Below are 405496 nucleotides of genomic sequence, written 5' to 3'. Positions count from 1 at the left end.
AGGAAGGCGTTGGGTGCTGGTTCGAAGAAGAACGCGACCTGAGCCTTCACCTATCCCGCCATGTCGGACAACCTGTTGAGACCATCATCGAGCGCAAGTTGAAAGATGACCCAGTCGCGCGTCTCAAAGCCGGCATTTCGCAGCTTGTGGATGATCAGTGCCTCGCGTCCACCTACCGGATACCCGACAGTGCGGCCGACATTGATGTCATAGCCGACCTGACGCGCAAGACCGTGTCCGCGGGTATGAAGATCAAGGCACCTCTTGACCGCAAATCCACGAAAGCGCGTGTCAATTGGCTCCTGAGGATGCTCAAGGAGGAGGATGACCGGATCATTATTCGGGCTCATTGGCCGGGGCGGGCTCCAGCGACGCAGGAGTCCCTGTCCGTGTTGCGTGAGAACCCGGACTCACTTCAGACAGAGAACAAAGATGCTGCGCCGCACGCATTCGAGGTGCTCCTGGTCGAGAGCCTCGGAAAGCGCTTTGCCGGCCGCCGCACATTCATCGAGGATATCGAGCGCATCGTGCCCGACTTCTATGATCTCGTCGGACAGCACCTGCGGGCCTGGCAGGCGCCACCGCCGCGGCCCGTGAAGTCCCGCCCCGCGAGCATCGAGGAAGATGTTCTGCAAGAAGATGAAGACGACTACCAGGTGCCTTCTGGGACAGCAGAAGCCTGATCCCTCAATAATCAGAATCGAAATCCGTCAATAGACCTTTCGGTTTCGATTGGGAACGCAGTGCGAGGCACACCCTATGCCACTGTTTTCATGTTTTTGTTTGGCGCCAATATCTTTTAAAGAACTCTCATAATTATCCGAGGTTTATGACATGCAGCTTTCCACATTCCGGATCACGAACTACCGCTCCATCCAGGACAGCGGAGAAATTTCAGCTTCCCGGATAACGGCTCTGCTGGGGCGGAACGAAAGCGGTAAGTCGAACCTCCTGCGGGCCCTCGCACATGTGAATCCCGTCGGCGGCCTACAGCCGCTGAACGACGTGAAGGACTTCCCTCGCAACCGCCGACTGGAGGAATGCTGCGAGCACACCCCTGTGGCCATCACGACTTGGGCGCTGGACGAACAGGAGCGGGCCCAGGTATCCAAGCTCTGGCCTCGGTCGCGACCAGATGAACCCATTAAGATCACACGCGTCTATGGCGCGAATCGCACCATGTTCATTCCACACGACGACCTCCCCTTCGACACGGACGCCATCGAGAAAGCCGTGGAGAAGATCGGCGCCAGCGTCAAAGCGACCGCATCCAAGGTCGAAGACGCCGCAGCAAAATCGGTCCTCGAGGCGGCCGCTGACACATTCAAGACTGCGGCCGCGCCCCAGGAGGACGCTCAGAACTGGGCAACCGCCACGATTGCGGCGATCGAGACGCTCCGAACCGAACTGGCCAAGGCCGACGAGGAGCTCACCGACAAGCAAGAAGAGGTTTTGACGGGCCTGCAGAAGGACGCCAAAGCGATCGCCGGCGACGAAGAGGCTCATGCCGCAGCCAGGGCCTGGCTAATGAAGCAGCTGCCCTTGTTCGTCTATTTCGACGACTATCCGGAAATTCCCGGTCACCAGAACATCCCCGCGTATCTCAAGCGCAAGGCCGAGGGCACTACGAAAACCTCTGACGAGAATTTCGAGAAGCTCTGCAAGGTGGCCGGCCTTGATCCGGCCCGGCTTCAGGAGATTCAGATAGACGACACAGAGCAACGGAACCAGCTCGCGAACCGCGCCAGCTCTGTCATGTCAGCGGAACTGCAGAAGCGCTGGACCGATCGCAAGGTGAAGGTTCGATTCAATCTCGACGGCAACGATCTGCACACCTTCGTCTCGGACACTGCAAAGAGCTTCGACGTGGATGTGAACCTGAACGAACGCAGTCGCGGGTTCCAGTGGTTCTTCAGCTTCTACACCGCCTTCGCGGCCGACACAGACAATGGCGACAAAGACACCGCGATACTGCTTCTCGACGAGCCGGGGCTCTACCTGCACGCCAAGTCTCAGGGCGACCTGCTTACCCACCTTGAAGACGATTTCGAGAACCAGATCCTCTACACCACGCACTCACCCTTCATGGTCCCGACCAGGCACCTCGACTGGGTCCGGACGGTGAGTATCGCCGAGGCCGACGGGACCACCGTCACGAACAATCCGTCCGGCGACCGGAAAACCCTGTTTCCCCTGCAGGCGGCCCTCGGCTACGACCTGGCGCAGAGCCTGTTCCTCGGCGGGAGCAACCTGATCGTCGAGGGCGTGACTGATTTCTGGATCCTGTCGGCGGTGTCGGAATATCTGGCCTCCCAAGGCCGACAGAGCCTCAACGAGGCACTGACGATCACGCCGGCCGGCGGCGCTCAGAAGATCCCTTACATGGCGGCTCTGCTGGCTTCGGAGAACCTGAACGTGTTAGTCCTGCTCGATCACGAGAAGGACGCACTGTCGACCCGGGAAGATCTCCTGAAAACGAAGGTCCTCCGGGAGAATAACATCCTGTCGATCGGCGATGCCTTCGAGACAGATGCGCGCCCCAAGGATGCCGACATCGAGGATCTGCTCGACGCCGATGTCTACGAGAATCTCGTTCGCGACAGCCATGCTTCCGAGATCGGAAAGAAGAAGCTCACCGTGAACGATCGCATTCCGCGCCTTGCCAAGCGCATGGAGCAGGCTCTCAAGGAAGCCGACTTGGAATTCAGCAAGACCCGCCCTGCCCGCCTGTTTCTTGAAAAGATGGGCCAGTCCCCCAAGGAGGTCCTGACTTCTGCGTCCCTGGATCGATTTGAGCGCCTCATCTGCGCAATCAACGCGAAGCTGGCACAGCACATCGCCCGTGATGCTGAGGCGTTTCGATGACCAAATCCTGCAGGGCGTACCAGGCAATCACACTTTTGTAAGAAAAGCAAAATATCACTTGAAACCTATATAGGGTGTAAGCTATTTGTCTCTTGAGAAGAAATGGATTGTAGATTTTGATGAGGACTTCAAGAAGAAGGAGTTCGACAACTTCCCCAAGGAGGTACGCCTGAAAATCTTGGAGATGGCGCTCGTACTTCAGGGTGTGGGACCCGAGTTGGGTCGGCCACTCGTGGATACTCTATATGACTCCAAGCATGCCAACATGAAGGAGTTAAGGTTTAATTTAGGTGACGAAACATGGCGCGTTGCCTTCGCCTTCGATACGGAACGCAAGGCCCTGCTTTTGACGGCCGGCGATAAGTCAGGGGTGAACCAGAAACGCTTCTACAAGAAGTTGATCAAGACCGCAGATGCGCGCTTCGATGCGCACCTGGAAAAACTGAAGGGAAAAGACAGATGACCATTTCGCTGGATGATGTCCTTGCCGAGCTGTCCGATGAGAACCGCGCGAAGGTCGAGGACGGCGCGGAGCGCATATATGCTGAATACCTGTCGCTTCAGGAGCTTCGCAAAGCGAAGAAAGTGACCCAAGTGGAGTTGTCGCGCATCCTTAATAAACGGCAGTCCTCCATCGCCCAGCTGGAGCAGCGCAGCGACCTTATGATCTCCACCCTTCGCGCTTACATAGAAGGCCTCGGGGGAAAGCTTACCCTGCAGGTTGAGATGCCGGGGCACACCCCCATTACGCTCAATGGACTCGGAGACACTGAGGCCCCCAGCGAGGCAGTCGAAGAGAAGCAGCAGGCAACACCTTGATAGCGGCATATGCTTGTCAAAATTGAACTCTTTACCTTCTATCACCCTCTTCACGCATGGCACTTTTCTCGTAGTGGTCATTGCGCGTGTCAGATAACTGTTTAGCTCGTTCGATGAATCGCCTTAAAGCCTCCGGATCGTGCGGACGGTCTCGGCCACCGATTCGGACCAGATGCCGAACATACAGTGATACGGCGATCGCAATTACCACAGATCCGACGGATAGATATACTTCGAATGTTGTCATTGGCGTCTCCCGCCATGGAAAGTTAGCACGAATTTGACCGTAGATCCAAAGCACGGACGGGCAAACCCGGCCGCGCAGAAATTTTTTGCATTTTCTAAAATCAGGAGTTGCTTTTAGATTTACAGGTGCTATTTATATTTTCAGCAGAAAGGAGAATGCGATGCAGAGGACTGCACACAGCGACATCCGGATGAACCAACGAGGCATTACCGGAGAAATGATCGAACTCGTCATGGAGTATGGCGAGTCTGATGGAGACAAGACAGTGCTGACCGCGAAGGACTGCCGTCTGACGATTGCCGCGCTCAAGCAGCTTCAGAAAAAGCTTGAGCACGCGAGTAAGAAAGGTGGCTTGACTGTGGTGAGCTGCGGCGACACCGTGATTACAACTTACCGCGCTGACAGTTTTTCTTCGACCGCGGCCAAAAAAAGCAGGGGTTGATTATACAATGAAAGAAGTTTGGGAAATTATCGCCGGCCTCCGAGGTACAATGAGCATGGATGAACTGCCCGCGCTCCTTCTCGTGGAAGTTGCTCACAAGATCGGCAATGTGCCTGAGACCCATGGCGGGGCTCTGCAAAAGTGGAAGAACTTCTCCGCGGACAAAGCCTACCCGCAACTGCAGGCGGCAGCCCAAACCTTCCTCGGGCTTCCTCCACGCGATCGCCTTGCTGCATTGGATGTTGTCCTGGAAAACAGCCATCGAGGTAAACTGGTAGATCATCTCTGGATTGCCTCGCCCGCCGCACAGCAGATCGCCCAGATCATGGAAGGTGTCAGCTCGGTGCGATGCGCATTCGGGTGGTCACTGCATCCTGCTCTGCAGATCGGAGTCGCCGCCGCAGAGGCTGGCGATGAGGTTGATCTTTGCTTTGTCGATCAAAACCCAGAGGTTTGCGACATGGCCGCTCTTGCTGCGGTTTCCCTTGAGGTGACCATGTCTGTCTTTCTCGGGCAGCCCTTCGAACGCCTTGATGGGGTGAAGGCAGAGGCCGAGATTTCCCTTCCTCCGTTCGGGTGGAAGATGGACAAGGCTGCCGCCCTCCCCCGGGAAACCCTTGAATGGCTGGGAGCCATGCAATCCGGACGCCTTACATCAGAACCGGTTGCGATTGCCGATATCCTCGCTCATGCGCCTCAAGCTCAAGCGATCATCGGCGTCTCCGCCGGCCCCCTCTTCCGCATGGTTGGGGTCGAAGTCGCTGCACGTGACGAATTGATCAACGCAGGGAGGCTCCAAGCCGTCTTCGATGTTCCTTCTGGCATGATCTATCACGAGACCGGCATCGCAACCGCTCTTCTGGTCATGTCGCCAGTCGGCGAAAAGCGCGATATCGTGCGGTTTACTGATCTTTCTGACCCGCATTTCGCTTCCCGCAGCAGCCGTGGCCGCTACGAGGCCAGACTCGATGTGACGTGGGCGGAAATGCTGTCGAATTCAGCTTTGGAAGTCGATTATGCCAGAGATGTGCCTGTTCCCGAAATCGAAGAGCAGGACCGCATCCTGACACCCTCACGCTACCTGAGCCGTACGGCCGCGAAGCTCTCCGCTTTCAATGACCGATACGAGGTTAAAGAGCTCTCCGAGATTGTCGAATTGATCCGCCCGGTCGCACTGCCGAAAGATGAAGACGGCGAATACCTGGTTCACGAAACGGCGCCCAGTGATGTCGGCGAGGATGGCTTCCTTACCGAACCGCCGAAGATCATCAAGGTGGGCCGCGGCGGCCTTCGCAAGGCTCGAAATCAGCAACTGGAACCTGGCGATGTCGTCATTTCCGTAAAAGGAACGATTGGCCGGGTGGGACTTGTGCCCGATGATGTACCAGATCGCAACGCCGACACATTCTGGACGGTGGGACAATCCATGATGATCCTTCGCCCAAGGCGCGGAGGGATGCTTCCAGAGGCGCTTTACGAATACCTTTCGAGCGAGCTGATGCACGAGCATCTCAACACGCTCGCAGGTGGTGCCGTCATTCAGGCGTTCAACATGAAGGATCTCAAGTCTCTGCCGATCCCGGTCCCCACGATGGAGGAACAGGCGAAGATTCGTGAAGAATTTGCGAAAAGACAAGACGCCTTCCGAGAGCTTGAACGACTTCGCCAGGAGATCGGAGCCATGAAGGCGAAGAGTTGGCCTCACCGCGATCTTCCGCCCCTGAACAGCGCAGACTGAAAGAGCCTTCGGTCCGTCCTGTTCGGACCAATATCCCGATTGAGCCAAAGCGTAACACACGAACACCCCCAAGGATCCCATGACCAAAACCAACGGTAACAACACAACCCTGGCCGATTTCATCTGGAAAAACGCCGACGCCCTGTGGGGCAATTTCAAACATGTCGATTTTGGTAAGATCATCCTGCCTTTCACCCTGCTCCGCCGCCTTGAATGCGTATTGGAGCCGACCCGGGAACAGGTTGTCTCGACGCACCAGTCGATGGCCAATCAGGGGATCGATATGGATCTCATCCTGCGTCCGATCTCGGGATATCCGTTCTACAACACCTCGAACTACGACCTGAAGAGCCTCGGCGCGACCCGCACTCGACAGAACCTTGAGGACTATATCTCGAGCTTTTCTGCCAACGCCCGGGTGATCTTCGAGCAGTTCGACTTCGCCAACACGATCGCCCGCATGGATCGCGCCGGCGTGCTCTACAAGATCTGCCTGAACTTCGCTGCAATCGACCTCCACCCCGACAAGGTCCCCGAACGGACCATGTCCAATGTCTACGAGCATCTGATCCGCAAGTTCGGCGCCGAGGTGAACGAGGCCGCAGAAGACTTCATGACGCCGCGGGATGTCGTGCACCTGGCGATCGAGCTTCTTCTTGACCCTGATGAGCAGATCTTCGTCGACAATCCTGGTCTCATCACCACCCTCTACGACCCGACTTGCGGCACCAGTGGTTTCCTGTCGGATGGGATGGAACATGTGGACACCCTGCGGGACCGTTACGGCCAGGCCCCGACGATCGTTCCCTACGGCCAGGAACTTGAGCCCGAAACGCACGCCGTCGCGCTCGCATCCATGCTTCTGAAGACAATCCCGACCGATCCGGGCCGCGACCTGTCACAAAACATCAAGCTTGGCAGCACCCTGTCGAACGACCAGCTGTCGAACGAAAAGTTCAACTATTGCGTCTCCAATCCACCCTTCGGCAAAAAATGGGAGATGGACCAAGCTGCGGTGGTCAGGGAACACAACGACCAAAAGTTCGAAGGCCGGTTCGGACCGAAGCTTCCGGGCGTCGGCGACGGCTCCATGCTGTTCCTGCTCCACCTTTTGAGCAAGCTGGAGGATCCGGAGAAAGGTGGCGGCCGGGCTGCCATCGTGCTTTCCGGCTCACCCCTCTTCAACGGGCGTGCAGGCCAGGGCGAATCCGAGATTCGCCGCTACCTGCTGGAACAGGATGTGGTCGAAGCCATCATCGCGCTGCCTCAGGAGATATTCTTCCGCACGGGCATCGGCACCTACATCTGGATCCTGTCCAACAAGAAACCGGCGCATCGGCAAGGCAAGGTGCAACTGATCAACGCGACGGAGATGTACGAGTCCATGCGCAAGAGCGAGGGCAACAAGCGCCGCCGCGTGGGCGAAGCGCAGACGCGCGATATCGTCAGCATGTATTCCGCCTTCGAAGAGACCGGCGAAAGCAAGATCTTCGACAGCACGGAATTCGGCTACCGCCGCATCCGTGTCCTGCGCCCCCTGCGCAAGAAGATCGTGATCTCCAAGGACGGGCTGGCCAAGCTGGAAGAAGAAAAGCCCTGGACCAAGCTGACCGAGGACCAGCGCGAAAGCTGGCGCGCCCTGTTGGAAGAACAGATGGGGACGGAACATGACTGGCACTGGGTCGATGGCTGGATGAAGGCCGCGGCCAAGGCCGATTCCGGGCTGGGCAAACTCACCGCGACGCATGTGAAGATGCTCCAGCGCGCCTTCGGCGTGCACGACCAAGAGCTTGAGCCTGTCACCGACAAGAAGGGCAATGTCCTGCCCGATGACGACCTGACGGATTACGAGAACGTGCCGATGGACACGGATATCCAGGACTATCTGGCGACCGAGGTCCTGCCCCATGCCGCGGACGCCTATATCGACGACACCTACCGGGACGAGACCGATGGCGAGGTCGGCATCGTTGGCTACGAGATCAATTTCAACCGGTATTTTTATGAGTATCAGCCGCCGCGCGACCTGGACGAGATCGACGCCGACCTGAACGCCGTGGAGGCCGAAATCGCAGCGATCCTGGCAGAGGTGACGGAATGAATAACGCGCGTCTTCGTTGGCTTACTGAGAACCTTGATTACCTCAGGATTCCTCTAAATGCTGTCGAACGAGAGCACGTTTCGGGCTCCGTCCCCTATTGGGGAGCCAATAAAATCGTGGACTATGTAGACACCGCCCTATTGGACGAAAAAGTTGTTCTTATTGGAGAAGATGGCGCACCTTTTTATGACCCCTTCAAGGACGTCGCATTTGTTTCAGAAGGACCCATTTGGCCCAACAATCATATACATGTGTTGCGCCCTGACACATCCAAGATAAGTCATGAATTCTTAGCGTACTACTTAAACCAAGTAGACTACTCTCTGTATACGAACGGCTCGACCCGGGACAAACTCACGCAGTTTCAGCTTGGCTCGATCGTCGTCCGATTTCCTGATGTGGCACATCAGGCCCAAATAACTCGTTTCCTTGACCGCGAAACCGCGCGGATTGACGGGTTGATCGAGAAGAAGGCCCGCTTCATCGCACTGCTGAATGAGAAGGAAAAGGCCAAGATTTCACATCTCGTCCGCGTGGGTGTCGACCCAGACGCCAAGATGATTGATGCCGGTGTTGAATGGCGCGGCAAGGTTCCAACTCACTGGACGCGAGGACGAATGAAAAACCATTTCCGCCCCCAGAAACGGTTGGGATACGAAACCCTTACGGTTCTATCCGTCTACCGTGAATACGGCGTTATCGAAAAAGCCTCGCGTGACGACAACATCAACAAGACCCCCGAGGACTTGTCGAAGTATCAAATGGTCAACCCGAATGATCTGGTGATCAATAAGATGAAAGCGTGGCAAGGCTCTATGGGAATCGCTGGCATGCAAGGCATCACCAGCCCGGACTATGTGGTCATGGAACCGGTGGGTGAGCATGATCCCCGCTATATGCACCACTATCTGCGCGCGCGCCCAATGCCTTGGTTATACAGGCTCATTTCGAATGGCATTCGGACCGATCAATGGCGCCTCGAACCAGAGAAATTCCTGATCCTGCCGATATTCTTGCCGCCCTTGGAGGAACAGCGCGCCATCGCGGATGAAATCGACCGTGAGCTGGATCGCATTCGGAACCTCATCGCCAAGACCGAGCAAAGCATCGCCCTCCTCAAGGAAAAGCGTGCGGCATTGATCACAGCCGCCGTCACGGGCAAGATTGACGCGAGGAGCGCAGCATGAAGGACGATAAACACCACGAAAAGCATCTCGAGGCGTACATCGTCCAGAAGCTGACCGAACAAGGCTGGCTGCTGGGCTCCTCGGAGCACTACGACCAGGATCACGCCCTCTACCCCGAGGATATCGAGGAGTGGCTGAAAGCAACTCAGCCCGCCAAGTGGGAAAAACTGGTTGCCATGAATGGCGCCAATGCCCGCAAGGTCCTCATGGACAAGCTCGAGGCCGCGCTCGAAAAGAACGGCCCTATCCATGTCCTGCGCCGCGGCTTCGCCATCGCCGGCTGCGGACAGATCGACATGTCCGAGGCCGCGCCAGAGGATCAGCGAAACCAGAAGATCATCGACCGCTACGCCGCCAACCGCCTGCGCGTCGTTCCGCAGCTGAAATACAAGCACGGCCACCAGGATGCGATCGACCTCGGATTCTTCCTGAACGGCCTGCCCGTCGCCACGGTCGAGCTCAAGACCGACTTCACCCAGTCGGCCGAAGCCGCAAAGCTGCAATACATCGAAGACAGGCTCCCGATGGAGCCCAAGACGAAGCGTAAGCACCCTCTTCTGACATTCAAGCGCGGCGCCATCGTGCATTTCGCCATGTCTGACAGCGAAATCTGGATGACGACGAAGCTGGCCGGAGAGAACACCTTCTTCCTCCCCTTCAACCAGGGGCATGACGGACGCGGCGGGAATCCTCCGCGCGACGACCGGGAATATCCCGTCGCCTACTTCTGGGAAAAAATCTGCCAGCCCGACGCATGGCTGCGGATTTTCCACAGCTTCGTCTATGTCGAGAAAAAGGACGTCGTGGACTTGAAGGGGAAATGGACCGTCAAGGAAACCCAGATTTTCCCGCGCTACCACCAGCTCGATGCCGTCAACAAAATGACCGAGGACGCCAAGGCGAACGGTCCCGGTCATGCCTACCTGTGCGAGCACAGTGCCGGCTCGGGAAAAACATCGACCATCGCTTGGACGGCCCATGACTTGGTCAAGATGCGTTCTAATGAGGGAAAGGCGATTTTCGATACGGTGATCATCGTCACCGACCGCAATGTCCTCGACGGCCAGCTTCAGGATGCCGTCCAGCAGATTGACCACCAGGAAGGCCTGATCGCTGCCATTGATCGCGACAAGAGCTCCAAGAGCAAGAGCCAGCAGCTCACAGAAGCGATCCTGAAGGGCACGCCGATCATCGTGGTGACAATCCAGACCTTCCCCTACGCCATGGAGGCGATCCTCACCGAGACCTCGCTGAAGGATCGTGGCTTCGCGGTCATCATCGACGAGGCGCACACCTCGCAGACCGGCAGCACGGCCTCGAAGCTCCAGGCGACCCTCGCCATGTCGTCCAACAAGGACACGGCCGGGATGACGGTAGAGGAGCTTCTTGAGGAGATTCAGAAGAGCCGCGTGCGGCCGAGCAACATCTCCCACTTCGCGTTCACGGCAACGCCGAAACATTCAACCATGATGCTCTTTGGACGGCGTCCGGATCCGTCGCGGCCCGCCGACAAAGACAACCTGCCGGAATCCTTCCATAAATACGAGATGCGCCAGGCAATCGATGAAGGCTTCATCCTCGATGTTCTGAAGGGGTATCTTCCCTACAAGACGGCCTTCAACCTCGGAAAGCAGATCGCGGACGACAAGCGTGTTGATGGCAAGGCCGCAAAGCGCGCTCTCGCCAGGTGGATGAGTCTCCACCCAACAAACGTGACCCAGAAAGTGCAGTTCATCGTGGAACACTTCTCCAAGAACGTGGCGCACCTGCTGGATGGCCAGGCGAAGGCTATGGTTGTCACAAGCTCTCGTCCCGCAGCTGTCAGGTACAAGAAGGCCTTCGACGCCTTTATCGAAGCGAACCCGCAATACAAGGAAATTCGCGCCTTGGTGGCCTTCTCCGGCAAGCTGTCGGGCAAGGACGTCATGCACTCCGACGATGATCGGATTTCCGGGGAAACCTTCGTCTGCGAAGAGGATGCCGAGTTCACTGAAAGCAACATGAACCCCGCCGCGAAAAACCAGGATCTTCGGATCGTCTTCGACCGACCCGAGTACCGCGTCATGCTCGTCGCGAACAAGTTCCAGACGGGCTTCGATCAGCCGAAGCTCGTGGCAATGTATATCGACAAGAAGATCGCGAACGAGGTCGATATCGTTCAGACCCTGTCCCGATTGAACCGAACTGCCCCAGGGAAGGATCAAACCTTCGTCGTCGACTTCGTGAATGATCCGGAGGTCGTCCTCGACGCGTTCGCGAAGTATGACTCCGGAGCAAAGGTAGAGGAGGCGCAAACCCTCGAGGTCATCTACGAGCTCAAAGAGCAACTTGAAGAACAAGCGATCTTCATGCCCTCTCACGTCAAAGCATTCCGCGAGGCCAGATACGAGCACGGTTCTTCAGAAGACGCGCAACACAAGGCGATGTATGCGGCCACCCAAGAGCCCACCGACCTCTACAACACGCGCCTGAAGGAATTGCGAACGCGAAGCCAGCAGGCCGAAGCAGATTACCAAGCTGCGAAGGCAGCTGGCAACGAGGCCGGCATGGAACAGGCGGATTATGAGCGCCGCCAGATTGATGAGGCTATCGGTCAAATGGCAGACTTCAAGGCTGGGCTGGCGCGGTTCTCTCGAACCTATGCCTACATCGCTCAGCTGATCGATCTCGGGGATCCGGAGCTCGAGAATCTTGCCAGCTTTACAAAGCTACTGTCGAAGCGCCTTGACGGTATTCCACCCGATCAAATCGATCTGTCAGGTATCCGCCTCACAGGCTACGACATCCAGACCGTAGATGTTCCCGGCCAACCTGATCCCGAGGACGAGGAAACGGATTTGACGCTCAAGCCAATCGGACCAGGAGGCTCGCCTGCTCCTGGAAGTTTACCTGTCTACCTCCAGGAACTAATCGAAAGACTAAACGGGATTTTCGGTGAAGCGGCGCCCCTGAAGGATCAAGCTAACTTCGTGAACCACATCGCAGCCATTACCCGCGAGAATGAGATCGTCATGGCACAGGTGGAGAAAAACCCCAAGGAACAGGCTCTAAAAGGCAATCTGCCTGGCGCGATCCAGGCCGCGATCGTTCGGGCCATGGGCTCCAACAGTACCTTAGCTGCCACCCTACTGAAGGAAGACCGCCAGAGCCTCGGGATCATGACGAATCTGATCTACGATATGTTGAAGAACGGATCGGAAATCGATCTGCACGACCTGGATGGAAGATGATGGATAGGGTCTGGGAGTCTTGCGGTTTTATGCGCAAGATCCTCACAGAGGTCGATACGCCGTGTGCTTCCCAGAAAATGGCTTGCGGACCACGTCGGAGACGCGGTCACAAAAAGCGATAGATTACGAACCACGGACCCACGCAGATGGATCATCAATACTTGGAACAAAACCACACTTGGAAGCTACGGCTTTGCCGCCTTTCGTCACAGGACGAACTCTCACGGAAGGGTATCTCTCCGCCAAAAATCTGAGCATTGCAGTGGCTTCTCCGTTGCCCTCGATGTCGTCACGAGTGACAACCGTAATCACTTCATTCTTAGACTCGTCGAAGTGACCCAAAGCCGTAGGTCCGTGTTCATCAGTTCTCACCCAGATTTCCTTTTCAGAACACCGTTGCTCTAACCACTGAACCAGTTCATCGCGCCCCTCTTCCGAGGCTTGTCGCGCAAATCCTGTAGCTCGCAGCGCCTTGGCGTACAGTTGAGCCAGATGTGCAGCATCTTTGGTTTTGGCCTTCATGATCTTCTGCATCGGTTGGTTTCCATGAATTTCTGAAACAGTCGTCAAGCTAACGTGTAGGCGACACTGGCTCTACCGAGCAGTAGACGGCTTTTTGGAGAGACCCGCACTTGTCTTGCCATCTGGTACACGCGCCAGGCGACCACTTGATTCGACGTGTGTATATATGATGCAGTCGCAGGCGCGATGAAGCACCTTCGACATCACCGAAAAAGACGCTCACGAGTATTTCTTCAAAAAAAAATTCACCACTACATCTTGTAGTAATCTCTGGTTGGACCTTGGATGTGGATACAATGGAGGAAATTGGCGCACCCGACAGGATTCGAACCTGTGAACTTGGGCCTGGGAAGCCAACCCTCTATCCAGGTGCATTTCATTGCGGATTTCATTGCAGATCAGAATCGCCGACACAACAAAGTGAGTAAAAACTCAAGAAAATATGGCGCACCTGATAGGATTCGAACCTATGGCCTCTGCCTTCGGAGGGCAGCGCTCTATCCAGCTGAGCTACAGGTGCATACCGTAGGCGCGGTATAGCCGCGCGCCCGGCACGGTGCAATCGCGAATTTGCCCTACCTTAGCCAAACAACTCATGCGCCAGTTCCAACGCATCAACCAAGGCGTCCACCTCCTCGGTGGTGTTGTACATCGCAAAGGACGCGCGGCAGGTGGCCGTCACCCCAAGATGATCCATCAAGGGCCCGGCGCAATGATGGCCCGCGCGCACGGCCACGCCCTTCTTGTCAAGAATGGTGCTGATGTCATGGGCATGGGCCGCGCCTTCCATGGTGAACGAGAAGATCGCCGCCTTGTCGGGGCGTGTCCCTTGCTGGTGCAGCCAATTGAGGCCGGTCAGGCGCTCCTGCGCATAGCGGCTTAACGTGTCTTCATGGGCGGCAATCGCTTCCATGCCCACGTCCATCATGTATTCCAACGCCACGCCAAGCCCGATGGTCTGCACGATCCCCGGCGTGCCCGCCTCGAACTTCATCGGCGGGTCGTTATAGATCACCTCGTCCTTGCTGACCTCGCGGATCATGTCCCCGCCGCCCATGAAGGGGCGCATCTCGGCCAGCCTGTCCTTGTGCACGAAGATCGCGCCCGACCCCGAAGGCCCATAAAGCTTGTGACCCGTGATCGCATAGAAATCACAACCCAGTTCATCGACATTCACTGGCATATGCACCGCCGCCTGACTACCATCCACCAGAACCGGCACGCCCTTTTCGCGCGCCGCATCGCAAATGGTCTGCACATCCACTTTGGTGCCCAGCACATTGGAAAGCTGCGTGATCGCCACCAGCTTGGTCTTGGGGCCGATGGCATCGATCACCTTCTGCGGGTCCAGATAGCCGGTGGCATCCACATCCACCCACTTGAGGTTAACGCCCTGCCGCTCCCGCAGGAAATGCCACGGCACGATATTGGCATGGTGCTCCATCACCGACAGGACAATCTCGTCACCGGCTTCCATGCGCGGCATGGCCCAGCCATAGGCGACCATGTTGATGCCCTCGGTGGTGCCGGAATTCAGGATGATCTGATCCTCGTCCGCCACGCCGAGGAACCGCGCGATGATCCCGCGTACGCCCTCGTATTTCTCGGTCGCCAGATTGCTCAGGTAATGCAGGCCCCGATGCACATTGGCATATTCCTCGGCATAGGCGCGGGTGATGGCGTCAATCACCACCTGCGGCTTCTGTGCACTGGCCCCGTTGTCGAGATAGACAAGCGGCTTGCCGTTCACCTCGCGCCTGAGAATCGGGAAATCCGCGCGTATTGTGTTCACATCCAGCATTTCAAACCGTTCCCACGAAAACCGAGGCCACCACCCCGACGAAAATTGACAAACCGATCGTCGCGCCGATGACCGAGACAATCAAGACAGCGGCGGATTTCACCATGCTGTCGAACCCATGCGCCACGTCCAGCGCCGAGATCACGGCCCAAATCCACCAGACCGCCATGGCAAGGATCAAAAGGGAGCTCACGAAAGGCACAGCGACACCTAGCACCACGATGCCCAGCATCAAGACAAAGGTCACCGCCTGAAGCCATGCCATGACCGCCAGAACATCCACCAATCGGCCTTGGCCGCCGAATGCGGTGCCGACCCAATACAGCACGAAAACCGAAACCACCGCCCGCGCCCATTGCAACAGCGCGAAAATCAGCGGAGCATCATAGGCAGGTGTCCCCCGGATCAGCGCGCCCATCTCGTCGGCGGGCATCGGGGCCATTTGCAATAGCCCCGCGAATATCATCGAGGTCACCACCGACACCAATGAAAGCGCCATCCAAAGCGCCTGTGTCGGCAGGTCCAGCGCCATCAGGTGCCGTGCGGCCTCTTTCGGGGCCTTCAGCGTCAGAAAAAACAAGGCTTTCCAATCCGCGAAACCCATTGTCACCCCCACCCCGCTTCCCGCAGGTTGGCCAACCAGAACCACAAGAAAACGACGCACCACAGCGCACCCACCAGCATGAGGGCGCCACCCGGCCCGATGAACCCCGCAACGAGGCCATTCAACAACATCAGCGGACTGGCCGCCAGAAAGGCCCAGAACAGGGCAAGGCGTGTTTCGAACCCGCTGGCCTTGCCGCCAAATACCCGCAGGATCAGCCCGCTTAGAAAAGCCAGCACATAGAAAATCAGCGGTGCGATGAACATCCACGCCAAAAGCGAGCCGCCCATCATCGGATAGACATCCTGCTCAGCCAGATGCGCCTCGCGCGACAGGCGCGGCCATTGCGCGACGAAAGTCACCGCGCAGCCCGCCATCAGGATGGCAAGTGCGCGGCCCTCGTTGTCGCCCATGGCCAGAAGCCGCCGAAAGACGGCCCGCGGCCCCCGGTAGGAGGCCGCGATATCACGCGTCACAGGCATCAGCCGCGCCGCCGCTCCAACCAGCCCTCAAGGCGTGTGTTGATCTCGTCGCGCAAGGCTTCGTCCTCGATCTCCTCGACCGCTTCGGCAAGGAACGACAGCGTCAGCATATCGGTGGCAATCGCCTTGGGCACGCCCCGCGCCCGCAAGTAATACAGCGCGTCCTCGTCAATCGCCCCCGAGGTCGACCCATGCGAACAGGCCACGTCATCGGCGTAAATCTCAAGCTCGGGCTTGGCGTCGAATTCGCTGTCGCCATCCAGAAGCAACGATTGGCTGATTTGGTAGCCATCGGTTTTCTGCGCGTCCGGTTTCACAAGGATCTTGCCCTGGAACACGCCCCGCGCCCCGTTGCGCAGCACCTTCTTGAACACCTGGCGGCTTTCGCAGTTCACCGCGTCATGGGTGACGAACACCGTGTCGTCGTGATGGAAATCGCCATCGCCCACACAGGCCCCGGCGATATGCGCAACGCCATTGTCGCCCACCATCTCGACCACGCATTCGTTGCGCGTGAGCACGCCATTGGCGGTCAGGGTGAAGGTCTTGAAGGCGCTCTCCTCGCCCACCCGGGCGAAAACATGCGTCACAGCGCGGCGCTCATGATCCCGCCCCTGGGCGCGAACATGATGGAAGGCCGCGCCATCGGCCACGTCCACTTCCATGACCTTGTTGAACCGCGCCGCCGCCGGACCATTCTCAAGAATGGTCAGGTCCGCGCCCGGGTCCAGTTTGATAACATTATGCAAGATCGCGTCGGAAGTTGTTGATTTATGGTTATAAATCAGGTTCACGGGCTTGCTCACCTTGCCGGTGGCATGGATCACCACACCATCCTGCGCCAGCGCCGTGTTCAGCGCCGCCAAGGGCCGCTGCACCGGATCCTGCCCGCGTTCTTCCAAAGCGCCGTACAGATCCTTGGCCCAGTGAATGTCGGCCTGCGCCACGTCCGAAAGCCGCTCGATCGTCAGGCCCTCTTGCGACAGGTCATCGCTCGCCTCGGCATCGAAAACCCCATCGACGAAAACCACCTTCAGGCGGTCGACCCCGTCGAAAATCGGCGCTTCATCCTCTACGAACAGCGCCGCCTCGGGCGCCTCGGCCTGAACCAGCGTGTCGGGCCGGGTGAATTTCCAATACTCGTCGCGCGCCGTGGGCAGGCCCATCGCGCGCACCCGCGCCAAAGCCGCCTCGCGTGCCTGACCGATCCACACCGCCCCCTCGGGCAGGTCAACCGAACTCAGCCGCGCCTCGGTCGCGTCCTGTTTTGCCTGCGGCAACGCCATTACGCCACCTCCTCAAGCAGATCGGCATAGCCGTTCTTCTCGACTTCAAGCGCCAGTTCCGGGCCACCCGTCTTGATGATCCGGCCATCGGCCATGATGTGCACCACGTCGGGTTTGATGTGGTCCAAAAGACGCTGATAGTGGGTGATCACAAGAAAGCCCCGGCCCTCGTCACGCAGGGCATTCACCCCTTCCGAGACCAGTTTCATCGCGTCCACGTCCAACCCCGAGTCGGTCTCGTCCAGGATACACATCTTGGGCTCCAGAACGGCCATTTGCAGGATCTCGTTACGCTTCTTCTCGCCGCCCGAGAACCCGACGTTCACAGGCCGCTTGAGCATGTCGTTGCTCATTTTCAGGGTCGCGGCTTTCTCGCGCACCAGCTTGAGGAAATCCGCCGCGCTGATCTCGTCCTCGCCCCGCGCCTTGCGCTGCGAATTCAGGGCCGTGCGCATGAAGGTCATGTTGCCCACACCGGGAATCTCTACCGGGTACTGGAACGCAAGGAACAGGCCCGCCGCGGCGCGCTCTTCCGGTTCCATCTCAAGAATATCCTCGCCTTCCATGGTCGCCGAGCCTTCGGTCACCTCGTAGCCATCACGTCCCGACAGGACATAGGACAAGGTGGATTTGCCCGAGCCATTCGGCCCCATGATCGCATGCACCTTGCCCGCTTCCACGGTCAGGTCCACACCCTTGAGGATGGTCTTGTCCTCTTCTTCAAGATCAACGTGCAGGTTCTTGATTTCCAACATGTTTTCGCTCCTAACTCGCGTTCCTCGCGGCACCGCCCCGGGCGCCCGCATATATTCCATTCATTCAGTCCAGCACGACCGCCGTGCCACTGGCCGAGACCATCAACATCGACTCGCCCACAACTTCGTAATCCAGATCGACACCGACAACGGCATTGGCCCCAAGCGCCGCCGCGCGTTGCTCCAATTCGTTCAGTGCCGTGTCGCGCGCATCCTGCAACTTGCTTTCATAAGCGCCCGACCGGCCACCGACGACATCGGTGATCTGGGCAAAGAAATCCCGAAAGATATTCGCCCCCATGATCGCCTCACCCACCACGATCCCGCGGTAATCGGTGATCTTACGGCCTTCGACGCTGTTGGTTGTGGTCACGATCATCGCGCGCTCCTCGTCATGCCGGGTGGTGGGCCTTAGCCCACCGACCCTTCAAGGCTGATTGCCACAAGCTGCTGCGCCTCCATGGCAAATTCCATCGGCAGCGCCTGCAACACGTCCTTGCAGAACCCGTTGACGACAAGGGCCACGGCCTCTTCCTCGTCCATGCCGCGCTGACGGCAATAGAACATCTGGTCGTCATCCACCTTGCTGGTGGTCGCCTCATGCTCAACGCGGGAGGAGTTATTCTTGACCTCGATGTAAGGCACCGTATGCGCCCCGCATTTATCGCCGATCAGCAGGCTGTCACATTGCGTGTAGTTCCGGCTGTTCTTGGCCTTGGGGTGCATCGAAACCAACCCGCGATAGGTGTTCTGCGCCACCCCCGCGCTGATCCCCTTCGAGACGATCCGCGAGCGGGTGTTCTTGCCCAGATGCACCATCTTGGTGCCGGTATCGGCCTGCTGGTGGTTGTTGGTGATGGCGATCGAGTAAAACTCGCCCTGGCTGTCGTCCCCGCGCAGGATGCACGACGGATACTTCCAAGTGACGGCACTGCCGGTTTCCACCTGCGTCCACATCACCTTGGCCCGGTCGCCCCGGCAATCGGCCCGCTTGGTGACGAAGTTGTAAATCCCGCCGGTGCCATCCTCGTTCCCGGGGAACCAGTTTTGCACGGTGGAATATTTCACCTCGGCGTCTTCCTCGACGACAATCTCGACCACCGCCGCGTGAAGCTGGCTTTCGTCGCGCTGCGGCGCGGTGCAGCCTTCGAGGTAAGACACATAGGCCCCCTTGTCGGCAATGATCAGCGTCCGCTCGAACTGCCCGGTATTCTCGGCATTGATCCGGAAATAGGTGCTGAGCTCCATCGGGCAACGCACACCGGGCGGCACGTAAACGAAGGATCCATCCGAGAAGACCGCCGAGTTCAGCGTCGCATAGAAATTGTCACTCACGGGCACGACCGACCCAAGGTATTTCTTGACCAACTCGGGGTGTTTCTCGATCGCTTCCGAGATCGAACAGAAAATCACCCCGGCCTTCTCAAGCTCTTTCTGGAAGGTCGTGCCAACCGACACCGAGTCAAACACCGCGTCCACGGCCACCTTGCGGCCCTCGGCGGGCGCCTCTTCGGCCCCCTCTACCCCGGCCAGAATCATCTGCTCCTTCAGCGGAATACCCAGCTTCTCATAGGTCTCCAAAAGCTTGGGGTCGACATCGTCCAGCGACTTGGGCTTTTCGGTCATGCTCTTGGGGCGGGCGTAATAATACTGCTCCTGGAAATCCACCTCCGGATAATCCAGCATCGCCCACTCCGGCTCTTTCATCTGTTGCCAGCGCTGATAGGCCTGTAGACGCCAGTCGGTCATCCACTCGGGCTCGTTGTTCTTCTCGCTGATCAGGCGCACGATATCTTCGGTCAGGCCCTTGGGCGCATATTCCATCTCGATATCGGTTTCCCAACCGTATTTGTAAGCGCCGCCAACCTCGCGCACCGCATCGACCGTCTCCTGATCGACGCCTTCCTTGACTTGTGTGTCATCCAGTGCCGCCATAAGGCCACCTCCTTGGTTGTCTCGTCACGCCGCCCGGGCGCGGTGCTTTTTCCATTGCTTCAGCCATGCTTCGCCAAAGCGCATGACATCCTCTTCCGTCGTCTCGGGCCCCATCGAGACCCGCAAGGCACAGGCCGCGTCTTCGGGGTCGATCCCCATGGCCTCCAAGGTGCCGCTTGCCCTGACCTTGCCACTCGAACAGGCCGACCCACTGGATACCGCGAACCCCGCAAGGTCCATGGCCATCACCTGGGTCTCACCTTTCCAACCGGGTGTGAGCATGCATAGGGTATTGGGCAGTCGCGCACCACCTTTCCCGACAAAAATAGTCTCTTTTGCCTCGGCTGCAATCACTTTTTCTAGAATCTTTCTAAATTCCGCAACCCGATCCCAGACACCCTCGGCCAAATCCCGCGCCGCCGCCTCCGCCGCCGCGCCGAACCCGGCAATCCCGATCAGGTTCTCTGTGCCCGACCGACGGCCCATCTCCTGCCCGCCGCCCCTGATCTGCGCGGCCACTTCGGTGCCGCGCCTGACCACCAAGGCGCCGACCCCCTTGGGCCCGCCCAGCTTATGGGCCGAAATGACCGCCATCTCGCAGCCGGACCAGTTGAACGCCAATGGCAGTTTGCCAAACCCCTGCGTCATATCCGACATCGCCAGTCCCTGGGGCAGGTCCTGCACCACCCCGGTCTCGGAATTCGCCAGTTGCAACACCGATTGCGCCGGATCACTCACCGCCACATGGCCTGCCGGATCCACCGGCAAATCCGGCGTGATCCAGGCCCTGACGGCATCATGTTCCACCGCCGCGCCATGCAGGTCCCGCCCGGCACAGGCCAAACCCGCTGCTTCCGTGGCGCCCGAGGTAAAGATCACATCCGCCCCATCGGCGCCAAGCGCATGGGCCACCTGCCCCCGCGCCCGCTCGATTAGCCCCTTGGCCGCGCGCCCCTCGGCATGCACCGACGACGGATTGCCCACCAGGTCCATCGCCCGGATCATCGCCGCGCGCGCCTCGGCCCGCAAAGGGGCCGTCGCATTGTAATCCAGATAAACCCGGCTCACGCGTGCCCCACCTTCTTCTTTTCAAAAATATCCTGGGGGGAGCGTTGAAAATCCCCGATTTTCAACGCGGGGGGCAAAGCCCCCCACCCACGGCGACGCCAAAGGCGGCGCAATCGCCCTGTGCAGACCGGCATCACTCCTCGTCCACGACCGTGAAGAAGGTCGGCACCGCCGGGCACGGGGCCAATCCATTGCCCACCACGTCGCTCAACCGCGTCTGGTGCAGGAAGACATAAACATGCGCACTCAACCCCTCCCACAAACGGTTGGTCATCGATTGCGCCTTCGATCCCGAGGCCGCCCCCGAGGCCCCGGCCCCCTTGTGCAGGGCGTCCACCGTTTCATCCACGGCCGCCAGAACCTCGAACACCCGGATTTCCGCCGCCGGACGTGACAGGCGATAGCCGCCACCCGGCCCCCTGACCGAGGTCACCAGGTCCGCGCGCCGCAACTTGACGAACAACTGCTCCAGATACGGCAGCGAGATGTCCTGTCGCTTGGCGATATCGCTCAGCGTGACCAGTGTCTCGGCATCCTGCAAGGCGATATCGACCAGCGCCACCATGGCATATCGGCCTTTTGTGCTCAGTTTCATGGCCCTTCCCCCGCGAATAGATTGACCTGACCCCGCGCAATGCTTATCTCGGCGGGGGTCGGGCGTGCCGCACCGATCAAATTTAGAACATTTCTAAGGTGCTTGAGCAATTCCGTCAAGAATATTGCCAGCACCTTGGCAAGAAGGACAAGGGAATCCATGCCCGAGGTAATTTTTCCCGGCCCCGAGGGTCGGCTCGAAGGCCGCTACCACCCGCAAAGAGAAAAAGACGCCCCCATCGCCATCGTGCTGCACCCGCATCCGCAGTTCGGCGGCACGATGAATAACAAGGTCGTCTATAACCTGCACTATGCCTTTTACAACATGGGCTTCACCGTGCTGCGTTTCAATTTCCGCGGTGTCGGCCGAAGTCAGGGTGAATACGATCAAGGCGTGGGTGAGCTGTCGGATGCCGCCTCGGCGCTCGACTACCTTCAGTCGATGAACAACAACTCCAAGCATTGCTGGGTCGCGGGGTTCTCTTTCGGGGCCTGGATCGGCATGCAGCTTCTCATGCGCCGCCCCGAGATCACCGGCTTCATCTCGGTCTCGCCGCCCGCCAACATGTATGACTTCTCCTTCCTCGCGCCCTGCCCTTCCTCGGGGCTGATCATCAACGGCGCGGCGGATCGCGTGGCGCCTCCCGCCGACACCACGGCGCTGGTCTCCAAGTTGCAGGAACAGCAGGGCATCACCATCAGCCACGAGGAAGTCGAAGGCGCCGGTCACTTCTTCGAAGAGCCGCATATGGACACGATGATCGACAGCGTCACCGGCTACGTCAAACGCCGCCTGACCGAAACCACGAGGTAACCACCCATGGGCGTGACCGAGGATCTGGCCGACGAACTGGCCCTCGACGTAATCAAATACGTCGATGCCACAGGCGACGACAAGATCGTCTCCGAGATCGTCAAACTCCTCGGCGCGACCTCTCAAACCGCCGAGGAGGCCTTTCTCACCTCCATGCGTGTCCGTCGCGCCAACATCTCGGCTCGCAAACTTCTTCTGGAACGCGCCAAGGCGTTCAAGGAAAAGAAAGAAGGCCAGGACGGCTAGGGGCTGTAGAGTCTCTCCGCCACCCCTCGCACCAAGATAATCTGTCCAGAATGTACAGAGTCAGCCGGCATCTCTCCGAGTTTCGTACGAAACTGGCGTCCGAAACGTACGACTCGTACGAAACTTTCCGGTGATTACGCGATCAGTGGCACATGCGGGGCGGCATCGCGCGGCAAAAGCCCCGTCAGGCGCGGATCGGGTGCGATTTCGATCTCGCGCTTGTAGGGTGTGAAGCCGCTACGTCGGTAGAAATCCAAGGCTTCCGGGTGGTCCAAAGTACAGGTATGCACATGGAATCGCGTGATATTTTGCGCCCATGCCAAGGCAATCGCCCGGTTCATCAACCACCGGCCGGCCCCCGTACCGACCATGCCAGACGTCAACCCGAAATAGGCCAGTTCGCACTCGTCGTCCTGCCGGAAGTCCAACTCCAACAGCCCGACATCCTCGCCCCTGTCCCGCAAGACGTGGACATGCACCCTAGCATCAGACAAAAGCTCTTTTAATTCAACAGGTTGCACCACCAATCGCCCGAACCAAAGCCACGGCGCGCCGACTTTGCGAAACAGGTCCAGATACCACTCCGGATCCGGGGCCGGAACAGGCATCAACTCAAGGTCCAACTCCGCCTCAACCCTTTGATTTGGCAGGGCTTTCATCTCCAAATGCGTCACCACCGAGGCCGTATGCCCCGCTGGCACGCCATGCATCCCGTCCTCAAGCATTACCCTTCGCCCTCTTCTTCTCGGCCACGACCTTTTCCGCCAGATCACGGGCAATCGCAAAGGCCCCCTTGATCTTGTCACTGTCCTTGCGCCAGTCGCGCCGCACCACGATCTTGTTGTCCTTGACCTTGGCTAACCCGTTCTGATCCTTGATAAATTCCACCAGGCCCTGGGGCGAGGCAAACTTGTCGTTATGGAACTGGATGACCGCGCCCTTCGGCCCGCCGTCCAGTTTCGCAATGCCTGCCTTCTTGCACATCGCCTTGATCCGCACGACCAGCATCAGGGTATTCACTTCCTTGGGCAGCTTGCCAAAGCGGTCGATCAGTTCGGCGGCAAAGCCTTCCAGTTCAACTTTGCTGTGTAACCCACTGAGTCTACGATACAATCCTAGCCGCACATCAAGGTCCGGCACGTAATCCTCGGGGATCAGCACGGGCACGCCAAGGTTGATCTGCGGCGCCCATTGTTCATCGCCCTCGGTCAGGCCTTCCAGTTCCCCCGCCTTGATCTTGGCAATCGCCTCTTCCAGCATCGACTGGTAAAGTTCGTAACCCACGTCGCGCATCTGGCCCGATTGCTCTTCGCCAAGCAAATTCCCCGCGCCACGAATGTCGAGATCCTGCGACGCCAGCGTAAAGCCCGCCCCCAGCGTGTCGAGCGAGCCAAGAACCCGCAGGCGCTTCTCGGCCGCCGGAGTCAGGCGGGCGCGCGGCTTGGTGGTCAGATAGGCATAAGCCCTTGTTTTCGAACGCCCAACCCGCCCCCGTATCTGGTAAAGCTGCCCCAGACCGAACATATCCGCGCGATGCACGACCATGGTGTTCGCCGTGGGAATATCGAGGCCGGATTCGACAATCGTCGTGGCGACCAGCACATCGTATTTGCCATCATAGAAGGCGTTCATGCGGTCGTCCAACTCGCCGGCCGCCATCTGCCCGTGGGCTACGACATAGCTGACCTCGGGCACTTGATTTTGCAGGAAATCTTCGATCTCACGCAGGTCCTCGATCCGCGGCACGACATAGAAACTCTGCCCGCCCCTGTAATGCTCCCGCAAGAGCGCCTCGCGGATCGTCACCGCGTCAAACGGGCTGACATAGGTGCGGATCGACAGGCGGTCCACCGGCGGCGTGCCGATGATAGACAAATCGCGCACGCCCGACAGGCTAAGTTGCAGGGTACGCGGAATCGGCGTCGCCGTCAGGGTCAGCACGTGGATATCCGAGCGCAACTGCTTGAGCCGCTCTTTATGCGTCACGCCAAAGCGCTGTTCCTCGTCGATCACCAGAAGGCCAAGGTTCTTGAACCTTATGTTCTTGGCCAACAATGCATGGGTGCCGACGACGATATCCACCGTCCCCTTGGCCAGCCCCTCGCGTGTCAGGTTGGCCTCTTTCTGACTGACGAAGCGCGACAATGGACGCACCGTCACCGGGAACCCCCGGAACCGTTCGGCAAAGCTCTGGTAATGCTGCCGCGCCAGAAGGGTCGTGGGGGCGATCACGGCCACCTGCACCCCCGACATGGCCGCGACAAAGGCCGCGCGCATCGCCACCTCGGTCTTGCCAAAGCCCACGTCGCCGCAAATCAGGCGATCCATGGGGCGCCCTGCCTCCATGTCTTCCATGACATCTTCGATGGCGCGCAACTGGTCATCGGTTTCGGTGTAGGGGAAACGGGCCGAGAACGCCTCCCATGCGTGATGTTCAGGCTCCAGCACAGGCGCCTTGCGCAACTCGCGCTCGGCCGCGATCCGGATCAGCCTGTCGGCCATCTCGCGGATACGTTCCTTGAGCTTGGCTTTCTTGGCCTGCCACGCGCCGCCGCCCAGACGATCCAACAGCCCTTCGTCATGGCCGTATTTGCTCAGCAGTTCGATATTCTCGACCGGCAGGTAAAGCTTTGAGTTCTCGGCATATTCCAGCAACAGGCACTCATGCGCCGCGCCTGCCGCCGTGACCACCTCAAGGCCCTTGTAACGCCCGATCCCGTGATCGACATGAACCACCAGATCACCGGGGGTCAGGCTTTGGGCCTCGGTCAGGAAGTTCTCGGCCCGGCGGCGTTTCTTGGGCGCGCGGATCAGACGATCCCCCAAAACGTCCTGCTCTGCGATCACCGTCAGGTCAGGGGCCTCGAACCCATGTTCCAAGGGCCAGACCGCCAAATGCAGCCCCCGCTTACCGATGCGCATGGCATTGGTCACACTCACTGCGCCCTGTAGACCCTCATCTTCCAACAAGCCTTCCAGCCGCTCGCGCGCGCCTTCGGAATAGCTGGCCAACAACACTGGTCCGTCGCCCAGCTTAGCCTGAATATGATCTTTCAAGGCCCCAAAAAGGCTCAAGGATTCGCTTTGGCGCTCGGGCGCAAAATTCCGCCCGATGCGCCCACCGGCATCAATCACCCCCGGCCCCGTCGCCTGCGGCAAGGGGGCGAATTGCATCGCCCGGCGGCCCGCAACGGCCCCGTCCCATGCCGCCTCATCCAGATACAACAACTCGGGTGAAACCGGCTTGTAAACCGTATCCTCGCGGTTTTTCTGTTTAAGCGCATGGTCACGTGCCTCATATTGGTCCACCACGCTGTCCCACCGCGCGGCGCGCGCTGCCTCAACCTGATCGTCAAGCGTGATCGTGGCCTGCGGCAGATAATCAAACAGCGTTTCCAGACGCTCATGGAAAAATGGCAACCAGTGCTCGATCCCCGCATGTTTGCGCCCCGCGCTCACCGCCTCATACAAAGGATCGTCGGTGCCCGCCGCGCCAAAGGCGATGCGGTAATTCTGCCGGAACCGCGTAATGGAGGCCTCGTCCAGGATCACCTCGCTCACCGGGGCAAGCTCGATCTGGTCCAGCTTCTCGGTCGTCCGCTGCGTGGCCGGATCAAACCGCCGAATGCCGTCCAACACATCGCCAAACAAATCCAGCCGCACCGGGCCGGACTCTCCGGGCGGGTAGATATCGATGATCCCGCCTCGCACGGCGTAATCGCCCGGCTCCATCACCGTAGGCGCCTGAGAAAACCCCATTCGCACCAGAAAGGCCTTCAACGCGTCTTCGTCGATCTGGTAATCCACCCGCGCGCTAAAGGCGGCTTCACGCAGGACATCGCGCGCCGGAACCCGCTGTGTCGCCGCATTGAGTGTCGTCAGCAACACGAAGCGTTCGGGCATGCCATGCACGAGGCCCGCCAGTGTCGCCATACGCGCGGCCGAAATATCGGCATTGGGCGACATCCGGTCATAAGGCAGGCAATCCCACCCCGGAAAGCGCATCACCGGCATATCCGGCGCAAAGAACCGCAGCGCCCCCGCCATGGCCTCGGCGCGCTTGTCGTCTCGGGCCACATGCACCACGGGCCCACCCTTGCGCGCGACCTCCTCGAGGATCAAGCGCGCATCGAAGCCCTCGGGCGCACCACCTACCGTGATATGTTCAGATCTGCTCATGTCGATGCCAAGTAGCGCCGCGCCCCGGTCGGTGCAACCACTGGATCACCCGCCCAGAACACCGACCTGGAGGTTTTGCAACATCCCCCACATCGCGGTGACAAAGATCGAGATCATGCCAATGACCTGTGTCACCAATCGGTGCCTGTACAGCCTCTTGTAAAGGTCCTGACCCTGAACACTCTTCTCACGGATCGTCCGCGCCGCTCTTACAGACAGTAGCCAGACAATGCTCATCGGAAGCCCAAGCAGGAACAGCGCCTGGGAAAACTCAGGCCATACAGGAAGCCCAGCATGAAAAGCACAGTGAGGATGAAACAGACGAACCCCGCCATCAGAAGGCCCGTTTCACCAACGATATAAAGGATGCGGTTCGTGTTGATCCGTACCATGTCCTCAAGGTCCTGCACGGCCTCTTCGCGGGCGGTCTTCTTGCGCGCCCTCAATACCATGTCCCACGGGACGCCAAGAACCCAATGACTGACCGACGACCACAGCACCGCAAGCGCGATCCAGAACCAAAGGTTGCTGAAACTCCGCATGTCAATCAGTTCAAAAACCGTTTCGTACCAGTCCACTGCTTGAAGACCTTCAAAATAAGAATTTCGCATCTCTTAACCCCGACGCGCGGCAATTCCTACCCTTGAGATGAGGGAAAATCCATGCCACTGACATGATCCAACAGGAATGATCCAAGGCCCGCCGATGACCACGCCCCAAGCGCCCTATCCCGCAAGTCGCCTGCGCCGCACGCGCCGCACCCCCGCTCTCCGGGCCATGGTCTCCGAGAATGTCTTGACCCCCGGCGATCTCATATGGCCGGTTTTCGTACGTGACGGCGACGGGGTGGAGGAACCCGTGCCGTCGATGCCGGGCGTCATCCGCCGCAGCGTCGACAAGGTGGTTGAGGCCGCAAAAGAGGCACATGCTCTGGGCATCCCGGCAATCTGCCTTTTTCCCTATACCGGTAATGACAAACGCACCGCGGATTGCGCCGAGGCCTGGAACCCGGACAACCTCAGCAACCGCGCCACCCGCGCGATCAAGGCCGCCGTGCCGGATATCGCCATCATGACCGACGTGGCGCTCGATCCCTATTCCGACACGGGCCACGATGGCTTTGTCGTCGACGGCGAAATCATCAACGACGAAACCGTCGAGGCCCTGGTCAAACAGGCGCTCAGCCAGGCCGAGGCCGGCGTCGACATCATCGGCCCCTCGGACATGATGGACGGCCGCATCGGCGCGATCCGCTCGGCCCTCGAAGGCGCCGGACGCCGCGATGTGATCCTTCTCAGCTATGCCGCGAAATATGCCTCCGCCTTCTACGGCCCGTTCCGCGATGCCGTGGGGGCATCCGGCGCGCTCAAGGGCGACAAGAAAACCTACCAGATGGACCCGGCCAATACCGACGAGGCGCTGCGCTGTGTCGCCCGCGACCTGTCGGAAGGCGCGGATATGGTCATGGTCAAACCCGGCATGCCCTACCTCGATATCTGCCGCCGCGTGAAAGAAGAATTCGCCGCGCCGACCTTCGCCTACCAGGTCTCGGGCGAATACGCGATGCTCATGGCCGCCGCGCAAAACGGCTGGATCGATGGCGATCGCGCGATGATGGAAAGCCTCATGGCGTTCAAACGCGCGGGCTGTGACGGGGTGCTCACCTATTTCGCACCGCAAGTGGCCCGGGCGCTCAACGGCTGATCCCTGCGCAAACCCTTGCCACCGCTCGATAACGAGCGTGACAGCTCCGCTTTGCCTGTTATACTGGAACCAGACCGGCAATTCACAAGACCGGCCCCTTCAAGTCAGGCAACGAACAGGCAAAACCATGAACAGCTTTTCCCGTCGCGCATTCACCCTCGGCGCGCTCGCCAGTACCTCCGCCCTCGCCGCGTGCGGCAACGGCGTCGGCAGTCGCGGCCCCGAGAAAATCGACGCCCGCGTCGATACCACGCTGAACTATCTCTACACCAACTACCCCAACACCCGCGATCTCGCGGCGAAATCCACCGGTATGCTGGTCATGCCGCTGGTGACCGAAGGCGGCCTCATCGTCGGCGGCGGCTATGGCCGTGGTGCGCTTCGCATCAACAACGTGACCGTCGATTACTACTCTGCCACCAAGGGCAGTGTCGGCCTGCAAATTGGCGCACAGCAATTTGCGCATGTCTTGTTCTTCATGACACAGGACGCATTGGAAGGCTTCCGTCGCTCTTCGGGATGGGCCGCTGGCGCGGATATCGAGTATGTCTTCAAGGACAAGGGCGAAAACCTGCGAGCCGAGACAACAACCTCCACCGCGCCCGTTGTGGCCGTTATCTTCGGTCAGGCCGGTGCGCTGGCCGGTGTCTCGCTTGAAGGCATGAAATACACGCGCATCATTCCCTGATCCATCCCCCGGTGCCCGACAAACAAACGGCACCGGACTTCTTCTTTTTAAAAATATCCTGGGGGGAGCGTTCAAAATCCCTGATTTTTTAACGCGGGGGGCAACGCCCCCCACCCCGGCGACGCCGAAGGCGGCGCAATCCCTCGACGGCCACGATCAATGCAGGCTGAATTCTCCCACCACATTGCGCCACTCGCCCGGCGAAATCATCTTGCGGTGGCTGAATTTGACCGAATGCAGCGGCCCCTCGATCTTGTCCTGCCAGAACTCGATGAACTTGAACAATCGTGGATGGTCCGGCGCGATATCGTAGTCCTGCCACACGAAAGTATTCAGCACATGAACGTAATCGGGCATGTGATAGAAGAACTCGGCGGTGGTCAGGCCATAGCCCTTCAGCATCATTTCGGTTTCGGTCATTTCCATCATGTCTGCTCCTGTTTTTGGTCGTCTTATTGGCGCAAGGCCCTTCCATGATGCCCGAATGAAATTACTTTTCAATAAAAACAGTGTGTTAGCAGGCATCCCCCGCGGCTGCCATGGCCAGATGCCCTCAGGGATTGCACCCCATATCCGGCCTCTGGTATACCTGTGACAACAAGATATAGACCCTCAAAAACAGGACGGGCAGCAAGGTGAGCGACGACACGCAACCCCCTGAAAACAATGACGAAATGATGCCTGAGCGCCCGGAATACGACGGGCCCAGCATCTCCATCGCCGACGAGATGAAAACGTCATATCTCGATTACGCGATGTCGGTGATCGTCAGCCGCGCCATCCCTGACCTGCGTGACGGCCTCAAGCCGGTGCACCGGCGGATTCTCTACGCCATGCACGAAACCGGCAACACGCATGACAAGCCCTATCGCAAATCGGCGCGGCCGGTGGGCGATGTCATGGGTAAGTACCACCCGCACGGCGACTCCGCGATTTATGATGCGCTTGTTCGCATGGCACAGGACTTCTCGATGTCCCTGCCGCTTCTGGACGGGCAAGGCAACTTCGGTTCCATGGATGGCGACAATCCCGCCGCCATGCGCTACACCGAGGTGCGGATGGACAAGCCCGCAAGCGCCCTGCTGGCGGATATCGAGAAAGACACCGTAAACTTCCAGGACAACTACGACGGCAAGGATCGCGAACCCACCGTCCTGCCGGCCCGTTTCCCCAACATGCTGGTCAACGGCGCGGGCGGCATCGCCGTGGGCATGGCCACCAACATCCCGCCACATAACCTGGGCGAGGTGGTGGATGCCACGCTGGCGCTGATCGACAACCCCGATCTGAGTTCCGAAGAGCTGATCGACTACGTTCCCGGCCCCGATTTCCCCACCGGCGGGATCATGCTGGGCCGTTCGGGAGCCCGCAAAGCCTATCTCGAAGGTCGTGGCAGCGTCATCATCCGCGCCAAGACCCGGGTCGAGGAAATCCGCAAGGATCGCTACGCCATCATCATCGACGAGATTCCCTATCAGGTGAACAAGGCCGCGATGATCGAAAAGATCGCGGAAACCGTGCGCGAGAAGAAGATCGAAAACATCGCCCATGTGCAGGACGAATCCGACCGTCACGGCGTCCGCGTGGTGGTGGAACTCAAGCGGGATGCAACGCCCGACGTGGTGCTCAATCAACTGTTCCGCTTCACGCCCATGCAGACCAGCTTTGGCTGCAACATGCTGGCGCTCAACGGCGGCAAGCCAGAACAACTGACCCTGCGCCGCTTCCTCACGGCCTTCATCGCCTTCCGCGAAGAGGTTGTGGCCCGCCGCACGGCCTTCGACCTGCGCAAGGCCCGCGATCGTAGCCATATCTTGTGTGGTCTGGCCGTGGCGGTCTCGAACGTAGACGAGGTGGTCGCCACCATCCGGTCCTCCGCCGACGCCACCGAGGCGCGCGAAAAGCTGATGACCCGCCGCTGGCCCGCCGGCGACATCCTGGAATATATCGCCCTCATCGACGACCCCACCCACAAGGCCAACGACGACGGCACCTATAACCTATCCGAGACACAGGCCCGCGCCATCCTCGATCTGCGCCTGCAACGCCTGACCCAACTGGGCGTCAAGGAAGTCACCGACGAGCTGCAAGAGCTGGCGGGCAAGATCAAGGAATACCTTGCCATCCTCGCCAGCCGCGAACGCATCATGCAGATCATCGCCGATGAACTGCGCGAGGTGCGCGAACAATTCGCTGTCCCCCGCCGCACCGAGATCGTCGATTGGTCGGGCGACATGGACGACGAAGACCTGATCGAACGCGAAGACATGGTCGTGACCGTCACCCAGGGCGGCTATATCAAACGCACGCCTTTGGCGGATTTCCGTGCGCAAAAGCGCGGCGGCAAGGGGCTTTCGGGTGGCGGCTTGAAGGATGACGACGTCGTAACCACGCTTTTCGTTGCCAACACCCATACGCAGCTTTTGTTCTTCACCACCGAAGGCATGGTCTACAAGCTCAAGACATGGCGCCTGCCATTGGGCAGCCGTACCTCCAAGGGCAAGGCCATCGTCAATATCCTGCCCATTCCACCGGGGGTCTCCATCGCGGCGATCATGCCGGTGGACGCGCCGGAAGAGCAATGGAACGATCTGCAAATCTTCTTTGCCACCACCGCGGGCGACGTCCGCCGCAATGCGCTGTCTGACTTCACCAACGTCAAGCGCAACGGCAAGATTGCCATGGACCTGCCCGAGGGCGTGGAATTGGTGAACGCCCGCATCTGCACCGAAGATGACGACGTCATGCTCGTCACCAATTCGGGCCGTGCCATTCGCTTTGCCTCCACCGATGTGCGTGTCTTCAAGGGCCGTAAATCAACCGGGGTTCGGGGCATCAAGCTTGCGGGCGAGGATAAGGTTGTTTCCATGTCGGTGATCGGTCACTTTGAGGCCGAGGCCAGCGAACGCGCTGCATATCTCAAGATGCGTCGCCAAATGGTCGGGGCCGATGAGATCGAGGGCACCGAAGACGATGAAGAGACCCCGGCAGGCGAGATCTCGAACGAACGGTTCGAGGACATGCGCGCCGCCGAGCACCTGATCCTGACCATCACGACCGATGGCATCGGCAAAATCTCCAGCAGCCACGATTACCCCACCCGCGGGCGTGGCGGCCAAGGGGTCAATGCATGGTCGACCAAGGCCAAGGCCACGCTCGTGGCGTCCTTCCCTGTCGACCTTGACGACCAGATCATGCTTGCCACCTCCAAGGGTCAATCGATCCGCGTGCCGGTCGATGGAATCTCCTTCCGCTCGCGCAGTGCCGGGGGCGTCAAGGTCTTCAATACCGGCAAGGGCGAAAAGGTGGTCAGCGTCGCCTGGATCGCCGAGAAAACCGATGAGGAAGACACCGAAACGGATACAGCCGAAGGGGCCGCACCCACCGAATGATCTTCGGTAAAATCCGGCATGTGACCCAAAGTGCCCTCGATTCCCAAGGAGTCCAGGGCACTTTTTATCATCAACGTGGTTCGGTCTTGTTCTCCAGAAAAACGCCCCCATGCGATGCAGCACGGGGGCGTGTCTCCGACGGTAACGCCGATCCGATCAAAGGTTATTCACGGTTCCTGTCACGCCGATCACCGTACCAAACAGCCCGATAATGGTCCGCGCCGCGTTCACCGGCGATTCTGTTGCCAAGAGCGTGTCACCAGGATTGATCTGGAACTGCCGCGCAGCAAACAGACCGTCGGCGGTGGTCAAATCAATGGTGAAGACCACCTGCTGCATGTCTGGTCCCGAGGGTCCCGGCTTCAGGTCGTCGGGTTCGTATTCCCGAAGAACAAGCACCCCTTTGGGATTGGCCCGCGACGCTTCAAGCCCGCCCATCGCCGAAAGCGCCTCCATGGCACTCATATTCTCTTTTTCAAAATAGAGCATCTGTTGACTGCCCGCGGCCCCCAGAACGTTGAAACTGCGTTCGTCCTCGACGACGGCAATCTGGTCGCCCCCGCGCAGGCGCACGTTTCGTCTGGCATCCTCAAGGAGATCGGCCACCGGCGTTTCATAGGTCTTGCCCCTCCTTTGCAACCGCAAAAGGGGATTGCGCAGTCCGCTTTTAACCCCGCCTCCCTTGGCAATCGCGCTTAGAATCTTGGTGTTCCGGCTTTCAAGCGGGTAACTGCCCGGGGCGGCAACACCGCCGACCAAATCAATCGAGTTATTGCGCCCCTCGACGACGGACACCTGCACCTGAGCCGAGGGGGCGATCTCCTCAAAACTGTTTTGAATACGCTGGCGCGCAGCGTCCGATGTCAGCCCTTTAAGCCTCAGATCCCCCACATAAGGCAGGAACACCTTGCCGCTGGCTGAAACCTCCTGTGCAGGCATTTCAACCATGTTGGACCCCGGCGCAGAAAGAAGGGAATTGTCCTGCGATTCCCAGACCACGATGTTCAGGACATCACCAACTTGGATCACATTCGAATCAGGCCCGCGATCACGACCGAACCAATGATAATGCCCCTGCCACCCGGTTGACGGCCAGTCCTCCAAAACAGGGGTCATGTTCCGTGTTACAGGAACGACCTGAAAACTCGGAGTCTCAGCGTTTTGTTCACTCAGCACTTCCGACTGGATGGCAGCGCCTCTTGGCAGGCTACAACCGGCCACGACCATGAGAACAGAAAAAGCAGCAATTACTGATGAAAGGCGCCGGTTGTCCGACATATGTTGATCCCCCGTTTTTCCCTTCCCTAGCCCGGTCAAAGTGGAAGAGACAATTGAAAACTCGCTACAGGCTTGGCACAGGCCCATGCATTTCACATCAAGCAGGAAAATTGCCCCGAAACCAAGTTCAAACAACGCCATTTTCGCAAGCTCGTTCATCCTTAGCGCGAATCGTGCACTTATGCCTTTAGGGGGAATGCGGCCTTTTTTCGCTTATTTCAAACGATTTTCCCAAATATGGACGAATTAGCTTGTTTACCCGTTAACCAAAAAGATACACTTTTACGTGTACCGTAACGACCGTGAGTATCGAGTAAAAGTAGCGGTTAGGTGCCTTTAGTCGCGCCCTGACCACGTGGGTCAGGGTCACTTGGAGGAAGCTGATGCTATACAATCTCGCGGTCAATCTTACGCGGTTCCAGAAACGCGCGATCATCCTCTCGATCGATGTCTTTTTGATCGCGCTTTCTTACGGCCTTGCACGGCTCATCATCCTCGGGCCCGTCGCCACCCTATCCCTTGCGCCAGAGGTGATGTTGACACTCGCGGCCCTGACCGGGGTCGGCGCCCTCTTGACTGCCTTGCAAGGGCTGCACCGGATCAAGCTCAACGCTTACGAAATTCAAGGCATGCTCGAAACCGGAAGTGTCGCCCTCGGGCTCATTCTTGCCGCTGTATTCGCGGGGATTGTTTTCGACAGCCTGCACGCTCCAATACAGGTCGCTGTGGTCACAGGAATGTTCTTTGCGATCCTGTCGGTGTCCACCCGGCTTACGATGCGCGCGGGATTGCGCGAGATTTATCGCCGGGGTCACCCGCGCGTCGCAATCGTCATCTACGGGGCCGGTCAAACGGGACGACAACTCGCGGCTGCGCTTGCAACCGATCCAAGTGTTAAACCCGTGGCCTTTGTGGATGATGATCGTCGGCTGCAAAGTCTGACAATCGGTGGGCTTCGTGTACATCCCCCCTCTGACATCGATGACTTGATCGCCCGGCACCACGTCCGCCGTATCGTGCTTGCGATTCCAAGTGCCCGGCCTGTGACCCAACAAGCGATCGCCGGACAATTGCGCACCACAGGGTTCGAGGTGCATGTCCTGCCCTCGTTTGCCGATCTGGTGGCCAATTCCGATCGTGGCCTTGTCGATACCAAGCCGCTCGACATGAACAAGCTGATGGACCGCGACTTGATGGAAGAAGAACTGCCCGGTGTCTCTGAAACCTATCGGGCCCGGCATATCCTTGTGACCGGAGCCGGGGGCTCCATCGGGTCGGAACTCTGCCGACAACTTCTTTCCTGTCGCCCCAAGCAAATTACGCTCATGGATCATGGTGAGCTGGCCCTCTTCGAAATTGAACGCGAGTTGCGGGATATCGCCCCGGATATCCCGATAAAAGCTGTCCTCGGGTCAGTCTGCGACGCGGCCCTTGTGGCCGAGGTTCTACAGAACAACTCCATTGACATCGTCCTGCACGCCGCCGCCTACAAGCATGTGCACATGGTCGAAGAAAACGCCCTTGAGGGGATGCGCAACAATGTTCTGGGCACCAAGGTCATTGCCGAAGCGGCCCGTCAAGCCGGGGTCGAGCGTTTCATTCTGGTCTCCTCCGACAAGGCCGTGCGCCCCTCCTCCGTCATGGGGGCCTCGAAACGCCTTGCCGAACTCGTGGTGCAGGATTTGGCCACGCGCTCGACCAAGACCCGCTTTTCCATGGTCCGCTTTGGCAATGTGCTTGGCTCGTCAGGGTCGGTCATACCGCTCTTCACCCGTCAAATCCGGCACGGCGGCCCGGTGACCCTTACCCATTCCGATGTCACCCGCTATTTCATGACCATCCCCGAAGCCGTGCGTCTCGTTCTTCTTGCGGGCTCCTTTGCACGGGGGGGGTGATGTCTTCGTTCTCGACATGGGCAAACCCGTGCCCATCCGTGATTTGGCCCGCCGCTTGATCGAACAAGCGGGGCTCAAGGTGCGCGATTCAAAGACCCCCGATGGCGATATCGAGATCGAGATCACCGGATTGCGCCCCGGTGAAAAGCTCCACGAAGAATTGTTGATCGGGTCCGACATGTTGACGACCCCGCATTCCAAGATTCTGCGCGCACAGGAAAGCCACCTCTCCGAGATCGAGACCGCAAAGGCGCTGCAATCCCTGCGCCATGCTATCGAAACTCGCAATCATGAGGTCCTCGAAACAACGCTCACGCAATGGATCGAGCGGGCAGAAGGGCCTCAAACCGTCAGCGTCAACCAATAAAGCGTTGCACCTTCAACCCGTGCTATCAGGCAAAGGCAACACGCATCAGCTCAGCCCGGGTAAAGGCCGCCGAACTTTTCCTTGAGATAAGCCATCAGGGGCCCGGCCGTCGGCCTCTCTCCACAGGCCCTCTCGATCACCTCACGCGGTTCATACAGCCCGCCATGACGTTGTACCTTGTCACGCAGCCAGATGGTCGCCGGGCTTGGGTCGCCCTGCGCCAAATGCTCATCCAGATCGGGCAAATCGGCCCGCAAAGACGCATGAAGGCACCCGGCATAGACATTGCCAAGACTGTAGGTCGGGAAATAGCCAAACAGGCCCACTGACCAATGCACATCCTGCAAGACCCCGTTCGAGGCCCGGTCGACCTCATACCCGAAATCGGCCTTGAACCGATCATTCCACGCAGCCTCCAGATCACGCACCTGCAAATCCCCGGCAATCAAGGCGCGCTCCAACTCGAAGCGTAGCATGATGTGAAGGTTATACTGCACCTCATCGGCTTCGGTGCGGATATAGCCGCGATGCAGGCGGTTTACCGTGGCATAAAAGGCCTCGGCATCCGGAACGCCGATGTCGCCGAACTCATCGCACATCCGCCCATAAAGAAACTCGCAAAACGCCCGGCTACGGCCAAGCTGGTTCTCGTAAATCCGGCTCTGGCTTTCATGAACCCCCATCGACACACCCTGCCCCACGGGCGTCATGTGATAGGCCGGATCGATACCCTGCTCGTAACAGGCATGGCCGACCTCATGAATCGTCGAATACAGGCAATTGAACGGGTCATTTTCGCTCACCCGCGTCGTAATCCGCACATCATCCCCTGACCCCGAGCTGAAAGGATGCACCGCCATATCGATGCGTCCCCGGTTCAAATCATATCCGAACCGTTCGGCCAGTTCCCGCGCCAAGGCCACCTGCACCTCCGGGGCAAAACGCCCGGAAACCGGGGCGCGCTCGGCCCCCTCCAAAGCGGCCAGGCGCAACTCAACCAAACCCGGGCGCATGTCGTCGAATATTCCCGCCAGATCGGCCGCCCGTGCCCCGGGTTCGTAATCATCGACCAAGGCGTCATAGACATCGCCGCCATCGGCCAGGGCCGCGCCTTCCTCACGTTTGAGCCTCACCACCTCTTCCAAGGTCGGTGCGAAGGCCGCGAAATCATCATCGGCCCGCGCCGCCGCCCATTGCGATTGCGATCGGCTGGTCAGAGATGCCAATTCCCGGGTCAGGTCCGCAGGCACCCGGGTCAGCCGCGCATAACGATGCGCAATCAGCCGAAGCTGTGCCGCCCCCGCCGCGTCCGGCGCGCGGGCATCCTCCAGCCATTCACCGACCTGAGGATCGGTTTTACGGGCGTGCAACATCGCTTGCATGGCGCCCATTTCTTCGGCGCGCTGCTCCACCGCGCCGCGCGGCATCATCGTTTCCTGATCCCACGAAAGGCGCCCCGCCACCCGGTCGAGGGCTTGGGTTTCGCGCTCATGCGCCATCAAAGCGTCAAAGGCTGTCACGTTTTTACCCTCTTACCGATTGCGCGCGCGGATATTGCGCAAGGAACCGCGCTCGCAGGATCAGGACCCATAGAACGACCGCCATGATCTGATGGACAATCGCCACTTGCCACGCGGCGACATAACGCACCGTCACGATGCCCAGAACCACCTGCGCAGACAGCGCGATGAACGCCGCCGAGAACGCCGCCCGCGTTGCCGCATGGGCGCTGCGCCGGCCCTTGAGCCACACCATGACCCCGAATGCCAACAGTAGATACCCGGTCATCCGATGGATGAACTGAACCAGTCCGGGATTCTCGAAGAAGTTTCGCAAACCCAACTCGGGTATCCAGAAATCAGGCGGCAAAAAGCCCCCGGCCATCAGCGGCCAATCGGTATAGCTCCGCCCGGCATCGATCCCGGCCACAAGCGCGCCGATCAGGATTTGCAGAAAGGCAAAATGCAGCCACCCGGTGCCAAGCCCGAACAGCTTGGCTTCCCGCGCGCGCCGCGCCTGCATCAACTCGCGCTCCTCACGGCCCAGCAACATGGCATACCATGCAATGAAGCCAAGGATGACAAAGGCCAGCCCAAGGTGCGTGGCCAACCGATAGCTCGCCACATCCAACATCTCACCTTCCAGACCCGAGGATACCATCCACCAGCCAATCGCGCCCTGCGCGCCCCCAAGCACGCCCAAAAGGAACAACCGCTTGGTCCAGCCCGGCGGAATTTTAAGCGTCACCAAGAAGCCAAAGAAGCCGACGGCCCAGACCAGGCCGATCACCCGGCCCAACTGCCGATGGCCCCATTCCCACCAATAGATGAACTGGAACTCCGACAGGCTCATGCCCTTGTTCTGCAACTGGTATTCGGGAATGGAGCGGTACTTGTCGAACTCCTCGGCCCAAGCCTCTGCACCCATCGGCGGCAAGGCCCCGGCCACGGGTTTCCATTCGGTAATGCTTAGCCCGCTATCTGTCAGCCGCGTCAAACCACCCACGGCGATCATCACCACCACCAAGGCAAAAAGCATCATTAACCATATGCGGATCGCGCCCCGCGCGCCCCGGCGGCCCGAGTCGATCATCCCCCCCTTGGGGACCCCACGCTTGACCTCGCCCTCGCCAACCTCTTCGAAAATGCTGCGCTTGCCTGACATGTTCGCCCTCTATCTGCTGCGCCGAAACAGTAGTGCGCCCCGCACGCCCCTTCAAGCGACCTCAGTCGCCGCGCTCTTTCCAACGGACCATCTGCCGCAGGACACCGTGCAACATCTGCACATCGGCGCGCGTCAAGGGCATCCGTGACCACATGTTGCGCAGGTTGATCTTCATGCCCTCGGCCTTGTGCTCAGGGAAGAAAAAACCCGCCTCGCCCAAACGCGCCTCGTAATGATCCGACAGTTTTTCGATCTCGATCTGCTCGGCCCAATCGGCCTTGGCCATATCCACCCGGCGTGCCTCGATATTGCCCTGTGCACGCCGCCATTCATAGGCCGTCAACAGAACGCATTGCGCAAGATTGAGACTGGCGAATTCCGGGTTCACCGGCACGTTGATGATGGCGTTGGCCTTTGCCACATCGTCGTTCTCCAATCCCGCCCGCTCGGGCCCGAACATGACGGCCACTTTCTGACCCTGCGCGATCCTCTCGGCAGCCTCTGCCATCGCGCCCTCGGGGCTATAAACCGGCTTGGTCAGCCCCCGCGCCCGCGCCGTCGTGGCAAAGACGAAATGACAATCGCCCACCGCCTCGGCCACATCCGTGCGAATTTGCGCCTCATCCAGAAGCCGCCCCGCACCACTGGCCATGGCCACCGCCTTCTGGTTTGGCCAGCCATCGCGCGGCGCCACCACCCGCATCCGGTCCAAACCGAAATTCCACATCGCCCGCGCGGCGGCGCCGATGTTCTCGCCCATCTGCGGGCGCACAAGCACGAAAGCGGGTTGCGGGGTCTCTGAGGGCATCACGGGTCTCCAATTTCTGCCGCCTCATACGCAACCGGCCCGAAACTGAAAAGCCCCACCCCCTTCATCTTTCGCAAAATACTCCCGCCGGAGGCCCGAATAACCCAAAAGCGCGCCGCAAGCTTTGCACGCTCTCCACCGACGCAAGACCGACACAATACCGACGTTTGACAGACTGGCTTATTCCGCCCTGAGAACCGCGGAAACGGGGGCAAGCGCAACACGGCTCGCCCGGTCCTGTAGCCCCCATAGAAGCAGCGCGCTCACCGTCTCGGCCCGCATCCGGCCCAGCATGATGACGCCACCCTCCTCCTGTCCGGCCTTGAACGCCGCCTGATCCAGAAACCGGCGAATAACCGTGGCCTCCTGCCCCTTGGCATCGAAATCGCGGAAGACGGTCGCCGCCTTAACCCCCTCACGCGAAAGAAGTTTTTGCGCCGTGTTCAGGCCCTTGGGGTGCATGACGATGCCATGCCCGCTGTCCAGCAAAATAGGCGCCAATTGCTCGGCCGCCTCGCGGCTGCTTTGCAAGCCGCTCTCGGTGCCCTCAAGTATGGCCACCGCCTCGGGCACTGCCTCCAGATAGGCCTGCATCGCCACTTCCGTGTCCGCCGCAGCGGCTCCCTCCGGCAAATCCGCCATCGCCAGCACCTCGAATCCCGCCGCGCGATACTTCGCCGCCGCCGCCTTCGCGCCCGGCCAATCGGCGTCAACCGCGAAGCTCAGGGGGTAGGGAAAACTCGACAGCGCATCGAATCCGATGGGGCTGGAGCCATCGTCGATAAGGACAATCGACATAAGCGGCTTGCCCTCCGGGTTTTCGAATTCTGCGGCGAATTGCTCAAGCGGGGGCAGATCTTGTGCCGCAGGTGCCATCTCGTCCGGGGCGTCTTCTTCGGGGGCATCCTGCCCCACCGCGGGAAGGCGGTTGGTGGTCACCCCTTCCGCCATGTCCCCGATGGTGCCTTCAGAGGTGCCGTCTTCCGCCTCGGCGCCATCTTCCGAAAGGTCACCCTCCTCTTGCATGGGGTCTTCCGCGGTATCCTCAGTTGCCGCTCCCTCGTCCTTGGACGGAAAGGCCGAGCCTTCGGCCTCGGGCTGTTGCGGCTGCGCCGGGTCGGTCGAGATCGACAAATCCTCTTCTCCCGCCGGGGCCTCGGGCGCCATGGACTGCGGGCTGGGCAAGACGGGACTATCGCTGTCGACGGCGACCCCCGAACTGTCATCACCCGCTTCGGGTGCGGGCAAGGTCCCTTCCGCTGCACCGGCCTCTGGCTGTGCCGCCGGGCTTGTATCCGCCCCTTCAAGCGATGACAGGTCATCGGGCTCCGGCGCACTCACCTTCGGGGCCTCTCCGGCCTCGGGCGTCTTCTCGACCTCGGGCAACTCTGCTTCACGGTCCTCGCGCGACGGGTCGAATTCCGACCCCGCTGGCACATCCAGTGCCGTCGCCTCCGGCGGGGCCGCCCCCGGCACCTCGCTCATTAGCGACGCCGCACCAAGTATCGCACCGGACACCACGCCCCCGACGATAAATCCCGAGAAAATCCCACGTGCCACTGCTTTGCCCCCTGATTTGCCCGTTTTCTAACCTATGCGCCCCTTGACGCTTCCGCGCAAGACTGAACAAGTATACCGCGACCGGGGGCCGGGCCTCCACCCCCCATTCTGCACGGAGTTCGGGCAAGATGCTGCTGCTAATCGATAACTACGACAGTTTCACATATAACCTCGTCCATTACGTGGGCGAACTGGGGGCCGATGTGGTGGTCCGCCGCAACGACGCCCTCGATGTGCAGGAGGCCATGGCGATGAACCCCGCCGGTATCCTGCTCAGTCCCGGGCCCTGCGACCCCGATCAGGCGGGCATCTGCCTTGCCCTGACCGAGGCCGCGGCAGAAACCAAAACCCCGCTCTTGGGGGTTTGCCTCGGGCATCAAACCATCGGGCAGGCCTTCGGCGGCAAGGTGGTGCGCCATTCCGAGATCGTGCATGGCAAGATGGGTCAGGTCCGCCACACCGGCAAAGGCGTCTTTGCCGGACTGCCCTCGCCTTTCGACGCCACGCGCTATCACTCTCTGGTGGTCGAACGCGAAAGCTGCCCCGAGGTGCTTGAGATCACCGCCGAGCTTGAAGATGGCACCATCATGGGCCTCAAACACCGCGAGTTGCCCATCGAAGGGGTGCAGTTCCATCCCGAATCCATCGCCTCCGAACACGGCCACGCCCTGTTGCAAAACTTCCTCAACACCATGAAGGTGCCCGCATGAGTGACGCGCTCAAACCCCTGATCGGCACCGCCGCCGAACGCCCGCTCACCCGCGCCGAGGCCGAAACCGCCTTCGCCGCGCTGTTCGAGGGCGAGGCGACCCCGGCCCAGATGGGCGGCTTCCTCATGGCGCTGCGGACACGCGGCGAAACCGTGGATGAATATGCCGCCGCCGCCGCTGTCATGCGATCCAAGTGCAACAAGGTGCGCGCGCCCGAAGGCGCGATCGACATCGTCGGCACCGGTGGCGATGGCAAGGGCACGCTGAATATCTCGACAGCCACGGCCTTCGTCGTGGCGGGCGCGGGTGTGCCCGTGGCCAAGCATGGCAACCGCAACCTCAGCTCCAAATCCGGGGCCGCGGATGCGCTGACGCAAATGGGCGTCAACGTCATGGTCGGGGCCGGTGTGGTGGAACGCGCGCTGGAACAGGCCGGAATCGCCTTCATGATGGCCCCCATGCACCATCCGGCCATGGCCCATGTCGGGCCGGTCCGCGCCGAACTGGGCACCCGGACGATCTTCAATATTCTGGGGCCGCTCACCAACCCGGCAGGGGTCAAGCGCCAATTGACCGGGGCCTTTTCCCGCGATCTCATCTACCCCATGGCCGAAACCTTGGGGCAGTTGGGGGCTGAAAAGGCATGGCTCGTGCATGGCTCGGACGGTACCGACGAAATGACCATCACCGGCACCACTTGGGTCGCTCAACTGGGTGAAAACGGCGATGTCACCGACGCCGAAATGCACCCCGAGGATTTCGGCCTGCCCGTCCACCCTTTCGAGTCGATCATCGGCGGCACGCCCGAAGAGAATGGCAAAGCCTTCCGCGCCCTGCTGGAAGGTGCGCCCGGGGCCTATCGCGACGCGGTTCTGCTCAACGCCGCTGCCGCCCTCGTGGTGGCCGGTCAGACATCCGACCTCAAAGAGGGCGTCGCCCGCGCATCCGAAAGCATCGACAGCGGCGCCGCGCTGTCCAGCATCCAAACGCTCGCCCGCATCACGACGGAGGCCGCATGACCACTCCCACCATCCTTGAGAAAATCAAAGCCTATAAACTGGAAGAGATCGAGGCCGCCAAGGCCGAACGCCCCCTCGATGTGATCGAGGCCGAGGCAAGAGAGGCCGACCACGTCCGCCCCTTTGCCGACGCGCTTCTGCAAGCCTCCAAACAGGGCTACGGCCTGATTGCCGAAATCAAGAAGGCCAGCCCCTCCAAGGGGCTCATCCGCGAAGATTTCGAGCCCGCTGACCTGGCCCGCGCCTATGCCGAGGGCGGGGCCACCTGCCTGTCGGTTCTGACCGACACGCCCAGCTTCCAAGGCGCACCTGAATTCCTACAACAGGCCCGCGCCGCCTGTGACCTGCCGGTGCTGCGCAAGGATTTCATGTATGACCCCTATCAGGTGGCCGAGGCCCGGGCCTGGGGGGCCGACTGCATCCTGATCATCATGGCCAGCGTCAGCGATGCACAGGCCGCCGAACTGGAAGACGCCGCCGAAAGCTGGGGCATGGATGCCCTGATCGAGGTGCACAACCGCGAAGAACTGGACCGCGCCAGTGCACTCAAATCCCGCATGATCGGCATTAACAACCGCAATCTCAACACCTTCGAAACCACCCTCGACACCACCCGGCAACTGGCCAAACGGGTGCCACCCGACCGGATGATCGTCTGCGAAAGCGGGCTGAACACGCCAGAGGATCTGTCCGAGATGGCGCGCTACGGCGCGCGGTCGTTCCTGATCGGTGAATCCCTCATGCGCGCCGAGGACGTGGCCTTGGCCACCCGCACCCTTCTGGCCAACCCGCTGACCGCCGGGGGCATGTGACATGTCCGACCTCACGCATTTCGATGGCAAGGGCGATGCCCATATGGTCGATGTGTCCGACAAGGACGTGACCGCTCGGGTGGCCGTGGCCGAGGGCCATATCCGCATGGCCCGCGACACCTATGACATCATCGCCGAAGGCCGCGCCAAGAAGGGCGATGTCCTCTCGGTGGCCCGGCTTGCGGGTATCATGGGGGCCAAGAAAACCCCCGATCTCATTCCGCTTTGCCACCCCCTGCCCGTCACCAAGGTCACCGTGGAGCTCACCCTCGATCCCGACCTGCCCGGCGTGCGGGTGGAAGGCACCGTGAAAACCACCGGCCAAACCGGGGTCGAAATGGAAGCCCTCACCGCCGTCAGCACCGCCTGCCTCACGGTCTATGACATGGCCAAGGCCGTGGACAAGGCCATGAAAATCGGCGGCATCCGCGTGCTTCTGAAAGACGGCGGCAAATCCGGCCGCTACGAGGCGACATGAGCATCAAAGGCCGCTCGCTTCAATTGTTCTTTATCGACGGCCGCCCCGACGGGATGCTGACCGCCGAGGTCTTTAATTGGACGGGCCATGTCCTGCGTGCTCCCCGGACCCAGTTGAAAGACGCCCTAACGCGTGAGCAAGCCGCATTCACCGGGGTTTATGTCCTCCTCGGAGAACGAGATGGCAATGCACTGGCTTATATCGGCGAAGCCGAGGACCTTGGCGAACGGATGCGAGACCACGCCAAAAAGAAAGACTGGTGGGAAACCGCCGTGCTGATCACCTCTGCCGCTAACAACCTTCACAAGGCGCATGTCAAATATCTAGAGTCTCGCCTTGTCGAAATCGCGGATGGCGTCAAAGCCACAGCTTTGGACAATGGAAACATCCCCCCTAGAAGCAGCCTTTCCGAGGCGGACCAGGCCAATATGGAATCCTTTCTGGATACGCTTCGCATGGTCCTGCCTGCAATCCGTGTCGATATCTTCATGGATAAATCCCGCCCGACTTCAGAGCCAGCGAAAGCCAATGATGCGTCGCTCCTTGTCTTCGAACTGTCTACGCCTCGCATCGGGATCAAAGCGACCGCTGTTCTGAAAGATGGTGAGTGGATTGTCCAAGCCGGATCATTGGCCCGGAACGAATGGGTGGGAGACCGCGCACACAAAACGAACTACCACACTCTCTTTGACGAGCTTTGCGAAAATGGCGTCTTGGAAGTGCACGGCAAACATAGGCTGTTCACGCGCGACTACGCTTTTTCCAGCCCAAGTGCCGCAGGCGCGGTGGTGAATGGGCGTTCGAGAAACGGCCGAACCGCATGGAAACTACACAATGACAGGCGGACCTATGCTGAGTGGGAAGAAGATCAGCTAGCAAAGGTAACCGAAGAATGATCACCGTCATCGAGGCCCTCGACCACCTCTTTTCCCTCGTCGCGCCCCTGCCCACCGAACAGGTCGGGCTGGCCGAGGCCGCGGGGCGCTGCATGGTGGCCCCGGCCAAGGCCAACCGCGATCAGCCGCCCTTTTCGGCCTCTGCGATGGATGGCTATGCGGTGCGCGGTGAGGATGCACAGCCCGGCAAAACCCTCACCGTGATTGGCGAGGCGGCGGCGGGTCATGCCCTTGATGGCACCGTCGAAACCGGCCAAGCCGCCCGTATCTTCACCGGCGCGCCCCTGCCCCAAGGCGCCGACCGCGTGGTGATCCAAGAGGATGTCAGCCGCAACGGCGATCAGATCACCATCGCCGACACGCTCGAAGACAATCCCTTCGTCCGCCCCATGGGCGCCGATTTCAAATCCGGCCAAGAGGTCAGCGCGCCGCGTCTCCTGCGCGCCACTGATATCGCCCTTCTGGCGGCGATGAACATTCCGGAGATCACGGTCACCCGCAAACCGCAGGTGGCACTGATTTCCACCGGAGACGAGCTTGTCATGCCCGGCGACACCCCCGGCCCCGACCAGATCATCGTGTCCAACACCTATGGCCTCAAGGCCATGCTGGATGGCATCGGGGCCCATGCCCGCATCCTGCCCATCGCCCGCGACAACCGCGCCTCGCTCGAGGCCTGTTTCGATCTGGCGCAAGGCGCCGATCTGGTGGTCACCATCGGCGGCGCCTCGGTGGGCGATCATGACCTTGTTGGCGACGTCGCCGCCAGCCTCGGGATGGAACGCAGCTTCTACAAGGTGGCCATGCGCCCGGGCAAACCCCTCATGGCGGGCCGGATGAACGGGGCCGCCATGGTCGGCCTGCCCGGAAATCCCGTGTCGGCCATGGTCTGCGGTCATGTCTTCCTGGCCCCGATGATCCGCGCCATGCTGGGACTGGGCAAAACCCTGCCCCCCCGCTACGAGGCCCGGCTGGCCCATGACCTCGACGCCAGCGGGCCGCGCGAACACTACATGCGCGCCGAGGTCCACGACGGGCAAATCACCCCCGAACCTCGCCAGGACAGCGCGCTTCTTTCCGTGCTGGCCAATGCCAACGCCCTGATGATCCGCCCTGCGGGCGATCCGCCCCGAAAGGCGGGTGAGGTCATCCAATACCTGCCGTTGTAAAGGGGGGGGGCTCTGCCCCCAACGTTGAAAATCTTGGATTTTCAACGCCTCCCCCGGGATATTTTAGAAAAGAAGAAAACATGGGCGTGATCCATCATGGGCAGACCGGTTGACACAAAACGTGAACATGCGTAGAACAAAAAGAAATGCATGTTCTCGGAGGGAGTGTATCATGCTCACCAAGAAACAACTGGACCTGCTGGAATTCATCCATGCCCGCGTGCAGCGTGACGGCGTCCCGCCCAGCTTTGACGAAATGAAAGAGGCGCTCGACCTGCGGTCAAAATCCGGCATCCACCGCCTGATCACCGCGCTGGAAGAACGCGGCTTTATCCGGCGGCTGGCGCATCGGGCCCGCGCGCTGGAAATCATCAAGCTGCCCGAAAGCATGGGCGGCGAGGCGAGCCACGGCTTTACCCCCCGGGTGATCGAGGGCGAAAAGCCCGACGCGGGCCAACCTGCCAATGCCCTTCCCGTCGAAGTGGCGGGCGCCATGGAACTGCCCGTCATGGGCCGCATCGCCGCCGGTGTGCCCATCGAGGCCATCGCGCAGGTCAGCCATAACGTGGCGGTCCCGCACTCCATGCTGGGCGGTCAGGGCGATCATTACGCGCTCGAGGTCAAGGGCGACTCGATGATCGAGGCGGGCATCAACGATGGCGACATCGTGGTGATCCGCGAAACCAAGACCGCCGATAATGGCGACATCGTCGTGGCCTTGGTCGAAGATCACGAGGCGACGCTCAAGAAATTCTTCCGCAAGGGCAATGCCATCGCGCTGGAGGCGGCCAACCCGGCCTATGAAACCCGCGTGCTGCCCGAGGAAAAGGTCAAGGTGCAGGGGCGCCTCGTGGGGCTTATCCGCACCTATTGATCATTCCAAAGGCGCGCGCCCGTCAATTGGCGCGCGCTGACCTCTCGCACCCCGGTGTTCTCCAGATAAAGCGCAAGCGCGCCACTCTTGCGTAGGGTGCCGGGATGTATCACGCGGCATGGCAGGTTGTCGAAGGGACTGTCGGCATCCGGCACAGTATTCATCACCACCCACTCTCCCGCGCGGCATCCGCCAAATCCGGCCGCGCCGCGTTTCCCCCTGACCGCGATGATCGGCACCGGCGTTTGCCCGTCCTGCCAAAGCGTCGCCGCCGCCGCCTGCTCAAGGGCAACACCGTCGTTCTCCAGCCAGTTCATGGCGACAAAACCCGAGCCGCGCGCCCGGTTCAAGGCGCGGCCTTTTTCCGTCATGACGCCGATCAGGCTTCCATTGTCCGCGATCAGGACATCGGGCCGCTCCGCATTCATCCAAAGCATCAGGCTCAGGGCGACAGGCACAAGCCCGGTCCAGCGCAGACGCCCCTGCCACAATACGATGATAAACACGCCGAGCGCCAATAACGGTAGCACACTCGACATTGGGCTCACCACCGTGCCGCGCGCGCCCTCAAGGTTCGACACCCAATGCGCCACGCCCAAGATCCACTCCAATCCCAACCCCATGACCCAAAGCGCCAGTGCCTCCAATCCAAGCGGCATCAGGCAAGCCGCCAATACCGCGGCGGGCATCACCAGCACGCCCATCAAGGGCACGCTCAACAAGTTGGCGATCAGCCCATAATGCGCAAACTGGTTGAAATGCGCCGCCGCCACCGGGGCCGTGGCCACCCCGGCCACCACCGAAGACACCACCACGGCGACAACGGGCCGCAACCACCTTGGTCCCAAGGGCACCTCTGCATCGCGCAGCCAGCCAAATACTGCCACCAAGGCGGTCGTTGCGGCAAATGACATCTGGAAGCCCGGCCCCAATAGCGCCTCGGGTCGCAGTACCAGAACGATCAGAGCCGCCACCGCCACGGCCCGCAGCGACAGCACCCGCCGATCCGCCATCACCGCGACCAAGGCGACCGCGGCCATGACAAAGGCCCGCTCCGTCGCGACGCTGCCCCCCGACAGGCCCAGGTAAACCGCCGCAGCGGCCAAGGCCCCGAGCGCAGACAGTTTCTTGGCAGGCACCCGCAGGCCCACGGCAGGAACCAAGGCAAAAGCCACCCTCAACGCGGCAAAGACGAACCCGGCCAGAAGACCCATGTGCAACCCGGAAATCGCCAGCAAATGCGCAAGGTTCGATACCCTCAGCGCGCGCAAGGTGTCCTGCCCCATGCCTGACCGATCGCCGGTCATGATCGCGGCGGCAAAGGCCCCTGCATCCCCGGGCAGGCCCGCCTGCACCCGCGCCGATAACGCCATGCGCATCTTGAACCACCACAGGCCCGCCCCCGGTGGCTCCAACGTCAAGACCGGCGTGCGCGTATAGCCCACGGCGCCCAGCCCCTGAAACCACGCATGGCGTTGGAAATCGAAACCACCCGGCTCCACCGGCCCTCCGGGCGGTGACAGGTGCCCGGTCAGGATCACCACCATTCCCGGCGCGGGCGTGATGAACCCCTGTTGGCCATGCAGGGATACCCGCACCCGTGCAGGCGTCCGATCCGGCGCCACATCGGCCAGAACCACCCGGTCCAGCGTCAGGCGCAAAGCGTCCGAGGCCGAGCGGTCCATATCCACGATCCGGCCCTCGATGGGCCCATAGTACCGCCAGCCCAGCACCGGATCCGCCACCTGATGCGCGCGTAGCCCCGCAAGGCATACCCCCAACGCCACCAGAACCACGGCCCAAGCCAGAGGCGCCCAGACCCCGAGCCACCGGATCAAGAACAGGCCGAACAGGATGACACAGGCCAGCGCCACGTAATGGGTCTGCACCGGCTCCCACCCGATCAAGAAATATATCCCCACGCCCGCCCCAAGGCATACCGGCGCCCAAGGAAACAGGTGCCCGCGCTGCGCCAACCACGCGTCAACCAAGGCGGACCAAGGGGCCAGACGGCGGGCCAAGTCTTGTCTCCCTTCCGGTGCGGCATTAGACAGGCCCCAACTTATGCCTCACATGATTACCGAAAGGTTAACCCTGACCATGACCACACAAGTCGTGACCCGTTTCGCCCCCTCGCCCACCGGCTTTCTGCATATCGGGGGGGCGCGCACGGCGCTCTTCAACTGGCTTTATGCCCGGGGCCGCGGTGGCAAGTTTCTCCTGCGGATCGAGGACACCGATCGCGCCCGCTCCACGCCCGAGGCGACACAGGCGATCCTTGATGGCATGGCGTGGCTCGGCCTCGACCACGACGGTGAGGTGATAAGCCAGTACGAACGCGGCGACCGCCACCGCGAGGTCGCCTTGCAAATGCTCGCCTCCGGCACCGCCTATAAATGCTTCTCCACGCAAGAAGAAATTCAAGCCTTCCGCGACACCGCCCGCTCGGAGGGTCGCTCGACCCTCTTCCAGAGCCCCTGGCGCGATGCTGACCCCGCCACACACCCCGATGCGCCCTACGTGATCCGCCTCAAGGCCCCGCGTGATGGCAGCACCGTGATCCACGACGAGGTGCAGGGCGATGTCACCATCCGTAACGATCAGCTTGACGATATGGTCCTCCTGCGCAGCGATGGCAGCCCGGTCTACATGCTCGCCGTGGCGGTGGACGATCACGACATGGGCGTCACCCACGTGATCCGCGGCGACGATCACCTCAACAACGCCGCCCGCCAGATGCTGGTCTATCAGGCCATGGGATGGCCGCTGCCCATCTACGCGCATATCCCGCTGATCCATGGCCCCGACGGCAAGAAGCTCAGCAAACGCCACGGGGCGCTTGGCGTCGATGAATACCAGAAGATGGGTTACCCGGCGGCAGGGATGCGCAACTACCTTGCGCGCCTCGGCTGGAGCCATGGCGACGACGAGTTTTTCACCGACGCGCAGGCGCGCGAATGGTTCTCTCTTGACGGAATCGGCAAATCCCCCGCACGCTTCGACTTCAAGAAACTCGAAAATCTCTGTGGTCAGCATATCGCGGCCACTGACGATGCTGCATTGCTGCATGAATTGCAGGGCTTTCTGGCCAGCACCGGCCATGCCCCGCTGTCCGACGAAAAAAACACCCTCATGCAAAAGGGGATGTACTGCCTCAAGGAGCGCGCAAAGACCTTCCCGGAACTACTTGAAAAAGCAGAGTTTATCCTCACTGACCGCCCGATTGAACCGGATGAGAAGGCAGCGAAGAACCTTGATGATGTATCCCGTGGTATACTGGGAGAATTGACGCCGCAGTTGCAAAATGCTAGGTGGACCCGCGACGATCTCGAGGCCTGCGCCATGACATTCGCGGAGACCCACGAGATGAAGTTCGGCAAGCTGGCCGGCCCCTTGCGGGCCGCTCTGGCAGGCCGCAGCGCGACACCGAGTGTGTTCGACATGATGCTCGTGCTCGGGCAGGAAGAAACGATTGCCCGGCTCACCGATGCCGCCTGCGAGAGTGGTTAACCTTCTCGAAAGGCTGATAGTTTAACCAGCCCCCGACGCGCCACGGCGTGGGCTTGATTGAGGGAGGATCCCAATGGCCGATAGCACCAAAACCGCCAAACTGACGATTGACGGCAAGGACTACGAGCTGCCCATTCACTCGCCAACGGCGGGCCCCGACGTGATCGACATCCGCAAGCTTTACGCGCAGGCGGGTGTCTTTACCTACGATCCGGGCTTTACCTCGACCGCAAGCTGCGACAGCACCATCACCTATATCGACGGTGGCAAGGGCGAATTGCTGCATCGCGGCTACCCGATCGACCAGCTGGCCGAGAAATCGCATTACCTCGAAGTGTGCTACCTGCTGCTTTACGGGGAACTCCCCTCGCCCGCGCAGTTGGAAGATTTCGAATCCCGTGTGACCAATCACACCATGCTGCATGAACAGATGATGTATCTGTTCCGTGGCTACCGCCGCGATGCCCACCCCATGGCCATCATGGTCGGCGTGGTCGGCGCGCTGTCGGCGTTCTACCACGACTCCACGGATATCTCCGATCCATGGCAGCGCGAGGTCGCCTCGATCCGCATGATCGCCAAGATGCCGACGATCGCGGCCATGGCCTTCAAATACACCATGGGGCAGCCCTTCGTGTATCCGCGCAACGATCTGGACTATGCCTCGAACTTCCTGCGCATGTGCTTTGCCGTGCCGGCCGAAGATTACGAGGTAAACCCGATCCTGTCGCGCGCGATGGACCGTATCTTTACCCTGCACGCCGACCACGAGCAGAACGCCTCGACCTCCACGGTGCGCTTGGCCTCCTCTTCGGGTGCCAACCCCTTTGCCTGTATCGCGGCGGGTATCGCCTGCCTCTGGGGTCCGGCGCATGGTGGCGCAAACCAGGCTTGCCTTGAGATGTTGCAGGAAATCGGCACGCCCGATCGTATCCCCGAATACATCGCCCGCGCCAAGGACAAGGACGATCCCTTCCGCCTGATGGGCTTTGGTCACCGGGTCTACAAAAACTTCGACCCGCGCGCCAAGGTGATGAAGCAATCCGCCGACGAGGTTCTGGACCTGCTGGGAATCGAGGACAACCCGACCCTGCAAGTTGCCAAGGAACTGGAAAAAGCGGCCCTCGCCGATCCCTATTTCACCGAGAAGAAGCTTTTCCCGAATGTCGATTTCTACTCGGGCATCATCCTCGAGGCGATGGGCTTCCCCACCTCGATGTTCACCCCCATCTTCGCGCTGTCGCGCACCGTGGGCTGGATCTCGCAGTGGAAGGAAATGATCAGCGACCCGCAGTTGAAAATCGGGCGCCCGCGTCAGCTCTATCATGGCGAAACGCTGCGCGATTACGTGGATATCGAGAACCGCTAAGCGTCTCTTATCTTTCGAAAAATCAGGGCCGGTCCGCATCTTGCGGGCCGGCCTTTTCCATTGTCTGGCAGATGTTTCCCTCAAGTTTTAATCAAACCTCACCCAAACACCCCTCTGTATTTTACCCGACCTTTACGTGCCTCGCCGGATCATCGGTGTACTGGGCCAGTGCCCACCCCGATGAAGGATCACAACCATGGCTTTTCTCGCTCTCTTCCTGCTGGTCGGCGCCACCCTCGCCGGGGCCACCGGCCTCGCCGCGCCTGATGACCCCTATACTGACGGCGGGGACGATGCCGACGGTTTTGCCGGAACCACGGGCGACGACAGCGTCGATGGCGGCGGCGGCGATGACCTGCTTGTCGGGCTGGAGGGCGAAGATACCCTGTCGGGGGGCACCGGCGACGATTGGATCATCGGCCTGCAAGATGCAGACCGGCTCACGGGCGATGGTGGCAACGACGTCCTGATCGGCGGGGCTGACAGTGATACGCTCACCGGCGGGCCCGGCGACGACTTCATCGAATCGGCCAACCTCGTGGACGAGGCCACCTTGCGCGACTCGCTTATCGGGATACAGCGGATGTCCGATATTGCCTTTCAATACGACCTCACCCAATCCCCCAATACCGGCGACAGCGTCAATCTGGGCGCGGGTGACGATACCGTGGTGGCCGGTGACGATGACACCCTTACCGGGGGGGACGGGGCGGATGAATTCGCCCTCGGCGACTGGATCAGCGGCGAGGCCCCGGTCCAGATCACCGATTTCGACACCGAGGAAGACGTGCTGTCCTTTGTCTACAACACCGAAGGCCCCGACCCCGAACTGACCGTCGAACGGGACGAAACAACCGGCCTGACGACCCTGCGCGCCGATGGCGAAGCCGTGGCCGTACTGCGCAACACCTCGCCCGATTTCTCGTTGCGCAACGTCGTGATCAGCCGCTACGCCGCATAACGGGCCCGCCGGGGCGCGCTTGGCGCGAATCATCCGCGGTTCTCGGGCTGCCACGGTCAAAGACTGTTTCCGGCTTGGAAATATACAAATATTGAATGCCGGTTTTGTTTTTCGGCACCTCTCCTATCCGTACAAAATTCTCGCATTTGAGAGTTTTAACTGGCTCCCACTCAACCTTTGGTTAAAAAGACAGAGATCGTGTTTATTCGTAAACGACCCACTGTGTTATATCGGGACTGTACATATGCTTGGTTACCTACTTTTGGCCCTTCTTGGCGTCGGCGCGGCCGGAGGGCTGCTTTTCGGGCTCGACGACAACAACGATAACGGCGCCTCCACACCGGACACCCCGGGCGACGGCCCGGATGACAATGAAACCCTCCAAGGCACGGACGGCAGCGACCTGCTGCAAGGCGCCATCGGCGACGACATCCTCGAAGGTGGCAACGGCGATGACCGCCTGATCGGCCTCGGCGGCAACGATCAGGTCAGCGGCGACGCCGGAGAGGATCACGTCTCGGGCGATGACGGCGACGACATTCTCGCCGGCGGTGCAGGCGATGACGGGATTTACGGCGGCAGCGGCGGTGACATCGCCTTGGGCGGGGCCGGAAACGACGATATCTGGGGCGGCAGCAACGCCGACCTTCTCATTGGCGGTGAAGGCGCGGATACGATGAACGGCTCCTCCGGCGACGACGTGCTGATCGGGACGCAAACCGATCTTGCCGATTCCTCGGTCGGTGATTTCACGGCAAGTCTCGACAGCAACGCCGCGACTGATCCTGCACAGGCGTTTCTCACCTCTCTGGGGCTCAGTGGCACAGGCGCCGACGGGGACGCGGGCGACCACATGAACGGCGGCACGGGCGACGATCAAATGCTGCTCGGCAGCGAAGACAGCGCCATTGGCGGCGATGGCGCGGATAGCTTCACCCTCGGCGACTGGATCCAGGACGGTCGCGCCGCCGAGATCACCGATTATGACCCCACAGAAGACCAAATCGCCTTCACCTACGAAGGCGACACCGCACCAGAACTGACCGTGACAGACGACGGGACCGGCAACGCCGTTATCTCGGCGGACGGGCAAATCATCGCAACCGTCAACGGCGCGGCCGACACCATCACCGCCGACGACGTCGCCATGCTCCAGTACACCCAGAACAACGCGACGGGGGACGCCCTTGAAGGCAGCGACACCTCCGACAACCTTGCAGGCACCGAAGGGGCTGACATCATCAACGGCCAAGGCGGCGGTGACCTGATCCAGTCCTATGCCGGAAATGACATCCTGCGCGGCAATGACGGCGACGACGCCATCTCGGCGGGTGAAGGGGATGACCGCGCCTTCGGAAATGAAGGCGACGACGCGATGATCGGTGGAGCCGGCAATGACTTCCTGCGCGGCGGTGCGGATGGCGACGCCATCATTGACGGGACAGGCGCCGACACCATCCATGGCGACACCGGCGATGACGTCATCATTTCAAGTGGCTACCTTGATGAGGCCGCGATGTTCGACGAAGCCATGGGACAGGCCATGACCGCGACAGACATCAATGTCGCGTACCTGGCCACCCTGAATGCCGCAAACCTCGACTTCTCGCAGGATACCGATCAACAAGGTGACATGGTCTTCGGCGGGACGGGTGACGATGCCATTGTCGCAGGCCTGAATGATACCGTGTCCGGCGGGTCGGGCGCGGATACGATCGGGGTCAGCGACGCGCTTGCGGCAGGCGATGGACCTGCCGCCGTCACCGATTTCGAACCGGGCGAAGATACCCTCGTCTATTCGATCGGCGCTCAGGCTCAGGCCCCGCTCATCTCTGTCGCTTACAGCCCGGGCGCCACCGCCACCAGCGGCGATGCGACCGTACTGGCCAATGGCAACCCGGTGATTGTCGTTCAGGGCGTCGGCACCAGTTTCACCGCCTCGGATGTAACGCTCACACAGCGCAGCGCATAAAAAGAACGCGGCCCCGCGGGGCCGCGCCTGCCACTCTCTCAGCGCCCCTCGTATTTCGGGGGGCGTTTTTCGAGGAAGGCCATCACCCCCTCCTTGAAATCCCGGGTCGTCCCGCAGGTGCCTTGCAGCTTGGCTTCCAACTCCAACTGTCCGTCCAACGTGTGGTCCCAAGCGCCGCGCACCGCCTCTTTCAGCCCGCGATAGGCCACCGTCGGCCCCTGCGCCAGTTTCGCGGCCCGGGCGCGCCAATGGGCGTCAAAGGCATCGTCATCCACCGCTTCCCAGATCATGCCCCAGTCATCCGCCTGCCGCGCGCTGATCGGCTCGGCAAAAAGGGCCGCGCCCATGGCCTTGGCTGCCCCCATCTGGCGCGGCAGCCAATAGGTGCCCCCTGCATCCGGGATCAACCCGATCCGCGTGAAGGCTTGCAGGAAATAGGCGCTCTCGGTGGCGATCACCACATCCGCCGCCAGCGCAAGGTTCGCCCCCGCCCCCGCCGCCGGGCCGTTCACCGCACAGATCGTCGGCACCGGGCATTCGAAAATCGCCCGCAGCATCGGCACATACTCGTCGCGCAGCACACGCTCCAGATCGAGGTTCGCGGCATTGCCCCCATCGCTCAGGTCCTGCCCCGAGCAGAAGCTCTTGCCATTGCCGGTCAACACGATCACCCGCGCCAGCTTGTCAAGCGACACGGTCTTGATCGCATCGGTGATCTCGGCCCGCATCTGGGTGTTGAGCGCGTTCATCTTGTCGGGGCGGTTCAGCGTCACAATCGCCGCGCCCTCGTCAATCTCAAGCGTGATGGTCTGGTAGTCTTTCACTGGTCTGATCCCTTGCCTTGGCTTTGCGGGCATTCAAACCGCATATCACGCCCGCTGCAAAGGGAAACGGCGCGTCACTCGTCCATGATTTCGCGCAGCCGCTCGGCCTCAGTTTGCGACAAGACGTCTTTCTCGGCTGTCTCGGGCACCTGCGACCGCCGCCGCAGGTACAGCGCCCCGAGCGCCCCGCCGAATATCAGCATCAAGGGCCCCGCAAGCCACAGCACAAGGTTCGATCCCGTGGCACGCGGATTCAGCAGAACGTATTCGCCGTAGCGATCGACGATGTACTCGACGACCTCCTCGTCGCTATCGCCCGCCACCAAACGCTCACGCACCAAAAGCCTCAGGTCACGCGCCAGGTCGGCATTGGAATCGTCGATGCTCTCGTTGCGGCACACAAGGCAGCGCAAACCGCTGGAAATCTCCCGCGCGCGCTCTTCCAGCTTGGGATCGTCCAGCATCTCGTCGGGTTGCACCGCCAGCGCGGGCAGCGCCAACATCAGGCAGGTGATCAGGCTCAGGGCAAATCGCATCATTCCGCTGGCACCCCGCCGGGCACCGCGCGGCGTGCGCCCGCCGCCACGCGATAGCGCCGGTCACTCAGCGACAGCAACCCACCGATCGCCATCAGGATCGCACCGCCCCAGATCCAGTTCGCCAGCGGCTTGTAATAGGTGCGCATCGCCCAGCCCCCGTTGTTTTGCGGATCACCGATGACAACGTAAACATCCCGCAGGAATCCGTTATCAAGCGCGGCTTCCGTCGTGGGCATCTTGGCCACCGGGTAAACCCGCTTTTCCGGATACATTGTGGAAATTTCCTGACCGTCCTTGGCCAGCGTCACAATCCCTTGGGTCGCGTCGTAGTTCGGCCCCTCAAGGCGCCGCACCTCGTCAAGCGTCAGGGTGAACCCCGCCACCTCGAAACTCTCGCCGACCTGTACCACGCGGATATCCTCGGCCTCCCAGGCCATCATCGCCGCGATCCCGGCAATGGTCACGCCAAGGCCGCCATGGGCCATGGCCTTGCCCCAATCGGCCCGCGGCAAGCGGCGCAACCGCGCGAAACGATTCTCGGCCCGGGCCGTCCGGCTCCACAAATCCACCAAGGCGCCCGAAATCAGCCAGGCCGCCAGAAACAGCCCCACAGGCCCAAGCGCACTGCGCCCGGTCTGCATGGCAAAGGCCAGCGCGCCAATCGCCAGCGACAGGATGAATGCCCCGCGCAGCGGTTTGACCACACGGCGCAGATTCGCCCGTTTCCACGGCAACATCGCCCCCACCGGCAGGATCAGGCCCAAAAGAACCATGAAGGGCGTGAAGGCCATGTTGAAGAACGGCGCCCCGACGCTCAGCTTGCGGTCAAAGGCCATCTCGCTGACCAGCGGCCAGATCGTGCCGACGAACACCACGAAGGCCGAGACCCCCAGCAGGATGTTGTTGATCACCAACACCCCCTCGCGGCTCACCGGGGCAAAAACCCCCTTGGCCTGCATGGCATTGGCTCGCGCGGCAAACATCGTCAGCCCGCCCAGCATGAAAACCGCCAAGATCAGCAACAGGAACATCCCCCGCTCCGGGTCCGTGGCGAAGGCATGGACCGAGGTGATGATCCCCGACCGCGTGATAAAGGCGCCGACCATCGAAAAGCCGAAGGCGATGATGGCCAACAGGATCGTCCAGCTTTTCAGGCTCTCCCGCTTCTCAACCACCACGGCCGAATGCAACAGCGCGGCGGCAATGAGCCACGGCATGAAACTGGCGTTCTCAACCGGGTCCCAGAACCAGAACCCGCCCCAGCCAAGCTCGTAATAAGCCCACCAGCTGCCAAGGCCGATCCCTACGGTCAAAAACATCCACGCCGCCAGCGTATAGGGCCGCACCCACCGGCCCCAGGCCGCATCCACACGCCCCTCGATCAGGGCCGCAATCGCGAAGGAAAAGGTCATCGAAAGGCCGACATACCCCAGGTACAGGAACGGCGGGTGAAAGGCCAAACCGGGGTCCTGCAAAAGCGGGTTCAAATCCTGCCCGTCAAAGGGCGGCACCGACATCCGCAGGAACGGGTTCGAGGTGAACAGGATAAAGGCGAAAAACGCCACCCCGATCATCGCCTGCACACTCAGCACCCGCGCCTTCAACCCCGGCGGCAAGTTTCCCCCGAACCACGCAACCGACGCACCGAACAGCGTCACGATCAACACCCAAAGCAGCATCGACCCCTCGTGGTTCCCCCAAACCCCGGTGATCTTGTAGAGCATCGGCTTGGCGGAATGGCTGTTCAGCACCACCAGACGCAACGAGAAATCCGACACCACGAAGGCATAGGTCAGCGCCGCAAAGCTGACCGCCGTCAGGAAAAATTGCGCCGTCGCGGCGGGCTCGGCCACGGCCATCCAGCCGGGCCAACGCTTCTGCGCCCCCACAAGTGGAACGACCGCCTGAACGGCGGCGACAAGAAAGGCAAGGATGAGGGCGAAGTGACCGAGTTCTGTAATCATGAATCGGAATATAACTTTCACACGCCCCCGGGCAAAGCGCATTCGGCCCTGCCCGGTGATCAATTTGTCGCGGGGTCAGCCGCGCGAATGCCGCCAATCCTCCAGCGCCGGGTTCGCCTCGGGCTTGATCACCGCCAGCGAAAGCGCCGCATCGCGCCCTGCATCCGCCGCCCCGGGGCTGCCCGCCCGCAAGGCCCCAAGCGCACGCAGATTCTCGACCACCACAGGCGCGCGCGCCATCGTCGCGGCGATAGAGCGTTGAAAATCCTGCCCTTTCACCTGATGCCGCGCCCCGAAGTAAAAGCTGACAATCGCCCCCAGAAGCCACCACAGGGGCTCGGGCACAAGGGCAATCCCCTGCATTCGCTCCGCGAACCAGACCGGCTCCACCATGGCCGCGACGAACAATCCCAGCGTGCCAAGCGCCATCGCCGGGCGCGGCACCCGGTTCAGCCCATCCATGAACCGGTCAAACCCGCCCCGCGCGGGCGCGGCGAACTCCGCACCATATTGCGCCACGACCTCGGCCTTGTGGTCGGCCGCCCGCTCGGCCCCGGCCTCGGCATTCTCGCGAAACACCTCCGCGGTATCCTTCACAACGTTCCGGCCTCCGCCGAACACGATGGTAAACAGCCGTTCGATCAGCCCCATGATGCCACCCTCTCGCTGAATTCCGCCTCTGACAGGTGATAGCGCGGCGCGATGAAATCCTCGGCCCGCCGGATCCAACCGCCCTTGCCGCCATCGCGCCGCCGCGCAAACTTGCGACTCGCCGGGCGCCTGTCCGCCAAGCGCAGGTAATAATTCCGCCGCGCGATCCCGTAAGCATCGGCAATATGATCCGGCGCCGCGCTGGTCGCCGAATGCGCCGCTGCCACGGTCTGCGGCCCAATCACCCCGTCAACACTCACCCGCTGGCCCATCTGCCCCAGTAGCCGCTGCAATATCTTCACCGCGTTGGCCCCGGCGTTGACGTACATATCGAAAACACTGGCCTGCAAAACCTCGGGCAACCGGGCAATTCCGGGCCGCTCGAAGTAATGCTCGATGAAAATTCGCTCGGCCTGCGCGCGGCTCAAACCCCGCACATCGGCCAGATCCACCACCCCGTCGCCGGTCACATCCAGCCCCAAGCGCCGCAGGGTGTGAATGGTCACGCCATGGTTCGTCGCCCCGCCCGGATCGTCGGGATCATTCACGAATCCGCCCTCGCGGGCGACGATTTCTTTGGCAATCTGCGAAACGCTTTGCATCGCCTCTGTCTCCTGCTCTTTGAACGGCAGGATCAGAGGGAAAAGTTAAAAGGTCGATGATGGACCGCGCGGTGCGACGTCCGCGATAATAAGCCCCTGCGCGGCCTTACCCGTTCGGCTCTTGGTAAACACCCTGTTCCTTCAGGCTGTCCACCACTTCCTTGGGCATGTAATCCTCGTCGTGCTTGGCCAGAATCTCGGTCGCCTCGAACACGCCGTCCCGATAGCTGCCCATGCCGACCATCCCCTGATTTTCCTCGAACAAATCAGGAAGAACGCCGGTATAGGTCACGGGCACGACGGCCCCGCCATCGGTCACGTTAAACCGGATGGTCTCGCCTTCGCCCCGCACAAGGCTGCCGTCCTCGACCAGCCCGCCAATGCGAAACACCTCCGTCGGCGCGGGCGGCTCATCCATGACCTGCGTGGGCGAGCGGAAAAAATTGATCCCGTCCCGCATCGCATAGCCAATCAGCGCCGTTGAAACCACCAAGGCCACCGCCGCAAGGGCGATAATCTGAACTCTGCGTTTTTTCTTGAGCGATTTCATAACCCGCCTCCCAGGGCTTAAGGAAAGACCGGGGCCAGCATCAGACCTTCGGTTTCCTGAATATTTAGCATCAGGTTGGCATTCTGCAATGCCTGCCCGCTGCTACCTTTTGTCAGGTTATCCAAGGCGGCGATCACGATGGTCTTGCCGGGGATACGGTCGGCCACCACGCCCACATGGCAGAAATTGCTACCCCGCACATGGCGGGTACTGGGCACCTCGCCCATAGGCAAAAGCTCGATAAACGGCTCATTTCCATATTGCGCGGCCAGCACATCGTGAATGGCCTCAGCCTCGCCCTTGACGTAACCGGTCGCCAGAATGCCCCGGTTCGCCGGGATCAAATGCGGCGTGAACTGGATCCTCACATCCCGCCCCGCGACCTTGCTGAACTCCTGATCGAACTCGCCCAGATGCCGGTGCGTGCCGCCCACGGCGTAGGCGTGATAGCCCTCGCTCAACTCCGCATGCAGCAGATTTTCCTTCAAGGACCGCCCCGCCCCCGACACCCCGCATTTCAGATCGAGGATAATATCCTCCAGCCCGATCACCCCGGCGGCGATCAAGGGCCGCAGGATGTATTGCCCCGTGGCCGCGTTACATCCCGTCCCGGCCACCAGCCGCGCGGATTTGATCTCGTCGCGGTAAAACTCGGTCAGTCCGTAAACCGCCTCTTTCTGCAATTCGACCGCCGAGTGCGGATTGCCATACCACTTTTCGTAATCCGCCGGATCCCGCAGCCGGAAATCCGCGCTCAGGTCCACGATTTTCAAATCCTTGGGTAGCGCGCTGATCACCTCTTGGCTGGTCTTGTGCGGCAAGGCGCAAAAGCACAGGTCGATCCCCGCAAAATCGATCTCGTCGATTTTCACCAGATCGGGCAAGTCCAGATGCCGCAAATGCGGAAACACCCGCGCCATGCTCTGCCCCGCCTTGGAGTTCGCCCCAAGTGCTGCAATCTCCATCCCCGGATGGGTGGCAATCAGCCGGACAAGCTCCGCCCCGGTGTATCCACTGGCGCCCAGAATGGCGATCTGTTTGGTCATGTCTTATCCCTTCCGAATGTCGGGAGTTTCGTACAACTCGTACGACTTTTTGAAAAGAGGGCCCGATTTTCGTACGAAACTCGCGTACAAAACGTACGAGTCGTACAAAACGCCGCTCAGGCTTGCTCGAAGGTGATTTCCCGTCGCAAAAACTGCGTGGCACGCGCCGACACCCGCTTGGGGTCGCCCGTCGTCAGGAACTGCTTCGCCGTCCCCTCACCCAACATCTCAGGCCGCCGCGTCAGGTAATCGGCAAGGCTATCGGCCACCAGGTTGGGCTGCGAATAGACCTGTACATCTTCCCCCAAGGCATCCTGAAAAACGTTTTGCATCAAAGGGTAATGGGTACATCCCAGGATCGCGGCCTGCGGCTCGGGCATCTTGCGTTTGAGGGCATCCACGTGGCTGCGCACCAAGGCTTCGGCAAGGATCATGTCGCCCTCTTCGATGGCATCCACCACCCCGCCACAGGCCTGCGCCTCCACATCCACGCCAATCGCGCGAAAGGCCAGCTCCCGCTGAAAGGCCCGGCTACTTACCGTGGCCGGGGTGGCAAATAGGGCAACATGCTTGACCTGCACCTCGCGCGGGGGCGAGTTATCGCCCCACTGCCGCTCTGTAAGTGCTTCAATTAAAGGCACAAAAACGCCCAGCACCCGCTTGTCGCGCGGCACCCAGCTTTCCTGCATCCGGCGCAAGGCCGCAGCACTCGCGGTGTTACAGGCCAGGATCACAAGGTCACAACCCGCGGCCCAAAGCCGCTCGACCCCCCGGGTTGTCAATTCGTAAACATCATCCGCATCCCGCACCCCGTAAGGCGCATGCGCATTGTCGCCCAGATAAACGAAAGGCACCTCCGGCAGGCGTTTCTCAACCGCGTCCAGAACGGTTAACCCCCCGAGACCACTATCGAAAATGCCAACTGCCATGATGTCCCCGCCCCGCCCGGCGGGACGCCCTTATTCGAATTCGAACCCGACCGACGCAGGATCAATCGGCCTTGGAGACAGCTCATACGTCTTGCGGCGCAGGAATGCCATGAGCGATTTCGTATCACCCTTGTATTGGTCCATTTCCGCCCGGCCAATCGGCTCGCCGACCACAACTCCAACCGAGGTATCCACCCGCTTGCCGAACTCCTTGATCAAAAGGCCCATCCGCAGGGTATAGTGCAGATGGCTGGCAATCTGGAACAAGCGGCTGGTGTGCCCGTCAAAGAACACCGGCACCACCGTCGCGTTCGACTTGGCGATCATCCGCGCCGTAAACCCGCGCCAACCCGGATCAAGCGGTTGTGCAAAGGGCTTGGCCGCCGTGCTGACCGTACCGCCCGGGAAAATGCCAATCGCCCCACCTTGGGCAAGATAGTCCAATGAGGTTTTGCGGGTCCGCAAGTTCAACTGAACCGCCTCTTTCGTCTCATCGAAACTGATTGGCATAATAATCTTGTTCAAGTCTTCGGCCTTGCGGAACACCTGATGCGCCAGAATACGGAAATCCCCGCGTGTCCGGCTCAGGATGTGCCCCATCATCAACCCGTCCAAGATGCCATAGGGATGGTTGGCAATCAGGATCAGCGGCCCCTCGCGCGGGATATTGGCAAGGCTCCCGCCCACCACATCCAAGGACAGGCCATACCGCTCGACCATGACCTCCCAGAAGTCACGCCCCTGTGCCACATCGCGTTCATACCCCTTGGCGCGTTTGATCAGGCGGATGCGCCCCGTCAGGTTCTCCATCGTGCGGATCATCGCCCGCCCGCCCTTTGTCTGGGCCGAGTATGAATAGCTTATGTCGCGCGCGACTTGGCGTTCCTGACGCATGGCACCATTCCCATTCGATTCGCCGGTTCCATAGGGATATGCGAAGGGTGTGACCAGAACAGGTTACGATTTCATGACATTATTCCGCCGCCCGTGCCACCGGCGCCCCGCCGGCGCGGATCGTGGTCAAAAGCTCCTCACGTCGTTTCGCGGCCTTGGCCTCATTGGCTTGCTTCACCGGCCCAAAGCCTCGGATTTGCAGCGGAAGCTCGGCCAAGGCAACGATCGCCTCGCGGGTCTGCGCATCCAGTTTCGGCAATACCTCGGCCATGTCCTGCTCGTACTGCTTGATCAGGGCGCGCTCCATCTTGCGTTCAGCGGTATAGCCGAAGGGATCAAGCGGTGTACCGCGCAGGCGTTTCAGCTTGGCCAGCATCCGCATGGGGCGCTCAAGCCACGGACCGTATTCGCGTTTCACGGGGCGCCCGTCCGCGCCAGTCTTCGACAAAAGCGGCGGCGCAAGATGGAAGGTCATCTTGAAGTCCCCGGCGAAGGTCCCCTTGGCCTTTTCGCGGCTCGACAACAGCAGCCGTGCCACCTCGTATTCGTCCTTGTAGGCCAAGAGCTTATGATAGCCCTTGGCGAGGGCCTCGCGCAGTTCGCCATCCTCGACCCCGTCCACCAGCTTGCGATATCGTTTCGCCAAGCCTTTGCCCTGATACTCGATCAGGTGGTCGGCACGCAAAGCTATCTTCTCTTCAAGGCTCTTGGGCTTTTCCACCACATTCGGCGTCAGCAGCTTCCCGGCCTCGTCCGGGGCAAAAGCCGCCCATCGGCCGATCTCGAAGGCCCGCAGGTTGCGTTGCACGGCGGCGCCGTTCAACTCGATCGCCTGGCTGATCGCCTCATAGCTGACGGGGATCAACCCCCGCTGCCATGCCGCGCCAAAGATCATCATGTTGGAAAAGATCGAATCCCCCATGGTGATGCGCGCCAGTTCCGAAGCATCGACCAGTTGCAGGCCGTCCCGCAACCGCGCTTCCAAAGCAAGGCTCAGACGGTCGGCAGGCAGGTGAAACTCGGGATCGCGGGTGAAATCGCCGGTGACGATCTCATGGCTGTTCACCACGCCCCCCGTGCGTCCCTGCTTCATCAGGCCAATCGTCTTGGCCCCGGCACTCACCACAAGGTCACCGCCAATCAGCGTGTCGCATTCGCCCGTGGCTACCCTGATCGCATTGATGTCGTCAGGGGATTTGGCGAGGCGGCAATGGATATGCACCGCGCCGCCCTTCTGGGCCAAACCGGCCATTTCCATCATGCCCGCGCCCATGCCGTCAATCTGCGCCGCCTGCGCCAGAACCGCCCCGATGGTCACCACGCCCGTACCACCGACGCCGGTGATCACCACGTTATGGGTCCCGTCGATCTCGGGCAGCTTCGGCTCCGGCATATCGGGCAACTCTAGGCTTGCGGTCTCTTCCTTGCGCAGTTCCGCCCCCTCAAGGGTCACGAAACTGGGGCAGAATCCTTTCAGGCAACTGAAATCCTTGTTGCAGGCGGATTGATCAATCTCGCGCTTGCGGCCCAGTTCGGTTTCCACCGGGCTGATCGCCACACAGTTGGATTGCACACCGCAATCGCCACAGCCCTCACAGACGTCGGTATTGATGAACACCCGCTTGTCCGGGTCCGGGAAGGTCCCACGCTTGCGGCGACGGCGTTTCTCGGCGGCACAGGTCTGGATATAAACAATCGCGGAAACGCCTTCGATCTCGGCAAAGCGCCTTTGCACCTCCATCAACTCGGCCCGCTCATGGGTTTCCACGCCCTTGGGAAAGGCGTTCAGGTCCACGTCTTCCTTCTCGTCATAAACGACCGAGACATGCTCCACCCCCATGGCACGCAGTTCCGCCACGATTTGTGGCGCAGTCAACCCGCCATCGTTGGGTTGGCCGCCCGTCATCGCCACGGCATCGTTGTAGAGAATCTTGTAGGTAATGTTCGTTCCCGCCGCCAAGGCCGCGCGGATGGCCTGCACGCCCGAGTGGTTATAGGTGCCGTCGCCCAGATTCTGGAACACATGCGGGCGCTTGGAAAACGGCGCCTCGCCGATCCAATTGGCCCCCTCGCCGCCCATATGGGTAAAGCCGGTGGTCTCACGGTCCATCCACTGCACCATGTAGTGACAGCCGATCCCGGCATAAGCCCGGCTTCCCTCGGGCAGCTTGGTGGAACTGTTATGCGGGCAACCCGCACAGAAATAGGGCAGCCGTGCCGCGATCTCCTCGGCGTTGTCGCCGGCGCGGGCCTCGGCCAAGGCCGAAAGCCCCGCCTTTACCGCGTCCGTTCCGCGCCCCTCTTCGATCAGGATCTCGCCCAGCTTCTCGGCGATCCAAATCGGATCAAGCGCGCCACGTGTCGGGAACAATTCCGGCCCATGCATGGAGCCGGCCCCGCCGCCTTTGTGCCAGCCGTAGACACGGCGGCCCCGACGGTCATCGAAAATCGCTTCCTTGATCTGCACCTCGATCAGCTTGCGTTTTTCTTCCACCACCACGATCAGGTCCAGCCCCTCGGCCCAATCGTGAAAGCCTGTCATGTCCAGCGGGAAAACCTGCCCCACCTTGTAGGTTGTGATGCCCAGCCTTTCGGCCTCATCCGCATCAATGCCCAAAAGCGTCAGCGCATGTTCCAGATCGAGCCAGTTCTTACCGGCGGCCACGAAGCCGATCTTGGCGCCCGGCTTGCCCCAGACCCGCTTGTCCATCTTGTTGGCATGGGAAAACGCCTCGGCGGCGAACCGTTTATAGTCGATCATCCGCGCCTCTTGCGCGTGGGGCGTATCGCCAAGGCGGATATTTAGCCCCCCCTCTGGCATGTCGAACTCAGGGGTCACAATCTTCATCCGGTCCACACGCCCGTCGATGACAGCGGTGGCCTCGACCGTGTCCTTCATCGTCTTGAGGCCCACCCAAAGCCCCGAAAAGCGGCTCAGGGCATAGCCATAAATGCCGTAATCTATGATCTCCTGCACACCTGCCGGGCTGACCACGGGCATGTAGGCATCCACCATGGCCCATTCGCTTTGGTGCAGCACGGTCGAGGATTCCCCGGTGTGGTCATCCCCCATTGCCATCAGAACACCACCGTGCGGCGAGGTGCCCGCCATGTTGGCGTGGCGCATCACATCGCCCGACCGGTCCACACCCGGCCCCTTGCCGTACCACAGGCCAAAGACGCCATCGTATTTGCCTTCGCCGCGCAGTTCAGCTTGCTGAGAGCCCCAAAGCGCCGTCGCGGCCAAATCCTCGTTCAAGCCTTCATTGAAGGTGACATTGGCCTCGGCCAACTGTTTGGCGGCGCGGTTCATCTGCATATCGACCGCCCCCAAGGGCGAGCCGCGGTAGCCCGTCACATAACCCGCCGTGGTCAACCCCGCCGCGCGATCCCGCGCCGCCTGCGTCAGCATCAGTCGCGCAAGCGCCTGCGTCCCATTCAGCAACACCGGCGATTTTTCCAGATCGAAGCGGTCGTTCAGCGTCACGGTCTGCTTGGTCATTCCTGGCCTCCCTTCGGCGTGTCCACCATGTCTAAATATAGGGCAATATTAGGTCATAATTAGTGACCTACCAAGCATATTTTCCAAATAAACAGCTTGCAAGCCTGTGAATTGGAAACACTTTTCTGGTATTGCACTCCCAACCCGAATTAAGAGCTGAAAGTTACAATTATGGATTGGGATAAGCTTAGAATATTTCACGCCGTCGCCGATGCCGGAAGCCTCACGCACGCGGGGGATCAACTGCATTTGTCGCAATCTGCTGTTTCGCGGCAGGTGCGCGGGCTTGAAGAATCACTGAACGCCACACTTTTTCACCGCCATGCCCGCGGCCTGATTCTCACCGAACAGGGCGAGCTTCTGTTCGATGCGACCCGTGCCATGATGAAACGCCTCGACGCCGCCACCGCCCGCATCCGCGACAGTGAGGAAGAGGTCTTCGGCGAGCTGCGTGTGACCACGACCATCGGCTTTGGCACACTTTGGCTAGCCCCGCGGTTGCCGGACCTTTATGAGAAATATCCCGATCTCAAGATCGACCTCATGCTCGAAGAACGGGTCCTTGACCTGCCCATGCGCGAGGCCGATGTCGCCATCCGCATGAAAGAACCCAGCCAAGCAGACCTGATCCGCAAAAGATTGATGAGCGTGCATATGTGCCTCTTCGCGTCACGCGACTATCTGGAAGACAGGGGGATGCCAGAAACCCCCGACGACCTGCATGAACACAGATTGATCTGCCAAAACCCCCGCTCGGCACAGGTAGGGGCCGGCGCGACACTGGTGAACGAGTTGATGACATATGATGTCCCCTCTCTACTTACCGTGAACAATTACTTCGGTGTGTTGCAGGGGGTTTTGCATAATCTCGGCATTGGGGTGCTCCCCGATTACCTCGCGCGTGATTTTCCCGATCTTGTACGTGTCCTGCCTGAAGTTCATTCAGGAGAGGTGCCGGTTTTCCTCGCCTACCCCGAAGAATTGCGGCAATCGAAACGCATTTCGGCCTTCCGCGATTTCGTTCAGAAAGAAATCATGGAATATCGAAAAACGATGAAAGAACAGGCGGTTAGCTAAGTCATTCATCACATGCGGTTTCAGCCATGCGTACGGCGCATAACGGCCATGCTGCACCTGCGGCATCTTGGCCCTTGATCGTCTCTGCCAAACTGCATAATTCCCGGCCATGACGATGACGGCGCAAGCAGGTCATCATCATACCTCCCTGTTGGACTATGGCCGAGCTTAGAGCTCGGCCTTTTTTTTCAAACGACACCCGTATATTTTTTCTGCACAGGCATTGCACAAAACGCCCAAGTTTTGCCCGGTCAGATCGTTGGCAAATCAACCGTCGCCAATGGGGACAAGGCGCGTGGTGCCCCCTCCGTGATCACGATGTTCTCTTCATGCACCATGATCTTGCCCCCGATTGTCTCGATCCCGGGTTCCAGCGTAATGACCATCCCGGGGAGCAGCGTGGTCTGATCCTCGGCCGTCAGGGAAAGCCCTTCAGTCAGTTGCATCCCCAACCCGTGGCCCAATCGGCCCGCATCCTCACCGGTCCCCACGACGTCGGCCATGGCGCGCCAGACATCACAGGCCCGGACCCCAGGCCGTGCCGCCTCCAACCCGGCCTGCGTTGCCTCGACCAACCGGGCATGAGCCGCACATTGTATGTCGGTCGCATGACCAATGGCAAAATTCCGGTCGTAATCGCAAAAATACCCGTCCCAGACAGCTCCGGTATCCAGCATCAAGACATCACCAACCACCAAGGGCGCCTCGCTGGCAGGTGAAATCACATCGGCGTATCCTTCCGGTCCGGCCCCGCCTGCCAGATAGGGCACCCAATCGGCCCCTTCTTCCAGCAAGAGCCGCTGGAAATCCCGGAACACCCGGCTCAGCGGCACACCCGGCATGGCAATCTCGCCCACCCGGCCAAAGGCCCGTCCGGCAATGGCGCAGGCCCGGGCGATCTTGGCGATCTCCGCCTCGGATTTTATTGCCCGCAAGCCTGCCACGATGCCCCTGTCGTCGGTGAAGGTCAGGCCGCTTTGCGCCTTCACCGCCTCCAGATCGGCCAAGGGCATTCGCGCGACTGTTCCCTGATGGCTGGGCAGGCCCACAGGGCCGCCCACCTCGCGCAGTGCCTCGGCCAGACGGCTTACACCGTCGTCCAAGGGGTCTGGGGCGGGCCATGTGCGAACGTCGTTTATCCAAGTCGCGCGCATCAGGGCTGCGCCGATGGAGGGGATCACGGCAATCGGGTCACTGCTTGCCGGCACGATCAGATACCACGCCCGGCAGGGGCTTTCCCAGAACCGTGTCAGATATCCGGTGAAATAGCGCACATCCGCTTCGGTGGTCAGCAAAAGCGCCCCAAGCCCGGCCTTGTCCATCCGCGCCTGCGCGCGCGCAACGCGCTCTCGAAACTCTTCGTCCGAGAAACCGCGCGTCACCCGTCGGCCTCTTCACTGATGATGCACAAAACCCGCGCGTCCTGCGGCAGGTCCATCAATCGCATCGCCGCGACACCCGCCGCCCCCGACTCGCTCGTGGACAGCCCCTTGTCCGCAAGGTCGGGCAAAGCCGCGCTCGCCTCCGAATCCGAAATCAGGGCGAAAACATCCGCATCCCGTGCCAACCCCTTGAGGGCAATCAGCGACGGCGCCTTGCAATCCAGCCGCCCCATGTTCGACACCGGGCCCACGGTTTCCACCGGGTGCGCCTCGGCAATGCTGTGATGCAACGCCGGGGCGGCCTCGGGCTCCACCACCACGATCTGCGGTGCATCGCCCCAGACATGCCTGAACCACGCCGCACAAGCCCCGGCAAGGCCACCAACCCCGGCTTGCAAGAAGATATGCGTGGGCGGCTCAGGCATCTGTCGGGTGGCCTCGGCAGCCATGGCAAGATAGCCTTCCATCAAGCGATGCGGCAGGTCGAAATACCCCTCCCACGAACTGTCCGATAGCAGGGTCCAGCCCTTTTCATCCGCCGCCTGCGCCGCCGCACCCATGCTGGCCTCGTAATCGGCCCCGGCGCGCACGACCTCGGCGCCTTTCTCACGCAGCCGCGCGGCAAAGCCTTCTGGGACGGTTTCGGACAGGTACACAACGGCCCGCGCGCCGAATATCCGCGCACCTGCCGCGACCGACAGGCCATGATTGCCAGCACTGGCCGTGACATAGGCCCGCCCCTCCAATGCGGTCGACAAGTCCTCGGCCCCGGTGGGCACCGCCTCATGGGCGATCACATAGGCCGCCCCAAGCGCCTTGAAACTTCCCAGCCCCATGCGCCCGCGCTCATCCTTGACCCAAAGGCGCGGGCCAAAGCCCTCGACTTCGACCAATGGGGTCTCACTGGCCGCCGGACATTGCGCCAGCAAGGCCTCGGGGGCCGCAGCGTCAATGCTCGGCCACGGCGCGCCCATCAAAACGTTCTCAGGCAACCCGTTGCCACGAAACGGATTTTGCATACTGTCCATGATCCCTCCCTGAACTTGTGCGCATGTGAGCGCAAGCACACTACCGCGTCAATCCTTCAACCCCTACCGGGTCACGATTTCATGACCTTCGCCAAGCAGGCCAGTCATCAGCCAGAACTTGCCGAGAGTTTCCGCGACGTGACGGCAAAATCATGCTGAACCCGGAAAATACCCCCCTGCCCCCCCTGCAAGTTCCGGATCACGAGGCCACCTCATTCAGCAGACGGCACAAAGCAACACGTGCCGCAAACCCAGCAGGCCAGACCTGCAGAAACGGAGGATTTATGACCATTCGCCATTTCGCCATCGTAACGGCATTGACCAGTGCAACCGCAATGGCGGCCCATGCTGCCAAAACCGACACCACCAATATCTACGATGACAACGGCGACCGTCAGCAAACCCAAGAAACCATGGGCGACGCAACCGTCGATACCGAGGGCAATGTCACCGCACCCTTCTCGGGTGACATATCAAAACCCGAAATGACCGCGGCCGACCGCACCAAGGTGGAAAACATCGTGGCCGCGGCGGATGAAGGCGCGATCGTGACTTCGGTTGACGATCTGGAAATCGGCACCGTTTACGCCAATGAAGGCGCCATGGGCGCTGAACATCTGGTCTATGTGGACGTCGCGGACGACGCCAATATCACTGCGGATCGCATCGGGTTCCGTGTCAGCACTCTCAGCGTCGAGGAAAGCGGCGGCCTTGAATATGCCATGACGCTTGATCAACTGCGCCAAGCGGTCGCCGACAAGGTCAAAGTGCAATAAGCAGCCTGCAACACACACACCTCCATTCTCAGAGGTGATGACGTGGGTGGCCCGGTGTTGCACCGGGCCACTGCTTTTCTGCCCCTGCGACCAATGCCCGGCGTTCTGTTGGAAACGCCCCCTTCCCCCTGCCCCTTGCATGCCTTAAAGAGGCGCCAACCGGACACCTTGGGGGAATCCAACAAAATGCAGGACCCGGCAATTACGCCCGAACTGATCGAGGCCCATGGCCTCAAGCCAGAAGAATACGACATGATCCTCGAGATCATCGGCCGCGAACCCACCTTCACCGAACTGGGCATCTTCTCGGCCATGTGGAACGAACATTGTTCCTACAAATCCTCCAAGAAATGGCTGCGCACCCTGCCCACCGAGGGGCCACAGGTGATCTGCGGACCGGGCGAAAACGCCGGCGTTGTCGACATCGGCGACGGGCAGGCCGTGATCTTCAAGATGGAAAGCCACAACCACCCGTCCTACATCGAACCCTACCAGGGCGCGGCCACCGGCGTGGGCGGTATACTGCGCGACGTCTTCACCATGGGCGCGCGCCCCATCGCAGCGATGAACTCGCTTAGTTTCGGCGAACCGGACCACCCCAAAACCCGGCAACTGGTACATGGCGTCGTCGAAGGTGTCGGCGGCTATGGCAATTGCTTTGGCGTGCCCACCGTGGGTGGCGAGGTCCGGTTTGATCCGGCCTATAACGGCAACTGCCTTGTGAACGCCTTTGCCGCGGGCCTCGTCGACAGCGACAAGATCTATTACTCCGAGGCCTCGGGCGTCGGGATGCCGGTCGTCTACCTCGGGGCCAAGACGGGCCGCGACGGGGTCGGCGGGGCCACCATGGCCAGCGCCGAATTCGACGAGTCGATCGAAGAAAAACGCCCCACCGTACAGGTGGGCGACCCCTTCACCGAAAAACGCCTGATGGAAGCCACGCTGGAACTGATGGCCACCGGCGCGGTGATCTCGATTCAGGATATGGGCGCGGCGGGCCTCACCTGTTCGGCGGTGGAAATGGGCGACAAGGGCGGCCTTGGCGTCAAGCTGCAACTCGACCAGGTCCCGCAGCGCGAAGAAAACATGACCGCCTACGAGATGATGCTGTCCGAAAGCCAGGAACGCATGCTCATGGTCCTGCGCCCGGAAAAAGAGGCCGAGGCCCGCGCGGTCTTCGAAAAATGGGACCTCGATTTCGCCATCGTCGGCGAAACCATCGCCGAGGATCGCTTCCTCATCATGCACGGCAACGAGGTCAAGGCCGACCTGCCGCTGGCCACCCTTTCGGGTAGCGCGCCAGAATACGACCGGCCTTGGAACGAACCAGAGCCCGCCGAAGCGCTGGACGCCGACAGCGTGCCGGGCGTCGATCCCATCGACGGGCTCAAGGCGCTTGTCGGATCTCCCAACTACTGCTCACGCCAATGGGTCTATGAACAATACGACACCATGGTCATGGCCGACACCGCACGCGGCCCCGGGCTTGGGGCGGGTCTCATCCGTGTGCACGGCACCGACAAGCTGCTGGCTTTCACCTCGGACGTGACGCCGCGCTACGTGCGCGCCAACCCCACAGAAGGCGGCAAACAGGCCGTGGCCGAGGCCTATCGCAACCTCACCGCCCTTGGCGCCCTGCCCTTGGCAACCACCGACAACATGAACTTCGGCAACCCCGAAAAACCCGAGATCATGGGACAGTTCGTCGGCGCCATCAAAGGCATCGGTCAGGCGGTTTCGGCGCTCGATATGCCGATCGTGTCGGGCAATGTCTCGCTTTACAACGAAACCGATGGGCAGGCGATCCTGCCCACCCCGACCATCGGGGCGGTCGGCCTGATCGACAAGGCCGAGAACGCCATCACCGGCGAGGTGCGCGACGGCCATGTCGCCATCCTCATCGGCGAGACCACCGGCCACCTCGGCCAATCCGCGATTCTCTCGGAGGTCTACAACCGCGCCGAGGGTGACGCCCCCGCCGTTGATCTCGACGCCGAGAAACGCAACGGCGATTTCATCCGCGCCAATCACACCCTGATCAAGGCCTGTACCGACCTCTCCGATGGCGGCCTCGCCCTTGCGGCCTTCGAAATGGCCGAGGCCGCAGGCGTGGGGGTACAACTGGACAGCGACGACACCGCCACCCTCTTTGGCGAGGATCAGGCCCGTTACTTGGTGGCCTGCAACTTCGATCAGGCCGAGGCGCTGATGATCGAAGCGGGCCGTGCGGGCGTTCCGATCCAGAGCGTCGGCAAATTCACCGGCGATACGGTCAAATTCGGCACCTCCGAAGCGCCCCTCGCAGAACTCTCTGCAATCTACCGCAACAGCTTTGGCGAGACTTTCGCCTGAACAACAACGCGCGCGCCCTCGGGCGCGCGCCATCCCTTGCAAGACCCCACAACCGGGTCTACATCTTTGCCAAGGACCAAGAAAAGGAAACGCCGCATGCCCATTCAAGCTCAGGAAATCGAAGACCTGATCCGCGCCGAGTTTCCGCAAGCCCAGATCACCATCACCGATCTGGCCGGTGACGGAAACCACTATGCCGCCGAAGTGATCGATGCCTCCTTCAAGGGCATGAACCGCGTACAGCAACAACGCGCGGTCTACGCGGCCCTCAAAGGCAAGATGGATGGCCCCTCAGGCGATCTGCACGCCCTTGCCCTGACCACGAAAGCACCGGACTAAGCACCGCAAGGCGATAAGGCCGAGGAGTCGCGCAGCATGCAGAATTCCCCGTTCGGTATCGAGGGCCATGGGCTTTTCACTCTGCACCCGGCGATCATGCTCGTGCTTATTCCCTTCGTCGTGATGTTCGTCTGGGCCTCGATCAAGGAATACCAACGCTGGCGCCGCTTCGGCCCCTCCATGAACAAGCGTTCTGCCTACGACATCGACGAAACCGCCCCCAGCTATGAACCGCCCGTCGCAGATGATAGCGACAGCGACTCCAACGAAACGACCAGACCGGAAAGAGGTTCCCATGAGTGACGCCAAAACCCAGATCGACGAAACCGTGAAATCCAACGACGTGGTGCTTTACATGAAAGGCACCAAGGACATGCCGCAATGCGGCTTCTCCTCGCGCGTGGCGGGGGTGCTCAACTACATGGGCGTCGAATTTACGGATGTGAACGTGCTGGCAGATGAAGCCATCCGCCAAGGCATCAAGGATTACTCCGACTGGCCGACCATTCCGCAACTTTACATCAAGGGCGAATTCGTCGGCGGCTGCGACATCATCACCGAGATGACCCTCTCGGGCGAATTGGACCAGATGTTCGACCAGAACGGCGTGACCTATGACAAGGACGCCGCCGAGAAGATCCGCGAAGCCAACGCCTGACCAAATGGGCGCGCCTGCGGCGCGGCAGGCTCAGCGCGCAAAGCGCGCCGGTTGAGGGGCTTTGCCCCTTGGTTGAAAATTAGATTTTCAACCTACCCCAGGATATTTTCAAAAAGAAGAAAGGGTCAGAGGGGCCAGAGGATGGCCCCGAGACCAGAAACAAGGGCGGCGGCGCGTAGGGCGGCCGCTTTTTTGCGCACCAAGGCCCAGCTGATCAGCGCAAGACCTACGGCGACCTTAAGCGCGGCCAAGATGGCCGGACCAAGACTTTCGGCAAGGCCGATGACATCGGGGTTGGCCACCATCCCCAATGGGATCAGATAGAGGCCCACCCCAAGCGCCATGGCCGTCACCGCCACCCGCAGCCAATTTTCCCCGATCATGCCAGAGGCGATGAAGACCGCGCCGCAAACGGGCGGTGTGATCGTTGAAAGTAACGCGTACCAGAAGACGAAAAGATGCGCCTGTAGCGGGTCCAAGCCCAATTCGATGAGCGCAGGCCCGGCCACCGAGACGCAGATCACATAGGCCGCCGTGGTGGGCACCTCCATCCCCAGCACGAGGCAGGCGATAGCCGTGAGCAAAAGTGAGGGCCAGAGCAGACCGCCCGAGGCCGACAGGATCAGCGAGGTGATCTTGACGCCCAACCCGGTCACCCCCAGCACCCCGATCACCAGCGAGGCGCAGAAGATGATCGACCCGATCAGCGCCACCTGCCGACCCGCGGCCATAAGGGCCGCTTCAATGCGTTGCGTGGCGCGTTTGACGTCAAACCGCAGGTCCGCGCCGATCAGCAACAAGACCGCCGCCGCCATGATGGCAAGGCAGGCGGCATATTGCGGGGTGACGTTCAGCCCGAACATCCCCCAAAGCAGCACGCCGAAGGGGACGAGGAAGAATCCCGAGGTGATCAGGACCGCGCGCGCCTCGGGCCGGTCCTCTTTCGCCAATCCGCGCAGGTCAAAGCGCCGCGCATAGCCGTCAATCCCGATCCAGACCGCCCAGAAATACAAAAGCGCCGGTAAGGCGGCGGCAGCCATGATGCCCGTGTAGGGCACGCCCGTCAGTTCCACCATGACGAAGGCCCCGGCCCCCATCAGCGGCGGCATGATCTGTCCGCCGGAACTGGCCACGGCTTCCACCGCTGCCGCGATCCGCTTGGGGTATCCCAGACGCTCCATCGCCGGCAGGGTAATGGCGCCCGTCGAGGCCACATTGGCCGAGGCCGAGCCCGAGATCGAGCCGAACAAGGCCGACGAAAGAACCGAAACCTTGGCCGCCCCGCCGCGCAACCGCCCTGCCGCCGCCGCGGCCACGTTCATGAAGCCCTGCCCGGCCTCGCCCGCGTTCAGGACCGCCCCGAAGATCACGAAGATCGCCACCACGTTCACCGAAACCGCCGTCAGCGTGCCCCAAAGCCCGCCTTCGGCAATGGTGAGCGTGCCGAGGAAACTTTCCACCGGCGTTCCCGAATGGCCGAAACGGCCCGGGATATGCTGCCCGAAGAGGCCATATAAGAGCGCCGCCAATGCCACCAGCGGCAAGGGCCAGCCAATCGCCCGCCGGGCCGCCTCCAGAACCACGCATATGAGCACGGCGGCGATCCAGACCTGAACATCGCCTTCCAGAAACCCGTATTGATCCGCCAGTGTGTCGTGGCTCAGCGCCACCCAGGCCGCCGACGCCACGCCAAGGGCACACAGCGCGAGCCCCGACCACAACGCCATGCCCTGCCGCCCCCAGACCAGCACCCAGGGCAGCACGAAAATCAGGTGTACGGGGCGGCTGACCAGATTGGGAACCAGCCCGGAAAACACCAACCCGAGGTGAAAGACGACAGAGGCCAGCGCGAAGCTGGCCCAGAACGCCCGCGCCACACCCTGCGGCGCGGGGGTATCGCTTATGCCGATGCTCACTTTTGTGCGTCGGTCAGGCTCATGCCCGCCTCTTCGTAATAGCGCACGGCGCCGGGGTGGATCTTGCCGGTGATATTCGCCATCAGGCCCTCATCAACCCCGGCCCACCACTTGGCGGCTTCGGCCATATCACCCTTCTGCTCCCAATAGGTTTTCGTCAGGGTATAGGCCGTGTCCTCGTCCATCTTCGTGGTCGTATAGGCCACTACGGGAAGCGAGGTGGTGACGATATCCTCATCCTGCCCCGCATAGGTACCCGCCGGGATCACCAGCTTGGTGCGCTTGGTTTCGGCAATCTGTTCATCGCTCAGCGACAGAACCGTCACCCCGGTCGAGGCTGCGGCCTCAACCACGTTGGGCGCGGGCCACGAGCCTGCGGTGACAAACCCGTCGATCTGGCCGTTCTTGAGCGCGGGCACCGCGTTCGACAGTTCCACGTCGGCCACCTCGACCTCGTCCTTCACACCGAACAGCCCAAGGTATTTCTCGCCCTCTCGCGCACCGAAACTGCCCTTGCCCAGAAGGATCGTCTTGCCCTTCAGGCCGTCGAAACTCTCGACGCCGCTCTCGTCGCTCATCACGAAATGCATGGTCAGCGACGGGATCGGGAACAGCGCGCGGATGTCGTCGAAGGCCGGGTTGCCCTTGCCCTCGAACATCGCCTTGCCGCCCTGTGCCAGCTTCACCAAGACCGGGGGCGTGGTGAAGACGTAATCACCGCCGCGCGCCCGCACTTCCATCACGTTCTGGACCGAGCCCTGGCTTTCCTCGACCGTGACGTTGATTTCACCGTCGGATGCCGTCTCCATCGCCTCGGCGATCTGCACCGCCATCTGGTAATAGGACGAGGTCGATTTCGCCGATTTGTAGGTCACCCGCGTTTCCGACATGGCCGGGGCCGCTGCCATGGCACAGATTGCCGTGCCGAAAAGAATGGAACGAATGTTCATTGGTATGCCTCCCTGTGATCTGGCCCCATATGGCCCAGCCTCGCGCCCATGGTCAACTGCCGATACCACAAGAAAAAACCGCCGGCCCAACGGGTCGGCGGCTTTTCGTCAGGAACGCTCTCAATGGCTCAAAGCAGGGCTTTCACCTTCTCGATGACGGCCTCCGAGGTGATGCCGAATTTCTCGTAAAGCGTACCCGCCGGGGCCGAGGCGCCGAAACGGTCCATGCCGACGAAACCGGATTTCTGCTCGCGTCCGCGTTCACCACACAGCCACCGATCCCAGCCTTGCCGCACGGCCGCTTCCACAGCCACGCGCACCGGGCCGGCGGGCAGTACCTGGCGGCGCACCTTCTCGTCCTGTTGCTCGAACAGCTCCCAACAGGGCATTGAGACAACCCGCGTGCCGATCCCTTCGGCCTGAAGCGCCTCACGCGCCTGCATGGCGATCTCCACTTCAGATCCGGTGGCCATCAAGATCACCTGACGCTTGCCCTCGGCCTCGGCCAGAACATAGGCCCCTTGGGCCACCATGTTCTTGTTGCGATGCTCGGTGCGCAGCGTCGGCACGCCTTGACGGGTCAGCGACAGAACCGAAGGGGTTTCTTTCGAGGTCAGCGCGATTTCCCAGGCTTCGGCGGTTTCCACCGTGTCACAGGGGCGGAACACCATCGTATTGGGCGTGGCGCGCGAAATCGCCAGATGCTCCACTGGCTGGTGTGTCGGGCCATCTTCGCCCAAACCGATGCTGTCATGGGTCATCACGAACACCGTCGGCTGCTTCATCAGTGCGGCCAGACGCATCGCCGGGCGCGCGTAATCGGTAAAGCACATGAAGGTGCCGCCATAGGGGCGAATACCGCCATGCAGGGCCATACCGTTCATCGCCGCGGCCATGCCATGCTCGCGAATACCCCAGTGCACGTAACGGCCCTTGCGGTTGTCGGTGTCGAAAACGGTCATGTCGCCCGACTGGGTGTTATTCGATCCCGACAGGTCGGCCGAACCGCCGATGGTCTCGGGCATGATCGGGTTCACGACTTCCAGAACCATCTCGCTCGATTTACGGGTGGCGACCTTGGGTTGCTCCGCGCTGATCTGCTTTTTCAGGGCCTTGATCCGCGCCGAAAGCTTCTTGGGCGTTTCGCGGTTGAAGATACGGGTGAATTCCGCCTGACGGCGCTCGGACACCTCGCCCATGCGGGCCTCCCACGCGGTGCGATCCTCGGCACCCCGTGCGCCGATCACCTCCCATGCGGACTTCACATCGGCGGGCACCTCGAACGGCCCATAGGACCACCCATAGGCCTCTTTCGCTGCGACCAGTTGGTCGTGGTCGATCAGGGCGCCATGCCCCTTCGAGGTATCCTGCGCCGCGTGGCCAAGCGCGATATGCGTCTTGCAGGCGATCATCGTCGGGCGTTTGCCGGTTTTCGCCTTGGTCAGGGCCGCGTCGATCTCTTCGGGGTTATGCCCGTCGATCTCAAGCACCTGCCAGCCGCTGGCGCGGAAGCGCTTCACCTGATCGGTGCGATCGGCCAGCTCCACCTTGCCGTCGATGGTGATGTTGTTGTTGTCCCACAGCACGATCAACTTGCCTAGGCTGTGCCGCCCGGCCAGCCCGATGGCCTCTTGGCTCACCCCTTCCATCAGGCAACCGTCACCGGCGATCACATAGGTATGGTGATCCACCAGTTTCTTGCCGAAACGCGCGCGCAGCATCTCCTCGGCCATGGCAAAACCAACGGCATTGGAAATCCCCTGCCCCAACGGCCCGGTCGTGGTCTCGACCCCGCGCACAAGGAAGTTCTCCGGGTGGCCCGCCGTCTTGGCGCCCCACTGGCGGAAATTCTTGATCTCCTCCAGCGTGATGTCAGGGTTCCCCGTGAGGTACAGCAGCGAATAAAGCAGCATGGAACCATGCCCCGCCGACAGGATGAACCGGTCGCGATCCGGCCATTCGGGGTTGGCGGCATCGAATTTCAGGTGCTTTTCGAACAGAACCGTCGCGACATCGGCCATACCGATGGGCATACCGGAGTGGCCGGAGTTGGCCGCGGCCACCGCATCCAGCGTCAGGGCGCGAATGGCGGCAGCTTTGTTCCAGTGGTCAGGGTTGGCAGAGCGCAGGGCAGCAATATCCACGGGGTCATCCTTGCTATGTATCCATCTCGCCCGCTGCATATCAGGCGCGCGGCAAAGATCAAGCACTACACCGCCCCGCAGAAGCCCTGCACAGGAAAAGCCTGCAAGGGGGGCCAAACCTGCGGCCATTGCCCGGAACACGAGCACTTAATGCGATGTTTCAGGTTTCTGCCAGAAGGCATTAGACTTGGTCACAAATTCGGCCTGCCGCGATTCGCGGCCAAGGCGGAAACATCTAAGCAAGGGGTCAGGACATGAGCGATATACCCGAGTTGCAACGCCGCATCACAGCAGCACTTGATCGCATCGGTCAAGGGTTGGACGGGATGACCAAGACCGGCGAAGCGGGCGAAACCGAGACGCTCCGCCAACAGCTTGAGGACGAGAAGCTCGCCAACGCCCAACTCGAAGAGCGCATAAAGAAACTCAAGGAATCCTTGTCCGAGGCCGAAGCCGCCCGCGATGCCGCGCAATCCGAAAGCGCCGACAAGATCAAGGACCTGGACAAATCCCTGCAATCCCTGCGTCAGGCCAATCAGCAATTGCGCGACAACAACACCGCCCTGCGCGAAGCCAACGCCGAGGGCGTGGGTGAGGCGCACCTTATCAACAAGGCGATGCTGGCCGAACTGGAAGGTCTGCGCGCTTCACGCGCCGCCGACAAATCCGAAGCCGACGCAATCCTGTCGGAAATGGATGCAATCCTGAAACGCGCCGCAGACGGCGACGACGCTACCCAACCGGAGGATGCCTGATGCCCGAAGTGCAAATTGAAATCGGTGGCCGCACCTTCGACGTTGCCTGTCAGGAAGGCGAAGAGCACTACCTCCAATCCGCCGCCAAGATGCTCGATGAAGAGGCCTCGGTGCTCGCCGCGCAAATCGGCCGCATCCCTGAGGCCCGGATGCTCTTGATGGCGGGCCTCATGCTGGCCGACAAGACCGCCGGACTACAGGACAAGCTGAAAGCGATGGAGGATCGCATGGCCGAGAAAGAGGCCGAGCTTGATCAGCTCCGCAATGCCCCTACACCCGAGCCCAAGACCATCGAGGTTCCGGTCGTGCCAACGGATGTCACCGACAGCCTCGCCGAAATCGCCGCTCGGGCCGAGTCTTTGGCCGAAGAGGTGGACGGCAAGTCACAGGGGGATTGACCCGGCGTTTCCACCGACGCGACACAGACAAAATACCGACATGCCAAAAGACCCGAAGCACGGCTTCGGGTCTTGTCACTATGTGGTCCTGTCAGATGTCCAGCGTGTGGTCCTTTTCCCACCGGCTGAAGTGCGACACGAAACTGTCCCACTCCTTGCGTTTCAGGTTCAGATAAGCCTCCGAGAACTCCGCCCCCATCATCTCTTTCAGGCCCTTGTCCTTGTCATAGGCCCGCAAGGCATCCAGCATGTTCAGGGGCAGTTTCGGCGCACCGCGCACCTTGTGACCTTCGGCATACATGTCGATGTCGTACCGCTTGCCCGGTGCTGCCTTGGACCGCACACCCGACAGGCCCGCCGCGATGATAACCGCTTGTAACAAATAGGGATTCACCGCCCCGTCCGGCAGGCGAAGTTCAAACCGCCCCGGCCCCGGCACCCGCACCATATGTGTGCGGTTGTTGCCCGTCCACGTCACCGTATTGGGCGCCCAAGTGGCCCCCGAGGAGGTGCGTGGCGCATTGATCCGCTTGTAGCTGTTGACCGTCGGGTTGGTGATCGCCGCAAGGGCACTGGCGTGTTTCATGATCCCCCCAAGGAAATGCGCCCCCTTCTCCGACAGGCCCAGTTCCGCCGTGGGGCTGTCGCCCGTGGCCACGGAGGCAAAGACATTGGTCTTGGCCGCCGCCCCCGGCGCATCCCAGACCGAGATATGCGCATGGCACCCGTTCCCCGTCAGCCCCTCGATGGGCTTGGGCATGAAGGTCGCGCGGAAACCGTGTTTCTCGGCCACCGACTTGGTCATGAACTTGAAAAACGAATGCCGGTCGGCGGTGACAAGCGCATCGGCAAACTCCCAGTTCATCTCGAACTGGCCATTCGCATCCTCGTGATCGTTCTGATACGGGCCCCACCCCAACTCCAGCATATAGTCGCAAATCTCGCGCACAACGTCATAGCGGCGCATCACCGCCTGTTGGTCGTAACAGGGCTTCTCGGCGGTATCGAATTCGTCGCTCAATTGCGTGCCATCCGGCGTCAGCAGGAAATACTCCGCCTCGACCCCGGTTTTCACGTACTTCCCTTCGCCCGCCGCCTCCTCGATCAACCGCCGCAGCACGTTGCGCGGGGCCTGCGCCACGTCCTCGCCCTCCATCACCGGGTTCGCCGCAACCCAGGCCACCTCGGGCTTCCATGGTAGTTGGATCACGCTCTCGGGGTCCGGCACCGCCAACATGTCGGGATGCGCCGGTGTCATATCCAGCCAGGTGGCGAACCCTGCGAAACCCGCGCCCTCCTCCTGCATGTCACCGATGGCCTGCGCCGGCACCAGCTTGGCTCGCTGGCCGCCGAACAGGTCGGTGAAGGAAATCATGAAGTATTTAACGCCGCGCTCGGCGGCAAAGGCTGCCAGATCAGTCGTCATGGTCTTTTGTCCTTTCCCTGTTGATACGAAAAGGGGGCGGCACCCGTCCGCCCCCACCTTGTCTCTTGGCTTTAAAACTGCGTGCCCGGCTTGCCCGGATACCAGTTGGTCCCGGCAAGCGGCACCTGCGCCATGGCCGCCGATTCCATGGTCAGCGCCACCAGATCCTCGGGTTCCAGATGCTGAACGTGGTTCTTGCCACAGGCCCGCGCCAATGTTTGCGCCTCCAGCGTCATCACCTTGAGATAGTTGTTCAGCCGACGGCCCGCTTCCACCGGGTCCAGCCGTTTGGCAAGCTCGGGGTCCTGCGTGGAAATCCCCGCCGGATCGCGCCCCTCGTGCCAATCGTCATAGGCCCCTGCCGTGGTGCCCATCTCCTGATACTCGGCCTCCCACTTGGGGTCATTGTCGCCAAGCGCCACCATGGCCGCCGTACCGATGCTCACCGCATCGGCGCCAAGCGCCAAGGCCTTGGCCACATCGGCGCCCGAGCGTATGCCGCCCGAGACGATCAATTGCACCTTGCGGTGCATGTTTTGATCCTCAAGCGCGCGGACCGCGTCGCGGATACAGGCCAGCGTCGGCTGGCCCACATGCTCGATGAACACATCCTGCGTCGCCGCCGTGCCGCCCTGCATCCCATCCAACACCACAACATCCGCCCCGGCCTTGACCGCCAGCGTGGTGTCGAAATAGGGCCGCGCGCCGCCCACCTTGATATAGATGGGCTTTTCCCAGCCGGTGATTTCGCGCAATTCGAGGATCTTGATCTCAAGGTCATCCGGCCCCGTCCAATCGGGATGCCGACAGGCACTGCGCTGATCAATCCCTTTCGGCAAATCGCGCATTTCTGCCACGCGGTCGGAAATCTTCTGACCCAAGAGCATCCCGCCCCCGCCGGGCTTGGCGCCCTGCCCCACGACCACCTCGATCGCGTCGGCCTTGCGCAGATCATCAGGGTTCATGCCATAGCGCGACGGCAGATATTGATAGATCAGCGTTTTCGACTGCCCCCGTTCTTCGGGCGTCATGCCGCCATCGCCCGTGGTGGTTGAGGTGCCCGCCAAAGACGCCCCGCGCCCAAGCGCCTCCTTGGCCTGTGCGGAAAGCGCACCAAAGGACATGCCCGCGATGGTGATCGGAATATCCAACTCAATCGGTTTCTTGGCAAAGCGCGTGCCAAGCACCACATTGGTATCACAGCGCTCGCGGTACCCCTCCAGCGGGTAACGACTCATTGAGGCCCCCAGAAACAACAGGTCGTCGAAATGCGGCACCCGCCGCTTGGCCCCGCCGCCGCGAATGTCGTAAATCCCCGTCGCCGCCGCGCGCCGGATTTCCGCATTCACCTCTGGACTAAAGGTTGCCGACTGAATGGGCATGGTCTGCGGAATCGCGTGTTTTTGATCGTTTGCCATATCGATTCCCCTCAATACGCGTTGTCGATGTTGAAATTGTACAACTTCCGGGCCGAGCCATAACGCCGGAACTCCTCGGGCTTGGCGTCAATTTCGGATCGCTCCAGCAGGCCCCGCAAGATCTCCAGATGCTCGGGGCGCATCTCTTTCTCGATGCAATCCGCGCCAAGGCTTTTCACCTCTCCTCGCACGAAAAGCCGCGCTTCGTAGATCGAGTCGCCAAGCGCATCACCGGCATCACCGCAAACAACCAAGTTGCCCTTCTGCGCCATGAAGGCCGACATATGGCCCACGTTACCCTGCACCACGATGTCGATCCCCTTCATGGAAATCCCACAGCGCGAACTGGCGTTGCCCTTGATGACCAGCAACCCACCATGCCCGGTTGCCCCGGCATATTGGCTGGCGTCACCTTCCACGATCACGGCGCCGCTCATCATGTTTTCGGCCACACCGGGGCCGGCACTGCCATCCACCGTGATCGTGGCTTGCTTGTTCATGCCTGCGCAGTAGTACCCGGTCGATCCTTTGACCGTCACCTCGATGGGCGCATCCAACCCCACGGCAATCGCATGGCTGCCGCGTGGATTGACCACTTCCCAAGCGATTTCATTGGTATGCTGGCTTTGCGCCTGCAAGGCTTCGTTCAAGGCCCGCAGGCCATTGGCTTCCAAATCGAATGTCTGCATGTCAGTGCTTCCAGAAGTAAACGGTTGCGGGTTCCGGCTCCCAGACGCGGGCGTCTTCGATACCGGGCAGGTTCACCAAGGCGCGGTATTCGCTGCCGAAGGCCACGTATTGATCGGTCTCGGCCATCACCGCCGGTTTGCAAGCAATCGGATCACGCACCACGCCGAACCCGTCCTTGGTGCCCACCACGAAGGTGAAAAACCCGTCAAGGTCATCAAGGCCCGCCTCCAAGGCGTCTCCAAGGCTATGGCCCTGCTGCATCTTCCAGGTCAGGTAGGCCGCCGCGACCTCGCTGTCGTTCCGGGTCTCGACACTCACCCCTTCCCGCGCCAATTCCCGGCGCAGGGAGTTGTGGTTCGACAAGGACCCATTGTGCACAAGGCACTGATCCGCCCCGGTCGAAAACGGATGCGCGCCCATCGTCGTCACCGCCGACTCGGTCGCCATCCGCGTGTGGCCGATCCCGTGACTGCCCGCCAGATTCGGGATGTCGAACCGCTTGGCCACATCGCCGGGAAGGCCCACCTCCTTGTAAATCTCGATGACCTCGCCCGCGCTCATCACCCGCGCCTCGGGGCGCAACTCCTTCAGTGCAAGGCGCGCCTCGGCCATCCGGCCCTCGGGTAAATCGACCACCGCATGGGTGTCTTTCACCCGCACCGTGACATCACAGCCAAGCGCTTGGGCCATCTCATCACCAAGCCCATCGAACCGGCCGGGGTCATCGGCCTGCACGGTCAACTTGGCCCGCCCCTCACGATCCTCCGAGTAAACGGCAATTCCGGCGCTGTCCGGCCCCCGGTCCGTCATGGTGATCAGCATGTCGGTCAGCATCTCACCCAAGCGCGGTTCAAGCGCCTTGTCCTTCAAAAACAACCCGACGATTCCACACATCGACGCCTCCATAATGGTTCCACGGGCGACGCTAGGTGGGAACTTCACGAATTTCAAATTAAGAATTAATTATTCCCCGTAGGAATATTGCATTTTGACCGGGGTGCACAAAAAATAGGCCCCCGATCCGCACCGGGGGCCGTATTGCACAAAGGGCACTCAGATCAGCTTGCCCCGAACATGTCCTCGGTAATGCCCGCATACCAGCCAAGGCTTTCCTCATAGGTCGCCTTGCGCAGGTCCGTATCCTCTCCGGTCTGGCTGATGAATCCATCCACCTTGGCGATCTTCTCATCCGTCGCCTGATACGACGCCCCCACCTTCACGCCGTCATCGGTGTCAATCAGGCTCCAGCAGGTGTTCGAGAATTTCGCCGGGAAAACCTTGGACCCGGTCAAGGCCCCGCGCACGGCCATGGCCGCCACCTTGGCCTGGCTGTTGGCCGAATAACCCGATTTCGGCATATCGCCCTGGTTCGTGGCATCGCCCAGCACATGGATATTCTCGTCCAGCCGCGATTGCATCGTTGCCGGCACGACCGGCGCCCAATTACCCTCGGTAATTCCGGCCATATCGCAAATCCGGCCCGCCTTCTGCGCCGGTATCACGTTGCAGACATCCACCGCCTCGACCGCCCCGTCGATATCCACGGTCATCTCGTCGGGGTTCACGCTCACGTTCTGCCCTCCGAAATCCGGGCCGATCCTCTCGATCATGCCGCCATAGTGCTTCTGCCACCCTTCCTCGAAAAGCGCCTGCTTGGAAAACTTCGCCTTGGGGTCGGCGATCAATATCTTGGCGGTCGGATTAATCTGCGTCAGCAGATGCGCCACCATGCTGATCCGCTCATAAGGCCCCGGCGGGCAGCGGTAGGGGTTGGGCGGCGCCACCATGGCATAAAGTCCTCCCTCCGGCATCGCCTCGATCTGCGCCTTGAGAAGCTCGGTCTGGCTCCCGGCCTTGTAGGCATGGGGCATCTTGTTTTGCTGGCTCACGTCCCATCCGGGCACCGCGCCTTCGACAAAATCGATCCCCGGCGACAGGATCAGCCGGTCATAGGGCAACGTCGCGCCCCCGGCCAGGCTCACCGTCTTTGCATCGCGGTCGATCCCGACGGCCCAGTCATGCACCACGTTCACGCCATAGTCACTCGCCAGGGTGCCATAGCTATGGCCAATGCTGCTCAACTCGCGGAACCCACCGATATAAAGGTTCGAGAAGAAACAGGTGTAATAGGCGCGCGTCGGTTCCACCAAGGTCACATCAATCGCCCCGTCACTGTCCTTGGTAATATAGCGCGCGGCGGTCGCCCCGCCGGCCCCGCCGCCAACCACGACGACGCGCGGCTTGCCCTGCCCGCGCACCATGGGCGCAGACAATGCAGCCGCCGCAGCGACCCCCGTGCCGATAAAGGCTCGTCTGTTCAAAGTCATTTCATTTCCTCCCGATTGCGCCGGAACGATCCCGGCAAATTATTCTATGTTTTCAAAATATGCCGCGAGGGCCGCAATTTCCTCATCACTGAGCCGCCCCGCCATCATCTGCATGACCGGATGAGGCCGCAGTTTCTTCTTGTAGGCATGCATCGCCACCACGAAATCCTCAGCCGGCCAGTTGGTGATCGACGGTATCCCGTCGTCATTGCCATCCGGCTGGTGACAGGTCTTGCATTCGCTGGACAGGTACTCGCCATACTCCGGGTCCCCCACCATGGCGAGGATCTCGGGCGGAAGCGCCACTTCGGGCGCAATCGCCGTCGGATCCGCTTCGGGGATATTCGCCGGGTCATCCGAGAACATACGCAAATAGGCCAGAACATCGGCCCTATCCTGTGGCGCCTTCAGCCCCGGGAAATTCATCCGTGTATCACTGACCAGCGCCTTGGGGTTTTCAAGATAGGCATCAAGGTTCTCTAAATGCCACTCAAGCCCGTCATTTCCTGCACGCTGCAACCCCTCCGAATATCGAAAATCTTCCGAAACAGAGGCCGCCTTGCGCCCGAAAATACCATTCAAATTCGGGCCAATGCCGTTCTCGGCCCCCTTGCCCACTTGGTGACACCCCGAGCATTTGGCAAACACTTTCTTGCCTCTCTCCGGGTCACCGATCTCTTCGGCCCAAAGGGCTTGTGTTGACAGCAAACCAAGCGTCAGGCCGACCACACCGATCGTGCGTTTTCGCATGAACTCTCCTCCCAAAGGTCATGCCCAAGTGAATGATGGCACGCAATGCTATTCATTCAAAGAAAAAACGGGGCCGGTTTGACCCGGCCCCGCTTATCAATCTCACTCCGAGAAAGACTTGAGATATTCGGTCATCGCCGCAATGTCTTCGTCTTTCTTCAATCCCCGGAAAGACATCTTGGTGCCTTTCACATATCCACGGGGATCGGACAGGAAGGCGGCAAGGGCGTCTTCATCCCAAACCTGCCCCTCTTCGCCCATAGAGGCCATGGTCTTCGAGTAGCGGAACCCATCGACAGCGCCGATCGTCCGGCCCATGACACCGTTCAGCTGCGGACCGACGCGGTTTTTCGCGCCGTCGCCCACCTGGTGGCAAGCCTTGCACTGACGGAACAGCTTTTCACCCGCTTTCACCAGTTCAGGGTCCAGCGCGGCGGTTTCCTCCTCTGCGGGTGCGGCGGCGACCTCTCCGGTCTCGGCAGCGGCCATTTCCGTTTCTGCCTCGGCAGGTTCGGCCCCGGCCTCTTCCTCTTCTTCCGGGGTCACATCCAGAACCGCGGCGCGCATGGTGATCTCCACGCTGTCCTTGCAATCCGACATGCACACATCATCGCGCCAGAAATGCGCCTCGGCCTCTTCGCGATCATCCACGATGAACCCGTCGGCATTGGGCATTTCCACCTCGAGGAAGTTTTCGTTCGACAGAACGAAATCGTCTTCCACAAGATAGTTGGAATACAGGATATACGCCACGATGGCATAGGTTTCGTCCACCGACAGGGTCTGTGCCGCACCAAAGGGCATCGAGCGGTGAACATAATCCCATGCCGTCGACAGATAGGGCCAATAGCTGCCAACCGTCTTCAGCGGGTCCTTGTCGGCCAGCGTTCCATCGCCACCGGCCAGCTTGGGCCAGTTGCCGCGCCCCTCCGCGAAATCGCCATGGCACACGGCGCATTTCTCGATAAAGACTTCCTCGCCGGTCAAGACATCGCCCGACCCTTCGGGAAGGCCCGTACCATCGGGGCTCACGTCCAGGTTCCATGCCGCGATCTCTTCCGGCAGGGCCATCCGGCCAAGGTTGTAATTGCCATGCGGTTCGCTCGCGGCGCGCGCCATGGCGATAAAGCCCAGATCGGGGTTCGCAGGCGCTTCACCCATCATATCCGCACGCTCCGGCATCGGGGTAACATTGCGATCTGCAAAGTTGACAGCCACGGCCATGATCGCCGCAGCGCCAAGCGCCGTGCCACCGTAGAGTTTAAGAGACTTCGACATTTTCCGCCTCTCCGCTTTCTTTCACCCACCAAGTCTGGATGCAGTTGTTGTGATAGATCGAGTTTTCGCCGCGCACTTCGCGCAATTGCGCCTTGGTCGGTTGCACGTAACCCGTTTCGTCATGCGCCCGGCTCTGAAGCAGCATCTCGCTGCCGTCCCAGTCTATTTCGAGGTAGAACCGGCTCAAAGCCTTGCTCTCGCCGTCCTTGGCCAGACGTGCCTGCGTCCAGTTCTTGCCGCCATCGGTGGTCACATCGACGCGGGTAATCGCGCCGCGGCCCGACCATGCAAGGCCGGTAATCACCAGCGGCCCGGGGCCGTGGGTGATCGGAGATTGCGGGCTGGGGCTGGTGACGACCGATTTGGCGTCCATCTCCCAGGTCCACTTGCGGCTTGTGCCATCGGCCAGCGTGTCGGTGTACTTGCTGGTCTCCTCGCGGCTTTGCACCGGGGCATCCATGACCTCGACACGGCGCAGCCACTTGACCCACATGTTGCCTTCCCATCCCGGAACGACCAGACGCACGGGGTATCCATGTTCCTTGCGCAGGGCCTCGCCATTGGCCTTGAAGGCCACCAGAACATCGTCCAGCGCCTTGTCCATCGGGATCGACCGCCCGTTCGACGAGGCATCGGCGCCTTCCACGTAAATCCACTTGTCCGCAAGGTCGCCCGCAGCGTCCAGACCGGCCTCTTCCAGCAGGGTGCGCAGCGGCACGCCGGAATATTCCATGTTGTGGATCATACCATGGGTGAACTGCGCCCCATTCAACTGCGCCCCGGCCCATTCCATGCCGGTATTGGCCGCGCATTCGCAGAAATACACGTGGTTTTCCCGCGGGAAGCGCTCCAGATCGGCATAGGTGAAGACCAGCGGCTTATCGACAAGCCCGTTGATCATCAGCCGGTAATCTTCCTTCTTCAACTCGATCGCGCCCGAGTGGTGACGCTCAAAGGCGCAGCCCTGCGGCGTGATCGTGCCATCCAAAGCATGGATCGGCGTGAAGTTGATCGAGCTGATCGTGTCGGCGGTCAGCCACTCGACGTTGCGGCGCACCACATCGTCCTCGAACCGGATCGGTAGGCCATAAGGCGTGGCATCCACACCCTCGCCAAACCCGCTGGCCCATTCCTGCACCTCGGTAATCAGCGGATCGGGCTCGCCCGCCGCGCGGGCCATGCCCGCGCCCGCCACGGCCCCCCCGGCCGCCACGGCGCCCTTCAGGAACGCCCGGCGCGAGGCCCCGTTTGATTTCTTGTCGGCTGTCATTGTCGTCCTAAGCCTCCTCTTTCGACATCATATTCATCTAAATGAATTTGATGAACATAAGGTATCTGTCAAAGCGTCGCGGCCCGCTCAGGTGCCGCTGACTTTCACACTCGTATTGGGTTCCAGTTTGACGGTGCCCTGCTTGCGGATATGGCTTTCCACCACGTCCCAGATCTGCGGCCCCTCGGTGCCCTCGTTCACGCTGGCCCAACCGGCCACCACGTAATTCTTCGCCGGGTCGATCGCCTCGCCCGTGCTCAGAAGGGTCATGTCGGAAATCCGCTCGCCCTGCGGCTTGCTGACGTCGATGGAGTAGCCCATCCCGCCGATCCGCACCATGTCACCGCCCTGCTGGTAATAGGGGTCGGGGTTGAAGATGTTGTCGGCCACGTCCTCAAGGATCACCTTGATGAACTCGCCGGTCATCTCGCTGCGATACGCCTCGCCATAGGACATCGAGGTCACGTTCCAGATATCCTCGCGGGTGATCGCCTGACCGGGCAGGATGCTCGGCCCCCAACGCACACCCGGGCTCATGGCGATATCCGCCTCGCGCTCGGAAATCAGCGCATCGCAAATCAGGTCGTCCCACGACCCGTTGAAGTTGCCACGACGATACAGCAGATCATCGGTTTCCCCGATGACCTCTTCCAACTCGGCCTTGAACGGCGCGCGCTGCTCGTCAATCAGGGCGGTCATATCCGCGTCCGGCTCGATCACGTCCGAGAAGATCGGGATCAGCTTGTGACGGAAGCCCATCATCTTGCCATCGCGCACATCCAGATCCACGCGGCTGACGAACTTGCCGTTCGACCCGCTGGCGATGATGATCGTATCATCCACCAGAACCGGCTCGGGCAGCACGTCATGCGTGTGGCCCGACAGGATCACGTCAATCCCCTTGACCACGCTGGCCATCTTCTTGTCCACGTCAAAGCCGTTGTGACTCAGGCAAACCACCAGCTCCGCACCCTTGCTGCGGACCTCGTCCACCATGGCCTGCATGTTCTCGTCACGAATACCGAAACTATAGTCGGGGAACATCCAGCCGGGGTTGGCAATCGGCATATAAGGGAAGGCCTGCCCGATCACGGCGACCTTCACACCGCCACTCTCATAGAATTCGTAGGGCTTGAACTCCGCCGCCGGCTCATCCCACATCGCGTCAAAGATGTTCTGACCCAGCGAGTCGAAGGGCAGCCCCTCGACCAGTTCGCGCACCCGGTCCTGGCCCAGCGTGAATTCCCAGTGGAAGGTCATCGCATCCGGCTTCAACGCGTTCATCACGTTGACCATGTCCTGCCCTTCGGTGTGATGGCAGGTATAGGACCCATGCCACGTATCCCCGCCATCCAGCAGCAAGGCATCGGGCCGCGCCGCGCGGATCTGCTTGACGACAGTGGCCACCCGGTCAAGGCCACCGACCTTGCCGTATTCCTTCGCCAGCGAGGAGAAATCGTTATAAGTCAGGGCATAATGGCTCGGGCTACCGTCCTCGATGCCATACATCTTGCGGAAATCCGCGCCGGTCACGTGGGGCACTTCGCCCTTGTTGCCACCCACGCCGATGTTGATCTCCGGTTCACGGAAATAAATCGGCTTGAGCTGCGCGTGAATGTCGGTGATGTGAATCAAGCTCACGTTACCGAAAGTATCGAAGTCCAAAAGCTGGTCCTGGGTCAGCGCCTGCTGCGCGGCCAGCTTCGCCCAATTGCCGAAACCGCTTGCGCCATAAAGTGCCGAGGCCGCCATGCTGACCTGAAGAAAATCGCGACGAGAGATCATGTAATCCGTCTCCGAGTGGTTAAAGTTATCTCGTTCCGCGCCCGGCCTTCCGGATGCGGCTTGGCCGAAAGGCCATGAATTTCATTGTCATGCAGGCAGCGGCATGGCCGGGGCGGTCGCGCACCGCCCCGGCCCAAAGTCATATCAGTTGCGGACCGACGGGCCCTCGACCGACAGGCCGTTGCCACGGCTTGCAACATAAAGCTCCAGCGCGACAAACGCGTCGCTTCCGGGCTTGTAGGTCTCGGCACGGGTATCCCGCACACAGCCCTTGAAACGCGCGTGAACCGTGTTCAGCTTGGCGTTTTTCAGGCGGTAGGTCGGGAAGCCGTTGATCTGCCCCTGGCTCAGGTGGTCGGCGCGGATCATGTTGCCGTAGTTATCCTCGTGGCAATTGGCACAGGACAGTTCAAGCTGACCTGTCCGGGTATAGTAAAGTTCCTTACCCTTTTCCCAGGTCTCCTTGGCCGGGCCGTCGATGGCCACGTTGACAGGCATGCCACGGGATTGCACCGAGATCAGCGCCTCCATGTTCGCCATCTGGCCACCCGTGTACTTGTACGGCTCGGCGCCCATGTTGTTCTCGCGGCAATCGTTGATCTGCATGGCAAGGGTCTGCACTTCCCCGGCCTCTTCATCCCACTTGGGATAGACCGCGCGCACACCCGTCATGCTTTCCGGGCCTTCGTGGCAGGTCGCGCAGGATTTGCCCTCGCTGCCTTCGACCGCGTTCCACTGGTCCATGCCCGCATCGACGAAGATCATGCCGGGGTTGTCGAAGTCGTCCATCTCCAACGCCTGCGTTTCGTCCGACCGGAAGTGCCAGCCGGACATGATCTCGTCCATGGCGACATCTTCCATATGCGCGGGCACCTCGGCCTTGGTGATCATCTCGGTCTCGCCGTTGATGACGAGGTTGTCATCGTCCGGATCGGCCGAGGCGACACCTGGCACCGCCAACATCAAGGCGGCCACTGCTGTCATTGCATTGAATTTCATGTGTTTTTTCCCTCCCTAAAGGTTGGCCCCGCCCCGGTTCACCCGGGCGCAGGGCACCTTTTGTTATCAGCCGACCTTGACCGTTTTGGTTTCTTCGTAGACCGAGCCATCATCGTCGTACCAGGTGAACTGGAAGTCACCGGCCTCGGGGATGGTTGCCTCGAACTCGAAGTAGGGGTTGGTCGAGATCGCGGGGTGCATTTCCACATCCACGACCATAGTGCCGTTATATTCACAAGTGAAACGGTTGATGATCGAGCGCGGGATGACGTTGCCGTCACTGTCCTTGCGCTGACCCGATTCCATCTTGTGACTGATCAGGGTCTTGATGACCACGACCTCTCCGGCTTCGGCCGAACGGGGCGCTTTCACGCGGGGGCGTACACCTTTTGCCATTGTGTTCTCTCCTTCTCGCTCGCTTAGCCGCCGCAGCCGCCGATGGTGACCTTCACGGTCTTCTGGGTCTTGGCAAAGCTGCCGTCCGCCATTTTGGCCACCGCGATCACGTCCTGCGTTCCGGCAAGGCGGATACGGGTCTTGGCGCGCTGCGCCCCGGCACCCGGGCCGAAGTTGAAGGTCGCGACACCCGGGGTCGGGTTGCCCGCGGCCAGCACCATGATCGCGCTCGCGCCCTCGGCGCTCACTTCGATCGGCACGGTGTTGCCGTTCTCGGCAATCTCCGGCGCGTCGAGGTCGACACCGCCATCGGCCACATCGGCCCCGCCGGTGAATTCCGCGATCATATCGTCGGCCAGCGATGCCATTGCCGGCATCGGCAACGCGGTTACCGCAGCGGCGGCAGCGCCGATCGCCAGCGTCTCACGTCGTGTGAAGTCCATTTTCTTCTCCTTGGTCAATCTCGTAACCTGCCTGAAACGCGTCAGTCTTCGTATTTCAGCGTCGACAGGAAGGCGACAACATCTTCGATCTGCTGGGCCGACAGAAGCGGATCCAGCTCACCTTCGGGGGCCTTGCCCGTGTAGGCATCGCCCGGGCGCACAAAACCTTCGACCTTGTAATAGGCGGGCATCATCGAGCCGGGGAACGTATTCTTGGCATTGGTCAGGATCCCGCGCAGCTCTGCCTCGCCCCAACGATCGGCCACACCGTCAAGCGGCGGTCCGATTTCACCGTGGAACGGCGCATCGTTCAATGCGGTCACCTGATGGCACGAAATACAGTTCCCGATGCTCTTGGTCTTCATGACCTTGGCACCGTTTTCCGGATCTCCCGGAGCCCCGGTCAGTGACTCGGTCACCTCACCGTATTCCCCGAATTGAACGTCGCCCGGCGCAACCGGACCGGCCTGCGCCGCCCCGGCGGTCAGGGTCGCCGCCACCAATAGTGTTGTCGAAAGCTTCATGTTTCCTCCCATGGCTATCATGCCTTGTTCTCGGCTAGCTCTGTATACAGTAGGCCACCATTCCGGGCCGATGCAACAACAAATTCAGCTTTGTGAATTATTGCTGCATCCACACGGTTTGGTTAATCTTGTTTCGCCGCCGCGCGCTCTTGAATGCGGCGCGCGTGGTATCTTTGAAAATCCTCCTCGTTTTCCATGGCATACCGCTTTTCGTTCACCCAGGTGAACATGTCCAAAGTGGTCCCCTTCTGGAACGCCCCCGGCATCGTCGCCACCGCAGCCTGCGGCGCCGCGACACCCTCCTCGACCTCTTCGGGCAGGAAGATCACCGTCGGCGTGAAAAGAATCCCCCATTTGCGAAGCATGTCCCGTTCCGACCGTACGTCACCGTCGAAATCGACCATCTCACGCGACCCGTGAAGATTCAGTTGCACGACAAAGAAATTCTCCTCGATGTAGGTCGAAATGGTCTCGTCGGGGTACACCTCCTCGTGCATCTTCTTGCAATAGATACAGCCCCGTTGTTCCACCATCAGCACCAGGCGCTTGCCCTCGGCGCGGGCTTCCTCCAGATCCTCGGCCATATCGAGGAAGGTCTCCCGCATCCAGCTTTCCTTGTGCAACCCGTCGTCACCGATCTCGGCCGCCGCCGCCGGCAGCGCCAGACCGATCATCACCAGCAAACTCGCGATAATACGTATCATTTTTCGTTCTCCCTGAAATTATGGCTTATCCCAGCGATGAAAACACCGGGAAGGTCTCGATCATCCAGTTGGCAATCTCGTTGATCGTGCCGGTGGCGATCAGCAACGCGAACACGATCAGCATAACACCCAAGGCCTTCTCGACGTAAGGCTGATACTTGCGATTGCGCTGCATCCAGCCAAGAAACGGCTTGGCGAACATCGCCGCCACCACGAAGGGCGCCGTCATGCCCAGCCCGAACACCAGCAACAAAACACCCCCGCGCCAGACCTCGCCCATACCGCTGGCCATCATCAGGATCGTGGCCAGAACCGGCCCCACGCAGGCGCTCCAGCCAAAGGCAAAGGCCAGCCCCATCACATAGGCCCCGACAAAGCTTTTGGGGTCTGTTTTCGCGTCGATCTTGGCCTCGCGGTACAAAATCCCGATGCGGATAACACCCAGAAAGTGCAGACCAAAAACAAAGATCAAACCCGCCGCCACATAGCGCAGCACATCGAACCACTGGCTGAAGGCCTGACCGACCGCTGTGGCGCCCATGCCCATCAGCGTGAATATGCTCGTCACCCCAAGGGCAAAGGCCACAGACGACAGAATCAGCCGCCGCTGCGCCCCCGGGGCGATCTGCCCCTCCTCGCGCAACTCGGCCATCGACAGTCCCGCCATATAGCTCAGGTAAAATGGAACCATCGGCAATATACAGGGGGTGAAAAACGCCAGGAACCCGGCCAGGGCCGCACCGGCAAAAGAAATGTCCATCACAACGCGGTTTCCTTGTCTTATTTACATATTCAAATTATGTAGTGGATTAAGTCAACGTCAATCAGGTGTGGAATGCTGTCAAGGGCACTCTCCTTACTCGCGCCGGTCCTCTGGCTCTCGCTTGCCCCAATGGCGCAGGCGGTCGAACTCGTGATGGTCGAACGCGAGGGATGCCACTACTGCATCGAATGGAAGGCCGACCTTGGCCCCATCTACCCCAAGACAGCCGAGGGCGCATACGCCCCCTTGCGCATCGTCGACATCAAGGATGCACCGCCCGAGGGGATCGCGTTTGACCGCAAGATCCTTTTCACCCCCACCTTCGTCCTCGTGGACGAGGGTCAGGAACTCGCCCGGATCGAAGGCTACCCGGGCGAAGATTTCTTCTGGGGCCTGCTGACAATGATGCTCAAAGACAACACGGACTTTGAAAATGGCGCAAAAACCAATTAAGGCCCCGCGCAGGCCTAAACAAAACAAGGCATGGGACAATGGGACTTCCCGTATTTGACGATTCACTGACCGAAGCCGAAATGGACCGCATGGTGACCAACGCCACCAATGCCTCCACCTTCCTCAAGGCGATCAGCCACGAAGGCCGCCTGATGATCCTTTGCCATCTCGTCACCGGCGAGAAATCGGTGACCGAGCTTGAGGAACTGCTTTCGGCACGACAGGCCGCTGTTTCCCAACAACTTTCGCGACTACGGCTCGAAGGTCTGGTCATCCCACGCCGCGAAGGCAAGGCGATCTTCTATCGTCTCGCGGATGACAAGCCCCGGCGTGTACTCGAACTTGTTTATGAGCTATTCTGCGCCGAGGACTCCGAGGCGGTCTGAGGAATCGCGCCCTTCGCCCCGGAGCGGAGGAATGGCCTATGTTTGAATTCATCGACGACAACTTTCTGGTCGCCCTGATCGGGCTGGTCACGGGCCTGCTTCTGGGCCTCGCCGCCCGGATCGGGCGGTTCTGCACCATGGGCGCCATCGAAGACGCGCTTTATGGCGACTCCTGGGTGCGGATGCGGATGTGGTTTCTGGCCATCGGCGTGGCCGTGACCGGGGTCTATGCCCTGACCGCCACCGGCCATTTCGCGCCCGAACGCTCGTTTTATCTTTCGATACGCTGGATGCCGCTGGCTTCTGTCCTCGGCGGGCTAATGTTTGGCTATGGAATGGCCTTGGCGGGCAACTGCGGGTATGGCTGCATCGCCCGTCTGGGTGGCGGCGATATCCGCGCCTTCGTGATCGTCATCGTCATGGGGGTCTCGGCCTATGCCATGCTGCACGGCCCCTTCTCCTATCTGCGCAACTGGATCTTTCCCCAGCAGGACGTAACGACCGACCTGCCCCCAGGCATCGTGCATCTGGTCTCCGCAAACACCGGGTTGCCGCTGGCCACTCTGGGCATTCTGATCGGCCTTCTGCTTTGTCTCGCCGCCCTCTCATCCCGCGAGCTTCTGGAAAAACCCGGCTCTGTGTTCTGGGCCGTCATGGTGGGTGTCGGGGTGACGGCAGGCTGGGCCGGCAGCTACATGGTCGCCACACAGGGCTTCGCTGCCATGCCGGTGGTCTCGCACAGCTTCTCCGCCCCCGTGGGCGAAACCCTGCTCTACACCATGCGCGCCTCGGCGCAGGCACCTTCCTTCGCGGTGGGCTCTGTCGTCGGCGTGGCCCTCGGGGCCTTCGCCGGATCGCTCATCAAGGGCCACTTCCGCTGGGAGGCCTGCGAAGACCCGCGCGAGTTGCGCCGCCAGATCGTCGGCGCGGTCCTCATGGGGGCCGGTGCGGTGCTCGCCATGGGCTGCACCGTGGGTCAGGGCATCTCGGCCTTCTCGGTGCTCAGCTACTCCGCCCCGGTCACGATGCTGTCGATCATCGCGGGCGCAGCCTTCGGCTTGCGGCAACTGATCGAGGGGTTTCAACCCGCCGAGTAGGCCGAGTTTCGTACGACTCGTACGGCAGCACCTAGCCACCCCCGGATTTTCGTACGAAAACCGGGGGTAAATCGTACGACTCGTACGCTTCATCCACCACAAGACAACAGGGCGCAAATTGCCTCTCGAAATTTGGCCCGTGATGGTGTAGTAAATAGTTTAATGCTAAACTATTTATGCAGCGGAGGAGGCGCCGCCCATGGCCACTCGAAAAAGTGCAAAGAAACCAAATGTTTCTGCCGATGAGTTAAAGTCATACTACCGAGACATGCTCTTGATCCGCCGATTCGAAGAAAAGGCGGGCCAGCTTTACGGCATGGGATTGATCGGCGGGTTCTGCCACCTCTACATCGGCCAGGAAGCCGTTGTCGTAGGTCTTGAGGCAGCTGCTGAGGATGGCGACAAGCGGATCACAACATATAGGGACCATGGCCATATGTTGGCCTGCGGAATGGACCCCAAGGGCGTCATGGCCGAACTCACCGGCCGCGAAGGCGGCTACTCCAAGGGTAAGGGCGGGTCGATGCATATGTTCTCGACCGAGAAAGACTTTTACGGCGGCCATGGTATCGTTGGGGCTAACGTACCGCTCGGTGCCGGATTGGCCTTTGCCGACAAGTACTTGGAGAACAACCGCGTAACTTTCACCTATTTCGGGGACGGGGCCGCGAACCAGGGTCAGGTTTACGAAACCTTCAACATGGCCGCCCTGTGGGACCTGCCGGTGGTCTTCGTCATCGAGAACAACCAATACGCCATGGGCACCTCGCAAAAACGCTCCACCTCCACCCCCGACATCTACACCCGCGGCGAAGCCTTCGGTATCCCTGGCGAAGCAGTTGACGGTATGGACGTGATGGCCGTGAAAGAAGCGGGCGAAAAGGCCGTCGCCCACTGCCGGGCCGGGAAAGGCCCTTATATCCTTGAAATCAAGACCTATCGCTATCGCGGTCACTCCATGTCGGACCCGGCCAAATACCGCACCCGCGAAGAAGTCCAGAAGATGCGCGAGGAAAAAGACGCCATTGAACACGTGCGCGATCTGTTGCTCTCGGGCAAACACGCCACCGAGGATGAGCTCAAGGCGATCGATAAGGAGATCAAGGGCATCGTCAACGAGGCCGCCGAATTCTCCAAGGACAGCCCGGAACCCTCCGTCGAAGACCTTTGGACAGACATCTATACCGATGTCGCCCCCCAGAACGCTTGAGGAGAGACAACAATGGCAACTGAAATCCTAATGCCCGCCCTCTCCCCCACCATGGAAGAAGGCACCCTTGCCAAGTGGCTTGTGAAAGAAGGTGACGAGGTATCAAGCGGCGACATCATTGCCGAGATCGAAACCGACAAGGCCACCATGGAATTCGAAGCCGTGGATGAAGGCACCATCGGCAAGATCCTGATCGAAGAAGGCAGCGAAGGGGTGAAGGTGAACACGCCCATTGCCGTGCTGCTGGAAGAAGGCGAAAGCGCCGATGATATCGAAAGCGCCTCTTCCCCGGCCGCGCCCGAACCATCTTCGGATGCCAAAGAGGAAAGCGCACCCGCCAAAGCCAAAAGCGACGACGCGCCAGACATCCCGAAACCGGACACCAGCCCCGACTGGCCCGAGGGCACGGAAATGAAAACCATGACCGTGCGAGAGGCGATCAATTCGGCCATGGCCGAAGAGATGCGCAACGATGACACCGTGTTCATCATGGGCGAGGAAGTCGCCGAATACCAAGGCGCCTACAAGATCACCCAAGGCCTGCTGGATGAATTCGGTGGCAAACGCGTGATCGACACGCCCATCACCGAACACGGCTTTGCCGGCATCGGCGTGGGCGCGTCATGGGGCGGCTTGCGCCCCATCGTGGAATTCATGACATGGAACTTCGCCATGCAGGCGATTGACCAGATCATCAATTCGGCGGCCAAGACGCTTTATATGTCCGGCGGCCAGATGGGCAGCCCCATTGTCTTCCGTGGTCCCAACGGCGCCGCCGCCCGCGTCGGTGCGCAACACAGTCAGGATTACGCGGCCTGGTACGCACAAATCCCTGGCCTCAAGGTGGTACAACCCTACTCGGCCGCCGACGCCAAGGGCCTGCTGAAATCCGCCATCCGCGACCCGAACCCGGTGGTCTTCCTCGAAAACGAAATCCTCTACGGCAAATCCTTCGAAGTGCCTGTCATGGATGATTTCACCATCCCCTTCGGCAAGGCCAAGGTCTGGCGCGAGGGCACGGATGTGACCATCGTCAGCTTCGGCATCGGCATGACCTATGCCCTCGAAGCGGCCGAGAAGTTGGCCGAGGACGGCGTCGAGGCCGAGGTGATTGACCTGCGCACCCTGCGCCCCATCGATTATGACACCGTGATCGCCAGCGTGATGAAGACCAATCGCTGCGTCACCGTCGAAGAAGGGTTCCCGGTGGCCTCTATCGGCAACCACATAACGGCAACCTTGATGGAACGCGCCTTCGATTACCTCGATGCGCCGGTCATCAACTGCACGGGCAAGGACGTGCCCATGCCCTATGCCGCGAACCTCGAAAAACTGGCCCTCACCTCGACCGACGAGGTGTTGGAGGCCGTGAACAAAGTGACCTACCGCTAAGGAGAGACGGAGCAATGCCCACAGAAATTCTCATGCCCGCCCTCTCGCCCACCATGGAGGAAGGCACTCTGGCCAAATGGCTGGTCAAGGAAGGCGATACCGTCAATGCAGGCGACCTTCTGGCCGAGATCGAGACCGACAAGGCCACCATGGAATTCGAAGCCGTGGATGAAGGGACCGTCGGCAAGATCCTCATTGAGGAAGGAAGCGAAGGCGTTAAAGTGAACACGCCGATTGCCGTGCTATTGGAAGAAGGCGAAAGCGCCGAGGATATCGATACCTCGGGCGGCGATGCAAAACCCGCACCGAAAGCCGAAACCGAAGATACCTCCCAAGAGAAATCGGCCGGGGAAGGGTCTGGCAAGGGCGCCGCCGCGTCCGACACCAAGGCCCCTGCCGCGCCGAAGGGTGCGGATGGCGACCGTATCTTCGCCTCCCCCCTCGCCCGCCGCATCGCCGCTGACAAGGGGCTGGACCTGGCCCAGATCAAAGGCTCCGGCCCGCGCGGTCGGATCGTGAAAGCCGATGTCGAAAGCGCCAAAGCGGGCGCGGCCCCTGCCAAATCCGAAGCGGCCCCCGCCGCGGCAGCAGCCCCTGCCCCGGCTGGTCCCTCTGCCGATGCCGTCACGGCGATGTATCAAGACCGCGAGTACGAGGAAGTCAAACTCGACGGCATGCGCAAAACCATTGCCGCACGCTTGAGCGAAGCCAAGCAAACCATCCCGCATTTCTATCTGCGCCGGGATATCAAGCTTGATGCGTTGCTGGCCTTCCGCAGCCAACTCAACAAACAGCTTGAGGGCCGCGGCGTGAAGCTCAGCGTCAATGACTTCATCATCAAGGCAAGCGCCTTGGCACTACAGGCCGTACCGGATGCCAATGCCGTCTGGGCCGGGGACAAGGTGCTGAAACTCAAACCCTCGGACGTGGCCGTGGCCGTGGCCATCGAAGGAGGATTGTTCACGCCGGTACTGAAAGATGCCGACATGAAATCGCTTTCGGCGCTTTCGGCAGAGATGAAAGATCTCGCCGCCCGCGCCCGCGACCGCAAGCTTTCGCCCGAGGAATACCAGGGCGGCAGCTTTGCCATCTCCAACCTCGGGATGTTCGGGATCGACAACTTCGACGCGGTCATCAACCCACCACACGGCGGCATCCTTGCGGTTGGCGCTGGTGTGAAGAAACCCGTTGTCGGCAAGGATGGCGAACTGACGGTCGCCACGGTTATGTCTGTCACCCTGAGCGTCGATCACCGGGTCATCGACGGGGCTCTTGGGGCGCAACTGCTCGAACAGATCGTGCAGAATCTCGAAAACCCGATGGTTATGCTGGCCTGAGACAGACAGCACAGCACGCATATTCGTGCACTGTCACCACCATACCACCTGAGGACAGAACACTTGGTTCTCAGGTGGTATGGCGAGACCCAGTCCTGCCCAAAATGGAAAATTTCGCAATAATATGTTAAAATCCCCCTTTAAACATTAAGGGAGGGGGACAAAATGACCTATAATTTTGTCAGCTGCGCCGCTGTCGCCACCATGCTCTTGACGGGCTGCATGGCAACAACTGCCACCGAAGAAGTCGATCCACTAACCGCACGGCTATCCGGTAAGACAGGTGTCCATGCATCAGGCACCACTGTGACGCTACATGAGGATGGTCGCATTACCGGCCAAACCCACAACGGTCAGGCCATTGTTGGCGCCTGGGAGGTTCGTAACGGTCGGTATTGCCGCACGATCACAGCGCCAGAATCACTTGCGGGCTCGAATTGCCAAGACGTCGAATTCGATGGCAACAAAATGGTCTTCATCAAGGATGACGGCACATCATCGACGTTCGTAGCGCAGGGATAGCATATTCGCAAAAACCATTCGCCTTGTACACGGCAAGGTCGCTCAAGGCGAAAGCGCCAAACCTGCCGGGACAAGTGGTCTCACTCCGACCCCTTGATCCCTAGAAGCTGATCCATGCTCACCGAGGGTTGATCGCAACCCGCTTCGCCGACGATCTTGGCTGGCACGCCCGCCACGGTCTTGCACGGCGGCACCTCCTGCAACACGACAGAACCGGCTGCCACGCGGGAACAATTGCCGACCCGGATATTGCCAAGAACCTTGGCCCCGGCCCCGATCAAGACACCGTCGCCGATCTTGGGGTGACGATCTTCTTCTTCCTTGCCGGTCCCGCCAAGCGTCACCGAGTGCAGCATCGACACGTTGTCGCCCACGGTCGCGGTCTCACCGATCACGATGGAATGCGCGTGGTCAATCATGATTCCCTTGCCGATCTTTGCTGCGGGGTGAATATCCACGCCAAACACCTCGGAAATCCGCATCTGGAAGAACCGTGCCATATCGCGCCGGTCCTGACGCCACAACCAATTGGCCACGCGGTAGGCCTGTATGGCCTGGAAACCCTTGAAAAACAGCAGCGGCTGAATGAAGCGATCACACGCCGGGTCACGATCATTCACCGCAACAATATCGGCGCGCGCCGCAACCGATATATCACCATCATCCACATAGGCCGCATCGCAAATTTCCCGCAGCAGCATCTCGGGCATCTCGCCCGACCCAAGTTTCAGGGAGATACGGTATGCCAAGGCAGACTCGAACGAGGCATGGTGCAAAATCGACGAATGCACGACCCCGCCCAAAAGCGGCTCATGTTCGATCGCATTTTCCGCCTCACCCCGAATACGGGCCCAAACCGGGTCCAACTCGGCCAGTTTTCTGCGCGTTTCAACCATTTGCATGCTCCTGTGCTTGTGGTTGAGTATATCAGATAGGCGCGTTTCGCAAAACGCAAAGCTGTGATCAAGGGGATCAAGGAATTGAATGCAGATCAGCAAACCCATTTCCGAACACTCATCACCCAGCGTCTGGCGGCACTCGACGCAGAAGATACCCTAGGCGAAGCGGGGCAAGCCACCGTGGAACTGGATCAACAGGCTGTCGGGCGGCTCAGCCGTCAGGACGCCTTGCAGAACCAAGCCATGGCCAAGGCCACGCACACACGCAGGCAGATGGAACGGCAAAAGCTCAAAGCCGCCCTCGCCCGCATGGACGAAGGCGAATTTGGGTATTGCGAAGACTGCGGCGATAAAATTGCAGCAGGGCGGTTGGAGCTTGACCCCGGCGTGACCCGCTGCGTCGACTGCGCAAAGGGTTAAGCTTCAATCGCAATTCTCGCCCATTGCCCCGGCCCATAAAGCGCCGAGACCTGTGCGACATGCACTTCATACTCTCCACTGAGCGCGTCCGAGGCCCGCGCCGCAGCGTCATAAGTCCATTCCGGCACAGATGTCATGTGCTCGCGAACAACCTGTGTGCCCTGCATGACACGTACGACATAGCTTTCGGTTTCTTCTCCCAAAGGCACCTCGGGCGTATCCCACCTGTCTCCGCCGATGCGGGGCCGGCGAATCCACTTGAACTGTTGGTTCTGCCCGGCCTCACCGAAAGCTTGCAAATGCACAGGGCGCAAAGGCCGCAGCCCAAGGCCATCAAAAGCAATCTGCGCATGGCTATAGGACGGGTCATCCACGGGCCGCTGTGCCGGGCCAATGCGATAATGCCGTGACTGGCCCCGCTTGGCCTCGGGCAAATCAATCTGCTGCGGGCTGCCATCCAACCGCACCACGATTGACCCCAGGGGCCAGACATGCCCCGGCTCAACCTCTGTGCCCAATTGCCCCCGCAACCGATGCGACAGAACATAGGTCTCCGGTGCAACCAGATCGGCATCGCGGAACTGGAACAGCTCCCACCCCCCCGGCGTTCCATCCCCGATGGCACAAAGGTTCCCGCCGTTCAGCATCTCCTCGCGGTTGATACTTTCCAACTGACCATAGCGCATATTCACATACAGCCCCGCCCCCCGGTCATAGCGCCCCATCGGCGCCCAACTCAGGGGGGTTTCCGTCACCCCAACCGGGGTGCGTGCGGCCAGAATGCGGTTCAGCCGGTAATTGGCATCTTCATCCGAGGCATAAAGCGCCGCCGACCCCGGCCATGGGTCTGCCATTACCGCGATATGCGGCGCATGAGGCACCTCCTCCCCGGTCATCAAGGGCAGATCAAGAAACAAGGGCGTCACCGGCACAGGCGCAGCAAAGGCGCGTACCGCACCCGCCTCTTCCTCAACCTCGATGGGGTCATAACACTCCGGCTCAATGCGCACGGCCTCGGCTTTTTGGGCGCTGCCCATCTGCTCCACCCGGTCGATGCGATAAAGCCCACGTCCCCCCTCTTCGGGCACCGAAATCACATCGCCCGCGCCTGCCTCCAAGCGCGAAGGCGGCAGCACCAAACGCTGGCTATCGCGCGCCACCCGCGCCTCGGACAGCCACCGGGCCACTGTCTGCCGCCCCTCCGTCCGCGTCATGGCCATGGGCATTTCCGAGGTGGACACAGCATGTGTCGCCTCATCCGGCAGCACGCTTTCCTCGGCGATCACCTCGTAATCGGCATCCGCCTCGACAAAGCGCAACCGCACCCGGCCTGCAAGTTCAGCCGCATTGCCGCGTGTCTCCTCCATGATTCCGTCCATCTCCGGATCACGGACCAGATAGTCCGGCTCGACAACATGATCGACAACCCCATCCCGCAACTGGTAGCGCAGCACCCCGTCGCGCTCGACCGCGTCCACCCCATGGCGCAGCATCAGGGGCTGCATCGCGCCGCGTGCTTCACCGACCTGATCCACCAGATATCCACGCACCAACCCATGCGCCGCGCCAGTCTGGCCGTGATGCAATCCAGCCCGTGTACCAATCTCGTCCAAAACCGACGGCAAGGTCCGCGCCGACATCCGCCCATTCAGCCAATGACCCCGCGCATAGTTCTCCCCATCCGACCAGAGCCCTCGATTATTTGGGAAAAACGGGAAAGGCCGCGCATCCCAGGCCCAGGCACAGCTATGCGCCCAATCGACCATCGGCCCGCCATACTCCTCAGAAACTGGGTTCCGCGCCGGATCATCCCAATACCCCGCCATGGCGCGCAGGTATTGAAACTGCATCAGTTCATCACGCCTCCCGTTTGAATGGCGCGGCAGGCTGGATTCCGAGGACTTGGGATCGACGAATTTATTGGGCTGATTGCTCCCCTTGTCGATCGCGGCACAGCCATACTCGGAAAATCTTATTGGCTTCGACATCGGCACCCAATCCGTGGGGGTCTCCGACCGCATACCGCCTATTCGCTCATGATGCGGATTGGCCCACCAATTGCGAATATCCTTGAATCGCCAGATCCACGGCTCGCCATGATCCTCGTCGGTGATCGGGGTTCGGATCTGCGCCGCGCGCGCCTCGGGTGAATGGTAATACCAATCATAGCCTTCGCCGCCCTCGATATTACCTTGCAAATACTCCAGGTCATAGATCGACCCGGCCCCGGCATCGGCGTGATCCTCGCCTTCCCGCCAATCGCTCAGCGGCATGTAATTGTCGATCCCGATGAAATCGATGTTGTCATCCGCCCACAGCGGATCAAGATGGAAAAATCGGTCGCCATTGCCGGGTTGATAGCCGAAATACTCGGTCCAGTCGGCGGCATATCCGATCTTCACCTCCGGCCCCAGAAGGCTGCGCACCTCACCGGCCAGATCAATCAAGTGCTGCACGGCCGGAAAGGAATTCCCCGGCCCCCGCAACTGCGTCAGTCCGCGCATTTCCGACCCGATGCAGAAACTCTCGACACCGCCCGCCGCCTTGCACAAGGCCGCCTGATGCAGAATGAACCGGCGATAACCCCACTCGTCCGGGCCACTATAGGACACCGGGCTTCGGCTCACTCCTCCATTGTAGAAAATAAAATCAAATGCGCCATTGCCGGCCGTACTCCCCGTCCAAGATTGCCCTTCGACCGTGAAATCCGAAGCCTGCGCCACGCCGAAAAACGCCGCAACCTGCGCCTCGGCCTCTGCCGTACCATCAGGACTATCCTCTTGCCCGGGGGCTCGCGCGCCGGTGATCCGCCCGCGCCACGGCAAGGCGGGCTGGTCATCCCCGCCATAGGGATCAGGCAAACCGTTGCCCGCCATCTGCTGCATCAGGATGAAGGGATAATACATCACCTCCTGCCCGGCCTCCTTCAAGGCCTCAATCGCCTCCACCACGGACGCATCGGCAGGCGTGCCACCATAAACCGGACGATCATTAGCATCACGCGCTACGCTCTGTGCGGCCTGCCGGGTCACCCCGGAGACCTTCCACGGCATATTCCTGGCGTCGAATTCCTTCTGCTCCACCATGGGCCGTATCGTGCAGTCCCCACAGCGCAGGTCATCTCCGAACCAGCTCACGATCAGCGAACTCGTCCCACAGCCCGGCAGCTCCCCCTCAAGGCTCTCCAATGAGGTCAGGAAGTCTGCTTTCCCCGAGGGCGTATTCACATTGGCCAACCCGGTAGAGCCAAACCCGAAGTTCATCCGCACCGGCGTCGTGGCAAGCGCATATTCGCCGCTGCCCGGCAGCATCGCCACCCCGCGCACCCCTTGCACCGGGTCCAGATCGGCCCCCTCGGCCCCGGGCTGCGCCGGGCGGCAGACCTCGAAACTGAACTGCGGCACCCGGTTGCCATAGGGGCCAAGCTCCAGATCCTCGATCACCACATAGGCCGTGCCACGATAGGCAGGCACCGTGCCTGCGCCCTCAACCGCCTCCATCCGCGGATCGGGCATTTGGTCGGGCGTGCCGCGATAGACCCGCATGTTCAGATCATCACGCGCCACTTCCGTCCCATCGGCCCAGACACGGCCCACATGCGAAATCTCGCCTTCGCACAGGGCAATCGCCAAACTCACCGAATAGCTATACTTGGATTGCGTGGGCCTGCGCGGTCCACCCCCCTTTCCACCACCGCCGCCTGTGATCGTCACTGTCTCCAGGAACTCCGTGGCCCAGATCACCTGCCCCGACACCCGCATCCGGCCATAGACCTGCGCCACGGCGTCCCCCTCGCCCGCGCCGGTCAGACGCAGGCGATTGACGCGGCCCGTCTCCACCACCTCGGATCCCTGCCCCATCAACCGCTGGTCGATGGACCGACCGATAACCGCCCCTGCAAACCGGCCCACGGCGGCCATCGACAGCCCCAGAACCGAGCCCCCGACCGAGCCGCCAATCGCCGCCCCCGCCGCCGAAAGAATGATCGTCGCCATGCCTGCTACCCCTTCCTATGGAAATTCAAATCGCGCCACGATGCGCCGCCGCCACGGCGGCGTCAGCGGGCTTTCCACCACCCCATGCCCCGAATAGGCATGAATGAACGTGGCCTGCGCGCCCACCTGCGCCGCAACACCCAGATGCTTGGCCACCCCCTGCACCCGCATCCGAAACAAAAGTACATCCCCCGGGGCCTCATCCCCCAAGGGCTTGGCCCGCAAATGCCGCGCCGCCGCGCGCCATAACTGCTCATCCCCCGCCGGTTCCGACCAATCCATCGAGTAGGCCGGCACCGCCTCGGGCTCCGCGCCCAAGACCTCGCGCCACAGCCCACGCAAAAGGCCAAGGCAATCGCACCCCGCCCCCTTGCACGAGGCCTGATGCCGATAAGGCGTGCCCAACCAACCCCGCGCGGCGCTCACAATCTCATCCCCCCGGCTCATCACCTGCGGCTCCCGCCATCCAAGCGGCCCGCGCGGGCCGGGTCACTGATCGTCCAGTCATCGCCGGGAATATCCGGGAACCCCTGAAAATTCAGATAGTTGTTGAACTTGAAGCGGCAGCTCTCCCCACGCTTGTCGCACCCCGCAGTCAGGCGCAGGGCATCACCCGGACGGGTCGGCGCGCGCAAGGGCTCCCACAGCTCGATCACCCGCGCGTCACTCTCCTGGACATCGCTCTTGATCGCCCCGCTCAACCCTTGGGCATCGCCGCTTTCGATCCGCAACACCCCATGCCGGAACCAAGCGGGCGCAAAGCCCGCCAATTCGGCAAAACGGAACACCCGCCGCTCCTCGACCTCCTCGACCACCCCTTCGGCAAAATACCCCGGCGTCGTCACATCGAACCCACAGGCCACATCGCCCAAGACCGCCGTGCAGGGCTTCTGGTAAACCCGCCCCACCGGGCGGTTCAGAACATCCGTCAGCCCCCGCAACTCGGCCTCGAACGCTCCACCGGCACGGCGCAACTCGCCAATACTGCCGCGAAACTGCAACTGCCGTGCCCTTACATCGGCCCAGTTCACCAGCCAGGCGCGCACCTCGGCCCCGTCATAGCGCCCCGCCTCGATATCCGCCTCGCGGATGGCGGCATCGCTCAAGGCCCCCAAAGCCTCGGTATTGTCCACCGAAAGCCCGGTGCTCTGCTGCAAGGCCAAGGAACTTAGCCCTGTATCAGCCTTGAACGTGATCCCCTCGAACGCCAGCCCGCAATCATGGTCCGTGAACCCCAGTGTCACACCATCCGACCGCGTCACCGCCCAACAGCGACACGTCGTGGTCACGCCGGTTGCCAAATGCGCCTTCAATCCCTCGTGCAGCCCGCTCATACCCGGACCTCCACGATCGGCACATTGGGCGCATCGCCCGCCTGAAAACTGGCAAGCGAGGTCTGGATACGGTCAATGTCAAACCGCACCGGCACGTCGAACTCGAACCCGGCGGTGATCTCGACACCCTCATTCGGCGGATGCACAAACCGGATCATCCCGGTATCCGCCTCCACCTCGTAATGCACGCCCTCCTGCTGCTCATCGCCACCAAGACCCACGCGCACGGTGCCCGCCACGGGCTTGGTTATGGGCCGCTCATAAACCTGCTGACCCGAGCGGTACTGCTTGACCAGTTGAAAATCGCTGGTCACATCATCGCCCACGGCGATCACCTGATCGTCATAGCCCACCTCGGCCCGCGCGCCGCAGGATTTGTAATCGGTCCAATCCTTCCACCGGAACCCGTATATCTGCCCCTGCCGCGCCTCGAAAAAGGCGATCAAGGTCTCGATATCGTCCAGACTGCGCATCGCCACGCCCGCGTCATAGCGGCGGCGCGAATGCCGCCACGGCGTGTTGCGCTCTTCGAACCCATTGGCCAGTGTCACCACATCCGTGTGCCGCTCCGGCCCCCCGATCGATCCGAAGCTCAGGCTTGCGGGGAAACGTACCTCGTGAAAATTCATGGCTCTCCCTCCTTAACGGTTGCGCGCGCCGCGCCCGATGGCGCGGCCCAGCTCGGCGGCGATCTGCCCTTTCGAGCGGCGGAAGCCCTCAGCATCGGGCGTCGAGATGTTCATCACCACGCTGACCGGCGCACCACCGCCCCGCGCCTGCACCCCCAGCTTGCCATCGGGGCCACGCGACAACGGCATGATCGCCTCCGGCCCCGCCTCGCCCATCAACCCGGTGCCATTCCGCATCGGAAAACTCACCGGCCCGCTGACGATCCCGCCACTGGCAAAGGGCTGCACCCGGCCTTGCGAGAATGAACCGCCCTTCTCGAAGGGAAAGAGGCCCGACATCAGGCCGCCCACCCCCTGCGCCAGCAACCCGCCGACATGCTCCGTCACCGGCTTCACCGCCGAATTGAAGGCCGCGTTGATCATCGAATTGGTCATCTTCTCAAGGGCCTGGGACAGGCTATCGCCATGCACCACCGCCCCCCGAATGGCCCGGGTCAGCCCCCGGCCGATCCCGCGCTCCAGTGTCGCCACATCCTGGCCGGTCTCGGCAAAACTTTCGCGCACCCGCGCCAGTTCGGCGTTGAAGGCCGCCGCCATCCCGGTGGTTTGCCCAAGGGTTTCGTCCAGCGCCTCAACCTGCGCGTCCAGATCATCCAATCGTTCCACGTCATTCATCCTTTGTGTCTTTCGGTGCATCGGGGAAATCGGCCATCAAGGCCTCAAGCCCTCCACGCCGCAGGGGGGCGATCCCGGCCCGCGTGCCCAGCATCAGTTCCAACTCCGCCGGGGTCAGCGCCCAGAACTCCGCAGGCCGCAACCCAAGCCCGCGCATCCCCGCCTGCATCAGGGCAGGCCAATCAAAGCGCGCAGCCCTCATACCCCCTCCGGCGCCATGAAGGCCCGCGCCAGCAACTCGGCGGCGGCCCGGGCGGCGCCCATGGCCCCGCCCTCGATCTCGGCGCTCAGCAGGTCACTTGCCTGCCCGCGCCAGCCCCCGCCGCGCAGCCCCGCCACGATCAGGCGCAGCACATCGCGGCTGGAAAAAGCGCCGCTCTCAAAGCGCTCCACCATGCCCACCAGACTGTCGCCCTCAAGGCTCGCCTCCAGTTCGGCCAAGGCCCCGAGGGTCAGCTTCATCACATGCCGCTGCCCGTCGATCACCAAGCCCACCTCGCCTGCATAGGGGTTCGCCATCGGATCACGCCGCCGTAAAACTCAGCTGCCCCGCCGAGGCCAGCGACAACTCATAGGTCGCCTCGCCGTCATGGGTGCCCGCATATTCGATCGCGCTCACCTGGAACGGCCCCTCGACCACCCCGAAATCCGGGATCACCACCTGGAAATCCGGGGTCTCACCATCGAAAAAGATCTGCCGCGCGCGCTCGTCGCTGGCCGCGTCGCGGAAAATTCCCGACCCGCTGATCGAGGCCGATTTGACACCCGCCCCCGCCAGCAACTCGCGCCAACCGCCCGCGCTCTCAAGGCTCGTCACATCCACGCTTTCCGCGTTGAAACTGATGCGCGTCGCCCGCAGGCCCGCCACCGTCTGAAAATTGCCGTCGCTGGTCAGGTCGATCTTGACCAACAGGTCCTTGCCGTTTTGAACTGCCATGGTTCATCTCCCGTGAAATCAATGGGTTAAAGGGTGTCGTCCACACGCGCGCGAAAGGTCAGGTCGATCCGGCGAATATCGCCGGTCCCCTCCCGCCGCGCCCGCGCTCGATAGAAATGCAAGGCCGCCAAGCGCCCCCGCGAAAGGCTCAATTGCGCATCGGTCAGGGCGTCGCTGATCGCCGCCGCCACCTCCTTCGCGCCGTGAAACCCGGCCTCCGAAGTGACCACCGAAACGCTCACCCGATGCCACGCGCCACCGCCCGTGCCATCGCCACGCTCGCGCACATCCTCGGGGCCGAGCGTGACATAGGTCTCGGGCAATGGCCCGCTGGGCAGCGCATCGTAGATCGCATCGCCCACCAAACCCCCAAGGCCCGCATCCGCCGCCAAATGCTGATAAATCGCCGCCTGCAAGGCCGCCGCCGCGCCATAGCTCATAGGCCCACCTCCTCTTCGCAAAAGCAGGTCAGGAACCGCGCCGCCGCGTCCCGCTCGGCCACCGCCTCAATCCGCAGGATGCGCGTGCCGTCACGAAACCGCTGGCTCGCTTGCGGCCGTGATGCCGCCCCCAAGGGCGCCGCCCGCACCGTCACGCGAAACCCCGTGGCCGACACGGCCCCGCCTTCCCCGGCCCGGTCGCGCCCCGTGCGTGCGCGCACTTCGGCCCATAGCGTGCCCAGCGCGGCCCATGTCTCCTCATGGCCGCCCGCGCCATCGCTCACGCGCTCAGGCGCTTCCAAAACCAGCGGTCGGTTCAAATGCACCCGGCCCATCACGCACCGCCCCCGGCCATCAGCCGCACGGTGCGATAGCGCTCAATCAGGCTGGTGACCCCAAAGGGCATGCATCCCCCGCCCAGCGCGGTTTCGTGCCGATACTCATAGTAATGCGCCGCCAGCAAAAGCACCGCCTGCCCCAGATCGGCGGGCAAGCCCGCCCAATCCGGCGCATACCCGGCGCTCAACTGCACCTCCGCCACACCCCCCTCGGGGATCGCGGGCAACACCGTGCCGCCCGGGCGCAAAACAGGCCGATGCGCATCCGGCTCAAGCCGGTACATCGCAGGCGCAATCACCTCTTCCTCTTCATCCCGGTTGCGCAACAAAAGCTGCGTCACCGCCGTGACCGGCGCCACCGGAAGGGGCTGCCCCCCCGCCGCGCGCCACCGCGTCACGGTCCAGGAAAACCCCCGTTCGATCAAAACCTTGCCGGTGCGCGCCTCGATTGCCGCCATGGCCGCCCGCAGAAACCCCATCAAAACAGGTTCCTGCACATCGCCATCGGCAAACCCGGTGCCCAGCCGCAGATGCGCCTTGAACTCTTCCACCGGAAGCGCCGCATCGGGCAAGGTGGTCTCTTCGATCAACATCATGGACTCTCTCCACACATCCCAATCCCCTCCGGTGGTTCAGGCGCGCGCAGCCTCACGTTGCTCGTCCGAAGGGGAGCAGCTGGACAACGCAAATCGCGGCAAAACGCGCGCCACGGACGGGGGCAGCCCGGCCCCCGCCCCATCGCTCACCTCTTACGAGGTGGCGAATTTCAACAGCTTGATCGCAGCGAAATCGCTCACGTCACCGCCCACGCGCTTGGTGGCATAGAACAACACATGCGGCTTGGCGCTGAACGGATCGCGCAGCACACGCAGGTCCGGGCGCTCGGCCACGGTGTAGCCTGCGTTGAAATCGCCAAAGGCAATGGCATCCGCGCCGGTCGCAATATCGGGCATGTCCTCGGCAATCAGCACCGGATAACCCATCAAGCGTGCAGGTTCCCCCGCGGCCAGGCCATCAGACCACAGGAAACGCCCGTCATTGTCCTTCAGCTTGCGCACGGCCCCTGCGGTTTTCGAATTCATCACGAAGGCCGCATTGGCGCGGTACTGCGCGCCCAGCGCATAGACCAGGTCGATGATCGCCTCGGCCCCGCCGAAATCACCATCCACACCCGTCGGCACATAGCCAAGATTGCCCCATGTCCAGACATAATTGTCGACACTGGGATGGGTCATAAAGCCGGTGGGCTTATCCACACCATCGCCATTGATGAAGGCATCCGCTTCGGCACGGGCGAACTTGTCGGCAATACGCCCAGCAAGCCAGCCTTCGATGTCAAAGGCACTGTCATCCAACAGGCGTTGGCTGGCCTTGGGCAGCGCCGACAGCTCGTGCAGCGGGATGGTGATCCGGTCAATCGTGGGCGTGCCGGTCTCGGTGGTCGGGTCACTTTCCGTGGCCCAACCATGGCCCACATCCGTGTGGTCAATCAGCATGTCAAAGCTGGTGGCTTCCACCTGCACCACATTGGCAATCGCCCGGATCGACGCGGTCGAGGCCAGAACGCTTTTCACGCTCTCGGCGGTCTGCGGATCCACCAGATAGCCACCGTCGCCGGCAACGGCGGTGCTCATCGCCTTGCCTTCCAGTTCCAGACCGCGCAGGCCATCATCGTCGCCACTGCGCAGATAGGCATCAAAGGCCTTCTGATGCGGGGCCTCCCCGGCATCCGCCGCCGCCAGAACCGGGCGCGCCGCAGCCGCCCCCATGGATTTACGCTCAAACTTGGTCATTTTGTCATCCTGCTGTTGAAGTCGGTTTTCGATCTCGGCCCGAAAGCCTTTGAACTCGGTCATGAACCCCGCCACGGCGGACTTCACCTCATGGACCGGAGACACATCTCCCCCGGTCCGAGACTGTGCCTCGGTCTTGCTCATCGCTTGATCCCACTGTCGTTTCGGTCGTGTTGCGGCGCTCTAGCTTTGCGCCATCTCCCGGCGCGCGCCCTCGAAGGCCGCCGCCAGTTCGCGCAAGGTCTGGTCCGTCTCCGGGGTCTCCCCCTTGGCCCCCACCCGCGCACTGGGCAGCATCGGGAAGGTCACAAGCGACACCTCCCAAAGCTCCAGTTCCATCAAGAGCCGCTGGCCCTTGTCATTCTTTGTGGCCTTCACCGTCCGGTAGCCGATGGAAAGCCCATCAATCGCCCCGGCGGCAATCAGGGCGGCGGCCTCGCGGGCGCGCTCCACCCCGTCCAGCAACCGGCCCTTCACATACAGGCCCTTGCCGTCCTCGCGCACCTCGTCCCAGACGCCAATCGGCTGCGCCGGGTCATGCTGCCACAGCATCTTCACCGCGCGCCCCTCTTTGCCCAGCTTGGTCAGCGATGCGCCATAGGCCCCCTTGGCCACCACGTCACCGCCCCGGTCGCGACTGCCGAACAGGCTCGCATAGCCTTCGATCACCGCATTCTCGCTCACGGAGATCTCCTCACCTAACCGGCAGAACTTGTGCTCCAAGCCCCATTGATCCTGCATCTCGCTCATCCTTTCCTCATCCCCAGTTCCAAGCCCGAACACTCACGGCAACGCCGCCAGCAAGGGCTGAAACGCCTGCGCCAGTATCGCGCCGACCACGCCATAGACCGCCAGCCAAAGCCGCTTTTCCAGTCGCTCCAACATCTCCTCGATCTTCTCCAGCCGCTGCACCATGGCCTCGTTGCGCAGGGTCGAGACCCGCTCATGCGCCTCCAGCCGCAACGCCGGCGCGCAATCGAAGGCCTCGAAACCATAGCGCGCGCCATCCTCTCCCATCGCCGGGCTCATGCCTGCCCCTCGTCACGGTCGGCCTCGGCCACCTCACTCTCCGCCAAGGGCGGCAGGCCCAGCATCCGGCGCTTTTCCTCCCGGCTCAGGAAATCGGCCCCCGCCACGCGCCGCCACTGCGCCTCGCGCTCATGCGCAAGCGCCGTGACCTGCTCGATATCGGGCCGCATCTCGATCACCTCGCCGGTATAACGGCCCAGCCAATGCGCAAGGCTCCCCGCCACGCGCCCCGCCATGGGCAGCACTGTCAGGCGGTAAAACGCCCGGTTCGCCTCCTGGTAATTGGCATAGGTCGCATCGCCCGGAATCCCCAACAACATCGGCGGCACCCCGAAGGCCAGGGCGATCTCCCGCGCCGCCGCCTCCTTGCTTTTCTGGAACTCCATGTCCGAGGGCGAAAAGCCCATCGGCTTCCAATCCAAGCCCCCTTCCAACAGCATCGGCCGCCCGGCGTTGCGCGCGCCCTGATGATGGCTCTCCATCTCGCTCACCAGACGGTCATATTGATCCGTGGAAAGCGTCCCCTGCCCCTCGGCCCCGCGATAGACAATCGCCCCCGAGGGCCGCGCCGCATTGTCCAGCAAAGCCTTCGACCACCGGCTCGCCGCGTTATGCACATCCAGGGCCTGCGCCGCCGCCTGCAATGGCGACAGCCCGTAATGATCATCCTGCGGATGAAACCCCTTCACATGGCAGACCGGCGAAATCCCCTCCTCGACGGCAAAGCGATGCTTGCGCCCGCCCACCGCATATTCATAACCCACGGGCCAGCCATCGCCGCCCGGAACAACACTCATCCGGTCCGAACGCAGCACATGCAGCTCAACTGGCACAGCCCCCGGCGCCCCCACAGCCTCGACATAGGCATTGCCGGTCAGGATCAACTGCGCATAAAGCGCCTCCAGCATCTCGGCCCCCGCCTGCGCCCCGTTGGGCCGCGCCAGCAAATCCTTGACGGGATGCGCCTCATACGCCCCCCCGGCCCCGGTCATGACCATCGGCAGGCCCGCGCAGGCCTCCGCCACCAGCTTGACACAGCGATGCACCACCGGGTTCCCGGCATAGCCCGTCCGCGTCAGCGACACCGTGTCCCGCGGGCTCCAGGCCACACGCCCCGCCCCGTGCCAGGCCATCACCGGCGCCGCGGCACTTGCCTTTTGTTCCGGCGCTGCGGGCGCTGCCCCGCCCTGTCTGAAGAAATCCAGTATCATTCTCGGCTCCACTCCTTGGGTCTTCGGCCATTCCGCGTCGTCGAAAGCCACCAGACCCCTAAAAGTTTAAGAAAAATAAATCAGACCGCGCGCACCCTCGGGCGCCGCCACTTGGCCGCCGGCACGATCATCACCTCATGCAAGGCCCAAACCAGCGCATCCACCCGGTCGGGGCTGCCCTTGCCTTCGAACCCCTGCGCCGTCATCGCGCACATCTGGTCCTCCAGATCGCCCAGGCCCCGCGCATGGAACACCCTCCGCTGCTCGTACAAAGCGGCCACAGGCTCTGCCCGGGTCACCTTGCCCCGGCTGGCATGAACGCTCTTTACCGGCACCAACGGGTCCACCTGCCGGATGACCTGCGCCACCAGATCCCCGCCCTGGTTCACCTCGGCCACCAAGCGCTCGGCGCCGAATTGCTCCATCGCGCGAATGGCGGCATTGGCCCAACTCGACGGGCTCGCCGCCCCGATGCTGCAATCGGCCAGGACATAGGCCCGCCAATCCTGCACCGGGCCTTGGGTGACGGCCCCCGCCACCACGATCCCGCACTCGTCCGATCCCTCGCGCCCGGTTACCGGCGGGTCGATCGCCACCACCACCCGGTCCAGCTCGGGCAGGTCGTCCACCTGCAAGGCTTCCAACATCCGCGTGGTCCAAAGTGCGCCCTCGGCCTCGTCCAGCAACACGCCCTCCAATTCCTGACGCCCCAATCGCGTCCCGGCATAGCGCGTGCGCACTTCGTCAAGGAAAGACTGCGCCAGATAGGCCCTGTTGGCCTCGGTGGGCGCACTGGTGACAACCGTGCTCTCCTGCGCCACGACCTCTTTCAACACGCCCACATTGCGCGGCGTGGTGGTCACGCAGACCTGCGGATGCTCCCCCAACCGCAAGCCGAACTGCAACATGTCCCATGTCTCGCGCGCCCGCTTCCACTTGGCCAGTTCATCCACCCAAGCGCCGTCAAACTGCGGCCCGCGCAACGCCTCGGGGTCATGCGCGGAATACACCTGCGCCGTGGCCCCGTTGTGCCACAACAACCGCTTGCGCGTCGGCTGCCAGACGGGCCGCCGGTCCGGCGGCGAACAGGCCATAATCCCGCTTTCGCCAAAGATCATCACATCGCGCACCTGGTCCATGGTTTCCCCTACCAAGGCCAACCGCCGACAGCGCCCCGGCGCAAGCGGCGTCGCCCCTTCCACCTGCGTGCGCACCCATTCGGCCCCGGCGCGGGTCTTCCCCGCGCCGCGCCCGCCCATGATGACCCAGGCCCGCCAATCGCCCTCGGGCGGCAACTGGTGCTCCAACGCCCAGAACTCGAACAGATAGGGCAGCGCCAGAAGTTCACCTTCGTTTAACGCATCGAGGAACTCGTCCTGAGCATCTGGCCCTTCTGAGGCGATCCAGGCGGCACCCGATCGCAGTCCGTGCTGCGTCGAAGTCGAGGGCGTAATCATGGACGATGCCCTTTTCTTTTTTTCGATGCTTTTCAAGTTGCACCTCCGCTTCCAAGGCGATCTTCAACCATTGCCGAATCTCGGCGGTGGCCTTCGCGCCATCCTTCAAATTGCTCAGATCCCCAGCCCTGAGCTGCTCGTATTTCGCCTCCAGTTCGTCGCGCATGTCCGCCAGTTGGCGCTCCAGCGACCGGATAGACGTCGTCAGGCCCGTGGGCCCGTCGTCGGGGGTGATCAAGACCATGTTCGCTCTGCCTCATGTTGCTTGTCTTTTCCCCGGACAAGAGAGGCAGCGATCCCGCCCCTTCCAGCGAGATCGGTTATCTTAGCGAAAGGTTAAAAGGTGGTAGGCAGGGCGTACGGTGGGGGGGCGAACCCGGACAAAGCCGATTTCTTCAAAAGAAATCGGACCGAAGTCTTTTCAAGACTTCGGCACCGCCCGGCTCACGCAGAAGCCCTGACCGTGGGGGCACATTCATCGCGCACCGTCTTTCAAGCCGCACTGTCGCTCAAACCATCCGCCCCGGGCCTGACCGGGGCCCCGGCTCAGGAGCGACCGCCGGCATTTTCGTACAACTTGTACGTTTCTCGCGCTCGCCCCTTGGATTTTCGTACAAAACGCGCGTCCAAAACGTACGAGTCGTACGAAACCCGTCTCAGGCTTCCAATTCGGCGTCCCAATACAGGAAATCAAGCCAGCTTTCGTGCAGGTGGTTGGGCGGGAATTTCCGGCCAAGGTTGCGTAACTGCTCCGCCCCCGGCGCGCGCGGCGGCTTCTGCAAGGCCATGTTCGCTTGCCGTAAGCTCTTGGACCCCTTGCGTAAATTACACGGGGAACAGGCCGCGACCACGTTTTCCCAACTGGTGATCCCGCCGCTGGCCCGCGGCACCACGTGGTCAAAGGTCAAATCCCCCTTCGCCCCGCAGTACTGACAGCGGAATTCATCCCTTAAGAATAAATTAAAGCGCGTGAAGGCCACGCGCTTTTGGGGTTTGACGTAATCTCTCAGGACAACCACGCTCGGTATCCGTATCACCGTACTCGGGCTTCGGACCGTGTCGTCATATTCTGCAACGATATCAACACGATCGAGGTAGGCCGCCTTCACCGCATCCTGCCACGGCCAGAGCGACAAGGGATAGTAGGACAAGGGCCTGTAATCGGCATTCAGCACCAGCGCGGGATGCTGCTTGAGCGCCGCTGGCTCCCTGACGAACTCTGTTCTGAAATCCCCATCCATGGTCAATCTGTCTCCCACCCGGCAAAGCCTCGTTTAAAGCTCCGGGGCGGGACACGCCGCCCCTTCCTCATGGCTACTATATATCGCGTATTCAGACTGGCAAGCCCCACGATCAGCAGCATATCTAGCGATCTGCTACCGCAGCTCTGTAACCCCTTCATGACAGTTATCCACAACTTGCGAAATGCGCCTGCCACGGTTTACCCTCCCCTCATGACCCTGCCCGATGCCCCGCCCCTTTCCGCCCTTCTCGAAGCCGCGCTTTATGCCGAAGATCTTGATTTGGCAGAAGAATTCTACGGCACCACCCTCGGTTTGCCCGAGGTCACGCGCGTCGAGGGGCGGCACATCTTCTACCGCGTGGGGCAGACGATCCTCCTGATCTTCAACCCACAGGCCACGCAACACGGCTCAAGCAACACGCGCCTGCCCGTTCCCGCCCATGGCGCAACAGGCCCCGGCCACCTGTGCTTCGCCGCCTCTCGCGATGAAATCACTCAATGGAAACAAAGACTTGAGGCCACAGGCCACCCAACCGAGGTTGAGTTCGACTGGCCCAATGGCGCCCATTCCCTGTATTTCCGCGACCCGGCTGGCAATTCCCTGGAGCTCGCCGAACCCCGCCTCTGGTTCTGATCACAAGTCCACGTTGACCGGGGGCCTCGCAAGCAGGCCACTCAACCGCTCCAACGCACCCTGCAATACCGCCTCCGACACATCCGGCGTCAAGCTCACCCGCACCGAATGCGGCGATTGACCGTCAGGCAAGGCGAATTCGTCCGCCGATTTGATCTGCACCCCCGCCGCATCACAGGCCCGCATGAAGGTGGACCCGCGCCAGCCCTGCGGCAGGCGCAACCAGATGAAAGGCAAGCTCGGCTGCCACGAAATATCCCATTGCCCCAAGATGTTAACCGCCATTCTGACCCGCGCCTGAACGGCCTGCACCACGCCTGCGCGCATCTCTTCCGCCTGCCCGCTGTCGATCAGGTCCGCGCCCAGGTCCAGGATCGGTTGCGGCATCCCGTAAAACGACGATTGCGCCACCTGCTGCGCTGCCGCCCCCTGCCCACGCGGACAGACGGCAAAGCCAAACCGCAGGGCCGACGACACGGATTTCGTCAAGGACGAGATATACCATGCATGGTCCGGACAGATCGCGCGATAGGTCGGAGCGTCTGGCCGCGTGATGCAATGGCAATCATCCTCGATAATCCGAAGCTGATAGCGCTGCGCGATCCGCGCGATCTCTTGACGGCGTTCAACGGGCGTATGTACCGCTGTCGGGCTATGCGCCTCGGGCGCGGTCAGCAACACCTGCCCGCCATGCCTCTGCAGCGCCTCTTCAAGCCGGTCAGGCCGCAACCCGTACTCGTCCATCTCGACGCCCACCACCTGTGCCCGCAAAAGGCGTGCCGCGTGTCTTACACCGGGGTAACAAAGGGTCTCGGTCAGGATCACCGGCGTCGCCCCATGCAGACAGGTCTGCAAGGCCATGATCACCGAATGCTGCGCCCCCAGCCCCATGACCACATCGCCGGTCTCGAACCGCCCGGCCCTGTCCGGCCCGATCCACCGGGCCACGGCGGTCTGTGCCGGGGCGGTCGTCTGGCTGTTGGGATAATCGCGATAACTGAACCCCGGTGAATCTGACAGCCGCGACAGCCCGGCCCGGATGGCCGCCTCCTGCCCCACGTCCAGAACGCGGCAGGCGCGCAGGTCGATGGAATCGGTGGCCACCTCGGTAATCAAGGGGTCCCCCGGCGAAACGCCCCCCTGCACCGGCGCAGCCCCGGCCACGAAGGTGCCCCGGCCAACGGTGGTTTCAACCAAGCCCTCGTCGGCCGCCATGCGATAGGCCCGCGCAACCGTGCCCGGTGTGATGCCCAACTCCCACGCCAGATCGCGCACGGTCGGCATCTTGTAGCCTCTCTCCAATGCACCTGAGCGAACAGCCGTGCGCAGAGATTGTATCAACACAAGGTACTTCGGGCCTGCGCTTTTGGTAAAATCTGGCGGCCAAATTGTATCGGTCACAATAAAATCCTCGCGGAAAGGTCGATGCGATGCTACGCATTGTATGCACGACACGACACATTGTATCAACACAAACCAAAGGAGACGATGATATGACGATCCTCACGCGCACCGATCGCTCGGCCCTGCAATCCCTTGCAGCCCAGAACGCCCTGCCCGCGATTGCCAGCGTGGCGGTACGTTTCGCTTATCTCGTCACCCTCTGGTCACAGCGCAGCCGCACCCGGCGCGCCCTCAAACGCCTGCCTGCCCACCTGCGCAAGGATGTCGGCCTGACCGCCGATCAGGCGGACATCGAAGCACGCAAACTTTTCTGGAATCCCTGATCGCGACCCGTTCGCGGTTCTTCCTGACTGGGCCGGGGCATTCCCGGCCCATTTTTTATCGCGGCGGGATCGAATAGGTCAGGCTTGCGCGCGCCACCGGGGCCTCGCCGCCGTCCGAGAACATCAAGACCTCACCCACCGCCAGTACCCGGCCAAGTTTCAGCAACCGGCATTCTGCAATCAAATCCTTGCCCGCTTCGGGTTTGCGCATGAAATCGATGCTGCAATTGGTGGTTACCGCCAAGGCCTGCGGCCCGATCATCGCCAGCACGGCCATATATACAGCCACATCCGCCAAGGCGAACATCGACGGGCCCGACACCGTCCCACCGGGGCGCAGATGCTTTTCCGCCGTCGCAAGCCGCACCCGGATTCGCATCTCGCCCAGATCCTCGATGACGAAATCGCCCTCCACCTGCGGGAAAACCTCCGCAATGAAGGCGTCCAACTCCTCGATGGTCATCTGCAAGCCCATGCTTTCCTCCCTGCCTGTTCACCGTTAAGAATGGCCACAAGCCAGAAGGAGATACAAGATGCCGATCCTTGAGCGGAAAGATACAGGCGCCATCGCCCGCCTGACCCTGAACCATCCCGAAAAGCTCAATGCGCTGTCCGATGCCATGCTGGCCGCGCTGTCCGATGAGTTCGAAGCGCTGGCGGCGGATGAAAAAATCCGCGTGGTGATCATCGCGGGGGCGGGCAAGGCCTTCTGCGCCGGTCACGACCTCAAGGAAATGACCCAGGGCCGTCAGGCCGAGGATGGCGGCAAAGCCTATTTCGCCGATCTTTTCGCGCGCTGCACCAAGGTCATGACCGCCATTCGCAACCTGCCCCAGCCGGTGATCGCCCAACCCCACGGCATCGCCACCGCCGCGGGTTGTCAACTGGTCGCCAGTTGCGACATGGCCGTGGCCGCCGAAGGCACCCGTTTTGGCGTCAATGGCGTGAACATCGGCCTCTTCTGCTCCACTCCGATGGTGGCCCTGTCGCGCAATATCCCGCGCAAGCAGGCGTTCGAGATGCTGACGACGGGCGAATTCATCGACACCGACCGTGCACAGGCCCTCGGACTGATCAACCGCGCCGTGCCACATGACGATCTGGAAGCGGCCACCGATGAACTCGCCGAAACCGTGGCCGCCAAACTCGGCGCCGCCGTGCGCATCGGCAAACGCGCTTTCTATGATCAATTGGAAATGACCCTCGATCAGGCCTATGCCCACACCGGGCAGGTCATGGTGGAAAACATGCTCTACCGTGACACCGAAGAAGGCATCGCCGCCTTCCTCGAAAAACGCCCGCCAGAATGGGATCAGTAACCCCCGTGGCCCACTGAAAACACCGCCTCACACACGAGATTGAGGCAGTGTTTCCAATTTTGCGCCACATTATTTCCACATTTGACGTTTTCCGGCCGGTTTTTGCACGATAAACGGGGACTTAGGGGGCGTGATGGGAAGTCTGTTTGTCATCATGCGTACATGGGTCGCCACCGGGATATTGTCCCTCCAAGCCAGCCTCTCTCTGGCCGCTGATTTGCCCGAACCGGCGACCCGTGCGGACTTTCCGACCCCCGGGGCCACTTCTGTTCTTTTAGGACGGGATTTGTTCTTCGATCCCATCCTTTCAGGCAATCGCAACATCTCTTGCGCCTCTTGCCATCACCCCGATCACGCCAGTGCCGATGGCCTCTCACTCAATGTCGGCGAAGGTGGAATTGGCCATGGGAAAACCCGCCGGGCCACCCCCGAAAATCCGCCTCGCACCCTTGTGCCCCGCAACGCGCCCGCGCTGTTCAACCTCGGCGCACAGGAATTCAAGGCCCTCTTTCACGATGGCCGGGTCGAGATCGACGCAAGCCAACGCTTCGGCGTCCGCCTGCCCAAAGGCCAACACCTCGAACGGCCCCTGCCCCTTCTCGCGGCCCAGGCCCTCATGCCCATGGTGGCACCCAATGAAATGGCCGGACAGCCCGGTGAAAACCCGGTGGCCGATCTGGTTGCCCAAGGGCAGATCACCGGCCATTCCGGCGCATGGCAGGCCATTGCCGCCCGCGTGGCGCGAATCCCCGATTACCGCCGCCGTTTCGAATGGCTGAACGGCCGCGGGGAGCCGATTCACATTACCGATATCGCCCGCGTTATAGCCGCCTTCATCACCTATGAATTCCGCGCCACCGACAGCCCCTTCGATGCCTTCCTGATGGGTGACGACACGGCCCTGAACAACGACCAACTCCGTGGCATGTCCCTGTTCTACGGCAAAGCCGGCTGCGCCTCCTGTCACTCTGGCCCCTTCCAGACCGATCACCAGTTTCACGCCTTGGGTGTGCCGCAAATCGGCCCCGGCAAAGGCCATGGCCCCAAGGGACATGCCGACCACGGGCGCGGCTACGTCACCGGCAAACCGCAAGACCGCTATCGGTTTCGCACCCCCTCCCTGCGCAACGTGGCCCTCACCGCACCCTACGGCCATTCCGGCGCCTATTCCGATCTGGGCGACATGATCCGCCATCACCTCGACCCGGAAACCGCCTTGGCCGAATATATCGGGCTGGAAAAAGCCACCCTGCCGCAACACGGGTTGCCCGGCCCTCACGACCCCGCCATGCGGGACTTTGACGAGGTGCTGGCCATCTCCCAGGCGATCACGATCGACCTCCCTCCTCTCAATGGATCAGAAATCGACGCCCTCATCGCCTTCCTGCACGCCTTGACCGATCCGATCTCGACCAAGGGCCGCCTCGGCCCGCCTGAAACCGTGCCCTCCGGCCTACCTGTCGATAACGGCACCGCGGACCCCTCCTGACCCTTTCCAAACGCCCGCCAATCGCCTACATCGCGCGACATGGATAAAACACTTCACATCATCGGCGGCGGCATGGCCGGGTCCGAGGCCGCATGGCAAGCCGCGAACATGGGCGTCCCCGTGGTCATCCACGAAATGCGCCCCAAGGTGGAAACCTTCGCGCATCGCACCGGCGATCTGGCCGAAATGGTCTGTTCCAATTCCTTCCGCTCGGACGATGATGAGCAAAACGCCGTGGGCCTGCTGCATTGGGAAATGCGCGCCGCCAACGGGTTGATCATGCACACCGCCGACAAACACCGCCTGCCCGCAGGCGGCGCCCTCGCCGTGGATCGCGATCCCTTCGCACAGGACGTCACGGCGACCCTGCGCAACCACCCGCTCGTCACGATTGACTACGGCGAAATCTCCGAGTTGCCCACTGATGGCCATTGGATCATCGCCACCGGCCCGCTGACCAGCGAAGGTTTGGGACAGGCGATTGCCAAGGAAACCGGGAAAGAGGCGCTGGCCTTCTTCGATGCCATCGCCCCCATCGTCTATGCCGACAGCATCGACATGTCCAAGGCATGGATGCAATCACGCTACGACAAGGGCGACACCGAGGAAGAGCGCACCGCCTACCTCAATTGCCCCATGGACCGCGACCAATACGAGGCCTTCATCGACGCGCTCCTTGCCGCGGATAAGACCGAGTTCCACGACGGCGAAACCGCCGGCTATTTCGACGGCTGCCTGCCCATCGAAGTGATGGCCGAACGCGGCCGCGAAACCCTGCGCCATGGGCCGATGAAACCCGTGGGCCTGACCAACCCGCACCAGCCCGATGTCAAACCCTGGGCCGTGGTGCAGCTTCGCCGCGACAACGCGCTTGGCACGCTGTTCAATATCGTCGGCTTTCAAACCAAGATGAAGTACGGCGCGCAAACCGCTGTTTTCAAAATGATTCCCGGACTTGAGGATGCCAGCTTCGCGCGCCTTGGCGGCATTCACCGCAACACCTTCATCAACTCGCCAACGCTGCTGGACAACCAAATGCGCCTGCACTCAAAACCCCATATTCGTTTCGCGGGCCAGATCACCGGCGTCGAAGGCTACGTCGAATCCGCCGCCATGGGCCTTCTCGCGGGCCGTATGGCCGCCGCCGAGATCTTGGGCCAGACCCCGCCCCCGGTGCCGCAGGATTCCGCCATGGGCGCCCTCATCCACCACATCACCGGCGGGGCCGAGGCCAAGACTTTCCAACCGATGAACGTCAATTTCGGCCTCTTCCGCCCGGTCGATGGCCTCAAGGGCGGGCGCCGTGGGCGCAAGGACCGATACAAGGCCTATACCGACCGCGCCAAAGCCGCTTGGACCGATTGGCTGGATCACGTCAAAGCACCTGAAACGGCATGAAGATCACTCGCGAAGCACCTGTAATCACATGACTTTCACCACGCGCTTCGCCCCATCGCCAACCGGCCCTCTGCACCTCGGCCATGCCTTCTCGGCGCTCACCGCCTTCGACATGGCCCAAGCGGCGGGTGGCAGTTTTCACCTGCGCATCGACGATCTCGATCAATCCCGCTCCCGTCCCGTATGGGAGGCGCAGATCTACGACGACCTGCACTGGCTGGGTCTCGACTGGCCCACGCCCGTCCTGCGCCAGTCCGATCGCCTCTCACGCTATCGTGAAGCGCTACAAATCCTTTGGAATCAAGGGCTTCTCTACCCCTGTTCATGCAGCCGCGCCGACATTCGCGCCGCCGCCTCCGCGCCGCAAGAAGGCGCCCCGCTGCATGGGCCAGACGGGCTGATCTATCCCGGCACCTGCCGCCCGAACACCCCACCGACAGGCCCCATGCCCGACACCCCCTTGCGGCTCGACATGGCACGCGCCCTGACGCGCCTCGACCCGCCCCTGAATTTCATCGAAACCGGCCAAGGCCCCGAGGGCGAAACCGGAACCATCACCCCACAAGATATGATCAAAACCGTCGGCGACGTGGCCCTCGCCCGCCCCGGCATGGGCGCTTCCTACCACCTCTCCGTGGTCTGCGACGATGCCGACCAAGGCATCACCCATGTCATCCGCGGCCAAGACCTCTTTACAGCCACGCAAATCCACGTCCTGCTGCAACGCCTGCTGGGCCTGCCCACACCAATCTATCACCACCACCGCCTGATCCGCGACGATACGGGCCGACGCCTTGCCAAACGCGATGACGCCCGCGCCATCGCCAGCTACCGCGCGATGGGCAAAACCCCTCACGATATCCGGCACATGATCGGCCTGTGACACCGCTTCATCTTTCCTGAAATACTCTCCGGGGGTGTGGGGGTGGAAAACCCCCACAAGCGCCTCACTCGGACACAGGCGCCATGATCTCCACTTCCGCACCATCCCGCACAGCCGTGTAAAAACAACTCCGCCGGTTGGTGTGACAGGCCGGCCCCTCCTGCCGGATCAACACCAACAGGCAATCGCGGTCGCAATCCACCCGCATCTCGATCAATTCCTGCACATGCCCCGAGGTCTCTCCCTTGATCCAAAACGCCTGCCGCGACCGGCTCCAATAGGTCACGCGCCCGGTCTCCAGCGTCCGCGCCACGGCCTCGGCATTCATCCATGCCACCATCAGAACCTCACCGCTTTCATGGTCCTGTGCGACCGCCGGAATAAGGCCCTTGTCGTCGTACTTTAGTGTCGAAGCATCGAAATTCATGGAGGAAAACCTTTTGCATCTGCCGTCATGGCCTCTATCTATGGGGTGTCACGCGAAAGGGAAAGCCATGAGCGGCGAAACCGACCTGATCAAGCTTTACTCGGCCCGGATTCTCGAACTGGCCGCCGATATTCCGCACCACGGGCGGCTCGAGGCCCCCGAGGCCACGGTCAAACGCCGCGCGCCGCTTTGCGGCTCGACCGTCACCGTGGACCTGGTCACCGATGGCGAGAAAATCACCGATTACGCCGCCGAGGTGAAGGCCTGTGCTTTGGGCCAGGCCGCGGCCAGCGTGGTGGGGCGGGCAATCATCGGCTGCACGCTGCCCCAGGTGACCGAGGCCCGCGATGCCCTCAAGGCCATGCTGAAATCCGACGGCCCCACACCGCCCGCACCCTTCGACGGGCTCGAAGTGCTGCGCCCCGCCCGCGACTACAAGAATCGCCACGCCTCCATCCTGCTCACGCTCGAGGCCACGGTCGAGGCCATGGAACAGGCCAATGCGGCCCATTCCTGCGCCTGACGCGGGGCGTTATTTCTGCATGCCAGCCAAGTACTCGACCAACGACAGGATACGCACGCGCGCCTGCGCTTCTGGTGCCGGGGCATAGTCGATCATCGGGCGCGCCTCTGCATCATAGGTATATCGCATTCCCCAAGCCGGCATTTCACGGCTGCCGTGCGGGCCGATATCGGCACGGCCATCGACAACCTCGTAAACGCGTTCCACCGGGAATATCCCGCCATTATCCGCGCTCAGCATCGTAAGATCAGGAAGACTGGTGGTCAGGTACCCCGCCATCGGGCCACTGCCGGTTCCGTCCGCCCCGTGACATTGCGCACAGGAATTCATGTACTCAGCTTCTCCAAAGCCTTCCTGCGCCGTTACTGTCCCACTCGCCCCTAAAACCATCGTCAAAAAGCACGCTTGACCGAAAAGTCTCATTTTACAGTCCTCCTTGCAGATTGCGCTCTCAACCTGCTCCCCGCGCCCCCACCTCGCATTGCCCGCGGTCAATTGCGGTTTCCATGAAAAAAAACCGCCGCGCGCTGAAACAGCGGCGGCGGCAGGGAAAGCTCGGCTTCGTGTGACCTGCCGCAGAACCGGGGATTTGAGGCAGACCCGGCGGGACAGTGGGACAGGCTATGTCACATGCATCAACATTGGGGACAGGATGCAGGCAGCAGGTGCGAAGCGTCGCAGGCAGAAACTCAGATGAAACCCGGGATGTAGAGACCGGCAACCAGTGTCACCATCAGGGCGGCGGCGCCAATGAAATCTCCAAGCAATGTCTCGGAGGAGCTTTCGGCGGCTGTCTTGATCTGGCGAAGCATGGTGGCCTCCTTATCCCGTGTTCCTAAGTTGCTACTTTGTTCTCATTTTGAGGAACAAAAAGCAAGAACTTTTTTAGAACATTTGCGAACTTTTAAGGATTTTCTGGATCAAACCCTTGGAATCACGGGATTTCCCTAGCCGACCGAAATCAACCGGATCGCCTGATCCTGTTCCATCAACCACAGCAGAACACGGGCCGCCTGCCCCCGCTCACTGGTCAAATCCGCATCCTCGGCCAGAAGCTTCCGGGCATCCGATTGCGCCACCGCCATCAGCGCCGATTGGCTTTCCATGTCCGCCACCCGGAAGCGCGGCAGCCCCGATTGCGCGGTGCCGATCAGATCGCCCGCCCCGCGCATCTCAAGGTCTACCTCGGCGATGCGAAACCCGTCTTCGGTGTCGCGCATGGTGGTCAGGCGTTTCTCGCCCCCCTCGCTCAGCGGCGCTTGATACATCAACAGGCAGGTCGAGGCCGCCTCGCCGCGCCCCACACGCCCGCGCAACTGGTGCAACTGGGCAAGGCCGAAGTGCTCGGCCCGCTCGATCACCATGATCGAGGCATTGGGCACATCCACCCCCACTTCGATCACCGTGGTCGAAACCAGAACACTGGTTTCGCCCTTTTGAAACGCCGCCATGGCCGCGTCTTTTTCATCGGGGGGCATTTGCCCGTGCACAAGGCCCACCACCCCTTCGCCCAAGGCCGCGCGCAACCGTTTGAAGCGGTCCACGGCGCTGGACAGGTCCACAGCCTCGCTTTCCTCGACCAAGGGGCACACCCAATAGGCTTGCCGTCCCTCCGCCACCGCGCGGCGCAGGTGTTCCACCACCTCGTCCATCCGCGCCATGTTCACCAAGGCGGTCTTGATCGGTTTGCGCCCGGGCGGTTTTTCGTCCAGCACGCTCACATCCATGTCGCCATATTGCGCCAATGACAGGCTGCGCGGGATCGGCGTCGCCGTCATCACCAGAACATCGGCCTGAGCCCCCTTCTTGCCCAGTTCCAGCCGCTGCCGCACCCCGAACCTGTGCTGCTCATCCACGATGGCCAGCCGCAGATCGGCAAATTCCACGTCCTTTTGAAAAACCGCATGGGTGCCCACAAGGATCTGGATATCGCCCCGCTTCAGGGCCTCCAGCTTGGCGCGCCGCTCTGCCCCCTTGTCACGGCCCGTCAATATCTCGATCACCACGCCCGCCGCCTCGGCCAAGGGGGTCAAGCCTTGCAAATGCTGACGCGCCAGAATCTCGGTCGGGGCCATCATCACCCCCTGCCCACCTGCTTCCACGGCAATCAATAGCGCCTTCAAAGCCACAAGCGTCTTGCCCGCGCCCACATCGCCCTGAAGCAGGCGGTTCATCCGGCGCGGCGCGGCCATATCCTCGGCGATCTCGGCAATCGCGCGGGTCTGCGCGCCTGTCAATTCATAGGGCAAAGCCTCCAAGACCTTGGCCTGCAAATTCCCCGTACCCACGGTCGCCCGCCCCTTGCCCCGGCGCAACTTGGCCCGCGCCAAGGCCAGCGTCATCTGGTGCGCCATGAACTCGTCATAGGCCAGCCGTTCGCGCGCCGGATGCGCCGGGCTCAGATCGCCCATATCTTCAGGGGTATGCGCCGCACGCACCGCTTCGGCCCAATCGGGCCAGCCGGCTTGCGCCTTCTGCGCGGGGTCGATCCATTCCGGCAGGTCCGGCACACGCGCCAAGGCACTGCCGACAGCCTTCATCATGGTTTTCTGCGTGACGCCAGCGGTCAGCGGATAAACCGGCTCGAAATCCGGGATATCTCCCGCCTCCTCGGGGGGCAGGATATGCTCGGGGTGAACCATCTGCGCCATGCCGTCGAACAGTTCCACCTTGCCCGAGACCACGCGCCGCGCCCCCGTCGGCAAAATCCGCCGTAAATATTCGTCCCGCGCATGGAAAAACACCAAGGGAAACGAGGTCGCCGCATCCTCCACATAGACCCGATACGGCCCGCCGCGGCGTTGCGGCGCCGTGTGGCGGCCCACGGTCACCTCGACCGTCACCACACCGGGAATTTCGGCCCCCTGCACCGTGTCCCGCTTGCGCCGGTCGACCCCGGAATAGGGCAGCGTGAACAGCACATCGCGCGGCTTCTCAATCGCCAAAGCACCCATGTTCTGCGCACTTTTCGGCCCCACGCCCTCCAGCGTTTCAAGCCCCGCAAACAGCGGGAAAAGGATTTCAGGCCGCGTGCTCATGCATCCCCGATCAAGTCTAGCCAGCCGTCTTCGTCGATCATCTCGACCCCCAACTCCTCGGCCTTTTTCGCCTTGCTGCCCGCGCCGGGGCCAGCGACCACCAAATCAGTCTTGGCACTGACGCTTCCCGACACTTTCGCGCCCAGCGATTCCGCCCGCGCCTTGGCCTCGGCGCGGGTCATCTTTTCCAAGCTGCCGGTGAACACCACCGTCTTGCCCGCCACGGGGCTGCCTTCAGTATCAGGGCGCTCCGCCGCTTCGATCTCCAGATGCGCCACCAGCCGGTTGATACTTGCGCGCTCATGCTCCTGCGCGAATGTCGTCACAAGGCTTTGCGCCAGAACCTCGCCCACACCGTCGATCCCCAGAAGCCGCTCCCACTCCGGGCCTTCCATCTCGGCGGCTCCGTCCATTGCAGCGATGAAATCCCCCCATGTGCCATAAAACCGGGCCAGCATATTGCTCACCTGTTCGCCCACATGGCGGATACCCAGCGCGAAAATCACTCGGCCGAGCGCGATTTCACGCCGCGCATCAATCGCCTCAAACAGCTTCTCGGCGCTTTTTTCGCCCCAGCCTTCACGGTTCTTCAACTGGGTCAGGCACCCCGGCCCATAGCGTTCTTTCAAAGTGAAAATATCCGCGGGCTCCTTGATCCAGCCATCAAGGTAAAACTGCTCCACCTGTTTCGCACCCAGCCCTTCGATGTCAAAGGCCGCGCGTGACACAAAATGCTTGAGCTTTTCCACCGCCTGCGCGGGGCAGATCAGGCCCCCGGTACAGCGGCGCACCGCATCACCATCCTCACGGATCGCATCACTGCCGCACTCCGGGCATTCCTGCGGAAACACATAGGGCTCGGCCCCTTCGGGCCGCTTGGCAAGGTCCACATCCGCCACCTTCGGGATGACATCACCCGCGCGGTACACCTGCACCCAGTCGCCCACGCGAATATCCTTGCCGCCACGAATTTCATTGCCCTTGGCATCGCGCCCGGCGATGTAATCCTCGTTGTGCAGGGTGGCGTTGCTGACCACCACACCGCCCACCGTCACCGGATGCAGCCGCGCCACCGGCGACAGCGCGCCGGTCCGCCCCACCTGGATGTCGATCCCCTCCAGCCGGGTCCAGGCCAGTTCAGCGGGAAACTTATGCGCAATCGCCCAACGCGGCGTGGTACTACGGAATCCCAGCCGCTTTTGCAGGGCAAGGTCATTAACCTTGTACACCACCCCGTCGATGTCATAGCCCAACTCGCTGCGCATCTGTTCGATCCTGCCGTAATGCGCCAGCATCTCGCGCGGTCCATCGCACAAGGCTGTCAGCGGATTGGTCACGAACCCCAGCCCCTGCAACCGCTCAATCGCGCCCATCTGTGTCTCGCCCAATGGCGCGCTCACCTCGCCCCAGGCATAGGCGAAAAACCTCAAGGGCCGCGCCTTGGTGATCCGCGAATCCAACTGTCGCAGGCTCCCGGCGGCGGCGTTGCGCGGGTTGGCAAATGTCTTGTCGCCCCGCTCGGTCTGCCGGGTGTTCAGCGCCTCGAAATCGGCGTGGCTCATGTAAACCTCGCCGCGCACCTCCAGAACATCGGGCGCCCCCTCCAGACGCTCGGGAATATCGTCGATGGTGCGGGCATTGGCGGTGACATTCTCGCCCACGGCCCCGTCGCCCCGCGTCGCCGCCTGCACGAGCCGCCCCCCCTCATAACGCAACGACAGGCTCAGCCCGTCGATCTTCGGCTCGCTGGTGTAATGCAGTGCCTCGGCCTCACCCATCCCGAGATAACGGCGGATACGCTCGTCGAAATCACTGATGTCCTCATCCTCGAAGGCATTGCCAAGGCTCAGCATCCGCACCGCATGGGTGACCTTGGCAAAGCCCTCCGCCGGGGCCGCGCCCACGCTTTCGCTGGGGCTGTCGGTGCGCTTGAGATGCGGGAACCGCGCCTCGATCGCCGCGTTGCGGGCCTTCAGGGCGTCAAATTCGGCATCCGTGATCTCGGGCGCGTCATGGGTGTGATAGGCGGCATTCGCGCGGGCAATCGCTTTGGCCAGCCGCTCCAACTCGGCCTTCGCCTCTGCCTCGCCCAGGCTTTTCACCGCCACCTCGTCGCTCATCCGTACCCCCTCATCCAACAGGCCGCCCAGACCCGGGTCTCATCGCTCAAAGTGTTAGGCCCCAGCGCCGCTGAGGTCCAGTGCTCCGATGCAAATCACAACGTACCAAAGTCGGGAGGCAAAGGTGCAGCGCAACGAAAAAGGCGCGCCACCGGGTTCGGCAGCGCGCCCCTCTTTTCGGCCCGGGGACATCTGGGGGGAGATGCCGGGCCAAAGACGACCGGGATCAGGCCCCGATGGCCAAGGGCTGATCGCCCATCTCGTTCGGTTCCGGGTCACGCAAGACATAACCGCGTCCCCAGACCGTTTCGATATAACTGTCGCCGCCCGTCGCCTCCGACAGTTTCTTGCGCAGCTTGCAGATGAAGACATCGATGATCTTCAACTCCGGTTCATCCATGCCGCCGTAAAGGTGATTGAGGAACATCTCCTTGGTCAGGGTCGTGCCCTTGCGCAGGCTCAGCAGCTCAAGCATCTGGTATTCCTTGCCGGTCAGGTGGACGGTCTTGCCCTCCACATCCACCGTCTTGGCATCCAGGTTGACGTTGATCTTGCCGGTGCGAATGACCGATTGCGAATGCCCCTTGGAGCGGCGGATGATCGCGTGAATCCGCGCCACCAGTTCCTCGCGGTGAAACGGTTTGGTCAGGTAATCATCGGCGCCAAAGCCAAAGCCCTTGATCTTGCTTTCGGTGTCATCCGCCCCGCTGAGGATCAGGATGGGCGTTTCGATCCGGGCCAGCCGCACCTGCCGCAGCACCTCGTGCCCCGGCATATCCGGCAGGCCAAGGTCCAGAAGGATCAGGTCATAGTCATACAATTTGGCAAGGTCGATCCCTTCCTCCCCAAGGTCCGTGGTATAGACGTTCAGGTTGGCATGGGTCAGCATCAACTCGATGCTTTTCGACGTTGTGGGGTCATCTTCTACCAGCAGCACTCGCATAAGGGGGTCTCCACTTTGGTTGTTCAGGTTCCTGACCAACCTTGGACAATATTGGTTAACTACAGGTTACCGATGAAGAACAAATTACGTACTCTCCCTATGGTTGTCCAGTCATTCTTTCCTTTTCTGGTGGAACGTGGCTTTCAACCCCTCGGTGCCATCCCGCATAACCGACTGAACCCATTCATGAAATTCCTCCTCGCTCAATCCATACTGCTTGAGCGCATCACCCTCGCTGATCAACCCGTAGGCCACGCCCCGCACCACCGCCAGCTTGCGTGACACGACCCATCGGCAGGTCTCGGGGGGCGGCAGGTCCGCCAGTGTCATCACGGTTCCATCAGGCAGGGTCACCGCCCTTGGCCCATCGACTTTCTTGAGATACATGGCTCTCACCCTCTTGAAGGTTCCTGCCCCACCATGGCGTCAATCTGCTTAAACAGGGGTGAAACCGCACCTTGAGAGTGCATAGGATTTTCATATATTCCGCTTGAAACCCGCGACCCACAAGGATGGCTGCCATGCCGTTAGAAACCCCGCTGAATTCTCTGGGCCTGCCCAAGGCCCCGGCCGACACGCGAGTCGTCGTCGCCATGTCGGGCGGCGTCGACAGTTCCGTCGTGGCCGCCATGCTGGCCGAGGAAGGCTATGATGTTGTGGGCGTCACCCTGCAACTTTACGATCACGGTGCGGCACTGGCCAAGAAGGGCGCCTGCTGTGCCGGGATCGACATCCACGATGCCCGCCGCGTGGCCGAGGACATGGGCTTCCCCCATTACGTCCTCGACTATGAAAACATCTTCAAGGACGCGGTGATCGACGAATTCGCCGACAGCTACCTTGCGGGCGCAACCCCCGTGCCCTGCATCCGCTGCAACGAGCGGGTGAAGTTCAAGGACCTGCTGGAAACCGCCAAGGATCTGGAGGCCGACTGCATGGCGACCGGCCACTACATCCAACGGATGGTCGGCGCGAATGGACCGGAGCTACACAGCGCGGCGGATGCAAACCGCGACCAAAGCTATTTCCTGTTCTCGACCACCCCGGAACAGCTTGATTTCCTGCGCTTCCCGCTGGGCCACCTGCCCTCCAAGGACGCCACCCGCGAACTTGCGGCCAAGTACGGCCTGCAAGTCGCCGACAAACCCGACAGTCAGGACATCTGCTTTGTCCCCAACGGCAACTACGCATCGGTGATCGAGAAACTGCGCCCCGGCGCGGCCGAACCCGGTGACATCGTCCATGCCGATGGCCGCGTTCTGGGCGAGCACAACGGCGTGATCCACTACACCATCGGTCAACGCCGCGGCCTTGGCATCGGCGGGCTGTCCGATCCGCTCTACGTGGTGAAACTCGATGTCGACAACCGCCAGGTGGTCGTCGGCCCCAAAGACATGCTCGCCACCCGCAAAGTCCCGGTGCGCGAGATCAACTGGCTCGGCGATGCCCCCTTCGACAGCCAAGAAGAATGGCATGTCGCGGTCAAGGTCCGCTCCACCCGCCCCCCGCGTGAGGCGGTGATCCGGCCCATCTCGGAAACCGAGGCCGAGGTCGAGCTTCTGACCCCCGAGGAGGGCGTATCCCCCGGTCAGGCCTGCGTCTTCTACGACAGTGACAGCTCCCGCATCTTCGGCGGCGGCTGGATCTGGCGCGGCGACTGAGCCCGCGCCGCCCATGCCGCTCTATCTCGCCCTCGCTCTTGGCCTGCTCGTCTTGGGCTGGATTGCCTATCGCCGGTGGCAGAAACAACAGGCCCGCACTGACCTTCTGGCCATGCCCCTCTCCGACGATGACCGCGCCATCGTCGCCGACCACGTGCCGCTGACGCGAAAACTGCCCGCCGATCTGCGCGCCACCTTCGAAGGCAAGATCAACCTCTTCCTCGATCAGGTGCAGTTCCTCGGCTGCAACGGGCTTGAAGTGACCCGCGAAATGCGCCTCTCCATCGCGGCGCAGGCCTGCCTATTGGTCGCCAACTCGCCCGCCTGGTACAGCCACCTGACCACGATCCTCGTCTATCCCGGCGCCTTCAAATCCCGGCAACAACGGCACAGCGGTTATGTCGTCACCGAACAAGAGGTCGTGCGCACCGGCGAAAGCTGGTCGCGCGGGCCGGTCATCCTATCATGGCAACACAGCGACCAAGGCGCGCGCAATGATCGCGACGGCCACAACGTGGTGATCCACGAATTCGCCCACCAGTTGGACGACCTCTCGGGCCATACCAACGGCGCCCCGGACCTTGGCAATCAAAGCTTCGCCGATTGGGCGCGCATCTTCGTTGATGCGTATGACCGTCACGCGGCCAATGTCGAGGCCAGGCGCCGCACGGCAATCGACCCCTACGGTGCCGAAGGCCACGAAGAATTCTTCGCCGTCGCGGTCGAAGCCTTCTTCGAAACCCCCGACCGGCTCAAGCACGCCGAACCGCAAGTCTACGATCAGCTCGTCACCTACTTCCGGCTCGATCCCTCAACATGGTCCGCCCCCGCGCCCCGGGCCTGACCCGGGGCCTCGCGTCACAAGCGTTTCAACACCGCCCGCGCCGCGCGCAGGCCCGGTTCCTCGCCCCCCCGGCCCAGCCGCTCCATGGTCAGGCGCATTGCTTCACGCTGCGCCTCTGGATGCTCCATCATCCGCAGCACACCGGGGGCGATCAACTCGGCCCGGCACTCCTTGCCGTTGAACTCCGGCACCGCGCGGGTCTCGCTCACCAAGTTCACCAATGTCAGCGTGTCGATCTTCAGCATCCAGGCGATGATCTGGCGGCTCAGCCACGCCGCGTCATAGGCGATCACCATCGGCACATCTGCCGCCGCCAGCTCCAACGACACCGTCCCCGACGCCGCCAGCGCATAATCCGCCGCCCCGAAAGCCGCGGCCTTGCGCGCCTTGTCGGCCTCGGCCTCCCCCTCGGGGGCCACAACGACCGGCGCCCCCGGCCAATCGGCCACCAGCGCGCGCACCTCTTCGGCCCGTGCCGCCGTGGTCGGCAGCACCAGCCGCAAATCAGGCCGCGCCGCGCAGACCTCGCGCAGGGCCGCGCCAAAAATCGGCCCCAGCCGGGCCACCTCGCCCCGGCGCGACCCGGGCAAGACCATCAGAACCGGCGCATCGCCAAGCCCCGCCTCATCCCGAAACGCCGCCACCTCCGCCGCACTGGCCTGTGGCTCGCTCACCACCGGATGGCCCACGAAATCGCACTCCATCCCGGCGGCCTCCATCAAGGGTGGCTCGAAGGGCAGTAGCGCCAGCACATGGTCAATGACGCGTCCCATCTTCGCCGCGCGCCCCTCGCGCCACGCCCAGACCGAGGGCGCCACGTAATGCACCGTCCGAATATCGCTATTCTCTTTGACGATCTTGGCCACCCGCAGGCAGAAATCCGGGCTATCGATACTGATCACCACATCGGGCTTCGCCGCAAGAATGGCCTCCGCCACCTCTCGTATCCGCCGCTTGAGGTGAAAATACTTGGGCAGCACCTCGATGATGCCCATCACGCTCAATTCCTCCATCGGGAATTGCGAGGTCAACCCCTCGGCCTCCATCAACGGCCCGCCAACACCTAGAAATTCAACGCTTTCAAGCTGTTTCAATCCGGCCATGAGCGCCGCCCCCAGACGGTCGCCCGAGGCTTCGCCGGCAATGACGAAAACCCGCATCACGCGTCCCGCGCGGTCAGGAATACGCCCAAGGCCTCGGCCTTCGCCACTGTGGCCTCACGCTCCAACACCATGACGCGCCCCGCCTCGATGACCAACCCGGCCAGCCCCGCAGCGGATACCGCTTCGATCGTGGCGGGCCCCACGGCTGGCATATCCACCCGCAAATCCTGCCCACGTTTCGCGGCCTTGACGTAAACGCCGGTCTGCCCCCGGCGCAGCGCCTCGGGCGTTTCACCAACAAACCGCAGGATTGCATCGGTGCCCTGCAAGGTCTCGATCCCCAAACAGAGGCCACCCGCCACGGCACAGCCCTGCCCGACATCCACCGGCGACAAGGCCGACAGGATGTCAAACGCCCGCTCGGTATCGCGCAAATCCTGCGCGGATGGCTCCGGCCCCGCCAAATGCCCGGCCTTGGCCACAAGATCGGGCAGCACCTCATGCGCGCCGATCACCTCGAATCCCTGATCCTCGAAAACATCGATGACAGCGCGCAAAAGCGCATCATCGCCGCCCTGAAGCGCGCCCATCAGGCGCGGGGCCACCTGCATCATCGTCGCGTCGAACTGCGTCGGATCCAAGGGGGGCCGCGCCAATCCCCCGGCAAAGACAACGCGGGTCACACCGCCCGCGCGCATGGCGTCGAACAGCCCGCCGATTTTTTCGATCCGGTGCGCCTCGACATCCTCAACCTCGGTGGGCACCCCCTCCAAGGCCAATCGCATCGCCTCTGGCACCGCTTCGGCGATCCGCACCGGCAGGGCGCCACCACAGGCGAGAATCCCAAGCCGCCCCGCCAAGGCTACATCGCTCCGGGCGTCAGGAAGGACCGGTCACTCGCCGCCGTCACGAAATCCACGATCTGGCGCACATATTGGCTTTCGGTTTCTTCGCCCAGACGGCGGGCGCGGTCCTGAAAGGCCCCCTCACCCTGCGCCAACATCTGGAACGCGGCGCGAAGCGCGGTGATATCCGAGCGGGCAACGCCCCGGCGCTTCAACCCCACAAGGTTCAACCCGTCCAATTCGCCGCGCGGGGCCTGCACAAGGCCATAGGGAATCACATCGTTGGTCACCATGGTCACCGCACCGATGATCGCGCCCTGACCGATCCGCACGAATTGATGCACGCCCGACAAGCCACCGATGATCACATCGTCTTCCACGATACAATGCCCGGCAAGGGCGGCGTTGTTCACCACGATCACCCGGTTGCCCAACTGCACGTCATGCGCCACGTGACAGCCCGCCATGAACAACCCATCGTCGCCCACGCGGGTCACGCCGCCGCCGCCCTCGGTGCCGGCGTTCATCGTCACATGCTCGCGGATACGGTTTCGCGCGCCAATCTCAAGCCGGGTCTTTTCGCCCTTGAACTTCAGGTCCTGCGGGATTTCCCCGATACAGGCAAAGGGAAAGACCATGCAATCCTCGCCCATGACCGTCTCGCCGCTCACCACAACGTGGCTTTTCAACTCGACCCCATCGCCAAGCCGCACCTCCGGCCCGACATGGCAAAACGGCCCGATCCGGCACCCCTGCCCGATCTGCGCCCCCTCCTCGACAATCGCCGAGGGGTGAATCTCTGTCTCGCCACGCTCGGTCATGCGGGTCACTCCTTGGGCAAATCCATCATCGCGGTGAATTCGGCCTCGCAGGCCATCTCGCCCTCGACTTCGGCCACACCGGCAAAACGCCAGACCTTACCACCCGGCTTGCCGCGCGTGGTGGTGATCTTCATTTCCAACACATCACCGGGCACCACCATGCGGCGGAATTTGCACTTCTCGATGGCCATGAAATAGACCAGCAACTCGCGGTCCTCCATGCCAAGCGCGGCCCCCACCATCACGGCGGCGGTCTGCGCCATGGCCTCGACGATGGTCACACCGGGCATGATCGGCTTGGATGGGAAATGCCCCTGGAAATGCGGCTCGTTCATGGTGACGTTCTTGATGCCGCGCGCCGATTGGGTGCCGTCGATATCGACCACCTTGTCGATCAACAGGAAAGGATACCGATGCGGGATCAACCGCTGGATTCTGTGAATATCCGCAGACTGCAACGGCTCGCTCATGGGGTATCCTTTCAAAAACTGTCCCGTTGCGCTTCACTAGCAACTGCCCCCTGATTGGGCAAGATGCAGGCTCAGTTCTCCGAGGGCGCCGCGTCATCCCCGGCGGCCTCGTTCCCCTGCGTGTCCGCCTGAGGCGCCTCGGGGCCCTCGCCGATCTCGGCATCGATCCGTGTCGCGGCCAGATCGGTGACATCCACCGCATCGGCACGCAACAGCACGCTGCGGGCATCCATGATCACCGCGCCCCCGGTATCCTCCATCAGCCCGACCAGAACCGGCTCGACCATGCGCATGAACTGCACCGGCAGCAACTCCCGGCGGCGCTCCAGATTGCGCACCGCCCGGTCACTCTCACGCCGGATACGTTGAACCTTGGTGTCAAAATGATCTGCCAGCTCGCGGAATGCCTCCGGCGACAGGGTCGCACGCTTTTCGGTCAGCGATTTCTCCTCGGCCTCCAGCTCGGCCTCAAGCTCCCGGTTGCGCGTGCTCATCGCTTCGCGGGCGGCCTGGAATTCTTCCAGCATCCGCTGGCCCAACAGGGTTTCCGCAAACAGGCGCTCGGGGTCCAGAACAAGGATCTCGCTCTGCACGACACCCACGTCCTGCGCCAGAACAGCAGGCGCCGGGGCCACGCCAAGCACCCCGGCCAAACCCGCCGCGACAAGAATACGCCGCAGCAGGGTCACCTTAAAATTCCGTTCTGACCGTCAGGTCGAAGAACTGGTCACTGTCACCCGGTTCTTTCTTGATGGTATGCGCAAAGTTCATCCGCAACGGCCCGAAGGGCGACTTCCAGAACAGCGACAGACCGACAGCATGACGATCTTTGAACCCCGTCGACGACAGGGGGCCAACCGCATTCGCCGTATTCACATCCCAGATCGAGCCGACATCGTAGAAAGCACCGCCACTGATCCCGTATTCCTCGGGCAGGCCCAGCGGGAACTCCGCCTCGAACTTGGCCACGGCATAATAGTTGCCGCCCAGGAACTCGTTGCCTTCCTTCGGCCCGATACCGCCCGGCTCAAAGCCGCGCATGATCTTGTTGTTGTACCGGTCGATGGCGCGGCTGCTATCGCCCCCGCCATATTCCAGCATCCCGCCTTCCAAAGAGGCCCGCAGGGTCACTTCCTCGTTCAAGACCTTGGTCTGGCCCAGAATGCGCGCCGAGGTGCGGATGAATTCCACATCGCCACCCAGCCCCGCGAACTCCTGCCCGAAGGACAACAGCACACCGGCATTGGGGTTCAGGCCCGTGCGGCGCGTGTCATAGGTATATTCATATCCCAGCGCGCTTGAGAACCGGCCCCCGATGTTGGTTTCGTTGGCCAGAATACCGTTGGGGAACGTCCCGATGTAATCATTCATCTCGCCGTAAACGAGGCTGTAATACAGCGCCAGACGCCCGTTCTCGCTGACCGGGAAGGTCAGGCTGGGGCGCAGGTCGCCATAGACCGTATCGTAAAGGTTGGTGTTGTTGGTATCGGTCTCCTGATAGGAGGTCCGGAACCCGAACTCCACATCCCGCCCAAGGAAGGCCGGTTCGGTGAAGTCGACCACGTAGTTTGCCGTATCCCCTCCGAATGAAACCTGCGCCGTCAGTTCCTGACCGCGGCCCATGAAGTTCCGCTCGCTGAAGCCAAGCATGATCCCAAAGCCCGAGTCGGTCGAGTAGCTCCCGCCGAAAGACAACGTGCCGGTCGTGGTCTCTTCCACGTTCACATCCACGACCACCTGGTCGGGGCGCGATCCCTCGCGCGCGTTCACATCCGCTTCCTTGAAGAACCCAAGCGCACGAATCCGCTCGGCAGCCTCGCGAATCTGGCGCGGGTTGAACGGGTCGCCCTCGACCACGTCGAACTGCCGCCGGATCACCCGGTCCAGCGTCGTCGTGTTGCCCTCGATGTCGATCCGCTCGACAAACACCCGCGGCCCGCGCACCAGCGCGAATTCCACATCCAGCGTCAGATCACGATCGTTGCGCGTGATCCGCGGCTCCACCCGCAGGAAATCCACCCCCTGCTTGATGCCAAGGCGCTCCATCCGCGCGACCGAATTTTCAACCAGCGTCGGAGAATAGATCACACCGGGCCGAACCTTCAGCACGTCCTGGTACTCCGCCGGGTCCACATTCGGAATGTCGCTGACGGTGGTGATCTCGCCAAAGCGGAACTGCTGACCTTCCTGCACGTTGAACGTCACGAAATAGGCATCCCGCTCACGTGCCAGTTCGGCATTCACGCTGGTCACCCGGAAATCGACATAACCGCGCGACTGGTAGAAATCGGTCAGAACCTGACGGTCGAATTGCAAGCGATCCTCGACAAAGGAATCGCGTTCGATGATCGCCCGCAACAGGCCCGCCTGCTTCGAATCGATCACCCGGCGCAACCGGCGGTCCGAATAGGCCCGGTTGCCGACGAACCCGATGCGCTGCACCTCGATCTTGCCCCCTTCGAAAATCTCGAAGACAAGATCGACCCGGTTGTCGCTGCGGCGGATGACCTTGGGCGTGATGCGCGCCGCGATACGGCCATTCTGTTCATAAGCTTCCGTCAAGACCGAGGCGTCGCGCTCGGCCTTGCTGGGGCTGAACACCTGCCGCGACCGGCTTTCGATGAAGCCCTCAAGGTCCTCGTCCTTCAGCCGCTTGTTCCCCTCAAAGGAAATACGGTTGATCGTGGGATATTCTTCCACCTTGATGACAAGGCGGCTGCCCTGCGGCTCGATGTTGACGGTTTCAAAAAGACCGCTGCCAAGGATGCGCTGATAAGCCTCGTTCAACTCCGCGGCCGAGACAGTCTCGCCCCGGGCGATTCCGGCGTAATTCAGGATGGTGGCCCCATCGACACGCTGGTTGCCCTCGATACTGACCGAATTGAAGCGATAGTTTTGTGCCTCGGCCTGCCCCGGCAAGCCCAACAGGACAATGGCCACGAAAGCCATCAATCCCAGACGCAGCATCCCCGCGATCCGCTTAGCCTCCCCAAGGCGCCGCGCCTGAGTCTCTCCGAAATCCTGCATCGAACAATTCCAGCTCTACATCCCAATTAAATTGTGAGTAACCGGGAAAGCATGGCTTGTCAAAACGCCATTCGACACAGGAACACCCCGGCACGTTACCGCCAAAGCGATATTTCACCGCATCACAAGGACCCGATAAAGCCCCCTGCCAGCAAAGCCGCAAGAATCGCAGCCAGATACAACAGACGGTCCCAATTCAGGTCCATCAGCACGCTCAATCCGCGATATCCACTCACGATGTGTTGCACGACGTATCTCCGTTACACTGCGTCATCGAGATAAGTGCCAGACCACTATGGCGAAAATACGAATGGAATTATGGCCAGATTGTGGCCATCGGCAGGGTCAACACAGAATATCGGTGATCAGGGCAAAGCCCATCAGCCCCAGAACCAAGGTCAACCCGATAGTCATCAGGATGCGCAAAGCCCCGTCGCTGGGCGGTTTTCCGGTCACCGCCTCGAAGGCGTAGAACACCAGATGCCCCCCATCCAGCACCGGAATCGGAAACAGGTTCAAAAACCCGATTGCCGCCGACAGGACCGCAATGAACCAGACGAAACTGCTCGCGCCCTGACTGGCCATCGCGCCCGACACCTCGGCAATCCCGATAGGGCCCGACATGTTACAGGCGCTGATCGCCCCGATCAGCATGTGGTATAGGCCCGAGACCGAATTCGACATGACCGCCCACGTCTGTGCCGCGCCCCCCACAAGGGCCTCTCCCGGGCCCATGCGCTCGGTGGCGAAATCAAAGGCCATGCCGCCGGCAATGCCGATCCGCCATTCGGTGCGAAACCCGCCCTCGGGCTTCGGCTCATCCACCCGCCGCGGCGTCAATTCGAATTGCATCACCTCGCCATCGCGCCAGACATCCAGCGCCAGGGCACGGCCATCCGAGGATTCGACCACCTGCTTAAGCTCGTCAAAGGCCAGAATTTTCTGCCCCTCGACCCCGACGATCACATCGCCCGGCGCAAGGCCGCTTTCGATTGCCGCCGATTGCGGTGCCAGTTGCATGATGCGCGTGGGCTGCGGATAGGGGCCATCAACCACGATCTCGCGCCCCTCCCGGCGCACCCGGTAATCCAGGCTTTCTTCGACCGGGAGCGTATCGATGAAATCTCCAAGCCCGCCCGGCGCGCCGTAATCGGGCAAGTCGCGCCCGGCGATGGCCAGCAACTCATCGCCTGCCTGAAGGCCGAAGCCGGATTGCGGCAATGGGTGAAGCTCGCCCACGGTCAAGGGCTCGGCCACCTTGCCCTGGCTCATCATCACCGCCCCGAAAATCGCGATCGACAGGATGAAATTGAACAGCGGCCCCGCAACAACCGTCGCCGCCCGCGCCCAAAGCGGCGCGCCTGCCATGGTCTGGCGGCGCTCCTCGGGCGACATCTCTTCAATGTCGCCGGCCTGCGTCGCGCTGGCGGCATCGCCATCGCCCTTGAACTTGACGTAGCCGCCAAAGGGTAACGCGGCCAGTTGCCAGCGCGTGCCGCGCTTGTCCTCACGCGCGAACAGAACCGGCCCGAAGCCCAGCGAAAAGACATCCGCCTTGATCCCGCACCACCGGCCCACGATGTAATGGCCGTATTCATGCACCGCGACGATGACCGACAAGGCCACCACGAAGGCAAGAACGGCAAGGCCAAAATTGCCCAACGGCAGCATGAGTGCGATATCCAAGGCGCTGTGCCTCCCTGTTTAACTGTATTTGTCCTGCACGACCTGATCGGCGGCTATCCGTGCCAGATGGTCCGCCTGCCCCACGGTTTCAAGCGTGATCCCGGCATCAATAAGGCCATTCTCGGCCTCTATCCGGGCAATTACCTCCTCGACAACCTCCGCCATGCCCATGAACGGCAGGCGATGGGCGATGAAATGATCCAGAGCGCGCTCCTTGGCAGCATTGAACACCGCGCCGGTCAATCCGCGCCGCTCCATCACCTCCCGCGCCAGCCGCAGCGCCGGGTAGCGCGCCACATCCGGCGCGCGAAAGGTCAACTGCCCAAGCGCCACAAGGTCCAGCGCCTCCACCGGCAGGTCAAACCGCTGCGGCCAGTTCAGGGCATAGCCGATGGCGTGGCGCATATCCGGCGGGCCGACATGCGCCATCAGCCCCCCATCGCAAAACCCGACCAGCGCGTGAACCATCGATTCGGGGTGAATCACCACCTCGATCTGCTCGGGCCGGAAGCCGAAAAACTCCCGCGCCTCGATCACTTCCAAGGCCTTGTTGAACATCGAGGCCGAATCGATGGTGATCCGCTGCCCCATGGCCCAATTCGGATGGGTCGCCGCCTGCTCGGGCGTGGCCCCCGCCAGATCCTCCAGCGGCCAATCGCGAAACGCACCGCCACTGGCGGTGATGATGCAGCGGTTGACCGCCGCCATGTCCTCGCCCACCAAGGCCTGGAAAATCGCCGAATGTTCGCTGTCCACAGGGATGATCCGCGCATGGTTTACCCGCGCCGTCCGCATCAGCAACGGCCCCGCCGCCACCAGCGACTCCTTGTTCGCCAAGGCCAGCGTCGCCCCCTGCTCAAGCGCGGCCAGACCGGGCGGCAACCCCGCCGCCCCGACAATCGCCGACATCACCCAATGCGCAGGCCGCGACGCCGCCTCCACCAAGGCCGCCTCACCGGCGGCGGCCTCGACCGCGCTGCCCTTGAGGGCCTCGCGCAGCGAAACCAGCAAATCATCATGCGCCGTCACCGCCACATCGGCGCCCAGCTCGATGGCATCGCGCGCCAGCCGGTCAATGTTGCGCCCACCCGTCAGGGCCACCACGTCAAACCGCTCCGGCGCGCGGCGGATCAAATCAATCGTGTTCTGCCCGATGGAACCCGTCGCCCCAAGGATACTGACGCGCTTCATGCCACCCCCGGCATCAGGCCAAGCTGGATCAGCACGAACACCAGTACCCCGGCGCCCAGCATGGCGTCGAACCGGTCCAGAACACCGCCATGGCCGGGGATCAGATCGGAACTGTCCTTGACCTCCACATGCCGCTTCACGGCACTTTCCGCGATGTCGCCCATCTGCCCGGCAAAGCTCACCAGAACCGAGATCACGACCAACCCGGCCCCGGCGCCCAACGGCCCGGCCATCACCGCGCCCACCACCGCGGCCGCGACCCACCCGGCCACCGTGCCCGACCATGTCTTTTTCGGGCTGACCTTGGGCCAGAACTTCGGACCGCCCAGAATCCGGCCCGCGAAATATCCCGCCACGTCCGACACCACGACCACCAGCACAAGCCAGACGATCCAGCCAAGACCGGACTCGGCGCGCAACATCGCCACCGCGTAACAGCCGATCAGCACCCAGCCCGCCAGAAGCGCGTAAACCCCCTTTTCACGGGCAATATCCCCCGCCGTGGCAATCGCCGCCGCCAGCAGCACCGGCAAAACCAGTATCCCCGGCAGGATCAAGGCCCCGAACACCGCCGCCGCCCCCATCAGGCCCATGCCGACGGCCCGCGGCGCGCCGAACATGCGCGCGGCCTCCCAGATCATCAAACCGCCCAAGGCACTGATCGCAATGGCAAAGGGCCATCCGCCGCCCCAAACCAACAGCCCCCCGGCCACGGCCATGACCACGCCCGAGATCACCCGCGGCGCAAGATCCCCCCATTGGCCCGCCCCGCTCATACGGGCACCGCGCCAAACCGGCGATCCCGCGCACCATAGGATGTCAGGACCTCGGCAAAAATCTCGGGCGTGAAATCCGGCCAGAGCGTGTCGATGAACTCGTATTCCGCATAGGCCGACTGCCACAGAAGGAAATTCGAAATCCGCGCCTCGCCGCTCGTGCGTATCACCAGATCGGGGTCCGGCACCACGCAGGTATCCAGATACTTGGGCAGGGTTTCCTCGTCCACATCCGCCGGGTCCAGATTGCCATCGGCCACATCCTGCGCCAACCGCTTGGTGGCACGCGCCACCTCGTCACGGCCCCCGTAATTCAGGGCAATCGTCAGGTTCGTACCGTCGCAATGCGCGGTCATTGCCTCGGCCTCGTCCATCAGGGCCCGCAGTTTGGCATCAAGGCGCGGCCGGTCGCCGATAAACCGCACCCGCACGTTTTCCCGCACGAAATCCTGCATTTCCTTCATGATATAGCGGCGGAACAGGCTCATTAGGCCCGCCACCTCGGTCTGGGTCCGCTTCCAGTTTTCCGTCGAAAAGGCAAAGATCGTCAGGTACTTGACCCCAAGGTCGGGACAGGCGCTGACAATCTCGCGCACCCGCCGCGCCCCGGCATGGTGGCCAAAAAGACGTGGCCGCCCGCGCGATTGCGCCCAGCGGCCATTGCCATCCATTATGATCGCCACATGGCGTGGGCCGCATCTTTCGGCCGGTTTCTTTGCCATGACGGCAACCCCGCGTTACTCAAACCTGCATGATCTCGGCTTGCTTGTGTTCAAGCGCCTCATCGACCATGGCGATAAACTTGTCGGTCGTTTCCTGAACCGCCGATTCCCAGAACTTCTGGTCATCTTCCGACATGCCGTCGGCCTTGGCCTTCTTGATCTGGTCCATGCCGTCGCGGCGCACGTTGCGGATGGCCACCCGCGCGCTCTCGGCATATTGGCCCGCCACCTTGCCCAGCTCGCGGCGGCGCTCCTCGTTCAATTCCGGGATCGGCAACATGATGATCGTGCCGTTCATCTGCGGATTGATCCCCAGACCGCTTTCGCGAATGGCCTTTTCCACCTTGTTGACAAGGCTCTTGTCCCAGACATTGACCGTCACCATGCGCGGCTCGGGCACATTGACCGTCCCGACCTGGTTGATCGGCGTCATCTGGCCATAGGCCTCCACCTGCACCGGCTCCAGCATCGAGGCGCTCGCCCGCCCCGTGCGAAGCGATGCGAATTCCGTCCGAAGCGAGGCCATTGCCCCTTCCATCCGGCGCTCCAGATCGTCTGTATCGAGGATGAAATCATCCGACATGTCTTGTGTCCTTCTTGCGGGATTTGCGTCTTTGGTCCTGTTTAGCCTTAGCCATGCACCTTTGTATAGGTGCCCTCGCCCGCCAGAATGCCCTTAAAGCCCCCCGGCTCGTCCAGACTGAAGACGATGATCGGCAGGCTGTTGTCGCGCGCAAGCGCGATAGCGCTGGCATCCATCACGTTCAGGTGCTGGGCCAGAACCTCGTCATAGGTCACGGTATCGAACCGCTTGGCATTGTCGTGCTTGACCGGGTCCTTGTCATAAACCCCATCCACCTTGGTCCCCTTGAAGATCGCCTCGCAGGCCATCTCGTTGGCGCGCAGGGTGGCCGCCGTGTCAGTAGTGAAATAGGGGTTGCCGGTGCCGGCGGCAAAAATGCACACGCGCTTTTTCTCAAGGTGGCGCACCGCGCGGCGGCGAATGTAGGGCTCGGCCACCTCGTCCATGCGAATGGCGCTGATGACCCGGGTGAACACGCCCAGCCCCTCCAGCGCGCTTTGCATCGCCAGCGCGTTCATCACCGTCGCAAGCATTCCCATGTAATCGGCGGTCGTACGTTCCATCCCCTGCGCGCTGCCCGCCAGCCCGCGAAAGATATTACCGCCCCCGATTACCATGCAGATCTCGACACCCATGTCATGGACCGTCTTCACCTCGCGCGCGATCCGCTCGACCGTCGGCGGATGCAGCCCGTACCCCTGATCCCCCATCAAGGCTTCCCCCGAGATTTTCAGAAGCACTCGGTTGAAGGTGGTTTGCGGGGTCTGGGATTCGGACATGGGGCGCGCTCCGTTAAGGCCATCTGGCAATCGCGCGCAAAATGTCGGAAAAGCGGCGCAGGTTCAATCACCTAAAGAGGTTTGAGATGCTCAAATCGTACGACTCGTACGAAACGGAATGGAACCACCCCGAATTTCGTACGAAAATCGGGGGCAAGCGTACGACTCGTACGAAACCTGTTGCCCGCGTCCATGATTGATCTTGCTAACATTCCCGCCGACCGCCCGGTGCTCATCGCCGGGCCGACGGCCTCGGGCAAATCCGCCCTCGCCCTTCGCATCGCGCGTGAGCAAGGCGGCGTGATCGTCAACGCCGATGCCATACAAGTCTTTGAAAACTGGCGAGTTTTGACGGCGAGACCGTCAGCAGAGGATGAAGCGGCAGCGCCTCACGCGCTTTATGGCCATATCCCATACGACGCCGATTACTCCGTCGGCCACTGGCTGCGCGAAGTCGAACCGCTTCTCCAATCCACCCCCCGCCCCATCATCACCGGCGGCACGGGTTTGTACTTTACCGCCCTTACGGAAGGTCTCGCCGACATCCCCTCCACGCCCCCGGAGCTGCGCGAAAAGGCGAATAAAATCGTTTCTGAACAAGGGCTTGAAGCGCTTCTTACACAGCTTGACGAAGCCACTCTCGCCCGCATCGACCGGCAAAACCCGATGCGCGTCCAACGCGCATGGGAGGTCTTACATGCCACCGGCAAGGGCCTTGCCCACTGGCAAGACACGACCCCACCCCCGCTTTTGCCACCCTCTGACTGCACCCCCATCGTGGTGGAAGCAGACAAAGATTGGTTAACACCGCGCATCGAACGCCGCTTCGACCAGATGCTCGAACAAGGGGCACTCGACGAGGCCCGCGCCAATCTGGAGCATTGGAACCCCGCGCTCCTGTCCTCGAAAGCCATCGGTGCCCCGGAATTAATCGCGCATTTACAAGGTGTTATGACACTGGATGCCGCCCGGGAGGCTGCCACTATTGCCACGCGGCAATTCGCCAAACGCCAACGCACATGGTTCCGTGCCCGGATGAAGAACTGGCACCGGCTGAATGCCGCTGAGTTTTAGAAAAATCGATTTCTTGCCCTGACATTGCCGGATTCCTCTGCCAAAATCTTTTGAAAAGCAGTCAAAACAAGCAGGCAGACAAATCATATGACAGCACACGCGCGCATCCTCACCCTCGCGCAATGGACCGAAGGCGGCGCATGGCGCGCGGAACTTCCCCACAGTTGCCCGGATCACGCGATGATCTGGGTCACCCGCGGTCAGGGTCGCGCCATGATTGAAGGCGTTCGTCGTGGGGTTGGTGTTCACAATGCCCTTGTGATTCCGGCCAACACCTTGTTTTCATTGGACCTTGGAAAGCAAGGCTTCGGTCTTGTCTGCCTCGTTCCGGCCTATGGCCCGGTGCTGATGCCCGATACGCCGCAACACCTGCGTATCCGCGATGTCCACGCCCAGAACGAGCTGACGGCGATCCTCGACTCGATGCAACGCGAGCAAAACGCCACCCGTCCCTTCATGGACGAGGCCCTCAACGCCGAGGCCACACTCCTGACCGTCTGGTTGCGCCGGGCCATGATCGCACAGCCAGAGGAGACCGAAAAAATCTCGGCGGCTCAACGGCTTGTCACCGCCTATTCCGCCTTGGTGGAACGCGATCATGCCACCGGCAAGGCCATGGCCGACTACGCGCAGGAGCTTGGGGTGACCCCCACGCATCTTACCCGAACCTGCCGCGACTGCACGGGCATGACCGCGGCCGAACTTCTGACCCAACGCAGCCTGCACGCCGTGCGCGACCTTCTGGAAAATAGCGACCACCCTTTCAACCGCGTCGCCGCCATGACCGGATTCAACAGCGCCGCGTATTTCTCGCGCTTCGTGCTGCACCACACCGGCAAAACCCCATCCGAACTTCGCAAGGATGTTACCGCGCGCCCCAAGATCCCAGCCCTTGCAAAACGCTGAAACTGAACGGCAGGGATGGATGTTTGAGACTCGGCGTCTTATTATTCATCCAAATCAATCTCCCGATCATCGAGGCCCCCATGCAAAGAACTCAGCGCCCCACGCATCCCGCCCTGCCCGCTCTTGCCAAAGACGCACGCAAAGGCCGGATCACGAGGCGCGAGTTTCTGTCCCGGGCCACGGCCCTTGGTGCCACGGCCTCCTCTGCCTTTGCCCTGATCGGCCAAGAGGCCCAAGCGCAAGACACCCCCGCCATCCAACAAGGCGGCACCCTTCGCATTCAACAAAGCGTCAAACCCCTGCGCGATCCGCGCACCTTCGATTGGAGCGAACTGGCCAACCAGACCCGCGGTTTCCTTGAATACCTCGTTGAATACAATGGCGACGGCGCTTTCCGTGGCATGTTGCTGGAACGCTGGGAGGTCAACGACGACGCCACCCGTTACACCCTTCATGTCCGCCCCGGGGTGACATGGAACAACGGCGATCCCTTTACCGCCGCCGACGTGGCCCGCAACATCACCCGCTGGTGCGACAGCACCGCCGAGGGCAACTCCATGGCCTCACGCCTGACCGGCCTTGCCGACCCGGCAACGGGCCAGGCCCGCGAGGGGGCCATCACCGTCACCGATGATCTGACCGTCACGCTCTCCCTCGCCTCGCCCGATGTCTCGATCATCGCGAATTTCTCGGACTACCCTGCCGCCATCACGCATCAAACCTATGACGGCGGTGATCCTTTCGAACACGGCATCGGCACCGGCCCGTTCGAACCCGTCAGCCTTGCGGTGGCGGACCGTTGCGTTCTGGAACGCAACACCGACCACGACTGGTGGGGAACAGAGGTCTATGGCGGCCCTTACCTCGATCGCGTCGAGTTTATCGACCTTGGTACAGACCCCGCCAGTTGGGTCGCGGCCGCCAAGGACGACAAGATCGATCTGCTATATGAAACCGTCGGCGATTTCATCGAGGTGATGGACAGCACCGGCTGGACCCAAACCCGCACCGAAACCGCCGCCACCATCGTTATCCGTGGCAATCAAAATGCCGAGGTGGACGGGGAAACCCCCTATGCCAACAAGGACTTGCGCCGCGCTCTTGCCTTGGCGGTCAATAATGAAATCTGCCTTGAGCTTGGCTATGCCGGGCGCGGTACCGTCGCTGCCAACCATCACGTCAGCCCGATACATCCCGCCTACGCCGACATCGGCCCGGCGGAATACGACCCTACCGAAGCTCTGGAATTGCTCAAGGCAGCCGGCCTTGAGGACATGGTGCATGACCTGACCACCGTCGATGACGAATGGCAGCGCAACACCGGCGATGCCGTGGCCGCCCAGTTGCAGGATGCCGGATTCCGCGTACAGCGCACAATCCTGCCCGGCGCACGGTTCTGGGACAACTGGAAAAGCTTCCCCTTCTCGGCCACGCAATGGAATCACCGCCCGCTGGAAGTGCAGGTGCTGGAACTGGCCTACCGCTCGGGCGCGGCATGGAACGAAACCGGCGTGGCGAATCCCGCGCTCGACGCCCTGATCGACAAGGCCATGTCGCTTAGCGCCGCCGATGAGCGCCGCGCCGTGATCCGCGAGGTCGAACTTCTGCTACGCGAAGAGGGCGTGATCATCCAACCCTATTGGCGGGCGCTCTATAATCACCATAACGGCAAACTGGTGAACGCCGGGAAACACCCGGCGAACGAAATCCATCTCTACAAGATCGGCTTTGCGGCCTGACGCGCCTCAACTGCCCCAGATGATCCGCACGTAATTGCGCGTTTCCTTGTAGGGCGGCACCCCGCCGTATTTCTTCACGGCCCCCGGCCCCGCGTTGTACGCCGCCAGTGCCAGACGCCACGACCGGAAGGTGCGATATTGCGTCGCCAGATAGCGCGCGCCGCCATCGAGGTTTTCATAGGGGTCATGCGGGTTCACGCCCAGCTTCCGCGCCGTGCCCGGCATCAACTGCGCTAGCCCGATCGCCCCCTTGTGCGAGCGCACCGCCGGTTTCCAGCCCGATTCCTGCTGCACAAGACGCAGGAACAAATCCTGCGGCACCCCATGGCGGCGGGCCGCATCCTTGGCCATTTGTAAAAACCGGCCCCGGTAGGCGCCGCTGTAGGATCGCCCTACTCCATCCGCATTGCCCCACTTGGTCGGGGTGCGCACCCGTTGCGGCTGCAACCGGACCGAGTTGTTGTATTGCTGCTTGGCGCGGGTATCCAGAACGCTGGTTTGCGATTTGAACAGATTGCTGCGGCTTTTCGTGGAAAGGACATCGGCCATGCCGAAACTTGGCAAGACAAGGCCAAGGCCTGCGATCAAGACGGTTAAAATCCGCATAACGCTACTGTCCCCCGGGTTTTATACTGCGCAAGCAATATACGTCACGTAACAAAAATTGCTATGATCATCGACAACGATTGTCCAATTTTCGGCGGTTTGCGCGTATTTTTTGAAAATTTTAAACTTCCATTTACGGTGCTGCGGTGATGTAACCACGCAAACACTGCTTATCAAACCAACGAAGGGGGCCCGGATGGCCGGTTCAGTCAACAAGGTAATTCTCATCGGCAATCTCGGCCGCGACCCCGAGGTGCGCAGCTTCCAGAACGGTGGCAAGGTCTGCAACCTGCGCATCGCCACCTCGGAATCCTGGAAAGACCGCAACACCGGTGAACGTCGCGAACGCACCGAATGGCACAGCGTGGCGATCTTCTCGGAAGGTCTCGTGCGGGTATGCGAACAATACCTTCGTAAAGGCTCCAAAGTCTATCTTGAAGGCAAGCTGCAAACGCGCAAATGGCAGGATCAGTCCGGTCAGGATCGGTACTCGACCGAAGTCGTATTGCAGGGGTTCGATGGAACGCTGGTCATGCTGGATGGCCGCAGCGGCGGTGGCGGCGACTCCTATGGTGGGGGCGGTGGCCAAGGTGGCTATGGCGGCGACTACGGTGGCGATTACGGCGGCGGCCCCTCGCAAGGTCAGCCCCAAGGCGGCCCTTCGCGTGACATCGACGATGAAATCCCGTTCTGATCGCCAATGATCCGAACCATGCAAAACCCCGCCCATTCGGCGGGGTTTTCTTTTGCCTCATCCCAAGGGCTTTACCAAAGCCACTCCAGCACTGTCAGGGCCAGCCCGACCGGCAATGACAGAAGCACGGCCACCAAACCCGCCGCCCAAAGTGTCGGACGCGGCGGCGGGGCATATACACCAAGGATTCGCTTTTTCGGTATCGCCATGGGCCCATTAACCACAATTTAGGTATCCGAACGGTTAATACCGGGCATGGAGTTCACCCTCACCGATCCCGGCCCGGAACCGCCTGCCGACGCTCCCCTGCATCAAAGCCCGATTTACGGGCGGGCCATGGTACGGCTTGGCGCACGGGTGTGGATCCTCCGCGTCGAAGACGACGGTGCCTGTCTGGCTCAGGCGCAAGTCATCTCGCGCCGCATCATGGGGGTACCCCTGCATTGGATTCCCCGTGGCCCGGTCTGGGCCCCCGGCCTGCCGCTTGACCGGCAACAGGCGGTCCTCGCGCGCCTGCCCCATGCCACGGCCCTGCGCGGGGTCTGGCTTGCCACTCCGGACAGCGTCGAGGCGGCGGCATCCTACCACCACCTTGGGTATCGTGCCCTGCTCACGCCCCAACAGGTGGCCGAACTTCCGCTCGACCCCGATCCACAGGTCATGCGCAGCCGCCAGCACGGCAAATGGCGCAACCGGCTGCGCCGGGCCGAGGGCGCGGGCCTGCACGTCAGCCACCGGCCCTTTGACACGGCCCGCGACGCCCCCCTGCTTGGCCTTGAAACCGCACAGCGCGAACACCGACGCTATACCGACGTGACGCCGACCTTCGTTTCGCAATGGTCCAAGGCCGCCCCCATGGCCACGCGCCTCTTTCAACTCCGTGAACACGGACAGCTTCGCGCCTTCATGATTTTCCTGATGCACGGCACCCGAGCCACCTATCAAATCGGCTGGCGCGATCCTGACCATGACCTGCACTCGGCCCACCACATGATCCTTTGGCACGCTGCCAAGTATCTGGCGCAAAAGGGTTTTCACCAACTCGACCTCGGTACCATCGACACGGAAACAAACCCCGGCCTCGCCCGCTTCAAACTGGGCTGCGGCGCCTGCGCCCGCCCACTTGGCCCCAGCCTCCTGCGCCTGCCCTGCGCAAGAATACCTCTGGCAATTCGCCGCGCTGCAGTATAGGCGGCACACAGCTTACTTGAGGAACGCCATCAATGGACCTGCGCAACATCGCAATCATCGCCCACGTCGACCACGGCAAAACCACGCTCGTCGACGAATTGCTGAAACAATCCGGGGCCTTCCGGGCCAACCAGGCCGTCGATGAACGCGCCATGGACAGCAACGACCTTGAACGCGAACGCGGCATCACCATTCTTGCCAAGGCCACCAGCGTCGAGTGGAAATCGACCCGGATCAACATCGTCGACACCCCCGGCCACGCCGATTTCGGTGGCGAGGTCGAACGGATTCTGAGCATGGTCGACGGTGTTGTCCTGCTGGTCGATGCCGCCGAAGGGCCCATGCCGCAGACCAAGTTCGTGACCTCCAAGGCACTGGCCCTCGGGTTGCGCCCCATCGTCGTTCTCAACAAGGTCGACAAACCCGATGCCGAACCGGACCGCGCGCTTGACGAATGTTTCGATCTCTTCGCCAACCTCGGCGCCAATGACGATCAGCTTGATTTCCCGCATATGTACGCCTCGGGCCGTTCCGGCTGGGCCGACCATGATCTCGACGGCCCGCGCAAGGACCTCACCGCGCTGTTCGACCTGATCGTCAACCACGTGCCCGCCCCCAAGCAGATCGCCCGCGAAGACGAGGATTTCCGCATGCTCGCCACCACGCTTGGCGCCGATCCCTTCGTTGGCCGTATCCTGACGGGTCGTGTCGAATCCGGCCGCCTCAAGGTGGGCCAGACCGTTCAGGCCCTCAGCCGCGTGGGCCAAAAGATCGAACAATTCCGCGTGACCAAGATTCAGGCCTTCCGTGGGCTTGGTCAGCAGGACATCGACGAAGCCGTTGCCGGCGATATCGTCAGCATCGCAGGCATGTCCAAGGCCACAGTGGCCGATACAATCTGTGCCCTTGCCGTCGAAGACCCGATTGAGGCCCAGCCCATCGACCCGCCCACCATCACCGTCACCTTCGGCATCAACGACAGCCCGCTGGCGGGCCGTGATGGCAAGAAGGTGCAAAGCCGCGTCATCCGCGACCGCCTGATGAAAGAGGCCGAATCCAACGTTGCCATCCGCATCACCGACACCCCCGGCGGCGAGGCGTTCGAGGTCGCGGGCCGTGGCGAATTGCAGATGGGCGTTCTGATCGAGAACATGCGCCGCGAAGGGTTCGAACTCAGCATCTCGCGCCCACAGGTTCTGTTCCGCGAGGGCGAGAACGGCGAACGTCTGGAACCTATCGAAGAGGTCACCATCGACGTGGACGACGATTACTCCGGCGCGGTCATCGAAAAGATCACCGGCGCCCGCAAGGGCGATCTGGTTGAGATGAAACCGGCGGGCTCGGGCAAGACCCGTATCGTCGCCCATGTCCCCTCGCGCGGGCTGATCGGCTATCAGGGCGAGTTCCTCACCGACACGCGCGGTACCGGCGTGCTCAACCGCGTCTTCCACTCATGGGCCCCGCACAAGGGCCCGATCCCGGGCCGCCGTGCCGGTGTGCTGATCTCCATGGAAGACGGTGAATCGGTCGCCTACGCCCTGTGGAACCTCGAAGACAGGGGGCGCATGTTCATCGGTGCGCAAGAAAAAGTGTATCAAGGCATGATCATCGGCGAACACAGCCGCGAGAACGACCTTGAGGTGAACCCCCTCAAGGGCAAAAAACTCACTAACGTGCGCGCCTCGGGCAGTGACGAGGCCGTACGGCTGACCACGCCTGTCACCCTCAGCCTTGAAGAGGCGATTGCCTATATTGACGACGACGAACTGGTCGAAGTAACCCCGCAGCACATCCGCCTGCGCAAGCGGCACCTCGACCCGCACGAGCGCAAGCGCGCCGCCAAATCCAGCTAAGAAGCCCAAAAGGCTTAACCTGTGCTAGACTGCCCCGGAAAAGGGGCAGCTAGCAATTCATGCGCATCTTGTTTGGGAAATGGATGTCCAGTCTCGCGGCGCTGAGCGGTCTTTGGTTCGCTCAGGCTGCCGCCTCGCCATTGGCCTGTGAGGGTATTCCCGTATCAGTGATAGCTGACGATCCTAAACTCGCCCGCCGCACATGCACATCAGCGCAAAACGTCCTGAAGACATTGGGGGCCTGTCATGTACAGCTGACGAACCCCGTAAAAATCACGATTGTCAGCGATTTACCCGACACATGCCTTGGCCTTTACCATTGCGGCAAGAACCATATCGAACTTCTCACTCCGGACGCGGCCCTTGATAAACGTACAGCCGACAGCGTTTTTTCCCAGCTCAGCAAGCAAGACCTCTTCGACAGCGTTCTGGCACATGAACTGACCCACGCCGCCTATGACTCAACGCCCTGCCCTTTTGGAAATTGCCCTGCGACCGCCGAATACTTGGCCTATACGATGCAAATCATGTCCCTCCCGGCAAAGGCGCGGCAAAGGGTCGAAGCCGGAATTGAGATCAACGAAAGGATAACACGAGACGAGGTTAACCCGATGATACTCTACATGTCGCCCAACACCTTCATCCGCAAAAGCTGGGCTCACCTGACGCAGCGTGAGGATCGTTGCAACTATGTGCGCCAACTCATGGAAGGCTTGATCTTCTTAGACACAGAGCACCCATGACGCCCAACTGGCGCAACAGCGGTTTTACTCGTTGATCTCCACGATCACCAGGTCCCGCTCGGAGGCATCGCGCGCATGGCTCAGCGCCTCCTGGTACTCCGGGCTGTGATAGCAGGTCTCGGCGGCCTCCACGCTGGGGAATTTCGCCACCACGTTGCGCGGTCGATCCTTTCCCTCAAGCTGCACGTAACGCCCGCCACGGGCGATGAAGGCCCCGCCATGCTTGGCAATCGCCGGGCCAGCCAGCTTGGCGTAGCGGCCATAGGCCTCGTCGTCGGTGACATTCACATGGGCAATCCAGAGTGCAGGCATCGCTTATCCCTCCAACACGGCTTCGGCGGCCTTGATGGCGGCTTCGGCGTTGCCCGCATCGCGGCCCCCGCCCTGCGCCATGTCCGGGCGGCCCCCGCCGCCCTTGCCGCCCAGTTCCGGCACAGCCGCCTTGACCAGATCAACGGCGGAGACCTTATCGGTCAGGTCATCGGTCACACCGGCGGCCACAGCCGCCTTGCCGCCCGCATCCGCGATCAACAGAACCGCGCCCGAGCCAAGCCGCGTCTTGTGCTCGTCAATCAGCGCGGGCAGGTCCTTGCCCGACACGCCCGACAGAACCTGGGCCAAGAACTTCACGCCGCCGATCTCCTTGGCCTCGGGGCTGTCGCCCTGCCCCGCACCACCGGCCATGGCCAGCTCGCGCCGCAACTGCGCCACCTCATTGGCCAATGCCTTGCGCTCATCCATTAGCGCCTTCACCCGGTCGACCACATCATCAGGCTTGGTTTTCAACTCACCCGCCAGGGCCTCGACGCGATGCGCCTGATCGCTAAGGTAATCAAAAGCCGCCTGCCCGGTCAGCGCCTCGATCCGCCGCACCCCGGCACTCGATGCCTGGTCCGCCACGGCCACGAAGACGCCAATATCGCCCGTCTGACGAACATGGGTGCCGCCGCACAGCTCGATGGAGTAGGTCCGACCGTCCAGCCCCTTGCCCGAGCCGTCCTGAAGCCCCATCGACACAACCCGTACCTCGTCGCCGTATTTCTCACCGAAGAGGGCCTGTGCCCCCAAGTCGCGGGCATCGTCAGGGGCCATGATCCGCGTTTCCACCGGCGCATTCTGGCGGATATAGTCGTTCACCTCGGTCTGAACCTGCTCCAGCTCTTCCGCCGTCAGGGCCTTGGAATGGCTGAAATCGAAGCGCAACCGATCCTGCGCATTGAGCGACCCGCGCTGTGCCACGTGATCGCCAAGTGCATGGCGCAGGGCCTCGTGCAACAGGTGCGTGGCCGAATGGTTGGCCCGAATGGCCGTGCGGCGGGCGTGATCCACCTCCAACTGCGCGGCCTGCCCCGGGGCAATCTCGCCATCCTCGATCGTCGCGAAATGGATAAAGACCCCGGCCACCTTCTTGGTGTCGGTAATCCGTGCTGTGCCACCATCGGTTTTCAACGTGCCTGTATCGCCGACCTGACCGCCAGCTTCAGCGTAAAACGGAGTCTGGTTCAGAACGATCTGTACCGCATCGCCCTTCGCGGCCTTGTCAACCTCGGCCCCATCCTTGACCAGGGCCAGAATCTGCCCTTCGGCCACCTCGGTGTCGTAACCAAGGAAATCGGTCGTGCCCTTGGCCTCATCCTCGGCAATGTCGAACCAGATCGCCGCATCCGCCGCCTCGCCCGAGCCGGACCACGCCGCGCGCGCCTTGGCCTTCTGCTCGGCCATGGCCGACTCAAAGCCGCTCACGTCCACCTCGCGGCCCTTTTCACGCAGGGCATCCTGCGTCAGGTCCAGCGGGAAACCATAGGTATCATACAGCTTGAACGCCGCCTCGCCCGGAAGCGCCGCGCCATCCTGCAACTTGTCCAATTCGTCATCCAGCAGGCGCAAACCACGGTCCAGCGTCTGCTTGAACTTGGTCTCTTCCAGCTTCAGCGTTTCTTCGATCAAAGGCTGCGCCCGGCCCAGTTCGGGGAAGGCCTGGCCCATCTGCGCCACCAAGTTCGGCACCAACTGGTGCATCACCGGATCCTTCGCGCCCAACAAATGCGCATGCCGCATCGCCCGGCGCATGATCCGCCGCAGGACATAGCCCCGCCCCTCGTTCGACGGCATCACCCCATCGGCAATCAGGAAGGAGGTCGAGCGCAGGTGATCCGCGATCACCCGATGATGCACGTTGCCCGGCCCGTCCGGGTCCTGGCTGGTGATATGGGCGCTCGCCTCGATCAGCGCGCGCATCAGGTCGGTGTCATAGTTGTCGTGCTTGCCCTGCAACAAGGCCCCGATCCGCTCCAGCCCCATGCCGGTGTCGATCGACTGGTTCGGCAGGTCCTGTCGCGTGCCATCTTCGAACTGCTCGTACTGCATGAAAACGAGGTTCCAGATCTCGATGAAGCGATCCCCATCCTCTTCCGGGCTACCCGGAGGGCCACCCCAAATCTCGGGGCCATGGTCATAGAAAATCTCGGTGCACGGCCCGCAGGGCCCGGTGGCCCCCATCGACCAGAAGTTATCGTCGGTCGCGATCCGAATAATCCGGTCATCCGACAACCCGGCGTATTTCTTCCAAATCTCCGCCGCCTCGTCATCGGTATGGTAGATCGTGACCAAAAGCTTGTCCTTGTTCAGGCCAAATTCCTTGGTCAGCAAATCCCACGCAAAGGGGATCGCCTGCTCCTTGAAGTAATCCCCGAAGCTGAAGTTGCCCAGCATTTCGAAAAACGTGTGGTGCCGTGCCGTGTACCCCACGTTATCCAGATCGTTGTGCTTGCCGCCGGCCCGCACGCATTTCTGGCTGGTGGCCGCGCGTTTGTAATCGCGGTGCTCAACCCCGGTGAACAGGTTCTTGAACTGAACCATCCCCGCATTGGTGAACATCAGCGTCGGGTCATTGCGCGGCACAAGCGGGGAGCTTTCGACGATCTGGTGATCGTTCTCCTCGAAGAAATTGAGGAAGGTCGAGCGGATTTCATTGAGCGTCGGCATCGGCGGGTCTCTTTTCGGGCAATATTGCAGGCGTTTCGCAGATGTAGCCATGCAGGCGGGCGGTGTCCACAGCAAGAAAAAGGCCCGGGGCGGGTGCCACGGGCCTTTATGTTTCTTCTCAAGGGTGTCCGGGGCCTCAGGCCTCGACGATATCCTCGTCCTCGCCGCCCTCGGGCATGTCGAATTCAAGTCCATGCGCCGCGCGAATCTTGTCCTCGATCTCAAGCGCCATCTTGGTGTTTTCCTTCAGGAAGGTCTTGGCGTTCTCACGCCCCTGCCCGATGCGCTCATCCCCATAGCTGAACCAGCTGCCCGATTTCTCGACAACCCCGGCCTTCACGCCAAGGTCCAGCAACTCACCCATCTTCGAGATGCCCTCGCCATACATGATGTCGAATTCCACCTGCTTGAAGGGCGGCGCCACCTTGTTCTTGACCACCTTCACGCGGGTGGCATTGCCCACCACCTCGTCCCGGTCCTTGAGCGATCCGATCCGGCGAATATCCAGCCGCACCGAGCTATAGAACTTCAGGGCATTGCCGCCGGTGGTGGTTTCCGGGCTGCCGAACATCACGCCGATCTTCATGCGAATCTGGTTGATGAAGATCACCGTACACTTGCTGCGGCTGATCGAACCGGTCAGCTTGCGCATGGCTTGGCTCATCAACCGGGCCTGAACGCCCACGTTGCTGTCGCCCATGTCGCCTTCGAGTTCAGACTTGGGCGTCAGCGCGGCCACCGAATCGACCACCACCATGCTCACCGCGCCCGAGCGCACCAGCGTATCCACGATCTCCAGCGATTGTTCCCCGGTGTCGGGTTGCGAAATCAGCAACTCGTCCAGATCGACACCCAGCTTCTTGGCATAGATCGGGTCCAGCGCGTGCTCGGCATCGACAAAGGCGCAAACGCCGCCTTTTTTCTGCTCCTCGGCCACGCAATGCAGGGTCAGCGTGGTTTTGCCCGAACTTTCCGGGCCGTAAATCTCAACGATGCGGCCCTTCGGCAGGCCACCGATCCCAAGGGCGATGTCTAGCCCCAGCGACCCGGTCGAGGTGGCCTCGATATCGGCAACCGGATTGTCCGAGCCCATCTTCATGATCGAGCCCTTGCCGAACTGCCGTTCGATCTGCGCCAGTGCGCTGTCCAGCGCCTTTTGCTTGTCCGCGTTCTTCTTACTATCCATGGTCAAAAGATCTGCCGTTGCCATTATCCTGATCCCTTATTTCACACCCGGTCACGGGCAGCAATCATTGCCTTCGTTCACCTCTTGTTCCGCAATCTATGCAGACAAAAAGAGAACATTTCAAGAAAATTGTTCACAACCCGAGTTTTTGGCATATGGGTTAAAGAGTCGTTACCAAGTGGCATTGCCGCCCAAAAATTCCGTGAAAGGCGCTTTGAATGCTCGTATTTTCCAAGGCCAGGCTGGTGTTCCTTTCGGTGCCCAAGACCGGCACCACCGCCTATCAGGCTGCGCTGGCCCCCAAGGCCGACATGGTGGTGCGCAACCCGCCCGAACTCAAGCACGCGCCGGTGTTTCGCTACAACCGCTTCTTCCGCCCCGCGCTGGAAAAATTCTGCGGCGAGGGGTTCGATATTCTGGCTGTGATCCGCGAGCCCATCGACTGGCTGGGCAGTTGGTACAGATACCGCCAGCGCCCCGGTATGGAGGGGGCGAAAAACGCCACCCATGACATCAGTTTCGACGACTTTGCGCTCGCTTACATGCAAGGCAAACGCCCGCCCTTTGCCGAGGTCGGCTCACAGGCCAAATTCGTCGAACCCTGCAACAACGGCACCGCCGTCACGCATCTGTTCCGCTACGAGGATCAAGAGGGGCTGCGCCGTTTTCTGAGTGAGCGGCTTGATCACGGATTCGAAACCAAACGCCTCAACGAATCCCCTCCCGGCGCGCCACAACTCTCGCCCGGGGTCGAACAACGCCTGCGCCGTAAATGCGCCCATGAATTCGCCCTTTGGGACGGGATCGGCGAGGCGGGGTCTCATACGCCGCTCGCCCACCAAGCATAGAATCCCGGCCGAGCGCCAACCGTCGCAACCGGCCCGGCTCACCTCGCGGGGCCTCCAAGCGTGGACACGACGCTCCCGGCCTTCTGGGCCTGTCAGGGGGTGGCCGTGCCACCGGCGGCGCCTTCGCCAGCGCCTGCCTGAACCTCCGACATCTGGCGCGACACCGTTTCTGTTAACTCACTGAGTGAAAAAGGCTTCGGCAGAAATGTCGAATTCGGAATATCAGCCTGCACATCGCCAAAGGATTCTCTGGCATAGCCGGACATGAACACCACCCGCGTCTCGGGCCGTGACGTGATCGCCTTGCGCACCCAACCGGGCCCATCCAGCCCCGGCATGATGACATCGGTGACGAACACGTCGATCCGGGTGTCTTCATCCTTCAACAAATCCAGCGCTGCTTCGCCGGTATCCGCCTCCAGAACGGTGAACCCGCGCATTTGCAATGCGCGGCTGGCAAAGGCGCGCACGGGGGCTTCATCCTCGACCAGCAGGACGACCCCACCACATGGGCACGGCGCGGCCTGACCGTCCGCAGGCTCCTGCGCAACCTGCTGTGCGACGGGGTTCAGCGCCGGCAGGATCAACATGAAACACGTCCCCTCGCCCGGGATGCTATCGGCAAAGATGAAACCGCCGGTTTGCTTGATGATTCCGTAAGCCGTCGACAGGCCAAGCCCCGTACCTTCGCCCGCGCGCTTGGTGGTAAAAAACGGCTCGAATACCTTTTGCACCTTATCCGGCGCGATCCCAACGCCACTATCCCGAACCGACACTTTCACATATTGCCCCGGGGCAACCACCGCGCGGTCACGTTGCCACGGAGCCTCCAGCGTCAGGTTCTCGGTCTCGACCGATATCGTGCCCCCCTCGGGCATGGCGTCGCGCGCATTGACCACGAGGTTCATGAATACCTGTTCCAACTGCCGTTTGTCGGCCCGCGTCTCCCAAAGCTGCGGATCATGGCTCAGGTTCAACGTCACTTTCTCCCCCACCAGTCGCCCGAGAAGATGCGTCATATCAGATAGCAATCCGCGCAGATCCAGCCGCTGGGGCTGCAAGGTTTGCTTGCGCGAATATGCCAGCAACTGCCCAACAAGGGCAGCTGCGCGATTGGCATTCTGATTGATCTGCATGAGATCGCTGAAATCCTCGTCCCCCTCGTCATGGCGGGTCAACAACAGGTCACAATGGCCTGAAATCGCCGTCAGAAGGTTGTTGAAATCATGCGCGACTCCCCCCGCCAACTGCCCGATCGCCTGCATCTTCTGGCTCTGGACGAATTGCGCCTCCAAAGACTTCAGCTTGGTGGCATCAGTCAGAACCGCAACCAAAACCGTCTCACCCGCTTCACTGAGACGGTTCAAGGTCACCTGAATAAAAGCTTCTCGTGCCTCACTCTTGACCTTGAGAACCTCGCTATGTTGCGTGCCGCGCCCTGCTGCGGCCTCTTCCAGCCAGTCGCGCAAGGATCGGCCAAGCCCCTCGACCAGATCGCCCAGTTCTGCGCCGCTACAGCTTTCCACCCCCAGAAGGGCACGGGCAGGCGCATTCGACAACTGGATTTCGCCAGTGCGCCTGACCTTCAATATGGGAATAGGCAGTTCATCCACGAAATCCCAGCCTTCAGGCCCTCGCTCGGTGGCTGCAATATCCGATAGCAGGAAAATCTCACGCCGTCCCGCCGTGCCTTCCAGCTCGACAGCCAGACAAGGCACAAGTCCCTCGTGGGTGCTGATTTCGTTTATCTGCCCCGAACGCAACGGCAGCCGCGGGCACACACGGTCGAGCGACTTGGCCCGCTCCCCCACGAGGGCGCGCGCCGCGCTGTTCATGAACAGGATCGCGTCGTTGCGCCCCACGGTCAGCATTGGCAAAGGGACGTCTCCGGCCCCGCCACGCGGCTGTTCGCTGGCTGTCTCGATACGCCACAGAAAACGGTCGGGGCCAGCCTGATGCACATGCATCCGCAAAAGCCCCCTCTGCGTCAAGATATCCTCGTTGGCGACCCCCTTGGCTTGAGCACGGGTTCCCAACCGAAAAAGGATCGGCCCGGGATTGGCCAAGGTCGCCCGCAACACACCGGCAAGGGTCACCTCTCCGTTGCAATCATAGGCATCGCATGCCGCCTCATTGGCATAGAGAATACGGCCATCGCCTCCCGCCACCATAAGTGGCGCAATATCCTTTCCAAGCAGCGCATCGTACCGCCTGACACGCGCGGCATCGGCCCGACCACTGAACCAGGAGACAATAAAAATCCCCCCGGCCGTGCAAGCCAGCGTTGCCGAGATGAACCCGAACACCAAACGCTCCTGCGTGCCCTGATACAGTATCGCTGAAAGCGCAAAAACCGCTGCCCCTGCGAGGATCAACGGCACACGTGATCGCAAGTCGGCACTCGCACGGCGCACTGGCGTGATTGTGAAACTCGAAAAGGCCACCACTAGATCCCGTTGTCGCAGGTTCATCCCTTGTGGGGGAAAAACCTTAAACACAGTTTAACGGCGGCGCGACATTCGTTAAAGTTGCATTTTTGGCTTTTTATCTCTCAAAAATTGCCAAAAAGAACCCATCGCCCTGATCCGACACCGTCCAGTGCCTTTGGGTCGCGAGCCGCCAATCGGGCTGACGCCGCACAAAGGCCTCCACCTGTGCTTCGTTCTCCTCGCAAAACAGCGAGCACGTTGCATAAGCCAAGCGCCCTCCAGGGGTCACCAATCCCGCGGCCCGGTCCAGAATAGCGGCCTGAACCTCGGTCAACTCGGACAGCCGCTCCGGCGTCATGCGCCACTTGGCATCCGGCGTCCGGCGCCATGTGCCGCTGCCCGAACAGGGCACATCACAAAGCACCAGATCGAAGGACCCGGCCTTGACCGCCTCCTCAAGAAGCGTCACGCAAACTCCCGCGCGCCTGGCCCGATCCGGCAGGTCGCGCATCCGCGCCGGGGCCGCATCATGGGCAAACCACTCCGCCTCGGCCCGCGCCGCAAGGGCCAGGACCTTCCCGCCGCCCCCGGCACAATAATCCAGAACGCGCGCCCCGGGCGGCACGGCAAGACACTCCATCGCCGCCTGGCTCGACCCGTCCTGCAACTCGATCAAACCCTCGCGATAGGCCCGCGATGCGGCCACGCGGCGCGCGCCCGCACAGACCACAAGCGCAGTATCGGCAATCTCGGCGGGTTTGGCCTCAACGCCATCCTCCGCCAAAGCCGCCAAAGCCACCGCAACCGTGGCCTTGCGCAGGTTCACCCGCAATACGACCGGCGCGCGCCCGGTCAAGGCCTGCGCCGCTGCACACCACTTCGCGCCCAGCGCGCCTTCGAAATGCGGGATCATCCAGTCGGGCAGATCGAAACGATCGCCCAAAGTCTCCGGGGCCTGTCCAGCAGCTTGTTCAGCATCGCTCAGAACGGCAGGAGAATGCCCTTCCCCTGTAAACACCTCTGCCGGATCACGCCCCCCGGCGCGCAGCGCGCCCAGCATCAATGCCCGGCCCGTTTCTCCCCCGCCAAGACAGGCATAAGACCGACGACAGCGCAGCGCCTGAAAGACATGATCGCGCACCGCCGCCCGGTCCTTGGACCCGGCAAAGCGAGAGCGCCGCGCCCAGCCTGTCAAAGCCTTCTCCGCTGGCACCCCCGCCAGTATCTCGTCCAAGATCTCGGCCGAGGCCTGAATGCGGGCGCCGGGGGTCAATGGCCCTTACCCACGCCGGTAATTGGGGCTTTCATTGGTGATTTGCACATCATGCACATGGCTTTCGCTGAGGCCCGCATTGGTGATGCGCACGAAATGGCAATCGGTGCGCATCGCATCCACAGTGCCACAGCCGGTATAGCCCATGGCGGCCCGCAAGCCCCCCACCAACTGGTGGATCACGTTGCCCGCCGCGCCCTTGTAGGGCACCTGCCCCTCGATCCCCTCAGGCACCAGCTTGTCACTGGCGGCGTCCTTCTGGAAATAGCGGTCGGCACTGCCACGCGCCATGGCGCCGAGGCTCCCCATCCCGCGATAGGCCTTGAAGCTCCGGCCCTGGTACAGGATCATATCGCCGGGCGACTCGTCGGTCCCGGCCAGCATGGAACCGACCATGGCACAAGAGGCCCCGGCGGCAATCGCCTTGGCAAAATCACCCGAGAACTTGATGCCGCCATCGGCGATCACCGGTACATCGCCCGCCGCCTGCGCGCAATCCATGATCGCGGTCAGCTGCGGAACGCCGACACCGGCCACCATGCGGGTGGTACAAATGCTGCCCGGGCCAATGCCCACCTTGACGGCATCCGCCCCTGCCCCGATCAGCGCCTTTGTGGCCTCCGCCGTGGCGACATTGCCCGCGACGATCTGCACATTCCCCGACAGCGCCTTGGCACGCTCAACAGCCGTCGCCACGCCTTCGGAGTGGCCATGCGCGGTATCGATCACCACCATGTCCACACCGGCCTCCACAAGGGCCTGTGTGCGTTCAAAGCCCGCATCCCCCACGGTCGAGGCCGCCGCCACGCGCAACCGGCCCAGCTCGTCCTTGCAGGCCGTCGGGTTCACCACCGCCTGCTCGGTATCCTTGAGCGTCAGCAAACCGGTCAGCTTGCCGGCCTTGTCGGTCACCAGCAGCTTCTCGATCCGCCGCGCGCGCATCAGGCTCTTGGCCTCTTCACGGTCCGCGGGCTCCTGCAAAACGGCAAGGTTCTCCGAGGTCATCATCACGTGAACCGGCGTATCATCCGACGAGGCAAACCGCATATCGCGGTTGGTCACGATGCCCACCACATGGCCCTTGTCGTCAACAACTGGGAACCCGGTGAAGTTGTAGCGCTCGATCAACTGCTTGGCATCGGCCAGCGTCTGATCGGGGCGCAGGGTCACGGGGTTGTAGACGATGCCGCTTTCAAAGCGCTTCACCCGGCGCACCTCGCGGGCCTGCTCCTCGACCGTCAGGTTACGATGGATCACACCCATGCCGCCGGTCTGCGCCATGCAGATCGCCATGCGGCTCTCGGTCACCGTGTCCATGGCCGAACTGAGCAAGGGAATATTCAGGTCAATCGTTTTGGTCACACGCGTCCGCGTATCCGCCGTGTTTGGCAGCACGCTGGACTTGGCAGGTACCAGAAGAACATCATCGAAGGTCAGGGCCTCACGAATCTCCATCAGCTCACTCCTTGGCCGGGATCGTTTGGCGCTTCCCTATTGCACGGGTTGGACCGAATGGAAAGAGGCGATCGGCCACGCAAACGGCAAGAAAAGCAATTAGACCGCGCTGAGTGTCAAAACAGGGGCACTGACCGCTCTAATGCCAATCAATTGCCCCGCCAAACCAAAGGACGCCAGCCCGCAATCGCGTGGCCCCAAGCGCCTCTAGACCGACTGGATCCTGTCGGAACGGACAGCGGCTAAAAATTTATGATGGTTTTAGCCTGCTCAACGATCTCCCGAACGATTTCTTCGGCGGTCTGGATTTTGGTGACAAGCCCCACCCCCTGACCTGACCACATGGGAAGTGGCTCAATCTCACCCTCCAATCCGGCGAAGGCAACGGCGCTGGCGTATCGCGGTATCTCGACACCGTCAGGACGCAAGGCAAGGATATCCCCCTCTCCCGGCCTTTGACCGAGTGGCGGTCTTCCTGCGGCGTCCCACATCTCGGAAGTGCTGTTTTTCAAAGCTCTATGAGGGGCATTGGGCCAAACAAGATCGTAGAGATCATCATAGTGGCTGGTGTCGTCTTCAGAGGCGGCCAGCAGGCGCTCCATATAGACTGGGTGGGTCGGGGCCTCTTTGGCCGCCAGAAAACGCGTCCCGATCCAAGCCGCCGAAGCCCCAAGCGCCAAAGCCGCCGCCAGCCCGCGCCCATCGGCAATGCCGCCCGCTGCAATAACAGGAACATCGCCAACGGTGTCTGCCACGGCAGGCACAAGTGCCATTGTCGAAACTTTACCTTCGACATGACCTCCCGCTTCCCACCCTTGCGCACAGATTGCATCCGCACCAAGCGCCACCGCCTCCTTTGCGACGGCGGATGTGCTTGCCGTGATTATGACTTTCGCACCGTGGGATTTTGCACGTTCTACGAAGTTGCCTGGCTCTCCCCAAAAGATGGAAATAACGTCGACACCTTCTTCCAGACAGACATCAAGCTGCGCCTCATTGCGAAAATCCATGTTCAAGTTCACGCCGAACGGCTTGTCGGTCAGCTCTTTGATACGACGGATTTCCGCTCTCATCTTGTCAGGCGCATCGGTCCAGAGCGGCGCCAAACCAAGGCCGCCTGCATTGCTCACCGCAGCGACAAGCTCTGGCGGTCCAACACGCCCCATCGGGGCCAGAACGATTGGCTGACGTATTCCAAACTTAGAGCAGAACGCATTGGTCATATTCAATTCTCCTGTCAGCGACGCTTTTGCCAGAAAACGCGCAAGGATTTTACCATAACGACGCACCCTAAACACCGGCAATATAAGCCCCCCACTTCACATACAGCCGTTTTCAGGCTCCAACAGGGATCAAACCCACGTTATTCCGATGTCAGCGTGACACACCCCATCTTCCCGCAAAAAGCCTTGCCCATGGGCTGGCCCCATCCCTTTTCACGCCTGCCCAAGGCACCACCACCCTCAATGACCTGTCGGGCCACACCTTGTCCGACACCTGCCTGATGATCTAGGACGACGATCTGACCTTCTACGTTCGCTCAACAGTGACCGAGACGAACTTTTGACCTTTGGCAACAGGGAACCGGACAATGACCAAACACGGCTATGAAAGCGGGCGGCTCGACCTGCCCTTCGTCGGCATCTCCACTTTCGGCAAACGCCCCTATGTCTCGGACTGGTCCGCCATCGACGCCGATGTCGCCATCCTCGGCGCGCCCTTCGATGCGGGCACCCAATGGCGTTCGGGCGCACGCTTCGGACCGCGCGGCGTGCGCGAGGCCTCGACCCTCTTCAGCTTCGGCCACGCTGGCGCCTATGACCATGAAGACGATGTAACCTACCTACCCGGTTCGGTGCGCATGGTCGATATAGGCGATGCTGACATCATCCACACCCAGACCGAATCCTCCCATTCCAATATCGAGTCCGGCGTGCGCGCCATCCTCAAGGCCGGTGCCCTGCCCGTCACCATCGGCGGCGATCACTCGGTCAATATCCCCTGCATCAACGCTTTCGACGACCAAGGCGATATCCACATCCTGCAAATCGACGCGCACCTCGATTTCGTCGACGAACGCCACGGCGTGCGGTACGGCCACGGCAACCCGATGCGCCGCGCCTCGGAAAAACCCTATGTCACCGGCCTCACCCAACTGGGCATCCGCAACGTCAGTTCCACCGCCAAGGATGGCTATGACGACGCTCGCGCGCGCGGCTCCGATATCCTCTCGGTCCGGCAAATGCGCGCATTGGGGCCAGAGGCCACGGCAGGGCGCATCCCCAAGGGCGCCCGCGTCTATGTCACCATCGACATCGACGGCTTCTGCCCCTCCATCGCGCCGGGCACCGGCACGCCCAGCCACGGCGGCTTTCTTTATTACGAAGTGCTGGAAGTGCTGCAAAACGTGGCGCAAAACCACGAGGTGGTGGGCCTAGACCTCGTCGAAGTCGCCCCAGACTACGACCCCACAGACTCCACCTCGATCCTCGCGGCACAGCTGTTGCTGAACTTTCTGGGCTTCATCTTCCACGCGCGGGGGCACGGCCTCTAACCTCGCGCCACAGCATCACAGCAAGATCACATCGGCTGCCAGAAATTGCCCAATTTACTAGCGAAACCTAGGCGAACATCAAACGCCTGGGTTGAAAATGCATTTTAAGAGTAAAGTCAAATCCTGCCTCATCGAAAAGTATTGGTCCATCCAAGGCCGCGCCTCCCGATCCGAGTTTTGGGGATTCACTCTGTTCACCTTGGCGGTGATGGTGCTTCTGGCACTGTTTACCGGCTCATGGCGCATGAAACCGCTGTTTGGTCTTTGGCTCGATCCGTCTCACGGGTTCTATCTGCTCCGTATCGTGGGCACCCTGATCGAACTGGCGCTCTTCGTGCCGGCCATAACGGTTACCATCCGCCGGTTTCACGACATAGGGCTTAGCGGCTGGTGGTATCTGACCATCCTTATCTCCTCCGCCTACATCACAACACAGCTTGCCGATGGCGAAATTCTGGGCCCGCTCTTTGGCCTGATCGCGCTGTCAGGGGTCGCCCTGCGCAAAGGCACCTACCGCGGCGAAAAATACGGCCCCGCGCCCGAGGCTCCTGCCCCCGAAAATGCCCGGGAATACGACAGGTCCGGCCACAAACGGCTCTGGATTGGCCTGCGTCCCCTGACTGCGCGCATAGGGCTGGCCGCTATCGGCCTTATCGGGCTTCTGGACGTGGCCATTGCCCATCTCTACACCCCCGCGCCACAGCCCGCGCCCTACTTTGACCCGGACCGCCAGCAAGTGATGCTTCGTGACGCGGGCCGTGATCGGCACTGGGGCAACCATGATGACGCCGTCTGGGCCTTCAGCTTTCCCAAGTCCGCGAACGTACAGCCAACCGTGGACTACAAGCGCGTCACACTCATCAGCGCAGAAGACGTCGAAAAGACTCACAAACAGGGTTACGCCGTGCTTTCGACCGAGTTGCGCCCACGACAGCCCACCCCGGATGAGTCCACATTGAAACTTCTCGTCACACTTCCCGATTTCGGCACCCTCGCAGGCACGTTCGAGGATCACCCCAACAGCGCCTTGGAAATCTCCCTACCTTCGCAACAGCGCCTCTACGATGGCACCCCGGATTGGGGCACCGTCCCGTCATTCACCGATGAATTCGAAAAACTGACCAGGTTCAATTGCGAATTCGACCGTGAAATCGCACCGGGTATCACACGATTGCAGGAGATGTCCCCCACCTCCGCCCAAGCCGCCCTTGAGGCCTTTCGCAACCGTGGCCCGCGCTATGAAACCCGCGATGGCTGCATCGGCAAGGCCGCCGCGCGCGGGGCAAGCTATGCCCTCACCGACGACACCGGCAGCGCCACCGGATTCGGCACCTGTCAAAGCTATCGCAAGGCGGCCCAATACGGCACTTGCCGCTTTCAATTCTGGTTGCCCCAAAAGCGCATCATCGAATACCGCTTTTCCGAGGAATTCCTGCCCATGCTGCGCGACATAGATAGCCACGCCCGCACAGTTCTGGCGCAGGCCACCGTGGCCCATGCCTCGAAGAACATTGACCTACCGACGCGCCAAACTGCGCAGGCTCAGTAATTCCCGGCCACATACTTGGCAATCGCCGCCCCGCGCGAATTCACGTCGAGCTTCTGGTAAATCGCCTTGAGGTAATATTTCACCGTGTTCTCGCTCAGGCCCAGCCGCGCGGAAATCTGGAAATTGGTCAGGCCATCCACCAGCAGCGCCAATATCTCATGCTCACGCCGCGACAGCGCATCGGTGTTTTCCGAAGTCAGCCGCTTGAGAATATCCGTGGGCACGATCGAATGCCCTTCCACCAGCTTGCCCAAGATCTTCGGCAGGCTGGTCAGGATCTGGCTCATCATGCAGACCGAATTGGCCCCCTGCTTGATCGCCGCGCGGATAAAGGCGAACTCGCTGTCCTCGGCCACGACCACCACCATGACATGCGGATAATCACGACGCACCATCTCAAGCACCTGGGTCAGATCTCCATCCGCCAGCCGCACACCCAAAATCAGGATCGACCGCTCCGGCGCCCCCGACAACAGTGTCTTGAGGCTCGCCTTGTCGGTGGCAAAGGCCCCCAGCGTGACCTCGGGAATTTGCGACACAAGCGATCCGATCCCTTGGCAAACGATCACCTGCCGGTCGGCAACGATCACCTGCGGGGCATCCCTCGTGGCGCTGTCTACAGGCGCCGCGGTCATGATTTTGGTCTCCTCCATCTGCTCAGTGTACAGCAAACGCCTCCATTTCCCACGCCTCGAATTGCGACAAAAAAGCACCCTAAACCGGTGATTTTCAACGATTTTTCAGTATGCAACCGCATGCCAATGTGCGCTTTCACTCGAACGGGTGGGGCCGCCCTACCCACTAGGGGCCGCCTCCCGCCAGCCGCTCACCTTGGGTATTCACTCGGGCATTACGCCCCCGGCCCTCCCCGCCGATACAAGGGAAAACCCATGACTGGAGGAATCCCATGCACGGCTATCAACACCTTTTCGTTCCCGGCCCCACCAATGTGCCCGAACCCGTTCGTCAGGCGATGAACATCCCCATGGAAGATATGCGCGCCCCCGATTTCGGCGGCTTCGTCGATGGTGTCCTGACCGACATCAAGAAGGTCTTCCGGCTTGAAAACGGCCGCGTCTTCATCTTCCCCTCCTCCGGCACCGGGGCATGGGAATCCGCAATCACCAACACGCTCGACACCGGCGATCGCGTGCTGATGTCGCGCTTCGGCCAGTTCTCGCTGCTCTGGGCCGAGATGGCCACCCGCCTCGGCCTCGACGTAGACCTTTGCGACACCGACTGGGGCAACCCCGTCCCGGTCGCGGACTACGCCGAGCGCCTAAAGGCCGACACCAGCCACCAGATCAAGGCCGTCTTCGCCACCCACAACGAGACCGCCACCGGCGTCACCTCCGATATTGCCGCCATCCGCAAGGCACTGGACGAAGCAGGCCACCCGGCCCTGCTTTTCGTCGATGGCGTCAGCTCCATCGGCTCGATCGAGTTCGAGATGGAGAAATGGGGCGTCGATCTGGCCGTGGCCGGCTCGCAAAAGGGGTTCATGCTACCCGCGGGCCTCGGTTTCCTCGGGGTCTCCGACAAGGCGCTTGAGGCCAGCAAGACCGCCTCCATGCCGCGCAGCTACTTCAGCTTCGAGGATATGATCGCCCTCAACGACACCGGCTATTTCCCCTATACGCCCGCCACGCAACTCCTGCGTGGGCTGCGTGTCTCGCTCGACATGCTGCTCGAGGCCGGGATGGAAAGCACATGGGCCCGCCACGCGCGCCTTGCCCAAGGCACGCGCGCCGCCGTTGCCGCGTGGAAGGGATGTGATCTGGTGGCCCGCGATCCGGCCAGCTATTCCGACACGGTCTCGGCCATCTATGCCCCCGAGGGCGTCGATGCCCGCGAGGTGATCTCGACCGCCTATTACAAATACCAGACCTCGCTTGGCTCCGGCCTCAACATCCTCGCCGGTCGCGCCTTCCGCATCGGTCATATCGGCTCGATGAACGCGGTCATGCTTTGCGGCGCGATTTCGGCAGCCGAAATGGCCCTGCGCGATTGCGGCGCCGAGGTCGAGCCCGGCTCCGGCCTCGCCGCCGCATCCGAGCAGTTCCGCGCCTCAACGCCGGACGCGCGGCAAGGGCAAAGCAAGGCCGCCTGAACCTGCCCGGCCTCGCACCGCCGGGGCTGACTATGCACCACCGGGCCGCTTTGCCAAAAGCGGCCCGTTCCGCAACATGCGGCGAATAACGGGAGTGAGCTCATTTTGTTGGATAATTCGAGGCACAAACCAAACAGGCCAAATCGACAGGATTTCATCCCGCCACTGCCTCGTTCTGGAAATCTCGTTTGCCAACGCGTCTCCTAGCCGAACCGAACTCTGAAATCCACGGGCGATTTTGAGACGCCTGAGTTTTTCAACACAATCAGCCCAGAGCGGATGTGCTTTGGTTTAAATACGCGTATGGTCAAAAAGACCAAACTACAGTACGTCTGTAATGGTTTTTCTAGAATTACGCCTTTCACTCACCTTTGAGGCAAGCGAAAGGCGGATATCAAGCTTCTGCTAGGTTTCAGTTCACGCGACGACGGCGGGCCAGCCAGCCCAAGGTTGCCAGCGCGCTGAGCGCCAGCGGAAAGCCAGCGGGAACAGGTATCGGCGGAGGCAGATCAGCTTCTTCGAGGCCAGCGTAGCGCCCGCCTGTTTGCGAGAACGCGTAAAAGCCAAACGAGCCATCGGCAAACGGATCGCCACCGTAATCCGATGCGTCGATGTCAATCTCCAGGTTGTCGTTAACGAACACTTTGACATTTGACGACGTGAATTCGAGGTCGAACGTGTATTCCGTATTATTGGCCCAACCGGTATTGCCGAAATTAGAACCAGTCGCGTTGGATCGCGTGAGAAATTCTACGACGCCGTTATGTTGCCATGCACTCGAACCGGTATTCGTACCGCCGGTTGCGATATCTCCGGTAACTCGGGATATCGCTAGGCCTGCGTCCCAACCAGCTTGGGTGCCCTGTTTCCAATCGATCAGCAGATAGTCCTGACCAACGTTGCCTCCACCGATGTCGCCTTCGTTATATCCCAGCACAAACCCGACGAAATCATTGTCGCTGGCCGATTGCACTTCGATGCTTCCAGAAAGGGATTGCCCCTGGCTGTTCTCATTGTTGTGAAATACGCCCGGAGGAGAGTTACCAAATTGCTTGACCCCGTTGTTGTCGGATTCAAGGTTCCAGCCACCACCGCCGTCCTGAAGCCACGAACTGAGATCTACTGGAGCAGCCAATGCTGGCAAAGCTACCACTGAAGCAACCATGCTTGTGGCAATAATTTTGAAGGTCAAATTACTATCCTCCCAATAAAAATAAGAATCTGAAATTAGCAAAAAAATTTCTCTCATGCAAAGGCATGGACGGAAGGAAGGCGATTTTCGATCCATTTGGTAAAGGCCGTTTCCTGTAGAACCACAGTAACGACTGTGACCCTATGGCAGTGATTGCCTTCGCCCAAAAGTCGCAATGTACATGAAGGCAACACCATAGTCTTGCTATTCAAAACCTAAAATTATTCTCATCGGGTAGCGTTCAATAACCGAAATCAAAAACCGAAAACTCACCTATCTTGCAGTGACACATGGGTAGCAAACAGACCGGTAGTCGCTGGTCATCGATCCGACCTTCAGTGCATTGTTACGGGTCCATGGCGAATGCCCGCTCCGTCCCGCAAAACCGCCCTTCAAGATAGGCCCTTACTGCGCAAACCGTACGAAACTCACGTACGTTTCGTACGTTTCTCACCGCGCGCCCTGTTAATTCCGGGGGGTGCGGGAAAAAATACCGACGCGATACCGACGTAAAACCGACGCGTTACAGCATGGGGGTTTTTCTTGTTAACCAAGCCCTTACCCCCGATTCGCGGCAAAGGTTAACAAGTGCGGCGCGAACCGACAGGTCATAACGCCCTCAATGCCCAGTTTCGGCACATAAGTTTCCGATCATAAACATTTGTTTTCCTTAAACTTCTCTGCACCGCAGCGACTGTGTGCACCGGCATCCCGGCGCGGCCCTGCCGGGTAGGGCCGCCCTACCCGTTCAGGCCCGCACCCCATCCCCCGGCGGGCATTGCCACCCATGCGAAAGTGTCCCCCCGCGCCCATCCGGTCCAAGCTGACCTAAACCGCAGACCCAAAGGACACCCCACATGAGCTACACTCTCTATCCCCTTAAAAAACAACGACTTCAACGGTCCGAGCTGGCCGTTCCCGGCTCCAACCCCTCGATGATCGAGAAGGCCGCCGACAGCAATGTGGATTACATTTTCTTCGATCTCGAAGATGCCGTCGCGCCGCCCGACAAGGTTAACGCGCGGGCCAATATCATTCAGGCCCTCAACGACATCGACTGGAAGGCCAAGGGCAAGACCGTCTCGATCCGGATCAACGGTCTCGATACCCATTACATGTACCGCGACGTGGTCGAGATTCTGGAGCAGGCAGGCCAGCATCTCGACACCATTCTGGTGCCCAAAGTCGGCGTGCCGTCGGACCTCTACACCGTCGAAACCATGGTCTCGCAAATCGAGGAAGCCATGGGATTCACTCATAAAATTGGCCTTGAGGCCCTGATCGAAACCGCTCTCGGCATGGCCAATGTCGAGGCCATCGCCGCCACCCCCGGCCGCCTTGAGGCGCTGCATTTCGGGGTGGCCGATTACGCCGCCTCCAACCGCGCGCGTACCGTCGTGATCGGCGGGCTGAACCCCGATTACCCGGGCGATCAATGGCACTTCGCCCTCTCACGGATGACCGTCGCCTGCCGTGCCTACGGGCTGCGCGCCATCGACGGCCCCTTCGGCGACTTCAATGATCCCGAAGCCTACACCGCCTCCGCCAAGCGCGCCGCCGCCCTTGGCATCGAAGGCAAGTGGGCCATCCATCCCAGCCAGATTGATCTGGCCAACGATGTCTTCTCGCCGCCCGAGGCCGAGGTCACCCGCGCCCGTCGCATCATCGAGGAACTCAAGAAAGCAGAAGCCGAAGGAAAAGGCGCGGCCAGCCTCGATGGCAAGATGATCGACGCCGCCTCGGAACGCATGGCCAACAACGTGATCACCGTCGACGACGCCATCAAGGCGCAGCACGGATAAGAGAGGAAAATCAAATGGATATCCATGAATACCAAGCCAAGGACCTGCTCACGCGCTTCGGCGTGCAGGTGCCGCGCGGCGGCATCGCCTACAGCCCCGAACAGGCGGTTTATCGTGCCAGCGAGCTTTCGGGCGAACGCTGGGTGGTCAAGGCACAAATCCACTCCGGCGCCCGCGGCAAGGCCGGTGGCGTGCGCATCTGTTCCAACGAACAGGAAGTCGCGGACGCCGCACAATGGATGCTGGGCCGCAAGCTCGTCACCCATCAGACCGGCCCGCAGGGCAAACTGGTCAGCCGCCTCTATGTCGAAGAGGCCACCAACATCGCACAAGAAATCTACCTTGGCTTCGTGATGGACCGGAAGCTGGAACGCGTGGTCGTCGTGGCCTCGGCCCAAGGCGGCATGGAGATCGAGGAAATCTCGGAACAGGAGCCCGAGTCGATCATCCGCTCGGTGGTTGACCCCGCCGTCGGCATGCAGGCCTTCCAGGCCCGCGAGATCGCCTTCTCGCTCGACCTTGACCCGGCGCTGATCCCGCAGGCGGTCAAGACCATCATGGGCTGCTATCGCCTGATGCGGGACATGGACGCCAACATGGTCGAGGTGAACCCAATGGTCGTCACCAAGGCAGGCGAAATCGTCGCGCTCGACGCCAAGGTCAGCTTCGATGACAACGCCCTGTTCCGCCGCCCCGAAATCTCGGAACTGCGTGACAAAAGCCAGGAAGACACACGCGAAACCTTCGCCAGCGACAACGGCCTCAACTACATCGGCCTCGATGGGCAAATCGGCTGTATCGTCAACGGCGCGGGCCTCGCCATGGCCACGCTTGACATGATCAAGATGGCCGGGGGCGAACCCGCCAACTTCCTCGACGTGGGCGGCGGGGCCAGCCCCGACCGCGTTCTGATGTCTTTCAAGGCGGTCCTCAACGACCCCAAGGTCGAGGCGATCCTCGTCAACATCTTCGCGGGCATCAACCGCTGCGACTGGGTGGCCGAGGGCGTGATCCGCGCCATGGAGGAACTCAACCTGCAAATCCCCGTGGTGGTGCGCTTGTCGGGCACCAACGTCGAGGAAGGTCAGAAAATCCTCGCCGAAAGCTCCGTCAACGTCATCGCCACCGACACCCTCGCCGAGGCTGCCGACAAAGTCGTCGGCGCCTGGAAGGACGCATCACTCAAGGAGGCCTCGTAATGGCTATTCTCATCGACAGCGACACCAAGGTTCTGGTCACCGGATTCACCGGCCGCATCGGCAGCTTCCACGCGCAGGACATGATCAAGCACGGCACCAACGTGGTGGGCGGGGTGACCCCCGGCAAGGGCGGCACCAAGCACCTTGATTTGCCGGTCTTCAATACGGTCAAAGGGGCCGTGGCCGAAACCGGCGCCGACATGGTGGTCAGTTTCGTTCCCCCGCCCTTCGCCGCCGACTCGATCATGGAGGCCGCCGATGCGGGCATCAAGACCTGCGTCTGCATCGCCGATGGCATCCCCGCACAGGACATGATCCACGTCAAACGCTACATGCGCCGTTACAAGGCCGATAAGCGGATGCGCCTGATCGGGCCCAACTGCGCGGGCATCATCACCCCCGGTCAGGGCTTTGCCGGCCTCATGCCGCCTTCGATCTACATGCCGGGCCGCGTGGGCATCGTGGGCCGCTCGGGCACCCTCGGCTACGAAGCCGCAAGCCAGATGAAATCCAAGGGCATCGGCGTGTCCTCTTCCATCGGCATCGGCGGCGACCCGATCAACGGGTCCAGCTTCCGCGACATTCTCGAACTCTTCGAGAATGATCCCGAAACCGACGCCGTCGTCATGGTCGGAGAAATCGGCGGCCCGCAGGAGGCCGAAGCCGCCGAATACATCCGCGACCACATGACCAAACCCGTGGCCGCCTATATCGCCGGTCTGTCGGCCCCCAAGGGCCGCCGTATGGGTCACGCGGGCGCGATCGTTTCGGCCTTCGGGGAATCGGCGCAGGAAAAGGTCGAGATACTGAAGGACGCGGGCGTGGCCATCGTGCCGACCCCCTCGACCTTCGGCGAGACCGTCGCCAAGATGGTCGCCTGAGCAACGCGGCGGGGGCTGCCATGGCCCCCGCCACACCTGAGTCGCGGGGCCGACATGCGCGTTAGCGCAATCGCTCTTCCAACACTCAGGTTTGCGGTAACGGTTATCGCTAACACCCTGAATTTCACACCAAAACTCCGCTTTTGGACCTTCCCGACAAAGCCCCCGAGGTCTATACCGCGTGCAATTTCACGCATGCAGGAGATGCCCCCATGACGATCACCGTCGGGATCAACGGATTTGGCCGTATTGGCCGTTGCACCCTCGCCCATATCGCCACCAGCACCCGCAATGACATCAAGGTGGTCAAGGTCAACGCGACCGGCCCGCTGGACACAGCTGCCCACCTGATGAAATACGACAGTGTACATGGCCGTTTCCCGAACGAAATCACGCTTGGCGATGGCACCATGGATCTAGGCCGTGGCCCGATGGAGATGTACTCCACCTACGACATGGACGAACTGGATTGGTCCGGGGTCGACGTGGTGATGGAATGCACCGGCAAGTTCAACGACGGCGAGAAAGCCAAGAAGCACCTTGAGCGTGGCGCGGGCAAGGTCCTGCTTTCGGCTCCGGGCAAGAATGTTGACCGCACCGTGGTCTACGGCGTCAACGATGCCGACCTGCAAGTCGGGGAAACCATGATCTCCAACGGCTCTTGCACCACCAACTGCCTTGCGCCGGTGGCCAAGGTTCTGGACGCGGGTATCGGCATCGAGTCTGGTATCATGACCACGATCCACGCCTATACCGGCGACCAGCCCACGCTGGACCGCCGCCACAAGGATCTGTATCGCGCCCGCGCCGCGGCCATGTCGATGATCCCCACTTCCACCGGGGCCGCCAAGGCCCTGGGCGAGGTCCTGCCCAGCCTCAAGGGTAAGCTCGACGGCTCAGCCATTCGCGTGCCGACCCCGAATGTCTCGGCGGTGGACCTGACCTTCATCGCCAAGAAAGACGTGACCGCCGCCGATGTGAACGAAATCGTCGCCGAAGCCGCCGCAGGCCCGATGAAGGGCGTCCTCGGCTACGATCCTGAGCCCAAGGTCAGCGTCGACTTCAACCATACCGAGGAAAGCTCGATCTTCGCCCCTGATCAGACCCGCGTTACCGGGGGCCGCCTGGTGCGCGTTCTGGCATGGTACGACAACGAATGGGGCTTTTCGTGCCGCATGGCCGACGTGGCCGTCGCCATGGGCCGCCTCGCCTAATAAACACGCTCTGTTCAAACACTTAACCCCCGGGCGCCTGCGCACTCGGGGGTTTTCTTTTACCATCGCGCCCACATAAACCCCGGTTATAAAACGCCGTAATGAACCTTTGGCCAATGGCCTGCCCCACCAAATACCGTCATGTCCCTTGCCAACGCAGGCCACGCAAGCCGCGTTCTCTTTACAAACGCAAAGGATAAGCCAATGACACGTATCATCGCCCTCGCACTTGCCATCACCGCAGGCTCCATGGCGCACGCCTCGGACGACTACGTCAAAATGGACTCCGCCAAGGCAGAGCAAATCAAGACCCAACTTACCGAGCAAGGTTATGACGTGCGCAAGGTCGACACCGAGGATGGCATGTACGAGGCCTACGCTCTCAAGGATGGCGCCCGTTATGAGATTTACCTCGATAAAGATCTCAAAGTCGTCGAAACCAAAATGGACGACTGATCGCGCCCGGCGGACCCTGTTACAGGGTCCGCCAACTGCTCCGGAAGGACCTTCACCATGACTGATCACAAAATCTGGGACCCTTTCGTGCGCCTCTTTCATTGGAGCGTCGCCGCCGGGTTCCTTGCCAATGCGTTTTTGACCGACGATGAAAGCAAACTGCACGAATGGGTCGGCTATATCGTTCTCGCCCTTGTGGGCTTCCGCATCCTCTGGGGGCTTATCGGCCCGAAAAGCGCCCGCTTCTCCAGTTTCTGGCCCACCCGGAACGGGGTAACCGAACAACTCTCGGACCTCGCCACGCGCCGCAGGAAGGCTCACCTCGGGCATACGCCATTGGGGGCCTTGATGATATTCAACCTGCTGGCCTCTTTGTTGGCCATCGGCCTCACCGGCTGGATGATGACGACGAATGCCTTTTGGGGCGTCGACTGGGTCGAAGAGGCCCATGAGGCACTTGTGACTTGGGCCGAAATCTCGGTTGTCCTGCATGTCGCTGCCGTCATCTGGGAGAGTTGGCGCACAGGCGTAAATCTGCCGCGGGCCATGGTCACAGGTACCAAACGCGTACCAGATGACGTAAAACTGGTGCCATGATCCAAGGCGACCGAAACAAGCCTCTGGCGCTGATTGCGCTGATCGCGGTGCAAAGCCTTTGCGCCGCGTTTTTCCTTTGGGATGTCGTGGACGACCTGGGGCCAAACGGTTTGCGGGCGCTTGCCAACCTGCATATCGCCATTGAAACCATCGCCGCGCTCGCCCTCGTCTCGGCCATTGTTTACGAGGTGCGCGCCCTTATGGCCCTCCTGCGCCGCAAAGCTCATCTGGAAAATCAGGTCTCCATCGCGGCCGGGGCCTTTCACGACATCATGATAGACCACTTTCAAAACTGGGGCCTGACCGCCGCGGAACAGGATGTCGCCGGTTTCACCATCAAGGGCCTTTCTATCGCCGAAATTGCCGAGATGCGCGGCTCTGCCGAGGGTACGGTCAAATCCCAGTTGAACGCGATCTACCGCAAAGCTGGTGTACCCGGTCGGGGCGCCCTTCTGGGGGTGCTGGTGGATGACTTGATGAATGCCCCCCTTGCCCCTTCGGTCACCCCACTCCGCAAAGAAGCATCGTGACAGGGCCCTGCGCCTCTGGCATCAAGTCACCAGCACATGATCACGGGACAGACCAACATGACGAATACGTCTTCCATCGTTCTGGGCCTCCTCATACTGGGGGCGCTTGGCCTTGATGCCATGCTGTTCGATTGGGCGAATACCCTGTTCCTTGCCCGCAAGCTTGCCGATCTGATCGAGTGGATGGCTTTCTGGCGCTAAGCTTTCGCTTGCCAATTTCCCTCCGACATTGACAGCTGCGTATTGGTTCGCGTAATAAACGCGCAAATGTTAGCGCTAACGCAAGGGAAAGGACCCATAAAATGACAGTCAAAGTTGCCATCAACGGCTTTGGGCGCATCGGTCGCAATGTCCTACGCGCCATTGTCGAATCGGGCCGCACCGACCTACGGGTGGTTGCCATCAACGATCTTGCACCCGTTGAGACCAATGCCCACTTGTTGGAATTCGACTCCGTGCACGGGCGCTTTCCCGCCCCGGTGAAAACCAACAAGAACAGCATCGACGTGGGTCAAGGCCCCATCCTTGTCACCGCCCTGCGGGACCCTGCGGAACTGCCTTGGCAGGACGTGGATATCGTCATGGAATGCACCGGCATCTTCACCGACCGCGACAAGGCCGCAATCCACCTTGAAAACGGCGCCAAGCGGGTTCTGGTCTCGGCCCCGTCCAAGGGCGCGGACCGCACGGTCGTCTTTGGCGTCAACCATGAACAGCTCACAGCAGATGACCTGATCGTCTCGAACGCCTCCTGCACCACCAACTGCCTTGCCCCCGTGGCCAAGGCCCTGCACGACGCCATCGGAATCACGCGCGGTTTCATGACGACGATTCACAGCTACACGGGCGACCAACCCACGCTGGATACCGCGCACAAGGATCTCTACCGCGCCCGCGCCGCCGCGCTCAACATGATCCCCACCACCACGGGCGCGGCCCGGGCCGTGGGCCTTGTCCTGCCGGACCTCGCGGGGAAGCTCGATGGCACGGCCATCCGCGTGCCCACCCCCAACGTCAGCGCCGTTGACCTGACCTTCGAAACCACGCGCCCAACCACCCCCGAGGAGATCAACCAGATCATCGGCGAGGCCGCGCAAGGCCCGCTTGCCGGGGTGCTTGACCTCATCGGGCGCGAGCTTGTCTCATCGGACTTCAACCACAACCCGGCCAGTTCGGTGTTCGCCACCGATCAGACCCGCGTGATGGAAGACGGCACCATGTGCCGCATCCTGAGCTGGTATGACAACGAATGGGGCTTTTCGAACCGCATGGCCGATACGGCGGCGGCCATGGGCAAATTGCTCCGCCCGACCACGGCAGGCAACGCGGCGGAGAAACCAACCCGCGCACCTGAATACGCCTGACAGGAAGGGGCCGCCCCGCGCGGCCCGTCCGTCCCTTACCGGAACTTGTCCAAAAGCGCTTGACGGACGGGGGGCGTGACGAACTTGCTGATGTCCCCCTCCAGCCGGGCGATTTCCTTGACCAGTTTACTGGCAATCGCCTGGTGGTTGGCATCGGCCATCAGGAACACCGTCTCGACCGAGCTATCGAGGGCCCGGTTCATCCCCACCATCTGGAACTCATACTCGAAATCGGTGACGGCCCGCAGGCCCCGCACGATCACCTGCGCCCCCACGTCATGGGCGCAATCGATCAGCAGGTTCTCGAACGGATGCGCCACGATCTCGGTGCCGGTCTGCTCGCTCAGCTTGGTACATTCCGCCTCGATCATCGCCACCCGTTCTTCCAAAGTGAACAACGGTCCCTTGTCGCGATTGATCGCCACCCCGATCACCAACCTGTCCACCAACATCGCTGCACGGCGGATGATGTCGATATGCCCCAAGGTGATGGGATCGAAAGTGCCGGGATAAAGGCCAATACGCATGGGGCGGCTCCGTGATGTCTGTCAGGGCACACGCAACAATATTGCGCCGCGGAATGCAAGCAACTGACCGCCCTGCGCGGCAATCCGCGCCTCAGGCTTCGGCTTTCTTCTCCCACCGGCCCGAGGCTTCGGACCAATACTGCGCCTGACAGCCCGCACTGGTCAGTGCCTTCCATTGATCGCGGGCCACCTGCACGGCGGCCTCGTCATTGCCGTCAAACAGAACACAGACCCGCTCAAGCACCTGTACTTCCTCGGGGGCAACCTCGGCCCCATCGACCGTCATCAGACAGGCCGCACCATTGGGCAACGCCGCCTCGGTGGTCAGCAAGATGGGCTGGTCGGCCTCATGTGGCTGCCCCGCCCGACCATGCGGCAGGAACCCGTCCTCGGGCCCCAGCCACAGCTTTTCATCCAGCCAATCCATCCGCGCGGCCTCGCGCCCCCGTACCGCCACGCGCCACCCTGCGCCACGCGCCTTGTCCAGCAGCATGGGCAGGGTCACCTCAAGGGGCTTGCGCGTCAGGTGATAGAAAAAGGCCGCGCCCATGGTTTCAGCTTTCGTAGCAATCCGCGACCAGACGGTTCAGCGCCATCACCCCCCAGCCCGAGGCGCCCTTGGGCGCATAGGTGGTGTCGGATTTCACGCTGGCCACACCGGCAATATCCAGATGCATCCACGGCACGTCGTCCTTGACGAAACGTTGCAGGAATTGCGCCGCCGTGATCGACCCGGCAGGGCGCCCGCCAACATTCTTCATATCCGCGATGTCGGATTTCAGCATGTCGTCATAGGCCTGCCCCATGGGCATACGCCACGCCCCCTCGCCCTCGGCCTCTGCCGCCTTGAGGAAATGACCCGCGAACGTGTCGTCATTGCTGAAAACACCCGCATTCTCATGGCCCAGCCCGATGATGATCGCGCCGGTCAACGTGGCCAGATCGACCACTGCCGCCGGTTTGTAATGCTCTTGTGCGTACCACAGCACATCGGCCAGCACCAAACGCCCCTCGGCGTCGGTATTGATCACCTCGATCGTGTCGCCTTTCATCGAGGTCACAACATCCCCGGGCCGCGTCGCGCGGTCCGAGGGCATGTTCTCGACAAGCCCGACCAAGCCCACGACATTGGCCTTGGCCCCACGCAGGGCCAGTGTTTTCATCACGCCACAGACAACACCGGCACCACCCATATCCATGGTCATGTCCTCCATGCCCGCCGCGGGCTTGAGGCTGATGCCTCCGGTGTCGAACACCACGCCCTTGCCGACAAGTGCCAGGGGGGCTGCGTCTTTCTCACCGCCGTTCCACTCCATGATCGCCAGTTTCGACGGGCTGGCGCTGCCGTGCCCGACACTCAGAAGCGAGCCCATGCCAAGCTCTTCCATCTCGGCCTCGTCCAACACCTTGATCTTCAGGCCGGTGTCGGAAAGCGCTTCGATCCGCGCGGCAAATTCTGTCGTGGTCAGGTAATTCGCCGGCTCACTCACCAGATCGCGTGTAAAGAAGACGCCCTCGGCCACGGCGCGCAGCGGCTTGAAGTTTTCCTCGGCATCTTCAGGGCTGTTCGACATCACCGTGACGGTGCCCGCCTTTTCGACCGGAGCAGTCTTGCGCGCGGTGAAGGCATAGGCCCGCAGGGCCACGCCAAGCGCCAGCTCCGCCACCCGGCGCAGCGGCCCGGCCAACACCAGAAGCGCCGCATCGCCCTTGACCTTGCCAAGGGCCACACCGGCCTTGCGCGCCTCTTCAACCGTCGCCGAACGCGGCAAACAGACAACGTCCAAGGCCTCTGCCGCCATACCCACGGGCATCGCAAGGCTCTTGACCTGCCCGGGTTTCATCTTGCCCCACGCCTCGCTTTCCACCAGCCGCTTCACCGCACCCTTGGTCAGGCGATTCACCCGCCGTGCAGAAAGATCCAGCTTGCCATCGGGGGTGACGATCACCGCCACGCGGCCCTCGACCCCGGCGATTGCCTCGTTGTCGGTTTCCTTGAAAGTCACTGCGACGGGTGTCGTCATCTGCTGCCTCCTTGCATCTGTGGCCCCAAGTCCTAGCGCGTGAGGCCGACATTGACCAGTTAGCAGTTTTCCCCCGCGTCCAATTCCGATAAGTTGCCTCGCAAGACTGCTGCCTTTGGGGGGAAATGTGACCAGATTCGACAGGTATATGCTGTCGCAATTCATGGTGTTGTTCGGGTTCTTTGCGCTTGTTCTGGTGTCGATCTTCTGGATCAACAAGGCGGTGCGCATGTTCGACCGACTCATCGGCGACGGACAGCCCGCCTGGGTTTTTCTGGAGTTCACGGCGCTGACGCTGCCGGGGGTGATCGGCGTTGTCCTGCCGATCGCCGCCTTCGCGGCGACGGTCTATGTCACCAACCGCCTGAGCACGGAAAGCGAACTCACCGTAATGCAGGCAACGGGCTATTCGCCGTGGCGCCTGATCCGCCCCGTGTTCATCTTCGGCTGCCTGATCGCGCTGATGATGTCCCTGCTCACGCACATCCTTATCCCCTCCAGCCTCAGCCAATTGCGTATGCGGCAGGCCGAAGTCAGCAAGAACATCACCGCCAAACTCTTGACTGAGGGTGAATTTCTCCACCCGGCTCCCGGTGTCACATTCTACATCCGCGACATCACGCCCGAAGGTGAACTGCGCGATGTCTTCCTCTCGGATCGTCGCAACGTCGAACGCCCTGTCACCTATACCTCGTCGCAGGCATACTTGGTGCAACAGAACGGCGGCACGAAGCTGGTGATGGTCGAAGGGTTGGCACAGGTTGTTCGAACCGACGGGAACCGCCTATTCACAACACATTTCGATGACTTTTCATATGACATCTCCAGCCTGATTTCACGCGGCAAAACCAACCTCGACAAAGTGGGATTTGCCGCGACGCTCGACATGCTCACTGCACCGCAAGCCGTGGCCGAACGGACCGGCGTCACCGTCGCTCAGGTGAATTACGAGGTCCATAACCGGTTCACCCAAGCGATCTTGTGCATTGTCGCCTCCCTGATCGGCTTCGCCACCCTGCTGATCGGGACTTACAGCCGGTTCGGCGTCTGGTGGCAAATCGTCAGTGCCTTCGTGCTTCTCGTGTTGATCAAAATGGTCGAAAGCGGGCTATCCGGCATGGTCCTCAACAGTTCATCGGCTTGGCCGTTACTCTATGTTCCCCCCGCCCTTGGCATGGTCATGACCGCGATATTATTACATATCGCGGCCAATCCCGGCCTTGGCCGCAGGCTCGCCATGTGGAAACGCTACAGGATCGAGGAGGCGTCATGATCCTGCACAGCTATTTCGCCCGCAAGTTCCTCTGGACATTTCTCGGTGTTTTCGGTGTCTTCGCCATGTTGCTTTCGCTCATCGACATTGTGAACGAACTTCAGGATTTCCCCGATCTTCCCTTCCTGCAAGTGGTCGAAATCGTTGCCCTCGATCAGCCCAAAGCCAATTATGAAATCCTGCCATTGGTTTTGATCCTCGCCACCGTGGCTCTTTTCCTGCGCCTCGCGCGCAGTTCCGAATTGGTGGTGGTGCGTGCCGCCGGGCGTTCTGCCCTGCGTGCCCTTGCCGCACCGATCATCGTTGCCCTTCTTATCGGGTTGCTCGCGATCTCGATGTTCAACCCAATCGTCGCGGCAGCGTCCAAACGCCACAACGATCTGGTCAACAGCCATAGAGGCGGCGGCTCCAGCGTGCTTGCTATTTCCTCAGACGGGCTTTGGCTGCGCCAAGGAAGTGAAAAGGGCCAGACCGTTATTCACGCCGCTCGCGCCAGTTCGGACGTGACCACGCTTTATGACGCCACGTTCATCGCCTTTTCACCCGATGGAACACCGCTTCGCCGGATCGCCGCGCAGTCTGCCCGCCTGACAGATGGTGAATGGCTGCTGGCCGGGGCCAAGCTGTGGTCGCTCGATCAGGGCGGAAACCCCGAATCCTCGGCACGCCAGATCGACAGCCTTTCCATCCCCTCCGCCCTGACACAGGACCGCATTCTCGACAGCTTCGGCAAGCCCGAATATATCTCTCTTTGGGATATGCCCTCTTTCATCAACCAACTGGAGGAGGCCGGCTTTTCGGCGCGCCGCTATGCTGTCTGGATGCAAATGGAACTGGCCAGCCCAGTGTTCCTCGCGGCGCTCGTCGTCCTGACAGCGGCCTTTACCATGCGCCACACCCGGATCAGCAACACGGGGATTTCCGTCCTGACAGCGGTCATGCTGGGCTTTACCCTGCATTACATCCGCAATTTTGCACAGATCCTCGGCGAGAACGGCCAGATTCCGATCCTTCTTGCCGCATGGGCCCCGCCTCTCGCCTCTCTGCTCCTTGCCTTCGGCATCCTGTTGCACATGGAGGACGGATGATGCGCCTCGCCCGCCTTTTGTTCGCCTTGGTCTTGGCCGTCTGTGTGCTGCCGTCTGCGCGTATGCTTGTGGCACAGCAATCCACCGATCCCGCCATGCTGGTCGCCGACGATGTCTACCTCAGTGGCGAAAACCGGCTTACCGCCTACGGCAATGTCGAGGCGCTGTATGACGGCCGCCGCCTGCAAGCCAGCGAAATCACCTATGATCAGAAAACCGAAACCCTGATCATCAAGGGTCCGATCACCCTCCACGAGCAGAACAACACCCTGATCCTCGCCGATTCCGGCGAACTGGACCGTGACATGCGCAACGGTATCCTGCGCGGGGCGCGCATCGTCATGCAAAATCAGGTGCAACTGGCCGCCCATGCCATGGCCCGCCGCGACGGCCGCTACAACAAGATGTACAAGGCCGCCGTCACCTCTTGCCGGGTCTGCAAAACGGGCCGGCCACCCCTGTGGCAAATCCGTGCCCGCCGGGTGGTGCACGACCAACAGGAAAAGCAGCTGTATTTCGATGACGCGCAATTTCAGATCATGGATGTGCCGGTCTTCTACATGCCGCGCCTGCGCCTGCCCGATCCGACGCTGGAACGCGCCACCGGCTTCCTGATCCCCTCGCTGCATAACTCGACGCAACTGGGATTCGGCGTGCGTGTCCCCTATTTCATACGGATCGGCGATCACAAGGACCTGACACTCACCCCCTTCATTTCGGCCAATTCGCTCACGCTTGAGGCACGCTACCGGCAAGCCTTCCGCAATGGCCGGATCGAATTCGAAGGCGCCATCTCGGACGATAATTTTGGTCCGCGCTCAACCCGTGGATATATCTTCGGGCACGGGGCTTTTGAGTTACCCCAAGATTTCAACCTTACCTTCAACTTAGAAGCCGTTCGTGACGATACCTACCTGCTGGACTATGGCTATTCCGACAAGGACCGCTTGCAAAGCGAACTCGCCATCGAACGGGTGGAACGCGATGAATATATCCGCGGGGCGCTGACGCATTTCTATTCGCTGCGTAGCGGGGAATCCAATTCGACCTTGCCATCCATTGTCGGCAATGCCGAATACGAACGCCGCTTTCACCCTGACGCTCTGGGGGGCGAATTCCGCTTCAGCGCCTTGGCGCATAGCCATTATCGGTCATCTTCAAGCACCACGGATGTTGCGGTCCCCGATGGTTGGGCCGATGGTCGGGATGTCACGCGCCTGACCCTCAACGGCGATTGGATGCGCAACTGGACCCTGCCGGGCGGCCTTCGCGCCCGTGTTCAAACCGGCCTTGCCCTCGACAGCTTCCATATCGCGCAATCCGGCACCCTCAGCCGATCAGAGGCCACCGAGACCACCCCCTCCGCCGCCCTCCGCCTGCGCTGGCCGCTTCTGAAAACCGAACGCGGCGGCGCAACACAGGTACTCGAACCCACACTGCAACTGGCCTGGGTCGGTGGGTCCAATCCGAACATACCCAACGACGAAAGCACCCTGATCGAGTTCGACGAAGGCAACCTCTTTGCGATGTCGCGCTTCACCGCCCCCGACCGGCGCGAGCGCGGCCTCACCGGGGCCTACGGCATTAGCTGGACACGCATTGACCCGAAAGGCTGGCAAGCCTCCTTTGCCGTGGGCCAGGTGGTCCATGAAGACCGCCAACTCGAAGTCTCGGGCCTTGAGACCTTCACAGACAGCTCGGGCCTGAACGGGAAATTCTCCGACGTCCTGTTTGCGGGCCAATTCAAAAACGACAACGGCCTCACCATCACCGCCCGAAGCCTGTTTGACGATGCCTTCGACACGACCAAGGCCGAGGCAAGGGCAAGCTGGCAAACCGACCGCACCAACCTTGGGGCAACCTATATCTGGCTGCGCGACGACCCACGCGAAAACCGCTTTGGCAACGTCTCGGAATGGGCCTTTGACGCCTCTCACCGCCTCTCGCGACACTGGACCGGCAGCGCCGAATGGCGCTACGATGTGGCACAGGATCGCTCGGTGCGGGCGGGGGTAGGTCTCAAGTATACCAACGAATGTGTCGATCTTGCGCTTTCGGCCTCGCGCCGCTTCACCTCTTCCACTATTCTCGCCCCATCGACGAACATCAGCTTTACCGTCGGTCTCAGGGGCTTTACCACCACGACCAACGACAAAAGCTACGTCCGGACATGCAGGAACTGACCTTGATGATACCAGCAACGATGCGCCGCTTTCTCAAAACCTTCACCCTGCCCGCCGTGGTGGCCGTGGCCACGCTTTCGGCAACACCCCATGCGGGACAGGCGCAAAACCTCTTCGAACCGGTGATCAAGGTCGACGACCAGGCCATCACCCGTTACGAGATTGAACAGCGCGCCCGCATGCTGACCCTGTTCCGCGCCCCGGGTGACCCCCGTAAACTGGCCCGCGAACAACTCATCGAAGACCGGCTCAAGCTTGACGCCGCCAATGCCGCCGGCCTTGTTATCGAAGAACCTGACATACAGGCCGGGATGGAAGAATTCGCATCCCGCGCCGACATGAACGCCGAGGAACTCATTCGCGCTCTTGAAGGCGCCGGCGTGGCCGAACCAACGTTCCGCGCCTTCGTACGCTCTGGCGTGACCTGGCGCGAGTTGATCCGCGCCCGCTTCATCCCCCGTATATCGGTCAGTGAAGCCGACCTCGAACGCGCCCGCGATGCCGTCAGCGGCCAAAGCGGCGTGCGCGTGCTGATGTCGGAAATCATCCTGCCCGTGACCACCCCGGCACAGGCCGAAGCGGCCCAGGCACGCGCGGCCCGCCTTGCCGAAATCGATACGATCCCCGCCTTCTCTTCGGCGGCCCGTCAATACTCGGCCTCCGGCACCCGCAACCGGGGCGGGCGTCTTGACTGGATGCCGATCACACAGCTTCCGGCCACGCTTCGGCCCATCGTTCTGGGCCTCGCCCCCGGCGAGGTCTCCGATCCGCTGCCCTCGAATAACGCCATCGCGCTTTTCCAACTGCGCGACATTCAGGAAACCGACGCCCCCGACCCCGAGTACGCGGCCATCGAATATGCCGCCTATTACATCGACGGCGGGCGCAGCGATCAGGCGCTTGCCCGTGCCGCCCGCATCAAAACCGAGGTGGACACCTGCGATGACCTCTACGGCGTGGCGCAAGGCCAACCGCCCGAGGTGCTTGACCGCGGGTCCAAAGCGCCCGACGAAATTCCAACCGACATCGCGATGGAACTGGCCAAGCTCGACCCCGGTGAAGTCTCGACCACCCTCACCCGGTCGCAGGGCAAAACGCTCGTCTTCCTGATGCTCTGCGGTCGCACGGCGGAACTCGATGGCGAAGGCCCCACCGACGAGGACCTGACCAACTTCATCCGTAACCAGCGGCTCGATTCCTTCGGTCAGGGCTACCTTGAACAACTCCGCGCCGAGGCCCGGATCATCGAAAAGGAATGACCGGCCCCATCGCGCTGACCTGTGGAGAGCCGGCGGGCATAGGCCCCGAACTGGCCGCCATGGCGTGGGACCGGCTGCGCGCCGACCTGCCGTTTTTCCTGATCGGCGATCCGGCGCACCTGCCGCCTGAAACCCCAGTGGCCGAAATCGCCTCCCCATCCGAGGCCATGGCCGCCTCTGCCATGGCCCTGCCGGTGCTTCCGCACGCCTTCCCCGGCCCACGTATCCCCGGCACGCCCGACCCCGCACAGGCACAGGCCGTCATCGACGTGATCGCGCGTGGCGTCGATCTTGTACAATCGGGCCAGGCCGCCGCCCTCTGCACCGCCCCCATCCACAAGAAGGCCCTGCAAACCGGGGCGGGCTTTGCCTATCCCGGCCATACCGAATACCTCGCGGCCCTCGCCGGTGGGGCCGACGTGGTGATGATGCTGGCCAGCCCCGCCTTGCGCGTGGTGCCCACCACCATTCATATCCCGCTGGCCGAGGTGCCAAAGGCCCTCACCCCCGAGCTTCTGGAAAAAACCATCCGCATCACCCACGCCGCGCTGATCCTTGATTTCGGCATAGAAACACCGCGTATCGCCGTGGCGGGCCTCAACCCCCACGCGGGCGAAGGCGGCGCCATGGGCCTTGAGGAAACCCGCATGATCGCCCCGCTGATCGACCGTCTGCGCCGCGAAGGGATCAACCTTGCAGGGCCCCTTTCTGCCGATACCATGTTCCACGACCGCGCCCGCGAAACCTATGACGCTGCGATCTGCATGTACCACGATCAGGCACTGATCCCGATCAAGACGCTGGATTTCGACCGCGGCGTGAATGTCACCCTCGGGCTGCCCTTCATCCGCACCTCGCCCGACCACGGCACCGCCTTCGACATCGCGGGCACCGGCGCGGCCAACCCGTCCAGCACCATCGAAGCCCTGCGCATGGCCCAGACCATGGCGCAAGCACGGACCACACAGGCATGAGCGCCATCGACAACCTGCCGCCCCTGCGCCAAGTGATCGCCGACCATGGCCTCTCGGCGCGCAAATCCTTGGGCCAGAACTTCCTGCTTGATCTCAACCTCACCGCCAAAATCGCCCGGCAGGCGGGCGACCTATCGGGCTGTGACGTGCTGGAAATCGGGCCCGGGCCGGGGGGCCTCACCCGTGGGCTCCTCTCCGAAGGCGCGCGCCGGGTTCTGGCAATCGAGAAAGACACCCGCTGCCTTCCCGCACTTGATGAGATCGCCAAGGCCTATCCCGGCAGGCTAGAGGTGCTCAACGCCGATGCGCTCGATCTGGACCCGCTCCAACACCTCACACCGCCCATCAAGGTCGTCGCCAACCTGCCCTACAACGTGGGCACCGAGTTGCTGATCCGCTGGCTCACCCCGCCCGACTGGCCCCCCTTCTGGCAAAGCCTGACCCTGATGTTCCAGCGCGAGGTGGCCGAACGCATCACCGCCCAACCCGGCTCCAAGGCCTATGGGCGGCTGGCGATCCTCTCGCAATGGCGCGCGGACGCGCGGATCGTCATGCACCTGCCGCCGGGGGCCTTCACACCGCCGCCCAAGGTGGCAAGCGCGGTGGTGCACCTCACCGCCCTGCCCGAGCCGCGCTTCCCCGCAGACCCGAAAATCCTGGAACGCGTCGTCGCCCGCGCCTTCAACCAACGCCGCAAGATGCTGCGCGCGGCCCTCAAGGGCATGGCTCCCGACATCGAAGACAGGCTCCTTTCGGCGGGCATCAAACCCACCGATCGCGCCGAAACCGTACATCTTGAACAATTCTGCGCCCTCGCCCGCAGTTTCGAGACATAAAAAACGGCCCCCCGAAAGGGACCGTTTCTCAAATCTCGCGTCAGGCAGGATTTACTCCGCCGCCTCCGGGGCGCCATCGCCCCCCTCGGCCTTGGGGCTGTCGTCCGACTGACCCTCGCCGCTATCCTTCTTGGGCTTGGGTTTGCGGCTGCGCTTGGGCTTGTCGGTTTTCTTGGTCTCCGGCGTTTCCACCAGACCACTGTCATCGCTCGGCCCGTCCACCACATCGGGCTGCGGCGCTTCCGACGGGTCGCCCCCGGCATTGGCTTCACGCTCCTGCCGCTTGGCGCGTTCGCGATCCCGCTCCGCCTGCCGTTCACGGTTCTGGCGCTCCTGCTCTTCGCGGCGCTGTTCCTGTTCTTTCTGGGCATTGCTCAGAAGCCGCAGATAATGTTCCGCGTGCTGCTGGAAGTTCTCGGTCAGAACCCGGTCCCCGGCCAGTTGCGCATCACGCGCCAATTGATTGTACTTGTCGATAATCTGTTGGGGGGTGCCGCGCACCTTGCCCTCCGGTCCCGAACTGTCGAAGACGCGGTTGACGATATTTCCCACCGAGCGATTGTTACGACCCGATTTATTACGCGAACGTGACTTGGATGATCTCATTGTTCAGCTATCAGCCCTGTGCTGCTGCCGCTTGATCCGTCAGGCACCCCTTGCGCCCAGTCCACCGGATCAATCTTGTCTTGGCTTGGTCTCAAGCGGGACGGCCCGAATGGGGCATCCAGCGTCTTGATACCCCTGACTAAACATGCCCCGCCCCCGCTTACAAGGGAAATTCGTTAAATTATGCCTAATTGAGCGGATTTTGTCGCGATTTCAGGGATTTTTCCCGTCGCGCCATCGTCCGCGCACCACCCGGTCACGGCCATCGAGGTCCGGCAAAACCGCCACCTCGGCGAATCCGGCCGCCCGGAAAAGTGCTGCCACAGCCCCCCCTTGCTGCCAGCCGATTTCGACCAAAAGCCGCCCACCCGGCCTCAGATGCGCCCCCGCATTCGCTGCAATCACCCGATAGGCGCTCAACCCGTCCGCCTCATCGGTCAGCGCCATACGCGGCTCGTGACGCAACTCCGGCGCCAGCCCCGCCATCTCCTCGGCTGCGATATAGGGCGGGTTCGACACGATCAGGTCAAACCGCGCGCCCACATCCGCGAACCAATCGCTTTGGGTAAATGCGCAGCGTCCCTCGACGCCAAGCGCTTGCGCATTGCGCCGCGCAACCTCCAGTGCCGCCGCGCTCAGATCGGTGCCGACGCCGCTGGCCGCGGGCCGCTCCGCCAAAAGCGTCAGCACGATACAGCCCGAGCCGGTCCCAAGGTCCAGAACCTCCTCGAATGGCTCCCGCAAAGCCTCGGCAATCAAGGCTTCGGTCTCGGGTCGCGGGTCCAGAACATCCCGCGAAACCTCGAACCGCCGCCCGTAAAATTCCCGCCATCCCAGAAGATGCGACACCGGCACGCCTTCACATCGCTGGCGGATTGCATCAAGAAACGTCGCCGAAACAACCGGGGTCACCTCGTCACGCTCCAGCAGGGTCAACCGTCCGGCGTCCACCCCCAAGGCCCCGGCCATCAACCGCCGCGCATCGCGCATGGCATTCTCAACGCCCGCCGTGCGCAACTCTTCTGCCCCCGCACGCAGAACATCGCGCAGGATCACCCCTCCATCTCCGCCAGCATCGCGGCCTGCGCATCCGCCGTCAGCGCGTCGATCACCTCGTCCAGATCGCCCGCCATCACCTGGTCCAGCTTGTAAAGCGTCAGGTTGATGCGGTGGTCGGTCATCCGCCCCTGCGGGAAATTATAGGTCCTGATCCGCTCACTTCGATCGCCGGACCCCACCTGCGCCGCCCGCGCGCTTGAGCGTTCGTCATGCGCCTTCTGCCGCTCCATGTCGTAAAGCCGGGTCTTGAGAACCTGCATCGCGATCTCGCGGTTGCGGTGCTGCGATTTTTCCGAACTGGTCACCACGATCCCGGTGGGAATATGCGTGATCCGCACCGCCGAATCCGTGGTGTTCACATGCTGCCCTCCCGCACCAGAGGATCGCATCGTATCAATCCGCAGGTCGTTCTGATCGATCTGGATATCCACATCCTCCGCCTCGGGCAGCACCGCCACCGTCGCCGCCGAGGTATGGATACGCCCGCCGCTTTCGGTTTCCGGCACCCGCTGCACCCGGTGCACCCCGGACTCGTACTTGAGCCGCGCAAAGACATGATCCCCCGAGACCCGCGCAACCAATTCCTTGATCCCGCCAAGCTCGGTCTCGCTCTCCTCGATCACCTCGAATGTCCAGCCCTTCGTCTCGGCATAACGCTGATACATCCGCGCCAAATCCCCGGCGAACAGGGCGGCCTCCTCGCCGCCCGTGCCGGGCCGGATCTCGATCACCGCAGGCCGCGCATCGGCCTCGTCCTTGGGCAACAGCGCCAGTTGCAGCCGCTCCTCCATCCCCGGCAATTGCGCTTCAAGCCCGGTCAACTCCTCCTGCGCCAACTCGCGCATCTCTGGATCGTCCAGCATGGCCCGCGCGCCCTCGACATCCTCCACCGCTTGCATGTAGGCACGGATTTCCTCGACCACCGGGCGCAACTCGGCATACTCGCGGCCCAATTGCGCGATATCCCCGCCGCCTGCGGTCATCTGCGCCTCGATATACTCGAAACGCTGCACGATCTCGTTCAGTCTGTCCAAAGGCACCATGACCCCGGCACTTGCCCCTTTGGCGGGGTTTGGTCAAGATCAAACCCTGTGGTAAACTCGGTCCATGCGATGGATTGCCCTCATATGCTGTCTCGCCCCCCCGGCGCTTGCCGACCAGACCATCGGCGGCAAGACAGTGGATTGCTATTGCACCGACAAGGCGGGCAAACGGGTGGAACTGGGCGAAATGATCTGCCTGCACGTCGATGGCAAAAGCTTCATGGCGCAATGCCAGATGTCCCTCAACAACCCCATGTGGCGCAAGATTTCCGACGGTTGCCTGTCATCCTCGCTCCGCAAACGCCTTGAGCCACCGATCCAGACGCGCCGCATTCACTCCGAAATCGGATCTGCCAAAACGCGACCGCCCGTATAGCTCAAGCTGAGGCCCCGACGCGCGCAGCGTGGTGTAATCGGGGAACCCGAAGACCCTGGACCGCGTGACATAGGTCACCATCCCGCTCTCCACCGATCCGGCCAGCACCTCGGTCCGCGGTGTCGCGCGAATGATCTCATCCATCCACGCCAAGCCCCCCTCACCGGCCCCCACAACCCGCATCGCGCCGCCCGTCAAATCCCGATTGGTGACCGCCCCCGGCATCTCGTGCCACTGCGCCGGATCGGTTGGCGCAAGCCGCACATATACGGCCACAGCGACAACAAGCCCGACCATCCCCAAGACCAGCCATTTCATGGAACTTCCCCCTTCATCTTTCCCCAAATACTCCCGCCGGAGGCCCCCATCAGCCCCCAGCACCCGGGTCAGGCCCCGCGCCGCGTCCAGCCCCAGAGGCAAATCAACTCCATCGCCACATGCGCACCGGCCACCGCCGTCGCGCCACTGGGATCATAAGGCGGTGAGACTTCCACAACATCGCCCCCCACCATGTTGATCCCCGCCAGATCGCGCAGGATAATCGCCGCATGACCCGAAGACAGCCCGCCCCAAACCGGCGTGCCGGTACCGGGCGCGAAACCGGGGTCCAGACAATCGATATCGAAGGTCACATAGGTCTGAGCATCGCCCAGTATCTCCTTGATCTTCTTGGCAGTTTCCACAGGGCCCCGCTCATGCACCTCGCGCGCGTCGATCGTCGGCACGCCAAGGTTATCCGGGTTCACCGTCCGTATCCCCACCTGCACGGAGCGCTTGGGGTCCACCAACCCCTCTTTCACCGCCTTGTAGAACATCGTGCCATGATCCACCCGGGTCATGTCATCATCGGCCCAAGTGTCGGAATGCGCGTCGAACTGCAACAGCGACAGTGGCCCGAACTTCTCCGCGTAAGCCCTTAGAATCGGGAAAGAAATGTAATGATCGCCCCCAAGCGCGAGACTGGCCGCGCCCCGCTCCAGAATCCCCCGGATATGCGCGGTCAAGGCCCCCGGAAAGGCGGGAATATCCGCATAATCAAAGGCCAGATCGCCATAATCGACGATATCGAATTCCTCCAGCGGGCTGAACCCATCCCAACCATAGGGCGGGTCGAATACCTGAAGCGCGCTCGCCTCCCGCACCGCCCGCGGCCCCAAGCGCGCCCCGGGCCGATTGGTCACCGCCTGATCGAAGGGCACGCCGGTCACGGCCAGATCGACCCCCGTCAGGTCCTTGGTATACCGCCGCCGCAGAAACGACAGTGCCCCGCCAAAGGTATTCTCATAGTAAAGTCCGCGTGAACTTTCCCGCGTAAATGCCTGATCTACCTGATTTTTTGCATCTTCCAATGCCATCTCATGCCTTCCTCATCCAACCGGCTGCGCCCGTTCCACCAGCCGCGCGAAAAACGACGCCCCCACCGGCGCGATCCCATCGTTGAAATCGAACTCCGGGTGGTGCAACCCGGCGCCCGGTCCCTGCCCAAGGAACAGGTAAGCCCCCGGTCGCGCCTCCAGCATGGCGGCGAAATCCTCCGATCCCATCTGCCGGTCCATATCCGCGACGATGCCGGCCTCCCCGGCGACTTCGCGCGCCACCTCCGCCGCGAATTCCGTCTTCCCGGTATCGTTCACCGTCGGCGCATAGCCAGCCTCGCAACGCAATTCCGCAGTGACACCGTAACTCGCCGCCTGCCCCGACACGATCTCTTCCAACCGCTGCCAGATCATCCGCCGAACCTCCGCATCAAAGGCCCGCACCGTCCCGTTGATATAGGCCCTCTCCGGCACGACATTATCGGCGCTCCCGGTGTGGATCTGGGTAATCGACACCACCGCCTGATCGAGGGCCGCGAGGTTCCGGCTCAGGATCGTCTGGATCGCCTGCACCATACCACAGGCCGCCACCACCGGGTCACGTACCTCCTGCGGCATGGCCGCATGGCCACCCTGCCCGATGACATCAATATGGATCGTATCGACCGAGGCCATGATGGGGCCTGGCGTGGTGTGAAATACACCCTCATCCACCCCGGGCGCACAATGCAGGGCATAGACCTGCCCGATCCCGTAGCGCTCCATGATCCCCGCTTCCACCATCGGCGCGGCCCCACCGGGGCCCTCCTCGGCGGGCTGGAAAATCAAGGCGACCGAGCCCGCGAAATTCCGCGTTTCTGCCAGGTATTTCGCGGCGCCCAAAAGCATCGTTGTATGCCCGTCATGCCCGCAGGCATGCATACAGCCCCCCACTTCGCTGGCGTACGCCACGCCCGTCGCCTCATGGATCGGCAAGGCATCCATATCCGCGCGCAGCCCGATCACCGGGCCATCCCCCTGCCCCTCGATCACGGCCACGACACCGCTTTCGGCAAGGCCCTCCTCGATCCGGGTGATCCCGAACTCGCGCAGCCGCTCCACCACGAACCCGGCGGTCTCATGGCAGGCAAAGCCCAACTCGGGCCGCCGGTGCAACTGCTGTCGCCACGCCGCCATCTCCTCGGCAAAACTCGCAATCCGATTGATCACCGCCATCGGCTGGACTCCTTCGCACATTTCCCTAGTCTCCGACTTCAACGCCAAAACGCAGGGATGCGCAATGCCCGACGACAGCCTCATTCACGACCCCAAGGGCGGCCTGCCCCGCCTGCGCGAAATCATGCGCCGTCTTCGCGATCCCGATACCGGCTGCCCATGGGACATCGAACAAAGCTTCGCCAGCATCGCCCCTTACACCATCGAAGAGGCCTACGAGGTCGCCGACGCCATCGAACGCGAAGCCCATGACGAGTTGCGCGACGAATTGGGCGACCTTCTGCTGCAAGTGGTCTTCCACGCCCAGATCGCCCAGGATGAAGGGCACTTCGCCTTCGATGACGTGGCCAATGCCATCTCCGACAAGATGGTCGCCCGCCACCCGCATGTCTTCGGGGACGAATCCCGCGATAAATCCGCCGAACAGCAAACCCGCGACTGGGAAACCATCAAGGCCGCCGAACGCGCGCAAAAGGCACAGACCGGCGTGCTCGATGGCGTGGCCGTGGGCCTGCCCGCCCTCCTGCGCGCCGTCAAACTGCAAAAACGCGCCGCCCGCGTCGGCTTCGACTGGCCGCAAACCGCACAAGTGATCGACAAGATCACCGAAGAGGCCCAGGAACTCCACGAGGCCGCCGCCGACCTGCCCCAAGACAAGGTCGAGGAAGAATTCGGCGACCTGCTCTTCGTCATGGCCAACCTCGCCCGCCACATGAAGATCGACCCCGAAAGCGCCCTGCGCGCCGCCAACGCCAAGTTCACCCGCCGCTTTTCCCGCATCGAATCCCTCCTCGCCGAGGCTGGAAAAACCCCAAATGAAAGCGACCTCGACGAAATGGATGCCCTATGGAACCGCACCAAAGCCGAAGAACGCGGCGAACTTTAACCAACCGCCCCTTCTTCTTTTCAAAAATATCCTGGGGTACGTTGAAAATCTCATTTTCAACGAAGGGGCAAAGCCCCTCACGGCGCGCGAACGCGCGCTAAACCTGCGCGGCGCAGCCGCTCCTTCTGGACGATCACGTGGGGAAAGTTCGTACGACTCGTACGACCGCCTTGCCCCAACCCGCGATTTTCGTACAAAACCCCCACCATGACCGTACGACTCGTACGCTCCCGCTTGTCCATTCGCGCGGCCTGCCCCATATCTTTGTCATGCTCAAGTTCACACCGATCCTTCTGGCCGTTCTCTACGCCTTCGCCATGTACCGCTTCTCGGTCTGGCGCACCCAGCGTGAGCTTGACGCGCAGTCCACCGAACTGGCGGACCCCACGCTCAAACGCATGACCGACAGGCTCGCCAAGGCCCTCGACCTGCCGCGCATCAAGGTTCATATCTACGAGATCGACCCGGTGAACGGCCTTGCCGCCCCGGATGGTCGCATTTTCATAACCCGCGGATTTTACAGGAAATTCCAGAACGGAGAGGTCACGGCCGAAGAAATGGCAAGCGTCATCGCCCATGAGTTGGGCCATGTCGCCTTGGGCCATACCCGCCGCCGGATGATCGACTTTTCAGGCCAGAACGCCCTGCGCACCGCGCTTGCCATGATCCTGTCGCGCCTCCTGCCCGGCATCGGTGTCTGGATCGCCAATGGCCTTACCTCGCTTCTGGCCGCGCGGCTTTCGCGTGGCGATGAATACGAGGCCGATGAATACGCTGCCGCCCTCCTGACCAAGGCGCAAATCGGAACGCAAGCCCAGAAGTCCTTGTTTCAAAAGCTGGAATCTCTGACCGAGGCACGCGGCGGCGCCGTGCCCGCATGGTTGATGAGCCATCCCAAGACCCATGAACGTATCGCGGCGATCGAGAAGCTGGAAGCAAAATGGAGCTGAATTTCGGTCTTTAACTCAATGCCTTGCCAAGTCTTGGCAACCGGGCTTTTTTCAAAAGCCCCCGCACATCCCATGTCTTGCCAGACAGCCGGTTCGCCTCGGCCAGAACCTCCGCCGCCACCTGCGCCACGATCTCAGGGTGCGCTTGGTGAATCCCGTGCAAAAACCCGTCCGGATCTGTGCGCGACACCCCTTCTTCCGCCAATATATTGCGGGGAAAGTCCTTTGTATTCAACGTGATGATCATATCCGCCGACCCGGCAATCGCGGCGGCCAGAACATGCACATCCGCCGCATCGGGCAACCACAACCGCGCCTCCAGCGACGGCGGGTAGCTCACCTCCGCCCCCGGCCAGTTGGCCGCCAGGATCGCCGCTTCGGCCCCGGCCTGCGCCACACCGTCTGGCCCCAGTTTCACCGCCGCGCGCTGCCATTCCTCGATGATCCGCGCCGACCAGAGCGGCGTGAAAACACCCTGCTTCGCCACGCCCAGCAACATCTGTCGCATGACCGTTGGGTAGATCACGCAGGTATCCAGTAAGGCCTTCATACCAAACGGAAAAACAGGGATTTCAGGTATCCGGACTCGGCCAGTTGCGGATGCAATGGATGGTCCGCCCCGGCAAATCCGGTGTGGATCAGTTGCGACGTCCGCCCACCCCGGCCGATACCCCGCACGCTAGCCCCGCGGAACTTAGACAAATCGGCCGCATGCGAACAACTGCACAGCCCCAGGAACCCACCCTCGGCCACCAAGGGCGCCGCCAACCGCGCCACGCGTTCATAAGCACGCAAGCCCGCCTCAAGCGCCTTCTTGTTGGGCGCAAAGGCGGGCGGATCGCAAATCACCACGTCGAATTTTTCGCCCGCTTTGCCCATCTCGGTCAGCACCTCGAAGGCATCACCCCGCCGGGTTTCGAACCGCTCGGCCACCCCTGTCTGCGTGGCCCCTTCAGCCGCCAAATCCAAGGCCGCTTGGCTTCCATCGACGGCGACGGCGCTTTGCGCGCCCTGCGCCAAACAGACCAGCGAGAAGCCCCCCACATGGCTGAACACATCCAGCACCCGCGCGCCCTGTGCCAGTCGCGCGGCAAAGGCGTGGTTGGGGCGTTGATCATAAAACAACCCGGTCTTCTGCCCGCCCGTCAGGTCGGCCATATAGGTCGCGCCATTCATCGGCACAGGCACCGGGCCATCCGGCGCCCTCCCGTGCAGAACCGCGTTTTCCTCGTCCAGTCCTTCCAAGGCCCGCGCTCGCCCGGTGGCATTTTTCAGCACGGTTTTCACCCCCGTCACCTCGACCACGGCAGCGCACAACTCATCCAGCAAACCCTCGGCCCATGCCGCATTGGGCTGGATCACCGCCACATCGCCAAAGCGGTCGATCACCACACCCGGAAGGCCATCGGCCTCGGCATGGACAAGCCGGTAAAACGGCGCCTCGAACAAGCGCTCACGCAGGGCCAAGGCACGTGCCAGCCTGTCCCGCAGCCAATTGCCATCAATCGCCGCCTGCACATCACGATCCAACACCCGCGCCATGATGCGCGAATTGGAGTTCACCGCGACCACGGCCAGGGGTTTGCGCTCGGCATCTTCCAGAAGGGCGATCGTGCCGGGCTGTAGATTCTTGGTTCGCCGGTCAGTAACCAGCTCGTTGTCATAGACCCAAGGGGCGCCATGCCGGATCGTACGGGCCTGCGCTTTGGGTTTCAGACGTACAACAGGATAAGGGGACGGTGTCATACCGTCCCCTTAAGCCGTTTCAATCCGTTGGAAAAGATCAGAGTTGGTTGATCGCCCCGATGATCCCGTTATGGGCCGCCTTGTACCCTTCGGGCGAGGTCAGCTCGGTTTCGATCACCTTGGCCAGGTGTTCGGTGATGCGGTATTTCTGCGTGATCCCTTCCCGCTCGGCTTCGATGGCACGGGTCCCACCGAATGCCTTGAAATCGGCTTTGACGAAATGCGGCTTGCCATAGGCCTGCCCGGTTTCGGGATTGCGCAGTTGCATCTTGAACTGGATCGCATGGACACCGCCGATGGTATAGCGCGCCTTTTCGGTCAGGGCGTGAAAGCGTGTCACCTCGACATCCATGATCACCGGCACGGTGCCGGGTTCCATGGCGTTGACCCCTTTGGTGATCCCGGCCTGCACGATCGCCTTGACCTGCGCATGACGGTCACCCACCGGATCCTCGCGCCAGACGATGTCGCCACCGGGGTAATAGCGGTTCGCTTCCGAGACCTTCAGCGTCTCGGGCACTGAAACGCGCACCGCCTGCACGTTGAACGATACCGGCGACGGCGCCAATTCCGGCGCATCCAACGGTGCGTTCCGGGTTGCGGTTTCTACCGACCCACAGGCCGAAACGGCCAAGCCCAGCATCATGGCGGCGATCATGCGAATATGTTTCATTTCATCCTCCTAGGGTACTCTTTACCCATGTGTTCAGAGAACAAAGTGACCCCGAATTGAGGCGCATTTTAGACAAATGCGGTACATTCGCGTGGTGCTTCAGTGGTGCTTCAGTGGCGCGTCACACCTCTGACGCATTGTTCCGGCAAGCGCCTCACGAACGCTCCCGGCTGCGCCAACCTCCGCGTCGGCGCGGTGCTTTCGCCGCTTCCAAACCTTCAGTCAGAACCTCGGTCATGGGATGATCTGGGTTGCTGCCACTGTATTGGCCCAGCAGGGCCTTGATCGCCTCGCGGCTGTCTTGTCCCTCGGGCAGCGACAAGGCCCAATCAAGAAAGATCGATCGGCACTCGGGCTTGGCGATCCCCTCGATATTATAAGCTTCACGGATGAGGCCCTTATGGTCCAGCGGGTCTTTGTTCATCTCATACCTGCCCGGGCTGTCGCGTCAGGGCGGCATCGATCATGCCCCCGGCCTTGCCCGTTTCCTCCTCCAAAGCGGCGCGCAACTCCGCTATGCTGTCAAACCCGGCCTCGCGCAAGACAAAAGCCTTGCCCCCTTCGCCAATGGCATCTGGATCAAGCGCCCGATCGCTGAGAAGTTTCGAGGCCTGAACCAGACACCAGCAAAGCCCATAAGCACGACACAGCGCCTCTCTTTCTCCGTCATCCAGCAGACCGATTGCGACACCGGCCTGCAAACCGGCCTCCACAGTCCGCGCCGCCTGCCCTGCAAGCAGGGTACAGGCCTGCGCCAAAAGCTCCACTTCCTGAAGTCTCCCTGCGCCCAATTTCGCATCCCACGGCCCGTCGGGCGATTTCGCATCGGCAATCCGGGCGCGCATGCGGGTCACCTCCTCAAGCACCTTGGCAGGCTCCCCCGCTTTCTCCAGTACCTCAGCACGGAAGGCCTCCACATCCCGCGCCAGATCGTCAGGGCCCGCGATCACCCGGGCCCGCGTCAGGGCCAGATGTTCCCAAACCCAAGCCTCGTTCTGCTGATACGTCCGGAACGAATCCCACCCGGTCGCGACAGGCCCCTGATTGCCCGAGGGCCGCAGGCGCATATCCACCTCGTACAAACGCCCCTCCGACATGGGCGCCGTCAGCGCGGTGATCATCGCCTGCGTCAACCGCGCGTAATACGGCCGCGCCGCCAAGGGCCGTCGCCCTTCGGAACTCTCGACACCATCGGCATCGTAAATCACGATCAAATCCAGATCAGAGCCCGCATTCAATCGCTCGGCCCCAAGGGAGCCCATGCCAAGCACAACCGCGCCGCGCCCCGGCGGCGGCCCGTGTTTCTCGGCGAACTGCGCCTGAACAACAGGCCAGACCGCACCGATCACCGCCCCCGCAAGATCGGCATACTGTTGCCCCGCGGCATTGGCATCCACCAGGCCACGTAGGTGATGCACGCCTACGCGGAAATGCCACTCCTTCATCCAGCGGCGCGCGGTATCCAGCTTGCGTTCGTAATCCCCTTCCGCCGCCATCCGCGTGGCCAGCTCCTCCTTCAGTGCCGCACAGCCCGGCCAGTCGGAAAAGAAATCCCCAGCGATCACCGCATCCAACACGCCCGCATTGCGCGACAGATGCGATGCCAGCTTGGGCGAGGTGCCGGCGATGTCCAACAACAGGTCCACCAACTGCGGGTTTGCCTCGAACAACGAGAAAACCTGCACCCCCGCCGGGAGGCCTGCCAAAAACCCGTCAAAGGCCAGAAGCGCTTCATTGGGGTGCGCGGTTTGCGACAGGCGCGACAGAATATCGGGCCTTAACCGCTTGAAAATCTCCATCGCCCGCTGCGAACGCAACGCCGGATAACTGGGCCATCGGTTCAGGACCTCCGCGTCAAACCCTTCCTCGGCGCCAGACTCGGCATCGCCATTCTCAGGGGCGAAGAACCCCTCGATCAGGTCATGCACCTCGGTCAGCCGCTCAAGAATTTCGGCCTTCAACTCGACGGTCTCGCGCCCCATGAAGGCCGCCAAACGGTCGAATTCCTCGTCCGATCCCGGCAAATCATGGGTCTGAGCATCGCGTAGCATCTGCAAGCGGTGTTCCACCTCCCGATGGAATCTGTAATGCCGGGTCAGAACCTCTGCCGCACGCTCGGGGACCCACCCCTTCTCGGCCAGCCGTGCCAACCCTTCGACGGTGCCGCGTACCCGCAGGTCGCGATCCCGGCCACCGGCGATGATCTGCCGGGTCTGGGTGAAAAACTCGATCTCACGAATGCCGCCACGGCCCAGCTTCATGTTGTGCCCCGGCAGCGTCAAAGGCCCGCCAAGGCCCTTATGCTCTCGAATACGCAAGCGCATGTTGTGGGCGTCCTCGATAGCGGCAAAATCCAGATGCTTACGCCACACGAAAGGCCGCAGGGTCTCAAGAAACGCCCATCCCGCCTCGATATCGCCCGCGCAAGGCCGCGCCTTGATATAGGCCGCCCGTTCCCAAGTGCGGCCAAGACTTTCATAGTAGGCCTCTGCCGCCGCCATCGCCATGCACACCGGCGTCACGCTTGGATCAGGCCGCAAGCGCAAGTCAGTCCGGAACACATAGCCCTCTGCCGTGCGGTCATTCAGCATCGCCGCCATCTTGCGCGTTGCCCGCACGAAGGACGAGCGCGCCTCGTGGTAGTCATCGGGGTCAAAGCGTGTCTCGTCGAACAGGCAAATCAGGTCGATATCGGAACTGTAATTCAGCTCCCCTGCCCCCATCTTGCCCATGGCCAGTGCCACCATGCCCCCCGCCGTGGCGATGTCGTCTTCTGTGGCCCCCGGCAGTTTGCCGCGCTTGATCTCGGCCCCCACGCAGGCCTTCATCGCCAGATCGGTGGCCAGATCGGCATAATCGGTCAGCCGCTCGGTCACCTCTTCCAGCGGCCAGACGCCCGCCAGATCGGCCAGCCCGGTCATCAGGGCTACGCGCCGCTTTCCCTGCCGCAAGGCCCCGGGCAGGGCATCGGGTGCGACCGCGCGGAGATCGTCAAAAACCCGCTCCAAGGCCGCCTCGGGATCATCGAAACCCGCGGGAAGCCACCCCTTTTCCTTTTCGATCAGGGACTTGAGATAAGGGCTCGACCCTGCTGCCCCTTCGATCAAATCTGCCAGACCGTCTGGCAGACCGGGAAACAAGGCGCGCGCCTCGGCCCCCTGTTCGGGGTCATGGGCACGGGGCAAGCGGGTGATGCGTGACGAAAAATCCATGCGTCAAGTGATACCCGTGAAAGGGGGCTGGTCAATGCCGCAAGCGCTTGGAATAGTGCGTCAAAAGCGCGAACCGGAGTTGTGGACATGAGTAAAAGCCTGAAACGTGTTAAAAACGCTTTGGTCGAGGCCGGTTGTGAGATTGAACCACGGGAAATCGGCCAGGCCACGACCGCGCAAATGGCGGCCGACCTTGTCGGCTGTGCCATCGACCAGATCGCCAAATCAATCATATTTCGAGGTGAGATGTCCGGCGAGGCGGTTTTGTTTGTCACCGCTGGCGGCAATCAGGTAAACGCCGACCGCGCCGCAACATTGGCGGGGGAACCCCTGGGCAAGGCCGATGCCGGGTTGATCCGGGCGCAGACGGGCTTTGCCATTGGCGGGGTGTCGCCCGTGGGGCACCTGACCCCGCCACGCGCGTTCTTCGATCCCCGGTTACTAGATTTCGAGACCGTCTGGGCCGCGGCGGGCACGCCACGGCATCTTTTCGGGATCTCGCCGGATCTGCTTATGCGGATTTCTGGGGCCCTGAGCGGCAAGTTCACCGCCTGACCGCAAGGCCAGATACACCGACGCAATACCGACATTTTACCGACCTGATACCGGCAGGGTTTTTTGCCCTGTTTCCAATCGCTTGCAAACCCAATGTAAAAAACATTCACATTCCCCCTTGCAGTGGGCACAGAGGCACCCCACCTCATCAATGTGAACAGCATTCACATCAACCCGACCCACAATAAAAGGACACCCTAGATGACTACGCTCGCCTCCTCCGGCCCCGCCACTTCAACCGCACCCATGGGGTGGCTGGCCCGTGCCGAACATTGGCTGGATTCCAAGGGCAAGGGCGCTTGGATCGTGGCCATGATCCTGGGCTTCGTCTTTTTCTGGCCCGTTGGCCTCGCCCTTCTCGCCTATATGATCTGGAGTGGAAAAATGGCCTGTAAAAACAAAAGGATGTCACGCAACCTTCATGTTTCGCGCAGCACCGGGAATAACGCCTTCGACGCCTACAAGGCCGATACCCTGCGGCGTCTGGAAGAAGAGCAGGAAAACTTCGAAGCTTTCCTGCAACGCCTTCGCGACGCCCGCGACAAGGCCGAATTCGACCAATTCATGGAAGAGCGCGCCGACGCCGCAGCGGCACCACAGGCCGAAGCCGAACCCGAGAAAGCCTGAAAAACCTTGGCCCGGGGCCTTCCCCGGGCCGAGCCATCCCCCTATATCCCGAAGGCATCATGACCGAGTATTCCTGGCACACCCCCGACCCTGTCACTCAGCCCGAGTTCTACAGCGACGTCCCCGCCAAGCGCCTGATCGCATGGGTGGTCGATACCATTGTCACCATCGGTTTCTCGCTGCTGATCCTGCCGCTGACCGGGTTTCTCGGAATTTTCGTTTTCCCCGCGCTGTTCCTGACCGTGGGCTTTGCCTATCGGGTGATCACCATCGCCCGTGGCTCGGCCACATGGGGGATGCGCCTGACAGCCATCGAGTTTCGCCGCATGGATGGCCAACCCTTTGATTTATCGATGGCTTTCCTACACACCCTTGGCTTTACCGTCTCGATGGCCTTCGTGGTCTTGCAGGTTATATCGGTGGTCCTGATGCTGACGACCGAGCGGGCCCAGGGCCTAACTGACCACGTTCTCGGTACTGTCGCGATTAACCGCAAAGCCAGATACTAAGCTGCGTGCTTCTAGGGTCTTGGCGCAGGGCGGGATCGTTGCTATCGTCCTTGTTACATGCGTCATACTCTTCCCATAGCCCCGCAATTCTATGTCACCGCGCCACAGCCCTGCCCTTATCTTGATGGGCGGATGGAGCGGAAGCTGTTCACCGCCCTGCAAGGCGAAGGGGCGCAGCGGTTGAATGACAGCCTGTCCAAGCAGGGTTTCCGGCGGTCGCAGAACGTGCTTTACCGTCCCTCCTGTGCCGATTGCGCGGCCTGTTTGTCGGCGCGGATCAACGTGAACGACTTCACGCCACGCAAAAGCCAGCGAAAAACCATCAAAAGAAATCAAGGACTTACACGACGCGCCACCTCGCCCTGGGCGACCGAGGAACAATATGACTTGTTCCGGCGCTACCTTGAGCATCGCCACGCACAGGGCGGTATGGCGGATATGGATACGTTCGAATTCGCCGCCATGATCGAGGAAACCCCGATCCGTACCCGGGTGGTGGAATATACCGATGACGACGGGCAACTGATTGCCGTGTGCCTGACCGATGTTCTCGATGACGGGGTCAGCATGGTCTATTCCTTCTACGACCCCGACCTGCCACAGCACAGCCTTGGCACCTATATCATCCTTGATCATATTGAAATTGCTCGGGAAAATGGCCTGCCGCATGTCTATCTGGGGTACTGGGTGCCGGGCAGCCCCAAGATGGGGTACAAGGCCGGCTTTTCAGGGCTGGAGGTCTATGTGGACGGGCATTGGGAAAAGATGCGCGACCCGGCGGATTACGAATCCAAGTGCCATCCACTGAGCAACGATCCGATTGCCGAACAGGTGGCCAACATCAACCTGCCCGACGGTCGCCCCGCCACCCCGCGCCGCCGCTGAAAAACGTACGAGTCGTACGGTTTACCCCGGAGTTTCGTACGAAATTCCGACCTTTTGCCATGGACAACGTACGAGTTGTACGAAACGCCAGCCATAGCCCGTCGCGTGAAGTTCCGATCATGCCCGGGACGGGCACTTGCAGGTTTCGTCAAGGCGCCCTGAAATGGCAACGCGCGCCCCGGTCCGGGGCGCGCGCGTTTTTCCTACCCTCGACGGCCGATCAGTTCGGGATCAGCGCCGGGACGATGGTCACGATCGAGGGGAAGAACCACAGGATCGCCAGCCCCACCACCTGGATCAACACGAAGGGTGCAACACCGCGATAGATGTGGCCTGTCGTGACCTCTTTCGGCGCGACCCCCCTTAGATAGAAGAGCGCGAAACCGAAGGGCGGTGTCAGGAAGGAGGTTTGCAGGTTCACCGCGATCATGATCGTCACCCATTTCGGATCGAAGGTGCCACCATAGATCACCGGCCCGACAATCGGGATCACGATATAGATGATCTCAAGAAAATCGAGCACGAAGCCCAGCACGAAAAGCACCAGCATCACGATCAGGAAGACCGTGAACTCGTTCTCGAAGCTCTTGAGGAACTGCTGAATGTAATGTTCTCCGCCAAAGGAGATCACCACGAGGTTCAGAAGCTGCGACCCGATGAGGATGGTAAAGACCATCGAGGTCACCTTGGCGGTCTCGCGCACGACCGGGGTCAGCACCCCACCCGAGAACAGAATCCAGCAGGAGAAGAGCAACCCGAACGCCGCATAGAGGTAGGCGCCATAGGCCGCGAAGAAGGCCACCCAGGATTCGAAGGGCACCTCTTCCTGGTTGATGCGCAGGTCGAAGTTCATCCCGATCAGGATCGCCACGATCACCGCCAGCGTCGAGAAGATGATGATCTTTGGCGAACGCTCATCATCGCGCAGCTTGCGATAGGCCGCCAGCATGATCGCCCCGCCCGCACCAAGCGCGGCGGCAGGCGTCGGGTTGGTGATCCCGCCAAGGATCGAGCCAAGCACCGCCACGATCAGAACCAGCGGCGGGAAGACCACGCGGATCAACTCGTGCTCTGCCAGACGGGCCGCCGCGTGGGACGTCCCATACAGGGCCAGCGCCAGGGGAATGGCAAGCATCAGAACCGTGGCACCCGAACTGCTGGACGGCGCGATGAAGAGGATATCGACGATCAGGCCCAGAACCACACCGAGCGCCCCGATCAGAAGCGGCGCGGGCGAGGCCGAGGGCTTGATCCCACGCGCCACGGCCAACACCAACGACAAAAGCACGAAGATCGTCGCGACCCCGGTGCCGATGGGGGCCGCGGCGGCCTCTTTCTCGGCCACTTTCTCGGCAATCTGTTCAGGCGACAGGCGTTCGCTTTCGGCCAGGCCGCCGGCCGCTTCGATGGCCTGCTGTTCGGCCACGGCGGCATCCCATGCCTCTTGACCGTGCAGCTCGATCATGCTGGCCTGACATTGCTCGGAAACATTGGTCCGCAGCGAGGCGGTTTCGCCCGCGTCGGTGAAGGTGTCCACGACAAGGCCCTGTGATCCGACGATATTGACCTGCCCCAGAAGCATGACACCGGCAATCAGGCCAAGCGGCACACCGATGAACCATGTGAAGGTTTCGCCACGGGTGCGCGGTTCGCCTCCACCGCCGCCCAGTTCGACGGCAGGCGCGCGCGACGGATTGAACAGGGCATAGCCAAAGGCATAGAGCGCATAGAGCAGCGCCAGCATGATGCCGGGCAAAAGTGCCGCCTGAAACAGCGTGCCGACCGAAACGACGGCGGGTTCGCCAAGGTAGGTCAGCGCGTCGGTGCAGCCCGCCTCCTGCGCGCGGGTTTCCTGCGCGGCGGAATACAAATCACCTGCCAATGTCCCCAGCAGAACGATCACGATGGAGGGCGGAATGATCTGCCCCAGCGTACCAGAGGCCGCGATCACGCCGGTGGCGATCTCGGGGCTGTAGTTGTTGCGCAGCATGGTGGGCAGGCTAAGCAAGCCCATGGTCACCACCGTCGCGCCGACGATGCCGGTCGAGGCGGCAAGGAAGGCGCCCACGACCACCACCGACACCGCCAGACCGCCCGGCAGCGGCCCGAAGACCTTGGCCATGGTGGTCAGAAGGTCATTGGCGATTTTCGAGCGTTCCAGCGTGATCCCCATCATCACGAACATCAGCACCGCCAGCAGGGTCTCGATCGACTGGCCTGCAAGCACGCGTTCGTTGATGCGGTTGACGATGAAGCTGACGTTGCGGTCAAGCGCCACTTCCCAGCCCCGCGGGAAGACCGGTGTGCCGACCCTTGGCAACTCGGGGTTGGTGAAAACGGATATGGCCTCGGGCTTAACCCCCGTGGCCACCACCGCGCGAAACGCCTCGGAGGAGGTATCGATCGCCTGGTGGATGAGCAGCCCCGCACTATCGAGGGCCGCGATGATGGTGAAGGAAATGATCCCCGCCCCGCCGATGGCGAAGGCCACCGGAAAGCCGGAAAGAATGCCCCCGAAGAGGCAGAGGAATACGATGATCAGGCCGATCTCGACGCCGTCAAGTCCGAATAGCATGTGTCCTGCCCCTTTTAGTGTGTACCTTCAAAGGCTTCTTCGCCCTCGCCAAGGCTATCCTTGTCGAGGTATTTGTTCACGCTGCCCACGCCTTCGCGCCACTCCAGATAGGAGCGGTAGAAGAAGGCGACGGCGTGGAGGAAGACCATGCCGGCGAAGGCCACCAAAAGGATCTTGAACAGGAAATAGCCGTTAAATCCATTGGGCGAAAAGCCGATGGTCTCCACGTTCCAGCGCAGGGCGCGGGATTTCAGAAGCAAGCGGTCCAGCCCGTCCGAGGCCGAGGGTTTCGGCACGATCAGGTGGCGCCACATGAAGTACCAGCCGTACATCCACGTCAGCACCGCCATGGGCATCATGAACAAAAGCGAGCCTGCCATGTCGATAACCCGCTTGGCGCGGTGGCCCACGGCCGAATAGACAAGATCAACCCGCACGTGGCCGCCCTGCACGAAAGTGTAGGTGCAGCAGAGGGTGACGACGAGCGCATTGTAAAGCTTGAGTTCCTCGGCGTACCAGCTGATGTCGAATTCCAACGGGATACCGAAGCCGAAGACGATGTCGGGCCGGGCAAAGATGCGTTGGATGAAGATGATGATGATCTGCTGGATCACCATGATCAGGCCAGCCCATGCAAAGAACCGCCCCACCGTATTTGCAAAGCCTTCCAGCACCCGGACGACGCCCCACATGAAGCCGGTCTTCCACATGCCGAAGGCTGTGATGACCAGAAATGCGGTGAAGACCACGAAGAAAAGCTCAACCGATCCGCCATAGTAGACGAACCGCATGATTGCTTCCTTGTTTGACCAGTCGAGCCACAGGCCCGGATGGGTCAATGCGTATCCGAAGTTGTAAAAGGCAAGGCCGACATTCTGGAAAAACCAGAGGATTGCGTCCAGCATCGTTCCCCCACGCCCCTCTTGTCTGCGGGCCGATCCGGCGGCCCGGAATTGCAGTGGGCGGGCCAAGGGTATGCCCCAAGGCCCGCCGGATCAGGATTGATCAGGCATTAGGGCAGTTAGCCCAGAACGCGGTCACGCTGCGACCGGTAGGCGCCTTCCGACTTCTGGATCCACCCCGAGGAGGCCTTCATCGAGGCCATGTAGTCGTCGTGGACCTTCTTGTAGATGTCGTCGCCCATGTTTTCCTGATGGACTTCGTTCGACGCCTGACCGAAGGCATCCCAGACGCTTTCGGGGAATTCCAGCGTCTTGACGCCTGCCGATTCAAGGCGTTGCAGGGCGGCACCGTTGTTCGACAGGAACTGTGCGAGGTTCCACTGGTGCGCCTCGGCACAGGCGATCTCGACGATCTTCTGCTGTGCGGGGGTCAGGCTGTCAAAGACGTCGCGGTTCATACCGATCGACAGGCCCGCGCCCGGCTCGTGGAAGCCCGCGGTGTAGTAGAACTTGGTGATTTCCTGGAAACCGGCCTTTTCATCGGCCCAAGGGCCGATCCACTCGGTCCCGTCGATCGCGCCGGATGCCAGCGCCTGGTAGACTTCCGCGCCGGGCAGGTTTTGCACCGAGGCGCCCAGTTTGCCAAGGGCTTTGCCGCCAAGGCCGGGCATACGGAACTTCAGGCCGTTGAAATCTTCGGGGCCCTTGATTTCCTTGGCGAACCAGCCGCCCGCCTGTGCGCCGGTGTTGCCGGCAAGGAACGACTTGAGGCCGAAGATCTGGCCCAGTTCGTCGTGCAGGGCATGGCCGTTGCCGTGGTAGTACCAGTTGGCCAGTTCCTGCGCGGTCATCCCGAAGGGCACCGAGGTGAAGAAGGCATAGGCCGGGTGCTGACCCACGAAATAGTAGTCGGCGCCATGGTACATGTCGGCCTGACCGGCGGTCACGGCGTCGAAGACCTCGAAGGCGCCCACAAGCTCGCCCGCGCCCTTGACTTCGACGGTCAGCGACCCGTCGGCCATGTTGTTGATGTTGTCGGCGGCTTTTTGGGCGGCGTCGAACACGCCGGCAAGGCCACGGCCCCATGTGGTGACCATGGTCAGGGTGCGGTTGCCCTGCGCATATGCGGGCGCGGCCAGCGATGTCGCGGCCGCGGCCGAGCCACCCAGAGCGGTATTTTTAAGGAAAGAACGGCGATCCATGAACTATATCCTCCCAGATCATTTGGTTGCACGAAGGCCCTCCCGGCCCGCATGCGGATCGTTGCAAGTTCTGCGACCCTAGCGCGGCGCTTTTGGCAATGGAATACCTAGTACTGCGTAGATTTTGGGTATTTTGCCGGGGATATTCACGATCCACCCCAGATGTTGCGCACGCCGTGCGGGCAATTGCCACTTGAACCCGTGGCGCGACGGGTGTTCAACATAGCCATGACCCCCAAGCTTCTGACCACCCTGCGCGACTATTCCTTTTCGCTCCTGCGCGCCGATGTGATCGCCGGGGTGACCGTGGCCATGGTCGCCCTGCCGCTGAGCATCGCCATTGCCATCGCCTCGGGGGCGGACCCCTCGACGGGATTGACCACGGCGATTATCGGCGGCTTCCTGATTTCGGCATTCGGCGGAAGCCGGGTACAGATCGGCGGGCCCACCGGGGCCTTTATCGTCGTGGTCTACGGGGTCATCGCAGACCATGGTCACGGCGGCCTTGTCCTTGCCACGCTCATGGCCGGGGCGATCCTGTTGATCGCGGGCTACCTGCGGGCGGGTAGCCTTGTACGCCATATCCCCGAGCCGGTGATCCACGGCTTTACCATTGGTATCGCCATCATCATCGCCACCAGCCAGGTCAAGGACCTGCTGGGCCTGACCCCCGGCGAGGTGCCGGGGGAGTTTCTGGAAAAGGTGCATGTTCTTTGGGGCGCGCGCGAGACGCTGAACGGCATGGCCCTGCTGGTGGGATTGGGCAGCATGGCCCTGATCGTCGTGTTGCGCCGGGCGGCGCCCCGGTTTCCCGGGCTTATCGTGGCGGTGGGCGCGGCTTCGGCGCTTGTGGCGCTGGCGGCCTTGCCGGTGGATACGCTGGGCGCGCGCTATGGCGCCCTGCCCGCAACCCTGCCCATGCCTGCCCTGCCCGAGCTTACCCTGTCGCAGATGATCGAGCTTCTGCCCTCGGCCTGTGTCATCGCATTTCTGGCCGGGGTGGAATCGCTTCTGTCCGCCTCGGTGGCCGACCGGATGATCGGCGGCAACTACCGCCCCAACGCCGAGGTGATCGCCGGGGGCGCGGCCAATATCGGCAGCGCGGTTTTCGGCGGCCTGCCCGCCACCGGGGCCATCGCACGCACCGCGACCAACGTGCGCGCCGGGGGCAAGACGCCGGTCGCCGGGATCATCCATGCGCTGACCATCCTTCTGGTCATGCTGCTGGCCGCCCCCCTTGCGGGGTATTTCGCCATGCCCGCACTGGCCGGGCTGTTGATGCTGACCGCGTGGAACATGGCCGAGCCGCACAAGTGGCGGTCCTACCTCGCGCTGCCCAAGGCCGACCGGGGGCTTTTGCTTCTGACCCTTGTCCTGACGGTACTGGCGGACCTGACGGTGGCCATTGGCGTGGGTGTGGCCCTTGGCCTTGCCCTGCGGCTTGCGCGTCGCGACGTGCCCCCCGCCAAGTGGGAACCACCGGACCGCTGACCATTGAAACGCTGGATATTACAGCCGATTCGGCGTATCGAATCGCGTCATGCGACGGCTGCGCGACATGATCCACCTGAACTATGGGCAAAAGATCTTCCTGATCGCCACCCTGCCCTTCGTGCTGGCGGCGGTGGTCATCTCGGTGCTGGTGACATTGCAATCGCGACAACTGGCCGAGCGTGAAATTCAACAACTCGAAGAACAACTGATCGCCGCCAAGCGGGCCGAGCTGCGTAATTACCTGTCGATCGCGCGAAGCGCCATCATCAACACCTATGGCCGGGCCGCCCCCGACGATGAACTGGCCAAGACACTGGTGACACAGACCCTTTCGGCGATGCTGTATGGTCAGGACGGGTATTTTTTCGTCTATGACTACGACGGCAACAACCTTGTCAGCCCGCGTGAAACCGACCTGATCGGCACGAACTGGTCCGGCATGACAGACCCCGAAGGCGTGCCGATCACCGATGAATTGATCAAGCTGGCGCGCACCGGGGGCGGGTATCACAGTTATGACTGGCCCAAGCCCTCGACCGGCGAGGTGGCCCGCATGATCACCTACGTGATCGGCTTTCAGGATTGGCGGTGGGCCGTGGGCACCGGCGTCTTCATGGACGACGTGAAGGCCACCGTCGCCGCCTCGCGCGAAAAGGTGGAGGCGCGGATCGAACGCACCTTCCTTTATATCGGGGCGATCACGCTGGCCGCGCTGTTGCTGGTCTTTACTTCGGGGCTGTTCATCAACATCCGTGAGCGGCGGCTGGCCGATGCCAAGCTGAAAAAGCTGACCCAGCGGGTGTTCGACGCGCAGGAAGAAGAGCGCGGCCGCGTGGCCCGCGAGCTGCACGACGGGATCAGCCAGATCCTTGTCGGCGTCCGTTACGCGCTGGATGCGGCCAAGCGGCGGCTGGCCATGGGCGATGCCCGCGCCGGGGAAAACCTCGACCGCGGGATCGAACACCTGTCTGGCGCCATTCAGGAGGTCCGCCGGATCAGCCGCGATCTGCGCCCCGGGGTTCTGGATGATCTGGGCGTCGGCCCGGCCATCAAGGCGCTGGCCGAAGATTTCGGCACCCGCACCGGCATCACCGTGGAGTTCGAAACGGTGGTCTTCCGCAACCGTCTGGACGACGAGGCCAAGATCGCCATGTACCGCGTGGCGCAAGAGGCCCTGACCAATATCGAACGCCACGCCCGCGCCAGTACCGTGGTGATCGACGTGCGCGGCCACAAGAACGGTGCGACCCTGCGCATTTCCGACGATGGCTGTGGCATCGAGCACGCGCAGTCCACAACCCCCGCCGCCGGGCTGGGCCTGCGCAACATGCAAGAGCGGATCGAGCAGCTTGACGGCTCGCTGCGCATTCTTTCGACCAAATCCGGCACGGTGATTGAAGCCACCGTGCCCCTGACCCATATGCTGACCCCGCAAGACACCCCCCTTCCCGACACCAAGGCAAGCGCATGACCCCTCCGACCCGCATCGTGATCGTGGATGACCACCCGATGGTCACCGAAGGCATCCAATCCATCCTCGAAAGCTACGATGAGATCGAGGTGCTGGCCTGTCTGTCGGATGGACAGGAGATCATCGACCGGGTGGAGGACCTGGCCCCCGACGTGATCCTTCTGGACCTGAACATGCCGGGGGTCGGCGGGTTGTCGGCCACCGAAATGGTGCTGGAGAAACGCCCCGAGACACGGATCCTGATCCTGTCGATGCACGACAGCCCGGAATACATCAGTTCCGCGCTGAGCCATGGCGCCATGGGTTATGTCCTGAAAGACGTGCCGACCGACGAGATCAAACGCGCCATCGACGTGGTGATGGAAGGGCAAAGGTATCTTTGCACCGGGGCCAAGGGATCGCTCGCCCCGCTGGAACGCCCGGGCCGCGAGCAACTGACCAACCGCGAACAGACGATCCTTTTGCAACTGGCGCAGGGCAAATCCAACAAGGACGTGGCGCAGGCGCTGGATATCTCGGTGCGCACGGTGGAAACCCACCGCAAGAACATCAAGCGCAAGCTGGGCATTTCCTCGACCGCCGGCTTGACCCGCTATGCGATGGAACACGGGGTCTTGCAGGGGACGGGGGTCAGCTTGTGACGGGTGCCGATGTCATCTGACCAAAAGGCGCGGCTTGCGCCGCACAGGTTGTGTTGGAATGAGGGGCGCTGCCCCTCAAACTCCCCGGGGTATTTGCGCCAAGAAAAAGCAGCAGAAACTGGCAATGGGGCAACTCGCGCAATAAATGCAAAGATCACGCCCGCCACGCGACACTTTTTTCGCAAAAGTCGGTTGACGCCCCCTGCCCCCGCCCATAATGTCCCGCGCACGCACACCAAGGAGTCGGCCTTATGGCATCGCTAGTGGTAATCGTAGGCAAATGGCGCATGGGCCGGTAACGGACACCATATTGGTACCCCATGCGCCCCCGTAAGTTCGGGGGCTTTTTTGTGTGCAGACAATGTATTGACGTCATGAACGGAGCAAGCAGATGACACGTCAGATGACCGGAGCGAAAATGGTGGTTCAGGCTTTGAAGGATCAAGGCGTGGACGTCGTATTCGGATACCCTGGCGGGGCTGTCCTACCGATTTATGACGAGATCTTTCAGCAAAACGATATTCGGCACGTCTTGGTGCGCCACGAACAGGGCGCGGTACATGCCGCCGAAGGCTATGCCCGGTCGACCGGCAAGCCGGGTGTCGCACTGGTGACGTCCGGCCCCGGGGCCACCAATGCGGTGACGGGCCTGACCGATGCGTTGATGGACAGTATCCCGATTGTCGTGCTTTCGGGGCAGGTGCCGACCTTTATGATCGGCAACGACGCCTTCCAGGAGGCCGATACCGTGGGCATCACCCGCCCCTGCACCAAGCATAACTGGCTGGTTTCGGACACCAAGTCGCTGGCTGATACCGTGCATCAGGCGTTCCATGTGGCCACCTCGGGGCGGCCGGGGCCGGTTCTGGTGGACCTGCCCAAGGACGTGCAGTTCGCCTCGGCCGATTACACCGCCCCGCGCGAGGCCAAGACCAGCCATTACCAACCGCAGGTCAAGGGCGACCTGGAGGAGATCACCGAACTGGTCGAGGCGCTGGAAACCGCCGAACGCCCGGTGTTCTATACCGGTGGCGGGGTCATCAACTCGGGCACGGCGGCCAGCCAGCTTCTGCGCGAACTGGTCGAGTCCACGGGCATTCCCATCACCTCGACCCTGATGGGCCTTGGCGCCTACCCGGCGTCGGGCGACAAGTGGCTGGGGATGCTGGGGATGCATGGCCTTTACGAGGCCAACATGGCCATGCACGACTGCGACCTGATGATCAACATCGGCGCGCGGTTCGACGACCGGATCACCGGCCGCGTCGATGCCTTCAGCCCCGGCTCGAAGAAAGCGCATATCGATATCGATCCGTCGTCGATCAACAAGGTGATCAAGACCGACATCCCGATCATCGGCGACATCGCCCATGTGTTGGAAGACATGCTCAAGATCTGGAAATCGCGGGGCCGCAAGGTGAACCGCGAGGGCCTGCAGAAATGGTGGGCGCAGATCGAGGACTGGAAAAAGGTCAACTGCCTGGCCTTCACCCAGACCGGCAAGACGATCAAACCGCAATACGCGCTGCAACGCCTTGAGGAACTGACCAAGGGGCATGATCGCTATGTCTGTACCGAGGTGGGCCAGCACCAGATGTGGGCGGCGCAATACATGGGGTTCGAAGACCCCAACCGCTGGATGACATCGGGCGGCCTTGGCACCATGGGCTATGGCTTCCCCTCCTCGGTGGGCGTGCAGATGGCGCACCCGGAAAGCCTCGTGATCAATGTCGCGGGCGAGGCGAGCTGGCTGATGAACATGCAGGAGATGGGCACCGCGGTGCAATACCGCCTGCCCGTCAAGCAGTTCATCCTCAACAACGAGCGCCTCGGCATGGTCCGCCAGTGGCAGGAGTTGCTGCATGGCGAGCGTTATTCGTCGAGCTGGTCCGAGGCCCTGCCCGATTTCGTCAAGCTGGCCGAGGCCTTTGGCGCCAAGGGCTTCATGGTGTCGGACCCCGCCGATCTGGACGATGCGATCATGGAGATGATCAATCACGACGGGCCGGTGATCTTCGATTGCCTTGTCGAGAAGCACGAAAACTGCTTCCCGATGATCCCCTCGGGCGAGCCGCACAACAAGATGTTGCTGGGCGAGAACGCCTCGACCAAGGATGCGATCAAAGAAGGCGGCGCGGTGCTGGTCTGACCGCTTTGGAGGGCGCAGAAGATGCGCCCCCGCCCCAACCCTCGTAGAGTGCGCATTCACTGCGCACCATCCATCAAGGAAGACGAACAATGTCCGCACTAAAGATCAAAAAAGGCTCGTCCAAGCATTCGGCCTATAACCTACGGCCCAACTTCTCGGATGTGAGCGAAACCCATACCCTTGCCGTGCTGGTGGACAACGAACCCGGCGTTCTGGCGCGGGTGATCGGGCTTTTCTCGGGGCGGGGCTATAACATCGACAGCCTGACCGTGGCCGAGGTGGACCATACCGGGCGCACCAGCCGGATCACCATCGTCACCACCGGGACCCCGCAGGTGATCGAACAGATCAAGGCACAGCTGGGCCGCATCGTGCCGGTGCACGATGTGCACGACCTGACGGTCGAGGGCAAATCGGTGGAACGGGAACTGGCGCTTCTCAAGGTCGAGGGCGACGGTGACAAGCGGGTCGAGGCCCTGCGGCTGGCCGATATTTTCCGCGCCAACGTGGTGGACAGCACCCTTGGCAGTTTTGTTTTCGAGATCACAGGCACCCCCGACAAGATCGACGCTTTCGCCGATCTTATGCGCCCCTTGGGCCTGAGCGAGATTGCACGCACCGGCGTGGCCGCCCTGTCGCGCGGGATTTGACCCCGCCCCTTGGTGTCGCGCTCAGCCGTTCGAGGCCTTTGGCTTTGGCGCGGCTTGAACGGCTTGGCGGCGGGGCGCCAATGGAATGACCTTGGATTGCCCCAGCGCCGGGTCCCGTGAGAGGGTCGTGGTCAGGCGCGCGCCTTCGCGGCGCAAATCCCCCGCCAGGCTTGGATATTGATCGCTGGCGACGACCCGCGGATTGCTGGCAATGCGCATCCGCCTGCCTTCACTTACATCGAAACGCACCAGATCCCCGGGATCAAACCCCGGTTCCATGCTGGCCCCGGGTAGTTCCCCATCGTAATAGGCCAGATCCCCATGGTCCTCGCACCAGATCACAGCACGGTTCTGGCCGTGATCGCTCCACAGAACAACTCCGTACATTCAGCCCCTCATACTGTCCTAACCAAACACCGACAGTTTCCTGACACATGAGCAAAAAGTTAAGCCTTCGTTTCGCCTTGCTCCCCATTGATTTGTGTCAACTCTAAGGCGAACTGACGCCAACTAGCGTCAGATGTCTGCAAAATTGCGTCACATCGCGCTGGCGACATGCAAACTTTTCATCTATATGGTGACCAGACGGCGGCACACGCAATCATGAAGAGACGACCGATGCGGCAAAGCCACTTTACCACCCCCGTCACCCCGGTCGAGGACCCGGCCAAACTTCGTGACATGTTCGGACGCAACCTTCGGGTGCTTGTAAGTTCCTATCGTTCGGTGGCGGCAGTCTGCCGTGAAATCGGGATCAACCGAACACAGTTCAATCGCTACCTGTCCGGCGAAAGCTTTCCGCGGCCCGATATCCTGCACCGGATATGCCTGTTCTTCGGTGTCGATGCCCGTATCCTTCTGGAACCCGTCGAAGACCTTGCACCATCGGTGCGCGACCTTCTCAATCACCCCGAGCTTGAAGGGTTTTTCGGAGCTGAACCGCTGGACGTGCCCGAACAGGGTTTTCCATCCGGGTTCTACCGCTTTACCCGGCGCAGTTTCCTTGACGCGTCCCGGCTTGTCCTTGGCCTCGTGCATGTGAAGCGGCGTGACGGGTATACCTTTCTGCGGGGGTTTGAGCCGCGCGAGGCACTCCGCCTTCAGGGCCTGTCGATCGCCCCGCGCGCGCGTGAATTCCGAGGTCTCATTCTGCGCCAACAAGAAGGTGTCATGGCTCTGGCCAGCCACCGCAACACCCTGTCGTGTTCCTTCAACTTCCTGACCCGGCAATCGTCTTTCCAACCCAACATCTGGGAAGGGTATGCCGCGCGGACCATCCGTGAAAGTGTCTCGGGCAAGCGGGCGACGCGCATGGTGTATGAACATCTGGGCAAGTTCTCGGGCCAGGTGCTTGAAACCGCCCGGCGCGCTGGCCTCGTGACCCTCGACGAGGTGCCTGAATACCACCGCCACCTTCTGCGTCTGGATCAGGATTTCCGCTGAACCCTGTCGCCTTGAGGAAACCCAGGTCGCGATTTGTCGGTTTTGCAGTCCATTATTCTGCTGTGGTCCAATGATACCAACATTCAGGAGACCACAATGACGCAGACCGTCACAGACCTGTCGAACGTGCGTAACAGCGTTGAAAAGGCCAATGGCCTGCCCAACGAACACTATATCGATGAGGCCATCTTCCAGGAAGAAAAGCAGGCGCTTTTGTTCTCGCAATGGGCCGGTCTGGCCGTCGCCGCCGATGTGCCCGAGGCGGGCGATGCCGTGCCGATGGAATTCCTCGGCATGCCGCTCTTGCTGCTGCGTGATAAAGAAGGACAGGTGCGGGTGTTCCAGAACATCTGCCGCCACCGTGGCATGATCCTTGTCGAAGAGCCGCGCAAGATCGAAGGCGCCATTCGCTGCCCCTATCATTCGTGGTGCTATTCGACCAAGGGCAACCTTGTTTCCACCCCGCATGTGGGCGGCCCCGGCCACAACACCCACGAGGCGATCAAGCGCGACGATCTGGGCCTGATCGAAGTCCGCAGCCACATCTGGCGCGATGTCGTCTGGATCAATGTCTCGGGCGATGCGCCCGCGTTCGAAGACGCCATGGCCGACATCATGAAACGCTGGAGCGAATTCGAACTGCCCCTCTACCACGGCGGCCACGACAGCCGGTTTGAACTGGAAGTGCAAACCAACTGGAAACTCGCGGTCGAAAACTACTGCGAAAGCTACCACCTGCCTTGGGTGCATCCGGGGCTGAACAGCTATTCCAAGCTGGAAGATCACTACAACATCGAAAAGCCGGGCGAATATTCGGGGCAAGGCACCATGGTCTATCGCCAGCTGACCAATGAGAACGGCGAGAAATTCCCCGATTTCGAGGAAGTCGGCGCCAAGTGGAACGAACAGGCCGAATATATCGCGGTCTACCCCAATGTCCTTCTGGGCACCCACCGCGACCATGCCTTCGCCATCATCCTTGAACCCAAGGGTCCGGAAAAGACCGTGGAGCACATCCACCTCTATTACTCGGTCCCGCAAAGCGACGAGGGCCTGCGCATGCGCAACACCCAGCTTTGGAAGACCGTGTTCGAGGAAGACATCTTCGTGGTGGAAGGCATGCAGCGGGGCCGCCACGCTGCCAACTTCGACGGTGGCCGCTTCAGCCCGGCCATGGATGGCCCGACCCACAACTTCCACGATTGGGTGGCCAGCAAGGTCGAAACCCACCGTGCCAAAGCGAGGGCCGCGGAATGAAGGATCTGGATGCCCGAATGATTTCCGCCCATGAGGCGAACGATCGCATGGCGCTGATCAAGCTATATTCCGAAGCGGCCGACGGTGCGAATGATCTGGATGCGTCCTGTTTCTACCTCACACATGCCTATGTCTTCGCGCTTGAGGCCGGGGCGCCACATGCCCAAGACCTGCACGCACGGCTAAAGCAACATGGGCGCGAGGCATAACGCCTCGCGCGCCGCAATTACCCTTTCCGCGCCACCACAAACCGACGCGGAGGTGTCTTGGCCGGGTAATCGCCTGTCTCGACGATCTCGAATCCTGCCCGCCGGATCGCGGCCTCAAGCACCTCGGGGCTGAAAAACGCCACACCACCCGGGGCCTTGCCCATCAGGCGTAAAACCGGCAGCACCGGGCGCAGATACCACATCGCGCGCAGGCACGGGGTTTTCGAGATGAACAGCCCGCCGGGTTTCAGCATCCGCGCCACCTGCACAAGCGTTGCGTCCAGATCATCGACCAGATGCAGCAGGCTGAAGGCCATCACGGCGTCATGTTGCCCGGTGGCCAGTCGCGGGTCGTCTATCCCCGCCTGAAGGATTTCGATATTCTCCACATCCTGCGCCTCGGCCTTCTCGCGCCCGATCCGCACCATCTCGGCGGAGGCATCGGTGGCCAGCATCCGCGCCACCTTGGGGGCCAGTGCCAATGCCGTCGTCGCGGTGCCACAGCCAACCTCGACCACCTGATCACTGGCGTTAAGATGGCTGGCCACCCGCTCAACCGTCTGCTCATAGGCCGTTTGGTTTCCCACGGGCATCGCCGCGTACCGTTCGGCGATCTTGTCCCAGAATGCGTTATTGCTTGTCATGTGATCTTGCCTTTGCCACCCCTAGGGTCAGGATGATCAAGGATAGCACAGGACCAACTGAACGACACTCAAATCGCTGCGGCCTCTTGCACACCGGCCTCACAGATCAAGCGGTACAAATGCCATGTCGCGTGGCCCAAAAGCGGCAGCACAAGGAACAGCCCGAAAAACCATGGCAGCATGGCAACGAATGTCACCACTGCGATGAAACCCGCCCAGGCCAGCATCGGCACCGGGTTGCCCATCACCACCTGAAAGCTGGTGATCATCGCGGTCACGAAATCCACCTCACGATCCAGCAAGAGCGGCAGGGCGATCACCGTGATATTGTATAATAACAGGGCAAACCCCGCCCCAACGACGCTCCCGAAGGCCAGCATCGTCAGCCCCTCGCGCGTCAGGTACACCTCGTAGCTGCTTGAAATATTGGTCATCGTCGAAAAGCCCAGGAACAGGGCAAAGATCATATGCGCCAGGAAGAACCAGAACAGGAACAGGATGATGATCACCGCGCACAGCGAGGGCAACTGCCGCTTGCCCTGATGGCACACGACGCCGAAAATCTCGTTCCGTTCCAGCGGCAGGCCCATCTGCAACCGATGGCTCACCTCGTAGAACCCGACCGCCGCGAAAGGGCCGATCAACGGAAAGCTCACGGCGGCGAAGATTAACCAATAGGTCTGCCCGGTGACCCATGTCACATAGGCCATGATCCAGCCGATCACCACGTAAACCCCCGCAAAAACAAGGGCATATCCCGGCGCACGCTTCATGTCGGCCCAGCCCCGGCGCAGGGCCTCGGCAAGCATGGATATATTGACCGCGCCCATATCGGGCACGCCTAGCGGCTTCTCTGGCTGCATGTCTTGTCCTCCCGTTACGGGAAAGACTAGCCAAAATGCCGCAGGTCACAAAGATACAATTGCAATTCAGGTTATCGCGGGCCGCTGGCCCGGCCAATCGGTGGCATCGTGATACCCCTGCGCCAACCGCAGCAGCGCCCCGTCACCGCCCCGCGGCCCGATCAGTTGCACCCCCATCGGCAGGCCCTGCGCACCGAACCCCGCAGGCATCGCCACGGCGGGCAACCCGGCAAGGCTGGCGGGCACGACAACCTCCATCCAGCGGTGGTAAGTATCCATCGCCTGCCCCGCCACCTCGTGCGGCCAGTCCCATTCGACCGGGAAGGGCCAGACCTGCGCCGTGGGCAGGGCCAATGCATCATACGCCTCGAACACCCCCGCCGCCACGCGGAACCACTCGGACCGGATTTCACTGGCGCGATGCACCTCCAATGCGCTCAGGGCCCGGCCCTGTTCGATCTCCCAAACCGCCTCGGGCTTGAGCAGGTCGCGCGTCTCCGGCGCCTCCAGAAGCGGGGCGAACTTTGCCGCCACGGCCCAATGGCGCAGGGTTTTCCAGCTCTGCCACATGAGATCGCGATCAAAGGGCGGCGCCAAAGGCTCCACTACGGCGCCTTGCGCCTCCATCACCGCCAATGCCGCCTCGCAGAGCGGCGCGATCCCCTCCTCATAAGGAAAGGCCCCGCCCCAATCGCCCAGCCAAGCGATGCGCGCGCCCTTGGCGCCCCCGCCAACCGAAAGGGCCGGCACGGCGCATCCATAAGGTTGCCGCGCCTCCGGCCCGGCCATGACCTCCAGCAACAGCGCCAGATCCTCGGGCGTGCGCGCCATCGGGCCGTTGGTGGCCATCGGATGCAGGAAACTCTCCCCCTCGGGCGTCGCGGGCACCAGCCCCCATGTGGGCCTGTGCCCATAGACATTGCACCAGCCCGCCGGATTGCGCAGGCTGCCCATCATGTCCGACCCATCGACAATCGAGAGCATCCCCGCGGCCAGCGCCACCGCCGCCCCGCCCGAGGACCCGCCGCAGGATCGCGTGGTGTCATAGGGGTTGCAGGTCGCCCCGTGCACGGGATTGTAAGTATGGCTGCCAAGGCCGAATTCGGGCGTGTTGGTCTTGCCGATGACAATCGCCCCCGCCGCCCGCAACCGCGCCACATGCAGGCTGTCGCGCGCCGCCACCTGCCCGGCAAAGGCCGGAGAGCCATGCGAGGTGGGCAGGCCCTTGGCATCGGCCAGGTCCTTGATGGCAATCGGCAGGCCATGGAGCGGCCCCTCGGGCGCGCGATTGTCCGCCGCCTTCGCCTCGGCCAAAAGCACCCCCTCGTCCCGCAGCGAAACCACGGCATTCAACCCCGGGTTCACCTCTGCAATCCGCAGCAAGGTGGCGCGCATCAGGTCCTCGGCGCTCAACTCTCCCTCGGCGATGGCCCGCGCCTGCGCCCGGGCGCCCCATGTCAAAACATCATCCATGCCATCTTGCCGACCGCCCCAAACCGCCGGCCCTTCTTCTTTTCACAAATATCCCGGGGGAGACGTTGAAACCCATCGGGTTTCAACGTTGGGGGCAGAGCCCCCGCCCCCCGTCCGATAAACGCCCCGGGTCAGAAGGACCGCGTGGTGTAATCCACCGCGTCGGGATACATCGTGTCCTCGATCGACGTGGTATGCACCCGCTTGAGCATCCCTCCCTCGACCTTGCTGATATACTGATGCCCAAAGACCTGGTGGGTCTTGCCGTTGAACCGCTTGGCCCCCTGCGGGTGCGCCTGGCTCAGCGGCATATCCGTCATGGCCTCCACCGCCTCGATCAGCGCGGCACGGTCCTGTGGCCCGCGGTATCCCGCGGCCTCCATGCCCGCCTTGACCACATGCAGGGTTTCCCAACAGCCGAACATGTGGCCATAGGTCGAGACATCCGTCGGATCGCTGATCGACGCCCCCCGGGCATCGACCCCCACGGCCTGCCGGTAGAATGTTTCGTACTCGCTTTCATCGGGCTGGCTGTGACGGCACATACCCTCCCAGAAATGGCTGCCTTCCAGGAATTCCAGACCGGGGCTGTCCATCGCCACGGCCTCGAGGCTGTCGATGAACCCGAACAGCTCCGGACCCTGCCCGCCAAAGAACTCGCCCATCTCCTTCACGAAGGTCAGCACGCCGGGCCCGACCATCACGTGATACACAACGTCGGTGTCGCGCGGGATTTTCGGGAAATAGCGGGTGAACGAGGTTTCCGAGGGCGGAATCGCGATCTTGGCCACCACCTCGCCGCCCTGTGCCTCGATGGCCGGGGCAAGGTTGTCGCGGTGATCGTAGCCAAAGCCATAATCGGGAAAGATCATCGTGACCTTCTTGCCAAGGTTCTCAGTGATGTAAGGGGCCATGGAAATCACTTGGCTGCGGACATCGGTGATCCCCGGCTGCAGGGTATAGCGGTTCAGCATCCCCGACGAGACATGCGTCCCTTCCGAGACCACGAAATAGGGCAGTTTCAACTCGCCGGCGCGGGGCGCCGAGCCGACGACCACATGGGAAAACAGCGTGCCAAAGCCGATGTCACAGTTGTGCTGCGTGGCGAATTTCTCAACCACTTCGGCGCCGCGCTTGGGGTCGGTGCCGTCATCCTCGGCCACGATCTCGACGGGGCGGCCATTGATGCCGCCGCCCTCGTTGATCAGCTTCACCGCTGCCTGCGTGGTCCGGTCATACCACCGGCCATAGGCCGCGCCGATCCCGGTACGGTGCACCTGAAAGCCGATCTTGATGGGCTCGGCGCTTTGTGCCTGCGCATAGCGCGCCCACATCGGCAGGCTCGCGGCCCCCGCAACGCCCCCCGCAAGGGTCTTGAGCGCACCACGGCGCGTGGTGGTAATGGGCGTTTTCGGGGTTTTGGAACTCTGGGTGGTCATCTGACGACTCCGGTAGTGATCTTTAACACGGCGCCTCTCGCCGCTTGGCGGCAAACCTGCGTCACGAGGCCCCGCTTGTCCAGTGCTTAGGGCCCGGCCCCATCGATCCCACGCCCCGGCTTTGCGAATTTCTGTTTCACGTAGCGCCGGTTTGATGGATTTTCTGCCTATCAAGCAGCAATGCCGCAGGGCTTACGGTTCTGTTTTCCTGCCTGGGGGCGAAAATCCGTCATATCCCGCGCGGCGAAGCCAATAGCCACAGCCCGAAAACCGTATAGGCGATCATGAACAGGGCCAAGGGGGCCTGCCCCAGCACCGCGCGCCAATTGTCGCCATGCCCCCGCACCGCCAGCGCATGAGCCAGCAGAATGGCGATCACATGGCCCACCACCACCGCCCCGGCTTGCGCAAGGAAGATCAACCTGACCGTATCGGGGGTATGGAAAAACCCGGTGGTCACGTAAAAGGTGCCAAGATTCAAAAGGTCCGCCCCCGTCCCCATCGGGTCGGTCAGACCCTTGATCACATATTGCCCCTCCACCAGAAAGGCCGTCAGGTAATGCGCCACGTGATAGCCCAGCGCGATCGGCAGGATCGTCGGCGCATATAGGCAAAACACTTCGCCCAGGGGGCGCCGGGTGCCCGCGACCCGTTCGCCCAGCCACAGACAGGCGGAAAAGGCCGCGATCAACGCCGCATTGGCCACCCCCAGCCCGACAAGGTTTTGCGTGATCACCACCGAACGGCCCGGAAACTCCAACGGGTTGATCCCCAGCACACCCAACCACCAGAAGGTCTCGTTCACCCCGTCGAAGCTTCCCGACCCCAGCATCAGAAGGATAAAGACGGCAAGGCCAAGCCCCGGCCTTGACCGCGTCAGGATTTGCCAGCCCCACAGGCCAATCGCCAGACGCCCGCGCATCCGCCCCAACAGCCCCATACGCCCATAGGCCCGCATCAAAATGGTGATCGCCTCGGCCCGCACCATCCAGCGTGGACCGAACAGCGTCACCCCCATCAGCGTCAGGTACCAATATCCCCCCACCACGATTGCAAGCCGCTCCGGGTCCGTCGGGGCCGGATCGGCCATAAGGAACCCCGCGAATCCCAGGAATCCGACAATTCCCGGCCCATAGCCCAAGACACGCGGATACCGGATCGGCGCGCGGCGTCCCGTGGCCCAGCCCAAAAGCGTCACCAACCCCGTCCAAGGGTTGGTCCAGCGCCAGTGATTGCCCAAAAGCCCCTGAAGCGAGACAAGACCGATCCAGAACACCGTCCAGACGAAGAGTGGCAAGGGATTGGTCAGCGGATCATGTGGCCCCACCACACCGCGCCAGACCACGAAGGCCAGCAAAACGGTCGACAGGAGGCTCGTCACATGCCAAAGCGGCACCCCGCGCAGCAACAGCCCCCCAAAGGGCGCAAACAGCCGCGCCGCCACCCATGCCGGCAAAATCGCCAACAAGACCACGGTCAGGGCCACAGTGGTCACGCCCGCGGTGATGTAAACCTCCGTCGGCAACAGCAGGACGAATCCCTGCTCCGAGGCATGAGCCCAAAGCACCCCGGGCAACACCCCGAGGATCACGGCCAGAAGACAGCGCTGGATCATCCTTCCCCCAATCTGCGACCGGGTATAGCTTACCGTCTTCCCCGCAGGGGCAAATGGGATAAATCACCGCGCCCAGATCCTTTAAACCGCCCGCAGCCCGCACCATTCGGCGATGAACAGCGCGATCACCTCGGTGCAACGCTGCACCGAACCCAGATCGACCCGCTCGTCAAAGCCATGGATCGACTCGGCCGTCGGGCCGTAACAGAGCGCCGGGATACCGTGGTAAAGCCCGTAAAACCGGGTGTCGGTCAATGCAGTCCATATCTGGTCCTCCGGCCCCACTTGCCCGGTCGCCGCCTCGTGGGCCACGGCAAGCGCGGCCTCCGGCGCCTCGGCCCCTTCCAGCACGAAACCATCCGCCTGAAACCCATGCCATTCGATCTCGGGCGGGGTGTCGCACAGAAAAGGGTGCCGCGCGGCGGCCTCGGCCACCACGGCCTCGATCCGGGCCTTGCGCGCGGCCACGTCATCGCCGGGCAAGACACCCATGCGGCATTCCACATCGCACCACGCCGGCAGGGACGAGGCCCAATCGCCGCCCTCGATCCACCCCGCATTGAAGGTCAGCGGATGCGCGACGCCCTTGTACCACGGATGCGCTGCGGCCTCGGCATTCCACGCCGCCTCCATCTCCTGCAAGGCGCCCATCAGGTGCATCGCCGCCGTGATCGCACTTGCCCCGGTCCCCGCATAGGCCACATGCGCGGGCCGCCCCCGCACCTTGAGCCGGAACCAGATCGCGCCCACCTGTGCGCGCACAAGGCCAAGGCCCGTGGGTTCGGGGATAAAGGCGCAATCGGCGCGATACCCCCGCGCCAGCGTCGCCAAGGCCCCAAGTCCCGAGGATTCCTCTTCGACCACCGATTGATAATGCAGCCGCCCCTTGGGCACATATCCCGCCCGACGCAGGGCCTCGACGGCAAACAACGCGGCCACTTTGCCCGCCTTCATGTCGCCCGCGCCACGCCCGTACATCCAGCCATCCCGCACATGGGGGGCATAGGGCGGCACCTGCCACATGGCGTCCGGCCCTTCGGGCACCACATCCACATGCCCCTGAAGGATCAGGGACCGCCCCTCGCCAGCCCCCTCCAGCGTCCCGACCACCGAGCGCACCGAGGGCACCTCGCCCGCGCAATCGACGAATCCCGGTTCATCGCTCAAATTCTGGGTTTCGACCGTCCAGTCATCCACCTCCCAGCCCCGCGCGTGCAAGGCCCGGGCCATGAAATCCAAAGCCTCCCCCTCGCAATGCCGCCGACTGCGGATCGCGGTGAACTCCGACAGGAAATCAACCTGCCCGGCAAACCCGTCCTGCACCGCCGCGATAATCGCCGCGCGGGTTTCGGGTGCTATTGTCTCAACGCTCATGGAGCCTCCCATTTCTGCCCGGAACGAAGCCACCGCCCGGCGCGCCCGTCAAGCCATCGGCGAAAAATAAAAAACGGCGGTGCTCAGGGAGGAGGAGAGAGCACCGCCGTTCTTTTCACGTCCGATCCAGGGAGGAGGAGAGGATCAGCCGTTCAACTTGTCCGGACCGGGAGGTGGCCCGGGGGTATTTTGGGCGGCGGCACTCAGGGAGGAGGAGAGAGCGCCGCCGCCAGTCACGAATGTCTCAGGGAGGAGGAGAGAGACATCCGATTCCGTATTTCCTTACCGCACGACGCCGTAGGTCGCCTTCAGGGCTTCGGCCCGCAGGCCCGAGCGATGCAGGCCCAGGTCCGCCAGCGTGCGGTCATCCAGATCGCGCAGGGTGCGCAGGGTCTTGCGGTACAGACGATAATCGTCAATCCGCTGGAAGAACTGGCTGACAGCCGCGCTGATTTCCAAGGCGAGGGCTGCGTTCGAGGCCCGGGTGTCATGTGCAAAGGTCATCGTCTTTACCGGTCTTTTTACTGGTGTCACACCGAAGTGCGTCGCGTTTCGTTTGTTGATCCTAAGATAACGCAATGCTGCACCTGCACAATCCCCGGATCATTCAATGCTGCTATGCAGAAATTGCATAAGCCAAGCTGACCTAACGTTAAGCAATCAGGGGATTTTTTAATCAAACGGCCCGGCCCCCCTTGCTTGTGGCGCGAAACCTGCCACCTATTGCGGCAAGGTGATAAAAGGGGCGGCAGACATGGCAGCGACACGCGATGCAATTCTCGACGAACTAAGGAAGCTGGAGCTTCCCGGCGGTGGCAATCTGGTCTCGCGCGACATGGTGCGCGCCCTCTCCATCGAAGGCGACACGGCCCGATTCGTGATCGAGGCCCCCTCGCCCGCCGAAGCCCAGCAAATGGAGCCATTGCGCGCCGCGGCAGAACGTGCCGCCCTATCTGTCCCGGGGGTCGCGCGGGCCAGTGTCGCGCTCACCGCCCATGACGGCGGCAAGCAGGCCCCCGCAAAAGAGGCGCCCAGCCTCAAGATCGGCGGCCACCCCAAGGGCGGCGACGAGCCCGTGCGCCCCGCCGGTGTGCGCTCGATCCTCGCCGTGGCCTCGGGCAAGGGCGGTGTCGGCAAATCCACCGTGTCCTCGAACCTCGCCGTGGCACTGGCCAAGCAGGGCCGTCGCGTCGGCCTTCTGGATGCCGATATACATGGCCCCAGCCAGCCGCGCATGATGGGGGCCACCGGGCGCCCCGCCAGCCCCGATGGCAAGATCATCGAACCGCTGCACGCCCATGGCGTCACGCTTATGTCCATCGGGCTGATGCTCGACCCCGACAAGGCCGTGGTCTGGCGCGGCCCGATGCTCATGGGGGCGCTGCAACAGATGATGACGCAGGTGAACTGGGGCGAACTGGATGTGCTCATCGTCGACCTGCCCCCCGGCACCGGCGATGTGCAACTGACCCTGTGCCAGAAATCCGCCCCCACCGGCGCGCTCGTGGTCTCCACCCCGCAGGACGTGGCGCTTCTGGATGCGCGCAAGGCGATGGATATGTTCAACACCCTGAAAACCCCTGTCCTGGGCCTGATCGAGAATATGTCCACCTTCCACTGCCCCGAATGCGGCCACGAGGCGCATATCTTCGGCCATGGCGGGGTGCAGGCGGAATCCGAGAAGCTGGGCATCCCCTTCCTCGGCGCCCTGCCCATCGACCTCGACACGCGACTGGCCGGCGATTCAGGCACCCCGATCGCAGCCGGGGACAGCCCCATGGCGCAGGCCTATGCACAACTGGCCGACAGGCTGGTGCAGGGCGGCATGGCCTAGCCGCCGATTTCTTCAAAAGAAATCGGACCGAAATCTTTTAAAGATTTCGGCGCCCGGTCTTCAGTGCAGCACCCGGCCCCGCCGGGCCCTGCCGCGCGCGCCGCGCACCGGCACACAGGCGGCCTGCAAGAACCCCACGAAGGCCCGCGCCGCCGGGCTGCTGGCCTCCTGCGCGGCCTCCGTCGCCAAGGCGTCCCGCGCGGCCTGCGGCGTGGTGGCGCCGGGGGTTCCGAAAACCCACTCGAGAAACCCCGCCCGCGCGGCATTATCGGCCTCGGCCCCGGTGGCGGGCATGGATTCCAATCCATCCAGAATCTGGGTGACGCTCATTTTTACTTCTCTTCCCCGGCCACACCCCGGGCCGGATTGGGGCAAGGGGTTGTAACGGGAAGCGGTCCATGACGCGCGCCCACACCGCCCCCCGCGGCTTGACGTGACACAAGGCTGGTTTCCGGGCTTGGCGGGTCTGGCAAGGGCGCCTTCCCGGACCATGCTCAGCGGTCCAGTGGCGGTATGCCCTTGCCCCCAACCTTACCGTTGCGGGGGCAGCGCCGGTCTCTCACCGGCTTCCCAATTCTCCGCACCCCGAATGACCGAAGTGCAGCACCTTGATGGAAAAACTCTGTCTCAGGCCGCAGCCACGCGCAAGGATTCTTTCACGTCAGATCGCGATTACCGCTCACCCCTTGGTGGCCGGCACCGGCGGCGTCACCGCGCGGCCCTTCAAAACCGCCTCCCGCCAACTGATGAAGCTGACGGCCCCGACGATCACCAGACCGCCCAGCACCACGAAGGGATCGATCCCCTCGCCGAAGACCAGCGCCCCCAGCGCCACCGCCCAGACCAGTTGCAGGAAGGTCACCGGCTGCGTCACCGCCAGCGGGGCCGCCCGGAAGGCCAGCGTCATGGTGAAATGCCCGCCAGTCGCCACACAGGCCACACCGAAAAGAATCAGCATCTCCCACGCCGTCGGCCAGACCCAGTTCATCACCGCCAGCGGCGCCAGCCCGATGGTCACCGTGATCGACAGCATCGCCACCACCAGACCCGGGCCCGCCTCCTGCGACAGCCGCTTGGCCGTCAGATAAGAGGCCCCAAAGAAGATCGCCGTAAAAAGCATCGCCAGATGCCCGGTTCCCACCTCGCGAAACCCCGGTCGCAGGATGATCAGCGCCCCCAAAAGGGCCACGACGATCGCCAGAATACGCCGCGCCGCCAGACGCTCTCCCAGAAACAGCGCCGCCCCCAGCGTGACATAAATCGGCGACAGGTAATTCATCGCCGTCACATCGGCGATGGGAATCCGCGCCATGGCATAAAACCACAGCGCCACCCCCACCGTATGCGCCAGCCCCCGCAACCCGAAAAGCGCCATCACCCGCCCGCCGGGCCGCAGCCGCCGCAACTGCCCCAGTACCGGCAGCAGGAACAACAGCCCCAGCACATACCGCAGAAACGCCGCCTCCGGCGCGGGGATACGCGTGCCCAGCGTTTTGACAAGCGCGGTGACGCCCACGAATTGCAGACCCGTCACCACCATCCAGAAGACACCCCACCCGGGGCGATTGCCTTGATCGGAACTCATGCGCGCATTTAGGAGACCGAAGGGGGAAATGAAAAGGGCCAGGCACGCCGCTGCCATAGGGCCAGACCTGCCCTTTCACGCACAGGGCCTGTGCGCCCCCTCACCCCAAAAGCAGTTTGGCCGCGATCCCCCACATCGTCAGCCCCACGATCACGTCCAGCACCCGCCAGCTTGCCGGCCGCCGAAAAACCGGCGCTAGAAGCCGCGCACCATAGCCCAGCGCGAAGAAAAAGCTGAAGCTCGCGGTGACAGCCCCCACCCCGAACCCCAGCGTGTCGTCATACTGGGCCGAGACCGAGCCCAGCAAAACCACCGTATCCAGATAGACATGCGGATTGAGCCAGGTCAGCGCCAGACAGGTCAAAAGCGCTCGCCGCAGGCCCCCCGCGGCCACCCCGGCCTCCAACACCTCGCCACCCCGCCACGCCGCAATCAGGTTCTGTGCCCCGTACCACAGCAAAAAGGCGACACCGCCGAACAGCATCACCTGCTCGACCCCCGGGATCGCCCGTGCCAAGGCCCCGAACCCCAAAACTCCCGCCGTCACCAGAACCGCGTCCGAGGCCCCGCACAACAGCACCACCGGCAAGACATGCTCTCGCCGCAGCCCCTGCCGCAGGACAAAGGCATTCTGCGCCCCGATCGCAAGGATCAGCGAAAACCCCAGAAGATACCCGTCAACTGCCGCCTGCATGCCCTGCCTCCTCTTTCGTGCCGGGCTTGCTTAGGCGGCGCCACGTGATTACACAAATTAAAAACCTTACGCTCTCATAAGCTTTCCTTATGCACATCGACCCCAAGCACCTCACCGCCCTCGCCGCCATCCTGCGCAACGGCAACTTCGAAGGCGCGGCCCATGATCTGGGCGTGACGCAATCGGCCATTTCGCAACGCCTCAAGGCGCTGGAGGACCGGATCGGCACAAGGCTCGTCACCCGCGGCACCCCCTGTACCGGCACGCCGACCGGCAACCGCCTTGCCGCCCATGCCGATCAACTGGCCCTGCTCGATGCGCAACTGGCGCGTGATCTGGGGCAGGCCACGCCGGGCACCCGCCTGCGCCTCGCCGTCAATGCCGTTAGCCTCGCCACATGGGTTTTGCCCGCGCTGGCACAACTGGGCGATCACGTGTTCGATCTTGTGCTGGACGATCAGGATGTCTCGGCCGATTGGCCCCGCCGGGGCGAGGTCATGGGCGCGATCACCGCCAGCGCCCGGCCTGTCACCGGTTGCGATGTCACGCCCTTGGGCGCACTACGCTATGTCCCTACCGCCAGCCCGGCCTTCATCACACGGTATTTCACGGACGGGATCACGCCACAGGCCATGGCCCGCGCCCCTATGATGCGCTTCAACGAAAAAGACCGCCTGCAACATAACTGGCTCTCGCGGCATATGGCCCCCGGCCTCACGCCGCCCTGTCATGACATCGCCAGCTCCCAAGGCTTCGTCGACGCGGCCCGCCTCGGCCTCGGCTGGGGCCTCAATCCCGAAGCATTGGTCCGCACCGAGATCGCTCAAGGGCACCTCACCGTGCTGATCCCCGGGGCCGAGGTCGATACCCCTCTCTACTGGCAATGCCCCCGCCTTTTCGCCGAAGCCCTCGCCCCCCTCACCCGCGCCCTGCGCGAGACGGCCAAAAGCGCCCTGCATCCGATTGCCGCATTCTGAGGGCCGATATCCCTCCGATGACGGCTTACTTGGGCGGCGGTGTGGAATAACTCAAATCAAGAAACCTGCATGACAAAAACAAGGCGCAGCCCACGACCCGGGCATGACGCAATCGGCCCCTCCCTGATCTATCTACCTAGCGCAATTCTCTTCAATATAGGTTGTGAGGAGGCGAGCCAATTCTGGGTCTGCTGGTTTAGGTGAAATAAAGCCAGCCATCACACCCTCATCTTGCTCATATGCATCACCATTGCAGTGATACATGATTTTCGTTTGGCGCACGCTCGCAGCAGGCCGCCCCAGTACTATTGAGATGAGATTTCGTTTTACTGGCCACAATCCGACATGCATCACGCCATGGACAGGGGATACCTGTACGTTTCCCACTGTTGAAAGGTCAATTTCCCATACAGCTTTTGCCACCGTCGATGCTTGTTCAGATGCGGTATTTGAATCTGAACAATTGTCGAGGAACTCATTCTCCACCTGCAACTTGCATTGGCTTAGTACCGCTGTTGTAGAGCGATTTTCTTTACTTACAGATATTCTGGATTGAATCTCTGTAACGGTGTTTTGGTCTGCGGAGGCAGACTGAGCAGTCACGGCCAACAGCGCAAGTAGGAAGTGAAGCTTTGTCACGTCAGGAAATCTTTCAAAGTAACTCTCTACGATATCCATCGTTATGGCTGCACGCTCTAGCAGTCAACTCGCTAACCGGCTGACCACTAGCCCAAACGCCGCTCTCTCTTTCCCCGGCGCAGGCCCCTCGCTAAACCAAGCACATGATCACTCTGCCCAACACCCATATCCGCGTTCTCGCCCCGGTCCCGGCGCTTGACTACTACGACAGTCAAAGCATCAACCTGCCCCACCCGGTCCGTCCACTAGAGGCTTGGGCTCTCGCCATGGCCGACCCACAGCCGCTCATGCAACTCGCCTTCCGCATCCGCGATGCCATCTCATCGTGTTTCGGCGTCAAGAAAATCGGTGGCTTCAGCGGCAAAACCGTGACCAACGTCGAACCCGGCGACCATCTGGATTTTTTTCTGGTTGAATATATTGACCAGACAGCCCTCGTCCTGACCGAACGTGACCGCCACCTTGACGTGATGACCTGTATTTCATGCGATGGCCCCACGGTCAGCATCACCTCCTCGGTACGCATCCATAACTGGTTCGGGCGGGCCTACATGATCCCGGTGGGTATCGCCCATAAATGGATCGTACACGGCACGCTCAAGCGCCTGGCCTCGAAACTGTCCCCGAAGACCTGAACGATGCGGCCCGCGCCGAAAACAGACGATCACAGCGTGCCCCGGCGGCATTCAACCCGAGGGGCTGCATACGCCTTCGCGCCAAAACCGCAAAGCAATGAATGAAGCCGCGATCGAGGCCGGATACGCTTTGGCCCGAGGGCATCCAACGGAGGATTTGTCCACCATCCAGACAATCACTCAATATCTGCTCAAGATCTGCATTCTCACTTGCACATCTCCTTTCAAAGTTCACCTCGGGGTCACTCTCGCATGAATGTCTTAACAATGGCTTGCCCCGGCGCGCTTTATCCCGGTTCAGCCACAGGTTCAGTACAACCTGTACATTGCCGCCCTGCCCGGCCCGAAATTTTGTACGGAAAACATGTACACTCTGTGCGATCTGCACAGAGGACGGCAGAGGTTCGTACGACTCGTACGATCCACAAAAGCAAACCCCCGATTTTCGTACGAAAACCGGGGGACAAACGTACGAGTCGTACGATTCGGTGAAACTTCGCCCGTCCGGGCGCGAAAATCACTCGGCGGCCAGTTGTTCCATAACGTCGTCGGAGGCCTCGAAATTGGTGGTCACGCGCTGCACGTCATCGTCATCTTCCAGCGCGTCGATCAGCTTCATCAGCTTCTGCATGCCTTCGAGGTCCAGCTCGGTCGTGGTCGTGGGCTTCCACACCAGCTTGGTCGATTCACTCTCGCCCAGTTCGGCCTCCAAACCGTTCGAGACATCGTTCAAATCCGTGTCTTCACACCAGATCGTGTGGCCATCCTCGCTCGATTCCACATCTTCTGCCCCCGCTTCGATGGCGGCCATCATCACCGTGTCGGCATCGCCCACCTCGGCGGGATAGGTCACCTCGCCCTTGCGTTCGAACATGAAGCCCACGCTGCCCGTCTCGCCAAGGTTGCCGCCGTTCTTGGTGAACGTGCTGCGCACGTTGCTGGCCGTGCGGTTGCGGTTGTCGGTCATCGCCTCGACGATCACAGCCACCCCATCGGGACCGTACCCTTCGTAACGAATTTCTTCATAATCTTCCCCGTCGCCCGCGGTGGATTTCTTGATCGCCCGATCGATCACGTCCTTCGGCACCGAATTCGATTTCGCCTCCTTCACCGCCAGGCGCAGGCGCGGGTTTTTCTCGGGGTCCGGGTCACCCATCTTGGCGGCAACGGTTATCTCCTTGGAAAGCTTGGAAAAAAGCTTGGAGCGGGCGGCGTCCTGCCGCCCTTTGCGATGCTGGATATTTGCCCATTTAGAATGGCCGGCCATGGGGTCTCTCCCTCGGGAATTGCGTGAGTTTCGCCTGATATAGGCCACTCCCCCCCACAGCCGCAAGCCGGTTGCATTGCAGATCCTTTTCCGCTTGGCTGAAACCCAAACCGGAGGCGCGCCCGTGACCAGTGACCAGATCATCCTTTTCAGTCTCTTTGGCCTTCTCTTCGCATTGCTGCTTTGGGGGCGCTATCGCTATGATATCGTTGCCTTTTCCACGCTGCTGGCCGGGGTGATCCTTGGCGTGGTTCCCAGCGAAGAGGCCTTTGCGGGTTTCGGGCACCATGCCACGATCATCGTCGCGCTTGTCCTTGTTGTCTCCGCCGGACTGGTCAAGGCGGGGGCGATACAGCTGATTACCCGCCTCGTGGTGGACAGTGGCAGATCGCTGCAAGGTCATATCGCCATACTGGGCGGCGGCGGCGCGATTTTATCGGGTTTTATCAATAACGTAGCGGCCCTTGCCCTGCTCATCCCCGTGGACCTGCGCGCCGCGCGCAAGGCGGGCCGCTCCCCGGGGCTAACCCTCATGCCGCTCAGCTTCGCCACCATACTGGGCGGCATGGTCACCCTGATCGGCACACCGCCCAATATCATCATCGCCTCCATCCGGGCCGAGGAAATGGGCGAGTCCTTCCAGATGTTCGATTTCGCCCCGGTCGGGGCCACCGTGGCACTGGCCGGTATGGCCTTCGTCACTCTCGTCGGTTGGCGCCTCATCCCGCGCCGGGCCACAGAACAGGATCCAACCCACGCTCTGCACGAAACATCAGCCTATCTCGCCGAGCTTTCGGTCCCCGAGGACAACCCCGCCATCGGCGAACCCTTGGGGGCGCTCTACGAAGCCGCCGACGACAACGAGGTGACCATCCTCGGCCTGGTCCGCGACGGCAAGCGTCGCTATGGCAGCGCCCGCAGCACCCGGCTCGAACCCGACGACATTCTTGTCCTCGAAGCCCACCCCGACGCGCTCGACGATTTCCGCGCAAGCCAGGGTCTTGCCTATACCGATTCCGAACGCCTCGACGTGGTCGAGGGCGACGCCGAGGGCCTTGCCCTGATCGAGGCCGTCGTACCCCGCGACGCCCGGATCGCCGAAACGACGGCGCAGGCCATCGGCCTGCACTGGCGCCAGCGGTCGATCATCGTGGGGGTTTCCCGTCAGGGGCGGCGGATCACGGATAACCTGCGCCGCGCGAAGATCAAGGCGGGCGACATCCTTCTGCTGCTGACCCCGGTCGATCACGGCCCGCAGGTGGTGCGCTGGCTGGGATGCCTGCCCTTGGCCGAGAGGGGCCTGTCGATCACCAAGCAGAACATGGCGTGGCTGGCCATCGGCCTGTTTGCCGCCGCTGTCGGGGCGGCCTCCTTCGGCCTGCTCAGCCTGCCGGTCGGTCTGGGCGCCGTGGTGGTGGCCTATGTTCTGGCCGGGATCATCCCCCTGCGCGAACTTTATGACCAGATCGAGTGGCCCGTCGTGGTCCTGCTCGGCTCGCTCATCCCACTGGGTGCGGCCCTCAATGACAGCGGCGGCGCCGACCTTTTGGCCGGTCAAATGGTGGACCTGACCGAGGGCCTGCCCGGCTGGGCGATCATTGCAATCCTCATGGCGGTCACCATGACCCTGTCGGATGTACTCAACAACACCGCCACCAGCCTAGTGGCCGCGCCAGTGGGGATCGAAATGGCCCGCCGCCTCGATGCATCGCCCGACGCCTTCCTGATGGCCGTGGCCGTGGCTGCCTCGGCGGCATTCCTCACGCCGATTGGCCACAAGAATAACACGCTGATCCTTGGCCCCGGGGGGTATCGCTTTGGCGATTACTGGCGGATGGGGCTACCTCTGGAGATTTTGGTGATCGCGGTGTCGACCCCGGCAATTCTCATGTTCTGGCCACTGTAACAACGGCAAATCCCGATTTCTTCAAAAGAAATCGGACCGAAATCTTTTAAAGATTTCGGCGCCTCACACCCACTTCGCCAAGGGCGGCAGGCTCATCAGCACGGCATTGGCGTCATGGCCCGTGGCAAGGCCAAACTTGGTGCCCCGGTCGTAGACAAGGTTATATTCGGCATACAGCCCACGATGGATAAGCTGTGTATCCTTGTCGGCCTCGTCCCAATCCTGCACCCGGCGCTTTTCGATCAAGGGCACAAAGGCAGGCAAGAACGCCCGGCCAATATCCTGCGTCAGGGCGAAATCCGCCTCCCAGTCGCCAGAATTGCGGTCATCCATGAAAATACCGCCCACCCCGCGCGCCCGGTGCCGATGCGGGATATAGAAATACTCGTCTGCCCAATCCTTGAGCCACGGGTAGATATCCGCGCCATGCGGGTCGAGATGCGCCTTTTGCGTGGCGTGGAAATGGGCGGTATCCTCGTCATACTCGATACAGGGGTTCAGGTCCGACCCACCACCGAACCACCACGCCCCCGGCGTCCAAAACATCCGCGTGTTCATATGCACCGCCGGGCAATGCGGGTTCTGCATATGGGCCACAAGGCTGATGCCGCTGGCCCAGAAACTCGGGTCGGTCTCCATCCCCGGCACACCGCGGGCCGCCATGGCCTTCTGCGCGGCCTCGCCCAGGGTGCCGTAGACTTCCGAGACATTGACACCGACCTTCTCGAACACACGCCCGCCGCGCATCACGCTCATCAACCCGCCGCCCGCGTCCGAGCCATCGTCGCTTGTCCGCTTGGTTTCGCTCACCTCGAAACGGCCCGGTGCGGCCTCGCTCAAAGGGCCCTCGGCATGGCTGTCCTCCAGCCCCTCGAAGGCAGCGACGATCTCGTCGCGCAACTGCCGGAACCACGTGGCCGCGCGGCGCTTTTCCTCGGAGAAATCGGATGTCATGGGCAGGGTCCTTCTTGTCTGTGGCTTTGACTAGCAGGCCCCCGAAGGCAAAACCAGACCTAGGGTCCGTGGACAGTCATAAACCGTCACCAGTTTCAGTCCAAAATCGCTCAGTTCCAGGAATTCGAGCGCAGGAACAGCGTGCTATTTCAAGCTCGAATGACGCAGAAATGGGCGATTATGGCGAAACCCCTTCGGGGCGCGGCGGATTTTGCCCACCGCTGCGTTGCTTCGCCCTTGCGATGAACCACATCTCGGCGGTCAAAGCGCCTGGCGCTGTGCAAAATCCGTCTCGCGCTGGTGGCGGCTTATGACTATCCACGGACCCTAATGCGCAGGCGCCGCCACCGGGTCCAGCAGGGACCGCCCGCCATCCACCGTCATGATCTGGCCGGTCATGAACCCCGACCCGTCGCAAGACAGGTATTGAACCGCTTCGGCCAGTTCCGTGGGCGAGGCGATCCGTCCGAGCGGCGTGTGTTCCTCTATGTCGCTGCGGAAGCTGCGGTTATCGCGCAACGTGTCCTTGAGCGAGGCCGACATGACCGAGCCGAAGGCCACCGCATTCACCCGGATGCGATGCGGCGCAAGCGCCACCGCAAGGCTGCGCGTCATCTGGTCGAGGGCCGCGGTGGACACTGAATAGGCCAGAAGATCGGGATGCGTACGGCGCGCCGCGATCGACGACATGTTGACGATCGTGCCCGCCATGCCACCCTCTTGCCCTTCGGATTGCTTGATCATCCGCTTGGCCACCAACTGGCTCAATCGCAGGGCGGTCATCAGGTTTTGCTGCAACAGCATCTCGACCGCGTCATCGTCGGGATTGAGCGGGTCCGAGGGCACCACCTGCCGCGACCCGTTGATCAGGATATCCACCTGATCGAAGGCATCGATCGTGGCCGACAGCAGGTTCGCCAACGTCAGCTTTTCGCGCAGGTCCCCGGCGAAATAGCGAATATTGCTGTCTTCCTTGTTCTCGCCCAACTCCTTGACCAAACGGTCTTCGTCCATGTCGGCGAACATCACGTTCGCCCCCTTGTCGGCAAAGTGTCGCCCGATGGCCAACCCGATACCATTGGCGCCGCCGGTGACGATGGCGGTCTTGCCGGAAATGGAAAATGACATGCGCGGAACACTCCTGTCGTGATTCTGCCGGTTGAGCCTACGCCATGGAAAGAAACCGGGGGAAGGGCTTTCTACCTATGCTTCCGGATGGGTCGCGTGGCCCGCAGCACCTTGAAGCGATTGTCGCCCGCCACCTCCGAAACCTCGCCAAACCGCTCGGACAGGGCGGTTTCATAGGGCAAATGCCGGTTGGCGACCATCCAAAGCTGCCCTTTCTGTTTCAGCATTCCCGCCGCCTGCGCGATGAAGGCGCGGCCAAGGTCGGGGTCGGCGGCGCGGCCCGTGTGAAAGGGCGGGTTCATCACTACCGTATCCACCGGCTCGGGCGCGCGCCATGTGGTGGCATCGGCCCAATGGAACGCGGCGCGTGGGTCACTGACATTTTGCTTGGCGCACTCAAGGGCGGCGTGATCGGCCTCAACCAGATGCACCCGCTCGACGCGCTCACGCTCCAGAACCCGCGTGCTCAGGTATCCCCAACCCGCGCCCAGATCGGCCACCACGGCGCCCAGTTTCTCGGGCAGGTGATCGCCCAACAGGCGTGAGGCCGGATCGATCCCATCGGCGGAAAACACCCCCGGCGCGGTGACGAACCCGCCCGCGACCTCTTGAGTCTCCGCAACAGCCCAATCGGTAAACTGCGGCCCCGCTTCGAACCAGAAAAGCTTACCATGCGCCTTGTTGACAGGCCCCCAAACCGGCACCCGGCCCCGCACCGCCTTGAGGATGGAATCCACCCCGTCGGTCTTGGCCCCGTCGACGATGACCAATCCTTCGCTGACCGCACAGGCCGCGGCCACAAGTGCCCGCGCCTGCGCCTTGGCACGCGGCACGATCACGAGGGCGGCAGCATACCGCCCCTGCGCCTCGACCGCACAGTCAAAACCTCGCACGGCAAAGCCATCGAACTCCGGCTTGCGTCCGGTGATCACCTGCACCCGCTCTTTGGGCAAGGCGGATAAATCGGTCTCTCCGCGCGGCGCGAACACGGCAATCCGCCCCGCCTCCGGCAGGGTCAGATCGCCCGCCTCCAAGGCCAGCGTCAAGCGCGACACGGACGACACGTTATTCTTTTTCCATGGTGCATTGCAGCGGGTGCTGATGCTGGCGCGCGAAATCCATCACCTGCGCCACCTTGGTCTCGGCGATCTCGTGGCTGAAGACCCCGACGACCGCGACACCCTTCTTGTGGACGGTCAGCATGATCTCGAAGGCCTGCGCGTGGTTCATACCGAAAAACCTCTCCAGCACGGCGACCACGAATTCCATCGGGGTATAATCGTCATTCAGCAGCAAGACCTTGTACAGCGGCGGCCGCTTGGTCTTGGTACGGGTCTCCACCACGACCGAGGTATCGTCCCCGTCGTCCCCCATAGGCCCTGCCGTGATCACCTGGTACTGGCTCATGCTCAACGCGCTGTCTCAACCATGCTTCGTGAGTTGCATATATAACTTACATGACCTGCGTGAAAAGGGGGCGTTTCCAGATGGCATTTGCATCAAAACGGAACGTCGTCCGCGCCGGTCACGAAACGCGCCACCACTTTCTTGACGCCCGCCTTTTCAAAGTCGATCTCAAGTTTGTCGCCCTCGATGCCGATCACCGCGCCATAGCCGAACTTCTGATGAAACACCCGCTCGCCCATGGTGTGCGAACTGATCGCCTGCGCATCGATCACGCTGGACTTGCTTTCGCGCGGCTGGCTCAGGGGCCGCTCGCCCGCACGCGATTGCATCCGCCGCCACCCGGGGGAGTTATAGACATTGGCCTCCGCCGCCATCTGTTCCAGCCCCGATTGGCCCATGCCGCCTGCCGCACCATAGCCGCCGCCGTACAAATCCGGCGGCGTCAAAACCTCGACATGCTCCTCGGGCAACTCGTCAATAAAGCGGCTCGGCATCTGGCTTTGCCATTGGCCGTAAACCCGGCGATTACCCGCAAAGGAAATCGTGCAAATCTCCTCGGCCCGGGTGATGCCGACATAGGCCAGCCTGCGTTCTTCCTCCACACCCTTGAGGCCGCTCTCGTCCATCGAGCGTTGCGAGGGGAACAACCCATCCTCCCACCCCGGCAGGAAGACGGCGGGAAATTCCAAGCCCTTGGCGGCGTGCAAGGTCATGATGCTGACCTTCTCGCCCTGTTCTTCGCTCTCGTTGTCCATGATCAGGCTGACGTGTTCGAGGAACCCACCAAGGTTCTCGAACTGCTCCAGCGCTTTCACCAGTTCCTTGAGGTTCTCCAACCGACCCGGCGCCTCGGGTGTCTTGTCGTTCTGCCACATCTCGGTATAGCCGGACTCGTCCAGGATGATCTCGGCCAGTTCCATATGACTCAAGTCCGCATCCCCCGTCATCCGGCCCCAGCGGGACAGGTCCACGACAAGCTTGCCAAGCGCCGCCGCGCCCTTGCCCTTGATCGCGCCCTGCTCCACCGCCAAAGCCGCGCCATCCAGCAAGGACACGCCATTTTCCCGCGCAATCCGCTGGATCGTCTGCTGCGCCTTGTCGCCAAGGCCGCGCTTGGGCGTGTTCACGATCCGCTCGAATGCCAGATCGTCGGACGGGCTGACCACCAGCCGGAAATAGGCCATGGCATCGCGGATCTCCATCCGCTCGTAAAACCGAGGCCCACCGATCACCCGATAGGGCAAACCGATGGTCAAAAACCGATCTTCAAAGGCCCGCATCTGGTGCGAGGCGCGGACAAGGATGGCCATGTCATCCAGCCCAAAGGCGCGCATGCCCCGCGTGCCGCGCTGCATGGCCTCGATCTCTTCCCCGATCCAGCGCGCCTCTTCCTCGCCATCCCAATGGCCGATCAGGCGCACCTTCTCGCCCTCGGGCGCCTCGGTCCACAACTCCTTGCCCAACCGCCCCTTGTTGCCGGCAATCACACCGCCAGCCGCGGCCAGAATATGCGGGGTCGAGCGGTAATTCTGCTCCAGCCGGATGACCGTGGCCCCCGGAAAATCCTTTTCGAACCGCAGGATATTACCCACCTCGGCCCCACGCCAGCCATAGATCGACTGGTCATCGTCCCCCACGCAACAGATGTTCTTGTGCCCCCCGGCCAGCAGCCGCAGCCACAGGTATTGAGCGACGTTGGTATCCTGATACTCGTCCACCAGGATGTAGCGGAACCAGCGTTGATATTGCGCCAGAATATCCTCGTGGCTCTGGAAGATCGTGACCATGTGCAAGAGCAGATCACCGAAATCCACCGCGTTCAACTCCCGCAAGCGTATCTGGTACTGCTTGTAAAGCGCCACGCCCTTGCCATCAAAGGCCCCCGCCTCGCCAGCCGGTACATTATCCGGCGTCCAGGCGCGGTTTTTCCAATTGTCGATCACCCCGGCCAAGGCCCGCGCGGGCCAGCGTTTATCGTCAATCCCTGCCGCGCGGATCAATTGCTTCAAAAGCCTGATCTGATCGTCGGTATCCAGAATGGTGAAATTCGATTTCAGATCGACCAGTTCCGCATGACGCCGCAGGAGTTTCACACAGATCGAATGGAAGGTGCCCAGCCACGGCATCCCTTCGATGGCTTCCCCCAAGGTCCGGCCTACACGCATTTTCATCTCGCGGGCGGCCTTGTTGGTGAAGGTCACCGCCAGAATCTCGTTCGGGCGCGCCGTGCCGGTGTTCAACAAATGCACGATCCGCGTGGTCAGGGCCTTGGTCTTGCCCGTGCCCGCGCCTGCGAGCATCAAAACCGGCCCCTCAAGGGCCTCCACCGCCGCGCGCTGCTCGGGGTTGAGGTCATCCAGATAAGGCATGGGCCTCGCGGCCATGGCGCGCGCGGACAGGCTGGCGCCCTCGAAGGCGTCGGATTCGTCAAAACTGCTCATCCGGCAAAGATAGCGCGGGTTAAAAACGAGTTAAAGAGAATGTTCAGGGAATGTTCTGCCCGTACGTGAAATATTCTGCATTCCGGCATCGGCACCGCAAAGCGGCACGGCCCACCTCTCTCCTCTGGACAAACCGACAGGAACCCGCACAACTACGGCCATGAGCCTTGACGCCAGATACCCCGCCCTCTCCGACCTGCGCGCCCGTGCCATGCGGCGCATCCCTCGTTTCGTCTGGGACTACCTCGACAGCGCCACCGGCACCGAGGCCACCCAAAGGCGCAACCGCACCGAGATGGACAAGGTTACCCTGATGCCCTCCATCCTGCACGGCGAGGTGGAGCCGGACCTATCGGTATCCCTCATGGGGCAATCCTACCCCCTGCCCTTCGGCATCGCCCCGGTGGGTATGTCCGGGCTTATCTGGCCCGGGGCCGAAGGGATGCTGGCCCGGGCGGCGGAACAGGCGAACATCCCCTATGGCCTGTCCACCGTGGCCAGCCAGAAGCCCGAGGACTTGCAGGGCGATCTGGGCCAACACGCATGGTTCCAGATGTACCCGCCCCGCGACCCCGAGATCCGGCAAGATATGCTCACCCGCGCCAAAAACGCGGGGTTCTCCACCCTGATTCTCACCGTCGACGTCCCCTGCCCCAGCCGCCGGGAAAGGCAAACCCGCTCCGGCCTCACGCAACCGCCGCGCCTGACGCCCCGCCTTCTTGCTCAGGTGGCGCGCTGCCCGGCCTGGGCCATGGGCATGGCTGGGCGCGGTATGCCCCGGATGCGCCTGATCGACGATTACGCGGGGAAAACCTCGGGCCTGCCCTCGAACAAACACGCAGGGTATTTGCTGCGCACCGCCCCCGATTGGGATTACCTGCGCTGGCTTCGTGAGGCATGGGATGGACCCTTCGTGGTCAAGGGCGTGCTATCCGCCCCCGATGCATCGACACTCGAGGCCGAAGGCGTCGATGCCATCTGGATTTCCAACCACGCGGGCCGCCAGTTCGACGGCGCCCCCGCCACCATCGAAACCCTGCCCGCCATCCGCGCGGCCACCTCCCTGCCGGTGATCCTTGACGGCGGGATCGAGTCGGGCCTCGATATCCTGCGCGCCTTTGCCCTTGGGGCCGATTTCGTGATGATGGGCCGCGCATGGCACTATGCCCTTGGGGCCTTGGGCAAAGACGGCCCCGCGCACCTTGTGCATATCCTCAGCCAAGACCTCATTGCCAACATGGGGCAACTGGGCCTGACCCGTCTAAGCGATACGCGGCAAAGACTATTCGCGCAGGCCTGACCCACAGCGCCCAACCGATTTCTTCACAAGAAATCGGACCGAAGTCTTTTCAAGACTTCGGCGCCACCCGGGTAGCACCCCCTACCCACACGGACGGGAATTTTCCCCACCCGGCAAATACCCACTAAGCCGGATTGCGCAAACCTTTCACAAATCCTACAAGTTCCGCGCGGGGGTGCCGCGCCGCAGCGCGAACACCCCCTCCAGATCAAAAGACCGCACCAAGGGGGACATGGCCCGTGGCTGACTTCAAGAAAATCCTGATCGCGAACCGCGGCGAAATTGCCATCCGCATCATGCGTGCCGCCAATGAAATGGGCAAACGCACCGTCGCCGTCTTCGCAGAAGAGGACAAACTGGGCCTGCACCGTTTCAAGGCCGACGAGGCTTACCGCATCGGCGAAGGCATGGGCCCGGTTGCCGCATATCTCTCGATCGAGGAAATCATCCGCGTTGCCAGGGAATCGGGCGCCGACGCCATCCACCCCGGCTATGGCCTGCTGTCGGAAAACCCCGATTTCGTGGATGCCTGCACCGAAAACGGCATCACCTTCATCGGCCCCAAGGCCGAAACCATGCGCGCCTTGGGCGACAAGGCCAGCGCCCGCAAGGTCGCGATCGAGGCGGGCGTGCCCGTGATCCCCGCCACCGAGGTTCTGGGCGACGACATGGAGGCCATCGCCAAGGAGGCGTCCGAGATCGGCTACCCGCTCATGCTCAAGGCAAGCTGGGGCGGCGGTGGCCGCGGTATGCGCCCGATTCTCAAGCCCGAGGAACTGGCCGAAAAGGTCATGGAAGGCCGCCGCGAGGCCGAAGCCGCCTTCGGCAACGGCGAAGGTTACCTGGAAAAGATGATCACCCGCGCCCGCCACGTCGAGGTTCAGATTCTCGGCGACAAGCACGGGGCCATGTACCATCTTTACGAGCGCGACTGCTCGGTCCAGCGGCGCAACCAGAAGGTCGTGGAACGCGCCCCCGCGCCCTACCTGTCCGATGACCAGCGCGAAGAACTATGCCAGCTGGGCTACAAGATCTGCAAGCACGTCAATTACGAATGCGCCGGCACCGTCGAATTCCTGATGGATATGGAATCCGGCAATTTCTACTTCATCGAGGTGAACCCCCGCGTACAGGTCGAACATACCGTCACCGAGGAAGTGACCGGCATCGACATTGTGCAGGCCCAGATCAAGATTGCCGAGGGCAAAACCATACAAGAGGCCACCGGCAAGCCCGATCAGAAAGCCGTCACCCTGAACGGTCACGCCCTGCAAACCCGGATCACCACCGAAGACCCGCTCAACAACTTCATCCCCGATTATGGCCGCATCACCGCCTACCGTTCGGCCACCGGCATGGGTATCCGGCTGGATGGCGGTACTGCCTATTCCGGCGGGGTCATCACGCGGTATTACGACAGCCTGCTGACCAAGGTCACGGCCCACGCCCAAACCCCCGAGGCGGCCATCGCCCGGATGGACCGCGCCCTGCGCGAATTCCGTATTCGCGGCGTGTCGACCAACATCAACTTCGTCGAAAACCTGCTCAAGCACCCCACCTTCCTGAGCAACGAATACACCACCAAGTTCATCGACGAGACACCCGAGCTTTTCAATTTCTCCAAGCGCCGCGACCGGGGTACCAAGGTTCTGACCTATATCGCCGACATCACGGTGAACGGGCACCCCGAAACCACGGGCCGTGCCAAGCCCGCCGACGTCAAACCGCCCCGCCCACCGAAGCTCATCGCCGATCCGGCCCCCGGCACCAAGACCCTGCTGGACGACAAGGGCGCCAAGGCCGTGGCCGACTGGATGCTCGATCAGGACCGCCTGCTTCTGACCGACACCACAATGCGCGACGGTCACCAATCGCTTCTGGCGACCCGCATGCGCTCGATCGACATGGTCAAGGTGGCGCCCGCCTATGCGGCCAACCTCTCCCAACTCTTCAGCGTCGAATGCTGGGGCGGCGCCACTTTCGACGTGGCCTACCGCTTCTTGCAGGAATGCCCGTGGCAACGCCTGCGCGACCTGCGCGCCGCCATGCCCAACCTGCTGACGCAGATGCTTTTGCGTGCCTCCAACGGCGTGGGCTACACCAACTACCCCGACAACGTGGTGCAGGAATTCGTCCGGCAAGCCGCGGACACCGGCGTCGACGTTTTCCGCGTCTTCGACAGCCTCAACTGGGTGGATAACATGCGCGTCGCCATGGATGCGGTGATCGACTCGGGCAAGATCTGCGAAGGCACGATTTGTTATACCGGCGATATCCTCGACCCGGACCGCGCCAAGTACGACCTGAAATACTACGTCGGCATGGCAAAAGACCTGCAAGCCGCGGGCGCGCATATCCTCGGCCTCAAGGACATGGCGGGCCTGCTGAAACCCGCCGCCGCCACGCAACTGGTCAAGGCGCTCAAGGACGAGCTGGACATTCCTGTCCACTTCCACACCCACGACACCTCCGGCATCGCCGGGGCGACCATCCTCGCCGCCTCCGAGGCGGGCGTCGATGCGGTGGACGCGGCCATGGATGCCTTCTCGGGCGGCACCTCGCAACCCTGCCTCGGCTCCATCACCGAGGCCCTGATGCACACCAGGCGCGACACCGGGCTGGACATCGAACGCATCCGCGAGATTTCCAACTACTGGGAACACGTCCGCGCCCAATACGTGGCGTTCGAATCCGGCCTCGCCGCCCCCGCGTCCGAGGTCTACCTGCACGAAATGCCCGGCGGGCAATTCACCAACCTCAAGGCGCAGGCGCGCTCGCTTGGCCTTGAAGATCGCTGGCCCGAAGTGGCGAAAACCTATGCCGACGTGAACCAGATGTTCGGTGATATCGTCAAGGTCACCCCCTCGTCCAAGGTGGTGGGCGACATGGCGCTGATGATGGTCTCCCAAGGCCTCACGCGCGAGCAGGTCGAAGACCCCGAAACCGACGTGGCCTTCCCCGACTCCGTGATCGACATGATGCGCGGCAATCTGGGCCAACCGCCGGGCGGCTTCCCCGAGAGCATCGTCAAGAAAGTGCTCAAGGACGAAAAGCCCAACACCGAACGCCCCGGCAAACACCTTGAGCCGGTCGACCTTGAAGGCGCCCGACAAGACCTTGTCGACCAACTCGAAGGCAAGGCGGTGGATAACGAAGACCTCAACGGGTACCTGATGTATCCCAAGGTTTTCCTCGATTACATGGGCCGCCACCGGATGTACGGCCCGGTGCGTACCCTGCCCACACGGACCTTCTTCTACGGGATGGAACCGGGCGAGGAAATCTCGGCCGAGATCGACCCTGGCAAGATCCTCGAAATCCGCCTGCAAACCGTCGGCGAAACATCGGAAGAAGGCGACGTGAAGGTCTTTTTCGAGCTCAACGGTCAACCCCGTGTGATCCGCGTGCCCGACCGCAAGGTCAAGGCCGAAACCGCCGCCCGGCCCAAGGCCGAAAGCGGCAACCCCGATCACGTCGGCGCGCCGATGCCCGGCGTGGTGGCAAGCGTCGTGGTCAGCGCGGGCCAGACGGTCAAGGAAGGCGACATGCTGCTGACCATCGAGGCGATGAAGATGGAAACCGGCATCCACGCCGAACGCGACGCCACGGTCAAGGCCGTGCATGTCCAACCCGGCGGGCAGATCGACGCCAAGGATCTTCTGGTCGAGTTCGAGTAATCGCAAAGGCCCCGGGGGATGCCTCGGGGCCTTGCCAATTGTGACGCGGGCCAGAAATCGTCAGGTCGAGACCCGCAGGATGCGCGCTGAGCCGCCCCTTTTTTCGCCGAGCAGCGTATTGTTAATGTCGGCTATGCAGAGAGCGTGCCTTGCAAAGTTGCCTGCTGTCATCGGCTTTCGGGGTGTTGCGGCTGAGAACCCGCTTTTTCGATGCCAAGGGAGATGAGAACGAGCGGGATCGCGAGCGAGTGCCGCCTCATTTCTCCGGGCAGCTACGGCGCGCCGCGCAGCGGCACCTGAAATGCGCCCGGGCGTAAGTTTTCGAGCAGTTTCGCGTAGTGGTCCTGCATGATGAACAGGCTTGGCTTCGCGCCTCGTGCGCAGGGGAACATCAGCGACAGGAGTTCCCCTTTCTTTTCCGCGTTCCCGTCTTCGGAAGACTTGACCGCGCCACGGCCGCCGCTTGGGGCGATCCGCAAACCCTCGATCCCGTCCATGAGCGTACCTTCCAGCGCGTCGCAGACACGGCTGCGTTCGGCGGCGGTCGCGACAGCGGGGCGGTGTTCCAGCCCGAAGACGTGCCCGACCTCGTGGGTGATTGTCCCGAGCGATGGAATCCCGGGTTTGCCGCTGTCCGGTCCGGTGAGGCTCATGCCGATGACTGGCCTAGTGAAGGTGATTGGCTGGTCAACATCGGGCCACATGAATCGCGGGCCGATGTCCCAGTTCGCCACGCCAAGCAGTTGCAGCCAGTCATAGGGCATGAACACGACGACCGCATCGAAATCGCCATAGGCGCCAGCCGCGTTCAATGCGTCGTGCGCGTGGCGCAGGATCGTGCGCCGGATATCGCCACGGCGGTAGAGCGGATCGGCGAGGCCAATGCCGCTGAGCGCGCCTTTGGCCGCGCGCAGGAGTGACATGCTGTTGCCGTCATAGGCGTCAAGCGAGTCCAGCCAGTCCTCCGGTACGGAGTCGTCCAGAGTGCCGGCCAGCGACTCGGCCATGGCGATTTCGCGTATGGTGGCCGCAAGGTCCTCCGCGAAATCGGGAGAGAAGGGCACGGCGGGTCCCGGTTCGATCCGCGCTTCGCCTACCGGGAAGAGTTGTTCGATGAAGGTCTCGGCTGACTGTGCGGCCTGCGCGCCTTCCTGGCGACGCCCGGGGGGCACACCATCGGCCCAGGGGCCGACTTCGGCGAAGACATATCCAAGCGACAGGTCGCGGTCGAGCGGATCCCAGTCCAGCGACTCCACCCCGGAGAAGACTCGGGGAGACTCCTCGCAGTCGCGGACCGGTTCGATCTCGGCGCGCAATGCCGCGATTTCTTCGTATTCGGGGGTCCAGCCAAACAAAGTAACGCTGTTTTCGCCTTTGCGGCGTTCCTCGTCGGTGAACATATCCGGCCGGCGGAGGCGTAGATCGCGGCGCTCGGGCACGAGCAGCGGCGCCTCCGGGTCGAAGGCCGGGCGCGCCCGGACATGGGCCCTGAACTCTGTCACCTGCCAGCCCGGAGCGATCTGCGGATCGGGGCGCCACTTGGGATAAATGCGGATGGCGGCGGGTTTGCCGCGGACCAACGGTGCGTTTGTCGCGACCTGGATGGTGTCGCTTTCCACGCCTTCACGCCAATCGAGATGCGATGCAAGCCCTGTGTTCATGAATTCGTTGTCATCCAGATCGACCATCGTTTCGAAGCCCCATGCCTGATCGACAGCCATCTGTTCGCCTTCCGCACCCCTTATGCCGGACGGTCCTGCGCGAACCGTCACCCGGTAGCGCACTCCGTCCCGCATCGGGTCTTGCGGTGTGACGACCACGGTATCGCTGCCCGCCAGGCGCGGGCGGGTCTTGATCGGGGCCATGACGGTGCCGCCCTGGCCGTTGGCCAGACCGAATTCCAGCTTGATGGCCGCAGGCGTGACCGAAGCCGGGTCGAGCGGACGGTCGAAGGTGAGTCGGATGCCCGGGTCATCCCAGGGGAGGTTCTTTTCGTCGCGGGCGGGCCGGTGCGCGATCAGGCGCAGTTCCGCGGTCGAGGCGGCGCCATCCGAAGGCGCTTGGGCGACTTCAAGACCGGGGTGGGCAAAGCCCATGTTGCGCATGTTTGGTGCCGCGAACCGCCCGGTCACGCGCAAGGCTTCGTCGCCGTCGTCGCTGTCGATATCGACCCGGCCGGGGCCTCGGGGGCTCCATGTCCGTCGCTCGCGTTCGATCCGGGCCGTACCCGAGAGATCGAACCGACCGATCACCTTGCTGTCTGTGATCCGCTCGATATGGACCATACCCGACAGGGTGCCCCCGGCGGCCTGCGTACGGGTGCCCGCTTGCCCGACGCCATCCATATCGCAATCCATGTCTCTGGCCTGCCGTCCCACTGTCGCATCCAGCGGGACGGCTGATTGGTCGAGGGTCTCCAGAAACGCTTCGCGCAAGGCGTGGCAGGTGCGCTTTTCCAATTCCTGTTCGCGGCGTTGCTCTTCGTCATTCGGCGGCGAATATGGTCGCGGGCGGATCTGCCCGGTCCAGGCGGTAAATATATCCGCCGGATCGCCGTCTCCATCGCTGCCGACGGCGCGCGCCTCGTAGCTTTGACCGGCCCGCAGATCGCCCGGCCCGGCATCGGTCAGCGCGATGGTCAAATGCGCACCGCTGTTTCGCGGCCAGCCACCGACACCGCCATGCCGATACCCAAGCGGTTGCCCGAGGCCGCCACCCTGGTACGAGATCAGGTTGGGGCTGAATATGTCGAAGACCGCACGCCGTGTGCCGCCGCTGGCCTGCGGAACATTTATGTCTTCGCCCGACATCTCCTCGATGAAATCGACCGCCCCCTGGTCGAGACCAGGCACGCCGCGTGTTCCCCCTATGCGCTTGGCCGCAACATGGCGCGCACAGGCCGCGCCGCCCGCGCTGATCCCGCCGGACAGGGTCAGACTGGCCTGGCCCGGCATCAAATCGGCATTCGCACCGCCAGAAAAGGCGTCCGGGTTGAGGTTGCCGAAAACATCGAGGGTGTGTTCCGGGTTGACCGCCTCTATCATGCCGCCGACCGAGCACAGCGGGACCGGCGGCGGGTCTTCGGGGCCGCAGGTGTCTTGCGCATGCAGCGGCAGTGCGGCCAGGCACAGGGCCAGCGCCATTGCCCCTCGGCGGACGAGACCAGCGTAATGTGGGCCCCGGTCCCTCACTGGTTGCCCATATTCATCATGTTGCCGAAGTCCACGGGCTCGGCCGGCAGTTCGAAATCGCCGGCGGGCCCGGCATCGTCACCGACCTCGGTAACCAGAAAGCGATCCCCGAAGGACAGCGCGGCGAGGCCGCGCTTCTGAAGCTCGATCAAAAGCGCATTGGGCTCTTCGTTGCTGATGGTCCGGACCAGTTGCGTCTTGAGCGCCTGATGCTCCAGCAGGCGGGTATCGTCGGTCAGCACGGCCGTGTCTGTCTGCGGCTCGTCGCTGTTGTCGATCCACTCGATCTCGTAGACGTCGCCGTTAATACCGGCGATCTCACGGGTCTCGCCGATCTCGCGCACGGTTTCGATCGTCTCGGGGAACACGACGCCGGATTGATTCTGCGTCGGAGCTTGGCCCGACGCCGCCCCCGGCATATCCTTCATCTGTCCGAGGTCCATGACGGTAATCTGCCCCGCCATCGAGATGATCGAATAGACGGTGTCGTCGCGCATCATCATGTAGGCGTCCATGCCTTCGATATCGGTGCGCAGGGCATCGCCCTTCCAGCGTTCCGTCATCGTCATCTCACCGGCGCTTCCGGCCTTGGCGGTAAAGCTGATGCGGCCTTCGGCATGGCCACTCGCGGCGCTGACAAGGGTGGCCAGGACGGCGGCGGCAAAGGGGCGTATCATGGATGGTCTCCTGTCGCTGTGTTGTGATGTGAGGGAACGCGGCGCGGCACAGGGGTTTCGAGGGCAACATAGCCGAATCCCCGCACCCGGGCGTTGCCGCAGACGAAACCGGGTGCGTAACGATCGGCCACCTCGCGGGCCAGTGCATTGGCGTCGGGCGTGTTGGTGGTGTCGATAAAGCCCACCATGCAGCTTTCCGCGCCGGGCGACGTGGCCACGGTGCTGATGATAAGAAGCGCGCGGTCATCCTGGGCGGACCCGACGATCCATCGGTGGATGGTGGCGAAAGGCTGCATTTCGCCGTTCAACGGTTGTCGGCGCCATTCCACGGTATCGTGCACCGAATTGAATGGCGCGAAACTTTCCCACGGGCCGAATTCGGGCGTGCTGCCGTAATCCATCGAGATCCGGGCATCGCCCTTGGTCAGCATCAGGTGCATCCCGTTCGGACCGGGACAGACAAGCTGAAAACCCATACCCGCTTCGTCCGGCGGCACGTCCTGCGCCAGCATCTGGCAATCCTCGGCCCAGTCGTAGCTGGTGTAGACACTATCCAGCCCTTGCGCCTGCACGGCGGTCGGGAGGGCGAGCACGAGGAGAGCCGCCCGGATCATTCGCCGTTCTCGATCGGAATCTCGGCGAAGCGCAGCGTCACGCTGCCTGCGCCGTCCACCTGGTCATGCGCGTCCAGTTTTGCAGTAACGTCGCCGGACAGGCGGCCATCATTGCGCTCAAGGCGGCCCTCGGCGCGAACAGGCACGCCTGCGAAAGAGATCGACACCGAAGCCTCGGGTCCGGCGGTGAACGCCCCGCTGTATCCAGTGGGAAAACCCAGCTCCAGCTTGGGACCGAACTTACCCAGCGACAGCACCAGCCTGTCATTTTCCTCGACGGCATTCGCGGGGGTGAAGAAGTTGATCAGCGGATCATCGGGCATCGACTCGTCCAGTGCTGTGACGGCGCCGGTTGTCTCGACCATGGTAACCTCGGGGCCGCGCGTGTAGGGAATCGCGTTGAAATCGGCCTTGACCGCGATTGTATCCTCCGATGCATCGCGTGACACCATCGTTGCTTCGAAAGAGCCGGTGATCGCCTCTCCACGGCTCTCAAGCGTCAGCATGCCGCCGCCCGACGATGTATACGTCGCCGGTTGCTCTGCATTTGGGCCGACGTCCTGCACGCTCATCCACAAATAGGCAGACACGGCTGCATCGTTCATCGGATCTTGGACCGCGTGGTCACCCGGTCCAAGCCTCGCGGGCAGGCCGATGCTGAGGCTGAGGTTCACGGGCATGCCCTGCCAGTTGCCCTCGCCGGACAGGGACAAAGCCCACGGCCCGTTCGCATTCGTTGCCGTGTTGCCGTCCATCTTGAACGCAGAGCGGTTGCAGGGCGCGTCCGCGCGGTATGGTCCGGACTCGCCTTCGACCATGCCAGACAGGGTGATGCTGTAGGCCCCGTCGGCCAACCCGCCGCCGTCGGCTTCTACGGGCAGGGCCAGGGTACCGGGCGCGCGGCGGCAAGCGGCGGAATCGATGACGGTCCGCCCCTCACGGTCCAGCCATACCAGCTTGTCGTTGTCCCAAGGCAGCAGCCAGAGCATTTGCGCCGGTCCACTGCGTGGATCGCCGGGGCCCTCATACCGTATCTCGGGCGTGTTGCCGCAGATGTTCGTTCCATTTCCCACGACCAGCGGCAACAACCCGTCCTGGTAGGCCGGGAGGCGGGATTCGTTACAGATCGACAACCTTGCGCCGGTCTGCGGCGCAACCGTGACCTGCCCCTCCGGATTGATCCAGACGGGCCCGGGCAAAACCGCCGCACGACCCTCGGCAAAGCGCCCGGCGGCGCGGATGTCAACTTTGCGCCCATCCGACATGGTGACGTCTTGAATGGCCCAGTCATCCGCCCCCATGAAGCCGGCCTGATTGTCCAATCGCACCGGCGCGAGGTCCGACCCGTAACGACTGGCAGCCTTCAAGATGAATTTGCGGGGGAAGACCAAATCGCCGTCGGGGCCGATGTAGCCCCAGTTCTCGGTGCTCATGGCGGCCGGGGCGCGCCCGCCCGAGAAGTTGCCACCATCAGCGAATTCAGGCTCGATGACCCAGTCGCCCTTGGTGTCGATCCAGCCGACGGCCGAGTATTTGCCGCGCGTCACGCGCGCCCATGCCAAACCTTCGGAAAAGCTGCCCAGATCGAGGACCCGTTCGTCCGACAGCCCCGGCGGCGTCCACGTATCGCCGTTGGCCGTGACATAGTGGGCAACCCCATCAACGGGGGTTGCGGCGCTGCATCCCTGTGACATGGGCTTGTACGGTGACAGCGCATAGGTCTGTCCCGACACCACGACCCGGTCGGCATCCTGCGCGCCCGGGTCCACGATATAAGCGCCGTCGCGGTTGATAAGCCCCCAGCCATCGGCGGTTTCGACGGCCGCGACACCTTCCGAGAAGGGCCTAACCTGTCGCCACTCGGGCGCGAGGCGCCATTCTCCATCGCGCCCGGCAAATCCCCATTGAGCATCTTGCGGCAAGGGATAAAGGGCGGCTGAGTCTGTATCGGCGGCTGTGCCGCAGGGCTGCGCCACTGCACCGAGGGTCGTGCCGACGCAGACAGCGCCAGCCCAAGCGAAAGTCCTGAAGATAGTCTTGCCCGGCATCACTCCACCTCTACGATCTCGATACGGTCAAATTCGGCGACGGTCTGTTCAGACCCCAGCGTGCCGGCAAAAAGCGCCGGATCGCCGCGCGTGCGCAAAATCTGGATCGGATCAGTCTCGATGACCTCGGGACCGCCGTCTTGTAAGGTCCATCCATTTAGCGACAAACGTCCGACATAGTCGCGGCCGCGTTTCGAAATGGTCAGACGGGCGCCCTTTTCCTCGAAATCCCTAAGGATCTGCGCCAGATCGTAACCGCGCGTATCCCCAGCAATCTCAACCTCGGCGCGGGTTTCGGTGCCGCCTGACATCGCCCGCAGCCGCAGCCACAGATCATCATTCGAATTCCCCTGCCGATAGACATAAGCGGAAATCGTGTTGTCCACATCGGCGTGGCGACCGACCTGAACGATGGCACGCCGACCGCCAAGCGTCTGCACCTCCCCCATCCGGGCGGTGAAATCGGCGCTCAGATCCCAATCCCCCTCTGGAAATTTGGCCCCCGTCCAACGAAAGACATTCGGCTGATCTTTGGCATCGCCCATGTAACCGGGCTCGACGGTCATGGTGACCAAAACGCCTGCATCGACGATAAATCCGGATGGGTCCGGGTGTTCGATCGTCCACTCCGGGCCGAGTTCGGCGCGATCAAACTCATCAACAAAAAGCGGCCCCTTCGGCTCGGGCGCACTGATCTCTTGCAACGCGCCGGTCAGGGACGATGCATCGGAGGCGGGCATATACCGCCCGCCTGTCGCCTCAGCGAGGCAGGCAAGCTGGCCATCCGCGTCCTCGACGTCGAAGCCAATGAGATGCGCGGTGAAGCCTGAGCTAGAGGCCGCCAACTCCTCGCCCAATGCACAGAGGTCCGCCCCGCAATTCTCCAGGCCATCAGTCACGACAACGACGGAACCACTGTTGCCGACCGTCTCGGCGGCGGCACGCACCGACGCGCCGACAGGTGTCTTGCCGCGCGGAGTGATATCGTTCAGTGCAGCCTCGACCACGTCGCGGTCAAGCGGACCGAGAGACATCAACGTTTCGATGTCGTTGCAATCGCCCTCGCGCCGATGGCCATAGGCCATCAGGCCAAGCTGGCGTCCGGTAGGCCAGTCCGCCAGCATCGTGCCGATGGCGTCACGCGCGATCTCGATCTTCGGGGTGCCGTCGATCTGCCCCCACATGCTGCCCGACCCGTCGAGAACGATCATCGTTCCGCTCTCATCCTGCGCCACGGCTGAGCCTGTCAGCGCGGCAAGCCCGACCAATCCAGTCATCAAACGATTTGCAAACACATGTCTCTCCTCAAGTCTTTTTCAATCACCGTGACAGCATGAAATCGCGCGGACATGGGGCATTTGCCCTATTTTATGAACATGTTAGGGGTCAGAGGATGGAACTCGGATTGCAACACGCCCTTAAGGTCGCCGACATCCAAAGACGTCTTCTGACGTTCGAGGCAGATCCGGGCAGCGGTGAAGCTATCCTCGCGGAGGTTGCGGATCTGTTACACGCGGATGCGGCCATGGCGGCATGGCTGAACGAGGGAACACCCTTGTTGGTGACTTGGAACGCGGGGCCTCAGATCGAAGAGTACTTTTTTCGGACCTTTGCCGGGGTGGATCGCGACGGCAATATACGGTCGACCGACCCGGACCTCGACAATATCAACCTGACCAGACGGCAAATGGGTAGCGGCGTATACCACGAAAGCGCCTTTGCCAGGCGAGCCGTGATCGAGAACGCCGCTTTCCACCGTGAAGCTTTCCGTCCCGCGGGCATGAACCACGTCGTCGGCATGACGACACGCCTCGCCGTGGGTGAGGCCGTCTTTGCAATGGGTTATTCGAATGCCGATGCCCCGTCTTTCGCCGGGGGGAGGGCGGAAATCGTTCTAAATCTATTGTTGCCGGCCTTCGTCCATAGCTTCGAGGCATTGGACCGGCAGGCCCGCAATTTCGAACGTCTCCAGCGCGCCATCGTTGAAAGCGATATGAACGTGACCCTTCAGGATGGCCAGCTTGGCGACAACAACGGGACCGGAGCGTTTCTGAACCTGCCGTTGCCGGGTCCGGATGCTGGGTATCTTTCTATTTCGCCACCGAATGCAGCAACGCTGGCGGCCCGACTGGCCGAAAGTTTCGGCCTTACGAAGCGCCAGACGGACACTGCGCATTGTTTGCTGGATGGCCTATCGACCAAGGAGGCCGCAGCACGTATGGGCATCAGCCCGAATACCGTCCGGCGCCATTGCGAGGCCGTTCTCACCCGTACCGGTGTCAGCCGCCGCAGTGAACTGAACCGACTCGCCCGGTCGCTTACCGCAGCTCGCCCGGAAGACCCTCATCTTTCAGCTGGACGGCGCCGCCTCAAGTAGAGGTCCGGACAATTTTCAGCAAATTGGTCGAGGTCAGGTTACCGCGGCCAAAAGCCTACCCGTGTAAAATGCCAATCGGGAACCAATCCCGTTCAGAACTCGTGTCACCCCATGAACCAGACATTGCCTGATGGCGCAGCGAATGATCGCTCCGGGGCTGACACCGGTCATTCACTCCCGCACGAAAAATCAAACCGTACAAAACTTGCGTACGTTTCGTACAAAAATCACCGCTCGCCCTGGTAAGTCCGGGGGATGCGGGAAAAAATACCGATGCGATACCGACGTGTTGCCGACGTGATACAGAGTGGAATTTTCCTTGTTAACCAAAGGGTTGGCACCGATTCGCCCCTCCCCCTTCCAAACCGCCGGGAATCCCCTACCCTGCCCCCGGCAACAACGCGGCGAATCCCATGCACAAAATCCTCGTCTTCACCGATCTGCATCTCCTGCCCGAGGGCGAAACCCTTATCGGTCTCGACCCCGGCGAACGGCTCAGGCAGGGGCTGGACCATGCCACCACACAGCACCCTAACGCGGCCCGTATCGTCCTGACCGGGGACCTGACCCACAACGGCACAGCACAGGAATACACCCGCCTGCGCGACATCCTGGACGGCTCTTCAATTCCGGTCTCGCTGATGCTCGGCAACCACGACCGCCGCGCCCCGTTTTTACAGGTATTTCCCGAGACACCGACCACCGCCCAAGGCCATGTCCAACAGGTGGTCGACCTCGGGGATGAGCGCCTGATCCTGCTCGACACCCTCAACGAAGAGGCCGTGGATACCCACTCGGGCCTGCTCTGCCCCGATCGCCTCGCATGGCTTGACGCACGCCTATCCGAAGCGGCAGGGAAACGCTGCATCCTGTTTACGCATCACCCGGTTTTTGCCACTGGTTTCAAGGGGATGGACTGGATCGGGTTGAAATCCATCCCCGAGCTTTCGCTCCTTCTGAACCGTCACGACAACGTCGCCCAAGTCATCTCGGGCCATATCCACCGCACCATTCAGGGCGCCATCAACGGCATCCCCGCGGCCGTGTTCAAAAGCCCCTGCCACCAGATGCCCATGGCCCTTGGTTATCAGGACCCGCGCCTTTCCGTGGCCGAGCCGGGCGCCTACGGGATCGTCCTGCTGAGCAACGAGGGCGTCGTCGTCCACACCGAGGATTTCACCCTCCCCGATCTCGATTCAACGCTCTACGACTGACAGGTGATACATGCTTGAACTGCTCAATGATCCCGCCGTCTGGGCCTCGTTCCTGACGCTGACCTTGCTGGAAATCGTGCTGGGCGTCGATAACGTGATCTTCATCTCCATCGCCGCCTCGAAACTGCCCGAACACCAACGCCCCCGCGCCCGTGTCCTCGGCCTTGCGGGGGCGCTTGTCCTGCGCATCGGGCTTTTGTTCTCAATCGCATGGATCATCGGCCTGTCGGCACCCGTCGTGACCCTCTTAGGCTGGCCGGTATCCTGGCGCGACGTGATCCTTCTGGCAGGCGGTTTTTTCCTTATTTACAAGGCCTCTACCGAAATTTTCGACGAAGTCGAAGGCGATGACATCCACACCACCGAGGAACGCGTCGTCGCCGCGGCCTTCACCGGCGTGATCTTCCAGATCATGCTGCTCGATCTGGTTTTTTCCATCGACAGCGTCATCACAGCCGTCGGCATCGCAGACCATATCGAGGTCATGGTGGCTGCTGTCGCCCTTGCCATCGTGGTGATGATGATCGCCGCCGCCCCCATCGCCGAATTCGTCGAGGCACATCCCTCGACCAAGATGCTGGCCCTGGCCTTTCTGGTGATGGTCGGCATGGCCCTTGTGGCGGATGGCTTCCACTTTCATGTGGAACGCGGATTCATCTATGCCGCAATGGTTTTCGCCGGGGCGGTCGAGGCGCTCAACCTGATGCGCCAAAAGCGGCGAAAGCGCCTAAAAGCGAATTCATAGCAGTGAGTTAGAGCGTTTCCGGAAAATATTGAAACCACACTCGCCCCCGGAAAGGCTTTAACAAAAACCCACTCACGAATTCGTGCGCACCAACCCCATTGCCTGTCACGATCGTGTGCATGGCAACATTTGGCCGATCCGACCGTGGCATCCCGGCGGCACACCGCTGTTCCCTGACCCTTGGCTTGTTCCGCGGCTTGTACGCTCCATCTCTTGACCGGTGGCCCTCATGACGGGGGTCAATGACCTGAGCGCATCTGATGCGTCAAATTGCAGAACGACAGGACAAAGAACAGGAGTCAAAGATGAGCAAGACCCTAGCACTTCCTCTGCTCGCCGCCGCAAGCCTTGCCGCGGCTCCCGCCCTTGCAGGCTCGCCCGAACCTGCCCCCTCCGAACCGGTCATGCAACCGGCGGCCCCGGCCCCCGTGGCCTCGGCCTCGCCCAATTGGACAGGGTTCTACGCGGGGGGCCAGCTTGGCTATGCCAATATCGATACCAATGTTCCCGGCCTTGACGGTGATGGCTTCATCGGCGGTCTGACCGCCGGCTACGATTATGACCTTGGCAACTGGGTGATCGGTGCCGGCCTTGATTATGACTGGATGGATATCGGCCTTGGAGGCGGCAACACTCTTGATAGCGTCTGGCGTGCAAAACTTCGCGGTGGCTACAAGATCGGCAATGGCCTGCTGTACGGGACCGGCGGCTATGCCGAAGCGGACGTGAACACCTTGGGCAGCGACGATGGCTATTTCATCGGTGCAGGGTATGAACATGCCGTGATGGAAAATTTCACCGTGGGTGGCGAGGTCCTCTATCACGAATTTGACAACTTCGGTGGCGGCGGCGGCCCGGATGTCGAGGCGACGACCGTGCAGGTCCGTGGTACATTCCGCTTCTGAGACTCATTAAAGGCCCTCGCGCCTCGGCGCGAGGGTCACCTCAATCCACATTCAACTTCTGCAATAGCGCCTTGAGGTCGGCCCGATCCGCCTCCGAAAGCGGCGCCTTGCGCGATTTGAACAGTGTCGCCTGCGACCGCAGGATCATCCCGTCATCCAGTATTTTCAAATGGTTGGCCCGCAGGGTATCACCCGTTGACGTAATATCGGCAATGGCCTCGGCAGTCTCGTTCTTGACCGTGCCTTCGGTCGCGCCCTGACTGTCCACCAATTGATAATCCGCCACCCCGTTGTCGCGCAGGAAATCCCGCACCAGACGGTGATATTTCGTCGCCACCCGCAAGCGAAAGCCATGCGCCTGCCGGAACGCCGCGGCGGCGGCATCCAGATCATCCAGCGTGTTCACATCCACCCAGGCCCCCGGCACCGCCAGCACCAGATCGGCATGACCGAACCCAAGCTCGGCCAATTCCCGCACGCGGGCATCCCATTGCCCCAGCTTCTCGCGCACAAGGTCGGTGCCCGTTACCCCAAGGTGAATGCGCCCCGCGGCCAGTTCGCGGGGAATTTCGCCCGCCGATAGCAGGATAAGCTCAACGTTATCAACACCTTCGACAAATCCCGCATATTCGCGGTCCGATCCCGCGCGCCCAAGGGTCACCCCCCGTGCGCCGAACCAGTCAAAGGTCTTTTCCATCAACCGCCCCTTGGACGGCACACCCAATTTGAGGCTCATGTCAGCCCCCCCAATTCCACGACCAGCCCGGGCCGGATCACCCCGCCCACGGCCGGAATCTCGCGCCCCTGCCCCAGCTGCCGCGTCAGGGCGTCATACCGCCCGCCGGTGGCCACGGGGGGCAGATCGGGACGCGCCTCGGCGTAAAATCCGAACACGAACCCGTCGTAATATTCCATATGCGTGCGGCCATAGCTGGCCTCGAAATCCAGCGTGTCCACGTCGAGTCCACGCCCCTGCATGGCCTCAAGCCGCCGCTCCAACCGCTCCACGGCAGGGCGGATCGCGGGCATGTCAACGGCGATGTCACGCAGATGTTCAAGCGCGTTCGGACAGGTCTCGCGCACCGCAAGGATCGCATCCAGAAGCGCCACCTCGTTTTCCGAAATAGGGTCTGCCTCGGCATCCTCGCGCAGGGCGGCAATGCGCGCCTCGATCTCGGCGCGGCTGCGCAACCCGATCAGTGGCCCCGCCCCGGCCATCGGGTCGTCACTTGCCAATAGCGCGCTTCGGCTTTCAGGCACGGCAGCGCGCCCCGAGAAACGATCGATCAGGGCGCGGAACCGCCGCGGCCGCCAGATATGTCGGCGCAGTGCAGCCTTGCGGCGTTCGGTCGTCTGCAAGCCATCAACGGCCCCCATAAGAACCCCGATATCCCCTGTCGCGGCCCGCAGGCCCAGTGGGGCCAATGTATTGAACATCAAGGCAAAAACCCGGGCATCGGCGGCCTCGGGCGAATTGCGCTCGAACACCTCGAAGCCCACCTGCATATACTCATTCGCGCGGTCGGGATCATCCTCCTGCCGCCGGAACACCTCGCCGGAATAGGTATAGCAGGCCGGTTCTGCCCCGTGCTCCATATGCATCTGCACCACCGGCACGGTGAAATCCGGGCGTAGCATCTGCTCGCCGCGCAGGGCATCCGAGGTAACATAGGCCCGGGCGCGAATATCTTCGCCGTAGAGGTCCAGAAGTGTCTCGGCCGGTTGCAAAATCCCGGTTTCCACCGGCTGCGCCCCCTCGGCCTCGAAGGCGGCCCGCAGGCGCGCGGCCTCGGCCCGGATCATGGCCCGGTCCGTCATTGGCCCTGCCCGTCGATGATCTCGCGCACCTTGGCGACCAGTTCGGACCGCGCCACCTCGAATTGGCTGGGCCGTTCCTTCCATTCTTCCAGAGTGGCGCTCTCGGCGATCTTCGCGCCAAGGATCAGGTCCTTGATCTGCACCACGCCGCAGTCGAACTCGTCGCTGCCCGCGATCACCGCCACGGGGCTTCCGCGTTTGTCGGCGTATTTCATCTGGTTGCCGAAGTTCTTGGGGTTGCCAAGGTACACCTCGGCCCGCAGGCCCGCGCGGCGCAACTCGCCCACCATGTCCTGATAGTCGGCCATCCGATCCCGATCCATCACGGTGACCACGACAGGCCCCTGCGCCTCGCCGCCCATACGGCCCTTTTCGCGCAGGGCCGCCAACAGGCGATCCACACCGATCGACACCCCAGTCGCGGGCACGGCCTGTCCGGTGAAGCGCTTCACAAGGTCATCGTAACGCCCACCACCCGCGACGCTGCCGAACTGCCGCTTTCGGCCCTTTTCATCGAAAATCTCGAAGGTCAGCTCGGCCTCGAACACGGGGCCGGTGTAGTAACCAAGCCCGCGCACGACACTTGGGTCGATCACCACACGATCCGCGCCATAGCCTTGAGCGGCCATGAGTTCGGCAATGGTTTCAAGCTCCTGCACGCCTTCCTGCCCGGTTTGGGATTCACCAACTGCCGCGCGCAAGTTGGCCAGGGTCTCGGTCGTCACCTCGCTTTTCGAGGTCAGGAACGCCAGAACCGGCCCGGCCTGTTCCTCGCTCAGGCCCACACCCTCGATAAAGGCCCCCGAAGCATCCTTGCGCCCCGTGGTCAAAAGTTGGCGAACACCCTCCTCGCCCACCTTGTCGAACTTGTCGATGGTGCGCAGCACGGCGTCGCGCGCCTCGCCTTCCTCAAGGCCCATGACCTCAAGAACCCCGTTCAAAACCTTCCGGTTGTTCACCCGGACGATGTAATCCCCGCGCGGAATGCCCACCTCTTCCAAGGTATCGGCCAGCATCGCGCAAATCTCGGCGTCCGCCGCCACCGACGGCGCGCCCACGGTATCGGCGTCACACTGGTAAAACTGCCGATAGCGCCCCGGCCCCGGCTTCTCGTTGCGCCACACCGGCCCCATGGCATAGCGCCGGTAGGGCGTGGGCAGGTCGTTGCGGTGCTGGGCATAGACCCGCGCCAAGGGCGCCGTCAGGTCATAGCGCAGGGCCAGCCAATCGCCCGGCTTGTCGCCCTCGGCATCCTCCTGCCAGGCGAACACCCCTTCGTTGGGCCGGTCCACATCGGGAAGGAACTTGCCAAGCGCCTCGACGGTCTCGACCGCGCTGCTTTCCAAAGCGTCAAAGCCATAGCGATGATAGACCTCGGCGATCCGGCGCAGCATCTCGGCGCGCTCGGTCACCTCGGCGCCGAAGTAATCGCGGAACCCCTTGGGCGTCTCCGCCTTGGGGCGGGGCTGTTTTTTTGGCTTGGCCATGTCGCTTGTCCCGTAGCATTGGCATTCGCCGCGGGGTCTAGCGGATGGGGCATCCGGGGGCAAGCTATGGCATGTCTTTGCCGAGTGTCCCAACGTCACTCTGCCGCACAGTTGACCGCAAAAGGTTACCTTCTTAATCAGGATTACATGAGTTCAACCGAAGAAACCCTTGCCCACCTCAGCCGCATGGTTGACGATCTGTCCGAGGTTGTCGCCCGTCAGGAAGGCGAAATCGCCATGCTGACGCGCCGTGTGCAACTGCTCATGGAACGCGAGGCCGAGCGCGAAAGCGACATGGGCGGTCAAGTCACGCTCGGCGACGAACGCCCGCCTCACTGGTAAGCCTCAACCGCCCTTCTTGTCCTGCGCCACCACCTCGCCCGAGTGCAGCAGCAGGTTTTCCCACTGAGCATTTCCGCCGAACCGCTCGTAAATGCTCAGGAATACCGTGTCATCGGCCAAGCGATCCACGCGTTTGCCACATGGCGTCTTGCGCGGCACCCCGCAAACCCGTGACTTCACCTTTTCATAGGCCTTATCCGTCAAACTGTATGGCTGCACCTTGGCAGCCAGACCATAACGCAGGCTTTCATGCATCTCGATCGACCCGAACATCGCAAGCGAGGCGGTGAATTGTCGCGCGCAACCATCATCGAATCCGGTCACGTAAAAGGTATGCGCCCCGGTGTTCCCCGGCTCACTGTCATAGACCTTGTAGGTCGGACGGCGGTCGGGGTACTTGGCCACGACCTTGCCCATCTGATCCTTGCTCAGTCCACAAATCGGCTTGACCACCCCATAGGGTAGCAATGTTCCGAAGGCGACTTGGTTATCGGGCACCGAGGATGACTTGTCTGGGCCACGCCCACCCCCGAAAATATTGGCCAAAAGCCCCTGCCGCGCCGCTGGCTCCACGTCCGGTGTGGGGGCCGCGGCCTGCGCCTCTCCCTCGGCGGTCTCGGAGACATCCTCCCCCTCCGAAGGGAATGAGGCCTCCACGGCATCGCCCCCGGTGGCCGCTCGCTCTCCCAAGAGCCGGGCAAAAAGGCCAACCCGCTCACTGTCTGGCGGCGCCACCTTCGGAACCGCATCCAAAGTAGGCGCATCCTCGGCCACATCCTGATCGGCCAGCCGGGCCACATCCTGCATCGGATCTCCACAGCCCGCCAAAGCAAACACCAGCGGCAGATATAGGCATGTTTTTAAACTCAAAACCCTCAACCTCACGACTTTTTTGCATGTCATATCGCAGGCTGCCCCCCGACGTCCACACAAAGCAACCAGCCCCGGACCAAACGCCATTTTTCGCCGGTTTCGAATTTTTTTCCGGTTTCGTGCAATTTTTGGCTTGCAGCCCCGCACCAGAATTTATACATCCCGCCCTACCCAAGGACGCGGGTGTAGCTCAGGGGTAGAGCGTTACCTTGCCAAGGTAAATGTCGTGAGTTCGAATCTCATCACCCGCTCCAATTACTTTTCCCCATACCGGATATTGTGAAAAGGCCCGAGGGCCTCATTTGATGCACCTATGGCACGCAGGGTTTCCCCTTTTGCACCGGCCCCTTGGCCTGCCCCGTCTGCGCGCCTATAAGGGCGCGGCAATCACAAGAAGAGACCGCCATGCGCAACGCCACGATCACCCGCAAGACCGCCGAGACCGACATTCACGTCGAGATCGACCTCGACGGCACCGGGGCCTATGACAATGAAACCGGCGTCGGCTTCTTCGATCACATGCTGGACCAATTGGCGCGGCACTCGCTGATCGACATGAAAGTGCGCTGCAAGGGCGACCTGCACATCGACGATCACCACACGGTCGAGGACGTGGGCATCGCCCTGGGCCAGGCCCTGACCCAGGCGCTTGGCGACAAGACCGGCATCCGCCGCTATGGCGCCTGCCTTTTGCCGATGGATGACGCACTGGTACGTGCCGCGCTCGACCTTTCGGGCCGGCCCTTCCTGATCTGGAACATGGAGCTGCCCACCCCCAAGATCGGCACCTTCGATACCGAACTGGTGCGCGAGTTTTTCCAAGCGCTAAGCACTCACGGCGGCATCACCCTGCACGTCGACGCCTTGCACGGGTTCAACAGCCACCACATGGCCGAAGCCGGGTTCAAATCCGTGGCCCGCGCCCTGCGCGAAGCGGTGGAAACCGACCCGCGCAAATCCGACGCGGTGCCTTCGACCAAGGGGGCGCTGTAAAGCCTCATGACTACCGTCATCGTCGATTACGAATCCGGCAACCTGCATTCGGCGGAAAAGGCCTTTCAACGCATGGCCGCCGAGGTGGATGCAGGCCCGGTCACCGTCACCTCCGACCCCGAGGTGGTGCGCAAGGCAACCCGCATCGTCCTGCCCGGCGACGGGGCCTTTCCCGCCTGCCAGAAAGAACTTTACGACCACCGCGGGCTCTTTGAGGCCATCGAAGAGGCGGTCATCGACAAGGGCCGCCCCTTCATGGGCATCTGCATCGGCATGCAGATGCTCGCCACACGTGGCATGGAGTATACCCCAACCCCCGGGTTTGACTGGATCGGTGGCACGGTAGAACGGATCACCCCCGCCGATGAAACCCTGAAAGTGCCGCATATGGGCTGGAACGACTTGGTGATCGACCACGCCCACCCGGTGTTCGACGGGATCTCAACCGGCGACCACGCCTATTTCGTACACTCTTACCATTTCCGCGTGGCAGACCCCGCGCATCTGCTGGCGCATGTCGATTACGCCGGTCCGATCACCGCCGTCGTGGGCCGCGACAATATCGTCGGCACGCAATTCCACCCGGAAAAAAGCCAGTCCACGGGCCTGCGCCTGATTGCCAATTTCCTGAACTGGACCCCCTGAGCCAATTGTGCGCCTTCGGCGCGCTTTATGTCTCGGGTCTCGCCTCCGGCGATCCCCTCGGGGTGCCTCCGGCGGGGGTATTTGAGCCAAGAAAAAACCAGGAGCAATCCAATGGCTTTTTCTTGGTCAAAATACCCTGGGGGAGTCGCCCGCAGGGCGGCGGGGGCAACGCCCCCAACCAATTTCACGAACGGACTGGTCCTACTTGATCCGGGTCCAGTTCTGCTTGGCGCAAATCAAACCGCCTGCCACGCACCCGCGCAGTTTCAGGCTATTGCCGTTCACATCCATCTTGCCGATGTAGATCTTGTTGTTCGACGGGCGCCAGACCCGGCCTTCGTAGCGGCCATTGCCCTGCGGCTCCATGTTGCGCACGAGCATCTTTCCGATGTTATCCGATTCATACTCGGCCCCGTCCTTGAAGGTCCGCGCAATGGTGCCGCAGACATTGCTGCCGCATTGGACCATTTCCACATGGGCATAGGACCCATCGTCCACCTCGGTTTTCCAGGTGCCCAAGGCCGGTTCGGCCATTGCCATGCCAGAGCCCATCACCATGGCCACAGCGGCCAATGCAAAGCGTTTCATCTCAACTCCTCCCTTGAGTTCCGATTTGACGCTGCCCTGTCCCGCCCTTTGAAATCAAGTATAACGTCGGGTCGCGTTGCATTTGCCGGGCACGCGTGCCAAAGGACTGGCGACACAGAGAGCCAAGGAAGACGCCCATGATCCTTTATCCCGCCATCGACCTCAAGGACGGCCAGGCCGTGCGCCTGTTCAAAGGTGAGATGGAAAAGGCCACCGTGTTCAACGACGACCCCGCCGCACAGGCGATGGAGTTCGTCGAGGCGGGTTGTGAGTGGTTGCATCTGGTCGATCTCAATGGCGCTTTTGCCGGAGAGCCGATCAATGCCGCCCCGGTCGAGGCGATCCTCGAGCGCACCCAGGTGCCCGCGCAACTGGGGGGTGGCATTCGCGATATGGCCACGATCGAACGTTGGCTTTCCAAGGGGTTGGCCCGGGTGATTCTGGGCACCGTGGCCGTTGAAAACCCCGCGCTTGTGCGCGAGGCGGCCCGCGCCTTCCCCGGTCAGGTCGCCGTGGGCATCGACGCCCGCCAAGGCCGCGTGGCAACCAAGGGTTGGGCCGAGGAAACCGATGTTCTGGCCACCGATCTGGCACGGTCGTTCGAGGATGCGGGCGTGGCCGCCATCATCTACACCGACATCAACCGCGACGGCGCCATGCAGGGCCCCAATATCGAGGAAACCGCCGCCCTCGCCCATGCGGTCTCGATCCCGGTCATCGCCTCGGGCGGGGTCAGTTCCATCGACGACCTCAAGGCTCTGAAGGCCTGTGGCGCGCCGCTCAATGGTGCGATCTCGGGCCGCGCCCTTTACGACGGGGCGATAGACCTGAAAGAGGCGCTTGCGGTCATGAAAGCCTGAACCGCACAGGCCACCACCCGTGCGTCCACGCTACTTTCCTGCCGCCTTTTCGGTCAGCTTGATCAAGGCCATCCGCATCTTGGCGATATAGCCCGCGTCGTCATTGATGCCGGGAAGGTCGTCCAGGGTTTCCTCGGGGTCTTCATAGGCCAGCCAAACCCGGCCCTCCGCGTCCTCGTAGACCAACACCTTCAGCGGCAGGAACAGACCCGCCAAGGGGTCGTCCTGCATCGCTGGCGTGCCCAGCTTGGGATTCCCGAAAACCAACAATTGCGAGGCGGCCAAATCCATGCCCGCACTCTCGGCCCCACCAGCATGATCGACCCGGGCAAAGACCGTGGCCCCGGCCCCCTCGACCGCCGCTTGCAACGCATCCATCGTGGCCGTCACATCACCCTGGGCGGAAACCCGCATGATGTCATCATCCGAAGCCTGCGCCCCCTGCGCCATCACGGCCAAAGCCAAACCTGCCAATAGCTGTTTCATCTCGGTGGTCCTCTGTGCAAAAACTATGGCGTCATCCTTGGGGCTGCCCCGCCGCTTGGCCATAAACAAATCCGTGATCCGCGAGAACCAGCCCACCCATGCCTCGAACACCCGCCACCGCTCTTGCCGCTCCCTCCTTTTGGGCAACGCTGGCCATGGTCGTCCCCGCCATGTTCTGCATCGTTGCTGGCGATACGGCAGGCAAGGCCCTGACGCAGGCGGGCGCACATCCCTTCTTCGTGGCCTGGGCGCGGTTCGCCATGGCCGCCATCGTGCTTTTACCCCTCAGCGGCCTGACACGCGGCGAACTCCCGCAGCTGGCAAACTGGCGTATTCTTCTACGCGGCGGGCTCGTGGTCGGTGGCATCGCCTCGATCCTCACCGCGCTCAGCACCGAACCCATTGCCGATGTTTTCGGGGCCTTTTTCATTGGCCCGATCATCTCATATGTTCTGGCCGCGCTTCTGCTCAGGGAACAGGTCACCCCGGCCCGCAGCGCCCTTCTGGTGCTTGGTTTCGCGGGGGTGCTTCTGGTGGTCAAACCCGGTTTCGGTGCTGGCGCGGGCATGGGTTTTGCCGTGCTGGCTGGCGTGTTTTACGGCAGCTTCCTTACCGCCACCCGCTGGCTTGCAGGCGGCTTTCGGCCCCGTTTCCTGCTGATTTCTCAATTGCTGACCGGAACCATCCTTCTGGCTCCGCTGGCCTTCACCATGGGCGCGCCCCGGATGTCTCCTTATGTCTGGGCCCTTCTGGGCTTCAGCGCCGCAGGCTCGGCCATGGGTAATTTCCTGCTCGCCATGGCCAACCGCAGCGCCCCGGCCTCGGTCATCGCACCGCTGGTCTATACCCAACTCATCGCCGCAACGCTCCTTGGGTACGCGGCCTTCGGCGACTGGCCCGATGCGCTCTCGCTCACCGGCCTCGCGGTGATCCTCACCTCCGGCCTGCTCTCTTTGCGTCTTGCCCATCGTTAGCCAAGCGTTTTCCGCGGCAAAAGACCTTCACAATGGCGCGCGGACACGCTACCTGAGCCTCATGTTGAAGACCCGCATCATCCCCTGCCTCGACGTGGCCGATGGCCGCGTGGTCAAAGGCGTGAACTTCGTCAACCTGCGCGACGCGGGCGACCCGGTGGATGCCGCCAAGGCCTATGACGCCGCCGGGGCCGATGAGCTGTGCTTTCTCGACATCCACGCCACCCATGAGAATCGCGGTGTGATGCTCGATGTGGTCACCCGCACCGCCGAGCAATGTTACATCCCGCTCACCGTGGGCGGCGGCGTACGTACTGCCGAGGACGTACGCAAACTGCTGCTGGCGGGGGCCGACAAGGTGTCGTTCAACTCCGCCGCCGTGGCCAACCCCGACGTGGTACGCGAGGCCGCTGACCAATTCGGTAGTCAATGCATCGTCGTGGCCATCGACGCCAAGACCGTATCACCCGGCAAATGGGAAATCTTCACCCACGGCGGGCGCAAACCCACGGGTATCGACGCTGTGGAATTCGCCAAGCTGGTCGAGGAAAAGGGCGCCGGGGAAATCCTGCTCACCTCGATGGACCGCGACGGCACCCGCGAAGGCTTCAACCTGCCGCTGACCCGTGCCATTTCCGACGCGGTCGACATTCCCGTCATCGCCTCGGGCGGCGTTGGCACACTCGATCACCTTGTTGATGGGGTGACCAAGGGCGGCGCCTCTGCCGTGCTGGCCGCCTCGATCTTCCACTTTGGCGAGTTCTCCATCCAACAGGCCAAGGACCACATGGCCGCCAATGGCATTGCCGTCAGGACAGGCGCATGACCCTGCAAGAGCTTGAACAGATCATCGCCACCCGCGCAGCAGCCACGCCCGAAGACAGCTGGACCGCCAAACTTCTGGCAAAAGGCCCGGAAAAAGTGGCCGAGAAATTCGGAGAAGAGGCCATCGAGGCCGTGATCGAAGCAGTCAAAGGCGATCCCAAGGCCCTCACCTCCGAGGCCGCCGATGTGGTCTTTCACCTGCTCGTCATGCTGCACAGCCGCGGCGTCAGCCTTGAGGACGTCATGGGCGAACTCGCCCGCCGCCAAACCCAATCCGGCCTTCAGGAAAAAGCATCGCGCCCGAAATGATCCGCCACATCGTCTTCTTCACCGCCCGCGACCAAGCCGACCTGGACCGCATCCGCGAAGGTCTGGAAACCCTTGGGCAAATCCCTCACGCCCGCCACTTCGAGGTGGGCCGCAATATGCACGCCGACCGGCTGACCGGCGCCGAAGTGGATTTCGTCGTCTATGCCGAATTCGACAATGAAGACGACCTTGCCGCCTACAAGGCCGACCCGATCTATTCCCGCGCCATCGAACTCGTGAAACCCCTGCGCGACATGCGCATCGCGGCAGACATCCAAAGCGACTGACCCCTGTTCATCTTTCCCAAAATACTCCGGGGTAGGTTGAAAATCCCATTTTCAACCAAGGGGCAGCGCCCCTAAACCCTTACAGTTTCGAAGAAATCACCCCGGTATTGAACCCGCCCATGCGCAACTCCCCGAACAGGCGCTGATATTCGATCTTGGGGCAACGGTCCATCACCACGTCCACGCCTCGCGCCCGGGCCATCTCGGCCGCCTCTTCGTTGACCACACCGATCTGCATCCAGACGGTCTGTAGCTTCGGAAAGCACTCTAACGCCTCTTCCACGATGGGCGGCACGTGCTCGGGCCGGCGGAAAATGTCCACCATGTCCACGCCCCCCTCGATATCGCTGAGCGAAGCAACGACTTCGGCACCGAAGGCCGTTTTGCCCGCATGGCCCGGATTGACCGGCACCACCTCGAATCCCTTCAGCCTGAGATATCGCGCCACGTAGAAACTCGGGCGCACCTCGTTCATCGACACCCCCACCACGGCGATGCGCTTGGTGCGGGTCAGGATCTTGCGCAGATGCGCGTCTGAATACTCTTGGCTCATGGCGGCACTCTAGACAGGCTTCGAGGAAGAAAAAAGCGCCCAAGGGAAACCCTTGGGCGCCAGTCGCGGAACGAGGGACAGTGAAGTGAAACGCCGGTGTTCCATTCCGACGTTTCTGAACAATAGATAGGGACGCGATTCAAAATAAAAAGCCTTGGTAAAAGGCTTGTGAACATCTCCACGATATCGGCGGATTCCCGCTAATCGAAGATATCCTCGATCCCGTCCCATAAGTCATCCAATATCCGATAGGCCAATGATTTCCGGGGCTTGCGGCGCGGCTTTCGCGTGCGTTCCTCACCAAGGGCATGGGCGCGTTCGGCGGCCCAATCCACCTTGACCCGCCGCCGTGCACCGGGCCGCCTGGGGGCCGCGCCCGCAGGCGCAGGCTTGCGCGGGTTATCCCCCTGCCTCGGCAGGGCCTTCATATCATGCAGCGGCGCACCACAGGTCGAGCACACCAATTCATGCCGCCCCCGATCCAGAATCAGCGCCGCGCGCGTGCCGCAATAGCTGCATGTGGCAATCTTCGGTCCCATCCGCCTGCCTTTTCCTGCTCCGAAAAAGATATTGAGCCCGGGCAATTTTCCAACCCCTGATGGCAAACCCGGCATCAGCCCCCGCGCGCCCGCGCCGCATAAAGCGCCACCGCTGCCGCGTTCGACACGTTGAGCGAGCCAAAACCCCCCGCGAACTCGATCCGCACCAGCGCGTCACAGGTCTCGCGCGTCTTTTGCCGCAACCCCGGCCCTTCGGCCCCCAGGACAAGCGCCACGGGCCGATCACGCCGCCCCTCCAAGGCGTCTTCAATCGTCTGTTCGGCCTCCCCCGCAAGGCCCAGCACCAGATACCCCATGCCCTGCAATTCCCTGATCGCATCGGCAAGGTTGCGCACCTGCACATAGGGTTGCCGCTCCAAGGCACCACTCGCCGTCTTGGCAAGCGCCCCGGTCTCGGGCGCCGAATGATGGCGCGGGGCGACCACGGCACAGGCCCCGAACACCTCCGCCGAGCGCAGGATCGCCCCCACGTTATGCGGGTCGGTCACCCGGTCCAGCATGACGATCCGCGGCGGCACGCCTGCCGCCCCGCCAAGCGCCAGATCGGCCAAAGCCCCCCAGTCCAACGGCTTGACCTCCAGGGCGGCCCCCTGATGCACCGATTGCGGGTCAAGCGGCGCCGGAAACTTGCGCGGATCGGCCATCTCGGGCGCGATCCCGCCCTCCGCGATCGCCTCGGACAGCTTGTCGGCGGCGTTCTTGGTGACGATCAAGCGCAGTTTTTCGCGCGCCGGATTCATCAATGCATCCCGCACCGCATGAAGCCCGAAAAGCCACACGGTCTCGCGCGCGCCCTCGCGTTTCGCTTGCTCTTTTTCGATCACCCACCTGGGTTTCTTCGCCGCCATCTGACACCTCTTGAACCGAAGGGCGACAATGCGCGCCTCTGCCTCCCGCTGCAAGGCATTTTCGTCTTGACGCCCCCCGGCACGATCCCTACATACGCCCCCACGCCACGGGCTATGGCCCTTGGAAAGTGGGCGACAGGCCGCAAGGTGTGGCAGGGGACTGTAACTCCCTCGCGGAGACGCACGCTAGGTTCGATTCCTAGGTCGCCCACCACTTTCCCTCCCGGAAAATCTGGACGTTACCCCGCCACCATGGCCAGCAGGGCCAGTGTCGCCGTGCTCATGCCCAAGGCCCAGCCAAAGGATGTCAGCGTGCCGATAATCACGTATTCGCTGGCCTTCTGCTCCTTGGTGGCCTCGAACCGCAACAGCGACTTGGCCGCGATCAGAAACCCGATCCCCGCAGGCTGGCCTATGGCGATCAGCAGGAAAATCACCGCCCGTTCCAGCCGCCCGATCATCTGCCCCGCGTTTTCAAGGCCCTGCGCCTTGAAAGCCCGTGCATAGGGCGCGGTGATCAACCCCACGGCATAGCCCCCTGCAATGACCGTCAGGATCAGCCCCGAGATCACCACCGCAGGCCCGACCAACAGGGTCAGCCACGGCGCCCAAAACCCGGTTGAAAGGGCCTCGGGCCAAATCGCAACCGCGGCCACGAGGCTCATCAGATGCGCCAGTTGATCCAGCATGAACGCGGTGAAAGTTGCCTGCCATCGCGCGGGAACCCCATAGGTCTTGATCCCGTCGATCCCCAGATGCGCCAGCGCCACCGCCCCGGCCACCGGCCACACCCCGCCCAGCGCCACAAGGCTCAGGCCAAAAACGATACCGATATGCAGGGCAAAGACACCGGGATGCCGCTTATTTTCGACCATCCCCTTGGTTTGAAACACAAAATCTGCCAGCACATGCGCCAGAAGAAGCGCAACGAAACCGGCGCTCATCCCGGAGGTCACCGCAACCATATTGACTTGCCTCGCACGAAAGAAAGCAGTTTCACTTGTCATCCTCCAAGGCCGCAAGGGCCGCTTCGATGGCCGGGAACCCGGCGGCCCATAGGGCCTGATCCACCGCTTGCCGGCTGATCCCCAACCGCGCGGCAGCCTCGGCCCGGGTGCCGGCCCCGGGGGGCAATTGCTCGGTCAAGGCGCGGGCCTGGGCAGGGGTCCATCCCTGCGCGATGTGATCGGCCAGCCGCGCCACGGCCGCCGCCGCGCCGCCCGCCGCATCATCAAGGTAACGGCCCGCAGGCAACGCCTCCAGCAACCGCCCCGAGGCGGTGAACCCCGCCCCGTGGGCCGCGTTCGGATCATTGCCCGGCATCTGCCCTGCGCCCACGGCCATCGCAATCCGCGTCATTCGCGCCTTGTCCAGCCGCCGGATCGTGGCATTGATGAAAAGCGCCGCCCGCAGGCCCAGCGCAGGCGCGTCAAAGGCCAACTGCCAGGCATCGCCGCCGCGCCGGGCAAAGCCCCATTGGGACACACCCGGCCAACCGCCAACGCCCTTCGCCGCGCCGGCAATGCCATCCAGCGTCGCCTCAAGCGCCTCGACATCCAAATCGGAGGAGGCCACGATATCGCCTGTCAGAACCACGAACATACCCGCAAGTATAACCACTTGCATGGACAAAAAGCAAGCAAAACAACTTGCACATCTGAATCAGGCGAAATTCACCGAAACTCTCCCCTTCTGCCCGTGCCGCATCCCCCCTATACTGCCCGCAAATATAACGAGGGTCAGAGGGTGAGCATGGCCAAAAAGGCGAAACAGGCAAAGCCTCAACAGCCATTCAACATCGTCATCGTCGGCCAAGGCGGCCGCCTGCAATACGAGGCCGTGATCTTCGCCGCCTCCCTGCGCGAAATGAGCCCCGGCTTCAAAGGGCGCCTGATCGTGGCCGAACCGCAAAACGGCCCGCTCTGGAACAAGGACCCAAGCATGCGCGGCGGGCAAACCCGCGCCCTCCTCGAAGACCTCGGCGCCGAGATCATCCCTTTCGAATCCCGTCACTTCGGCTCCGGCTATCCCAACGGCAACAAGATCGAAGCCCTGTTGGCCATGCCCGAAGGCGAGCCATTCGTGTTCTTCGACACCGATACGCTGATCACGGGCGACATCTCCACCGTTCCCTTCGATTTCTCACGGCCCCAAGCCTCGATGAAACGCGAAAACACATGGCCCGAAATCCAACTCTACGGCCCCGGCTACAGCGCCACGTGGAAATCGCTTTATGACAAGTTCGGGCTCGACTTCGAAAGCTCCCTCGACACCTCCTACCCCGATGAATTCTGGCGCCGTTACCTCTATTTCAACGCCGGGTTCTTCTACTACGAATGCCCCCGCGCCTTCGGGCAGCGGTTTCTCGACTATGCCCTTGCCATCCGCGACGACGCGCCGCCCGAACTGGTTTGCCAATCACTCGATCCATGGCTCGATCAGGTGGCCCTGCCCTTGGTGATCCACAGTTTCGGCGGCGGCTACGGATGCCTGCCCGATGGCTACCTCGACGGCGATGTGACCTGCCACTACCGCTTCCTGCCCCTGCTCTATGCGAGGGAAAACGACCACACGGTCGAGGTATTGGAGCGCGTCACCGCCCCCAACCCGGTCAAGAAGGTGCTCAAGAACCACGACGCCATCAAGTTCATGATCTACCATGGCCGCGGTCAGAAGGTGCGCGACCTCTTCGATCGCGATGACCTGCCCCGCAAGGAACAGGCGATCCGCAACCGCATCCGCCGCAACGGCTACTGGATGCGCTGATGCCGCTTACGAAGGTCCCCGGCCTCACCCGCATCGCGCAGGTCTACGCCCCGGCCGAGGCCATGCTCCTCGTGACCGCCCTCGAAGGGGCCGGGTTCAGGGTTTTCGTGCCGGGGTTTCACACACTGTCGAACGTGCAATACCTCTCGGTCGCACTCGGCGGCGTGCCGGTCATGGTGGAAACCGCCCGCGCAGATGAGGCGGCGAAGTTTCTCGACGCCCTCGATACGGAAACGGTCGAACTGCTGGACCCGCTCCCGTTCGACACGACACAACAGGATGACATGCCCTCGCGGCCCAAACCCCTGCTGCGCCGGATTCTGGAAAGCCTGTTTTACCTTTTCACCGGCACCGCCCCCGCCCTCGGGGGCCGTTTTTCGAACCGCGACTGACGATCAGCTGTCGAACACGCCCGACATCTCGGCAAATCCCTTCACCTCGACAGGGTTCCCCGACGGATCGCGAAAGAACATCGTCCATTGCTCCCCCGGCTCGCCCTCGAAACGCACCGAGGGCGGGATGATGAAATCGACACCCGCCGCCTCCAGCCGCTCGGCCACCCCGCGCCAGACATCCAAGGGCAGGACGACCCCGAAATGCGGCATCGGCACCATATGTTCACCCACCTTGCCGGTGGCCTGCGTGGCAAAAGGCTCCCCCAGATGCAGGCTCAACTGATGACCGAAAAAATCGAAATCCACCCATGAATCGGTCGATCGTCCCTCGACCGCCCCCATGAGGCCGGAATAAAATTCTCGGGAGTCGTCCAGATCGCGAACATTGATCGCCAGATGAAAGGGATAGGCCATATCGCCTCCTTGCCCAAAGCTGCACAGTTGTGACGCACCCTCCAATGCCCTAAACCATTTGGCAAGCAATTCCGACAGAGAGGACCAACCGAATGGCACACGGCTTCGACACCCTGCAAATCCACGCGGGCGCCCGCCCCGATCCGGCCACCGGCGCGCGTCAGGTGCCGATCTACCAGACCACGGCCTATGTCTTCCGCGATGCCGAACACGCGGCGGCGCTCTTCAACCTTCAGGAAGTGGGCTATATCTATTCGCGTCTCACCAACCCCACCGTCGCCTCGCTGCAAGAGCGTGTGGCGACGCTTGAGGGCGGTGCCGGGGCGGTCTGCTGCTCCTCGGGGCACGCGGCGCAGATCATGGCGCTGTTCCCGCTGATGGGTCCGGGCCTGAACGTGGTGGTCTCCACCCGGCTTTACGGCGGCTCGATCACGCAATTCAGCCAAACTATCAAGCGCTTCGGCTGGTCGGCGACATTCGTGGACTTCGACGATCTCGACGCCGTGGAGGCGGCGATTAACGAGGATACCCGCGCGGTGTTCTGCGAATCCATCGCCAACCCGGGCGGCTATATCACTGATCTTGATGCGATTTCGGCCATTGCCGACAAGGCGGGCCTGCCGCTGATCGTCGATAACACCTCGGCCACGCCCTACCTGTGCCGCCCCATCGAACATGGCGCGACGCTGGTCGTGCACTCCATGACCAAGTTCCTGACCGGCAACGGCACCGTCACCGGCGGCTGCGTGGTGGATTCGGGCAATTTCGACTGGTCCGCCTCGGGCAAGTTCCCCTCGCTCAGCGAACCGGAACCCGCCTACCACGGCCTCAAGTTCCACGAGACCTTCGGCCCGCTGGCCTTTACCTTCCACGGCATCGCCGTGGGCCTGCGCGACCTCGGCATGACCCTCAACCCGCAGGCGGCGCATTACACGCTGATGGGGATCGAAACCCTGTCCTTGCGGATGCAGAAACACGTCGAGAACGCCGAAAAGGTCGCCGGATGGCTGGAAAAACACGAGGCGGTAGAAGGGGTTACCTATGCGGGCCTGCCCTCCTCACCCTATCACGACCGGGTCGAACGCATATGCCCCAAGGGCGCGGGCGGGCTGTTCACCGTGGCGCTGAAAGGCGGCTATGACGCCTGCGTGAAACTGGTGGATAGCCTTGAGCTGTTTAGCCACGTGGCCAACTTGGGCGACACCCGGTCGCTCATTATCCACTCGGCCTCGACCACCCACAGGCAGCTGAGCGAAGAGCAACAGATCGCCGCCGGGGCCGCGCCCAACGTGGTGCGGATTTCCATCGGCATCGAGGACGCCGACGACATCATCGCCGATCTGGAACAGGCTTTGGCGAAGGCCACGGCCTAAGCAAGTTAACAGGTTGTGAATGACAAACGGGCCCCGAGCGATTCGGGGCCCGTTTTGCTTTGTTAACAAGGGCGAGGCGCGATTTCGGGCGGGCTGTAGCGCGCCGGTATAACGTCGGCATCACCTCGGTGCCGGGGCGGCGCGCGGTGCGGATTAAGAGGGCGCACGGTGGGGAAGCGTACAAAACGGACGTGCGTTTTGTACGGTTTGGGGTTTGGTCAGGCCAGCTTGGCGATGTGCTCTTCGACCACCCCGATATGCGGATGATCCGGCGGCAGGGTGGCGCGGGGCAAGACTGGCAATAAATGCGCGTCAGCCCTTGCGCACCCTACGAGGGTGACAGTTTTGCATCTTGGTCTCGCTCGCTTCCACCCTTTGCCTCGGCGGCAAGCTGCTGTAAAATCCAAACCCTGCGGGATGTGACTCCCGCTCTGTCAGGACCGATGTTAAAGCGGTGTTTATGAAACCGAATTTCGCCCTTACCCTTTCGTTCGACGGCATAGGCCTGTTGCACCGGGCGCATCCCGGCTGGCATCTTGTCGGCGAGGTGGCGCTTGACAGTGATGACCTGACCGCCGCGCTTGGCGACCTGCGGGAAAAGGCGCGCGCGCTCGATCCCAGCGGGATGACCACGAAACTCGTCATTCCCAACGAACAGATCAAGTACCTCTCCTTCGAGGAAGGCACCGCCACCGGCGACGCCCTGCAAGACGAGGTGCGCCGCCACCTCGACGGCACGACGCCCTATAGCCTCGATGAGTTGGTCTATGACTGGTCTGTCGGCGCCGGGCAGGTGCATGTCGCCGCCGTGGCCCGCGAAACCCTGACCGAGGCGGAACATTTCGCCCGCGATCATGCTTTCAACGCGCTGTGTTTCGTCGCCATCCCCGAGACCGGGGATTTCGTGGGCGAACCCTTCTTTGGCGAGACATCGGAGGCCGACAGTCTGCTGGAGGGCGAATCCCTCACCCGCGACAACGCGCCGGTGCGCATCCTTGGCGCCGCCAGCCTGCCGGTGACGGAAGGGCCCGTGATCGAGGGGGAACCCGAGGCCGAGGATCAGCCCGAGGAAAACACGCCGGAACCTGCGACGGAGGCGGACAGCACGCCCGCCCCGGAGGCCGAGACCAAGGCCCCCGAGACCGACGAGAAGGATAGCGCGGCCGAAGACGCGCCGGACACAGAGGCCCCCGCGGCCCCCGCGCCCGAGGAAACAGCCCCGGCGGCCTTCACCTCGATCCGGGCCAGCCGCGCTGCCGAAGCCCCCGCCAGCGCACCGAAACTTGCCGGGGCCGCACGGGGGGGCAAGCCACCGGCGAAACCCGCCGCCCCGGTCACCGGAACGCCGGATGCCGCCCTGCCCGAGGGGACCGCCGCCGATCTCGGGGCCTCGCTGCACCCCGACCCCGACGCGCGCCTGCACGACGGCCCCGGCGACAGCACGCCCGCCGCCGATGCGGCCCCGGACACGACACAGCCCCCCCGCAAGGGCCTGACCGCCGGCTTCCGCACGCGCCGCGACAAATCGCAGGCTCCCGCCCCCAAGGCTGGCAAGCCCGCCTCACCGGCCGAGGCCCACGCCGCCGAGGCCCACAGGATGACCGTCTTCGGCGCGCGTGGAGAGGCCCCGGTGGGCGGCAAGCCGCGTTACCTTGGCCTGATCCTCACGGCGATCCTGCTGCTGTTTCTTGTTTCGGTCGCGGCCTGGGCCTCGATCTTCCTGGATGACGGCCTGGCGCGGTTCTTCGGCGATGACGAGACGAAAACCGCCGCCACCCCCGATGTCACGCCCCCCTCCGCGCCCGACGCCGCGCAACCCGACGCCGCACAGCAGGACGAGGGCGTGACCCTCGCCGCCCTGCCAGACGATCAGGCCACCCCCCGCAGCGATGCCGAATCCCGCCTGTCGCAGCCCGCCCCGGCGGAACTCACCCCGGACGAGGCGCGCGCCCGCTATGCCGCCACCGGGATTTGGCAACGCGCCCCGCGCCCCCTGCGCACCCCGCACGCGGGCACATCCGATGATGTCTACCAAACCTCGATCGACAGCCATGTGCCCAGTTCCGATGCCGTGGCCCTGCCCGAGATGGCCCGCCTGACGCCGGATGCGCGCCCGCCGACACCCGCCTCCCCCGCCGCGGCAGGCACACGCTACACGCTGGATGATCGCGGTATGGTGGTGGCCACGGCCGACGGTGCGCTCACCCCCTCCGGGGTTCAGGTTTTTGCCGGGGCCCCGCCCCTGACCCCCGACATCTTCCCCGACCGGCCCGGCGCCATCGCCATGGCGCAACCGCCCGAGGAACTGCAACGCCTGATGGGGGTCCGGCCCAGGCTCCGCCCTGACGACCTTGCCGAACAAAACGAACGCGGCCAGCTTGGCCTTGGCGGGCGCACCCGGACCGAACTCGCGGCCCTGCGCCCCAAACTGCGCCCCGAAAGCGCACAAGAGGCCGCCAGCCGCGCCCGCGCCGAGGCCAAAGCCGAAGCCGAGGCCCGGGCCGCACAGGCCGATGCCGTCGCGCAGGCCCTCGAAGAGGCACAGGCCACCGAAGATCCCTTCGCCAGCGCCACACCACAGGCCGTCGCCGCCTCGCTCAAGCCCAATCAGCGGCCCGGAAATTTCGACCGCATCGTCAAACAGGCCCAAAGGCGCGCCGCCGCACAACCGGTCAGCGCCGCACAGCGCGTCCAACCGCCTGCGCCCACCGGCACCACCGTCGCCCGCGCCGCGACCGAAAAAAATCAGGTCAACCTGCGTCAGGTCAATCTCATCGGCGTTTATGGCACACCATCCAACCGCCGCGCCCTCGTGCGCCTCGCCAATGGCCGCTACAAAAAGGTCGAGGTCGGCGACCGCCTTGACCGCGGCCAAGTCACGGCAATCGGCGACAGCGAACTGCGCTACAGGAAAGGCAGCCGCAACATCGTTTTGCGCTTGCCACGCGGCTAGCCCGACCGACCCTGCCCCCCTACCTAACAACAGTCATACCAAAGTCCCGCGCAAGGCCCTTGTTCCCATGCGCAGCTTGCCGCATACCCATAAGTATAGCAGCACCCGGAGATCCCCATGGAAGGCTTCCTGTTTCAAGCCTCGATCTACCTCGCCGCGGCGGTCATCGCCGTGCCCCTGGCCGCGCGCCTCGGGCTTGGCTCGGTGCTGGGGTATCTGGCGGCGGGTATCCTGATCGGTCCGATTCTCGGGCTCGTGGGTGGCCACGAAACTGCCGAGCTGCAACACTTCGCGGAATTCGGCGTCGTGATGATGCTGTTCCTCATCGGGCTGGAGCTTGAACCCCGCGCCCTGTGGGACATGCGCCACAGGCTTCTGGGCCTCGGCGGCTTGCAAATCACCCTCACCACGCTGGCCGTCATGATCGGGAGCATGGCCCTCGGGCAGCCGTGGTCGATCTCTCTGGCCATCGGACTGGTCTTTGCCCTGTCCTCGACCGCCATCGTCCTGCAAACCCTGTCGGAAAAGGGATTGATGCAAACCGGCGGCGGGCGCTCGGCCTTCTCGGTTCTGCTGACGCAGGACATCGCGGTAATCCCGATGCTGGCGCTGCTGCCGCTTCTGGCCCTGCCCAAACCGCCGGACATGGTGCTGTCCGACGCCCTCGACCGCATGGGCGATTCCGGGCTGGTCGGCGATCACGGCGTCCACAGCACCGCCGCCTCCTTTGTCCAGGGCTTGCCGGGCTGGGGCGTGACCTTGCTCACCCTCGGGGCCGTGGCCGCGATCATCCTGACGGGCATCTACCTGACCCGCCCGGTGTTCCGCTTCATCCACGCCGCACGATTGCGCGAGATGTATACCGCGCTGGCGCTGCTGATCGTGGTGGGCATCGCCTATGTGATGAACCTCGTGGGCCTCTCCCCGGCGCTCGGCGCCTTCCTTGCCGGTGTCGTGCTGGCCAACTCGGAATTCCGGCACGAGCTGGAAAGCGACATCGAACCCTTCAAGGGGCTGCTTCTGGGCCTGTTCTTCATCACCGTGGGCGCGGGCATCAACTTTGCCGTGCTTGCCCGCGATTTCTTTGCCGTGGTGGGGATTGCCCTTGCCGTGATCCTGATCAAGGGCGCGATCCTTTATTTCCTCGGTCGGGCCTTCGGCCTCAAGGGGCGGAACCTCTGGCTGTTCACCCTGTCACTGGCGCAGGCCGGCGAATTCGGTTTCGTGCTGATCAACTTCTCGGGTCAGCAGAACGTCATCCCCCCCGCGATGAACGAAATGCTGCTTCTGGTGGTGGCGCTCACCATGCTGATCACGCCGCTGCTCTTTATCCTCTACGACTGGCTCTCGGGCCAGATGGACGAGGTGACCGAGCAACAGGAACCCGACACGATCGACGATCAGGCGCCGGTGATCATCGCCGGGATCGGCCGTTTCGGGCAGATCGTCAACCGCCTCGTGCGCTCCTCGGGGTTCAATACCGTGGTGCTGGATCACGACCTCACCGCGATCCAGCGGATGCGCCGTTTCGGGGTCAAGGGCTTCTTCGGCGATCCCACCCGCCCCGAACTTCTGCATGCCGCCGGTCTGGGCGAGGCCAAGGTTCTGGTCGCCGCGCTGGACAGCCCCGAACAGATCACCAAGCTGGTGGCCTTCGCCCGCCGCGAACGCCCCGACCTGCACATCGTCGCCCGCGCCCGCGACCGGACCCATGTGTTCCGCCTCTACAAGGCCGGGGCCGACGACATCGTGCGCGAGGTCTTTGACAGCTCCCTGCGCGCCGGGCGCTACGTGCTGGAAAACATGGGGCTCAGCGAATTCGAGGCCGCCGAACTGGAACAGACCTTCTACAAGCACGACCGCCAGTCGGTCCGCGAACTGGCCGCCCTGTGGGACCCCAACATTCCCACGGTCGAGAATTCCGCCTATATCGCCCGCGCCAAGGACCTTGAGCGCGAGTTGCAGACCATGCTGCTGTCACAACTCGAAGAATCCGCGGAACTTGATCAGAAAGAGGCCGGGGAATAGGCGCCATTTTCGTACGACTCGTACGATCAGTCCGAGACCCTCGCCGGTTTTCGTACGAAACTCCGGGGGTGATCGTACGACTCGTACGAAAATCAGCCCTCGGAAACGCCTGCCTCGGCAAAGGTGGACATGCCCGAATGACAGGCCAAGGCCCCCTTGAGGATATTGATCGCCAAGCCCGCGCCCGAGCCTTCGCCAAGCCGCATATTCAAGGCCAAGAGAGGGTCTTTATCAAGCGATTTCAAAAGCTTGTCATGCGCGCCCTCGGCGCTCCGGTGTCCCGCAACGGCATGATCCAAAGCGCCCTTTTGCGCCTTCTCAAGGCAGGCAGCAGCCGCCGTGCAGATAAAACCGTCCAAAATCAATGGGATACGCAAAACCCGCGCCCGCACCATGGCCCCGGCCATCGCCGCAAGCTCCCGCCCGCCAAGACAGCGCAGAATCTCCAAGCCATCGGTTTTACAGGATGAATTCGCCTCGACAGCACGTGCCACGACCTCGGCCTTGTGGCGCAGGGCCTCCCCTTCGACCCCGGTCCCACGCCCGGTCCAATCACTGGCCTCCCCGCCAAAAAGCGCAAGGGCGATCGCCGAGGCCGCCGTCGTGTTGCCGATTCCCATTTCGCCGACGACCAATAAATCCGCTTTTGAATCAACGGCTTGCCAACCTGTTCTGAGTGCAGCGACAACCTCCTGCTCGCTCATCGCCGGGCCTTCGGTCATATCCGCCGTGGGCGTATCCAACTCCAGGGCATGCACATCCATGCGCGCCCCGGCCAGTTTCGCCAACTGGTTCACAGCCGCGCCCCCGGCTTCGAAATTGGCGACCATCTGTGCCGTCACATCCGCCGGAAAGGCCGAGACCCCCTGCGCCGTAACCCCATGATTTCCCGCGAAAATAATGACCTGCGGAGCGTCGATCATCGGTTGCGGATCGCCGCGCCAGCCGCAATACCACGCCGCCAGGTCTTCAAGCCGCCCCAAGGCGCCGGGCGGCTTCGTCAACTGCCCATCCCGCGCCTTCGCCGCCGTCACGGCCTTATCATCCGGCCCCGGAAGTCCTTGAAGTATCTCGGAAAATTCGCTCAGCGTGGTAAAGTCTTGGCGCATCGGTCCATCCATTGCATCCTGTCATGGCTTTATGTATCGCAGCCCTGCCCAAAGACGCAGCCGGAAAAGGCCCAAAGACGATGAAAAACGACCAAGCCCTTGTAAAGGCGTCGGATTTTCCGCTGGCCCTTGCGCTTCTCACCCGCCTTCCAGTGCATGTCAGCAGTTTCGAGCGCGGGGCCAAGGCCGCTTGGGCCTATCCCCTTGTCGGCCTCGTGACCGGCGGGCTGGCCGGTCTGGCGGGGCTTGGCGGGCTTTGGATGGGACTCGCCGCACCCCTTAGTGCATTGATTTCAATGGCTATTTTAACCATCACGACCGGTGCCATGCACGAGGACGGATTGGCCGACACCGCCGATGGCCTCTGGGGCGGCTGGGACCGCGCCCGCCGCCTTGAGATCATGAAAGACAGTTACATCGGCACCTATGGTGTGCTCGCACTATTCCTTTCGTTTTCAGGGCGTTGGGCGGCGATCTGGATGGTGTTCGAAGCATCCCCGGCCACGGCCCTGACCGCCCTCCTTGCCGCCCCCATGCTCTCGCGCGCAACCATGCCCGCCCTGATGGCCGCCCTGCCCCATGCCCGCGATCACGGACTTTCGCACAGCACCGGGCGCCCGACAGCGGCAACCGCCGCCCTGGGCATCGCTATCACTTTGATTCCAGGCCTTTTTCTTCTGGGTTGGCACCTCTTTGGCGCAGTCATCTGGGCCGTCCTGATGACCCTAGCGATGGGTCGCATCGCCCGTGCCAAGATCGGCGGCCAAACCGGCGACATCCTTGGAGCGGTACAGCAAGTGACTGAAATTGCGCTGCTTTTCTATCTCAGCATGTAAAAAGGCCGCGCCCTTGGGGCACGGCCTTTGACCCGAAGTTCGGGAAAATCTTATGCAGCGCGGGTGATCAGCACTTCATCCACCTTCTTGGCGGCGCTTACCTCGTCACCGCCCGAAACGGCGGCCACTTCGCGGGTCAAACGCTCAAGCGCGGCTTCGTAAAGCTGACGCTCGGAATAGCTTTGCTCACGCTGATCATCCGAACGGTGCAGGTCTCGCACCACCTCGGCAATCGCGATCAGGTCGCCGGAATTGATCTTTTGCTCATATTCCTGGGCCCGGCGCGACCACATGGCGCGCTTCACCTTGGCCTTACCCTTCAGCGTGGTCATCGCCTTGGAGACCACATCAGGGCTCGACAAGCCGCGCATCCCGATCTCGGTGGCCTTGTTTGTGGGCACCCGCAGGGTCATCTTGTCTTTTTCAAAAGAGATCACGAAGAGTTCCAGTTTGATCCCGGCAATCTCTTGCTCTTCGATCGACATGATCTGCCCCACGCCATGGGCGGGGTAAACAACAAAATCGTCTGGGCGAAACTCGGATTTCTTGGCTTTGCTCATTCAGGTCTTCCTCACAGGGTAAGCCTGTTCAATACGTCACACACTGCTTCCGGTGACCCCGAAAAACAGACATCAGGCGCAAAGAAAACCATTCCCAAGCGATGGCATGGGCAAATGGATATCAGGCAGGCATCTACATATGTAACGGATATATAACACAAAATGCCCCCATTCGGAAGTGGAGGCATTAAAATTTGATTTTTCAGACTTCTATTTCAAATACTTACAGAGCGATCTTAAAGTTCCATCAGGGGTGCATCCCCGTCAAAGGCTCGAATCACCCAGTTGAGGGTCAGCCACCCTCACCAGGTTTTTCCGAGAAGTACTTGTCGACCTTTCCAGTCTCGCCATCTCGCTCTTCCGCCTGCGGAAGCTGGTCTTTCTTGGTGATGATCACCGGCCACATCTCGGAATACTTGCGGTTGAATTCCACCCATTTTTCCATGTCCGGCTCGGTATCGGGGCGGATCGCATCGGCGGGGCATTCCGGCTCGCAGACACCGCAATCAATACATTCGTCGGGGTGGATCACCAGCATGTTCTCACCCTCGTAGAAGCAATCCACGGGGCACACCTCGACGCAATCGGTGTATTTGCACTCGATGCAGTTATCGATCACCACATAGGTCATTTCGGTCTCTCATTCTGGCGCGTTGTGCCTGACCTAATCCACAGGCGCGGATCAATCAAGCGTATCCGGGCGATTGAGATCGAGTTTGCGCCGATCCCGCTTGGTAGGGCGCCCTTTTCCCTCGTATTTGGGGGCGGGCGCAACACTGTCCTTGGGTTCGGGCGGCGGGCTGAGGTCTTCGTAAAGCGCCTGCGCCTCTGGCGCGGGGCCGCGCCGTTCGCCCACGTCCACAATCCTTACCACCCGCACCTGGCGCGCCTGCGCAAAGGTCAGAACATCGCCCGGCCCCACGCTATGGGCGGGCTTGGCCACCTTTTCGGAATTGACACGCACATGCCCCGCCGAGACCTGCTTGGCCGAGAGGCCGCGCGTTTTGAAAAAACGCGCGTACCAAAGCCATTTGTCCAGACGGATTTTCTCCGGCTGATCGGCCAAACCGGGCGCTTATCCCTTGTCCTTGAGGCCCATGAGGGCCGCGGCAAAGGGATTGTCCGGGTCGATCTTGTCTTTCTTCTGCGGCTTGGAGGAAAAGGTTTTCGGCCCCTGCTCGCGCTTGGGCTTGCCTTTGCCGGGCTTGCCGCGCGGCTTGTTGCCTGCGGGCTTTTCCCCCCGGGGCTTGCTACGGCCCTCGTTGCGCGCACGCCCGCCACGCCCGGCCCATGTGAAGGTATAGAACACCTCCACCTCGGGCTCGGAAGGCTCGGCCGCCGGGGCTTCGCCCGGAAGCGCCTCGGTTTCGCTGGCCTCCGGCACCTCCGCAGGCACTTCTGCCGCCTCCGGTGCCTCAACCGCCACTGGCGCTTCGCCTTCGTCGGGGATCGCCTCAACTTGATCTTCGGCTGTCGCCTCGGCCGCATCTTGGGCCTGCGCCGGAGCCTCTGCCATGGCCTGATCCACGGGCTTGACCTTTTCACGCTCGCCGCGCTCGGCCTTGTATCCGAGGCCCTGCATCAGGTCGGCGAATTGTTCCAGCGTCATGCCGGTGATCGACAGCATATCCGCCTTGGCCTCGAACCCACCCCGGCTGTCCTCGGCGCGCAGCATATCGGCCAGACGTTCCAGCATGTCGATCCGAATGGCCCGTTCGCCAGCCGCACGATAACCCGACATCGCGTGATAGCCGCGCGGATGCGCCGTACCGGACGGCACCGTCACCAGGCCCGGCGGCGGCGCTTCGGGGAATTCCTCCAGCCCTTGTGCCAGCGACCACAGCACCAGACGCAAGCGCGTCGGTGCGGGCTTCAGCAGCAAGGGCATGAAAATCGTGAACTGGCCAAAGCGTACACCATGCTTGCGCAGGGCACCGCGCGCGTCTTGATCCAGTGCCTTGACCTCATCGGCCACCTCACCGCGCGGGATGATCCCGAGGTTTTCCACCATGCGGAAACCGAATCCGCGCGCCAGACCGCTCAGTTCCTCGTCGCGTTGGATGTTCAACAGCGGCTCGAACAGGGTGGCCACCTTGCGGTCAATGAAATGCTGCAAGCGGCGCTGCACCTTTTGGGCCACGTCATCGCCCGCCGCTTCATCGACAAAGGCCTGCGCCTGCGGCTTCATCGGGTCGGCCCCGGACACCAGCTTGCCCACGGCCTGCTCGCCCCACATCAACCCGCCCTGCTCGGTAAAGTCGATCTCGGTATCGGGCGCGTTGTAAAACCGATCCGCTTTCAAATGGAATTGCGGCGCGAGCGCCTGCAAACTGGCCTGCGAGATGGCTTTCGCCTCCTGCCCCGCAGCCGCCTTATCCTGAATAAAGCGGAACCCTTCCAGACGCCCGACGAATTCGCCCTCGACCGTCACTTCACCTTTGTCGTTCACTTCGGCCACCATGGCCTCCTTCTGCTTGAGCCGGCGCAAGAGCACGGATGTGCGCCGGTCCACAAATCTCTGGGTCAAACGCTCGTGCAGCGCATCCGACAGGCGGTCTTCTACCGCGCGTGTCGCGCCACGCCAATGCATTTCGTCATCGACCCAACCCTTTCGTTGCGCAACATAGGTCCATGTGCGGATATAGGACAGGCGTTTCGACAATGTGTCGATGTCACCATCGGTCCGGTCGATGCGTTTTACCTGCCGCGCCAGCCAGTCGTCGGGCACCCGGCCCCTTTCGTGCAGATCTCTGTAAATGGTTTCCAATAGCCCGGCGTGTTCGGCGTGGCTGATGCCGCGAAAATCGGGGATTCGGCAGACATCCCACAGCAGGCGCACCGATGGCCCGTCACTGGCCCTTGCCCGCACCTCCGATTGCTCGGCCAAGGTCCGCAGCGCCCGCAGGTCATCGGCCTCCCGCGCCCTCACCAGCCACTCGCCCTCGGGCTTGGCCTCAAGCGAGGCAATCAGTGCGTCCACCTGCCCGAAGGACAGCTTGGGATTGCGCCACTCCAGCTTGCGAATGGGGGCAAAGCGGTGGTCCATAATCGCCTGCGCCACCTCGTCAGGCAGTTCCGGCGCCTCGCCCGTCACGCCGAATGTGCCGTGGCTCATCCCCCGACCCGCACGCCCCGCGATCTGGGCCAGTTCATTGGGCGCAAGTGCCCGCATCCGACGCCCGTCGAATTTCGACAGCGAGGAAAACGCCACATGGTCGATGTCCAGATTAAGGCCCATCCCGATGGCATCGGTCGCCACGAGGTAATCGACATCCCCGTTTTGATAAAGATCCACCTGCGCATTGCGTGTACGCGGTGAAAGCGCCCCCATGACCACCGCTGCACCGCCCTTTTGGCGGCGCAACAGCTCGGCTATGGAATATACATTATCAACCGAAAAACCGACGATGGCGCTTCGAGGCGGCATTTTACTTATCTTTTTCGAACCTGCGTAGGAAAGTTGCGACATCCGCTCGCGGCTCAGGAATTCCACCCCGGGCACCAGTGCCGCAATTGCCCCGCGCATGGTGTGGCTGCCCAGGAATTGCGTTTCCCGCAAGCCCCGCGCCCGCAACAGCCGGTCGGTAAAGACATGCCCACGCTCGGGGTCGGCACACAACTGAATTTCGTCGATCGCCACGAAATCGGCACCCAGCCCTTCGGGCATCGCCTCGACGGTGCAAACCCAGAATTGCGCCCGCTCGGGCACGATCCGCTCTTCCCCGGTGACCAAGGCCACCACTGAAGGCCCGCGGACCGCGACAATCCGGTCATACACCTCGCGCGCCAGAAGGCGCAGCGGAAGGCCGATCACCCCCGTGCGATAGCCCAGCATCCGCTCGATCGCGAAATGCGTCTTCCCGGTATTGGTGGGGCCCAGAACCGCCAGGGTTCTGGATTGCGCGGCCATGGACATCGGGGCCTACTCCCTCGGTTCTCAGAGATCCGCGCCGCCAACTTCGCGGGCCACACGCTCCAACGCCTTGGTTACGTCCTCGGAATGCGGATGTATAGACGCCGCGCGCAAGAAGGCCTCTTGCGCCAGATCGGGATACCCCACCTCGTCCAGCACCGACCCCAGACTATACATCGCGTTGAAGTTATGCGGGTTGAGGGCCAAGGCGCGCGACAGATCCTCAATCGCCGGGCCGTACCGCTCGGAGTTGGCAAGGGCAATGGCACGCAGGTGCCAGCCTTCGGCAAATTCCGGCGCATGATCGGTCAAGGCGGTCAGATGTTCGATGGCCGCCCGCGAATCACCGGCTTCAAGCGCCTCGCGGCCACGCTTGAGCAACAGGTCCATCGCAGGAGAACCGGTTTTCGACCACTCGTGCTCGATCTCGCGGGCCAGACGGCGGGCCTCTTTCGGTTCCGCCTCCGGCAATTTCTGTAACATTTCCATGGCACGGTCACTGTTCTCCGCACCCACAGGTAGGGAAAACGCGACTACCAGCCAAAGTGCCGCCACGATACGGTTGAGAAAGCGGTATCCTATGCCCATAGAGTAAGAATGTAGCGAACTGGCCGCCGAGTCAAAGACCCGGGCCATCAATTATTTCGGAGGAGTACCGCCATGAGCGAAGTCATCAACAGCGCCGTTGCCGCCCTGAACGACAAAATGTCGGGCGGATTCGACGGCACCGCCAAATTCATGATCGAAGGCGAGGGCGCCATCATGATCGACGGCGACGGCGCGCGCGCCGCTGACGACGAAGCGGATGTCACCCTCACCGCGGATGCCGAGACATTCCAATCCATTCTCGAAGGCGATCTCGACCCGACGGCGGCCTTCATGTCCGGCAAACTGGCCGTGGATGGCGATATGGGCATGGCCATGAAACTGGGCAGCGTTCTGGGCTGATGGATCGCGCGCCGTTCTATTCCGACGTGGCCGACGGGCCCGAGGGCGGCCGCGCCTTTTGGCTGCGGACGACGGATGGAGTGCGCATTCGTATCGGTCTCTGGACACCTGCCGATGCGATAAAGGGCACCGTCCTGCTGTTTCCGGGCCGAACGGAATATATCGAGAAATACGGCCGTGCCGCCGCGGATTTCGCGCGGCGCGGCTATGCCACGCTGGCCGTGGATTGGCGCGGACAGGGGCTGTCTGACCGCTTGCTCGACGATGCCATGTCGGGCCATGTTCAGCTTTTCGATGACTACCAAAACGATGTCGAGGCCGTTGTCGCGGCGCTTGATGCACTTGACCTGCCAAGGCCCCTGCACCTTCTGGGCCACTCCATGGGCGGCTGTATCGGGCTGCGCGCCGCGATGAACGGCTTGCCGGTGGCCTCCTGTGGCTTCTCCGGCCCGATGTGGGGGATTCACATTTCCACACCAATGCGGCCGGTGGCGTGGTCGCTCAGTTGGGGCAGCCGGCAAATGGGCTTGAGCCATCTTTACGCCCCCGGCACCAAATCCAACACCTATGTTCTGGCTGAACCCTTCGAGAGCAACAAGCTCACCTGCGATCAGGATATGTATGACTATATGATCACGCAGGCCAAGGCTCACCCGGAACTGACCATCGGCGGCCCCAGCCTCCGCTGGCTGCACGAAGCCCTGCGCGAAACCTTCGACTTGTCGCGCCAACCCTCGCCCGACTTGCCCTGCCTGACGCTATTGGGCACCGAGGAGGATATCGTCGACATCCCACGCATCCGCACCCGCATGGCCGCATGGCCGGATGGTCGCCTCGAAGAACTCGAAGGCGGGCGGCACGAGGTGCTGATGGACACCGCCACCATGCGCAAACGCGCCTTCGATTTGCTGGCGGCACATTACGATACCGCCAGCAATCGCCTTACTGGTCCCGCGTCACGGAAAGGCGCTGCCGCCCAAGGCGGCTGATTTCCAGATCCATCACATCGCCATCCTTCAGGTAGCGGGGCGGGGTCATCCCCATCCCGACGCCCGGCGGCGTGCCCGTGGCGATCACATCGCCCGGCTGAAGGCTCATCACTTCGCTCAGATGTGCAATGATCTGCGCCACGGTGAAATTCATCGTGGCGGTATTGCCGGTCTGCATCCGTTCGCCGTTCACCTCCAGAGACAGGTCCAGGTTTTGCGGATCGCCCACCTCGTCAGGCGTCACCAGCCATGGTCCCACCGGCCCGAAGGTGTCGCAGCTTTTGCCCTTGGTCCATTGGCCCGACATCTTGGCCTGAAAGTGCCGTTCCGAGACATCGTTGACGATGCAATAGCCCGCCACATGGTCCAAAGCCTCGGCTTCGGTGACATATTTGACAGGCTTGCCGATCACCACGCCAAGTTCCACCTCCCAATCGGTCTCCTCGGATCCGCGCGGCATCCGCACCGTGTCATAGGCCCCGATGATCGACGAGGTCGCCTTCATGAAAACCACCGGATGGGTGGGCAGCTCCATGTTCATCTCGGCGGCATGGTCGGTGTAGTTGAGGCCAATCGCCACCAGCTTGCCGATATTTCCCACCGGCGGGCCAAGCCGCGGCTCCCCTTCGACCAGCGGCAAGCCCTCTGGATCGACACTCGGCAGTTTGCCCAGAATCGGCCCCGCCAGATCGGGCACCACGCCCGACAGGTCGCGCAGGCGCCCTTCGTTGTCGATCATCCCGGGTTTTTCCTGCCCCGGTTCTCCGTAGCGTACGAATTTCATCTCTGTCCCCTGTCCGGCATTGGAATTGGGCGCAGGATAACCGCAGGCCTAGGTAGTGCAAGGGGCTGGCATCTATTGTGCTTGGCCCTATCCTTTTGCGCATGGTTCTGGAGTTCAAACCCCAAGGCATCTACTGCCCCGCCGGTGATTTTTTCATCGACCCCTGGAAACCCGTCGGTCGTGCGTTGATCACCCATGGCCACGCCGATCACGCCCGCCCCGGTCATGCGCGATACCTTGCCACTTATGCCGCAGGCCCGGTCATGCGCCATCGGCTGGGCGAGATCACCTTGGAGGGTGTGAACTACGGCGAGGCCCGTCGCATCGGCGATGCAACCGTGTCCTTCCACCCTGCAGGCCACGTCCCCGGCTCGGCGCAAATCCGGGTGGAGGTTGCGGGCGAGGTCTGGGTCGTATCGGGCGACTACAAAACCGCGCCTGACCGTTTGTGCGAAGCTTTTGAGCCGGTGAAATGCCACAGCTTCATCACCGAATGCACCTTTGGCCTGCCGGTCTTTACTTGGCCTTCAGATGAGCAGATCGCGCAAGAGATCAACACCTGGTGGGCCACCAACGCCGCCAACGGGCGCTTCTCCCTTCTCGGCGCCTACTCCCTTGGTAAGGCCCAGCGCGTGCTTTCGCTGCTCGACCCCTCCATTGGCCCGGTCCTCACCCATGGCGCGGTCGAAAACACCAACGCCGTGCTGCGCGCCCAGGGGCTCCCCCTTCCCGAGACGATCCATGTCACGCCCGATCTCAAGGCCAGGGATCATCCCGGGGCATTGATCGTGGCCCCACCCGGCGCGCTTGGCTCCACTTGGGCGCGCCGTTTCCGCCCCGCCTCCACCGGTTTTGCCAGTGGATGGATGCGCCTGCGCGGGGTGCGCCGCCGCCGCGCCGCGGACCGGGGGTTTGTCATCTCGGACCACGCCGATTGGCCCGCGTTGAACGAGGCGATCAAAGCCACCGGCGCAGAAAACATATATGCCACCCACGGTTATACCGAGATATTCGCCCACTGGCTCACCTCCCAAGGCTACAACGCCCAAGTGGTCCCCACCGAGTTCACCGGCGACACTCTGGAAGAAGGGGCCGGGGCATGAAAGACTTCACCGCGCTTTACACCACCATCGACCAAACCACGAAGACCAGCGCCAAGGTGAGCACACTGGCGCGCTACTTTGACACCGCACCGGAGGAGGACAAACTCTGGACGATCGCGCTTTTCTCCGGCCGCCGACCGCGCCGCGCCATCACCACCACCCGCCTGCGCGAATGGGCGGCGGAACGCGCGGGTATCCCGCTGTGGCTGTTCGAGGAAAGCTACCCCATCGTCGGCGATCTGGCGGAAACCATCGCCCTTGTCCTGCCCCCGGCCGAGGCCGGCCACAGCGACAGCCTCACCGCGTGGATCACCCGCTTGCGCGCTCTTGATAAAGCCGAGGAGGACAGCCGCAAAACCGCCGTTCTCGACGCGTGGAACCGGATGGAGGCGAGTGAGCGCATGGTCTTCAACAAGCTGCTCACCGGCGGCTTTCGCGTCGGGGTCAGCCGAAAATTGATGACCCGCGCCTTGGCGCAGTCCACCGGGCAGGATGAGGCCGAATTGGCCCACCGCCTGATGGGCGACTGGACGCCGGAAACCACCACATGGTCCGCCCTGATCGAGGCCCCGGATACCGGCGCGCAGGCCTCCCGCCCCTACCCCTTCTGCCTTGCCTACGGGCTTGAAGACGCCCCCGACACCTTGGGTGACCCCGCCGATTGGCTGGCCGAATGGAAATGGGATGGCATCCGCGGCCAAGTCATCCTTCGCGACAGCCAACACTTCATCTGGTCCCGCGGCGAAGAATTGATGACTGACCGCTTTCCAGACCTCGCCCCGCTCATCGATTTCCTCCCGCAAGGCACCGTTCTGGATGGCGAGCTGGTGGCATGGGACGGCAAAGCCCCCATGCCCTTCAACGCCCTGCAAAAACGCATCGGGCGCAAGACCGTCCCGAAAAAATTGCTGAACGAGGCCCCGGTCATCCTATTGGCCTATGACCTTCTGGAAGACGCAGGCCAAGACCTGCGGCAAATACCCTTCACCACTCGCCGCGCGCGGCTTGATGCACTCTTGTCTGACATCCCGGACGACGCGCCGATCCGCCCCTCTCCCCCCATCGCTTTTGAGACATGGGACGACCTTGCCCAAACCCGCGCCGAAGCCCGCGACCACCGCGCCGAGGGCCTTATGCTCAAACGCTTGGACAGCCCCTATCACACGGGACGCAAAAAGGGGGACTGGTGGAAATGGAAGCTCGACCCATTAACCATCGACGCGGTGATGATCTATGCGCAGGCAGGCCACGGGCGTCGCGCCAATCTCTTCACCGATTTCACTTTCGCGGTGCGTCACGGCAACGATCTGGTGCCCTTCACCAAGGCCTATTCCGGCCTCACCGATGCCGAGTTCCGCAAGATCACCGCATGGGTGCGCAAAAACACCCAACAACGCTTTGGCCCCGTGCGGCAAGTCACCCCCGAACATGTGTTCGAGATTGCGTTTGAGGGCATCCACGAAAGCCCGCGCCACAAATCCGGCGTGGCCCTCCGCTTTCCCCGCATGAAACGCTGGCGGCACGACAAACCCGTGGACGAGGCCAACACCCTCGACGACTTGCACCAGATGCTGGCGCAATACGGTTAGCGCAGCAAATCCTCCTCGAACGGAAAGCGCGAGAGAACCTCCATCCCGGTCTCGGTCATCAGAACCTGTTGTTCCAGCTTCACCCCTTCGGCGGCCCCATCCGCGCCGATATAGCTTTCCACGCAAAGTGTCATGCCCGGCTCGATCACCCCGTCATAACCTGCATCGGGAAAGTCGCCGTGATGGTAAAGATAAGGGTACTCCCCCGTCATCCCGCAGCCATGCGCCGACAGGTAATAGCGGTTGGCATAGTATTTCTCGGGAATGTCCCAAGCCGCATCGGCATAGTCGCGAAACGTCATGCCGGGGCGCAAGATCCCCATGTTGTGATGCACCTGCTCATAGGCCACCTTGTAAAGCTCGCGCTGCGTGGCGGTGGGTTTCCCCGGGCCCGAATGGAAGGTGCGGGAAAAATCCGAGTAATAGCCGTGGCAACCCACCACGTCCGTGTCCAGCGCGATCAATTCGTTTTCGCCGATCACGTTGTCGGTGGTTTCCTGAAACCAAGGGTTCGTCCGCTCGCCCGCGTTCAACAGGCGGGTTTCCACGTAATCGCCATTCTGCGCGATGACCGATTGATGCAGCACCGACCACAACTCGGCCTCGGTCAAACCGGGCCGGATGGCAGCGCGCAGCTTGGCCACGCCGATTTCAGTGGCCCGAAGCGAGGCATTGACGCATTTCATCTCCTCCACCGATTTGATGGCCCGCGCCATTTCCACCGGCTCCTGCGCATCCACGATCCGCAAGCCCTGATCCCGCAGGGCAATGGCCGTGCCTGCGTTCAACCGCTCAAGGCCCAAGGTCGCCCCCTTGCCCACAAGACTGTGGATCAAATCGGCCATTTCCGCGGCCCATGCCTTTTCCCGCGCGGCAATGTCCGGCCCCGCGGCCACGAAACTTGCCGTGCGCGCGGCGCGCACCTCGTCGATGGTCTCCAACCCGTCAGCCAGATGCGCACACCCGGTGAATTCGAACAGGATCGACCGATCCGCCGTCAAAAGCAGGTACCGCGACGGTGCATTGCGCTGGCTGAACACCTGCATATTGCGCGCGCCGGTGGCATAGCGGATGTTCACCGGGTCCGACAGGATCACCGCCGCAATATCACGCTTCACCATCTCCGCCCGCACCCGGCCAAGCCGATAGGCCCGCACCGCGACAAGGTCGATACCCTCATCCTCGGGTGACCGATCAAGCTGTGCCAAAGCCGCAAGGTCAGTGCGTTCCGCGTGCCAATCCAATTCCGCCATGACTGCCTCCTCCTGAAAGTCCCAGATGACTTAAACAATGCCCTGCCATCAGAAAACACTGGAAATTTTCAGGCATTTCGATAACCAAAAGGAATGATTCTTGATCGACGCAATCTGCCCCCACTCGAAGCCCTCGTGTTCTTCGATGCCGTGATGAAGCATGGCGGCTTCTCTGCCGCCGCCCCGGACCTCATGGTCTCACAGGCCGCCGTCAGCAAACGTATCCGACAGCTTGAAGACTGGCTCGGAACGTCGCTTTTCGATCGTGGCGCGCGCCATGCCGCGCCCACCGAAACCGCCCGGCGCCTTGAAGAGCCGGTCAGGCTGGCGCTGGATTACCTCATGTCCTCGCTCGACAACGCCCGCGCCCCGGATGGTGGCACATTGCGCATCGCCGCCAACGGGGCGGTGTCGATGTTCTGGCTCTATCCCCGGCTTCAGGCCTTCGCCACCAGTGCGGATGCCTGCAATGTCTCGGTCCTCACGGCCGATGAACCGGATGCCCTCAACGCCGAAACCCTTGATCTGGCGGTGTACTACGGCGAACATCCGCCGCGCGGCTGGACAGGCACGCCGCTGTTTGGCGAAACCCTCGTCCCCGCCGCTGCTCCGCGTATCACCGCCATGCTGGCAGATACCCCCGACCTGCCGCTGCTGGACTATCCGCGCCTTGCTCCGAATTGGATCAACTGGGATCTCTGGCTCACCCGTAAACCCGGGGCCACGGTCAAGGACAGGCCACGTGAGACCTGCCGCAGCTACGGCCATGCCATCGGCCGCGCCTTGGCCGGGGAAGGCATCGCATTGGCCAGCCTGCCGATGCTCGACGCCTTGGTCGAAGCGGGCAAGCTGGCCCCGGTCGGGCCCGACGCCCTGACCACCGCGCGGCAGTATTGGCTGATCCAACCCCGCAACGCGCCCCTGTCCCAACAGGGTGCACGCCTACAAGACGCCCTGCACGGCACGCCCTGATGACCCGGCCATGCGCCATCCGTACGAAACGCGTGTACAAAACGTACGAAACGCGGCGCACGCCCTGTTAAATCCGGGGGGTGCGGGAAAAAATACCGACGCGATACCGCACAAATACCGACGCGATGCAGCCAAGGATTTTTCTTGTTAACCAAGGTCTTACCCCCGATTCGCCGCATTCTCCCCACTGCCCGCTTGAGCCCGCCGCCCGCGCCGCCTATGTCTGACGGAACAGATGACACCACAGGAGAGATACGCATGATCCCCCGTCCCCAGCCCACATTCGATGCCAACGCCAACGCCGGAGGCGACAATCTGGGCAACCTGCCGGAATGGGACCTGAGCGATCTCTACCCCGCCCCCGACGCCCCGGAACTGCAAAAAGACCTTGATTGGCTGGCTGGCGCCTGCGCCGATTTTGCCAAGGATTACCAGGGGAAGCTGGCCGATCTTGATGCGGCTGGCCTGCTGGAATGCATCGAACGCGACGAGGCAATTTCAAACGTCGCCGGGCGCATCATGTCCTACGCGGGCCTGCGCTATCACCAGAACACCACCGATGGCGAGCGCGCCAAGTTCCTGTCCGACTGCCAGGAAAAGATCACCAACATGACCACGCCCCTGGTCTTCTTCACGCTGGAACTCAACCGCCTCGATGAAGACAGCCTCAAAGCCATGTACAAGGCCAACGAAGGGCTGGCCCGATACGCCCCCGTCCTGCGCCGAATCCGGGCGATGAAACCCTATCAACTCTCTGACGAGCTTGAGAAATTCCTGCATGACATGGGTGTCGTCGGCGACGCATGGGAGCGGCTTTTCGATGAAACCATCGCCGGCCTCACCTTCACCGTGAACGGCGAGGAGATGGGCATCGAATCCACCCTCAACCTGCTCACCGAACAAGACCGCGATCAGCGCGAAGCCGCCGCCCGCGAACTGGCCCGCGTCTTTGGCCAGAACATCCGCACCTTCGCCCGTGTCCACAACACCTCCGCCAAGGAGAAAGAGGTGGTAGACCGCTGGCGCGGCATGCCCACACCGCAAACTGGCCGGCACCTTTCGAACGACGTGGAACCCAAAGTGGTCGAGGCCCTGCGCAATGCCGTGGTCGAGGCCTACCCCAAGCTGTCGCACCGCTATTACGAGCTGAAGCGCAAATGGCTGGGCCTTGACCGCATGCAGGTCTGGGACCGCAACGCGCCCCTGCCCATCGAAGACAAGAAAGTGGTCGATTGGGACAGCGCCCGCGACATCGTGATGGAGGCCTATTCGGCCTTTGATCCGCGCATGGGTGAGCTGGCCGCGCCTTTCTTTTCAAAGGGTTGGATCGACGCGGGCGTGAAACCCGGCAAGGCGCCCGGCGCCTTCGCCCATCCCACGGTGACCAACGTCCACCCCTACGTGATGCTGAACTACCTGGGCAAACCGCGCGACGTGATGACCCTTGCGCATGAACTTGGTCACGGCGTGCACCAAGTGCTGGCCGCCGATCAGGGCGAACTGCTCTCGTCCACCCCGCTGACGCTTGCCGAAACCGCGTCCGTGTTCGGCGAAATGCTCACCTTCCGCAAGATGCTGGACAAGGCCGCGAACGACACCGAACGCAAGGTACTTCTGGCCGGCAAGGTCGAGGATATGATCAACACGGTCGTCCGCCAGATTGCGTTCTACGACTTCGAATGCAAGCTGCACGAGGCGCGCCGCGGCGGGGAACTCACCCCCGATGACATCAACGCCCTGTGGATGTCGGTGCAGGCCGAAAGCCTTGGACCGGCCTTTGATTTCATGGACGGGTACGAGACCTTCTGGGCCTATATCCCGCATTTCGTCCATTCGCCCTTCTATGTCTATGCCTATGCCTTCGGCGACGGCCTCGTGAACGCGCTCTATGCCGTCTACGAGGAAAACCCCGAGGGTTTCCAGGACAAGTATTTCGAGATGCTCAAGGCGGGCGGCTCCATGCACCATTCCGAGCTTCTGGCCCCCTTCGGCCTCGATGCCAGCGACCCGGCCTTCTGGGACAAGGGGTTGAGCATGATCTCGCGGCTGATCGACGAGTTGGAGGCGATGGAGGGCTAAACCCCGCCTCGTCGTGCAACTATCCACGGGCGGATTGGGGGCCAGCCCCCTGCGTTGAAAATCCACGGATTTTCAACGCTCCCCCGGGATATTTTTGAAAAGAAGAAACGGTGCGTTTAAGAGTTTTTAACCAATCGCTTTAATGATCGGAAAAACTCAGCACGCCGGATTCGGTCACGATCATGTCCAGCGGTTGATCGGTCGGCTCCAGCGGCAGGTTCTCGGCCTCCTGCGCGGCATAGGCAAAGCCGATGGCCAGCGTCGGGCGTTTCGAGCGCAAGAGTTCCAGCGTGCGGTCGTAAAACCCACCGCCATACCCAAGCCGCCCGCCATTGCGGTCGAAAGCCACCAAGGGCACGATCAGGATTTCCGGCTCAAGAAAATCATCCGCCTCGGGGATCATCGCGCCAAAGGGCCCCTCCTTGAGGGCGCAGCCCGGCTCCCACCAAGAGAACTTCAGCGGCAGGCCCTTGCCCTGGATCACCGGGACGCCAACGGGGCCATGCGCCGCCGCCTCTTCCATGACGGGCAGCGGGTCAATCTCGGTGCGGATCGCCATGTAGCCCGAAAGCGGCACCCCACGATGCCCCGCGAGCACCTGTGACAGATGCCCCGCAGCCCCCGGCCCGGCCGCCTCATGCGCCTGTTTGCGCCGGGCGAACGCCGCCTTGCGCGCCTCGGCCTTTATAGCTGTCAGATCGGTCATAAAAGCACCATTGCCGCCAGTCCCAGGAAGGCGAAGAACCCGACCACATCCGTGACCGTCGTCACGAAGGCCCCCGAGGCAAGGGCCGGATCCACGCCGATACGGTCCAATACGATGGGAATGACCGTGCCCGCCAGCCCGGCCACGACAAGATTGATCACCATTGCGGCAGCGATCACATAGCCAAGTTCCGGCCCGCCGAACCACAAGACCCCCACAGCGCCCATCACCACCGCAAAGACCAAACCATTCAGCAGCCCCACCAGCACCTCCCGCCGGATCACCCGCCAGACGTTGGAGCCGGTAAGGTCTTTCGTGGCAATGGCGCGCACCGCCACGGTCAGGCTTTGGGTGCCCGCGTTACCGCCCATCGAGGCCACGATGGGCATCAGCACGGCCAGGGCCACGATCTGGGCGATGGCCGCCTCGAACTGGGCAATGACCAGCGAAGCGAGGATCGCCGTCACAAGGTTCACCGCCAGCCACGGAAAGCGCCGCTTGGTGGTCTCCAGCACCCTGTCGGCAAGACTGCTTTCATCACCCACACCGGCAAGACGCATGATGTCTTCCTCGTGCTCTTCATCCAGCACGACCATGGCGTCGTCGATGGTGATGACCCCCACCAGACGCTCGTTTTCATCCACCACGGGGGCGGAAATCAGGTGGTATTGGTTAAAGGCATAGGCCACGTCACCCTCGTCCTGGGTGACGGGAATGACATGGAAGGTCTCTTCGACCAGATCCTTCAACAGAACCTCGCGTCGCGCCGCCATCAGCTTGCCAAGGGTCACGTTGCCCACGGGCCGCAGGCGCGGATCGACAAGGATCAGATGATAAAACTGATCCGGCAGATCGTCTTGATTGCGCAGGAAATCAATGGCCTCGCCCACGTTCCAATGGGATGGCGCCATGACCACTTCGCGCTGCATCAGGCGGCCCGCGGAATACTCCGGGTAGGTCAGCGATTGTTGCACCGCGACCCGGTCACCATGCTCAAGCGCGTTCAGGATCGCCTGCTGTTGCTGATCCTCCAGATCCTCGACAAGATCGACAACATCGTCGGATTCCAGGTCGCGCACCGCGTCGAACAGAACCTCGGGCGTCAGAAGGCCGATCACCTCCTCGCGGATAGAATCGTCGAGTTCCGACAGGATGTCGCCATCGAATTCGACGCCATAAAGCTCGATCAAACGGCGCCGGTCAAAGGCGTTGATCTGCTCCAGAAGGTCGGCGATGTCCGCCGGGTGCAGCGGCTCCATCTCCTTGAGCAGCAGGTCGCGGTCTTCGATATCGACCGCATAGATGATCCGCGCGACCGCCTGCCTGTCCAGCAGATAGGCGTCGTCCTCGCGTTCGGGGTCGGGCTCTGCCTGATAGCTGTCTTCGGCCATATCCGTCCCCTTTCCCTGCTCACCTGTACGCCAGAAAGGAGTAATAAAGCCGCTCGGAGAAGACAATGCCCATGCTGTGACTTGCCAAAGCCAAGCACGCCCTAGGTTTGGCTCATATCACAGAAAACGAGGTCGCCATGACCGATTCAAGCACTCATACCGCCACCCATCTCGCCCGCGTCGTGGAGGCGATTGATGCCCAATTCGGCGAGGGCTTCGCCCGCAAGAACCCCGAATTGGTGGCCAGCCTCGTGCAAAGCGCCACAATCGAGGCCGCTGTCTCCACAGGTTATACCGCGCACAGACAGGCCCTTGATCTCGCTCAGAAAATCGGCACTGAGACCTGTGAGACCATCTTGAAGCTCAAGCCACGTATTTTCGGCTAACAACCCGGCTTTCCCAGCACCATGACCCACAGGCTTCCGGGGCCACGCACAAGGCCAAACTCTCGCGCTTGGCTGGCCAGTATATTGCGCCGATGCCCCGGCGAGGCGAGCCAACCGTTCAAAACCTGCTCCAGCGAGCCCTGCCCCTTGGCGATATTTTCGGCAACAAAGCAAAACCCGTATCCTTGCCGACGCACCCGGTCTCCGACGCTGCTGCCGTTTGATCCGGTGTGACTGAAGGCGCCGGACTGTGCCAAGTCACGGGCATGGGCTGCCGCCGCTTGTGTCAGCGCGCCGTTCACCGCCACGGCCCCGCGTCCGGCATCCGCCCTTGTGGCGTTGATCCAATTGCGCGCGGACGGGCCAAGGTCTTGCATCTCCTGCGCCACACCAGCTACGGGAAGCCACAGAGCGCATATGGCCAAAATCAGAAATCGCATGTCGCCCGCTCCTTTTCCCGGCACAGCTTAGCGATGACAGGGTAGCGCGTCACGCCTCCATCAAGGCCCGGGCTAGGCGATTCTGTCGCTCGATGACACGGGGCAGGTCCACGGTGGTCAGATGCCCATCCCGCACCACCTGCCGCCCCTGCACGAAAAGGTCCCGCACCGTCACCGGCCCCGCCAGCAACAGCGCCGCAGGGTCCCAGCTTCCGGCGCTTTCAATGCCGCTCATGTCCCAGACGGCGATATCGGCCTGCTTGCCCGGGGCAATCTGCCCGCAATCCTCCCGGCCCAACACCTCGGCCCCGCCACGCGTGGCAATCTCAAGGGCTTCGCGCGCACTCATGGCATCGGCGCCCTGCGCCACCCGCTGCAACAGCATCGCCTGCCGGGCTTCCTGCGCCAGATTGCCGGAATCATTGCTGGCCGATCCATCGACACCAAGCCCCACCGGCACACCCGCATCCCGCATGGCGCGCACCGGGGCGATGCCGCTTCCAAGGCGGCAGTTCGAACAGGGACAATGCGCAACCCCGGTACGGGTTTTGGCAAACAGATCAATCTCTTGCCCGTCCAACTTCACGCAATGCGCATGCCAGACATCCGCCCCGGTCCAGCCCAGCTCCTCGGCATATTGCCCCGGCCGACAGCCAAAATGTGCCTCGGAATAGGCGATGTCCTCGTTATTCTCGGCCAGATGCGTGTGCATCATTACCCCCTTATCCCGCGCCAAAAGGGCGGCGTCGCGCATCAACTCGCGGCTGACCGAGAACGGCGAACAGGGGGCCACGCCCACCCGGCACATCGACCCTTCGTTCGGATCGTGGAAGGCATCGATCACCCGGATACAATCCTCCAGAATATCCGCCTCCCGCTCCACCAAGGCATCCGGCGGCAAACCACCGTCACTTTCCCCGATACTCATGGAGCCGCGCGTCGGATGGAACCGAATACCCAACTCCGCCGCGGCATGGATCGTGTCCTCCAGCCGCGCGCCATTGGGGTAAAGATACAGGTGGTCGGAACTCAGCGTGCAGCCCGACAGCATCATCTCGGCCAGTCCCACCTGCGCCGAACTGAAAAAATGCTCTGGCCCGAACCCCTGCCAGATAGGGTAAAGGCTTTGCAGCCACCCGAACAACAGCGCGTCCTGCCCGCCCGGCACCGCGCGGGTGAGGCTTTGGAACAGGTGATGATGGGTATTCACCAGCCCCGGTGTGACGACACAGCCCTTGGCCTCCACCACCTCGCCCGAGGTTGACAAGCCATGGCCCACCTGCGCCACCTTACCCTCCCGCACAAGAACATCGGCGCCGCGCAATTCCTCGCGCGTATCGTTCATCGTCAAAAGGCACTCGGCCCCACGGATCAGGATTTCGCTCATGGAAACGCCCCTTTCATATCCGGTCAAACCCCCTCGGGTTTATGGAACAGCACGGCGGAAAGGGGCAAAGAACCGCGCCACAGCATAATGCCTTAAACGATGCCGCGCCGCCCGATCAAGACACTTCAGACAGGATTTCAAGCGCCGCTGCATGTTGCTCACGCCCCGCCGCAGCCACGATCCGCCCGCCGTCATGCGCGGGTCCACCGCGCCAGTCGGTGACGATCCCGCCCGCCGCCTCGATCACGGCCATCGGGGCCTGAATGTCATAGGCGTTCAGCCCGGCTTCGATAACCAGGTCAATTTGCCCGGCGGCCAACATGGCATAGGCATAACAATCCATGCCATAGCGGGTCAGGCGCACCTTGTCGGCCACCGCGTGAAACGCGGCGCCTTCCTGCGCGCTGCCCACCTCGGGAAAGGTCGTGAACAGGATTGCCTCGCCAAGGGGCCGGTCCCCGATCACCTGCAAATCCCGCGGCCCCTGCGGCCCCTGCATACGGGCACTGCCGAAACCGCCTTCGAAGCGCTCCCCGATATAGGGCTGGTCGATCAGGCCGTAGATCGGCCCGGTGTCGTCCGACACGGCAATCAAAACCCCCCAGGTGGGCGCGCCCGACATGAAGGCTCGCGTCCCGTCGATCGGGTCCAATACCCATGTCAGGCCACTGGCCCCTTCGGTATGACCGAACTCCTCGCCCAGGATACCGTCTTGCGGGCGCATCTCGGCCAGAAGGGCACGCATGGCGCGCTCAGCCGCGCGATCACCTTCCGTGACCGGGTCAAACCCCAGCCCCGCCTTGTTGTCGGCGGTCAGGTCGTGCGCCCGGAAAAACGGAAGCACGGCCGCCCGGGCGGCATCCGCCAAGGCATGGGCCGTGCTTTTGATTTCTTCACCAGTCATCTGCCATCCGATGCCCAATCCAAGTTTGATCAGGCACTATCCCGGATGGCGCACGGGCTCAAGCCACGTCGCTGAGTACGCGGGCCAAATCGAACAAACGGCGACGCTGGTTTTCAGGGATTGAATAATATGACCGGACAAGGTCAAGCGCTTCCTTGTCACCCAGAATATCCGCAGGAACACCTTCCGGGGTTTCTTCCCGGTCAGCGCCTTGGGTTTCCAGACCTTCGAAGAAAAAGCTGACGTCGACATCCAGTGCATCGGCAATATCCCAAAGCCGTGACGCGCTGACGCGGTTCGCACCGGTCTCGTATTTTTGAATCTGTTGAAACTTGATCCCGACACGCTCTGCCAGTTGTTGCTGGGTCATACCGACCAACCAACGGCGGTGACGGACTCTTTTACCAACGTGCACATCAACAGGGTGCGGCATAAATTTATCCTTTTCAGTTGCATGCCCGAGCGGGCGAACGAGCTCCATTTGAATTTCTGACAAACGGATACTCGGATAACGCCACGGCTCATGCAGCGCTGCTTAAAGATTACCACCAAGGCGCGAAAAAACAAGAAGTATCGCTCCCCACTGAGGATACCCACCCAAATGCAGTACAATCTAGGCGGGCGCCCCCTACTTTTGGATAGGCAACCTACAATCTCCATCTGAAAATTGACACCCTTGCCGCATTTCGCCAAACACAATCAAACGCTTAAAACATGGCTTTCACATCAGGCAAGGGCGAGATGCGCGCATATCATATCGAATCAGCCGGCAAAAACCCTATTGTCACCTCCCTGCCCCGGCCAACTCCCACAACTGGTGAAATTGCCGTTGAAATCGGGGCCTGCGGACTGAATTTTGCCGACCTTTTGATGGTCAAGGGCGATTATCAGGATACCCCCGCCGCCCCCTTCACCCTTGGCATGGAGGTGGCAGGCACCGTCACCGATCTTGGCCCCGAGACCACGGGGCCCGCCCCCGGCACCCGCGTGGCCGTGTTTGGCGGTCAAGGTGGGCTGGCCGAACATGGGTGCTTTCCCGCCGAGCGCGCCGTCGCCATCCCCGACGACATGAGCTTTACCGACGCCGCTGCCTTCCAGATCGCCTATGGAACCAGTCACGTGGCACTTGATCACCGGGCAAAACTGCAACCGGGTGAAACCCTTCTGGTTCTGGGGGCCGCCGGGGGCGTCGGCCTGACGGCAGTAGAAATCGGCAAGCTGATGGGGGCCAAGGTTATCGCCTGCGCCCGAGGACCAGAGAAACTGGACGTCGCCAGACAGGCTGGGGCCGACCACCTGATCGACGCCAAAACACAAGACATTCGCGAAGCGTGCAAGGACCTGGGGGGGCTCGATGTGGTCTATGACCCGGTGGGCGGAGATCAGTTCAAGGCAGCCTTTCGCGCCTGCAACCCCGAGGCCCGGCTTCTGCCCATCGGATTTGCCAGCGGTGACGTCCCGCAAATTCCGGCCAATCACCTGCTGGTCAAGAACCTGACCGTCATGGGGCTTTACTGGGGCGGGTACCTGAAATTCCGGCCCGAGGTGATCACCGAAAGCATGCAAACCCTGCTGCACTGGTACAGCGAAGGGCGGTTGACCCCTCATGTCAGCCACGTCCTCCCACTGGAGCGGGCCGATGAGGGGCTTGAACTGCTGCGCACCCGCCGCTCGACCGGCAAGGTCGTGATCACGATGGAAGACTGACCACATTCGATGCGGCGACCCCGCCGCCATACTCATGCCGCAGCATCTGCGCCAGAGCCTCGGTCGGCGCGTCGCGCCGCCCTGCCCCGTACATATTGACCACCTGCACCCCCAGATCGGGCAAGGCCCCGCCGGTGCAGATCGCTTCCTGATGCGGTGGAATGCTGTCTTCCAACAGCGCCCCCACGGCCAGGTCGGCACTGATCAGCGCCTCGACCGATCGGTCGTCCTCTGACTCCACGGCCATCTCCCAGTCGATCCCCGCCTCGTCCAGCCGACGCAACACGATGGGCCGGAAAATGCAAACCGAGCAGAAGGCCAGCCGCAGCGGTCGCCGCTTCCACGCCAGACCATCCCGAGCCCCGGTCCATCGCAGGGTCATTTCCGTCAGGGTCTCGCCTCCGGGCTTCACGCCCTCCTCGGTGGTCAGGATCAAATCCGTCTCGCCCTTCCGAAGCGCCTCGTGCAACCGCATGGTGCTGGACGATTTCAGGTTCACCTTCATACGCGGGAAGGCCGCATTGAAAGCCTTCAGAACCCGAGGAATGACTGGATAAAAAATATCATGCGGGACACCGAGGATGATTTCACCCTCGTAAACCGTATCGGTCAGCCGCCCGACCGCCTCGTCATTCATCTCGATGATCCGGCGGGCATAGCCCAAAAGCTGCTCGCCCGCGGCCGTCAGGCTCACGCGGCGCGCGCTACGGTCCAGAACCTCGATATCCAGCATCTCTTCAAGCCGCTTGATCTGCATCGACACCGCCGATTGCGTCAAATGCAGCGCGGCGGCGGCGCGCGTTACGCCACCATGTTCGGCCACCGCGAGGAACGAGCGCAGGGTGGTCATATCCAGATTTCTCATAAATCACCTTTTGTGATGCATAGCCAAACAAACATTCATTTTATTAATGAACGCGATTCTGGCACACATATCAACAGAAAAGATCAAACTACGTGAAACATCACGAAAACGAAAGGATGAGACATGGCTTACCTCCCTCGCACCCAAGCCACCTGCGCCCCCCACGCTCATCGTCGCCGCCTCGGGCTGAGGTCCTATATCACCCTCTGGAAGCAGCGCCGCGCGCTGGCCCGCATGGAAGATTGGCAAAAGCATGACCTGGGCCTCACCGATCACGAGGTCGAGGCCGAAGCCAAACGCGCGCCGTGGGATGCACCCGACAACTGGCGTCGATAAAACGAAATCGCCTCCGGAAAAGCTTGAAAAGGGCCAAAGCCTAACCGATATTGTAGGACAAAGCCCGCAACGGGCTGACCAGTTCAACATTTCGGAGGCTTTGATGGCTGAATTTGATACAATCCGGACGGGCGCCAGCGTACGCACGGCCCAGATTGATGCGGGCCTGCGCGCCCATATGAACAAGGTCTACGGCACGATGTCCGTGGGCATGTTGATCACGGCCCTGGCCGCATGGGCGATTGCCGGACTTGCCACCACCACCGACCCGGCGTCGGCCGTGGCGCAACTGCCCAATGGCACCATGCTCAACAGCATTGGCGGTGCGATTTACATGTCGCCGCTGCGGTGGGTTGTGATGCTGGCCCCGCTGGCCTTCATCTTCCTCGGCTGGGGCGCGCTGATGCGCAAAGGCTCGGCAGCGACCGTGCAACTGGGCTTTTTCGCCTTCGCCGCGCTGATCGGCCTGTCGATGAGTTCGATCTTTCTGGTCTTCACCGCCTATTCGATCACCCAGACCTTCCTCGTGACGGCCATCGCCTTCGCGGGCCTGTCCCTCTGGGGCTACACCACCAAGAAAGACATCTCGGCATGGGGCAGCTTCCTGATCATGGGCGTGATCGGCTTGATCGTGGCGATGATCGTCAACTGGTTCCTGCAATCGCCGGTGATGATGTACGCCATCTCGGCCATCGGCCTGCTGATCTTTGCCGGCCTCACCGCCTTCTACACGCAGGACATCAAGAACACCTACGTGGCCCATGCCGCGCATGGCGATCAGGAATGGCTGGACAAGGCCGCCTATGACGGCGCGCTGAGCCTCTACATCTCCTTCCTGAACATGTTCCAGTTCCTGTTGATGTTCATGGGTCAGGAATAGCGCTGAGACGCTACAAACGACAAAGGGCCGGTTCATAACGAACCGGCCCTTTTTTTCATGCGCGATTTGATGCCATGCCCGCAGCAGATCAGTGGACATTCGCCCCCTCCACCGCCATGGTCCGCCCAATCAAACTACACCCTATTGAAAGGCCCACCCGCCTGTGACCCAACTCACCCTCGCCAAACCCGACGATCTTGACCGCCTCACCCGGCTTGTCGGGGACTTCCATACAGAGCAGGGAATCGACCAAGACGAGGACACACGCCGAGCCGCCCTCGCCCCGCTGCTCGATGGTTGCCCGCATGGCGCGGCCTATCTTATCGGACCGGGCCGCGCGCCCATCGGCTATATTATCGTCAGCTTCGGCTGGTCGGTGGAATTCGGCGGCATGGATGGCGTCGTGGACGAGCTTTACATCCGCCCCGCCGTGCGCGGGCGCGGCATCGGTTCCGAGGTCTTGATGAGCCTGCCCAAGGCCCTCGCCGGGGCGGGTCTCAAGGCGCTCCACCTCGAAGTCAAAGCCGACGACGAGCGCGCGCATCGCTTCTACCGAAAACTGCGCTTCCATCCGCGAGAGGGCCATACCCTCATGACCCGGAAGATATAGAAAATCGCGACAAAACGCTTACCTTAATGGCATGACCCTGCATATCCCCTTCGACAACAGCTATGCCCGCCTGCCCGCCGGGTTCTACACGCGCCTGGCCCCGGTGCCCGTGAAATCGCCCGGGCTGGTGGCCTTCAACGAGGAACTCGCAAAATCCCTCGGCATGGCCCCCGGCGCGCCCGAGGACATGGCCAAGGTCTTTTCCGGCAATCTGCCCCCCGATGGCGCGGAACCGCTTGCACAGGTCTATGCCGGGCACCAGTTCGGCGGATTTTCCCCGCAACTGGGCGATGGCCGCGCCAACCTGCTGGGCGAGGTGGTCACCCCTGAGGGTCAACGTTTCGACATCCAGCTCAAGGGCTCCGGCCCCACGCCCTATTCCCGCATGGGTGACGGGCGTGCATGGCTTGGCCCCGTGTTGCGCGAATACGTGGTCTCCGAGGCGATGCACGCGCTTGGCATCCCCACCAGCCGCGCCTTGGCCGCCGTCACAACGGGCGAACCCGTCTACCGCGATACGGGCGCTATGCCCGGCGCGATCCTGACACGGGTGGCTGCCTCGCACATCCGGGTGGGGACCTTTCAGTATTTCGCCGCCCGGCGTGATCTGAAGTCATTGCAAAACCTTTTCGACTACACCGTCGCCCGCCACGCCCCCGAGGCGGAAACCCCCACCGACCTGCTGTCGCATGTCATCGAACGGCAAGCGCGCCTCATCGCACAATGGATGGGCGTGGGCTTCATCCACGGGGTGATGAACACCGACAACACCACTCTGTCGGGCGAAACCATCGATTATGGGCCCTGCGCCTTCATGGATAGCTTCCACCCCGATACGGTCTATTCCTCCATCGACCGGCAGGGGCGCTATGCCTATTCCAATCAACCCAACGTGATCGTCTGGAACATGGCGCAACTGGCCACGGCGCTTGTCCCGCTCATGCCCGATCAGGACGCGGCAATCGAGGAGTTCACCAAGCTCGTCCACGCCATGCCCGAGCGTATCCATGCCCATTGGCTCAACGTCTTCGGTCGCAAAATCGGACTTGAGGCCGCCACCCCCGAGGATGAACCGCTGATCACCGGGCTATTGGCCCGCATGGCCGAGGGGCAAGCCGATTTCACCAATACCTTCCGCGCCCTTGCCACAGGTCGCGCCCGCGACCAGTTCACCGATCCCAACGCCTTCGACACATGGGAAATAGACTGGAAGCAGCGCCTTGAGGCCGAGGACGATCCGCAAGCCCTCATGCGCCGCGCCACCCCCTCCGTCATCCCCCGCAATCACCGCATCGAACAGATGATCGAAGCCGCCGTCGCGGGCGATTACGCGCCGTTCGACCGTTTGATGAATGTGCTCGCCACGCCCTACGACGACCACGCCGATGACGCCGACCTGAAACGCCCGCCAGACCCCTCCGAGGTGGTACAGGCCACCTTCTGCGGGACGTGATCATTTCTTCCAGCGTTTGAAGAAACGCGGATTGCGGCGCACGAACTCGTCTATGACCGAGGCCAGACCACCCTTGGCCTGCCCTTTGAGATACGCAAACCCCGCCGCCGCCCCGATCAACGCACCGATCATGTCGACGATCAGATCCCCCATGGTGTCCACCAACCCCGATTTCTGCATGTTCAGCCCGAAAAGCTGATCCATGGAAAATTCGAAGATCTCCCAGATAGTGCCGATGAACACCGCGAAACAAAAACCGAAGAAGGCGACCGCCACATGCGGCGCGGCAAAACGGTCCCCCTGGAACATCATGAAGACCAGAACGAACCCGATCAGGCCAAAGCCAATCGCCGACCCGCCATGCATCGCCACGTCCCACCACCAGAAACGCTCATAAAAATCAAAGACCTCACCCAGAAAGAGCGTGCCGCCAACGAACATCACAAGCGCCGCGATGAAACTGGCCGGCACCTTTACGTCGGCCCATTTCGCCACGAAACCCGGGGCCAGCGACAGGATCAACGTGACAAGCGCCACAAAGGCCAGCTCCAACCGCCAACTGCCCAGGGCCCAGGCCGCGACCACCGCCAAGGCCGCCCAGATAATTCGCGCCAACCACGTCTGATCCGAAAACATCGGGTGACACCCCCTTCATTTGGGTTTTTTATGGCCCCATGTTGACCGCATCACCCATCAGGATTGCAACCTATAACCTGCAAAAATGCGTCGGGCTGGATTTGCGCCGCAGGCCAGAACGCAGTCTTGCGGTGATCAATGCGCTCAAGGCACAGGTCGTCGTGCTGCAAGAGGTGGACAAGCGCCTGCCACCCCGGCCCGCCGCCCTGCCGCATGACATGGTCGAGGACGAGGGCTGGCATATCCTGCCCTTCGGCGCGCCGGGTGGCTCGCTTGGCTGGCACGGCAATGCCATGCTGGTACGCGACGGGGTAAAAGCCCTGCAGACCGCCCATATCGATCTGCCGGGGCTGGAACCGCGCGGCGCGATCCGCGCAGAACTGGACACGCCCCTCGGCCCCCTGCGGGTGATCGGGATGCATCTTGGCCTCGTGCGCCGCTATCGCCTCCTGCAACTGGCAACCATCAACCGCGCGCTTGGCAAGCTGCCGCCGCGCCCCACGGTCTTTGCCGGGGATTTCAACGACTGGGGCAATGGCATGGCGCTCGATGCCGCCGTGAAACGCGTGCGTTTCATTCCCGCCCGCGCCTCCTTTCCCGCGCCACGCCCCGTCGCCCCGCTCGACCGCATCGCACTCAGCCCCGAGTTACACGCCGTGGAAAGCGGCGTGCACGGCGCACGGCCCGCCCATATCGCCTCCGATCACCTGCCCGTCTGGGCCGACCTTGACCTGAAATGAGTTCCCCCATGCACCGCTACTTCGTCTACGACGTTTTCACCGAAACCCGCTTTGGCGGCAATCAACTGGCCGTCTTCCCCGAGTCCGAGAGTCTCCCCGAGGGCGCCCTGCAATCCATCGCCGCCGAATTCAACTTTTCCGAGGTGACCTTTATCTACCCGCCCTCGGACCCGAACCACACCGCCCGCGTGCGTATCTTCACCCCGACGATGGAAATCCCCTTCGCCGGTCACCCCACCATCGGAACGGCCAAGGCACTGGCCGACATGGGCCATGGCCCCGACATGGTTTTGGAACTGGGCATCGGCCCGCTATCCTGCAACGCTGGCGCACAAGGCGCGCGCTTTACCACCCAAGCCCCGCTTGAACGTATCGCCTCGCCGGACCCCGCGCTTGTCGCGCGCGCCCTTGACCTCTCGCTCGACCAGATCGACCAAAGCCAACACGCCCCAACCCTCGCCTCCGTCGGCCTGCCCTTCACGCTCACCGCGCTGAAAACCCGCGCCGATCTGGCCGCCTGTCAGCCAGACATGGCCGCCTTCCGCGAGGGTGCAAAGGCGCACCCCCAAGGCCTCGATTTCGCGCAATTCGCCTATGTCCGCGAGGGCGATACCTGCCACGCCCGCATGTTCGCCCCGCTCGACAATATCCCCGAAGACCCCGCCACCGGCAGCGCCTGCGCCGCCTTCGCCGCCTTCCTATACGAGCTCGAAGGTACGCCCCTTGCCCTGACAGTCCAGCAGGGCGAGGACATGGGCCGCCCCAGTACCATTCACCTCTCCGCCGATGGCACCTCGGTCACCGTGGCAGGACAGGCCGTGCGCGTGATGGAAGGCACACTGCTCTAAATCATGGTCACCCCGGATAAGCCCCCAAACCCCAAAGGATAAGGGATCGCCCCACGATCCGCGTTAGACAGGTCCAATGCAGACAACAACCATTCTCGATATTGCCCCGGATGGCACCGTTCAGCCCGCCATACTTCAAAGCCCGCTGCCCGTCTCCGGCTACAGGTGGATTGACAGCGATCCGGACAATCCCGAGGTGACCGCATGGTGCCACGAAAACCTCGATCCGGTCGCAACCGAGGCGCTCCTCGCCTCCGAGACACGGCCCCGCGCCATGGTGATCGGGCAAGGTACGTTGATCCTGATGCGCGGCGTCAACCTCAACCCCGAAGAGCATGTCGACGACATGATCTCGGTCCGGTGCTGGATGGCCAAGGGCCTGATCATAAGCCTGCGCCACAGGACGTCATATGCCCTGCGAGACATCCACACGAAGGTCGATAACGGTGAGGCGCCGGAGGGGCCGATCGCCTTCACCTGCCAACTGGCCGAGGGCCTGATCGACCGGATCGAAAACGTCAGCATCGGACTTGAGGATAGCGTGGATGATCTGGAGGCCGCGATCTTCGAGGACCAGACGACAACCCAAGACGAACACACCCGGCTGGCTGGTCTCAGGCGCCGCGCCATCCGGCTTCGTCGCTATATGGGTCCTATGGCCACCGCCCTGCATGATCTGGGGCGCTTGCTTCCTGAGACCGGCGAGGACAAGGATTCCGCCAAGGTCCGGCTCCACGAGACGGCAAACCGCGCCACTCGCTCGGTTGAGGAACAGGACGCCGCCCGGGACCGGCTGACGGCGCTTGCCGATCACATCGACATGCAACAGGCCGCGCGCCAACAGAACAACGGCTATATCCTGTCGCTGGTGGCCGCGATCTTCCTGCCCCTGAGCTTTATCACCGGACTGTTCGGCGTCAACGTGGCGGGGATGCCGGGAACCCAGAACGACTATGCGTTCTGGATTCTGACCTGCGGGTCATTGGCAATATCGCTTGTTCTGGTCGTTTTCCTCTACTGGAAACGCTGGTTCTAGGCCGCTTTCTTCGGCCCACGTTTGCGCGACCGACGGCGGCGGTTGGTCGAAGCGGGTTTGCCACCGGGCCCACCGGGTTTGCCGCCCGGACGGCCGCCCCGGCCACGGCTCTTGGGCTTAGCATTGGGGTCTGGCAGCTCTTCCCAAGGACGGCCCGAAGCAACAGGAATTTCCAGCTTCATCACCTTCTGGATGTCCTTCAACTCGCCCATTTCGTCGGGGGCGCAAAAGGCGATTGCCGCGCCATCTTTGCCGGCCCGCGCGGTCCGGCCAATCCGGTGCACATAGTTTTCCGGCACATTGGGCAGATCGAAGTTATAAACATGCTTCACGTCGGGAATATCCAGTCCCCGTGCCGCCACATCGGTCGCCACCAGAACCCGCACCTCACCGGCGCGGAAGGCATTCAAAGCGCGCTGCCGCTGGCCCTGGCTCTTGTTGCCGTGAATGGCCGCCACCGCATAACCCGCCTGCTCCAGCTTGCGGGCCAGCTTGTCCGAACCATGCTTGGTGCGGGCAAAGACCAGCGCCAGTTCATCGCGATGCGCATCCAGCAACTCGATCAACAGGTTTGCCTTTTCCGCCTTGGCGATGAAATGCACCGCCTGCGTGACCTTGTCGGCCGCCTTGCCCGGCGGGTTCACCTGCACGCGCTTGGGCTTGTCCAGATAGCTACTGGCGATCTCTTCCATCTGCTTGGCCATGGTGGCCGAAAACAGCATGGTCTGCCGCTCCTCCGGCAACAGCCCGGCAATCTTGCGCAGCGCGTGAATGAACCCGAGGTCCAGCATCTGGTCGGCCTCATCGAGCACCAGAAAGCGGGTTTCCTCCAGCGTCAGCGCGCGACGGTCCAAAAGGTCCAACAGACGCCCCGGCGTGGCCACCAGAATATCGGTGCCGCGCTCAAGCCGCTTGATCTGCGCGCCGATCGAAGCGCCACCGACAACCAAGCCAACCTTCATCGGCGTGTCTTTCACGAACTCGATCAGGGTATCGCGGATCTGCCCCGCCAACTCCCGCGTGGGGGCCAAGATCAGGCTCCGCACGGTCTTGGGCGCGGGCTTGCCGCGCGCCTCGTCCATCAATTGCGCCACCAAGGGCAGCCCGAAGGCCGCCGTCTTGCCGGTGCCGGTCTGCGCCAGCCCCATCACGTCAAACCCATTGAGGGCATGCGGAATCGCCCGCGCCTGAATCGGCGTAGGCTCGGTAATGCCTGTCTTTTCCAGTGCCTTCACCAGCGGGGCAGGCAGCCCCATTTCCTTGAATTGTGACAAATCATGTCCTTCCCGGCAGGGTCGCGCCCATACCGTTACGCCCCCCCGAAACCCGGGCGGCCTTATCGTGGTGTCGCCTGACGCACCTGCCCGGCCTCATGCCAAACAACCGTCAAACGGTTCGGACCCACGCGTGATTTTGGGAACTGTCCTCGAGGTCTCATGTGGCGGATCGACCCGCACGGCTCACGCGGCCGGAGACATCGGTTAAAGGGCAGATGCGCCTTTACTGGCACAAAGTCAAGCATTGGTGGCAAAACGGGTGGATTCATTTTCTCTATAAAGCTATCCAACGCCCCACGACGACCAAGGGGGCGCGCATGTCCGACACCATCACCGACCGTTGCGAGGCCAAGGGCCTGCGCATGACCGGCCAACGCCGAACGATCGCCTCGGTTCTCGAAGAATCCGATGACCACCCCGACGTCGAAGAGCTTTACGCCCGCGCCTCCGCCCGCGATCCGAAAATCTCGATCGCCACGGTCTATCGCACCGTGAAACTCTTTGAAGAGGCCGGAATTCTGGAAAAACTGGAATTCGGCGACGGGCGCGCGCGCTATGAAGATGCCGAACGCGACCACCACGATCACCTGATCGACATGAACTCCGGCGAGGTGATCGAATTTGTCGACCCCGAGATCGAGGCGCTTCAGGAAAAGATCGCCCAGAAACTGGGGTACAAGCTCATTGGCCACCGGCTGGAGCTTTACGGCGTCCCGCTGAACCCCGCGAAAAGATCGGACGGATGAGCACCTCCCCCTCCCCCCGCCTGATGCGGATAGCCATAGGTAGTGTTGCGGTTGGTCTTGGGGTGCTCGCACTCAAGGCAGTGGCTTGGCAACTCACCGGCTCGATCGCGCTGATGTCGGATGCGCTCGAAAGTCTCGTGAACGTGGCCGCCGCTCTGGCCGTGATCGTCGCACTACACGTGGCACATCGCCCCGCCGACGAAAACCACCCCTACGGACACCACAAGGCGGAATTCTTTTCTGCGGTCCTCGAAGGGGTCCTGATCGTCCTCGCCGCCCTGCTGATCCTTCGCGAAGCCTATGCCGGCTTCATCACGCCACGCGCCCTTGATGCACCGCTGACAGGTCTGGCACTCAATGCCGGTGCCAGCCTCATCAACGGGGCATGGGCGGTCGTACTGATCCGCTATGGACGCCGCCACCGTTCGCCTGCTCTGGTGGCCGATGGTAAACACTTGATGACCGACGTGGTCTCGTCGGTCGGGGTTCTTGTGGGCTTTGTCCTTGCCTTTGCCTCTGGCTGGTGGTGGCTCGATCCGGTTATGGCCGCACTGGTCGCCCTCAATATCCTGTGGTCCGGCTGGACCGTCATCAAAGGATCGTTGAGCGGGCTGATGGACGAGGCCGTTTCAGACGAGGAAATGGCGACTATCCGCCGGGTGATTTCCCTTTCCGCCAGCGACGATGACGCACTTGAAGCGCACGATCTGCGCACCCGCCACGCGGGGCAGGTCACCTTCATCGACTTCCATCTCGTGATGCCCGGGGAAACCACGGTCGAAGCCGCCCATAACCTCTGCGACCGGATCGAGGCCGCTCTCATGGAGGCCCTGCCCGATGCCCGCGTCACCATCCATGTTGAACCAGAACACAAGGCAAAGCATAGTGGCATTGTGGTACTGTCATAGCCCGGTTGCTTCCTTGGGCAACCGACCCTAACACGACCCCATAAGCTGACAAGAAAGCCCTGATATGGAAAACCTGCGCGGCAGCGCGTTGATGGTGCTGGCCATGGCCGGCTTTGCGCTCGAAGACATGTTCATCAAACGCCTGTCCGGCGACCTGCCAATCGGGCAGATCCTGATTCTGCTGGGCACTGGCGGCGCGGTGATCTTCGCGCTTGGCGCACTGTCGCGCGGGCACCGGTTGTTCTCGCGTGACCTGATCACCGGCCCCGTCCTTCTGCGCAATCTGGGGGAGTTGATCGGAACGTTGGGCTTCGTCACCGCCATCGCGCTGACGCCGCTGGCCTCGGCCTCGGCCATCCTGCAGGCCACGCCGCTGGCCGTAACCCTCGGGGCCGCCCTCTTTCTGGGCGAAGACGTGGGCTGGCGCCGCTGGAGCGCGATCCTCGTGGGGTTCTGCGGCGTGCTCATGGTGATCCGCCCGGGGCTGGAAGGGTTCGAGCCCGCCTCGCTTTTCGCCGTGCAGGCGGTCGTCGGCCTCGCCCTGCGTGATCTGGCCACCCGGGCCGTGCCACGCACGGTGACCTCCTTGCAACTGTCCTCATACGGTTTTGCCACGGTCGTTCCGGCGGGGTTCGTCATCCTGTGGATGACGGGCGGTGCCGCGGTCCCCACCCCGGCCAACTGGCGCGACATCGCCTTTGCCCTGCTCATCGGGGTGGCCGCCTATTATGCCATCGTCGCCGCCATGCGCGTGGGTGAGGTGAGTTTCGTCACGCCCTTCCGCTACACGCGCCTGATCTTTGCCCTGATCATAGCCGTTCTGGTGTTCGATGAGGCCCCGGACACGATGACCCTGATAGGCGCGGGCATCATCATCACCTCGGGCCTTTACACCCTGTTCCGCGAACGCCGCCTGCGCCGCCGCGCCTGACCTGTTAGCGCTAGCCTTGAAAATAACATATGTTAGCGCTATCAGTCACAGTTGCATTCCCCGTCAGACTTGCTATGGCACCTCCAACCTTTTTCAGTCCGAGGACCAGATCCATGAGCATCATTATCGACATCCACGCCCGCGAAATTCTTGACAGCCGGGGCAACCCCACGGTCGAGGTGGACGTGATCCTCGAAGACGGCACCATGGGCCGCGCCGCCGTGCCCTCGGGCGCCTCGACCGGCGCACATGAGGCCGTGGAACGCCGCGACGGCGACAAAGCCCGCTACATGGGCAAGGGCGTGCTTGAGGCTGTCGCCGCCGTCAACGGCGAGATCGCCGAGGAACTGGTGGGCATGGACGCCACCGAACAGGTCAGCATCGACCAGGCGATGATCGAACTCGACGGCACCCCCAACAAGGGCCGCCTCGGGGCCAACGCCATTTTGGGCGTCAGCCTCGCCGTGGCCAAGGCCGCTGCCGATTTCACCACCCAGCCTCTGTTCCGCTACGTGGGCGGCACCTCGGCCCGTGTCCTGCCGGTGCCGATGATGAACATCATCAACGGCGGCGAACACGCCGATAACCCCATCGACATCCAGGAATTCATGATCATGCCGGTCAGCGCCGAGAACATCCGCGAGGCCGTGCGGATGGGCGCCGAGGTGTTCCACACCCTGAAAAAGGAACTCTCGGCGGCGGGCCTTTCCACCGGCATCGGCGACGAAGGCGGCTTTGCACCCAACCTCTCGTCCACCCGCGAGGCGCTCGATTTCATCCTGAAATCCATCGAGAAAGCGGGCTACACGCCGGGCGAAGACATCTACCTTGCCCTCGATTGCGCCGCGACCGAATACTACAAGGGCGGCAAATACGAACTCGCGGGCGAAGGCAAGTCGCTCAGCTCGGAAGAAAACGTCGACTACCTCAAGGCACTTGTCACCGACTACCCGATCATCTCGATCGAGGACGGCATGTCCGAAGATGACTGGGACGGCTGGAAACTCCTGACCGACGCCATCGGCGACAAGGTGCAACTGGTGGGCGATGACCTGTTCGTCACCAACCCCGCGCGTCTGGCCGACGGCATCGCCAAGGGCGCGGGCAACTCCATGCTGGTCAAGGTCAACCAGATCGGCAGCCTCACCGAAACCCTCAAGGCCGTCGACATGGCCCACCGCGCGCGCATGACCAACGTCATGTCGCACCGCTCGGGCGAGACCGAGGATGCCACCATCGCCGATCTGGCCGTGGCCACTAACTGCGGGCAAATCAAAACCGGCAGCCTCGCGCGCTCGGACCGGTTGGCGAAATACAACCAGTTGATCCGCATCGAGGAAGTCCTTGGCGAAACCGCCCAATACGCGGGCCGCTCGATCCTGCGCCGCTGATCCATCACCACCGGGGCGCATCCTGAATACGCCCCGAAACCTTTTCACGCGGGCCCTAGCTTGGGCCAGGCCCGCGGTATCAGGGAGCATCACCACGCGCAACAACGACAGGTGATGGTGTTCCGGGCCTTTGCCACACCGAAAGCAGCCGCCCTGAAACCTTATTCATGACGAATTCAAAACCAAGCCCGACCTCCTCCGTGGCAAAAAAATGCCGTGGCGTGAAACTTTTTACCTTTTTCCTTCGTGTCTCCGACCAACGCATGGAAACAGGAGTGTCACGACAAAAGAGTTCACGGATGAAACGGCTTTACCCCTCACCCTATTGTCGCCCTTGGCCACACCATTGGGCCGAGCGCCCCCCGAAGGACGCCGCTCATCCGGCCAAAAACCAAGACTCCTGACCGAAGCCACATCAGGATACCTGCGCTGCGTGTTGTCCCCGCCTTACCCAGTGGGTCTGCGCAGGTACGCCCGGCCCCACCAGCATTTCACGATCCCGTATACGTGCCTCTGTCGGTGGGGTCGGGCACTTGTAACCCGATTAACATTCGTCAAACCATGCGGCGCAGCTTCGTGCCATGATTTCATTCCAAAGCTAGTCGCAACATGCAGCGCAGCATCCAAGCGTTGCAGGCATTTCGCCTCAATCTGATGGCTCAGGTCGAAGGCGCATTGCTTTAACGGATAAGGAGGCCAACGATGGCACGATTGTTTTTCCTTATGTCTCTCACTTTGCTGGCCGGATGTGCCGATGAGGACCATTACCCGATTTCCGGCGAAGTATGTCGTCCGGGTGATCCTGTACAAGACATGGACGCCAGCGACTTCGACTGCCCCCCGTCGGGCTAACCCGGTCAAGACAACAGCAGCAGGGGCTTCGCCCCTCGGCCTGCGGCCTCACCCCAGGGTATTTTCTCCAAGAAAAAGCCTGTTGGCATTTTTTCGGGGCCTGACGGATCGCCGTTCTTGAAACGTACGAAAGTCCCGTACGTTTTGTACGTTTCTCACCGTACGCCCTGTTCATTCCGGGGGATACGGGAAAAAATACCGACGCGATACCGACGTTTGGCCGACGCGGAGCAGTGAGGGCATATCGTTGTTAACCAAAGGGTTAGCTGCGATTCGCGCGCCTTACCCCCGGTGGGTGCGGATGAACTCCACCAATTGCGCGGTCGATCCATCCTTGCCCGAGGTCTCGCCACTCTCCAACACCGGCTCGATCTCCTTGGCCAGGGCCTTGCCCAGCTCGACCCCCCATTGATCGAAGGAATTGATGCCCAGCATGACCCCTTCGACAAAGACCCGATGCTCATAAAGCGCCACGATCTGGCCCAGGCGGCGTGGCGTCAGCTTATCATAGACCAGCGTGGTTGAAGGCCGGTTCCCGGGGAAGGCCCGGTGTGCGGCCTGCCGCTCTAACTCCTTTCCGGAAAAGCCTTTTTCCGCCATCAGCCCACGCGCCTCATCCATGCTGCGCCCCCGCATCAGGGCCTCGGATTGCGCCAGGCAATTGGCCACCAGAAGGGTGTGGTGATGGGCAAGGTCAGGCTCATGGCCCTGAGCTGCCACCATGAATTCACAGGGCACCACCTGCGTGCCTTGGTGAATGAGCTGGTAAAAGGCGTGTTGACCGTTGGTGCCCGGCTCCCCCCAGACGACCGGGCCCGACGGGAGATCCAGCGGCTCCCCCGCCATGCTGACCCGCTTGCCGTTGCTTTCCATCTCCAATTGCTGGAAATAGGCAGGCAACCTGCCAAGCCTTTGATCATATGGCAAAACCGCCCTCGTCGGATAGCCGCACCCCTGATGATGCCACAGCCCCGCAAGCGCCAGAAGCACAGGCATATTCTCCGGCAAAGGGGCCTCGCGGAAGTGGCGATCCATCGCCGCCGCGCCCTCCAGCATCTCACGAAACCGCACAGGGCCGATGGCAATCATGATGGCAAGACCGATCGGCCCCCACATGGAATATCGCCCGCCGACCCAATCCTCGAAGCCAAAGATACGCTCGGGCGAGATGCCGAAATCGGCCACTTTATCGTCTGCCGTCGACAGCGCGACGAATTGCTTGCCCGGATCGTCAACCCCCTCGGCCATCCAGGCCCGCGCGGTCGCGGCATTGGCCATGGTCTCGGTGGTGGTAAAGCTTTTGGAGGCCACGATGACAAGCGTCGTGGCCGGGTCAAGCCCTTGAAGACAATCGTGAATATCCGCTCCATCCACGTTCGACACGAAATGGCATCGCGGCCCGTCGTGGTAGGGGGCAAGCGCCAGCGTCGCCATTTCCGGGCCAAGGTGCGACCCCCCAATGCCGATATTCACCACATCGGTGACCCTGCCACCCTGCCCTTGGACAACACCCGCGCGCAGGTCCTCGGCAAAGCCCTCCATACGCGCCAGGGTCTTGAGCACTCCGGGCATCACGTCACGCCCGTCGACCAAGATCGGCTCCGCGCTCAGATTGCGCAATGCGGTATGCAAAACCGCCCGGCCCTCGGTCTTGTTGATCGCTTGGCCCGCGAACATTGCATCGCGCTTGGCGGCCACCTCGCAGGTCTCGCACCACTCCAGAAGCGCCTCCAGCACCTCGTGGGTGATCCGCGTCTTTGAATAGTCGAACAAAAGGCCATCAAAGTGGATCGAGAACTCCCGGGCGCGGTCCGGGGCCTTTTCGAATAACTCGATGATATCGCCACTGGCCCTTGCGGCCAGGTTTCGAATGCGATCAATCATACCAAAACCTTTACTTGCACCAATGCACGTTCATGTCGTCCAGAACCGCCCGCACCGGCGCATCGCGTGCAGGCAGGGTTTGCGCCCGGTCAAGCGCGGCCCGCTTGGACGACCCGGTGATCACCAGATGCTTGGACATCGCGTCATTCAGCACCCGCGCCGTAAGCGTCACCCGTGGCTCGGGCGCTCCGGGGGCGCGCATCGGCACCAGAACCGGCGCGCGCTTGTCCAGGGCCGTATCCAGATTGTCGGCCCCCGGAAAAATCGAGGCCGTGTGCATATCCTCGCCCATGCCCAGCAAGAGCACAGAGATCGGCAGGCGCGGAATGATATAAGCCTCAAGCTCCGCAAGAACCGCCTCGGGCGCCTCGGCTTTGGCATAAAGGGGCAGGTAATTCGCCTTGGCCGCCTTGCCCACCAATAGTCGCTCACGGATCATCCGGGTGTTCGACCGTACATGCACCTCGGGCACCCAACGTTCATCGCTCAGCATGACGTCAACCCGGCTCCAATCCAATTCGGCATCGCACAGGTCATCGAAAATCGGCCCCGGGCTGGAGCCGCCCGGCACAACGAAAAGCGCGCGCTCTTCGTGGTCCAACGTGGCTTTCAACTCACCGGCCAGATGGTTGGCCAGATCGATGGCCAGCATTTCGTCGTCTGCATATTCGATCAGGTTCATGGCTTTATCTCCCGCCAGTGCCGCCCGTCGCGGTGAATAAGCGCCAGCGCCTCATCCGGCCCCGACGACCCCGAGGCATAGGGCAAGGGCGGCTCGCCTCGGGCTTCCCACTCCGCGATCATCGGATCGGTCCAGGCCCAGGCCTCCTCGACCTCGTCATCGCGCATGAAGAGTGTCTGGTTTCCTCGGATAACATCCATGATAAGCCGTTCATAGGCATCCGGGAAGTCCGCGTCGTCCGGGCCCAAAGCCTCGGCAAAGGTCATGTCCAGCGGGACATCGATCAGGCGCATCCCCCCCGGCCCCGGTTCCTTGATGGTCACGCCCAGTTCGATCCCCTCGTTCGGCTGCAAGCGGATGGTGAGGATATTGGCATGGCGCCCGGCCTCGGCCCCGAAAATCGAATGCGGCGCATCCTTGAAGACAACGGCAATCTCGCTGGCCCGCGCCTTCAGGCGCTTGCCTGTGCGCAGGTAGAACGGCGTTCCGGCCCACCGCCAGTTGCTTACATGCGCCTTGAGCGCCACGAAGCTTTCCGTCGTACTACCTTGGTTCTCAACTTGCTCATTGTAGCCCGGCGCATCGCTGCTGGCCTCGTATTGGCCGCGCACCACGTCCCCCGGCTCCACCGGATCAAGCGCACGGATGACCTTGAGCTTCTCGTCGCGCACCGGGTCCGGCTCGAACTTGGCAGGCGGCTCCATGGCGATCAGGCACAAAAGCTGCATCAGGTGGTTTTGCATCATGTCCCGCACCGCACCGGCCCGGTCATAATACTCGCCACGCCCGCCTACCCCCACGCTTTCGGCCACCGTGATCTGGATGTGATCGACGTACTGGCTGTTCCACAACGGCTCGAACAAGGTATTGCCAAAGCGGACCGCCATCAGGTTCTGCACCGTTTCCTTCCCAAGGTAATGATCGATCCGGTAAATCTGATGCTCGTGGAAATGCTGCGCCAGCGTGGCATTCAACGCCTTCGCGCTCTCCAGATCCCGGCCAAAGGGCTTTTCCACGACGATCCGGCTGTCATGATCGGCCATGCCATGCTTATGAAGCCGCTCGGCCAACTCCCCGAACAACCGCGGCCCGACCGAGAAGTAAAAGGCCCTGATCCGGTCCGAATTCACCTCGCGCTCCAAATCGTCCCAGCCGGTCTCGCCCATGGCATCGACCACCACGTAACCCAAGCGCCCTAAAAAGGCCTCCAAGGCCTCGCTATCCCGGGCCGAGGCCGGGTCGAACTCGGCAATGGCTTCGCGCACCATGGCACGGTACCCGTCCACGTCCAGATCGCTGCGCGCAGCGCCAATGACGCGTGACTCCGCATCCATCTGGCCCGCGCGGAACCTGCGAAACAGGCCCGGCAGAATCTTGCGCCGCGCCAAATCCCCCGTCCCGCCAAAAATCACTAGGTCGAAGGGATCGACCGGAATGACACGCGATACCATTCTGAAACTCCTGCCAGTGCGCCCTATTCCAAAATCAGGCAGCGCCTTGGTGCAAGTCTAGCACGACACAGACTGTTCACAATGGTGTCAGGCCCTCGCTGGGGCCTTTCTTTCACGCTGCTCCAAGGCTACCTGAATGAGGCAAGCAACCAACAGGCCCCCCATGAAGGATACCATCGCCAACACTGGCAAGTTTCAGGATCCGCAATTGACCGCCGATGGCACACCCCGCGCCATTGTCCCCTTGTCCAATCCGGAAACCCTTTGGTTCAACACCGGCACACTGTGCAATATCACCTGCGCCAACTGCTACATCGAAAGCTCCCCCACCAACGATGCCCTCGTCTACATGACCGAGGCCGAGGTCACGGATTACCTCGACCAGATCGAAACCCGCGACTGGCCCATCGAAGAGATCGGCTTTACCGGCGGGGAACCCTTCATGAACCCGGAAATGATCGGCATGGCCCGCGCCGCGCTGACGCGCGGATACAGGGTTTTGATCCTCACCAACGCCATGCGCCCGATGATGCGCCGCCGCGTGCAGGAGGGGCTTCGGGACCTTGCCGCGGACTACGGCGATAAGCTGACCCTGCGCATCTCCGTTGATCACTGGTCGGAAACCAACCACGACACCGAACGCGGCCCCGGCGCCTTCCGGCGCACCCTCGAAGGGATGCAATGGCTGCGCGATGCAGGTATCCGCATGACCGTCGCAGGCCGCACCGTCTGGGGCGAGGACGAGGGCAAGGGCCGTCAAGGCTATGCCGATCTTTTCGCCACGCATGGTTTCGCGATAGACGCTTCCAACCCGGGCGAAACCGTCCTGTTCCCCGAAATGGACGAATCCACGGAAGTTCCCGAGATCACGACCGCCTGCTGGGACATCCTCGGAAAATCCCCCGACAGCGTGATGTGCGCCTCCTCGCGCATGGTGGTCAAACGCAAGGGCGCTGCGCGGCCTGCCGTTCTGGCCTGTACCCTCTTGCCCTACGCACCCGAATTCGAACTGGGCGCAACACTGGCCGAGGCCGAGCGTGACGTGGCCCTCAACCACCCGCATTGCGCCAAGTTCTGCGTTCTGGGCGGGGCAAGCTGTTCGGCCTAGACCGCGCTTGACGCGACCGCCCCGTTGGGGCATCGCCTGCCGCATGCAGATCACCACCCTCATCCTTGGCGCAGGCGCCGCCGGCATGATGTGCGCGGCCCATGCAGGCCCCGGCACGCTGGTCATAGATCACGCGAAACGCCCGGGCGAGAAAATCCGCATATCCGGCGGCGGGCGGTGCAATTTCACCAACCTATACACTGAACCCGCCAATTTCCTCGGGGCAAACAGGCATTTCCACAAATCCGCCCTCTCCCGCTATACGCAATGGGATTTCATCGATCTCGTCGCGCGCCACGGCATCGCCTATCACGAGAAAACGCTGGGGCAACTTTTCTGCGACGGGAAGTCCACACAGATCATCGAAATGCTCCGCATGGAAATGACCCAATCCGGGGCCGACCTCTGGCTTGATTGCACACTGGCCGATCTGGGCCATGATGGCAGTCATTTCACCGCCACGCTCGACCACGCAGGCACCCGCAAGACCGTCACCGCGCAAAACATCGTGCTGGCCACCGGGGGCAAATCCATCCCCAAGATGGGGGCGACCGGACTGGCCTATGACATCGCCCAACAGTTCGGCCATACGGTGACTGAAACCCGCCCCGCCCTCGTGCCGCTCACCTTTTCCGACCAACGCTTCGCGCCACTTTCCGGCACCTCCGCCCCGGCCCGCGTCTCGAATACCCGCACCGCCTTCGACGAGGCGGTGCTTTTCACCCATCGCGGCCTCTCCGGCCCGGCGATCCTGCAAATCTCCTCCTACTGGCGCGAGGGTGAAGAAATCGAGATCGACCTCGCTCCCGACGGCCACCTCCTTGAAGCCCTCAAGACGCAACGCCAAGCCCAGGGCCGCCGCAACCTGACCACCGAACTGGCCAAACACCTGCCCGCCAAGCTGATCGAGCATCTGGCGCAGGAGATTGATTTAAAAGGCAACCTTGCCGATCAATCCGACGCCCGCCTGACCGACGTGACCGGCCACCTGCGCCACTGGCGGCTCAAGCCCACGGGCTCCGAAGGCTACCGCACCGCCGAAGTCACCCTTGGCGGCATCGACACCGATGGGTTTTCCTCCAAAACCATGATGTCAAAATCCATTCCCGGCCTTTATGCCATTGGCGAGGCCGTGGATGTCACCGGCTGGCTCGGCGGCTACAACTTCCAATGGGCGTGGTCCTCGGGCTGGGTCGCAGGGACCGCCATCCGGGAATCCTCCTAAGCCATTCTTCTTTTTACAAATATCCCGGGGAATCGCCCGCAGGGCGATGGGGCAGAGCCCCGATACATTCACCCGCCGATATGCCGTTTCACCTGCGCGATGAAATCCTCGCCGCGCTTTTCGAAACTATCGTATTGATCGAAACTCGCGGCCGCCGGGGCCAAAAGCACGGTATCCCCGGGCTCGGCCTCTTGTGCCGCTCTGGCCACCGCAGCTTCCATCGTCGTGCAGACCTCGGCCTCGACCCCTTCCAGTCCAAGCGAAAACTGCGCCGCCTCTCGCCCAATCACATAGGCTTTCACGACATTCCCAAGCCCCGATGCCAGCCCGTCAAGTCCGCCATCCTTCTCCAGCCCCCCACAAATCCAGCGGATATTGTCGAAGGCCAAAAGCGCCTTGAGGGCGGAATCCACGTTGGTCGCCTTGCTGTCATTGACGAAAGCCACACCATTCGCCTCGCCAATCCGCTGACTGCGGTGCGGCAATCCCGCAAAGCTGTGAAACGCCCGCTCGATCACCTTGGGCGCAAGACCCAACGTGCGACAGGCCGCATAGGCGGCACAGGCATTCTGATGGTTGTGCACGCCGGGTAACCCCTTGATTTCGCGTAGATCAATTGATCCCGCCTGCTTGCCCTTGCGATACTCCGACAAGAACCCCTTGCGCGCGAAGACCATCCATCCCGGCCCCGACAGCTTCCCCTTGGCCGAGACCCGAATGACCCGGTCGTCGCCGCGCCCCTCGGCCAGTTGCCCGGCCAGAAACAGCCCCTCGTCCTCGTCCACACCGATCACCGCGCGGTCCGGCCCGCCCTCGGCAAAAAGCCTGCGCTTGGCTGCAAAATAGCCGCCCAGACCGGCGTGCCGGTCCAAGTGATCGGGGGTCAGATTGGTGAAAACCGCAATATCCGGCGTCAGGGCGCGGGCCAATTCGGTCTGGTAGCTGCTGAGTTCCAGAACCACTACACCGCCATCCCCGGGCGGGTCGATGTCCAGCACCCCCCGGCCGATGTTACCGGCCAGTTGCACGTCGCGCCCGACCTCCTCAAGAACATGGTGAATGAGGGCGGAAGTCGTTGATTTTCCATTGCTTCCCGTGACCGCGATCACCTTGGGCGGCTGGTCGTAGCTGGCCCAGTTCGAGCCTGACAGCGACCGGAAGAACAACCCGATGTCATTGTCCACCGGAACACCTGCACGCAGGGCGGCGGCGACCACCTTGTTGGGGCTGGGGTAAAGATGCGGAATACCGGGCGAGACGATCAGGCTGGCCACGTCATCGAAGGCCCCCTCGCGGAACAACTCCTTGATCTCGAAACCTTCTTCGTGTGCCGCCTCTTGTGCCGCGGGGTTATCGTCCCACGCCAGAACTTGCGCGCCACCGGCCCGCAAGGCCCGCGCCGCCGAAAGGCCCGAGCGCCCCAATCCCAGTACGGCGACCTTTGCCCCCTCGAAACCCTGAACCGGAATCATGCCCCGCCCCCGTCATTAATCATAGCGCACCCTGCCCCGAGCGTCGCGGCCTTGCAAGATGGGGCAGTGCACCAAACATAGGCGGGGTTTTCTATGACCATGGCCCAACGACCACCCGCCGCCGAAACAGTCCCGAAATCTTCAAAAGATTTCGGACCGATGTCTTTTCAAGACATCGGCACCTTACCTCACCTTCAGCGTCGCCAGCCCGATCAGCGCGAGGATCAGGGCGATGATCCAGAAGCGGATCACGATCTGCGGCTCGGCCCAGCCCTTTTTCTCATAGTGGTGGTGAATCGGCGCCATCAGGAAGACACGTTTGCCGGTGCGTTTGAAGTAAAGCACCTGAATGATCACCGAAAGCGCCTCGGCCACAAAGAGGCCGCCGATGATGCCCAGGACGATCTCGTGCTTGGTGGCCACAGCAATTGCCCCAAGCGCGCCGCCAAGCGCGAGTGAGCCGGTATCCCCCATGAAAACGGCGGCGGGCGGTGCGTTGTACCACAGGAACCCCAGACCGCCCCCGGCAAGCCCCGCGACAAAGATCAGGATCTCGCCCGTGCCGGGCACGTAATGCACATCGAGGTAATCGGTGAAATCCACCCGCCCCACTGCATAGGCGATCACGCCAAGCGCCCCGGCGGCGATCATCACCGGCATGATGGCCAGCCCGTCCAGCCCATCGGTCAGGTTCACCGCGTTGGCCGCGCCCACCACGACGAACATCGCGAAGGGAATGAAGAACAAGCCAAGGTTCAACAGCGCGTCCTTGAAAAACGGGAAGGCCAGGCGCCCCGAAAGCGGGTCATACTCCTCGACCCGCGCGGCAAGGGCCACGTCATTCACCCCGTGCAGGTACATCGCCCAATAGGCCGCGATCCCGGCAATGGCAAACCCCAGACCAAGGCGCACCTTGCCCGAGACCCCGGCCACGTTGCCCTTGGACACCTTGGCATAGTCATCGGCAAAGCCGATCAGGCCAAAGGCCAGCGTCACGAAAAGCACCATCCAGACAAAACCATTGTCCAATCGCGCCCAGAACAGCGTGGAGGTCACAAGCGCACCGACGATCAACAGCCCGCCCATGGTGGGCGTGCCGGACTTGGCGAAATGGGTTTCCGGGCCATCGTCGCGAATGGGCTGCCCCTTGCCCTGTCGCTTGCGCAGCACGTTGATCAGCGGCGGGCCGAAGATGAAGCCAAAGAACAGTGCCGTCATGAAGGCCCCACCCGCGCGCAGGGTGATGTAGCGGAAAAGGTTGAAGAAATCGCCACCATCCGAGAGGGCGGTCAGCCAATAGAGCATTACGTGTTCCTTTTCTCTTCAACCGTTTCGCGTCCCACGCGGCGCAGGGCATCGACCACGCGGCTGACGTGACTGCCCTTCGATCCCTTGACCAGCACCACATCGCCCGCATCGACAAGCCGGTGCGCCTTATCCGCCAAAGCCTCGGCCGAGTCCACATGCTCTCCGCGCAGGGGCTCCGGCAAAGCCTCGTATAGCGCGGCCATGCGGGAGCCGACACAATGCACGACATCCAGTGCCGCCACATATGGCAAATCGGACAGGGCCGCATGGAGCTGTATTTCGTCCTCGCCCAGTTCCAGCATATCACCCAGAATCGCAACGCGCCGTCCCTTGGCAACCCGACCCACCCCGTCGCGCGGGGTGGATGCGGCCAGCACCTCCAATGACGCGGCCATGGAGGTTGGGTTGGCGTTGAAGGCATCGTCGATCAGGTCGAACGTCAGGTCCTCGTCGTCATGGTCCAGCGCGATCACCTCGCGGGTGCCGCGCCCGGCAGGCGGATGCCAGCGGGCAAGGTCCATCGCGGCGCGCACCGGGTCGGCGCCAAGCGCCTCGACCGCGGCCAGCGTGGCAAGGCCGTTCATCGCGAAATGCCGCCCCGGCGTGGAAATCTTGAACAATTGCGGCCCGCCCGGAAGGTCAGCCTGCACCACGGTGGTCTCATCACTCAGGCGCACGTCCATCAGGCGATATTGGCATTCCTCGCAAGCGCCAAAGCGCGCCACCGGTCCGCCGCTGGCCCAAGCCGCGCCTTCCATGGTGCGCACCAAGTCGCTGTCCAGATCGCCGTTGAAGATGCAGGTGCCGTTGTCTTCCAGCCCGTCGAAGATCGCGGATTTTTCAATCGCGATTCCATTGAGATCCTCGAAAGCCTCAAGATGGGCGGCGGCAACGGTGGTGATCATCGCCACATGGGGCCGCGCCATGCGCGAGAGCGGGGCAATTTCGCCGGGGTGGTTCATGCCGATCTCGATCACGGCAAACTCCGTGTCCGCGGGCATCCGCGCCAGTGTCAGGGGCACGCCCCAATGGTTGTTGTAACTGGCCTCGGCGGCATGGGTCCGACCCTGTTGGGAAAGCACATCGCGCAGCATTTCTTTGGTCGAGGTTTTCCCGACCGAGCCGGTGACGGCCACCACGCGGGCCTGCGTCCGGGCGCGGGCGGCGCGGCCCATGGCCTCAAGCCCCGTCAACACGTCATCGACAATCAAGAGCGGCGCATCCTCGGCCACGCCCTCGGGGATATGGCTGACCAAGGCCGCTGCCGCACCTTTCTCAAGCGCTTGCGCCACGAAATCATGCCCGTCGCGCGCAGCCTTCAGGGCAACGAACAAGTCGCCCGGTTCGATCGTGCGGGTGTCGATCGACACGCCTGCCGCCTGCCAATCACGGGTGACGTGCCCATCCGTCGCCTTTGCCGCATCCTGCGAAGTCCAGAGCGTCATGCCAGCCCCCCATCCAAGGCAGACACGGCCACGCTGGCCTGTTCGCTGTCGTCAAAGGGGAAAACATCATCGCCCACGATCTGGCCGCTTTCATGCCCCTTGCCGCAGATCAGAAGGGCATCCCCCGGCCCCAACATATCGACGCCGCGCAGGATCGCCTCGGCGCGGTCGCCCACCTCCGTGGCCTCCGGCGCGCCCTCCATCACGGCGGCGCGGATCACGCCCGGGTCTTCGCTGCGCGGGTTGTCGTCGGTGACGATCACCAGATCGGCATTTGCCGCCGCCGCGCGGCCCATAAGCGGGCGTTTGGCGGTGTCACGATCCCCGCCCGCGCCCACGATGGCCACCAGACGCCCCATGACATGCGGGCGCAGCGCGGCAAGCGCAGTCGCCACGGCATCGGGGGTATGGGCATAATCCACGAACACCGCCGCCCCGTTGGAGCGGGTCGCGGCCAGTTGCATCCGGCCCTTGACGGTGCGCATATGCGGCAGGGTCTCGAAGACCTCCTGCGCGTCGGCCCCGGCCCCGATCACAAGGCCCGCGGCCAGCAGCACGTTTTCCGCCTGGAACCCGCCGATGAGCGGCAAGCGGACCTGTTGCACCCGGCCTTTCCAGTCGAACCGGAGCTCCTGCCCCGTGGCCTCGAACCGTTGGGCCTGCAATTGCAGGTCGCATCCCGGCGCACGCCCCACCGTGATCAGGTCCTGCCCCCGTGCGCGGGCAATCTCGGCCACGCGGGCAACGGCGGGGTCGTCCATGTTCAAAACCGCCACGCCATCCTCGGGCAGGACACGGTCAAACAGGCCCGTCTTGGCGTTGAAATAGGCCTCGAAACTCTCGTGGTAATCCAGATGGTCCTGCGTGAAATTGGTGAACCCCGCCGCCTGGATGCGCACCCCGTCAAGGCGGCCCTGATCCAACCCATGGCTGGAGGCCTCCATCGCGGCATGGGTCACGCCCTCGGCCTCTGCCGCCGCCAACACACGGTGCAGGGTGATGGGGTCGGGCGTGGTGTGCGCAAGCGGCGCCTCGAACGCCCCTTCGACCCCGGTCGTCCCGAGGTTGATCGCGTCAAAGCCCATCTCGGCCCATATCTGGCGGCAAAAGCTGCTGACCGAGGTTTTGCCATTGGTGCCTGTGACGGCGACCATGACTTCGGGCTGCGCGCCGAACCACAGGGCTGCGGCATAGGCCAGCGTCTGGCGCGGGTCTTCGGCCACGATCAGCGCGGCATCGCTGAGGTTTAGAAACTCGGCAGCAAGCCGTGCGCCACGGGCATCGGTCAGGATGGCCCCCGCCCCCATGCGCAGGGCATACTGGATGAACTCGCCGCCATGCACGCGGCTTCCGGGAAGGGCGGCGAATAGAAACCCTTCTTTCACCTCGCGGCTGTCCACGGCCAAGCCCGTCACACGCGCTTGCCGCCCGCCCTGGGCCGTCAGCCCCAGTTCCGCCAGTGATTTCACCTGCCCCACCATCACACCCCGCCTATATGGCTCAATTCGACGTGAGCGTTATACCAGCCAGTTCGCCGGGTTCAATCTCGGGACGCAGCCCCAGAAGCGGTGCGATGCGGCGGATGATCTCGGCAGCAACGGGGACGGCCGTCCAACCGGCGGTGCGCCGGGGGATCTCACCACTGGTCTCCACCGGCTCATCGAGGGTGACCACCAGAACATATTTCGGGTCATGCGCGGGAAAGACGCTGGCAAAGGTGGCAATCACCTTGTCCTCGTAATACCCGCCGCCCTGCTCCTTGGGCTTATCGGCTGTGCCCGTCTTGCCGCCCACCGCATAGCCCGGCACCTCGCCGAAACTGGCCGTGCCTTCGGTGACGACCTTGCGCAACATGGCAAGGGCCTTTTGCGACGAGGCCCGCGACAGGACACGCGGACCGGTGGCCGGACCTTCCTGTTTAAGAAGCGTCGGCACCACGCGATTGCCGCCATTGGCCAGCGTCGCATAGGCCGAGGCAAGATGCAGCGGGCTTGCCGATAGCCCATGACCATAGGAAATCGTCATTGCGGACAGCTCGGACCACTTGGGCGGCAACAAAGGCGTACCGCCCTTGGCCTCGACCATCTCAAGCGGTGTCGGTTCAAAAAAACCGAGACTCTCAAGAAATTCCTGTTGCCGTTTTGCGCCGATCATCTGCGCGATACGGGCGGTTCCGATATTCGAGGATTTGACGATCACTTTCGTTGCCGAAAGCTCGGCCCCGTAGTTATGGAAATCACGAATACGATACTTGCCCCAACGCAGCGGGCCCTTGGTGTCGATCATCGTGTCGGGGTTGATCAGGCCCAACTCCATGGCCTGCGCCACGGCGAATATCTTGAAGGTCGATCCCAGTTCATACACCCCCTGAACAGCCCGGTTGAACAAAGGGCTGTCACCGGGGTTGCCCTCCGTTGGCGGGCGGGGCCGGTCATTGGGGTCGAAATCGGGCAGCGAGGCGATCGAGATAACCTCGCCCGACCGCACATCCATCAGGATTGCCGCCGCCCCCCGGGCATTCATCAGGCTCATACCGCCATGCAACACCCGCTCGGTCGCGGCCTGCACCGACAGGTCCAACGACAATTCAAGCGGCTTGTGGCCAAGCGCCGGATCACGCAGGCGCTCGTCATAGAATTTCTCGATCCCCGCCACGCCGATGACCTCGGCGGCATGCACGCCCTCGCGGCCAAAGCTGGCCCCGCCCAGAACATGAGCGGCCAGCTTGCCATTGGGATAAAGCCGCATCTCGCGCGGGCCGAACAAAAGCCCCGGCTCGCCAATGTCATGCACCGCCTGCTTTTGTTCGGGGCTGAGTTTTTTCTTGATCCACAGGAACTTGCGCTTGCCGGTGAAATCCTTGAGCAGGCGCTCTTCCTTCAGGTCCGGGAAAATCTTGACCAGTTCACGCGCCGCGCGCTCGGGGTCGATCATCTGCGGGGGTTGCGCATAAAGGCTGTGGGTCTCGAAGTTGGTCGCCATGATGCGGCCCCTGCGATCCACGATATCCGCGCGCTGCGCCAGGATCTGCGCCCCGGCCACCGAGGTGCGCGGCTCGGCAGGTTCGGAATGGGCCAGAACGCCCATCCGCCCGCCAATCACCGCAAAAGCACAGGTAAACATCACGCCCAAGACCAAAAGCCGCCCCTCGGCACGCTTGCGGGCGCGGTCGCGCATCTGTTCATGGCGGATGCGGATATTCTCGCGCTCGATGGCGTCGGGGTTTTCGCCCTTTGCCCGGGCCTCAAGGATACGCGCCAGCGGGCGCAGCGGCGTGCGGATCATTGCGCGGCCTCCTCATCCATGTTGGATACTTCCACGGGGTTCAGCACCGGCAGCTTGTCGTCCTCGGGGAAAGCCACCTGATCAATCCGGCCAAATTGGTAAGGTTGCAGCGGCAACAGGCCCAGCTTGTCGAAATTCAAATCCGCCAGATCACGCAAGCGATCCGGACGATTGAGGTAAGCCCATTCAGCATTGAGCACCCGAAGGCGTTGACGCGCATTGGAAATCTCGCGCTGAAGCTGCTCGGCCTTGGCCTGTGCTTCCTGCGTTTCGTAATTCTCATGGTAGGCCCAGAAGGCAAGGCCAATGACCATCATCGCGGAAAGGATGTAAAACAGGCTGCGCATTATCTGTCCCCCTTAAGAAGCGGCATGCCCATGGCTTTGCGGTCGGATGTGCCGGGCGCGGCACTGGTCCGGGTGGCAACGCGCAGCTTGGCACTGCGCGCGCGTGGGTTCTCGGCCAGTTCCTCGGCATCCGGGCCGATGGCCTTTTTTGACTTGAGCGTGAATTGCGGATCTGGCTTTTCGATCTGCGGGGCGTGGCGGCTGCCGCCCCCACCGCCGCCCGACCGCGCGGTCAGAAAGCGTTTCACCATCCTGTCCTCGATGGAATGGAAGGTGACCACGGCCAGTTGCCCGCCGGGCCTGAGCGCCCGTTCGGCCGCCTCAAGCCCGGCCAGCAATTCACCGTATTCATCGTTCACCGCGATGCGGATCGCCTGAAAACTGCGGGTCGCCGGATGGGCCTGACCCGGTTTGGCGCGCGGCAGGCATTTTTCAATGATATCAGCGAGTTGAAGCGTGGTTTCAATGCGCGCCTCGTTGCGCGCCCGGCCGATCGCCTTGGCAATCCGGCGACTTGCGCGCTCTTCCCCGTAAAGAAACAGGATATCGGCCAGCTCCGCCTCGGGCGTGTCATTCACCAGATCGGCAGCCGTTGGCCCCTCCTGGCTCATCCGCATATCCAGCGGGCCGTCCTTCATGAAGGAAAACCCGCGCTCGGCCTGATCCAGCTGCATCGAGGACACGCCCAGATCAAGCACCACGCCATCCACGCCCTCGGCATGGTCATCCATGTTGGAAAAGGTGTCTCGCACCAGCGTGAGACGGTCACCATAGCCCGCGCCCCACTCTTGCGCCATCTGCAAGGCCAGCGGGTCGCGATCAATGCCAATAACGCGCTCGGCCCCGGCCTCCAAAAGGCCACGGGTATAGCCGCCCGCGCCAAGCGTACCATCGATCCAAACGCCCGCGACAGGCGCAACAGCCTGCAACAAGGGGCGCAGTAAAACCGGGATATGCGGGTCAGTTTCGGGGGCTTTGGCAGCGGCAGCCATCCGTCACTCCCCTTTCGCCCCATCCAGGAAGACCAATGGGTCGAAATCCTCGGGCAGTTCGTCCAGCCATTCTTCGGTCTTGGCCAGCTCCTCGGCCTCGTAGGTCTCGGGCTTCCAGATCTGGAAAGTATCGCCGGCGGCGATGAAAAACGCCTCCCCCTCAAGGTCGATCTTCTGACGCAGCTTGGCAGGCAGCACCAGCCGCCCGGTCTCGTCGACATTGGTGGGATAGCTCTGGCCGTGAAACAGCCGTTGCAGCATCTTGCGCTCCATGGAACCGCGCGGCAGGGCATCGATCTTGTTGTCGACCTCCTCAATCGCTTCCATGGTGTAACATTCAAGGTAATTGCGGCGATGATCGCCATAGACGATCACAAGCTCGGGCGCGTCGCCCGGGGTCCAGTTTGGATCGGAGGATTCGAGAACACGGCGGAAAGAGGCCGGGATCGACACCCTGCCCTTCGTGTCCACCTTGTGGTGGCTCTCGCCTCTGAACCTGCGAACCACTGTCCCGTCCGCCCTTCTGTTGGTGCCGGTGGGAATTCACCGGTCTTTAAACGAAACGACGGATTGAGCTGCTGCCACTGCCCAATCCGCCGCCCTCGTCCCGCCTAGCGGGTAGTCCAGCTGCGCGCGCCACCTGGGGGGATGTCTGCTCGCCCGCGCGCCGGATCTCTTGTTTCGATGAAAGCGGGTGCCTGTATGAAACCTGACTTTGGGGATTTTGTTTCGGGGTCTTTTTAGCGCCCCTTGTTCCCGTCCTCATCGTGAATACAGGGATGCCATGGGAATTCATGGAAATCAATAACTTTTTGAGGGAAATCGGCACAACACCTTGTCTCAAAGCCCCTTCAAAAACAAGATGATGTGGTGATTTTGGCAAATATGACGCATCACCTAGCGCGACAACAAAGCTTCAGCACAACATATAGTGCAAATCATGAAGCCAAATAATTTCCCACGAATTCCCGGATTTTTTGGATAATTGCGCCAAAGCGCCCCCGAATTCCCAAGAATTGCAGCTGTGAATCACAGGATTCACTCACGATTCAAGGTATGATTCGTAAAATCGACCTAGTTTCCCATTGGTGCGCGCCGCATATCCCATGCTTTCCCACGGGGGCATCCCATGCTTTCCCGTGGGCCGTCCCACGGTATCCCAAATGATGGATGCGTCAGCCGCCCTGCCCGTCAGACAGCCATTTGTACATCACCCGGGCATCCACCAGTCCCTGCTCGGGATGGTTGAAGGCTTTGGGCAAACGGCCCACAGTCTCAAAGCCCATCTTTTCCCAAAGCCCGATAGCACCGGTGTTGGTCTCGACCACCAGGTTAAATTGCATCGCAAGATAGCCCAGCTTCACGGCCTCGCCCTGACTATGGGCGCACATGGCCCGGGCAATCCCCTGCCCGCGCGCGTCCGGCGCCACCATGTACCCACAGTTGCATACATGCGAACCGCCGCCAGCGTGATTGGTCTTGATATAATAGGTGCCAAGAATGCGCCCCTCGGCCTCGGCCACGTAGCAGGCACGCGGCACATCCATCCAAAGCTCTAGCGCACGGTCCCGTGTGATCCCGGGGTCAACGGCATAGGTGTCACCCGCGCGGATCACATCACGCAAAATCGGCCACAGCGCCTCGGCGTCCTCCGCCCGCGCAGACCGAATCTCAAATTGTGGCGAAATATTCACGCTCTCCCCCCGCACCCAACAGCGGAGGCACCCTAGACCGATGCACAAGCGCAAACAAGATCAAGCGCTCGCGCATCGGTGGCTTTCCTGCGTCAGGTCCGGACGACCATGACCGAACACTTCGCATGCTCGGCGATCTTGCCGCCATTCGACGGCCAGACATAGTCCATGATGTTGGGCATATGGCTTTGCATCACCACCAGATCGGCGCCAGTGGTGCCAATCGCCTTCATCAAGGCGTCGTCGACATCGGCACTGGGGTCATGGCTAACAACCGTATCTGCCGTGGCTTTGACACCGTGCTTACTGGCCTGCTCGTCAGCAAAAGCCTGCAATTTCTCACCGTACTCCTCGGGGTTATGACCCAGACTGCTGGGCGAAGGCGATGTCACGCCCACATAGTGAATCTGTGCGCCATAGTGCTTTGCCAGATCGGCACTGACTTGAAGCGCATGCTCCAGATCCCCCAAATGGCGCAAATCAACCGGCGTCATGATCGTCTTGAACATTCTGTTCCCTCCTGTTGCGCGCACCGCCTGCCCCTGAACCGGTCCGTTGGCTCGGACCCTGCCGGCGGTCGCCACGTATCCGGGGGCCTGCAGCGCTTCCGCAGGGTGCCCCGTTACCACCACGGTAACGCGGCCTCGCCCCGGAAATCAATCAACCGCGTCGCTTTTGCGACAGCCCGCGACATGACACGTCACAGTTGCGCAGGCGGCATGCACCATGCAAAGGTTGCCCAAACGAGTATTCTCAAGATGATTTTACAGATTTCTCATGCCCATTTTGCGCCGTAACCCGCTGTTCCGCCTCCCTCTCGTCATTATGCTTTGCTTTTTGACCGGCTGTGGCGGTGGCATCACCCGCAGCTTCACCCCTGCTAGTGACCCCGCCGAGCACATGGCATCCCCACCTGCGACAATCGCCCCGAAAACGGTGGTCCTGATGCTGGATGGCACGGGCAATGATCTAAACAGCGTGACCAACGTGGGCCGCCTGCATCACTTGGTAACCCTGCAAAACAGGCGCGACCTTTCGGTGTTTTACACCTCAGGCGTGGGCGCGGACCGAACCGGCCCCCTTGGCCTTGCCACCGGACTGGGCTTTCGCAAGGATGTTGAGGCCGCTTATGGCTTCCTCTCCGATCATTTTGACCCTGAAACCGACAAACTGCATCTTTACGGCTATTCGCGCGGGGCCTTTGCCGCCCGGGCGCTGGCCGGGTTCGTGCATAGCGTGGGGCTTCTTGACCTGTCGCAATTCGACCAGCCCGAAGATGGGTATGACCCGGCCCTGACCCGCCAGCGCCGCGACTTCCTCTCGGCGCTTTTCACCGCCTACAAGTTTCCGCCCGGCCACCTGCGCCAAAGTGTTTGCAGGGATCGACCAGAGCGCCTGCGCGACATCTGCATGCGCCGCGCCGCCACCGCGCAGGTGCGCAAGCGCTGGAACGTACCGTTGCGTGCGCAATATTCCGATGTGGGTTTCGACATCGTGGGCCTCTGGGATACGGTCGAGGTTCTGGGCCTCTCCAATGCCGATGACAATCCCGATCACGTCAACCCGCGCTACTCCGACCAGATCTGCAACATGAAGAAGGTGCTGCACGCCGTGTCCCTCGATGACACGCGGGCAACCACCTACACCCCGGTCCTGATGACCCGCAACCGCCTCACCCGGGATTGCGATGATCCCGGCAGATATCACTTCGACAAGGTCGAGGAGGTCTGGTTTGCAGGGGCCCACGGCGATGTCGGCGGGAGCTACCCGCAAGGCGCGCTTGGCGGTGTGTCACTCAATTGGATGCTGCACGAAACCGAGGGCACCGGTGTTGCGGGCCGCTCGATCTACCCCGAGGGAACGGAGGTCTATCAACACGAACTGGACATCGTGCACGACACCGAGCGGATGAACCGCGGCTTCCAGGTGCTCTTCTATCGCAATCTGCGCGATTTGCGCCGCTACCTTGCGAAATGCAAGAATGACCATCCCGGAAGTCTCTGCGGCAGCGCCGTGGACAGTTTTGCGATCCACCCAAGCGCCGTGGTGCGCCAGCAGGCCGATGAAGTCATATCCCCCGACCTGCGCCGCACGCCATCCGGTCGGTCGCCAAACGTCCTGAGCAAGGGCACAGAAAACCTCGCATCCTGCATCAAGGCCCTGCCGGAGCGGGCAGATAACTGCCCGCCCCTCAAGATATGGACCGCCGATTAGGCGTTCACATCCACCACGACACGGCCCTTGACCTGACCCTTCAGGATGTCACGCCCCAGTGCCGGCAGGTCCGACAGGGTCGCGGGCTGCACCATGGCCTCCAGCTTGTCCATCGGCAGGTCCTTGGCGATCCGCTCCCACGCGCGCAGGCGGTTGTCATGGGGCTGCATCACGCTGTCGATCCCCAACAGGTTCACACCGCGCAGGATGAATGGCGTGATGAGCGCGCCTTCGATCGCCGCCCCCCCGGCAAGGCCGATGGCCGCCACAGACCCGCCATAGCGCATCTGCTTGAGAACCCGGCCCAGCATCGCCCCCGCCACGGCATCCACACAACCGCCCCAGCGCTCGGCCTCCAAGGGCTTCTTGGTGACCTCGGTCAACTCCTCGCGCGCCACGATCTCAGTCGCCCCCAAGCCTTTCAAATAGTCCTCCTGCTCGGGCCGACCGGTGACTGCCGCCACCTCGTGACCAAGCTTGGCCAGGATCGCCGTCGCGACCGAGCCGACACCACCGGCGGCCCCGGTGACCAGAACGGGCCCGTCCTTGATCCCCTGATCCTCCAGCGCCATCACCGCCAGCATCGCGGTAAAGCCCGCGGTGCCCACGGCCATGGCCTGCCGGGTGTCCAGCCCCTCGGGCAGGGGTACGAGAAAATCGGCCGGCACCCGCGCCTTTTGCGCATAGCCACCCCAGCGGTTTTCGCCCACGCGCCAGCCGGTCAGCACAACCTTGTCGCCCGGCTTGTAACGGTCATCGTCACTGGCCTCGACGGTGCCGGCAAAATCAATCCCCGGCACATGCGGGTAATTGCGCACCAAACCGCCCCCCGGTCCGATGCACAGACCGTCCTTGTAGTTCACCGTCGAATACTCCACCGCCACCAGAACCTCGCCCTCGGGCAGATCGCTTTCGGAAATCTCCTGCACGGCGGCGGATGTCTTGCCGCTCTCCTCGTCCTTTTCGACAACCAATGCCTTGAACATGTCGCTCTCCTTCTTGCGTGGCAGGGCCAGCCCCCTGCTTTTTCTTGGTTCAAATACCTCGGGGAGCGCGAGGGGCTGGCCCCTCGCTCCCGCCTTCTGCGGCCAGTTGATCAGGCCCAGAATGTCTCGTGCACGATGCCCTTGCGTGGACCATCGGGGGTCACGACCTCAACTTCGTCGCCTTCGTCCCAATGGGTCAGCTTGACCATGCCGATGGCGACATTGGTCTTATGGTCCGGGCTCCAGGCCGCGGAACTCACCCGCCCCACCTTGCGGCCCTTTTCCGACAGCACCGGCCACCAGTCGTTACAGATCGGCACCGCGTCGCCCTCTATCTCCAGCGCGCGTATTTGCTGCACCGGGCCTTCCTTGGCGACCCTCAACAGCGCATCCCGCCCGACACAGCCAATCGCCGTGTGGGTATTGCAAAACCGCCCCAGCCCGCACTCATGAGGCGTGTTGTCATCGGTCATGTCGTTGCCATAGGACAGCAGCCCGCCCTCGATCCGTTCGATCAGGTTGGGACAGCCCGCGTGCACATCCAGATCGCGGCCCGCCTCCATCAAGGCATTCCACAGGTCCATGCCGATATCGCCGCCCTCGACGTAAATCTCGAAGCCCCCCTGCTTGGAATAACCCGAGCGCGCCACCACCAGGTCGCGGCCCTGGAAATCGAAATGGCCAAAGCGGAAAAAGCGGATGTCATTCACCGCATCGCCAAAGACCCGCGCCATCAGGGCGTCGGCCTTGGGGCCTTGTACCGCCAGGGGGCTGACGTCCGGCTCATCCACCAGCACGTCCAGCCGCCAGCCATGCGCCGTGGCCCGCACCCAATAGAGAAGATCACTGTCGGCAATCGAAATCCACCACCGGTCCTCGGCCAGCTTCACCGCCACCGGATCGTTGAGCATCCCGCCGGTTTCATCGACGATCGGCACGTAAAAACACTGCCCCGGCATCATGCCCCGCAAATCGCGCGGCGTCATCATCTGCATCAGGCGGGCGGCATCCGGGCCGCGCAGTTCCACCTGTCGTTCGCAGGACACATCCCAGACCTGCACCGCCTCCTTCAGGTGGTGATAATCCTCTTCCACACTTCGAAAGACGGTTGGCAAAAGCATGTGGTTATAGACCGTGTAGGCCTTGACGCCCGCCGCCTCCACGCCCGGGGAAAAGGGCGTGCGCCGCAACCGGCGCGACAGGGATAGGAAAGGTGCGTTCATTCAGTTTCCTCCGGCATCAGGAACAGGTCACTCACCGGCGCCCCGATCTTTGACTTTGTCAGCATGGCATGGACCTGCCCACGATGATGGGTCTGGTGGTTGAACATATGGATTACGCATTGCGCCATCGGGCTGCGGGCCTCTCGGCCAAGGCTGCGCGAGTGGAACCGAAGCGCGCCTGCCAGGTCCACCGCATGCAGCCCCTTGGCCCAGCGCGCGATCATCCCATCCATGGCAAACCGCTCGGCCCCCCAGACCGCGAAGGTGGGGCAAAGCTCCGTGCTGGTGACGATCCCACCCTCCGGGGGCGCTTGCAGATCGGGCGCGAAACGGCTCATCCACAGGCGATCCGCCCAGAGGATATGATTGAGCGTGCCAAGGATCGAGCCGAAGAAAGCCCCGTGATCGGCGCGCAGCACCTCCAGCGGCACGCCGTCAAGGGCGTCGGACAATTGCCGGTTCTGCCACGCGTTATAGCGCGCCATCATCCGCACATAGCCCGGCTCGATCATCATCAGCGCGGGCCTTTCCAGTCGATCTGGCAGATTTCCGCGCTGCGCCCGTCGAAATCCCAGACCCGGCCAAAGGCACGCACGCGGCCTTGGGTGGCGGTGGCCACGGTAATGTCCGGCCCCATCCAGTATTCGGTGTTGGTCACGACGATATCCTCGCCGCCCTTGCCCTCGACCGGCACGACCTCGCCCTGAATCTTCTTGCCCACCATCAGGCGGCGCGCCTTGCCTTCGGTTTCAAAGACCACCGGCGCACGTTCCGCCCCGAGGAATTCGCTGACCAGAATGCTGAACAGGCCCGTCGTACCGCGCGCCTTGCCGGAAAAGATATTGACCAGCGCCTCGTATGCCGCGTCGCTGGCGCGTTCGTCGATATAGGCGGCGGCCTTCCAGTTGCCCCGTGCCATCAAGCCCGGAATTTCCAGCATCAAACCGACATTCAGGCCCGACAGGTCCTCGTCGCCGTAATGGCCCGCGTCGATGCGCACCCCGGCCCAAGCCTGGCAATAGCCTTCCGTCGGCGGGTGCTTGCCAAGGCTGACGACACAGGGGCAAAAGACCGTGCAGTTACAGTTCAGGATCAACTCGCCCTTGATGTTCCACGGCACGGTGCCAACCGGCTGCGCCTCGCCTTTTTCCAATGTTTGTGTTCCTTCGGCCATGTCAGCCTCCCTTTCCTGTCGTTGTCTCAAATCTCAAGTGACCGTGCCCAGCGCCATCACCCCTGCCCCGATCAGCAAGGCATAGCCCAGGGGCCGCGTCAGCCACCGGCCCAGATCGGGCAGCTTCTCGATCACCATGATCACGGTCGCCAGCCCCATGAAGGCAATGTTCATCACGCCCCCCACGAAGGCCAACAGCATCAGCGCCCAACAGCAGCCAAGGCAAACCGCCCCCAGCCGCAAACCATTGCGCCAAGGCCCTTCCTCCCAGTGCTGCATGAAGAAGGTCAAAGGCGCGCGGCACTTGGACAGGCAGGCCTCTTTCATCTCGCTGAACTGGTAAAGCCCTGCCATGGCCAGCAGCGCGGCGGACAGTAGGCCAGACCGGCTATCGCCGAAGGCACTGACCAGCCCGGCCTGATAGAACCCCATCTGCAAGGCCGCCGCGAAAACCGAAAATCCCAGCCAGATCGCCATGTAACCGCCCACCAAAGCGCCAAACCGCGTCTGCCCGGTGTGCGACAGCTCATCATAGGTGGCAAAGGCAGGCAGCGCCGTGGGCGCCATCATCGCCGCCGACATCAACGCCCACATAAGCGTAACCCGCAAAAACCCCGCGGCATCGGGCGTCACGGCGCACAGGCTTGCCAGAAAATCCGCGCCATACACCCGGCCCGCCGCGCGCATCTCATCGGGCAAGGCCATGGCATAAAGCAGGCCCCACGCCAGCAGGATCACCCCGAACAGCGACAGCCAATGCCACCCGGTCATCCGCCTGATCCGCGCCGAAACCATGCCGCCCTCCCTTGCGACTCGCTCCACTCACGGCAATTGTCAGACATTTAATGCCCCCTTGCAAGCCAATTGTCCGACAATTAAAACAATTCCATGAAAATCGAGACAGACCCCAAGGCCGACCTCTCGGCGCAGATCGCCAAATCCATCCGTGATGCCATCATCAACGGCGATATGATCGTCGATGAGCGCCTGCCCTCCGAGGCGGAACTGTCGGACCAATTCGACGTCTCCCGCTCCACCGTGCGCGAGGCGCTCAAGCGTCTGGCGGCGCAATCACTCATTCGCACCCAACGCGGGGCCTCGGGCGGGGCCTTCGTGCGCAGGCTCTCCTATGAAGAGGCTTATGGCCAGCACATCACCACCTCCACCCTGCTGTTGTCGATGAACGCCGTCAGCTTCGAAACCGCCTGCGAGGCGCGCTATGCCCTCGAACGTGCCTGCGCGCCCATGGCCTGCGAGCGTCGCACACCCGACCAACTGGCCACCATGCGGGCCGAGATTCACCGCCAATCGCAACCGGGCCTCAGCGACGAATCCTTCTGCGCCTCCGACGTGACCCTGCACCGCGCCCTTGTCGATGCCGCGCACAACCCCGTGCTCAGCTACCAACTGGCCGGCGCGGTGGAGGCCATGCAGCCCTTGATGAACATGATCACCTTCACCGCCCGCTCACGCGAGGAAATCGTCACCTTGCACAGCCGCCTGACCGACGCCGTGGAGAGGCAGGATACGGCCAAGGCCGACAATGCCCTGCATGAACTTGAGGCTTATACCCTGCACCTTGGCCGTGATGTCATGGCGGCGCGTGCGCTAAAAAGCGGCAAATGACAGGCCCCGCGCGCTTGGCTTTTTGAGAAACGCCTCACCCGTGCTATCCTGCGGCCCATCACCCGAAAGGAGAGACGCGATGACCATCAAGACGATCTTCACCGCCGCCGCCCTTATGCTGGCCACGTCCGCTGGGGCCTTTGCGATGTGCGCGGACAAGGAACACGCCATGTCCTGCGCAGACGGCATGATCTATGACACAGACAGCCGTAGCTGCATTCCGCAAACCACAAGCTGAGAAACCGTCCCGGCCCCGGGCCGGGTTTAGACATTTCTTCACCCTTCCCCGCCTATTTTACCTGTGACACTGCCGCTTGGGGATAGGGATGACTGACCAAACACAACTTGCCCGGCTATCGCCACCCGCGCGCGCCGCCTCTGCCGCCGCACGCCTGACACGCCGCCAAAAGGCCGCCATCGTCGTGCGCTTCCTTCTGAACGAAGGGGCCGACGTGCCGCTGACCGACCTGCCCGACGCCTTGCAGGAATCGCTGACAACCCAAATGGGCACCATGCGTTACGTTGATCGCAGCACGCTGGCCGATGTGGTGGCCGAATTCGCCTCCGAGCTTGAGGCCATGGGCCTGACCTTTCCCAATGGCGTGGCCGGGGCGCTTTCGGCGCTCGATGGCCGGATCAGCCCGCAAACCGCCGCCCGCCTCAAGAAAGAGGCCGGCGTCAGGCTATTCGGCGACCCGTGGGAGCAGGTACGCAGCGCCGAGGCCGAAGACCTGCTCGACATCCTGCAACGGGAAAGCACGGAAATCGCAGCGGTCATGCTGTCCAAACTTGACGTCGCGCGCGCCGCCGACCTTCTGGGCAAACTCCCCGGCGACACCGCGCGGCGCATCACCTATGCGGTCTCCCAAACCGAGGCGGTCACACCCGAGGCCGTGGATCGCATCGGCCTTGCCCTCGCCGCACAATTGCATGATGTGCCCGACACGGCCTTTCCCGACGGCCCGGTGCAACGTGTCGGTGAGATACTCAATTACTCCGCCAGCGCGACGCGCGACGATGTCCTGACCGGGCTAGAGGAAACCGACGAGGATTTCGCACGGCTGGTGCGCAAGGCGATCTTCACCTTCGTTCATATTCCGGACCGGGTGAACCCGGTGGACGTTCCGAAACTCACCCGCGAGGTGGACCAGGCGGTTCTAGTCACCGCGCTTGCCTCGGCCTCGGCCGGTGATCTCGCCCCGGCAGCCGAATTCATCCTCGACAACATGTCGAAACGCATGGCCGAAGCCCTGCGCGAGGAGATGCAGGAACTGGGCACGGTCAAACCGCGCGACGGGGAAGAGGCGATGACCCAGGTGGTCAACGCCATCCGTCAACTGGAAGCCGCGGGGGAGATTACCCTGATCTCGCCAGAGGAAGACGACGACGAGAACGGCTGACCCCGGCACCATTCACGGGCAAGATAGTCTGAACAGATCCGCGCGCGCCGCCCGCGTTTCGTACGACTCGTACGATCCCGTCGCGGCATGGCTGGATTTTCGTACGAAAACGTCCATGTCTTCGTACGACTCGTACGAAATCCACCGGAGGCCCCAGCCCATGACCGACAACCGACGAATACTTGACGATGTCGCCAATACCGTTGGCGATTGGGCGTTGGTTTCGGATCAGGTCATGGGCGGTGTGTCAGACGGCAAACTGAGCCATGAGGCACTGCAAGGGCGCATGGCCCTGCGCCTGACCGGTCATGTAAGTACCGAGAATAACGGCGGTTTTCTGCAAATGGCCCGCAATTTGGGGGAAGCAGGCGGCATGGATGCCAGCGGCTACAGGGGTCTTGAGCTGAAGGTCTTGGGCAACGGCGAAACCTATAACATCCATCTGCGCACCAAGGATGTGACCCGACCATGGCAATCCTACCGCCACAGCTTTGCCGCCCCCGATACATGGACCACCATCAAGCTGCCTTTTGGCGATTTCGAACCCCATCGGATCACATCACCTTTGGACCTCAAGTCATTGAGACGCATAGGAATTGTTGCGATCGGAAAGGCATTCAACGCCGACGTCGCCCTCTCGGGCCTGCACCTCTACCGCTGACCCACTGGACAGCCCAAGCATGCCCGCTTAGGCTTTGACCATGACAGAAGAAACAGGAAAACGCTGGCACGACATGGGCGGCACCCCCGCCGGACCGATCTGTCAGGACGACCACGATTTCGCGCTTTGGGAAAAACGCGTTGATGCCCTTATGGTGCTATGTGGCGGCAAGGGCCTGTTCACCGTGGATGGCTTGCGCCGCGCGCTTGAGGACATGGGCGAAGAGGCGTTCGAGAGCATGAGCTATTACGAACGCTGGATCGCGGCCATCAACCAAAACCTTTTGGAATCAGGCACCTACACTATCGAAGAGCTTGGCGCGCGGATGGATGAGATCACCCGCCGTGGCCCCACCTACGGCGAGGCGCAGGATGTCTGAACGGGTCCGCGTCAAGGCAATGATGCCCCCCGGGCATGTCCGCACCCCCGCATATCTGCGCGGCAAGGAGGGCGTGATCGAACGCGCGCTCGGCCACTTTCGCAACCCAGAACAACTGGCCTATGGCCTGCCCGCCGAGGAAAAGCCGCTCTACCGTGTACGCTTTACCATGGCCGAGGTTTGGGGGGAGCAGGCCGAATGCCCCACCGATACCCTGGATGCCGAGATTTACGCGCACTGGCTGGAAAGGCTCTGACCCCATGCCACACGACCACCTAAGCCCCTCTGGTCATCCTTACAGAAAGGATAACGATCACCCTCTAACATATTGGCAAACCATGGAAATTGCCGTTCGTGAGCTGCTGATCGAGAAAGGCGTCCTGACGCCCGCCGAGGTCACCGCCCAGATCGAGGCCATGGATGCCCGCAGCCCCGCCAATGGGGCCGCCGTAGTGGCGCGGGCATGGGTTGACCCGGATTTCAAGGCGCGCCTGCTGGAGGATGCCTCTGCCGCCAGTCGTGAAATGGGCTTCGACATCGGGCCCCTGCACTTGATTGCCGTGGAAAATACCAAGGAAATTCATAATCTTATCGTCTGCACTTTATGTTCCTGCTACCCCCGGAACCTGCTGGGCCTGCCACCGGATTGGTACAAGACACGGGCCTATCGTTCCCGCGCGGTGCGCGAACCCCGAAAAATACTTGAAGAGTTTGGCGTAACACTATCGGATAAAACGAAAATTCGCGTCCACGACAGCACTGCCGATATGCGTTATATCGTGCTACCCGCCCGCCCTGAGGGCACCGACAACATGGACGAAGCCGAACTGGCCGCCCTTGTTACCCGAGATTCGATGATTGGAACTGGCCTGCCGAAGCAACCCTGACAGGCTTGTGCGCCGACCCTGCGCGGCGTATGTCACCGCCAGAGCGAGCAACCGTAGGCCCCCCATGAGTGACCAAAGCCAGCCCGAGCATATACCGCTGCGCGAACGCCTCACCGGTGCGGCGCTATATGCGCCGATCGTGTTATCGCGCACGCTGCCTTATCGCTGGCGTATTCCCATGGCCGGCTGGCTGACCTCGCGGGTGCTGGCCCCGTTGGCCGGATATAACAAGCGGGTGCGCGAAAACCTAGCCTATGCCTGCCCGGACCTGCCAAGTGATGAAACCAAGCGCCTGAGCCTAGAGGTCACCAACAACGCGGGTCGCAACATGATGGAGCTTTACAGCCCCGAGTTCCGCGATCACGTGCGTCGCACCCCTGTCGAAGGTCCCGGCCTGCCATTGATTGAAAAGGCCCGTGCCGAGGGCCGCCCTATCCTGTTTGTTACCGGGCACTTCGGCTCGATCAACGCCACCCGCGTTGCGATGATCGAGATGGGGTTTCCCATGGGGGTCTTTTACCGCCCGATGGCAAACCGCCCCTTCAACACCCATTACGTGAAGGCCATGGCGCGGATCAGCGAACCCCTGTTCGAACAGGGCCGCCGCGGGATGCTCCAGATGGTCAAGCGCCTGCGGTCCGGTGGCTGTGTCGGTATCCTGAGCGATCTCAACGCCCATGACGGCGTGCCTTTGGAGTTCTTCGACAAACCCGCGCTCACCTCTCTGGCCACGGCGGAAATGGCCCTGAAATACGGCACTCCGCTGGTGCCCGTCTGGGCCATACGCGAGGCCAACGGGCTGGATTTCCGGATCATCGTCGAAGACGAAATCCCGGCAAGTGATGCGGTCACCATGACACGCGAATTCAACGCGCGGCTGGAAACCATGATCCTGCAGCACATGGGCCAATGGTTCTGGATTCACCGCCGCTGGAAGGATGGCACCGGCCCGCTTGCCGATCGCGGCGCGCGGCATCTGGCGGTACTCGAAGGCTCGATCGAGGATTAAAGCGGCCAGATCAGCGGGATGATGGCACTGGCCAACAGCCCTATACTGAGGTTCAGAGGAATACCCACCTTCATGAAATCGGTGAATCGATAGCCCCCCGGCCCGTAGACCAGCGTATTTGTCTGGTATCCTATCGGCGTGGCGAAACTGGCACTCGCGGCCACCATGACCGCCACGACAAGGGGCCGCGCATCCACCCCCATAGCATCCGCCAGGCCAATGGCAATCGGCGTCACCACCACGGCCACGGCGTTATTGCTGACCAGTTCGGTCAGCACCGAGGTCAGCAGGTAAACCGCCCAGATCACGAACACCCCGGGCAGCAGCATCAGCGCGGGAGCCATGAAATCGACGATCAGGCGCACCGCGCCCGAAGCCTCAAGCGCCGCGCCCACGGCCAGCATGGCGAAGATCAGCGCCAACAACCGGCCTTCGACGAAGGAAAACGCCTCGTCCGCGTCGATACAGCGGGTCAGCAAGACAACCGCCACCGCTATCACCGCAAGCGCCAGGATGGGCGCCAGGCCAAGGGCGGCGAGGATCACGATCCCCGCAAGCGAGGCCAGCGCCAGCGGCGCATGGCCGCGCCGAAAGGCACGGGCCGAGGGGTGCGAGACATCCACGAGGTCCATATCCCGCGACAGCCGTTGAATATCTTCGGGCGCGCCTTCCAACAGCAGGGTATCCCCCACCCGCACCACGAGGTCATCCAGTTGCCGCCCGATGTTCTGGTTTCGCCGGTGCACGGCCAGTGGATAGACGCCGTAACGCCGACGCAGGCGCAACTGACCCAGAGACTTGCCCACCATCTTGCAGCCCGGTGTGATCAGCACCTCGACCGTGGAGGTTTCGACCGCCGAAACCTGATCAACCCGCTTGAGGCTTTTGTTGCGTTGCAGGCTCAGAAGTTCTGTCATCTGGGTGCGCAGGACAACGCGATCGCCGACCTGAAGCGTTACCCCCTTGAGGTTGCGCCGCAGCGAGGTATCGCCGCGCACCACGTCGATCAGGCGCACGCCTTCGCGCTTGAAAAGCTGCACCCCCGTGACCTCGCGCCCGATAAGGTTGGACTCGGGCGGGATGACCGCCTCGGTAAAGAACTTCATCTTGGACCGATCCGAGAGCATATCGGCCATGCTTTCGCGATCCGGCAGTAGGTAAGGCCCTATGAAGTATAGATAAATCATTCCCCAGGCAACGAGGACCACCGCCAGCGGCGTAACCTCGAAGATGGTAAAGGGCTCCATCCCCTTGGAGCGCGCCACCCCATCCACCAGCAGGTTCGTCGAGGTCCCGATGAGGGTCAGCGTGCCACCAAGGATCGCGCCATAGCTGAGCGGGATCAGCAGGCGGCTTGCCGTGAGACCGAGTGTTCGGGCCAATTGCACGAAGACCGGGATCATCACCACCACCACGGGTGTATTGTTCATGAAGGACGAACCGATCACGACGAAGCCCATGAGCATACCAATCGCAATCTTGGGATTCACCTTGGCCTGCCTGTCGGCCAGCGTGGTAAAGGCATCCAGGGCCCCTGTCCGCACAAGCGCCCCCATGACGATGAACAACCCCGCGATCGTCCATGGTGCGGGATTCGACAAAACATTCAGCGCCGCCTCATAGGGCAGCACCCCCAAGGCCAGAAGGATCGCCGCCCCGCCGATCGCCACCACCTCGGTCGGATAAACCTCACGTACGAACAGGACGAACATGCCAAGCACCACGAGAAGCGTGATGACCGCCTGCCCGGTTTGAGAAAGTTCCAGCAATTGCATCAAGGCGGCCTGTCTTTTGTTACTTGTACATATTGTCGCCCATGGTGCGGGCGGGGGCAAGCGCATCAAATGTGTTCAAAAACAAGGGCTTATCCCTGCCGCGGGTTACTACACTGTCGAGGGTTCCAAACGTCCGCCCTGACGGATCATCCTGATGGTCGTCGCCTTGCCGGTGCGGTCGTCGGTTTCCACGAAGAGACCCGAGAGGGTGACGCTTCCCATGGCGGGTTCGAAACGGGATTTGGACATGCCGGTGATGAAGCGGCGCATGGGTTCGCCCTTCTGCATACCGATCACGGAATCATAATCGCCGCACATGCCGGCATCGGTCTGGTAGGCGGTGCCGCCGGGCAGGATCTGCGCGTCACTGGTGGGCACGTGGGTGTGCGTGCCCACCACGACACTGGCCCGCCCGTCGCAGAAATGGCCCATGGCCATCTTCTCGCTGGTGGCCTCGCAATGCACGTCGACAAGGGTGGCCTGCACCGCGCCACCAAGGGGATGGGCGCGCAAGACCGCGTCCATGGCCGAGAAGGGATCATCGAAACAGCGCTTCATGAAAACCTGCCCAAGCACCTGAGTTACAAGCACTTTTCTCCCCCGCGCATCCGCGAAGACCCGTGCACCACGGCCCGGACAATCCTTGGCGAAGTTGAGCGGGCGAATTAGCCGCGGCTCGGATTCGATGGATTGCAGCATGTCTTTCTGGTCAAAGGCATGATCGCCCAGGGTGACCACATCGGCGCCCGCCTCGAAGAAGCCCTTGGCGTGCGCCCCGGTGAGGCCCATGCCGCCCGAGGCGTTCTCGCCGTTGACGACGACAAAGTCCAACCGCAAGTCCTTGCGCAGGCTGGGAAGATTTTCGGTAATGGCCCGACGGCCGGCGCGTCCCATGACGTCGCCCAGAAATAAAAGTCTCATACGAAATTGTTAGGGGCGCGCGAGGCCGAGGGCAAGGCGGAATGGACCATGGAGTTTCGTATGAGTCGTACGGTGACACCCCGGTTTTCGTACGAAACTCGGCGGGTCCGATGGACCCTTCGTACGAGTCGTACGAAAATTGTACGTTTTGTACGGAGTGTACGCGGGTTTTGTACAGAACTCGGGGGCGGGCCGAGGTGGGATGTACAAATTGGACAGAAGGCCCCGCCGTGGGGTGGCCCGCACGGTGGCGCAAGGCGGTGTTAACGGGTTTGCGGGAGGGTTGGTGGTGCGGGATTGGTGTGAGGTGGATTTGGGAGGGATGAACGTGAGTGGTCGAATGGTAGACTTGGGGACGGAGGTGTCGGATGACTGGTGTCAGCCCCCGGAGTGGACATTGCATAGCCGCGCATCGCCGGGCCGCGGTGCGGCGATCCGACAATTGGTCTATGGCACTTTATCCCTGCCAAATCCGAAAAACCTTTGAGCGGGGCACTCAGCTTTGCCAAATCGCCGTGCCGGGGGGCGGCGTCATGTCGGAGGCATGCTTTCAGCATGACGATGCGCGGCGGCCTGCGGCCTTGATTCCGCGCTGGACCTTCGCGATCAAATGTCCAACAGGATCAATCCCTTCAATCGCTGCACGCTAGACGAAAGGTTGCTGTTCGGAAACGCCCAAAGCTTTGCAAAGTCCGCTCCCTGCGCATAGCTGCCGGTCAACCGGCTGGGCCCACACTGCGTTCCTAATATTAACTATTAGATGACGGCAGTCAGCCCCGAAGCGGACGTGTCGCGAAACGAAAGGACTTGTCAGAGCCGACCTTCGGGTCGAGACGGTCAGGTGGCCGTTGTGCGGGACAAAGCCACTGATCTTCGCCCCCTTTGGATGCGGGTTGATCCGGATTGCAGGCCAATGTCCGATTGGCGGCCTGAACTCAGTAGTAGCCTACCCGGCTCTGGCCTTATTGAAATGCACAAAATTTAGGCATTGAGAGTTAGGCACCCTGTGGTATTGATATGCAATTGGAGGATAACATTAAGGAAAACGCTATGCGTGCTATTCTCGCTGCTGCTTTGATATCTTGCTCTTCGGTTGTGAACGCGGCCACAGTTTCAATCGACTTCGATGACTTGGGTTCTGGCGTCACTATCGGCTCAACTTACTCCGGTCAAGGTGTTACCTTCGTCGACGCATATACTATCCCGGCAATTTCCGGTGCTGCTGGAACAGCCATTTACCATGCGCAGACCGGCTATCGCACAGATCCGTCGGATCCAATCGGGGCAGTCTTTTCGACAGGAGTATCATCGGTCTCCGTGACAGGGTACGACGTAGGCGTAAATGGCTTTCAGCTGCTGGCATTCGACGCGGGTGACAGTTTAATTGATAGCAGCCAAATCATTGGTGTTGATGTAGGTACCTCTGGCGCTCCCACCGACACCACTACTCTAACAGTAACAGGTTTGATCCATAGAGTTGAATTCTCTCAAGTGCAGGATATCGCTGGAGACGGTATTTTATTCGACAACTTTGTGTTTGAAGAAACAGCAGTCATCCCGCTTCCAGCCTCTGCCATTCTGCTCCTCACTGGCGTCGGCGGTCTGGGATTTATGGCGCGTCGGCGCGCGCGGACAGCTTGAATTCGCATTCTTTTAGAGGATCATGTATTTGATCGTGGTCCATGTGTTGTTACGGTAGTTCGATAAGCTAAGCTTAGCCTATTTACTAAAGTAAGCATGATCACTTCCGACGTCATTAGCGCGACCGTTGGCTAATGCGTGCTCATTGCTGTCATACGAGCGATGCGCATCGAGGGTCTGCCGTCCGCCCTTCACGACGGATGCTGCGACGTTAAACAAGGACCGGGTTGGGCTCGAAGCCGTCATTTGCTGCATTTCAATGGAACGTCTTCTTTCGGGAAGCGCCCAAACTTTGCAAAGATTACTATCTGCGCAAAGCGGACATTGTCCGGCACGGCCTCAAGGGCCGCAGGCCCAGCGATGCGCGATGATGGGCGTGGTGCGCAGGAATGCGCAGCCTACGCGGTGTCGCTCCAGAGGGGGAGGGCGAAAGGCCCCTGCCCTCACACCAGCCGTGAGGTCTCCAAAGCCGCCCTTACGAAATCCGCAAAGAGCGGATGCGGATCAAAGGGTTTGGACTTCAGTTCGGGGTGGAACTGAACGCCGATGAACCACGGGTGATCGGACCATTCGACGATCTCCGGCAGGCGCCCATCGGGGGACATGCCCGAGAAAGTGAGGCCCACATCCTCCAGCTTCTCACGATAGGTCACGTCCACCTCGTAGCGGTGGCGGTGGCGTTCGTCGATCGCGGTGGTGCCGTAAACCTGCGCCACGCGGGAGCCTTCCTTGAGCGTCGCGTCATAGGCCCCGAGGCGCATGGTGCCGCCCTTGTCGTCGGACACCTTGCGCTTGACCTTTTCGTTGCCCTGCACCCATTCCTTGAGGTGGTAAACCACGGGGGTAAACCGCTTTTTCCCGGCCTCGTGGTCAAACTCTTCCGAGCCTGCATCCTCCAGCCCGGCCAGATTGCGGGCCGCTTCGATCACCGCCATTTGCATGCCAAGGCAGATGCCCAGGTAGGGGATTTTGCGGGTGCGGGCGAATTGGGCGGCCTTGATTTTCCCCTCGGTGCCGCGTTCGCCGAAGCCGCCGGGCACGAGGATGGCGTGGAAGCCTTCGAGGTAGGGTGCGGGGTCTTCGCGGTCGAAAATCTCGGCATCGACCCATTCGACGCGCACCTTGGCGCGGTTGGCCATGCCGCCGTGGGTCAGCGCCTCCTTGATCGACTTATAGGCATCCTCAAGCTGGGTATACTTGCCGACGATGGCCACTTTCACCTCGCCGTCGGTGTTGTGGATGCGGTCATAGACGTCCTGCCAGACGGTCAGGTCGGGCTTGGGCGCGGGCGAGATGTTGAAGGCATCCAGCACCGCCTGATCCAGACCTTCGCGGTGGTAGGCCAGCGGCGCCTCGTAAATCGAGCCGAGGTCGTAGGCGGCGGTCACAGCCTCTTTGCGGACGTTGCAGAACAGCGCGATTTTCTCGCGTTCCTTTTCCGGGATCGGCTGTTCGGAGCGGCAAACGAGGATGTCGGGGGCGATGCCGATGGATTGCAGTTCCTTGACCGAGTGTTGGGTGGGCTTGGTCTTGAGCTCACCGGAGGCGGCCAGATAGGGCAGCAGGGTGAGGTGCATGAAGATGCATTCGCCGCGCGGGCGGTCGTGGCTGAACTGGCGGATCGCCTCGAAAAACGGCAGGCCCTCGATGTCGCCGACGGTGCCGCCGATCTCGCAGAGCATGAAATCGACCTCGTCGTCGCCGACGGCGAGGAACTCCTTGATCTGGTTGGTGACGTGGGGGACGACCTGAATGGTTTTGCCCAAGTAATCGCCGCGGCGTTCCTTTTCGAGCACATCCGAATAGATGCGGCCCGAGCTGACCGAGTCGGTCATCCGGGCGGGGACGCCGGTGAAGCGTTCGTAATGGCCAAGGTCGAGATCGGTTTCGGCGCCGTCGTCGGTGACGAAGACCTCGCCATGTTCAAAGGGCGACATGGTGCCGGGATCGACGTTGAGGTAGGGATCGAGTTTGCGCAGGCGGACCGAGAACCCGCGCGCCTGCAAGAGCGCGCCGAGGGCGGCCGAGGCAAGCCCCTTGCCAAGGGATGAAACAACGCCGCCGGTGATAAAGATATAACGTGCCATGCGCCTGGCATCCCCCGTGAAATTGAGCGTGACATGAGCCCGAACCGGCCAATTTTGGCCGCAGCATCACGGGACTCAAGATATAAAGGATTCGCGCGACATGCGCAAGCCAACCGCAAGATACTGTTGCGGCAATTTTGTCGCCCTCAAGGCGTTGTGGTTAGTCGGCTGTCGGCGTGAGCGGCGCGTCATCCCCTGCCGAGGGCGGCAGGAGGGTATCGCCCGCATCGGGCAGCGCCGGGGCCTCTTCGGTCGCGGGTGCCGGGGCGTCGGTGATCCGGTCGAGCACCGAGGAGCCGGCCGATTTCTGCGCCGCGATGATGGTCAGCGTGATCGAGGTGGTGATGAAGGCGATGGCCAGGATCCACGTCAGCTTGCCCATGGCGGTGGCCGCCGAGCGGCCCGCCGTGGCGCCGCCGCCCCCGCCGCCCATGCCGAGCCCGCCACCTTCGGAGCGTTGCAGAAGCACCACGCCGATCAGGGCGAGGGCCAGAAGCAGGTGGATGATCAGGACGACGTTTTCCATGTGGGCGGCCTTTGTCGAGCGGTTGGCATCAGGGGGCTACTTAGGCAATTCGCGCGTCCCCCGCAACCCGGCAATCGCGGTTGCGGGGGCAATCCCTTGGTGCGGCTGGAAAGATGGGGTTATTCCCACTCCATTTGTTCATAGGTGGTCTGGGCGTTGCGGCCTGCGAGGTTCTCGAATTGCTCAAGGTAGGACCACCCGGATTGGTCGATTGCGGGGGCGTCCATGATGTCGCCGCCGTCGTCGATCAGGGCGCCGATTTCCGTACGCAGGTTCACGAGGTAGGCATGGGTATCCTGACGCGCGGTTTCCAGCGTGGTGGCGTGGCCGTGGCCCGGCACGATATGCGCGGGGTCGAAGGCTGCCATTGCCTCGAAGACGTCGATCCAGCTTTTGACGTTGGATTGCGGACCGTTGCCAAGGAGGCGCTCGGTATAGACGATGTCGCCGGTGAACATCACGCCCGCGTCTTCCAGCCACACGAAGCTGTCGCCGGGCGTGTGGGCCTGCCCACGATGCATGATGTCCAAGGTCCGGTCCCCGACGGTCAGGGTGTAATCGGTCTCGAAGGTCACATCGGCATAGCGCGGCTCGGTGCCCTCAAGTTCCGCCCCGAGGAAATTCGACAAGCCGGTCATCTGCATCGAGCCGCGATCCTTGTGGTCCGCGACCGCCGCGCCGGAAGCGATCACCGTGGCGCCCTGCGCCTGCCAGTAGCCATTCCCGAGCCAGCGGTGATCCTGCCCGCCGGTGTTGATGACGTGGGTCACGGGGCGGTCGGTGAGGGTGTCGATCACCTCGTCGATCATCTGCGCGCCCTTCCACGACCCGCCCGGATCGATCAGGACAACGCCATCGGTGGTTTCGATCACGCCGAAGGTGGCGTTATTGCCAAGGTTGTCGGCGTCGCGCTGTGCCATCGGTCCGACAAGGGCCCAGACATTTTCGGAGACGGGTTGCACCTCGAGCGGGGCTGCGGTGGCAATCTGTGGGGCGATGGCCGCTGCGGCGGTAATGAGCAGTTTGGGTATCATAAGGCTTTTCACTCCCCGAAGGATTGGCATTGCCTCATACATGCATGGTTTCGCATGTGTTGTAAATTGGCGGGGGGATATTGATGCCAATCATTCATATGCGGATGTCTCGACACGCGGGCTTGCGTGACCCACACCGGCAATCAGAGGCGCGCCATCTTGATGAGCACCACGGCCAAGCCGAGATAGGACGCATAGCGGCACAGTATCACGACGCCCGGCCTCAAGATGGGTGTCACCGCTTTTGGATCCTGAGACCCCGCCAGGGCCTTGCGCAGGGTCAGGCGATCACCCGTAGCACGGCGATAGCGCAGGCTGCCGTAGGCATCGGCAATGACCAGCACAGCGGTTATCGAGATCGCGACCAGCAGGCTATTCATCGACATCATCCATATCCGCCTGCCCCGAGAGGCGGCGGCGCACATGGGACCAGCTTAACCCGATGCCAAGGACCAGCGAAAGCGCGGCCAGCCCCAGCCATGTGTTTTGCGTGGGGTTGTCGAAGGTCAGAAGCCCATAGTCGTAAAGCACCCACAAAAGCGCCGCCGCGACGGCCAGCACCAGCCCCATGCCAAAACCCCCGATGGAGCGCAGGGTGGCGCGCAGGTAGATGATATAGCCCACCGCCAGCAGCAGACCCAGAAGTACCGCAAGCGGCATCTGATCGGAGAAATTCATCTGTGCCCAGCGGGCATAGTTCCACTCCGTGGGGTTGAAGGTGGCCGCCAGCAGGCCAAAGGCCACCGCCCAGCGCAAAACAAACCCAAGCATCGTATACCTCCGCATCAAACATACAATCGGCCCGATGCATCGCCCAAAGCCGCCCGCTTGTCCAGCTTGCCGCAGGGGCGAGTTTGCGGTTTCCCCCGCCTGCTGCATTCGCTATACGGTGCCGGGTTTTGACCCGCAGTTTCATGCAAGAGGATCATCATGGCAAACGTCGTCGTCGTGGGCGCCCAATGGGGTGACGAGGGAAAAGGCAAGATCGTGGACTGGCTGAGCGAGCGCGCCGATGTGATCGCGCGCTTTCAGGGGGGCCACAACGCGGGCCATACCCTGGTGATCGACAGCAAGGTCTACAAGCTGCATGCCCTGCCCTCGGGCGTGGTGCGGGGCGGGAAACTGTCGGTCATCGGCAACGGCGTGGTTCTGGACCCCTGGAACCTGCTGAAAGAGATCGAAACGATCCGCGAACAGGGTGTCGAAATCACACCCGAGACCTTGATGATCGCCGAGAACACGCCGCTGATCCTGCCCTATCACGGGGAGCTGGACCGTGCCCGCGAGGAAGCCGCCAGCAAGGGCACCAAGATCGGCACCACGGGCCGCGGAATCGGCCCGGCCTATGAGGACAAGGTGGGCCGTCGGGTGGTCCGGGTGGCCGATCTGGCCGACCGCGCGACGCTGGAGGCGCGGGTGGACCGCGCCTTGCAGCACCACGACCCGCTGCGCAAGGGGCTGGGTGTGGAACCGATCGACCGGGACGCGCTGATCGAACAATTGTTGGAGATCGCGCCGGAGATCCTGCAATACGCCGGGCCCGTCTGGAAGGTGATGAACGAAAAGCGCCGCGCCGGGAAACGTATCCTGTTCGAAGGGGCGCAGGGCGCGCTTCTGGACATTGACTTCGGCACCTATCCTTTCGTCACCTCCTCGAACGTGATCGCGGGGCAAGCGGCCACCGGCACCGGCATCGGGCCGGGCTCGATCGATTTCGTGCTGGGTATCGTGAAAGCCTATACCACCCGCGTCGGCGAAGGCCCCTTCCCCACCGAATTGGACGATGCCGACGGCCAGCGCCTTGGCGAGCGCGGGCATGAATTCGGCACCACCACGGGCCGTCAACGGCGTTGTGGCTGGTTCGATGCGGTTCTGGTGCGCCAGACCTGTGCGACCAGTGGCGTGAACGGGATTTCCCTGACCAAGCTGGACGTGCTGGACGGGTTCGAGACCCTGAAAATCTGCGTTGGCTATGATTTGGACGGCAAGCGGCTGGACTACCTGCCGACGGCGGCCGAGGAACAGGCGCGCTGCGTGCCGGTCTACGAGGAATTGCCGGGGTGGAGCGAATCCACCGAAGGCGCCCGCAGCTGGGCCGACCTGCCCGCCAATGCCATCAAGTACGTGCGCCGGGTGGAAGAGTTGATCGATTGCCCTGTCGCGCTACTCTCGACGTCACCGGAGCGGGATGACACGATCCTTGTGACAGACCCCTTCGCGGATTGACGACCGGAGGCAAAATGGCCCTGAGTTACAAGGCGCGCAAGCGCTGGTCCCTCGTGATCCTGCTCATTGGGATGCCGGCCTATGTGGTGGCGGCGGTGACGGTGGTGAACCTGTTCGACCGCCCCGCCATCTGGCTGGAATTCCTGATTTACGTGGGCCTTGGCGTGGTCTGGATCCTGCCCTTCAAGTTCATCTTCAAGGGCGTGGGACAGCCCGACCCGGATGCCCCGCAGGACCGCGAGGGCGACTGAGGCCGGTGGTGCCGAAGTCTTGAAAAGACTTCGGTCCGATTTCTTTTCAAGAAATCGACACTTCCCCTATTCCATCTTCTCGCGGATGCGGCGGATCATCCACCAGACCACGGCCACCACCGGAAGGGTGACAAGTGCGGTCATCATGCCCTTGGAGATGTCCAGTACTCTGGCCAGCGGATAAAGCAGGTAACCCACCAGCGAGACCGCGTAATAGCTGATCGCGACCACCGAGAGCCCCTCGACCGTCTTTTGCAGGCGCAACTGCATGTCCGCCCGCCTGTCCATGCTTTCCAGCAGCGCCTGGTTCTGGGCGCTGCGTTCCACGTCCACGCGCGTGCGCAGCAATTCGCCCGCACGAATGGCGCGGTCGGCCATGGCGTCAAGGCGTTCCTTGCTGGAGGTGACGGTGCGCATGGCAGGTTGATAGCGGCGCATCATGAATTCCGAGAAGGTCTGCCGCCCCTCGAAGCGTTCTTCGCGCAGCACCTCGATCCTTTGGTTGACGATCTTTTCATAGGCTGCCGTGGCCCCGAAGCGGAACGAGGATTGCGCCACCATGCTTTCCAGTTCCGCCGAGATCGACAGCAGGCTTTTCAGGGTGTCCTCGGCGCGGGTGGCCTCGCCGGTCATGTCACCGATCATCTGGCTGAGCTGGCTGTCCAACTCGCCCATGCGGGGGCCCATTTCGCGCACCCGTGAGAAGCCCAGCATCGACATCGCCTTGTAGGTCTCGATCTCGCAGAGGCGCTGGATCACCCGGCCCACCCGGCGCTCGCCCGTGTCGGGGGCGACGGTGACGGCAAAGCGCAGGTGCCCCGCCGGGTCGATGCGGAAATCGCCCGCCACCACGGCGGCATCGTCCAGCACGCGGGCCACGGCGACGCTTTCGGGGACGAACCATTCGGCAATTTCGTCGCGCACGGTATCCTTGTCTTTCCACGGGCTGACGCGGATCAGGGCCGATGTGATGCGCACGCCGGGCGCATCATTCAGCCAATCCTCGGGGAACACCTCGAAATCCGCCGGGTCGAAGGGACGCGTGCTGAGCCCGTCGGTGAAGGTGGTGTAGGTCACGAACTCGGTATGGCTTTCCCATTTGAGCATATGCCGCCCGATGCGTCCGAAGTAATGCGTGGCCCCCGGTTGCGGGTGGGCCGCGCCGTGCCGGTCCAGCAGGGCAATCAGGTGGTCCATATCGGCCTGCCGGTCGCGGGCCGCCGCCCCCTCGGGGCGCTTGATCGCCAGATAGGCGGCGGTGGTCGGCACTCCCATCGAGGGAAAGGGCCGCGCGTGCAACTCGTTGGCAAGGCGGTAGCGCAGCGGGTGGTCTTCGATGGGGGGCATGGGGCGCACTCCGGGATGGTTTGGCGGCAGGGTAACGTGGAGGAGCCTCTAGTGAAACTGATTTTTGGTGTCAAACCAAGGATTTACGGGAATACAACGGTATACTGCACAGGGGTTGGGCATCTTTTGCCCTTGGCGTGGTACGCTGGTGCGGAGCCGAGGGCGAAGCCCGCCGCGCGCGTCGTCATTGGCGCGGCTTATCCTATTCCCCACGCAGCAAAAAGGGCGCCCGTCCGGGGCGCCCTTTCCAATCTTGACAGTCGCAAGGCTTAACCGATCTTGCCCAGCAGGGTCGACATGCTGTCCTTGGCGTCGCCGTAGAACATGCGCGTGTTCTCCTTGAAGAACAGCGGGTTCTCGATCCCGGAATAGCCGGTGCCTTGGCCCCGCTTCGACACGAAGACGTTTTTCGCCTTCCAGACTTCCAGCACCGGCATCCCGGCGATGGGGCTGTTGGGGTCGTCCTGGGCTGCGGGGTTCACGATGTCGTTCGAGCCGATGACGATGACGACATCCGTATCGGGGAAGTCCTCGTTGATCTCGTCCATCTCCAGCACGATGTCGTAAGGCACCTTCGCCTCGGCCAGAAGCACGTTCATGTGCCCCGGCAGACGGCCCGCGACGGGGTGGATGGCAAAGCGAACCTCCTTGCCCTGCCCGCGCAGCTTGTTGGTCAGCTCGCTGACCGCCTGCTGCGCTTGCGCCACGGCCATGCCGTAGCCGGGCACGATGATCACCGAATCGGCCTCGTTGAGGGCCTGCGCCACACCGTCGGCGTCGATGGCGACCTGTTCGCCCTCGACCTCGGCTGCGGGGCCTGCCGCGCCGCCGAAGCCGCCCAGGATCACGCTGATGAACGACCGGTTCATCGCCTTGCACATGATGTAGGACAGGATCGCACCGGACGAGCCGACAAGCGCGCCCACCACGATCAGCAGGTCGTTGCCGAGGCTGAACCCGATGGCCGCTGCCGCCCAGCCCGAGTAGCTGTTGAGCATCGAGACCACCACGGGCATGTCGGCGCCGCCGATGCCCATGATCAGGTGATAACCGATGAAGAGCGCCAGAAGCGTCAGCAGGACCAGTGTCCAACCGCCCGAGCCGCCAAGGTACATCGCGGCAAAAATCACCGAAAGCGCCACCGCGCCTGCGTTGAGCATATGCCCCCCCGGCAGCTTTTTCGCCGCCGAGTCGACCTTGCCGGCCAGTTTGCCATAGGCGATGACCGAGCCGGTGAAGGTCACGGCCCCGATCCAGACACCCAGAACCAGTTCGACGCGCAAAATCCCCACCTCGACGGCGGTTTTCTTGGCGACGATGGCCGCAAAGCCCGAGAAGGTCTTGGCGAAGGCCACGGCCTCGGCTGTGACCTCTTCGGGGCGTGGGAATTGAAGACCCTCGCCGATGAAGGCGGCGGCCACGCGGCCCAGTTCGATATGCGCGTTAAAGCCCACGAACACGGCAGCCAGGCCAACAAGCGAGTGCATGATCGCCACCAGTTCGGGCATTTGCGTCATCTGCACCCGGGTTGCCAGTTGGTAGCCAATGGCCCCGCCCCCGGCGATCAGCACCAGCGACAGAAGCCACAGGCCCTGCCCCGGCCCGATCAGGGTGGCGATGATGGCAATCGCCATGCCGACGATGCCGTACCAAACCGCGCGTTTCGCGCTTTCCTGTCCTGACAGCCCACCGAGGCTGAGGATGAAGAGAACTGCCGCGACCACGTAGGCCGCAATGGTAAATCCGTAATCCATTGTGCCTACCTCCTTAGGATTTCTGGAACATGGCGAGCATGCGCCGTGTCACGAGGAAGCCGCCGAAAATGTTGATCGCGGCCATGAAGACCGAAAGCGCGGCCAGTATCGTGATCAACACCGAGGAGGAGCCGATTTGCATCAGCGCCCCGAGGATGATGATCGAGGAGATGGCATTCGTCACCGCCATGAGCGGGGTGTGCAAGCTGTGGCTGACGCCCCAGATCACCTGGAAGCCGACAAAGACCGCCAGAACGAAAACGATGAAGTGCTGCATGAAGCTGGCAGGCGCGATCAGGCCCACCGACAGCAGCAGAACAGCCCCGATACCCAGAAGCGTGACCTGTTGCTTGGTCTGCTGCTTGAAAGCGGCCACTTCCTGCGCGCGTTTTTCTTCCGGCGTCAGTTCCTTCGGCTCTTCCTTCTTGGGCTGGGCCGCGATCGCCTGCACCTTGGGGGGCGGCGGCGGGAAGGTCACGTCGCCGCCATGCGCCACGGTGGCCCCGCGGATCACGTCATCCTCCATGTCGTGATTGACCTGCCCGTCCTTTTCGGGCGTCAGGTCGGTCATCATGTGGCGGATGTTGGTGGCGTAAAGCGAGCTGGACTGCGTGGCCATGCGCGACGGGAAGTCGGTATAGCCGATGATCGTGACGCCGTTGTCGGTGACGATCTTGTCATCCATCACCGTCAGTTTGCAGTTGCCGCCCTTTTCGGCTGCCAGATCGACGATCACGCTGCCGCGCTTCATCGATTTAACCATATCCTCGGTCCAAAGCTCGGGCGCTTCGCGGTTCGGGATCAGGGCCGTGGTGATGACGATATCCACTTCGGGGGCCAGTTCGCGGAACTTGGCAAGCTGCGCCTCGCGGAATTCCGGGGACGAGGGGGCCGCGTAGCCGCCTGTCGCCGCGCCGTCCTGCGATTCCTCTTCGAAATCGAGGTAAACGAATTCAGCCCCCATGGATTCGACCTGTTCGGCCACTTCGGGGCGCACGTCGAAGGCATAGGTGACAGCGCCCAGCGAGGTCGAGGTACCGATGGCGGCCAAACCGGCCACACCGGCGCCCACGACCAGCACCTTGGCCGGTGGAACCTTACCGGCGGCGGTGATCTGCCCGGTAAAGAAGCGGCCAAAGTTGTTGCCCGCCTCGATCACCGCACGATAACCGGCGATATTGGCCATGGACGACAGCGCATCCATCTTCTGGGCACGCGAAATCCGCGGCACCATATCCATCGCGATGACGGAAGTGCCCTTCTTGGCCAATTGTTCCATCTGCTCTTCGTTCTGGGCAGGCCAGAAGAAGGAGATCAGCAGTTGATCGGCGCGCAGGCGCTTGGCCTCGGTTTCCGTCGGCGGGCGCACCTTTGCCACGATATCGCAGGCCTTGTAGAGCGCCGCCGGTGTCTTGATGACTTCGACGCCTGCCTCCTTGTAGGCGGCATCCGAGAATCCGGCGGCCTTGCCGGCCCCGGCCTCGATGGCGCAGTCATATCCCAGTTTCTGAAGCTGAAGCGCAGAGTCGGGCGTCATCGCGACACGCGCTTCGCCCTCCATCACTTCCTTCGGTGTTCCGATCTTCAAGGTCGTTTCCCCCGTTTCCTGTTCTTGTTGCGTCGGGCCAAGAGTGGCCCACCAATCGGCGTTACCCAATGCTTTGCCGGTTTATTTCACATTTTTCCACCGGTTTCGATGCAAGGAATGTCGCATTTGCTCAAATCCAGCGCCGGGTCTTGCGTTCGTAGCGGGCAAAATCCATCCGGAAGGTCCGCCGCAGGCGGTCTTCCTCGGGTTCGATGAAGCGCTTTTCCAGCACCCACATGAAAATGGGAATCAGCGGCAGCGACAAAACCGCATCCCATGACAGGATGAATCCCGCCAGAAGCATCACGTCGCCAAGGTAGATGGGGTTGCGCGTGCGCTTGAATATCCCGCTCTGGATCATCCTCTCGGGCGTCTCGTGCGGGATTATGGTGGTGCGATGTTTGCGGAACTCCATCAGGGCCAGCGCCATCAGCACCAGGCCACCGCCCACCAGAAGCCCGCCAAGGAAATCGGCCCATGCCCCGCCCAGCGTCAGCCCCGCGTCAAACCGCGTGACCTGCACCCAAGCCAATGCAAGAAAGCCCAGAAGCCAAACGGGCGGCATATCCAACCATTTCATCATCGTGGTTCATAGGTCCTATCCGGGCGCCATTCGTCAAGCCCGCTTTTTGTATTGCCCCCATGCGGCAAGGCAGGCTGTACCCTGCCCGTGATCGCCACAATCGCTCCCCCGGAGCGATTGCCGCGCCCGAGGGCGCGGACAGGCTGGGCTCCGCCCGTGATCGCCACAATCGCTCCCCCGGAGCGATTGCCGCGCCCGAGGGCGCGGACAGGCGATCACTCCCATTCCATCTCCTCGAAGACGCGGCCGGCGTTCTTGGTGGCCAGTTCCTCGAAGGTGTCCAGATGCGACCACTCGGATTGATCGACGTAATAGGCATCGGCCAGTTCACCGCCGTTATCCAGATGCTCACCGATCTTGGCGCGCAGGTCCTTGAGATACTCCGAGGTATAGCGCGTGACCTGCGCCATGTTGGTCGGGTGCCCATGGCCGGGGATCACGTAGGTCGCCCCCAGATCGGTGAACGGCCCGTCGAAGGTTTCGATCCAGGCATCGGTATCGGCGCCCGGAAAGATCGGCGGCATACGTTCGTGAAAGGCGATGTCGCCTGCGATCACGATTTCCCACTGCGGAATCCAGACCTGCGTATCGCCGGGGCCATGGGCCGGGCCGAGGTGCAGCACCTCGAAGGTCACATCCCCCATCTCGACCGTTGTCTTGTCCTCGAAGCTCAGGTTCGGCACCACGACGCTGGTGCCCTCGGCCTTGTCCTTGTTGTAGCGCTGCATCCCTTGCAGGATGAAATCGCCCTCTTCCTCGATCTCGTGAATCGCCTCTTCATGGGCAAGGATGTCCACCCCCTGCTCGGCCCAGTAGGAATTGCCCAGCATGGCATGGCCCTGGCCGTTCTCATTGATCACCAGTTTCACCGGCTGATCTGTCAGGGCCTTGATCTCGTCATGCAGGGCCTTGGCCAGGCGATAGGACGCGCCGCCGTTGATCACCACCACCCCGTCGCCAGTGACAACGAAGCTCAGGTTGTTGTTATGGCCAGAATTCTCATAGGTCGGCGGCGCGGTGGCGCCGATGGCGGAAAACACGTGCGGAATCACCTCGACCGGCTTTTCGTAAAGTTCGGATTGCGGGTATTGGTCGGCAATATCTTCTGATGCCTGTGCCGGCATCGCCAGCACCGCCGCGATGGCGGCCGCGAAAAACTTGGTCATGGTCCTCTCCCTAAAATCTGTCCGGCGCAGGATACGCATTCACCTTCGTGAATGTCTAGGGGCTGCGGGCGGATTCCCGGCCCTTGCCCTTGCCTCGCCGTGCAAAGCCGATACGCTTGACCGGAACGAACAGGGAGACGGATATGCTCAGCGGAACACACGCCATTGTCACGGGTGGCGGGACCGGGATCGGCCTTGCCATCGCGCGGGCCTTGGCCAATCAGGGCGCGCAGGTCACCATCACCGGGCGGCGGCTTGAGGTCTTGCAGGAGGTCGCCACCCCGGGCCTGCACCCGCTGGCCATGGACGTGACCGAGGAAGCCCAGGTAACCGAGGGGATCGCCCAAGCCGTCGAGGCCCGTGGCCCCGTGCAAATCTGTGTGCCCAACGCCGGGATTGCCGAAGGCCGCAGCGTGCCGAAATCCGATACCGAGTTCTGGCGCAGGGTCATGGCCACCAACCTCGATGGCGCCTTCTGGACGATCCGCGAAAGCCTGTCCTCCATGCTGGGCACCGATTGGGGCCGCGTGGTGGCCGTCTCTTCCATCGCCGGGCTGCGCGGCCTCAAGGGGGCCTCGGCCTATACCGCCTCGAAACACGGGTTGATTGGCCTGATCCGCGGCCTGAGCGAGGATTACATGGGCAAGCCCTTCACCTTCAACGCGCTCTGCCCCGGCTACGTGGACACCCCCATCGTCACCCGCAATGTCGAGGCCATCAGCAGCCGCGCGGGGGTCTCCGAGGACAAGGCGCGCGAGATGATGGTCAGCCAGAACCGCCATCAGCGCCTGATCGCCCCCGAGGAGGTGGCGCAGGCCGCGCTTTGGCTTTGCGGGCCGGGATCCGAAAGCGTCAACGGCCAGTGCATCGAGATCGCGGGAGGGCAGGTCTGATGCTGGCGCGCGCGGATTTCAACACCTTTTGCGCCGCCCTGCCCCAGACCACCCATGTTGTGCAATGGGGCGGCGCGGATGTCTGGAAACTGGGCGGCAAGGTCTTTGCCATCGCCGGTTGGAACGACGGCAAGGATGCCTATACCTTCAAGGCCTCCGAGATGGCCTTCGAGGTGCTGCAAGACCAACCCGGAATCCGGCCCGCGCCCTACATGGCCTCACGCGGCCTCAAATGGCTGCAAGTCCATGCCGACCCCGGGCTGAACGATGATGAGCTTAAGGCCCATATCAAGGCCTCTTACGACATGATCGCCGAAAACCTGCCGCGCAAGACCCGCGCCGCCCTTGGCCTGTGATCCCCGCTTCATCTTTCCCCAAATACTCCCGCCGGAGGCGCACAATGGCCACCGGGCGCACGGCCTGTTTACCAGTACCAAGGCCACCCCCAAGACCGCCGCGATACCGACGTCTTGCCGACGCTATAAAGCCCGGGGGATTCTGATATGACCCAAGGGCTTGCCCCCGATTCGACACGAAAGGTTAACGATGCCTGATTTCACCGCCACCAAATCCCGCTTCCACCTGCCGCAGGGGGTGACCTATCTGGACGGCAATTCGCTTGGCCCCCTGCCCCGTGCCGCTGCGGATCGCATGGGCCGGGTCATGCAGGATGAATGGGGCGAGATGCTGATCACCGGCTGGAACAAGGCCGGGTGGATGGCGCAACCGGGGGTCTTGGGCGACCGGATCGGGCGGCTCATCGGGGCCGAGCCGGGGCATGTCATGCTGGGCGACACCCTGTCGATCAAGGTCTACCAGGCGCTGGCCGCCGCCCTTTCCCTGCGCCCCGGGCGCCGGGTCATCCTGTCGGATACCGGCAATTTCCCCACCGATCTTTACATGGCCGAGGGGCTGATCAAGATGCTGGGACAGGGCCATGAACTGCGCTGCGTGGCCCCCGAGGAGGTCGAGGACGCGATCACCGAGGAGGTCGCCGCCCTGATGCTGACGGAAGTGGATTACCGCACCGGCCGCCGACACGACATGCCGCATCTTACGCAAAAGGCCCATGCGGTCGGGGCCTTGGCCATCTGGGATCTGGCCCATAGCGCGGGTGCGGTGCCGGTGGATGTGGCCGGGGGCAAGGCCGATTTCGCGGTGGGCTGCACCTATAAGTTCCTCAATGGCGGCCCCGGCGCCCCGGCCTTCATCTATGTCGCCCCGCGCCATGCCGAAGCCACGGCCCCGGCGCTTTCGGGATGGCTGGGTCATGCCGCGCCTTTCGAGTTCGAACAAACCTACCGCGCCGCGCCGGGGGTCGCGCGGATGCGGGTGGGCACGCCCCCTGTTCTGGCCATGGCGAGCCTTGAGGCGGCCTTGGACATCTGGGACGGGGTCGAAATGGCACAGGTCTATGCCCGCGCGCAGACGCTTTCAGAGCGCTTCATCCAAGGCATCGAGGCCACCTGCCCGATGCTCACCCTCGCCTCGCCCCGTGATCCCGATCAGCGCGGCAGTCAGGTATCGTTCCGCTTCGCGCATGGCTACGAGGCCATGCAGGCCTGTATCGCCCATGGGGTCATCGGCGATTTCCGCGCGCCCGATATCATGCGCTTCGGCATCACGCCGCTTTATCTGGACGAGGGGGACATTGATCGGGCCATCGAGGTGGTCACGAAGGTCATGGTCCAAGAGCTTTGGGACGATGACACCTATCGGCACAGGTCTGCCGTGACCTGACGGCCCGCCTCAATCCGGCCCGAATTTATCTTAAATTCGCCAGAAAAGCTCCGCTTTCCGGCCATGCACAGTCTGTATCCAATTCGAGAACAGCGAGGGCACAACAGGCAAGGATGCGTCCTCGTGGGCATGCTGACACAAGATCGGCGGCCCATTTCGAGTGAGGAGCAGGGCCATGCCCACCTATACGGTCAGTATCTATAACACGGACCCCCTGTTCATCCTGTCCCGGACGATCGGGGGCACGGGGACATGGACTGGCGAGGCCAGCCCTTCGGGGACGGCCACCATCACCGACCCCGAATCCGGTGTCGAAGGTCAAACCATCGACAGCAATTTTTCTGGCGGGGAAAGCGCGACGGCGGATGTCTCGGTGAGCGGCAGCACATCGAGCGGCGCCCCTGTCTATGCCGAAGAAAGCTGGACCCTGCGCGATACGGTGACCGGCGACACCTTCCAGGTTATCACCTTCCGCGTCGATAGCGGCGGGGCCACCGGCTATTACACGCTGTCGGAAATGCCGCTTGTTGCCGGGCGCAACTATGACACGCTGGACTATGATACCGATCCGGACGTGACCGCGGGCGATCCGGCCTTCAGCATTGATGATTACGAAGAACCGGGCGCCGAGGTCGACGGAACCGGAGGCGACGACACCATCGACGCGGCCTACACCGATGCCGATGGCGATAGCGTGGGGGGCGGAGATGATACGGTTTTTGCCGGCTCGGGCAACGACAGTGTCGAAAGCGGCGATGGCGACGATACCGTCTATGGCGATCTGGGGTCGGACACCCTGATCGGTGGCAGTGGAAACGATTACCTCAAAGGCAGCGAGCAGGACCCCGGCAATACGGGCATAGGCGGGTCCTCGACGACGGGTGACACCTTTACCGTCATCAACCTTGGCACCTACGCCGATATCGACCCGACCGAAACCAATGGCCAGTCAGAGAACGCCGCCGACCTGATCGGAAGCTACGGCGGCCCGGGCGCCGAACTGTACAACAATTTTCAAACCGCCACGACCTCGGACAGCGATGGCGACAATATTCTGGCCGACAACGACAATGGCGCGGCACCCGAAACGATCACGGTGGACGGCGTCACCTACCAGCTTGACAGCACGCAGGTTTACGACGCGACGGTAACCTTCATTGACGGTTCTGTTGGCAGCTTCACCGCCGTGGTTTCGCAGACAACGACCGGCGAAACCTTCATGATGCCGGAGTATTCCACCAACGCCGACAATACCTTGTTGACCTCGCAACCCATCGAGTCGATCTCGCTTGATGCGATCAACACCGACGATACCGGGCTTTACGCGTATCGTCTGGATGCGGATTACCAGGTTCCCGCAATGAGCGCCGATGCGTCCGGCGACAGCCTTGTCGGTGGTGCGGGCGACGACACCCTGGTCGGGGACCGGGGCAACGATACCCTGATCGGCGGGACCGGGGCCGACGAGTTCTTTGGCGGGCTCGATGACGACGAGATGTACCTGGCCGAGGGCGACACGGCCTATGGCGGCGATGGCGATGACCTGTTCGTACTGGGCGATCTGGGCGAAGTGGGCAGCAGCACCATCGACATCACCGGCGGCGAAGGCGGTGAGACCGGCGGCGACACCCTGCAACTGACCGCGGACCTGACACAGGACGACATCACCTTCACCAATACCGATGATGCCGCGGGCGGGCTTTCGGGCAATTTCACCATGGCCGACGGGACGGTGGTGAATTTCTCGGAAATCGAGAACATCATCTGTTTCACCCCCGGCACGCGCATCCAGACCGCACAAGGCGAGCGACGCATTGAGGAACTGCGGGTTGGGGATATGGTTCTGACCCGTGACAACGGGTTTCAGCCGATCCGCTGGCTCGGGCACAGCACCGTCGAGGGGCACGGGAAGTTCGCGCCCATCGCGATCAACTCGACCGTACTGGACGGCGCGCGGCGGCCGCTTCTGGTCTCGCCGCAGCACCGGGTCTTGTTCACCGGCTACAAGGCCGAGCTGCTGTTCGGTCACGACGAGGTTCTGGTTGCCGCCAAGCACCTGGTGGATGGCCGTGACGTGCGCGTGGTCGAGCGCAAACTGGTCACCTATTTCCACATGATGTTCGACCGCCACGAGGTGATCTATGCCGAGGGCGCGGCGACCGAAAGCTTTCACGCCGGCGACACCGGGATCGCGGCAATTTCGAATCGGGCGCGTGAGGAAATGTTTGCCGTCTTCCCCGAATTGCGCAGCAATCCGGGCGCCCATGGCGATACGGCCCGCATGTGCCTGAAGGCGCATGAAGCACGGCTTTTGCTTGAACCCGAGGACAATTTCGCCCTTGCGGCCTGATTGTTACCCGTCAGGCGGGTAGTCGGACACAGCATTGTCAGGTTTGCTCCGAATTGCCGCCGCATAGGCTGACTATACACCCTTTAGGGTCGCGGTGAGCACTACGCCAAAGCCATCCTGAAAATCCGAACGACGTTACATCCCCTCGGGCCGGACATGGACCACGGGGCTTAAAATGGAGTGTGAGTATTGGCTACTGGTTATCTTGTAACGCTTGGCGATGGATCCCTTGACGCTGGCGATTATGTTTCGGGCGCACAATCCACTTTTACCATTGATCAGACGATCGGCACCGGAGAATGGACATGGTCCGGCGTCTGGGACAGTGATGGCCAGTACTATTCCAACATAACGGACACCGGGACTTATTACGTCGGCAGCGACGGAAATGTCTATTTCATTCCTGACACATGGAACACGACAAGTGGCGATGCCTCGGTCACTTCTGCACCGGCATACACCTCTGGCCCGGACACGGTTGACGGGACGGCTGGCGATGATCTGATCGATGCGGGCTATGTCGATGCGCAAGGCGACCAGATCAGCGATCAGGCAGAGTCCGTCTTGGGCGGAGACGGCGACGACACGATCGCCGGCAGTGGTGGCGCCGATACGATCAACGGCGGGGCGGGCCTGGATTACGTCGATTATTCGGACTCGGCGTACGCGGTGAACGTGAACCTTACGAGCAACACGGGGTCAGGTGGCGATGCCGCCGGTGATCAATACTTCGGCATCGACGGGGTTATCGGATCCGACTTCAACGACACGATCATCGGATATGACACGGCTGGTGCAGATTACACGAATGTTTTCTCGGGCGGCGGGGGCGATGACAGCATCGATGCCCGCGGCGCGGATGACACGGTCTTTGGTGACGAAGGCGACGACACGCTTTTGGGCGGCGGGGGCAACGATTACCTGGATGGCGGCGAAGGCGCCGACAGCATTCAGGGCGGCGATGGAAACGATACGATCATCGGCGGCACGCAAGTGCCCGATGCGGACCTGAACCTGAGCTGGGCCGCGGCGGGGGCCGATGAACAAGACCTCTCTGCCGGGTTCGTTCAGGACACTGGCGGCATTAACGTTGCAGTCAGCTTCACCGACGATGGGAACGCGGGATCGATCAGCGCCGAAACCACGGACACGCAATACGTTGGCTCGGGAGAGCCTTTCGATCCGACGTCCTCGGCCGCCATGGGGGGCGGATCGACGACCGGTGACACATCGACCACCACTGTTTCCTTCTCGGCGGTGGATGGCGCGGCATATGGTGACGAGGTCACCAATGTCAGTTTTCGGATCAACGATCTGGACCAAAACAGCTGGGAAGACTTGGTCACGATCCGCGCATACGACGCGAACGGCTCCCTGATCGAAAGCACGATCACCTACCAAGGCGCGACCACGACTGGCACCACGCCGACCGAGGATGGCGAAGGAAGCTGGTCACAGTCGAACGCCGATGGCTCCGCCCTTGTCGAAATCACCGGACCGGTCAGCTATTTCGAAATCGACTATGACCAAGGCGGGACCGCTGGCCAGGCGCTTTGGGTGACCGATATTCATTTTACCGCCGTTGGCGCCAGCGATGGCGATGACACATTGGAAGGCGGTGCGGGCAATGACAGCATTGTCGGGGATGTCGGCAACGATGTTCTGGATGGCGGCACCGGTCAGGACACGCTGGACGGTGGGGCCGGAGACGACACCTTTGCCCTGTCCGACGATTTCGGCAACGATACGATCCTTGGCAGTGAAACCGGGGAAACGGCTGGCGATACGCTCGATCTGAGCAATCTGACGCAAGACACCACCATTGACCTGACAAGCGCCGATCCGGAGGCGGGCAGTGTCTCGAACGGGACCGACAGCGCAACCTTCTCGGAAATCGAGAACATCACGCTGGGCGGCGGCACCGACACGATTGTTCTGGCCGATGGCTCGGGCAGCGACACCGTTCAGGCCTTCGAAGCGCCGATTGACAATGGCGACGGCACGTTCACCGGGCAGGATCAACTGGATGTCTCTGGACTGACCTCGGACGGTGGCACAACGCCGGTGACAACGGCGGATGTGACCGTGACCGACGATGGATCGGGCAATGCGGTTGTGACTTTCCCGGGTGGTGAAAGCATCACGCTTGTCGGTGTGGCCCCCGCGCAAGTGGATTCGGTTGAAGAATTGATTGCGATCGGCATCCCGGATGGTCGCGACTATATCGTCGAAGGCACCACGGGTAGCGATCTGATCAATGTGGACTATGTCGACGACCCGGAAGGCGACATGGTCGATGCCACGGATAACGCCACGGGCACCAACGATGATCTGATCACCGCAGGAGACGGGAACGACTCGGCTTATGGTGTCGATGGCAATGATACGATCTATGGTGAAGGCGGTGACGATTACCTGGCTGGTGGCGTTGGCGATGATCTGATCGACGGCGGAATCGGTGGCGATGACCTTGACGGTGATGCCGGTAACGACACGCTGATTGGTGGTGATGGCAATGACGGTCTGGATGGCGGAACCGGCAATGACAGCCTGACAGGTGACATCGGCGACGACAGTCTCTGGGGCGGTGCCGACAATGACACGCTTATTGGTGGCGATGGAAACGACGCCATGTATGGCGGAACCGGCGACGACCAGATCGATGCTGGAACGGGCACGGATTTCATCTCGCTGACGGGCGGCAATGACACTGTGTTTGCCGGGGCCGACGACGACAACATAGTGGTTGTACCGGGGGGCTATGCGGATGGTGCTGTTCTGGACGTGGACGGCGGTACGACCGGGAATGATTCCGATACGCTCAACCTCTCGGCATGGGATGCTTTCCGCAACCTGAGCGAAGCCGCCGATACCGACGGTGACAGCACCAGCGGCTCTGTCGAGGTCATGGACGCAAGTGGCAACTGGATTTCGGTCAACTTCAACGAAATCGAGACGCTTTTGCTACCGACGTCGGATTTGACACCCGACTATATCGTCGAAGGCACAGCCGGGGGCGATTACATCAGTGACGGCTATCTCGGCGACCCGGAAGGCGATCTTGTCGACAACAACGACAACGCCGCGGGCACCAATGACGACAGCATCCGCGCCGAAGGCGGCGATGATACGATCATTGCCGGGCTGGGCACTGACAGCGTCGACGCGGGCACCGGCAACGACAGTGCGCGTGGCGGCGATGGCGACGACACCCTGCTGGGCAATGCCGGCAACGATACCCTGCTGGGCGAAAGCGGCAACGACAGTATCGACGGCGGCACCGGTTTCGACAGCCTGCTGGGTGGCCTTGGCAATGACACCATCTCGGGCGGCGACGATGCCGACACGATCTATGGTGAGGGGGGCGATGACTCGATCGACGGGGGGCTTGGCAACGACTCCCTGATTGGCGGAGATGACGCCGACACGGTTTCGGGCGGGGCCGGGATAGACGAGATTTACGGCAACGCGGGTGACGACCTTCTTGATGGCGGCACCGAATCCGACTCGCTTTTCGGTGGAACCGGCGATGACACCTTGATCGGTGGTCTGGGCGACGATTCCATGCTCGGGGACGGCGGCGACGACCTGTTCGTGCTGGAAAACTCCTTTGGCAACGACAGCATCGACGGCTGGGGCACCGAGGAAACCAGCGGCGATACGCTTGATGCGACGGCGGTCACCGATAATGTCACGGTTGACCTGACGGCGAATGGCAGCCCGGCAGACCCCGAAAGCGGCACCATAAGCGACGGCACCTCGACCGCGAATTTCGCGGATATCGAGAATATCGATCTGGGCGCGGGCGACGATAGCGTGATCGGCTCGGACGGGGATGACAGTATCGCGATCAGCACCGGCGCCGGGGCCGACACCGTTGACGGTGGCGCGGGCAACGATGTTTTTGACATCGGCGCGGCAGACGGAGCGAAGGACACTGTCGTTCTGGCGGATGGCGGCGGCAACGACACGATCGGAGGCTTCGAAGCCCCGACCGATAACGGTGACGGCAGTTTCACCGGCAATGACCTGCTTGATGTCAGCGGCCTGAACGATGCGGGTGGCGCGCCGGTCAACACCGATGATGTGACGGTGACCGATACCAATGGCGACGGCACGGGCGATGCGATCCTGCTGTTCCCCAATGGCGAATCGATCACCCTGACCGGGGTTGCGCCCTCGGAGGTGAATGACCCTGCGGCACTCGGGGCCATGGGCATTCCCATCCCCAACTACATCGTCGAGGGCACGACCTCGGGCGACGTGATCGACTCGGGCTATACGGGAGATCCCGAAGGCGACCAGGTGGACGCAGGAGATAACCTAGCGGGCACCGATGACGACAGCATCCTTGCCGGTGCGGGCAATGACACCATCAGCGCCGGTGCCGGTGCCGACAGCATCGACGCAGGCATCGGAGATGACCTGGTTTACAGCGGAACCGGCAATGACACCGTGCTTGCAGGCGATGGGGCCGATACCGTTTCCGGCGAAGCCGGAGACGATTCCCTTGTCGGTGGCGAGGGCTTTGACAGCTTGCTGGGGGGCGACGACAACGATGTCCTGCTCGGCGAAGTGGGGAACGACACGCTGCGCGGTGATGCCGGGAACGATACGATCATCGGTGGCATCGGGGACGACTCGGCCCATGGCGGTACAGGCGACGACAGCATGTCGGGCGGAGAGGGCAATGACACTCTGCACGGCTGGTATGGCAATGACACGATCGATGGCGGAGCCGGAAACGACTATATCGACGCCGACCTCGGCACCGACATTGCCAGCGGCGGCGATGGCAATGACACCATCATGGGTGGATACAGCGTTGAAAGCGACACCCTTTACGGTGAGGCCGGAGACGACAGCATCGACGGGCAAGCCGGAGATGACCTGATTGATGGTGGCATCGGCGATGACACGCTGCTTGGCTCGGATGGGGATGACACTTTCACCCTCTACGACAGCTTTGGCAACGACACGATCACCGGCGGCGAGACCGACGAAACCACGGGCGACAGCCTTGATGCCAGCTCGGTCACGGCGAACACCACGCTGGACCTGACGGCGGGCATCGCTTCGGACCCCGAAAGCGGGACGCTCAGCGATGGCACGTCGACCGCTGGTTTCAGCGAGATCGAGAACATCACGCTGGGTTCGGGCGACGACAGCGTTATCGGCTCGTCCGGTGACGACTCGGTCAGCACCGGGGCGGGGGCAGATACGGTCGATGGCGGCGCGGGCAACGACACCTTCGATGTCGGGGCAGCCGATGGTGCGGTTGATACCGTGGTGCTGGACGATGGCGACGGCAATGACACGATTTCGGGCTTCGAAGGCCCCATCGACAATGGCGACGGGACCTACACCGGACAGGACCAGATCGACACTTCGGCCCTGACCGATGCGGATGGCAACCCGGTTCTGGTTTCGGATGTGACCGTCACCGACGATGGCAGCGGCAACGCGCTTCTGACCTTCCCCAATGGCGAGTCGCTCACGTTGCTTGGGGTCGATCCGGCATCGGTCACGGATCACGATGCCTTGGCCGCCATGGGAATCGCGCAGAGCGATTATATCGTGGACGGAACCGCCGGGGGCGATCTGATCGACGGCAGCTATACGGGCGACCCGGATGGCGATTTCGTCGACAACCTCGACAGCCGGACCAACGGCAACGATGACAGCATCGTTGCAGGTGCCGGTGACGATACGATTCTTGCAGGCGATGGCAACGATACCGTCGAGGCCGGTGAGGGTGACGACTCGGTCTCGGGCGGCGCTGGCAACGACGAGATCTATGGCTTCGAGGGCAGCGATACCGTCGATGGCGGCGCGGGCGACGATTTCATCAACACCCGTACTTCGCCGGGCACGGGCCTGCCCGACGAGGAATACAACAGCGGTGGGGCTTTGGATTACCCCGCGGATACCGATCCGACCTACGATCGCGACAGCGTTATCGGCGGCGACGGGAATGACACCGTTCTGTCGGGCGACGACAACGATACGGTTTCGGGCGGCCTTGGGGCGGATTCGGTGGATGCCGGGTTTGACGACGACAGTGTCACGGGCGATGCCGGGAACGATACCCTTGAAGGTAACGAGGGCAACGACACCATCGACGGCGGCAGCGATGACGACCTGATCTATGGCGAGTTGTCCCCGTCGAACCCGGATTATGCATCGTATTCACTATACGAATTGGCGAATGACGGCACGGATGCGGCCCCGACCAACAACGCGGATAGCCTTCTGGGCGGTGACGGCAACGACACCATCTATGGTCAGGACGACGACGACACCCTTCTGGGGGGCAGCGGCGATGACCTGCTTGATGGTGGGATCGACAACGACAGCCTTGACGGCGGCACCGGGTCGGACATCCTGACCGGCGGCGCGGGTGACGATACCATCGTGGCCGCGCAGGGGGATACCGTCACCGGCGGGGATGGCGACGATTACTTCACCATTGCCGATTTCGGCGAGTTTGGAAGCGACAGCATCTCGATCACCGGTGGCGAGGGCGACGAGACGGCGGGCGACACGCTTTTCCTCGGGGCCGATTACAGCCTGAACGATCTGACCTTCACCAATACGGACGATAGTGCCGGCGGTCTCTCGGGCAATTTCACCATGGCCGACGGCACGGTGGTGAACTTTGCAGAGATCGAGAACATCATCTGCTTCACCCCGGGCACCCGGATTTTGACCGGCCATGGCGAGCGTCCGATTGAAGACCTGCGCGAAGGCGACATGGTGGTGACCCGCGATCACGGCCTGCGCCCGATCCGCTGGATCGGCAAGCGGAGTGTCCCGGGCAAAGGCCGATTTGCACCGGTGCACGTCGGGGCCAATGCCCTGAGCGGGGCGCGCGAGGGGCTTGTAGTATCGCCACAGCACCGCATCCTGTTCACCGGGTACCGGGCCGAGCTTCTGTTCGGAGAGCCGGAGGTTCTGGTTCCGGCCAAGCACCTGATCGACGGGCGCGACGTGGTGCAACAGGATGTGGATGAGGTGACCTATATCCACGTAATGTTCGACCGCCACGAGGTGATCTATGCCGAAGGCATCGCCACCGAAAGCTTCCACGCGGGCGACGTGGGGCTGGGTGCCGTGGACGCGGCCGCGCGCGAGGAATTGTTCGCGATCTTCCCCGAACTGCGGTCCGCCCCGTATCGCCATGGCAAAACCGCCAGAACCTGTCTGAAAGCGCATGAAGCGCGGTTAATTCAAGGTCTCGGATTCTGATCCATTCCTAACTGGAACCGGCAGGCCCTGCGAGTGTCAGAACGGCACGGCGCAGGGCCTGCCAATCGGTGTATTCGCGATCTTTCGTCGGGTCGACATCCTGCCCCTGCTGATGGGCAATCCAACGCATGGCCAGTGATTTGAAAAAGTCATATTGCGTGAACCGGAAGGCCCCGGCGACATGGATCAACTGATCCGGGCGCCAGCCGGTTTCGTCGAAAAACCGGCCACAAATCCTGTCCAACTCGGCCAGATCCTTGGCCTCGCCACTCGCCACGGCCAGAGAAACAGACAGGAACATGGTACGTAACCCGGCCAAGCCGTTGCCATGCGTCTTGGCGAACTCCCCCATGTCTTTCTGGAAGGTGCCAAGATGCAGGGACGCGGCAAGGATCGCCGCGTCGAACCGCCCGAGGTCGAGCCCGTCGTCATCGCCCACGTCAAGCAGTTCAACGGAGTGCCCCTCGTCAATCAGGACATCCGCGCAAAACCGGCAAATCTTGCGGGTTTGCCCCTCGGTCGTGGCATAGGCGATGAGAATGTTCATGAGTTCCCCCTTACACGGTAAGCGAGGAAGAGTTTACGCCATGGCAGGACACTGTCCTTGATGCACAACAAGCGCCCCTGAGGACCTCAGGCCGATTTGAGCGCCTGGGGCCCCTGCCCTTGCGCCCATTGCCGTGCTGCATCTCCGAAGGCTGTGAACAACGGGCGGCTGACCGGGTCGTTCGCGGCATTGTATTCGGGATGCCATTGCACCGACAGGGCGAAACCGGGCGCGCCGTCGACATAAATCGCCTCGGGCGTGCCATCCGGGGCATAGCCGTCGATCACCACGCGGTTGCCGGGTTTGACCACCCCCTGCCCATGCAAGGTGTTGGTCATCACCTCCTCGGCCCCCATGAGATGATGGAAGACCCCGCCGGTGGTGAACCGGACGCTGTGGCGTAGCGCAAATTTCTCTTCGATGGTGCCATCGGGCGGCATCCGGTGATTGTCGCGCCCCGGCAATTCGCGGATTTCCGGGTGCAGGGTCCCGCCCATGGCGACGTTGACCTCTTGAAACCCGCGGCAGATGCCCAGGATCGGCTGCCCACGCTCCACACAGGCCCGGACCAAAGGCAGGCTGATGGCATCGCGGTTGCGGTCGAAGGCGCCATGCGCCTCGGTCGGGTTTTCACCGTATTCCTCGGGATGGACATTGGGCCGCCCGCCGGTGAGCAGGAACCCATCGCAGGCCTCAAGCAATTCTGGAACCGAGACAAACCGCGGGTCACTGGGCACCAATAGCGGCATACATCCGGCCACCTGTGCAATCGCCTCGGAATTCATCGTTCCGCCCGCATGCACCGGGTAACTGTCGTCGATCAGGTAGTGGTTTCCGATAATACCAATAACTGGGCGTGCCATGGGGGTCCTTCGCGTTACCATTAAATCCTGATTAAGTGTTCAAAAACGATAAGAAAACGCGAATGTCCGCACAAGTCACCGCGCGCCTGCGCAGGGGTCAGTGCCGATATGACGTGCGATTTTCGCGATAGCGCCCGGATTGAAGGCGCAGGTTGCCCATATCGCGGCCCTTCACCTGTCAGTCTCAACGATCAACCCCGGGATCGCATTGCAGACCCGCCCGCATCGCCCTAACGTCCCGGGCAAACGCATTGCCGATGGAGACGCCCGCGATGAAAGACGCCTCGCCTCAGACGATCTATTTGTCCGACTACACGCCGCCAGCCTTCCTTGTTGAGGAGGTGCATCTCACGTTTCGGCTGAATCCGAAAAAAACACGCGTTATCAGCAAGATAAGATTCAAACCTAACCCCGCTTCAAAAAGCCGTGACTTCTTTTTGCATGGAGAGGGCCTGCGGCTTGTCTCGGCACGGGTTGATGGGCAGGCCGTGGAGCCAGAGCTGACCGATGAGGGGCTGACTTGCGCGGTCCCGGATGCCCCCTTTGTCTGGGAGGCCGAGGTCGAGATCGACCCGCAGGGCAATACTGCGCTGGAAGGGCTTTACATGTCGAATGGCATGTATTGCACACAATGCGAGGCCGAAGGCTTTCGCAAGATCACCTATTACCCGGACCGCCCGGATGTGATGGGCGTTTTCACCGTGCGCATCGAGGGCGATGAAAAGGTCCTTTTGTCGAACGGGAATCTTGTGGCCAAAGGGGACGGGTTCGCCGAATGGCATGACCCATGGCCCAAGCCCGCCTATCTTTTCGCCCTCGTGGCCGGTGATCTGGTCAATCACCCAGATCGCTTTACCACCCGGTCGGGCCGTGAGGTGGAGTTGAATATCTGGGTGCGTCCGGGGGATGAGGGCAAATGCGCCTTTGGCATGGAGGCGCTCAAGAAATCCATGGCCTGGGACGAAAAAACCTATGGCCGGGAATACGATCTGGATGTCTTCAACGTGGTTGCCGTGGATGATTTCAACATGGGGGCCATGGAGAACAAAGGGTTGAATATCTTCAACTCTTCCTGCGTCTTAGCCAGCCAAGAGACAAGTACAGATGCGAATTTTGAAAGGATCGAGGCGATTATCGCCCATGAATACTTCCATAATTGGACCGGGAATCGCATCACCTGCCGGGATTGGTTCCAACTGTGCCTGAAGGAAGGGCTGACGGTGTTTCGCGACTCGGAATTCACCGCCGATATGCGCAGCGCGCCGGTCAAGCGGATTTCCGATGTGATCGCCCTGCGCGCCCGTCAGTTCCGCGAGGACAACGGCCCTCTGGCCCATCCCGTGCGCCCCGAGAGTTTCGTGGAGATCAACAACTTCTATACCGCCACGGTCTACGAGAAAGGCGCCGAGGTGATCGGGATGCTCAAGCGGTTGGTAGGCGATGCGGCGTATGCCAAGGCGGTCGATCTGTATTTCGAGCGTCACGACGGGCAGGCCTGCACGATCGAGGATTGGCTGAAGGTGTTCGAAGATGCCACGGGGCGTGACCTGAGCCAGTTCAAGCGGTGGTATTCGCAGGCAGGCACACCGCGTCTGCGTGTCACCGATGACTTCAAGGACGGCACCTATACCCTTCATTTCGAACAGGAAACGCCGCCAACGCCGGGGCAGGATGAAAAGGCCCCGCAGGTCATTCCGATTGCCGTGGGCCTGTTGGGGCCGAATGGCGACGAGGTGGTGGAAACCCGCTTTCTGGAGATGACAGAAGCCAAGCAGAGTTTCACCTTCGAAGGTTTGGGCGCACGCCCCGTCCCCTCGATCCTGCGGGATTTCTCGGCCCCCGTGATCCTTGAGCGTGAGACCGACAATGCCGAACGCGCCTTCCTTCTGGCGCATGACACCGACCCGTTCAACAAGTGGGAAGCGGGCCGTGACCTTGCCCGCGACGGCCTGATCGAGATGATCGTGAACGGGGCGGCGCCGGACGACGCCTATCTGGATGCAGCGCTTACCATGGCACGGGACGACACGCTTGACCCTGCGTTCCGCGCCTTGGCGCTCGGCCTGCCCAGTCAGGACGAGTTGGCACAAACCCTGCATGAGCGTGGGCACACACCCGATCCGCAAGCCATCTGGGATGCCCTTGAAACCCTGCGGCACGCCCGCGCCGAGCATTTTCAGGACCTCGCACCGCGCCTTTACGCGCAGTATCAGGTTGCCAAGCCCTATGCGCCGGACGCCGAACAATCCGGGGCGCGGGCCTTGGCCAATGCGGCCCTTGGTATGATCACCCGTCTGGATGGTGGCGCACAGGCCGGACGCCAATACGACAGCGCCGACAACATGACCCAGCAATTGGCCGCCTTTTCGAACCTATTGCAGGCCGGTCAGGGGCAGGATGCGGTCACGCGATTCTACGACCAGTGGAAAGAGGACCGCTTGGTCATCGACAAGTGGTTCATGCTGCAAATCGTCCATGCCGCCCCGGAAGACGCCGCAAAGACGACCGAAGCCCTGACGCAGCATCCCGATTTCACGATCCGCAACCCCAACCGATTCCGATCCGTATTGGGAGCCTTGGCGATGAACCCGGCCGGGTTCCATCACGCTGGCGGCGAAGGGTATCGGGTTCTGGCCGATTGGCTGATCGCGCTTGATCCGCTGAACCCGCAAACGGCGGCGCGCATGTGCTCGGCCTTCGAGACATGGAAACGCTATGACCGCGAGCGGCAAGCCATGATTGCCGACCAGTTGGACCGCATCCTTGCCACGAAGGACCTGAGCCCGGACACGACGGAAATGGTGAGCCGCATTCGCAACGGCTAGCCCTCAGTCGGAACTGTTGAGTTGCGTGAAGCGCTCAGGGCGGAGTCGCGGACGGACCGATGACATGGGCTTGCAATAGCTTTGCCGTTTAAGCCACGCCATCATGTCCCCGCGCTTGCGCCGGTTATGGAATGGTCCCCAATCGGCGGCAACACCGCGCATCCCGCGTGACACGACCCCGTCGCGCGGGACCGTCACCGACATGATCCGGATGGCACAACTCAGGTTGTCCGGCCCATTTTTCAAGGCGGCCCCGCTGCGTGCCCGGCAACCATAGCCGCGCGCTGTGGAGGGTAGGATTTGAAGCAGACCATACCATTGCCCGCCCCCGCCCACGGCAGCAGCGCGATAGGTGCTTTCATGTTTCGAAAGCGCCGATAGTAGGCCGATCCAGAAGGCCTGGCGCCCCTTTTGGCCAGCCTCGGGATAGGCCGGACACCAGTCACGAATGTCCTTTGGAACACTACGCGTCAGGGCCTGCCCATGCCCGCGCAGGGCCGAAAGCGCGGCGCGTGTCCACAACTGGCCATCTGGCAAAGATCCCCAGCGGGCGCGCGGAATATTGCCGTCGCGTGCCTCGGGCGGGCGCACGTTTTGCGGGGACTCGGCATATGATATCGCCCCAAGCAATATAAATATCGTTACACAACAAATGGTTAGCAGCTTCATCCCGAGATATTGAAACGAATTTGCCTGTAAATCAACTCTCTGGCACCTGTGGAATTCCCTGCCATCTCCTCAGCCTTGCCAAGATTTGGCCGAATTGCACTGAAAGGATCAGCAAAAGACAATCCAGACTTCAGCCGGGAGATCGTATGCCATTCTCGTCCAAGACCGCCCGCGGCGAAAATATCTTGCGCTTTCGCCGGAAACGTGACGGAGGGGAACGCAACTCCCCACGGCTGTTCGGGCGCAGAACGCGGTCTGAAAGCGATATCGAGGCTCTAAGCAAACGCATCCTTCTCCCCTCGCTCCCGGTGTCCGACGAAGAGATGGCCCGCGCCACTCATCAGGACAGGGGCCAGAAACTGGCCCGGCAAGAGATGTGGGAGGAATTGTCAAAGCAAATCCAATATGCCGACGATTGCCGCCTCTCGACCCCGGGGGGGGAGATTGCCTCGATGCTGCTGGCCTTCGGGGCGCGGTCCGACGTCGTGGCCGCCGCCGAGGACGCAATCGCCGATGGCGCCGTTCCTGACCCCGTCGGCATCGAGGCCTTGGAGGAGGTCCAGACCGAGTTTTATGGCGACCATTGTTGCGCCCTCGTCGTGGCGATGGCCCATATCGATATTGGCTGGGCCTGGCGGAATGCGGCGCGCGACGGTCTCCACGAGGAAAAGGTGTGCCAGAAGCACTGGCTGAACCATTTCAACCGGGCCCGGGACATCCTTGCACCATATGACGGGATTGATTTGGATGCGCCATCACTGGCCGCGGCGCAATGCGCCTTGACGGCGGCGTTCCGTCAGAAAGGGCACCGCGTGGCGGACGACTATGCAAAGTTGATTGATCTTGACCCCGACGGGCACCGTCATATGCGCGCCCTCGGTCAGCACCTGCTTCCAGCCTACTTCGGAAGTTACGAGACGCTCGAAGTCGAAGCGCGCCGCACGGCGGTACGTACCGCAGAGGTCTGGGGGGATGGGGGCTATGCATGGGTTTATTTCGATGCCCTTGCAATGGATCGCGGGGCACTTGACCTTCTGGATGCGGAGTTTTTCGCGGATGGCATCCGCCATATTCTTGAGGCCAAGAAGGACCAGCACATAACAAACCTTTGGGCGGCCTTTTGCGCGGTCAACATGGCAGCGGAAACGGATGGGCATCTCTCCACGCATGCGGATGCCACGCGCAGGCATTTGCATAACTGTCTGGACTGGATCCTGAGCGATTATTTACAGGAATTGCATCCCTTGGTCTGGTCTCAGGCACTGTTGTCGCCGGGACTGACCCCTGCCCTGCCCTCACGACGGGCCCTGATCAGCAAGGGACGGCAAACGGCCTTGCGGATTATCGCGACACGCTTTGCCGATGATCTGGCCGATGGCAGCTCCATCGCCTTTTCCCCCGCCGGAATGTATCGCTTGCCGGGTCTTTAAAACCACACGCCGCCCTTGCCCGTCGCGCGGCTCTGGCCTAGAACGCCCAAGTCACGAGCGATGGAGACGATCGGCATGTTGGACCTGACCTATGAAGCCCCCAAACCCAAGGTGATCGCAGGCGCGAAGCACGATTGGGAACTTGTCATCGGGATGGAGGTTCACGCGCAGGTGGCGTCAAAAGCCAAGCTGTTTTCCGGGGCCTCCACCAAGTTCGGGGCCGAGCCCAACTCGAATGTCTCCTTCGTGGATGCGGCCATGCCCGGCATGCTGCCGGTGATCAACGAGTTCTGCATTGAACAGGCGGTGCGCACGGGCCTTGGCCTGAAGGCACAGATCAACCTTTGGTCGGCCTTCGACCGCAAGAATTATTTCTACCCCGACCTGCCGCAGGGCTACCAGATCAGCCAGCTTTATCATCCGCTCGTCGGCGAGGGTGAAATCCTTGTGGACATGGAGCCCGGCATCGCCCGCAAGGTGCGGGTCGAGCGGATTCACGTCGAACAGGACGCGGGCAAATCCATCCATGACATGGACCCGGCGATGTCCTTCGTCGACCTGAACCGCACCGGCGTTGCCCTGATGGAAATCGTCAGCCGCCCTGACATTCGCGGCCCTGAAGAGGCCGCCGCCTATGTTACCAAGCTGCGCCAGATCCTGCGCTATCTGGGCACCTGCGACGGCAACATGCAAAACGGCAACCTGCGGGCCGATGTGAATGTTTCGATCTGTCGCCCCGGGGCCTATGAAAAATACATGGAAACGCAGGATTTCAGCCATCTCGGCACCCGCTGCGAGATCAAGAACATGAACTCCATGCGTTTCATCCAGGCCGCCATCGAATACGAGGCACGCCGCCAGATCGGCATCGTCGAAGGTGGTGGCGAGGTGGTGCAGGAAACCCGCCTCTATGACCCGGACAAGAACGAGACCCGCTCCATGCGCTCCAAGGAAGAGGCGCATGACTACCGCTATTTCCCTGACCCCGACCTGCTGCCTTTGGAGATCGAACAGGAGTGGGTCGATGGGATCGCGGCCACCCTGCCCGAACTGCCCGATGAGAAAAAAGCGCGCTTCGTTACCGACTACGGGGTCACAGAGTATGACGCCAGCGTCCTGACCGCCGATGTCGATCTGGCCGCCTATTTCGAGGAATCTGTCGGCGCGGGCGACGGCAAGAAAACCGCCAACTGGGTCATAAACGAGGTTCTGGGCCGCGCCAACAAGGCCGAGGTCAGCCCGCGCGAGATTGCAGCGCCCGAGGCCAATGCCGCGATCCTTGCGATGGTCGCCAAGGACGAGATTTCGACCAAGATCGCCAAGGACGTTCTGGAAATCCACATCGAGACCGGCGAGGCGCCAGAAAAGATCGTCGAAGACCGTGGCATGAAGCAAGTGAGCGATACCGGCGCCATCGAGGCCGCCGTGGACCAGATTATCGCCGACAACCCCGCACAGGTGGAAAAGGCGCAAAGCAACCCGAAACTGGCGGGCTGGTTCGTGGGGCAGGTGATGAAAGCCACCGGCGGCAAAGCCAACCCCAAAGCCGTGAACGAGATCGTGCAAGCCAAGCTGGGCCTTTGAGAACGGCGCTCCGGGCGCGAAGAATAAGGACATGACATGACCGAACAACAGCCTTTCATGTCCAGTTTCCTTGAAATCGAGCCCGGCTGGATCGATTACAATAATCACCTCAACATGGGGTATTACACGGTTTTGTTCGATCGCGCCGCCGATGAGGCCTTTGCCAAGTTCGGTTTCGGCCCGGATTACGTGGCATCAGCCAATCACACGACCTTTTCTGCGGAATTTCATGTGCGTTACCTGCGCGAGGTGAAACTGGGCGACAGGGTGCGCTGCTCCTTCTGGCTGATTGCACATGATGAAAAACGGTTTCACAGCTTTCAGGAAATGTATCACGAGGATGGCTGGCTGGCCGCCACCGGCGAGGGCATGACCCTGCACGTGGATTTGTCCGGCCCGCGTGTGGCCCCTATGCCGTCCCGGATCCTGTCGCGCGTCACGGCCATGGCCGAGGCACAGTCGCATCTGCCCCGCCCCGAAGGCGTGGGCCGTTCCATCGGGCTGTAACCCGCGAGCAGCAGATCAAGCGGTGCGCGCCAAGGCGCACGCTTTGTATCTCGCCGATCACCTCTGGTGATCGGCTCGGGTGCCTCCGGCGGGAGTATTTCGAGAAAGATGAAGACGGGACATTCCAGTATCGCGCCCTTACACCTTTTGCTGTGTGTGTTTCCGTAGTTCAGCGCGCGCGACCTGACGGCGGTGGACGGCATCGGGGCCATCGGCGAGGCGCAGTGTCCGCAGATGTGTCCACATGGCGGATAGTGGCACGTCCTGACTGATGCCTTGCGCGCCGAACATTTGAACTGCTTCATCCACGACCTTGAGTGCGGCGCGCGGCGCGACCACCTTGATCTGGTGTATCCAGGGCGCGGCGGCGCGCGGATCGCCCTGGTCCATCATCCAGGCGGCCTTGAGGCATAGCAGGCGGGCCTGCTCGATCTCCATCCGGCATTCGGCGATGATGTCATAGTTTGCCCCAAGCTGATGTAGAGGTTTTCCAAAGGCTTCCCGCTCCAACGCGCGGCGGCACATCATCTCAAGTGCCGCCTCGGCCTGCCCGATGGCGCGCATACAGTGGTGAATACGCCCCGGCCCAAGACGGCCCTGCGCGATTTCGAAGCCACGCCCCTCGCCCAACAGCAGGTTCTCGGCTGGCACTCGCACATCTGTGAATCGGAAATGCATATGGCCGTGCGGCGCATCATCATGGCCATATACCTCCATCGGGCGCAGTTTTTCGATACCCGGGGTGTCGGCGGGGACCACGATCATCGAATGACGCTGGTGTTTTGGAAGATCATCGCCACCCGTTTTCACCATCACGATATAGACCGAACACCGCGGATCGCCCGCGCCGGTGGCCCACCATTTCTCGCCATTCAGAACATAATCATCCCCATCACGCACACAGGACATGGAGATATTGGTGGCATCCGAACTGGCGACATCTGGTTCTGTCATGAGGTAGGCACTGCGAATCTGGCCTTCCAGCAGTGGGGCGAACCATTGCTGTTTCATCGCGTCGGTGCCGTATTTTTCGAAGACTTCCATGTTGCCGGTGTCGGGGGCATTGCAATTGAACACCTCTGCGCCCATCGGCGTTTTTCCCATTTCCTCGGCAAAACAGGCATATTCGACTGTCGTCAGGCCGAAGCCCTTGTCACTGTCAGTCAGCCAGAAGTTCCAAAGACCCGCCGCCTTTGCCTTTGCCTTCAGTCCTTCGAGGATTTCGGCCTGCGTTTGTGTATACTGCCAACGATCGCCTTTACCGATTTCGGCGGCGTAGGCGGCTTCTTTGGGCATGATGTCATCGCGCACCATCGCGCGGACACGATCCAGCAATGCCTTGTTTTCCGGACGCATTCCAAAATCCATGCTGCCTGATCCTTTCAATTGTCATGTTGATGCGCGGAGTGATCCGGTTTCCTGTCACGCAGTATCGCCCGATAGTTGAGGATCCTCCGCAAAATCCAAAGCCTCTACCCGAGATGCCCCAAATTCAGCCACAAACCAAGTCCATATTAAAACTCATGATAAAGTGAACGAATTGTTCTTGTGACGCTTTGATTTGAAAAGCTCAATAAATAGTTACGAGTGTTGGTTGAATATGATTACCACAGTATCAAAATACGACCCCCCAGTTGAAAACACCAATGATCGCAACCAATGGCGCAAAAATCCCCCAAGGGGGCGTGGGCGGGCGGTCACTTGCTTTACCCCGGGTACGGCGATCACCACATTGTCTGGCAAACGTTTGGTCGAGGACCTCAAACAGGGCGACCGCATATTGACGCGGGACCGGGGATTTCAGCCCTTGCTTTGGGCCGGACGACGCGAACTTTCAGTGGCGTCTGTGGTTCATGACGAGGGGCTCTGCCCGGTAAGGATCAAGGCAGGCACCCTGGGCCCGTCCCTTCCGGATCGCGATCTTGTCGTGTCTCCCGGACACCGCTTTTTGACAACCGAGAAGACCTTGGTGGATTCGATAGGGGAATCCGAATGTCTCATCCAAGCATGCGACCTTCTTGGCAAACCGGGCATCGATAAAGCCCCCGCAAAAACGATTACATATATCCACCTTCTTTTCGATCAGCATGAATTGATCCTGTCGGATAATGCATGGTCGGAAAGCTATCACTTGGGTGAAAGCACCAATGGATGTCAGGTACAGCCCTTAGCGCGTAAATGTGTCGGGCGCAGGGTATTGAACTAGGGTCAGGCCCCCAGAATGTGTGGGAGGGCGATTGGCCCTAATCCGGGCAATCCGGAGTAAGGCATTGCAAATCGCCCTCAGTCGGTCCAAGCCTTGGCCGAACAACACGAGAGACCGACCATGGCACGTAAGCCACCCTTTTCAGAGGACCCGTTTCAGGTTCCCCCCGACACCCTTGGCCTGAGCGCAGAAGAGATGCGACGCCTTGGGCACAAGGTGGTTGATATGGTGGTGGATCGTTTCGAAAGACGCAATGCAGAGCCCGTGGTAACGACGGGCGATGCGGCGGACCTGACAAACCAGTTGGGAGGCGCCCTTCCCAACATGCCGATGGACCCCGACGCCTCTCTGGATCTGATGGCAGAGGTTGCGCTTGGGCATATGCAACATGGAGACCACCCCAGGTATTTCGCCCGTGTGCCCGGGCCGGCGTCGTTTGCTGCGATACTCGGGGACTGGATGGGAACCGGCTTCAACAGCATTTGCGCCAGTTGGGGTGGCGGCTCGGGGACTGCTATTGTGGAGAACACCGTCGTGTCCTGGGTTGCCGAAATGCTGGGGCTGCCGTCACAGACCGAGGGTGTTTTGCTTTCGGGCGGGTCGTTGGCGAACTTTACCGGTTTCTGCGTCGCACGGTCCGAGGTGGGGCGTGGTGTGGCTTATCTCATGGATCAAACTCACGCGTCCCTGCCGCGCAACCTGCGGCAGATGGGATTGAATGATGAGGAAATCCGTATTCTGCCGTCGGACGAGACCCTGCGGATGTGCCCCGATGTCCTTGCCGCATCGATCGAAGAGGATATCGGCAAAGGGTTGAAGCCCATGATGGTCGTCGCGACCGCGGGCACAACGAATACCGGTGCGGCAGACCCACTTGAGGCCATTGCGGATATCTGTGAGCAGCACAATATTTGGCTGCACGTTGACGGGGCCTATGGTGCCCCTGCCGCCATAACGCAAGACGGACGTGAGGTCTTGAAGGGGCTTGAGCGCGCTGACTCTGTCGTTCTGGACCCTCATAAGTGGTTCTTCCAGCCCTATGATCTGGGAATGTGCTTTGTGACACGGCCCGGGGCCCTTGATCGGTGCTTTTCGATGAACCCGGAATACCTCAAGGATGTTCAAGCCGATAACGAAGTGAACTACGGCAACCGGTCGCTGGAATTGACCCGGCGTTCGCGGGCCTTGAAGCTTTGGATGTCTCTTAGAACATATGGCGCTCAATCTTTCCGAGAGGGCGTTGCGCATGGGATCGCTCTTGCCGAGGAAGCCGAGAGGCAACTTCGAGCCGCTCCGGAGACATGGGACGTTCTCTCCCACGCCCAGCTTGGCATTGTGTGCTTTGCACGGAATGGCGCGGATTCGGAGGATCACGCCAAACGCGCCAACCGATTGTCCGAAAGCGGATTCGCCACGGTATCGACAACCAGTTTGCATGGCCGAACTGCGCTCAGGCTGTGCACGATCAATCCGCTCACCACGGCAGAGGACATTCAGCGTACGCTTGAACTTCTTGCTGCGCCAATGTGAGTGTCCGCGCCAGTTATTATTGTGCTGGGCGTTTCCCCCTCAATAGACACTCGATATGAGGCTTGCACCGCCGCTGTCACAGATCGGGCGGTGACAGATTGAGAGGGTGTGTTCCCAACGATAGCTTGTGTCAATTCGTCTGGCCACTTCGGCCCAAGAGTTGCCGAGGTCGGGTCAGATCGTCTCACCGGATCGAAGCACTCCACTTCGGGCGCAACAGCGTGTATCGTACCATAACCCCATAACCCATTGCGACTGCAAAGACTTCTCGGACTATCATATCCAAAGGCCCCTCCCGCAAGTTAGGTAAAAAGGTAGAAATCATGGTTAAAGACTCGGGTAGTCGACAAGAACCCGAACCTCGGGAACGACCAAACGTTAAGAAAAACCTCAGTGACAGGGCCTATAACGCCTTACGGGATGCATTGATGCGAGGCCATCTGGAGCCCGGCAACCAGCTTCCCCTTCGCCCCACGTCGGCACGGTTCGGCATTAGTCCCACGCCTATGCGCGAAGCCTTGACCCGCCTTGTCGTAGAGCGCGCCTTAACTCTCAACGACCGAGGAACGGTGATCGTTCCAGATCTGACGAAAGCAGAGTTGCTGGAAATACGCGACATCCGGAAGGATCTTGAAGGCCGCTGCGCAGCCCAGGCCGCCCAGATCGCCCATGAAGATGAAAAACAGGCGCTTGATGATCTGAATCGTCAATTCATGCAGTCCCTGAAGCACGGAAATTACAGGGAGGCCGTTGATCTGAACACCCAGTTTCACTTGCAGCTTGCCAAAATGGCCAAACTTCCCCTGACCTATGAAATCATTGAGGGGCTTTGGGTACGATGTGGTCCTATCCTGACCCATCTGTATGACTCCGGCTTGCCCACGAACTGGGCGTCACACCCACACCAGCGTATTCTCGACGCGCTTCGCAATAATGACCCTGCAAGTGCAAGTGATGCGATATACCATGATATTGAAGATGGAGGGCGAGGGCTTCTGAATTACGTATCGCAATAATGAATTTGTCTGACACACGACAGTATGCCAAAGCCGATCAACCCCGCATAGATACAACATTTACCTGAGTTGCGCCTCTCTGCCCCAGCTCCACACCCTGCGGAGGCTGGATAATAAAAAGTGCAGGCCGCATTGATAATACAGGAGTGACTTCAGTGGTGCCCCCAGAGAGACTCGAACTCCCGACCTACTGATTACAAATCAGTTGCTCTACCAGCTGAGCTATAGGGGCACGGCGCCGTGGATACGCAGAACGTGACCTTGATGCAAGACAGAATCGCACCTTTGGAAAAGCGGTTTAACTGTCTGTGAAAGCGACTATATTGGCGGCGCTTCTCTGAACTTTCATGAACGGATTGCGAATGCAGGTCGTTATTCACGCAGGCGCGCATATGACCGATGAGGATCGGTTGATCAAATGCCTCGCTGCGAACCGAGACCTTCTAGCGGAACGCGGAACGCACGTGCCTAGCGTCACGCGCTACCGTAAACTGCTGCGCGACATGCTGCATGCGGCGGCGAATACAGGCCTGTCACCGGATGCGCGCGGCGTAGCACATGACGCGATTGTGGAAGACGACACCGCCGACAGGCTCATTTTGTCGAACCATGGCTTTTTCGGAACGCCCCGAATGGCAGCGTCCGGTGGTGTCCTCTATTCAGCGGCCGATGCTCGCATGGCCGCATTCCACCAGATTTTCGCAGGCGATCAGATCGAATTGTGCCTCGCCATCCGAAACCCGGCGAGTTTCCTTCCGGCCATGTTCAACGAGGCCCCGCAAACCAGCATGGCGGATTATCTGAACGGTGTGGCACCCACGGTCATTCGATGGTCCGAGTTGATTGCCCGCTTGCGGCAAGCCTTCCCGGACATGCCAATCACCGTTTGGTGCAATGAAGATACCCCTCTCATATGGGGACAGGTTGTACGGGAAATCGCCGGGCTTGACCCGAACACGGAGTTCGAGGGCGAATTCTCGCTACTTTTCGAAATCATGAGCAAACCGGGCCGGTCGCGCTTCAGGACGTACATGAGTGATCATCCCGGGATGACCGAAGCCCAAAAACGTCGCGTGATCGTGGCGTTTCTCGATAAATTCGCAGAAGAAACCGCCATCGAAGAAGAACTGGATGTTCCCGGATGGACGGAAGAGATGATCAACCGCCTGACAGACCTCTATGACGAGGACATCTACGAGATCGAGCGAATTCCAGGGATCAACTTGATCTCGCCATGAGGCCCGGGCTCAACTCATGCCCAAGGCCTCCTTGTACATCTCCAGAACGGCCTCTTCCTCGGCAATATCGTCCTTGTCGCGTTTGCGTAACGCGATCACCTTGCGCATCACCTTGGTGTCGTAGCCGCGAGACTTGGCTTCGGCCATGATCTCTTTTTGCTGGTCGGCAATGTCTTTCTTTTCCATTTCGAGGCGCTCGAAACGTTCGATGAACTGACGAAGTTCATCTGCGGTGACGCGATAGCTGGCATCGGGATTCAGATCATTCATGGCACGCCTCATGGTTTTAAGTGAGTTTTCTGACTACCCGTCTCGCATGGGTGCTGCAAGGTGCATATTGTGGCGTTGGCTTGCGATTACCGACGCCATCCGATAGGCGATTTGAGGATTGCGAAGTTGGAGGGATGCGCATGGACATTCTGATTTGGACAGGCGCGTTTATATCGTTGCTGGGGCTGGTCGGCCTGCTTTGGTGTATCTACAAGGTTTGGCAAGCAAGAAAATCCGGCCTGTCCGACGAGGCCCTGCGAGATGCGGTGCGCAAAATCGTCCCCCTGAATACCGGTGCCCTGTTCGTTTCGGTGATCGGCCTGATGATGGTGATTGTAGGCATCATGCTGGGGTGAGATACGCGCCTAGACAGCCCGGCCAAAGAAACCTTCACCGTATTTGACCATCTCGACCAGTCTCGGGTGGGGCCTCCAGATGGCTTCATCAAGTGGAGCCAGTTTTTTCATATCCTGCATGATCGCGAGCAACCCGGCGAAATCCGCCTGCAAGAGCGGCCCGCCACGCCGTCGATCATAGCCCATGCCTTTCACGGCAACGACATCGAGATCCGAGGCGCGCAAAACCCTTTTATCCTCAATCAAGCAGGCAGCTTCGTTGATATATGCTGCATGCAGGGCTCGCATGACATCTGTGTTCGCAGGTAACTCCAAGGGCGCATTCCTGCGCCATTCCGTCAACCAGTCTGCAAGCTCCGGGTCAGGGTGCGCCCCTCCGTCTTCATAGAGAAATATCCCTTTGCCCGCCGCACGCCCTTTGGCCCCCGACGCGATCCGTGCCGACAGTAACGACAAGGCTTCGGGCACGTTTTGGGAGCGCGCCTCGCAAAGCGACTTGTGACGGTTCTGAACCTGCGGCAATCCCTCGGCGTCCGCCATGGCAAATGGCCCCTTGAGAAACCCGAGTTCACTTGCGGCCTCATCAATTTTTTGGGGCGATACACCCGCACGGCACAAGGCCAAGGCGGCTCCGAACAAGGAGAAGAACAGGTTTTCACGCAGCAGGCCGGGAAACAGCGCGCTTCGCACCACCGTTCGCCCCGCTTTGGCATAGTTCTGCACGATGCTGGAAACCGCATCAGGACCTGTATCCGCGGGAACGGCAAGCTCGACCAAGGAGGTGCTGTGCGCAGGGCGGCTGTATTTCAGGACAACATGCTGCCCCTGCGCACCTACGGCCTTGAGGCGATCGGCCTCAGGCATTTCGCCTTGCAGGCTTGCCCACACTGCATTCGATTTGATCGCTGCGGCACCCTCAGGCATTGCCTGTGTTCCATCATCCAAGACGAGATCCGCCTGCTTGAGCCCCTCGGAGACAGGCGCGATTTTCAAGCGTGAAAGCCTCTCATCACGGGCCTTGCTGTCCAATCGTTTCCGCGTGATCGCCGCGTCGTAAATGGCCGAAACACGGGCCTTGATCGCATGTGCCTGCTGCCTATCCCCATCCGTCAGCATGACCACATGCCCGGCATCCAGACACTGAATTGCCACCTCGACCGCCATCTGGCCATTGGCCAACACGGCCACAATGTTCACAGGATGCGCGCGCCCCTTCGAGAGTTCAGGCATCGCGCCTGCCCGGCGTTCGGCAGCGAAGAGATGACGAGACGCCCGCGCCGCTTTCGACACCAAACGGTCCTCAAATTGAGTGCGCTCAAACAGTATACCCTGATCAAACGGCAAAAGCTGCGCTGCCTCGACGCACCTGACGATATCCCGCTCGGCGCTATCGGCATCTCCGACCCGTGCGGCGACGGCCTGCACCGCGCGCTGATAGCCGTCAGGGTCCGTCAATCCTGGCTCGCGGTCCCTGCTTCGGGTCCATGTGCCCGCTGCGGCCATATCCGAGGCCAGAGAGATCGCCTCCTCCAAAGGATCACCGTCGAGAAGCCTATCGAAAACCCTGCGCAGTTTCGCATCGCCAGCCACCGTGGCGCGGCCAGATAACAGGAATTCAAGCGCCACCTGCGCCCCGGTAATCCGGGCAAGGCGCTGTGTGCCGCCCGCGCCGGGGACAAGCCCCAATGTCACTTCGGGAAGCGCAATCCGTGTGGCACGATCGGCCACTCGTCCATGCGCCGCGAGCGCCAATTCGAACCCTGCCCCCAATGCCGCACCATGCAGCGACGCCACGATCGGTTTAGGGGCCTCTTCGATCAGCCCACAAAGGTCACCAACCCATGGGTCCTCCAGCGGACCTTCGTATTCGGCAAGGTCCACACCGGATGAGAACCCCTGCCCCATCCCCTTAAGCACAATCGCCCGGATATCAGCATCTTCCAAAGCGGCCTTCACCTCGTGGTGAAGCGCCCGGCGCACAGATGGCGCAAGCGCGTTGGCCACCGGCCGGTTCAATCCCAGAACGGCGATCCCGTCGCGATGTTCTACGTCTACCTCAGAAACCACACTGTCCCCACCTCAGGCGCATAATCCGAATGAGGTAATTAGTACGAAGATTACGCCATCACGCAAGGCTTAGCGCGTGACGTGCATCAGGGTCAGACCGGCAAATTGTCAAACTGGGCTTCGATCTTCTCGTTGACAAGCTCCTCGTGAAGGCCCTTTGCCGTGGCGGGAACAATTTCGCCATTTGCCTCCATATCTTCTATCAAACGCGCAAGCCTTGCTTCGAAATCCAATCGTGCATCGGCTTGCGCCGTCTCGATCTCTTTGACGAGCGCGTCAAGAATTTTGGCATTTTGTGACATTCCTCTCTCCCGTTCATAAGTTTACTGAACTTCCGAAACGAGCAATGAGCGCCTCACCCCAGGCTACTCGGCATCAAATCGAGGCGGCACAATCACGACATAACGGTGTGTCAGGCAATGTCTCAAGCCGTTCAGGCGCAATCGCCTCACCGCAGCGGACACATTCACCATATGATCCATCCCGAATGCGTTGCAAAGCAGCCCGGATACGCGCGATTTCTTCTTGCCCACTTTGGCCCAACTGTTCGAGAACCTCGTCTCCTTCACGCTCTATGGCGTTGTCATCCCAGTCTTTCGAGTGAGGTTCATCCAGCTCCCCCTCGATCTGGTGCAACCGGCCATCCAATTCGGCCAGTCGGTCCATCAATATCTTACGATAATGCGCAGATGTTTTCATCGATTTCCTCCTGAATTATGACAAATTCGCATGGCCCAAACCCACCTGCCTTGACCCACATCAATCCCTACCCGCCCAATTCCAACCTGAGCCTAAACTTCGGCGAGGCCATTGTCCGCCCCTGCACGGAGAGCTTCGGACTGAACACTATCACCTGCCTCGGAGGTAGTACGCGACTCATGTGCCTCCCCGCCAAGATGGCCGGATGGTTGCAATGAAAGGTGGCTGTCGGCCGGAGGCTCTGGGGTCTCTCCAGTTTGACGGTCATCACTCCGCAATCCCGGCGCCTGAGCGCCCCCATCCTGCAAAAGCGGCCCATTTCGCCCCGCTATCAGGCGAGCTGCCCGAAAGCCATTCACTTGCCCTAACATGACACGAGCGGCAACATGCCCACCTGTCGATGTCAATTGCGCATCCGCCAGCGCACCCGGAGATATGGGAAAACACATTCCTACCTCCAGCTTGCAGGCATCCTTTAAGGGCATCTCCAAACGATCAAGAACCGCAGTGAGTGTCACGGGGGCATTTCGAACGATATCACCCAATCCCGGCGGTCCCGACGAGCTCTGTGCGAAGACGCCCTTGCGCATTGCCCTCTCAGTGTGCTGAGCGATTGGAATAAATACCGTCATCAAACCGGTTTTTGCACCATCGCCGAGATCGACAGAGAGGCGAAACACATCATAATCCGGGTTATCAAGCGCAAGTGCCAGCGTACGCGCATCCTCGACCATATCCCCAAATTGATAGTTCTCCATCTCGATCTTTGGAGAGTTTTCCTCAAGCTGGGAACTGGCGGATTCGAAAAACCTGTCGATGAAAGGCGCGCATATCGCGGCGTCAGTACGCGTAACTGGGCGCGCCGCAGCTTGTGTGTTTTTCACGGCGCCAGTTGTCTGCACTTCGATCAGCCCCATCACGAACTGCGGATCCAGGCAAAGAGCACCGGGGTGCCGGTCTTCCCCATCCAGAAGGGCAAGCAGCCCGCCATCTGCAACGGCGTCTTGCACGCTCGCTTGCGATATCGTGACCTGCTCGACGGTAGTGACAACAAGAGGCAGACCGTAACAACGGTCTGCAACGCGCGCCAATGCGACGCGCAGCGCCTTGGCGGTCGACATTCCACGCGCGTCGAATTCCTCGCGCGCGGCCTGCGCCTTACGATGTATGACCGAATTTTTGCCCTGCATATCAAATGTCCGCAACTACCCATATGGCCGATCTCAGGCAAGGTAATGGCGCTGTGGTTACCAAGCGCTTACCACAAAAGGGATTATTCCGCCGCTTCCGCCGCCGTCACGTCAACAGGAACGGTCACCCTGAACGCCGCGCCTTTTTGACCGGGCAAATAGGTAATCGCCCCAGAAAGTCGTGCCATAACTTCCCGGCAGATGGCTAACCCAAGGCCAGCCCCCCCTGCTTTCGTCTCGCCGATACGAGAGAATTTCTCGAAAATGAGCGTTTGCTTCTCCGTCGGGATTCCCGATCCGTTATCAATAAAATCAAGAACAAGGTTGCTTCCGCTACGTTTGACCCGAATTCGCAACGTCGGGGTCTCGGAGTCACAATATTTTCGTGCGTTCGAGATCAGGTTGATGAAAACCTGTGCCAACCTGTCGAGGTCGGACGTCAGTTCGAATTGCTCTTGCTGACGAACCCGGTCAACTTTGAACTCCGGCCCGCTGCCCCCCGCGGCCGAAACGGCACGGTCAAGCACATCGGACAAGGTCCCGGTTTGCCAGTTCAGCACGACCTGCGCGTTCTCCAGAACACTCAGATCAAGCAGATCATCCAGCAACCGCGTCAACCTGACAGCCTCGTCATGGATGATAGATGAATACTTGTTTTGTTCATCTGCCGTCAGGCCAGCCGTATCTCGCATGATCTCTGAAAACGCCCGGATCGAGGTCATCGGTGTGCGAAGTTCATGACTGATCTGACTTAAAAAGGCATCTTTTTGAACGGAAAGCTGGGTCAGCTTTTCATTCGCCTCACGCAGTTGTCTTGCCGTTCTGGCCTGTTCCTCGGTCTTGGCCTCCAAGCGGTTGGAATACTCCATGATCTGCGCGGTTTCATCGGCCACGGCCATCAGGTCTTCGACGGAAACGGTCGCCCCGCCGACGATCTGGCTGATCATGGCATGTGCTGTGGCCGCCCCGACCGACCCCGATAGAGCGCGTTCCAGTTCCTGAAGGAAATCCGGTGTCGGCTCGGGCAGGAAGCCAGCAATCCCCTGTCGGCGCGCGGCCCCGGCAAACAGGGCCTGTGCCTCTGATGAGCCCATGATCCGTTGAGTCATAATCAGCAGGTCCTCGCTCTGCGCCAGCCCCCCGGCCCATGTGCCAGCCGTTCCCGAATGCTGGAAGACATTGACGAACTGCGCGCCCTGCAAACGCTCGATCGGGCGCGGAAAGCTCAGCAGGGACACCACGACAAAGACCAGTGTGTTTAAAAACAAAGACCACATCACCGCATGTACGATCGGATCCAGACCCTCTGCCCCGAACAGGGCCTGCGGCCGCAGCCATGCCAAACCAAATAGCCCATGGTCGATAACGGCCTGTGGCAACAGGACCGTATCGCCGAAACTCGGGAGAAAAAGGCTGTATAGCCAAACCATGGCCCCCACGCTCAGACCCGCAAGGGCGCCAACCCGATTTGCCCCGCGCCAGAACAAGCCGCCCATCAATGCAGGCAGGAATTGCGCCACACCGGCGAAGGAAATCAACCCGATAGCCGCAAGCGCGGCCCCGCCGCCGGACAAACGGAAATAGAGGTAACCAAGGAACACGATCCCGGCGATCGACAAGCGGCGCGCCAAAAGAGCCACACTTCGCACATCGCCCGAAACCATGGCGCTACCACCCGACATCCAAAGCCAGATTGGCATGACGATATGGTTAGACACCATCGTGGACAAGGCAATGGCGGCCACGATCACCATGGAGGTCGCCGAACTGAAGCCGCCAAGGAAAGACATGATGGCCAAACCATCCCGGCCCTCTTGCAAAGGCAAGGTCAGAACGAAGAGGTCCGGGTTGGCATCTTCCGGCATTCTTTCAAGCCCGATCGCAGCAATCGGGATCACGAAAAGGCTCATGGCCATGAGATACGTCGGAAACGCCCAGGATGCCGTGCGCAAATGGCCCTCATCTTCGTTCTCGACAACCATGACCTGGAACATACGCGGCAAGCATATAAAGGCCGCCGCCGATAGCATGGTCAGCCCGACCCAACGACTTCCGGTGACTTCAAAGGATGAAATCGACGAGGCATCGATATGCGCCAAGGTTTCGCCGACCCCCCCGGACAGCCCCCAAACTACGAAGACACCGACCGCGACAAGCGCAAGAAGCTTGACGACCGCCTCAAGCGCAATCGCCATGACAACCCCATGATGGCGTTCATTGGCATCCAGATTCCTTGTCCCGAACAGGATCGTGAACACGGCAAGACCCGCAGCGACCCAAAGAGCGGTGGATTGCTGGCTGATCGGGCTGACCTGCGTCACATCCGTCTCGGCGAAGGTCTGGAATGACAAGGTGACTGACTGGAGTTGCAAGGCGATATAGGGGGTGGTCCCGATCACGGCCAGTATCGTTACGAAAACCGCGAGGGTGTTCGACTTGCCATAGCGCGATGAGATTAGGTCAGCGATTGACGTGATCCGCTGACTGCGTCCCACGCGGACCATCTTACGCAGGGTCCACCACCACCCGATCATGATCAATGTCGGCCCTAGGTAGATCGTCACGTATTCCAACCCTGAACGAGCCGCGAAGCCCACGGCGCCGTAAAATGTCCAAGCGGTACAATAGATCGAAAGTGACAGCGTATAGACGATCGGAGACCGAAGCCATGCCCCCCGCCCATGCAGGGCAGCACGATCTGCCGCAAATGCCACTGCGAACAAGAAAATGACGTAAAGAACACAGACAAGAACGAGAACGTTCAGAGACGCCATTCACCGACCCTCGTTTTGGATGTCCGGCTCCGAGCTAGCAGCGTCCACAGGCAGCCTACGCGAGATCATGGCCGAGACCAAACACAGCAAAACCCAAATCGAGAAGAGATAAAACATCGACGCCGTCGTACTTGGTGGCCCATCAACAGACCAGAGAAGCGGCAAACAAAACAACAGCCCTCCCAGCAAGGGCAACATGCGGGCCGCATCCGCCATGCGGCGGCGCCGGTATGTCCTGCGCTCGACAAAAACCGGAATACGGCCCTCATCACTCATGTCGTCGCCACCAATGAGCGGACGGCATCAAGAACATCGGCGTTCGAAAACGGCTTGGTCATGAAGCGGTTGACGCCGACACGTTCAGCCATTTCCCGGTCCTTATCCTGCCCTCTGGCCGTGAGCATGAGAACCGGTGTACCTGCGAGGTCAGCGTCTGCCCTGATATCCTTGAGAATATCAAAACCACTCCGCCCGGGAAGCATCACGTCAAGGATGATGAGGTCCGCCTCGCGACTGCGCACAGCCTCCATGGCATCATGCCCATTGGAGTGGGTTTTCACCTCCCATCCGTCGCGCATCAGGATAAAGCTGATCGCTTCAATGATATTTGGCTCATCTTCGATAAGAAGCACTTTTTTGTTCATGCCATCGGCCTCCCCTCCGATGTCATCGCGTTATGCGTTCCCTCATTTATCATGAAACTCGAACCACAAGTCAAAAGCCCTCTCACATGATGGATGGCTCGCGCCTTGCCGCGCAATCCTTACGCGGGCAAACACGGCAGGAAATTCCGACATCAATTGACGGCCATTGCCCCTCGTCACGTTCGGGCAGAAGCAGCATATACCCCTTCATCAAGGCCGGGTGCTCGAAGGTGGGGGGCGTCACCTCCTCGGCGGCAGCCATGGCCAACAATCTGACATTGTCTCTTCCTGTCTGGCGCAGGTGTACACACATCGGTGAGCCGGGATGCCGCAGCACCTGGAATATGGGCCAAAGCGCACAGGCGCCGGCAACACGGGGCGTTCCGAAGCCTTCTATTTCCTTGCGCAAAAGCAGACTACCGGCATTGTCACACACGATCAGACCGACCGGCCCGACCTCGTTATCCGGCAACGACGCAAGACGCCGGAAGACCAAGGGCAACCCCACATTCAGACGCCGGGCCAATGCATCGGGAGAAATACCCAAGGCGGAAATCGCGGCGTGAAGGTCATACCTTGGCAACGCCGAAACGTCCTTGGCGTAGGCTTGCAAATATTCCTCCAGAATCCTTCGGGCCGCATCACTATCAAGTTTGTCTGCCAAACCTTCGACCACTGCGGCAACCGCGGCCATCGGGTCTGCGGCATCTTCGATTTCACCAAAATGAAAATTGCGATCGCTCAACAATGCATGAACGGTATCCTGCGGCGAAAGCGCCTCGGCCTCGCTTTCCGGTCCGGCCTCAAGATAGCTCACAAGGGCCTGCGCCCCCTCCGCCAGCCTCCGGCTGTCTTCCCCGATGTTTCGGTGAAACCGATGCTGCCACTCCGGTTCGATCTCGCGCGTCTCCTCAAGGATGGAGGCTGTCGAGCGAATGGCCGTGACCGTGGAGATCACTTCATGAAGTGACGCCGCAAGATGCGGATCATGTGCCATACGATCCGTCAAACTTTGCACTGTTCGCTCCAATGTCTCGACCCTTTGATGCTGTGCCGCCACCAACTGCGCCCAGCCCGGAAAGCGGCCCGCGAATTCCTGTGCCCGATCGACTTCAGCCTCGCGTTCCTCCTGAGATCCCGCAGCTTCGTGCAATGCAGCAATCAATGTGGCCTCGGCCCCCTCGGAAAGAAGCGTCGGCTCCACCTCCAACGCCTCGGCCAATCTCAGAAGGGTCCGCCCCCCGATTCTGCGTCGATTGTGCTCGATCAGGTTGAGGTACGACGGTGATATTTCTGCCGCCTTGGCCAACTCGGTCTGACGCAAGCCAAGCGCCATGCGTTTTTCACGGATACGCGTTCCGATCATCGAGCTGGCAGGCATTCGGAAATTCCTAGCGTTTCAACGGGGTTCCGTTAGGGAATGCATATTTATTTACAAATTGAAAGCCCGCCCTGTCTATTTTTTTACAAAAAAAATGTTCTTGTGGAAGCAGTTGTTGCGTAATTTTCTTTCTCCTTGCGATAATCCTTTTGCACACGTGTGCCGTTTGGGGAGGCGCAGAGGAGGCCCTCCCTGATCGACTTTATTCAAAGGGAGGATATCAATGTCCAATTCGAACCTGACTCGTCGTGGTCTGCTGAAGACCAGCGCAGTCGCTGGTGCCGGCGTCGCACTTCCGACGATCTTCACGGCCTCGAGCGCCGCGGCATATACCAATGAGCCGACAGGCGGCACCGTTACCCTCGGCTTCAACGTGCCGCAAACCGGCCCTTACGCCGATGAGGGCGCCGACGAACTGCGCGCTTACGAACTGGCGGTCGAACACCTGAACGGTGGCGGTGATGGTGGCATGATGAACACCTTCACTTCCAAGGCGCTGCAAGGGAACGGCATCTTGGGCAAGAAGGTCGAGTTCGTCACCGGCGACACGCAAACCAAATCGGACGCTGCCCGTGCTTCGGCCAAGTCGATGATCGAAAAAGACGGTGCGATCATGATCACCGGCGGCTCGTCCTCGGGTGTGGCCATCGCTGTGCAGGGCCTGTGCCAGGAGGCCGGCGTGATCTTCATGGCGGGCCTGACCCACTCGAACGACACCACCGGCAAGGACAAGAAAGCCAACGGTTTCCGTCACTTCTTCAACGCCTACATGTCGGGTGCCGCACTCGCCCCGGTTCTGGAGAAGCTCTACGGCTCGGACCGCAAGGCCTATCACCTGACCGCCGACTACACCTGGGGCTGGACGCAGGAAGAATCGATCGTTGCCTCGACCGAGGCGCTTGGCTGGGAAACCGTGAACACGGTGAAAACCCCGCTGGCCGCGACCGACTTCTCGTCCTACATCGCGCCGGTTCTGAACTCGGGTGCCGACGTTCTGGTGCTCAACCACTACGGCGGCAACATGGTCAACTCGCTGACCAACGCCGTGCAGTTCGGCCTGCGTGAAAAGCAGGTGAACGGCAAGAACTTCGAAATCGTCGTGCCGCTCTACTCGCGCCTCATGGCCAAGGGTGCCGGTGAGAACGTGAAAGGCATCCACGGTTCGACAAACTGGCACTGGTCGCTGACCGATGAAGGCTCCAAGGCGTTCGTCAAATCCTTCGGCGAGAAATACGGCTTCCCGCCGAGCCAGGCCGCGCATACCGTGTACTGCCAGACCCTGCTTTATGCAGACGCCTGTCAGCGTGCCGGGTCGTTCAACCCCTGTGCCGTGGCCGAAGCCCTCGAAGGTTTCGAGTTCGACGGCCTTGGCAACGGCAAGACGCTTTACCGCGCCGACGACCACCAGTGCTTCAAGGACGTTCTGGTTGTGCGCGGGAAAGAGAACCCGACCAGCGAATTCGACCTTCTCGAAGTCGTTGAAGTCACGCCTGCCGCTCAGGTCACCTACGAACCGGATCACCCGATGTTCGCAGGCGGCGCCTTGGGCAGCTGCAACCCGGGCTCCTAAACCCGTTACGGTTCCCGGCCGCGCATGTGACGCGGCCGGGTCCAATCCGGCAGCTTCGGATTCACCACCGCACTTCTTAACCCATGGGTGGGAACAATGGACGCAATCATCCTACAAATTCTAAACGGCCTCGATAAAGGCTCGGCCTATGCGCTGATCGCCCTTGGCCTGACGCTGATCTTCGGTACGCTCGGCGTTGTGAACTTTGCCCACGGGGCGCTGTTCATGATCGGTGCATTTTGCGCCGTCACACTGTCGAAAATCCTGAACCTCAGCTATGAGACCATCGACGAAACAAAGACTGACTTTCTCGGGAACCCCCTGAAAGTCAAAACGCCCTATGTCGAAGCTTGGTTCGGCCCCGACATCGGAGCCAGCATCATCGACTGGGCCGTTCCGCTTGCGATCCTGTTTTCTATCCCGATCATGATCGGCATCGGCTTCATCATGGAGCGTGGCCTGATCAAGCATTTTTACAAGCGTCCACATGCCGACCAGATCTTGGTGACCTTCGGCCTCGCGATCGTGCTTCAGGAAATCATCAAGTATTTCTACGGCGCCAACCCGATCCCGACCGGGGCCCCCGAGGTGTTCCGAGGATCGTTCGACTTTGGCGTTCTGCTGGGCTTTGATCCCAATGCTATCATCTACCCCTACTGGCGACTGGTCTACTTTGCCTTCGCCGCGGTGATCATCGGTGCGGTCTTTGCCTTCCTGCAATTCACCACCTTCGGGATGGTCGTGCGGGCCGGGATGGCCGACCGCGAAACCGTGGGCCTTCTGGGGATCAATATCGACAAGCGCTTTACCATCATGTTCGGTATCGCCGCCGCAGTCGCGGGCCTTGCCGGGGTGATGTATGCCCCGATCAACTCGCCCAACTATCACATGGGCATGGATTTCCTTGTCCTCAGCTTCGTTGTGGTCGTGGTCGGCGGCATGGGCAGCCTACCCGGTGCCGTTTCCGCCGGTTTCCTGCTCGGTGTTCTGGAGAGTTTTGCGTCCATGAACGAGGTCAAGGCCATCCTGCCCGGCATCGACCAGATCATCATCTATCTCGTCGCAATCATCATTCTGCTGACGCGCCCCCGTGGCCTGATGGGCCGCAAAGGCGTGATGGAGGACTAAACCATGCTGGGATTGAACAAAAAAGACGCGTCTCTCCTGATCATCGCTGCGGTCCTCGCCTTGGGCGCGCCGTTTATCCTCAACCCCTTCCCGGCGGACAGCGCAATGGCGCAGTTCAACGCTGGCTACCCGGACCTGATGCAACGCTTCGTCATCTTCGGGATATTCGCCATCGGGTTCAACATCCTGTTCGGTCTGACCGGCTACCTGTCCTTCGGTCACGCGGCCTTTCTGGGGGTCGGCTCCTACTCGGCCGTCTGGATGTTCAAACTGCTCAGCATGAACGTGCTGCCGGCGATCATCCTGTCGGTTATCGTGGCGGGACTGTTCTCTCTGCTGATCGGCTTCGTGTCTCTTCGCCGGTCGGGCATCTACTTCTCGATCCTGACACTGGCCTTCGCACAGATGAGCTTTAACCTCGCCTATTCGGTCCTGACGCCGATCACCAACGGCGAAACCGGCCTGCAGTTGACGTTGGACGACCCGCGTATTCTGGGCGCCAGTGCCTCGGTAGATGGCGGCATTCCGGTGACCAACCTGTTTGGCCTTGAGATGCGGTCGACCTACGAAATGGCGCTTGGACCCTGGTCTTTTCAATTCAACGCCGGGTACTACCTGTGCGCAATCATCATGCTGCTTAGTTTCTACCTCGCGATCCGGATTTTCCGTTCGCCCTTCGGGATGATGCTGCGCGCGATCAAGTCCAACAACACCCGGATGAACTACACCGGCCTGAACGCACGGCCCTACGCACTTGCGGCCTTCGTGATTTCGGGCATGTATGCCGGTCTGGCGGGCGGCCTGATGGCCTCGATGGACCCTCTGGCCGGGGCCGAGCGGATGCAGTGGACGGCTTCGGGCGAGGTGGTTTTGATGACCATCCTGGGCGGCGCCGGCACCCTGATCGGCCCGGTCTTGGGCGCAGGTTTCATCAAGTACTTCGAGAACATCTTCTCGAAGATCAACGACAACGTTCTGCACAACTGGGTCAGCTTCATGCCAGACGGTCTTGAAGATGTGGTCGTGGCCTTGATCCACCCCTTCATCGGCAAGGGCTGGCACCTGACACTGGGCCTGTTGTTCATGCTGGTCGTCATCTTCCTGCCTGGCGGGCTTGTGGAGGGCGGTCAACGTATCGCGCGCGCCTTCCGCCGCAAGAGAAACGATGACAAGTCCGATAAATCCACCAGCACCGAACCCGCGGAATAAGGAGGGCCAACGATGGGCATTCTTGAAGTCAAGGACGTCAACAAACGCTTCGGTGGCCTTCAGGCCCTTGGCGACGTCAACCTCAGCGTGGCAGAGAACTCCTGCCACGCGATCATCGGCCCCAACGGGGCTGGCAAGTCCACCCTGCTCAACTGTCTGGTGGGCAAGCTGATCCCGGACACTGGCAGCGTCATGTTCGACGGCCAAAGCGTACTGGGGCGCAAGCCTTACGAGATCAACCAGATGGGCATCTCGCGGGTGTTTCAGACGCCAGAAATCTTCGGCGACCTGACTGTTTTGGAAAACATGATGATCCCGATCTTTGCCAAGCGCGACGGAGCCTTCCGCATGCATGCCCTGGAAGGCACCGCCAACGAGAAAGGGATCGTGGAGCACGCCGAACATATGCTGGAAAGCCTCAACATGGCAGACAAGCGGCATATGCATTCCGCCTCGATGAGCCGCGGCGACAAGCGGCGGCTTGAGATCGGCATGTGTCTTGCGC

Annotated in this window: 380 protein-coding genes, 5 tRNA genes, 2 pseudogenes and 1 riboswitch (1 of these 388 only partly in view); of the genes and pseudogenes, 171 read left to right on the top strand and 216 right to left on the bottom strand. The window is 61.8% G+C overall.

The features are described 5' to 3' along the window. The 9 genes and pseudogenes from FDP25_RS17120 to FDP25_RS16755 all read left to right on the top strand — a co-directional run. Nucleotides 1-683 (top strand): annotated as a pseudogene (locus FDP25_RS17120) (hypothetical protein); the annotation flags it as partial. A 151-nt stretch (nt 684-834) separates the two neighbouring features. Next, nucleotides 835-2865, top strand: a complete 2031-nt coding sequence (locus FDP25_RS16790) for an AAA family ATPase (protein ID WP_154155003.1) — start codon at nt 835-837, stop codon at nt 2863-2865. Nucleotides 2866-2950: 85 nt separating this feature from the next. Next, nucleotides 2951-3328: a type II toxin-antitoxin system RelE/ParE family toxin gene (locus FDP25_RS16785; protein ID WP_154155001.1), complete on the top strand. Its 378-nt coding sequence runs from the start codon at nt 2951-2953 to the stop codon at nt 3326-3328. Further along, nucleotides 3325-3684, top strand: a complete 360-nt coding sequence (locus FDP25_RS16780; protein WP_154155000.1) for a helix-turn-helix domain-containing protein — start codon at nt 3325-3327, stop codon at nt 3682-3684. Before FDP25_RS16785 ends, FDP25_RS16780 begins: the two co-directional genes overlap by 4 nt. Nucleotides 3685-4148: 464 nt before the next feature. Continuing rightward, complete coding sequence (locus FDP25_RS16775) at nt 4149-4373, top strand: hypothetical protein (RefSeq protein ID WP_172982835.1); 225 nt, start codon at nt 4149-4151, stop codon at nt 4371-4373. Nucleotides 4374-4428: 55 nt separating this feature from the next. Beyond that, entirely contained in the window at nt 4429-6111 is a 1683-nt protein-coding gene (locus FDP25_RS16770; protein WP_172982834.1) for a restriction endonuclease subunit S, read from the top strand. Nucleotides 6112-6190: 79 nt separating this feature from the next. Further along, entirely contained in the window at nt 6191-8212 is a 2022-nt protein-coding gene (locus tag FDP25_RS16765; protein WP_154154997.1) for a type I restriction-modification system subunit M, read from the top strand. Further along, entirely contained in the window at nt 8209-9399 is a 1191-nt protein-coding gene (locus FDP25_RS16760) for a restriction endonuclease subunit S (protein WP_154154996.1), read from the top strand. Before FDP25_RS16765 ends, FDP25_RS16760 begins: the two co-directional genes overlap by 4 nt. Next, on the top strand, nt 9396-12629 hold the full coding sequence (locus FDP25_RS16755) for a type I restriction endonuclease subunit R (RefSeq protein WP_154154995.1): 3234 nt from the start codon (nt 9396-9398) through the stop codon (nt 12627-12629). The genes FDP25_RS16760 and FDP25_RS16755 overlap by 4 nt, the downstream gene beginning before the upstream one ends. Before the next feature lie 123 nt (nt 12630-12752). Here FDP25_RS16755 and FDP25_RS16750 read toward each other — a convergent pair whose 3' ends face one another. The 12 genes from FDP25_RS16750 to iscR all read right to left on the bottom strand — a co-directional run bounded on the left by FDP25_RS16750 (nt 12753) and on the right by iscR (nt 21677). After that, complete coding sequence (locus FDP25_RS16750) at nt 12753-13163, bottom strand: hypothetical protein (protein ID WP_154154993.1); 411 nt, start codon at nt 13161-13163, stop codon at nt 12753-12755. Between the two features lie 295 nt (nt 13164-13458). Beyond that, a tRNA-OTHER gene (locus tag FDP25_RS16745) sits at nt 13459-13524 on the bottom strand. 70 nt (nt 13525-13594) lie between these two features. Then, a tRNA-Arg gene (locus FDP25_RS16740) sits at nt 13595-13671 on the bottom strand. A 60-nt stretch (nt 13672-13731) separates the two neighbouring features. Beyond that, nucleotides 13732-14952 carry a cysteine desulfurase gene (locus FDP25_RS16735; protein ID WP_154154990.1) on the bottom strand — a complete coding sequence of 407 codons (1221 nt, stop codon included), beginning with the start codon at nt 14950-14952 and terminating at the stop codon, nt 13732-13734. A 1-nt stretch (nt 14953) separates the two neighbouring features. Continuing rightward, nucleotides 14954-15556 (bottom strand): Yip1 family protein, encoded by a 603-nt coding sequence (locus FDP25_RS16730; protein WP_154154987.1) that lies wholly within the window; start codon nt 15554-15556, stop codon nt 14954-14956. Between the two features lie 2 nt (nt 15557-15558). Then, a complete protein-coding gene (locus FDP25_RS16725; protein ID WP_154154983.1) occupies nt 15559-16038 on the bottom strand; it encodes a YIP1 family protein in 480 nt (159 codons plus the stop codon). Then, a complete protein-coding gene (sufD, locus tag FDP25_RS16720; protein WP_154154980.1) occupies nt 16038-17324 on the bottom strand; it encodes a Fe-S cluster assembly protein SufD in 1287 nt (428 codons plus the stop codon). The genes FDP25_RS16725 and sufD overlap by 1 nt, the downstream gene beginning before the upstream one ends. Beyond that, entirely contained in the window at nt 17324-18079 is a 756-nt protein-coding gene (gene sufC, locus FDP25_RS16715) for a Fe-S cluster assembly ATPase SufC (RefSeq protein ID WP_154154977.1), read from the bottom strand. Before sufC ends, sufD begins: the two co-directional genes overlap by 1 nt. 64 nt (nt 18080-18143) lie before the next feature. Beyond that, a complete protein-coding gene (locus FDP25_RS16710; RefSeq protein WP_154154974.1) occupies nt 18144-18458 on the bottom strand; it encodes a heavy metal-binding domain-containing protein in 315 nt (104 codons plus the stop codon). 32 nt (nt 18459-18490) lie between these two features. Next, nucleotides 18491-20014 carry a Fe-S cluster assembly protein SufB gene (sufB, locus tag FDP25_RS16705; protein WP_154154970.1) on the bottom strand — a complete coding sequence of 508 codons (1524 nt, stop codon included), beginning with the start codon at nt 20012-20014 and terminating at the stop codon, nt 18491-18493. A gap of 24 nt (nt 20015-20038) precedes the next feature. Next, nucleotides 20039-21082 (bottom strand): cysteine desulfurase family protein, encoded by a 1044-nt coding sequence (locus tag FDP25_RS16700; RefSeq protein ID WP_343032101.1) that lies wholly within the window; start codon nt 21080-21082, stop codon nt 20039-20041. A 133-nt stretch (nt 21083-21215) separates the two neighbouring features. Further along, nucleotides 21216-21677 (bottom strand): Fe-S cluster assembly transcriptional regulator IscR, encoded by a 462-nt coding sequence (gene iscR / locus FDP25_RS16695; protein ID WP_154154967.1) that lies wholly within the window; start codon nt 21675-21677, stop codon nt 21216-21218. Nucleotides 21678-21836: 159 nt separating this feature from the next. Here iscR and FDP25_RS16690 point away from each other — a divergent pair, with 159 nt between their 5' ends. Both FDP25_RS16690 and FDP25_RS16685 read left to right on the top strand, forming a co-directional pair. Then, entirely contained in the window at nt 21837-22490 is a 654-nt protein-coding gene (locus FDP25_RS16690) for an alpha/beta hydrolase (RefSeq protein WP_154154964.1), read from the top strand. A gap of 6 nt (nt 22491-22496) precedes the next feature. Then, on the top strand, nt 22497-22736 hold the full coding sequence (locus tag FDP25_RS16685) for a hypothetical protein (protein ID WP_154154961.1): 240 nt from the start codon (nt 22497-22499) through the stop codon (nt 22734-22736). A gap of 134 nt (nt 22737-22870) precedes the next feature. Here the strand turns inward: FDP25_RS16685 and FDP25_RS16680 are convergent, their stop codons facing one another. From FDP25_RS16680 to FDP25_RS16670, 3 genes and pseudogenes are all read right to left on the bottom strand, one after another. Further along, nucleotides 22871-23461 carry a GNAT family N-acetyltransferase gene (locus tag FDP25_RS16680; RefSeq protein WP_154154958.1) on the bottom strand — a complete coding sequence of 197 codons (591 nt, stop codon included), beginning with the start codon at nt 23459-23461 and terminating at the stop codon, nt 22871-22873. Beyond that, a complete protein-coding gene (gene mfd / locus FDP25_RS16675; protein WP_154154956.1) occupies nt 23454-26915 on the bottom strand; it encodes a transcription-repair coupling factor in 3462 nt (1153 codons plus the stop codon). Before mfd ends, FDP25_RS16680 begins: the two co-directional genes overlap by 8 nt. A 45-nt stretch (nt 26916-26960) precedes the next feature. Then, nucleotides 26961-27493: pseudogene (locus FDP25_RS16670) on the bottom strand (component of SufBCD complex). A 127-nt stretch (nt 27494-27620) separates the two neighbouring features. Here FDP25_RS16670 and hemB point away from each other — a divergent pair. Next, the gene (hemB, locus tag FDP25_RS16665) at nt 27621-28619 is read left to right on the top strand and encodes a porphobilinogen synthase (protein WP_154154953.1); all 999 of its coding nucleotides are present in this window, start codon (nt 27621-27623) and stop codon (nt 28617-28619) included. A 127-nt stretch (nt 28620-28746) separates the two neighbouring features. Continuing rightward, nucleotides 28747-29307: a lipid-binding SYLF domain-containing protein gene (locus FDP25_RS16660; RefSeq protein ID WP_154154950.1), complete on the top strand. Its 561-nt coding sequence runs from the start codon at nt 28747-28749 to the stop codon at nt 29305-29307. A 156-nt stretch (nt 29308-29463) separates the two neighbouring features. On the opposite strand, the gene FDP25_RS16655 is transcribed toward FDP25_RS16660, so the two are convergent. Beyond that, on the bottom strand, nt 29464-29733 hold the full coding sequence (locus FDP25_RS16655; protein ID WP_154155143.1) for an usg protein: 270 nt from the start codon (nt 29731-29733) through the stop codon (nt 29464-29466). Nucleotides 29734-29981: 248 nt separating this feature from the next. On the opposite strand from FDP25_RS16655, the gene gyrA reads away from it, so the two are divergent. Next, nucleotides 29982-32699 (top strand): DNA gyrase subunit A, encoded by a 2718-nt coding sequence (gene gyrA, locus FDP25_RS16650; RefSeq protein ID WP_154155140.1) that lies wholly within the window; start codon nt 29982-29984, stop codon nt 32697-32699. A gap of 156 nt (nt 32700-32855) precedes the next feature. Here the strand turns inward: gyrA and FDP25_RS16645 are convergent, their stop codons facing one another. Continuing rightward, complete coding sequence (locus FDP25_RS16645) at nt 32856-34136, bottom strand: polysaccharide biosynthesis/export family protein (RefSeq protein WP_246175961.1); 1281 nt, start codon at nt 34134-34136, stop codon at nt 32856-32858. Nucleotides 34137-34360: 224 nt separating this feature from the next. Between FDP25_RS16645 and FDP25_RS16640 the strand changes: the two genes are divergently transcribed. Both FDP25_RS16640 and FDP25_RS17280 read left to right on the top strand, forming a co-directional pair. Further along, nucleotides 34361-35872 carry a polysaccharide biosynthesis protein gene (locus FDP25_RS16640; protein WP_246175958.1) on the top strand — a complete coding sequence of 504 codons (1512 nt, stop codon included), beginning with the start codon at nt 34361-34363 and terminating at the stop codon, nt 35870-35872. Between the two features lie 28 nt (nt 35873-35900). Continuing rightward, a complete protein-coding gene (locus FDP25_RS17280; protein WP_343032100.1) occupies nt 35901-36239 on the top strand; it encodes a polysaccharide biosynthesis protein in 339 nt (112 codons plus the stop codon). A gap of 50 nt (nt 36240-36289) precedes the next feature. On the opposite strand, the gene FDP25_RS16635 is transcribed toward FDP25_RS17280, so the two are convergent. The 4 genes from FDP25_RS16635 to FDP25_RS16620 form a co-directional block, all read right to left on the bottom strand. Then, nucleotides 36290-37759 (bottom strand): carboxypeptidase M32, encoded by a 1470-nt coding sequence (locus FDP25_RS16635; protein WP_343032099.1) that lies wholly within the window; start codon nt 37757-37759, stop codon nt 36290-36292. 4 nt (nt 37760-37763) lie between these two features. Continuing rightward, nucleotides 37764-38903 carry a heme A synthase gene (gene ctaA / locus FDP25_RS16630; RefSeq protein ID WP_154154947.1) on the bottom strand — a complete coding sequence of 380 codons (1140 nt, stop codon included), beginning with the start codon at nt 38901-38903 and terminating at the stop codon, nt 37764-37766. 61 nt (nt 38904-38964) lie between these two features. Further along, nucleotides 38965-39711, bottom strand: a complete 747-nt coding sequence (locus FDP25_RS16625; RefSeq protein WP_154154944.1) for an RNA methyltransferase — start codon at nt 39709-39711, stop codon at nt 38965-38967. Nucleotides 39712-39891: 180 nt separating this feature from the next. Further along, nucleotides 39892-41271 carry a divergent polysaccharide deacteylase family protein gene (locus FDP25_RS16620; protein ID WP_343032098.1) on the bottom strand — a complete coding sequence of 460 codons (1380 nt, stop codon included), beginning with the start codon at nt 41269-41271 and terminating at the stop codon, nt 39892-39894. Between the two features lie 128 nt (nt 41272-41399). Between FDP25_RS16620 and FDP25_RS16615 the strand changes: the two genes are divergently transcribed. The 7 genes from FDP25_RS16615 (at nt 41400) to lexA (ending at nt 47229) form a co-directional block, all read left to right on the top strand. After that, nucleotides 41400-41981, top strand: coding sequence for an anthranilate synthase component II (locus tag FDP25_RS16615; RefSeq protein ID WP_154154941.1), 582 nt, complete (start codon nt 41400-41402; stop codon nt 41979-41981). Beyond that, nucleotides 41978-43000, top strand: coding sequence for an anthranilate phosphoribosyltransferase (gene trpD, locus FDP25_RS16610; protein WP_154154938.1), 1023 nt, complete (start codon nt 41978-41980; stop codon nt 42998-43000). Before FDP25_RS16615 ends, trpD begins: the two co-directional genes overlap by 4 nt. Beyond that, nucleotides 42997-43812, top strand: coding sequence for an indole-3-glycerol phosphate synthase TrpC (gene trpC, locus FDP25_RS16605; protein ID WP_154154935.1), 816 nt, complete (start codon nt 42997-42999; stop codon nt 43810-43812). Before trpD ends, trpC begins: the two co-directional genes overlap by 4 nt. 1 nt (nt 43813) lies before the next feature. After that, entirely contained in the window at nt 43814-44290 is a 477-nt protein-coding gene (moaC, locus tag FDP25_RS16600; RefSeq protein ID WP_154154932.1) for a cyclic pyranopterin monophosphate synthase MoaC, read from the top strand. Further along, nucleotides 44287-45186, top strand: a complete 900-nt coding sequence (locus FDP25_RS16595; RefSeq protein ID WP_154154929.1) for a GIY-YIG nuclease family protein — start codon at nt 44287-44289, stop codon at nt 45184-45186. Before moaC ends, FDP25_RS16595 begins: the two co-directional genes overlap by 4 nt. Then, nucleotides 45183-46355: a molybdopterin molybdotransferase MoeA gene (locus tag FDP25_RS16590; protein ID WP_154154926.1), complete on the top strand. Its 1173-nt coding sequence runs from the start codon at nt 45183-45185 to the stop codon at nt 46353-46355. The genes FDP25_RS16595 and FDP25_RS16590 overlap by 4 nt, the downstream gene beginning before the upstream one ends. Before the next feature lie 172 nt (nt 46356-46527). Beyond that, nucleotides 46528-47229, top strand: coding sequence for a transcriptional repressor LexA (lexA, locus tag FDP25_RS16585; RefSeq protein ID WP_154154923.1), 702 nt, complete (start codon nt 46528-46530; stop codon nt 47227-47229). On the opposite strand, the gene FDP25_RS16580 is transcribed toward lexA, so the two are convergent. Then, entirely contained in the window at nt 47223-49250 is a 2028-nt protein-coding gene (locus tag FDP25_RS16580; protein WP_246175956.1) for a ComEC/Rec2 family competence protein, read from the bottom strand. The genes lexA and FDP25_RS16580 overlap by 7 nt on opposite strands. A gap of 79 nt (nt 49251-49329) precedes the next feature. On the opposite strand from FDP25_RS16580, the gene gltX reads away from it, so the two are divergent. From gltX to FDP25_RS16560, 4 genes are all read left to right on the top strand, one after another. Beyond that, nucleotides 49330-50739 carry a glutamate--tRNA ligase gene (gene gltX / locus FDP25_RS16575; RefSeq protein ID WP_154154920.1) on the top strand — a complete coding sequence of 470 codons (1410 nt, stop codon included), beginning with the start codon at nt 49330-49332 and terminating at the stop codon, nt 50737-50739. A gap of 73 nt (nt 50740-50812) precedes the next feature. Beyond that, nucleotides 50813-52108: a citrate synthase gene (gene gltA / locus FDP25_RS16570; protein WP_154154917.1), complete on the top strand. Its 1296-nt coding sequence runs from the start codon at nt 50813-50815 to the stop codon at nt 52106-52108. 196 nt (nt 52109-52304) lie between these two features. Then, nucleotides 52305-53069 carry a calcium-binding protein gene (locus FDP25_RS16565; RefSeq protein ID WP_154154914.1) on the top strand — a complete coding sequence of 255 codons (765 nt, stop codon included), beginning with the start codon at nt 52305-52307 and terminating at the stop codon, nt 53067-53069. Between the two features lie 244 nt (nt 53070-53313). Next, nucleotides 53314-55041 (top strand): calcium-binding protein, encoded by a 1728-nt coding sequence (locus tag FDP25_RS16560; RefSeq protein WP_154154911.1) that lies wholly within the window; start codon nt 53314-53316, stop codon nt 55039-55041. Nucleotides 55042-55079: 38 nt separating this feature from the next. Here FDP25_RS16560 and FDP25_RS16555 read toward each other — a convergent pair whose 3' ends face one another. The 10 genes from FDP25_RS16555 to FDP25_RS16510 form a co-directional block, all read right to left on the bottom strand. Next, entirely contained in the window at nt 55080-55898 is an 819-nt protein-coding gene (locus tag FDP25_RS16555) for an enoyl-CoA hydratase-related protein (protein ID WP_154154908.1), read from the bottom strand. A 41-nt stretch (nt 55899-55939) separates the two neighbouring features. Beyond that, nucleotides 55940-56401 (bottom strand): cytochrome c-type biogenesis protein, encoded by a 462-nt coding sequence (locus FDP25_RS16550; protein ID WP_154155127.1) that lies wholly within the window; start codon nt 56399-56401, stop codon nt 55940-55942. After that, a complete protein-coding gene (locus FDP25_RS16545) occupies nt 56401-58368 on the bottom strand; it encodes a heme lyase CcmF/NrfE family subunit (protein WP_154154905.1) in 1968 nt (655 codons plus the stop codon). Before FDP25_RS16545 ends, FDP25_RS16550 begins: the two co-directional genes overlap by 1 nt. A gap of 75 nt (nt 58369-58443) precedes the next feature. After that, nucleotides 58444-59019 carry a holin family protein gene (locus tag FDP25_RS16540; RefSeq protein WP_154154902.1) on the bottom strand — a complete coding sequence of 192 codons (576 nt, stop codon included), beginning with the start codon at nt 59017-59019 and terminating at the stop codon, nt 58444-58446. Continuing rightward, complete coding sequence (locus tag FDP25_RS16535) at nt 59010-59621, bottom strand: holin-associated N-acetylmuramidase (protein WP_154154899.1); 612 nt, start codon at nt 59619-59621, stop codon at nt 59010-59012. The genes FDP25_RS16540 and FDP25_RS16535 overlap by 10 nt, the downstream gene beginning before the upstream one ends. A gap of 106 nt (nt 59622-59727) precedes the next feature. Next, nucleotides 59728-60171 (bottom strand): cytochrome c maturation protein CcmE, encoded by a 444-nt coding sequence (gene ccmE / locus FDP25_RS16530; RefSeq protein WP_154154896.1) that lies wholly within the window; start codon nt 60169-60171, stop codon nt 59728-59730. 17 nt (nt 60172-60188) lie between these two features. Next, nucleotides 60189-61217, bottom strand: coding sequence for an N-acetyl-gamma-glutamyl-phosphate reductase (gene argC / locus FDP25_RS16525; protein ID WP_154154893.1), 1029 nt, complete (start codon nt 61215-61217; stop codon nt 60189-60191). A gap of 116 nt (nt 61218-61333) precedes the next feature. Continuing rightward, entirely contained in the window at nt 61334-62146 is an 813-nt protein-coding gene (murI, locus tag FDP25_RS16520; protein ID WP_154154890.1) for a glutamate racemase, read from the bottom strand. Between the two features lie 30 nt (nt 62147-62176). Then, entirely contained in the window at nt 62177-63040 is an 864-nt protein-coding gene (locus FDP25_RS16515; protein WP_154154888.1) for a lysophospholipid acyltransferase family protein, read from the bottom strand. A gap of 79 nt (nt 63041-63119) precedes the next feature. Beyond that, nucleotides 63120-66542, bottom strand: a complete 3423-nt coding sequence (locus FDP25_RS16510; RefSeq protein ID WP_154154885.1) for an indolepyruvate ferredoxin oxidoreductase family protein — start codon at nt 66540-66542, stop codon at nt 63120-63122. Between the two features lie 171 nt (nt 66543-66713). Between FDP25_RS16510 and FDP25_RS16505 the strand changes: the two genes are divergently transcribed. Continuing rightward, nucleotides 66714-67619 carry a LysR family transcriptional regulator gene (locus FDP25_RS16505; protein WP_154154882.1) on the top strand — a complete coding sequence of 302 codons (906 nt, stop codon included), beginning with the start codon at nt 66714-66716 and terminating at the stop codon, nt 67617-67619. Between the two features lie 251 nt (nt 67620-67870). Here FDP25_RS16505 and FDP25_RS16500 read toward each other — a convergent pair whose 3' ends face one another. Both FDP25_RS16500 and FDP25_RS16495 read right to left on the bottom strand, forming a co-directional pair. After that, on the bottom strand, nt 67871-69001 hold the full coding sequence (locus FDP25_RS16500; protein ID WP_343032096.1) for a M24 family metallopeptidase: 1131 nt from the start codon (nt 68999-69001) through the stop codon (nt 67871-67873). Then, the gene (locus FDP25_RS16495) at nt 68998-70029 is read right to left on the bottom strand and encodes a pyridoxal-phosphate dependent enzyme (RefSeq protein ID WP_154154879.1); all 1032 of its coding nucleotides are present in this window, start codon (nt 70027-70029) and stop codon (nt 68998-69000) included. Before FDP25_RS16495 ends, FDP25_RS16500 begins: the two co-directional genes overlap by 4 nt. Nucleotides 70030-70313: 284 nt before the next feature. Here FDP25_RS16495 and FDP25_RS16490 point away from each other — a divergent pair, with 284 nt between their 5' ends. The 5 genes from FDP25_RS16490 to grxD all read left to right on the top strand — a co-directional run bounded on the left by FDP25_RS16490 (nt 70314) and on the right by grxD (nt 74154). Beyond that, the gene (locus tag FDP25_RS16490) at nt 70314-70805 is read left to right on the top strand and encodes a phosphoribosylglycinamide synthetase (RefSeq protein WP_179959274.1); all 492 of its coding nucleotides are present in this window, start codon (nt 70314-70316) and stop codon (nt 70803-70805) included. A 186-nt stretch (nt 70806-70991) separates the two neighbouring features. Then, the gene (gene purL / locus FDP25_RS16485) at nt 70992-73157 is read left to right on the top strand and encodes a phosphoribosylformylglycinamidine synthase subunit PurL (RefSeq protein ID WP_154154876.1); all 2166 of its coding nucleotides are present in this window, start codon (nt 70992-70994) and stop codon (nt 73155-73157) included. Between the two features lie 96 nt (nt 73158-73253). Further along, nucleotides 73254-73496 (top strand): BolA/IbaG family iron-sulfur metabolism protein, encoded by a 243-nt coding sequence (locus FDP25_RS16480; protein ID WP_154154873.1) that lies wholly within the window; start codon nt 73254-73256, stop codon nt 73494-73496. Nucleotides 73497-73532: 36 nt separating this feature from the next. After that, nucleotides 73533-73799 carry a hypothetical protein gene (locus tag FDP25_RS16475; protein WP_154154870.1) on the top strand — a complete coding sequence of 89 codons (267 nt, stop codon included), beginning with the start codon at nt 73533-73535 and terminating at the stop codon, nt 73797-73799. Continuing rightward, entirely contained in the window at nt 73792-74154 is a 363-nt protein-coding gene (grxD, locus tag FDP25_RS16470; RefSeq protein ID WP_154154867.1) for a Grx4 family monothiol glutaredoxin, read from the top strand. Before FDP25_RS16475 ends, grxD begins: the two co-directional genes overlap by 8 nt. A 125-nt stretch (nt 74155-74279) precedes the next feature. On the opposite strand, the gene FDP25_RS16465 is transcribed toward grxD, so the two are convergent. From FDP25_RS16465 to tkt, 3 genes are all read right to left on the bottom strand, one after another. Further along, entirely contained in the window at nt 74280-76070 is a 1791-nt protein-coding gene (locus tag FDP25_RS16465) for a TRAP transporter permease (RefSeq protein WP_343032095.1), read from the bottom strand. Next, a complete protein-coding gene (locus tag FDP25_RS16460; protein ID WP_154154864.1) occupies nt 76067-77020 on the bottom strand; it encodes a TAXI family TRAP transporter solute-binding subunit in 954 nt (317 codons plus the stop codon). The genes FDP25_RS16465 and FDP25_RS16460 overlap by 4 nt, the downstream gene beginning before the upstream one ends. A gap of 128 nt (nt 77021-77148) precedes the next feature. After that, nucleotides 77149-79164: a transketolase gene (gene tkt / locus FDP25_RS16455; RefSeq protein ID WP_343032094.1), complete on the bottom strand. Its 2016-nt coding sequence runs from the start codon at nt 79162-79164 to the stop codon at nt 77149-77151. A 254-nt stretch (nt 79165-79418) separates the two neighbouring features. Between tkt and FDP25_RS16450 the strand changes: the two genes are divergently transcribed. Then, nucleotides 79419-79919: a hypothetical protein gene (locus FDP25_RS16450; protein WP_154154861.1), complete on the top strand. Its 501-nt coding sequence runs from the start codon at nt 79419-79421 to the stop codon at nt 79917-79919. Next, complete coding sequence (locus tag FDP25_RS16445) at nt 79919-80317, top strand: cell division protein ZapA (RefSeq protein ID WP_154154858.1); 399 nt, start codon at nt 79919-79921, stop codon at nt 80315-80317. The genes FDP25_RS16450 and FDP25_RS16445 overlap by 1 nt, the downstream gene beginning before the upstream one ends. Nucleotides 80318-80408: 91 nt before the next feature. On the opposite strand, the gene glnT is transcribed toward FDP25_RS16445, so the two are convergent. From glnT to FDP25_RS16370, 15 genes are all read right to left on the bottom strand, one after another. Beyond that, nucleotides 80409-81743, bottom strand: coding sequence for a type III glutamate--ammonia ligase (gene glnT, locus FDP25_RS16440; RefSeq protein ID WP_154154855.1), 1335 nt, complete (start codon nt 81741-81743; stop codon nt 80409-80411). A 71-nt stretch (nt 81744-81814) separates the two neighbouring features. After that, a complete protein-coding gene (locus FDP25_RS16435) occupies nt 81815-83161 on the bottom strand; it encodes an FMN-binding glutamate synthase family protein (protein WP_154154851.1) in 1347 nt (448 codons plus the stop codon). Nucleotides 83162-83172: 11 nt separating this feature from the next. Further along, complete coding sequence (locus FDP25_RS16430; protein WP_154154848.1) at nt 83173-83850, bottom strand: GltB/FmdC/FwdC-like GXGXG domain-containing protein; 678 nt, start codon at nt 83848-83850, stop codon at nt 83173-83175. A gap of 1 nt (nt 83851) precedes the next feature. Then, complete coding sequence (locus tag FDP25_RS16425) at nt 83852-84745, bottom strand: class II glutamine amidotransferase (protein WP_154154845.1); 894 nt, start codon at nt 84743-84745, stop codon at nt 83852-83854. A 164-nt stretch (nt 84746-84909) separates the two neighbouring features. Next, nucleotides 84910-86178, bottom strand: a complete 1269-nt coding sequence (locus tag FDP25_RS16420) for an FCSD flavin-binding domain-containing protein (RefSeq protein WP_154154842.1) — start codon at nt 86176-86178, stop codon at nt 84910-84912. Nucleotides 86179-86217: 39 nt separating this feature from the next. Continuing rightward, on the bottom strand, nt 86218-86928 hold the full coding sequence (locus tag FDP25_RS16415; protein ID WP_154154839.1) for a c-type cytochrome: 711 nt from the start codon (nt 86926-86928) through the stop codon (nt 86218-86220). A gap of 102 nt (nt 86929-87030) precedes the next feature. Next, complete coding sequence (locus tag FDP25_RS16410; protein WP_154154836.1) at nt 87031-88206, bottom strand: c-type cytochrome; 1176 nt, start codon at nt 88204-88206, stop codon at nt 87031-87033. After that, nucleotides 88190-89476, bottom strand: coding sequence for a sulfite dehydrogenase (soxC, locus tag FDP25_RS16405; RefSeq protein WP_154154833.1), 1287 nt, complete (start codon nt 89474-89476; stop codon nt 88190-88192). The genes FDP25_RS16410 and soxC overlap by 17 nt, the downstream gene beginning before the upstream one ends. 87 nt (nt 89477-89563) lie before the next feature. After that, nucleotides 89564-91261, bottom strand: coding sequence for a thiosulfohydrolase SoxB (gene soxB, locus FDP25_RS16400; protein WP_154154830.1), 1698 nt, complete (start codon nt 91259-91261; stop codon nt 89564-89566). 144 nt (nt 91262-91405) lie between these two features. After that, complete coding sequence (soxA, locus tag FDP25_RS16395) at nt 91406-92260, bottom strand: sulfur oxidation c-type cytochrome SoxA (protein ID WP_154154827.1); 855 nt, start codon at nt 92258-92260, stop codon at nt 91406-91408. 66 nt (nt 92261-92326) lie between these two features. Then, nucleotides 92327-92656, bottom strand: a complete 330-nt coding sequence (gene soxZ / locus FDP25_RS16390) for a thiosulfate oxidation carrier complex protein SoxZ (RefSeq protein WP_154154824.1) — start codon at nt 92654-92656, stop codon at nt 92327-92329. Nucleotides 92657-92679: 23 nt separating this feature from the next. After that, nucleotides 92680-93099, bottom strand: a complete 420-nt coding sequence (gene soxY, locus FDP25_RS16385) for a thiosulfate oxidation carrier protein SoxY (protein WP_154154821.1) — start codon at nt 93097-93099, stop codon at nt 92680-92682. A 41-nt stretch (nt 93100-93140) separates the two neighbouring features. After that, a complete protein-coding gene (gene soxX, locus FDP25_RS16380) occupies nt 93141-93623 on the bottom strand; it encodes a sulfur oxidation c-type cytochrome SoxX (RefSeq protein ID WP_154154818.1) in 483 nt (160 codons plus the stop codon). A gap of 122 nt (nt 93624-93745) precedes the next feature. Continuing rightward, nucleotides 93746-94327, bottom strand: a complete 582-nt coding sequence (locus FDP25_RS16375; RefSeq protein ID WP_154154812.1) for a thioredoxin family protein — start codon at nt 94325-94327, stop codon at nt 93746-93748. Between the two features lie 25 nt (nt 94328-94352). Beyond that, nucleotides 94353-95090: a cytochrome c biogenesis CcdA family protein gene (locus FDP25_RS16370; RefSeq protein ID WP_343032093.1), complete on the bottom strand. Its 738-nt coding sequence runs from the start codon at nt 95088-95090 to the stop codon at nt 94353-94355. Nucleotides 95091-95219: 129 nt separating this feature from the next. Here FDP25_RS16370 and FDP25_RS16365 point away from each other — a divergent pair, with 129 nt between their 5' ends. From FDP25_RS16365 to FDP25_RS16335, 7 genes are all read left to right on the top strand, one after another. Then, entirely contained in the window at nt 95220-95543 is a 324-nt protein-coding gene (locus FDP25_RS16365; RefSeq protein WP_246175955.1) for a thioredoxin domain-containing protein, read from the top strand. A 38-nt stretch (nt 95544-95581) separates the two neighbouring features. After that, complete coding sequence (locus FDP25_RS16360) at nt 95582-95929, top strand: ArsR/SmtB family transcription factor (protein ID WP_154154803.1); 348 nt, start codon at nt 95582-95584, stop codon at nt 95927-95929. A gap of 38 nt (nt 95930-95967) precedes the next feature. Continuing rightward, entirely contained in the window at nt 95968-97026 is a 1059-nt protein-coding gene (locus tag FDP25_RS16355; protein WP_154154800.1) for a YeeE/YedE family protein, read from the top strand. 199 nt (nt 97027-97225) lie between these two features. Continuing rightward, entirely contained in the window at nt 97226-98236 is a 1011-nt protein-coding gene (pdhA, locus tag FDP25_RS16350) for a pyruvate dehydrogenase (acetyl-transferring) E1 component subunit alpha (RefSeq protein WP_154154797.1), read from the top strand. 12 nt (nt 98237-98248) lie between these two features. Next, complete coding sequence (locus tag FDP25_RS16345) at nt 98249-99628, top strand: pyruvate dehydrogenase complex E1 component subunit beta (RefSeq protein ID WP_154154794.1); 1380 nt, start codon at nt 98249-98251, stop codon at nt 99626-99628. A gap of 14 nt (nt 99629-99642) precedes the next feature. Further along, complete coding sequence (locus FDP25_RS16340) at nt 99643-100965, top strand: pyruvate dehydrogenase complex dihydrolipoamide acetyltransferase (protein ID WP_154154791.1); 1323 nt, start codon at nt 99643-99645, stop codon at nt 100963-100965. Nucleotides 100966-101130: 165 nt separating this feature from the next. Then, a complete protein-coding gene (locus FDP25_RS16335; RefSeq protein ID WP_154154788.1) occupies nt 101131-101487 on the top strand; it encodes a hypothetical protein in 357 nt (118 codons plus the stop codon). 80 nt (nt 101488-101567) lie between these two features. Here FDP25_RS16335 and cysE read toward each other — a convergent pair whose 3' ends face one another. After that, on the bottom strand, nt 101568-102383 hold the full coding sequence (cysE, locus tag FDP25_RS16330; protein WP_154154785.1) for a serine O-acetyltransferase: 816 nt from the start codon (nt 102381-102383) through the stop codon (nt 101568-101570). 63 nt (nt 102384-102446) lie between these two features. Here cysE and FDP25_RS16325 point away from each other — a divergent pair, with 63 nt between their 5' ends. Then, nucleotides 102447-102806: a TraR/DksA family transcriptional regulator gene (locus FDP25_RS16325; RefSeq protein ID WP_343032092.1), complete on the top strand. Its 360-nt coding sequence runs from the start codon at nt 102447-102449 to the stop codon at nt 102804-102806. On the opposite strand, the gene FDP25_RS16320 is transcribed toward FDP25_RS16325, so the two are convergent. The 18 genes from FDP25_RS16320 to FDP25_RS16235 all read right to left on the bottom strand — a co-directional run bounded on the left by FDP25_RS16320 (nt 102803) and on the right by FDP25_RS16235 (nt 117885). Further along, the gene (locus tag FDP25_RS16320) at nt 102803-106801 is read right to left on the bottom strand and encodes a baseplate multidomain protein megatron (RefSeq protein WP_154154779.1); all 3999 of its coding nucleotides are present in this window, start codon (nt 106799-106801) and stop codon (nt 102803-102805) included. The genes FDP25_RS16325 and FDP25_RS16320 overlap by 4 nt on opposite strands. A 15-nt stretch (nt 106802-106816) precedes the next feature. Further along, on the bottom strand, nt 106817-107248 hold the full coding sequence (locus FDP25_RS16315; RefSeq protein ID WP_154154776.1) for a C40 family peptidase: 432 nt from the start codon (nt 107246-107248) through the stop codon (nt 106817-106819). Next, on the bottom strand, nt 107248-108135 hold the full coding sequence (locus FDP25_RS16310) for a DUF2163 domain-containing protein (protein ID WP_154154773.1): 888 nt from the start codon (nt 108133-108135) through the stop codon (nt 107248-107250). Before FDP25_RS16310 ends, FDP25_RS16315 begins: the two co-directional genes overlap by 1 nt. After that, complete coding sequence (locus tag FDP25_RS16305; RefSeq protein ID WP_154154770.1) at nt 108132-108764, bottom strand: DUF2460 domain-containing protein; 633 nt, start codon at nt 108762-108764, stop codon at nt 108132-108134. The genes FDP25_RS16310 and FDP25_RS16305 overlap by 4 nt, the downstream gene beginning before the upstream one ends. A 12-nt stretch (nt 108765-108776) precedes the next feature. Continuing rightward, nucleotides 108777-109439, bottom strand: coding sequence for a phage tail tape measure protein (locus FDP25_RS16300; protein ID WP_154154768.1), 663 nt, complete (start codon nt 109437-109439; stop codon nt 108777-108779). After that, nucleotides 109432-109641: a rcc01693 family protein gene (locus FDP25_RS16295; RefSeq protein ID WP_154154765.1), complete on the bottom strand. Its 210-nt coding sequence runs from the start codon at nt 109639-109641 to the stop codon at nt 109432-109434. The genes FDP25_RS16300 and FDP25_RS16295 overlap by 8 nt, the downstream gene beginning before the upstream one ends. Continuing rightward, nucleotides 109638-109958, bottom strand: coding sequence for a gene transfer agent family protein (locus FDP25_RS16290; RefSeq protein ID WP_154154763.1), 321 nt, complete (start codon nt 109956-109958; stop codon nt 109638-109640). The genes FDP25_RS16295 and FDP25_RS16290 overlap by 4 nt, the downstream gene beginning before the upstream one ends. A 4-nt stretch (nt 109959-109962) precedes the next feature. Continuing rightward, nucleotides 109963-110376 (bottom strand): phage major tail protein, TP901-1 family, encoded by a 414-nt coding sequence (locus FDP25_RS16285; RefSeq protein ID WP_154154760.1) that lies wholly within the window; start codon nt 110374-110376, stop codon nt 109963-109965. Between the two features lie 26 nt (nt 110377-110402). Continuing rightward, the gene (locus FDP25_RS16280) at nt 110403-110816 is read right to left on the bottom strand and encodes a DUF3168 domain-containing protein (RefSeq protein WP_154154757.1); all 414 of its coding nucleotides are present in this window, start codon (nt 110814-110816) and stop codon (nt 110403-110405) included. After that, nucleotides 110813-111151, bottom strand: a complete 339-nt coding sequence (locus tag FDP25_RS16275; protein ID WP_154154754.1) for a head-tail adaptor protein — start codon at nt 111149-111151, stop codon at nt 110813-110815. The genes FDP25_RS16280 and FDP25_RS16275 overlap by 4 nt, the downstream gene beginning before the upstream one ends. Next, nucleotides 111151-111750, bottom strand: coding sequence for a head-tail connector protein (locus FDP25_RS16270; protein ID WP_154154752.1), 600 nt, complete (start codon nt 111748-111750; stop codon nt 111151-111153). The genes FDP25_RS16275 and FDP25_RS16270 overlap by 1 nt, the downstream gene beginning before the upstream one ends. A 153-nt stretch (nt 111751-111903) precedes the next feature. Then, nucleotides 111904-113091, bottom strand: a complete 1188-nt coding sequence (locus tag FDP25_RS16265) for a phage major capsid protein (RefSeq protein WP_154154749.1) — start codon at nt 113089-113091, stop codon at nt 111904-111906. Nucleotides 113092-113130: 39 nt separating this feature from the next. Continuing rightward, nucleotides 113131-113688, bottom strand: coding sequence for an HK97 family phage prohead protease (locus FDP25_RS16260; RefSeq protein WP_154155115.1), 558 nt, complete (start codon nt 113686-113688; stop codon nt 113131-113133). A gap of 42 nt (nt 113689-113730) precedes the next feature. Next, complete coding sequence (locus FDP25_RS16255) at nt 113731-113976, bottom strand: GTA head formation protein, RCAP_rcc01685 family (RefSeq protein WP_246175954.1); 246 nt, start codon at nt 113974-113976, stop codon at nt 113731-113733. Continuing rightward, complete coding sequence (locus FDP25_RS16250; protein ID WP_154154746.1) at nt 113973-115187, bottom strand: phage portal protein; 1215 nt, start codon at nt 115185-115187, stop codon at nt 113973-113975. The genes FDP25_RS16255 and FDP25_RS16250 overlap by 4 nt, the downstream gene beginning before the upstream one ends. Nucleotides 115188-115267: 80 nt before the next feature. Beyond that, nucleotides 115268-116644: a DNA-packaging protein gene (locus tag FDP25_RS16245; RefSeq protein ID WP_154154743.1), complete on the bottom strand. Its 1377-nt coding sequence runs from the start codon at nt 116642-116644 to the stop codon at nt 115268-115270. Further along, nucleotides 116532-116888, bottom strand: coding sequence for a hypothetical protein (locus FDP25_RS16240; RefSeq protein WP_154154740.1), 357 nt, complete (start codon nt 116886-116888; stop codon nt 116532-116534). The genes FDP25_RS16245 and FDP25_RS16240 overlap by 113 nt, the downstream gene beginning before the upstream one ends. A gap of 412 nt (nt 116889-117300) precedes the next feature. Then, nucleotides 117301-117885 carry an HNH endonuclease gene (locus FDP25_RS16235; protein WP_154154737.1) on the bottom strand — a complete coding sequence of 195 codons (585 nt, stop codon included), beginning with the start codon at nt 117883-117885 and terminating at the stop codon, nt 117301-117303. A gap of 213 nt (nt 117886-118098) precedes the next feature. On the opposite strand from FDP25_RS16235, the gene FDP25_RS16230 reads away from it, so the two are divergent. Next, nucleotides 118099-118521, top strand: coding sequence for a VOC family protein (locus FDP25_RS16230; RefSeq protein WP_154155109.1), 423 nt, complete (start codon nt 118099-118101; stop codon nt 118519-118521). Here the strand turns inward: FDP25_RS16230 and FDP25_RS16225 are convergent, their stop codons facing one another. Then, complete coding sequence (locus FDP25_RS16225) at nt 118522-119865, bottom strand: aminotransferase-like domain-containing protein (RefSeq protein ID WP_343032090.1); 1344 nt, start codon at nt 119863-119865, stop codon at nt 118522-118524. It lies immediately after the preceding gene. 149 nt (nt 119866-120014) lie between these two features. Between FDP25_RS16225 and FDP25_RS16220 the strand changes: the two genes are divergently transcribed. After that, the gene (locus FDP25_RS16220) at nt 120015-120248 is read left to right on the top strand and encodes a DUF1127 domain-containing protein (protein WP_154154731.1); all 234 of its coding nucleotides are present in this window, start codon (nt 120015-120017) and stop codon (nt 120246-120248) included. A gap of 55 nt (nt 120249-120303) precedes the next feature. Here the strand turns inward: FDP25_RS16220 and FDP25_RS16215 are convergent, their stop codons facing one another. Beyond that, a complete protein-coding gene (locus FDP25_RS16215) occupies nt 120304-120723 on the bottom strand; it encodes a PaaI family thioesterase (protein ID WP_154154729.1) in 420 nt (139 codons plus the stop codon). Between the two features lie 58 nt (nt 120724-120781). On the opposite strand from FDP25_RS16215, the gene FDP25_RS16210 reads away from it, so the two are divergent. The 4 genes from FDP25_RS16210 to gluQRS all read left to right on the top strand — a co-directional run bounded on the left by FDP25_RS16210 (nt 120782) and on the right by gluQRS (nt 125337). Continuing rightward, complete coding sequence (locus FDP25_RS16210; RefSeq protein ID WP_154154726.1) at nt 120782-121567, top strand: enoyl-CoA hydratase; 786 nt, start codon at nt 120782-120784, stop codon at nt 121565-121567. 133 nt (nt 121568-121700) lie between these two features. Further along, nucleotides 121701-123056, top strand: a complete 1356-nt coding sequence (locus FDP25_RS16205) for a cytochrome-c peroxidase (RefSeq protein ID WP_246175952.1) — start codon at nt 121701-121703, stop codon at nt 123054-123056. Between the two features lie 39 nt (nt 123057-123095). Continuing rightward, on the top strand, nt 123096-124454 hold the full coding sequence (gene trmFO / locus FDP25_RS16200; RefSeq protein WP_154154723.1) for a methylenetetrahydrofolate--tRNA-(uracil(54)-C(5))-methyltransferase (FADH(2)-oxidizing) TrmFO: 1359 nt from the start codon (nt 123096-123098) through the stop codon (nt 124452-124454). A gap of 28 nt (nt 124455-124482) precedes the next feature. Then, nucleotides 124483-125337 carry a tRNA glutamyl-Q(34) synthetase GluQRS gene (gene gluQRS / locus FDP25_RS16195; protein WP_154154720.1) on the top strand — a complete coding sequence of 285 codons (855 nt, stop codon included), beginning with the start codon at nt 124483-124485 and terminating at the stop codon, nt 125335-125337. Nucleotides 125338-125401: 64 nt separating this feature from the next. On the opposite strand, the gene hisI is transcribed toward gluQRS, so the two are convergent. Further along, nucleotides 125402-125764: a phosphoribosyl-AMP cyclohydrolase gene (gene hisI / locus FDP25_RS16190; protein WP_154154717.1), complete on the bottom strand. Its 363-nt coding sequence runs from the start codon at nt 125762-125764 to the stop codon at nt 125402-125404. Between the two features lie 67 nt (nt 125765-125831). Between hisI and FDP25_RS16185 the strand changes: the two genes are divergently transcribed. Further along, complete coding sequence (locus FDP25_RS16185) at nt 125832-126287, top strand: iron-sulfur cluster assembly scaffold protein (RefSeq protein ID WP_154154714.1); 456 nt, start codon at nt 125832-125834, stop codon at nt 126285-126287. A gap of 9 nt (nt 126288-126296) precedes the next feature. Here the strand turns inward: FDP25_RS16185 and FDP25_RS16180 are convergent, their stop codons facing one another. The 6 genes from FDP25_RS16180 to sciP all read right to left on the bottom strand — a co-directional run bounded on the left by FDP25_RS16180 (nt 126297) and on the right by sciP (nt 132775). Continuing rightward, nucleotides 126297-126677, bottom strand: coding sequence for a c-type cytochrome (locus FDP25_RS16180; RefSeq protein ID WP_246175977.1), 381 nt, complete (start codon nt 126675-126677; stop codon nt 126297-126299). A gap of 299 nt (nt 126678-126976) precedes the next feature. Beyond that, nucleotides 126977-127099, bottom strand: a complete 123-nt coding sequence (locus tag FDP25_RS17370) for a hypothetical protein (RefSeq protein ID WP_281350487.1) — start codon at nt 127097-127099, stop codon at nt 126977-126979. A 135-nt stretch (nt 127100-127234) separates the two neighbouring features. After that, nucleotides 127235-129325 (bottom strand): ATP-dependent DNA helicase RecG, encoded by a 2091-nt coding sequence (recG, locus tag FDP25_RS16175; protein WP_154154708.1) that lies wholly within the window; start codon nt 129323-129325, stop codon nt 127235-127237. Beyond that, nucleotides 129322-131445, bottom strand: coding sequence for an NAD-dependent DNA ligase LigA (gene ligA / locus FDP25_RS16170; RefSeq protein WP_154154705.1), 2124 nt, complete (start codon nt 131443-131445; stop codon nt 129322-129324). Before ligA ends, recG begins: the two co-directional genes overlap by 4 nt. Nucleotides 131446-131671: 226 nt before the next feature. Beyond that, entirely contained in the window at nt 131672-132388 is a 717-nt protein-coding gene (gene ctrA, locus FDP25_RS16165) for a response regulator transcription factor CtrA (protein WP_154154702.1), read from the bottom strand. Nucleotides 132389-132499: 111 nt separating this feature from the next. After that, nucleotides 132500-132775, bottom strand: a complete 276-nt coding sequence (sciP, locus tag FDP25_RS16160; RefSeq protein ID WP_154154699.1) for a CtrA inhibitor SciP — start codon at nt 132773-132775, stop codon at nt 132500-132502. 134 nt (nt 132776-132909) lie between these two features. On the opposite strand from sciP, the gene mnmA reads away from it, so the two are divergent. Then, the gene (gene mnmA / locus FDP25_RS16155) at nt 132910-134049 is read left to right on the top strand and encodes a tRNA 2-thiouridine(34) synthase MnmA (protein ID WP_154154696.1); all 1140 of its coding nucleotides are present in this window, start codon (nt 132910-132912) and stop codon (nt 134047-134049) included. A gap of 13 nt (nt 134050-134062) precedes the next feature. Next, nucleotides 134063-134893: a M90 family metallopeptidase gene (locus tag FDP25_RS16150; protein ID WP_154154693.1), complete on the top strand. Its 831-nt coding sequence runs from the start codon at nt 134063-134065 to the stop codon at nt 134891-134893. A gap of 14 nt (nt 134894-134907) precedes the next feature. On the opposite strand, the gene lpxB is transcribed toward FDP25_RS16150, so the two are convergent. The 13 genes from lpxB to pyrH all read right to left on the bottom strand — a co-directional run bounded on the left by lpxB (nt 134908) and on the right by pyrH (nt 146896). Further along, a complete protein-coding gene (lpxB, locus tag FDP25_RS16145; protein WP_154154689.1) occupies nt 134908-136053 on the bottom strand; it encodes a lipid-A-disaccharide synthase in 1146 nt (381 codons plus the stop codon). Further along, on the bottom strand, nt 136053-136856 hold the full coding sequence (locus FDP25_RS16140) for an LpxI family protein (protein WP_154154686.1): 804 nt from the start codon (nt 136854-136856) through the stop codon (nt 136053-136055). Before FDP25_RS16140 ends, lpxB begins: the two co-directional genes overlap by 1 nt. 2 nt (nt 136857-136858) lie before the next feature. Continuing rightward, on the bottom strand, nt 136859-137662 hold the full coding sequence (gene lpxA, locus FDP25_RS16135) for an acyl-ACP--UDP-N-acetylglucosamine O-acyltransferase (RefSeq protein ID WP_154154683.1): 804 nt from the start codon (nt 137660-137662) through the stop codon (nt 136859-136861). A 5-nt stretch (nt 137663-137667) separates the two neighbouring features. Beyond that, entirely contained in the window at nt 137668-138132 is a 465-nt protein-coding gene (fabZ, locus tag FDP25_RS16130) for a 3-hydroxyacyl-ACP dehydratase FabZ (protein WP_154154679.1), read from the bottom strand. A 71-nt stretch (nt 138133-138203) separates the two neighbouring features. After that, a complete protein-coding gene (locus tag FDP25_RS16125; RefSeq protein ID WP_154154676.1) occupies nt 138204-138821 on the bottom strand; it encodes an OmpH family outer membrane protein in 618 nt (205 codons plus the stop codon). 1 nt (nt 138822) lies between these two features. Then, nucleotides 138823-141159: an outer membrane protein assembly factor BamA gene (gene bamA, locus FDP25_RS16120; protein ID WP_425500530.1), complete on the bottom strand. Its 2337-nt coding sequence runs from the start codon at nt 141157-141159 to the stop codon at nt 138823-138825. A 122-nt stretch (nt 141160-141281) separates the two neighbouring features. After that, nucleotides 141282-141407 (bottom strand): hypothetical protein, encoded by a 126-nt coding sequence (locus FDP25_RS17365; protein ID WP_281350490.1) that lies wholly within the window; start codon nt 141405-141407, stop codon nt 141282-141284. A 97-nt stretch (nt 141408-141504) separates the two neighbouring features. Then, nucleotides 141505-142845, bottom strand: a complete 1341-nt coding sequence (rseP, locus tag FDP25_RS16115) for an RIP metalloprotease RseP (protein ID WP_425500529.1) — start codon at nt 142843-142845, stop codon at nt 141505-141507. 18 nt (nt 142846-142863) lie between these two features. Beyond that, nucleotides 142864-144036, bottom strand: coding sequence for a 1-deoxy-D-xylulose-5-phosphate reductoisomerase (gene dxr / locus FDP25_RS16110; RefSeq protein ID WP_154154673.1), 1173 nt, complete (start codon nt 144034-144036; stop codon nt 142864-142866). Continuing rightward, nucleotides 144033-144812, bottom strand: a complete 780-nt coding sequence (locus tag FDP25_RS16105; RefSeq protein ID WP_154154670.1) for a phosphatidate cytidylyltransferase — start codon at nt 144810-144812, stop codon at nt 144033-144035. The genes dxr and FDP25_RS16105 overlap by 4 nt, the downstream gene beginning before the upstream one ends. Continuing rightward, nucleotides 144809-145534 carry an undecaprenyl pyrophosphate synthase gene (gene uppS, locus FDP25_RS16100; protein ID WP_154154668.1) on the bottom strand — a complete coding sequence of 242 codons (726 nt, stop codon included), beginning with the start codon at nt 145532-145534 and terminating at the stop codon, nt 144809-144811. The genes FDP25_RS16105 and uppS overlap by 4 nt, the downstream gene beginning before the upstream one ends. 19 nt (nt 145535-145553) lie before the next feature. After that, on the bottom strand, nt 145554-146117 hold the full coding sequence (gene frr, locus FDP25_RS16095; protein ID WP_154154664.1) for a ribosome recycling factor: 564 nt from the start codon (nt 146115-146117) through the stop codon (nt 145554-145556). A gap of 47 nt (nt 146118-146164) precedes the next feature. Further along, nucleotides 146165-146896: a UMP kinase gene (gene pyrH, locus FDP25_RS16090; protein WP_154154661.1), complete on the bottom strand. Its 732-nt coding sequence runs from the start codon at nt 146894-146896 to the stop codon at nt 146165-146167. A 192-nt stretch (nt 146897-147088) separates the two neighbouring features. Between pyrH and miaA the strand changes: the two genes are divergently transcribed. From miaA to FDP25_RS16075, 3 genes are all read left to right on the top strand, one after another. Beyond that, the gene (miaA, locus tag FDP25_RS16085) at nt 147089-147970 is read left to right on the top strand and encodes a tRNA (adenosine(37)-N6)-dimethylallyltransferase MiaA (protein ID WP_154154658.1); all 882 of its coding nucleotides are present in this window, start codon (nt 147089-147091) and stop codon (nt 147968-147970) included. 87 nt (nt 147971-148057) lie between these two features. Continuing rightward, the gene (locus FDP25_RS16080) at nt 148058-148876 is read left to right on the top strand and encodes a helix-turn-helix domain-containing protein (RefSeq protein WP_154154655.1); all 819 of its coding nucleotides are present in this window, start codon (nt 148058-148060) and stop codon (nt 148874-148876) included. Between the two features lie 80 nt (nt 148877-148956). Beyond that, nucleotides 148957-150615 (top strand): ABC transporter substrate-binding protein, encoded by a 1659-nt coding sequence (locus FDP25_RS16075; protein ID WP_154154652.1) that lies wholly within the window; start codon nt 148957-148959, stop codon nt 150613-150615. A gap of 6 nt (nt 150616-150621) precedes the next feature. On the opposite strand, the gene FDP25_RS16070 is transcribed toward FDP25_RS16075, so the two are convergent. Then, on the bottom strand, nt 150622-151221 hold the full coding sequence (locus tag FDP25_RS16070; protein ID WP_154154648.1) for a lytic transglycosylase domain-containing protein: 600 nt from the start codon (nt 151219-151221) through the stop codon (nt 150622-150624). A gap of 196 nt (nt 151222-151417) precedes the next feature. Here FDP25_RS16070 and ssb point away from each other — a divergent pair, with 196 nt between their 5' ends. After that, nucleotides 151418-151915: a single-stranded DNA-binding protein gene (gene ssb / locus FDP25_RS16065; protein WP_154154644.1), complete on the top strand. Its 498-nt coding sequence runs from the start codon at nt 151418-151420 to the stop codon at nt 151913-151915. Nucleotides 151916-151986: 71 nt separating this feature from the next. On the opposite strand, the gene FDP25_RS17115 is transcribed toward ssb, so the two are convergent. Beyond that, nucleotides 151987-152124 (bottom strand): hypothetical protein, encoded by a 138-nt coding sequence (locus FDP25_RS17115; protein ID WP_172982832.1) that lies wholly within the window; start codon nt 152122-152124, stop codon nt 151987-151989. Nucleotides 152125-152170: 46 nt separating this feature from the next. Here FDP25_RS17115 and FDP25_RS16060 point away from each other — a divergent pair, with 46 nt between their 5' ends. From FDP25_RS16060 to FDP25_RS16050, 3 genes are read left to right on the top strand one after another with little or no spacing between them, the layout of a single operon-like run. After that, nucleotides 152171-153106: a GNAT family N-acetyltransferase gene (locus FDP25_RS16060; RefSeq protein ID WP_154154641.1), complete on the top strand. Its 936-nt coding sequence runs from the start codon at nt 152171-152173 to the stop codon at nt 153104-153106. Nucleotides 153107-153138: 32 nt separating this feature from the next. After that, nucleotides 153139-154959: a translational GTPase TypA gene (gene typA, locus FDP25_RS16055; RefSeq protein WP_154154638.1), complete on the top strand. Its 1821-nt coding sequence runs from the start codon at nt 153139-153141 to the stop codon at nt 154957-154959. Between the two features lie 59 nt (nt 154960-155018). After that, the gene (locus FDP25_RS16050; protein ID WP_154154635.1) at nt 155019-155702 is read left to right on the top strand and encodes a hypothetical protein; all 684 of its coding nucleotides are present in this window, start codon (nt 155019-155021) and stop codon (nt 155700-155702) included. A gap of 24 nt (nt 155703-155726) precedes the next feature. Here FDP25_RS16050 and FDP25_RS16045 read toward each other — a convergent pair whose 3' ends face one another. From FDP25_RS16045 to recA, 3 genes are all read right to left on the bottom strand, one after another. Next, nucleotides 155727-156014 (bottom strand): DUF1330 domain-containing protein, encoded by a 288-nt coding sequence (locus FDP25_RS16045; RefSeq protein ID WP_154154632.1) that lies wholly within the window; start codon nt 156012-156014, stop codon nt 155727-155729. A 3-nt stretch (nt 156015-156017) separates the two neighbouring features. Further along, nucleotides 156018-158687 (bottom strand): alanine--tRNA ligase, encoded by a 2670-nt coding sequence (gene alaS, locus FDP25_RS16040; protein ID WP_154154629.1) that lies wholly within the window; start codon nt 158685-158687, stop codon nt 156018-156020. A 136-nt stretch (nt 158688-158823) separates the two neighbouring features. Beyond that, nucleotides 158824-159897, bottom strand: coding sequence for a recombinase RecA (recA, locus tag FDP25_RS16035; protein ID WP_154154626.1), 1074 nt, complete (start codon nt 159895-159897; stop codon nt 158824-158826). A gap of 194 nt (nt 159898-160091) precedes the next feature. Between recA and FDP25_RS16030 the strand changes: the two genes are divergently transcribed. Then, the gene (locus tag FDP25_RS16030; protein ID WP_154154623.1) at nt 160092-160721 is read left to right on the top strand and encodes a gamma-glutamyl kinase; all 630 of its coding nucleotides are present in this window, start codon (nt 160092-160094) and stop codon (nt 160719-160721) included. A gap of 92 nt (nt 160722-160813) precedes the next feature. Here the strand turns inward: FDP25_RS16030 and FDP25_RS16025 are convergent, their stop codons facing one another. The 4 genes from FDP25_RS16025 to FDP25_RS16010 form a co-directional block, all read right to left on the bottom strand. Further along, entirely contained in the window at nt 160814-163192 is a 2379-nt protein-coding gene (locus FDP25_RS16025) for an ATP-binding protein (RefSeq protein WP_154154620.1), read from the bottom strand. Nucleotides 163193-163265: 73 nt separating this feature from the next. Then, entirely contained in the window at nt 163266-164423 is a 1158-nt protein-coding gene (locus FDP25_RS16020) for an RsmB/NOP family class I SAM-dependent RNA methyltransferase (RefSeq protein WP_154154616.1), read from the bottom strand. Between the two features lie 6 nt (nt 164424-164429). Then, complete coding sequence (gene guaB, locus FDP25_RS16015; protein WP_154154613.1) at nt 164430-165878, bottom strand: IMP dehydrogenase; 1449 nt, start codon at nt 165876-165878, stop codon at nt 164430-164432. Between the two features lie 242 nt (nt 165879-166120). Next, nucleotides 166121-167167 carry an NAD(P)H-dependent flavin oxidoreductase gene (locus FDP25_RS16010; RefSeq protein WP_218939988.1) on the bottom strand — a complete coding sequence of 349 codons (1047 nt, stop codon included), beginning with the start codon at nt 167165-167167 and terminating at the stop codon, nt 166121-166123. Nucleotides 167168-167469: 302 nt separating this feature from the next. Here FDP25_RS16010 and speB (FDP25_RS16005) point away from each other — a divergent pair, with 302 nt between their 5' ends. Both speB (FDP25_RS16005) and FDP25_RS16000 read left to right on the top strand, forming a co-directional pair. Further along, on the top strand, nt 167470-168432 hold the full coding sequence (gene speB / locus FDP25_RS16005; RefSeq protein ID WP_154154610.1) for an agmatinase: 963 nt from the start codon (nt 167470-167472) through the stop codon (nt 168430-168432). Nucleotides 168433-168529: 97 nt separating this feature from the next. Continuing rightward, nucleotides 168530-169981: a DUF805 domain-containing protein gene (locus FDP25_RS16000; protein ID WP_154154607.1), complete on the top strand. Its 1452-nt coding sequence runs from the start codon at nt 168530-168532 to the stop codon at nt 169979-169981. Here FDP25_RS16000 and FDP25_RS15995 read toward each other — a convergent pair. Next, nucleotides 169975-170616 carry a LuxR family transcriptional regulator gene (locus FDP25_RS15995; protein WP_246175951.1) on the bottom strand — a complete coding sequence of 214 codons (642 nt, stop codon included), beginning with the start codon at nt 170614-170616 and terminating at the stop codon, nt 169975-169977. The genes FDP25_RS16000 and FDP25_RS15995 overlap by 7 nt on opposite strands. 272 nt (nt 170617-170888) lie before the next feature. Between FDP25_RS15995 and FDP25_RS15990 the strand changes: the two genes are divergently transcribed. Continuing rightward, nucleotides 170889-172091 carry a pyridoxal-phosphate-dependent aminotransferase family protein gene (locus tag FDP25_RS15990; RefSeq protein WP_154154601.1) on the top strand — a complete coding sequence of 401 codons (1203 nt, stop codon included), beginning with the start codon at nt 170889-170891 and terminating at the stop codon, nt 172089-172091. A 412-nt stretch (nt 172092-172503) separates the two neighbouring features. On the opposite strand, the gene FDP25_RS15985 is transcribed toward FDP25_RS15990, so the two are convergent. After that, complete coding sequence (locus FDP25_RS15985; RefSeq protein ID WP_172982831.1) at nt 172504-173340, bottom strand: PEP-CTERM sorting domain-containing protein; 837 nt, start codon at nt 173338-173340, stop codon at nt 172504-172506. Nucleotides 173341-174140: 800 nt separating this feature from the next. Between FDP25_RS15985 and FDP25_RS15980 the strand changes: the two genes are divergently transcribed. The 9 genes from FDP25_RS15980 (at nt 174141) to gap (FDP25_RS15945) (ending at nt 181326) form a co-directional block, all read left to right on the top strand. Next, nucleotides 174141-175085, top strand: coding sequence for an HpcH/HpaI aldolase/citrate lyase family protein (locus tag FDP25_RS15980; protein ID WP_154154595.1), 945 nt, complete (start codon nt 174141-174143; stop codon nt 175083-175085). Continuing rightward, nucleotides 175082-176284 (top strand): malate--CoA ligase subunit beta, encoded by a 1203-nt coding sequence (locus tag FDP25_RS15975; protein ID WP_343032104.1) that lies wholly within the window; start codon nt 175082-175084, stop codon nt 176282-176284. The genes FDP25_RS15980 and FDP25_RS15975 overlap by 4 nt, the downstream gene beginning before the upstream one ends. After that, complete coding sequence (gene sucD, locus FDP25_RS15970; RefSeq protein ID WP_154154588.1) at nt 176284-177165, top strand: succinate--CoA ligase subunit alpha; 882 nt, start codon at nt 176284-176286, stop codon at nt 177163-177165. The genes FDP25_RS15975 and sucD overlap by 1 nt, the downstream gene beginning before the upstream one ends. A gap of 212 nt (nt 177166-177377) precedes the next feature. Continuing rightward, a complete protein-coding gene (gene gap, locus FDP25_RS15965; protein WP_154154585.1) occupies nt 177378-178379 on the top strand; it encodes a type I glyceraldehyde-3-phosphate dehydrogenase in 1002 nt (333 codons plus the stop codon). 204 nt (nt 178380-178583) lie between these two features. Continuing rightward, nucleotides 178584-178835, top strand: coding sequence for a PepSY domain-containing protein (locus FDP25_RS15960; protein ID WP_154154581.1), 252 nt, complete (start codon nt 178584-178586; stop codon nt 178833-178835). A 57-nt stretch (nt 178836-178892) separates the two neighbouring features. Continuing rightward, nucleotides 178893-179432, top strand: a complete 540-nt coding sequence (locus FDP25_RS15955; RefSeq protein WP_154154578.1) for a cytochrome b/b6 domain-containing protein — start codon at nt 178893-178895, stop codon at nt 179430-179432. Further along, nucleotides 179429-179962: a helix-turn-helix transcriptional regulator gene (locus tag FDP25_RS15950; protein ID WP_154154575.1), complete on the top strand. Its 534-nt coding sequence runs from the start codon at nt 179429-179431 to the stop codon at nt 179960-179962. Before FDP25_RS15955 ends, FDP25_RS15950 begins: the two co-directional genes overlap by 4 nt. A gap of 57 nt (nt 179963-180019) precedes the next feature. Further along, complete coding sequence (locus FDP25_RS17110; protein ID WP_172982830.1) at nt 180020-180163, top strand: hypothetical protein; 144 nt, start codon at nt 180020-180022, stop codon at nt 180161-180163. 101 nt (nt 180164-180264) lie between these two features. Continuing rightward, nucleotides 180265-181326 (top strand): type I glyceraldehyde-3-phosphate dehydrogenase, encoded by a 1062-nt coding sequence (gene gap, locus FDP25_RS15945; protein WP_154154571.1) that lies wholly within the window; start codon nt 180265-180267, stop codon nt 181324-181326. Between the two features lie 35 nt (nt 181327-181361). On the opposite strand, the gene coaD is transcribed toward gap (FDP25_RS15945), so the two are convergent. The 3 genes from coaD to FDP25_RS15930 form a co-directional block, all read right to left on the bottom strand. After that, nucleotides 181362-181853 carry a pantetheine-phosphate adenylyltransferase gene (gene coaD, locus FDP25_RS15940; RefSeq protein WP_154154568.1) on the bottom strand — a complete coding sequence of 164 codons (492 nt, stop codon included), beginning with the start codon at nt 181851-181853 and terminating at the stop codon, nt 181362-181364. 91 nt (nt 181854-181944) lie between these two features. Next, entirely contained in the window at nt 181945-182403 is a 459-nt protein-coding gene (locus FDP25_RS15935) for a DNA polymerase III subunit chi (protein ID WP_154154565.1), read from the bottom strand. 4 nt (nt 182404-182407) lie between these two features. Beyond that, nucleotides 182408-183877 (bottom strand): leucyl aminopeptidase, encoded by a 1470-nt coding sequence (locus FDP25_RS15930; protein WP_154154562.1) that lies wholly within the window; start codon nt 183875-183877, stop codon nt 182408-182410. A gap of 148 nt (nt 183878-184025) precedes the next feature. Here FDP25_RS15930 and lptF point away from each other — a divergent pair, with 148 nt between their 5' ends. Genes lptF through rsmA form a run of 6 tightly spaced genes read left to right on the top strand, consistent with a single transcriptional unit; the run spans nt 184026 to nt 191490 of the window. Then, a complete protein-coding gene (gene lptF, locus FDP25_RS15925; protein ID WP_154155094.1) occupies nt 184026-185150 on the top strand; it encodes an LPS export ABC transporter permease LptF in 1125 nt (374 codons plus the stop codon). Beyond that, entirely contained in the window at nt 185147-186238 is a 1092-nt protein-coding gene (gene lptG / locus FDP25_RS15920; protein ID WP_154154559.1) for an LPS export ABC transporter permease LptG, read from the top strand. The genes lptF and lptG overlap by 4 nt, the downstream gene beginning before the upstream one ends. Next, the gene (locus FDP25_RS15915) at nt 186235-188421 is read left to right on the top strand and encodes an LPS-assembly protein LptD (RefSeq protein ID WP_154154556.1); all 2187 of its coding nucleotides are present in this window, start codon (nt 186235-186237) and stop codon (nt 188419-188421) included. The genes lptG and FDP25_RS15915 overlap by 4 nt, the downstream gene beginning before the upstream one ends. Further along, nucleotides 188409-189680 (top strand): peptidylprolyl isomerase, encoded by a 1272-nt coding sequence (locus FDP25_RS15910; RefSeq protein ID WP_172982829.1) that lies wholly within the window; start codon nt 188409-188411, stop codon nt 189678-189680. The genes FDP25_RS15915 and FDP25_RS15910 overlap by 13 nt, the downstream gene beginning before the upstream one ends. Beyond that, nucleotides 189677-190654 carry a 4-hydroxythreonine-4-phosphate dehydrogenase PdxA gene (gene pdxA / locus FDP25_RS15905; RefSeq protein ID WP_154154553.1) on the top strand — a complete coding sequence of 326 codons (978 nt, stop codon included), beginning with the start codon at nt 189677-189679 and terminating at the stop codon, nt 190652-190654. The genes FDP25_RS15910 and pdxA overlap by 4 nt, the downstream gene beginning before the upstream one ends. Continuing rightward, nucleotides 190651-191490, top strand: a complete 840-nt coding sequence (gene rsmA, locus FDP25_RS15900) for a 16S rRNA (adenine(1518)-N(6)/adenine(1519)-N(6))-dimethyltransferase RsmA (protein WP_154154549.1) — start codon at nt 190651-190653, stop codon at nt 191488-191490. The genes pdxA and rsmA overlap by 4 nt, the downstream gene beginning before the upstream one ends. Before the next feature lie 51 nt (nt 191491-191541). On the opposite strand, the gene FDP25_RS15895 is transcribed toward rsmA, so the two are convergent. From FDP25_RS15895 to prfA, 3 genes are all read right to left on the bottom strand, one after another. Continuing rightward, entirely contained in the window at nt 191542-192096 is a 555-nt protein-coding gene (locus FDP25_RS15895) for a DUF4167 domain-containing protein (protein WP_154154546.1), read from the bottom strand. A 213-nt stretch (nt 192097-192309) separates the two neighbouring features. Next, nucleotides 192310-193152, bottom strand: a complete 843-nt coding sequence (prmC, locus tag FDP25_RS15890; protein WP_343032089.1) for a peptide chain release factor N(5)-glutamine methyltransferase — start codon at nt 193150-193152, stop codon at nt 192310-192312. Further along, nucleotides 193149-194198 (bottom strand): peptide chain release factor 1, encoded by a 1050-nt coding sequence (gene prfA, locus FDP25_RS15885; RefSeq protein ID WP_154154543.1) that lies wholly within the window; start codon nt 194196-194198, stop codon nt 193149-193151. The genes prmC and prfA overlap by 4 nt, the downstream gene beginning before the upstream one ends. 64 nt (nt 194199-194262) lie before the next feature. On the opposite strand from prfA, the gene FDP25_RS17275 reads away from it, so the two are divergent. Continuing rightward, on the top strand, nt 194263-194574 hold the full coding sequence (locus FDP25_RS17275; protein ID WP_246175949.1) for a hypothetical protein: 312 nt from the start codon (nt 194263-194265) through the stop codon (nt 194572-194574). Here FDP25_RS17275 and FDP25_RS15880 read toward each other — a convergent pair. From FDP25_RS15880 to FDP25_RS15870, 3 genes are all read right to left on the bottom strand, one after another. After that, complete coding sequence (locus FDP25_RS15880) at nt 194482-194892, bottom strand: DUF1499 domain-containing protein (protein ID WP_154154540.1); 411 nt, start codon at nt 194890-194892, stop codon at nt 194482-194484. The two genes, FDP25_RS17275 and FDP25_RS15880, sit on opposite strands and share 93 nt — an antisense overlap. Nucleotides 194893-194960: 68 nt before the next feature. After that, a complete protein-coding gene (gene speB, locus FDP25_RS15875) occupies nt 194961-195929 on the bottom strand; it encodes an agmatinase (RefSeq protein WP_154154537.1) in 969 nt (322 codons plus the stop codon). Between the two features lie 12 nt (nt 195930-195941). Then, a complete protein-coding gene (locus FDP25_RS15870; RefSeq protein WP_154154534.1) occupies nt 195942-197105 on the bottom strand; it encodes a M20 aminoacylase family protein in 1164 nt (387 codons plus the stop codon). A gap of 64 nt (nt 197106-197169) precedes the next feature. On the opposite strand from FDP25_RS15870, the gene mazG reads away from it, so the two are divergent. Together mazG and FDP25_RS15860 are read left to right on the top strand one after the other, a co-directional pair. Continuing rightward, complete coding sequence (gene mazG, locus FDP25_RS15865) at nt 197170-197991, top strand: nucleoside triphosphate pyrophosphohydrolase (protein ID WP_154154531.1); 822 nt, start codon at nt 197170-197172, stop codon at nt 197989-197991. A gap of 269 nt (nt 197992-198260) precedes the next feature. Further along, entirely contained in the window at nt 198261-198941 is a 681-nt protein-coding gene (locus tag FDP25_RS15860; protein ID WP_154155085.1) for a M48 family metallopeptidase, read from the top strand. Between the two features lie 10 nt (nt 198942-198951). On the opposite strand, the gene FDP25_RS15855 is transcribed toward FDP25_RS15860, so the two are convergent. From FDP25_RS15855 to FDP25_RS15835, 5 genes are all read right to left on the bottom strand, one after another. After that, entirely contained in the window at nt 198952-199491 is a 540-nt protein-coding gene (locus tag FDP25_RS15855) for an RSP_2648 family PIN domain-containing protein (protein ID WP_154154528.1), read from the bottom strand. Further along, on the bottom strand, nt 199488-200687 hold the full coding sequence (locus FDP25_RS15850; protein WP_154154525.1) for an RSP_2647 family RNA methyltransferase: 1200 nt from the start codon (nt 200685-200687) through the stop codon (nt 199488-199490). Before FDP25_RS15850 ends, FDP25_RS15855 begins: the two co-directional genes overlap by 4 nt. Before the next feature lie 37 nt (nt 200688-200724). After that, the gene (locus tag FDP25_RS15845) at nt 200725-201360 is read right to left on the bottom strand and encodes a DUF6778 family protein (protein WP_154154522.1); all 636 of its coding nucleotides are present in this window, start codon (nt 201358-201360) and stop codon (nt 200725-200727) included. A gap of 154 nt (nt 201361-201514) precedes the next feature. Further along, a complete protein-coding gene (locus FDP25_RS15840) occupies nt 201515-201784 on the bottom strand; it encodes a hypothetical protein (RefSeq protein ID WP_154154519.1) in 270 nt (89 codons plus the stop codon). Between the two features lies 1 nt (nt 201785). Further along, complete coding sequence (locus FDP25_RS15835; protein WP_154154516.1) at nt 201786-204572, bottom strand: bifunctional [glutamate--ammonia ligase]-adenylyl-L-tyrosine phosphorylase/[glutamate--ammonia-ligase] adenylyltransferase; 2787 nt, start codon at nt 204570-204572, stop codon at nt 201786-201788. 87 nt (nt 204573-204659) lie between these two features. On the opposite strand from FDP25_RS15835, the gene FDP25_RS15830 reads away from it, so the two are divergent. From FDP25_RS15830 to FDP25_RS15815, 4 genes are all read left to right on the top strand, one after another. Then, nucleotides 204660-205127: a YbaK/EbsC family protein gene (locus FDP25_RS15830; RefSeq protein ID WP_154154513.1), complete on the top strand. Its 468-nt coding sequence runs from the start codon at nt 204660-204662 to the stop codon at nt 205125-205127. A gap of 201 nt (nt 205128-205328) precedes the next feature. After that, nucleotides 205329-205754, top strand: a complete 426-nt coding sequence (locus FDP25_RS15825; RefSeq protein WP_154154510.1) for a DUF2852 domain-containing protein — start codon at nt 205329-205331, stop codon at nt 205752-205754. Between the two features lie 59 nt (nt 205755-205813). Beyond that, nucleotides 205814-206263 carry an RDD family protein gene (locus tag FDP25_RS15820; RefSeq protein WP_154154507.1) on the top strand — a complete coding sequence of 150 codons (450 nt, stop codon included), beginning with the start codon at nt 205814-205816 and terminating at the stop codon, nt 206261-206263. Nucleotides 206264-206320: 57 nt separating this feature from the next. Continuing rightward, nucleotides 206321-207148, top strand: a complete 828-nt coding sequence (locus FDP25_RS15815; RefSeq protein WP_154154504.1) for an arginyltransferase — start codon at nt 206321-206323, stop codon at nt 207146-207148. Between the two features lie 220 nt (nt 207149-207368). Here the strand turns inward: FDP25_RS15815 and FDP25_RS15810 are convergent, their stop codons facing one another. The 3 genes from FDP25_RS15810 to FDP25_RS15800 all read right to left on the bottom strand — a co-directional run bounded on the left by FDP25_RS15810 (nt 207369) and on the right by FDP25_RS15800 (nt 211827). Further along, a complete protein-coding gene (locus FDP25_RS15810) occupies nt 207369-209723 on the bottom strand; it encodes a TRAP transporter large permease (protein ID WP_154154501.1) in 2355 nt (784 codons plus the stop codon). Between the two features lie 14 nt (nt 209724-209737). Continuing rightward, on the bottom strand, nt 209738-210628 hold the full coding sequence (locus FDP25_RS15805; protein ID WP_154154498.1) for a TRAP transporter small permease subunit: 891 nt from the start codon (nt 210626-210628) through the stop codon (nt 209738-209740). Nucleotides 210629-210744: 116 nt separating this feature from the next. Next, nucleotides 210745-211827, bottom strand: a complete 1083-nt coding sequence (locus FDP25_RS15800) for a TRAP transporter substrate-binding protein (RefSeq protein WP_154154494.1) — start codon at nt 211825-211827, stop codon at nt 210745-210747. A gap of 162 nt (nt 211828-211989) precedes the next feature. Here FDP25_RS15800 and FDP25_RS15795 point away from each other — a divergent pair, with 162 nt between their 5' ends. The 5 genes from FDP25_RS15795 (at nt 211990) to ilvN (ending at nt 218232) form a co-directional block, all read left to right on the top strand. Beyond that, the gene (locus tag FDP25_RS15795) at nt 211990-213318 is read left to right on the top strand and encodes a SulP family inorganic anion transporter (protein WP_343032088.1); all 1329 of its coding nucleotides are present in this window, start codon (nt 211990-211992) and stop codon (nt 213316-213318) included. 49 nt (nt 213319-213367) lie between these two features. Next, the gene (locus FDP25_RS15790; protein WP_154154491.1) at nt 213368-214792 is read left to right on the top strand and encodes a cache domain-containing protein; all 1425 of its coding nucleotides are present in this window, start codon (nt 213368-213370) and stop codon (nt 214790-214792) included. After that, complete coding sequence (locus FDP25_RS15785) at nt 214789-215433, top strand: response regulator transcription factor (RefSeq protein WP_154154488.1); 645 nt, start codon at nt 214789-214791, stop codon at nt 215431-215433. The genes FDP25_RS15790 and FDP25_RS15785 overlap by 4 nt, the downstream gene beginning before the upstream one ends. 391 nt (nt 215434-215824) lie before the next feature. After that, a complete protein-coding gene (locus tag FDP25_RS15780) occupies nt 215825-217582 on the top strand; it encodes an acetolactate synthase 3 large subunit (protein WP_154154485.1) in 1758 nt (585 codons plus the stop codon). Between the two features lie 89 nt (nt 217583-217671). Beyond that, the gene (gene ilvN / locus FDP25_RS15775) at nt 217672-218232 is read left to right on the top strand and encodes an acetolactate synthase small subunit (protein ID WP_154154482.1); all 561 of its coding nucleotides are present in this window, start codon (nt 217672-217674) and stop codon (nt 218230-218232) included. Between the two features lie 21 nt (nt 218233-218253). On the opposite strand, the gene FDP25_RS15770 is transcribed toward ilvN, so the two are convergent. Further along, nucleotides 218254-218619 (bottom strand): hypothetical protein, encoded by a 366-nt coding sequence (locus FDP25_RS15770; RefSeq protein WP_154154479.1) that lies wholly within the window; start codon nt 218617-218619, stop codon nt 218254-218256. Between the two features lie 216 nt (nt 218620-218835). Here FDP25_RS15770 and FDP25_RS15765 point away from each other — a divergent pair, with 216 nt between their 5' ends. From FDP25_RS15765 to FDP25_RS15755, 3 genes are all read left to right on the top strand, one after another. Further along, a complete protein-coding gene (locus tag FDP25_RS15765; RefSeq protein ID WP_246175947.1) occupies nt 218836-219675 on the top strand; it encodes a helix-turn-helix domain-containing protein in 840 nt (279 codons plus the stop codon). A 96-nt stretch (nt 219676-219771) separates the two neighbouring features. Continuing rightward, nucleotides 219772-220932 (top strand): aromatic ring-hydroxylating oxygenase subunit alpha, encoded by a 1161-nt coding sequence (locus FDP25_RS15760; protein WP_154154473.1) that lies wholly within the window; start codon nt 219772-219774, stop codon nt 220930-220932. Beyond that, nucleotides 220929-221141 carry a hypothetical protein gene (locus FDP25_RS15755; RefSeq protein WP_154154470.1) on the top strand — a complete coding sequence of 71 codons (213 nt, stop codon included), beginning with the start codon at nt 220929-220931 and terminating at the stop codon, nt 221139-221141. The genes FDP25_RS15760 and FDP25_RS15755 overlap by 4 nt, the downstream gene beginning before the upstream one ends. 17 nt (nt 221142-221158) lie before the next feature. On the opposite strand, the gene FDP25_RS15750 is transcribed toward FDP25_RS15755, so the two are convergent. The 7 genes from FDP25_RS15750 to FDP25_RS15720 form a co-directional block, all read right to left on the bottom strand. After that, nucleotides 221159-221785: a class I SAM-dependent methyltransferase gene (locus tag FDP25_RS15750; RefSeq protein WP_154154467.1), complete on the bottom strand. Its 627-nt coding sequence runs from the start codon at nt 221783-221785 to the stop codon at nt 221159-221161. Between the two features lie 68 nt (nt 221786-221853). Further along, entirely contained in the window at nt 221854-222648 is a 795-nt protein-coding gene (locus FDP25_RS15745; protein ID WP_154154465.1) for a DUF2189 domain-containing protein, read from the bottom strand. 66 nt (nt 222649-222714) lie between these two features. Continuing rightward, nucleotides 222715-224121: an amidase gene (locus tag FDP25_RS15740; protein ID WP_154154462.1), complete on the bottom strand. Its 1407-nt coding sequence runs from the start codon at nt 224119-224121 to the stop codon at nt 222715-222717. Between the two features lie 131 nt (nt 224122-224252). Next, complete coding sequence (locus FDP25_RS15735; protein WP_154154459.1) at nt 224253-225560, bottom strand: ABC transporter substrate-binding protein; 1308 nt, start codon at nt 225558-225560, stop codon at nt 224253-224255. 229 nt (nt 225561-225789) lie between these two features. Continuing rightward, the gene (locus FDP25_RS15730) at nt 225790-227175 is read right to left on the bottom strand and encodes a hypothetical protein (protein ID WP_154154457.1); all 1386 of its coding nucleotides are present in this window, start codon (nt 227173-227175) and stop codon (nt 225790-225792) included. Between the two features lie 81 nt (nt 227176-227256). Then, complete coding sequence (locus FDP25_RS15725; RefSeq protein ID WP_154154454.1) at nt 227257-228549, bottom strand: ArgE/DapE family deacylase; 1293 nt, start codon at nt 228547-228549, stop codon at nt 227257-227259. A gap of 282 nt (nt 228550-228831) precedes the next feature. Next, nucleotides 228832-229053: a DUF1127 domain-containing protein gene (locus FDP25_RS15720; protein WP_154154451.1), complete on the bottom strand. Its 222-nt coding sequence runs from the start codon at nt 229051-229053 to the stop codon at nt 228832-228834. A 250-nt stretch (nt 229054-229303) separates the two neighbouring features. Between FDP25_RS15720 and FDP25_RS15715 the strand changes: the two genes are divergently transcribed. After that, nucleotides 229304-230383, top strand: coding sequence for an Mrp/NBP35 family ATP-binding protein (locus tag FDP25_RS15715; RefSeq protein ID WP_154154448.1), 1080 nt, complete (start codon nt 229304-229306; stop codon nt 230381-230383). Nucleotides 230384-230443: 60 nt separating this feature from the next. Here the strand turns inward: FDP25_RS15715 and FDP25_RS15710 are convergent, their stop codons facing one another. The 3 genes from FDP25_RS15710 to FDP25_RS15700 all read right to left on the bottom strand — a co-directional run bounded on the left by FDP25_RS15710 (nt 230444) and on the right by FDP25_RS15700 (nt 232662). Further along, the gene (locus tag FDP25_RS15710) at nt 230444-230713 is read right to left on the bottom strand and encodes a hypothetical protein (RefSeq protein WP_154154445.1); all 270 of its coding nucleotides are present in this window, start codon (nt 230711-230713) and stop codon (nt 230444-230446) included. Between the two features lie 95 nt (nt 230714-230808). Then, a riboswitch (cobalamin riboswitch) is annotated at nt 230809-231009 on the bottom strand. Nucleotides 231010-231062: 53 nt separating this feature from the next. Next, nucleotides 231063-231968 (bottom strand): DMT family transporter, encoded by a 906-nt coding sequence (locus FDP25_RS15705; protein WP_246175945.1) that lies wholly within the window; start codon nt 231966-231968, stop codon nt 231063-231065. A 100-nt stretch (nt 231969-232068) separates the two neighbouring features. Next, on the bottom strand, nt 232069-232662 hold the full coding sequence (locus tag FDP25_RS15700; RefSeq protein WP_154154442.1) for a LysE/ArgO family amino acid transporter: 594 nt from the start codon (nt 232660-232662) through the stop codon (nt 232069-232071). A gap of 89 nt (nt 232663-232751) precedes the next feature. On the opposite strand from FDP25_RS15700, the gene FDP25_RS15695 reads away from it, so the two are divergent. Next, nucleotides 232752-233639 (top strand): LysR family transcriptional regulator ArgP, encoded by an 888-nt coding sequence (locus FDP25_RS15695; RefSeq protein ID WP_154154440.1) that lies wholly within the window; start codon nt 232752-232754, stop codon nt 233637-233639. Between the two features lie 132 nt (nt 233640-233771). On the opposite strand, the gene FDP25_RS15690 is transcribed toward FDP25_RS15695, so the two are convergent. Beyond that, nucleotides 233772-234317 (bottom strand): hypothetical protein, encoded by a 546-nt coding sequence (locus tag FDP25_RS15690; protein WP_154154437.1) that lies wholly within the window; start codon nt 234315-234317, stop codon nt 233772-233774. Between the two features lie 104 nt (nt 234318-234421). Here FDP25_RS15690 and FDP25_RS15685 point away from each other — a divergent pair, with 104 nt between their 5' ends. Next, complete coding sequence (locus FDP25_RS15685; RefSeq protein ID WP_154154434.1) at nt 234422-234913, top strand: DUF2867 domain-containing protein; 492 nt, start codon at nt 234422-234424, stop codon at nt 234911-234913. A gap of 517 nt (nt 234914-235430) precedes the next feature. Here the strand turns inward: FDP25_RS15685 and FDP25_RS15680 are convergent. After that, nucleotides 235431-236180 (bottom strand): YebC/PmpR family DNA-binding transcriptional regulator, encoded by a 750-nt coding sequence (locus tag FDP25_RS15680; RefSeq protein WP_154154431.1) that lies wholly within the window; start codon nt 236178-236180, stop codon nt 235431-235433. Between the two features lie 124 nt (nt 236181-236304). Here FDP25_RS15680 and FDP25_RS15675 point away from each other — a divergent pair, with 124 nt between their 5' ends. Further along, on the top strand, nt 236305-238086 hold the full coding sequence (locus FDP25_RS15675; RefSeq protein ID WP_343032103.1) for an SLC13 family permease: 1782 nt from the start codon (nt 236305-236307) through the stop codon (nt 238084-238086). A gap of 63 nt (nt 238087-238149) precedes the next feature. Here the strand turns inward: FDP25_RS15675 and hemF are convergent, their stop codons facing one another. The 5 genes from hemF to FDP25_RS15650 all read right to left on the bottom strand — a co-directional run bounded on the left by hemF (nt 238150) and on the right by FDP25_RS15650 (nt 244016). Further along, nucleotides 238150-239040 carry an oxygen-dependent coproporphyrinogen oxidase gene (gene hemF / locus FDP25_RS15670; RefSeq protein ID WP_154154426.1) on the bottom strand — a complete coding sequence of 297 codons (891 nt, stop codon included), beginning with the start codon at nt 239038-239040 and terminating at the stop codon, nt 238150-238152. 327 nt (nt 239041-239367) lie between these two features. Next, nucleotides 239368-240168: an SDR family NAD(P)-dependent oxidoreductase gene (locus tag FDP25_RS15665; protein ID WP_154154423.1), complete on the bottom strand. Its 801-nt coding sequence runs from the start codon at nt 240166-240168 to the stop codon at nt 239368-239370. A gap of 71 nt (nt 240169-240239) precedes the next feature. Continuing rightward, nucleotides 240240-241232 (bottom strand): class I SAM-dependent methyltransferase, encoded by a 993-nt coding sequence (locus FDP25_RS15660; RefSeq protein ID WP_343032087.1) that lies wholly within the window; start codon nt 241230-241232, stop codon nt 240240-240242. Between the two features lies 1 nt (nt 241233). Next, nucleotides 241234-241575, bottom strand: coding sequence for an ATP-dependent Clp protease adapter ClpS (clpS, locus tag FDP25_RS15655; protein ID WP_172982828.1), 342 nt, complete (start codon nt 241573-241575; stop codon nt 241234-241236). Between the two features lie 92 nt (nt 241576-241667). Continuing rightward, nucleotides 241668-244016, bottom strand: coding sequence for an ATP-dependent helicase (locus FDP25_RS15650; protein ID WP_154154420.1), 2349 nt, complete (start codon nt 244014-244016; stop codon nt 241668-241670). Nucleotides 244017-244176: 160 nt separating this feature from the next. On the opposite strand from FDP25_RS15650, the gene FDP25_RS15645 reads away from it, so the two are divergent. Both FDP25_RS15645 and FDP25_RS15640 read left to right on the top strand, forming a co-directional pair. After that, a complete protein-coding gene (locus tag FDP25_RS15645) occupies nt 244177-245316 on the top strand; it encodes an alpha-hydroxy acid oxidase (RefSeq protein ID WP_154154417.1) in 1140 nt (379 codons plus the stop codon). Nucleotides 245317-245555: 239 nt separating this feature from the next. After that, nucleotides 245556-248993: a pyruvate carboxylase gene (locus FDP25_RS15640; RefSeq protein ID WP_343032086.1), complete on the top strand. Its 3438-nt coding sequence runs from the start codon at nt 245556-245558 to the stop codon at nt 248991-248993. Between the two features lie 272 nt (nt 248994-249265). Here the strand turns inward: FDP25_RS15640 and FDP25_RS15635 are convergent, their stop codons facing one another. From FDP25_RS15635 to FDP25_RS15615, 5 genes are read right to left on the bottom strand one after another with little or no spacing between them, the layout of a single operon-like run. Next, on the bottom strand, nt 249266-252136 hold the full coding sequence (locus FDP25_RS15635; RefSeq protein WP_154154411.1) for an Ig-like domain-containing protein: 2871 nt from the start codon (nt 252134-252136) through the stop codon (nt 249266-249268). A 44-nt stretch (nt 252137-252180) separates the two neighbouring features. After that, nucleotides 252181-252861: a hypothetical protein gene (locus FDP25_RS15630; RefSeq protein ID WP_154154408.1), complete on the bottom strand. Its 681-nt coding sequence runs from the start codon at nt 252859-252861 to the stop codon at nt 252181-252183. Beyond that, complete coding sequence (locus tag FDP25_RS15625; protein WP_154154405.1) at nt 252858-253475, bottom strand: hypothetical protein; 618 nt, start codon at nt 253473-253475, stop codon at nt 252858-252860. The genes FDP25_RS15630 and FDP25_RS15625 overlap by 4 nt, the downstream gene beginning before the upstream one ends. Beyond that, a complete protein-coding gene (locus FDP25_RS15620) occupies nt 253472-255523 on the bottom strand; it encodes a WG repeat-containing protein (protein ID WP_154154402.1) in 2052 nt (683 codons plus the stop codon). Before FDP25_RS15620 ends, FDP25_RS15625 begins: the two co-directional genes overlap by 4 nt. Then, nucleotides 255523-256800: a vWA domain-containing protein gene (locus FDP25_RS15615; protein ID WP_154154399.1), complete on the bottom strand. Its 1278-nt coding sequence runs from the start codon at nt 256798-256800 to the stop codon at nt 255523-255525. The genes FDP25_RS15620 and FDP25_RS15615 overlap by 1 nt, the downstream gene beginning before the upstream one ends. Before the next feature lie 116 nt (nt 256801-256916). On the opposite strand from FDP25_RS15615, the gene FDP25_RS17155 reads away from it, so the two are divergent. The 4 genes from FDP25_RS17155 (at nt 256917) to FDP25_RS15595 (ending at nt 260764) form a co-directional block, all read left to right on the top strand. Further along, nucleotides 256917-257900 carry a response regulator transcription factor gene (locus FDP25_RS17155; protein WP_218939987.1) on the top strand — a complete coding sequence of 328 codons (984 nt, stop codon included), beginning with the start codon at nt 256917-256919 and terminating at the stop codon, nt 257898-257900. 413 nt (nt 257901-258313) lie between these two features. Beyond that, nucleotides 258314-259114: a phosphodiesterase gene (locus FDP25_RS15605; RefSeq protein WP_154154396.1), complete on the top strand. Its 801-nt coding sequence runs from the start codon at nt 258314-258316 to the stop codon at nt 259112-259114. Between the two features lie 10 nt (nt 259115-259124). After that, nucleotides 259125-259859, top strand: coding sequence for a TerC family protein (locus tag FDP25_RS15600; RefSeq protein WP_154154393.1), 735 nt, complete (start codon nt 259125-259127; stop codon nt 259857-259859). 305 nt (nt 259860-260164) lie between these two features. Then, nucleotides 260165-260764 carry an outer membrane protein gene (locus FDP25_RS15595; protein WP_154154390.1) on the top strand — a complete coding sequence of 200 codons (600 nt, stop codon included), beginning with the start codon at nt 260165-260167 and terminating at the stop codon, nt 260762-260764. Nucleotides 260765-260804: 40 nt separating this feature from the next. Here FDP25_RS15595 and hisG read toward each other — a convergent pair whose 3' ends face one another. From hisG to hisS, 3 genes are read right to left on the bottom strand one after another with little or no spacing between them, the layout of a single operon-like run. Continuing rightward, complete coding sequence (hisG, locus tag FDP25_RS15590; protein ID WP_154154387.1) at nt 260805-261500, bottom strand: ATP phosphoribosyltransferase; 696 nt, start codon at nt 261498-261500, stop codon at nt 260805-260807. Further along, entirely contained in the window at nt 261497-262582 is a 1086-nt protein-coding gene (locus tag FDP25_RS15585) for an ATP phosphoribosyltransferase regulatory subunit (protein ID WP_154154384.1), read from the bottom strand. The genes hisG and FDP25_RS15585 overlap by 4 nt, the downstream gene beginning before the upstream one ends. Next, nucleotides 262579-264069: a histidine--tRNA ligase gene (gene hisS / locus FDP25_RS15580; RefSeq protein WP_154154381.1), complete on the bottom strand. Its 1491-nt coding sequence runs from the start codon at nt 264067-264069 to the stop codon at nt 262579-262581. The genes FDP25_RS15585 and hisS overlap by 4 nt, the downstream gene beginning before the upstream one ends. Before the next feature lie 147 nt (nt 264070-264216). Between hisS and FDP25_RS15575 the strand changes: the two genes are divergently transcribed. Then, nucleotides 264217-264411: a SlyX family protein gene (locus FDP25_RS15575; protein ID WP_154154378.1), complete on the top strand. Its 195-nt coding sequence runs from the start codon at nt 264217-264219 to the stop codon at nt 264409-264411. Between the two features lie 3 nt (nt 264412-264414). Here FDP25_RS15575 and FDP25_RS15570 read toward each other — a convergent pair whose 3' ends face one another. Beyond that, nucleotides 264415-265281, bottom strand: a complete 867-nt coding sequence (locus FDP25_RS15570) for a hypothetical protein (RefSeq protein WP_172982827.1) — start codon at nt 265279-265281, stop codon at nt 264415-264417. 182 nt (nt 265282-265463) lie between these two features. Here FDP25_RS15570 and FDP25_RS15565 point away from each other — a divergent pair. The 3 genes from FDP25_RS15565 to hisH all read left to right on the top strand — a co-directional run bounded on the left by FDP25_RS15565 (nt 265464) and on the right by hisH (nt 266922). After that, nucleotides 265464-265538 (top strand) — tRNA-Gly (locus tag FDP25_RS15565). A 151-nt stretch (nt 265539-265689) separates the two neighbouring features. Then, entirely contained in the window at nt 265690-266277 is a 588-nt protein-coding gene (hisB, locus tag FDP25_RS15560; RefSeq protein WP_154154372.1) for an imidazoleglycerol-phosphate dehydratase HisB, read from the top strand. A gap of 6 nt (nt 266278-266283) precedes the next feature. After that, the gene (gene hisH, locus FDP25_RS15555) at nt 266284-266922 is read left to right on the top strand and encodes an imidazole glycerol phosphate synthase subunit HisH (RefSeq protein WP_154154369.1); all 639 of its coding nucleotides are present in this window, start codon (nt 266284-266286) and stop codon (nt 266920-266922) included. A 201-nt stretch (nt 266923-267123) separates the two neighbouring features. On the opposite strand, the gene FDP25_RS15550 is transcribed toward hisH, so the two are convergent. Continuing rightward, the gene (locus tag FDP25_RS15550; protein ID WP_154154366.1) at nt 267124-267510 is read right to left on the bottom strand and encodes a DUF2147 domain-containing protein; all 387 of its coding nucleotides are present in this window, start codon (nt 267508-267510) and stop codon (nt 267124-267126) included. 137 nt (nt 267511-267647) lie between these two features. Between FDP25_RS15550 and hisA the strand changes: the two genes are divergently transcribed. Further along, complete coding sequence (hisA, locus tag FDP25_RS15545; protein ID WP_154154363.1) at nt 267648-268370, top strand: 1-(5-phosphoribosyl)-5-[(5-phosphoribosylamino)methylideneamino]imidazole-4-carboxamide isomerase; 723 nt, start codon at nt 267648-267650, stop codon at nt 268368-268370. A 30-nt stretch (nt 268371-268400) separates the two neighbouring features. Here the strand turns inward: hisA and FDP25_RS15540 are convergent, their stop codons facing one another. Continuing rightward, complete coding sequence (locus FDP25_RS15540; RefSeq protein ID WP_154155067.1) at nt 268401-268856, bottom strand: DUF302 domain-containing protein; 456 nt, start codon at nt 268854-268856, stop codon at nt 268401-268403. Between the two features lie 98 nt (nt 268857-268954). On the opposite strand from FDP25_RS15540, the gene FDP25_RS15535 reads away from it, so the two are divergent. The 4 genes from FDP25_RS15535 to FDP25_RS15520 all read left to right on the top strand — a co-directional run bounded on the left by FDP25_RS15535 (nt 268955) and on the right by FDP25_RS15520 (nt 271251). Further along, on the top strand, nt 268955-269830 hold the full coding sequence (locus FDP25_RS15535) for a DMT family transporter (protein WP_154154360.1): 876 nt from the start codon (nt 268955-268957) through the stop codon (nt 269828-269830). A gap of 61 nt (nt 269831-269891) precedes the next feature. Continuing rightward, complete coding sequence (hisF, locus tag FDP25_RS15530; protein ID WP_154154356.1) at nt 269892-270656, top strand: imidazole glycerol phosphate synthase subunit HisF; 765 nt, start codon at nt 269892-269894, stop codon at nt 270654-270656. Further along, nucleotides 270653-270964 carry a phosphoribosyl-ATP diphosphatase gene (locus tag FDP25_RS15525; RefSeq protein WP_154154353.1) on the top strand — a complete coding sequence of 104 codons (312 nt, stop codon included), beginning with the start codon at nt 270653-270655 and terminating at the stop codon, nt 270962-270964. Before hisF ends, FDP25_RS15525 begins: the two co-directional genes overlap by 4 nt. Further along, complete coding sequence (locus FDP25_RS15520; RefSeq protein ID WP_154154350.1) at nt 270961-271251, top strand: Dabb family protein; 291 nt, start codon at nt 270961-270963, stop codon at nt 271249-271251. The genes FDP25_RS15525 and FDP25_RS15520 overlap by 4 nt, the downstream gene beginning before the upstream one ends. A 79-nt stretch (nt 271252-271330) precedes the next feature. On the opposite strand, the gene FDP25_RS15515 is transcribed toward FDP25_RS15520, so the two are convergent. The 3 genes from FDP25_RS15515 to rlmB all read right to left on the bottom strand — a co-directional run bounded on the left by FDP25_RS15515 (nt 271331) and on the right by rlmB (nt 273212). After that, nucleotides 271331-271804, bottom strand: a complete 474-nt coding sequence (locus FDP25_RS15515) for a CoA-binding protein (protein ID WP_154154346.1) — start codon at nt 271802-271804, stop codon at nt 271331-271333. A gap of 200 nt (nt 271805-272004) precedes the next feature. Next, nucleotides 272005-272343: a C1 domain-containing protein gene (locus FDP25_RS15510; RefSeq protein ID WP_154154343.1), complete on the bottom strand. Its 339-nt coding sequence runs from the start codon at nt 272341-272343 to the stop codon at nt 272005-272007. A 74-nt stretch (nt 272344-272417) separates the two neighbouring features. Next, a complete protein-coding gene (rlmB, locus tag FDP25_RS15505; protein WP_154154340.1) occupies nt 272418-273212 on the bottom strand; it encodes a 23S rRNA (guanosine(2251)-2'-O)-methyltransferase RlmB in 795 nt (264 codons plus the stop codon). Between the two features lie 130 nt (nt 273213-273342). On the opposite strand from rlmB, the gene FDP25_RS15500 reads away from it, so the two are divergent. Next, nucleotides 273343-273426: transfer RNA gene (locus tag FDP25_RS15500), tRNA-Tyr, on the top strand. 25 nt (nt 273427-273451) lie between these two features. On the opposite strand, the gene FDP25_RS15495 is transcribed toward FDP25_RS15500, so the two are convergent. Then, entirely contained in the window at nt 273452-274156 is a 705-nt protein-coding gene (locus FDP25_RS15495) for a DUF3307 domain-containing protein (RefSeq protein ID WP_172982826.1), read from the bottom strand. A gap of 52 nt (nt 274157-274208) precedes the next feature. Beyond that, on the bottom strand, nt 274209-274838 hold the full coding sequence (locus FDP25_RS15490; protein ID WP_154154334.1) for a MarR family transcriptional regulator: 630 nt from the start codon (nt 274836-274838) through the stop codon (nt 274209-274211). A 126-nt stretch (nt 274839-274964) separates the two neighbouring features. Between FDP25_RS15490 and FDP25_RS15485 the strand changes: the two genes are divergently transcribed. Then, complete coding sequence (locus FDP25_RS15485; protein ID WP_154154331.1) at nt 274965-275978, top strand: hypothetical protein; 1014 nt, start codon at nt 274965-274967, stop codon at nt 275976-275978. Beyond that, on the top strand, nt 275978-276370 hold the full coding sequence (locus tag FDP25_RS15480) for a hypothetical protein (RefSeq protein WP_154154328.1): 393 nt from the start codon (nt 275978-275980) through the stop codon (nt 276368-276370). The genes FDP25_RS15485 and FDP25_RS15480 overlap by 1 nt, the downstream gene beginning before the upstream one ends. 3 nt (nt 276371-276373) lie before the next feature. On the opposite strand, the gene FDP25_RS15475 is transcribed toward FDP25_RS15480, so the two are convergent. Next, nucleotides 276374-276787: a VOC family protein gene (locus tag FDP25_RS15475; protein ID WP_154154325.1), complete on the bottom strand. Its 414-nt coding sequence runs from the start codon at nt 276785-276787 to the stop codon at nt 276374-276376. A gap of 92 nt (nt 276788-276879) precedes the next feature. Between FDP25_RS15475 and FDP25_RS15470 the strand changes: the two genes are divergently transcribed. The 3 genes from FDP25_RS15470 to FDP25_RS15460 all read left to right on the top strand — a co-directional run bounded on the left by FDP25_RS15470 (nt 276880) and on the right by FDP25_RS15460 (nt 283141). Next, nucleotides 276880-278160: an O-acetylhomoserine aminocarboxypropyltransferase/cysteine synthase family protein gene (locus FDP25_RS15470; RefSeq protein ID WP_154154322.1), complete on the top strand. Its 1281-nt coding sequence runs from the start codon at nt 276880-276882 to the stop codon at nt 278158-278160. Between the two features lie 460 nt (nt 278161-278620). Next, entirely contained in the window at nt 278621-281113 is a 2493-nt protein-coding gene (locus FDP25_RS15465) for a hypothetical protein (RefSeq protein ID WP_154154319.1), read from the top strand. A gap of 117 nt (nt 281114-281230) precedes the next feature. After that, nucleotides 281231-283141 carry a monovalent cation:proton antiporter-2 (CPA2) family protein gene (locus FDP25_RS15460; protein WP_154154317.1) on the top strand — a complete coding sequence of 637 codons (1911 nt, stop codon included), beginning with the start codon at nt 281231-281233 and terminating at the stop codon, nt 283139-283141. Nucleotides 283142-283233: 92 nt separating this feature from the next. Here the strand turns inward: FDP25_RS15460 and cobT are convergent, their stop codons facing one another. Then, entirely contained in the window at nt 283234-284250 is a 1017-nt protein-coding gene (gene cobT, locus FDP25_RS15455) for a nicotinate-nucleotide--dimethylbenzimidazole phosphoribosyltransferase (protein WP_154155064.1), read from the bottom strand. A gap of 80 nt (nt 284251-284330) precedes the next feature. Here cobT and cobS point away from each other — a divergent pair, with 80 nt between their 5' ends. Then, complete coding sequence (cobS, locus tag FDP25_RS15450) at nt 284331-285086, top strand: adenosylcobinamide-GDP ribazoletransferase (protein WP_154154314.1); 756 nt, start codon at nt 284331-284333, stop codon at nt 285084-285086. A gap of 50 nt (nt 285087-285136) precedes the next feature. Here the strand turns inward: cobS and FDP25_RS15445 are convergent, their stop codons facing one another. The 5 genes from FDP25_RS15445 to FDP25_RS15425 form a co-directional block, all read right to left on the bottom strand. Then, the gene (locus FDP25_RS15445; RefSeq protein WP_154154311.1) at nt 285137-285646 is read right to left on the bottom strand and encodes a CarD family transcriptional regulator; all 510 of its coding nucleotides are present in this window, start codon (nt 285644-285646) and stop codon (nt 285137-285139) included. Between the two features lie 292 nt (nt 285647-285938). Next, a complete protein-coding gene (fdxA, locus tag FDP25_RS15440; RefSeq protein ID WP_154154307.1) occupies nt 285939-286277 on the bottom strand; it encodes a ferredoxin FdxA in 339 nt (112 codons plus the stop codon). Nucleotides 286278-286328: 51 nt separating this feature from the next. Next, nucleotides 286329-286712, bottom strand: a complete 384-nt coding sequence (locus FDP25_RS15435) for an RNA-binding S4 domain-containing protein (protein ID WP_154154304.1) — start codon at nt 286710-286712, stop codon at nt 286329-286331. 9 nt (nt 286713-286721) lie between these two features. Beyond that, nucleotides 286722-289556: a helicase-related protein gene (locus FDP25_RS15430; RefSeq protein WP_154155062.1), complete on the bottom strand. Its 2835-nt coding sequence runs from the start codon at nt 289554-289556 to the stop codon at nt 286722-286724. A gap of 27 nt (nt 289557-289583) precedes the next feature. Further along, entirely contained in the window at nt 289584-290195 is a 612-nt protein-coding gene (locus FDP25_RS15425; RefSeq protein WP_246175943.1) for a tetratricopeptide repeat protein, read from the bottom strand. A 24-nt stretch (nt 290196-290219) separates the two neighbouring features. Between FDP25_RS15425 and FDP25_RS15420 the strand changes: the two genes are divergently transcribed. Both FDP25_RS15420 and FDP25_RS15415 read left to right on the top strand, forming a co-directional pair. After that, a complete protein-coding gene (locus tag FDP25_RS15420) occupies nt 290220-290507 on the top strand; it encodes an SCP2 sterol-binding domain-containing protein (protein ID WP_154154301.1) in 288 nt (95 codons plus the stop codon). After that, nucleotides 290507-291496, top strand: coding sequence for an alpha/beta hydrolase (locus FDP25_RS15415; protein WP_154154298.1), 990 nt, complete (start codon nt 290507-290509; stop codon nt 291494-291496). Before FDP25_RS15420 ends, FDP25_RS15415 begins: the two co-directional genes overlap by 1 nt. Here FDP25_RS15415 and FDP25_RS15410 read toward each other — a convergent pair. Next, complete coding sequence (locus FDP25_RS15410) at nt 291450-292280, bottom strand: fumarylacetoacetate hydrolase family protein (RefSeq protein ID WP_154154295.1); 831 nt, start codon at nt 292278-292280, stop codon at nt 291450-291452. The two genes, FDP25_RS15415 and FDP25_RS15410, sit on opposite strands and share 47 nt — an antisense overlap. Before the next feature lie 101 nt (nt 292281-292381). Here FDP25_RS15410 and FDP25_RS15405 point away from each other — a divergent pair, with 101 nt between their 5' ends. Continuing rightward, nucleotides 292382-293383 (top strand): ligase-associated DNA damage response exonuclease, encoded by a 1002-nt coding sequence (locus tag FDP25_RS15405; protein ID WP_154155056.1) that lies wholly within the window; start codon nt 292382-292384, stop codon nt 293381-293383. Further along, a complete protein-coding gene (locus FDP25_RS15400) occupies nt 293380-294972 on the top strand; it encodes an ATP-dependent DNA ligase (protein ID WP_154154292.1) in 1593 nt (530 codons plus the stop codon). Before FDP25_RS15405 ends, FDP25_RS15400 begins: the two co-directional genes overlap by 4 nt. Here the strand turns inward: FDP25_RS15400 and FDP25_RS15395 are convergent. After that, on the bottom strand, nt 294969-296225 hold the full coding sequence (locus FDP25_RS15395) for a M24 family metallopeptidase (RefSeq protein ID WP_154154289.1): 1257 nt from the start codon (nt 296223-296225) through the stop codon (nt 294969-294971). The genes FDP25_RS15400 and FDP25_RS15395 overlap by 4 nt on opposite strands. Before the next feature lie 93 nt (nt 296226-296318). On the opposite strand from FDP25_RS15395, the gene FDP25_RS15390 reads away from it, so the two are divergent. After that, nucleotides 296319-297197, top strand: coding sequence for a LysR family transcriptional regulator (locus tag FDP25_RS15390; protein WP_154154287.1), 879 nt, complete (start codon nt 296319-296321; stop codon nt 297195-297197). A gap of 258 nt (nt 297198-297455) precedes the next feature. Then, complete coding sequence (locus tag FDP25_RS15385) at nt 297456-299276, top strand: M3 family oligoendopeptidase (RefSeq protein ID WP_154154284.1); 1821 nt, start codon at nt 297456-297458, stop codon at nt 299274-299276. A gap of 139 nt (nt 299277-299415) precedes the next feature. Here FDP25_RS15385 and FDP25_RS15380 read toward each other — a convergent pair whose 3' ends face one another. Together FDP25_RS15380 and mgtE are read right to left on the bottom strand one after the other, a co-directional pair. Beyond that, complete coding sequence (locus tag FDP25_RS15380; RefSeq protein WP_154154281.1) at nt 299416-299982, bottom strand: 5-formyltetrahydrofolate cyclo-ligase; 567 nt, start codon at nt 299980-299982, stop codon at nt 299416-299418. Further along, nucleotides 299979-301373, bottom strand: a complete 1395-nt coding sequence (gene mgtE, locus FDP25_RS15375) for a magnesium transporter (RefSeq protein WP_154154278.1) — start codon at nt 301371-301373, stop codon at nt 299979-299981. The genes FDP25_RS15380 and mgtE overlap by 4 nt, the downstream gene beginning before the upstream one ends. 137 nt (nt 301374-301510) lie before the next feature. On the opposite strand from mgtE, the gene FDP25_RS15370 reads away from it, so the two are divergent. Beyond that, nucleotides 301511-301759 carry a hypothetical protein gene (locus tag FDP25_RS15370; RefSeq protein WP_154154276.1) on the top strand — a complete coding sequence of 83 codons (249 nt, stop codon included), beginning with the start codon at nt 301511-301513 and terminating at the stop codon, nt 301757-301759. Here FDP25_RS15370 and FDP25_RS15365 read toward each other — a convergent pair. The 4 genes from FDP25_RS15365 to FDP25_RS15350 form a co-directional block, all read right to left on the bottom strand. After that, nucleotides 301756-302199 (bottom strand): CAP domain-containing protein, encoded by a 444-nt coding sequence (locus tag FDP25_RS15365; protein WP_154154273.1) that lies wholly within the window; start codon nt 302197-302199, stop codon nt 301756-301758. The two genes, FDP25_RS15370 and FDP25_RS15365, sit on opposite strands and share 4 nt — an antisense overlap. A gap of 49 nt (nt 302200-302248) precedes the next feature. Beyond that, on the bottom strand, nt 302249-303586 hold the full coding sequence (locus FDP25_RS15360) for an 8-oxoguanine deaminase (RefSeq protein WP_154154270.1): 1338 nt from the start codon (nt 303584-303586) through the stop codon (nt 302249-302251). A gap of 115 nt (nt 303587-303701) precedes the next feature. Next, complete coding sequence (locus FDP25_RS15355) at nt 303702-304490, bottom strand: inositol monophosphatase family protein (protein ID WP_154154268.1); 789 nt, start codon at nt 304488-304490, stop codon at nt 303702-303704. Between the two features lie 58 nt (nt 304491-304548). Continuing rightward, nucleotides 304549-304923 (bottom strand): helix-turn-helix domain-containing protein, encoded by a 375-nt coding sequence (locus tag FDP25_RS15350; protein WP_154155053.1) that lies wholly within the window; start codon nt 304921-304923, stop codon nt 304549-304551. Nucleotides 304924-305231: 308 nt separating this feature from the next. On the opposite strand from FDP25_RS15350, the gene FDP25_RS15345 reads away from it, so the two are divergent. Further along, the gene (locus tag FDP25_RS15345; RefSeq protein WP_154155049.1) at nt 305232-306197 is read left to right on the top strand and encodes an NADPH:quinone oxidoreductase family protein; all 966 of its coding nucleotides are present in this window, start codon (nt 305232-305234) and stop codon (nt 306195-306197) included. Here FDP25_RS15345 and FDP25_RS15340 read toward each other — a convergent pair. Then, nucleotides 306181-307062, bottom strand: coding sequence for a LysR family transcriptional regulator (locus FDP25_RS15340; RefSeq protein ID WP_154154265.1), 882 nt, complete (start codon nt 307060-307062; stop codon nt 306181-306183). The genes FDP25_RS15345 and FDP25_RS15340 overlap by 17 nt on opposite strands. A gap of 123 nt (nt 307063-307185) precedes the next feature. Here FDP25_RS15340 and FDP25_RS15335 point away from each other — a divergent pair, with 123 nt between their 5' ends. The 4 genes from FDP25_RS15335 to FDP25_RS15320 all read left to right on the top strand — a co-directional run bounded on the left by FDP25_RS15335 (nt 307186) and on the right by FDP25_RS15320 (nt 310341). Beyond that, nucleotides 307186-307398 (top strand): DUF1127 domain-containing protein, encoded by a 213-nt coding sequence (locus FDP25_RS15335; protein ID WP_154154262.1) that lies wholly within the window; start codon nt 307186-307188, stop codon nt 307396-307398. A gap of 103 nt (nt 307399-307501) precedes the next feature. Then, complete coding sequence (locus FDP25_RS15330) at nt 307502-308278, top strand: Bax inhibitor-1/YccA family protein (RefSeq protein ID WP_154154259.1); 777 nt, start codon at nt 307502-307504, stop codon at nt 308276-308278. A gap of 163 nt (nt 308279-308441) precedes the next feature. Continuing rightward, nucleotides 308442-308888 carry a GNAT family N-acetyltransferase gene (locus tag FDP25_RS15325; RefSeq protein ID WP_343032085.1) on the top strand — a complete coding sequence of 149 codons (447 nt, stop codon included), beginning with the start codon at nt 308442-308444 and terminating at the stop codon, nt 308886-308888. A 31-nt stretch (nt 308889-308919) separates the two neighbouring features. Further along, complete coding sequence (locus tag FDP25_RS15320) at nt 308920-310341, top strand: protein adenylyltransferase SelO (RefSeq protein WP_154154256.1); 1422 nt, start codon at nt 308920-308922, stop codon at nt 310339-310341. Here the strand turns inward: FDP25_RS15320 and FDP25_RS15315 are convergent, their stop codons facing one another. Next, nucleotides 310342-310977 (bottom strand): DUF2238 domain-containing protein, encoded by a 636-nt coding sequence (locus FDP25_RS15315; protein ID WP_154154253.1) that lies wholly within the window; start codon nt 310975-310977, stop codon nt 310342-310344. 38 nt (nt 310978-311015) lie between these two features. Between FDP25_RS15315 and FDP25_RS15310 the strand changes: the two genes are divergently transcribed. From FDP25_RS15310 to FDP25_RS15300, 3 genes are all read left to right on the top strand, one after another. Then, entirely contained in the window at nt 311016-311717 is a 702-nt protein-coding gene (locus FDP25_RS15310) for an endonuclease/exonuclease/phosphatase family protein (protein ID WP_154154250.1), read from the top strand. A gap of 8 nt (nt 311718-311725) precedes the next feature. Next, a complete protein-coding gene (locus tag FDP25_RS15305; protein ID WP_154154247.1) occupies nt 311726-312565 on the top strand; it encodes a PhzF family phenazine biosynthesis protein in 840 nt (279 codons plus the stop codon). A gap of 76 nt (nt 312566-312641) precedes the next feature. Continuing rightward, a complete protein-coding gene (locus FDP25_RS15300) occupies nt 312642-313601 on the top strand; it encodes a CorA family divalent cation transporter (protein ID WP_154154244.1) in 960 nt (319 codons plus the stop codon). On the opposite strand, the gene FDP25_RS15295 is transcribed toward FDP25_RS15300, so the two are convergent. Beyond that, complete coding sequence (locus tag FDP25_RS15295; RefSeq protein WP_246175942.1) at nt 313598-314875, bottom strand: DEAD/DEAH box helicase; 1278 nt, start codon at nt 314873-314875, stop codon at nt 313598-313600. The genes FDP25_RS15300 and FDP25_RS15295 overlap by 4 nt on opposite strands. A gap of 320 nt (nt 314876-315195) precedes the next feature. Between FDP25_RS15295 and FDP25_RS15290 the strand changes: the two genes are divergently transcribed. The 5 genes from FDP25_RS15290 (at nt 315196) to FDP25_RS17105 (ending at nt 319706) form a co-directional block, all read left to right on the top strand. Beyond that, nucleotides 315196-315624, top strand: a complete 429-nt coding sequence (locus FDP25_RS15290; RefSeq protein ID WP_154154241.1) for a Fur family transcriptional regulator — start codon at nt 315196-315198, stop codon at nt 315622-315624. Further along, nucleotides 315621-316532 (top strand): cation diffusion facilitator family transporter, encoded by a 912-nt coding sequence (locus FDP25_RS15285; RefSeq protein WP_154154238.1) that lies wholly within the window; start codon nt 315621-315623, stop codon nt 316530-316532. The genes FDP25_RS15290 and FDP25_RS15285 overlap by 4 nt, the downstream gene beginning before the upstream one ends. Nucleotides 316533-316596: 64 nt before the next feature. Further along, nucleotides 316597-317463, top strand: coding sequence for a DMT family transporter (locus tag FDP25_RS15280; protein ID WP_154154235.1), 867 nt, complete (start codon nt 316597-316599; stop codon nt 317461-317463). A 113-nt stretch (nt 317464-317576) separates the two neighbouring features. After that, entirely contained in the window at nt 317577-318854 is a 1278-nt protein-coding gene (gene eno, locus FDP25_RS15275) for a phosphopyruvate hydratase (protein WP_154154232.1), read from the top strand. A 702-nt stretch (nt 318855-319556) separates the two neighbouring features. After that, a complete protein-coding gene (locus FDP25_RS17105) occupies nt 319557-319706 on the top strand; it encodes a hypothetical protein (RefSeq protein ID WP_172982825.1) in 150 nt (49 codons plus the stop codon). 282 nt (nt 319707-319988) lie between these two features. On the opposite strand, the gene pgi is transcribed toward FDP25_RS17105, so the two are convergent. The 3 genes from pgi to zwf are packed head-to-tail and all read right to left on the bottom strand — an operon-like array spanning nt 319989 to nt 323723. Next, a complete protein-coding gene (gene pgi, locus FDP25_RS15270) occupies nt 319989-321590 on the bottom strand; it encodes a glucose-6-phosphate isomerase (RefSeq protein WP_154154229.1) in 1602 nt (533 codons plus the stop codon). 10 nt (nt 321591-321600) lie between these two features. Next, nucleotides 321601-322272 (bottom strand): 6-phosphogluconolactonase, encoded by a 672-nt coding sequence (gene pgl, locus FDP25_RS15265; protein WP_154154226.1) that lies wholly within the window; start codon nt 322270-322272, stop codon nt 321601-321603. Continuing rightward, nucleotides 322269-323723: a glucose-6-phosphate dehydrogenase gene (zwf, locus tag FDP25_RS15260; protein ID WP_154154223.1), complete on the bottom strand. Its 1455-nt coding sequence runs from the start codon at nt 323721-323723 to the stop codon at nt 322269-322271. The genes pgl and zwf overlap by 4 nt, the downstream gene beginning before the upstream one ends. A 163-nt stretch (nt 323724-323886) precedes the next feature. Here zwf and FDP25_RS15255 point away from each other — a divergent pair, with 163 nt between their 5' ends. Further along, nucleotides 323887-324831, top strand: coding sequence for a radical SAM protein (locus FDP25_RS15255; RefSeq protein ID WP_154154220.1), 945 nt, complete (start codon nt 323887-323889; stop codon nt 324829-324831). Nucleotides 324832-324874: 43 nt separating this feature from the next. Beyond that, nucleotides 324875-326056 carry a BaiN/RdsA family NAD(P)/FAD-dependent oxidoreductase gene (locus FDP25_RS15250; protein ID WP_154154217.1) on the top strand — a complete coding sequence of 394 codons (1182 nt, stop codon included), beginning with the start codon at nt 324875-324877 and terminating at the stop codon, nt 326054-326056. A gap of 68 nt (nt 326057-326124) precedes the next feature. Here FDP25_RS15250 and murD read toward each other — a convergent pair whose 3' ends face one another. The 10 genes from murD to FDP25_RS15200 all read right to left on the bottom strand — a co-directional run bounded on the left by murD (nt 326125) and on the right by FDP25_RS15200 (nt 337108). Beyond that, nucleotides 326125-327528, bottom strand: coding sequence for a UDP-N-acetylmuramoyl-L-alanine--D-glutamate ligase (gene murD / locus FDP25_RS15245; RefSeq protein ID WP_154154214.1), 1404 nt, complete (start codon nt 327526-327528; stop codon nt 326125-326127). A gap of 183 nt (nt 327529-327711) precedes the next feature. Further along, nucleotides 327712-328833, bottom strand: coding sequence for a phospho-N-acetylmuramoyl-pentapeptide-transferase (mraY, locus tag FDP25_RS15240; RefSeq protein ID WP_154154211.1), 1122 nt, complete (start codon nt 328831-328833; stop codon nt 327712-327714). Next, entirely contained in the window at nt 328833-330281 is a 1449-nt protein-coding gene (locus tag FDP25_RS15235; RefSeq protein ID WP_154154208.1) for a UDP-N-acetylmuramoyl-tripeptide--D-alanyl-D-alanine ligase, read from the bottom strand. The genes mraY and FDP25_RS15235 overlap by 1 nt, the downstream gene beginning before the upstream one ends. After that, a complete protein-coding gene (locus tag FDP25_RS15230) occupies nt 330278-331762 on the bottom strand; it encodes a UDP-N-acetylmuramoyl-L-alanyl-D-glutamate--2,6-diaminopimelate ligase (RefSeq protein WP_154154205.1) in 1485 nt (494 codons plus the stop codon). The genes FDP25_RS15235 and FDP25_RS15230 overlap by 4 nt, the downstream gene beginning before the upstream one ends. 19 nt (nt 331763-331781) lie before the next feature. Beyond that, the gene (locus FDP25_RS15225) at nt 331782-333566 is read right to left on the bottom strand and encodes a peptidoglycan D,D-transpeptidase FtsI family protein (RefSeq protein ID WP_154154202.1); all 1785 of its coding nucleotides are present in this window, start codon (nt 333564-333566) and stop codon (nt 331782-331784) included. Further along, entirely contained in the window at nt 333563-333913 is a 351-nt protein-coding gene (gene ftsL / locus FDP25_RS15220) for a cell division protein FtsL (RefSeq protein ID WP_154154200.1), read from the bottom strand. Before ftsL ends, FDP25_RS15225 begins: the two co-directional genes overlap by 4 nt. Continuing rightward, nucleotides 333913-334905, bottom strand: a complete 993-nt coding sequence (rsmH, locus tag FDP25_RS15215) for a 16S rRNA (cytosine(1402)-N(4))-methyltransferase RsmH (protein WP_154154197.1) — start codon at nt 334903-334905, stop codon at nt 333913-333915. Before rsmH ends, ftsL begins: the two co-directional genes overlap by 1 nt. 3 nt (nt 334906-334908) lie before the next feature. Beyond that, nucleotides 334909-335412, bottom strand: a complete 504-nt coding sequence (gene mraZ, locus FDP25_RS15210) for a division/cell wall cluster transcriptional repressor MraZ (protein ID WP_294623694.1) — start codon at nt 335410-335412, stop codon at nt 334909-334911. Nucleotides 335413-336080: 668 nt separating this feature from the next. Beyond that, complete coding sequence (locus tag FDP25_RS15205) at nt 336081-336593, bottom strand: GNAT family N-acetyltransferase (RefSeq protein WP_425500532.1); 513 nt, start codon at nt 336591-336593, stop codon at nt 336081-336083. Nucleotides 336594-336691: 98 nt separating this feature from the next. Next, the gene (locus tag FDP25_RS15200; protein ID WP_154154190.1) at nt 336692-337108 is read right to left on the bottom strand and encodes a universal stress protein; all 417 of its coding nucleotides are present in this window, start codon (nt 337106-337108) and stop codon (nt 336692-336694) included. A gap of 268 nt (nt 337109-337376) precedes the next feature. Here FDP25_RS15200 and FDP25_RS15195 point away from each other — a divergent pair, with 268 nt between their 5' ends. Further along, nucleotides 337377-338813 carry a phospholipase effector Tle1 domain-containing protein gene (locus FDP25_RS15195; protein WP_154154187.1) on the top strand — a complete coding sequence of 479 codons (1437 nt, stop codon included), beginning with the start codon at nt 337377-337379 and terminating at the stop codon, nt 338811-338813. On the opposite strand, the gene acuI is transcribed toward FDP25_RS15195, so the two are convergent. From acuI to FDP25_RS15170, 5 genes are all read right to left on the bottom strand, one after another. Further along, the gene (acuI, locus tag FDP25_RS15190) at nt 338810-339799 is read right to left on the bottom strand and encodes an acryloyl-CoA reductase (RefSeq protein ID WP_154154184.1); all 990 of its coding nucleotides are present in this window, start codon (nt 339797-339799) and stop codon (nt 338810-338812) included. The two genes, FDP25_RS15195 and acuI, sit on opposite strands and share 4 nt — an antisense overlap. Nucleotides 339800-339909: 110 nt before the next feature. Continuing rightward, entirely contained in the window at nt 339910-341022 is a 1113-nt protein-coding gene (locus tag FDP25_RS15185) for a dimethylsulfoniopropionate demethylase (protein WP_154154181.1), read from the bottom strand. After that, on the bottom strand, nt 341019-341537 hold the full coding sequence (locus FDP25_RS15180; protein WP_154154178.1) for a DinB family protein: 519 nt from the start codon (nt 341535-341537) through the stop codon (nt 341019-341021). Before FDP25_RS15180 ends, FDP25_RS15185 begins: the two co-directional genes overlap by 4 nt. Beyond that, nucleotides 341537-342196: a DUF1326 domain-containing protein gene (locus FDP25_RS15175; protein WP_154154175.1), complete on the bottom strand. Its 660-nt coding sequence runs from the start codon at nt 342194-342196 to the stop codon at nt 341537-341539. Before FDP25_RS15175 ends, FDP25_RS15180 begins: the two co-directional genes overlap by 1 nt. A 33-nt stretch (nt 342197-342229) precedes the next feature. Next, complete coding sequence (locus FDP25_RS15170; RefSeq protein ID WP_246175941.1) at nt 342230-342991, bottom strand: DUF2182 domain-containing protein; 762 nt, start codon at nt 342989-342991, stop codon at nt 342230-342232. Between the two features lie 93 nt (nt 342992-343084). Between FDP25_RS15170 and FDP25_RS15165 the strand changes: the two genes are divergently transcribed. The 8 genes from FDP25_RS15165 to FDP25_RS15130 all read left to right on the top strand — a co-directional run bounded on the left by FDP25_RS15165 (nt 343085) and on the right by FDP25_RS15130 (nt 348158). Continuing rightward, complete coding sequence (locus FDP25_RS15165; protein ID WP_154154169.1) at nt 343085-343822, top strand: FadR/GntR family transcriptional regulator; 738 nt, start codon at nt 343085-343087, stop codon at nt 343820-343822. A gap of 79 nt (nt 343823-343901) precedes the next feature. Beyond that, nucleotides 343902-344060 carry a hypothetical protein gene (locus FDP25_RS15160; protein ID WP_154154166.1) on the top strand — a complete coding sequence of 53 codons (159 nt, stop codon included), beginning with the start codon at nt 343902-343904 and terminating at the stop codon, nt 344058-344060. Between the two features lie 88 nt (nt 344061-344148). Then, a complete protein-coding gene (locus tag FDP25_RS15155; RefSeq protein WP_154154163.1) occupies nt 344149-345222 on the top strand; it encodes a flagellar motor switch protein FliG in 1074 nt (357 codons plus the stop codon). A gap of 160 nt (nt 345223-345382) precedes the next feature. Then, the gene (locus FDP25_RS15150; protein ID WP_154154160.1) at nt 345383-345883 is read left to right on the top strand and encodes a CIA30 family protein; all 501 of its coding nucleotides are present in this window, start codon (nt 345383-345385) and stop codon (nt 345881-345883) included. Nucleotides 345884-345923: 40 nt separating this feature from the next. Next, nucleotides 345924-346262, top strand: coding sequence for a ScnB-like protein (locus FDP25_RS17425; RefSeq protein WP_343032083.1), 339 nt, complete (start codon nt 345924-345926; stop codon nt 346260-346262). Next, entirely contained in the window at nt 346255-346518 is a 264-nt protein-coding gene (locus FDP25_RS17420) for an SH3-like domain-containing protein (protein ID WP_343032082.1), read from the top strand. The genes FDP25_RS17425 and FDP25_RS17420 overlap by 8 nt, the downstream gene beginning before the upstream one ends. 4 nt (nt 346519-346522) lie before the next feature. Then, nucleotides 346523-347149, top strand: coding sequence for a nitrile hydratase subunit alpha (nthA, locus tag FDP25_RS15135; protein ID WP_154154154.1), 627 nt, complete (start codon nt 346523-346525; stop codon nt 347147-347149). Nucleotides 347150-347213: 64 nt separating this feature from the next. Further along, nucleotides 347214-348158: a lysophospholipid acyltransferase family protein gene (locus FDP25_RS15130; protein ID WP_154154151.1), complete on the top strand. Its 945-nt coding sequence runs from the start codon at nt 347214-347216 to the stop codon at nt 348156-348158. Here FDP25_RS15130 and FDP25_RS15125 read toward each other — a convergent pair. Beyond that, entirely contained in the window at nt 348155-349933 is a 1779-nt protein-coding gene (locus FDP25_RS15125) for an SLC13 family permease (RefSeq protein ID WP_154154148.1), read from the bottom strand. The genes FDP25_RS15130 and FDP25_RS15125 overlap by 4 nt on opposite strands. 108 nt (nt 349934-350041) lie before the next feature. Next, complete coding sequence (locus tag FDP25_RS15120) at nt 350042-350854, bottom strand: TIGR00282 family metallophosphoesterase (RefSeq protein ID WP_154154145.1); 813 nt, start codon at nt 350852-350854, stop codon at nt 350042-350044. A gap of 1017 nt (nt 350855-351871) precedes the next feature. Between FDP25_RS15120 and FDP25_RS15115 the strand changes: the two genes are divergently transcribed. Further along, the gene (locus tag FDP25_RS15115) at nt 351872-352495 is read left to right on the top strand and encodes a VPLPA-CTERM sorting domain-containing protein (RefSeq protein WP_154154142.1); all 624 of its coding nucleotides are present in this window, start codon (nt 351872-351874) and stop codon (nt 352493-352495) included. 443 nt (nt 352496-352938) lie between these two features. Here the strand turns inward: FDP25_RS15115 and pyrG are convergent, their stop codons facing one another. The 5 genes from pyrG to FDP25_RS15090 form a co-directional block, all read right to left on the bottom strand. After that, nucleotides 352939-354582, bottom strand: a complete 1644-nt coding sequence (gene pyrG, locus FDP25_RS15110; RefSeq protein ID WP_154154139.1) for a CTP synthase — start codon at nt 354580-354582, stop codon at nt 352939-352941. A gap of 160 nt (nt 354583-354742) precedes the next feature. After that, nucleotides 354743-355108 (bottom strand): preprotein translocase subunit SecG, encoded by a 366-nt coding sequence (gene secG / locus FDP25_RS15105; RefSeq protein WP_154154136.1) that lies wholly within the window; start codon nt 355106-355108, stop codon nt 354743-354745. A 119-nt stretch (nt 355109-355227) separates the two neighbouring features. Beyond that, nucleotides 355228-356142: an MBL fold metallo-hydrolase gene (locus FDP25_RS15100; RefSeq protein ID WP_172982824.1), complete on the bottom strand. Its 915-nt coding sequence runs from the start codon at nt 356140-356142 to the stop codon at nt 355228-355230. Nucleotides 356143-356285: 143 nt separating this feature from the next. Further along, on the bottom strand, nt 356286-356522 hold the full coding sequence (locus FDP25_RS15095; RefSeq protein ID WP_154154130.1) for a hypothetical protein: 237 nt from the start codon (nt 356520-356522) through the stop codon (nt 356286-356288). Then, nucleotides 356515-356913, bottom strand: a complete 399-nt coding sequence (locus FDP25_RS15090) for a DUF6524 family protein (protein ID WP_154154127.1) — start codon at nt 356911-356913, stop codon at nt 356515-356517. Before FDP25_RS15090 ends, FDP25_RS15095 begins: the two co-directional genes overlap by 8 nt. Before the next feature lie 159 nt (nt 356914-357072). Between FDP25_RS15090 and FDP25_RS15085 the strand changes: the two genes are divergently transcribed. Continuing rightward, nucleotides 357073-358368, top strand: coding sequence for an adenylosuccinate synthase (locus FDP25_RS15085; RefSeq protein WP_154154124.1), 1296 nt, complete (start codon nt 357073-357075; stop codon nt 358366-358368). 14 nt (nt 358369-358382) lie between these two features. Beyond that, nucleotides 358383-358619, top strand: a complete 237-nt coding sequence (locus FDP25_RS15080) for a DUF2842 domain-containing protein (RefSeq protein WP_154154121.1) — start codon at nt 358383-358385, stop codon at nt 358617-358619. A gap of 66 nt (nt 358620-358685) precedes the next feature. Here FDP25_RS15080 and FDP25_RS15075 read toward each other — a convergent pair whose 3' ends face one another. The 5 genes from FDP25_RS15075 to FDP25_RS15055 all read right to left on the bottom strand — a co-directional run bounded on the left by FDP25_RS15075 (nt 358686) and on the right by FDP25_RS15055 (nt 365057). Further along, nucleotides 358686-359966, bottom strand: a complete 1281-nt coding sequence (locus FDP25_RS15075; RefSeq protein WP_154154117.1) for a DUF3422 family protein — start codon at nt 359964-359966, stop codon at nt 358686-358688. 269 nt (nt 359967-360235) lie between these two features. Continuing rightward, complete coding sequence (locus FDP25_RS15070; protein WP_154154114.1) at nt 360236-361720, bottom strand: NAD(P)(+) transhydrogenase (Re/Si-specific) subunit beta; 1485 nt, start codon at nt 361718-361720, stop codon at nt 360236-360238. Nucleotides 361721-361733: 13 nt separating this feature from the next. Continuing rightward, nucleotides 361734-363308, bottom strand: coding sequence for a Re/Si-specific NAD(P)(+) transhydrogenase subunit alpha (locus FDP25_RS15065; protein WP_154154111.1), 1575 nt, complete (start codon nt 363306-363308; stop codon nt 361734-361736). A 130-nt stretch (nt 363309-363438) separates the two neighbouring features. Further along, nucleotides 363439-363888, bottom strand: a complete 450-nt coding sequence (locus tag FDP25_RS15060) for a methyltransferase family protein (RefSeq protein ID WP_172982836.1) — start codon at nt 363886-363888, stop codon at nt 363439-363441. 218 nt (nt 363889-364106) lie between these two features. Beyond that, nucleotides 364107-365057 (bottom strand): MBL fold metallo-hydrolase, encoded by a 951-nt coding sequence (locus tag FDP25_RS15055; protein ID WP_154154108.1) that lies wholly within the window; start codon nt 365055-365057, stop codon nt 364107-364109. A gap of 143 nt (nt 365058-365200) precedes the next feature. Between FDP25_RS15055 and FDP25_RS15050 the strand changes: the two genes are divergently transcribed. The 5 genes from FDP25_RS15050 (at nt 365201) to FDP25_RS17260 (ending at nt 377288) form a co-directional block, all read left to right on the top strand. Beyond that, nucleotides 365201-365950, top strand: a complete 750-nt coding sequence (locus FDP25_RS15050; protein ID WP_154154105.1) for an SDR family NAD(P)-dependent oxidoreductase — start codon at nt 365201-365203, stop codon at nt 365948-365950. A 2-nt stretch (nt 365951-365952) separates the two neighbouring features. Next, the gene (locus FDP25_RS15045) at nt 365953-366306 is read left to right on the top strand and encodes an MmcQ/YjbR family DNA-binding protein (protein WP_154155038.1); all 354 of its coding nucleotides are present in this window, start codon (nt 365953-365955) and stop codon (nt 366304-366306) included. 190 nt (nt 366307-366496) lie between these two features. Next, nucleotides 366497-367690, top strand: a complete 1194-nt coding sequence (gene kynU, locus FDP25_RS15040; protein ID WP_154154102.1) for a kynureninase — start codon at nt 366497-366499, stop codon at nt 367688-367690. Nucleotides 367691-367865: 175 nt separating this feature from the next. Continuing rightward, a complete protein-coding gene (locus FDP25_RS15035) occupies nt 367866-370040 on the top strand; it encodes a Hint domain-containing protein (protein WP_154154098.1) in 2175 nt (724 codons plus the stop codon). Nucleotides 370041-370229: 189 nt separating this feature from the next. Then, the gene (locus tag FDP25_RS17260) at nt 370230-377288 is read left to right on the top strand and encodes a Hint domain-containing protein (RefSeq protein WP_281350486.1); all 7059 of its coding nucleotides are present in this window, start codon (nt 370230-370232) and stop codon (nt 377286-377288) included. 7 nt (nt 377289-377295) lie between these two features. Here FDP25_RS17260 and FDP25_RS14945 read toward each other — a convergent pair whose 3' ends face one another. Beyond that, nucleotides 377296-377835: a flavodoxin domain-containing protein gene (locus FDP25_RS14945; RefSeq protein ID WP_154154095.1), complete on the bottom strand. Its 540-nt coding sequence runs from the start codon at nt 377833-377835 to the stop codon at nt 377296-377298. Between the two features lie 86 nt (nt 377836-377921). Next, nucleotides 377922-378698, bottom strand: coding sequence for a gamma-glutamyl-gamma-aminobutyrate hydrolase family protein (locus tag FDP25_RS14940; protein WP_154154092.1), 777 nt, complete (start codon nt 378696-378698; stop codon nt 377922-377924). A 272-nt stretch (nt 378699-378970) separates the two neighbouring features. Here FDP25_RS14940 and pepN point away from each other — a divergent pair, with 272 nt between their 5' ends. Continuing rightward, nucleotides 378971-381523, top strand: a complete 2553-nt coding sequence (gene pepN, locus FDP25_RS14935; RefSeq protein ID WP_154154089.1) for an aminopeptidase N — start codon at nt 378971-378973, stop codon at nt 381521-381523. Between the two features lie 3 nt (nt 381524-381526). Here the strand turns inward: pepN and FDP25_RS14930 are convergent, their stop codons facing one another. Beyond that, nucleotides 381527-382114, bottom strand: coding sequence for a lytic transglycosylase domain-containing protein (locus FDP25_RS14930; RefSeq protein ID WP_343032081.1), 588 nt, complete (start codon nt 382112-382114; stop codon nt 381527-381529). Between the two features lie 224 nt (nt 382115-382338). Here FDP25_RS14930 and FDP25_RS14925 point away from each other — a divergent pair, with 224 nt between their 5' ends. The 3 genes from FDP25_RS14925 to FDP25_RS14915 all read left to right on the top strand — a co-directional run bounded on the left by FDP25_RS14925 (nt 382339) and on the right by FDP25_RS14915 (nt 385713). Then, nucleotides 382339-383622 (top strand): hypothetical protein, encoded by a 1284-nt coding sequence (locus FDP25_RS14925; protein WP_154154083.1) that lies wholly within the window; start codon nt 382339-382341, stop codon nt 383620-383622. Between the two features lie 75 nt (nt 383623-383697). After that, nucleotides 383698-385206 (top strand): Asp-tRNA(Asn)/Glu-tRNA(Gln) amidotransferase subunit GatB, encoded by a 1509-nt coding sequence (gene gatB / locus FDP25_RS14920; RefSeq protein WP_154155032.1) that lies wholly within the window; start codon nt 383698-383700, stop codon nt 385204-385206. Between the two features lie 36 nt (nt 385207-385242). Beyond that, the gene (locus tag FDP25_RS14915; protein ID WP_154154080.1) at nt 385243-385713 is read left to right on the top strand and encodes a thioesterase family protein; all 471 of its coding nucleotides are present in this window, start codon (nt 385243-385245) and stop codon (nt 385711-385713) included. Nucleotides 385714-385851: 138 nt separating this feature from the next. Here FDP25_RS14915 and FDP25_RS14910 read toward each other — a convergent pair whose 3' ends face one another. After that, on the bottom strand, nt 385852-387081 hold the full coding sequence (locus FDP25_RS14910; RefSeq protein ID WP_154154077.1) for an acyl-CoA dehydrogenase family protein: 1230 nt from the start codon (nt 387079-387081) through the stop codon (nt 385852-385854). Between the two features lie 232 nt (nt 387082-387313). Between FDP25_RS14910 and FDP25_RS14905 the strand changes: the two genes are divergently transcribed. The 3 genes from FDP25_RS14905 (at nt 387314) to FDP25_RS14895 (ending at nt 390465) form a co-directional block, all read left to right on the top strand. Continuing rightward, nucleotides 387314-387919, top strand: a complete 606-nt coding sequence (locus FDP25_RS14905; protein WP_172982823.1) for a Hint domain-containing protein — start codon at nt 387314-387316, stop codon at nt 387917-387919. A 120-nt stretch (nt 387920-388039) separates the two neighbouring features. Next, nucleotides 388040-389449: a pyridoxal phosphate-dependent decarboxylase family protein gene (locus tag FDP25_RS14900; RefSeq protein WP_154154071.1), complete on the top strand. Its 1410-nt coding sequence runs from the start codon at nt 388040-388042 to the stop codon at nt 389447-389449. Nucleotides 389450-389772: 323 nt separating this feature from the next. Continuing rightward, nucleotides 389773-390465, top strand: coding sequence for a GntR family transcriptional regulator (locus FDP25_RS14895; protein ID WP_154154068.1), 693 nt, complete (start codon nt 389773-389775; stop codon nt 390463-390465). Between the two features lie 156 nt (nt 390466-390621). Here FDP25_RS14895 and FDP25_RS14890 read toward each other — a convergent pair. Then, nucleotides 390622-390697: transfer RNA gene (locus FDP25_RS14890), tRNA-Thr, on the bottom strand. A gap of 130 nt (nt 390698-390827) precedes the next feature. Between FDP25_RS14890 and FDP25_RS14885 the strand changes: the two genes are divergently transcribed. Further along, nucleotides 390828-391703: a hypothetical protein gene (locus FDP25_RS14885; RefSeq protein ID WP_154154064.1), complete on the top strand. Its 876-nt coding sequence runs from the start codon at nt 390828-390830 to the stop codon at nt 391701-391703. A 9-nt stretch (nt 391704-391712) separates the two neighbouring features. On the opposite strand, the gene FDP25_RS14880 is transcribed toward FDP25_RS14885, so the two are convergent. Beyond that, a complete protein-coding gene (locus FDP25_RS14880) occupies nt 391713-391973 on the bottom strand; it encodes a DUF2312 domain-containing protein (RefSeq protein ID WP_172982822.1) in 261 nt (86 codons plus the stop codon). A 140-nt stretch (nt 391974-392113) separates the two neighbouring features. Between FDP25_RS14880 and FDP25_RS14875 the strand changes: the two genes are divergently transcribed. Continuing rightward, nucleotides 392114-392329, top strand: coding sequence for a hypothetical protein (locus FDP25_RS14875; RefSeq protein ID WP_154154058.1), 216 nt, complete (start codon nt 392114-392116; stop codon nt 392327-392329). A gap of 9 nt (nt 392330-392338) precedes the next feature. Here the strand turns inward: FDP25_RS14875 and FDP25_RS17415 are convergent, their stop codons facing one another. From FDP25_RS17415 to FDP25_RS14840, 7 genes are all read right to left on the bottom strand, one after another. Next, complete coding sequence (locus FDP25_RS17415) at nt 392339-394396, bottom strand: enoyl-CoA hydratase-related protein (protein WP_154154055.1); 2058 nt, start codon at nt 394394-394396, stop codon at nt 392339-392341. 92 nt (nt 394397-394488) lie between these two features. Then, nucleotides 394489-394698 carry a hypothetical protein gene (locus FDP25_RS14865; RefSeq protein ID WP_154154052.1) on the bottom strand — a complete coding sequence of 70 codons (210 nt, stop codon included), beginning with the start codon at nt 394696-394698 and terminating at the stop codon, nt 394489-394491. A gap of 73 nt (nt 394699-394771) precedes the next feature. Next, complete coding sequence (locus FDP25_RS14860) at nt 394772-395095, bottom strand: TraR/DksA family transcriptional regulator (RefSeq protein WP_154154049.1); 324 nt, start codon at nt 395093-395095, stop codon at nt 394772-394774. 92 nt (nt 395096-395187) lie between these two features. Continuing rightward, complete coding sequence (locus FDP25_RS14855; RefSeq protein ID WP_154154047.1) at nt 395188-396285, bottom strand: FliM/FliN family flagellar motor switch protein; 1098 nt, start codon at nt 396283-396285, stop codon at nt 395188-395190. Nucleotides 396286-396368: 83 nt separating this feature from the next. Continuing rightward, nucleotides 396369-399059 carry a sensor histidine kinase gene (locus tag FDP25_RS14850; protein WP_154154045.1) on the bottom strand — a complete coding sequence of 897 codons (2691 nt, stop codon included), beginning with the start codon at nt 399057-399059 and terminating at the stop codon, nt 396369-396371. Nucleotides 399060-399331: 272 nt separating this feature from the next. Continuing rightward, nucleotides 399332-399703 (bottom strand): response regulator transcription factor, encoded by a 372-nt coding sequence (locus FDP25_RS14845; RefSeq protein WP_154154042.1) that lies wholly within the window; start codon nt 399701-399703, stop codon nt 399332-399334. An 82-nt stretch (nt 399704-399785) separates the two neighbouring features. Continuing rightward, nucleotides 399786-401084: a helix-turn-helix domain-containing protein gene (locus FDP25_RS14840; protein ID WP_154154039.1), complete on the bottom strand. Its 1299-nt coding sequence runs from the start codon at nt 401082-401084 to the stop codon at nt 399786-399788. Between the two features lie 223 nt (nt 401085-401307). Between FDP25_RS14840 and FDP25_RS14835 the strand changes: the two genes are divergently transcribed. The 4 genes from FDP25_RS14835 to FDP25_RS14820 form a co-directional block, all read left to right on the top strand. Further along, nucleotides 401308-402654 carry a substrate-binding protein gene (locus tag FDP25_RS14835; RefSeq protein ID WP_154154036.1) on the top strand — a complete coding sequence of 449 codons (1347 nt, stop codon included), beginning with the start codon at nt 401308-401310 and terminating at the stop codon, nt 402652-402654. A gap of 96 nt (nt 402655-402750) precedes the next feature. After that, complete coding sequence (locus FDP25_RS14830; RefSeq protein ID WP_154154033.1) at nt 402751-403782, top strand: branched-chain amino acid ABC transporter permease; 1032 nt, start codon at nt 402751-402753, stop codon at nt 403780-403782. Nucleotides 403783-403785: 3 nt separating this feature from the next. Then, nucleotides 403786-404991: a branched-chain amino acid ABC transporter permease gene (locus FDP25_RS14825; RefSeq protein ID WP_154154030.1), complete on the top strand. Its 1206-nt coding sequence runs from the start codon at nt 403786-403788 to the stop codon at nt 404989-404991. Between the two features lie 12 nt (nt 404992-405003). Further along, nucleotides 405004-405496: the 5' portion of an ABC transporter ATP-binding protein gene (locus FDP25_RS14820; protein WP_154154027.1), read on the top strand. The gene runs 263 nt beyond the window's last position; the window shows 493 of its 756 coding nt (coding positions 1-493); its start codon is at nt 405004-405006; its stop codon lies beyond the right edge, outside the window.

The sequence above is a fragment of the Roseovarius bejariae genome (assembly GCF_009669325.1).
Classification (GTDB): Bacteria; Pseudomonadota; Alphaproteobacteria; order Rhodobacterales; family Rhodobacteraceae; genus Roseovarius; species Roseovarius bejariae.
The sequence above is the reverse complement of the archived record's forward strand: the minus strand, read 5'-3'. Positions and strand labels throughout refer to the sequence as shown.

Bases quoted from the DNA above. Each gene is read 5' to 3' on its own strand.
- FDP25_RS16460 (WP_154154864.1), bottom strand. From the start codon at position 77,020: ATGAACATTCGTTCCATTCTTTTCGGCACGGCAATCTGTGCCATGGCA.
- mazG (WP_154154531.1), top strand. From the start codon at position 197,170: ATGCCCGACGACAGCCTCATTCACGACCCCAAGGGCGGCCTGCCCCGC.
- lpxA (WP_154154683.1), bottom strand. From the start codon at position 137,662: ATGACCGAGCGTGGCGAGACAGAGATTCACCCCTCGGCGATTGTCGAG.
- soxA (WP_154154827.1), bottom strand. From the start codon at position 92,260: ATGAAATTCAATGCAATGACAGCAGTGGCCGCCTTGATGTTGGCGGTG.
- pgi (WP_154154229.1), bottom strand. From the start codon at position 321,590: ATGATTGATCGCATTCGAAACCTGGCCGCAAGGGCCAGTGGCGATATC.
- FDP25_RS14840 (WP_154154039.1), bottom strand. From the start codon at position 401,084: ATGCCTGCCAGCTCGATGATCGGAACGCGTATCCGTGAAAAACGCATG.
- argC (WP_154154893.1), bottom strand. From the start codon at position 61,217: ATGACCAAACAGATCGCCATTCTGGGCGCCAGTGGATACACCGGGGCG.
- gap (WP_154154571.1), top strand. From the start codon at position 180,265: ATGACAGTCAAAGTTGCCATCAACGGCTTTGGGCGCATCGGTCGCAAT.
- FDP25_RS15815 (WP_154154504.1), top strand. From the start codon at position 206,321: ATGCGTCATACTCTTCCCATAGCCCCGCAATTCTATGTCACCGCGCCA.
- FDP25_RS15935 (WP_154154565.1), bottom strand. From the start codon at position 182,403: ATGGGCGCGGCCTTTTTCTATCACCTGACGCGCAAGCCCCTTGAGGTG.
- FDP25_RS15285 (WP_154154238.1), top strand. From the start codon at position 315,621: ATGAGCACCTCCCCCTCCCCCCGCCTGATGCGGATAGCCATAGGTAGT.
- FDP25_RS15805 (WP_154154498.1), bottom strand. From the start codon at position 210,628: ATGCTGGACGCAATCCTCTGGTTTTTCCAGAATGTCGGCCTTGCCTTT.
- FDP25_RS16430 (WP_154154848.1), bottom strand. From the start codon at position 83,850: ATGCAGACATTCGATTTGGAAGCCAATGGCCTGCGGGCCTTGAACGAA.
- FDP25_RS16255 (WP_246175954.1), bottom strand. From the start codon at position 113,976: ATGAGCCCGGCGATGGGAGAGGATGGCGCGCGCTATGGTTTCGAGGCC.
- FDP25_RS15650 (WP_154154420.1), bottom strand. From the start codon at position 244,016: ATGAGCAGTTTTGACGAATCCGACGCCTTCGAGGGCGCCAGCCTGTCC.
- speB (WP_154154610.1), top strand. From the start codon at position 167,470: ATGACCAAACACGGCTATGAAAGCGGGCGGCTCGACCTGCCCTTCGTC.
- FDP25_RS16755 (WP_154154995.1), top strand. From the start codon at position 9,396: ATGAAGGACGATAAACACCACGAAAAGCATCTCGAGGCGTACATCGTC.
- FDP25_RS15800 (WP_154154494.1), bottom strand. From the start codon at position 211,827: ATGGATCGCCGTTCTTTCCTTAAAAATACCGCTCTGGGTGGCTCGGCC.
- FDP25_RS16285 (WP_154154760.1), bottom strand. From the start codon at position 110,376: ATGGCAGTTCAAAACGGCAAGGACCTGTTGGTCAAGATCGACCTGACC.
- FDP25_RS15255 (WP_154154220.1), top strand. From the start codon at position 323,887: ATGAAGGATACCATCGCCAACACTGGCAAGTTTCAGGATCCGCAATTG.
- ctaA (WP_154154947.1), bottom strand. From the start codon at position 38,903: ATGTCAGGCAAGCGCAGCATTTTCGAAGAGGTTGGCGAGGGCGAGGTC.
- mfd (WP_154154956.1), bottom strand. From the start codon at position 26,915: ATGAGCAGATCTGAACATATCACGGTAGGTGGTGCGCCCGAGGGCTTC.
- rsmA (WP_154154549.1), top strand. From the start codon at position 190,651: ATGAGCGCCATCGACAACCTGCCGCCCCTGCGCCAAGTGATCGCCGAC.
- glnT (WP_154154855.1), bottom strand. From the start codon at position 81,743: ATGACGACTGATCTGGCAGCCTTTGCCGCCGAGCGCGGCGTTAAATAC.
- FDP25_RS15320 (WP_154154256.1), top strand. From the start codon at position 308,920: ATGACCCTGCATATCCCCTTCGACAACAGCTATGCCCGCCTGCCCGCC.
- FDP25_RS16375 (WP_154154812.1), bottom strand. From the start codon at position 94,327: ATGATACGTATTATCGCGAGTTTGCTGGTGATGATCGGTCTGGCGCTG.
- recG (WP_154154708.1), bottom strand. From the start codon at position 129,325: ATGAGCACGCGGCCTGAAATCCTTTTCCCGCTGTTTGCGGGGCTTGAA.
- FDP25_RS15195 (WP_154154187.1), top strand. From the start codon at position 337,377: ATGCCCATTTTGCGCCGTAACCCGCTGTTCCGCCTCCCTCTCGTCATT.
- FDP25_RS15100 (WP_172982824.1), bottom strand. From the start codon at position 356,142: ATGATACCCAAACTGCTCATTACCGCCGCAGCGGCCATCGCCCCACAG.
- hemB (WP_154154953.1), top strand. From the start codon at position 27,621: ATGACCACGCCCCAAGCGCCCTATCCCGCAAGTCGCCTGCGCCGCACG.
- FDP25_RS16220 (WP_154154731.1), top strand. From the start codon at position 120,015: ATGACGATCCTCACGCGCACCGATCGCTCGGCCCTGCAATCCCTTGCA.
- FDP25_RS15385 (WP_154154284.1), top strand. From the start codon at position 297,456: ATGATCCCCCGTCCCCAGCCCACATTCGATGCCAACGCCAACGCCGGA.
- FDP25_RS16505 (WP_154154882.1), top strand. From the start codon at position 66,714: ATGGATTGGGATAAGCTTAGAATATTTCACGCCGTCGCCGATGCCGGA.
- hisF (WP_154154356.1), top strand. From the start codon at position 269,892: ATGTTGAAGACCCGCATCATCCCCTGCCTCGACGTGGCCGATGGCCGC.
- soxZ (WP_154154824.1), bottom strand. From the start codon at position 92,656: ATGGCAAAAGGTGTACGCCCCCGCGTGAAAGCGCCCCGTTCGGCCGAA.
- FDP25_RS16060 (WP_154154641.1), top strand. From the start codon at position 152,171: ATGGAGTTCACCCTCACCGATCCCGGCCCGGAACCGCCTGCCGACGCT.
- ftsL (WP_154154200.1), bottom strand. From the start codon at position 333,913: ATGCGCAGCCTGTTTTACATCCTTTCCGCGATGATGGTCATTGGCCTT.
- FDP25_RS15665 (WP_154154423.1), bottom strand. From the start codon at position 240,168: ATGTCATTTTCCATTTCCGGCAAGACCGCCATCGTCACCGGCGGCGCC.
- FDP25_RS14940 (WP_154154092.1), bottom strand. From the start codon at position 378,698: ATGGCACGCCCAGTTATTGGTATTATCGGAAACCACTACCTGATCGAC.
- FDP25_RS16595 (WP_154154929.1), top strand. From the start codon at position 44,287: ATGAGCATCAAAGGCCGCTCGCTTCAATTGTTCTTTATCGACGGCCGC.
- FDP25_RS16725 (WP_154154983.1), bottom strand. From the start codon at position 16,038: ATGCCTGTGACGCGTGATATCGCGGCCTCCTACCGGGGGCCGCGGGCC.
- FDP25_RS15680 (WP_154154431.1), bottom strand. From the start codon at position 236,180: ATGGCCGGCCATTCTAAATGGGCAAATATCCAGCATCGCAAAGGGCGG.
- rsmH (WP_154154197.1), bottom strand. From the start codon at position 334,905: ATGGCTGCCGCTGCCAAAGCCCCCGAAACTGACCCGCATATCCCGGTT.
- FDP25_RS15180 (WP_154154178.1), bottom strand. From the start codon at position 341,537: ATGATGATCGAGCCGGGCTATGTGCGGATGATGGCGCGCTATAACGCG.
- ssb (WP_154154644.1), top strand. From the start codon at position 151,418: ATGGCCGGTTCAGTCAACAAGGTAATTCTCATCGGCAATCTCGGCCGC.
- FDP25_RS16260 (WP_154155115.1), bottom strand. From the start codon at position 113,688: ATGCAGGATCAATGGGGCTTGGAGCACAAGTTCTGCCGGTTAGGTGAG.
- FDP25_RS15575 (WP_154154378.1), top strand. From the start codon at position 264,217: ATGAGTTCAACCGAAGAAACCCTTGCCCACCTCAGCCGCATGGTTGAC.
- hisG (WP_154154387.1), bottom strand. From the start codon at position 261,500: ATGAGCCTCAAATTGGGTGTGCCGTCCAAGGGGCGGTTGATGGAAAAG.
- secG (WP_154154136.1), bottom strand. From the start codon at position 355,108: ATGGAAAACGTCGTCCTGATCATCCACCTGCTTCTGGCCCTCGCCCTG.
- FDP25_RS14880 (WP_172982822.1), bottom strand. From the start codon at position 391,973: ATGAATGATCTGAATCCCGATGCCAGCTATCGCGTCACCGCAGATGAA.
- FDP25_RS16510 (WP_154154885.1), bottom strand. From the start codon at position 66,542: ATGACCAAGCAGACCGTGACGCTGAACGACCGCTTCGATCTGGAAAAA.
- FDP25_RS16240 (WP_154154740.1), bottom strand. From the start codon at position 116,888: ATGGTCTTGATCACCCCCGACGACGGGCCCACGGGCCTGACGACGTCT.
- FDP25_RS15540 (WP_154155067.1), bottom strand. From the start codon at position 268,856: ATGAAACAGCTATTGGCAGGTTTGGCTTTGGCCGTGATGGCGCAGGGG.
- FDP25_RS16770 (WP_172982834.1), top strand. From the start codon at position 4,429: ATGGATGAACTGCCCGCGCTCCTTCTCGTGGAAGTTGCTCACAAGATC.
- sufB (WP_154154970.1), bottom strand. From the start codon at position 20,014: ATGGCGGCACTGGATGACACACAAGTCAAGGAAGGCGTCGATCAGGAG.
- FDP25_RS16410 (WP_154154836.1), bottom strand. From the start codon at position 88,206: ATGTCGAAGTCTCTTAAACTCTACGGTGGCACGGCGCTTGGCGCTGCG.
- FDP25_RS14850 (WP_154154045.1), bottom strand. From the start codon at position 399,059: ATGGCGTCTCTGAACGTTCTCGTTCTTGTCTGTGTTCTTTACGTCATT.
- FDP25_RS15980 (WP_154154595.1), top strand. From the start codon at position 174,141: ATGAGCTACACTCTCTATCCCCTTAAAAAACAACGACTTCAACGGTCC.
- FDP25_RS15410 (WP_154154295.1), bottom strand. From the start codon at position 292,280: ATGAAATTCGTACGCTACGGAGAACCGGGGCAGGAAAAACCCGGGATG.
- FDP25_RS16490 (WP_179959274.1), top strand. From the start codon at position 70,314: ATGACCATTCGCCATTTCGCCATCGTAACGGCATTGACCAGTGCAACC.
- recA (WP_154154626.1), bottom strand. From the start codon at position 159,897: ATGGCAACGGCAGATCTTTTGACCATGGATAGTAAGAAGAACGCGGAC.
- fdxA (WP_154154307.1), bottom strand. From the start codon at position 286,277: ATGACCTATGTGGTGATCGATAACTGCATCGAGTGCAAATACACCGAT.
- uppS (WP_154154668.1), bottom strand. From the start codon at position 145,534: ATGGCAAAGAAACCGGCCGAAAGATGCGGCCCACGCCATGTGGCGATC.
- FDP25_RS15465 (WP_154154319.1), top strand. From the start codon at position 278,621: ATGAAACCGAATTTCGCCCTTACCCTTTCGTTCGACGGCATAGGCCTG.
- FDP25_RS17275 (WP_246175949.1), top strand. From the start codon at position 194,263: ATGCGATGGATTGCCCTCATATGCTGTCTCGCCCCCCCGGCGCTTGCC.
- FDP25_RS15985 (WP_172982831.1), bottom strand. From the start codon at position 173,340: ATGAGAGAAATTTTTTTGCTAATTTCAGATTCTTATTTTTATTGGGAG.
- sucD (WP_154154588.1), top strand. From the start codon at position 176,284: ATGGCTATTCTCATCGACAGCGACACCAAGGTTCTGGTCACCGGATTC.
- FDP25_RS16615 (WP_154154941.1), top strand. From the start codon at position 41,400: ATGCTGCTGCTAATCGATAACTACGACAGTTTCACATATAACCTCGTC.
- FDP25_RS15845 (WP_154154522.1), bottom strand. From the start codon at position 201,360: ATGAAACATATTCGCATGATCGCCGCCATGATGCTGGGCTTGGCCGTT.
- FDP25_RS17105 (WP_172982825.1), top strand. From the start codon at position 319,557: ATGGCACGATTGTTTTTCCTTATGTCTCTCACTTTGCTGGCCGGATGT.
- lexA (WP_154154923.1), top strand. From the start codon at position 46,528: ATGCTCACCAAGAAACAACTGGACCTGCTGGAATTCATCCATGCCCGC.
- alaS (WP_154154629.1), bottom strand. From the start codon at position 158,687: ATGCCGACGCTCAATGAAATCCGCTCGACCTTCCTCAATTTCTTCGAG.
- FDP25_RS15395 (WP_154154289.1), bottom strand. From the start codon at position 296,225: ATGGCGGAATTGGATTGGCACGCGGAACGCACTGACCTTGCGGCTTTG.
- sciP (WP_154154699.1), bottom strand. From the start codon at position 132,775: ATGTATCTCAAGAAAGTCGATGGGCCAAGGGCGGTGACCCTGCCTGAT.
- FDP25_RS16265 (WP_154154749.1), bottom strand. From the start codon at position 113,091: ATGAGCAAGACCGAGGCACAGTCTCGGACCGGGGGAGATGTGTCTCCG.
- FDP25_RS15390 (WP_154154287.1), top strand. From the start codon at position 296,319: ATGATTCTTGATCGACGCAATCTGCCCCCACTCGAAGCCCTCGTGTTC.
- FDP25_RS16415 (WP_154154839.1), bottom strand. From the start codon at position 86,928: ATGCGAAAACGCACGATCGGTGTGGTCGGCCTGACGCTTGGTTTGCTG.
- mraY (WP_154154211.1), bottom strand. From the start codon at position 328,833: ATGCTCTATTGGCTGACCGCCCTCTCGGATGGTGGCGATTTCTTCAAC.
- FDP25_RS16250 (WP_154154746.1), bottom strand. From the start codon at position 115,187: ATGATACTGGATTTCTTCAGACAGGGCGGGGCAGCGCCCGCAGCGCCG.
- FDP25_RS16235 (WP_154154737.1), bottom strand. From the start codon at position 117,885: ATGGATGGGGATTTCAGAACAGAGTTCGTCAGGGAGCCAGCGGCGCTC.
- FDP25_RS16185 (WP_154154714.1), top strand. From the start codon at position 125,832: ATGAGCGGCGAAACCGACCTGATCAAGCTTTACTCGGCCCGGATTCTC.
- FDP25_RS16540 (WP_154154902.1), bottom strand. From the start codon at position 59,019: ATGGGGCTGATCGAACGGCTGTTTACCATCGTGTTCGGCGGAGGCCGG.
- mnmA (WP_154154696.1), top strand. From the start codon at position 132,910: ATGCCGTTAGAAACCCCGCTGAATTCTCTGGGCCTGCCCAAGGCCCCG.
- FDP25_RS16050 (WP_154154635.1), top strand. From the start codon at position 155,019: ATGCGCATCTTGTTTGGGAAATGGATGTCCAGTCTCGCGGCGCTGAGC.
- FDP25_RS16150 (WP_154154693.1), top strand. From the start codon at position 134,063: ATGCCGCTCTATCTCGCCCTCGCTCTTGGCCTGCTCGTCTTGGGCTGG.
- FDP25_RS16730 (WP_154154987.1), bottom strand. From the start codon at position 15,556: ATGGGTTTCGCGGATTGGAAAGCCTTGTTTTTTCTGACGCTGAAGGCC.
- FDP25_RS15760 (WP_154154473.1), top strand. From the start codon at position 219,772: ATGACGCAGACCGTCACAGACCTGTCGAACGTGCGTAACAGCGTTGAA.
- FDP25_RS14905 (WP_172982823.1), top strand. From the start codon at position 387,314: ATGATTACCACAGTATCAAAATACGACCCCCCAGTTGAAAACACCAAT.
- FDP25_RS15330 (WP_154154259.1), top strand. From the start codon at position 307,502: ATGGCTGAATTTGATACAATCCGGACGGGCGCCAGCGTACGCACGGCC.
- FDP25_RS15415 (WP_154154298.1), top strand. From the start codon at position 290,507: ATGGATCGCGCGCCGTTCTATTCCGACGTGGCCGACGGGCCCGAGGGC.
- FDP25_RS15470 (WP_154154322.1), top strand. From the start codon at position 276,880: ATGGCACACGGCTTCGACACCCTGCAAATCCACGCGGGCGCCCGCCCC.
- cobS (WP_154154314.1), top strand. From the start codon at position 284,331: ATGAAAAACGACCAAGCCCTTGTAAAGGCGTCGGATTTTCCGCTGGCC.
- pdxA (WP_154154553.1), top strand. From the start codon at position 189,677: ATGACCGGCCCCATCGCGCTGACCTGTGGAGAGCCGGCGGGCATAGGC.
- FDP25_RS15625 (WP_154154405.1), bottom strand. From the start codon at position 253,475: ATGATCCGGGCGGCTCTCCTCGTGCTCGCCCTCCCGACCGCCGTGCAG.
- ccmE (WP_154154896.1), bottom strand. From the start codon at position 60,171: ATGAAATCGCTCAAGAAAAAACGCAGAGTTCAGATTATCGCCCTTGCG.
- FDP25_RS16765 (WP_154154997.1), top strand. From the start codon at position 6,191: ATGACCAAAACCAACGGTAACAACACAACCCTGGCCGATTTCATCTGG.
- FDP25_RS14875 (WP_154154058.1), top strand. From the start codon at position 392,114: ATGGACATTCTGATTTGGACAGGCGCGTTTATATCGTTGCTGGGGCTG.
- hisH (WP_154154369.1), top strand. From the start codon at position 266,284: ATGACTACCGTCATCGTCGATTACGAATCCGGCAACCTGCATTCGGCG.
- FDP25_RS16515 (WP_154154888.1), bottom strand. From the start codon at position 63,040: ATGCGTCAGGAACGCCAAGTCGCGCGCGACATAAGCTATTCATACTCG.
- FDP25_RS15120 (WP_154154145.1), bottom strand. From the start codon at position 350,854: ATGAGACTTTTATTTCTGGGCGACGTCATGGGACGCGCCGGCCGTCGG.
- soxX (WP_154154818.1), bottom strand. From the start codon at position 93,623: ATGAAGCTTTCGACAACACTATTGGTGGCGGCGACCCTGACCGCCGGG.
- FDP25_RS16660 (WP_154154950.1), top strand. From the start codon at position 28,747: ATGAACAGCTTTTCCCGTCGCGCATTCACCCTCGGCGCGCTCGCCAGT.
- FDP25_RS16750 (WP_154154993.1), bottom strand. From the start codon at position 13,163: ATGCAGAAGATCATGAAGGCCAAAACCAAAGATGCTGCACATCTGGCT.
- FDP25_RS15170 (WP_246175941.1), bottom strand. From the start codon at position 342,991: ATGGTTTCGGCGCGGATCAGGCGGATGACCGGGTGGCATTGGCTGTCG.
- FDP25_RS16205 (WP_246175952.1), top strand. From the start codon at position 121,701: ATGGGAAGTCTGTTTGTCATCATGCGTACATGGGTCGCCACCGGGATA.
- lptF (WP_154155094.1), top strand. From the start codon at position 184,026: ATGCTGTCGCAATTCATGGTGTTGTTCGGGTTCTTTGCGCTTGTTCTG.
- FDP25_RS16045 (WP_154154632.1), bottom strand. From the start codon at position 156,014: ATGCCTGCACTCTGGATTGCCCATGTGAATGTCACCGACGACGAGGCC.
- moaC (WP_154154932.1), top strand. From the start codon at position 43,814: ATGTCCGACCTCACGCATTTCGATGGCAAGGGCGATGCCCATATGGTC.
- FDP25_RS15460 (WP_154154317.1), top strand. From the start codon at position 281,231: ATGGAAGGCTTCCTGTTTCAAGCCTCGATCTACCTCGCCGCGGCGGTC.
- FDP25_RS16645 (WP_246175961.1), bottom strand. From the start codon at position 34,136: ATGAACGAGCTTGCGAAAATGGCGTTGTTTGAACTTGGTTTCGGGGCA.
- FDP25_RS15765 (WP_246175947.1), top strand. From the start codon at position 218,836: ATGAAGAGACGACCGATGCGGCAAAGCCACTTTACCACCCCCGTCACC.
- gyrA (WP_154155140.1), top strand. From the start codon at position 29,982: ATGATGCCTGAGCGCCCGGAATACGACGGGCCCAGCATCTCCATCGCC.
- FDP25_RS16300 (WP_154154768.1), bottom strand. From the start codon at position 109,439: ATGAATGACGTGGAACGATTGGATGATCTGGACGCGCAGGTTGAGGCG.
- pepN (WP_154154089.1), top strand. From the start codon at position 378,971: ATGAAAGACGCCTCGCCTCAGACGATCTATTTGTCCGACTACACGCCG.
- FDP25_RS15860 (WP_154155085.1), top strand. From the start codon at position 198,261: ATGCTCAAGTTCACACCGATCCTTCTGGCCGTTCTCTACGCCTTCGCC.
- FDP25_RS15420 (WP_154154301.1), top strand. From the start codon at position 290,220: ATGAGCGAAGTCATCAACAGCGCCGTTGCCGCCCTGAACGACAAAATG.
- FDP25_RS15990 (WP_154154601.1), top strand. From the start codon at position 170,889: ATGCACGGCTATCAACACCTTTTCGTTCCCGGCCCCACCAATGTGCCC.
- FDP25_RS14895 (WP_154154068.1), top strand. From the start codon at position 389,773: ATGGTTAAAGACTCGGGTAGTCGACAAGAACCCGAACCTCGGGAACGA.
- FDP25_RS15740 (WP_154154462.1), bottom strand. From the start codon at position 224,121: ATGGATGATGTTTTGACATGGGGCGCCCGGGCGCAGGCGCGGGCCATC.
- FDP25_RS16445 (WP_154154858.1), top strand. From the start codon at position 79,919: ATGCCCGAAGTGCAAATTGAAATCGGTGGCCGCACCTTCGACGTTGCC.
- guaB (WP_154154613.1), bottom strand. From the start codon at position 165,878: ATGGAGATTCGTGAGGCCCTGACCTTCGATGATGTTCTTCTGGTACCT.
- FDP25_RS15790 (WP_154154491.1), top strand. From the start codon at position 213,368: ATGCGACGGCTGCGCGACATGATCCACCTGAACTATGGGCAAAAGATC.
- FDP25_RS16655 (WP_154155143.1), bottom strand. From the start codon at position 29,733: ATGGAAATGACCGAAACCGAAATGATGCTGAAGGGCTATGGCCTGACC.
- FDP25_RS16310 (WP_154154773.1), bottom strand. From the start codon at position 108,135: ATGAGCGGGCTGCACGAGGGATTGAAGGCGCATTTGGCAACCGGCGTG.
- FDP25_RS15550 (WP_154154366.1), bottom strand. From the start codon at position 267,510: ATGAAACGCTTTGCATTGGCCGCTGTGGCCATGGTGATGGGCTCTGGC.
- FDP25_RS16025 (WP_154154620.1), bottom strand. From the start codon at position 163,192: ATGAACCTGCGACAACGGGATCTAGTGGTGGCCTTTTCGAGTTTCACA.
- bamA (WP_425500530.1), bottom strand. From the start codon at position 141,159: ATGCAGGATTTCGGAGAGACTCAGGCGCGGCGCCTTGGGGAGGCTAAG.
- FDP25_RS15165 (WP_154154169.1), top strand. From the start codon at position 343,085: ATGAAAATCGAGACAGACCCCAAGGCCGACCTCTCGGCGCAGATCGCC.
- FDP25_RS15055 (WP_154154108.1), bottom strand. From the start codon at position 365,057: ATGACCAAGTTTTTCGCGGCCGCCATCGCGGCGGTGCTGGCGATGCCG.
- FDP25_RS15605 (WP_154154396.1), top strand. From the start codon at position 258,314: ATGCACAAAATCCTCGTCTTCACCGATCTGCATCTCCTGCCCGAGGGC.
- FDP25_RS15745 (WP_154154465.1), bottom strand. From the start codon at position 222,648: ATGCAGCCAGAGAAGCCGCTAGGCGTGCCCGATATGGGCGCGGTCAAT.
- FDP25_RS16735 (WP_154154990.1), bottom strand. From the start codon at position 14,952: ATGCTGGATGTGAACACAATACGCGCGGATTTCCCGATTCTCAGGCGC.
- FDP25_RS14825 (WP_154154030.1), top strand. From the start codon at position 403,786: ATGCTGGGATTGAACAAAAAAGACGCGTCTCTCCTGATCATCGCTGCG.
- FDP25_RS15520 (WP_154154350.1), top strand. From the start codon at position 270,961: ATGATCCGCCACATCGTCTTCTTCACCGCCCGCGACCAAGCCGACCTG.
- dxr (WP_154154673.1), bottom strand. From the start codon at position 144,036: ATGAAGCGCGTCAGTATCCTTGGGGCGACGGGTTCCATCGGGCAGAAC.
- FDP25_RS15235 (WP_154154208.1), bottom strand. From the start codon at position 330,281: ATGACGCTCTGGACTTCGCAGGATGCGGCAAAGGCGACGGATGGGCAC.
- murD (WP_154154214.1), bottom strand. From the start codon at position 327,528: ATGATTCCGGTTCAGGGTTTCGAGGGGGCAAAGGTCGCCGTACTGGGA.
- hemF (WP_154154426.1), bottom strand. From the start codon at position 239,040: ATGACATCCGATTTCTCCGAGGAAAAGCGCCGCGCGGCCACGTGGTTC.
- FDP25_RS16435 (WP_154154851.1), bottom strand. From the start codon at position 83,161: ATGGCAAACGATCAAAAACACGCGATTCCGCAGACCATGCCCATTCAG.
- FDP25_RS15780 (WP_154154485.1), top strand. From the start codon at position 215,825: ATGACACGTCAGATGACCGGAGCGAAAATGGTGGTTCAGGCTTTGAAG.
- FDP25_RS15360 (WP_154154270.1), bottom strand. From the start codon at position 303,586: ATGAGCGAAATCCTGATCCGTGGGGCCGAGTGCCTTTTGACGATGAAC.
- cysE (WP_154154785.1), bottom strand. From the start codon at position 102,383: ATGGTTGAAACGCGCAGAAAACTGGCCGAGTTGGACCCGGTTTGGGCC.
- FDP25_RS15615 (WP_154154399.1), bottom strand. From the start codon at position 256,800: ATGACTGGATTGGTCGGGCTTGCCGCGCTGACAGGCTCAGCCGTGGCG.
- FDP25_RS15870 (WP_154154534.1), bottom strand. From the start codon at position 197,105: ATGGCGGTGATCAATCGGATTGCGAGTTTTGCCGAGGAGATGGCGGCG.
- purL (WP_154154876.1), top strand. From the start codon at position 70,992: ATGCAGGACCCGGCAATTACGCCCGAACTGATCGAGGCCCATGGCCTC.
- grxD (WP_154154867.1), top strand. From the start codon at position 73,792: ATGAGTGACGCCAAAACCCAGATCGACGAAACCGTGAAATCCAACGAC.
- FDP25_RS15085 (WP_154154124.1), top strand. From the start codon at position 357,073: ATGGCAAACGTCGTCGTCGTGGGCGCCCAATGGGGTGACGAGGGAAAA.
- trpC (WP_154154935.1), top strand. From the start codon at position 42,997: ATGACCACTCCCACCATCCTTGAGAAAATCAAAGCCTATAAACTGGAA.
- FDP25_RS16555 (WP_154154908.1), bottom strand. From the start codon at position 55,898: ATGCCCGCAAAGCCAAGGCAAGGGATCAGACCAGTGAAAGACTACCAG.
- FDP25_RS15380 (WP_154154281.1), bottom strand. From the start codon at position 299,982: ATGACCGATCTGACAGCTATAAAGGCCGAGGCGCGCAAGGCGGCGTTC.
- trpD (WP_154154938.1), top strand. From the start codon at position 41,978: ATGAGTGACGCGCTCAAACCCCTGATCGGCACCGCCGCCGAACGCCCG.
- FDP25_RS16075 (WP_154154652.1), top strand. From the start codon at position 148,957: ATGCAAAGAACTCAGCGCCCCACGCATCCCGCCCTGCCCGCTCTTGCC.
- FDP25_RS15095 (WP_154154130.1), bottom strand. From the start codon at position 356,522: ATGAATAGCCTGCTGGTCGCGATCTCGATAACCGCTGTGCTGGTCATT.
- FDP25_RS15955 (WP_154154578.1), top strand. From the start codon at position 178,893: ATGACTGATCACAAAATCTGGGACCCTTTCGTGCGCCTCTTTCATTGG.
- FDP25_RS15630 (WP_154154408.1), bottom strand. From the start codon at position 252,861: ATGATACGCCCCTTTGCCGCCGCCGTCCTGGCCACCCTTGTCAGCGCC.
- pyrG (WP_154154139.1), bottom strand. From the start codon at position 354,582: ATGGCACGTTATATCTTTATCACCGGCGGCGTTGTTTCATCCCTTGGC.
- FDP25_RS15350 (WP_154155053.1), bottom strand. From the start codon at position 304,923: ATGCCGCACCCTGTTGATGTGCACGTTGGTAAAAGAGTCCGTCACCGC.
- FDP25_RS15635 (WP_154154411.1), bottom strand. From the start codon at position 252,136: ATGGCGCTGGCCCTGTGCCTGGCCGCACTGCCGCTGCATGCGCAAGAC.
- FDP25_RS15645 (WP_154154417.1), top strand. From the start codon at position 244,177: ATGAGCCTTGACGCCAGATACCCCGCCCTCTCCGACCTGCGCGCCCGT.
- FDP25_RS15355 (WP_154154268.1), bottom strand. From the start codon at position 304,490: ATGACTGGTGAAGAAATCAAAAGCACGGCCCATGCCTTGGCGGATGCC.
- FDP25_RS15345 (WP_154155049.1), top strand. From the start codon at position 305,232: ATGCGCGCATATCATATCGAATCAGCCGGCAAAAACCCTATTGTCACC.
- FDP25_RS16475 (WP_154154870.1), top strand. From the start codon at position 73,533: ATGCAGAATTCCCCGTTCGGTATCGAGGGCCATGGGCTTTTCACTCTG.
- FDP25_RS15475 (WP_154154325.1), bottom strand. From the start codon at position 276,787: ATGGCCTATCCCTTTCATCTGGCGATCAATGTTCGCGATCTGGACGAC.
- FDP25_RS15895 (WP_154154546.1), bottom strand. From the start codon at position 192,096: ATGAGATCATCCAAGTCACGTTCGCGTAATAAATCGGGTCGTAACAAT.
- FDP25_RS15225 (WP_154154202.1), bottom strand. From the start codon at position 333,566: ATGATCCGCACGCCGCTGCGCCCGCTGGCGCGTATCCTTGAGGCCCGG.
- FDP25_RS16275 (WP_154154754.1), bottom strand. From the start codon at position 111,151: ATGGGCCGGGTGCATTTGAACCGACCGCTGGTTTTGGAAGCGCCTGAG.
- FDP25_RS16355 (WP_154154800.1), top strand. From the start codon at position 95,968: ATGTTTGAATTCATCGACGACAACTTTCTGGTCGCCCTGATCGGGCTG.
- FDP25_RS15250 (WP_154154217.1), top strand. From the start codon at position 324,875: ATGCAGATCACCACCCTCATCCTTGGCGCAGGCGCCGCCGGCATGATG.
- FDP25_RS15880 (WP_154154540.1), bottom strand. From the start codon at position 194,892: ATGAAATGGCTGGTCTTGGGGATGGTCGGGCTTGTTGTCGCTGTGGCC.
- murI (WP_154154890.1), bottom strand. From the start codon at position 62,146: ATGGCAGTTGGCATTTTCGATAGTGGTCTCGGGGGGTTAACCGTTCTG.
- pgl (WP_154154226.1), bottom strand. From the start codon at position 322,272: ATGAACCTGATCGAATATGCAGACGACGAAATGCTGGCCATCGATCTG.
- FDP25_RS15230 (WP_154154205.1), bottom strand. From the start codon at position 331,762: ATGGTGGGGCAGGTGAAATCACTGGCGGAACTGGGGCTGACGGCCCAG.
- FDP25_RS15080 (WP_154154121.1), top strand. From the start codon at position 358,383: ATGGCCCTGAGTTACAAGGCGCGCAAGCGCTGGTCCCTCGTGATCCTG.
- FDP25_RS15035 (WP_154154098.1), top strand. From the start codon at position 367,866: ATGCCCACCTATACGGTCAGTATCTATAACACGGACCCCCTGTTCATC.
- FDP25_RS15910 (WP_172982829.1), top strand. From the start codon at position 188,409: ATGCAGGAACTGACCTTGATGATACCAGCAACGATGCGCCGCTTTCTC.
- FDP25_RS15075 (WP_154154117.1), bottom strand. From the start codon at position 359,966: ATGCCCCCCATCGAAGACCACCCGCTGCGCTACCGCCTTGCCAACGAG.
- FDP25_RS15405 (WP_154155056.1), top strand. From the start codon at position 292,382: ATGGTTCTGGAGTTCAAACCCCAAGGCATCTACTGCCCCGCCGGTGAT.
- iscR (WP_154154967.1), bottom strand. From the start codon at position 21,677: ATGAAACTGAGCACAAAAGGCCGATATGCCATGGTGGCGCTGGTCGAT.
- FDP25_RS15425 (WP_246175943.1), bottom strand. From the start codon at position 290,195: ATGGCCCGGGTCTTTGACTCGGCGGCCAGTTCGCTACATTCTTACTCT.
- FDP25_RS16280 (WP_154154757.1), bottom strand. From the start codon at position 110,816: ATGAGCTATGGCGCGGCGGCGGCCTTGCAGGCGGCGATTTATCAGCAT.
- FDP25_RS15700 (WP_154154442.1), bottom strand. From the start codon at position 232,662: ATGCAGGCGGCAGTTGACGGGTATCTTCTGGGGTTTTCGCTGATCCTT.
- FDP25_RS16425 (WP_154154845.1), bottom strand. From the start codon at position 84,745: ATGTGTGGAATCGTCGGGTTGTTTTTGAAGGACAAGGCGCTTGAACCG.
- FDP25_RS15755 (WP_154154470.1), top strand. From the start codon at position 220,929: ATGAAGGATCTGGATGCCCGAATGATTTCCGCCCATGAGGCGAACGAT.
- FDP25_RS16565 (WP_154154914.1), top strand. From the start codon at position 52,305: ATGGCTTTTCTCGCTCTCTTCCTGCTGGTCGGCGCCACCCTCGCCGGG.
- pdhA (WP_154154797.1), top strand. From the start codon at position 97,226: ATGGCCACTCGAAAAAGTGCAAAGAAACCAAATGTTTCTGCCGATGAG.
- FDP25_RS15485 (WP_154154331.1), top strand. From the start codon at position 274,965: ATGGCCAAAAAGGCGAAACAGGCAAAGCCTCAACAGCCATTCAACATC.
- FDP25_RS15595 (WP_154154390.1), top strand. From the start codon at position 260,165: ATGAGCAAGACCCTAGCACTTCCTCTGCTCGCCGCCGCAAGCCTTGCC.
- FDP25_RS15090 (WP_154154127.1), bottom strand. From the start codon at position 356,913: ATGCTTGGGTTTGTTTTGCGCTGGGCGGTGGCCTTTGGCCTGCTGGCG.
- hisA (WP_154154363.1), top strand. From the start codon at position 267,648: ATGATCCTTTATCCCGCCATCGACCTCAAGGACGGCCAGGCCGTGCGC.
- FDP25_RS15365 (WP_154154273.1), bottom strand. From the start codon at position 302,199: ATGCGATTTCTGATTTTGGCCATATGCGCTCTGTGGCTTCCCGTAGCT.
- FDP25_RS15850 (WP_154154525.1), bottom strand. From the start codon at position 200,687: ATGACACCGTCCCCTTATCCTGTTGTACGTCTGAAACCCAAAGCGCAG.
- FDP25_RS15950 (WP_154154575.1), top strand. From the start codon at position 179,429: ATGATCCAAGGCGACCGAAACAAGCCTCTGGCGCTGATTGCGCTGATC.
- FDP25_RS15820 (WP_154154507.1), top strand. From the start codon at position 205,814: ATGACCGAGTATTCCTGGCACACCCCCGACCCTGTCACTCAGCCCGAG.
- FDP25_RS17425 (WP_343032083.1), top strand. From the start codon at position 345,924: ATGACAGAAGAAACAGGAAAACGCTGGCACGACATGGGCGGCACCCCC.
- FDP25_RS15785 (WP_154154488.1), top strand. From the start codon at position 214,789: ATGACCCCTCCGACCCGCATCGTGATCGTGGATGACCACCCGATGGTC.
- FDP25_RS15710 (WP_154154445.1), bottom strand. From the start codon at position 230,713: ATGAGCGTCACCCAGATTCTGGATGGATTGGAATCCATGCCCGCCACC.
- FDP25_RS15915 (WP_154154556.1), top strand. From the start codon at position 186,235: ATGATGCGCCTCGCCCGCCTTTTGTTCGCCTTGGTCTTGGCCGTCTGT.
- FDP25_RS15510 (WP_154154343.1), bottom strand. From the start codon at position 272,343: ATGGGACCGAAGATTGCCACATGCAGCTATTGCGGCACGCGCGCGGCG.
- FDP25_RS15515 (WP_154154346.1), bottom strand. From the start codon at position 271,804: ATGAGCCAAGAGTATTCAGACGCGCATCTGCGCAAGATCCTGACCCGC.
- FDP25_RS16030 (WP_154154623.1), top strand. From the start codon at position 160,092: ATGCTCGTATTTTCCAAGGCCAGGCTGGTGTTCCTTTCGGTGCCCAAG.
- FDP25_RS16320 (WP_154154779.1), bottom strand. From the start codon at position 106,801: ATGGCGACGATCATTCTTTCGGCGGCGGGGGCGGCGATTGGCGGCTCG.
- ilvN (WP_154154482.1), top strand. From the start codon at position 217,672: ATGTCCGCACTAAAGATCAAAAAAGGCTCGTCCAAGCATTCGGCCTAT.
- FDP25_RS16270 (WP_154154752.1), bottom strand. From the start codon at position 111,750: ATGATGTTGATCGAAGAGACCACCTTGCCCGATGCGGCGCTTCCGGTG.
- eno (WP_154154232.1), top strand. From the start codon at position 317,577: ATGAGCATCATTATCGACATCCACGCCCGCGAAATTCTTGACAGCCGG.
- FDP25_RS15050 (WP_154154105.1), top strand. From the start codon at position 365,201: ATGCTCAGCGGAACACACGCCATTGTCACGGGTGGCGGGACCGGGATC.
- FDP25_RS16305 (WP_154154770.1), bottom strand. From the start codon at position 108,764: ATGAATTTTCACGAGGTACGTTTCCCCGCAAGCCTGAGCTTCGGATCG.
- FDP25_RS14925 (WP_154154083.1), top strand. From the start codon at position 382,339: ATGCCATTCTCGTCCAAGACCGCCCGCGGCGAAAATATCTTGCGCTTT.
- soxB (WP_154154830.1), bottom strand. From the start codon at position 91,261: ATGATCTCTCGTCGCGATTTTCTTCAGGTCAGCATGGCGGCCTCGGCA.
- FDP25_RS16690 (WP_154154964.1), top strand. From the start codon at position 21,837: ATGCCCGAGGTAATTTTTCCCGGCCCCGAGGGTCGGCTCGAAGGCCGC.
- FDP25_RS15445 (WP_154154311.1), bottom strand. From the start codon at position 285,646: ATGAGCAAAGCCAAGAAATCCGAGTTTCGCCCAGACGATTTTGTTGTT.
- FDP25_RS16210 (WP_154154726.1), top strand. From the start codon at position 120,782: ATGCCGATCCTTGAGCGGAAAGATACAGGCGCCATCGCCCGCCTGACC.
- FDP25_RS16535 (WP_154154899.1), bottom strand. From the start codon at position 59,621: ATGCAAAGCGTTTCGCAGATTGCCAAAGAAATCGTCGCCCGCGAGGGC.
- hisS (WP_154154381.1), bottom strand. From the start codon at position 264,069: ATGGCCAAGCCAAAAAAACAGCCCCGCCCCAAGGCGGAGACGCCCAAG.
- FDP25_RS14915 (WP_154154080.1), top strand. From the start codon at position 385,243: ATGACCGAACAACAGCCTTTCATGTCCAGTTTCCTTGAAATCGAGCCC.
- FDP25_RS16480 (WP_154154873.1), top strand. From the start codon at position 73,254: ATGCCCATTCAAGCTCAGGAAATCGAAGACCTGATCCGCGCCGAGTTT.
- FDP25_RS15585 (WP_154154384.1), bottom strand. From the start codon at position 262,582: ATGACGGACCGGGCCATGATCCGGGCCGAGGCCGCGCGCCTGCGGGCC.
- FDP25_RS15430 (WP_154155062.1), bottom strand. From the start codon at position 289,556: ATGGCCGCGCAATCCAGAACCCTGGCGGTTCTGGGCCCCACCAATACC.
- hisI (WP_154154717.1), bottom strand. From the start codon at position 125,764: ATGAATTTCGATGCTTCGACACTAAAGTACGACGACAAGGGCCTTATT.
- prfA (WP_154154543.1), bottom strand. From the start codon at position 194,198: ATGGTGCCTTTGGACAGACTGAACGAGATCGTGCAGCGTTTCGAGTAT.
- gltA (WP_154154917.1), top strand. From the start codon at position 50,813: ATGGCCGATAGCACCAAAACCGCCAAACTGACGATTGACGGCAAGGAC.
- FDP25_RS15705 (WP_246175945.1), bottom strand. From the start codon at position 231,968: ATGAGTTCCGATCAAGGCAATCGCCCCGGGTGGGGTGTCTTCTGGATG.
- FDP25_RS15730 (WP_154154457.1), bottom strand. From the start codon at position 227,175: ATGATCCAGCGCTGTCTTCTGGCCGTGATCCTCGGGGTGTTGCCCGGG.
- FDP25_RS16550 (WP_154155127.1), bottom strand. From the start codon at position 56,401: ATGCGATTTGCCCTGAGCCTGATCACCTGCCTGATGTTGGCGCTGCCC.
- FDP25_RS16245 (WP_154154743.1), bottom strand. From the start codon at position 116,644: ATGATTACGCCCTCGACTTCGACGCAGCACGGACTGCGATCGGGTGCC.
- FDP25_RS16420 (WP_154154842.1), bottom strand. From the start codon at position 86,178: ATGACTTTGAACAGACGAGCCTTTATCGGCACGGGGGTCGCTGCGGCG.
- FDP25_RS15310 (WP_154154250.1), top strand. From the start codon at position 311,016: ATGTTGACCGCATCACCCATCAGGATTGCAACCTATAACCTGCAAAAA.
- FDP25_RS14885 (WP_154154064.1), top strand. From the start codon at position 390,828: ATGCAGGTCGTTATTCACGCAGGCGCGCATATGACCGATGAGGATCGG.
- FDP25_RS16625 (WP_154154944.1), bottom strand. From the start codon at position 39,711: ATGCCCTCAGAGACCCCGCAACCCGCTTTCGTGCTTGTGCGCCCGCAG.
- FDP25_RS15685 (WP_154154434.1), top strand. From the start codon at position 234,422: ATGATCACTCTGCCCAACACCCATATCCGCGTTCTCGCCCCGGTCCCG.
- FDP25_RS15720 (WP_154154451.1), bottom strand. From the start codon at position 229,053: ATGACCTTTGCACATGACACCCGGGCCTCGAACGCAGCCCTCGCCTTG.
- pyrH (WP_154154661.1), bottom strand. From the start codon at position 146,896: ATGTCCGAATCCCAGACCCCGCAAACCACCTTCAACCGAGTGCTTCTG.
- FDP25_RS15690 (WP_154154437.1), bottom strand. From the start codon at position 234,317: ATGGATATCGTAGAGAGTTACTTTGAAAGATTTCCTGACGTGACAAAG.
- FDP25_RS16180 (WP_246175977.1), bottom strand. From the start codon at position 126,677: ATGGTTTTAGGGGCGAGTGGGACAGTAACGGCGCAGGAAGGCTTTGGA.
- FDP25_RS14855 (WP_154154047.1), bottom strand. From the start codon at position 396,285: ATGCAGGGCAAAAATTCGGTCATACATCGTAAGGCGCAGGCCGCGCGC.
- FDP25_RS14945 (WP_154154095.1), bottom strand. From the start codon at position 377,835: ATGAACATTCTCATCGCCTATGCCACGACCGAGGGGCAAACCCGCAAG.
- FDP25_RS15150 (WP_154154160.1), top strand. From the start codon at position 345,383: ATGACCGACAACCGACGAATACTTGACGATGTCGCCAATACCGTTGGC.
- soxY (WP_154154821.1), bottom strand. From the start codon at position 93,099: ATGGACTTCACACGACGTGAGACGCTGGCGATCGGCGCTGCCGCCGCT.
- FDP25_RS16495 (WP_154154879.1), bottom strand. From the start codon at position 70,029: ATGGACAGTATGCAAAATCCGTTTCGTGGCAACGGGTTGCCTGAGAAC.
- FDP25_RS16365 (WP_246175955.1), top strand. From the start codon at position 95,220: ATGGCGCAGGCGGTCGAACTCGTGATGGTCGAACGCGAGGGATGCCAC.
- FDP25_RS16215 (WP_154154729.1), bottom strand. From the start codon at position 120,723: ATGGGCTTGCAGATGACCATCGAGGAGTTGGACGCCTTCATTGCGGAG.
- FDP25_RS16335 (WP_154154788.1), top strand. From the start codon at position 101,131: ATGACCTATAATTTTGTCAGCTGCGCCGCTGTCGCCACCATGCTCTTG.
- FDP25_RS16230 (WP_154155109.1), top strand. From the start codon at position 118,099: ATGACCCTGCCCGATGCCCCGCCCCTTTCCGCCCTTCTCGAAGCCGCG.
- FDP25_RS16640 (WP_246175958.1), top strand. From the start codon at position 34,361: ATGCTATACAATCTCGCGGTCAATCTTACGCGGTTCCAGAAACGCGCG.
- mgtE (WP_154154278.1), bottom strand. From the start codon at position 301,373: ATGGCCGAAGACAGCTATCAGGCAGAGCCCGACCCCGAACGCGAGGAC.
- clpS (WP_172982828.1), bottom strand. From the start codon at position 241,575: ATGAGCCAGTACCAGGTGATCACGGCAGGGCCTATGGGGGACGACGGG.
- FDP25_RS16340 (WP_154154791.1), top strand. From the start codon at position 99,643: ATGCCCACAGAAATTCTCATGCCCGCCCTCTCGCCCACCATGGAGGAA.
- FDP25_RS16710 (WP_154154974.1), bottom strand. From the start codon at position 18,458: ATGATCGTGACCACAACCAACAGCGTCGAAGGCCGTAAGATCACCGAT.
- fabZ (WP_154154679.1), bottom strand. From the start codon at position 138,132: ATGAGCGAGCCGTTGCAGTCTGCGGATATTCACAGAATCCAGCGGTTG.
- FDP25_RS15835 (WP_154154516.1), bottom strand. From the start codon at position 204,572: ATGGATTTTTCGTCACGCATCACCCGCTTGCCCCGTGCCCATGACCCC.
- FDP25_RS16685 (WP_154154961.1), top strand. From the start codon at position 22,497: ATGGGCGTGACCGAGGATCTGGCCGACGAACTGGCCCTCGACGTAATC.
- FDP25_RS15695 (WP_154154440.1), top strand. From the start codon at position 232,752: ATGCACATCGACCCCAAGCACCTCACCGCCCTCGCCGCCATCCTGCGC.
- FDP25_RS15495 (WP_172982826.1), bottom strand. From the start codon at position 274,156: ATGAGCGCCGGTTTCGTTGCGCTTCTTCTGGCGCATGTGCTGGCAGAT.
- FDP25_RS14835 (WP_154154036.1), top strand. From the start codon at position 401,308: ATGTCCAATTCGAACCTGACTCGTCGTGGTCTGCTGAAGACCAGCGCA.
- FDP25_RS17110 (WP_172982830.1), top strand. From the start codon at position 180,020: ATGACGAATACGTCTTCCATCGTTCTGGGCCTCCTCATACTGGGGGCG.
- FDP25_RS15725 (WP_154154454.1), bottom strand. From the start codon at position 228,549: ATGAGCGTTGAGACAATAGCACCCGAAACCCGCGCGGCGATTATCGCG.
- FDP25_RS17155 (WP_218939987.1), top strand. From the start codon at position 256,917: ATGGAACTCGGATTGCAACACGCCCTTAAGGTCGCCGACATCCAAAGA.
- speB (WP_154154537.1), bottom strand. From the start codon at position 195,929: ATGGCATTGGAAGATGCAAAAAATCAGGTAGATCAGGCATTTACGCGG.
- kynU (WP_154154102.1), top strand. From the start codon at position 366,497: ATGCCTGATTTCACCGCCACCAAATCCCGCTTCCACCTGCCGCAGGGG.
- gluQRS (WP_154154720.1), top strand. From the start codon at position 124,483: ATGACTTTCACCACGCGCTTCGCCCCATCGCCAACCGGCCCTCTGCAC.
- nthA (WP_154154154.1), top strand. From the start codon at position 346,523: ATGCCACACGACCACCTAAGCCCCTCTGGTCATCCTTACAGAAAGGAT.
- FDP25_RS14865 (WP_154154052.1), bottom strand. From the start codon at position 394,698: ATGTCACAAAATGCCAAAATTCTTGACGCGCTCGTCAAAGAGATCGAG.
- FDP25_RS15335 (WP_154154262.1), top strand. From the start codon at position 307,186: ATGGCTTACCTCCCTCGCACCCAAGCCACCTGCGCCCCCCACGCTCAT.
- FDP25_RS15175 (WP_154154175.1), bottom strand. From the start codon at position 342,196: ATGGCCGAAGGAACACAAACATTGGAAAAAGGCGAGGCGCAGCCGGTT.
- FDP25_RS14860 (WP_154154049.1), bottom strand. From the start codon at position 395,095: ATGAAAACATCTGCGCATTATCGTAAGATATTGATGGACCGACTGGCC.
- FDP25_RS15130 (WP_154154151.1), top strand. From the start codon at position 347,214: ATGAGTGACCAAAGCCAGCCCGAGCATATACCGCTGCGCGAACGCCTC.
- FDP25_RS15830 (WP_154154513.1), top strand. From the start codon at position 204,660: ATGAGTAAAAGCCTGAAACGTGTTAAAAACGCTTTGGTCGAGGCCGGT.
- FDP25_RS15795 (WP_343032088.1), top strand. From the start codon at position 211,990: ATGTTGCGCACGCCGTGCGGGCAATTGCCACTTGAACCCGTGGCGCGA.
- FDP25_RS15525 (WP_154154353.1), top strand. From the start codon at position 270,653: ATGACCCTGCAAGAGCTTGAACAGATCATCGCCACCCGCGCAGCAGCC.
- FDP25_RS16000 (WP_154154607.1), top strand. From the start codon at position 168,530: ATGCATTTTAAGAGTAAAGTCAAATCCTGCCTCATCGAAAAGTATTGG.
- FDP25_RS15810 (WP_154154501.1), bottom strand. From the start codon at position 209,723: ATGCTATTCGGACTTGACGGCGTCGAGATCGGCCTGATCATCGTATTC.
- FDP25_RS16450 (WP_154154861.1), top strand. From the start codon at position 79,419: ATGAGCGATATACCCGAGTTGCAACGCCGCATCACAGCAGCACTTGAT.
- FDP25_RS16790 (WP_154155003.1), top strand. From the start codon at position 835: ATGCAGCTTTCCACATTCCGGATCACGAACTACCGCTCCATCCAGGAC.
- sufD (WP_154154980.1), bottom strand. From the start codon at position 17,324: ATGGCGTTGCCGCAGGCAAAACAGGACGCGACCGAGGCGCGGCTGAGT.
- FDP25_RS15770 (WP_154154479.1), bottom strand. From the start codon at position 218,619: ATGTACGGAGTTGTTCTGTGGAGCGATCACGGCCAGAACCGTGCTGTG.
- FDP25_RS15480 (WP_154154328.1), top strand. From the start codon at position 275,978: ATGCCGCTTACGAAGGTCCCCGGCCTCACCCGCATCGCGCAGGTCTAC.
- FDP25_RS15315 (WP_154154253.1), bottom strand. From the start codon at position 310,977: ATGTTTTCGGATCAGACGTGGTTGGCGCGAATTATCTGGGCGGCCTTG.
- FDP25_RS15535 (WP_154154360.1), top strand. From the start codon at position 268,955: ATGCCTCGAACACCCGCCACCGCTCTTGCCGCTCCCTCCTTTTGGGCA.
- FDP25_RS16345 (WP_154154794.1), top strand. From the start codon at position 98,249: ATGGCAACTGAAATCCTAATGCCCGCCCTCTCCCCCACCATGGAAGAA.
- FDP25_RS15400 (WP_154154292.1), top strand. From the start codon at position 293,380: ATGAAAGACTTCACCGCGCTTTACACCACCATCGACCAAACCACGAAG.
- FDP25_RS15155 (WP_154154163.1), top strand. From the start codon at position 344,149: ATGACTGACCAAACACAACTTGCCCGGCTATCGCCACCCGCGCGCGCC.
- FDP25_RS15280 (WP_154154235.1), top strand. From the start codon at position 316,597: ATGGAAAACCTGCGCGGCAGCGCGTTGATGGTGCTGGCCATGGCCGGC.
- FDP25_RS16360 (WP_154154803.1), top strand. From the start codon at position 95,582: ATGGGACTTCCCGTATTTGACGATTCACTGACCGAAGCCGAAATGGAC.
- lptG (WP_154154559.1), top strand. From the start codon at position 185,147: ATGATCCTGCACAGCTATTTCGCCCGCAAGTTCCTCTGGACATTTCTC.
- FDP25_RS15290 (WP_154154241.1), top strand. From the start codon at position 315,196: ATGTCCGACACCATCACCGACCGTTGCGAGGCCAAGGGCCTGCGCATG.
- FDP25_RS17420 (WP_343032082.1), top strand. From the start codon at position 346,255: ATGTCTGAACGGGTCCGCGTCAAGGCAATGATGCCCCCCGGGCATGTC.
- FDP25_RS14900 (WP_154154071.1), top strand. From the start codon at position 388,040: ATGGCACGTAAGCCACCCTTTTCAGAGGACCCGTTTCAGGTTCCCCCC.
- coaD (WP_154154568.1), bottom strand. From the start codon at position 181,853: ATGCGTATTGGCCTTTATCCCGGCACTTTCGATCCCATCACCTTGGGG.
- FDP25_RS15200 (WP_154154190.1), bottom strand. From the start codon at position 337,108: ATGTTCAAGACGATCATGACGCCGGTTGATTTGCGCCATTTGGGGGAT.
- FDP25_RS15115 (WP_154154142.1), top strand. From the start codon at position 351,872: ATGCAATTGGAGGATAACATTAAGGAAAACGCTATGCGTGCTATTCTC.
- FDP25_RS15305 (WP_154154247.1), top strand. From the start codon at position 311,726: ATGCACCGCTACTTCGTCTACGACGTTTTCACCGAAACCCGCTTTGGC.
- ctrA (WP_154154702.1), bottom strand. From the start codon at position 132,388: ATGCGAGTGCTGCTGGTAGAAGATGACCCCACAACGTCGAAAAGCATC.
- FDP25_RS15600 (WP_154154393.1), top strand. From the start codon at position 259,125: ATGCTTGAACTGCTCAATGATCCCGCCGTCTGGGCCTCGTTCCTGACG.
- FDP25_RS16080 (WP_154154655.1), top strand. From the start codon at position 148,058: ATGACAGCACACGCGCGCATCCTCACCCTCGCGCAATGGACCGAAGGC.
- FDP25_RS16290 (WP_154154763.1), bottom strand. From the start codon at position 109,958: ATGGCGAACCCCTATGCAGGCGAGGTGGGCTTGGTGATCGACGGGCAG.
- hisB (WP_154154372.1), top strand. From the start codon at position 265,690: ATGCGCAACGCCACGATCACCCGCAAGACCGCCGAGACCGACATTCAC.
- FDP25_RS15185 (WP_154154181.1), bottom strand. From the start codon at position 341,022: ATGAACGCACCTTTCCTATCCCTGTCGCGCCGGTTGCGGCGCACGCCC.
- FDP25_RS17115 (WP_172982832.1), bottom strand. From the start codon at position 152,124: ATGGCGATACCGAAAAAGCGAATCCTTGGTGTATATGCCCCGCCGCCG.
- FDP25_RS16780 (WP_154155000.1), top strand. From the start codon at position 3,325: ATGACCATTTCGCTGGATGATGTCCTTGCCGAGCTGTCCGATGAGAAC.
- acuI (WP_154154184.1), bottom strand. From the start codon at position 339,799: ATGTTCAAGGCATTGGTTGTCGAAAAGGACGAGGAGAGCGGCAAGACA.
- FDP25_RS15060 (WP_172982836.1), bottom strand. From the start codon at position 363,888: ATGAAATGGTTGGATATGCCGCCCGTTTGGCTTCTGGGCTTTCTTGCA.
- FDP25_RS15070 (WP_154154114.1), bottom strand. From the start codon at position 361,720: ATGGATTACGGATTTACCATTGCGGCCTACGTGGTCGCGGCAGTTCTC.
- FDP25_RS16590 (WP_154154926.1), top strand. From the start codon at position 45,183: ATGATCACCGTCATCGAGGCCCTCGACCACCTCTTTTCCCTCGTCGCG.
- FDP25_RS15340 (WP_154154265.1), bottom strand. From the start codon at position 307,062: ATGAGAAATCTGGATATGACCACCCTGCGCTCGTTCCTCGCGGTGGCC.
- FDP25_RS14845 (WP_154154042.1), bottom strand. From the start codon at position 399,703: ATGAACAAAAAAGTGCTTCTTATCGAAGATGAGCCAAATATCATTGAA.
- soxC (WP_154154833.1), bottom strand. From the start codon at position 89,476: ATGACAGCCGACAAGAAATCAAACGGGGCCTCGCGCCGGGCGTTCCTG.
- lpxB (WP_154154689.1), bottom strand. From the start codon at position 136,053: ATGCGGGTTTTCGTCATTGCCGGCGAAGCCTCGGGCGACCGTCTGGGG.
- FDP25_RS16560 (WP_154154911.1), top strand. From the start codon at position 53,314: ATGCTTGGTTACCTACTTTTGGCCCTTCTTGGCGTCGGCGCGGCCGGA.
- FDP25_RS15995 (WP_246175951.1), bottom strand. From the start codon at position 170,616: ATGACCGCGGCGCCTGTAGACAGCGCCACGAGGGATGCCCCGCAGGTG.
- FDP25_RS15300 (WP_154154244.1), top strand. From the start codon at position 312,642: ATGCAGACAACAACCATTCTCGATATTGCCCCGGATGGCACCGTTCAG.
- frr (WP_154154664.1), bottom strand. From the start codon at position 146,117: ATGTCGGATGATTTCATCCTCGATACAGACGATCTGGAGCGCCGGATG.
- ligA (WP_154154705.1), bottom strand. From the start codon at position 131,445: ATGAGCGACGAGGTGGCGGTGAAAAGCCTGGGCGAGGCAGAGGCGAAG.
- sufC (WP_154154977.1), bottom strand. From the start codon at position 18,079: ATGTTGGAAATCAAGAACCTGCACGTTGATCTTGAAGAAGAGGACAAG.
- trmFO (WP_154154723.1), top strand. From the start codon at position 123,096: ATGGATAAAACACTTCACATCATCGGCGGCGGCATGGCCGGGTCCGAG.
- FDP25_RS17370 (WP_281350487.1), bottom strand. From the start codon at position 127,099: ATGCTTCGCCAGATCAAGACAGCCGCCGAAAGCTCCTCCGAGACATTG.
- FDP25_RS15960 (WP_154154581.1), top strand. From the start codon at position 178,584: ATGACACGTATCATCGCCCTCGCACTTGCCATCACCGCAGGCTCCATG.
- rlmB (WP_154154340.1), bottom strand. From the start codon at position 273,212: ATGGCGGCGAAGAAACCCAGGTGGGTGATCGAAAAAGAGCAAGCGAAA.
- FDP25_RS14830 (WP_154154033.1), top strand. From the start codon at position 402,751: ATGGACGCAATCATCCTACAAATTCTAAACGGCCTCGATAAAGGCTCG.
- FDP25_RS15930 (WP_154154562.1), bottom strand. From the start codon at position 183,877: ATGACGACACCCGTCGCAGTGACTTTCAAGGAAACCGACAACGAGGCA.
- FDP25_RS15620 (WP_154154402.1), bottom strand. From the start codon at position 255,523: ATGCCGGGCAAGACTATCTTCAGGACTTTCGCTTGGGCTGGCGCTGTC.
- FDP25_RS14910 (WP_154154077.1), bottom strand. From the start codon at position 387,081: ATGGATTTTGGAATGCGTCCGGAAAACAAGGCATTGCTGGATCGTGTC.
- FDP25_RS16545 (WP_154154905.1), bottom strand. From the start codon at position 58,368: ATGATTACAGAACTCGGTCACTTCGCCCTCATCCTTGCCTTTCTTGTC.
- FDP25_RS16105 (WP_154154670.1), bottom strand. From the start codon at position 144,812: ATGAGCGGGGCGGGCCAATGGGGGGATCTTGCGCCGCGGGTGATCTCG.
- FDP25_RS16775 (WP_172982835.1), top strand. From the start codon at position 4,149: ATGATCGAACTCGTCATGGAGTATGGCGAGTCTGATGGAGACAAGACA.
- FDP25_RS16760 (WP_154154996.1), top strand. From the start codon at position 8,209: ATGAATAACGCGCGTCTTCGTTGGCTTACTGAGAACCTTGATTACCTC.
- FDP25_RS15160 (WP_154154166.1), top strand. From the start codon at position 343,902: ATGACCATCAAGACGATCTTCACCGCCGCCGCCCTTATGCTGGCCACG.
- gltX (WP_154154920.1), top strand. From the start codon at position 49,330: ATGACCACACAAGTCGTGACCCGTTTCGCCCCCTCGCCCACCGGCTTT.
- zwf (WP_154154223.1), bottom strand. From the start codon at position 323,723: ATGGTATCGCGTGTCATTCCGGTCGATCCCTTCGACCTAGTGATTTTT.
- cobT (WP_154155064.1), bottom strand. From the start codon at position 284,250: ATGCGCCAAGACTTTACCACGCTGAGCGAATTTTCCGAGATACTTCAA.
- FDP25_RS16295 (WP_154154765.1), bottom strand. From the start codon at position 109,641: ATGAGGGCTGCGCGCTTTGATTGGCCTGCCCTGATGCAGGCGGGGATG.
- FDP25_RS15370 (WP_154154276.1), top strand. From the start codon at position 301,511: ATGACCGATTCAAGCACTCATACCGCCACCCATCTCGCCCGCGTCGTG.
- FDP25_RS15715 (WP_154154448.1), top strand. From the start codon at position 229,304: ATGGCAGCGACACGCGATGCAATTCTCGACGAACTAAGGAAGCTGGAG.
- gap (WP_154154585.1), top strand. From the start codon at position 177,378: ATGACGATCACCGTCGGGATCAACGGATTTGGCCGTATTGGCCGTTGC.
- FDP25_RS15490 (WP_154154334.1), bottom strand. From the start codon at position 274,838: ATGCAAGTGGTTATACTTGCGGGTATGTTCGTGGTTCTGACAGGCGAT.
- FDP25_RS15840 (WP_154154519.1), bottom strand. From the start codon at position 201,784: ATGAACAAAGACCCGCTGGACCATAAGGGCCTCATCCGTGAAGCTTAT.
- FDP25_RS16680 (WP_154154958.1), bottom strand. From the start codon at position 23,461: ATGCTTGAGGACGGGATGCATGGCGTGCCAGCGGGGCATACGGCCTCG.
- miaA (WP_154154658.1), top strand. From the start codon at position 147,089: ATGATTGATCTTGCTAACATTCCCGCCGACCGCCCGGTGCTCATCGCC.
- gatB (WP_154155032.1), top strand. From the start codon at position 383,698: ATGTTGGACCTGACCTATGAAGCCCCCAAACCCAAGGTGATCGCAGGC.
- FDP25_RS15825 (WP_154154510.1), top strand. From the start codon at position 205,329: ATGACTACGCTCGCCTCCTCCGGCCCCGCCACTTCAACCGCACCCATG.
- FDP25_RS16070 (WP_154154648.1), bottom strand. From the start codon at position 151,221: ATGCGGATTTTAACCGTCTTGATCGCAGGCCTTGGCCTTGTCTTGCCA.
- FDP25_RS15735 (WP_154154459.1), bottom strand. From the start codon at position 225,560: ATGACCACCCAGAGTTCCAAAACCCCGAAAACGCCCATTACCACCACG.
- FDP25_RS16315 (WP_154154776.1), bottom strand. From the start codon at position 107,248: ATGAGCCGGGGGGATGAGATTGTGAGCGCCGCGCGGGGTTGGTTGGGC.
- FDP25_RS15125 (WP_154154148.1), bottom strand. From the start codon at position 349,933: ATGCAATTGCTGGAACTTTCTCAAACCGGGCAGGCGGTCATCACGCTT.
- FDP25_RS15750 (WP_154154467.1), bottom strand. From the start codon at position 221,785: ATGACAAGCAATAACGCATTCTGGGACAAGATCGCCGAACGGTACGCG.
- FDP25_RS15855 (WP_154154528.1), bottom strand. From the start codon at position 199,491: ATGAAGGCCTTACTGGATACCTGCGTGATCTACCCAACGGTCATGCGA.
- typA (WP_154154638.1), top strand. From the start codon at position 153,139: ATGGACCTGCGCAACATCGCAATCATCGCCCACGTCGACCACGGCAAA.